The organism is Geoalkalibacter subterraneus, from assembly GCF_000827125.1.
GTDB lineage: Bacteria > Desulfobacterota > Desulfuromonadia > Desulfuromonadales > Geoalkalibacteraceae > Geoalkalibacter_A > Geoalkalibacter_A subterraneus.
The window spans coordinates 113,133-572,084 of record NZ_CP010311.1; the positions used below are offsets into that span (position 1 = coordinate 113,133).

Genomic DNA, 458,952 nt, shown 5'->3' on the forward strand with positions numbered 1-458,952 from the left:
ATCTGCCGCCGATATGGAGACCTTCTGCGCCTATTTCGACACGCAGGCGGCCATAAACCGCTTCCCCCTTGTTGTGGTGGTGGATGACAGCGAGCAGGTGGCGTGCCAGCTGAACAATTTTCTGTGGACGGTGTTCACGCGCAGCAACCCGGCCACAGACGTCCACGGCATCAGTGCCTTTAGCGAAGCCCGTCACTGGGGCTGCCGCGGGGCGCTGGTCATCGATGCGCGGGCCAAGAATTTCCACCCTCCAGCGCTGGAGGAGGACCCGGCAGCGGTGCGGCGCGTAGAGGAGCTGGCCGCCTCCGGCGGCCCGTTGCACGGCCTTTTCTAGATTTTCTCTTTGAACCTGTAAACATTTTTTCACGCGGGATTTCCCCATGGTTTCATCCGACTTGACGCCCAGGACCGACAACAACCTCTGTGCCGCCATCGGCAACACCCCGCTGGTGGCCCTCGAACACCTCAGCCCCAACCCCGGCGTGCGCATTCTTGCCAAACTCGAAGGCGGCAACCCGGGGGGATCGGTCAAGGACCGACCGGCCTGGTATATGATCAAGAAGGCCGAAGAAAGCGGAGACCTGGTGCGGGAGAAGATCATTCTTGAGCCGACCTCCGGCAACACGGGCATCGCCCTGGCCATGATTGCAGCGGCACGACAGTACCGGATCAAGCTGGTGATGCCGGCCTGCGTGAGTCTGGAGCGTCGCCAGATTCTTGAAGCATACGGGGCGGAACTGGTCCTCTCGCCGCCTGACGAAGGAACCGACGGTGCTATCCGTCTGGCGCACCAGATTTTCCAGGAGGATCCTGAGCGCTATTACATGCCAAATCAATACGCCAATCCCAATAATGTCCTGGCTCATTACGAGACCACCGGTCCCGAAATCTGGCAGCAGACCGATGGCCGGGTCGATGCCTTTGTGGCCGGTATGGGTACCTCCGGCACACTGATGGGGGTCGGTGCTTTTCTGCGCGAGCGCAATCCGGAAGTGCTGGTGGTGGGTGTCGAACCGGTGCTGGGGCATAAGGTGCAGGGGCTCAAGAACATGCAGGAGGCCATCGTCCCCGAGATCTATCGACCCCGGGCGCTGGACCGCAAACTGACCATCGACGATGATGAAGCCTTCGAAACAGCTCGGCAACTGGCGTTGCGCGAAGGGGTGCTGGCGGGGATGTCGAGTGGCGCGGCGGTAGCCGGTGCTGTGCGGGTTGCCGCAGAACTGGATCATGGCGTGGTGGTCACTCTGCTGCCTGACCGGGGTGACCGTTACCTGAGCACGACCCTGTTCCGTGCCCGCTGCGCCAAATGCCTCCCCTGATGCGGCGTTTTCCGTACTGAATTCAGCCCTCTACTGCCTTCCCCCCTCTATCGGGTGCCACGCATTGAAATCGCTTACTCCCATGGGGGGAGCGAAGTAAAATCCCTGCACTCCCTGACAGTCGCATTCTCCTGAAAAATCCAATTGTTCCCGCGTTTCAACCCCCTCGGCGGTAACGCTCAGCTCAAGGTTGCGTGCCAGGCCGATGACCGCTCTTGCAATGACGTACATCTCTATCTGCTACTGCCGTGCAAAGCGGGTGGCGCAGCGCAGCAGGTGAAAAGTGTCGGAGTTGAGTTGTGCCTGGGCGCGTTCGCGGTTGGGGTCATCGGGGGACAAGACTGCAAAGCGGCTGATTTCCCAGATATGTTCAGCCCTGGGCGGATCCTCACCGCGCAGCAGCTGCGGGAAAACATCCGCGAGCATGTAGGGGCCGGTGGTCGGCAGAAGGCGCATGGTGCCGGTGACCCGACCGTATCGGTCGCGGCTGACAGGATATACCGGTTTCAGGTCGTCGTAGAGATCACGCTCCCGACCGTTGATGCTGTTGACCTCCCAGCGCAGTGTCTCGTAGAAGACTTTGTGGCGCAGCAGTTTTTTTCGCTGTGAGGTCAGCCTGGGCTTCTTGACAATGGCCGGCTTTACGCTAAAAGTTTCTGTGTCGTACTTTCCTGAGAAAAGAGACCACTCTTTAGAGAAAGGACCCTACTTTGTGCCTGAATTTGCAAATCCTTTTTCCGGAAACAAGTGTGATCGCCGGTTGACCAAGGAAGAGCTCATTCGCGCCATTCGCTACAATATCGCAGCGGAATACGAAGCGATCCAGCTCTACATGCAGCTGGCCGAATCGATCGATGATCGTCTCGCAAAAGAGGTTCTCGTCGATATCGCCAACGAAGAGCGCGAGCATGTCGGTGAGTTTCTGCGCCTCCTCCACCATCTTGATCCCGAGGAACAGAAATTCTACGACCAGGGCAGCGAAGAGGTGGAAGAGGAGATGGAAAAACTGGGAATAACAAAATAAATCGAAAACGCTATTCCATGATTGGAACCGGGAGGAAAATCCTATGTTTCGAAAGACAGCTTTTGCAGCAATTTTTATTCTTATAAGTGCCGGCATGGCTGTTGCCGCCGATGATCTGATGAAGCGCGCGCAAGGACAGTTCAAGCCCATTCCCCAGGATCCGCCGGCCATTGAGGGCAATGCGGCTACGCCGGAGAAGGTGGAGCTGGGACGCATGCTGTATTTTGACCCGCGTCTCTCCAAATCCCAGTTGATCAGCTGCCAGACCTGTCACAACGTCGGGCTGGCCGGGGCCGATCTGCAGGAGGTTTCAACAGGCCACGGCTGGCAGAAAGGGCCGCGCAACTCCCCGACGACCTTCAACGCTGTCTTCAACCGTGCCCAGTTCTGGGATGGCCGCGCCAAGGACCTGGCGGAGCAGGCCAAAGGCCCGGTGCAGGCATCGGTGGAAATGAACAACACGCCTGAACAGGTGATCAAGACCCTCAGCAGCATCCCTGCCTACGGCGAGGCGTTCAAGGCGGCTTTCCCCGGTGAGGAGAATGCCTTGACCTTCGACAACATGGCCAAAGCAATAGAAGTTTTCGAAGCGACTCTGCTGACGCCTGATTCACCTTTGGACCAATACCTTAAAGGCGACGAGGCCGCCCTTGACGACAACCAGAAACAGGGCCTTAAAGCATTTATGGACAAGGGGTGCGCCGCTTGCCACAACGGCGTGAACATCGGCGGGTCGAATTACTTTCCCTTCGGCGTGGTTGAAAAGCCCGGTGCCGATGTCATGTCAGAAGACGACACGGGGCGGTACCAGGTCACAAACACCGCGGCCGATAAATATGTATTTCGCTCCCCCTCCCTGCGCAACGTAGCGATTACGCAACCTTATTTCCACTCGGGCAAAGTCTGGAGTCTGCATGATGCCGTTGAGATCATGGGCTCGGCCCAGCTTGGCATCTCCCTCACCAATGATGAGATTGATCGCATTACCGAATTTCTCGAAACTCTGACAGGCCATCAGCCGGAAGTCACCCATCCTGTGCTGCCGCCCAGCACCGACAACACGCCCAAGCCGGTTCTCGATTAAACCCGGCTGGATCTTTCAACCTTTGAGCACACAGCCCCCGTTGCCAGCGGGGGTTTTGTGTTTGTAGGCACCGGCGAAGCCAGCCGGCTTGTTAAAATGTCACCAAAAAGGGTCACTCATGCGAGCGAACGAGCTGTTTGAAGAAGGGAAAAACTGCTGGCGCATCTGCCGGGCCGACAGGGCCGCAGTGCTGGTCGATGGAGCAGCCTATTTCAGCGCCCTGGCTGATGCCCTGGAAAAGGCCCGGCACAGCATCTTCATTATCGGCTGGGACATCGACAGTCGTATCCGGCTGCGCCGCGACCGGCAGGATGAGCCGCCGCTTGGCGACTTCCTCAACAACCTTGCAAAAAAGCATCGGGATTTGCGTATTTATGTGCTCGATTGGGACTTTGCCATGCTCTACGCGCTGGACCGCGAGCCCCTGCCGGTCTTCAAACTCGGCTGGAGTACCCATAAAAGACTCGAGTTCAAACTTGATGCACGGCATCCCGTCGGGGCCTGCCATCACCAGAAATTGGTGGTGATTGACGACAGCCTTGCCTTCTGCGGAGGTATCGATCTGACGCATGGCCGCTGGGACACCCCGCAGCACGCCCCCCACGATCCGAAACGGCACGACAATGAAGAGGATCAGCCCCCCTTCCACGATGTACAGATGATGGTTTCCGGCGAAGCGGCCGCGGCCCTGGGCGAACTGGCGCGCCGACGCTGGCGGCGTGCCGGTGGCGGGGAGCCGGTGGGAATCTCCTCTCCGACATCCGATCACTGGCCGCAGAAGGTGGATGTCGAATTTAAAGACGTTCCTGTCGCCATAAGTCGCACAGAGCCTTCCTACGAGGATGAGGCCGAAGTGACGGAAGTCAGGCAGATGTGGGTTGATGCCGTGGCTGCGGCGCGACGACGCATCTATATTGAAAACCAATACCTGACCGCCTCCAAGGTGGTGGATGTTCTTGTGAGATCCCTGGAGCGGGAGCAGGGACCGGAGATCGTCATCATGCTGTCACGCCAGCACACTGGATGGCTCGAAGAGGCGACCATGGGTGTTCTCACCCAGCGCCAGGTCAATCGTCTGCGTGAAGCGGACCAGCATCACCGGCTGCGCATTGTCTACCCTGAACGCACCGACCTGGGAGAGAAGTTTATCAAGGTGCATGCCAAGGTGCTGGTGGTGGATGATGTGCTGGTGCGGGTCGGCTCCGCCAACCTCAACAATCGCAGTATGGGGTTTGATACCGAATGCGACCTGAGCCTTTTCGCCGAGGACGATGAGGCCCGCCGCTCTGTGAGCCGTTTCTGCTGTCGTATGCTGGGCGAGCACCTGGATATGGAGATCGATGAAGTGGAGCGGGAACTGCGCCGCAGGGACAGCATGATCTCGCTGATCGATGAGCGCAGCGACAGGGAGCGTTCTCTGCGCCCATTCGATTGGGAGATTGAACCCTTCTATGAGCGCATGGTTCCCGATGGCTCCCTGGTGGACCCGGAAAAGCCGGTTCAGTTTGAAGATCTGGTCGATCAGATCCTCGCCGGCGACAGCGACGCCCCCCGTGAAAGCACGAAGGTCGGGTTGAATAAAATACGTACCCTGCTTGCACTGGTCGGGGCAGCGCTGCTCTTGGCTGCCGCCTGGCGCTGGACGCCGCTGGGAGACTATCTCGACCTGGAGAAGTTGCGCGAATGGGCCGGGTGGGTGAAGCAGAGCCGCTTTGCACCGCTTCTTTTGATGCTGATCTACATCGTCGGCGGTTTGGCGCTGCTGCCGGTAACGGTGCTGATCGTCGTGACAATTCTCACTTTCGGCCCCTGGTGGGGAGGTACATACGCCCTGCTGGGGGCTCTGCTCAGTGCCCTTGTCACCTATGGTCGGGCGTTGGGTGGGGCGTGACGCTTTTCGGCAGTTCAGCGGGGCGCGTCTCAATAAAATCAGTGAACGCCTGGCGCAAAATGGATCGCAAAATAGAGGGAAAAGCGGGCTCATGACCCCTCAAAAGGCGGAAACGGAAAAAGGCGTACTCCGGGTGGCCAGCTACAATATCCACCAGGGTGTCGGGGGGGACGGGCAGCAGGATCTGCAGCGGGTGGCGCAGGTCATCAATGATCTGGCTGCCGATGTGGTCGCTTTGCAGGAGGTCCACGTGAGATTCGGCGGAGAAGCTCAGCGCCGCCAGCTCGACTTCCTCGCCCAGGCGACGGAAATGTCGCCCGTGTGCGGGGCAACGATGATGCGCCCTGACGGTCATTACGGCAACGCCGTGCTCGTGCGTACCCCGATTCTACGGGAGCAGCTGCATGATCTGAGCTTCTCAGGCCGTGAGCCGCGCGGGGTGATCGACCTGCTGCTTGAAACGGATCTGGGGCCTGTCCGCTTTCTGGCGACCCATCTGGGATTGCGCCCCAGTGAGCGGCGTCATCAGGTTCGCCGACTGCTGGCCTGGATTGAGCGTGCCGAGCATCCGGTAGTTCTGGCCGGTGACTTCAATGAATGGTTTCCCTGGGGGCGAGCGGCACGCTGGCTGACGCGGCCATTTCTTTCTCAGCGCTCTCCACGCACCTTCCCGGCAAAATATCCCCTGTTCGGGCTTGACCGCATTTTTGTCGCGCCCCCTTTACGGGTTATGCAGCTTGATGCGGTCGATCAGGGTTTTGCCCGCATCGCGTCTGATCACCTGCCATTGCTTGCGTTGATCGAAAAAAGTGCTCCCAGGCTGGCAGAATCAGCGGCGCCCGCGCAGCAGAAGGGCGCTCAGGGAGAGCAGCATCAGGTAGGTTGCCCCGGTCAGCAGAATGATGACGGCGCCTGCAGGCAGGTCGAGGGAATAGCTTAATGCCAGACCGCTGCTGCTCAGCAGCATGCTGATACCGGCGGCCAGTATCATGATCTGCCATAGGGAGCGAGCAAACAGGTTGGCAATGGCGACGGGCAGAGTCAGCAGGGCGATCACCAGGATAATCCCCACCACGGTGACCAGCAGTACGACTGTAAGGGCGGTCAGGCATAATAACAGGAGGTAGAAAAAATTGACCGGGATGCCGCGCAGGCGTGCAAATTCCTCGTCGAAACAGACCGCCTGAAATTGATGATAGAAGAGAGCGGCCAGCCCGACCACGATCAGGTCGAGCACCACCATCAACTGGAGCTGATCGCTTGAAACCATGAGCAGGTTGCCGAACAGGTAGCTCATCAGGTCTTCGTTGTAGCCGGGGGTCTGGGAGATAAACAGAATGCCGACCGCCATGCCGATCGCCCACAGGGCACCGATCGCCGTATCTTCGCGCTGACGCCCGTGCAGGCTGACCAGTCCGATAATCACCGCTGCCAGAATTGCGGCGAACAGCGCCCCGTAGATCGGGTGAAGCCAGCTCCAGCCCTGGGCTTTCTGCAGATAGAGAGCCGCGCCCATGCCGCCCAGTACGCAGTGGGCGATCCCGCCCGCCAGGTAAGTAATGCGGCGTGCCACCACATAGCTGCCCACCACGCCGCAGGCGATGCTGGCCAGCACCGCACTGAGCAGGGCATGCTGCAGAAAACTGTATTGGCGCAGGTCGGCGAAAAACTCTAGCATGGCGCGCCCCCTGCGCAGTCGTGGTCATGGCGCACCATGCACATGTCCCCGCCGTAGATTTTGCTGATCACTTCACCGGTGATTTCGCTGGTGGGGTGCACCCTGACTTCGCGATTGACACAGACGACCCTGTCGACCAGGGGAGAAACAAAGCCGAGATCGTGGGAGACGAGCGCAACAGTGAGCGTGCGGTTAATTTTTCGCAGCAGCTGGTGAAATTCGTTTTCCACCCTCAGATCGAGATTGGCGGTTGGCTCATCGAGGAGCAGAAGCCGCGGTTCGGTGACCAGCGCCCGGGCGATGAGCACCCGCTGGCGTTGTCCCCCGGAGAGTGCGTTTAATGGCTGGTGAGCTTTATCCACCAGACCGACCTGCTCCAGCTTTTCCATGGCAAGCTCGCGCTCCTTGCGGCCCATGGGGCCGAAGCGGTGGGTGGGGCCGAGCCGTCCCATCAGAACCGTGTCCAGCACGGTGACGGGAAAGTCGGGGTCGAGATGGGAGTGCTGCGGCATATAGCCGATCTGGGCCCAGCTTCTGCGCGGCGGGCGCCCGAACACCTGCACCTCCCCATGTTCAGCGCGCAAAAGGCCGAGAATCAATTTCAACAGAGTGGTCTTGCCGCCTCCATTGGGGCCGACGATTGCCACCATTTCGCCGCTGCGTATCGTCAGGGAGACATTCTGCAGAATCGTTGGCCCCTGGTAGCGAAAGGAAAGCCGGCGAATTTCAATTGCCGGCTCGCTGTTTTCTTCGAGTCTTGTCAAGGTTCAATCCGCCAGGGCATTGTGCACGGCCTCTGCCATGCGTTTCAGGTTGTCGCAATAGTCGGGCGCAAGTGGGTCGATGGTTGCGACCCGGCCGTTGATGGCTTCGGCCAGGGTCCGGGCACTGCTGCGGGAGAATTGGGGCTGAACGAATACCACCCTCACCTGGTATTGGCGGGCGGCGTCGATCAGTCGTGACAGCTCACGGGCGCTGGGGCTCTTCCCGCCGATTTCGACGGCAATCTGGCGCAAACCGTAGGCATCGGTAAAATAGCCGAAAGCCCCATGGTAGACCAGAATAGCGCTGCCGGAGAAGGGCGCCAGCTTTTCCTTGATCTGGCGGTGAGTGGCGTCGAGCTCTTCAACCAGGCTCTGCAGATTCCGACGATAGTCTGCCTCATGGCCTGGATCACGAAGGATCAGGGCTTCGGCCATATTCTGCGCGATTTTCCGTGCCCGTTGCGGATCAAGCCAGATGTGGGGATCGTCCAGGATCTGATCATGATGGGTATGGCCATGGTCATGGTGGTGGGCCTCCTCTCCATCGATGGCGCGTCTTTCAATACCGACTGATGCGTCGATGACTTCGAAGGCCTGTTTGTCGGAGGAGATACGGTCCAGCAGCGGCTTCTCCAGCGGCAACCCCAGGGTGAAATATAGCTGAGAGCGGGCCAGCTTTGTCAACTGACGCGGCGCAGGTTCAAACGTATGCATGTTTTGACCAGCTTGCACCAGGACGTTGACCTCAAGGTGCTTACCACCCACCTTTTCAAGCAAATAGGCCTGGGGTTCAATGGTCGTAAAAACGGAGAGTTTTTTGTTTTGCTCCCCCCAGCCGGTGCCCGCTATGCATAGAAAAAAGCCGGTAACGAAAAAAAGAGCCCGCAAACGAATCATGGTGGAATTCCTGAAAAAGAAATGAAAAGCTGAAAGTTTATGGGTGTTGGCAGGCGGCGTCAACTGATTTTCCCTGAGGCGCGTGTTGCCTCGATCGAAACTTGTTGCCCATATCCTCATCGCACAAGGTAAAGTTAAGCATGACATTACAGCAAATCAAGACATCCATTTTGCCGGAGCTTTGACACTGATGATAAAACGCCACCTTATTCTATTGCTGTTCGTGATTTTTTTTGGATCGAGTTTTGGATTGGGTTTCGCTCAGGAGGCCGCTCCGAGTGAATACACGTCAGCAGATAAAAAGTTCCCCGGCTTGGCCAGGGTTGCGGTAGAAGCCTCCGAGCTGATAGGCCATGCATCGGAAACCTTCGCGCGCCTGTCGCAATATGAAGATACCGGTGATCTGGAGGGGCGCCTGGAGCAGACTGAGGCGCGCCTGATCCAGACCCGAGAGCGTATCGCCCGTCAGGGTGAGCCTGAAAGCTGGAATGTGGACCGCTTGCTGGAGACTCTTTCCCAGCTTAAAAGCGGGCAATCAACTCTCAATCAGGTGATGGCGCAGGTCGTTACCAGGCTCGCGGCATTGGACCGCATGCGCAGCGACTGGGAGGCTCGGCGCACGTTCTGGCAACAATGGGAAGAGCACCTGACCTCACAGCAGAGCAATCTCCCCTCGGAAACTTTTTCCCAGAGTCTGCAAACCATCGGGAAGGTTCTGTCGCAGATTTCCAACACCGTGGCGCCGCTGGTCGTGGTGCAGGAGGAACTCTCGCGTCTGCTCAATGAACACCAAGCCTTGATCGGGCGTATCGAGTCGGCCTTGAAGGAAGTTCGGGGACAGACGTTTAAAAAAACCGGCCATTCTCTTCTCAGTCCCGAATTTTATCGACAATTTGAACCGACCCTGGTCCAAGAGATCCAGCAGGGCCTCCGGCAGGCTTTGCGATTTGACACGGGGTTTTTTTCCACCCAGGGATGGGTCTCTTTGCTGCAGGCCGTCTCGGTTTTTGTTGTGGCCGGTTTCATTCGCCGCTATCGCCGTCTCGGGGAGGGGACCGCAGAGTGGCGCTTTCTGCTTGACCACCCCTGGGCCACTGGAATCTTTGTTGCCATGGCATTTCTTGGGCCCCTGTATTCTACGGTGCCCGCCGCCTGGCGTCTTGTTCTTTCCACGCTGGCTGTTTTTTCAGCGACCGTTTTGATTGCTGGTATTGTGCGTCATCCCTTGAAGCGGCTGATCGTCTTTCTGCTGGCAGGCATGCTGGTGGGGTTGATGGGGGTGCAGCTGATCAACCTGCCGCTGCCGCTTCTTCGCCTGGGAGTCACTCTGGCGGCGCTGGCCGGGTTTCCCTTCTGCCTGGTGGCGGCCTCCTTCTGCCGACGCTCGACGAAGGAGCGATCATCTCTTTTTGTCTTTGGCCTGCGGGTGGGTGCCCTGGTTTTTCTGATCACGCTGCTGGCACAAATCAGCGGCTACAGTGTGCTTGCCATTCGGCTGCTTGAATCTTCCATTCGCTCGGTTTTTGTGGTTATTGGCGCCACCATGGCCTTGCGCCTTGGCGAGGGTGCGATCGATTTTGTTCTGGAACTACCGGTTTTTTCCAGGGTTCGTTTCATTCAGCGGTACGGCCGGGAACTGGGGCGCCGTCTTAAATGGATTTTTGCGGTACTGGTCTGGGTCGGCGGCGGTTACAATCTTCTTGCGGTGTGGGGGCTGTATGATTCTTTTGCCCAGACCTGGGATGACATCACCGGCCTGGGCCTGACCCTGGGTGAAGTTCACCTGACTTTATCCATGGTGTTGTTGTCCGCCTTGGTGATCTATCTTTCGATACAGACCTCATGGATCCTGCGCGCCACCCTGGAGACGCAATTTTTCCCCTATCGAAATGTTGACCGCGGAGTGAGCGATTCCATCAAGAAGCTCCTGCACTATTTCCTTGTCTTTGTAGGATTCCTCCTGGCCATGGGGATAGCAGGTCTAGAGCTGCGCAATTTTGCCGTCCTTGCAGGCGCTTTCGGTATCGGCATCGGCTTCGGACTGCAGAATATCATCAACAATTTCGTCAGTGGCCTGATTCTTCTGTTTGAAAGACCGGTCAAAGTCGGCGATATTGTCGTTCTTGACGGGGAATGGGGCAGGGTGGGTAAGATTGGACTTCGTTCGACCATTATCGAGACCTTCGACCAATCGGAACTGATCGTTCCCAACAGCCGGTTTATCTCGGAGAAGGTGACCAACTGGACTTTCTCAAACTCCCGTTCGCGGGTCGTGCTGCCGGTTGGCGTCGCCTACGGCAGCGATATCGAGCTGGTGCTGAAAATCCTGCTGGAGGCGGCGGTGAGGCACGAACTCATTCTCAAGGACCCAGCCCCTTCACCGATCTTTGTGGGCTTTGGCAACAGCTCCCTGGATTTTGAGCTGCGATGCTGGATCTCAGATATCGGAAGCAGGTTCACTGTGCGCAGTGATCTGGGGTGTTATATCGACAGGCGGTTCCGTGAAGAGGGTGTTGAGATCCCCTTCCCGCAGCGTGATCTGCACCTTCGATCCGTCGATGCAAACGTGGCCAGGGAGTTGTGGAAGAGCGGTCAAGCCAATCAAAAGGCGGATCGGGAAGAGAAATCCTGACCCTCTTTGCAGGGAGCAACAAAAAACCCCGGCACAAAAGCCGAGGTTTTTTGTTGCTGGAAGACGTTTGGGCAGGGGGATCAGTAACCGCCGCCCAGAGTGCGCAGGACTTCCGGATCTTCCTCATCCTGTGCGAGGACCAGGTGGCAGGTGTCGCAATCCATCGAGATGACCTCTCCGCTTTCCGTCTCATGCATGTCGTTGTGACAACGCAGGCAGCCGATAGAGAAATCGAAATCCTCGGTATGGCCGATGTGGTTGGTATAGGTATTCCATTCAATTTTCATCTCAGGGAAAACATTTTCACTGTATGCTTCCTGGATACCGGTAATCGCTTTCTGAAGTTTTTCAGGGTTGTCCCGGCCGATTTCGGGATAATTCTGTTTGTACCAGGCGGTCAGATCCGTGGCAATGCGCGTTCTCGCTTCATCCTGGGTGGCATATTCTTTCTGCACAACTTCCATTGCCTTTTTCTTGATGAAGGGGATTTCAGAAGGGATTTTTCCCTCGAGGATCTTGTTGTCAATGGCACGCCCGGGCGGCAGGTAAATATGAGTCGGGCGGTTGTGGCAGTCGATGCAGTCCATCTCTCTCACATCTGCGTGTTCAATCTCCGAATCCGTCCGGGTGCGGAAAACTTTCTCGGTGCCATCCGCCTGCTGGAGAACGACCTCGGGGATCACGGTGCGCTGCCAGTCTGCCGCTTTGTAGATGATCTTGTTTTCCGGTGCCACATGCCAGTGAATTCCATGGGCACTGGTGGTGCGGTCGCCGGCCGACCCGATTTTCATCAGCAGCACGCTCTGGACATGCGTGTTTTCTTCATCGTCCAGAAACTTGTCACGAATGACAAGCTTGTCGCCATGGAATTTCTCGGGACGATGGCACTCCTCACAGGTGTCACGGGCCGGGCGAAGTCCGTGTACAGGCGTTTCAATTGGCCTAGGATAGGTGCCGAAGGCGACAGCGGCCAACTGCCGTGCCCCGGAAATCTTCGATTTGACAAACCAGGTGGCTCCGGAGCCGATATGGCATTCGACGCAATTGACCCGAGAGTGGGGTGAGTTCTGATAGGCGGTGTATTCCGGATTCATTACCGTGTGACAGAACTGCCCGCAGAAACCGTTTGATTCCATATAATGGTAGCCGCGGTAAGCAAGTAACCCCATGATGAAAATATTGACCCCCGTAAGGAAGACTGCAAAAAAGACCAATTTGCGCATTTTGTTGAACTTGGTGGGGTCGGTAAAAAAGTCGCGCAGGTAATCCATGGTGAACAGGCGTACCTCTTCTTTTCCTTTGAAGAAGAACAGACCGAGGAAAACCAGGACCAGTCCGCCGATGAAAGCCGGTCCCAGGATCATGTAGATCAGGGCAGCCATGTAGGTATTGTCGATGTGGGCGGTGAGGTCGTAGAGAATAGCTCCAAAGAGAAAAGGAAATACGGCGGTGACAACCATGGCCCCGACAAGGGAAACGCGGCTGCGCGCGATGCCTTTGGTAAAAGCTGAAACGATGTCGGTAAGTTTTTTCATTCTGTGGCCCCTTTTTGTTTATTATTTCAGCACATTCGATTCGCGTTAGCTGCCGAACGGCCTGTCGCCGGATATGCTTTGATTGTCATAGTGAAAATCGTGACTGTGCGTCGAATTTTCCCTGGCAGGGAATATTCGACGCACGGCCTAATAGATACAGTTTGGAACGATGTTTTGTCAATGATTAAAAAATTAATGAGTGCGGTCAAGTAACCGTCTGCAATAATTGATGAAACCGATGTTTTAAGCTGTGTTGAAGCGCAGATCGGCCTGTTCAAATGCGCACTTTTCCCTGTTTAGTCGCGTTCAAGCCATATAATTTTTCAATATAACATAAAAAAAGGCTGCCCGAAGGCAGCCTTTTTTTATTGGGCGGTGAAGGGTTCCTAGTGGCCGCTGCCGTGCATAAAGGCATAGACCATCAGGATGACCAGGGTAATCCCGATAAACACGGCGCTGAAGCCGAATGCTTTCAGGATGAAGTCATAGACAACACCGGAGGGTTTAGGTTTGACGAATTGCTCGGTGATGCCGAGTTCCTCATAACGCCGCCACTGATCAGCGCGTTCTTCGAGAAACTCCTCTTTATTGATTTCGCCATTGAAAATAACGAAGTCCATGGGGAATTTCTCGGGCCGTCCGTGAGTATTGAAGAAGTGGACGGTAAAAATAAAGCCGGTTGCCAGCAGGGCTTCGTCCGAATGGACGATGGTGGCCACGTTGAACATCCAGCCCGGCAGGAATGTGCCGAAGAATTCGGGGAACCACAGCATGAGGCCGGAACCGCCGATGGCAAACATACCCCAGAAGACGGCAAGGAAGTCGAACTTTTCCCAGTAGGTCCAGCGCTCAAAAGTCGGCTTGGGCCCGAGGAACAGGAACCAGCGGAACATGCCGGCGATATCGCGCACATCGCGCAGGTTGGGGAACAGCGAGTCAGGACCAAAGAGGCGCTGAATGGGGTTGCCGGGAATATCCTGCCGAACGAACAGGAACTGCACGCTCATGACCATCGCTGCACCGAAATAAACGAAGGTAATCACGGCACCCAGGCGATGGAGCGCGGCAGCCACAGGGGCGCCACCGTACCAGTCCATCATGATTCTTGCCCAGGCCTGGTCGGCAAACTTCAGCGGCAGGCCTGTCAGGGACAGAATCAGGAAGCTGATGATGACAAGGAGGTGCAGAAAAATATGGCGCCGGGTGAAACGACGGTAGATCTTATGGGCATCAGGGATGTGATGCACGTGATCGCCACGAATCAGCGCAGCTTTCTTCTCACGGTTTTCAACAAAACCGCGGAACATCCACAGCAGTGTATGCAGCCAGAAGACTGCGAAAGTCGTGACCAGCAATCCGGTCATCGCCATGAACGTCCAGTAAAGAATCGGATAATTTTCTGCATCGTGGTAGCTGCCATGCGAGTAGAACTTGGTAAACAGCGGAGTCGCGTTTTCATGGCAGTTGGCGCAGGTCTCGACCAGATGGTCGGGATGCACGCTGGAGTCGGGGTTTTCTGCGGGCAGCACGGCATGCGAGGTGTGACAATCGGCACAGCCTGCAACCAGTTCGGGATAGCCAAGGCGATAATTCTTGCCGTGGTAGCTGTCCATATACGTGTCAACAGCAACGGTATTGACGCCGTTGCGGCTCATCATCTCCTGGTCATTGTGGCAGTCGAGACATACGCGGGTGTGGAATTCACGGTTGTCGTGGGAAGAAGGATCACCAAGAGGTTTGATCTCATGCAATCCATGGCAATCAAAACATGCCGCTGAATCCATATTACCGGCTTCAAGTGCCTGACCGTGAATGGATGCCTCAAAAGTTTCGTGAACGTCAAAATGACATTCGGCGCACTTGGAGGTGGCAATGCGTTTATCGCCTTCCCAGTAGTTATGCTCATGGATATCGTAATGGCAGGCGGAGCAGCCGATATCGTTGAGCATATGGACTGATGCATAGTGCTCGGCGGTCTCTTTTTTGTGGCAGCGAACGCAATTGACGGGCTTGACCTCAATTTCACCCATCATGTGAGCATCAACCGAGGTTATCTCGACGTGGCAGCTGGTACAGGCGTTCTGCCCATGGACCGAATTTGCAAAAGTTTCGGCCGAGACAACATCCTCATGGCAGTCGATGCAGGTCTGGGGATCAATGGCCAAGCCGTTTGCTGCCAGAGCCTGGGAGCCCAGAAAGCCGAACAGCAATAGGGCAACGAGAATGCGGGGTAAGACCTTCAGCATTTTACTCCTCCTAGCGTGATTACTCCCTCAAGCGATATTTATTTTTTCGTCGGCTATTATGGCAGTGTATGAAAAAAAAAGGCAAGGGAAGAAGGTCGGGTTTATTGCAAAAAAAAGGGTGCGTCCCGTCGGGACGCACCCTTTCGGGTTTTACGGGTTTAGCCAACCAGAGACATAACCTGTTCGGTAAAGGGATTAGCGAACAGAATAATCATGGCGACAACGAAAACGTAAATCGCCAGGGACTCGATCATGGCCAGACCGATCAGCATGATCGTCATGATCTTGCCGCTTGCGCCGGGATTACGGGCAACGCCTTCAACTGCACGGCTGATGGCAATCCCCTGACCGAGGCCGGTACCAAAAGAGCCGATAGCCATGCCGAAACCGGCAGCAATCATACACCAAGCAAAAAATTCCATGTTTCTTTCTCCTTTCGAGTGTTTGTTTTTCCTATACGATATAGGACGGGGTGGTACTCCGTATATCCGCTTACTTTTCGAAACCTTTAATATATTAATGCGCTTCTTCGAGAGATCCTGCGATATAGATCATCGCCAGAAGAGTAAAAACAAAGGTCTGGATAAATGCGACAAGAACCCCCATCAGCATCATGGGCACCGGGAGCAGGAAAGGCACCAACGCAAGAAAGATCATCAGCACAATTTCATGTCCGTACATGTTGCCGAAGAGACGAAGAGACAGTGAAAGAGGTCGTGCCAGGTGTCCGATGATTTCGATGGGGAGCATGATCGGTGCCAGCCACCAGACCGGCCCGATAAAATGTTTGATATATTTGAGCCCGTGCTCCTTAAGGCCAACAATGTGAGTCATTGCAAACACCGTCAGCGCCAATGCCGCGTTGGTGTTGAGATTGGCTGTCGGCGGCATGAAGCCGGGCACCAGGGCAATCAGGTTGGATACCAGGATGAAAAGAGCGAAAGTGGCGATCAGGGGGAGATAAGGGCGGCCGGCCTTGCCCATGGTTTCGTCGATCAGGTTCTGAACGATGCCGACAACGACTTCCATGAAGTTCTGAAAACCCTTGGGGACAAGCTCTGTACGACGGGTCGCAAGAAATGCCACGATAACCAGAAGAAGAATGACGAACCAGGAATAGGTCACATGCTCGCCGATATGCAGGTTAAGTTTTTGTTCGAGCCACTGCAGAAATAAAAAAGGGTGTGTCATTTTTGAAACGTCTCCTTCAACGGATTCGCGAAATCTGATATGGCGGGTTTGTCAGGCCAGGCGCCGCAGCGTCAGCCATAAAATGTTGAACACCATCACCGAAAGGCCGGCGGCAAGTGCAACCGGGTTAACCTTAAAAACGGCGATAAGCACGAAAATCGCCGTGCCGATGAAAGCAAGGCGAAGAAGAAAACTTACCTGATATCGGCCCCGCGGGTTGCCGTGCTCAGCCTGGGCGATGACACGACGCAGCGATCGTCGCATCCAGATAAAAGCGATAATTGCGACAAGGCCACCGCCGGCAACGCCAGCTGTCACTGCGGTGGAACGCCACAGCAAGCTCCCGAGAATCAGCAGGCCAAGAATGATCCAGTTGCGACGAGCTAGTTGCAGTTGGATCTGGTCGTCATTGTCCGGCGCGATTGTCTCGGTCATCTTGTTCCTGCTGGCGCCGGACCTCCCTGCGGGTCAGAATAAACATGTTGCGAAACCCGGCGATGATACCGAATAACAGAAAAATCAGGGTCAGCCAAGGCGACGTTTCAAGCCATCGGTCGAGATAATACCCCATGGCCAGGCCGATTATGGTGGCCGCCACCATGGAGATCCCGATGCTGGACAGAAAGCCCAGCGATTTAAAAAGTTGGCGGTCGTCTTCGGCCATAATTTTGATATGCGGTATCCAGAGTCAAAAACCCGATCTAATTAGCATAAGGCGATCAGGGTGTCAACCGGTTTTTAAAGGAAAATCATGGGCAAGAAGGCAGGATTCGCACGCAAAGCCTGACTGTGAAAATTGCTTTGCGTGCGAATCTCCAGGGCATTTACAGGCTGGAAAAAGCCTCCTGGGCCGCTTCGATTGTGCGGTCGAGGTTTTCGCGGGTATGGGCGATACTCATAAAGCCTGCTTCAAACTGTGACGGAGCGAGGTAGATCCCCTTATCGAGCATGGCGCGGAAAAAGCGACCGAATGTTTCGACGTCGCTGCGGGCCGCATCGGCGAAATTGGACACGGGACCTTCCTGGAAATAGGTACAGAACATCCCCCCGACGCGCTGCAGGCAGGTTTTATGCGCGGTGCGGGAAGCTGCATCGCGCAATCCTTTTTCGAGATAGGCGCTCTTTTCCTCAATCTGCTCGTAAAAGCCCTCTTCCTTGAGCAGGGTGAGGGTGGCGATGCCGGCGCTCATGGCCAGGGGATTTCCGGACAGGGTTCCCGCCTGGTAGATCCCTCCGCCGGGCGACAATTGGTCCATAACCTCCTGTTTGCCGCCGAAGGCGCCGACGGGCATGCCGCCACCGATGATTTTTCCGAGGCACACAAGGTCGCCGCGCACGCCTAGGCGCTCCTGCGCTCCGCCGTAGGCCAGGCGAAATCCGGTCATAACTTCGTCGATGATCAGGAGGATCCCCTCTTGAGTGCAGAGCTCGCGCAGACCTTCGAGGAATCCGGCACGGGGTGCGACGCAGCCCATATTGCCGGCGACGGGTTCGAGGATAATGCCCGCTATTTGGTCCTTGTTGGCGGCGACCATTTGTTTGACCTCATCAAGGTCGTTGTAATTTGCCGTCAGGGTATGTTTGGCAAAATCCGCGGGAACGCCGGGCGAGGTCGGGACGCCGAAGGTGGCGGCGCCGCTGCCGGCTTTAACCAGCAGGCTGTCGGCGTGGCCATGGTAGCATCCGTCGAATTTAATAATCTTGTCGCGGCCCGTATAGCCGCGGGCAAGGCGGATAGCGCTCATGGTGGCCTCGGTTCCCGAGGAAACCATGCGGATCTTTTCGATATTGGGGTAGGCTTCACAGACCATCTGTGCCAGTTGGGTTTCCAAATGGGTCGGCGCGCCGAAAGAGGTTCCCTCGGCCGCAGTTTTGCAGATGGCCTCGATTACTTTGGGATGAGCGTGGCCAAGAATCATCGGACCCCAGGACTGCACATAGTCGATATAGCTGTTGCCGTCGCTGTCATACACCTGCGAGCCGCTGGCGTGGGTAATGAAAACCGGGTCGCAGCCGACCGATTTGAAGGCGCGTACAGGGCTGTTGACCCCGCCGGGGATGTATTTTTTTGCTTCAGCGAAAAGTTGGCTTGACTTGGTGTGGTTCATTTGGATATCCCTCGTCGCGTGGGTTGACGGAGTTCTTTGCGATACGTGGCGAATACAAATATCATGAAGCTGTAGCTTCCTCTTTCGGCCTGTTCCTCTGGGGGATTTTCCTTTTGGTGTCCCGAACTTGTCCGTCTGCTTAGCATGCCCGTGCAGGGTTGTCAAGAACAGGTATGTGAAGAGAAGTTTGACAGGGTTGCGGCAATAATTTACATTATGCGACCAGCCCCGTATGGGGTCGCTTTTTCCGCGCCGAGGAGGCTTTATGACGGGTTTGTTGATCATTCTGGTCAGTTCTATTTTTGTCAACAATTTCGTTCTTGCGCGTTTTCTTGGGATCTGTCCCTTTCTCGGCGTTTCCAAAAAGGTCGAAACGGCACTCGGCATGGGAATGGCGGTCACCTTTGTTCTGACGGTGGCTTCTGCCATGACCTGGCTTGTCCAGAGATTCGTTCTGGCTCCGCTGGGGGTCGAATACCTGCAGACCATCGCCTTTATCCTGGTGATTGCGGCCCTGGTTCAGTTGGTCGAGATGGTCGTGCAGAAAACCAGCCCCGTCCTTTACCAGTCTCTCGGTATTTTTCTGCCCCTGATTACCACCAATTGTGCAGTGCTGGGGCTGGCTGTTCTGAATATTCAAAAAGATTATTCCTTTCTCGAGGCGGTTGTTTTTGCCGTCGGTGCTGCCATCGGCTTTACCCTGGCGCTGGTGTTGTTTGCCGGATTGCGCGAGCGTCTGGATCTGTGTCCGGTTCCCGAGGCTTTTCGCGGAACAGCTATTGCCATGGTCACTGCAGGACTGCTTTCCCTGGCGTTCATGGGGTTTGCCGGTCTGGTGGCCGGGTGATGGCACTTCATTCTGGGATGAGAGCGCTATGCTGGAAGCGATAGTAAGTCTGGGAGGGATCGGGCTGTCGGCGGCGATTCTTCTCGGGCTGGCGTCAAAAAAGTTCGCAGTGGAAGTTGATCCCCGGGAGTTGGAAATCCTCGATGCCCTGCCGGGGGCCAACTGCGGGGCCTGTGGATTTCCGGGTTGCGCCGGTTTTGCCCGTGCGCTGGCTGAAGGAAAGGTTGACCCCGCCGCCTGTACGCCCGGTGGCCAGGCGACTATTGAACGGCTTGCATCCATCCTTGGTGTTTCCGCCAAGCTGCGTGAGCCTGAGGTGGCCGTGGTGATCTGTCAGGGCGACCGGGTCAAGGCGAAGGATAAATACCGTTACCTCGGGGTGGAGGATTGCAATGCGGCTCAGAAGCTCGCAGATGGCCCTAAGGCGTGCCCTGGTGGTTGCCTGGGGCTCGGCAGCTGTGTGCGGGCCTGCCCGTTTGGAGCCATCGAGATCACCAAGCAGGGGCTGGCGGTCATCAGCCGGGAAAAGTGTACCGGCTGCACCAAGTGCATTGCTGTGTGTCCGCGCCAGGTTATCCGCATGGTGCCCGCCTCTGCCACCGTCCATGTCCTTTGCAACAGTCATGACAAGGGTGCAGTCGTGCGCAAGTACTGTCAGGTCGGCTGTATCGCCTGTCAGATCTGCAAAAAGGCTGCGCCTGAAGCCTATGTGATTGAAGATTTTCTTGCCCGGGTCGTCTATGCCCATCATGGGCAGGCGGCTCCGGCAATTGAAAAGTGCCCGACGCATTGTATTCGTGATTTTATTGCCGGATATCCTGAAGGGAGCACTTTTGCCCCTTCGATTGTTCCCACCTCCGACGAAGCGGCCTGAACGGTTGCCTGATTTCAGCGAGTCTCGTGGATGAGCAGAAAACCTAAAACTTTTCATGGTGGCCTTCACCCTCCTGACAGCAAAGCTGCCTCGGCGGACAAGGCGGTAGAAATCTGTCCCTTGCCGGATGAGATCATCATTCCGTTGTCGCAGCACATTGGTGCGCCCGCTGAACCCTGTGTCGCTGTCGGCGACTCGGTTTGCCGCGGACAGGTTGTCGGTGAAGCGAGGGGATTCGTCTCTGTTCCCGTGCATGCCTCCACTTCAGGCGAGGTGGTGGCGGTGGAGGCACGCCCCCATCCCTCGGGCCGTGATCTTCCGGCGGTCGTCATCCGCCCGGACGGCCGCGATCAATGGTGTGACGATCTGCGCGGGCTTGGCGAGGATGAATTGGCGGCCGAATCCGTGCGCAACAAATTGTGTGCATGCGGCATTGTCGGCCTGGGGGGCGCGACTTTTCCCACCCATGTCAAACTGTCTCCTCCGCCTGAAAAGCCGATTGACACCCTGATTATAAACGGTGCGGAATGCGAGCCTTATTTGACGACCGACTATCGCCTCATGCTCGAAGATCCGGAACAGATTCTCGACGGTGTTCGTCTGTTCGCCGGTGTGCTGGGGAGGCCGCGTATTTTTATCGGCATCGAGGAGAACAAACCCGCCGCCATAAAGGTGATAGACGCCGCCTGCGCTTCCAGTGATATTGAAGTGGTGCCGCTGCGGGTCAAGTATCCGCAAGGTGCTGAAAAACAGTTGATTTATGCCATTACCGGACGCGAGGTGCCATCCGGAGGTCTGCCCATGGACGCGGGGGTGCTGGTTCAGAATGTGCGTACTGCTGCTGCCGTCTCCGTCGCCGTGCGCACCGGGCAGCCGCTGATCGAGCAGGTGCTGACCGTGACCGGCCCGGGGGTGGCTGAGCCGAAAAATCTGCGTGTCCGCATCGGCACCCCGTTGCGGCATTTGATCGACGCCTGTGGTGGGTTCAATGGTGAACCCGGAAAAATCATACTGGGGGGGCCCATGATGGGGACCGCACAGCTCTCCCTTGATGTCCCGGTGACGCGGGGCGCGGGGGGATTGCTGATTTTTCGGCAGGAGGATGTTGATCCGCGCCCCGAGGGGCCGTGTATTCGCTGCGGGCGGTGCGTTTCCGTCTGTCCGGCACGCATTCTGCCTACCACGATTGTTGCCTATGCCAGGAATGACCAAGTCGAGACGGCCGAAACCCTCGGCGTGCTGGATTGCATCGAATGTGGGTGTTGCACCTATATCTGTCCTTCCATGATTCCCCTGGTGCAGTTCATCCGCCAGGCGAAAGGCGCCATTATGGCTCAAAAAAGGAATGCCTGACGTGGACAAACAGCTCTATCTGTCTTCCTCGCCTCATATTCATGCTGAGCAGACGACCGGCGCGATCATGCGCGCGGTCATCTATGCCCTTCTGCCGGCCTGCGCCGTTTCTGTCTATTTTTTCGGACTGCCTGCGCTCTGGGTACTTTTGGTCTGCATGGCTGGTTGCGTTGCTGCGGAAGCTCTGTGCCGCAAAATTATGGGCAGAGAACAAACCTGGCGAGACGGCAGCGCCGCGCTGACCGGCATTCTTCTGGCCCTTAACCTGCCCCCATCGACGCCCTGGTGGCTTGCTCTTCTGGGAGCGGTGGTGGCGGTTGTCGTTGCCAAGCAGATTTTTGGCGGATTGGGGTATAACCCCTTTAACCCCGCACTGGTCGCGCGGGTGGTCCTTCTGATTTCATTCCCGGTTCAGATGACGCGTTGGAGTGCTCCTTCCCCCGGCGGTTCAGGGCTCGATGCGCTAACCACGGCAACTCCATTGGGGGAAATGAAAACCGCGGTGATGCTGACCGGCCAGCTTCCCTCCCACAGCGGTGCCCAGACCGTCGATTACTTTGTCGGCAACATGGGTGGTTGTCTTGGCGAAGTCTCCGCGTTGGCCCTGCTGGCGGGCGCGATCTATCTTTTCTGGAAGCGCATCATCACCTGGCATATTCCGCTGAGCTTCATCGGCAGTGTCGTTGTGCTCGGTGGGATTTTCTGGCTGGTTGACCCTGCTCGCTACCCCAGTCCCCTGTTTCACCTGGTTACGGGGGGGCTTCTGCTGGGCGCCTTTTTCATGGCGACCGACATGGTCACTTCTCCCGTCGCTCCTGTGGGGATGATTGTTTTCGGGACAGGGTGCGGGGTTGTCACTGTTTTGATTCGTCTCTTCGGTGGCTATCCCGAAGGGGTTTCTTTTGCCATTCTTCTGATGAATGCCGCCACGCCGCTTATCGATCGCTACTGTCGGCCGCGCAAATTCGGCTACATGCCGCGCAAAGCTTAAACAAGGGAAGTCCATGAAGGATATTGCACGTCTGGTCATTGTGCTGACCCTGATTACAGTAGGTGCGGGTTTGGTCCTCTCGCTGGTTGAGAGCTTCACCCGCGAACCGATCGCTGAGCAGCGCCGGTTGGAGACCCTCAGGGCTCTGTCTGCCGTTCTGCCCGAGTTTGACAACAACCCCGACCAGGATCGTGTCGTCTTGCCGGTTGGCGTGAATAAAAAGGGTAAGCCTGTTGAACGCACCTTTTATCTCGGCCGTTCTGACGGTAAAATCAACGGCGTTGCCTTCGAGGTAGTTGCTCCTGATGGGTACAGCGGTGAGATTGCGGTCATGGCAGGCGTTCGCCCTGATGGGGCTCTTGTTGCCATTGAGATTTTAAGGCATGCTGAAACTCCGGGGCTTGGCGATAAAATTGAAGAAGACTGGTTCAAGCGCCAGTTCAAGGGCAAAAGATTGGACAACGCCGACTGGCGCGTCAAAAAAGACGGCGGCGAGTTTGATGAAATTACCGGAGCCACGATTTCTCCCCGGGCAATCGTAGGTGCTCTGCGTCGCGGCTTGGAGTTCTTTCACGAAAATCGTGGTGCCATTATTGGTGCCGAGGGGGGCAGCAATGAGTCTTAAGCAGGAATTCAGCAACGGAATCTGGCGGGAAAATGCAGTATTCAAGTTGCTGCTTGGCCTGTGTCCTGCGCTGGCCGTGACGACCAGTGCGGAAAACGGCCTGGGGATGGGGTTGGCTACGACCTTCGTGCTGCTTTGTTCCAATATCGCCGTTTCTCTTTTGCGCAATGTCATTCCCGGCAAGGTGCGCATCCCTTCCTTTATCGTGATTATCGCCTCTTTTGTAACCGTGGTGCAGCTGACCATGGAAGCCTTTCTTTACGATCTCCACAAGGCGTTGGGGATCTTCATTCCCTTGATCGTCTGCAACTGTCTCATTCTTGGGCGGGCCGAAGCTTTCGCCTCCCGCAATCCGCTGAGAAATTCTATTGGCGACGGACTTGGTATGGGCGTAGGTTTTACTCTTGCGCTGTTTGTTCTCGGCGCTGTGCGGGAAGTTTTGGGTGCCGGCAGCCTGCTGGGCGTTTCTCTTTTCGGCAGTGGTTACCAACCGGTACTGCTGATGATCCTGCCGCCGGGCGCTTTCATCTCTCTGGGGTTCCTGCTGGCTGCAATGAATCGCATTGAAGTCAGGCGTCGGTAGAGGCGTGCCGAGAAAAGAAGTCGATGGTCCGTCCCTCTTCGACAGCGGTGAAAGGCCGTTGGAAGCCTGCGAAACCGCGTGTTTATTTGCGCTTTCGAGACAACATAAACCGCTGTTTTAACAGTGGAAATGCATGCGTAAATGTGCATACAGTATACTGTATTTTTTCCTTGACAAGAAAAGCCGTTTGTCCTAACTTGCCTAGGCCTTAAACCGTAAACGGCATCGCATATAATTAGTATGCCGTAATAACACATCGTTGGGGAGGAGCCGCTCTATGCTAGACAGTTACCTGCCGATTTTAGTTCTCATTGGGATAGCCCTGGCCTTTGCCTTGGGTTGTGTTGTTCTTTCCGGCTTGGTTGGTATGAGAAAGCCCGGCAAAGTCAAGCTTTCTCCATACGAATGCGGCCTTCCGCCTGTCGGAACGGCGCGAGAAAAGTTCCCGATCAAGTTTTACCTGGTCGCGGTGGCTTTTATCGTGTTTGATCTCGAGGTCGTATTTATGTACCCGTGGTCCGTCGTCTTCAAGAAGCTTGGTCTTTTTGGTGCGGCAACCATGGGTTTCTTCATTTTTGTCCTCGTTATCGGCTTTATCTATGACTGGAAAAAAGGAGCATTGGAATGGGAGTAGATCAGCCTCTGGGAAGCAATTTTATCACGACAAGTCTGGACAAGGTTGTCAATTGGTCCCGGTCTCGTTCTCTCTGGCCGATGACGTTCGGTCTTGCCTGCTGTGCGATTGAGATGATGGCTGCGGGTGCCGCGCGGCATGACCTGGACCGGTTCGGGATACTGTTCCGCGCTTCGCCGCGCCAGGCCGACCTGATCATTATCGCGGGTACGGTGACGAAGAAGATGCTCCCGGTTATCCAGACGATTTACGAGCAGATGCCTGAGCCCAAATATGTCATCGCCATGGGGGCTTGCGCATGCTCAGGCGGTATTTTTGATACATACAGCACGGTTCAGGGTATCGACGAGGCGCTGCCGGTCGATGTTTATATCCCTGGTTGTCCTCCCCGTCCCGAGGGGCTTCTCTACGGTCTGCTCAAGCTGCAGGAGAAGATCATGGCCGAGCGCAATACTTTCGGCGCTGCCATCGGCCTCGGTGAAGTGGTCAGTGAAGCCTGATAGCGGGTTGGTTTTCGATACTTTTTTATTGAGATAAGGACAGGAAATGACCGATCAAGCTGTAGTAGAAAAGATCAAGGCGAAGTTCTCCTCGTCTGTTCTTGAGGTCAAAGAGCATCGGGGAGAGACGACCGTGACGGTGGCGAAGGATGACATCGTTGCCATCTGTACTTTCTGCAAAGAGGAGCTGGGCTTCAATATGCTGGCCGATCTGTGCGCTGTTGACGGCCTGGACATGGGGCTTGACCCCCGCTTTCTCGTTGTCTACAACCTTTACAACCTGACGAGCAAGACGCGTCTGCGTCTCAAGGCGCCTGTTGGCGCGGACGATGCGCGCATCGATACCGTCTGCGGAGTGTGGGGCGCGGCCAACTGGATGGAGCGCGAGTGCTGGGATCTTTCCGGGATCACCTTTAACAATCATCCCGATCCTCGGCGAATCCTCATGCCTGATGATTGGGAGGGGCATCCGTTGCGCAAGGACTATCCCGTGCAGGGGCCCGACCGTGAACCCTACCAGGGACGCACTGTTTAAGGCACCTATTCGAGAACTCCAAAAGGAACGAGGCGTACAATGGCAACGACAACCGAAACCATGACCATAAACATGGGGCCCCAGCATCCCTCGACTCACGGGGTGTTGAGGCTGGTTCTGGAACTGGACGGCGAGCAGATCGTCAAGGCGGTTCCGCATATTGGCTACCTCCATCGCGGGGTTGAGAAACTGGCAGAGAGCAGGACTTATCACCAGGCGCTGCCCTTGACGGACCGCTTGGATTACCTTGCGCCGATGAGCAATAACCTGGGTTACGTCCTTGCGGTTGAAAAGCTGCTCGGTATCACCGACGAGATCCCTGAGCGCGCCAAGGTTGTGCGTGTGCTTATGGCGGAGTTGACGCGGATCAAGAGCCATCTTGTCTGGTTGGCGACTCACGCTCTGGATATCGGCGCAATGACGGTCTTTATCTACTGTTTCCGTGAGCGTGAGCGCGTCATGGATATGTACGAGCAGATCTCCGGCGCGCGGATGACCTCCAATTACTTCCGGGTCGGCGGCCTGTCCGCAGATCTGCCGGAGGGTATCGAAAAGGATATGCGCGAGTTCGCTATCGAGATGCCTGAGCATGTCGATATGTATGAGGGGCTTCTTACCGGCAACAAGATCTGGCAGAAGCGTATCATCGGCGTCGGCGAGATCTCCGGCGAAGAGGCGATTGATATCGGTTTGACCGGACCAAGTCTGCGCGGTTCCGGCGTCGATTGGGATCTGCGTCGCGACAACCCCTACAGCGGTTACGAAGAGTATGACTTTAACGTGCCCGTGCGCAACGAATGCGATACCTGGGCACGCTACAAGGTTCGCCTTGACGAGATTCGCGAGTCCTCTAAGCTTGTTATTCAGGCACTCGACAAGCTCAAGCCGGGACCGATTCTCGCTGACGTGCCCAAGGTTTGCCTTCCTCCCAAGCAGGATGTGGTCAATACCATCGAGGGGCTGATCCATCACTTCAAGATTATTTCCGAAGGATTCAAGCCTGAGCCGGGAGAGGTTTACGTTGGAATTGAGGCGCCAAAGGGAGAACTTGGCTTTTACCTTGTCTCTGACGGCGGGCCCCGTCCTTACCGCATGAAGATCCGGCCACCCTCACTCCTCAACCTTCAGGCGCTGCCTCAGATGGCTGAAGGCCGGATGCTTGCAGACCTGGTCGCGATTATCGGTACGCTTGATATCGTTCTTGGCGATATCGACCGTTAACAATCTAGCGTAAGAGGGTTTCCCATGAGCAATACCCAAGCGCAGGCTGAACAGGAAGAAATCGATCTCAGTCAAGCGAACGAGATCATCGATAAGTATATCAACATGAAGGGCGCTCTTATGCCGGTATTGCAGGAGGTGCAGGAGGCGTACGGCTACCTGCCCGAGGATTGCGTACAGCTCATCGCCGAGCGCCTCAATGTTTACCCCAGCCAGATCTACGGGGTCATGACCTTTTATGCCCAGTTCCATCTTGAGCCTCGTGGTAAATATATTATCCGTGTCTGCATGGGGACTGCTTGCCACGTTAAAGGGGCTGGCCGCATTGCCGATACCCTCTCCAATCGCCTCGGAATCGGGCATGCCGAGACGACTGAGGACCTCAAGTTTACCGTCGAGCATGTGGCCTGTATTGGCGCCTGTGGGATGGCGCCGGTCATCATGGTGAACGATGCCACCTACGGCAGCATGTCGGTGCAGAAGATGGAAGAGGTCGTCAAGAAGTATCAGGGCATGGATTAACCAGTATCCTGACTGTTGCTTCCAACCTTTTTTCAACCGGGGACTTTTAAATGGCCGAAAAAGCAGAAGAATTGAGGGTTCTTATATGTCAGGGCACAGGTGGTCTGGCATCGGGCGCGCAGGCGGTCGAGGATGCCTTCAGGGCTGAGTTTGAAAAGCACGGCGTTGAAGGGAAAGTCGGTAAACGCTGTACCGTAGTCGGAACAGGCTGCCGCGGATTGTGTGCGAATGACGTTCTGGTTGATATTTGTATTCCCGGCCAGGAGGCAGTGACCTACGATTTTGTCAAGCCGGAGCTTGTTACACAGATCGTCGAAGAACACATATTGAAGGGGGAGGTTGTCGCGAAGAAAAAGGCAGGCCCCTACTACAATAAATTTCTTGAAAAGCAGATGCGCGTTGTATTTTCCCGCTGCGGGACCATCGATGCGGAGAGCCTTGACGATTTCCTGGCGCATGAAGGCTTTACCGGAATCAAAAAAGCGGTAAAGATGAAGCCGCAGGAAGTTATTGACGAGGTTAAAAAGTCCGGTCTTCGTGGTCGTGGCGGCGGTGGTTTCCCGACCGGCGTCAAATGGGGCTTTTGTGCCGCCTCTCCTGGCGATGACAAGTACCTGATCTGCAACGCTGACGAAGGTGATCCGGGGGCCTTTATGGACCGTTCAATCCTCGAAGGCGACCCCTATGGACTCATCGAGGGGATGATGATCGCGGCTTATGCGATCGGGTGCAAGAACGGTTACGTTTATGTGCGTGCCGAATATCCCTTGGCCATCCAGCGTCTGCAAAAAGCGATTGATGTCTGTTACGAAAAAGGCTTCCTTGGGAAGGATTGCATGGGTCTTGGTTTTGATTTCGATCTGAAAATCAAGGCCGGTGCCGGCGCATTTGTCTGCGGTGAGGAAACAGCTCTCATGGCTTCCATCGAAGGTGAGCGCGGCATGCCCAGGCCCCGTCCTCCTTTCCCCGCTGTGCGTGGTCTCTGGACCAAGCCGACCAACATCAATAACGTTGAAACTTTTGCCAACGTTTCCTTCATTTTCTACAAAGGTGCAGACTGGTACTCGTCCATCGGCACCGAGGGTACCAAGGGTACCAAGATTTTCGCCCTGACCGGAAAGATCAAGCACACCGGCCTGGTGGAAGTTCCTGCCGGTATTACCATGCGGGAAGTTATCTACGACGTGTGCGGCGGGATTCTCAACAACCGCAAGTTTAAGGCGGTTCAGGCCGGGGGGCCCTCCGGTGGCTGTCTCCCGGGCGAGGCCATTGATGCCCAGGTCGACTACGATTCTCTCATCAAGGCCGGTGCAATGATGGGTTCCGGCGGTCTGGTTGTTATGGACGAAACGACCTGCATGGTTGATATCGCCCGTTTCTTCCTCAACTTTACCCGGGCCGAGTCCTGCGGCAAATGCGTACCCTGTCGTATCGGGCTGAAAAACATGCTTGATATTCTGGAGCGTATCACCGAGGGACATGGGCGCGAGGGTGATATCGAGCTTCTTGAGGATATGTGTGTCGATATCAAAAAGGCCTCGCTGTGCGGCCTTGGCCAGACCGCGCCGAATCCTGTCCTGTCGACCATCCGCTATTTCCGAGATGAATACGAAGCACATATCAAAGACCAGCGATGCCCCTCCAACAGCTGCAAGGCGCTGCTCAAGTTCGAGGTCATCGAAGAGGCCTGCAAGAAGTGCGGCCTGTGCTACAAGATCTGCCCGGTCGATGCAATCAAATGGGAAAAGGGTGAGGTCGCGATCATCGACAAGGAGAAGTGCACCGAGTGTACTTCCTGCTACGATGCCTGCCGGTTTATGGCCATCGAATAGCCGAACCCCCAGACGAACAAGGATGAGGTCGAGATGGTTAATCTGACGATAGATGGAAAACAGGTCAAGGTGGATAAGACATCCACCATTCTGGAGGCGGCCGAGCAGGCAGGAATTCGTATTCCGGTTCTGTGTCACGCGAAAAAGCTTCTTCCCTACGGTGCCTGCCGTGTTTGCCTGGTTGAAGTTGAGCAGATGAAGGGGCGTTTGATCCCTGCCTGCACCACTCCGGTGACGGATGGCATGGTTGTCACCACCATGTCCGATGAAATCAAGAAGGTTCGCAAGACGGTCCTTGAATTTCTTCTGGTCAATCATGTTGTTGACTGCCCCATCTGCGACAAAGGCGGGGAGTGCGACCTTCAGGACCTGACCTATGAATACGAGGTCACCAAAAACCGCTTTGACGATGCGAAATTCAACTGGGAGACTGACGAGCGCAACCCTTTTATCGAGCGCAACATGAACCGTTGCGTACTCTGCGGTAAGTGTGTCCGCGTCTGTGACGAGATTGTCGCTTACGGTTCCTATAGTTTTATCGAGCGCGGTTTCGATACCAAGGTTGCCACTGCCTATGATCGCGGTCTTGATTGCGAGTTCTGCGGGCAGTGTGTGTCCATGTGCCCTGTCGGTGCCTTGCTGCCCAGACCGTTCAAATTCAAGGCGCGCCCCTGGCAGCTCAAGGAAGTTGACACCGTCTGCGGCTATTGCGGCAATGGATGCACGGTCACTCTTGGCGTACTCAATAATAAGGTTGAAACGATCCGTTTTAACGATAAAAACGGCGTCAATGACGGCAATCTGTGCGTTCGCGGCCGTTTTGGATATTCTTTTATCAATTCAGAAGACCGCATCACACGTCCTATGATCCGGCGCAACGGCCGGCTTGAGCCTGCAACCTGGAGCGAAGCGATCGATGCCGTGGTCTCCGGGTTTAAAAAAGCCGGCAGCGAAAAGGGCGTCGGTATCCTTTCGGGCGGCCGGTTGACCAACGAGGAGTTCTTCCTCCTCAAGAAGCTCGCCGCAAATTCCATCAAGACGCCTCATCTCGATCACTCCGGTGGTGAGTGCTACAAGGGCGTCACTGTCGGTATGCGTCAGACTCTGGGGATCGCTGCATCGACTGGAACCTATCCCCAGGTTGAAGAGTGCGATGCGATCCTTTCGATCCGTTCCGATTTTTACGAAACTCACCCTGTCTTCGGGATGGTCGTCAACCAGGCGGTCAAGCGTCATGATGCACAGTTGATTCTTGTCAGTGACAAAAAGGGGAAATTTACCAAGCTTCCCCATGCGCAGACCCTTTTGTCCAAACCTGGAACCGAGCTCAGTGTCATTAACGCCATGTGCCAGTACCTGTTAGCGGAAGGTCTGGCCGCAACCGAAGGCGTCGAGGGCGTTGATGAGCTTAAGAAAGCACTCTCGGATCAAACTCCCGCAAAGGTTGCAAAGCTGACGGGAGTTGATGCCGAAGCCATCAAGTCTGCGGCCAAAAAGCTGGCAGAAAGCAAGAACGTAGCGATTCTGCTCGCTTATGGTCTTCCCTATTCCGCACAAAGCGCAGAGCTTGGCACCGCTGCCGCCAACCTGTCCATTCTGACCGGCGCTGTGGATTCGGAAAAAGGTGGGCTCTATCTCTGCGGCGAAAAGGCGAACAGCCAGGGTGCTCTTGATCTGAACATTCTCCCCGGAGACAAGGGGTTCGGTGCTCAGAAAATGCTCGAAGCCGCATCCGATGGGAAGCTTTCCGCACTGTATCTGATCGGCGAAGACCCGGTGGTCTCTTACCCTGATCGCGCCAAGGTAATAAAAGCACTTGAAAAGGTTCCCTTCCTGGTGGTGCAGGATATCTTCATGACTGCCAGCTGCGAAGAAGCCGACGTCATTCTGCCGGCCACCTCTTTTGCGGAGAAGGATGGCACCTTCACCAACGCTGAAAGACGGATCCAGCGGGTTCGCCCAGGAGTTCCTTCTCCCGGGGAAGCTAAAACCGATCTGGCCATTTTCAGTCTGATTGCCGGACGATTCGGCGACCAGTTGAGCTATACCGGCCCCGCCGCCATCTTCGCTGAACTTAAGCAGGAGGCGCCCGGGTACCAGGCGATTGAGTTTGACAAGATCGGCCCGCAAGGGGTTGTCTGGGGCGGAGAGAATCTCAAGCCCGCGTTCAAGAAGCTTGTCGCAGTTGAAGGCAGCAAGCCTGTCGAGGCACGTTTCCAGATGGTGACAGGCAGTGCCCTTTATCATAGCGGAACCCTTTCGACTCACGCCAAGGGGCCCCTGGCTGCCATGCCTGAACCCTACGTTGAATTCGGGGCAGAGGATGCAGCTGAACTTGCGCTGAAAGAGGGTGAGACGGTTGCGGTCAAGGGCAACGGTGCCGAACTTCGGCTTAAGGTAAAGCTGGGCAAAAGACTACCCAAAGGTCTGGTTTTCGTTCCTTACCACTTCGGTGATGCCGGGGTGAACCAGATTTATCGCGGTGAATCAAGCGTACCTGTTGAAATCAGCAAATAAGGTACGTCCTGGGAGAAGCCATGGAATGCCCCAAATGCAATGCTCCCGTTTCGGTCAACGCCCGTTTCTGTGATCAATGCGGTATCAATCTCAAAGAGGATGCAGATTTTTTGCACCGCAAAGCGCTAGATCGGTTTCACAGGGGGATGATCGAAGAGGCTCTCGCTGATTGGGAAAATATTTTGAAGCGAGACCCTGGCAATAGTACCGTCAGGTACTATCAGGGGTTGGCATTGTATGATCAGGGGCGTCTTGAAGAGGCAGCGGCCTCTTTTGAAAAAGCGCTTTCCGGAGCAGAAAATCCATTCAGGATTTATTTCAAGCTGGGAATGGCACAGTATGGGCTGGGTGATCTCCCGGCCAGCATCAGAAGCTTTGAGCGTGCCAGGGAGATCAATCCCGGCAGCGCAGAAACACACTATCGATTAGGACTCTCCCATCTTAGAAATACAGACCTTGCCAATGCGGAATCTGCTTTGGAGGAGGCTGTTCGGATAAATCCTGAATACACTCGGGCGCTTTATATGCTCGGGATGGTCTTTGCGCAAAAAGGTGAGCCCGCTTCGGCGATTGAACAGTTTAATAAGGTTGTAAAGCTTAGCCCAACCTACACAGCAGCGATATTTGAACTGGGTATGGCTCATTTGAAAAACGGAAATTTGAATCAAGCTTCCCAGGAATTTGCGCGAGCGGTTGAGTCTAATCCCGGGTTTGCACCGGCCCATTACATGCTTGGCGAAACCTTTTACAAACGAGGTGATTTTGGTGAAGCCATCGGTGCTTTTGAAAAGGTACTCAAAATCAATTCAAGGGATGCGGATGCGCTGGTTCGTATTGCTGAATGCAACATGCAACTGGATCTGCTTGACGGGGCACGAAAGGCGATAAGCCGAGCTCTGGAAATTAATCCGAATCATCGCGAAGTTCTGTATTTAAGCCAGCATCTCGGGGAAATGACAACTCCGCATAAGCCTGGATTTTAATGAACACCCTTAATATTCTGCAGAGAGAGGAATGCCATGACGCCTGTTAGTCTCTCCAACAACTGGCCCCTGTTCCTGACCACCATGATCGTGAAGATCCTGGTTGTGTTCGTGGTTCTCATTCTGATCGTTGCTTACGCGACCTGGGTCGAACGTAAGGTTATCGGTCACATGCAAACACGCCTCGGTCCGATGGAAACCGGGTGGCACGGGCTCTTACAGCCTATAGCCGACGGCCTCAAACTTTTCTTCAAAGAAGACATCATTCCAAGCCAGGCCAGCAAATTCACCTTTGTGCTGGCTCCGATGATGCTTCTGGTTCCGGCTTTTATCACCTTCGCCGTTGTGCCGTTCGGGCCGGACATTGAGATCGGAGGCTATCTGGTCACTCAGCAGATTGCAGATCTCAATGTTGGTGTCCTCTACGTTCTGGCCATGGCGGGGCTTGGGGCTTACGGGATCGTCCTCGCAGGCTGGTCGTCGAACAGTAAATATTCGCTGCTTGGCGGCATCCGTTCGACGGCCCAGATGATTTCCTATGAGCTGGCAGCCGGCCTCTCTATCGTGGCGGTGTTCATGCTGGCTGAGACGTTGAGCCTGCGCGAGATCGTTATGCTGCAGCGCGAGCCTCTCTGGGGGGTGGTCGATTTTCTTCCCAACTGGTACGTATTTTCTCAGCCTCTAGCCTTCGGTCTCTTTGTAGTGGCCTCCCTGGCCGAGATCAACCGTGTCCCTTTTGACCTTCCTGAAGCGGAAACAGAACTCGTCTCTGGTTTCTGCACCGAATATTCTTCCATGAAATACGCCCTGTTTTTCATGGCTGAATATGCCAACATGGTCGTCATTTCGGCCATTGCCGCTACGCTGTTTCTTGGTGGATGGTCCGGACCTTTCCCCGGATTTATCAACCTGTTGATTAAAATTTTTGCTTTCATGTTCTTCTTCATCTGGCTGCGTGCAACCTTCCCTCGCGTTCGCTACGATCAGTTGATGAAGCTGGGGTGGAAAATCATGCTGCCTCTCGGTCTGGTCAATATTGCCCTTACCGCTGTGGTAGTCATCCTGATGCAATAACCCTTTGAGGAGACGAGGACACGACCATGTTCAAAGAGTTTGCCAAAGGTCTGAGCATAACTTTCAAGCATCTGCTTCCAGGCCACAGCACGACGGTTCAATACCCTCATGTTAAACTCAAGCCTTCCGACCGCTTTCGCGGCCTGCATCGTCTGGTGCCGACTCAGGATCGGGAGAAGTGCGTGGCCTGTTATCTGTGCCCCACTGTCTGCCCCGCCAAGTGCATCACAGTAGAGTCGGCCGAGAACGATAAAGGGGAGAAGTACCCCGCGGTCTACCGCATCGACCTTCTTCGCTGCATCTTCTGCGGCTACTGCGTCGAGGCCTGTCCTGTAGAGGCGATTGAAATGACAGCCGAATACGAGCTGGCCAATTATCAGCGCGAAATTTTCGCCTACAATAAAGAGCGGTTGCTGCGTTAAGCGGAAAGGAGCGATTTTCCATGGAAGTCTTGTTCTTTTATCTGGTTGCCTTGGTTGCCATTATATCGGGCCTTCTTGTGGTCACATGCAGGAACCCGGTCAACAGTGGCATATCCCTGGTCATGACCTTTTTCTGCCTGGCGATCTTTTATGTCATGCTCTATGCGCCCTTTATGGCCGCTGTTCAGATCATGGTCTACGCCGGGGCGATCATGGTGCTGATCCTGTTCGTCATCATGCTTCTTAATCTCGGCAGTGAGATGAATAAGCGCTACATGCACGGTATTCTCGGTGGGGCGATCGCAGCCGGCATTCTGCTGGTGCAAGCCATGATGTTTGTTCGGGGCGGCGAGGTTACCAGCATTCGTGGTGATATTACCCACGAGAAAATTCTGTCCCAGGGGCATACCCAGATTATCGGCGAGAAGATGTTTACCGAATATGTTCTTCCCTTTGAAATCGCCGGCATTCTGCTTCTGGTAGCGCTGATGGGTGCCCTCATTCTGGCCAAGAAGAAAGTTTAATCCGGTACGGACAGGAGTCTTAAACATGGTTACCGTCTATCATTATCTGGTGCTGAGCGCCATCCTGTTTTCCTTGGGAACCCTGGGAGTTCTGACGCGGCGCAACGCCATAGTCGTTTTCATGTGCATTGAATTGATGCTCAATGCGGTGAATCTCTCCTTTATTTCCCTTTCCAGCTTTCTGGGAAATGTGGATGGACAGATCTTCGTCTTTTTTGTCATGACCGTTGCGGCGGCCGAAGCGGCGGTCGGTCTTGCGCTGATAATCGCCTTCTACCGCAACAAAGAGTCCATAGAGGTCGACGAAGTCAGCCTGCTCAAATGGTGATCTGATTTCCAATCAGTTTGGATATTTTCGCAAGAGGAGAGATGGAGATGTACGACAAACTATGGCTCATACCTTTCCTGCCGCTCGTGGGGTTCATTATAAACGGGCTCCTGGGCAAGAAGATCAAAAACGAAGCGGTTATCGGTGCAATCGGCACCGCTGCCATGGGTGGTTCCTTCATTGTGTCGAGCATGTACTTTTTCCGCCTGCTCGGCGACACCCAGAAGGTTCACGAGACAGTGCTTGGTTCCTGGATCTCGGTGGGAAACCTTCAGATTGACTGGGGTTTCCTGCTTGATCCCCTTTCAGCGGTAATGATTATGGTGGTCAGCGGCGTTGGTACCCTGATCCACCTCTATTCCATCGGCTACATGCATGGCGAGGAGGGCTACTATCGGTACTTCTCCTACCTGAATCTGTTCAGTTTTTCCATGTTCATGCTGGTCCTTGGCAACAACGCCCTGGTCATGTTCATCGGGTGGGAAGGCGTCGGCCTCTGTTCCTACCTTCTGATCGGCTACTACTTCCACAAGAAGAGTGCCGGAGACGCCGGCAAAAAAGCCTTCGTGGTCAACCGTATCGGTGACTTCGGCTTTCTGCTCGGCTTGTTTCTCCTCTTCTGGACTCTCGGTCGTGATCATGGGGTCTGGACACTTCAGTTCACCGAGATCGCCAAGCATGGTCATCTTCTCGGGACCGGCAGCATTGTTGTCACCATCGTGACCCTGTGCTTCTTTCTGGGGGCAACCGGCAAGTCGGCTCAGATTCCCCTCTACACCTGGCTTCCCGACGCGATGGAGGGTCCGACGCCTGTTTCCGCACTGATCCATGCTGCGACCATGGTGACCGCCGGTGTTTATATGATCGGCCGCATGAACGGTCTGTTCGCCATGGCACCAGATACCATGATGGTGATCGCCATTGTAGGTGCGGCGACGGCAATCTTCGCCGCCAGCATCGGTCTGGCACAGAATGACATCAAGCGCGTTCTCGCATATTCCACCGTCTCCCAGCTTGGCTACATGTTCCTGGCCATGGGCGTCGGGGCCTTTACCGCCGGAATTTTCCACCTGATGACCCACGCCTTCTTCAAGGCCTGCCTGTTCCTCGGTTCGGGTTCGGTCATTCACGCCATGCATCATGCCTATCACAAGGCTCATCTGCATGATGATGCTCAGGATATGCGCAACATGGGTGGAATCGCCAAAAAGATGCCGATTACTTACATCACCTTCCTGGTTTCGACCCTTGCGATCGCCGGTATTCCGATGTTCTCCGGCTTTTTCTCCAAGGACGAGATTCTGTGGTGGGCGTTCGGCTCCACTCGCGGTCATTGGATGCTGTGGGCTGTCGGTGCTGTAGCTGCCGGGATGACTGCCTTCTACATGTTCCGCCTGGTCTTTATGACCTTTCACGGAAAAGAGAAGACCGATCCCCGCGCCAAGGATCATATCCATGAGTCTCCGCTGGTGATCACCATCCCGTTGATGGTCCTCGGGCTTCTGGCTGTGATCGGTGGTTATATCGGCATTCCCCATGTTATCGGGAATCTTGTTGGCCATATCCCCAATTATTTCGGTGATTTCCTCGCTCCCGTTTTCGCTCCGACCCAGGAGGCCTACGGTATCGAAGCTCATGGCAGCGCCGCGCTTGAATTCGGCCTGATGGGTGTATCTGTCGGTATCGCCGTCGTAGGCATCGGGCTGGCCTATTTCATGTACATCATGAAGCCTGAATTGCCCGGTAAGTTCGTCAACGCATTCCAGGGCCTGCACCGCGCAGTGTTCAATAAATGGTACGTCGATGAACTCTACGACGCCCTTTTCGTCAACCCCACCAAGAAGCTGGGACAGTTTCTGTGGAAAGGTTTCGATGTTGTGGTGGTCGACGGCATCGTCAATGGTACAGGGTTTGTAATCAAAGGGTTTTCCGGGGTGCTCCGCCTCACCCAGACCGGCTTGATGCACAATTATGCATTGAGTATGGTGGTCGGGGTGATTGTCATGGTGGCTTACTACGTATTTAAGTAAGAGAGCCGGAACCCTAGCCTAGTTCATAGAAGGAGCGATTTCCATGACGGACCACCTTTTGAGTCTGATGACATTCTTCCCGATTCTCGGGATCCTGTTCCTGCTGTTCATTCCCAAGGACAATGAGGGACTGCTGAAAAGCTTCACGCTGGTAGTTACGCTGGTCGTTTTCCTGATCAGCCTGCCCTTGGCTTTTGACGACGTTTTCAAAAACTCAGCCGGATTTCACTATACTGAATTCGCGGAGTGGATCAGCGTCGGCAACTACTTCCAGATGAATTACAACATCGGTGTTGACGGGATCAGCCTGTGGCTGGTAGTTCTGACCACCTTCATCATGCCGATCACCGTTCTTTCAACCTGGAATGCGGTTGAAAAGAACGTCAAGGGCTTCATGGCTCTGATGCTGCTGCTTGAAACAGCAATGCTCGGCGCTTTCATCAGCCTTGACCTTTTCCTGTTCTATATTTTCTGGGAATTGATGCTGATCCCCATGTACTTCATGATTGGTATCTGGGGCGGCGGACGCCGCATCTATGCTGCAGTCAAATTCTTCCTGTACACTGCGGTCGGCTCCCTGCTGATGCTTGTCGCCATTATCTATGTTTATTACATGGCGGCTCAATCAGGCGTGCCGTTCGAAAACGGTTTCAGCATCACCCATTTTTATTCTCTCAATATCGCACCCGAACTGCAGACCTGGCTGTTCCTGGCTTTCGCTTTCAGCTTCGCCATCAAGGTGCCGATGTTCCCGGTTCACACCTGGTTGCCTGATGCCCATACCGAAGCGCCTACTGCCGGTTCAGTCATTCTGGCGGCTATCCTGTTGAAAATGGGTACCTACGGCTATCTTCGTTTTGCGATGCCGTTGTTCCCCGATGCGACCTTTAAGTTTATTCCCTTTCTGTCTGTGCTTGCCGTCATCGGCATCATCTATGGTGCTCTAGTGGCCATGGTTCAGGAAGACGTCAAAAAACTGGTTGCCTATTCATCGGTATCTCACCTCGGGTTCGTCATGCTGGGTTTGTTCGCCATGAATCTCCAGGGGTTCTCCGGCGGCATGATTCAGATGATCAACCATGGTATCTCCACCGGCGCATTGTTCCTCATCGTCGGCTTTATTTACGAGCGCCGGCATACCCGCCTTATTGTAGAGTTTGGTGGCCTGGCTAAACAGATGCCGATTTTCGCGACCATTTTCATGATCGTGACACTCTCCTCCATCGGCCTGCCCGGGACCAACGGGTTCGTGGGTGAGTTCCTGATCCTGATGGGGGCATTCGAAAGCGAACTGCGTTGGTTCGCCGTGTTTGCCACCTCTGGCGTGATCTTTGCCGCGGTGTACATGCTGTGGATGTTCCAGCGCGTCATGTTCGGTGAACTTGATAACCCTGCCAACCAGAAGCTCAAGGACCTCAATGCACGAGAAATTGCCCTGATGCTTCCACTTCTGCTGTTTGTCTTCTGGATCGGTGTTTGTCCCAACACCTTCTTTGAGAAGATGAATCCGGCCCTCGATAACATGATTCAACAGATCAAGGGCAAGCAGATGGCTCAGGTGGAAATCGTTGATACTACCGTGGCCAAGAACGATTATTTGCTGAAATAACAGCATTTCTGTTCGGATTAACACCGCATCCGGAGGAGCTTTTCAATGGAAAACCTGGTGCAAGACGCTATTCAAAACGTCAATATGGCGGCGATTATGCCATCATTCATTCTGGTCCTGTTCGGCATGGCCGTAATGATGGTGACTGTCTTTTCGCCGAAGGGCAAAACCGCCCACATTTCATGGGTCAGCATTGCTGGCCTGGTCATCACCGCGTTCGTCGCTTTCGGCGGGTGGAACGCTAACGAAGTCGGATTCCATGGCAGCGTGGTGATGGACAATTTTGCCACTTTCTTCAACATGACTTTTATTGTCGCGGCCATTCTGACCATATTGATGTCTGACGACTACATTCAGCGCGAGGGGTACCCCCTTGGCGAGTACTACGCGTTGATTCTTTTTACTACGGCGGGTGCTATGTGGATGGCATCCGGCACTGATCTGTTGACCATCTTCCTGGGTCTCGAGGTCCTGTCGGTCTCTCTCTATGTGCTTGCCGGAATGTTCCGCAATCAACTGCGCTCCAACGAAGCCGGATTGAAATATTTCTTCCTCGGCGCTTTTTCTACAGGCTTTCTGCTCTATGGTGTGGCGCTTCTCTTCGGCGTCACCGGCACGACCAACCTGCAGGGGATTGCCGATGCCTTCGCTTCCGGCGAGACCATGCTCGACAATTCGATGGCAGTCGCCGGCATGATCCTGCTGGGCACCGGCTTTCTTTTCAAAATTGCCGCTGCACCCTTCCACATGTGGACCCCTGATGTTTATCAAGGTGCTCCTACGCCGATCACCGCATTCATGAGTGCCGGTCCCAAGGCCGCTGCTTTTGCTGCTTTCGTTCGGGTCTTCTCCGTCAGCCTTGAAAGCATGCAGGTTGAATGGACTTCAATGCTGTGGATTCTTGCGGTGTTGACCATGATCGTCGGTAACGTGATTGCCATTTCCCAGGATAACATTAAACGGATGCTGGCCTACTCCTCCATTGCGCATGCGGGTTATGCCATGGTCGGTATGGCAGCCGCCAATGAGATCGGGTTGTCCGGGATTCTGTTTTACATGCTTGCCTATACCTTCATGAATATGGGGGCCTTCGCAGTCCTCGTGCTGGCGGGCAAAAAAGGCGAAGAGAATCTCACCCTGGAGGGATTCTCAGGGTTCGGTTATCGTCGTCCTTTCCTGGGCGTAGCAATGACCATCTTCCTCTTCTCTTTAATGGGCATTCCGCCGACAGCCGGATTCGCCGGTAAGTTTTATATCTTTGCCGGTGCTCTGAAAGCTGACCTGGTATGGCTTGCCGTCATCGGCGTACTTAACTCAGCCGTTTCCCTCTACTATTACCTGCGGGTTATGGTGTACATGTATTTCCGCGATCCCAGCGAAGATTTCGGATGGGTAAAAATGAATGTGGCGACCACTGCTTCTATCATTCTTGCTATCGTAGGCGTGTTGCTGCTCGGCATTCTTCCCGGGCCGGTTATGGAGCTTGCCAAGCTGTCTCTGTTCTAAAGCACTTTCGGAATACCAGGTTGTTTTATTGTAAGCCCTTCGCCGTTCCGGCGAAGGGCTTTTTTAGCATATAGCAATCTGATAAACGGTTGCGAATAACGAAGGTGAAACTGTTGCCGAATAAAACCCGCTCACTGAAATCCTTCCTGCAAAAGCTGGACAGCCAGGGTGATCTTCATCACGTCAGGACAACTGTGTCCTGTAATCAGGAAATTTCCGCGATTACCGACCGCGTCTGCAAAAGTACAGGAGGAGGGCAGGCCCTTTTGTTTGAATCGGTAAGGGAGAGTAGGTTTCCTGTGGTGACCAACCTGTTCGGTTCTGCTCGACGTGCGGCTTTTGCCTGGGGAAGGGGGGCAAGCTTTCAGGATATTGCTGAACTGATAAAAAATGCGCAGGGCCGTGGAAGTGATGAACGGTTGCGCAACCTTGTTCGAGCCCGGGGCCGTTGCTCTGCGCCAGCAGGCAGGCTCGAACTCCCATTACGGCAATATGGGCTGACTTCACTCCCTGCGCTGCAAAACTGGCCGGGGGACGGGGGGCGATTTCTGACCCTGGCTCAGGTCTACTTGAGAGACCCACAGAACCAGCGTATCAATTGCGGCATTTACCGGATGCAGATACTCGATGATGACCGTGCCGCTATCCGCTTTTTGCCTGGAAGTGATGGCGCCCGGATTTTTGAGGCTTACGCCCAGGCCAAACGCAACATGCCGGTCGCCATCACACTTGGAAGCGATCCTGCCTGGTTGGCCGCTGCAGCATTTCCGTTGCCGATGGACATCTCTGAAAGTGATTTCGCACGCTGGCTCAGCGACCGTCCTCTTTCCTCTGCCCGGGCCCCGCTCACGGACTTGACGATACCTGCCGACGCGGAATTTGTCATGGAAGGGGTGGTTTGTCCAGAGGAGAACACTTTGGAAGGGCCGTTTGGCAACCATACCGGTTACTACGCCCCACCGGACCGTGCGGCGGTATTTCACCTTCAGGCGCTTTACCACGGAGAAGATCCAGTCTTTCCGGCTACGGTGGTCGGCCCTCCGCCCATGGAAAATGTCCACCTGATGCGTGGTTCAGAACCCCTCACCCTTGCCCTGCTCAATGTGGATTATCCCTGCATAGAACGCCTGCGCTTTATCGAACAGGGCATTTTCCATGGCTGCGTCGTTCTGGGAGTGGATTGCTCCAGGGATCAGGAAATCTTTGACCTGGCCAGTGCCCTGTGGCAGCAGGGGCCTTTGAAACGGTCGCGACTGCTGATCTTTTGTGATCGAGAAATAGAAATCGAGCCCTTATCGGTGGTGTTGTGGCGATTGATTAACCGGGTTGATCCCGAGCAGGATATCTTAGTTGAACACGGCCGAATGGCAATCGATGTGACCAGACCACCAAGCGGTCCTCCAGTGGTGCCCTCATCTGATATTGTGGACCTGATCAACAGACGCTGGCACGAATACGGCTTTTAGGAGCGATTCAACCAGTATTTCTCCTGCGGACAGATGAGGGACTCGACTCGCCGCTACGCCTGGGGCTTGTTTCCCTCGGCCGGGCGCGCTAGACTATCTGCCTCTATTCAATCCAGCTTCAAATCTGCAGGCAGCAAAGGTTATCTCATGACATTGAACCTGGTGTGGAACAAGACCCGCAATCTGTTGGAGATGATCAAATTCTCCCACACTGTTTTTGCTTTTCCCTTCGCGCTGATGGGGGTCGTGCTGGCTTCTCTGGAAAACGGGACGCCGCCGACCGGGATGCAGATCCTGTGGATCTGCCTGGCCATGGTGGGCGCACGGTCCGGCGCCATGGCACTCAACCGCATTATCGACGCGCGCATAGATGCGCGTAATCCACGCACTGCGCAGCGCCATCTGCCCGCTGGCAAGGTGGGAGCCGTTGAGGCATGGGCGTTGGTGATCGCTTCATTTGTCCTGCTTATTTTTTCCGCCTGGATGCTCAATCCACTTTGTTTTTTTCTCTCGCCGGTAGCCATCGCTTTTCTGGTACTTTACTCGTACTGCAAGCGTTTCACCGCCATGGCCCACCTGGTTCTGGGGCTCTGCCTGGCGGCGGCGCCGCTGGGCGCCTGGATCGCCCTGCGCGGCGATATCGGCTGGCCTGCGGTCAACCTCGGCCTGGCGGTGTTGTTGTGGGTCGCCGGCTTTGATATCTTCTACGCCCTGCAGGATATGGAATTTGATCGCGAGCAAGGGCTCTATTCGATCCCGGCACGGGTCGGCGCCGAAGGCTCCATTATTCTCACCCGGGTGTTTCATGCCGGCATGCTGGTGCTGCTGCTGACCCTGTTGCTGGTGCCGGGGCTCGGATGGCTCTACTTTGCCGGTGTCTGCGTGGTGGCGGGCCTTCTGCTCTACGAGCACCGGCTTGTCAAACCCGACGACCTGTCGCGCCTGGATGCAGCTTTCTTCAATATGAACGGCTATATCAGCGTAACCATCTTCCTGTTCACCCTGGGCGATGCCCTTCTCTGAGGTCCTGATGGATAAAACAAACAAGCATGTGGTGGTGGCGATCACCGGCGCTTCGGGAACCTGCTATGGGCTGCGACTGATGGAGTGGCTGCTTCAGCATGATGTGCGGATCACTGCTCTGGTCAGCCGCGCCGGCGGACAGGTTCTCAGCCACGAAACCGGCCTTGCATGGCCGGATGAAACCGGGGCGCGCCTTGAGATGCTGCGCGGTTATTTCAACTGCGGAGATCAGCTGCAGTACTACGACGAAAAAAACCTGCTGGCGCCGGTGGCCAGCGGTTCCGCCGCGCCCGATGCCGTGGTGGTCGTGCCCTGCTCCATGGGCAGCCTCGCGCGTATTGCTGCAGGAATCAGTGACAACCTCATCGAGCGGGTTGCCGATGTCGCTCTTAAGGAGCATCGTCCATTGATCCTCGTGCCGCGCGAAACGCCGCTCAATGCTCTGCACCTGGAAAACATGCTGCGCCTTGCCCGGGCCGGGGCCTGCATTCTGCCGGCGATGCCGGCTTTCTACCATCAACCCGGTGAAATCAGCGACCTGATCGACTTCGTCGTCGGGAAGATTCTCGACAGCCTGGGGGAAGATCACCATCTTTTTCAGCGCTGGGGAAGCGAACCCCTCACATAACCACACGCCGCCTGTTCACAGGGACTTGCGCGTTTTCTGCGATAAAAGGATAGAGTTCATTTTGAAGAAGCACACCGTATCGCTGGTCAGCCTCGGCTGCCCGAAAAACCTGGTTGACGCCGAAGTCATGCTCGGGCATCTGCCGCCGGACCGCTACGAAATCATCACCGACGAGGCGCAGGCCGAGATCATCATCGTCAATACCTGCGCGTTTATCCAGGATGCCCAGGAGGAGTCGGTCGATACTATTCTCGAGGTTGCGGATTACAAGAAAAACGGCAACTGCCGCCTGCTGGTGGTCAGCGGCTGCCTGCCGCAGCGCTATCGCGAAGAGCTGGAGCGGGAGTTGCCGGAGGTCGATCTCTTCGTCGGTACGGCCGATGCCCCGCGGATGGTGGCGCTGCTGGAGGAAAAAATCGCAGGCTCCGGAGTGCGTCAGGCGGTGAGCGACCCATCCTTTCTCTATGACCACACCACGCCGCGGGTCAAGTCATCGCCTTTTTACAGCACCTACATCAAAATTGCCGAAGGGTGCGCCAATCATTGCTCCTACTGCATCATCCCCCGCCTGCGGGGGACGCTGCGATCACGCTCCATCGACTCGGTTGTTGCGGAGGCCCGGCGCCTGGTGTCGCAGGGAGTTGCAGAGATCAATCTTATCGCCCAGGATATTACCGCCTACGGTGCGGACCGCAGCGACGGCGCCAACCTGCCCGATCTGCTGCGCGCCCTGACCAAAATCGATGAACTGCATTGGCTGCGGCTGCTCTATGCCTACCCCGACGGCGTCAGTGACGAACTCATTGATCTGGTCGCCGGGGAAGAGAAGATCTGCAGCTACCTCGATATCCCACTGCAGCACATCGACGATGAGATGCTCAAGCAGATGAACCGCCGTGTGTCCGAACAGCAGGTGCGCGAGCTGGTGGCTAGGCTGCGTGAGCGGATTCCCGATCTGACCCTGCGGACCTCTTTTATCGTTGGATTTCCCGGAGAAACGCAGGAGCAGTTCGAAAAACTGCTGAGCTTTGTCGAAGAGGGCCATTTCGATCGCCTTGGCGTGTTCCGCTATTCCCGCGAGGAAGGAACGGTGGCGGCGGAGCTGCCGGAGCAGGTTCCCGAGCGGGTCAAGAACGAGCGTTACAAGCGCCTGATGAAGGCGCAGGCGCGCATCTCCTTTCGCAAGAACCGAGCCCTTGTTGGGCGGGTCGAACCGGTGCTGGTTGAAGGCGTGAGCGAGGAGACCGAGCTGTTGCTGCGCGGACGCTCCGTGCGGCAGGCTCCCGATGTGGACGGCCAGGTGTACATTACCGCCGGGCGGGCCGAAGTAGGGGAGATCGTGCCGCTGCGCATCACCGATTCCTCCGAGTACGACCTGATTGGTGAAATCGTCGAGGATTGACCCGATGCCTTTTCATCGCCCGATCATGGTCCTGGTGCTGCTGTTGCTGGCTGGAGTTTTTTTCTTGGCGCAGCTGGGAGGGGACGGTTCTTCCGAGGTCCGGCGCAGCCGCCTGCTGTTGGGAACGGTGGTGGAAATCACCGCCCTGGGCCCTGATCGCAGCCTCCTTGAAGGCGCGGTCAGCGATGCTTTCGCCGAGATGGAGCGCATCGAGCAGTTGATGAGCCCCCATATCGAGGGCAGCGACGTGGCGCGGCTCTCCAAGGCCGAAACGCCGCAGCCGGTGTCCCCGGAAACGGCCACCGTCCTGCGTCTGGGCCTGCATCTGGCGGCACAGAGCGACGGAGCCTTCGATCTGACCCTGGGGCGCCTCAAAGAGCTGTGGGGGATCGAGGGAGAAAACCCGCAGGTGCCGGATTCCCATTCCGTGGAGGACGCCCTGCGCGGCATCGGGCCCCAGGCCCTGCGGCTGGAAGCCCCTCTTGTCGTCAAAAGCAGCCCCGAGCTGCAGATCGACCTGGGTGGCATCGCGAAAGGCTATGCCATTGATCGGGCTATCTTCCTGCTGGCCGATGCGGGGATTGAATTCGCTTCGGTCAATGCCGGCGGCGATATGCGCCTGCTGGGAGACCGCGGAGGGAAGCGCCCCTGGCGGATCGGCATCCAGCACCCCCGTGACCCGCAGCGGCTGCTGACCACTCTCGAAGTGGAGGATGTCTCCGTGGTCACCTCCGGTGATTACGAACGCTATTTCGAACAGGAGGGGCGCCGCTACCATCACCTGTTCGATCCCCGTACCGGTTATCCTGCCACCGCCTGCCAAAGCGTAACAGTGGTGGCCCCCAGCGCCATGCTGGCCGACGCGCTGGCTACGGCGCTCTTCGTCCTCGGTCCGGAGCAGGGGATACCTCTTTTGCAGCTTTATCCCGAGGCGGAGGCGCTGATCGTCGACAGCAGCGGGAAAGAACATCAAAGCGCAAATTTTGCCGAGTACCGCCTGTGATTGCTGCTCTATGGAGTCGCACAACCGTTCTTGACCGCCTGGTTGTGGTTCTGCTGCTGGCGCTGGTTGTCGCTTCCGCCCTGTGGGCGGCGCAGCGCCCCGCCGGCGCACGGGTGGTGGTCGAGCGTGACGGCCAGGTGGTGTTCAGCGCCCCCCTGTCCGAGCCCCGCAGCGCTCGGCTCTCGGGGCCTCTCGGTGAGACGGTGATTGAGATAGAAGACGGCCGCGCGCGTGTCATCTCTTCTCCCTGTCCCACGAAAGCCTGCATGGGGATGGGACCGGCTTCCCGTCAAGGGGATCTGCTGGCCTGCGTTCCGAATCATCTGATCGTCCGCATCGAGGGCGGCCGCCAGGAGGATACCCCGCCTTATGACCTGCTCAGCCGTTGACCCCCAGGAATTGGCTCGCTGTCGGCGCGGGGTGTTTCTGGCCCTGTTTACCGCGCTGGCGGTGGTGCTCAACGTCTTCGAATTCCTGCTGCCTTCCCCCGCCCCCTGGTTCCGCCTCGGCTTCGCCAATATCCTGACCCTGTGCGCCCTCTACCTGTTCGATGGCCGGGCGGCCTGGACGGTAAGTATCGCTCGAATTCTGGTGGGTTCGCTGGTCATCGGCAACCTGTTCGCGCCCGGTTTTTTCCTGGCGCTGACCGGCGGGGTGCTGGCGGTGACGTTGATGACCGGTGCCCGCGCCCTGGCAGGCGAGCGCCTCGGCCCGGTGGGAGCCAGCGCGCTGGGAGCTGTGGGGCATGCCTTGGGGCAGCTGCTGATGGCGCGCTGGCTGCTGGTACAGCATGACGGCCTGTGGTTGCTGCTCCCCTTCTTTCTCGCCTTTGCCCTGGTGACGGGCGTGCTCAACGGCCTGATCGCGGCTCTGGTTATCGAAAAAGTCGCCACCCATCCGGCTTTCGCTTCACAGCGGAGAACCCAGGAATGAGTCTTTTTGCGTCACTGCTGAGCTATCTCAATCCCTGGCGCGCGGTGCTGCTGCGCGGATCTCTGTGGCTGACCGCAACTGCGTTGCTGGCGCTGGTCATCCCCTGGATGCTCAAACGCGGCGTCGAAGCGATCGAGCGCGGCGATTATGCTGACCTGGTGATGTTTGCAGGAATTCTGGCCCTGGCCGCTTTGGCCCGTGGCCTGGCCCGCATTGCTTCGCGTCTGTCCTTTCTCCACACCGCCCGCAGGGTCGAGGTGGCTCTGCGCCGCGATCTGCTGCAGCGGCTGCTCGCCCAGCCGGGACCCTTCTTCGACCGGCACCGCACCGGCGACCTGCTGGCGCGATTCACCGGCGATGTCACCAATGTCCGCATGCTCGCTGGCTTCGGGGTGATGACCATTCTCAATGCCGCCATCGTCTACGTTCTGACGTTGGCGATGATGCTCACCCTCTCTCCCTCCCTGACCCTGGTGGCGGTGCTGCCATACCCCTTCATGCTGCTGGGCGTCAAATATCTCAGCCGCCGTCTGCTATACCACTCCGGCCGGGTGCAGGAGGGTCTGGGGCAGGTCAGTGAAGCGGTGGAAGAGACAATCAGCGGACAGGCGGTGATCCGGGCCCATGGCCTGGCGCACAATCGGTGCCGGCGGTTTTCTGAACTCAATGATGAATATCTGCAGCGCAACCTGAGCCTGGCGCGCCTGCGGGCGCTGGTGATGCCGGTGATGGTGGTGGTCGGCCCGGTGGGTACGCTGCTGGTGCTCTATTACGGCGGGATCAAGGTTGCCGCCGGTGCACTTTCGCTGGGTGATTTTGTGGCCTTCAGCGCCTACCTGTCGCAGTTGACCTGGCCGACTCTGTTGCTCGGCTGGGTACTGACCCTGAAGCAGCGTGCCGCGGCCAGCATGGAGCGCCTGCAGGATCTGCTGACCCTGCCGGCGTCGTCTCTATCCGCTAACACCGAGGACAACTCGAAGCAGCCTCTCCCTGAAGATGCGCCGCGCATCGAATTTCAACATCTGGATTTTTCCTATTTGCAGGGCGAACCGGTGCTGCGCGATTTCAACCTGAGCGTACCGGGCGGCTCGCTGGTCGGTATCGCCGGCTCGACCGGTTCCGGCAAAACCACCCTGCTGCGGTTGCTGGCCGGATTGTACCTGCCGCCGGCGGGCGCCCTGTTTATCGATGGGGTCGACCTGACCCAGCTTGATCTACGCTCCCACCGGCGCCGCATCAGTGCCATTCCGCAGGAAGGGCGGCTTTTTTCCGGATCCCTGCGAGAGAACCTGCTCTATGCTTTGCCCAGCGCCGATGATCGCTGCCTTGAATCCATCGCACGCCAGGCATGCCTGACGGCGGAGCTGGAGCAGTTCCCCGACGGTTTCGACACCCGGGTCGGCGAGGGAGGGCTGAGTCTCTCCGGCGGCCAGCGCCAACGGGTCTCCATCGGCCGGGCCCTGGCGCGGGATGCGGGACTGTTTCTGCTGGACGATCCGTTCAGCCATCTCGATGCCGCGACGGCGCAGACCGTATGGCAGCGGATTCGTCCTAAACTGGCCGGGCGCACCGTCTTCCTGGTCTCGACCCGCGTTTCGCTGCTGGCCGCCGCCGATCGCATCGTTGTTCTCCACGAGGGGCAGATCCGGCAGCAGGGCAGTCATGACGAGCTGCTGCGGGCCGGCGGCCATTACGCCCGTCTCTATCACCGTGAACAGCTGCGCGACGAGCTGGAACAGAGTTAGGTTGGACCATGGCTCACGGACCTCATTTTCATGACAGCGACGAGATCACCGGCCGGCATCTGGACTGGCCCCTGTTCCGGCGCTTCCTCGGTTACCTGCGACCCTATCGCTTCAGCGCCCTGGCCGCTTTTATGCTGCTCCCCATGGTGGCCGGCGTGCGCCTGGTGCAGCCTTATCTGCTCAAAGTGGGGATCGACGATTACATCGTGCCCGGCGCGATCGACGGTCTGTGGCTGGTGGCGCTGCTGTTCCTGGCGGCGGTGCTGGCGGAAGGGGTGCTGGTCTATCTGCAGACATTCGTAGTGCAGCTGGTGGGGCAGCGGATCATGGCGGATCTGCGCAGCGAGGGGTTTGCCCGTCTGCCGCGCCTGCCGGCATCCTTCTATGATCGCCATTCATCGGGCCGGTTGGTGACCCGGCTGACCTCCGACGTGGAAAATGTCGGCGAAATGTTCGGTTCGGGGGTGGTCTCCGCTCTCGGCGACCTGCTGACCCTGGCGGCTATCGTGGCGATCATGCTGTGGATGAGTCCGTCCCTGTCGCTGGTGGCGTTCGCGGTGATCCCCGTGTTGCTGCTGTTCGGCGGTTTCTTCCGCCATTACATCCGACGCGCCAACCGCCAGGTGCGGGCGCGTCTGGCCGCCCTCAACGGCTATGTGGCCGAGCGTATCAGCGGCGTCGACGAGGTGCGCCTGTTTGTACAGGAAGAACGCACCCTGAAAGAGTTCGACCAACTGCAGGATAGCTACCAGCGGGCCTCCATGCGGGTCATCAACTGGGATGCCTCCCTTTATGCAGTGGTTGAGGCTCTGGGCGCGGTGGCCATTGCGGCGATTCTGTGGCGCGGCGGCGGCGAGGTGATCGCCGGGGTGGCGAGCTTCGGGACCCTGGTCGCCTTTATCGAGTACGTGCAGAAGTTTTTCGCTCCCCTGCGCGACCTCTCTGCCAAATATGCCGTGATTCAGTCCAGCAACGCCTCGCTGGAACGCATCTTCGACCTGTTCGATCAGCCGCTGGAGCCTCAGGGCGGGGTTTCGGACACCTCCGGTCCCGGAGAGCTGCGCCTGGAAAAGGTGTCTTTCAGCTACGACGGCAAAACTCCGGTCCTCCAGGACCTTGATCTGGAGCTGCCGCCGGGGAGCAGCCTGGCGATTGTGGGAGACACCGGCAGCGGTAAGACAACCCTGGCGCGCCTGCTGCTGCGATTCTACGAGCCGAGCAGCGGCCGCATTCTGCTCGACGGGGTCGATCTGGCGCGGATCGATCCCCAGACGGTGCGCCGCCGTGTCGGCTGGGTGGGGCAGGAGCCGTTTCTGTTCGACGGCAGTGTGCGCGACAACCTCGACCCGGAAAAAATCTGCGGGGATGATAAACTGTGGGAGATCCTGCAGCGCAGCGGCGCGGCCGGGGTGGTCGAGCGCCTGGGCGGGTTTCAGGCCCGCGTGGCTGAGCGCGGCCGCAACCTCTCCGCCGGCCAGAGGCAGCTGCTGTGCCTGGCGCGTGCCCTGGTGCATGACCCGCCGCTGCTCATCCTCGATGAAGCGACCAGCCGGCTCGATGCCGAGACGGAGCAGCAGGTGCGCAGCGGAGTCGAAGCGGCCCACGGCGGGCGCAGTGTGCTGCTGATTGCTCACCGGCTTCGCTCGATTGTCGATGCCGACCGGATCGTGGTACTGCGTCGCGGCCGCATCGCCGAGCAGGGCCGTCATGCCGAACTGCTGCAGAAGCAGGGGGTCTATGCGCGCCTGTGGCGATTGCAGGCATTGGAAGACGGTCGTGGGGCGACGCAAAGAATGGAGGAGCGCGATGATGACAAGAGGAGATAAACGATGATGGGGCGCCTGCTGCTGTGGGTTGCGGTCATACTTTTGTGCAGCTGTTCTCCCGTTGCGGAAAGGGAGGAGGCCGCGCCGGCGTCGTCTTTTTCCGTTGATGACCTGGCGGTGCGGGCGCAGGCGCTGCCCGGCGCGCAGGTGGAAAGAAACGGCGGCCTGCAGATCCGCTACCCGGGAGAGACGCTGTTCGCCGCCGGCTCCATTCTGCCCCTGGGGCGTGGCGAGGAACTGCTCGAGCCGCTGGCCGGTTTTCTCAAGTCCACTGAAGATCACCCCTGGCAGGTGCGAGTCCATGCCGCGACCGCGCTGGGTGAGGCCTACGACCAGCGCCTGGCCGACAAACGGCTGGAGCTGCTGCAGCGTTATCTGCAGCGCCGCGGGGTGGCGGTGGACGGCTTCGACTGGCAAAGCAGCGCCGGCAAAGAGGCGCCGCTCATTGTAGGCTTGCCCGCAGCTTCTCCCTGAGGCATCTCTTGCTGCCGCCTTATTCTGCCCAGCGGCGCACTTCTTCCGGGGTGAAGGCGTAGTTCCGGCGGCAGAATTCGCAGGTGACCACGGTGTCTTCCGTACGCTGGGCCAGCTCTTTGCGCTCTTCCTGCGAAAGGCCGCGCAGCATGCGCTCCACCTGGGGGCGACTGCAATTGCAGCGAAACATCAGGGGCTGCTCTGCTTTGATGTCGAAGGGGATTCCCGTCAGCAGCGGCTCCAGCAGCGCAAGGGGGGAATTGTTCCCGCCGCGTAGCAGAGTGGTGACGGGGGGCAGTTCACTCAGCCTCCGTTCGATCTCCGCCACGCGCTCTTCATCCCCCGGCGGCAGCGACTGCAGGATGAAGCCGCCCGCGACATCGACCAGCCCCTCCTGATCCAGGGCCACCCCGAGGGCGACAGCCGATGGGATCTGTTCCGAGGTGGTCAGATAGTAGGCCAGATCCTCACCGATCTCGCTGCTGACCAACTGTACCGTGCCGCGATAGGGCTCGCGCAACCCCAGGTCCTTGATGACATGCAGAAAGCCGGCGCGCCCCACCGCGCCGACCACATCAAAGCGATCATCCTTGGGGGGCAGCCCCGGCAGGGGATTGCGCACGTTGGCGCGGATATGTCCTTCAGCATCCGTTTCAGCGTTGAGGCGTTGCAGCGGGCCGTTGCCTTCCACGCTCAAGGCCAGGCGCTGATCGCCCTTGAGCAGGCCGCTCATCAGCGCGGCGCCGGTGATCAGCCGCCCAAGCGCCACGCTGGCCGTCGGGTCACACCCCTGGCTTGCGCAGATCTCGCGGCAAAGGTCGGTGGTGTTGGCGGCCAGCCCCCGCAGGGTGCCGTCACGCGTGAGCAGGCGAATCAATGTGTCTCCCATGACAACTCCTTAAATTGCAATTCCCCCAGCGGGGGAGGGCTGGGGTGGGGGCGGGTCTTGAGCAGGTTCCCAGGCTCCCCCCTCCCGACCTCCCCCCGCTGGGGGAAGGGGACTGTTTATTATTAGGTACACGCGCGTCCCGGGGCGTCCTTTGTGCAACCGCACCCCTGTGGTATGCTAGTGAATCTATTGAAAATTGTATTCTGTGATCCGCGCAGACTAGCGGATTTACCCCGTTTCTGACAAGCAGCAAAGGAGGATTGAACTATGAAGATTATTCTTCCCACCGCAGGACGCGGCACGCGCCTGCGCCCCCATACCCATACCAAGGCCAAATCGCTGGTGCATGTGGGCGGCAAGACGGTGCTCGAGCACATTGTCTCGCGCCTGGCCCCGCTTGCAGCCGAAGAATACATTTTCATCAACGACGAGGACAACGGCCCCCAGGTGATGGAGTTCATGGCGCGCCGCTTCCCCGACCTGAAGACCTCCGCCGTGGTGCAGCAGGAGCGCCTCGGCCCCGCCCACGCCGTCTCCCTGGCCTCCGAGCGCATCAAGCCCGGCGACGATGTGCTGGTGGTGTTCAATGACACCATCTTTGTCACCGACCTGGAGCGCATCCCCGAGATCTGCGCCGACTGCGACGGGCTGATTTATTCCAAGGAGGTGGAGGACTATCAGCGTTTCGGCGTCAACGTGGTGAAGGACGGCTTTATCGTCGATATGGTGGAGAAGCCCGACACCCCCGTCTCGCGCCTTGCCCAGGTGGGCCTCTATTATCTCAAGGATGGGCAGGGCTTCATGGATTATCTAAAGAAGACCATCGACGCCGGGGAAACGGTCAAAGGCGAATACTATCTGCCGTCGGTGTTCATGAACATGATCCGTGACGGGCTCAAATTCAAGGCCCCCGAGATCGACGCCTGGCTCGACTGCGGCAAGCCGGAGACGCTGCTGGAAACCAACCGCTACCTGCTGCGCGAGCGTCACCACGTTCACGGCGAAGCGCAGGGCTGCGTCCTGGTCGAGCCGGTGCATATCGAAGAGGGCGCCAGCGTGCGTGACTCGATCATCGGCCCCAATGTCTCCATCGCCGCCGGCACCCGCATCCGCGGCAGCATCATCCGCGACTCCATCATCAATGCGGAAACGGAGGTCAGCGACTTGATCCTCTCGAACTCCATCATCGGCGACTCCGTCACCCTGCACGGTACACCGCGCAAGATGAATATCGGCGATCACTCGCTGATCGAGATGGAGTAGAATTTTTCGCCACTAAGACTCGAAGAAAATCTTTAATACGTTACACCCCTCCCGCTGGGGAGGGGACATTGTGATGATTTGATTTTTTATCGACTTTCTTCGCGCCTTAGCGTCTTAGTGGCAATCAACCCCCGCCCGCTACCCCCAGGCAAAGTGCCGTATAAATTTTCGCAGCGGCGGTGACCTGGTCGAGGGGGATGTGTTCGTCCGGGGTGTGTGCCACTTCCAGGGCGCCGGGGCCGAGCACCAGCGGTTTGACGCCGGCCTCGAAAAAGAGGTTGCCGTCCGAATGGGAGCGGAAGGCATCGAAGCGCAGCGGCAGCCCGATGGTGGGGTAGATCTGTTCCAGTGCGCGCGCCACCGCAGAATCGGTGCCGAGGTCGTAGCCGCGCGAGGAGAAGTCGAAGGACAGTTCACAGTCGAGGTCGGGAATGAGTTCTTTGGACTCTTCCAATCGCTTGCGGATCGTCTCTTCGACCTCCCGAGGGTCTGTGGCAGGGGGCAGGTGCAGGTCGATCCAGGTTTCGCAGCGATCGGGGACCACGAAGCCGGCTCGCGACGAACTCAGTTCGCGGATGGAGTAGACGACCCCTGAGTTGCTGCGGTCGAAGAGGTGGTCGCGCCCCAGGTACAGCAGCACGCGAAGCATTGATTCCACGGCGTTGTGCCCCAGTTCGGGCAGTGACGAATGGGTCCGGCGTCCGCGACTGACGAGACCTGCCTCAAGATAACCGTAATGGGCGAAACAGGCGTTGAGGCCGGTGGGCTCGCCGATCACCACCCACTCGGGCTGAAATTCCTCGAGAAAGGCGATGCTGCCGTCGCCGTTTTCCTCTTCTCCCACGACCAGGGCCAGCCCCACCGGGGGCTGCTCGTCGTTGGGCAGCTCTGCCAGGGCGAGAAAGGCCTCGACCATGGCGGCGCAGCCCCCCTTCATATCGGCGCTGCCCAATCCGTAAAGCAGCGGCCCTTCCTCGCGCGACCAGTATTCTTCCAGGTCCCATGCGGTAATGGTGTCGACGTGCCCCACCAGGTACAGTTCCGGTTCCGACCAGCCGAGGGTGGCGATCAGGTTGTAGCGGTCTTCGTCCACTTCCTGCCGCCGCACGGCGAATCCCGCCCGCTGCAGGGTTTCCTCCAGCATAACCTGGATGTCCTCTTCCTTACCCGAAGGGGAATAGATATCGACCATGTCGCGCAGCAGTGCGTGCAGGCGTTGCGGGTCGATGGCGTGCCAGACTTTGTCGAGGATTTGGTGCATGCTTATTCTTTCTTCCGGCGTCTTTTCTTCGCCAGATTAAGGGTCATGTAGACATGCTCCTGCACATTGCCGAAGCCCTGTTTCTGGAAAAAGCGGATGGCGGCTTCGTTGTCGGCGGCGGTGTCGACGACGATCATGCGCACCCCCTGCTCGCGCATGCGGCGCTGGATTTCGCGAAACAGCTTGTCGCCGACCCTGCCTTTCTGCAGCCCTTTGCGCACCCCGAGCCACACCAGGTAGCCGTACTTCCAGGCGGAGTTGTGCTTTTCGACCGTGGTGCCGAGGGCGAAGCCGACGATCTCCTCGTCCCGTTCCGCCACCAGGCACAGCTCGCTGTCGCTGTTGAACATGGTGGTGATTTCGTACTCGTCCCAGGTGCGATACAGGCTGGGGGAGAACTCGGCGGTGAAGATCTCTTCGCCGATATGAAAGACCGGCGAGAGATCGTCGATGGTCATCTCGCGGACACGTAATTGCGGTTCATCGGGGTCCAGATTTCCATTGGGCATGAGAACGTTCCTTTCACTGTGCGTTTGATAGCTGAAAAGTTTAACAGATTTCTCTCGCTCGTCACAGCGCTTGTCGCCGCGGCGCAACCGGTTTATCATGGCGTGCGGTGAATGAGTGCCGCAATGGGAAACGGGATTTTTTTTATGGATGATCTGACGCTCAGGACGATACTGCCCTACCTGCTGCCCCCCGTGCTGGGGGCTTTCATCGGCTACGTCACTAATTACATCGCCATCCGCATGCTGTTCCGCCCTCTGCGCCCCTGGCGCCTGCTGGGGGTGCGCGTGCCGCTGACGCCGGGAATTATCCCGTCCAAGCGCCATGAACTGGCGGCGCGCATGGGGGAGATGGTCGGCAGTCATCTGCTGACCTCCGATGATGTAGGCCGCGCTTTGGAGAAAGAGAGCTTCCGCCGCGAGATCAAGGGTGCGGTATCGGACAAGCTGGGGCGCTTTCTCGATCGCGACCTGGGTACCCTGGAGCAGCTGGTGCCGGCCGATTTCCGGCATCGCTTCCGCGAGCTGACTGAACTGCTGCGCTGGAAGGTGGTTAAGACGGTGTTCGCCTATCTTGACAGCCCTGAGTTCGAGCTGCGGCTGCGTGATTACCTGGTGCGCAAGGAGGGCGAATGGCTCTCCCGCGATCTGGAAAGCTTCCTGAATCCGGAGCGCTACGATAAGCTGCGGCGTCACCTGGATCAGCGCATCACCACATTCCTGCAGTCGCCGGCGACTGCAAAAACGGTGGCCTCCTTCGTGGACAGCAAGACTGAACAGTGGGTGGGCTCCCAGCGCACGCTGCGCGAACTTCTGCCGGCCGATCTGATCGAAGTGCTGATGACGCAGCTCGAGCGGGAGGTGCCGCCGCTGCTCGAGAAGTTCGGCGGCATGCTCTATGACCCCGATTTCCGGCAGCGGCTGGTGGTCAAGGGGCGGCAGGCCATTGAAGGGTTCCTTGATTCCCTCGGCGGTTTGTCGGGGTTGATGGCCGGGTTCATCAATCTCGACAAGATCTACGATCGCATTCCCGAATTTCTGGATAAGGCCGGCGACGAGATCGCGCGCTGGCTCAGGGAGGAGAAAACCCAGGAGCAGGTGGCACGCATGCTGCGCGAGCGGGTCGACGGCCTGCTTGATCGCTCTCTGGCGAGCTACCTGGAGAAGGTGCCCTACGAGAAGGTGGCCGGGGTGCGGCGGTTTGCCCGCGACAAGGCGGTGCAGTATGTGCAGAGCCGCAAGGCGGGCGAGGCGGCGCTGGGGCTGGCCGAGCGCGGCATCGACCGTGTCAAGGATCGCTCTTTCGGGGTGCTGCTGCATAAAAGCCTGCCTGACGACGGCCTTGATCATGGGCGCGAGTGGCTGGTGCAGCGCATCCTGACCACCCTGCGCTCTCCGGCGGCGCGCGATGCTTTTTCCAATATTCTGGCAGAGCAATTGGAGGAGTGGTTGTTCCGCCGCCCGCTCGGGCGGTTGTCGGCGAGGGTGCCTGCCGATGTGCGCGAGGAGCTTAACACCGGACTTTGTCGGCAGCTGGAGGAGCTTCTCAAGAAGGAGGTACCGCCGCTGGTGGAAACCCTCAATGTGCAGCGCATCGTGGAGGAGAAGGTTAACTCCCTCGATCTGCTTACGGTGGAAGGACTGCTGATGGGGATCATGAAGGAGCAGTTCAAGTACATCAACCTGTTCGGGGCGCTGCTCGGCTTCTTCATCGGCCTGGTCAACCTGCTGATTCTTGGATTGCGCTGAGGGGGGATTTTTGACAAGGTAGGGGGGTGGACCGCGTCAGGGTGTCGGCTCTGTCTTGTCCAGGGACGCGTGAACCCATCCCTGGGGCTTGATTGCCGCCCTCCCTGGCGGCAAACACCCTGGCCAAGACAGAGCCGACACCCTGACGCTCCGTTGGTGGTGGATTGGAGAGGGACGTGTGAACCCATCCCTGGGGCTTGATTGCCGCCCTCCCTGGCGGCAAACACCCTGGCCAAGGTAACGCCGACACTTTGACGCTCCATTGCGGGGGGATGTGCAGGAATTATAAATTTTTCAGGAAAGATAGATTCGGATGTTTGACACCATTTCCCAAAAATTGAACGAGGGGCAGGAAATCGGGCGTGAAGAGGCGTTGTGGCTGCTCAAGGAGGCCGATCTGCTGGAGGTGGGGCGGCTGGCCGATGGCGTGCGTCGGCGGCTTCATCCCCATACGCGGGTGACCTTCGTGGTGGACCGCAACGTCAACTACACCAACGTGTGCGAGTCTCAGTGCCGCTTCTGCGCCTTCTACCGCAAGCCCGGCGCGGCGGACGCCTATCTGCTTGAAACTGACGCCATCCTGGAAAAGATCCAGGAGCTGGTTGATCACGGCGGTACGCAGCTGCTGATGCAGGGCGGGCTGCATCCGGAGCTTGATATTCACTGGTTCGAGTCGTTGCTGCGCGCCATCAAGGAGCGATTCCCGCAGGTGCAGGTTCATTCCCTGTCGCCGGCGGAGGTGATTCATGTGGCGCGTCTGTCGCAGCTCTCCATGTCCGAGTGTCTGCGCCGTCTGCAGGCGGCGGGTCTCGATTCGGTGCCCGGCGGCGGGGCCGAGGTGCTGGTGGACACAGTCCGTCAGGAGATCTCGCCCAACAAGATCGGCTGGCGTGACTGGGCGGCGGTGATGGAAGAAGCGCATCTTCTCGGCATGAAGACCACCGCCACCATGATGTTCGGCTCGCGGGAACGCCTCGAGGATATTGTCGAACATCTGCTGCGGGTGCGCGACATCCAGAAGCGCACCGGAGGTTTTACCGCCTTTATCCCCTGGACCTTCCAGCCGAGCAACACGGAACTGGGCGGCGAAACCGTCGGCGGGGTCGAGTATCTGCAGGTGTTGGCACTCTCGCGCATTCTCCTCGACAACATCCCCAACATTCAGGCCAGTTGGGTGACCCAGGGGGCGCGTATGGCGCAGGTGGCGCTCTTTTTCGGCGCCAACGATCTCGGCGGCACCATGCTGGAGGAAAATGTCGTGGCCGCGGCCGGATGCTCCTTCCGCATGTCACAGGATGAAGTGGTGGAACTGGCGCGCGGCGCCGGGTTTATTCCAGCCAAGCGCAATACTCATTATGAGATTCTGGAAACTTATTGAAGCGTAGCTCCTCCCCCCAGCGGGGGGAGGCTGGGAGGGGGGAACCTGAGCTGCTGCCCGGACCAGCCCCCACCCTAACCCTCCCCCGCTGGGGGAGTGGATGAAGTCAGCCTTGAATTTCGGAGAATCCATGATCCCCTTGCGTGACAACATCAGAAACATGGCAGGCTACGTGCCGGGTTTCCAGCCCGATGACGGGCAGGACTGGATCAAGCTCAACACCAACGAGAATCCCTATCCACCGTCACCGGCGGTGCGTGAGGCGATCCTGCGTGAGCTGGGCGAAGACGGCGCTCGCCTGCGCCAGTATCCCGATGCGGCCAGCCGTGCCGGACGGCAGGAGGCAGCGCGACTCTACGGGGTCGATCCCGCCTGGGTGATTATGGCCAATGGCTCCGACGAAGTGCTCAACAACCTGATTCGTGCTTTTGCCGGGGAAGGGGAGGAGATCGCCTATGTGCATCCCTCCTACTCCTATTATGCGACCCTGGCTGAGATTCAGGGTGCGCGGGTGTGCACTTTCGGTCTGACCGATAAATGGGAGCTTGACGGTTTTCCCGAGCGTTATGAGGGCAAGCTGTTTTTCCTGACCAACCCCAACGCACCCCTCGGCTTCGCCTATCCCCGTGAATTTATCGAAGAGCTGGCCGGACGGGTGGCCGGCATGCTGGTGGTTGACGAGGCCTACGCTGATTTCGCCGATGACAACGCTCTCGACCTGGTGCACAAGTATGAAAACCTGGTGGTGACCCGCACCCTGTCCAAAAGCTACAGCCTGGCCGGGATGCGCCTCGGGCTGGCGGTGGCGCGCCCCGAGGTGATCGCCGCTCTCGACAAGATCCGTGATCACTACAATCTTGACCGCCTTGCCCAGGCCGCGGTGACGGCGGCTTTACGCGACCAGGAGTATTTTTCCCGCTGCGTGCAGCGCATTCGCGAAACACGCGACTGGTTCAGTGTCGAGCTGCAGGTTCTGGACTACAGCGTGATCCCTTCCCAGGGCAACTATCTCTTTGCCTCGCCCCCCGACCGCGACGGCAAGCGCGTATATGACGCCCTTTACCAGCGTCGCATCCTGGTCCGGTATTTTTCCGATCCGGCCCTGGCCCACGGCCTGCGCATCTCCATCGGGACGCGCGAGGAGATGATGGCGACGTTGGATGCGCTGCGGGAGATCGGCTGAGTGGTTTGCACCTCCCTGTCTTCGCAGGAGTCCGACAAGGAAATCCCCTTTGCCTCGGCGGAAGTCGCCCGACGCCTGCTCAGCTGGTACGGGCGGCAGGGACGCGATCTGCCCTGGCGGGGCACCCGCGATCCCTACCGGGTGTGGCTGGCGGAGATCATGCTGCAGCAGACCACGGTGGACGCGGTTATCCTCTACTATGAGCGTTTTCTGGGGCGTTTCGCGGATGTCGGGGCTCTGGCTGCGGCTTCTGTCGATGAGGTTCTCACTTTATGGGCGGGATTGGGCTATTATGCGCGGGCGCGCAACCTGCACGCGGCTGCTCGTCAGGTCGTGGAGCAGCATAGCGGCTCTTTCCCCGACAGCCTTGAAGGTCTGCAGGGCCTGCCCGGAGTAGGGCGCTCCACCGCCGGCGCGATTCTGAGCATCGCCTTCGATCGTCCAGCCCCGATCCTGGACGGCAACGTGAGGCGGGTGCTGAGCCGCCTCTTTGCCCTGCAGGAGAACCCCCGGGGCACGGCGGCGGAGAAAAAACTGTGGCGCTGGGCCGAAGCCTTGACCCCTGCCGACTGTCCCCACGATTACGCTCAGGCCATTATGGATCTGGGCGCCACGGTGTGTGCACCGCGACAGCCGCAATGCAGTGTCTGCCCCCTGGAAGGGCTGTGCCGCGCCCGCGCCCTCGGGCTGGAGAGGCAGCTGCCGCTGCCGGCTGTGCGCAAAAAAGTGCCTGAGGTTGTTCAGGCCGCACTTCTGTGGCGTGATTCCAGCGGGAGGTTCCGCGTCTGCCGCCGCCCTTACCACGGGTTGCTGGGAGGGATGTGGGAATTCCCTACGGTCGAAATCGCCGACGGCGAGGACCCGGCGCTTGCCCTTCGTCGTTTTCTCCAGCAGTCGGGTGTGGCCGCAGAGCCGGAGGAGGTGGCGCGCCTGCGCCATGTCTACAGTCACTTCCGTCTCGATCTGCGTCTCTTCGGTGTGGTTGCGCCTGCCGCAGTGCATATCGCGGAAAGCGATCACTGCCGCTGGCTGGAGGCGGAAGAACTCTCTGGATTGGCCCTCCACGGGGCCCACAAGAAGGCCTTGCCTTATCTTGATCAAGTTGCATGAGGGGGCGATCCCCACGCTGTGCAGGTTCATCATTGATCTGAAATCCTCTTCATTCTTTCGGAGTTTTTGATTTGACATCCATACCCCCCATCCTGACCACCACCGCCGAGCTGACTGCCTTTCTCGCCGACCTGGCGAACGATACGGCACTGGCGGTCGATCTCGAAGCCGATTCCATGCACCACTACCAGGAAAAGGTCTGTCTGCTGCAGATCTCCGGAACGCAGCAGAGCGCGCTGATCGATCCCCTGGCGATGACGGACCTGTCGCCGCTGGCGCCGGTGCTGTCTGATCCAGCGGTGCGCAAGTATTTTCACGCAGCCGATTACGATATCCGCTGCCTGCACCGCGACTTCGGGCTGGAGGTGCGCGGGCTGTTCGACACCATGATCGCCTGCCAGTTCCTCGGTGAGGGAAAAGTCGGCCTGGCCGATGTGCTGCAGAAATATTACGGCGTGACGCTGGACAAAAAATTCCAGCGCGCCGACTGGACCAAGCGTCCGCTGCCCGAGGATATGGCGCGCTACGCGGCGGAAGACACCCGTTATCTGCATGCGCTGGGGGAAATGCTTGAAAAACGCCTGCGTGAGGCGGGGCGCCTCGATTGGGTGGCGGAGGAGTTCGAACTGCTCGAAGCGGTGCGCCACAGCGAACATGAAGGTCCCCTGTTCACCCGGGTGAAAGGGGCAAGCCGCCTCAAGCCGCGCCAGCTGGCGGTGCTCGAGCTGCTGCTGGAGTTTCGCGACGAAGAGGCGCGCCGGCGCGACAGCCCTCTTTTCAAGGTGCTCGGAAACGCCGTGATGCTCGAGGTGGCCCGTGAACAGCCCACCTCCCTGCGGGCTCTGACGGGACTTTCGGGGATGCCTGCGCGGCTGGCCGATCGGTACGGGCGGCGGCTGGTGGAGCTGGTACGGCAGGCGCAGGATCTTCCTCAAGAGAGCTTGCCGGTGATCCCGCGCAAGGAGCGTCCCGTGCGCGATCCGGAAGTGGACCAACGCATGACGAAGCTCAAGCAGTGGCGCAGCGCCAGGGCCGAGGAGCTGGGGATCGATCCCGGCGTGCTGATCAACAACGCCACCATGGAGGAGATCGCCCGCTTCAACCCGGACTCTGCCGAGGAACTGGCACAGGCCGGGATCCTCAAGCGCTGGCAGCAGCGCGAACTCGGCCCCTCCATCTGTGACGCACTCCGGAAGGAGCGATGAAGCGGCTGCACGTCTTCAGCCTGCAGGAGCGCCCCCTGGCGCTGCTGCTCAAGGAGCGCCTGCGCTACGAGGGGATCGACTGCCTGCTGCGCAACGAAGAGCTGTTCAGTGCCCTGGGCGAGATCCCTTTTCTGGAGTGCCGCCCAGAGCTGTGGATTATCGACGAGGAGATGCTGCCGCGCGCCCGCAAGCTGATTGAGGGCTGGCTGCGCGAGGATGAGGTCCATGAAGCCTGGACCTGTCCCGCCTGTGGGGAAAAGCTGGAGGGGCAGTTCGACTCCTGCTGGAAATGCGGACAGGAGCGGGGATAGAAGGCGAAAAGGGGTTCAACGCAGAGGCGCAGAGGAGCGGGAGGCGGAGAGATTTCCTGACATAAAAAGGGCTCTTCTCTCCGTCTCTCACACCTCTGCGCCTCTCCGTTAAGAGGTTTTCAACTCACCGCGTCTTCCCCGGGATTCCCGGTTGCGTCATCGGACGGGGGTCGAGTATCTGCGCCAGTTTTTCATCGTCGAGCAGTTTTTCGTCGCGCACCACCTCGCGCACGGTTTTGCCTTCGTCGAAGGCTTTTTTGGCGATCTTGGCCGCCTGATCGTAACCGATGACCGGCGCCAGGGCGGTGACCATGGCCAGGCTCTGCTCCACCAGCTCTTCACAGCGCTCGCGGTCGGCCTCCAGCCCCTGGATGCAGCGATCGCTGAAGGCGCGGGCGGCCTGGGTCAGGAGCGCTATGGACTGCAGCAGATTGTGCGCCATGACCGGCATCATGACGTTGAGCTCGAAGTTGCCCGACAGCCCGCCTACAGTGATCGCCGCGTCATTGCCGATGACCTGGGCGCAGACCTGCATCAGGCTCTCGGCCATGACCGGGTTGACCTTGCCGGGCATGATGGAGCTGCCCGGCTGCACCGGCGCCAGCACCAGCTCGCCCAGACCGCAGCGCGGCCCGCTGCCGAGAAAGCGGATATCGTTGGCGATCTTGTACAGGGCGGTGGCGCAGGCCTTGAGGGCGCCGCTGGCGTTGACCAGCGCGTCGCGGCTGGCCTGGGCCTCGAAGTGGTTGGAGGCCTCGCGCAGCGGCAGGCCTGTCGTTTGCGCCAGCCCGTCAATGACCTTGGCGGCAAACTCGGGATGAGTGTTGAGACCGGTGCCGAGGGCGGTGCCCCCCAGCGGCAGTTCGTTTAGGCCGTTGGCTGCGCCCTCGATGCGGCGGATCGACACCGCAACCTGGCGCGCGTAGCCGGAAAAAACCTGCCCCAGGCGGATCGGGACGGCATCCTGCAGATGGGTGCGGCCGATCTTGACGATGTCATCGAATTCGCCGGCTTTCTCTCCCAGGGCCTCCTGCAGTTCGAACAGGGCAGGGGTGAGCCGTTTGCGGATCTCCACCGCTGCCGCCACGTGGATGGCGGTGGGGATGACATCGTTGCTTGACTGGCCGAGATTCACATGGTCATTGGGGTGTACCGGCCGCTCGCCGAGCTGCTTTCCGAGCAGTTGCGCGGCGCGGTTGGCGATCACCTCGTTGGCGTTCATGTTGGTGCTGGTGCCCGAGCCGGTCTGGAAAATATCCACCGGAAAATGATCATCGAGGTCGCCCTGGATGACCTCCTCGGAGGCTTCCATAATCGCCATGGCGATCTCGCGGTCCAGCAGGCCCAGCTCCATGTTGGCCCGCGCCGCGCCTTCCTTGATCATGCCCAGGGCGCGAATGAAGGGGCGGGAAAACCGCAGCCCGGAAATGGGGAAGTTCTCCAGCGCGCGGGCGGTCTGGGCGCCGTAGAGGGCATCGGCGGGGACGCTCATTTCTCCCATGGAATCTTTTTCGATGCGTGTATCGGGCATTTCTTTCTCCTTGCTGAAAATAAGTTGCAGACTGCAGACAGGCTCTCCTTTGAATTCTGCCGTTCATCCGTCATTTGTCAACAATTTCACGCCCCTGCCGGGCGGCCTTCGCACAGGGCTCCATTCCCCGTTATCGCTGCAAAAAGGGGTGTCATGAGCAATACCGCTTTTTTCCTGATCCTCTTTTCCGCCCTGATGCATGCCCTGTGGAATCTGCTGGTCAAGCGCAGCGGCGACAAGACGGTGTTTATCTGGTGGATGTTCCTGAGCTCCGGCCTGCTGTTCAGCCTCGCCCTGCTGTTTGTTCCGGGCGACTTTCCCCGTCCGGATCTCTCTATTCTCCTTCTGGCCGCTGCGGGCGGTCTCTGTTTTGTGCTCTATCATCTGTTCAACGGGCGCGCCTACCGCGACGGCGACCTGTCGCTGGCCTACCCGCTGGCCCAGACCTCCATGGTCTATGTGCCCCTGTGGGGGATTCTTTTTTTCGGCGAACGGTTGACTCTTGTCGGAGCCTGTGGCATCGCCCTGGTGGTGGCCGGCGCCTACTGCATTCAGCTGCGCCGCCTGTCTCTTGATGAAATCCTGCGGCCGTTCCGCAGCCTGGGCGAGCCGGGGGTGGCGGCAGCGCTGATGGCCGGTTTCATCTATTCGGTCGGTGCGGTCATCGACAAGACCGGGGTGATGCGCTATTCTCCCCTGTATTTTACCTATTTGCTGGTTTTTTTCATGATGCTGATCATGACCGCCAACCTGATGCGTTCCCGATACCGTGGGCGCGTGCGAGCCGAATGGCAGCGCAGCCGCAATCTGATTCTCATCTCGGGGCCGGTGATGATGGGATCCTTTATCGCCTTTCGCTACGGCCTGCAGATGGCGCCGGTGAGCTACGCGGTGCCGACGCGGCAGGTCAGCTTGCTGATTGGCGTCCTGATCGGCATCATCTTTCTCGGCGAACGCTTCGGCCGCATCCGCATCCTGTCCGCCCTGACCATTCTGGGCGGCGTTTTTCTGATCCGGATGGGGTAGCGGCGGTTCAGACAACTGATAACTGAAACGGATATCCCCATGAAACATCTCGCCAATTTCTTCTTCGAAGCCGGCATGCTCAAGCGCACGCCGCGCACCGGTTTTCAGTTCCTCGGTTCGGGGGCGGAGTCGGTGGCCGAGCACAGTTTCCGCGCCACGCTGATCGGCTACACCCTGGCACGGCTCGATGGCTGCGTCGATGTCGGCAAGGTGCTGCAGATGTGCCTGTTTCACGATATCCCCGAGGCCCGCACCGGCGATCTCAACTACGTTAACAAGAAATACGTCCAGGTGGATGAGAAGAAGGCGGTGGATGATCTGGCGCGCACCCTGCCTTTCGGCGACGACTACCGTGCCCTGCTGGAAGAATTTGCTGCCGCGGAGAGCGACGAAGCGCGCATTGCCCATGACGCCGATCAGCTCGAAATGATCCTGGCCCTCAAGGAATACAAAGACCTGGGTAACCGCTACGCCGATGAATGGTATCCGTTCTCGGTGCGCCGCCTGCGCACGGAAACCGCACGCCGCCTGGCGGAAACCATCTGGGCCACCGACTCTAGCCGCTGGTGGTTCGACGACGACACCGACTGGTGGGTGCGCGGACGGCGTTGATCTTTCAGCCATATCGGCTGCGGCATCTGCGGTTGACGCGGCGACTTCAGGGTGATAATAATACTCCCTTCGCAAATGACCTACGACTCAGAGGGCGAACGATGCTCGATCTTAAATATCTGCGGGAAAATCTCGACGACGTTGAACAGAAACTGCGCACCCGGGGCGAATCGCTGACGCTGGCGCCGTTCCGTGAGCTGGACCAGAAGCGGCGCACCCTGCTGCAGGAGAGCGAGTCGCTCAAGGCCGAGCGCAACCAGGTTTCCGCCCTCATCGGCCGCACCAAGGACAAAAGCCAGGTGCAGGGCGAAATCACCCGCATGAAAGAGGTCTCCGGACGCATCAAGGAACTCGATGCCGAACTCAAGGGCGCCGAGGAGCAGCTGCAGCAGTGGCTGCTGCAGGTTCCCAATATCCCCCACGAAAAGACGCCTGTTGGAGATTCCGAAGAAGACAATCCCGTGGTGCGGCAGTGGGGCGAGCCGACACAGTTCGATTTTGAACCCAGGGCCCACTGGGATCTGGGTGAGCAGCTCGGCATTCTCGACTTTGAACGGGCGGTGAAACTCTCCGGGGCGCGCTTTTCTCTGTCGCTCGGTGCCGGTGCGCGCCTCGAGCGTGCGCTGATCAACTTCATGCTCGACCTGCACACGCAAGAGCATAAATATGTTGAAGTATTGCCGCCCTTTATGGTAAACAGAGACTCCATGACGGGGACCGGACAGCTCCCCAAGTTCGAGAGTGATCTTTTCCATACTGAAGACGTTGATCTGTTCCTGATTCCTACGGCGGAAGTGCCGGTCACCAATATTTACCGCGACGAGATTCTTGCCGCCGACCGGCTGCCGATCAGCTTCACCGCCTACACCCCCTGCTTCCGCAAAGAGGCCGGGTCGCACGGGCGGGACGTGCGCGGCCTGATCCGCCAGCATCAGTTCAACAAGGTCGAATTGGTGAAATTCGTTCGGCCGCAGGACTCCGACGCCGAACTCGAGAATCTGCTCGGCCACGCCGAGGAGGTGCTCAAGCGGCTCGAACTGCCCTACCGGGTGGTGGACCTGTGCACCGGCGACATCGGCTTTTCCGCTGCTCGCACTTTCGATATCGAAGTGTGGCTGCCCGGGCAGCAGGCTTATCGGGAGATCTCCTCCTGCTCCAACTTCCGGGATTTCCAGGCGCGCCGCGCCCGCATCCGCTACCGCCCCGAAGAAGGGGCCAAGCCCGAATACGTGCATACGCTTAACGGTTCGGGGCTGGCGGTCGGGCGCACGCTGGTGGCGATTCTCGAGAATTACCAGCAGCAGGATGGTTCCGTGACGGTCCCCGCGGCTTTGCGCCCCTACATGGGCGGCCTGGAGCGAATCACCGCATAAAAAGTCATTTTGCGGAGGAGTGGCCGAGTGGTTTAAGGCGGCGGTCTTGAAAACCGTTGAGCGAAAGCTCCGTGGGTTCGAATCCTACCTCCTCCGCCAAGTTTTAAAAGGAATCCGGTAGGGTTCGATAAAAAACAACTGAAGATCGATTTATACGGAGAGGTGGCCGAGTCGGCTGAAGGCGCTCGCCTGCTAAGCGAGTGTACGGCGTAAAACCGTACCGAGGGTTCGAATCCCTCCCTCTCCGCCATTTTATTTTCAGCTCACTTCGGAATTCGAAGCGCAGTGAGCGCCGCCAGTGGCGGAAAAGCGGCCCAGGACGGGCCGCGTCAGCGAACGAAGGGGGGGCCGCGCCGGAGCCGCCGTGAGGGCGGTGACAGAGTGGGCGAATCCCTCCCTCTCCGCCATTTTTATATCTGTTTCCGCACGTTCTCGTTATCTCCCGCATGACAGGTGGTTTTTCAAAGGTGAGAATCATTTTCCGTCCGTTCAGCATGGTCGGGGTTGTCGTCGCCATGCTTGTTGCGCTGGTTTGCGGCTGTACCGAAAGCGCAGAGCACAAATCCGCCGGAGACTCCCCGGATACGGGTGAAATGGCCGAAAGCGCGGCTTCACAGGTCGAAATTCTGGTTCCTGATGAAGTCGCCGGGCAGTGGAAAGCCGTAAAAATAGGCGTGCATGACAAATCTGGCAGTCGTGAGGAGGTTTTTACCGTCGATATCGGCTCCGGTTTCAAGGTTCCCGATTCCGATGTATCACTGCGGGTCACCGATTTTCTGCCTGATTTTATCATGAAGGGGCCGGTTATGACCTCGGCTTCCAACGAACTCAACAACCCCGCAGCACGGGTTGAAATCTATGAAGGCGACCAGCAGGTCTACCAGGGATGGCTTTTCAGCCTCTACCCCGACGCGCACGCCTACCAGCATCCGCGCCACGGCTTCAACCTGCTCGACTTCATCCCAGCCCGCCCACAAAAAAGTCAGTAATTTCATCTTGACTTTTGTTTCCGATTAAGCGATAACATGACCCTGCTTCGCGCCGGTAGCTCAGCTGGATAGAGCGTCTGACTACGGATCAGAAGGTCGGGAGTTCGAATCTTCCCCGGCGCGCCAAAGAAATCAAGGGCTTAGCCTTCACCGGCTGAGCCTTTTTTCGTTTGATTTGAAAATTTGTCCCCACTCTGTCCCCATTTGTTTCATTTCGCCTGATCTTGTCCGGTCGCCGGGGGGGGATGGCAGATCGACCGGCACCACCCCACCCCCACCCCATTCGCAAAACCGAGGCGACCTTACGCATCGACTCCTTGTAGATACTATCCTTCCCCGCAACACGCATCAGATCAAAAAAACATCATTTATCCACAGAAACCGGCGGCTTTTATCTCGTCGTATTTCTCTCGAAGAAAATCACGCTCAAGAATTGTCAGAAGTATTGACCCTAGCCTACCCATGCCACAAACGGAGAAAATTTCTCAAACGGCAGCTAGGTACGCATTGACGGCATAGAATGACCGATTCTCTGCTTTGGTTGTGGAATGATCGTAAGGTTGACAAGCCTGACGGAAATATGACCGAAAAGGTTATCTATTGATGGTGTCAACGAAGTATATTCAGGGACATATGGTTGAGGATGTGGGTTGCCTGTCGGTGGGAGTTGGTAGGGGTGGTGATATTGCGTAGAAGGCTTACCACGAAGGTAATAAAAAAGAGATGTTTTTCTTCGATGCGACATGCTCAGAGTTTCAGAGCTTGTCTCTAGGCTCTGAGCCCTAGTTATATATACCTAGTTATATACCTAGTTAAAAACCTTCTTAGGGGTGGAAATATGTGCAGGTCAAAAGGAAATATGTGCAAGTCCGGTGGAAATATGTGCAGGTCAAAAGGAAATATGTGCAGTGCCATTTTTTAATGGGTGGAAATATGTGCAGATATTACCCGGCTTCCTCTTGTGGCATACATTCCCCATAGAGAGGGCAAACACATATCAGAGCACCATCTTCCCCGCGCCAGAGAACCCCATGCTCACAAAGTTCATCAATCGCACTCGATATGCTGTTTCGATGTATTCCGGACAGTTCCGCTAGCTTGCTACGGTTGAAGTCAATGCCCTCGTATTCGATGACGTTGTAGGGTCGCCATGAGTAGCTAGACCTGCCTTCTTCGCACAGTTCAGAAACCCAGTTATCCAGATACCCCCCATCGTTATTAAGCTCGATCCTTTCAGCAATCACGAGATCATCAAAATCTGGATATCTGGAAATATGGCGCAGGGGTAGGTAGAGTGCCTTCGCTATAGGAGACAGGCTGACGAACTGCTGGTGTTTGATTAAGTCGCTGATAAGGTGGATCGCTTTGGCATCAGGCGCAGGAATCGGCAACATGTAGTAGTTCTTGGTCTTGCGTGGCCCAGCCTGCCGGGTGTGAACCTTTACCACCCCTGCCTTCCTAAAACCTTTTACACCGGCCTTGACCGCGCCCAGGTCTTTATATCCTGAAAGTCTGCGGATGGTTTCCTCAGAAGGAAAGGCGCGACCTTTTCTGTCCGCGTGTGCTGCGAGGGGATAAAAGATAGCCTTGCTCGCAAGCGGCAGGGACGCCCATGTGCCGTTCTCAATCAGGGCAGGGTCGAACCTGAAGAATTGCGGGGTGAACATGCCTCACCCCCTTTCAAGCAACGCGGCAGGCTGAAAGATTTGATCAACGTATGAGAACCGCTTTCCGCTTCTGTTGCGGCCTGTCAGCACCATGACAAGACATTCGCGGCCCCTCAGCCGGTCATAGTCGAAGTCTTCCAGTTCTCCGGCGGCCAAGGCCCGGCCCATGATACGTTCGATGATGTTGGCGAGTTTGCCGTTCGGCGCGGTGCTGTATCGGGCGGAACACATGACAGACCGGCCTTGAGCCTTCCCTTGAAGCTCAAAGATAAAGCCGACACGGCGACCGTAGGCGTTCTCAAAGAATCGAATATCGGTGAGGGTGGCGGGGTAGGTGCCTTCCGGCAGAGTGCCGGTATTGCGGCGGGATGTTTCCATATTGTCACCTCTTCCTTGTTCGGGTTTTGGTTTCGATGTCAGATGACAGTCTAGGCTTTAGCCTCCTTCGGTCGGTGGCCGAAACGGTACGGGTGAAGGGGGCAGTCCTCGGCGGTGCATTTGGCTGGCTCATAGACAGAATGACAGCAGCAGTCGATACATTTTTTGCGGATCGCTTTCATGGGGGTCAAAACGTCTTTCATTTTCTTTACTCCTTTCTGTTCAGATGGTGGCTAGGTGCAGGGTGAGATTTTTTCTCGACCATGCCCATGCCGTTACTCACGATTCATTTGAGCGACGAACCAAGCGAAGAAATCGAGGGCAGGGTAAGCCACTCGCTTGCCAACACGAACCTTACCTTTGGGACCAGTGCCTGCGCAGTCGCGGTTTGCACACGTCTTTGCACTGAAAAGGCCGCAGGTTGCCTCTTTGATTTCCGCTTTGTCGCGCAACACGAGAGGCTTTCCCCATCTTGCCGCTAGTTTTTCGGCTGCCTTGGGATCTGCTGGGTCAAAGCCAAGGTCGGTGACGGATGTACCCTGATTGTTCATGAATCCTCCTTTCCTTGTTAAGTTTTAACTTCCCTATCCTGTCCCCTATCATGCCAATCTGGATTTGGCAGATTCAAGGCAGATTGCGCCAAAATTGAATTAAAAGTAAAAACCCCGCTACCAGATTGGTAACGGGGTCGGTGTTCGACGATCATGTCAGCCTGTCATGTCAGCGTGTCAACTCCTGCGCCCGGTATAGCAGACGAATTGCATGGCAGATGTCGCAGGAACCAACGTTCTTCTTTTCGTCATGTTTGCATTCGCAGCGGGATTCGAGAATGTCACGGGCTTCTTCGATGTAGGTTTTCGCTGTCACTGTCATTGTCGTTCCTCCTTGTCTGTGTCAGGTTCGAGGTACTTAATCAGAATGGCTTTCTTGCTGCCTATACCGGTGCTTACCGTTTCTTGTCCGCCGGTCGCATGATCGTAAGTTTCTCTCGAATGAGTCTTGATTTGATTTGGACCTGCGAATATAACAGCATCTGCCCCGAGTTCTTTGGCTTTATCGACGATTGCAGAGTTTGACCACCAGTCCCCTAGTAGCATGACTGTGAGACCGTCGCTGATAACCGTATTTTCTGCTACACCCAAAACTTCGAACCGTCCTTGAGGTTCGCCCACTGTCCAAATGTCAATGCCGTCCTTGGTGGTGCAGGCCCCGCCCTTGCCGACAAACTCTCTCTGCCCCTGCCACGGCTGAAAGTCTGTGCTTGACAGGCAGCCTGTCAGAATCAGCGTTGTCAGGATCAAAAGCGTCAATCTCATGTCCTTCCCTCCTTTCCTTGTGCTGTTGCTGTCATGCCCTCTTGGATGTTAGCGGGATCACGTCGGCGCTGTCCTTCTTACCGGTCGCGTGTTTAATCAGGTGCTTGGCCCAAACTGTCAACGCTTTCTTCTTCTCGTCGTCGTAGCGGTGGCGGATGTAGTGTTCGGCTGTCACTCCTTGGAGTTTATGGCCCAATGTCGCGGCGATAACCTCCATGCTGAATCCGAGTTTTGCAAGGCCGCTGCCGACAGTCCGGCGCAAGTCATGGACAGAGAACGGATCAAGGCCAAAGTAATCATTCCGCTTGAGCCAACGCCCAACGGATGAAGGTTCAAACGGTCGCCCGGTTCTGATGCTGGCAAAGGGCGGGTCGGTGTCAGGGTCGATCTGTGCGGCGGCTTCTTCTGTCAGGTAGACACGATGTGCGCGCTTACCCTTGAATCTTGCTGCGGGAACCTCCCACCACTCGCCGTCAATTTCGCAGAATTGAAGGTGGGAGGCTTCGGACAGACGGCAGCCTGTCAGGAGGATAAACCTGACAAGCCGGATCATTGCCGGATCGCCTTCGGCTGTTTCCAAAGCGGCCAAGAGTTTGGCAGCTTCATCAATCGACAGGGTACGTTCTCGCGGTGCTGGCTTCTCCGGGCGGGGTACGTCGCGCACGATGTTGGTTTCGACGTATTCACGCGGTGACTGGATGGCCCAGGCATACAGGGATGACAGCGAGGATCGCACCTGAATGGCGACAGATTGCGATTCGGTGCCGATCTCCTCGATCAAGGCGGCGAGGTTGCGGCGGTGAATCTCTGACAGCTTCCACTCTCCGAGTTTGCCGGTGCCTTTGCCGGGTTGGAATACCTCAGCTTTGGCAAGGCCGTCGCGGTAATACCTGACAGTCTTGGCGCGTCTGGTGCGTTCACAGTGAATCATGAACTTCTCGACGGCCTCAGAGAAGGTCGGCATGGCCTCGTCTTCCATCGCCTTCTGTTTCCGGCGGTCTTTTAGCGATGCTGCCCCTCTGCCCGTCTTGGCGGCCTCTTTCAACTCGCTCAAGGTGTCGTAAGCCTTCTTTTCCGTCCATCCCTCAGACCACCAGCCTAGCCCCTCCTCGATTCTCTTGCCGCCGACCTGATACCGGATGGCGAAATAACGATCAAACTTGGTGCCATGCTTCCGGGTCGAATGATTGCGCCATCTCACGCCGGGGTACTTGTTCGTCTTCTCCCACTTCGCTGCCATCTCTTGCCCCCCTTCATCGTTGCCTGTCCCCACTCTGTCCCCATTTTTTGCAGGAATGTACGGGATAGCTCAATGTGGTTGTGGGATAAATGTTATTGCTAAGTTGCTGTTATGTCAAATGAAAATATCTGAGAACATTGGTGTTCACTGGTGAGGATTGAGGATGGGTATATAACTACGGATCAGAAGGTCGGGAGTTCGAATCTTCCCCGGCGCGCCATTTTAACACCGCAAAAACAAAGGTTTAGTTTGAAGTAGAAACCCACACCCTGTGGGTGTGGTGATGTGGACTGGCTACGCCGGTCCCGAATGGGTATGGCTGAAAGCCGCTCACTGTTATTCTTTCTTTCGAGTTGTGCCGCAACATCGAAAAGAAAGGAGAAAACAGTGAGCAGCCGATTTCGTAAGTTATCACACTCGATATGGCACTGCCAGTATCACATCGTTTGGGTCCCAAAGTACCGGTTTCGGATTTTGCAGGGAAAAGTGAAAGAGGCCGTTGAATCAGGTATTCATGCGATATGTGGCTATTCCGGTTGTGAAGTCGTGGAGTTGAATGTTCAGCCCGATCATGTCCATCTGGTTGTGATGATCCCGCCCAAGGTGTCGATCTCGAACTTTCTGGGGCGGTTAAAAGGGCAGACGTCGATGAAACTGTTTCAGCAGTTTCGGCATTTGCGGAAGAAACCCTATTGGGGCAACCACTTTTGGGCCAAGGGCTATTGCGTTGATACCGTCGGCATGGATGCGGACATGATACGCAAGTATGTCCGCTATCAGGACAAGCAAGAGCGGCAAATGGAGCAACTTCAGTTGGGAGATTGAGGACAGGACCGCGGCACAACTTCAGCCCGCCCCCTTGGGGGCAGGGCCAGCCCCCCTATGGGGGGCGAACTACAAAGCCACGTCCTGTGGGCGTGGATTCTTTACCTTTTATGGGCTAAGCCTTTTTTTGTCTTTTTTTGATTTGGGTTCCTCCGTGGGTTCCTTTTACGGATTCGTTGTCCGAAAGCCTGCAATATTTTGGTTTGCGGCCAAGGTGCTCCCGCAGACTTTGCTGTGCTAGTCCTAATGGGGTACACCATGATCCTCTAACGTGACTAGACCAATCATCATATACCCCCATCGCCACCATTAGTTCTCGGCAGCGTCGCCAGTGACGGTACCGGGTTCCAGGGGCGAGTCCAGCAGTCGCTACCTCTAAATACCATCTTATGTGTTTTGATTGCGCAGAATAAATCCCTACTTGCCACCTCTTCCAAATTGCCTCAAAAATGTTTCCATATTCCCGGATGATTTGTTTTTTTCTTTTTCGGCTGCAGTGGGAAAGTCTGTACCTCATAAAAACATCTACTTGACTCCTGGCCTGGCGCCAGGATGAGGGGCGATTGCTCATGACCGACCTCCGATGTATGCTCCTATGATATCGATCCGCCGATGGCCCAGTTCCGCGCTGATTATTTCCCGAGCTCGCAAGTCAGCGGATTGTGTGGCGAGCACCTTTCCCTTGCTGAAAACTGGGGCGGGGTAGCCAGTGATTTGTTGATACCGGTCGCATGCATAAGCTGCCCGAAGGTCATGTATTTTACGGAGGTCATAATTTGTCCTTGCCAAATTCCAAAAATAATGAACGGAATCGGTAAACTGTTTAAGTGTTTTATTTGGCGGTACCAGACACTTGCTCTCCCCTCGAACTTCGTTTGCTCGACGGAGGGCGTCAATTAGAGAATCCCTAACAGGGATCCAGCGCTGCATATTCCTGCCATACCCGCCTTTGGTGCCCCTTATGATACGCATCTTGCCCCTTTCGGCCTGTATGAGTGCCTCATCGATATCCATCAGGCACGCCTCCCGGAGCCTCAATCCGGCCTCGCGCGCCAGGTGGATGACACTAGCTTCTTTTGGGGCGGTGCGGTCAGCTATGTATTGGGCGGCGGCCGCGACAATAGCTCTGTTCATGCCAGCAGGAGGCGTGGTCCGTATTCGTGTACGTGGCCCCAAAATCAGTTTTGGCGAAATGCGTATTGAGGATTCCCCCCTTAATAGGCTCATGGTTACATTCACTGTTGATATCAGGTTCACGGCGTAACTTCGCGATAATTGTCCAGCTTCAATTCGAGTTTGTAATGTCATGGCATAAGCTAGCAAGGTGTCAGTTGTAACTAGCCGGGTGTCCCGCAGGCCTGATTCGTTGAGATACCGAGCGAAAATTGTCCATCGATATATATGGCTACGTAGGCTACCGTGCTTTTGGCCCAAGTGATGCTTTAGCGCCATAATGCCTGCATAACCAGCTTTGCTTCCCCACCCGTAATTCTTCTTCCCTCCAGTTTTCCGCATGATTAACTCCTTCTGTTGAATTTTGGTTTTTGCACAATAAGTGGATTTTTCCTTGTTGCAGTCCAGGCCTTGAAATCAAAGCATGGGCTTGCCTTAATTTTAATAGGTAAGTTCGAGTTCCATTCGAAATCTGATGTCCGAATGTGTGCCTTTTATTTCCCCGCTGTTGACCCTATTACTATTCAAAGTAATTACCGGTTTAAGCCGACCGGCGGCGACGGGTTGTCGAGATACGACATCCTGGGGATCACGATAATCCAGATCACCATGGCCACGTGACGATCATTGATGACCGCGGGTCGGTGGCTAGCACCAGTTGCGTGCCGTTGATCTGGGTTATTTTGACGCGCCATTTTAATTGCTGCGTCTAGGAAAACCCTTGGAAAGACAAGAGCTTCCGATTTTTCCAGCTCTCCGTCTCTATTGACATTATGAGCTCGGAGGTGGGCCGAGGCCGGGTTTTTTGGGCCTGCGGCTGATGAATGGATGGTCGGTACCGACTGGGGCATACCAGTGCCCTATCGCCAGTGACACGACCACTATTGGGTGGGTGTGCATAAAGGATGATCTATGCACACCGGTTCGAGGTTTTGGCACCAAAGGGCACCAAGATGGAGGAGGGTCCGCCAGGATATAGCCCAACGGAAGTGTCCATGGTAGTGATGGGCGAGGTGGCCCTGCTTATGAGCGGGCTACCACCTTGCTCCTGTTTAGGAGATGCACATCTTTGAATTTGTTTTGCGAGTTGTCGGTCTTATCTTTTGCCGATTTTCCCGCAAAACGGGCTGAGAGCCCTTTTTTTCAGTAGACGGGTTTTTTTTCGTCTACATCTGTGCTGGTTCATTTATGGAGGCCAGCTACCTCCCTGCGTCCCCCGGTGGCGCACTGCCGTCGGGGCCCCTCACAGCTCGGGGCGGCGGACCGCATATAGCGGACCCGACTGTCATGTGGGCTATTATATTGGGACTTATTGTGGATAATACCCCTGAATAAGGGCGTTTTGCTGCCTTATTTAAAGCAGAATCGAAATGATAACCGAAAATTGACCACCCTCGTTGGCCGAAAATTTCTTCTTCTCGGGTTGTGGGAGGTTGTTGTCTCCTGCTTTCAGAGGCTGCTTGAGGCGGTCGCTGTCCCAGGTGCCTTCGATGGTATGGGGTGATTATTTTTAGGGTTTCCTTGGTGCAGCAGATCAAGATGGCAATTTTTTTGTAAATCATATTTTGAATTCTCGCTATTGTGAATCTTTGAAGTTTTTTGACTTTCAAGATCATTATTACCTCACCATCGGGGTGATATCACCAATTTCGCGCTCTTTCAGCGCCGTGTAGAGACACAACGCTCCTTCCGGAATGAGGTGCCGATATTCGAACAGGATACCGTCGATCTGCTCAGGCATTGTCGGTAGCTCTGAGGCAAGATGGTCCGCCAGCTCTTCGAATAGCTGGAACCCCAATAAGCGAACATTGATCGCCGGCATGAACTCATGTGCACCGCCGTCTTCCTGCGCCATGCAGAACTGTTTAGGGATCGGGTGACGCGGGGCCAGACGATAGTCGTTTTTTGATAATTCTTTGAGGATGCGCAATCTCTCCCCTTCTGGGCCGCTGAGGTAGTAGGCTCGGCCCGCCAGTGAATAAACCATATCCGATCCTTCATCGACGTAGTACCAGAAGTTAAACGCGATCTCTGCCTCGTCCATCATTTGGTCTCCTTTCCGTCGAAGGAGTGTTTCGGTTCGTAGCGCTCGAATTCGCTGCCGATAAAATACATGCGACTGCCATCCTTGAACTCAAGCCGCGCCCTTTTGATCACATGCCTGAAGCCTTCCAGCCACGCCATTGCACAATCAAAATCTATGGGTGGGAAAAACTTTTGCGTTTTCTGGGCGGCGAAGCCGGGGCCGGCCCCGAAGCCTGCAAGGATAACTTTTCCCCTGGATACCTTCTTTCGAATTTCCGAAGGAACGGTTTTGATCATTTCCATTGGTGCCTCCTGTGAAGTGCGTTGAAATTATGAGAATTTCTCCTGCGGCGACTAAGTCAGGGCATCGAAATAAAATGATGCACTTGAGCATTTGCGGGGTGACTTGCGAGTGGTTTTCCAGACGGCCGGGTAAGGGCAGCTAAATTTTTTCGCCAACAGCCATTTAAGCGACAGCGCTTGTCGCCACGCTTGGGTAGGGTTTTCATGACGACTATTTGGACCCTGCTGAAAATGAAAAGGAGTTGTGAATGGCTGAAGCGCTTAAGCAAATCAATGATTTTGTCGAAGAGATTGATTCTTACGTCGGCCGACCAATGGCCAGAAGCCAGGAGGATGCGGCTTATCTACTGGACAACCCGGCAGAACATCTTCTGCGCAAATTCCACGCGACCCGAACTTTCCCCGAAGACATCAAAGCGAAAATACCTCAAGTTTGCGAAGCCTGGGAAAAGACTGAGGCACACCTTTTGGCCAGCCTGAAGATAAGTCGTGAGGAGTTGATCGGTTTTTTTGAAGATGCGCTCGAAAATCGCAATGGGGATTGGACGCTCCCTGAAAATCAATCCAACAAATGCTGGGACCTTCGGCTTTATGGCCTCGTCCGCAACATCGGTTGGCCGGAAGCTTTTACTTGCTCCATCCCGGCCGGTGCTCCGGAATGGGGCGGGCAGGCTCGAACTGCGGGACAGATGATGGCAGCCATTTTCGCTCTTGAGAAGATGGGCAGGCACACTGAGTACCCTTCCAGCGACATGGACCAAACGATGAAAAGACTCAAAGCTTATTACTCTTTCGCTGAAGGAACTCAAAAAGGAGGGGCGGCGTGATTGCAATGGACAACACCACCACCATCGAGGTCATAGAGCATTTTTTGCGCGATCAGCAAGGGTGGAGACCCTTCGGCGGCCTGTTCAAACGCCATCGCAATAATCCCCGGATTTATGCCCGTGCCGGCAAAAATATCGTACTAATTGGCCCCTACAAGGTCAAACCGGACATTTTGCTCGATCCCGCCCACGCACGACACTTGCAAGATGATTTTGAAGACTACCTGCACCAGGTCCAGCGAGAACTTCAGAACCACATCGCTGCGTTGCAACCCAAAGCTCTGACTCTTGTTTTTTCCCGCGGTGGTTCCCTGCAGGTCCCGCAATGGTTCCTGGATTGGTGCCAACAGATGGGGATCGTGGTTGTTTTCGCACCTGACCCGCAAGAGCACCCGGGGGAAGACAATGTCCTCGAATACATTTTGATGCTTCGGCGAATGCTGGAAGAGTTGGAATACTCGGAGCGCACCCTCAATCATGATTGGTTTTAAGGAGAATCTCGCAGTTCGGACTCGGGACTGAAATTCAAACACAAGATTGAGTCTTGAGCAGGTATGCGACGCCGATTGTCGTCACGATGAGGTAAAAAGAAGTTGTACGTTGGCTTGAATGCGAAAAGGAAAGGAGAAAAAATGAGCCAGGAAGAAGCGATGAGGTTTGAACTCTCTGCCGAGGAAACCCGTGCTTATCAACAATGGGTTTCAGAACGAGCCTCGAAAATGGCAGGGGAAGATGAAGCCGGCCTTGATGCGGTTACCATCTCATTCGTTCTAACACCCATGGGAACCGGAGTGATTGCCCACCTCAACCAATCCTGGGATGACAATTCTCCGCACATCGTGCTGAGGGAGATTTTTTGAATTTTTGAACATTGCGAAGGAGAAGTTCCCATTGTCCGAGTATTTCACCATGCCTGAGGGCTATCGCTGCCCCTTGTGTCCCACCCATGACGATGACGATTTTTGCTGGCACCATCTACTCAGCACCCCTATCTGCAGAGCCTGCTCCCACGAGATCATCAATCTTGTTTATGACGAAAAACGCATCGATGACAGCGCGCTGGATCAACTTGAAGCTGTGACCGGCCTGAGCTACGAAGAACTTCAGGTCGCGGTACTGATGCCTGAGATCCGTCATAAAGAGAAAATCCTCAAGTCACGAGATTATGCAGCCAAACACCATAATAGCCCCCAGCTGGATCTGGACGAATGGCTTGAGAAAGAGCGGCAGGAACTCGCCAGAACCAGACGGATGGTTGCCATTGCCAAAGCCAGAATCCGCGTCAGAAAAAAGGCTGAACAACGTTCAGAAAAGGAGATCCCATGATGGGAGCAAAACTCTGGAGGCATGAGTGGCTCGACCATTTCTCGATGAATTACTACCGTGATATGGAGGACGCTCGCTACGAAACCGAAGAACAAGCTGTGGCTGCCGCAAAAATCAAGCTGGCAAAGCAGAAGGAAGAAAAAGCGAGCCTTGGGATCGATAATGAACTCAATGACTGGCTCTATGTGGTTGGTCCAGATGGAGCGGGGTATCGCATTGACCCGTAACACTATTCTGAGATTGGAGGGGGAAATCTATGGCTTATGATCTGATCGGGGATATCCATGGATGCGCTGATGAACTGACCGCCCTGCTGGGTAAACTCGGCTACCGCAAAACCAATAACGCCTACCGTCACCCGGAGCGCCGTGTTGTGTTTCTCGGCGATTATATTGATCGAGGGAAGCAGAACAAGCAAACGCTTTCCATCGTTCGCTCCATGGTGGAGGCCGGCTCTGCAATCGCGATTGCCGGCAACCACGAATACAACGCCCTCTGCTATCACACGCGACACCCGCAAACGGGGCAATACCTTCGCCCGCACACCGATAAAAATATCCGGCAACACCAAAGCTTCCTCAATGAATTCAACCAGGATGACGATGGTCTAAAAAGTACCATCGAGTGGTTCTCTCAGCTTCCGCTCTATCTTGATCTGGGAGAGGTGAGGGTGGTCCATGCTTGCTGGCATCCCGAAAAGATTTCCGAACTTGAGACCCTGGGATTTACAAACTCTCTGAACGACGAGCTCCTGCTAGCCTCCTGCCGCAAGGACAGCCAGGAATACCGGATTATCGAAACCCTGCTCAAGGGAACCGAGGTGGATCTTCCCTCAGGATCTTCTTTTCTGGATAAAGATGGCCACGAGCGCAGAGAAATCCGCACAAAATGGTGGCAGTCCAAGGCGGACACCTACCGGGAGGCCGCTTTGTTGTCTGAAAGTGAACTGTCCCGTATCCCGGACGACCCGTTTCCGGAGGATGAGCTTATCGGCTATTCGTACGATGCACCTGCGGTCTTCTTCGGCCATTACTGGCTGCAGGGACAGCCATCTGTTTTCAATCAAAACATTGCCTGCCTTGATTACAGTGTGGGCAAACCCGGAGGCGCGCTCTGTTGTTATCGCTGGAGTGGAGAGTCGCAACTTTCGAATGAAAATTTTGTCCGCGTTCCTCGTAAAAACTGAAAAGTAGGTAGGACTTTGTAGCTGCAGAGACACAAGTATTTTTCGGGTACTGACTCTGTCATTGAACTCGGTTTGAGCAGGATTTCATTTTTTTGTATTAGCAAGGAGTTCAACGCTAAACGACACAAACTGTCGCGTTCCCAAGGCATTCTATATGTACACACATTGAAGAAGTCAGGAGGGACGGATGAGCGAAAAGTTTGAAAATGGAGTTGTTGCCCGGTACGTACTGAATATCCTCACCAGTCGCAAGTCTTTTCAAGTGCCTCCCCTTGAAGCACTGGTTGAGTGGCTCGAAGACGAGGGCGCCGACCTGGGACTGGTTCCGGCCGGAGTCTGCCTGGGCGATGATGTGGAGCAGATACGTGAGGTTTGGCGAGGTCGTGATATTGCTCCTCGAGCCATCCGGAAAATTTTCAGCACAACTCTCGAGCATTTAAGTGGTGTCTGTGAGGCGACGCAGGGTAAGGGACCCAGCCGGCTGGAAAAGAACCTGCGCCTTCTGGCTGCTGAACTGGGGCTCGACGAGATCGAACGCGATCTGCTCGGACTTGCAGTACGCTATCAAGTCAGTTCCGAGGTTGAGAATTTGTGTGATTCTCTCTCCCGGCGCAAGCGCAATACTCATACCTTCTGCGCGCTCATGCTGGGGACTTCGATGCAGCAGATTACTGAAAAACTGCGTCCCGGCGCCCGCCTCGTAGGTTCAGGGCTCATTGAACTCACCGGGAACTCCATTCACGAGCTTTTAAGTATTCCGGAATCAGTTCTGCACGGTCTGCGCAGCGCCCAAGGCGACCTGGGTTCACTGCGTTCGCAGATCATTGGGCCCGTGTGTGCCCCGCAGCTTCCCTGGGAAGCCTTCAGCTACCTGATGCCTGCGGTCGGGCAGGCCGCCAACTTTCTCAAAGAAGCGGCTCGTGGTGGATTGTCCGGGGTGAACATCCTGATCTACGGCCCTCCAGGAACCGGCAAGACTGAATTCTGCAAGACCCTCTGTGCCCACCTGGGTCTCGATCTGTTTTCCGTTGGCGAGGCCGATGAAGACGGCGACGAACCAGACCGCAGGGATCGTCTCAATAGCTACAGGCTCTCTCAGAATTTGCTGCGCTATCAACGTGGTTCGGTTTTACTCTTTGACGAGATGGACGATCTGGTTGCAGGAGGAGCCTCGCCTTTTTTGCCCCGGCGACTGCGCACCGGTTCAAAGATCTTTCTCAATCGTCTGCTCGAGAACAATCCGGTTCCCACTCTGTGGATTATCAATGACGTCACCCGTCTTGAGGCACCGCTGGTGCGGCGCATGGCTCTGGCCCTTGAAATGAAAACCCCGTCCCGGGCTGCCCGCCAGCAGGTTTGGGAGAGGCTTCTTGCCAGCGGTGGGGTGGATCTGTCGCCGGAGGATCTGACGGAACTGGCCGCTCAGGATGTCCCGCCCGCCGTCGTCGAGGGAGCCATCCGCTTTGCCAAGCTGGCCGGCGGGTCCAGTGATGATGTGCGTTTTGCCGCCCGCAGCCTGGTCAAGGCGATGAACGGGGGGCTGATGCTGGCCCCCAAGAACAAAAACCTCGAGGTCTTCGCTCCCGATCTGGTCCATGCCGATCTCGACCTCGATCATCTCACCGCACGGCTCTGCAAACCCGATGCGGCTCGCAACGTCTCTCTTTGCTTGCATGGGCCTCCCGGTACCGGAAAGACCGCCTATGTGCGTCACCTCGCTGAGGCCATGGGACTTGAGGTTCTGGTCAAGCGTGCTTCCGACCTCTTCAGCCCTTATGTGGGCGTAAGCGAGCAAAACATCGCCGCCGCTTTCAATGAAGCCCGGGACAAGGAAGCCTTTCTCGTGTTTGACGAGGCCGACTCACTGCTCGGTGACCGGCGTTATGCTCAACACAGTTGGGAAATCAGCCAGGTCAACGAAATGCTCACCTGGATGGAATCCCATCCTTTGCCTTTTGCCTGTACCACTAACCTCATGGATCGCCTCGATGCCGCAAGCCTGCGTCGTTTCACCTTTAAAGTCGGTTTTGACTACCTGCGGCCCAGCCAGTGCGAGCAGGCGTTTGAGCTTTTCTTCGGGCAGCCGGCGCCGGCCAGCCTCAGAGATCTGTCGGTTCTTACTCCCGGCGACTTCGCCGTCGTTCGAAAAAAGGCACAGGTCCTTGCCTGCACCCAAGATCCCATTGAATTGATTGCGATGCTAACGCAGGAATGTCAGGTCAAAGGTCCCTCCCTGCGACCCATGGGGTTTGCCTGTTGAAATTGAGAACATTTAAATGTTGTTTGGTTTACGGTATTTAAGGTTCAACACCAGACTTTATGTCAGTAAAGGTGAAGGTGTGGAACCTCGAAATGACATAATATCGAACTGGGAGAGACTCCGACATGAACAATGACAATCTGAAAAGCGATTTCGAAGGCCTCAAAAACTGGATCGTGCGCAAATCGGATGAACACAGGTCCTGCCGACAGGAAGAACGGGAGTGGCAAGCTGAATGTATCGAGGCCGATGTCTTGCGGAAAATCTTTGATTTTGGGGTCAAAGCAGGTCTGCGAGTTTCCTGGTGCGATATTGAGAAGGTTCTGGCCGCCGAGGATGACGAGGATCCAGAGGTCCCGGAGGAAGGGATTCAGGAGACGCTTTTTGATGTCTGGCAGAGGGTGACCGATCCGGACATGGATGATCGGGGTATTGAAGCATCAACCGAGGTCCGCGAATTATTCAAGCTTTTTGAGGAGAGTTTCTGGCCGGCCGAAGACGAGCCATAGCCTGTTCACAGGGGATAGATAAAAACCTCAAGCCCCTGGCGTTTGGCCAGATCGATCATGTTGTGAGTTCCTTTGCTCTTTCCATCCCAGATTGCAATAAGCGCATCGGCATTTTGCGCCATTTCCCGATTGCGCATGGGGCCCGCGCCGCGCCCAAAGCGCTTCCAGTCTGGGTCGAACCGCTCGATCGGAATGTCGTTGCGACGGGCCCATTGTTCACCGGCCTGATCGACCCCTTTGGCTCCGCCGGAGATGATCCGGGTGATGACAAAGCCTGAAGCGGCGATGGCGCTTTCGACCAATTGAAAGTCGGTGCAGGTCCGTGACCCAGCAATAATGACGCGCACGTATTTCTCCTTTGCATGAAGTTCCATGGATAAGACGGCTTTCTCGAAAAATAACATAAACCTTCATCCATTGGCTTTATCTAACTTCACTTCAGCCGGAAAAAAGCAGTCTCGTTTCTATGCCCTACAAAGACCTGCTCTGTGAAACTTTATGCGACATGAATTGTCGTCGAACAGTGAGATATTGAGGCAGACAAAGGAACCTTTTCAGAAACTGTCCACAGAATGATAGTCCTGAATCACGAACATTTCTTGGGAAAAGGTGGGGTATGGATAAGAACAATCGCGCAAGCAAGCTTGTTTCCGATGCAATGAAAGGTAGGGAGATCGCTAAAGGCGAACTTGTTCATCGTCTTGGCTATTCGAATTTAAACAAAGGGCGGCGGCGCTTGGAAGATTTTTTGGAAAGTGGTGAGGCTGATCCTGCGTTTATCGAAAAACTCAGTGACGCTTTGGAACTTCGCCTGGAAGATATTTCCAAGGCCATGGAAGAGGACAGGAAGCAAAAAAAGCTGCTTCAGGAGAAACTGGAGCGAGAAGCATTTAAACCTTACGTCTTTATTTTAACTGAGGAAACAAGGCCGCTCCAAATCACAATGTTTGCATTGGCAGGAGGCGTAGGTGTCCACAAAATGTTCTTACTGCCTGATGGTCTCCAGGAAAAACCCTGGCAAGAACAGTTAAAGATTGTGAATGACATGTCGAAAGAATGTTATCGAAAGAAAAAGGGCAAAGTCCTTTTATTCGGAAAAATAACCGGATATCTGTATTGTCCGACTTACGACAGCAGTTACCAGGTAGGCCTCGATGGTAAGACTGACGGTATAAATCATGGCCATTTCTATCTTCCCCGATCTACAGCGTCTATTTCATAAGCCGGAGGCTGGTTTTGGCGATTAAAGGGACGATTGGCATGTTTATCTCTCCAGAGGGTCAGATCTGCACGGTGCAGACCAGCCACATCGATGCCGTCATCAAAAGTCCAGTTACGTTTGGACTGACCTCAGAGGAGATTCAAAAACAGTATGATAAGTACTCTGAACCCTTGGGGTTGGAGGGCAAGGCACGTGAGGTTCTGCTCCGCAGGATTATAAAAAATGGCTGGATCCGTTTGCGGCGATATCCAAACCGCCAGTGGTCGATTACCGTCAATCATTACAGCGACAGGAATCGCGAGCTCATAACCGATTGGGCAATACGCATCACAAAAGGTTATCTCGGCGTCAAGGAGGAGGACCTTTATATGCCCGCCGTCGTGACTCAACTAGGCGGCGCCAGCCCGGTTATCAAGACGATAGAGGAAATGTGTCATAGTAAATAGGAGGGTCCAAATCTCCCAGGGCTCTGATAATAGCGATTTTTTACCCAGAAGAGGTTATTGGAAAGATGTCAAATTACTCCATGAAGGCATCGCCGCTGACCCCACAGGAGAGATATTTTTTGAATCAGATCAGGGATATACATTGAGTGCTCATATCTCTGCCGACTTTACACAGGGATAAAAAGTTTAAATCCTTGCGCATAAAATTAAAATAACCTAAAATTTGGCATTACTATTCGCGCAAATCATCAAAAGGTTGATTCGGGCAACAGGACCTGTCAGCTTGTCCAACTCAGGGTGAAGGACGCTTACGATCCCGCTCGCTGATATCGCCCTGGACCAAGAGGAGAGATGCAGTGGATACCCTGCTTCGACAATGGACCATGCTGAAGCACATCCCGCGGCTGCCGCGCAAGATCACTGCGGTAGAACTGCAGACGATCCTTGAGGATCGGGGATTTCCGACGACACTGCGCACGGTACAGCGCGATCTCGAGAAACTCGGGCCTTCTTTTCAGTTCGACTCGGACGGTTGTAAACCGGCCGGCTGGGCCTTTTCCCGCGAATCCAACCACTTTCAACTTCCCGGTATGGATGGCCCGTCTGCTCTGGTCTTCCAGATGGTGCGCCTGCACCTCAAGCCTCTCTTGCCCGAGACCTGCACCGAATATCTACGCCCCTATTTCAGACAGGCCGACAACGTCCTGACCGAAATGCAAATCCCTTTCTTCTCGCAATGGTCCCACAAGGTGGCGGTTGTTTCCCGGGGACTCTCCCTGCAACCACCCGCGATTGACTCCGACGTCTTATCCTGCGTGTACCAGGCGCTTCTTTACGGTCAGCAACTCGACATCATGTACCGCCGCCGCGGTGAGGATGCGCCCTCCGGGCGCCGGGTGCATCCGCTGGGGCTGGTGATGGTCGACCAGAATCACTACCTGGTCTGTACCCTGTGGGATTATCAGGATATCAAGCAGGTCGCACTGCACCGCATCTCGTCTGCGTCGCTGCGTGATGAATCCGTGCGCCCGCCGGAAGGGTTCGATCTGCAAAAATATATCGCAGGCGGTGCTTTCGGCTATCCGGTCGGCGACGGCAAACTGCACCTCAAGGCTTTGTTCGATCCAGATGTGGCGGTGCAGTTCGATGAATCGTACCTGACCCCCGACCAGACCCTGGTGGAACAGGAGGACGGCCGTGTTCTGCTAGAAGCCCAGGTGCTCGATACCGCTCAACTGCGCTGGTGGCTGCAGGGGTTCGGGGCCCGGGTGGAGGTCATCGCGCCTGAAAGTCTGCGCGAAGAGTTCCGGCAGTTGAGCCGGCAGCTTGGTGAGCGCTACCAGGGCAGGGCAAGTTCACATCCCTGAAGATGGCACTGCCTTGCATCGGCAAATAAATTGAATTGATTGCATGCGACACAGTTTGTCGCTTAAATATGCAGAGTGAAAACCAGGAGAGGAGGGGGCGATGAGTGAAACGCAAACGGTGGGCGATCCCTGCAGAATCTGCGGGCAAAAAGTGGTTGAAGTCAGCCGTGAGACTCTGCAGGAGATCCTTAGAAACCGTCCCGCCTTGAAATCCATCTCCCCTCGGGAGGTCAGACGCCGCAGGCCTTCCTATCTTCTATGTCCCCAATGCGACGCTTACGCCCTGGGAATCGAGATGGAGCATGGCTACCCGTTTCGAGACGAGCACGGAGAAACCCATACGATTGGAGAGTACGACCTATTCAATTGAACGGGGAGGTTTCATCTGCCCATTTATTGCATTTTGATCGGTTGAGCAAGCTGGAGGGGTCATGTCTGTCTGTCATTTTATCCTTGCCGAAGATCGAGCCCAGAGCCGCTATCTTAAACGGCACCTGGCTGAAAAAGGTGCCTGGCTCAATGTCGTGGTGGGCACCTGGGTCGAGCTTCTAACCACCCTTGAGAACTTTTTCCTGGTCGAAGAGCCGACCTCTGACTGGGCGGCGACTCTAGCTTCCTGTGCCGAACAGGTCGATGAGGCGTTCTGGCGATCAAGCCTCGAGGTCGCACCTGCCGAAACACTCTCCTGTCTGGATTGCGAGCTGCAGCGGCTTTTGCGCGCCTGCGGCCCTGAAATAACTCTCCCATCCTTTGACGCCTCTTCTTTAAGCCTTCGCGGCAAGCGCCATTACAACGACCTGGCAGCGCTGCACCGCCAAATGGGCCATGTTCTGCCCGACGACCTTGCGCTTATTCGCTCTATTCTGGATGCCGACCCTGCGCGCTGTATCAAGCCGGTGGTCATCTATGACCATCTGCTGCAAACCCCTTTGAACCCTTGGCAGCACAGCCTTCTGGAGCATGTGCGGGAGTCTTTTGCTGCAGAACCTGACAGGCGCCTGGAAGATGTTTTGACGGGCCTTGCGACTCAAGAGCAGGGCAGGGGACAAACAAACCTGCAGCATCTGTCGCAAAACCTTTTCTCCGGCGCGGCGGCTCGCCAGCCGCTTGACGGCTCCCTGCAATGGCTTGCCGTGCGCGATTCTCTGCAGGAGGTCGAGGTCGCAGCCTCCATGATCCAGCACGCCCGCCGCAGCAATCAAGACCTTGATTTTTCTGACCTGGCTCTGCTGATTCCCAACCGCCCGGAATATACCCGGCCGATCGCCGCGGTCTTTGATCGCGCAGGCATTCCACTTGCCGGTCTTGAGCGCTCGGAGTCGATCCGGGATCTGGGGGCAGAGCTGGTTTTTTATTTTCTGCTCAGCCTGCGCAAGCCTGCACCGGCCATGGCGCTGGCGTCCTTTTTGAGCTCGCCACTGCTGCCCTGGGATATTGACCAGGGGCATGATCTGGCACAGCGGGTGATGGATGGCCGGTTCGATCTGCGCGCTCCCCGCGGTGCAGGGCGGGCGGCCACCCAAGTGCTGGACAGCGTCCGTCAAGGCTGCGAGAAAGCTCCTGAGCTTTCGGCGGCCCTCGCGATGCTTGAGCAATGTCTTGGTCTCTCTGGCGGCGCCGAGGAGCACCGAAGTCGTGCGCGCGAACTGATTCAGGAACTGCAGGCGGCGGTCAATGCCGGCGAAGCCTTTCCCTGGGACGATCTGCTGCGCCGCTGTTCACCCGTGACTTTGCAGCGCCCGGCGGCGCTGGAGCTCCCCCGGGAAGGGGTGGCGGTGTTTTATGAACACGAAGAACCCTGGCGCGAGGTCAGACAGCTCTTCGTGCTGGGCTTTAGCGACGGACACTATCCGGCGGCGGTGGGTGCGTCCGCCGTCTTTTTCGAGTCCGACCTCCACGCGTTGCACAAGGATGCCAAGCTGCCCGTTGAAACCGCCTCCGACCTTCTGGAGCGCAGACGCGATCTATTACGTCGTCAGCTCAGCTTCGTCACCGAGCGGGTCCATTTCATGATCCCCCGCCGCGACGTGCTGGGCGCCACCCTGCAGCCCTCCCAATCCCTGAGTTTCATGGCACAGCTTTTTGCAGGTGTCGAGGATGCAGACGGTCTGATCCTCGAGCTCGAACGTGAAGACGACCGAACTCGAAGCTACGGCGTGCCCTGCGCCCCTGAGCAGTTGCCCGTCGCGCCTCCCGCTCCGGAAGTCTGCGATCTCAACCTGAAGCGTGACCTGGTGGCGATGTGGACGCGCGACGATGGCAGTATTTATCCCCTCTCCCCGAGTGCCCTTGAGACCCTGATGGTCAGTCCGCTTGCCTGGTTGTTCTCAAAGGCAGGTCTTGAACCGCGCCAATGGGCGCCCGAAGCGCTCGATGCCATGGTCAAGGGAACCCTGGCCCATCGTGTTTTTGAAGATCTCTTCAAACCGGCCGCGGCAATCCCCTCCGCCAAAGAGATTGAAGAGCAGGTCCCCGCATTGCTGCACCAGGCGATCCGCGAGATTGCGCCTTTTTTGCTGATGCCTGAATGGCGGGTTGAACGAGCCAACCTGCACAAGGAAATCGTTTTGGCCGCCACCCGCTGGAGCGAGTTTCTTCAGCATACCGGCGGACAGGTTCTCGGCAACGAGGTCAAGCTCGCAGGCAGGCTCGATGATCTGCCGATCCACGGCCTGACCGATACCCTGGTTGCGCTTCCCGGGGGCAGAATCTATGTCGTCGACTTCAAAAAATCCAAAAGCGACAAGCGGCGTGAGCGCATGACCAAGGGCTACGACAGTCAGGCCACTCTTTACCGAATCATGCTGCAGACCGGCGAGGCCCACAAAACCGAGGATGAACTTGCCCGTGCGTTTGAGCAGGGCGCACAGATCGGCGTTCTTTATTACCTGATGAATGACCAGGTCGTGCTCGCCGATACCGCCGGGTGGCTGCCGCAGGATCTGGCCGGGGCGGACGAGCTCGGCGACGGAATCTCCACCAAGGCCATGACCCTGATTCGCGAGCGACTTGCGCAGATCAGGCGCGGCGAGGTGCGGCTCAATCACGAAGATGATGAGCGCTGGTATGACAAGGAAGCCGGCATGGCGATCTACGCCCTCGACAACAGCCCGCTGCTCAGGCTCTTTATGCACCGCGGGGAGGTGACGCGATGAGTATCCCTCAGCTGACCATCATCCCCGCCGGCGCAGGCTCCGGCAAAACCTTCACGATCCAGAATACCCTGGCCAAATGGGTCAGAGATAACGAGATCGATCCCGATAGAATCGTCGCGGTCACTTTCACCGAGGCTGCCGCAGCAGAGCTTCGTGGACGCATCCGCGAGCAGCTGGTCAAAGATGGCCGTCTCGAAGACGCCCTGCGGCTCGATCAGGCCTATATCTCGACCATCCACGGCTTCGGTCTGCGCCTTCTCACCGAGTTTGCCTTCGACGCAGGGATCTCCCCCGCGCCGCGCCTGCTCAACGAAGATGAAGAGGCGATTCTGATCCGCCAGGCACTGGCCGAGACCGATCGTGCAGACGGGGTGATGGGCGACCTCGACGGATTCGGCTACCGCTACGATTTTACCTCCAAGAAGGGGGGCGAGGATCTCTTCCGCGACCGTGTCCTTGAGTTGATCAACAAGCTGCGCTCCATCGGCCGGCTCGAAGAAGATGCTGGGCTTCTGCCCCATGCCCTGCAGCATCTTAAATCCCTTTACGGGCCCACCGAGCTTGCGCAAAACCTCAACCGGACCCTGCACGATGCGGTGCTGGCGCTGCTTGCGCAATTTCCGGCCGAACTCTCCTCTCTCCATCCAGACAACGGCACTTTTGTCCGTGCCTTGCGCGCCGATTTTCAGGCCCTCAAAAAAGCGCAGAAGAGTGAAAATCTCGAGACCGACTGGCAGCTGTGGAAGAAACTGCGCAACCTGCGCGGCTCCAAGCGCGGCACTGACATGCCCGGGGGCTACGATGCACTGGTCAATGAGGTGATCGACGCGGCCGATGCGCTCCCCCAGCATCCAGGCCCCCTGGCCCATGCGATCGCGCATGTTCAGGCGCTGCTCGAGGCCAGCCAGGATTGCCTGGGACGCTATGCCCAAAACAAGCGCGAGAAGGGGCTGGTCGACTACACCGATATGGTGGCCTTGAGCCATCGGATGCTTATTGGGCGACCGGAGATCCTCGAGACTTTCCGCGAGCGGGTGGATTGCCTGGTGATCGATGAATTCCAGGACACCAACCCCCTGCAGTTCTCCCTTCTCTGGGCGCTGTGCGAAGCGGGCGTGCCGACCCTGGTGGTCGGCGATCTCAAGCAGGCGATCATGGGCTTTCAAAATGCCGATTCACGCCTGCTGGCGCAGCTGCAAACCCTCTACCCCGAACATACCCAGCCGCTGACCGGCAACTGGCGCTCCACCGCGAAGCTTATGGAGTGGTTCAACGCCGTGGGGCAGGGGCTGTTCAAAGAGCAGTACACGGCACTGACCCCCCATGCGGATTATCCCAGCAGTCTCTCCAGCCTTGAAGCCGTTGTGTTTGGCGAAAACTGGCGGGCCAAGGAGGGGGAGTCTTCGCCGACCGAGGTGCGACCGCGCTGGACGGCTTCGCGCATCAAAGCCCTGCTCGATGATCCTCAGCAATGTATCTACGACCGCCACCAGAAAATCACCCGCAGGCTTCGCGCAGGCGATATCGCCATTTTGTGCCCCACCAACAAAAAACTCTCTGATTATGCCGATGCCCTGCGCGAGCTGGGCGTGCTCTCGCGCAGGGAGGCCGACGGCTGGTTTGAATCGCCGGTGGTGCGTCTGGCCTGTCACGCCCTGGCCTATGTCGCCGATCCCTGCGACCGGCATGCCGCACTGGTTCTTGCTGTGACCGAGATGGGCGAGCAGACCCTGCAGTCGGCCCTATCCACCCTGCTGGAGGGAGAGCTGCCTTCCGGCAAGGTTTTTGAGGCACTGCGCCCCCTCAAGGAGGCGCCCGCCGATCTCAGTGTCAGTGAACTTCTCAACCAGGTGATCGACGCCCTGGATCTCTATGGCGTGATCAGCACCTGGCCCGAGGCCGAGCAGGCCCGCGCCAGCCTTTTGCGGCTGCAGGGCGAAGCGCAGGAATTCATGGCGGCCAACCGCGAGGCACTGGCCAGCGGCGGCTATTACGGCTCTGGACCCAAGAGCTTTCTGGCGTGGCTTTCAAACCGCGCCGAGAGTGAAAACGGCCAGCCCGATCCGCGCGTGGTCGATGAGCAGGCGGTGGTGCTGATGACCTGGCACAAATCCAAGGGCAAGGAATGGCCCGTGGTGGTCGTGGCCGGCAGTGACGCGAAGGTCAAATGCCCCCTGCCCAGCACCGACGTGAAGTATCGCGACTTCTCTGACCTGGGTGCGGTTCTCGAACAGGCCCGCATTGAAATCTCCCCCGACTTTGCCGCACCCGAAACGGGCGACAGGTTTAAAGAGCCTCTGTGGCAGCAGGCCTGGGAGAGTGCGTTGTGCCTGCTTTACGTGGTCATCACCCGCGCCCGGGAGAAGGTCATCCTCGAGTGGCCGCAATATCTCGACAATGGCCGGGAGCGATCCACCGTCACGTTCTGGGAGGTTCTCACCCAAACCACCGGAATGATGCTTGACGCCAATCATCTCAAGATCGGTCCGCAGCAGTTTGACTGCCGGGTGATGGAGACGGACCGGGATCTGCCTCCTGAATATGACACGGGGCGGGATCTCGAGGTAAGTCTTCCCACCACAGGGCGGCGTGCTATCGAGGCTGATTTACGACCGATAGAGTCCACGCCCGAGATCATCACGCCAAGCAGCCTGCACGCAGAAGAGGTCGGAGAATCCAGCGCAGCTATGACCAGGAGGCGTTACAGCACACCACTGGAGATGGAACTTGATCTCGAAGCCCTGCAAAAGGGAACGCTGCTGCATCGCTGTTTCGAGTTGTTCGACCTCAGGAGGGATGCCGAGATCATCCGCGGGGCCTTGGGAGCCATGGTGTCCGAGGAAGACTTTAAGCGGATTACTCAGGCGGCCGGCGATTTTTACCACTGGCTTGATCAAACCTATGCGCCCATTGCCCTGGAAAGAGAAGTGCCGATCCTGTTTCTTGACGAGAAAGGCAGCGTCGTTAACGGTTTCATTGACCTGCTGGTCGAGACAGAGCAAGGCTTCTGGATCATCGACCACAAATCGGACCGTGTCGAAGATCCCGAAGAGAAATTCAACGACTACCTGCCCCAGCTTCGCTGTTATGCAGCAGCCGTTGCGAAGGCCCGACCGGATAAGCCGGTGCTTGGGGTTGCGATCAACTGGATTGTGCGGGGTGAGGTGATGGGTGGGTAACACCCAGACGTCGAACTTTTTTCAGAGCAAAGCTCAAAACTTATCTTTGCTTGTTCGATTTTGTTAATTATCGTCAATGACGAGTAAGGTGCCATTGTATGAATTCGGGCACAATACTCGAAGAACACAACAGGCTTTTATGTTGTGCATTATTCCCGGAAGGTTTATTTGACATGCCATCTTCCTTAGCTTGGATTGACCATGACTCGAAAGCGAGAGAACGCACGCTTCGCATCCTTTCCCTTTTCCAGGAAAAGGAAAGTCGTGACGAGCTTGGGCTCGGCTCCGTGCGGGACAGCTTTGCCGATCAGTTATTCCCAGGAACAAGCACGATCCAGACGCGCCTCCGCTACATGCTTTTCGTGCCATGGATTTACCATTCACTGGAAGAGAAGCGACTATCTGCAGAAAATTTTGCGATCCAAGCTGACAAGATGGAAAGGGTCCTGGTCCAGCCATTGATGGATTCCGATGATCAGGCTGGTGTATTTGGAAAAACCGCCGGAAAAAGGCTCAAACGGTTGCCCAGCTCCGTTTACTGGGCCGGTCTCGGTGCCTGGGGAATACGCATTACGCCATTCTCGCAGGACGAATATCACAGGCGCATCGACGAAACTTACCGCCGCCGCAAAGCCCTGAAGGTTCGTGAGAAAGACGCAAAGGCACGAGGAGACGACATCGATGTCGAGCAGCGGATGGCCTCTCTCAGTTGGCATCCGCGATTGCCCACGCCTCCGGAAGATTTCCCTTCGACGGTGAGCTTCGCTTTATCCCGGGAAGAAACCGAGTTTATTCGGGATCGCATCCAGGTTGCTTGTCCCGACAGCCTTCTCTCGTTCTTGGCAATGCACTGCGAACCCGCCGACACTCAAGCCCCATGGGAACATCCCGATTACGGACGCTTTTCCGAACAGCATAAAGAACTCCTGACCCATGCACGGCTATTCTCGGAGGTGATGCATGGAGCGTCGCTCTCGTATAACGTTCAGCTCGCCAGGCTTCGAAACCATGAAGATCTTGTCGCCGAGCATCAGGTAAGTTTCGACGAATGGACCGCAAATCTTCCCTTGGAGGAAATTCGCGCCTGGTCGGTGAGCCGCCTCTGGGAGTTGACGATGGATCATGGCCACACCATCACCCCGCAAACGCGATCCTTCGTTCAGCAATGGATCGACCATACCCGGAAGTCCCCCAGCGACCTCCTTTCTAACGCCGAGGCGCTCACCCTGATCAAAAGAAGAGAAATGAAACTCAAGGGCACGCGTTCCCGATTCAGGAACCAGAGGGCGCTCGAGCAGTGGGGCGGGTACTCCGGCGTCGGAAGACTCGTCTATCGTTGGCCGAATGTGAAGGTGCTTTTGAACGACCTGTACCAGGGGATGAACCGGGAGGAACAATGCTGAACCCAAACTCCCGGAGCCTTTATACCTCTGCACTGACCCCACCGCCGGGGATGATGTTCGACGAGGCTGTTGCGACCACCTTTTCGATGGACCCAGCCCTACTGCTTGAGGCACCTGTCTATCTGGCGTTAATGGCGGCGGATGGTCAGACCGATCCTGACCCGTTATCTGTGCTTGAAGCCATCCGCAGGTACTCGAAACGCATCACCGTCTATGTGCAACGAGGACGGATTCAAGTGCCCCAGATTGCCAAGCCCAACCCCTTGTTTGGGTTTCTGGAGGAAATGGTTGTCGAGGTAACGGCCCCTGGCGGAGGCGTCTTCCATCCAAAAGTCTGGGCAATCCGCTTTATCAGCCCTGATCAAAGCAGCTCGATGTATCGTCTGGTGGTCCTGACGAGGAATATGACCACCGATCAGTCCTGGGACCTGTCCCTTCAGCTCGAAGGCGCGATTGCAGGTAGGAAGTCCAAATCAAATAAACCGCTGGCACATTTCTTCAAGACGCTTCCTGATCTGGCTACCGGACCAACGGAATCGGGCAGGGGCGAGCAAGCTCTCAGATTCGCGGACGAGCTACATCGAGTCCAGTGGGAACTCCCCGACGGCTTTGACGAGCTGACCTTCTATCTTCCAGGAACGAAAGGGTTTGACTGGGAGCCTCCCATGGCAAATCGGATGGCCGTCATCTCTCCATTCTGTTCTGACGAAGCCCTGCGGGCACTGACGAAAAAAACCAAGGCCGCTGATGCTCTCATCTCACGCCCTGAGTCATTGTCAGCCCTGAAGAAGGAGACTCTCGAGCTTTTCACGCAATGTCTTCATCTGGACGACGCGGCGGAAACCGAGGATGGCGAGGAAGAAGATGCCACCGAACAGCCGCTTGCGACCGGCCTCCATGCAAAGGTCTATCTGTTTGAGACTAAGTACTATTCAGACTACACCCATGTGATCATGGGGTCTGCGAATGCAACCAACGCGGCACTGAATGCTTCGAAGAATGTCGAGATCCTGGTCGGGCTAGTTGGCCGGAAGAGCAAAGTCGGCGGCATCGACGAGCTTCTTGGCGCTGACGGATTAGGTGAATATCTTGTCGACTTCGACACGAGCAAGGAAGCAAAAATTGATGCGCTCTGGCAGGCGGCTGAGGAATCCGTTGAGAGGGCACGCTCCCGGATAGCTGAAACAGCTCTGTCCATCGAATGCAGTCCGGGATCGAAGGACGGGCTGTGGGCATTGGTGTTGACAGGAGAAATACCATCCCTTGATGGGATCGTCAGTGCTATTGCATGGCCGATAACCGTTACTCGGGACTTCGCGGTGGACATTCTTAACGGCGATGCCCACGGTAGGATCGGCTTCGGAGAGTTCTCCGCCTCTTCTGTAACGGGCCTCATCGCGTTTGAGCTTAAGACCAACCATCCGGATGTTTCGGCCCGGTTCGTTCTGAATGTTCCCGTTGCCGGTGTTCCTGAAGAACGTAACTCTGCCATCCTGCAAACCGTGATCAGCAATCAGGAGGGATTCCTGCGTTATCTCCTGCTTTTGCTAGGGGATGATAAGGTATCCGGACTTGATCCAGGTAGTGGCTCCGGGTTTGCCAAATGGTTGGCCCGGTTGGCCGACGGTGAAGATATCCCGCTACTGGAAGAGCTGACCCGCACGTACAGTCGACACCCGGAGAGACTATCGGAAATCTCGGGGCTGGTTCGCGATCTATCCCAGGGAAGCCAGAATGCGATTATCCCCGAGGACTTTTTAAACCTCTGGACGGTTTTTGAATCAGCTATCGGAGGGCGTGATGCATAGCAACCGCTTTTTATCTGCTCCTGCCTTGGCCGGTCTGAAAGATTTCCAGAGGAAGACCGTTGAGTATGTCTTCAAGCGGCTCTATGGCAATGAGCCAACTTCCCGTTTTCTGATAGCCGATGAAGTTGGACTTGGGAAAACGCTAGTCGCCCGGGGGATCATTGCCAAAACCTTGGAGCACCTTCAGGATACTGTAAAGCGAATAGACATCGTATACATTTGCTCGAATGCAACCATTGCCAGCCAAAACATAAAAAGGCTCAAAGTGCAGGGATTGGATGAATATCTCAGAGCCGTAGGGAAAAAGAATGGGACTGATAACAGAATCACATTTGCCACAAGGCTGACCTATCTTCCAAAAGAAGTTAAGTCACTAAACGAAAACAAGGTCAATTTCATTAGTCTTACTCCAAGCACAACATTTGATCACACCCGTAGTCGAGGAGGACATGCCGACGAGCGGGCTATCCTCTACCGGATGTTGTACGACTTGCCCCTGGCGCAAAATGAACGGCGCAGAAAGTTGCGCAGAGGCCTCCTCAACATTCTTCAGGCGACAGCAGGGAAGGATAACTGGCGAGCCAAGGCCAAGAACCTACCAGTGGAGGATCTGGATGCAGACCTTTCTAAGTCCTTTCGCCGGGCAGTTCTTGAGGATGCCGAATTGTATACGGCCTTGAAGGAAGGCTGTGAACGTTTTGCTCGTTACCGGGACTACAGCAGAATCCCCTGGGAGGACTCCGAACTTCGCTACGACCTGATCGGAAAACTCAGAAGCAAGCTGGCTTCAGTGTGCCTTTCCGCGCTTGAGCCCAATCTGGTCATCCTTGATGAGTTCCAACGATTCAAGCACCTGTTGGATGGCGATGACGAAGCCTCCATGCTGGCGACCGCGCTCTTTGAACATCCCGACGTTCGCGTTCTCCTGCTGTCCGCAACGCCCTACAAGATGTTCACCCTCGACCAGGAGAATGACGAGGACGACCACTATCCAGATTTCATCAGGACGCTGAACTTCCTCTTCAACGATTCCGGTGAGGTCGATGTGGTCAAAAATCTCTTGTCAGAACATCGAACGACGCTCCACGCCTGCGCGAAGGGGTCAGTATGTCAACCGGGGAAAAAGGCCGAACTTGAACGAGCGCTCCTGAAGGTCATGTGTCGAACAGAGCGGGTCGCGACGACTCGTGATCACAACTCGATGATGACCGAGATTGAACGGATAGCTCCCCTTACGCCAGCGGACCTTCAGCACGCCGCGACGGTTGACGCGGTGGCAATCTGCGTTAAGGCCGGGGAGCCAATCGAATACTGGAAGTCTGCGCCTTACCTGATCAACTTCCTGAAACATTATGAGCTGCGGCACAAGCTGGACGCCCAGTTGAATGCCCCTTCAGATGCTCTTCGCGGAATTCTTTCGTCGGCAAATGGGCAGTTGCTGACGAAGGACAAACTGGAAGGCTATCAGGCTCTCGATTCTGCCAATCCGAGGATGCGCGTACTTTTTGAAGACACGATTGATAAGGGCATGTGGCAGCTTTTATGGATGCCGCCTTCCATGCCGTATATCGAGCCTGGCGGCGCATACAAGGACAAGGATGGCTTGACCAAGGCCCTTGTGTTTTCCTCTTGGAGTGCTGTTCCGGACGCGATTGCGTCGATCTGCTCCTACGAAGCCGAACGGAAGATGATCGCCGGAACCTCGGTTTCCCACAGCGAACTCTATGACAAGATTAAGCCATTGCTGCGGTTTGCGGTGGCCTCAAATGATAATCGCCTGACTGGTATGCCGGTTATTGCCTGGTTGCTGCCGTCCCCAACCCTTGCCACCAAGATTGACCCGCTTGAGATTGCTCTGGGCCGTGAAAGCGGACCACTGGACGTCCAGGAGCTGAGGGACGAGGTCAAGGCTATTTGCCGCAGTTTGGTCGAGACCCTGCCTGATGCCGGGGAAGGGACGCGGGCTGATGAGCGATGGTATTGGGCGGCTCCCATTCTTCTCGATTCCCATAATGGGTTGTTGGACTGGTGTAAGAGCCATTCGGGATGGAGATCCGCTACGCCGGACCATGAATCAGGCACCCGTTTCAAAGATCACATCGACCTGCTGGTCAGCATGGCGGAGGGCAACATTCCTCTCGGTCCTCAGCCAGATGATCTGGTCGATGTGCTTTGCGATCTGGCTCTTGCCGGTCCAGGAGTGTGTGCCTTGCGAGCACTTCGCCGTATCGGTGTCGGGATCGATGCGGGCGATCCGAACCTTCTGTCGGCCGCAGCCAGAATCGCATCCGGCTTCCGATCTCTTTTCAATATGCCGGAGACGATTGCCATGCTGCGAGGCTCCGGCGAGGACACTTATTGGCGGTTAACGCTTCAGTACGGTATCGACGGCAATCTCCAATCGGTGCTCGACGAATATGTGCATGTCCTTCGGGAGTCTTTGGGCCTCCAAGAGCACTCACCGAAAGAACAGGTGGCTGGCATAGCCGAGTGCATCCAATCGGTGCTGTCACTGCGAATCGCTCAGATTCGAATCGACGAAATAAAGATGTCGGGCGACGGCTTCGCTCTTGATGATTTCAACACCCGTTGTCGTTTCGCGCTCCGGTTCGGGGATATTCGAGACGACAACAACCAGGCTCTCGTTCGCGCCGACTCGGTGCGGGATGCCTTCAACTCACCGTTTCGTCCCTTCGTTCTCGCGTCGACCTCGATTGGTCAGGAAGGATTGGACTTCCACACTTGGTGCCATGCGGTAGTCCATTGGAACCTGCCTTCCAATCCCGTTGACCTTGAACAACGCGAAGGTCGGGTTCATCGCTATAAAGGGCATGCTGTCAGGAAAAATGTTGCGGAACGGTATGGTCTGGCTGCTCTTTCTGAAGCTCATGAGGAGGGCGACCCGTGGCAGACTCTTTTCCAAATCGCGGCCCGAGGCAAATCCAATGGGCATTCCGATCTCATCCCGTATTGGATCTTCGAGGATGGTTCCGCCCGGGTGGAGCGCCGCATTCCTCTGCTCCCGTACAGCAAGGAGGTTGGGAAGCTCAAACGGCTGAAGCAAGGGTTGGCCCTCTATCGGATGGTTTTCGGTCAACCACGGCAGGAAGACTTGCTTTTCAGTCTTAGCCAGAACGGAAACCATGAGTCAGCGCATTTGGCTGACTGGCTGATTTCATTGGAGCCACCTCGGGATTAAATCTGCCCTCTCCTATGGACGAAATGAAGAGGGATTTGAAAGATCCGGCTTTCAAGAATCTAAGGGGTTTTTATAGGGCCTCTCGGCCAGAAACCGTAAAAATTCTGATAGCTTTGCAATAAAAACTTTGATAGTTTTAACCCCGGTAAAAATTCAATGTTACTCTGAAATGACTCTTTCTTGTTTTTCTTTTTGGTTGCCCCCAGTGCTCAGGGAAGTGAAATTGCCCTGTTAGCGCGCACCATAAGCGACACTTTCTGTCGTAATCTGACGGTAGTATTTCGGTGCCAGCTTCAAGTGACGTTTTCGGTCAATAGACCTAGAAAGTTTTTTTGTCAGGGCCGTCTGGAATTTTAAATATTCTTATTGAGAAGAAAATGACGGGCATCACTCCATTTCACGCCAAATATTTTGCTTGGGAAATTACTCGCCGTCGCCGAGGCGGGGATGTTGACCGCCTCTCCCAATCCCTTTTTGACGCAAGCGTTGATCTGAACCCCCACCAGATTGAGGCCGCACTTTTTGCTTTACAAAATCCCCTGTCCAAGGGGGTTGTCCTTGCTGACGAGGTCGGGCTTGGCAAAACGATTGAGGCCGCGCTGGTGCTTTGCCAATACTGGGCAGAGCGCCGCCGCAGGTTGCTGGTTATCTGCCCCGCTGCATTGCGCAAACAATGGGCGAATGAACTTGCGGAAAAGTTTCATCTTCCCGTTCAGGTTTTGGACGCCCGGACCTGGAAGCAGTCAAAAGCTTCAGGTATCTATGATCCGCTTGACCAGGGAACGATCCCAGTTATGTCTTTCAATTTCGCTGTGCGAATTGAAAAGGAGCTTCGCAATCTCCCCTGGGATCTGGTTATTATCGATGAAGCCCATAAGTTGCGTAATGCCCATCGTGAAAGTCACCGGAGCGGACAGGCCATAAAAAAAGCATTGGCAGGCACGCGCAAACTGCTGGTTACAGCGACTCCACTGCAAAACTCCCTTATAGAGCTGTATGGACTCTCGACGGTCATAGATGAGCACCTTTTCGGCGACATTGTCAGCTTCCGCACCCAGTATATGAGAAATGGAGGTGATCTCTCCGGTCTCCGTGATCGTCTTAAGGATTTCGTTCAGCGGACTCTCCGGCGGCAAGTTCTGGAGTATGTCCAGTACACCGAGCGTAAAGCTATCACCATCCCTTTCGCGCCATCAGATGACGAACAGCGCCTCTATGATCTGGTGTCAGGATATCTTCAAAGGGAAGAAACCTATGGTTTCCCGCGCAGGCAACGTCACCTCATCAGCCTGATCCTTCGAAAACTCTTGGCCTCCTCAACAGAAGCGGTGACTGGTACTCTCGAAGTTATTCTTGAACGATTAAAGCATCTTCGTGACAAGCAGGAATTGGCGGAAGACTGGGTCGAAAAGCTGATCTCTGCAGAAGAATTGGAAGACGATCTTCTTGATGAAGATCTGGATGAGGAAGACATCCCAGAGAAAGATGACGAAATCGATCTGGTAAAACTGCGTGGCGAAATTGCTGAGATCGAACAATTTATCCTGTTGGCCCGCAGCATCCGTCAGGATGAGAAAACCAATGCGCTTTCTACCGCGCTGGATACAGGTTTTGAACGCATGGCGCAGATGGGGGCTGCCAGAAAAGCGGTCATTTTTACCGAATCGCGGCGTACTCAGGATTATCTCGCCCGTTATCTGGAATCTCATGGGTATGCTGGCAAAGTGGTGACATTTAGCGGGACCAACAACTCGCCGATAACTAACGGAATTTATCAGCGTTGGTTAAAAAAATACGCAGGCAGCGACCGGATCACGGGCAGCCCCGCGGTTGACCGCAGAACTGCCTTGATCGACTACTTTCGCGAGCAGGGCGAAATCATGATCGCCACTGAAGCTGCTGCCGAAGGTGTCAATCTGCAATTTTGTTCCCTCGTCATCAACTATGACCTTCCCTGGAACCCGCAACGGGTTGAGCAGCGTATCGGCCGCTGCCATCGCTATGGTCAAAAATTTGATGTTGTGGTTATCAATTTTCTTAACCGCCGCAACGATGCCGATCGCCGGGTCCTGGAGTTGCTTTCAGAAAAATTCCATTTATTTGATGGCGTTTTTGGGGCTTCAGACGAAATTCTCGGGCGCATTGAATCCGGGGTTGATTTCGAAAAACAGATTGCTGCAATCTACGAATCCTGTCGAACTTCTCAAGAAATTGAAAAAGCTTTCCAGGAACTGCGCGCCAAGCTCGAAGAAAATATCAAGCAGCAGATGCGGGAAACTGAAGAAAAATTGCTGGAACATTTCGATGCCCAAATCCACGACCTGCTTAAACTTCGTCGCAAACGCGCCGAGGAAAGCCTGGACCGTATAGGTCGATTGTTCTGGGCTTTATCCCAATATGTTCTCGCTGGATATGCCAAATTCAACGAGCAGAAACTTGATTTCGACTTATCAAACGCCCCTTGTCCAGATGTGCCGCCTGGTCGCTACCACTTAATCAGGAAAGGTGAACCGCCTCCAGAAAACGCCCATCTATATCGTTTGTCTCACCCTCTAGGCGAGTATGTGCTCGACACCGGTCGGCGCATTGAAACACCTGTCGCGCACCTGACTTTTGATCTTGCCAATCATCCTTTTAAGATTTCAGTGCTCGAAAAATTGCCTGTAAAATCCGGCTGGCTTGAGCTTAACCTTCTGGAACTGCACAGTTTCGAGATGGAAGAGCATTTGGTGTTCACTGCATTAGCTGACGATGGAAGAATGCTTGATCAGGAAGCCTGTGAAGCATTGTTTACTGTTTCTGCAAGGCACGATGACATTGTTGCCGAAATGCCGCCCGCCGCACTTAAAGAAACAAGCGATCGGCAACTCCAAGCCGCACTCAGTAGAGCCCTGGATGAAAATGATAAATATTTCAAGCGTGAACGCGAAAAGCTGGAGCAATGGGCCGACGACCAGTTGTTAACGGCTGAACAGGTTCTGGAGGACACCAAAACCCGTCTGCGTGACGCCAAACGTAAATCGCGTCTTGCAGAAACAGTAGAGGCGCAAAAAGAATTGCAGGAAGAGATTAAAAAGCTCGAGCGCCAACAACGCCGACAACGTCAGGAAATTTTTGAGGTGGAAGACCAGATCGAAGAAAAACGTGACCAGCTGATCGCCGCCCTTGAATCCCGCATGAAGCAGAAAACGGTTACCCATTCATTATTTCGAATTCGCTGGCAGGTCATATAAGATCGGCCAGACTACTTTGTCGCTTTTTTAATCGCCTCAGGAGAACAGATAAATGCCTTCCGTAGAACAACTTCGCACTCGCCTTCTGAAAAAACTGAAAGAACTGTTTCAGCTCGACCAGCCCGACCTCGATTTCGGTTTTTACCGGATCATGCACGCCAAATCGGACCAGGTGCAGGATTTTATCGAAAAAGACCTGCTGAAGATTATCGAGGATGCATTCGGACAACAAGAAAAACAGGATACCGGCGCACTGCTCCATAAGGCGAAAGAAAAGGTGATCCAGACACTTGGAGCCGGTGCCTTTGATGATGAGGGGAACCTTGTTGATGCATTCCGTGAGATCCCGGCTGGAAGGGAGTTTCTTAAAGAGTCCGAAAGAATCCAAGCACAAAAGGATACCGCCTCCAGCGAGGCCGATGTCTATGACCACCTGTATCGCTTCTTTGAGCGTTACTACGATGCGGGCGACTTCATCTCCCGCCGCTATTACACCCGGGAAACATCCGGCAAGGCCGCGCCCTATGCCATACCCTACAACGGCGAGGAAGTAAAACTGCACTGGGCCAATGCCGACCAGTATTACATCAAGAGCGCCGAGTATTTTTCCAACTTCACCTTCGACTTGCGGCAGGCAAAAGAGGTTCAGGCACTGAATTCAGGATTATTTGAAACCACGAAAGACGCGAAAAGCACGAAAAAAGTTCATTTCAAGGTGGTGGAAGCTACGGAAGGTGAGCATGGCAACGTCAAGGCCAGCGAGCAGAACAAGCGGTTTTTTATCATCCATAAAGAAAGACCGGTGGCGTTCAATGAAGAAGGTGAACTGGTTGTCCATTTTGAGTATCGCCCTGACCCGGAGAAGACCGGACAGGAAGGAAGCTGGCGCGATAAGCGCAACGCCGAGGCGGTGGTGACGATTCTCAAGGCACTTGAAGAATATGATCCGCAGATTACGCAGATGGACGCAGATGAACAAACAAAAAAAGAAATCTGTGAGAATCTGCGTAAATCTGCGGATGAATACTTGCGTCTGTTCAAGGTTCCCGCTCCGACCGACAGCGACAAAAAGCGCCCCATGCTGGCCAAGTACGTGAACCAGTACACCGCCCGCAACACCATGGACTATTTCATCCATAAGGACCTGGGCGGCTTCCTGCGCCGGGAGCTGGACTTCTACATCAAGAACGAGGTCATGCGCCTAGATGACATTGAAAACGCCGAAGCCCCGGCGGTCGAAAGCTATCTGGCCAAGATCAAGGTGCTGCGCAAGATCGCGGGCAAGCTGATCGACTTTCTGGCCCAGCTTGAGGATTTCCAGAAAAAGCTCTGGCTCAAGAAGAAGTTCATTATTGAAACCAACTACTGCATCACCCTCGACCGGGTTCCCGAGGAGCTCTATGAGGAAGTGGCGGCAAATAAGGCGCAGTGTGAAGAGTGGATTAAGTTGTTCGCTATTGATGAATTAGAAGATTTTTCAACCCCTCTAAAACCTGAGTTTCTTAAAACCAATGACAAGTTAGTATTGGATACTCGCTTTTTCGGTGACAGCTTCAAGGCGCAGCTGTTAGCGTCGGTTGAAAATTTCGATGAGAATTGCGATGGTCTGCTGATTCATTCGGAAAATTTCCAGGCATTGAATATGTTGAAGGAGCGGTATCGAGAGCAGATTAAATGTGTCTACATCGATCCGCCTTATAATACTGAGCAAGATAGGCGACAAGGTAAATTTATATATAAGGACAGCTTTGAGAATTCGTCTTGGATTTCTCTGATGTCAGATAGGATAACCTCTAATATTTCATTGATGAGTAGTGATGCAACTTTTTTTTCAAGTATCGATCATAACGAGATCGCCTCAATAAAATATTTACTTGAATCTGTTTATGGAAAAGAAAATTTTGAAGGTCTTATATCTTGGCGTAGGAGGCACAATCAACCAAATGACAGATCAAAAATGATAGGAATGGTAGCTGAATACATAATCAGCTATGCAAAAAATCAATTTTCTTACAAAAAATCAGGTGTTGGGAAATTAGACCTTACTGGGGATTTTTCAAATCCAGACAATGATCCCCGTGGAGATTGGGCGTCAAAGCCATGGAAAATTGGTTCAGACCAAAGTGGGTCTCGCTATAAAATCGAAACTCCATCAGGAAAAATGTTAGATGGAGAATGGATGGGGGAAGAGGCAACTTATAAAAAACTCTTAGCAGATGGACGAATTTACTTTCCGAAAAATGGAGAAGGCAGTCCGAGAAAAAAGTATTATAAGTTCGAAAGGGAAGGGGAAGGCCAATGTGCTACCAATTGGTGGCATCATGAACAATTTGGCCATAACCAGGGTGCAAATGATCTGATGACGGCCCTGATGGGGTATAAAAATGCATTTAGCAATCCTAAGCCAATTGAGTTAATTCGTGGCGTACTTCTTATATCAAATAGCAGAAACAGACCTATTCTTGATTATTTCGCTGGCTCCGGCACCACCGGACACGCTGTCATCAATCTTAACCGTGAAGACGGCGGCAAGCGCAAATACATCTTGGTTGAAATGGGCGACTATTTCGACACCGTCCTCAAGCCCCGCATAGCCAAAGTTATTTATTCTAAAGATTGGAAAGACGGCAAACCCACCGCGAGAGACACAGGCATCTCCCACTGCTTCAAATACATCCGCCTGGAATCCTACGAAGACACGCTCAACAACCTGCGTTTCAACGAGGAACCAGGCAAAAGCCCGCTTTTAAAAAACCTTTCCCTCAAGGAAGACTACATGCTCCACTACCTGCTGGACGTGGAGACCCGGGGAAGTCAGTCGCTGCTCAATATCGACGCCTTTGCCGATCCGACCGCTTACACCCTGGAGGTCAAAAAGCCGGGGACGGACGAGTACGCCACCCGTGCGGTCGACCTGATCGAGACCTTCAACTATCTGATCGGCCTGCGCGTGCTGCACACATCCGTGCCGCAAACCTTCCAGGCGACCTTCAAGCGCATCACGGACCCGGAGCTGCCCGAAGACCAGCACACCAAGCTGGTGGTGGATGGCCGCATCCGCCAGGACGAAGGCGGCCCGTGGTGGTTCCGCAAAGTCGAAGGCTGGGTGCCCAAGGACGCGGCCAATCCCAACAATGGCCAGCGGGAAAAGGTCCTGGTCGTCTGGCGCAAGCTCACCGACGACATCGAGCAGGACAACCTGATGCTGGATGAATGGTTCCAGAAGAACCGCATCAGCACCCGCGATTTCGAGTTCGACACCATCTACGTCAACGGCAGCAACAATCTGCCCAATCTGAAGCTGGATGACGAGAACTGGAAGGTCCGCCTCATCGAAGAAGAGTTCATGAAGCGCATGTGGAACGGCGAAAACGCATAAAGGAGGCGTGTGATGGCAAGAAGACGTTCACGCGGCCCCCAACCGCATAAATTTAGAGACAAATTGGTGCTCAACCAATGGCTCATCAGCCTGTTCGGTATCGATCCGTTGGTGGAGCACAGAATCAACGGAAAGTCGGTTCGCCCTTTTCACAAATTAGCCGAGCCGATTCGAGATCCCCGCTTGGAGGACTTGGACAAGGATAACCTTCATTTTTTCTACCATTATCTTGGGAATAGCCCCCTGTTCAGTCCGGCCGATCCCGCAGCAGGGAATCCGGGGTTTCGAATTAACCGGGATATGCTGCTCACATACGAGCAGAATATCGTTCGCCATACCCAGGCCATCAATGAAAAGCGCCATCGCCCGATAGTGTGGAAATACTATCAGTGGCTGACATTGGTCTTCGTTGAGGTGTACCTGGACCGCTTCTTCAGCAACCGCGAAGGCCTACTTGCCGACCTCAATGGCTTTGTAGAGAGATTCAACCGGCATTGGGCTGATTTCGCCGATGTGGCTTTCTACGAAGAAGATGACCTGAATAAACTCTGCCTTCAGAATGCCACCGGAAGCGGCAAAACGCTGCTTATGCATGTGAATCTTCTACAATACCGACATTATGCTGCACTGGCCGGCAAGGACAAGGACCTATCCCGCGTCATCCTCCTGACCCCAAATGAGCGACTTTCAGAACAGCACATCGCCGAATTTCGGGAAAGCGATATTAGGGCAGGGAGCTATCTGGAGTCTCGAGGCGGTCTGTTTAGTCAGGCTCAAGGCTTGGACCGGGTGGATGTTCTGGAAATTACTAAGCTGGCTGATCAAGAAGGGCCCAATACAATTGCTTCGCGAAGCCTCGGTGACCAGAACCTTCTGCTGGTTGACGAAGGGCACCGGGGGATGAGTGGCAAAGAGGAGGGCGTCTGGTTCAGAAGACGCTCTGATCTATGCGAAAAGGGGTTTACCTTCGAGTATTCAGCGACTTTCGAGCAGGCTGTGCAGGCATCGGGAAGTGCGGATTTCGAGAACAGCTACGCCAAAACCGTCTTTTTCGATTACTCCTATCGTTGGTTTTATGAGGACGGTTTCGGGAAGGACTACCAGATCCTGAACCTGCCGGAATCTTTTGAGGAAACGCAGTCTATCTATATGACGGCCTGCCTGTTGAAGTTTTATCAGCAACTTCGGATTTACGAGGAGAAGGGGAAGGAATTCGAGCCCTTTAATCTGGAAAAACCTCTCTGGGTGTTCGTCGGCAGCACTGTTTCTTCTGGAAAATTAAGCAGGGAGGAAGAGATTGTCGCCACGGACGTTGCGCTCATCATCTTGTTCATTGCCGACTTTCTGGACAACCAGCAGGCTGCTGTTCGCCGAATGCGAGAAATCCTGACGGGCAAGGGACAGGATACTGGGCTCTTGGACAAAGATGGCAACGACATTTTTGCTGGTGCCTTTTCTTATCTGCTTCAAGCCATGAATGCCGGGGAGTCTGTTGAGAATCTTTACCGGGATATCCTCTCCAGGCTGTTTAACAATGTTGCGGGTGGACACCTCTCGCTCGATCGAATTAAGGGAGAATCTGGAGAGGTTGCACTCCGGGTGGGTACCTCAGAAACGCCCTTCGGACTCATCAATGTCGGTGACGCCAAAAGCCTCTGCGACCACGTGGCCGAGTATGCGGCCCAAAATGGCACGCGCCTGACCGTGGAAGATAGCGACTTCACCGAGGCCATGTTTGCATCCGTGAAGGAATCCACATCCCCGGTCAATCTTCTGATTGGGTCCAAGAAATTCGTGGAAGGCTGGGACTGCTGGCGAGTCAGCACTATGGGCTTGATGCATGTGGGACGCTCAGAAGGCTCCCAGATCATCCAGCTCTTCGGCCGAGGAGTCCGCCTGAAAGGTTACGAGTGGTGCCTGAAACGCAGCGGACATTCTCACGCGCCCACCAAACCGTCTTTTATCGAAGAGCTGGAGACCCTGAACGTCTTCGGCATCAAGGCTGACTTCATGGAGAAATTCCGGGAATTCCTTAAGGAGGAAGGGCTCCCCGGCAATGAACGCCGCCGGATTTTCACCATTCCACTCAATGTCACCTACGATGCCGGAAAGAAACTTAAAATACTGCGCCCGAAGAAAAAGGCCTCAGACGGCAGGGAGTACGATTTTAAGAAGGATGCCCGGGTACCTACACTTGGGGAAATACCAGATTACATGTTCCGCAATCCCGTGGTTGCCGATTGGTATCCACGTATTCAGGCCATGCAATCGCGTGGAGCTCATGAAATCGGACAAAAAGTTCCGATTCACGGGGGAATACCGGAGCAAGTAGTCGCTTTGTTTGATATCGACACTCTTTTTTTCGAAATCGAGCAGTTCAAGCGCGAACGGAGTTGGCACAACTTAAACATTTCAAAAAATGGCATCGAAAAACTGCTTAGAAGGAGTGATTGGTACACACTCTACCTACCGGAATCTCGTCTGGCACCTGAAGATTTTGAAGGAGTGTCATTATTGCAGCAGGTAGCGTCTGAGCTACTTAAGCGCTACTGCGAAAAGCTCTATCGTTTTCGGAACGATGAGTTTTATAAGCCGCGACTAGAACTGCGCGACTTGGCATCAAATGATGACAATATTCCACAGGAAGATGTTTACAGGCTCATTGTGGATGGCGATGAAACTCAAGTTGTCCAATGGATTCAGCAGGTTCAGGAAGATCTCAAAAAGGGTAAAAAGGATCTTCTAAGCATGGGCGATTTGAATGCCTGCAATTTCAAACACCATCTTTTCCAGCCTCTTTTTCATGTCCGCCGTGGTGGGAAAATCACGATTCTCCCGGTGGCGCTCAATGAAAGTGAGTACCAGTTTGTAACCGACCTCAAGGGCTGGTGTGACAATAATAAAACCGAACTGGAAAAAGATGGGGTTGAACTCTATCTCCTTCGGAATTTGAGCCGTGGAAAGGGGGTCGGCTTTTTCGAAGCGGGCAACTTTCATCCCGATTTCATTCTTTGGATGCTCAAAGGAGGGAAGCAGTATGTCACCTTTATCGAGCCGCATGGCCTCATGCATGAGGGGCCAGGAAGTGAAAAGGTTTTATTCCACAAGCGAATTAAGGAGGTCGAAAAGCGGTTGAATGATTCTAATGTCATTTTGAATAGTTTTATTTTGTCTTGGACTCGATACCCTCAATTGAAGTGGGACAAGACTCAAGTGGAACTGGAAAATAATAATGTGCTCTTCATGACAGATGATAGAAATCATTATGTAGATAAGATTTTTAACAGAATGAAATAATTCTATGAAAAAATTAGAAAATTATACTTTTCAAGGTAGAAGGGAACCTGATTCCGTGAGATGTCTTCCCGCTTTCCGGTTTTCTCGTCCCAAGTGGCGAAAATGGGGGGCGAGAATGTCGCTCAGTTGAAAATCCGGCTCTCTGAAGGGCCTCAGCAAGCTTCGATCTTTGACAGATTGCCCGCAAAGTGCCAATCAAGGCGATTTCAGGACGAGTTCGATCGTGAACACCGCAAGTGCCCGGGTTTTGTCATCTTTTGTCATCTTCTTTTTGGCCGGCCTCTGGCCTATCCGTAGGCCAATCGTTGATAAAGGCCGGCGAACGCTTGGAAAGACGCGCCGCTATGGCGACTGAAGCGTAAATACAACCGTCGGCCGGTCTCGATCATGCGTGCCGCCAGACACATCAGTTCCTGGATGACCGTCTTGATGCGCCGGCGCTTGGCCGGGTGGCGCACTGGCGTTTTCTCGCCGAGCAAGCCGATCTGCCCGATGAAGCGCAGGATGTTGTAGGCCAGTGCGGCACAGGTCATCACCAAGCTGTTGACCTCAAATTTGCCCGAGGGCAGACGCTCAAGATCCATGTCGGTTTTGAGCTCGCTGTGAAACTGCTCACTGGTGCCGTGATCCTGGTAAAGAGCGATAATCTTCTCGGCGGACAGATTCAGCGAGGTCCACCAGCCCTCCAGCGTGATGTCGGGCTCGAGCAAAAGCTGGCCCTTCTTATCGATGGTGCGCTCGGTAACGCGGATGACCCGGCGGCAGCTCAACTCATGTTTCTGCCCGGTTTCGTCTTTCCAGCTATGAGTGTCGCGGACACTGAAAATGGCAATGCGCTTTCCCGGGCGCGGCTGGCTGACCTTTCCTTCGGCGAAGGCCCGCCGGTGCCAGAGGGTTTTGCTGTGCCCGCGGGGGTTCCATTTCAGGATGTAGTCCACCCGCTCATGGGAGGCCAATTCCATGCGGGTCTCCCAGGCATCGTGGCCGGAATCGAGGCGCACCAGCAAAGGGGCGGCGGTCAACGAGAGCGCCTTGTGCAGCACCCGGCCAAGAAACGGAATGAAGTTTTTCTGGCTGTGCTGGGAGCCCTCGCGCTGCTCGATCTCCAGAAGCTCGGTTCGGAAGGAACGCCCTTAAGCCCGAAAGATTCTTTGAAAAAACGGTCCTGGCGAAATCCGCTGATGGCCTCGAAATCGCTCTTGCCGAGACAAAGCAGGCCGATATAGCTGCGAAGCACATCGGCGTGCGAGATGGCTCCCTTTTTCAGTGGGCCGAGCTGTCCCAGGCGCTTGGTCAGGCTGGTGAAGCGGTTGAGGCACAGCCCCACCAGGGCCAGCCCGGAGTGGGAGCTGTAGAACTCCTCCTCGGATTTCTCGATGATAAAGCGTTTCATAGAACTCACCCACGGAGTGAAATTTTTGTGGGCTATAAGATAGCACAAATAACGAAATGTTTCAGCAACTTACATGCATTCGTGGAAAAGTTTTACGATTGTAATCTCACGGAATCAGGATATAGGGAGCAAATCCTGCCTCACTTGCAATAAGATCGTATCGCAGAACCCGAGTGAATTTTCATGGCTAAAACCAGCGACACGCATCCTTTACGAATCGACCTCCTGCAGATCCCTCATATCCAAGGAGAGCTCGGCCTGACTTTCTGCCCCGGGAAAAAGGGGCAAGGTCTTTTCTCGGGAAACTGGGACCGGGATCTCGACAAGGACCTTGCCGCGATCGAACAGTGGGGGGCGCAAGCGCTGGTCTCCCTTATCGAAGACCATGAATTCGAGCTGCTGGGCGTTTCTCATTTCAGGGACCGCGTGCGGCAGAGGGATCTGCAATGGTTTCATCTGCCCATTGTGGATGTCAGTACACCCGATGATCGATTTGAAAGCGCATGGGAGGAGGTCGGGAACCGGATCCGCGGGATTCTGTGCCGCGGCGGTAAGGTTGTTCTCCATTGCCGCGGCGGCCTAGGACGAACCGGTCTTTTGGCGGCCCGAATACTGGTCGATTTCGGACTGGAACCGGACCAGGCGATGGAGCAAGTCAGGCAGGCTCGCCCCGGAGCGATTGAAACCCTGGAGCAGGAGCAGCACGTTCATGCCTACCATGCGAAGCATGCCCGGCGAACTCTGGACCATTATCTGGGCTGCCTCCTGGGCGGAGCGGTCGGCGACGCCCTTGGCGGGGCTATCGAATTTGACTCCCTGGCCGAAATCAGAAAATGCTACGGACCTGAAGGTATCCAGGATTACGCGGAAGCCTTCGGCAAAGTGGGAGCGATCACTGACGATACTCAGATGACGCTCTTTACGGCCGAAGGCCTGCTTCGGGCTGTTACGCGTGCCCAGCACAAAGGAATCGGGCCTTCCTTTGTGAGCTGCACTCACACTGCCTATCGGCGCTGGCTTGTGACTCAGGGGGAGACTGATAACAGTCCGGTCCCCATGGACGGGTGGCTGGCCCATACTCCTGAACTGCACAGTCGTCGCGCCCCCGGCAATACCTGCCTCTCGTCACTTCACCATGACCGACCTTTTCTGCTGGACAATTCCGGTTCCCGGCACAACGACAGCAAGGGATGCGGAGCCGTCATGCGCATGGCGCCTGTGGGCCTGCTTTTCCAATCCCACTTTATGTGCCGCGTTATGACCCCCGGCATGCGTGACCGGGAAACGTTTATTGCTGGCCGGGATCTGGGCTATCTGACCCACGGGCATCCCTCCGGGTATCTGCCAGCGGCCTGCCTTGCCATGATGATTGGAAGAATCATTGATGGAGATGGTTTGAACGAGGCTATCGACAACACGCTCGATATCCTGAATGAACATCCGGGTGCCGAGGAAACAGAAGCCGCCGTCAAAAAAGCCATCGAATTCGCTGCAGATCCGGATCTACCGCATAATGCGGAAACAGTCGAGAAACTCGGGGAAGGGTGGGTCGGCGAGGAAGCCCTGGCGATCGCGATCTACTGCGCCCTGGTCGCCGGGAACGACTTTGATCTCGGAATCCGCCTTGCGGTCAATCATTCCGGCGACAGTGACAGTACCGGAGCGATTGCCGGAAACCTTCTCGGAGCCCTGCTCGGGCGAAAGGCCATCGCCGAGCGGTGGCTAGTGCGACTTGAACTGCGCCAGGTAATCGAGCAGGTCGCGACCGATCTGTTTCTCGGGTTTGAGGATGATGACGATTGGTGGAGGCGATATCCCGGGTACTAGCGGGAGGCCTAAGTCAGTCTTTAGCGGGCATTCTGTTCAACTCGGGGGTGTGTCTCACGCTGTGTTTTCATTGCTTGGCCGGCCGTGCGTCAGAATGTCGTACACATCAATCTGTAACTCCCCCCCGGCAAAGTCCGGGGGGTTACATCTTAAACCTCAGTCAATTTTTCGTTTTTGAACCTCTATTTCTTCGACTTTCCGCTTAAAATATGGGGGCAAAGGCATACCGCAGTGAGCGCAGGTTTGAGCATGTTTCCATGCATGAATTGTCATCACTGACACACCCGAACAGCTAGTGCATGATCCCTCCACCTCCTGTCTGGCGTTTTGGTAGTCTGCCGGTTCCAGTTCGACCAGAATTCCCCGCAGCCACATGATGATGGCAAATTTTCGCGCCTCAGCTAGCTTTTTGCAGGTGACACAGCTCTGATTTCCCTGGTCCCAATCGTTCCAACTGCGGTCGACTGCGTGACCCGACGGGCATTGCATCGGCAAGAGCTGGTGAGCATTTTTGTAAGCCGGTTTTCCCATCAAACTCCAGCCCTTTTCGCTCAGGGCGTATTCAATTTCGTCCAGATTCTTTGTGGTGTTTTTCGAACAATACGGGCACCAGTGCCCCTTGATCAGCAAATAGGGTCTTGCGTTCCATGTGTGGCCTTTGCTGCAGGTTACCGGAACAGGGCGGGTTCTGCCCTGGTAATCTTTTTCATGGAATGATCCGCCACGTTCCTGGACTATCCTCGCGAAATCTCTGTATTTATGGTCGGACCGCATATCGAAGATGGCGCGCATGTCGATATCTATGCTAGTGATGTCCTGGGGAGGTTTAAATCCTGCCACCTCCAGAGCCTGAGCCAGAAATGATCTGACAGCCTGGATCCCCTCGTCGAGAGCATAATAGGGGACGATGATCAAGGTGACATTGGCGCGATGGCAGCGGAGTTGTTTGATCAGGTCACGCTCCATTTGGGAGTGAAAATCATTTTTGCTGCGGTGAAACATCCGGCTGTATTGATAATGCTGTTGGCCGTGAGTCTCATAGGCGAGACCGAGGTCGGCATTATAGCCATCCAGTTCAAGACCATTTAAAAATTCTGGTTTTTGCGCTTTGAATTCGGCTCCAAAACCTGCCTCCATCAGGGCTCGGGTCAAATTCTCTCCAAATTTAGCATTGCACGTCGGGCACCAGGTCCCCTGGCTGCTTGCTGACCGACTCCAGGCTAGTCTTCCACGTATGCCCCAGCCCGCACTCCCACTTGAGCTTATCCTTGACGGAGACCAGCTCGGTCTCGGTAAGACAGCGTCCACCGCGCTCGGCAGCAACTTTTTGCGCCGTCTGCAGATTGTTGTTATTGGTCAGGGTTGTATGGCGGACTCTTTCGCCGCGGCAGCTATCACAGCTCCCCGGCCTGCGGCGCACATCCTGCGCCCGCTTGTCCTTCTCGGCACCGCAGGCACAGCGGATCCTCACCACCGACTCTTTGTTTGTCACCTCGCCGGCCAGAAGCTTACCTCCGTGCTTCTCGATCAACTGTTGGATATTATCGGTGGTGTAGTCTTGGCGGCATCCGCAATTCTTGCAGATGTTGCTCTTTTTTCTGCGAACGAGATTGGCTGCCGGCACCTTTTCCTCGGCGCCGCAGAGCATGCAGACGATTTCCAACTCACTATTATCCGCACCTTGCTGGGGCAGGTAATGTTTGATGTTGATGGAGTGGGGTGCGAGGTAGGTCTGCCATTCTGCAAGATTTCGGGGACGGCGATTGACGGGTTTGTTCTTTTTGTTCATGGATAACCTCCTTGTTTTCAGTTTAGATGTGACTGTTTGATGATTTGCCCGTTTTGGAACACTGCTTTGGCAAAAAGTTGCTATAAGGACACAGGTAAACGACAAAACGGATTTTGTCAATAAATAAAATGTCCGAAATGTATTTATTGATATTTCAATACGGATAATGTATTTTGGTTGTCTCAGTAAGACAGGGAAATGAAATTAAGGAGGAAAAAGGCTATGGGGAGCCCATGGGGAGAACGAATCCGGGAAATTCGCCAGCAATCCAATCTGTCACAAAAAGACTTTGCCGAAAAACTTGGTATTGCAACCGTGACATTTAATCGGATGGAGAACGGGCACAGACATCCAGATATTTTTTTACTGGAAAAAATAGCCAAGACATTTCAGGTCAGCCTCGATTGGCTGATCTTGGGAAAAGACGAAAACAACCCGGAATGTTCACCTGCGCCGTTGGTACCTTTGCTGACCATGGGCGAACTCAGTTCCGGGAATTGGAAGTCAAAAGGTGAGCAAAAGGGACTATGGCTGCCCGACACTCCCCCTTGTGATTTCGCCATGCGTATTCAGGATACAGCAATGGCGCCGCTGCTGCGGCCAGGAGATATCGTTCTCGTAGCTGAGAAACCAGGCGAGGTGGGGGACATCATCGTTGTGCGCGATTCTACAGGGATTGTGCGAGTTCGCCGGCAGGGTTGTACAGCGGAGGAAATGCTTTTGGTGCCGGAGAACCAGGAGTATTCGTGTCTTCCTGCGGGAGATCAGGATTTGGTTATCGGTAAGGTGGTTGGTAGTTTGTCTTGGTCGAGGTTTTGAGACAGACCGTGAAAGTCGATGACATAGATTCAGGGGGAAGCCCTAATTGAGTGTGTCACCTGGACACGGCCCGGTAATTTCAACGAACCGCCCGGTGCGGACCCGCATGCCGGGTGGTGTGGGGGCTGGGGGTTAAAAACCCCGGCTACCCGATTAGTCGTTTTTCGTATAGTGCTGGTCTAATACTGTGAATATAGATCGGCTGTACCAGTCTTTTCCGGTGCTTTTAGGGTTGTCAGGATCAAGCCGTCTTACTCTGCAGTACTTAGGATCAGATTTTAAAGGTTTTCTTATGTCATGGTATGTCGAATTCTCTTTAAAATCAGAATACCTAGCGCGGCATTCTGCAGTTAATTCCGCGTATGTTAGCGGATAGCGGTCCTTAAACTGTTGCTCAGTCAATTGCACCTTCATGGCATCTGCCTCTTGTGAAAACTGAACTGATAGAGCATCAGTAGCTTTTGATCTTGAAAACCTCACATCGACATTCACGGTAACCGAATATTGCCCTTGAGGATCATTGGCTGCGTCCAAATTACGGATATACTCTGCTACTTTTCGTTCTTCTTTATTCAGAATTAGGCCCGCCGCAGTGTGGTCTGAATGCAAAAATGCCAAGGGCATCAAATAGAAATTGAATTTACTAAGATCAACGTCAAACCAGTTCCTTGACGCCGTCACGAAATTCTTTACCGCCGCACTACCCACCTCTTGAAGCTGCAGCGCAAACAAATTGTTGCTGTTGTAAAAGTGGCTCGTCAGCAGAATCTGTGGTGATATTCAGGTTCCGGCAACTTGCCAAGTTCATGATATAAGGCGATTTGCAAGCATTTCAGCGTCTTGAAACCGTAGGCTTTTCTCATAGTGAGTTTTGCCTTGAGGTTCAGACCCTCCACTGCGCCGCTGGAAAGTTGACCCTTGGCCTTGAACCAGTTGAGGATCAGTGGCTTGTGACTGCGCAGCATGCGGGCGACTTTCTTCATCGGCTCCAGGTCCGTCTGTAAGGTCCTGGTGACCCAGTTGTCGAGAAACTTTCCCGCGAAGTCCGGGCGTTGATAGTCCCAGAAGCGCTGGAAGTCCTCGCGCAGCAGGTAGCCCTTGATCGACGCCAGGTTGAGTTTGAGCAGTTCGTCCAGCCGGGTCGTCTGCTTCTCGGAAAGGTTCTCCGGTCGCTTCAGCAACAGCCAGCGCCCGTGTTCGAGAACGTTCACCTGTCCGTTCGCCTTGAGCTGCTTGACCTCGTCGCGGCGGATCTGGTCAATCGCTTCGCCGAAGGCCCGCATGATATGAAAGCGGTCGAGGATGTTCAGGGCCTGCGGAGCCTTCTTGGCGATGACCTTGAGGTACGGCGCCCACATGTCGCTACAGACGAACTTGATCTGGGCGCTGCGCTCCTTGCCGAACTCGTGGAAGAACCGCAGCAGCGTTTTTGCCCGCCGCTCGGGGCCGCACCACAGCAGCCGTCTGACTCCGGCGTTGAGCTGATAGACCGTCGTCAGGTATTTCTGGCCCTTGAAGACCTTGATCTCGTCAACGCCGATCTCCGTGACGCCGTCGAGATCTCTGTGGGCTGATCAGGAGGGCATTCTGAGGAAGGTTTGCGGGAGATGATAGCGATGGGAAAAGCTTTACATTCCCCTAACTACAGCATTATTTTTGTAGCCCGAAAAAAGAAGTAAACACATTATGGAGTATGTTTTTCGATTTTTCTGGAAATTTTTTTTCAGAGGGGTTTACATTTAACTAAACTTTTATGGTAGATTATAAAGGTAAGCGACTAACTATTCGCTATTGTGAGCAGCCGGAAGGTGAGGACGACCTCCAAGTTTGGCGCCCTCCTAGCCTCCATAAAGCTTTGTCACATTTTCCCGGGGGCAAGGGGAAAAATGCTATGGCAACTATGGCCGCTCGGCGTAAGTATCTTGCAGATCAAGGACAGCTTCGAGCTCCCGACCATTGGAATACAGAAGCCAAGCTGCCCAACGACAAACATTTCTTTGCTATCAAAGCAGGGAAATTAAGAGCCTATGGCTGGTTCTCTGACAGGCACAAAGGTGTTTTCTTTATCAGTCATTTTGCCTTCAAGAGAGGGCCGAAACTGTCGAAAGAAGATGAAAGACTTGTCATAAGAAACTGGCGAGAGATTGAGGAGAAATGATAATGAGTGATTTTTTTGATGCATGGGCCCAAGAGAGTGAAGAGAACGATCGACTCGTTGCTCAGGAACTTTTAATTACAGAAGTAACCGAAGCTATCTGGAAGGTGATGCAGGAAACTGGAGTTACTAAATCGGAACTTGCTCAGAGAATACAAAAAACAAAGGGCTATGTGTCTCAGGTACTGAGCGGGTCAAGGAACATGACCCTGCGAACCCTTTCAGATATCTGCTTTGCACTTGGAAATCGCCCCGTTTTCAATTTTGGCTCGGCACTGCAGGAAAATGATTGGTACGAGGACGCACAGCAAGTGAAGATAACACATGGCGGTGTTAGGTATACCCGTTCCGAAAATATGATCACACCTATCGATCTATGGGCAGCCTGAAGATGAACGGAGAGCTTCTGGAGAAGGCAATCAAAGTCTTAAATATTCAGGGTGTCTTTCTAAGAAAAGCTACGACCCGTTGCAAGGATGACTTTATCCCACCCTTCTTTGGGACAGAAGTTATACTTTCTCCCCAACATCGTGGTGCTCCTACCGGTGATTTTGCAATTTTGGATTCCATTTCTGAAGACCAGGTGCATGAGACCAGAACGGTCGTTTTCAATTTCACCGCCGGAACGCGCTTGGTTGATAAAAATGCGGCGCAAGAGGGTGGATCAGCAGAATTGGAAGACAGTACCGTCTTTATCGAAATCACCGCCGAATTTTGTGCCCATTACAATATTCCGGCGGACCTGAATATCGAAGACCACGAGGCTGCTTTTGAAGAATTTGGCCGTCGCAACGTAGGATACCATGTATGGCCTTTCTGGCGAGAATACGTTCAGAGTGTCTGCAGTCGCATGGGAATTCCTCCCATCCCTATCCCTTTCTTTTTAGTGGGAAGTTCAAAAGCTGCGCCGGATAAATCCTGACTGGTTGAGTCTCCGCGTCGAGAGTAGCTCACCAATCCTGGAAATCATTAAGTTGGGTTGTCTTGCATTCTATTGCGCAAAGGGGGGGGTATCATCACCTAGAGTTTATCATCCACCAAGGGGGGCTCTGGACAACTATGGGTGAATTTCATGAATTAACGGGCGGATATGTTTGACCATTAATGCCTGGATGGTTTTGCTTGAGAACAGGAGGCCGGTTTAGATGACAACAAGCAATTGGACCGCAGCAAAGAGAGCTTAGCCAAAATCCAAAGAGCCAGACAGGTTTCAACGCGAGGCCTCGGTGTTGAAAGAATGGACCATCTTTTGGAAAAAGGTTCCCAAAAGGTTCCCGTGGGGGGTTCGGTGCGTTGGGCACGCTTCCGAAAGGTGTCGGTTTTCTTGGGAACAGCGCCGACGGAGCGCTTCGCGGGGAGGTTCCCTTGTATGTTGCTAGAAATGCTAATGATTTTTGATTTTGATAAAGGCGACAAGCTCGGTTATGTTTTAGTTGAAACTTAAAAATTGCAATGATCACGGTGGGTTGCGCACATTTTCCCGAGATTTTTTAGGCGACTCTACGGATCAGAAGGTCGGGAGTTCGAATCTTCCCCGGCGCGCCATTTTAACACAACAAAAACAAAGGTTTAGCTTTCGTGGGCTAAGCCTTTTTTTGTTTCTGTTTGATTTGGGTTCCTCCGTGGGTTCCTTTTACGGATTTGTTGTCCGAAAGCTTGCAATATTTTGGTTTGCGTCCTGCCTTAATGAGATAAACGTCGCTGTTCTAGCCCCAATGGGTTGCACCATGGGCCAGTAACATGGCAACGCCAGTCCTCATATACACCTAGCTCCACCATTAATTCTCGGCAGCGTCGCCATAACAAACCGGTCTCCATGGACGGATGGCTGGCCCAGACTTCTGAATTGCACAGTCGTCGCGCCCCCGGCAATACCTGTCTCTCGTCACTTCGCCATGACCGACCTTTTCTGCTCGACAATTCCGGCTCCCGGCACAACGACAGCAAGGGGTGCGGGGCCGTCATGCGCGTGGCGCCTGTGGGCCTGCTTTTCCAATCCCACTTTATGTGTCGAATTATGGACCCCACTATGCGTGACCGGGAATCGTTCAAAGTCGGCCGGGAGCTGGGCTATCTGACCCACGGGCATCCCTCCGGGTATCTGCCGGCGGCTTGTCTTGCCATGCTGATCGGTCGGATCATTGATGGAAATAATCTGAACGAGGCTATTGACAACACGCTCGATATCCTGAAGGAGCATCCGGGCGCCGAGGAAACAACAACCGCCGTCAAAAAAGCCATCGAATTCGCCGCTGATCCGGATCTGCCGCATAATGCGGAAACGGTCGAGAAACTCGGGGAAGAGTGGGTCGGCGAGGAAGCCCTGGCGATCGCGATCTACTGCGCCCTGGTCGCCGGAAACGACTTCGATCTCGGAATCCGCCTTGCGGTCAATCATTCCGGTGACAGTGACAGTACCGGAGCCATTGCCGGAAACATCCTCGGAGCCCTGCTCGGGCGAAAAGCCATCGCCGAGAGGTGGTTGTCGCGACTTGAACTGCGCCAGGTAATCGAGCAGGTCGCGACCGATCTGTTTCTCGGGTTTGAGGATGATGACGAGTGGTGGAGGCGATATCCCGGGTACTAGCGGGAGGCCCGGGTCAACCTATAGCTGGTATTCTGTTCAACTCGTGTGTGTCTCACACTGAATTTTCATTGCCTGGCTGGCTGTGCGTCAGGATCTAGTGCACATCGAGCTGTAACTACCCCCGGCAAAATCCATGGGCAGTACTCGCCAAGTTCAGTTTCGCTGAAGCTGGCGGTTTCGATTACGGTGCTCAGCTTCTCTTTGCTGCTGTACTTAGGCGACCGCTGGCCATGTGCCGCCGTGTCCTGCGGGGTACGGCGATGTTGAAGCCGCCACATGTAGAGAGTCTCCCTGGGTCCTCCGGTCTCTCGGGATAACCCCGGAACACTGGCGTTGTTCGGCGGCAGCAGCCGGGCAATGATACTGGCCTTAAACTCTTTGGAATATTTGCTGCTCATATATTTACTGTCGCTCTCCTTTGCCCCCGAGAGTAACACACAAAATCTCTCAGCGAGAGGCGACAACTATCCTGACACAGGGGGCGTTGCCTGGCACCGATTCGGTCGGCCCGGCTTGTTCTGTTTCGAAATTCTTTACTCCGGCGTCAGCCGGTCGGCGGACATCATCGCCGCGAATACCGTGAGATCCCGGGCCAGAATAGTCAGCCTTCCTCTTTCCTGCCGATCAGGTCGTTGAAAGTTTTCTCATCGATCACTTCCACCTCCAGCACCCGCCGGGCGATCTTTTCCAACAACTCGCGCCAGCTCTCAAGCAGGGCGCGTACGCTCTGCTCGCGTTCGGCCAGCAGCGCGCGAACTTCCTCGTCGAGCCGCGCGGCGGTCGCCTCGCTGTATGGCTTGCCGCCCGGTGATGGAATCTGCTCGCCGAGAAGGACGTTGCCGCGCCGGCGTGGATAGGTGGCCAGCCCCAGCGTATTGCCCATGCCGTACTCCTCGAGCATAGCCTGGGCGATGTCGGTGGCCCGTTGAAGATCGTTGTGCGCGCCGGTGGAAACATCGCAGAAAACCAGCATCTCTGCGACCCGGCCGCCCAGCAGGACGTCGATCTTCCCCAGCAACTCCCCGCGGGTCATGAGATAGCGCTCCTCAGTGGGAAGCTGCTGGGTATACCCCAGGGCCGCAAGTCCACGGGGGACGATGGAGATTTTGTGCACCGGCTCCGCGCCGGGGGTGAAGGCTGCGACCAGGGCGTGACCGGTTTCGTGGTAGGCGACAATCTCGCGCTCTTTGGCGTTGATCAGGCGGTTTTTCTTCTCGAGCCCCGCCGTGACCCGGTCGATGGCCTCGTCGAAATCACTCATCTCGACCTGCCGCTTGTTCTTGCGGGCGGCCAGCAGTGCCGCCTCGTTGACGATGTTGGCCAGGTCGGCGCCGGAGAAGCCGGGCGTCTTGCGGGCGATAACGTTCAGATCGACATCCTCGCCCAGCGCGATTTTACGGGTGTGTACCCGCAGGATTGCCTCGCGTCCCCTGAGATCGGGTCGGTCCACCAGGATCTGGCGATCGAAGCGACCGGCGCGCAGCAGAGCCAGGTCGAGGATTTCCGGGCGATTGGTCGCAGCCAGAATCACCACACCGCTGCGTGGATCGAAGCCGTCCATTTCCACCAGTAGCTGGTTGAGAGTGTTCTCGCGCTCGTCGTGGCCGCCGACGGTGACGGCCCCTCTGGCCTTGCCGATGGCATCGAGTTCATCGATAAAGATGATGCACGGTGCTTTTTCCCGCGACTGCCTGAACAGCTCGCGTACCCGGGCGGCACCGACGCCGACGAACATCTCGACGAAATCCGAGCCGCTGATGGAAAAAAAGGGGATGCCAGCCTCGCCGGCAACCGCCCGCGCCAGCAGGGTCTTGCCGGTACCCGGCGGGCCGACCAGAAGCACCCCTTTCGGCATGCGTCCGCCCAAACTCTCAAAGCGTTCTGGACTCTTGAGGAACTCGACAATCTCGGCGAGTTCCTCCTTGGCCTCTTCGGCACCGGCGACATCCTCGAACCGGGTATCGATATCCTGTTCCGCATAGACCCGAGCCTTGCTCTTGCCGAATTCCAGCATGGGCGATCCTGGGCTGAATCTGCGCATCAGCAGCAGCCACAAGCCGAAAAAGAGAAAAACCGGGATGATCCATGACAGTAGATCGCGCAGGATGGTGCTCTTGGGTTCCCCCCGAAATTTCACGTTTTGCTGTGCGAGCTTCTGCGCCAGTTCCGGCTCGACCCGATGGGTCACGAAAGCCAGCGGACTCTGCTGGTTGTCTCCCGCCGCCCGCATCTGGCCGGAGACGACATCGCCGCTGACCGCCACCTCGATAATGCGCCCCTCCTCCAGGGCGTCCAGAAATTCGCTGTAGGCGATTCTGCGGGGGCCATATTGGGTGACGATCAGGTTCTGGATCAACAGGACCAGCCAGAAGGCGATCAGGACATACCAGATGGAAAAGCGGGTTTTTTTCTCCATGAATTATACCTCGACGGCGTCCAGTCTTGCATTGCTGGCGCATGCTCCGCGCGGACGTTTACGCCACATCAGGACGACTTCCCGGCGTTCTCTTCTTCGTTCTCCAGAATGCCGACGATGCGGTCTGTGTCGGCAAGAAGCTGCTCGATGCGCTGGCGGGTGTCATGGCCGGTTTCTCCTTTCCTCTTGGAAATCGATGTCCTTCTTCAATGCCCCGGATCACTGATGTGCCAGCGGGGCGCGTGCGTCTTTGAGGGGCGCTACCGCCCGCCCAGAGCCCAGCCTCTTGGCCGGCAAAGGGATCCTGGCGGGGGCTTGCCGTTGTTGGCCTGTCGCTCAAGCTCCAGCAGTCGGCGCACCCGCTCCTCGGTGGGGGGATGGGTTCTGAGAAGGGACGGTTCGGGGATGTGGTACCCCGGCAGCAGAACCCGCCGCCAGAGAGATCGCTGGCTTCGCTCGAGCTTGACCAGGGCGCTGGCCAGACCTGCGGGGTCGCCGGTCAGTGCGGCGGCAAAAAGATCGGCGTCATATTCGCGCACCCGCGACAGGCCCAGCTGGGCCAGGGCGCTGAGCTGGGGGGCGAAGATCATAATCAGCACCACCGGCCAGATAACGGCCGTATCGGAAACGAGAATCAGCGGCAGATTGAGCAACAGCAGCAGCTGGCCGACCTCCGACAGGGCGCTGGTCAAGCGGGTGGTCATATCGGCCAGGCTCATCACCCGGATGTCGTTGTTGTCAACGTGGCTGAGCTCATGGGCAAGCACCCCAGCCAACTCCCGCTCATCGAGGGTGTCGAGCAGACCGGCAGTCACCGCCACCGCTGCGCGGCGGCGGGTGCCCACGGCAAAGGCATTAATCATGGCGCTCGGCAGGTAATAGAGCGTCGGCGGCTGAGGGAGACCCGCGCGCTGCGCCAACTCGGAGACCAGCCGATAGAGCTGAGGTGCTTCGGAGGCAGCCAGATGCCGGGCGCGGTGCACACGCATGATCAGCTGAGGCGATGCTGCCGGACTGAACAGGGCGAACGCCGCACCGGTCAGAAGCAGCCATACCAGACCGCTGCGCCCCCAAAGCAGCCAGCCGATCAGAGCCAGATAGCTCACGAGAAAGATCAGCAGCAGCAGGGTCTGCAGGCGGTTGAGCAGGGAATGTCGCTTCCAGAGTGGGGGCGTCGTCATCGCTTCCCTCCTTGCCCGTTTCTGCCCTGTTCGCTTCAGGGGCCAAGTCGCATGAGTTCGCACCGCAGCCGTTCGAGCTCGTCGAGGAGCTCAAGAGCCAGGGCCACCCCGGGCAGATTGATGTCGAGATCGCGCTGCAGATGCAGGGCGGTCCGGGCACGGCGCAGGCTGCTGCCGGGGAATCGCCAGTGGAGAGGTTCGGATCCCTGTGGTTCGAGAATTCCCTCCTCGACCAGTTCGATGACGCGTTCGGCGGTCACGGTGCAGGCTCGACTCAACTCGGCCAGGCTCAGCGTCGTCCGATCATCGAGAAGGCTCCCGCTGAGAATCGGCAACAAATCCTTTCTCATGATTTCTCCTCAGACTCCGAGCGCGGCCCGGGGGTTGAAGGCAAGCTCGCGCTCCATCTTGCGATAGAGTTCTTTTGCCTTGGCGTTGTTCGCCGGCGGCAGAACGATCTTGAGATTCACGTAAAGATGGCCCGCCGGTTCGCCCGGCAGTCCCCGCCCCTTGAGACGCAGTCGTTTGCCATCGGCCGAATTGGCCGGGATCTGCAAATCGACTACCCCCCCGGGTGTGGGGACTTTGACTCTGGCTCCCAACGCCGCCTCCCAAGGGGCGACCGGCAGGTCGAGATAGAGATCTCTGCCGTCAACCCGATAGAATGGGTGAGGGCGGAAGACGATCTCGAGAAAGAGATCGCCGGCACTGCCGCTAGGCAGTTCACCTCCCTGGCCCGGTAGTCGGATATGCTGGCCCTCGGTGACCCCCGGCGGGATGCGTACCCGAATTTCTTTTGACCGGATACGCGGCAGGCCGTTATGCCCCGTTTCGGGAACCTCCATCGTCACCGTGCGGGTCGCACCGCGAAAGGCATCTTCCAGGTCGATGACGAGGCGGCCATGAAAGTCCTCACCGCGTCGGCGATAAGTGGCGCGCCTCCCGGTCGAGCGGCGTCTCGAGTCGAAGCGGCCGCCGAACAGCGATTCAAAGAAGTCGCTGAAACCTTCCGTGTTGCCGTCGGTGAACCCGCCGCCGAAGGAAAACTCCTCCTTGGTCCAGCCGGGTGGGGGGCGGAAATCCTGTCCTTGCTGCCAATTGGCGCCGAGCCGGTCGTAGGCCGCACGCTTCTCGGGGTCTTTCAGCACCTCGTAGGCCTCGCCGACCTCTTTGAACTTTTTCTCGGCATCCTTCTCCCTGCTTACGTCGGGATGGTATTTGCGGGTGAGCTTGCGGTAAGCCCGCTTGATCTCATCCTGCGAAGCGTTTTTCGCGATCCCGAGGATGTGGTAGTAGTCTTTATATTCCATAAATATTCCATAAAATTTCTGCTCCGTTGTCCATCGCCATCAGTCCCTTAATTCGCCAGGTAGTAGCTCCGAATGGGGCGCAGGTCGTCCTCAAGCTCATAAACGACAGAGAGACTCGTGGGGATGTTGAGCCGAGCAGTCTCCTCATTCGAAAGGTTGTCTGAATATTTCAATAGGACCCGCAGTCTGTTGCCGTGGGTGGCGATGATGACCCGTTTCCCATTTGACATTGGGGGCGATATTTTCGTGCATTTCCCGGTTCCAGTTGTTTTCTCCATGCCGTATCAACACCAGCTTTTTCATGATCGTCTCCACTCAGGCGTGCTGAGATAACCAGATACATCTCTTCGCCGATAATGCGAAAGAATGAAGAATCGAAGATGATCTTGAGATTTTGACGTACATTGCTGGGGCTCTTGTCCCTCGCTAAGATCCGAATGGTATTTTGCATTAGCTGGCTGTATTCCCACTTGATCGAATTCTGCGAGGTTATTCAAAGCCGAAAAATTTATGTAGTAATACTTCTAGCCACTCAGAATGTGGCACCTTTGCCTTCCCCCTCAGTCCACCACCTCCGCTCGGGCCTGGCAGGTAAAAGTTAACTGCCCATTCTCCACATCGACCCGGACGGTATCGCCCGGCAGGAACTTGCCGGCGCAGATAGTCGATCTGGATGTCGGTTATGGCGCGGATCTGCTCTTTACCCAGGGGGTGAAACACGACAATCTCATCGAGGCCGTTGATGAATTCGGGCCGGAAATGCTGGCCGGCAACCTCCATCACGGCCGCCTTCATGCGCAGGTAGTTTTCCTCCCCTGATAGCTCCTGGATAAGCTGAGAACCGAGATTGGAGGTCATCACCACCACCGTATTGCGGAAATCGACCGTGCGCCCGTGACCGTCGGTCAGCCGGCCGTCGTCCAGCACCTGCAGCAGCACGTTAAAAACGTCGCTCTGGGCCTTCTCCACCTCTTCGAGCAGGATCACCGAGTAGGGCCGGCGGCGCACCGCCTCGCTCAGATAGCCCCCTTCGTCGTAGCCGACATAGCCGGGCGGAGCACCGATCATTCGCGCCACCAAGTGCTTCTCCATGAACTCGGACATGTCGATGCGCACTAGCGCCTCTTCGGTGTCGAAGAGAAATTCTGCAAGCGCTTTGCACAACTCGGTCTTGCCGACCCCGGTCGGTCCGAGGAAAAGGAATGAGGAATGAGCCGTTGGGACGGGTGGGATCTGAAAGACCGGCTCGGGAGCGTCGGATGGCATCGGCTACTGCCTTGACTGCCTCGTCCTGACCGACCACCCGCCGATGCAGGGTCTGAGTAGCTTCTCGCGTTCGCCTTCGAGCATCTTGGCCGTCAGCACGCCTCAACCCGAGCTGCAGAGGGTCAGTTCCCGCGCGTCGGCTTCCGGGACCTGCTCTCTGCCGACACCCGGAACAAAACGGGTGATGGCCCCCGAAGCCCGCTGATAGAGCCGCTGCCAGCCGTCCAACAGTGAGTCCCAGATGCGGCTTACACCTTCACGAATTTGTTGTCAGGTTGCCATGAATCATCCTCCTTTTTGTTTTCCTGAATAAATATTAAGAGCTTTACAGAACAGCGCTTTTTTGTCCGGGGCCTCATCCCCTTACTCGGCTTTCTCGTTCTGCGACTCGGCAGGAGCTAGGTCGTCCTTCTCAGACGGCTTTTTGTCGGCAAGGAAGTTGGAAATTTGCTGCTTGATCTTGTCGAAAAATCCCTTCCCGTGCTTGCCTCCCTCTGTTTTCTTCCTGATTTCATCCAGTTGTTCGTACATAGGTTTGAAGGCCTTCTTGTCGCCATAGCCGAGCAATTGAGCTATTTTCAACTGGGTCTGCGCCTCGTCCAGCAGCGATTCCAGTTGTTTGTTGTCCTTTTCGCTACGCCCTTGGTTTTCGGCCAGTTTTTCTGCCTCTTTCAGAATGGCCTCGGCGCGTACCACCGGCAGCGGAAGCACCTCCTCTTCGACAACCACCAGAGTGTTGAGAGCCATCTGCAAGGCCCTCCTGGCCTCCTCTAGCTTGCCCTCATCGATCAATGGCGCGACTTCTAAGATGGCATCCGGGTAGGTGGCCAGCGGGATGTTAACGGTTTCGATCACGATTTCGCTGGCAAGATTTGCCACCAAGTGCCTGGCCTTTTGCACTTCGCCGTCTTCAAGATAGTCCTCGGCCTTCTTGATCGCTTCTTCGATGGTCTCGACTTTGGCATAAATATCGTAAGACGTTACCCTGACATCTACCGGCGCCAAGGCAAGGTCAGGGTCCCGAGCAACGATCAGTGCCAGCTTACCGGTGGCCAACTCCAACGCTTTCAGGGCGTCGTCGGGCTTTTTCTCGTCAAGGGCCTTCAGGGCTTTTCTGGTCTCTGCAATCGCGGCGCTGGCTTCGGCCAGGATGCGCTTACGCTGCTCGGCGGTCTTGCCCTCCGCTTCTTTTGCCACCGAGGTCTGTACCGCCTGGGTCGCTTCGGATTGGGCCTCGGGCTTGTCCGGCGATTCATTGTCGTCGGCCATTACTGGACCGGTGAGGGCAAGACCCAGAAACGAGATTGCAATGATCAACAATTTCAGCAGCCTGTTTTTCATGACAGCCTCCTTTGCTTTGGGTGGGTTTAAATCTCCCGAATTTCCTGGAAACCCAGGGTCTCGGGTGTCGGCAAGTCGAGTTTCCCGTTTCTTGAATTTAGTTGTCTTTCGAGACGTCCTCGAACCCGGCCTCGACCACATCGTCCTCGGCCGGTCCACGAGGGTCGCTTCCGGTTGCGGTTTGCGCCTTTTGTTCGTAAAGTTTCTGAGCCATGGAGGCAGATGCTTCGCTGAGCGCCCGGCTTCTTGACTCGATGTCATCCTTGCTCTCGCCCTTGAGCGCCTCTTCCAGGTCTTTGATGGCCGATTCGATCCGCTCTTTTTCGCCGCTTTCGAGCTTTTCTCCCGACTCCTCCAGTGACTTGCGGACCTCATGCACGAACGCCTCGCCCTGGTTGCGGGCAGTAACCAGTTCGCGGAAGCGCCGGTCTTCCTCGGCGTGGGCCTCGGCATCGCGGACCATCCGTTCAATCTCCTCCTCGGTGAGGCCGCTGCCGGCCTTGATCACCACCGACTGCTCTTTGCCGGTCGCCTTGTCCTTTTCGACCGTCGGATCATCGTACCGACGGCCGATCAGGCGTTTGATAGCGAATAGGGTATTCTGCGGGTTGGTCACCGCCTGGCGCTTGGCCGCCTGGCCCACCAGGACCCCCCCTTGTCTTTGGTGTAGGCGACGATTGAAGGGGTGGTGCGTCCCCCTTCGTTGTTCTCGGCGATCTTCACCCTGTTCCCTTCCATGACGGCAACGCAGGAGTTGGTGGTTCCCAGGTCAATTCCGATAATTTTTCCCATGATCCGTATCTCCTCTTTCCGGTCTAACGTCTTTCCTTGGTTTCAAGGCGAACGGAAAGGATTCATGATGGTTTCTGCAGAGCTGCCAAATACTCCTGTCGGTCTTCGCTGAAATTTATTACTTCAAAAATTGTACCATGAAAAAATCTATTTTTTTCAATGTATTGCATCTTGATTTGGCCGCCGCATCGTGGAACAGCGACGTCACATGCGACAATGATTTTGACATCCTCGGGGGCGCCACGAGGCATCGCGCTAGACATCCTTTTCCGGGCAGGACCCGCCGGGATCGCCTTCGGAGACTTTGATCCAGGCTCGCAACACTTCGGCGACGCTCCAGGCCTGCGAGACGCAGCCCTTAGGCAAAAATGGCGGCTCCGCATCGAAAACCTCGCTGATCGACCCGATGCAGGTGTCGTCGAGGTGAGTCATGATCTGCTCGATATAGCGTCGGGCCCGGGAGCGTTCATGCGGGTGGACCCGCAGCCAGGAATCGACATAGAGACCGGCGAGCCAAGGCCAGACAGTTCCTTGGTGGTATGCGGCATCGCGGGCGAGGACGTCGCCGGCGTAACGACGCTGGTAGTCGGGATGACCCGGCGCCAGTGTGCGCAGGCCAGCCGGTGTTTCGAGGTGGCGGCGCACCGCCGCGAATACGCTGGACCAGTAGCGGCGTTCGAGTACGGGATAAGGCAGGGCCAGGGCGAAGATCTGGTTAGGGCGCAGGGCCGCGTCATTGCCCCGGTCGCCGTCAACCACGTCGTAGAGATAGCCGAGTTCGGCATTCCAGAACCGCCGGTTGAAGGATCGTCGCACCTTTGCAATCAGAGTCACGATCTCGTCGCGCTCGGCGTTGGGGGCGCAGCCGGCAAGCCACTGGGCGTAGATATTGAGAGCGTTGAACCACAAGGCGTTAATCTCTACCGCCTTGCCGCGCCGCGGCGTCACGACCCAGTCGCCGGCCTTGGCGTCCATCCAGGTCAGAGGCAGGTCGGCCGTTCCCTGTCGCAGCAGGCCATCAGCCGGATCGACTCCGATGCCGAAGCGGGTGCCGCGGATGTGATTCTGAATGATCTCACGCAGCACCGGCAACAGCAGCCGTCTGGTGGTCGGGTCGCCGGTGGTGTGCAGATAGCGGTCGGCGGCGTGAAAGAACCACAGGGTCGCGTCGCTGGTGTGATAGACACCTTCATTCCTGCCCTCGGGGAACATGTTGGGAATCAGTCCGTCACGAACGTAGCTGGCAAAGGTGCGCAGGATGTAGCCGGCCTCGGTATAGCGTCCGGTGGCCAGGGTGAGTCCCTCGAGGCTGATCATCGTGTCCCGGCCCCAGTCGGTGAACCAGTGATAGCCTGCGATCACCGAGCGCAACTCATCGCCGCGGGCATGGGCGCGCACCGCGTCGGCAGTGCGCGTGCTCGGCGTGATCACGAACTGGTCCGAAGCCAGTACCAAGTGGACTGCCGGCTGCGCCTGGGCGCAGACCGGAGCGTCGTCGACCAGCTGCTGGCGCCGCACCTGCTCGGCTTGCTGCGCCTGCGGCGGGGTAAGGGCGCGCAAGGTGTCCCAGTCCTCGACAGAGGCCACCAGCACCACCGTTTCTTCTGGCCCGAGACACGCACTGAAGTGGCCAGGCGTCCACAGGCGATCATGAGCAAAATAGCCGCGCTGCTTCTCAACGCGGTAGAAGGCGTCGGCAAAGGCTCCGCCGGTAAGGTTGAAGCTTCGCTGTTCACCATGCAGCAGAAGCCGCAGGTCCGGATAGCCGGCGGGCGCCTTGACCTTGAAGGAATGGCCATTGGCCTCGACGCGGTAGGGTTGGTTCAGGTCGCAGGAAACCTCCTGCGCCTGGGGACGAAAATGCATGAACGGCTGCAGGCGAATCTCCACCGGTCGCGGCCCCTCGAGCAAATAGTAGCTGAGATGGACAGTATTCTGCCTGTGAGGCATAATCAGGCTTTTTTCAACCACATAGTCGCGGTAGCGGTAGCGCCACACGGGCAATCCCCCCCGCAGCTCGAAGTATTCGAGAAGCGGCGTTCCGGGCAGCAACAGCCGACCCTCTTCGGGCTCCTCGCCGTCCAGCCGCACCGCACGCCCCCCGTCGAAGACCAGCTCTTCGGTACAGCGTGAGAGCATATTCACACGTCCCATCGGTACCGGCAGAGCGGCTACCAGCAGACCGTGGTAGCGTCGGGTGCAGACCCCTGCCAGGGTGCCGCTGGCATATCCCCCCAGGCCGTTACCGACCAGAAATTCGCGATAGATAAGCTGCTCGCCACCGGCTGTACGGCGGTTCCAGACAAACCGCCGGCGGATGCCGGTCACCGGCAGGTAGGGGTGCGAAGTCCTCAAATCAACCTCCCAATCGTCCTTCGACCTTGAACAGCATGACGATGCGTTTGGGCGCCAGCACCACCGCCGCATGACCGGGCACCAGCCAATACTCTCCGGTCTCCAGGGAAGGAGTGCCGCCTCCTCCGTACCAGGGCGCTTCGCTTGACCACAGCAATTCCCAGCGTGATTCTTCCGGCGGGGCGAGCAGCGGCTCGGGGACCTCGGCAAGTTTGAGGTCGCGTCCGAAGTTGACCAGCAGCAGCCGATCGCCCTCATCGCCGCCGAAGAAGCGAAGCACGAAGGCTTCGGGCCCAAGGACCGCGCCGTGCAGCCAGTCGCTGCGCTGGGCCCGAAAAACCGCATCTTCCCGTCTCAGCGTCAGCAGGTCGCGGTGGAGACAGTAGATTTCGTGGTGCGTCTGCCGCTCGCCCTGATCGACCTTTGAGCGCTCGAAAGTCTGCCGCCCGGCGGGGTCGGGGATGCAGTTCTGCACCGCCTCGCCGCGCAGACTGCGGAATTGCTCGAGAAAATGCAGCCGTCCCTTGCGGACCTGCTCGCCAAGTTCGCCGTGGTGGTCGGCAAAGTAGAAAAACGGGCTCGAAGCCCCGAATTCCTGCCCCTGGAAGAGCATCGGCGTCTGCGGCCCGAGCAGCAGCAGCGCCGTCATGGCCCGGAACCGGCCGGGCGAGCTCAGCGTGTGGCAACGCTCGCCTCGGGCGCTGTTGGCAACCTGGTCGTGGTTCTGGATAAAGTGGATAAAGGCGGCGGGCGAGATATCGAAGGCAGGGGTGCCGCGTCGTTTGCCCTGCCATGAATAAAGCTGACCCTGATATAGGTAGCCCCATTTGATGGCCGAGATGAACTCCTGCGGTGCTCCCAGGTGATCGGTATAGTAGGCCTCGTTGTGACCCGAAAGTACCACCATCGCGCTGTGATGGTAGTCGTCGTTCCACAGGGCATCGAGCCCGAAGCCGCCATCCTCGGGAGCGCGGACGAAGCGCACATCCTGCGGTTCGTTCTCACCGATCAGTACGATTGAGCGGCCACCGGCGGCCGTCCGGGCGCTCTCGGCGATCTCGAGAACCACATGGCGCGGCGAGCGGTCCACGATCGCCTGGGTTGCATCGAGACGCAGGCCGTCGAGGTGAAATTCATCGATCCAATAGCCGGCATTGCAGATAATCAGCTCCCTCACCGGTGCCGAATTGACCCCGTCGAAATTGAGGGCCTCGCCCCATTCGGTCTCGTAGCGATCGGTGAAATAGTCGAGGGAAAAACTGCGCAGAAAATTGCCTACCGGCCCGAAGTGGTTGTAGACGACATCGAGGACGACCCCCAGGCCCAGACTGTGGGCGTTGTCGACGAAACGGCGGAAATCGTCGGGTGTGCCGTAGAGTCTCGTCGGAGCGAAGAGGTCGACCCCGTCGTAGCCCCAGCCGAAGCTACCGGCGAACTCGGCGACCGGCAGAATCTCGAGCAGGGTAATTCCGGTGGCCGCCAGCTCTTGAAGATGGCGGGAGGCCGCCTCCCAGGTTCCCTCCCGGGTAAAGGTGCCGATGTGCATTTCGTAAATCACCTGTCCCGACAATCGCAGTCCCGTCCAATTCTGGTCGGTCCAGGTGAAGGCGGCGGGATCGATCGCCTGGGAGGGCCCCTCGGGCCCCTCGGGCTGAAACCGCGAAGCAGGGTCGGGATAGAGCTCGTCGCCATCTTCGAACTGATAGCGATACAGGGATCCGGTGCCGGCCTGCGGAACCAGGCAGGAAAAGTAGCCGTTGCTCTCGGCAATCATCGGTATAACGGTGGGGACTTCGTGCCCGTTCTCCAAAACAATCGAGGTCTTCTTCTGGCGTGGTGCCCAGACCCGGAAATGCACCCCGCCTTCCGCCTGAATCTCGGCACCCACCGGAAGTCTGCGTGATCGCTGCTCGTTCATTGTTCGACTGCCTTCCAGCGGCCGGCATCCTGCCGGCGGCATCTCGCCCCTAGCCGCGAGGGCGAAATGACGGGGGCTGTTACCTGGAAATGTCGGAATGCGGGCATGAGTGGGTCAGCCCTGTCTGATCTCGATTTTGCGCCGGTTCTGCCTGGCCGCCTCCGACTTGGGCAGGCGAATCTCAAGAACCCCTTTGCGGTAGCGTGCCTCGATCCGTTCATCATCTATCTCGGCGGTGATGGGAATCCGGCGCAGAAACGAGCCGAAATGACGTTCAGCATGGTAATATTGTGTCTGCCGGTCATCCTTCTCTTCGCGCTTTTCGCCGCGGATGGTCAGCATGCCTTCGCCATAGGTCGCCTCAATATTTTTTTCATCCATGCCAGGGAGTTCTACCGTCACGAGCACCTCGCGCTCGTTTTCCTTGATGTCGAGTGTCGGCACGAAATTTCCCGACTCGGCCAGAAGATTCTCCGCACCCATATCGTGGGTGCGGATGAATTCGGCGAAAAGCCGGTCGATTTCGTGCCGCAGTTCCATCATCAGATCACTGCGGTTCATTCTCCCACTCAAGGGGCGTTCGCCACGGCGCCAGGACATCTGATTCTTCACGTTCATTTACTCATTCTCCTGAGGGAGGCCGTTTGTATAGCGGGTCATGATTTAATGGCGATGCGTTGCGGGCGGCTGGCCGCGGCTTTAGGCATGACGACGGTCAGGACCCCGTTTTTGAGTTCGGCCGAGGCCCTCTCCGTGTCGATGTCCTCAAGTAGCTGAAACTGACGGTAATAATCTGTCAGAGCGAATTCCTGCCATTTTGTCTGGCCTCTTTCGGTCGCCTCCACCCAAGCTCTGATGGTCAGGAAACCGCGCTCGAAGTCGATATCGAGATTTTCGCGTTTCGCGCCCGGCATGTCGGCCACCAGGGTCAGGTTGTCCTCCGTTTCGTAAATATCGACTGCCGGCACCGCGTAACTGCCGGTCGTGCGGCGGACAGGTGACGTTTCATTGCGAGGGGATAATTCTTGATTAGTCATAGAGTGCGCCTCCTCCGTAGGTCGATTGTCGCTCAGGCGAAGTTCACAGCGATTTTTTTCGGTTTGGCCTCATCCGCTTTCGGCAGGGTCACCATCAGAATGCCGTCGCGATATTCAGCCGAAGCTTTGTCGGTCGCTACCATGGCGGGGATGTCGATAGCACGAAGAAATCTGCCGGCTCCCCGTTCACGGCGGTGCCAAGTCCTGCCCTTCGGATCAGGTTCCTTGCGTTCGCCGGAGATGGTCAGAGCCCCTTTAATGACATTAATTTCGACCTCCTTGGATTCCAGCCCGGGCAGCAGAGCCTGCACATAGACGTTGTCCTCATCTTCGCTCAAGTTGACTAGTGGAAATTCACCCGTACCAAGTCCCGGCAAGAATGCAGGGGTCAGCAGCCCACGCGAACCAAAATTTCGAAAAGCATTGTCGATCTTCCTGCGCAAGTCTTCCATTTCTCTGAATAGGTCCGTTGCTACCATGGCTATCCTCCTTCAAGTTCTGGACACTCCGTGCCGTTGTAATTCACCCCAATTTATTTGGGTCTTTATAGGTTTTATATATAGATAGAGATAGGCATTTTTAAACGCCACCCTTCCTTTTTGTCGGTATCATCAAAAGGGGTGAGGTCGCTAAACTGTGATTCAGCAAATTTTTTGGCAACAAAAATACTAGGCAAAATCTTTTTTCCATTAATTGGATCAATTTTGTATCTAAAAAATTCTTTATCATTTACTTTTTTTGTTTTAGTATTTAATTCTCTGTTGTTAGTATATATTTCTAGTATGTATGAATTATTGCTGGTTTTTCCTTCTATATTTATTTTTACTCCATCTTTATTTTCATCTATAAATTTTGAAATTATTGTCTCTAGTATTGAATTAATTTTTCTCTTGTCTACGGAAATTTTTGTATCTTTATTTTTAATATCTAAATTAATTTTATACTGTTTAGGTTGATTTTTTATTATGTTTTTTAAATTGCTAAAACATTCTCCAACATCAATATTTCTAATTCTTAAACGAGGTCCGAAACCAAATGCGGAATGTACTATATCAAATGTTTCTTCTGAAAAATTAGATATGTCTAGGCCTTTTTTTTCTAACAATTTAAGTAAATTTTTTCTTTCTTCATTGGAAATTTCGGGTTTCTGAAGAAGAAGTTGGACAAGACAAAGAATAGTGGTTAATGGAATGCGTAACTCCTTGTAGACAGCATCAAAGAATTCAACAATTTGGGTGTCGATTCTACTTTTATAAAAATCTGCCTTTTTTTCGTCGAACAAGTGGCAGGATCCCAAGTTTTCTCCAAAAATCATTTCCTGAAAGCTCCCCTGTTGATAGAGATTCTGATAATCACCTTGCCACTCAAACCTTTAACACATGGACCGTCCCCAAAGTCCGAGGGCACAGTGGATTAATTTTCCCTTCTTGAAGGAAAGGAACTGGGGTGGTATTTTATGTGTTTGTAATTGCTGAAATTATCGAGGCTCCGAAGTAGAGAAAAAGAACTGATTTCCATATTAGTTCGCAACTCGAACTTGTCAAGGGTGTTTTTGAAAAAAGTTCCTTTTAAAAACTTTTTTTTATGCTAGTCTTTTTTTTCGAGGAGAGGGTAAAGAGATGAAAGAGCAAGAAAAAATTACTGATATCAGACCGCAGATCGCTACCCTTATCGGAAACAAACCACCCTATTCTTGGGCGTCTGATGTGGGTATTCCCAAGGGGTCTTTTTTCAAGATTTGGAACAAGGGTGCCGCGCCTCTGTTGCCTCACCTAATCCAGATTGCCGATCAGGAAGGGGTCACTCTTGATTGGCTAATTACAGGAAAAGGCCGAATGTACCGGGGGGAAAACTTCGATGAGAAAAATGGCGCCAAGCCTGATGCAGGACAAATCAAGGAAGGAACCCACCCGAACCCGCATCGGTTATTTCCGGAGAACTTTGATTCAAAACTGTTTAAAAAAGTTAGCAAGGCTGTTGAACGAATAATAGATCAAAAGAAAGTCATACTTCCTCCCAAAAAAATTAGCGATATAAATCTTCTTTCTTACTCAGATGCCTTTTGGAAAGGAAAAATCATCAACGAGGACTACATAAACATACTGGTAGATCTTGCTTCTTAAATTTTTTTACTGGTAGAGTTTATCAACAAGTTGTTCCCTCCAATCCATCTTGCATAATTCACTAAAACGCCTGATTCCGTGAGATGTCTTCCCGCTTTCCGGTTTTCTCGTCCCAAGTGGCGAAAATGGGGGGCGAGAATGTCGCTCAGTTGAAAATCCGGCTCTCTGAAGGGCCTCAGCAAGCTTCGATCTTTGACAGATTGCCCGCAAAGTGCCAATCAAGGCGATTTCAGGACGAGTTCGATCGTGAACACCGCAAGTGCCCGGGTTTTGTCATCTTCTTTTTGGCCGGCCTCTGGCCTATCCGTAGGCCAATCGTTGATAAAGGCCGGCGAACGCTTGGAAAGACGCGCCGCTATGGCGACTGAAGCGTAAATACAACCGTCGGCCGGTCTCGATCATGCGTGCCGCCAGACACATCAGTTCCTGGATGACCGTCTTGATGCGCCGGCGCTTGGCCGGGTGTCGCACTGGCGTTTTCTCGCCGAGCAAGCCGATCTGCCCGATGAAGCGCAGGATGTTGTAGGCCAGTGCGGCACAGGTCATCACCAAGCTGTTGACCTCAAATTTGCCCGAGGGCAGTCGCTCAAGATCCATGTCGGTTTTGAGCTCGCTGTGAAACTGCTCACTGGTGCCGTGATCCTGGTAAAGAGCGATAATCTTCTCGGCGGACAGATTCAGCGAGGTCCACCAGCCCTCCAGCGTGATGTCGGGCTCGAGCAAAAGCTGGCCCTTCTTATCGATGGTGCGCTCGGTAACGCGGATGACCCGGCGGCAGCTCAACTCATGTTTCTGCCCGGTTTCGTCTTTCCAGCTATGAGTGTCGCGGACACTGAAAATGGCAATGCGCTTTCCCGGGCGCGGCTGGCTGAGCTTTCCTTCGGCGAAGGCCCGCCGGTGCCAGAGGGTTTTGCTGTGCCCGCGGGGGTTCCATTTCAGGATGTAGTCCACCCGCTCATGGGAGGCCAATTCCATGCGGGTCTCCCAGGCATCGTGGCCGGAATCGAGGCGCACCAGCAAAGGGGCGGCGGTCAACGAGAGCGCCTTGTGCAGCACCCGGCCAAGAAACGGAATGAAGTTTTTCTGGCTGTGCTGGGAGCCCTCGCGCTGCTCGATCTCCAGAAGCCAGCCCTCCAGGGCCAGATAGGCGGCAATTGGGGCAAACCCGTCATACCCATGGTAGGTGCGCGAGACGCCTTGTTTCTTGGTCCCGGAATTATCCTGGGTGAAGACGTCTATATCCACAGGAACGTGGCCGGTGGACACGGCCGAGAATAACGCCCCTGATTTTTGAAGGAACTCGGTGACGCAAAAGTTGGCGATCGTTTGAAAGGTTTCGGCTTGCGCCTCCAGGCGCTGGCGCAGAGTCGGTTCGGAAGGAACGCCCTTAAGCCCGAAAGATTCTTTGAAAAAACGGTCCTGGCGAAATCCGCTGATGGCCTCGAAATCGCTCTTGCCGAGACAAAGCAGGCCGATATAGCTGCGAAGCACATCGGCGTGCGAGATGGCTCCCTTTTTCAGTGGGCCGAGCTGTCCCAGGCGCTTGGTCAGGCTGGTGAAGCGGTTGAGGCACAGCCCCACCAGGGCCAGCCCGGAGTGGGAGCTGTAGAACTCCTCCTCGGATTTCTCGATGATAAAGCGTTTCATAGAACTCACCCACGGAGTGAAATTTTTGTGGGCTATAAGATAGCACAAATAACGAAATGTTTCAGCAACTTACATGCATTCGTGGAAAAGTTTTACGATTGTAATCTCACGGAATCAGGAAACGTTTCAGTATCCGTTTCGCTGATCGGCCTTTCATGCGCCCTATCAATTCCGAATCAGACATTCGCGCAACACGATTCGCAAAGCACTGAAACAGCCTTACGACGGCTATTCGCAGCGTCAATATCAGCCGTTCCTGGTCCGTTTTCGAACTTCCGTTGACAAGAGGGGAGGCGATTTTGGAAATAGATGGAGCCGAAGTCCTCTCAGATCTTCGACAGCTGCCTGGCCGGCTTGAAGGGGATCTTTCGGACCCGCAGATTTGAGGGCAAAAGCCGGATAAGGGAAAAAGAAGCGAAGCCTCAAACTTCAACGAGAAGGTGCGAATCGAAACTGTGACTACACTGCGATCCGTTCTCCTTCTGAATAAGAAGTGGAAGTGAGATTCTGGTAAGTTACTGGATAATCGCTGGTTGTCAAATCCTGCCTTCTTTCCCCTTGTCAAACCTGTCTCCCCATGGCAAATTACCGGTTCCATTGAAATTATAATGAAAAATGAGAGGGGAGGGGCATGGCAATCAAAGATGTCGATGACCTTTATCTGCGGCGCAGCACTCCGGGCTTTGGCCCTGATGACCACTTCAAAAAAAGCGAACCATTCTCTGCTCCGGTGGAGGCCGATCCGCCCCCCTGGCGGGGCATTGCCACTGAAACCCTGCCGACCGATATCAAAAAACAACTGCCTTGCCACTACCGCGAATGGATCGTCGTCGACCCGGAGCAGGTGCGTCATCGTCGCGTTGGGAATGCGTTTGTCCTCTTCGCCGAGAGCCGGAAAGGATGGCGCGCCATCACCTCTCTGAGTGAGCTGTGTTTTGCTCAAAGGCACTTCGCGCTGGTGCGCAGGCAGAACCAGAATCACTCCCAATGCGGAGGAGGAATGAGTGGCTCCTTTAAGCGGTTCCAGGCATCGGAGCACCGCCGCAGCACTCCCCTTGTCTGTGCCGATCCCCCTCCTGGTGTGCGCATCAGCCACCCTCCCCATCGGGCTGCCCTTGCCGTTGGGGACCAGGGCTGTTTCCGCGGAAACGACATACTGAGGGTCAGCGGCGAAGCCTATGACGCCCATCGGATCCGGATTCAATGGCAGAATTTCAATACCGGTCAGCGCGGCTCTACACTGCAGAAGGCCAGCCCCTCTTTTGGCTCCTGCAGGTGGGAGGAGCTGATCGAAGGCTGTCAGCCGGGGCGCTATCAAATCAGCGTGAGGGCCGAGTCGCCAGGCGGCGTCTGTCATGATCGTGTCGAAGTGCGCATCGTGGAGGAGGTCGTTTCCGTCGCCGAAATCCTCTTCGAGACCCGCACCAACACCTTTCACCTGCTTCGCACCGAAGACCTTCAATTCTTTCAGGCCGCTGCCCGACCCTATGACGAGGCTGTCGCAGATCTTGAGAATGCCTACCAGCGAGGAGATCAAAAGGATATAGAAGCTGCCAAACAGCAGCTTGACCGCACTCTGGCGCCTTTGATCCACAGTGCCGCCGACAGCAGCACCCTCACCGAAGTCATCGGCTTTCGCGGCGCGCGTTATACCTATCTTGATGCGGGGGATCTCAAGCCCCATTGGCGCCGTCATCGCATCGAGGATATGACCCAGAACACCCTGCTCACCGACGGCGAATTCGATCTTGATAAACTCAAAGACGCGTTCGGCGATAAAAAGGCGCAGCTGACCTGGGAACTGGTAGATCCCTGCAGCCGCACCCTCGCAGACTGGGCGCGGGGCTTCAATGCACGTACCGCCACCATGCTTCTGCCGCCGGACAACCCCAACCGCCGCTTCGATGTCAGCCCCCAGGCCCAGCTGATGCGCTATACCCATGGCGCCTCCCTCAAAGGAAATATCGACTTTTCAAAACGCCGCTTCGGCTTGACCGGAGAATCGCAGGTGACGCTGTCGCTGGCCGAAGGGCGAGCCGATTTCAATGCCTATGTGCCGCGCGAAGAAGGGCACGCGCTGCGTTTCGAATATACAGTGGCAAGCGGCCCGCGCCGGGGTGAGACCAAGAGGTTTGACTGCGGCCACATCCGTGCCAGGCTGCAGTCCGCCCTCAGTGGATTTGCCGGTGCCAGCCTGCAGGCCGGTGTGGGTGTTCATTTTGATGTCGCGTCGGGCGGCCAGGTTGAGTTGCGCGGGGCCACCCGCAATGACCGGAACGAGGAAGACGCTACTGTGGATATGGGCGGCGAGGCCTTTGCCGGGCTTAAGCGCGGCTGCGAAGTCAGCGGTGCCGCTGAATGGCGTAACCCGGAGAGTAACCACCAGTGGGGTGTGCTGGCTGAGGTGGGTGTCCAAGGCACTGCCGGGGTTGGAGCAGGAGCCAAAGGCGATTTTTTCATCGAGTACGAAAATGGCCGGTTCCTCATTCGCGCCAAGGCATACCTGATCTGGGGAGCCGGCGGCGGGGGCGGGATTCTGTTTACCGTCAATGGCAAGACCATTGCCGAGTTCTGTCAGTTCATCTATCACCAGCTCAAGAACAATGACTTCAATTTCATGGATTTCATGAATGAGGATGCCTTCAGGTATTTCGACACATTGCGAACCTATTTACTGCTGGCAAGCGAGCGACTGGAGACTGTGTACGAAGAAGGTGAAGATGCGCTTCGTCGGATGAGAATGACGGTGAAAGAGTTTCTTGAGTCCCTTCAAGTAGAAAACGTAGATCAGAAAAGGGCTGCTCTGCTGGCCGATCGTATTTTAAATTCCCGGGATCTGGTCTTGTTCCTGCCGCCGGAGGGCAAGGGCAGACTTCTGAAGGCCCTGTGTCACCGCCCCTGGTTTTCCTTCAATACGGAGCAGGAGCAGGCCATCATCGCCGTGTTACGTACCATCCAGACCTGGAACGAATACAAAGAGGTCATGGAGCACCTGACGGTTGACGGTAGCCGCATTGCGTTGGGCGAGCACGCCTGGAAACAAGGGGAACAGGTGCTGTGGGATTTTCTGGGACTGGCAAACAGGATGAGGCTGCAGTATGAGCAGCTGAAGCTTCTACTGCAGACAACGTCCCGCCTGCCGGTGCAGCCGCAAATTCATACCGCAGCTGTGCGCGACAACGGCTTGGGTCTGGCATAGGAAAAGGAAGGGCGGACAATGAGATCGTACGTTGTTTTGGTATGTTTATCGGTCGTGATGTTTTTGGGGCAAATGTCTTATGCTGATGACGATCCTTCAAAAGAGGTAGAAACACTCATCGAGCGCACCCTGAAGAATATGGTTTTCGTAGAAGGGGGTGCGTTCATGATGGGAGATTCCGAAGAGGAAATGATAGCTGCTTTCGGCGATATGGCTTTTTATTACTACCTGCCATGCCGTGATAATCGCCCCGCTCACAAAGTCGTTTTGAACGATTATTACCTGAGCAAATATGAAATTACTTTTGGGGGACATGACCTTTATTCAGCAATAGCCCAGCTTGAACCGGCCTTGCCCGGTGAAGTGGGTAACCCTTGGCGAGGCGGGCCTGATCACCCAGCGCGAGTGAGTTGGGCGCAAGCCAATGATTACTGTGCATGGTTAGGCGAGCAGACCGGTCTTCCCTTTGCCCTGCCGACTGAGGCGCAGTGGGAGTTTGCCGCTCGCAGCCGCGGCAAAGTCGTGCCTTTTGCCACCGATACCGGTTATGTTGAACGAGGGGTGAATTATCCCGAATCCGCCTATTGGCCAGGTCCGGTTGGGCAATTTCCTCCCAATCCGTTAGGTCTCCATGACATGAGCGGCAATGTGCACGAATGGGTTGCCGATTTTTATGACCCCGACTATTACAGTCGGTCGCCGGTGGATAATCCCCAGGGTCCGCAATCCGGTGAAAGCAAAGTGTATCGAGGGGGCGGTACGGGTAATTCTCCCGGGGGTAGCAGTACCATAATACGGGGGGAAGGGCGTTATACGGAGGAGTATTCTCGAGCAGGTTTTCGTTGTGTCATCAACACCAGTGAGCCGTTGCCGATACATGAACTGGCGACAGAAAATAACATCCAATAATGGGTGAATGATGCGATTTGCCGTCATTTGTTTGTCATTCTTCCTGTTCGCTTATCTGATCGCCGGAGGTGCCCCTCGGGCTGACAATGGTCATGCCGAAAACGTGGCGGTACTCATCGAGCGCACCCTGAAGAATATGGTTTTTGTAGAAGGGGGTGCGTTCATGATGGGGGATCAGAAAACCACCTTCATAAATGCTTTTGGTGAAGAAGAATACGGCTATTATCATCCGGCCTATACCGATGCTCGCCCAGCCCACCAAGTTTTGCTGAACGACTATTACCTGGGAAAATTCGAAGTGACCTTCGGCGAACATGATATGTTCACCGCCGCCACCGGGCGGGAGCCGACCGAGGCGGAACAGATGGGCAAGCCCTGGCGTCAGCTCGATACGCCCGCCTATGTCAATTGGCAGGACGCCCACGCCTATTGCGCGTGGCTCGGCGAACAGACCGGGCTGCCGATCAGCCTGCCGACCGAGGCGCAGTGGGAGTTTGCAGCCCGCAGCCGCGGCAAAGTCGTACCCTTTGCTACCGATACCGGTTATATCGAACGGGGTGTGAATTATCCCGAATCAATGGATTGGCCTTTACCGCCCGGGCAATTCCCTCCCAACCCATTGGGGCTCTACGATATGAGCGGCAACATCTCCGAGTGGGTGGCCGACTGGTATGCACCCGATTATTACACCCGCTCGCCGAAGCAAAACCCCCAGGGGCCACAGAGCGGCGAAAAAAAGGTCTATCGCGGCGGCAGCGTCTTCAACTCCCCCGGAGGCAGCAGCACGGTGATCCGCGGCAAGGCCAAGCCGGATCTGCCGTATGCGTCAGGCGGATTTCGTTGCGCCATCAACACCGGGGAGCCGTTGCCGGTAGACTGATGGTGCGAAGGTGGGGGGAGCGTTTTTGGTGGACGCCCAACCTGTCTTTCGCAAAAGGCGCTGCCTATCATTTCGCCAACGCCTTGTCGATGTCTTCCGTTTTGCCGATCATGATGAGGACATCACTGTCTTTGATGACATGGTCCGGCTTGGGCACCACGATAAACTCATCCGTCAAGACATCCTTGATTGCGACGACGTTGATCTGGAATTTGTTTCTCAGGTCCAGGTCTGTGAGTGATCTGCCGATAAAATGGGAAGGCGGTCCTGCCTCGGAGATCGAATACTCTTCCGCCAGAGGGATGTATTCCATGACGTTTGGGCTGGACAGGGAATGGGCGATTCTTATCGCCATATCTTTTTCGGGATAGATGACGTCAGTCGCCCCGACGCGCTCGAGAATCCGGCCATGATCTTCGCTGATCGCCTTGACCAGGATGCGTGGCACTTTGAGTTCCTTGAGGAAGAGGGTGATCAATGTCGAAAGGTGGGAACGCTCACCGGTCGAGACGATTGCCGCATCCATTTCGCCGACTCCCTGGGCGCTCAGAAATTCTTTACTGGAAGCATCGCCGACCAGAGCATAGCTGCAATGGTCCTGAATCTGCTGAATTCGTTCGGAGTCGACATCGATGGCGACCACTTCGTGCCCCTCGTCGAAAAGGGTGTCCGCGATGTGGAAACCGAAATTTCCGACCCCAATGACACAAAAGCGTCTTTTCATCTGATCTCTCCTTTTATTCCTTTACCCCACCATGACATTTTCTTCAGAGTAGCGAGGCGCATGCCGGCGTGTTGTCCCCGCAATTGCGAAGGCCACTGTCAGCAGTCCCACACGTCCGACAAACATCAGGGCGATAACGATCATCTTGCCTGGTGCCGTCAGCTCACCGGTGGCGCCCATGGATAAACCCACAGTTGCAAAAGCCGAAACGGTTTCGAAACTGAGGGAAAGAAATTCCTTGCCGGCCGATTCCATAGGGGCGGTTGTTTCCTGGGCGATGAGCAAACTGAAGAGGGCGATTCCAATCAGAATGATGGCCAGTATGACCAGTGCCAGTGCTTTGGTGACCGCTTCATTCGGGATCGTGCGTTTAAACACGTTGGTGTAAGGGCTGTGCTTGAGTCGCGAATAAAAAATGCAGAAAAATAAAGCGAGGCTGGTGGTTTTCACCCCGCCTCCGGCGGAGCCGGGAGAGGCGCCGATAAACATCAGGAACATGAGTAGAAAAAGCGTGGGTGCCGCGAAGGCGTTGAGGTCGATGGTATTGAAACCGGCGGTTCGTGCTGTGATCGACTGGAAAAAAGAGGTCCACAGCCCTTCCATGAAAGGCAGGCCAGCCAGGGCGTTGTCGAATTCAAGGAAACCGATCATGGCAGTGCCGTAAATGATAAGAAAGAATGTGGTTATCAGGACAAGACGGGTGTGCAGGGACATCCGGGCATTCTTCTTGCGCCGGCCCAGGGCGAATTCAAGAACTTCGTGGATAACCAGAAAACCGATTCCTCCCAGGATGATGAGCGTCATGACGGTGAGATTGACCAGGGGGTTGGCCCGGTAGCCGACAAGGCTGTCGCTGAACAGCGAGAAGCCGGCATTGCAGAAGGCCGAAATAGAGTGAAACAGGGCGCACCATGTGCCGTCGAGCCACCCCTGCTCCGGAACGAACACCGCGCAGAGCAGGGCCGCTCCGACACCCTCGATGATCAGTGTCAGGAAAATCACCCCTTTGATCAGCTGTCGCCAGGAGTTTATCGGTGTGTGCAGCAGCGTGTCCTGAATCAGCCTGCGGCCGCGGAGACTGACGCCGACACGCAGATAGATAAAAAGGTAAACTGAAAACGTCATTATTCCGAGCCCGCCGATCTGTATCAGCGCCAGCACCACCCCTTGACCAAACATACTCAGCCGGGTGCCCGTGTCCACGACGATCAGGCCGGTGACGCACTGGGCCGAAGTGGCGGTGAAAAGTGCGTCGAGGAATGAAAGCCGTGGTCCTTGAGTGGCCAGGGGCGTGGAGAGCAGAAGGGTGCCGAGAAAAATTGCGAGCGCATAGTAAATGATCAGTGATTGAGCGGGGGAGGGGTTTTTGATTTTATAGCTGGATAAAGATTTCATGCTCGACGCCTGAAAAATTGGTTTGTTGAAGGCTATTATGACAGAGGAGAAGACTCTGCAAAGCAGGCCAATTTTTTTATCGCCTCTTTATATCAGTCTGCTGGTGTTGCTAAGAAGGAAAATTTTGACCTGATTTACGAACACCAGCCATGGGGAGAGACAATTCCAAAGGATTTTCCCGTTTAATGCTTCGGCTGAAGTTTCTCGGTGGAAGGGATGCAACATCAGGAGAGAAAAATCGAGGGGAAGATTCAAAGCGGTTGTTTTCGGCAACGGAACATGTTAAAAAAATGCCCTGTTGAGCAAGGTTGGCGGCGATGCACGAGGTACCGACAGAGATGGCCGAACAGGAGGCCGACGCATTTTACATGCGCAAGGCCATGGATGAGGCCCACGCCGCTGAAAAATTGGGAGAGGTGCCCATCGGAGCGGTGATTGTGCACCAGGGGCGGATCATCGGCAGCGGCTTTAATCGCCGCGAGACCAGCAACGATCCGACCACTCACGCCGAAATGGTGGCGATCCGTGAAGCGGCCGCGCACCTGGACTCCTGGCGACTGCTCGATACCACCCTGTATGTGACCCTTGAACCCTGCACCATGTGCATGGGGGCGATCATCCTGGCGCGCATTCCCCGGCTGGTTTATGCCTGCCGTGATCCACGCGCCGGTGCGGTCGGGTCCATCTACGATTTTTCCCGGGACGAGCGCTTCAATCACCGGGTCGCAGTGACCGAAGGGGTGCTGCAGGAAGAGTGCAGCGCACTGCTGAGCGGATTTTTTCGCCAGCTGCGCGAACAGAAGCGAAAACTCAAGATCGAGAATTGATTTCTTCGAAAATATCCCCTTGCGGAGGGGTGTCCGAGAGGTCGAAGGTGACAGACTCGAAATCTGTTGTACCGCAAGGTACCGTGGGTTCGAATCCCACCCCCTCCGCCACATTTTTTTCAGGGAGAGTCGAGTCGACTTTCCCTTAAAGGTTCATCAACGAGAAGGCCGCCTTCGCATTGACGAGGGCGGCCTTCTCGTTGTTGGTACAAACGCCTTGGGGGGTTCTGGAGAAAAAAGAAACGGTTGTTTATCGCAGAAATCGAATTTCATGTTGCGAGGGGCATTTCGCTGTGTCTCTGTTACAATAGCCGATAACTCTGGCTGTTAAAAAGGAGACTGATATGAAAAAAATACTGTTTTTGCTGACTGTGCTGCTGGTTTTTCCCCTCGTTGTGTCAGCTCAGCAGTTCGAGCCGCGCCCGGGACTGAAGGTTATTCTTCCAAAGGTCTCCGATGACTGGCAGGCAGGCACCGAAGCGCCTGCGGATCTGCTCGAGCACATGATTGAACATCTGCGGGAAGATGCGGCTCGCAACGGGCAGTCCCCGACCGAGGAGCAGTTGCGCAGGGCGGCGCAGCAACGGCTGGCGACCAACGAGCTTTTCGTATTCAATCCCGAGACCGGGGCGCACCTCCTGATCAGTTTCAGTGAACTGGAAAAAGACGAAGCGCCACCTTCGATGCGCGCCATTGAATTGTCGGCCCGGTATGCCGCCGACGGTGTAGTGGATGAAGGATGGGAGAATGTCAAAGTTCGCCAGGACTCTGCTCAGATTGACGGCGCCCGCAGTGCACAGCGCTTTGAGATCGATTACAGTCACGAAGGGAAAGACAGCCGTTTTGTCGGCGTGGTTGGTTTTGCTGCGCCCTACTGGTTCTGGCTCTATGCCAACGACCATCTGGCTGACCCGGAAGATCGCCAGGTGATCGAGACGCTGCTGTCCGACATCCGCCTTCAGGTAGAGCGGCCGAACTGATTACAGAAAAAGCAGCAGGCTGACCGCCATCACCACCATGCCGCTCACCAGGCCATAGAGGGCATGGTGGTGGCGGCCGTATTCGTGTGCGCCGGGGAGCAGTTCGTCGAGAGAGATAAACACCATGATGCCTGCTACCGACGCAAACAAAACCCCGAACAGCACATCGTTCATAAAGGGATAGAGCAGGAAATATCCCAGCATGGCACCGGCCGGTTCAGAGAGTCCGGATAGGAACGAAAGCTGAAAAGCACGCAGACGACTGCCGGTGGCATAAAAAACCGGGATCGAGACGGCGATTCCCTCCGGAATATTGTGCAGTGCGACCGCCACCGCCACCGGCAATCCCAGGGTCGGGTCACGCAGCGCCACGGTAAAAGTCGCCAGCCCTTCGGGGAAGTTGTGAATGGCGATGGCCAGCGCTGAGAGCATCCCCATGCGCAGCAGCCGGTCGTCCGCTGGGCCGCTGCCGCCGCGGATTTCTTCCAGACGATGGGCTTCGTGAGGGTTTTCGTGGCTTGGAACCAACTTGTCGATCAGGCCGATCACCAGCATCCCGCCGAAAAATGCGCCCACCGTGACCCAGGAGCCCGCACGAATTCCGAGGCTGCCCACCAGCGGTTCTTTCGCTTTGAATAAGATTTCCACAAACGAGACATAGATCATAACTCCGGCGGAGAACCCAAGGGCGATGGCCAGCATGCGGGTATTGGTTTTTTTCGCCAGAAAGGCTGCCGCACTGCCGATGCCTGTTGCAAGACCCGCAAAAAGGGTCAAGCCGAAAGCCCATAACACATTCTGCTCAAACATTGAGATCATAGCCTCGCTTTTTTTGACTGATATTGCACTGATTGTCCTTTCCCTGTCCCCCGGTGAGGATTCGATGCAACCCACTGGAAAATCTGTGCGGTTGCGCTATTATTAACCGCATTGTCAGTGGATTGCAAAAGGTGTCTTTCCACAAGCCATGATGCCAGGATTCCGGCCGGAAAGGGGGTGGCGTCTGTACTGTTTGACCGGGAGGGCGTTTTTAAGACGATTGATATCAACCAGGGAGGTTTCATGATGCATTGGGGGAAATTTTTCTGTTTTGTTTTTATGAGCACACTGTTTTTAACAGGTTCCTCATCCGATACCTGGGGGGCGCCGGCCAAGCCGAGCCAGGCCACCGAAACCTGCCTGGCCTGCCATCGCGCGGTGACACCGGGGATCGTTTCCGACTGGGAGAACAGCTACCATTCCACGAGTACACCGGCTGCGGCATTGGAGAAGGCCAAGCGTGAGCGGCGCATGTCGGCTGCGCAGGTTTCTGATGAAGTTTCCGGCCATGTGGTCGGTTGTGCCGAATGCCACACCGCAAATCCTGACGCCCACCCGGATACCTTCGATCATAACGGTTTCAAGGTGCACACCGTGGTGACTCCGGCCGACTGTGCGGTCTGTCATCCTACCGAGGTCGACCAATACAGCCATAACATCATGGCCCAGGCTTATGGCAATCTTAACCACAATCCGGTCTATCACGACCTGGTGGAGATGAGCATCGGCACGCAGAAGTTTGCCAATGGCGAATTGTCGGTGGATCCTCCCAATATCGACACTGAGAGCGACGCCTGCAATTACTGCCACGGCACGGTGGTAGAATTCCAGGGGCTGGAGGAACGTTCGACCGGCATGGGGACCATGTCTCTGCCGAAGTATTCCGGCTGGCCCAACCAGGGTGTCGGGCGCATCAACCCTGACGGAACCAAAGGCAGCTGTGCCGCCTGCCATACGCGTCACAATTTCTCCATCGAAATGGCGCGTAAGCCTTATACCTGCGGTGAATGCCATAAAGGGCCGGACGTGCCCGCCTATAAAGTGTATATGGTCAGCAAGCACGGCAACATTTACAATTCCCATTGGAAGGATTGGGATTTCAAGGCCGTACCCTGGGTCGCCGGTGAAGATTTCACGGCACCGACCTGCGCGACCTGTCATGCCTCACTGGTTGTGACGCCGACAGGAGAGGTGATCAGCGAGCGCACCCATCAATTCAACGACCGCTCCGCGTGGCGTATTTTCGGCCTGCCTTACGCTCATGCCCATCCGAAAGATGCGGATACCACTAAAATCAAGAACAGTGACGGGTTACCGCTCCCGACTTCGCTCGACGGCACCCCTGCAACGGAATATCTGATCGATGAGAACGAGCAGAATAAGAGGCGCGCGACCATGAAACGTGTCTGCTCTGCCTGTCACAGCGAAGGTTGGACAAACGGGCATTTCGAGCGCTTTGAAAACACAATACAGATCATGAACGAGAAGACGCTGACCTCCACCGGCATTCTGCTGGAGGCCTACAACAGCGGAGTAGCCAACGGGCTGGCTGACGGCGACAGCCTGTTCAATGAAGCTCTTGAGAAAAAATGGGTAGAAACCTGGCTGTTCTACGCCAATTCCACCCGCTTCAGCTCGGCCATGGCCGGTGCCGACTACGGCGTGTTCGCCAACGGCCGCTGGTATATGAACAAGACGATCGCCGAGATGGCCGACTGGCTGGAGATGCTCAAGAAAATTCACGATGACGAGGATTGAAAGCGGAACGGAAATTCATTGAATCCGTAGGTTGTTAAAAAGCCCGGCCGCCGAAGAAGGTGGCCGGGCTCTTTAATTTTGGCGACTTCATGGATGGGGAAACTGTCTGCTGTATTGCTCCTCCTGCTCGGGGCTGCCGATCAGAATCAGTTTCATCCCGTGGGCAAGGCGGGTTTCGGGCGGTGGAACGACGAGGGGCTCTTGCCCGCTTTCAGTTTCGAGCGCGACGATGGAGCAGCCGGTGCGCGGGCGGATGCGTGATTCTGTGATGGTCATACCGGCTAATTGCGCTGGCAGCGGGCGGCGAAAGACATTGATGCCTTCAGTCAGGAATGCGGAGACTTTCGACTCTATGATGTTGAACAGGATGTTGGCACCGACCGATGGGGCGTCCTCTGTTTCATTGGGAAGTCATGGGGACGGGAAACTATGCCGGAGCGATCTGCGGGCGTCAACCTTTGTGGAGTGAAATCAGTTGACTCGGCAGCAGATTGCGCTAACCTGAAAGCAAAAATACAAGAAAGGGAGTTAAGTCTATGGCTGAAAATGATTGCACCAATCCGGAAGAACACTGTGAATTGCATGCCTGCCAGTTGCAGTTCAAGGACAGAAATCCCGAAATCGACAAGATCTTTGAAGATCCGCGCTATGCCTGCGCCAACTGTGGGGTAAAAGTGCATAACGCTGATAATGTCTGCATCCCCAAGCCGCTCTAAATTCTCCTACGACTCTCCTCTGGCAACACTCACTACGGGGCGCTCTGCATGACAGGGCGCCCCGTTTTTTCGTGCAATCCGCTGAATAAACATTCGCCCCCCCCCCTTGACACCAGGGGTGAATTCAGATAGGTATTGGTCCGACCAAAGACGGGGGCTGAGGCAGAGGTTTAGCCAAAATTCAGCTAAAAAGCATCTTGTGTTATTTTTTATCACGACAAAGGTACGACCTTTATGGAAGAAAAACAGGAAAAAAAAGATATGCGCAAGCATACTCTTCGGTTCTCTCCGGCCAAGGTAGGGCGTGCCGGCGAAGATGTGGCGCTGCAGATTGAGGCTGCCATAATCGGCGGCCAGATCGCCCCCGGAGAGGGGCTGCCCAGCGAGCGCGAGCTGCAGAATCAGTTCTGCACGGGGCGCGGGGTGATTCGCGAAGCACTGCGGGCTTTGAAGCAGAAAGGGTTGATCGAGATCCGCAAAGGGGCGCACGGCGGTGCCTATGTCAAGCAGATCGAGGTGGGCCAGGTCAGTGAATCCCTGGCACTGTTTCTCAAGCAGAACCATATCAGCCCCGAGCACCTGATCGAGTTTCGCGAGAGCATTGATCGCACCATTACCACCCTGGCCATTGCCCGCGCCACACCGGAAGAGAAAACCGCACTGGTAGAGGGGGCGGCGCGTCTGCGGCAGTTTCTCGATGTAGACGAGCCCGATATGGATGCTTTGAGTGAAATGGACCGCGAGTTGAACATTCGCCTGGCACGCATGACGGGCAACCCCATTTTCGAATGGGTGATGCAGGCGATTCAGCTGGGCTTCAGCTCCAATGACTACGCCCTGTACCAGAATCGTGATTACCGGGAAAAAACCATTGCCAATTGGAATGACACGGCACGGGAAATCGCCGCAGGCGAGCCGCTGCGCGCCCTGTCGTTCATCGGCAACCATTATGTTCTTCTGCAGCGCTGCGTGCAGGAGCAGAGAGAATCACGCAAGGGTGAGATAGAGCCCAAAGACGACGGGCTGGAATAAAGAGCGTCTGAAACCGAGTGAACAGAGGAGAGTACATTATGGCGACACAACAATATGACTACATCATCGTGGGCGGCGGTTCCGCCGGCAGCGTTCTGGCCAATCGCCTCAGCGTCAACCCGGATAACAAGGTGCTGGTGCTGGAAGCCGGTCCCCCCGATTACAAGCTGGATTTCCGCATTCACATGCCGGCGGCTCTGACCTACCCGCTGCAGGGCAAAACCTACAACTGGTGGTATGAGTCCGATCCCGAACCCCATATGCACAACCGCCGCATTTACCAGCCGCGCGGCAAGGTGCTGGGCGGCTCGAGCTGCATCAACGGTATGATCTACATTCGCGGCAACGCCATGGATTATGAAAAGTGGGGGAAAAACGAAGGGCTCGAAAAGTGGGATTACGCCCATTGCCTTCCCTATTTCCGCAAGTTCGAAACCCGTCTCAAGGGGGCTGATGAGTACCACGGTTCCAACGGACCTCTCTATCTGACCACGCCCCGTTGTGAAAATCCCCTGTTTGACGCCTTTTTTAAAGCCTCCGAGCAGGCAGGCCACCCCCTGGTAGCGGATGTCAACGGCTATCAGCAGGAGGGGATGAGCCCCTTCGATGCAACGATCTATCGCGGGCGTCGCTGGAATGCGGCCCGGGCCTATGTGCACCCGGTAAAAAACCGCGAAAATCTCACCATCCACTGCCGCAGCCTGGCGACCCGTATCCTGTTCGAAGGCAACAAGGCGGTGGGGGTAGCCTATACCAGGGGCGGCAAGAACGAGAAGGCCTACGGCGGCGAGATCATCTGCTGCGGCGGTGCGATCAATTCCCCGCAGTTGCTGCAGCTCTCCGGCATCGGCAACGGCGCGGAGCTGAAAAAACTCGGCATCGACGTGGTGCAGGATCTGCCGGGGGTCGGCGAAAACCTGCAGGATCACCTCGAACTCTACGTACAGTATGCCTGCCGCCAGCCGGTCAGCATGTACCCGGCGCTCAAATGGTACAACCAGCCCAAGATCGGCTTCGACTGGCTGTTCAAGCGCAAAGGCGCTGCGGCGACCAATCATTTCGAGGCCGGCGGATTTATCCGCGGCAATGACAGGGTCGAGTATCCCAACCTGCAGTTCCATTTCCTGCCGATCGCGATTCGCTACGACGGTTCGGCACCCAAGCAGGGGCATGGTTTCCAGCTGCATGTGGGACCGATGAACTCGGATGTGCGCGGTCGCGTCAAGATCAAATCCGCCGATCCCAAGCAGTATCCCAGCATCCTGTTCAATTATCTCTCCACCGAGCAGGAGCGTCGCGAATGGGTCGAGGCGATCCGCTGCTCGCGCAACATCATCGAGCAACCGGCCTTCGACGCGCTGCGCGGGGCCGAGCTGGCGCCGGGCAAAGAGGCGCAGACGGACGAGGAGATCCTTGATTTCGTGGCACGCGAAGGGGAGAGCGCCTACCACCCCAGCTGTACCTGCAAGATGGGTTACGACAAGCAGGCGGTGGTTGATGCAGACCTCAGGGTGCATGGCGTGGAAAACCTGCGGGTGGTGGATGCCTCGGTCATGCCGAGTATCACCAACGGCAATATCTACGCACCGGTCATGATGATTGCGGAAAAAGCCGCCGACACGATTCTCGGCAATACGTTGGAAGAACCGTCCAGAGCAGGATTCTATCGGTATGACCGCAAAAAATCAGGAGCCACTAAAAAGTGATTGAAAAACGTATGTATGTCGATGGGCAATGGGTGGATGCACGCTCGGGGAAAACCCGCTCCATCATCAACCCTGCCAATCAGGAAGTGATTGCCGAAGTGGCGGAAGGGGGGCGCGAGGATTCCCGCGTCGCCATTGCCGCCGCCCGTCGCGCCTTTGATCAGGGCGACTGGCCGCGCACACCTGCCAACGAACGTGGCGCGCTGGTGTATCGCCTCGGCGAACTGGTGGCGCGCGAACGCGAGGAGCTGGCGCGCCTTGAAACCCTTGATACCGGCAAGACCCTTGAAGAGAGCCGCTGGGATATGGACGATATCGCCGGCATCTTCAAATATTACGGCGGCCTGGCTGACAAGGACGGCGGCGAGAGCATCGCTTCGCCGGTGCCCGATTCCTCCAGCACCCTGGTGCGTGAGCCGGTGGGGGTCTGCGGCCAGATCTCCCCATGGAACTACCCGCTGCTGCAGGCGTCGTGGAAGATGGCACCGGCGCTGGCTGCCGGCTGCACTATCGTTATGAAACCGAGCGAGATCACCCCGCTGACGACGATCAGAATCACCGAACTGGCTCAGGAGGCGGGTTTCCCCGCCGGCGTGGTCAACACGGTGCTGGGCGAAGGCGCAGAAGTGGGGGCCGAGCTGGCGGAAAGCCCCCAGGTTGACCTGATCAGCTTTACGGGAGGCATCACAACCGGCAAGCAGGTCATGCGCGCCGCTTCCGGCAACGTGAAAAAAGTAGCGCTGGAGCTGGGGGGCAAGAATCCCAATATCATCTTTGCCGATGCGGATTTCGATACCGCCCTTGATTACGTGCTCAACGGTGTCTTCTTCCACGCAGGGCAGATCTGCTCCGCCGGCGCACGCGTGATGGTGGAAGAGCCGCTGCACGACCGCCTGGTGGAGGCCCTGGCGCAGCGCATAAAGCGCATCGTCGTGGGGGATGGTTTCAACCCCGACAGCCGCATGGGGCCGCTGATTTCCGCCGAGCATCGTGACAAGGTTGAACGCTATGTCGAGGTCGCACAGCGGGAAGGGGCGAATCTGGTGCTCGGCGGCCGTCGCCCCGAGGCGGATCATCTGCAGGACGGCTTCTATTATGAACCGACCCTGTTCACCGGCTGCAGCAACGACATGAAGATCGTGCAGGAAGAGGTGTTCGGGCCGGTCATCACCATCGAGAAATTCTCGACTGAGGATGAAGCGGTGGCGCGCGCCAACAGCACCATCTACGGTCTGTCGGCCGGCTTCTGGACCCGCGACCCGGACCGCATTCAGCGCATGAGCCGGGCGCTGCGCTTCGGTACCGTGTGGGTCAACGATTTCAACGTCTATTTCACACAGGCCCCCTGGGGGGGCTACAAACAATCCGGCCTCGGCCGGGAACTGGGGAAGATGGGCCTCGAGGAGTACACCGAGGTCAAGCACGTCTACCAGAATTTTAACGCGAAACCCTTGAACTGGTTCGGCGCCTGAGCAGGCTTGCGCCCCGGGTTTTCCCCACCCGACGGCCGCGCTGCGACAGGCTCTCGAACATGAATTGGTAAGGAGTACCGATGAAGAATTGTTTTTCTCGCAGAATGTTTGTTGTTTTTGCCCTTGTCTTGAGCCTGGCAGCCGGCCCCGCTGCGGCTGCCGATGAGGTGCGCTTTGTCAGCGTCAGCTGGACCGGCGTCACCGTCAAGACCGAGATCGGCGTGCGTATCATGCAGGCGCTGGGCTACGAATCCTCCAACACCATGGTGTCGGTTCCGATTGCCTACAAGGCCATGGAGATGAACGACGCCGATATCTTTCTCGGTAACTGGATGCCGTCCATGGCCACGGTCGCCAACAAGTTTTTCGAACGCGGCACGGTGGTCAAATATGTCGCCAATATGCCGGGTGCCAAATACACCCTGGCGGCGCCGTCCTATGTGGTCGACGGCGGACTGAAGGACTTCTCCGACATCGCCCGCTATGCCGACAAGCTTAATCACAAGATTTACGGTATTGAGGAAGGCAACGACGGCAACAAGGTGATCGAAGAAATGATCGAACAGGATATGTTCGACCTCGGCGACTTCGAGCTGATCCCTTCCAGCGAAGCGGGGATGCTGGCTCAGGTGAAGGCCTTTACCCAGCAGGATAAATGGGTCGTCTTTCTGGGGTGGGCGCCGCATTACATGAATGAAATCATCGACATGAAATACCTCACCGGCAGCACCGCGGAAACCTTCGGCGACAATGACGGCACCGCGACCGTCTATACCAATATCCGCAAAGGGTTCGACAAGGAAACCCCCAACGTTGCCAATTTCCTGCAGCAGTTCATCTTTCCGATCCCGATGATGAACGAGATCATGGCCACGCTGCATGAAAACGATGGTCTCAAGCCCTATCAGGCCGGCATGCACTGGGTCGCCCAGCATCCCGAAATCTATCGCGGCTGGCTTGAAGGGATAAAAACACTGGACGGCGAACCGGCGCTGCCCGCTTTCGAGCGCTATCTCGAAGAAGAGGGCCCGTTCGCAGAGCTGTAAGATCACAGAATAGGGGACCGGCTCTTAATCCCCAGGTTTTGAATTGTCTTTGAATTTTTTTTTGAAAGCAGCAGGAGAATTGTGATGCTTAACAACGTAATGCGTTCTTTGATGATCTTTTTCACGGCCCTGACCGTTTTTCTCACACCCGCCCTTGCGATGGCCGATATCAATCTGTATGAGCGCAGCGGCGCTTCTCTCGATTTCGGCCTCAACCTCGGTGCCGGTGTGTTCAGCGCTGACAGCACCGGGTTCGGCGGCCGTCCGGACGAGGACAATACCGGCTGGTCAGAGTATTATGTGATGCCGATTCTCAAAGGTTCTTATGACACAGGTGAGTTCGGCATGTTCTATGGTGAGCTGGCCTATGCCGGTGCCCGCACCCTGGGGGACGGCGATCTCGCTGATCCTTTCCCGGGGGGCAGTCCTGAGGTTGGTTTCACCGACGGCGATTCCAAGGGCTGGGAGTCCGAGCGGGCCTATGTCGGTTGGCGCTCAGGCAGCCTGTTTCAATCCCTGGGCGAAGACGCCATCGATATCTCCGTCGGCGAGCAGGATTTCTCTATCGGTGACGGCTTTCTGATCATGGACGGTCAGTTCGATTACAAGGATGGCGCCTACTGGCTGGCACCGCACAGTTCCTTCGACCAGGCGGCGGTGATCAACATCAACACTCAGCCGGTGCGCGGCGACCTGTTCTATCTCAAATCCGATGCGGATCAGGGCGATACTGAACTCTACGGTGTCAACGTCGAGCATATCAACGAGACCCTGGGGACCGTAGGCGCAAGTTATTTCAAAATCACCGACTCAGACTACAGCAACCGTGATGGGATGGATGTCTACAGCGTGCGCGGGCAGGGGACGCCTTTTGCCAACCTGGGCGCCGAAGACCTTTTTCTGGCCGGCGAGTATGTCTACCAGGGCGGCGGTGACGATCTGGATGTCGATGCTCATGGCTGGTACGGTGAGGCAGGCTACACCTTCTCTAACTGCCCCTGGAACCCGACCCTGAGCTACCGTTATGCTTTCTTCAGCGGGGATGATGAGGATAGCAGCGATTATGAAGCCTTCGATCCGCTCTTCTACGGCTTCAGCCGCGGCTGGGGCACCCATTACATGGGTGAGATCGTCGGTGAATACTACCTGTTCAACAGCAACCAGCAAGTTCACATGGTGCATCTCAATGCGCTGCCTACGGAGAAGCTCTCTACCGGTGTGCTCTATTATGACTTCACCCTCGATGAGAAAACCGAGGGCCGCAATGACCATTTTGCCCAGGAAGTAAACCTGTACGCCGACTATACCGTCAATGACCACCTCTATCTCTCGGCAGTTTTCGCATATGCGACCCCGGAAGATGCCGCCGAGGAATTGTACGGCAGCGACGACATGAAGTTGTTCCAGGTCGCTGCATTCGTCACATTCTAAAAAGAAATACCGTAACGGCGATTATAAAAAAGGGGACAGGCTGCTTTATCCAAAAGCAGCCTGTCCCCTTTTTTTCTGTCCCCTTTTTTTCGAGTGAGGAGTGAGGGGTAGAATCGTGATCGAAATCAGTTTTTTACGCTTTTTCTCTTCACTCTTTACGCCTCACCCCTCACCCCTCACGGATTCAGGTTGTTACGCAGTGATCAGAGAGTGTTTTTGCTTGCCGCACCCTGGCTGCCGCGCCGACTGCGCTGGCGGCGGTTGACGCCGGTGGGTTGCGCACCGGCGGGGCGACCGGCCTGATCGGCCTGCTGGCGCCGAGTCGTATTGGCAGAAGCAGGGGAGCTTTTTCTGCCGTTTCCTGCGGCGGCAGCCTTGCGGGGCCGGTTCGGTTGGCGCGGCGGACGGGCGAATTCGCGATCTTTCTGGGGCGCCGGGCTGTTGTAGTCAAAGCTGTCAAGCTTGTGTCGCTCGACGCTTTTGCCGAGTGTGCGCTCGATGGCTTTGACCATCGCCCCGTCATCGCCGGTCACCAGGGTGAAGGCGTCGCCGCTGCGCGCGGCGCGCCCGGTGCGGCCGATCCGGTGAATGTAGGCTTCCGGGGTGTCGGGAATGTCGTAGTTGATTACATGCGAAACCTGGCTGACGTCGATGCCGCGAGCGGCAATGTCGGTGGCCACCAGAATCTGGAAGCTGCCGTCGCGAAACCCTTCAAGAGCGGCCTGGCGCTTGTTCTGCGAAAGGTTGCCCTGCAGGGATGCGGCGCGGTAGCCGGCCTTGTCCAGCTTTTCGCCGAGGCGTTTGGCGCGATGCTTGGTGCGGGTAAAGATCAGAACCGAGCCCGTATTGGCCTTCTGTAGCAGTTCAAGCAGCAGAGGGGTCTTGAGGTGCTGCGAAACCGGATAGAGGGCGTGACTCACCGTGGTGGCCGGGGCGACGGTGCCGACCTGAACGGTCACCGGATCGCTCAGGACTTCCTGCGCCAGATGCTTGATTTCATCGGGCATAGTCGCCGAAAAAAGGAGCGTCTGCCGTTGCCGGGGCAGATGCTTGAGAATGCGGCGAATCGCCGGGAAAAAGCCCATGTCGAACATCTGATCGGCTTCGTCGAGGACCAGCACATCGAGATTGGAGAGGTCGATGGTGCCCTGTTCGATATGATCGAGCAGGCGTCCCGGGCAGGCGACCACGATTTCAGTGCCCTGCTTGAGCTTTTTGATCTGCGGGTTGATGCCTACGCCGCCATATACCGTCGCGCTGCGCAGGCGGGTCTCACGGCCCAGCGTAATGAAGTTGTCGTTGATCTGCTCGGCCAACTCGCGTGTCGGTGCAATGACCAGGGCGCGCACGCAGTTGCGCTTGCCCTTTGTCAGACGATCGAGGATAGGCAGTGCGAAGGCGGCGGTTTTGCCAGTGCCGGTCTGGGCAAGCCCCATAACGTCCCGTCCGTCAAGCACCTTGGGGATGGCCTGCTCCTGAATGGGAGTCGGGGTGTCGTAGCCTGCGGCCTTGATGCCGGCAGAAACCTGGGGTTGGAATGCGAATGCGGAAAAACTCATGATGTATCTTGATCCTTATATTCAACGTCGAACTTCAGCGTCATATCGGCCGTGCCGCGGCTGTCGCCGGCGGAGTGAGGTGGCCCCAGGTGTGTTGCGTCCTGGCCTGTTCCCTTGAAGGGCTGAAAATCGAGGGTGATGAGAGAGGTGTCGCACAATAAAAAAGCCCCGGAGGATTCCGGGGCTGACGATTGTGATTCGTTTTTTTCCGGGAACAGCATGTTTACCTGGCGAAGAGTATCAGTTCTCCTGTTGGAATGTCAAGTTTCATCGCATTTATGGTCTGTTGGCAATGCGTGAAATTGATAGGCGTCAGGAGGTCATGCGGGTGGTGGGCGCATCGAGAGGCAGCCCTTTTTCGGTGGCGCGGGAGAAATCCTCACGGCTGTCGAGGTGGAAGATTTCCGTGCGGTTGCGGCCGTTGCGCTTTGCAGCATAGAGAGCACAGTCCGCCTGTTCGATAAGCAGGTGCGGATCCCGCAGGTCGCCCGAGGCGCAGCTGATGCCGACGCTGACGGTCAGCGGCTGGCGGAAATGACTGTAGCTGCGCGCCAACTCGGCGATCTCGCCATGTACGCGTTCGGCCAGGATACGGGCGCTGGGAATGGGCGTATCGGGCAGCACCAGTGCAAACTCCTCCCCGCCGTAGCGAAAGGCCATGTCGGATTTCCGCACCGTCTGCCGCAGCACGCGGGCGATCGCCTGCAGCACCGTATCGCCGAGCTGGTGCCCGTAGGTGTCATTGATCCATTTGAAATGGTCGACGTCGATCAGCAGCAGCGAGAAGGGCGTATCGGTGCGGGTGCTGCGCGCCGCCTCCGATTCAAGGGTTACGTCGAAAAAGGCGCGGTTGCACAAACCGGTAAGGCTGTCGGTCAGGGCCATGCGTGCCAGGTCTGCGCGAGCCTTGCGCAGATTTCTCAGCGAAGTTCTTGTCTTGAGGCGGGCCCGGATGCGGGCTTCGATCTCGCGGCGCGGTACGCGGAAGCTCAGGGCGTCGTCAGCGCCAAGCTCAAGGGCGGCCACGCGGTTATCCACATCATACTCTTCAGTAAAGACCATGACCTGGATGTCTTTCCAGGCATCGCGTTTAGACAGGTCCTTGAGCCAGAGCAGGTCGCCTTCATGGTCACGACGCGCGCTGCTGAAGATAATGTCGACGCCTTTTTCCTCCAGCGCAGCCATCAGCTCCTGTTCATTGCGGCAGCGCAGAACCGATTCGAACTGGCCGGTGCAGGCGGACATTGCAGCAAGGGCGTCAAGGTGATCGGTCGAATGAGCGAAAATGAGTGCCTGAGGCTTCATAGGGCTCCGTCCTTTGGCGGCTTGCGTTCAAGCCGTGAAGCAAGTTGGTTTGCGGCATTGCGGTCTTCAATATACGTATCGACAGGACTGTCTATAAAAATTAGCGAAATCTCAGATTTTATGTATGATTTTTGTTCGTCCCATTATAGGGAAATCGACGGAAAAATCATTAAAGAATCGACCTGCCCGTGTCGATAAGTCTGGCATGAATATTGTGCCTCCCGTTTCATTGCCTCAGATCGTGGTTCATCCCGCTTCGCAGCCGGCTCATCTCAGTGGTGAGGAGCGGCGCAACGATCTGCTCATGCATCAGATGATCCGTGCCACCGTGCAGGAAGGGGGGCAGGAAAAAGCACTGCTGCAATTCGGCGACCGTACACTCTGGGTGCAGAGCAAGGTGGTTTTGCGTGCCGGGGAGCAGCTTAATCTGCAGGTGGTGGAAACTCACCCGGAATTAAAGCTGAGAATTCTTGATTCGGGACTGCTCGAACGACTGGGGCGTTCTCTCTACCTGCTGAGCGATAAACCCGACATGGCAGCGCTGACGCGGGATCTGGCCGCGCGATCAGGATCTTCGCCCGAGGCTCGCACCGCCAATTTGCAGGGACTGCTCAGTTCCCTGACCCGTTCTCCCGAGATGGTCGCTTCCGGCGGCGCCGGATCGACCCCGCAGCTTTCCGAGGACCTGTCTCTGCTTGCCCGCCGCCTTGGGCTGGGCTATGAAAGGCAGATTCTTTCCGGACAGGCGGACCAGGCCGCTGCATCCCTGAAAAACGCGGTGCTGGAACACCTTGGCCGGCTGGATCAGTCCATGCGAACCGTCGAACAGGGAGTTCGCCCCCTGCAGCAGGCCTTGACCCAGCTGCCCCAACTGATGTCGGAATCCCCGGATGCCGCCACCCGCCTTGCTGCGTTGCCGCAGGGAGTCAAAGCGGTGCTGGAGCCGTTGTTGGCGCTTGCACAGGCCAACCCGTCGGGGTTTGGACGTGAGCAGGCTGCACCCCTGTTGACCGCTTTCGGCCAGGCACTGCAGGCCTGGATTTCTGAAGAGACTGTCGGCAGCGGCGCCATCGAGCAGAAGCTGAGGGGCCTGGCCGATTCCTTTGCGGCGGCCGTATCGAACGGCACCACATTTGAGGCGCGAACGCTCCCTTTGGATGGCGGTCTGCGCGATCTGTTGACCACACTGCTGAGGCTGGTGAGAGGATCTCCCCGGCAACTGGCCGGGGCGGAAGGGGAAGAGATCGCCCGCCGCCTGCAATTATTTATCGGGCGGGAAGTTGCATCGTCCGTGGCCACTGCTCTCGAACAGACGCAAGACGCCTTGCGCCACATCGAGCTGTGGCAGATGTGCCGCGCGCGCCTGGCGGAAATCGGCGTTGATTTCCTGCCGCTGCCGCTGTCTTTCCTGGAGCGCGGCTATCTGCTGGCCAGGCGGCATCCGGAGCAGGATGGGGGCAGCGGCAAAGCCGGGTCGGGACAGAGTCATTCCCTGTCGCTTTTCCTGGAACTCGAAGGGCTTGGCCGGCTGCAGATCGATTGTCTGTATCAGAATCAGGGTTTGTACCTGCGATTTGCCTGTCGGGACCAGGAGGTGGCCTCATTTCTCGGAGCCGCCCAAGATGAGTTGCGTCAGAACCTTGGGGAGACTGCACTTCTGGGCGCGTCCTTCTCCTCGGGCGCCGAGGACCCGGCACAGGCTCTGATCCAGCGCCTGATACCTGCTGAAACCCATCTGCTTGACGCCCGCGCCTGAGCGGGGAGGTCTTCAATGAAACAGGAAGGAAGCCGCAAAGCCGTGGCCTTGAAATACGATCCCCAGCAGGCGGGGGCGCCCCAAGTCATTGCCGGCGGCCGCGGCGAGGTCGCAGCGCGCATCATCGAACTGGCGCAGGAAGCGGGGGTGGAGGTTGTCGAAGATCGCGACCTGATCGAGATCCTTGCACAGGTGCCTATCGGCGAGGAAATCCCCGAAGATCTGTATGTCGCCGTCGCGGAAATTCTCGCCTTTGTCTATCGCATGAACGGCCGCTACCGCAAAGATCCTGAGCAGGGCCCGTTGCGCTGATGGCGGAGCGGGAAAAACTCTTTACAACACCGCCGGGTTCATGTATCTTTTCCCCCCTGCGGAGAGGTGACCGAGTGGCCGAAGGTGCACGACTGGAAATCGTGTGTACCGCAAGGTACCGAGGGTTCGAATCCCTCCCTCTCCGCCATATTTAAAAATCCCCGGGAGGGATTCGAAGCGGAGCGAGCGCCGCCTGTGGCGGAAAAGCGGCCCAGGACGGGCCGCGTCAGCGAGCGCAGGGGAGCCGACGCCGGAGCCGCCGTGATGGCGGCGACAGAGTGGGCGAATCCCTCCCTCTCCGCCATATTTAAAAATCCCCGGGAGGGATTCGAAGCGGAGCGAGTCCATTTTTCTCGTTCTCCGCCTCTCTCTTTAACTCTGCGTCTCTGCGTTAATAAATTGCCGATAGAAGTGACAGCCGGGTCCCGTGCAACGGACGGTCGCCAACCCCGTCAGGCCCGGAAGGGAGCAGCGGTAACGACTGGTTCCGTGTGCCGCGGGGGTGCCTGGCTGTCACTTGTGCCGGCAATTCTTTTATCGGGACGCTGACGTCCGACCCTTCTACGGAGTCACAGCACCGCATGTCCTACCTGGTACTGGCCCGCAAATGGCGACCGCAGACGTTCTCCGACCTGATCGGGCAGGAGCACGTCAGTCGCACCCTCGGCAATGCCATCCGCACCGACCGGGTGCACCACGCTTTTCTGTTTACCGGCGCGCGCGGCGTCGGCAAAACCTCTGCTGCGCGCATTTTCGCCAAAGCCCTTAACTGCGAACAGGGCCTCAGCGATACGCCCTGCAACCAGTGCCCCACCTGCGTAGAAATCACCAACGGTCACAGCGTCGATGTCCTTGAGATCGACGGCGCCTCCAATACCGGCGTCGATGACGTGCGCGAGTTGCGCGAAAGCATCCGCTATCTGCCTTCGCGGGCGCGCTACAAGATCTTCATCATCGACGAAGTCCATATGCTCTCCAACAGCGCCTTCAACGCCTTGTTGAAGACCCTCGAAGAGCCGCCGCCGCACGCCAAATTTGTCTTTGCCACCACCGAGCCGCACAAGATTCCCGCCACCATTCTGTCGCGCTGTCAACGGTTCGACTTCCGCAAGATCGCCCTGCCGCACGTTGCCGAGCGGTTGCGCTACATCGTCGACCAGGAGGGCATCCGCGTCTCCGATCATGCACTGGCACTGATTGCGCGGCGCGGCGAGGGGAGCATGCGTGACGCACTCTCGGCGCTTGATCAGGTGATCGCTTTCTGCGGCGAGGAGGTCCGGGATGAGGATATCCTGACTCTTTTCGGACAGGTCGAACGGCGCATTCTTCTCAATGCCATCGAGGCGATTCTGCGCCGAGACCCCCGGCGTGCCCTTGATGTGGTGCGCCGTGTCGACGATCAGGGCCAGGCCCTGCGCCCGTTCTGCGGGCAGCTGGTGGAGTCCTTTCGCACCCTGGTGCTGCTCAAGGTGGCGGATGATGCCTGCGACCTTGTGGATGCGACTCCTGAAGAGCTTGAAGAATTTCGGGTCCTGATTGAGATGGTCTCTCTTGAGGATCTGCAGCGCATTCTCACTCTCCTTATGAAAGTGGTCGGCGAGTTGCCCGCTTCGTCCTTTCCGCGCTTGACGCTGGAAATGGCGCTGGTTCGGTTGACGGCTCTGCCGCCCGCCCGGGAGGTGGGCGCGCTGATTCGCAAGATGGAGGATTTCGAGCGGCGCCTGGGGGGGGGCGAGGCGCTTCGAAGCAGTACGCCTTCCACATCCGGGGGCACGCCCCCTCTGCCGGACCCGCCGTCCGATCCTGTTCGCCGTTCCGCTCCGTCAGAGAGGGAGTCTTCGGCTGTGCCCGTACCGCCGCCGGTAGAACCCTCTTCCGCACCGTCGCCTTCGTCGCCCCGGCAGCAGTCGCCGCCCGACCGCGCTGGGGCCAAGGGCCGCAATTGGCAGGGGCTGGTGGACAAAATCCGCAAGGTCAAACCGCTGCTTGCCAGCTTTCTCGAGCATGGCAGCCTGGTTTCCTCCGAGCTTCCGCATCTTGAGATTGCTTTTCCCGCCGGTTCTTTTTATCTTGAACAGCTCAAGGATGCCGAAAAACTGGCCCAGCTCGAAAAGCTGGCTACCCAGTATTTCGAACAGGCCGTGAAGTTGAAAGTATCCATCCTTGACGGCAACGGGGCGGCCCCGCCGCCGCTGGTGGAGGAGCGTCGTGCCCGGCAGGAATCCCGGCGTGACCAGTTGCGCAGGGAGGCGCTCGATCATCCGAAAATCAGGACGGTGCTGGAGATTTTCGGTGGTGACGTCAAAGAAGTCAAGCCACTGGCCCCTACTCAGGGTGAGCCGTCTTCGGAGTAGAGGCCATCAATAGATTGAGGTCGGTACCGCCGACCGTTTCAGGAGGAAGAAAAGCATGGCAAAAGGTTTAGGCAATATCATGAAGCAGGCCCAGATGATGCAGCAGAAGATGGCCAAGCTGCAGGAAGAGTTGGCGGAACGAACCATCGAGGCGACTGCCGGCGGCGGCATGGTGACCGCTGTGGCCAATGGCAAGCAGCAGATCGTGTCGCTGAAGATTGAGAAGGAAGTGGTCGATCCCGATGATATTGAGATGCTGCAGGACCTGGTGATGGCCGCTGCCAACGAGGCGTTGAAAAAAAGCCAGGAGATGATGCAGGAAGAGATGGGCAAGATCACCGGCGGCTTTAACCTGCCCGGCATGTTCTGAGAAATGCAACCAAATTCGGCCGAAAAAGGCCGCCCTCGGCCAAGGCCGGCGGCGGCCTTTTTCTTTAACACAGGTAAAGATAAAATTTAGTTTCAGTAAAATAGAGACCTTCCGCAAAAATTCTGATAGACTAGCTTTTCGGTAGGGATTTTGCTCAACAAAGTATTTAAATTTTTAGCATCACAAAAAAAATTTCGCCCCTTTAAAAAAATAAAACGGCATTTTAAAATGTTTGGATTTTTATCGCGCTCATGTTAGACTCCATCCCGTCATTTTCAAGGCTGGTGGCCGAGATGTCGAAACTGCCCGGGATTGGCCGCAAAACAGCGGCACGGCTTGTGTTTCACATGCTGAAACAGCCTGTTTCCGAAGCAGAGGCCCTGGCCGCGGCCATTGTCGAACTCAAGCAGCGCGTTGTCCTGTGCTCACGCTGTTTCGGCTTGACCGAGGACGACCCCTGCGAGCTTTGCCGTGATCCGTCCCGCGATGAGCATCTTCTGTGTATCGTTGAGCAGCCGGGTGATATGATCGCCATTGAACGTAGTCGCTCTTTTCGCGGACGCTACCATGTGCTTCACGGCGCCTTGTCGCCTCTTGACGGCGTGGGCCCGGAAGATCTCAAAGTAGCTCAGCTTGAAAAGCGGTTGGAAAACGAACCGATCCGCGAAGTGGTGGTGGCGACCAATTTTTCGGTTGAAGGCGAGGCGACGGCTCATTTTCTCGCCGACCTGATCAAGGCGCACGGGATTCGGGTGACGCGCCTGGCCTATGGAATCCCCATGGGCAGCGATCTTGAGTTCGTAGACGAGGCGACCGTCAACAGGGCCGTTTCCGGCCGTCGTGACCTGTAATTTCCTGAAAAATCAAAAAGTCCGGAAATGCCTCGAGCATGATTGTTTTTTGGGCTTTTTTTCGTATACTTTGAATCTTTCGACACATTGCCCCGCGAATTTCTTTTGGGCGCGGTCCGGTGTATTTATCCGGTTCTTAAAACCTTGTTGCAACCTCTCGCATGGACGTACGTTATTCTGTGTTCGCCGCGAATTGTGCGCGGCACGACCGTTTCAGCAGGATAGAGATGACACAAAGGAGGAGTTTCGATGTCGCAAAACGGTAAAATGGTGACTATTGACGGCAATACCGCGGCGGCCCACGTCGCCCATGCCACCAACGAGGTCTGCGCGATCTATCCGATCACCCCGTCCTCGGTGATGGGCGAGATCTGTGATGCCAAAAGCGCGATCGGCGAGAAAAACATCTGGGGCACGATCCCCAAAGTGGTTGAGTTGCAGTCCGAAGGCGGTGCCGCCGGTGCCGTACACGGTGCCTTGCAGGGTGGGGCGTTGACCACCACCTTCACCGCATCGCAGGGCCTGCTGCTGATGATTCCCAACATGTACAAGATCGCCGGCGAGTTGACCCCGACGGTGTTTCATGTTTCCGCCCGCGCCATTGCGGCGCAGGCGCTGTCGATCTTCGGCGATCACTCCGATGTCATGTCCTGCCGTCAGACCGGTTGGGGGATGCTGTGTTCCAACAACGTACAGGAGGTCATGGACCTTGCCTGCGTCGCCCAGGCGACTACGCTTGAGTCCCGCGTGCCCATCCTGCACTTCTTCGACGGCTTCCGGACCTCGCACGAAGTGCAGAAGGTCAATGAGCTCTCCAATGAAGAGATGAAGCAGATGATTGACGACGAGCTGGTGCGCGCTCATCGTGCCCGCTCCATGTCGCCCGATCATCCCGTCCTGCGCGGTACCGCTCAGAATCCCGATGTCTACTTCCAGGGGCGTGAGACGGTCAACAAGTATTACGAGGCCTTCCCCGGCATTCTGCAGAAGCAGATGGACAAATTTGCCGACATCACCGGCCGTCAGTACAAGCTGGTGGAATATGTCGGTGCCCCCGACGCCGAGCGTGTGGTGGTGATCATGGGCTCGGGCGCCGATACCGTGCACGAACTGGTCGATCACCTGGTCTCCCAGGGCGAGAAGGTTGGCATGCTTAAAGTACGCATGTTCAACCCCTTCCCGGTTGACGGGCTGGTTGAAGCATTGCCGAAAACAGTGAAAAAGATTGCCGTCATGGACCGCACCAAGGAGCCCGGCTCTCTCGGCGAGCCCCTTTATCAGCTGGTGCGTACTGCCATTGGCGAAGCCATGGCCGACGGCAAGGTCGATTACAAGGGGTATCCGGCGATCGTCGGCGGCCGCTATGGCCTCGGTTCCTATGAGTTCTCCCCCGGCATGGCCAAGGCCATCTTCGACAACCTTGCCCAGGATAAGCCGAAGAACCACTTCATCGTCGGCATCAAGGACGATGTGACCGATGCCAGCCTCGACTTCGATGCGGATTATCAGGTTCCCCAGGAAGGCGTCTACCAGGCGCAGTTCTACGGTCTGGGCTCCGACGGCACCGTGGGCGCCAACAAAAACTCCATCAAGATCATCGGCGAAACCACCGATAACAATGTGCAGGCCTACTTCGTCTACGACTCCAAAAAAGCCGGCAGCATGACCACCTCTCACCTGCGCTTCGGCAAGACGGTCATCCGCGCTCCCTACCTGGTGAAAACCGCTGATTTCGTTGCCTGCCACAATTTCGCCTTCCTTGAGAAGTACAACATGCTCAAGGCGGCCAAAAAAGGCGCGACGTTCCTGATCAACTCGCCCTACAACAAGGACGAAGTGTGGGAGAAGCTTCCCCGGGAAGTACAGCAGACCATCATCGACAAGCAGCTCAAGCTCTACGTCATCGACGCGGTTAACCTGGGTGAAAAAATTGGCCTCGGCCCCCGTATCAACGTCATCATGCAGACTGCCTTCTTCAAGATCTCCAGCATCATCCCCTTCGATCAGGCGGTGAAGGAAATCAAGGACGCCATCGTCAAGAGTTACGGTAAGGCCGGCGAGAAGGTCGTCAACATGAACTACGAAGCGGTGGACGCAGGCGCCAACAATATCGAAGAAGTTCAGGTGCCTGGTCAGGTTTCCAGCGATATCAAGATGAAAGTCGGGCTCGGCAGCAACGCTCCCGATTTCGTGCGCAATACCATCGGGCCGATCATCGACGGCAAGGGCGACGAGCTTCCGATCTCGGCCATGCCTGCCGACGGCACTTTCCCCACCGGCACCGCCAAGTGGGAGAAGCGCAATATCGCGATCAATATCCCGGTATGGGACGAAGAGCTGTGCATCCAGTGCGGCATCTGCTCATTTGTCTGCCCCCACGCCACGATCCGCATGAAGATCTACGACGGCGACAAGCTGCAAGGCGCGCCCGAGACCTTCAAGGCTGTCGACGCCAAGGGCAAGGGGATGGAAGGCAAGAAGTTCACCCTGCAGGTCGCGCCTGAGGACTGCACCGGTTGCGGCGCATGCGTCTACAACTGCCCGGCCAAGAGCAAAGAGGATCCCAAGCACAAGGCCATCAACATGCAGTTCCAGGCCCCGCTGCGCGCCCGTGAAGCGCAGAACTGGGATTTCTTCCTCAGCCTGCCTGAAACTGACGCGTCCCTGGTCAGCCGCGCCACTCTCAAGGGCACTCAGCTGCTGCAGCCCATGTTTGAATTCTCCGGTGCCTGCGCCGGCTGCGGCGAGACGCCTTTCGTCAAATTGGCCAGCCAGCTCTTCGGCGACCGTATGCTGGTGGCCAACGCCACTGGTTGCTCCTCGATCTACGGCGGCAACCTGCCCACCACGCCATGGTCGACCCGCGAAGATGGACGCGGCCCGACCTGGAGCAACTCCCTGTTCGAGGACAACGCCGAGTTCGGCTACGGTATGCGCCTGGCGGTGGACAAGTTCAATACCTACGCCCTCGAACTACTTGATCGCATCGGTGAGTGTCCCTGCGATGCCTGTAAAGGTCAGGAGGCCCTGTTCAACGAGATCAAGAAGGCCGACCAGTCGACACAGGAAGGGATCGAGGCTCAACGTGAGCGCGTGGCGAAGCTCAAGGGCGTTCTTGAGAAGTGCACCGATGAAGATTCCAAAAACCTGCTGTCCGTAGCCGATTATCTGGTCAAGAAATCGGTTTGGATCATGGGTGGCGACGGCTGGGCCTACGATATCGGCTATGGCGGTCTCGACCATGTCCTCGCGTCCGGCGAAAACGTCAACGTCCTCGTTCTTGACACCGAGGTTTATTCAAATACCGGCGGCCAGGCTTCCAAGGCCACACCGCTCGGTGCGGTGGCCCAGTTCGCTGCGGGCGGCAAGCGCATGCCGAAGAAAGATCTTGGCATGATCTCCATGACCTACGGCAACATCTATGTCGCCAAGGTGTCGCTGGCCAACCCGAACCAGGTCGTCAAGGCGTTCCTGGAAGCAGACGCTTATGACGGGCCGTCCCTCGTCATTGCCTACACCCACTGTATTGCTCACGGCATCAAGATGGACAGCGCGATCGAAAACTGCAAGAAGGCGGTCGCCTCCGGTCACTGGCCGCTGTTCCGCTTCGATCCGCGTCTGGCGGCAGAAGGCAAGAATCCGCTGCAGTTAGACAGCAAGGACACGACCATCTCCTTCGAGGATTACGCCTCGGCTGAAAACCGGTACAGGGTTCTAAAGAAAACCAACCCGGAAATGGCCGCCAAGCTTATGGATCAGGCCAACAAGTACACCTCTTCCCGCTTCGATCTCTACCGCAAGCTGGCGGAAATGAACACGGATTGGGGCGTTAAGTAATTCTTGCTTCAATCGGCATAACCTGAAAAAAGCCTCCGGCCCATAATGAGTCGGAGGCTTTTTTGCGTCCAGAATTATTAAGGTTCACATTTTGCACAGATAAAAGTGCTGAAGTTAAAATTTCTTGATACCTCCCGTCGCCGGGTGCTATAACGATGGCTGGCGCATCCACCCTAATCAGGAGTGAGAACACATGTTTGGTCACCAGTCTCCTTTCGTGATGTATGACGAGGAGCTTCACAAGATAAACGCTGTCATCGAGAAACTGCTGCGCGAGTCCAACGCCAAAGTTGTCTTTCTGGTGGACAAAAATGGTCAGCTCATCTCGGCGGTCGGCGAAACGAGCGATCTCGATACCACCAGTCTTGCCTCGTTGACCGCAGGCAATATTGCTGCGACCGGCGGCTTGGCCAAGCTTATCGGCGAGAAAGAATTTTCCATCCTGTTTCACGAAGGGGAAAAAGACAACCTGCATATCTCCATCGTGGGTGGGCGTGTTATCCTGGTGGTGATTTTCGATCAGCGCAGCTCCCTCGGCCTGGTTCGGTTGCGCGTCAAAAAGGCCAGTCGGGAACTTGACGCGATCTTCGACCGACTGGCGGCCAAAACTGCCGAGGTGGAGCGCACTGGCGGCATGGAAAGCCCCTTTGCAGAGATCACCGACGACGACATCGATAATCTCTTTCGTTGAGGCCAGTGACGCATGTCCTTCATTAATTACGCTTCACGCGAGATCAATTGTAAAATCGTCTATTACGGGCCGGGGTTGTGCGGCAAGACCACCAACCTGCAGTACGTCTACCAAAAGACCGCACCCGAGGCCAAAGGCAAGATGATCAGCCTGGCGACCGAGACCGAGCGCACGCTCTTTTTCGATTTCCTGCCGTTGGCCCTTGGTGAGATTCGCGGCTTTAAGGTTCGTTTCCACCTCTACACCGTGCCGGGACAGGTTTTCTACGACGCCTCGCGCAAACTGATCCTTAAAGGGGTAGACGGCGTGGTGTTTGTCGCAGACTCCCAGGAAGAGCGTCTCGACGCCAATATCGAGAGCCTGGAAAATCTCAAGTACAACCTGGAAGAGCAGGGAATGCAGCTCGAAAAGCTCCCTTTCGTGATCCAGTACAATAAGCGCGACCTGCCTAATATCAGCTCCGTTGAAGAGCTCAGCGAGCTGCTCAACCCGGATCGCGTCCCCGAATTCGAAGCCTGCGCCATGACCGGAGAAGGGATATTCGAGACCCTCAAAGCGGTCGCCAAGCTGATTCTGGTTGACCTGCAGAAAGGGCGGCGCTGATCTGAGGAAAGAGAGCGCCCCGCCGCTGGAGTCCTGACATGGCAAGAGCGAAACTGATCACAGCCCTCGTACTGGTTATCGTAGGACTCATCGTTGTTCTCCAGAACACTCAACTCGTCGAGATCAAGTTCCTTCTCATGGCGGCGACCATGCCGCTAGCCGCTCTTCTGGCCCTCACCATGATCATCGGGATCGCCGTTGGAATGCTGATCGCGCTTGGACTGTCCGCCAGGAAACCCAGAAAGACTGAAAAGGCACACCGTGCAGGGCACTGACCACTGCATCCCTCTCCGTCGGCCGCAATTTTCGCATATCTTCGCCGTGTACGCACGACCCGAATGCCTCTCACTCTGAGGGTGAAAATCATGCCTTTGACGCTGCAAGGCAACTATCGATGGCTGAACAAAGCTCCTTGAGCTGCACCGGTTTTGTCAGGACCTTATCCATGCCCGCCGTCAGGCACTCCTCGATGATCTCGCTACGGGTATGACCGGTCAGGCCGAGGATGCAGATTTTTTTACCCTCTTCAGCCTCACGGATTTGCCGAGTGGCTTCCAGGCCATTCATCTCAGGCATCTGCAGATCCATCAGGATTAGATCGAAATTGCCTTCTTTCCACTTCTGAACTGTTTCGCTGCCGGTCCCGGCGGTTTCTGATCGCCAGCCGTAGTGGGTCAAAATCGTCTTGATCATATTCCGGATTATCGGTTCGTCCTCGGCCAGCAGGATGCACGGGCTAGAAAGCGGGGCGGCTTTTTTTTCACCGTGGTCCACGGGCAAAGAGGACCTGTCGGTCGTTGCAGTTTTGAGCGGAAGGGTGAAGAAAAAGACGCTCCCACCCCCTGGCCGTGCTCTTAATCCAATTCGACTTCCCCCCATAAGATCGATCAACCTCTGGGACATGGTCAGCCCCAGGCCGAGGCCGCCATGCCTGCGCGTAAACGATCCATCGGCCTGGCTGAAGTGATGGAAGATTGTCTCCCTTTTTTCTTCAGGGACGCCGATGCCGGTATCACTCACGGAAAACTCCACAAAGTCGCTACAGGATCGTACGGAAACACGCACATCTCCTTCAGCGGTGAATTTGATGGCATTATCGATCAGATTGACGAGAACCTTTTCCAGCCGGTCAGGATCGCCGACAAACGATGCGGGGGGCGTTGAGCAGATCTCCATGATCAGTTGAAGATTTTTCTCTTGAGCCTCGGCGCTTATCCTCTGAAGGGCGTTCTGTACACAGCCCTGAAGATCGAAAGGCTCCCCTTCGATTTTAATTCCCTGCGTCTCTGGATGCGCAAACATGGTATCCGCAGCCAATAAAAATAGAACTCTGTTCACCTCAAAAGTCTCAACGTGATCCGTCAGATGCGACAGTAATGTCATATATGACGGATGCGACGGGCGGACTTTCTTTATTCCCCCTGCAAAACTTCTCTTTTTCCCAGCAAAGACAATATCTTGCACCCACCTTGTCTGGCCCTCCTCTCTGGCATGTTAGTTGCGTTTATACTGATTAACGAAGAAGCCGGAACCATCCTGCGTCTGAGCGAGTTACCGCAGGCCGGAAAAGATCCATCGCCTTTTTGGAAAGGAACACAGCCTTGAAACTTGAATTTCGACTTTTCTACTCTTTCCGCACCCTGGTTTTCGTCTTTATCTTTGTTTTTCTGAGCGGTTGCGCGATGACCGGAAGGGAGCGGGCCACAGAAACCACCAGCTCGATGCGAGCCGTGGAAAAAGATTACCAGCAGGCCCTTGTGCAGATTGATGCGACCAACGCCTCCTTGGAGGATCTTCTCAGCCCGCAGCAGGACGATCTGAAAAAGTCCTTTGACGTCTACAGTAAAAATGTCAGCAGAATGGAGAAGCTGGGCAAACAACTGGCCATGCATACCGAAAAGATGACGACCCAGGGCGATGACTACCTGGAGGAATGGGAAAATTCGTACACAAATCCCGAAATCCAGGCGCTCAGCGAACAACGGCGCGTCGAGGTGAGGGAAGTCTACGCAAAAATACCCGCAGCCAGTGTAGGGGTTAAAGGCGCTCTACAGTCCTATTTGACGGATATCAAGGAAATTCAGATGTATCTCGCCAACGACCTTACGCCTCGGGGGATCGATGCCATCAGACCGGTCGCCCGGAAAGCCGTGGTGGATGGCGACAACCTGAAGGAAACCATCAGGCCCGTGCTCAGCGCTTTTGCCAGGATCAGGGCCGCGACTGCCGCGAACGAGTAATAAGTCATCACCGCAAGCTTTGCGCCCGGCGGTAGTCGAACGAGAAAATCAGGGGAGGAAAGCATGACAGTGCAAAAAGCTAACAAGGCATCCCACCTTACAGGTTTGTCTAATATTGAAACTCTTTTAAATATGCTAGCTCATGCTGACGGATTCCCTTCTCCTTTATCTCGTTTTTCGTCTTCACATGTCACATCGAACACTCATATCCACCTCGCGGGCAGGTTTTGGAAGGCAGGGTCGTTGCGACTCAACTTGCTGGAAATAATCATTTAACAAAAAGGAAAAAGGGCCATGCTCGGATCGTTCTGCCGCTGTCCGTATTTCCCCTCTGGTCTCACAGTCGCCAATGAGCCTTGGCCTGGCGGATGTGGTTGGGTTGTTTGGTTCCGTTTGCCGGAACGCATAGCAGAGGGTCTTTGAAAGCGCATTATACCAAGGGTGGAATTCATGATTGACGCCACGATCAAGATGACCGTGCCTGCTGACAAGCGCATTGAGGTTTTACAAACCATCAAATCCCTGCTTGGCCCAATCCGAAAAGAACAGGGTTGTTTGAGTTGTTACTGCTGTCTGGATTCGGAATTGGAACATATCATTATCTTAAGGCAGGAGTGGAACACCGATAAGGACCTGACCGCCTATCTCAAGTCCGGCCACTTCAATATCCTGCTCGGGGCGATGAAGCTGCTTCTCGTCGAGCCGGAGGTCAGATTCAATACCATTGCCTCCACGGCAGGAAAAGAGGTCATAACAGCAGTACGATCGCCAAACGCGGCTCGAGGAACCGCCGATAAGGAAACCATAAAGGTCATGAAATGAAAAATGATAGGAGATCAGTTGAACCGGGCGAGCTGCGCCGCCGCGCGGAAGAAGCTCTGCGCGGTGAAACGCCTGCTCGCCTACCTCGGACCGAAGATGATCCGGTGAGGCTTTTGCACGAACTGCAGGTTCACCAGATCGAGCTGGAGATACAGAACGAGGAGCTGCGTCACGCCAGGAACGAGATGGAGGCGGCGCTGGAGATGTACACCGATCTGTACGATTTCGCCCCTGTCGGTTACGCTACCCTCGATGATGCCGGGATCATCCGCGGTATCAACCTGACCGGCGCCTCCCTCCTGGAAGTGGAACGATCCCGATTGATGGGCCGCCCCTTCGCGCATTTTCTCGCCGCCGAGAACCGCTCTGCCTTCCATGCTTTTCTCGGGCGGGTTATGGCGAGCCAGGTAAAAGACGTATGCGAAGCGCCGCTGGTCGGCAACGGCAAGGAGCCGCGCATTATCCAGATGGAGGCGGTAGCCTGCACGTCGGGGCAGGAGTGCCGGGTGGCGATCCTTGATGTCACCGAGCGCAAAAGCAGCGAGGAGGAAGTCCGAAAGCTGCACGCAGATCTGGAGCGCCACGCCAATGATCTCGAAATCGCCAACATGGAGCTTGAGGCTTTCAGCCATACCGTCTCCCATGACCTGCGCAATCCCTTGGCGGTCATCGACGGCTATTGCCAGTTGATCGTGCATCTATGCGGCGACAGCCTGGATGAGCAGTGCAGGGGATATCTGCACCAGGTCGACCAGGGAGTCAAGAACATGGGCGAGCTGATCGATACCCTGTTGAATTTTTCGCGTTTGACGCACAGCAAACTTTGCCCGGAAACGGTCGATCTCAGCGAAATGGCCCGGTCGATCGCCGCTGACCTCAATAAGGGGCACCCCGACCGCCGGGCGGCTTTCCGCATTGAGCCAGGGGTGAGAGTTCAAGGCGATCCAAAACTGTTGCGGGTCGTTCTGGATAATCTTCTTGGCAACGCCTGGAAGTACACCGGCAAGAAGGAAGATCCGGTCATCGAATTCGGCGCAACAGAAGCGGCGGGGAAGGGCCGGGCCTGTTTCATTCGGGACAACGGACCCGGGTTTGACATCGCGCACGCCGACCTGTTGTTCAAACCGTTCGAGCGTCTTCCCGGCAGCCATGAGTTTCAAGGGTTCGGTCTCGGCCTGGCGACAGTAAAGCGGATCATTCAGGTTCATGGCGGTCGGGTATGGGCAGAGGGGGAGTTGGGTAAGGGCGCCACCTTTTACTTTACGTTGGACTGATTTCCATATCTTTTCCACAAAAGCTGGTAACAGGAAACGATCGGTGCTACACGCAAACTTGTCCGTCCTCCCCAGGCCTGCAGATGCGTAACCAGTGTTCCGTCGCTTTTGCGGTTGGTCATTTCTTGGCATTTCCTCTTGACATCCAATTAGCGGTCCTGTATAAATTTCGCCTGTGTCCGAGATTTTCCCGGACATACCCGTTGGACGCTGTACGGACAGGCAGAAAAAACTACGTAGAATCAAATAGTTGTTCCCCGGTAGCTCAGTTGGTAGAGCAGGTGGCTGTTAACCACCCTGTCGCTGGTTCGAGTCCGGCCCGGGGAGCCAGAATAGAAGCGGCCGATTTCCATCGTGGGATCGGCCGTTTGCATTTTTCAGCTTTGATCGACCTCCGACTCTTTCCCTGTAAACCCCAGCAAAAAAAATTAGTTGAAAGTTCGAGTCCGGCTTGCCTCCATTAGAGGGAGAAGAGGGCGGTGAAGCTATAGCCATCTTTGGTCTGCTGGTCGATCTGGGAGGGGAGTGTGCCGGCGCGGTCGGCCTGATTGCCTTCTGCCTCTCTTCGTTTATCAGCTTTTTGGCTGTTTTCCCATGACACGCCTGGCGACCGACCGCCCGATGGCCAGCGAAGCGGTGGCAGCGGGGGAGGGGGCGTTGAGGACATGGACCGCTCTCTCCTCCTCGACGATGTGAAAGTCATCAAGGAGTCTGCCTTCAGCATCCACCGCCTGGGCGCGCACGCCGGCTCCGCCGGTCGTGATATCTTCGCTGGCCAGCATTGGCAGGAGGCTCTGCAGATCTTTCAGAAAGCGATGTTTACTGAAGGAGCGCAGATACTCATCCAGGGCGAGGCGCCAATAGCGGCGTCCGAGCTGCCAGAAACCCTTATACAGAAAGATCTCCGCGACGTCGCGCAGTGAAAAGCTCAGCCGGTTGTAGCCCTCGCGCTTCAGGGCGAGTACGGCATTCGGACCGGCTTCAATCCCACCATGGATCATGCGGGTGAAATGAACGCCAAGGAAGGGCAGGTTGGGATCGGGGACCGGATAAATCAGATTATTGACCAGACCCTCCCGCTCCTTGCACAGATCATAATATTCGCCTCGGAAAGGGATAATGTGCACCTGTGGATCAGCGCCGCACATCCGAGCCACCCGATCGCTGTGCAGCCCGGCGCAGTTGACCAGAAAACTGCAGAACACTTCGCCCGATGTTGTTTCGAGGCGCAGGCCCTCTTTTCCCTTGTGCACCCGACGCACCTCGGAATCGACGCGGATCGCGCCGCCAGCACCTTCGACCCGCTTTGCCATAGCCTGTGCAGCCTGGGGAAAATCCACGATTCCGGTCTGCGGGACATAAAGACCGGCGATGCCCACCACGTGCGGCTCGTATTCACGCAATGACGTCCTGTCGAGACGCTGCAAACCTTCCAGCCCGTTTTCCCGGCCGCGACGCTCGAGTTCTTCGAGGCGCGGGACTTCTTCCTCGCGGGTGGCGACCACGACCTTTCCGCAGCGCTCGCAGGGGATGTTCTCTTCACGGCAGAAGCGGTAGAGTTCTTCGCGCCCCTCGGTACAGGTGCGGGTTTTCCGGGAGCCAGGACGGTAATAGAGGCCGGAATGGATCACGCCGCTGTTGTTTCCGGTCTGGTGCCGCGCAAGGCCGGCCTCTTTTTCCAGAACGACGATTTTCCCCGCCATCTCACGGCTCAGAGCCAGAGCTGTGGCCAGGCCGACGATGCCGCCGCCGACCACCGCGATGTCAAATGAAGATTGCATGACCTGCTCCTGCTCAGCGGCTTTCTTTCTCCGGGCGGGAGTAGTTCATTAACTGCAGCTTCACGTCATCTGCTTTGACCCTGACCACCTCGCCGTTCTCGCCTTCCTCACTGCGCACCAGCCCCCCGCGAACCAATTCGAGAATCTCTTCACGCGTCAGGCCATATTTGGCTGCAGCCTTATCCACTTCGTACCAGGTTTTGACCAACGACATAAGTGCCTCCTTTTCGTTGTCGCTATCATGTTGAAAGTATAACGCAGATCACCACAATTACCCTCAGGGCACCCCCATATTTACCAAGAGACTCTGAATGTTTAAGGCTTGGATGAACGCTAATACTGAAACGGGTACTCACGATGGGAAGCGCCATTTTCATCTTCTCTTGCGGTTTGAGGTTTGTGAAATTCGTTTGTCGATCAGCCCATCAATACCATTTTCGTGATAGCGATCGATGTAGCGACGGAAGGTCCGATCAGTGACCCCCAGCAGGCGGGCCGCCTCTTCCTGCGTGAGTCGCTTTTCGGTCCAGATGGTCAATACCTCTTCGAAATGCATTTTCCGGGTCTCCTGTAGCAACTGCGTCCGTGTCATGGTTATCCTCCCTGGTTCCCTGGTTAACCATGAACCGGACAAACCTTGTGCTACAAGTCCGGACAGTTTACTTGCTGGTGACAGTCACAATGCAAAAAGCTTGACAGTCGCCCCCTTTCATCAGACCATCATTTCCCATGCGAAAAGGATTTACGACCGGAACAGCGGCGGCTGCGGCCGCCAAAGCCCATGCCCGGTTCATGACTCATCAGTTGAACGGCGATTATGTCGACGTCATGCTCCCTGACGGAAAGACGCTGGGTATTCCCGTTGTCTGCGGACTTCATGGCGCCATGGTGACCAAGGACGCCGGTGACGATCCCGATGTCACTCACGGCGCAGCGGTTTGGGCGCGGGTGGCGCTGAGTGAGGACGACACTGGCATCCATATCGTCGGTGGCGAAGGGGTCGGCGTGGTCACGCGCCCAGGTTTGCAGGTTTCCGTTGGGCAGGCCGCCATCAATCCGGTTCCCCGCGCCATGATCGAAACCAACGTGCGGACGGAGATCGGTCCAGATCGCGGCGCTGTCGTGACCGTCTCTGTGCCTGACGGCAAGCGGCTTGCGGAGCGGACCTTCAATGCGCGCCTGGGCATCGAAGGGGGGATATCTATCATCGGGACCACAGGAATCGTCGAACCCATGAGCGTTCAGGCGCTGGTAGACACCATCCGTTGTGAAATTGACGTGCAACTGGCCGAAGGCCATCCCATCACCCTGGTACCCGGCAAGATCGGTGAAAAGTATCTGCAGGCGCTGCGCCCTGAAACGCAGGCCATTCTGGTAAGCAACGCTTTTGACGAAGCTCTGGCTTATCTGCGGCAGCGACAAGTTGAAAAACTGACCATCGCCGGGCATCCCGGTAAGCTGGCCAAGCTGGCCATGGGCTGCTATAACACCCATTCCAATGCCTCCCCACAGGCCCAGGATTTTGTCGCCGGTACTCTGGGACTGATCGAGACCTTCAACACCGTCGAGGAAATTTGTCAGAGTTATCCGGCGGCTTTTATCCTGGTGGCGGTGCGCATTGCTGAACGGGTGCAGGCTGACTACGGTTTTGCTCGGGTAGAAGTGTTGCTGTTTGATATGCAGGGAGTGCTTTTGGCAAGTTATCCCCCAACAAATTCAGGTGATCTGTGAATCAGCCCCGCATCTCCATAATCTCCATGGGGCCCGGCAGCCCCGGCTTGCTGACAGCGCGCGCCCGTCGGGCGCTGGAAACAATCGACCTGGCCGTCGGCGCGCCACGCCTGACCCAGGGGCTCACGGTTCCCTGCTATTCGCCGGAGCCGCTAATCAGCGGGACGATCGAGTATATCCGCAGTCATCCGGATAAACTCATCGGTGTTCTGGTCAGCGGCGATGCCGGGTTCTACAGCCTCAGCCGGGCTATCGTTGCAGCCTTTGGGCGCAAGTCGGTTACCGTCATCCCCGGTGTCAGCGTGGTGCAGGCCGCCTTTGCTGCCATCGCCGAACCCTGGCAGGAGGCCCGTTTCTTTTCCGTCCATGGACGAGAAGCGGTGTTGAACATTCCGGCCATCATGGCAAGCGAGCGCTTTTTGGTTCTCTGTGACGGTAGCCACAACCCCCGCGCTATTCTGGAGCGCTACCCCCGACTGCTTGAGTACTTTGACCTGTGGTCCATGAGCAACCTCAGCCTTGACAATGAAATGATCGTCCCCGTGACCAGGGAAACCGTCATTCCTGAAGATCCCCTGAGTTGTGTGGTGGGAATAAAAAAAGAGAAGGAAAATCATATTGATGGAGAACAGTGAAAGATCTTGCGTTTATTTCATCGGCGCCGGTCCCGGCGATCCGGAGCTGATCACTCTGAAGGGGATCAATGCGATCAAGCGCTGCCGGACGGTCATCTACGCCGGCAGTCTGGTGGCCCCGGAAATTCTCGATCACTGTGCTGCCGGTGCCGATATCTACAGCTCCGCCTCCATGAATCTGGAGCAGATTATCGCCGTCATGGTGGAGGCGATCGGCCGGGGTCACAGCGTGGCGCGCCTGCATACCGGTGACCCCTCTATTTACGGCGCCATTCAGGAGCAGATGGCCGAGCTGGACAAGCACGGCATTGCCTACTGCGTTATCCCCGGTGTCACGGCGGTGTTTGCGGCGGCAGCCGCCCTGCGCACCGAGCTGACCGCGCCGGAGCAGTCCCAGACCCTGGTTATCAGCCGTATTGCCGGTCGCACTCCTGTGCCCGAGGATGAAGAGGTGGCGCGTTTGGCCTCCCATGGCGGCACCTTCTGTTTCTACCTTTCGGTGGACCGTTTCAGCGACATTGCCCGGCAGTTTTTCGAGCAGGGATGGAGCCCGCAAACCCCCGTGGCGATGGTTTATCGTGCCAGCTGGCCCGATGAACTGATCAGGCGTGGCACCCTGGCGGACATGGCCGGGCAGATTACAGACAGTGGCGTCAACAAGCACGCTGTGGTGATCGTTGGTAAGCCTCTGGGAGCCATCGGCGCCTACTCAAAACTGTATGACCGGGAGTTCAGCCATGGCACCCGCCCCTGATCTTGCGGTCATCGCTGTGACCGGGGCCGGAGCACGTCTGGCGGCCGGAATCAGCGCCGAGCTGGGCGGCAGTCTCCATCTGTCAGGCAGTATGGCTACGGAATATGACGCCACCCCCTACGATTCCCTCGCTGACCAGTTCGCTCGACTGATGGACGGCAGCAAGCGTGGTATTGTCGCGGTCATGGCCCAGGGGATCGTCACCCGCATGATCGCCCCGCACCTGCAGTCTAAATACCAAGACCCCGCCGTAGTTACCTGTGACGAGGTGGGGCGTTTCGCCATCAGCACTGTTTCCGGCCACGAAGGGGGGGCCAATCAGCTGGCCCACGCCGTGGCGTCGATCACCGGCGCAACCCCCGTTATCACCACCGCCACCGAGGCCAACCGCTGCCATGTGCTGGGTATCGGCTGTCGTCGTGGCACCTCCAAAGGGGCCATTCTTCACGCCATCCGTAGCGGCTGCGAACAGGCGGGCATTACTCCTGTTCGGCTGCGGCTGGTGGCCTCGGCCTGGGTCAAGAAGGATGAGCTAGGGCTTATTGCCGCAGTCGAAGAGCTAGGGCTTTATCTGCGTTTTCTCCCCCGCAGCGCCTATGAGAATCCGCTGTATAATTTCACGGCTTACGACGGCCCTATGCGCCATTTGGGGATTCCCGGCGTGGCCGAACCCTCGGCCCTGCTGGCAGCCGTCGACCCGCGTCTGCTGTTGCCCCGCACTGTTATCGACTCCGTCACCATCGCCATCGCTCAGGAAGGACTTATCCATGCCTGATGGAATTCTCTTTGTGGTCGGAACCGGCCCCGGAACGGAGGACTTCATGGCCCCCGCCGCTGGTCACGCCATCGCCGGTGCCGATTATGTCTGTGGATATAAACCCTATCTGGAACAGATAGAACATTTGATTCCCACAACGGCCCAGGTCTTCAGCAACGGCATGACCGGTGAGAAGGAACGGGTGGAGAAAGCCCTGGCAGCCATGGAGCAGGGGCAGCGCGTTGCCCTTGTCTGTGGCGGTGACGCTTCGCTGTACTCCCTGGCCTCGCTGGTTTTCGAGTTGGCCGGCGATACCGATGCTATTGAAGTTATCCCCGGCATCACCGCCGCCCTGGCCGCCTCGGCTCGTCTCGGCGCTCCCGTCGCCGACGATCTGGCGATCATCTCCATGTCTGACCTGCTCACCCCCTGGGAACTGATCCAAAAGCGCATCGAGGCGGTCAATAGCGGCGATTTCGTCTGCGCCATCTACAACCCGCGCAGCACCAAACGCACCACCCAGCTCGCCTATACGGTGCAGCGCTTCATGGCGGAGCGCGGTGACCTTGCCTGCGGCTTCGTGCGCCACTGCTACCGGGAGGGAGAAAGCATCTGGACCGGCTATTTGAGTCAGCTTGATCTGGAAAACATCGACATGAGTACCCTCCTCATGGTCGGCAACACCCGCACCATCCTCAAAAACGGCAAACTGGTCACGCCGCGCGGCTACACTGCCAAATACGGGGCGCGTCCATGATCCTCGTATTGGGCGGCACTTCCACGACCCATCAGGTGATGACTGAACTTGAGGAAGCGGGTGAGCGGCTCCTGCTCATCAGTGTCGCCACCGATTATGGTCTGCAGGAGTTCGCCGCCCGTTATCCAGGACGGGTCATCCACACGCGCTTCAATCCGGAGAGTCTGGCGCACTTTATCGCCGAACGAGCCATTACCCGCATTATCGACACCACCCATCCGCACGCCAGAGAAATCAGCGCCATCGCCCAACAGGTTGCCGAAGAGTGTGCAATCACCTACGAAAGCTGGGTGCGGCCTGTCGCGGAACTCGAAGCAGAGCCGGGAATCGTGATCTGCGCTGGCGCGGATGAAGCCTCCGCCTACCTGCAAAATTCTCCCCATCAGGGCATTCTCTTCACCACCGGCAGCAATAGCATCGAACGCTTCGCGCCCCTTGCCAAGCGAAGCTACGCCCGTGTTCTCCCCTTTGAAGATTCCATCGCTAAATGCGTGGCTGCCGGATTTGACCGCTCCCGCATCATCGCTCTGCAAGGGCCGTTTTCCACGGCATTCAACGCGGCACTTTGTCGCGAGTACCGCATCGACTGCATGGTGACCAAGAACAGCGGAGAGGGGAGTGGCTTTGAGGAGAAGCGGGAGGCATGCCGGGAGTTGGGGATAGAGCTGGTGGTGATCGGGTAGCCAGTCATCTCCCTTGCCCAAGCACCACCAGCAGCCCGTTGATCACCGTGGCGGCGCAGGGGCTACCCCCCTTGGGACCACGGTTGGTGACGTGCGGAATGGTGGTTTGGCGCAGCAGATTCTTGGATTCTTCGGCTTTGACGAAGCCTACGGGCAGTCCGGCGACGAAGGCGGGGTGCATTCTTCCGGCGGCGGTGAGTTCCAACAGTTTCAGCAGGGCAGTGGGGGCGTTGCCGATGGCATAGATGGCTTCGGGGTAACGTTCGGCGGCGTAGAGCATGGCGGTTTCGGCCCGGGTGAGATTTTCGGCACTGGCGCGGGTCAGCACGTCCGGTTCGCTGATAAAGCAGTGCACCTGATTGCCGTATTGTTGCAGGTAGCGGCTGGTAATCCCGACTCGCACCATTTCCACATCACAGATGATGGGTACACCACGACGCAGGGCCGCCACACCTGCGGCAACGGCACCGGGCAGAATACAGGTCAGCTCGGCGAACTCCATGTCTCCCGTGGTGTGGATGAGCTTGCGGGCGATGATCTGCTCATCTTCGCTGAAGCGGCTGAGGTCGGCACCGGCGTTAATGATGGCGAAGCTGTCCTGTTCTATCTGCAGGCCTTTGTTCATAAAATTCTCCTTCGATATGTTCTTTCTCACTTCAGCAACCAATCCAGCAGCGAGGGCTGGGAGCTGAAATGAAAGTGGACATAGCCCGCCAGGGTCTTGCTCTTGATGAAGCCGTCCCGGCTGCGCGCTCCATTGGTCACTTTCTCCAGCGTAAAGACGTAGGGTTCATTGACGTCCTCCAGAGTGGAGTAACGAAATTCGTGCCCTACCAGCCCTGTCAGGGAGATCGGCTCCTGCACCTGCACATAGCCCAGGGCCTGCCGTTTGCCGGTCATGCGGCAGCGGGCAGCAAAGATACCGGTCATGGGGTGGTGTCGGCCTTCACCGTCAACAATGCCTTTTGTCAGCAGCATCATGCCGCCGCATTCGGCCAGCAGGGGACGGCTGGCGGCACTGTGTTGGAGCAACCATTGGTGCAGCTCCTGACGGGTGGACAGGGTTTCGGCGTACAGTTCGGGATAGCCGCCACCGATGTAGATGAAATCGGCCTCGGGCACGGTTTCCCCCGCCAGGGGCGAAAAGAAACGCAAGGCGTAACCTCGGCGCTCTATCTCCCGCAAATTGGCCTCGTAGTAAAAATTAAAGGCATGGTCGCGAGCTACGGCACAGATGCGCGTGGTTTTCGGGATGCCTTGCTCCTGCCACTGGAGCTCACTGGTCAGGTCGATGGCACTCAGCGCGTCCAGGTTGACATGCTGCTGCACCAAATCAGCGCAAGCATCGAAGTAGTTTTCTTCCATTTCCGCTGCCGTGGTGATACCCAGGTGGCGGCTGGGTGCCAGGGGATTGGTCTGGCGGGGCACACTGCCGAGCACCGGAATATCAGTGTGCTGCTCCAGAGCGCTGCGGATCAGCCGTTCGTGGTTGCTTGACGCCAGTTGATTGACGATCACTCCCACCAAAGGTGTCGACCGGCAGAGGCTCTGTAACCCCCGCAGCAGAGCGGCGATGGTGTAGGAGCAGGAGGCGGCGTTCAGTACTACTACCACGGGAAGCCCCAGTTGCACCGCCACATCATAGGAGCTGCCACCGAAACGGCGCGGCTCAATGCCGTCAAAAAGGCCCATCACTCCTTCTACCAGAGCCAGGTCACGACCTTGGCAGCCCTGCGCGAAGATCTGACGCAGAGTCGTTTTGTCAAGCATGACGGAATCCAGATTTTCCACCGGGTTACCGGCGGCTCGGGCCAAATGGCGGCTGTCGATGTAATCGGGACCGCACTTGAAGGGTGCCACCTTCCGACCCTGACGACTCAGGGCGCGGGCAATACCGGTGGTGATGGTGGTTTTGCCGGAGCCACTGCGCTCGGCGGCGATCAACACACCTTTCATGATAAGTCCCCTTTGTGCAGGAGATCGCCAATGTATTTCCGCAGTCGTCGCGCCATTTGTCCGCCGCCGACAAAGAGTAGCCGTTTGGCGCTGATATGGATCAGAAAGGGATAGTAGCCGAATCTAACAGCAGCCCCTCCAGCATGGCGTCGATGTCGCAGTGTTCTTCCAGGGTTTTGGCCAGAAGATCCAGTTGACGCTCTTTTTCACCCCGATAATCCACGACAGGCAGGGACAGTTGCAACAGATCGGACAGAGCCTGCAGATTGGCAGCACTGTCAAAGAGTCCGTGCAGGTAGGTTCCGAAAATGCGCCTACGACCATCCCACAGGCACAGGCCATTGGTACTGAGCTGTTCCACGCCGCTGCCGACACAGGAACGCCCCACGTGCATTTCGTAACCGCTGAGATTTTGCCCTTCCCAGCGGCCCACGCCCGCCCAGTTTCCCTTGTGCAGGGTTTTCTCCTGCGCCATGGTCGTGGTCAAAGGCAGTAGTCCCAGTCCCTGGGCCGTCCCCGGCTCCCCCTCCACGCCATGGGGGTCTTCCAGTCGTTCCCCCAGCATCTGTAAGCCGCCGCAGATACCCATGATGGGGATGCGTCCTGTCAGCTCGTGCAGAGCGGCGGCAAAACCGGAGTGGTGGAGGAATTTCAGATCGTGGAGGCTGTGCTTGCTGCCGGGCAGGATGACCAAATCGCAATCTGAAAGTTCTGCGGGGTTGTGAAGATAGGCAAGACGAACTTCTTCCATCGCTTTTAACGGGGTGAAGTCGGAGAAGTTGCTGATGTGGGGCAGGCGTACGACGCCAACGCGCAATCGGGCATTCACTTTGCTGAAATCTGAAGCCAGATCCTGAGAATCCTCCTCCTCCAGGCTCAGACGCAGCCAGGGGAGAACTCCGTGCACCGGCACCGGCACCAGGTCGGCAAACATCTCGATACCCGGCTGCAGCAGGCTGACATCACCCCGGAATTTATTGATGATAAAGCCGGCAATGAGGGTTCTGGTTTTGTCGGGTACCAGGTCGTAGGTGCCCTTAAGCCAGGCAAAAACACCGCCCCGGTCGATGTCTCCCACCACGAACACCCGCGACCCAGCGTATTGTGCCATACGCATGTTGACGATATCGGTGCCTTGCAGGTTGATTTCCGCTGGACTGCCCGCCCCTTCCAGAACGATGAAGTCGTATTCGCTGCACAGGGAGTCGTAGGCGGCGCTTGCGATAGCGAGATTTTCGCGGGAAAGGCTATAGTATTCGCGGGCGCTGTATGCTCCCACCACACGTCCCATGCGCACCAGTTGGGAACAGGATTGTCCCTGTGGCTTCAGAAGAATCGGGTTCATACGCACATCGGGAGCCAGGCCCGCTGCTTCAGCCTGCAGAATCTGGGCGCGGCCCATTTCCAGACCATGAGCGGTCACGCCTGCGTTGAGAGCCATGTTCTGGGATTTGAAAGGCGCAACCCGCACCCCGCGTTGATGCAGCAGACGGCAGAACCCGGCGGTGATCAAACTCTTGCCCACGCCGGAACCGGTGCCCTGGAACATGATGGATGGCACTTTGACTCTGTTTGGGGTATTCTGCAAAACCTTTTTCACTCCTATTTGCATGAGGTGCCATATAATGACATCAAAAATGATCTGCGGTATCGGACTGGGTCCCGGTGACCCGGAATTGGTCACCATCAAGGCGGTACGCGCCATGGAACGGGCCGAGGTAGTGGTGGTGCCCCAGTCCGATGTGACCGGGCGCAGTATCGCCGCCGACATCGTCGCCCACTACGTTCCCGCCGAAAAAATCCACATGTATCACTTTCCCATGACCGGCAACAAGGTTGATCTGGATTCCCGTTACAGCGCACTGGCCGCTGACATGGCTGTCTGGGCCAACGACGGAAAGCGTATCTGCTACGTGACCATTGGCGACACACCGGTTTACAGCACCTTCAACTATCTACGTGAAAAGCTGCTGGAGCGCGGGATTGTCACGGAGATGGTGCCGGGAATTTCGGCCTTTTCGGCGGCCGCCAACGCCCAGAGCCTGCCGCTGTGTGAAAAGGACGGCTCATTCTGCGTGATCGAAATGCCTGAATCAATGGCGGAGCTATCTTCCCTGTTGGAGCGTTTCACCTCGGTTGTTCTGATGAAGGTGCATAAACGACTCCCCGCCCTGTGCGAGTTTGTGCGCCAGGCCGATCTGGCACAGGCCTGGTTGTTCCAGCGGGTGACTCTTGCGGATGAACAGGTGTATGATCTGTTGACCCAGCTTCCGCCGGAATCCGCCGGTTATCTGTCGACCGCCATTGTGCAAGGGAAGCCGAAAGAAAGTTGACGACCTTTTTCTCCATCAGAGGTCGCGCAACAGGCCGATTGATTCGCGCAGCGCCTCTTCCTGAAAAATCTCCAGACAGATTGTCAGCTCTCTTTCCAGAGCAAACTGTTTGACGGTACGCAGCAGGCCGGGATCGATCCACTTGAGACTACGGTGATCGCGCCGGCCGTCGCTGCCGTGCAAATGAAGCAGGATGATCCGTTCCTGGTGCCTGGTCAGAACGGCTTCCACATCGCGCCGAAAATGAATCATGTGCCCGACATCGACACAAAAATCGACGGGCAATGCCGCTGCTTCGTCAAACAGATGGGCATTATCCCCGCCGTTTTCGACACTGATGATCCCTTTATTTGTGCCGGCAAAAGCCTCCAACTGACAAAAAAAATCGCGCTGTGGCTGCAGGTGAAGCGTATGTGTCTGTGCCTTCAGCGGGCACAGGGAATCGACGAATTTTTGCAGCATCGGCCATGTCGCAGTGAGTGTTCCATCACGGTCGTAAGGGAGATGAACATTGTAGCGCATCGGCTCCAGCGCCAGCTGGACGACTTCGTGCTCGTCGGGCAAGTCTTGCGGCTGCCGGCTGCAGAAATAGAGCAGCTCGATTTCCTCCACCAGACCGCGCAAATATTGCACGTTATCCAGACGCTCTGCCGGAATGATAAAGGAAGGGGCCGCTATGCGCATGCATATCTCGTTGCTATGTGCAGGATGAGGTAAAAAACTGCAGCAAACAGAGTCAGCAAGGCGGTTGCACTGCTGAATAGTCCAGTCGCACCGGTAATCAGCATCGCTTCATTAATCCGGGTTCCGTTACCGATATAGGGTTTGTCCTTGCGGATGCCGAAATAGGTCGCTGTGCCGCCGAGGCGGGTATTGAGGGCGCCGGCAAAAGCGGCCATGCTATGCGCCGAGTTGGGGCTGGCGTGGGCATGACGGAAATGTCGTCCAACGCGCCAGGCATTGCCAGCGTTCAGGCGACAGCAGAACGCCGCGACGGAAATCAGCACCAGGGACAGCCGCGCCGGAATAAAGTTAAGGACGTCATCCGTTCGTGCGGCAAATTTGCCGAACCGCTCGTAGCGTTCGTTGCGGTAACCGATCATCGAATCCAAGGTACTGACGGCCTTGAACAGCATCGCTCCGGCCGCACCACCGAAGGCGGCGTACATACTCGGTGACAGCACGCCATCGGTAAAGTTTTCCGCCACCGATTCGACGGTCGAACGAATCAACATCTCCTGATCCATCCCCGCCGTATCACGGCTGACGATCATTGCCAGCGCCTGTCGGGCACCCTCAAGATCACCGGCAACCAGAGGTGCGTGAACTGCCAACGCATGTTGCACCATGGAGCGGGCACTGACGGAGAAAAAGATGATCAGGGTGTTGACGGCAAGATAAACGACAACATGGATACTCGCCGCCATCCACAGCAGAAGCAGGGTCGAACTGACCGCAACTGTCGTCGACAGCAGGGTCAGTAGAGCGCCGCCGGTGAAGCCGAGGGAATATAACCAATTCTCAAGCCGACGGTTCAGGCGCCCCAGCAGACAGATGGGGTGCCACCCAGTGCGCGGATCGCCGAGGAAATGATCGAGCAGCAAAGCAACGATCACGCACAGCAGGTTGAGGGCGATGAAAGCTGTCATGACAGCTCCCGGAACGTGCCCAGCAGCGGGGTCATGTCGTTTTTGATGCTGAAACGGATGTGCTCGCCGACAAGTCCGCCAAAGTTGCCGCAGTCACGGATCAGCACCCGGCGCGACAGGCAATGCTGGAACAATTCCGCCGCCCGTCGCTCCAGCAACCGACAAAGGATGAAATTCACTGTTGACGGCAGAGCCTGCAGCCAGGGGAAGCTATCAAGCTCAGCGAGCAGCCGTCGCCGCTGCGCGGCAACACGTTGCGCGATCGGTCGGCAGTCGATGTCGATCAACCGCAGGCCGAGTTCCTGGGCTAGACAGTTGACGTTCCAAGGGGAAGAGCGCTGCTCCAGTTCCGTCGTTAATTTTCTATTGCAACTCAGAGTGAACCCCAGCCGCAGTCCCGGTAAGCCGTGAATTTTGGAGAAGGAGCGCAGCACCACCAAATTGTCGCTGAGATGCGACGTCAACGTGAGTGATTCTTCTTCAAGGTGGAACGGCAGGTAGGATTCATCGACGACAAAAAGGGTGGCGGGATGCCGTGCTATAAGCGCGACAAGCTCAGCGCGCAGCACGACTCCGCCGGTGGGGTTGTTGGGGTGGCACAGGAAGCAGAGTTCGCTGTCGATGCGCGCATCGCCCAAGGTAAAAGCATAATCGGGAGTGGGCGCGACAATCGTTGCGATCTCAAGGGCCGCGGCCCGGGCGTAATGTCCATAATCACCGTAGGTCGGCGCGAAAATAGTGACCCGCTTGCCGGTAAAAAGTGCGCAGATCCGTTCGATGGCCTCAGTGGTGCCGGCGCTAACGCAGATGTTTTCCGGAGCTACCCGGTAGTGATCAGCCAGGGCCGCCCGCAGTGTGTGGCTATGCGGTTCCGGCAGGTGGGCGAGGAGACGCGGAAGGTCGAGCCCGTCCAGCACTGCAGGCTGGATGTCGGCGACATTCGAGCTGTAATCGCGGATGTCGTCGGGACGGCAACCTAGAATGGTCGCGGCCCGGTAGATGTTTCCACCATGATTTTCCTGGGGTACGATCATTTACCCTCCAAGCGCAACCGCCGCCAGCAACAACACCGCCTCGCACACTTCGCAGAGCGCGCCGAGCATGTCGCCGGTGACGCCGCCGATCATCCGCCGATACCACCACAGAATGAGGGCTAGAAACGTCAGATAAACACCGAGGATGCCGATAAAAAGCCCGAAGGGCAGCGCAAAAAAAGCCAGCGCCAGCAATATCACGCCAGGGATGACCAGCCCGGGGCGCTCACTGGCGAAGAAGGGTCTGGCCAGCCCTTCCGGACGAGCGTAGGGCAGACGTTGCATGGCAACGACCATGGCGAAGCGGGACAGCGCCGGAACCAGTACCAGCACAGCGATCGTGTTGATATGGGCAAAAGCCACCCCCTTGGCCCCGAGCACGATGACAATCGCCACCACCCCCATGGTTCCCGCATGGACATCCCTCATGATGGCCAGTTTTTTTTCTCGGTCACGGTGGGAGAAGAGGGCATCGGCACTGTCGCACAGGCCATCCAGATGCAGGGCGCCACTGATCACCACCAGATAGAGGACCATGACCAAGGGGCTAATGGTCGCAGGGGTTAGCCAGTGCAGCAGCGCCAGCCCCGCACCGATCAACAGCCCGACCCAGGCGAATGCGGCGGTTGCTCTGGCGCCGTCGAAGGTGGCGGGGCCCAGGCGGATAAGGGTCAGAAAATTCAGTGCGCTGAGAAATCCCCTCATCGGTGCACCTTGACGGGGACGGCAATGCCGCTGACCATCAGCACCACCTCATCGGCCAGTGTGGCGACGCCGCGGTTGATTCGTGCCAGCAGAGCACAGTAGCGGCGGGTCATGGGATCGGCCGGAATCACCCCCAGGGACACTTCGTTAGTGACGATGATGGTGCGCCGCGTCGAGGTGGCGAGCCGCGACAGAAATTTATTCAGAGGTTCGTCCTCTGCTGTTTCGGTGAAAATCAGATTGCTTGCCCAGAGAGTCAAACAGTCGATAAGAATTGTGTCGCAGGCAAGATCCAGGGCGCGCTGATAGGCGTCGGCAAGCTGCAGTTGTTCCTCGAGGGTGGTGTAGGAGGCATCCCGCTCCCCCTGATGGACACGGATTTTGCGATCCATTTCCGCATCCAGGCTGGTCGGCGCGGTGGCGATGTACGCCTTGCGTGAAGACGGAGCGGCCAGGTTAAGGGCATGATGGGTTTTACCGCTGCCGACGCCGCCGGTGATGAGAGTTGTGTATGACATCTTTGCGCTCCTTGTGGGGGACTCCGCCGCTACTTCTCTATTCCCTTTCGCGCGGCGATGCCCTGTTGAAAATAGTGCTTAACCTCGCACATTTCCGTCACCAGGTCGGCTTTCTCCACCAGTTCGGTTGGGGCGTTGCGTCCGGTCAGCACCAGTTCTGTTTGCCGTGGGCGCAGACGCAGTAGATCAACGATGTCTTCACGGGTTACCAATCCTTTGGTCAGGGCGCCGAGCAGTTCATCCAGCACGATCAGGTCGTAGTCGCCGGATGTCAATGCCTCTATCGCTTCCGCCATGCCGGTGCGGGCAAGCTGCCGATCTTCAACTGAGGGCTCGCTACGTATGAATTTACCGGTACCGAAAGCACGATGGATGATGCGATCGTTTAGAGGCTGCAGAGCGGTCCATTCCGATGAATCCCCCTTTTTCAGAAACTGACAAAAGAAGACTTTTCCTCCGGCTCCGGCGCAGCGCACCGCCAGCCCTACCGCGGCCGTGGTCTTGCCTTTACCGCTACCGGTGTAGATCTGCACATAACCCTGGCCAGGCATCTAAACCTCCGAGAGCATCGCGACTTCACCGATGACGATAGTGGCCGGATGGCTGATCTGTCGGTCGGCGACACAGGACAAGACCTCCTCCAGGGTGGTAGAGAAAATCCGTTCCTGCTCGGTTTCCAGATTCTGGCCGATCAGCACCGGCGTGGTGGCCGCCATGCCGTGTTTGAGCAACTGATTTCGGATGACCGGCATGTTTCTGACTCCCATGTAGATGACGAGGGTAAAGCCGAGGTTTACCAGCGCGTCCCAGCGGTAACTGGTTTCCAGATTGTCAGCCTTGGTGTGGCCGGTGATGAAGACCACTCCTGCCGCAGAGCGGCGATCAGTCAGGGCACTCTGGACCCGGGCGACCAGGGATGAGGCCGAGGTGACGCCGGGGATGATGGTGACGCGGGCTCCGCTGGCGCGGCCTGCTTCCACTTCCTCCACGGTGCGGGCAAAGACCGAGGTGTCACCCCCTTTGAGACGGACGACGCGCTTGCCCCGTTGCAGTTGCTCGATAATTAACTCATTGATCTGGGCCTGGGTCCGGCAATGGGCGTCGTAGGGGCGCTTGCCGACATCCACGACTTCACAGCGGATATGCTCCCGGATGGCGGGATGAATCAGGCGGTCGTAGAGAACGACTTCGGCACGGCGGATCGCTTCGATCCCCGCGAGGGTAATGGATTGCGCGCCCAGACCAGCGCCGACGATAATAAGTTCGCTCATGTTATCTCACAAATCGATTGCCGCCTGTTGCGCGGCCTGTTCCAGCAGATCAAGAAAAATCGCCCGCACGGCGGGGTTCTGTCCCAGCCCTTCGAGGATGGGTGTCACCTGATATCCATCGTTCTCAAGCAGGGTCAGCCACGAGTCCTCTTCGTCCCCAGCCATGTCATTGCAGGCATGATCCCCGGCCACGTACATCAGCGGTTTTATCAGCACCTTGCGGGTTCCAGCATTGGCCAGTTTTTCTCGTACGGTTTCGAAGTCGGGCAGTCCTTCCACCAGTCCGATGCAAACCGGGATGTTGTATTCACGCCGTAGCAGGATTTCCAGTTCGTAATAAGCGCCCTGGGCCATGTGTTCATTACCGTGGCCCATGTAGATCAGGGTGGCATCAGCGGCACGGGCGTCGTCGATATCGGGTTTCAGAGCCCGCACCAGGGCGCCGAGCTGTTCGCGATGGCCAAAAGAGCCCAGCAGGGGTTTGCCGATCGCGACCTTCTCGAAAGGCTGCCATTGAGGTTTGTGGGTTCTGATAGCACCCAGCGCTTGGACATACACAGCCAGATCACGGTACTCTTCGCCGTCAACGATCAGGACCGGTTGCACCACGATCCGGCGATAGCCCTCATTCTGCAGGTCGGCCATGACTCCCAGTATGTTTTTGACAGTGTATATCTGCTCGGGAATAGCTGGATGTTCACGGAGATAGTTGACATCGGTGGCACGCGCATGCCACTTGCGCCGAATGATGTTGGAAGTGAAGGCCAGGCGGACAGGGACGTCGGGATAACGCTCTTCCACCTCGTGCAGCATGGCCAGAATCGGTTCCAGGGTTGCTGGATAGGTGGTGCCGAAGGCCGCCAGGACGATAGCCGCGGGAGATTTCTGTTCGCGCTGCTTCATGTTCGTATATCCACCAGATAGTCGCGATTGATCATCGCTTCGTCGAAGGTTGCCATACCGTTTAACACGCCGATCGCAGCATCGATAATACCGAAAGCCAACGGGCAACCGCTGCCTTCACCCAACCGCATGTTCAGGTGCAGCATCGGTTCCAGACCAAGTTCGCGCATGATGTGAACATAGCCGGGTTCCGCCGACAGATGAGAGGGGATCATGTACTCCCGGACCAGCGGGTTGAGGCGGCATGCGATCAGCGCAGCTGCAGCGGAGATAAAACCATCGATGACGATCGGTACTTTGCAATGAGCGGCACCCAGAAAGCAACCGGCCATGCCCGCAACGTCCAGGCCACCGACTTTGGCCAGGACATCCAGTGGATCGTTCGGGTCGGGCTGATGGAGCGCCAGTGCAGCGCTGATGATCTGTTTCTTACGTATCAGGGTTTCGTCGCTGATGCCACCGCCTTTGCCGACGGCGTCATCGGCATCGGCTCCGGTAAAGGCCATGTACACGGCGCTGCTGCAACTGGTGTTGCCGATTCCCATTTCGCCGGTGCCGATCAGGTTATAGCCCTCGTCGACCAGATTTTTGACCATCTCGATGCCGATCAGCAGAGCCTGTTCCGCTTCGCAGCGATCCATGGCTGGTTCCTTGGCGAAATTGGCGGTGCCGGGGCGGATTTTGCGTTTGATCAGGCCCGGATGAGAGAGGGTCGGTTTGATGCCGATGTCAACCACGCGCAAGTCAGCGCCGTTGGCGGCGCTGATGACGCAGATGCCGGTGATGTTCTTGAGCATATTGATGGACTGGATGGCGGTCACTTCCTGGGGGGCGCAGGCAATACCCTCTTCGACGACACCGTGATCGGCGGCCATGACGATGGTGCATTTCTTCCGGGCTGCGGGGGTGATGGTACCGCTGATGGCGGCCACCTGCGCGGCGATTTCTTCCAGTTTCCCCAGACTGCCCGGGGGCTTGACAAGACTGTCGATGCGTGCCTGGGCGGCGGCGCGGATTTCGGCACTTACGGGTTCGATGGCGTTTATAAAGGTTTGTAGCTTGGAGGTTTGCAGCATGAAAGCTCCTTTATCGAAAAGTTTTTTCTCGCGAATGTCTTAATTTCGTTCCGTTATGTAACGACACAGTTCCTCGACGGTACGCGGCGGGGTACTCCGGGGAGAGCCCAGCGCATTCCACACCTGCACCACGAAAGGAAGGCCGAGTCCGAAGCGGGTCAGTACCTCCTGCTGTGCAGACAGTGCGTCAGTCGGAATGCGCGCCACGCACTTGCCGGCATCCATGATGACCATCGTGTTACTCCACTGATAGGCAAAATCCAGATCATGGGTCGCCAGCACAACACTGAGTCCGCTCGCGTGGAGTTCGTTGAGCAGATTCAGCAGTTCGTCTTGCATAGCGGGGTCGAGTCCAGCCATGGGTTCATCCAGAATCAGAACTCTGGGATGCATGGCCAGTACTCCGGCGAGACAGACCCGTTTTTTCTGCCCGAAACTCAGGTGCTGCACCGGCTTATGGGCGCAATCGTTGAGGTGTACAGCAGCAAGTGCCCGATCAACTCTGTGCTGGACTTCTTCCGCTGCCAGCCCAAGATTGAGCGGCCCGAAGGCAACGTCTTCGCGCACACTGGCGGAAAAAAGCTGACTGTCGGGGTTCTGGAATACCATGCCGATATCGGTACGCAGGCGGACGAGTTCAGCGCGGCGGTAGTTCAGGAGCCGCTCATCATAGAGCACCTCTCCCTGCTGGGGCTGCAGCAGACCGTTGGTATGCAGGAGCAGAGTGGTTTTGCCAGCGCCATTGGCACCGAGGACGGCGGTGCGTTCCCCTTCTGCAATCATGAAGGTGCAGTCATCAAGGCCTCTGCTGCCGTCGGGGTAGCTGTAGTGTACCGCCTGAAATTCGAGAATGGCGCGTGTCATCCGGCGATCACCATGGCAATATTCAGGCCCGATCCCGCCAGCAGGGCAATCAGGCTGTCGCGCCCGGCGTGGGGAAAGGTCTGATCGGCAAAGCGCAAAGGACCCTCTCCTGATCGCGCTTGAGCAGCGGCATGCAATTGTCCCGCCCGTTGCCAGAGTTGCAGCGTGGTATGGGCGATCAGCATTCCCAACGAGCGCAGGGAGCGGTGGGCGCTGATATATCCCAGGCGCGCCATTTGTGCCGTGCGAGTATCACTTACGACCTGCGCGAAAACAAAAAGCGAACGGTAACCCAGCACCATGATATCGATCAGCAACTCAGGAGTCCGCAAGCGCCGCAACAACGCCATCATATCTCCTAAAGGGGTCGTCAACGCCAGAAACAGCAGGGCGCAAAGGCAGGCGAGAGAGCGGGTGCACACCAACATCGCCTGCTCGAGCTGTTGCGGTGGGAAAGAAAACGAAACATCATGCCATGAGTCCCCCCAGGAGAGTGAAAGAGCGATGGAAAACGCACTCAACGCCAGAAAAAACAGCGCCGGGGCAAGAATGAGCAGATAAGAGCGCCAGGCGACCCGTGCTACGCCCAGTGTCAGAAGTGCAAATACCAGCGTCACGGCAGCGGCAGCCGGCACAGTAGCCGCCAGAAAAGCCGCGCTCAAACCGCTCAGGGTAAAAATCCCCTTGGCGCTCGGCGCAACATGTCGCCAGGCACCGTAATGACTGAAACGCTCTATGTACATGGCTGCCCGTTCTGCCATGCACGCCGCATCCGCACGCGGGTGATGGAGACGCCAAGATAATAGCCGATGAAGCCGCCGCCAAGAGCGGCCTGAAATGCAAACAGAAGGGATTCAATCTCTGCGCTGGGGGGCTCCCATAACGGGCCGAACCAGGGCTCGTAGTCCGGCGCAATTTCGATAATAGCATCCATTGCCTCGCCGTCCGCGCCGGAAAATATCTCTTTATCCGCCACCGGTTGCACCACCCACAGGGGTAGCAGCGCCAGCAGAAAGACTGCCAGTATCAGCAGCAGGTTCTGGTGCTTTTTCATGGCTGTACCTCGCGTGGTTGCAGCAGCTTCATTTTCCTGAGTTCCTGAGGGTTGAAGCGTTTCAGTGCATTAAAAATCAACACCGACAGCAACCCTTCGATGAAGGCCAGCGGGAGCTGTGTCAAGGCAAAAATGGAAGCAAACTTGGCGAAAGAAGCGACGAAGCCACCCACCGGATCGGGAAAGGCCAGTGCCAGTTGCGCCGACGTCGTGAGATAGGTCATCAGGTTAGCGCTGAAGGTGGCAAGAAATACGGCCATTCCAAACGGTAAACGGAATATGCGCGCCAACCGGAATACGCTGTAGGCCACAAACGGCCCGACAATCGCCATGGAAAAAATGTTGGCCCCCAGCGTTGTGATGCCACCATGGGCCAGCAAAAGCGCCTGAAAAAGCAGGACCACCAAACCAACGGGCGCCATGGCCGTTGGCCCGAACAGGAGAGCGCCAAATCCCGTCCCGGTAGGGTGGGAGCAACTCCCGGTGACCGACGGAATTTTCAGTGCGGAAAGGATAAAGGTAAAGGCGGCCGCAACGCCGAGGAGCATACGATACTCCGGGTGCTTTCGGACTTTTTGGCCGAGGGAATAGACTCCGTAAGCGACAACGGGAGCCGACGCCAAGCTCCAGCCGATTGCGTGATCAGCTGGGAGAAATCCTTCCATGATGTGCATCTTTTCCCTCCTGTGTTCCCATTTGGCAGCGTGAGGGGCGCGATAAAAAACCCGCCTCCTGAAAAGACAGGGGCGGGTTTCCGAATTTAAAGCCGCGCGTGCCCACGCTCCCATACCCGGGGAGATAAAAGTGGATGTTTCGACGGCAGGTCTTCTGACTTACGAGTTTCCGTTAACAACCGGAACCTGTGGCAGCCTTCCCGATTAAAAAAATTAACCAGTGGCATCATTGCCCGAGGTTTAACTCGCTTACAGCGGCGGGTCCGTGGAGGATTTACACCTCACTTCCCGTTGTCGTTATACCCAGCGTAGAGCGACAAGCCTTGCGGCACCGGCGAAACTTTTCAAATTGTTGATCGTTTATAGGAATTCTTGTGGCCTGGTGTCAAGGTTTAATTTGTCACCCACAGGCGGGGTTCCAAAGTCTGGCAACCAAGGAATTACAACCATCCAACTCTGTTTTGCCTCAGCCGGAAATGGGCTCACATCAACAGCATCGATTACGACCCGAATGATGACTCTATCATCCTCTCCTTGCGTCATCAGGGCGTGATCAAGGTTGGTCGGGACAAAGAGGTCAAATGGATCCTTGCTCCCAACGTCGGCTGGACCAAGGACATGGCCGCCAAGGTGCTGACCCCCGTTGACGGCAAGGGCAGAAAACTCGACTGCGTAGGTGCCAAATGCAACAACACGGAGTTTGACTGGAGCTTTACCCAGCATACGGCTTGGCTCAGTGAGCGTGGCGAGAACAACGAGCGCTACACGACCATGAGTGTTTTCGACAATGGTGACGGCCGTGAGCTTGAACAGCCGGCTCTTTCCCAGGACAAGTGGTCCCGCGCCGCCGAGTACAGGATCGATGAGAAGAACCTGACGGTCCAGCAGACCTGGCAGTTCGGCAAGGAGCGCGGCTGGGACTGGTACAGTGCCGTGACCTCGAACGTCAAGTACGATCCTGAAATGAAGACCTATTTCTTGTCAGCCCATACCAGATAAAGGGGATAGTCGTGATATGTTAACCGGTCGGATCCTGAACCAGCTAACAATTCTTCCATTCAGGGGCGCGTTTTGCCAGAAAGGCGCTGACGCCTTCAACCGCATCCTCCGTGGAGCTGAGAGTCGCAAACAGATCATCCATCAGGTCCAGCCCCTGGTGATAAGGGATATCCTGCAGCCGGTTGATTCCCTCCTTGCCGATCTGCAGGGCGAGCGGGCTTTTGGCGGCCAGTTTTTCCGCCAGGCTGCTGGCGGCTTCCTGCAGTTGGGCTTCGGGCACCACCCGGTTGACCAGCCCCAGTCTCTGCGCCTCCTGCGCCTTGATCGTGTCTCCCGTCAAAACCATCTCCAGCGTTTTCTTGCGGCCGATTAATCGGATCATCGGTGCCGCCGGTCCCAGGCAGATCAAGCCGACATTGATGGCGGTGGTTCCGAATACTGCTGTGTCGGCAGCCAGGGTCAGATCGCAGCCGAAGGCCAGACCGGCGCCGTTGGCCACGGCATAGCCGTGCACGGCGGCAATTGTCACCGTTTTCATCCGCGCAAGAGTGTGGTAGAAAACATCAATCTGATAAAGGAACTCACGCGCTTCACGCTGGGTGCGGGAGGGAAACTGGTCGAGCGATATGCCCGTGCAGAAATTCTTGCCAGCTCCGTTGATCACGACAACCCGGATGTCCGGATCATTTTCCATGTCCCAGAGGGCGGCATCAAGTTGCTGGGCAAAGGGGATGGTGAACGTATTCATCGCCTCGGGGCGGTTCAATGTGATCCGCCCAATGGCGCCTTCTTTGCTGCTGACAATCAGGTCTTGAGACATATGTCCTCCCTGCAGGTGAATTGGCGATATCGGAAAAGGGTCTTATTGTTTTTTTAACATCCCTGCGGGGCAGTGCAAGAGCTTCATTTGGAGAGGAGGAAAAGATGGCGGTTTTTGAGGTCAAACATCCGCTGGTCAAGCATAAACTGGGTTTGATGCGACACAAGAGCATCAGCACCAAGGATTTCCGGGAACTTGCCTCCGAAGTGGCGCGCATGCTGACCTATGAGGCCACCCGCGATCTGGAAACAGAGCCGCATAACACCCATGGCTGGGCCGGGCCTGTCGAGGTGGAAAGGATCAAGGGGAAGAAGATTACCATTGTTCCCATCCTGCGGGCAGGGCTGGGGATGATGGACGGGGTGCTCGATTTGATCCCCAGCGTCAAGGTCAGCGTGGTTGGCCTCTATCGCGATGAGACAACGCTTGAACCGGTCACTTATTTCAGCAAACTAGCCGGCAATATGGCCAGCCGCACCGCGCTGATCCTCGATCCGATGCTGGCGACCGGTGGCAGCCTGGTGGCGACCGTGGATATGCTCAAGGAGGTCGGATGCACCAGTATCCGTGGTATCTTCCTGGTGGCGGCGCCTGAAGGGATTGAGCGCCTGCAGCATAAACACCCCGATGTCGACCTCTACGTTGCGGCCATCGATGAGCGACTGGATGAAAACGGTTATATCCTGCCTGGTCTTGGCGATGCCGGGGACAAGATTTTCGGCACCCGATAACACCGCCAGGCTTTTCAGGACAAATATTGGAGAAGGTTTTTATATGCTCCCTGCACAGTGCGTCGTTCTTGACCTCGAAACCACAGGCACCAGCCCCCAGTATGACCGCATCATCGAGATCGGGCTCTGCGAAATCGAGCAGGGCCGCGTGGTGGGAGAGTGGTCATCGCTGGTCAACCCCGAAGTGCGCCTGTCGCCTTTTATCGTTCAGTACACCGGCATCAGCGACGCGCTGGTGGCCGAGGCGCCGCCTTTACCCCCAGTATCGGCGCCATGGGCTCGATGCGCTGATTGAGCGGCACGGGCTGCGGGCTGAGGCACGCCACCGCGCCCTGGGTGATGTGCGTATGACCTGGGAGTTCGTCTGCCGGGCGCTGGAGGAAAACCCGCCTGAAACCGTATCGCATGCCTTGGACAAGATCCTTGGCCCTCTCGCTGCCCAGTCCGGTCACCAAAGCTCCTCCCAAAAAAAAGAGAGCGGCACAGCAGGCCGCTCTCTTCGAGGTGTAGTAAGCGATAATCCGGGGCAGGGTCAGCTCCCCTTGACTCCCTTGGCGATGCGGCTGCCGACCTCTTTGTCGATATTGCTCCAGTATTCGAGGGCGCGCTTCAGAACCGGTTCCGAGACGCCGCCTTTGAGATGGCCGACCACGTTGGACACCAGCCGGTCGCGTTGGGCGTCGTTCATGACCTCGCGCACCAGGGCGCCGGGCTGGCTGAAGTCGTCATCATCCTTGCGCAGGGTATAGGCCGTGCGCATGAACTCCCCGCTGGCACTCCAGACCGCGGACTCGGGGTAGCGCTCCGGGTCGGCTTGCGGGCCGCCCTTGGAGTTCGGGACATACACCGGATCGGAGACATTGTCGATCCGCATTGCGCCGCCTTTGCTGTAGCTGTGCACCGGGCATTTCGGCCGGTTGACCGGAATCTGCCTGTAGTTGACGCCCAGGCGTGCGCGGTGGGCATCGGCATAGGAAATCAGGCGGGCAAGCAGCATGCGGTCGGGGCTTGGGCCGATGCCGGGAACGAAGTTGTTCGGCTCGAAAGCGGCCTGTTCGATCTCGGTGTGGAAGTCGCTCGGGTTGCGATTCAACGTCAATCGGCCGACCTCGTGCAGGGGATAATCCTCGTGCGGCCAGACCTTGGTCAGGTCGAAGGGATTGAAGCGATAGTTGGCTGCCTCCTCGAAGGGCATGATCTGCACCTTCAGCGTCCAGCTAGGGCAATCGCCTTTCTTGATCGCGTTGAACAGGTCGCGGCGATGGCAGTCGGCGTCTTCGCCGGCGATGCGGTCGGCCTCCTCCTGGGGGAGGGTCTCGATCCCCTGGTCGGTCTTGAAGTGGTATTTGACCCAGAAGCGCTCACCCTTGGCATTGACCCACATATAGGTATGACTGGTATAGCCGTTCATGTGGCGATAGCTCCTGGGAACGCCGCGGTCACTCATCAGGATGGTGACCTGGTGGGCGGTCTCGGGCGACAGGGTCCAGAAATCCCACTGCATGTCGTTGTCGCGCAGGCCGCTGTCGGCGCGGCGTTTCTGCGAGTGGATGAAATGCTGGAATTTCATCGGATCGCGCACGAAGAACACCGGCGTGTTGTTGCCGACCATGTCGTAGTTGCCCTCGGAAGTGTAGAACTTGAGGGCAAAACCGCGCACATCCCGCCAGGTGTCGGGGCTGCCGCCCTCGCCGGCGACTGTCGAAAAACGGGCCAGCACATCGGTCTTGGTCCCGGGCTGGAACAGCGCGGCCTTGGTGTAGGCGCTGACATCCTGGGTGACTTCAAAGTGCCCAAAGGCCCCCGAGCCCTTCGCGTGGGGCTGGCGGTCGGGAATCATCTCCCGGTTGAAGCTGGCCATCTGTTCCATGAGATAGTGATCATGCAGCAGGATAGGACCGTCGGGGCCGACGGTCAGGGAAAATTCATCGCTGGAGACCGGGGCTCCCGCGTCGGTGGTGGTGAATTTTGGATCGTCTTTTTTCATGTGGTCTGTCTCCTTTTCGGCAGAAAATCATTTTGTCGAGACGTGATGCTGTGACAACAAAGAGTAGCAAAAAAAAATTAAATTGCAGGACTGCAGGATAAATATTTCTGCCATTTTTCGTCAGTTAGGCAGATGCCGAATAGCTCGTGTTCTGCCGAACAATAGATCGCGCTTGATTGCGGTGTGTCCCGGCGCTAGGATTGCCCTTCGTGCTTTGGTCACGATGTAGGCGATATTCCAGGGCTGTACGTCGGCTCTTTAAGGAGGCTTTTTATGGAAAAACAGGAAAAGAATACTGAAGTCTGTCCCCCGGTTGATCTGAGCGGCGAGGCGGGTTGGACGCCTTTTGATGCGCCTTCTCTGGTGGGGGCCTCGCTGCGTTTTGTGTCCGGAGAGCCGGATGGCAACCGCTACCGGGTGCGCTATTACAAGGATGACGCCGAGCAGCTGCGGGCACGCATCTGGTTCGGACCTGAAACGGAAGGCCCCCCGGGGCACGCCCATGGCGGCGCCATGGCGGCGGTGCTGGACGAAGTGCTGGGGTTGGCGGCCTGGGCGGCAGGCCACTCCATCGTGGTCGGCAATCTCAATGTCAGCTTCCGCAATCTTCTGCCGCTTGAACAGGTGGTGACGGTGGAGAGCGAGGTCGTTTCCGCCCAGGGACGCAAGGTGATGGTACATGGGCGGATCTGCTTGGGAGAAACTGTTTTCGCCGAAGCCGAGTGCCTCTGCATCACCATTCGCGATAAATAAAATTACAAAATCCCTTTCGTTCTAATGCTCCCGGCTGTCACCGCCGACAAGAAAAGCAGAAATCTATCTTTGTAGATCTTTTCTTGATGCCGGACACTGTTTCAACACCTGTCCGCGGTGGAGGTTTCCCATGGTCAAAGGAATCGATGGCTCGTCGTTTAACCCGGCGCACAATGCTGCCGCAAAAGCCGGCGGGCAGGAGCCCAGGAAGATGGAGGCGATGCGTGGTGAGGGCCGCGACCAGGCTCGGAAATCCCAGGGAGAGGACCGTGTTTCGCTGAGCCGGCAGAAAGCGGCAGATGAGACCTACAAGGCGGAAGCCGCGCGTGCCGAGCTGTCGCCGCAGTTCACGCTGCTGCGCGACCTGGTGGCCAAGACGCTCCGTGAGCAGGAAGCTCATTTCTCCATCGCGGTCAATGGCGAGCAGAAAGGGATCGAGGATCTGACGCCCGAGGAGGCGCAGGAGCTGGTTGCCGAGGATGGCTATTTCGGTGTTGAGCAGACTTCACAGCGTATCGTCGATTTTGCCATCGGCCTGGCAGGCAATGACCCGGATAAAATCGATGCCATCCTGGAAGGGGTCGAGCGCGGCTTCCAGGAGGTCGAAAAAGCCTTTGGCGGAACTTTGCCGGAAATTTCCCATCAGACCTACGATGCCATTCGTGAAAAACTCGATGACTGGGTCGCGAGTTTTGAAGAGCAGCAGTAGCCAGGCTGCAGGAAGGTCTGTCACCGCAGAAGATGACGTTGCACCCCGCGGCCCTCGCTGAACAGCAACAGATCCTCTGAAATTAAAAAAGCCCCCGGAATTCTCCGGGGGCTTTTTTTACGGCCTGTTAGCTAATGGGCCGAATCGTGCGGGGAAGGGCTTACATCATGCCCATGCCGCCCATTCCACCCATGCCGCCCATGTCCGGCATGCCACCGCCCATGCCGCCTTTGTTATCGTCCTGGGGGACGTCGGCGATGCAGGCTTCGGTGGTCAGCATCAGGCCGGCCACGGAACCGGCGTTCTGCAGGGCGCTGCGGGTGACCTTGGTGGGGTCGATGATGCCCGCCTTGAGCAGGTCGGTGTAGGTGTCGTTGGCCGCATCGAAACCGATGGCACCGGTTTCGCCCATGAGCTTGTTGACCACGATGGAGCCTTCCATGCCGGCATTGCTAGCGATCTGGCGCAGCGGCTCTTCGAGGGCGCGACGCACGATCTGGACGCCGAATTTCTGCTCGCCTTCGACCTCGACTTTATCGAGAGCGGCAATGGCGCGCAGCAGAGCCACACCGCCACCGGGGACGATACCTTCTTCCACGGCAGCGCGGGTCGCGTGCAGGGCGTCTTCGACGCGGGCTTTCTTCTCTTTCATCTCGGTTTCAGTAGCTGCGCCGACTTTCACCACGGCTACGCCGCCGACCAGTTTGGCAAGACGCTCCTGAAGCTTCTCGCGGTCGTAGTCGCTGGTGGTTTCCTCGATCTGGGCGCGGATCTGCTTGACGCGTGCCTCGATGTCGGCTTCAGCGCCGGCACCGTCGATGATGGTGGTGTTGTCCTTGTCGATGACGATGCGCTTGGCGGTGCCGAGCATGTCGATGGTGGCGTTCTCGAGCTTGAAGCCGATCTCTTCGCTGATGACCTTGCCGCCGGTGAGCACGGCAATGTCTTCGAGCATGGCTTTGCGGCGGTCGCCGAAGCCGGGAGCCTTGACGGCGGCAATGTTGATGGTGCCGCGCAACTTGTTGACGACCAGAGTGGCCAGCGCTTCGCCTTCAACATCCTCGGCGATGATCATCAGGGGGCGGCCCTGCTTGGCCACCGGCTCAAGAACCGGCAGCAGGTCACGCATGTTGCTGATCTTCTTGTCGTGGATCAGGATCAGGGCGTCTTCCAGCACCGTTTCCATGCGCTCGGCATCGGTCACGAAATAGGGGCTGAGGTAGCCGCGGTCGAACTGCATCCCCTCGACGGTTTCGAGAGAGGTTTCCATCGACTTGGCTTCTTCGACGGTGATGACCCCTTCCTTGCCGACCTTCTCCATGGCTTCGGCGAGGATGTTGCCGATGGTGGCGTCGCCGTTGGCGGAGATGGTGCCGACCTGGGCGATTTCGGTGTGGTCCTTGATCGGCTTGGACAGCTCTTTAAGGCTGCCGACAGCGCATTCAACGGCCTTGTCGATGCCGCGCTTGATCTCCATGGGACTGTGGCCGGCGGTGACCAGCTTGACGCCTTCGCGATAGATGGCCTGGGCCAGCACGGTCGCAGTGGTGGTGCCGTCGCCGGCGACGTCGGAAGTCTTCGAAGCAACTTCCTTGACCAGCTGTGCGCCCATGTTTTCGAATTTGTCTCCCAGTTCGATCTCCTTGGCGACGGTCACGCCGTCCTTGGTGATCAGGGGAGCGCCGAAGGATTTTTCAATCACCACGTTGCGCCCTTTAGGGCCGAGAGTCACCTTGACGGCGTTGGCCAGGGTGTTGACCCCTTTGAGAATGCGGGCACGGGCGTCCTGCCCGAATTTGATTTCTTTTGCTGCCATATTGAAATGTCCTCCTTAGTGTAGATTGACTGACGACCAGTTGTGAAAGGCGTGAATTACTCAATGATGCCGAGGATGTCGTCCTCGCGCATCATCATGTATTCCTTGCCTTTGATTTTGATTTCGGTGCCGGCATATTTGCCGAACAGCACTTTGTCGCCGACCTTGACGTCGAGAGGGATGACCTTGCCGTCTTCGGTCTTCTTGCCGTTGCCAACGGCGATGACCTTGCCCTCCTGGGGCTTTTCCTTGGCGGTGTCGGGGATGATGATTCCGGAAGCCGTTGTGGTTTCTTCCTCGACCCGTTCAACAATGATACGGTCCTGCAGAGGCCTGATGTTCATGATGCGTGTTTCTCCTTTCTGCGAGTAAGGATATGCGGGCTGTGCCCGTGAGGATGTCGACCTTGCTTTGTTAGCACTCATCTGGAGTGAGTGCTAACGATAGGCCTAAATATAATCAGCGTGAAAACAATGTCAAGGGGGGAATTGGCAAAAATGTGACGAGGGTCGTGAGATGACGGCGGGTTCAGACTCTTTTTATCGATCCATCAGCGCCTGCCACAGGCTGTCTGCCAGCCTGTGGGCGACACGCTGAGCGATCTCCTGGCGTTTTTCAGGCAGTGCGGCCTGGTCGTGGTCGAAGTACAACAAGTCGCTGTCATGGATCGTCAAGGTGGAATCCTCGTTCCCGGGCTGAAACAGCTGCAGACGCGCCTGTATCTGGATGGTCGTGGAGCCGCCGCCGCTGTCCTCCAGAAATCCGTAGAGTTCGCCGGTGAGGTAATGGTGCCGTGCGAGCTGTCCGCCGTCGATTTCGGCTGGGATTTTTTTCAGGATTACGAAAGAGTAGCTGTTTTCAGGTGACTGCTCGCCGCGCAGATTGAGTTCGTCGACAAACGTATCGAACAGTGGATCGGCGACCGGGGCGGGGACCATGACGGTGCGAAAAGGCGCAATATAGATGACTTGAGTGTCGGGGCGCAAAACAAACCCCGCTTTTTTCTCCACCGTGGTTGACTCGGCGGCACATGCGGCAAGGCAAAGCGTTGAGAGCAGTGCAAGCAGCCGGACGATCATTGACTGAAACTCCTTTCGGCTGAAAATTCGAACAAATGGCCCGAGCGTGGGCCATGCTAGCCGGGTGAGGCCTGCAATGTCAATTGCTCCAGAATCGGCTCCTGAGGTTCTCTTTTCCACAGCAATGCGATTTTGATTTGGTCCGGTCGACAAAAGAACCGATAATGATTATTCTTTGCCTGACAACTGACAACTGACAACTGACAACTGACAACGGAGCACCAGATGCATAAAAAACTTTTTATTCCCGGTCCAGTGGAAGTCTCCCCCGATGTCATGGAAGCCATGTGCGCCCCTATGGTCGGACACCGGATGGCGGAGTATGCCCAGCTGCATGAAAAAGTGACGCGGGGATTGAAGACCCTGCTCAATACCGAGGATCCCGTGTTTCTCTCGACCTCGAGCGCTTTCGGGGTGATGGAGGGCGCGGTGCGCAACCTGGTGCAGAAACGTTGTGCCTGCTTCGGCAACGGCGCCTTCAGTACCAAATGGCATGACGTCACCCGCCGCTGCGGCATCGAGGCGGATCTGTTCAGCGCCGAATGGGGGCAGCCGATCTCCGCAGAGATGGTTGACCAGGCCCTGGCCGGTGGGAAATACGATGCCATGACCCTGGTGCACAATGAAACGTCCACCGGCGTCATGTCGCCGCTGGCGGAAATCGCCGAAGTGATGAAGAAGTACCCGGATGTTTCTTTTATCGTCGATACGGTCTCCTCCATGACGGCGGTCCCGCTTGATCTGGCCGCGCTGGGCACCGATGTCTGCCTGGCCGGCGTTCAGAAGGCGTTTGGCCTGCCGCCGGGGCTGGCCGTCTTCGCGGTTTCGCCCCGGGCTCTCGAAAAGGCCCGCAGCACGCCCAATCGCGGGTATTATTTTGACTTCGAGGAGTTTGAAAAGAACGACCTGAAGCACAACACTCCCAGCACCCCCTGCATCAGCCTCATCTACGCTATGGCGCACCAGCTCGACAAGATGTTTGCCGAAGGGCTGGCCGCGCGCTACGCCCGCCATGCGCAGATGGCCGACACCACCCGGCAGTGGGTGCAGCAGCAGGGATTCTCCCTGTTCGCCGCCGAAGGGGCGCGCTCGCAGACCCTGACCTGCGCCTGCAATGATGAGCGCACCGACCTGGAGCGGCTCAAGAAGCTCGCCGGGGAGCAGGGTTATGCCATCGATAACGGCTACGGCAAGATCAAGAACAAAACTTTTCGCATCCCACACATGGCCGACATGACCATGGCTGACCTGCAGGAACTTTTTACCCTGCTGGAGTCGCTGCTCCCTAAAGTGCGCCCCTGATGCAATGTCGGTAGAACTTCTTGATCGACGTTGAATCGCGCAGGTGGACAAGTCTCGTCCTCGGACCTCGGCGGCGATGCGGGTTGACTTGGCTTTTGCGCTGAACGTATCATTGAGGATTGAACCCTTGCCGCAATTCGTCTTTTTTGCACGAGTTGCCGAAATGGGAGTCCCTTAAATTATGGCTATTCGAAAAATACTGCATTATCCCGATCCTGTGCTGCGGCAGAAGTCTGAAACCGTTGACGAGGTCGACGACGAGATTCGCACGCTGGCCGATGACATGGCGGAAACCATGTATGCGGCGCCCGGAGTCGGCCTGGCCGCGCCCCAGGTGGGCGTGCTCAAACGGGTCATTGTCCTTGACTGCGCCGGCGACGACGATCAACGGCGCCTTATCTGTGCCGTCAACCCTGAAATCCTTTCTCTTGAAGGCGAAATCTGCGAGGAGGAAGGCTGTCTGTCGGTGCCGAGCTATTACGCCAAGGTCACACGCAGCCCGCGAGCGCGAGTCCGCTACCTCGACCTTGATGGACAGCAGGTTGAACTGGACGCTGAAGGACTCCTGGCGGTGGCCTTCCAGCACGAGATCGAACATCTCGACGGGGTGTTGTTCATCGATCACCTCTCCCCACTGAAAAAGAGCCTGTTTAAAAAGAAGTATAAAAAGATTCTGGAGCAGAAGCAGGAGGAGTTGTGATCGACGCCAAGGATATCCGCACCGTTTTCATGGGCACGCCTGCGTTTGCCCTGGCCACCCTTGAGGGACTGATCGATGCCGGCCTCGATTTGGTCGGGGTCTATACCCAGCCTGATCGGCCTAAAGGGCGAGGCAAAAAAACAGCCCCGCCGCCGGTCAAAGAGCTGGCGGAGCAGCATGGCATCAAAGTGTTTCAGCCCGACAAGTTGAGACGGCCTGAGGTTGTCGACGAATTGCGCGCCCTGGCGCCCGACCTGATCGTGGTGGTGGCCTACGGGCAGATTCTTCCCAAGAGCGTCCTGGAAATTCCGCGCTTCGGCTGCATCAACGTGCATGCCAGCCTGCTGCCGCGTCATCGCGGAGCGGCCCCCATCAACAAGGCGATCATGGATGGCGACACCGAAACAGGGATCACCACCATGCTGATGGACGAGGGGCTCGATACCGGTGATATGCTGGTCAAGAAGGCGATTCCGATCGGGCCTGACGAAACAGCCGGAGAGCTTCACGACCGCCTGGCCCTGCTGGGGCGCGAGACCATCGAGGAGACCCTGACCCAGCTTCGGGCGGGAACGCTCCAGCCGCAGAAGCAGGACGATGCGTTGAGCACCTACGCGCCGATGCTGAAAAAAGGCGATGGGCTTATCGATTGGACGCAGGATGCGCGAATGCTGCACAACCAGGTGCGTGGCCTCGACCCCTGGCCCGGGGCTTATACCTATTTCAACGGCGAGGTGCTGCGCATCGCCCGCACCCAGGTCGTGGCGGGCTGCGGCGAGCCGGGCCGGGTGATGGCTGCGGACCAGTCAGGCATCAGGGTGGCCTGCGGCGAAGATTTTCTGAGTATAGGCGAACTCCAGCTTCCCGGTAAGAAACGTCTCAGCGCCGCTGATTTTCTGCGCGGCCGGGCGGATCTGAAACCGGGCACGCAACTCGGCTAAGGTTTTTTAGTGGTGGATTTTTCCCGGGCGCAAGCGCCTTTTCGGCCTCGCAAGCGGCTGTTCATCGGCCTGCTGGCCGGCGCGTGCGTCCTGATGTTTATTCTTGGCGTCCTGATGTGGTGGGTTCCCAGTGTCGGGTTGAGCAGCATTCATCCGATTCTGCCGCTGATTCTCGGACTGGTGCTGGCCTCTGTCGGGGCCGTGGTGTTCGGCGGCCTCGCCCTGCTGGTCATGACGGTATTGACGGGGCGTGATCTGCTGCTCTCCGAGCGCCTGCGCGGACTGGTGATCAAATACCTGTTTCCGGCCATTATCGGGCTTGGACGTCTGCTGCGGCTGGATCGCGATACCCTGCAGCAGTCGTTCATCGCTTTGAATAACCAGCTGGTGCGTGCCAAAAAAATACGGGTCGACACCACGCAGGTGCTGATTCTGCTGCCGCACTGCATTCAACTGTTCGACTGCGGTATCAAAATTACCGGCGATGTGAGTAAATGCAAACAGTGCGGACAGTGTGACATCAGCGGCCTGCTTGAGCTCTCTCGCGAGCGGGGGATCGATATCGCGGTGGCTACCGGCGGCACGCTGGCACGCAAGATTATCGTCGAAAAGAGGCCGCAGTTGATCGTTGCCGTTGCTTGTGAGCGCGACCTGACTGCCGGCATTCGCGACGCCTACCCCCTGCCGGTGATCGGCATCCTCAATCACCGGCCCAACGGCCCCTGCATCAATACACACGTAGTTTTCCAGCAGGTGCGCGAAGCCATCGATGAGTGCGTCGTCTCTTGAATTTCCCAAAATGATGATTAAGTTGCTCTGGCTGCATCTGGACGAGCCATCGCAAAAAGAAATTTTTGAAATCAAAAACTCAAAGGCAAACAAAAACTAAGGTGATCCGAATGAATACACTGCGTACCGTATTTTTCATGACTCTTCTGACCCTGGTACTGGTTGGCATCGGTGGCGCTGTCGGCGGTTCCGGCGGCGCGTTCTTTGCGCTGGTGATTGCTGCCGCCATGAACCTGGGCAGCTACTGGTTCTCCGACAAGATCGTCATCAAGATGTATAAGGGCAAAGAGGTCAACAGCGGCCTGTTGTACGAGGTCGTGCAGGAACTCTGCCAACGCAACAACCTGGTGATGCCCAAGGTTTACATCCTGCCGCAGTCCACTCCCAACGCTTTCGCCACCGGTCGCAATCCCTCTCATGCGGTGGTCGCGGCGACCGAGGGGCTTATGCAGATCCTCTCCCGCGAAGAACTGATGGGTGTGATGGCGCATGAAATGAGCCATGTCAAGCATCGCGATATCCTGATCGGATCGATTGCGGCCACCATTGCCGGCGCCGTTTCCTGGATGGCGCATATGGCCCAGTGGGCCGCTATCTTTGGAGGCGGCGACGAGGAGGGGAGCAACCCCATTGCCCTGTTCGCCATGGCGATCTTTGCACCGATGGCGGCAATGCTGGTGCAGATGGCGATTTCTCGCTCCCGCGAGTACGAAGCCGACCGCGGCGGTGCCCGCCTGTGCGGCAACAACCCCCATTATCTGGCCAGCGCCCTGCGCAAGCTTGAAGCGGCCAATCAAAGCGCCCCTATGCCGAAAGTCAATGAGGCGACTGCCCACATGTTCATCGTCAATCCTCTGCGCGGCGGCGGGTTCAAAAACCTGTTCTCGACCCATCCTCCGGTAGAGGAGCGGGTACGCCGGCTGGAGAGCATGACCTCTTTTTGACGCTGTTTTCCTCAGCCCGGCTTATATTCTTAGCCCTTTTCTTTTTTTGGACTTTTCTTGACGACTTTCGACCCGCGCCGTGCGGCCTTTGACATCCTGTGCCAGGTCGAGGATGGAGCTTTCTCCGACCTGGCGCTCGACCGTTTTCTGGTTTCGCAGCCGCAAACCGATCCCCGTGACCGTGGTCTTTTGACCGAGCTGGTTTATGGGGTTTTGCGCCGCCGCGGGCGCATCGATTTTGCCCTGTCCCGTTTCTGCCGTCAGCCGTTGCACAAGCTCGAGCCCGGCATCCTGTGTCTGCTGCGGCTCGGCGCCCACCAGTTGCTGCACCTCGACAAGGTGCCCGCCCGCGCCGCCGTCTATGAAACGGTGGAACTGGCGCGCAAGGTGAAGTTGCAGCGCGCCTGTGGCCTGCTCAACGGCGTGCTGCGCGCCCTTGACCGTGAAAAGGCACGCATCCCCTGGCCGGCAGCGGCGGACCCTCAAGCGCACCTCGAACATACCCTGTCGATCCCCGGCTGGCTGGCCAAACGCTGGCTTGCCGAATGGGGGGCCGAAGAAGCCGTTGCGCTGGCAGCGGCTTTCCTCGAGCCGGCTCCCACGACGCTGCGGGTCAATACCCTGAAGACTTCTCGTGACGCGTACCTCTCGGAGTTGCGTCGGCAGGGTGGAGAAGGGCGCCCCGGACATTATGTGCCGGAGGCTCTTCACGTTCTCGCCCGGGGGGACAGTGGCCTGCCCGGCAACCAGGAGGGATGGTATCAGGTGCAGGATCAGGCCAGTCAGATGATGGCTCACTTGCTGGATCCGCACCCTGGAGAGCATATTCTCGACGCCTGCGCTGCCCCCGGCGGCAAGACTACCCATATTGCAGCTCTTGCCGCCAACGACGCTCTTATCACTGCACTTGACCTGCATCCGCAGCGCGTAACCCTGATCCGCGACGGCGCCGTGCGCCTGGGGTGCCGGGGGGTCGAAGCCGAAGCCTGCGATCTGAGCCGTACGCCGACGAAATGGCCTCCGGAATCATTTGACAGGATTCTGGTCGATGCGCCATGCAGCGGCCTCGGCGTCCTTCGCCGCAACCCCGAGACCCGCTGGCGGCGCAAAGCCGCCGATATCAGGCAGATGGCGCAGCTGCAGAAGACGATTCTGCACCATGTCGCGCCGCTGCTGCGTTCGGGCGGTACCCTGGTTTATTCCGTGTGCACCTTCACTCCGGAGGAAACTGAGGCGGTCATCTCCGACTTTCTGGCCCGCCACCCGGAATTTGTGCGGCAGGACCCGCGTGACAGTCTGCCGGAGCACTGGCATAACCTGTTCGATTCCCAGGGTGCGCTGCGGACCTTCCCTCACCGTCATGATGGAATGGATGCCTTCTGGGCGGTGCGGATGATAAAAAAATAGAAGATGTCCGTTGTCCGCTGTCTGTTGCAAGATTGCCGGCAATCGAGGAAATAGCTGACGATTTCATGGACCACGGACCCCGGACTAACAAACAGGAGCCCCAATGATTAAAATAGCCCCCTCCATCCTTTCCGCGGATTTCGCACGCCTGGGCCAAGAGATAAAAGCGATTGAAGACGCGGGTGCCGACTATGTGCATGTCGATGTCATGGACGGCCATTTCGTGCCCAACATCACCCTCGGCGCCCCGGTGGTCAAATCCTTGCGCGCCTGCACCCGGCTGCCGTTCGACGTTCACCTGATGATCGACAACCCCGACCAGTACATCCCCGATTTCGCCGAGGCCGGTGCCGATCTGATCACGGTCCACCAGGAAGCTGGGGCGCACCTTCATCGCACCATTCAGTTGATCAGGAGCCTGGGGTGCAAAGCCGGTGTTTCCATCAACCCGGCCACTCCGGTATCGACCCTTGACGTCATTCTTGAGGATCTCGACCTGGTGCTGGTCATGAGCGTCAATCCCGGATTCGGCGGGCAGGGGTTCATCCCTTCAAGTCTTGCCAAGATTGCGGCTTTGCGCCATGAGATCGACCGGCGCGGGCTGCAGGTGGAGCTTGAAGTCGACGGTGGCGTCAAGCCTGACAATATCGCCGAGATTGCCGCCGCCGGCGCCGATGTCTTCGTGGCCGGCAGCGCGGTATTCAATTCAGAGGACTATCATGCCACCGTACAGGCCCTCAGAACACGGGCGGAGGCGGCACGCTCATGAATCTTGATCCGGGGCGGGTGCGTCAGGCGCTGGCCCGACAGGAACCGCGCCGCTTGCCCCCTGAGGATCTGCGCCCCGCGGCGGTGCTGGTCCCTTTGTATAATCGCGAGGGCGAGGATTACGTTCTTTTCACGCGGCGTACCGATCGCCTGCGGCATCACCGGGGGGAGATCTCTTTCCCAGGGGGACGTCGTGAGCCGGATGATTGCGACCTGGTAACCACCGCCCTGCGTGAAACCCGTGAAGAGTTGGGAATTGCGCCCGACGATGTCAGAGTTCTCGGGCGGCTGGATGATTTTTTTTCGGTTTACGGTTACCATGTGACGCCCTATGTCGGGTTTTTCCCCTGGCCCTATTCTTTTCAGGCCGATCCGGGTGAGATTGCCGAGATTATAGAAGTTCCCCTGGCGCGATTTCGAGATCCCGCCATTCATCGCCAGGAAGACTGGCGGCACCGCGGCCGGGTGCATCCGGTTGATTTCTATTCCGTGGATCAGCACGAGATCTGGGGGTTGACCGCCGCGATTCTCCGCCAGCTTCTTCAGCGTCTCGGGCTTGCGCACTGAGGATAGCCGGGTAAACTGGTAACGGATTTTTCGTCGCTGCGTTTTCGCTGTGTTTCCCTGTTCTGGAAAATCTTATGTCGCCATTCCGAAATCTGAGCCTGCTGACCAAAATTACCGTGATCGTTGCCGGAATCCTGGTGGTTTTCTTCGGGTTGACCTCCCTTCTGCATTACCGCCAGGTCAAGAGCGTCATCCTCGATGAGGCCCTGCAAAAGGCGCGCGAAGCGGCTTATCATGCTGTGCACACTCGCGAATACCTCTCCGAGCAGTACCAATCCTGGGGGGTTGAGCTCTCCGCAGATCGCTGCGGGTTGATCCCCGTGGTGGCCTCCAACCGCATTGGCCAGCGGGTCGCCGAAGATCTCGGCTACAGCCTGCGCCAGACCTCGGACCGCTACCGCAATCCCGACAATGCTCCGGATCTCTTTGAACTTGAAGTGCTTAAACGCTTCCGTGGCGAGCCGGATCTGGATGAATATTACACGGAGGTTTCCGCTGAGGAGGGGCCGTTTTTCCGTTACATGATGCCCTTTGAGGCCGATTCGAGCTGTATGCCTTGCCATGGCGATCCTCAGCAGGCGCCCGACTTCATCAAGGAAATGTTTCCGCCGGAACGGGACCAGGCATATCACTACCAGCTTGGAGAGGTCATCGGCGCGGTATCGGTTTCGATCCCCATGAGCGAGATTCTTCAGCGCCTGCATGCCAACCTGAACCGTGACCTGCTGGCGAACGGCGTGAATTTCCTGGCGCTGATCACCTGCCTGGGCATATTGATCCGATTTGCAGTGACTCGTCCGCTTGGACGTCTGGGGGAGGTGACCTCCGAAATCCTGCGGACCGGACGTTTCGACCGTGTGCTGCCGAGAAGGGGGCGCGATGAGATCGGACGGCTGATTGACAGTTTCAACGAGATGGTGGCGGGACTTGGGGAAAAGACACGGGAGCTGGAGGAGTCGGAGCAGCGCTTCCGTCTGCTCACGGACAATGCCGGCGACGGGATCATCAGCTTTCTTGAAAACGGTAAAATTATCCTGTTCAACCGCCGGGCGGAGAAACTTTTCGGCTACAGCAAGCGCGAAGTCTTGGGCATGGATGTCGCCAAGCTTGTTCACCCCGATGCCACCAAAAGCCTGCATGAGATTGGAACCGCCGAATATCTGCGTCTCCACGAAGACGACCTGATGAACAACATTCATCGGATTATCGGCCGACGGCGCGACGGCAGCCCGATCGAAATGGAGGTCTCCCTGTCGCTGGCGGTCTCCGACGGGCATAAATTTCATACAGCAATTATTCGATTCAAAGAACCCGGCACATCAGCATAGCCGCGGTTTTTATGAGACTTCCGGAAACCACCCATGTCTAATTACCCCTCACGCAGCAGACGTTTTCTAGAGTTGTGCGCCGAACGTGTCGTTATCGGTGACGGCGCTATGGGGACGCTCCTTTATGAACGCGGCGTTTCGCTCGATGCCAACTTCGAACACCTCAACCTGGTGCGCCCAACGCTGGTTGCCTCTGTGCATGAGGCCTACGCCGCCGTTGGTGCCGATCTGCTCGAAACCAACACATTCGGGGCCAACCGTGCGCGCCTCGGTGCAATCGGCCTGCAGAGCAAGGTGGCCGAAATCAATCGCGCCGGTGCCCGCCTGGCAAGGCAGGCGGCCGGCAGCACCCGCTATGTGGCCGGCTCGGTGGGGCCGCTTATCGGGCCTCGCGGGGGCGATGCGCCGCTGGAGGAATCGGAGAAAAGGCAGATTCTGCGTGAGCAGATGAATGCTCTGGCCGAGGGCGGGGTGGATCTGTTTCTTCTCGAAACGTTCTCCTCCCTCGCAGACCTGCGTCTCGCACTGGCTGTTGCCGCAGAAATCGGGCTGCCCGCCGTCGCTCAGCTTGCCTTTCTCGAAGGCGGCCGAACCCGCGATGGGATTGATGCCGAGACGGCGGTTCCGGTTCTGGAATCCGCCGGGGCGGATCTGATCGGCGCCAATTGCGGCTCCGGGCCGCGTGATCTGCTGGCTGCCGTCAAGGCGATGGCGGCGTTGACCGATCGTCCCCTGTCGGCCTTTGCCAATTCCGGCTTTCCCCAGTATCACGATGGGCGCTACATCTATCTGGCCACCCCGGAATATTTTGCTTCCATGGGGCGCGAAATGGTGGCGGCGGGTGCGACCCTGGTGGGAGGATGCTGCGGCACGACGCCGGAGCATATCCGCGCTCTGTCTGAAGCCGTGCGGGGCAGCGTGCCTGCACCCCGCATGTTGCCGAGGCGGACGCAGGCGGCTTCCCCCGTCGAGTCGACTCATCCCCTCTGCCGGCCAACAGGGTTTCTCGATGGCTGGGGGAAGCGTCCGGTCGTGACGGTGGAGATCGACCCGCCGCGCGGTCTCGATTGCGACAAGGTGCTGGCTGCGGCCAGGTCACTGCATGAGGCAGGCGTGGATGCCATCAGCCTCGCGGAAAATCCCCTGGCACGCATCCGCCTCGGCAATCTCGCCCTGGCCAGTCGGCTGCAGCAGGAGGTTGGGGTGCCGGTCATAGCCCACGTGACCTGCCGCGACCGCAATCTCATCGGGCTGCACTCGGACCTGATGGGGGCTCACCTGCTGGGGTTGCGCAACATCCTGGCGGTCACCGGTGACCCGGTCTCCCTAGGGGGGGAATCTGGCGCCACCAGTGTCTTTGATCTCAATTCCATCGGGCTGCTCGAACTTCTGTCCGCCCTGAACCGTGGGACCAACCTGATGGGTGCCGACCTCGGCGGTCATACTGAATTTCTGCTGGGGGCCGCTTTCAATCCGAACGTGCGGAACATGGAGGGGCAGATCCTGCGCCTGGAGAAGAAGATCGCCGCAGGGGCCTGCTTTGTGCAGACCCAGCCGGTGTATGACGCTGCTCTGCTTGACGAAATGCTGCGGCTGACCGAACCGCTTGAAATCCCGGTCCTGGTAGGGATCCTTCCCCTGGTGAGCGAGCGCAATGCCGAGTTTCTGCATAACGAGGTGCCCGGCATCCGCCTGCCGGATACAGTGCGGCAGAGAATGCGCGGCAAGAGCGGTCCGGAAGGCGTGGCGGAAGGGCTGGCGGTGGCCAGGGAGCTGATCGATGCCGGTCGCGGGCGAGTCGGGGGGTGGTATCTGATGCCGCCTTTTGGTAAGGTCGACATCGCGCTGGAGTTGATCCGGTTTATCCGCCGCTGGAGTTGATCCCGAGTTTGCCGTCCAGTTCACCGGTCTCATCCAGGTCGAACAGGTCGCTGCAGCCGCCGATCGGCTCATCGTCGATAAAAATCTGCGGCACCGTGTGGCGACCGGACCTGTGGCGCATCTCCTGCTCCTTAACGGGGTCGGAGGTGACGTCAAACTCGGTGAAAGAGACGTTTTTGATATGCAGCAGTTCTTTGGCGCGCTTGCAGTAAGGGCAGTAGCTTTTGGTGTAGATTTCAACATTTTTCATGGTGCGCCCGCGTGCCTCCTTGGTTTGCAACGTCAACTCAAGTTTTCGACGATCGTCGGCGAAACAGAGCATAATCGTTTGCTCGGCTTTCCAAAATCAAAAGATCCATTCTATCCCAGGATTTTTCCCATGCAAGGGTCCAGTGTGAAAAAATGAAAACTCTGTGCTTGAGATCTCCTAAAGTGTTCGGGTTTCTATTGCTGGCGACGTTGATTTTGTCTGCCTGCCAGTCTACCCTCACACCCCAGAAAGACCTGCATTCCACACTCGGCCGCTTCGCTCAGGCGTTGCGATGGGGAGATCATGGGGCAGTCGCCAGTTATTTTGTCGATGCGGAAGAGGGACGGGCCTTCATCGAACGGCAGCGTGATCGCGGCCAGATTAATGTCACCGAGGTCCGTATTGTCGATATTGTCCCCTCCGATGAGGGGCTGAGGGCTGAAGTGACCCTGGAAATCGAATATTATGAACTGCCGTCGGCATCACTGCGCCGGTTTGACACGGTGCAGCATTGGAAGGCCGCCGGGATCGACAATACCGGGCAGGGAAGATGGCTTCTCGAAACGCCGTTTCCACCCTTTCCAGGCGCGGACTGAACCGGTGAGACGGGCTTCGAATTTGAATTCTAAAATAGTGATTTCCTTTATTTTTCGCCCTTTCGAAGGGAGCGCGAGGAATGGGAAATTTTCCCTTGATTTGGCGTTTACGTTTGTGCTATTAGATTGCATACTGTATACATAAAGCTCGGTATTAACCCTTTGCATTGACCCGGCTTTTGTTCTTTTTTCCGCGGGCAAGCTTCATTTCACAAGCTCCGGCAGACGAGGCCGACAGGAGGTCGATTTGACCCAGATCGTTTTTTCAAGTTGGGGCTCGCAGGTCGTCGACAACCGCAAGTCCACCGCCGACACGGAACCCCCCAAGGTCAAGCTCCCCACAACGTTTGACGGTGAAAAACCCCTGGCCGCCTTCATGGGCTGGAACGGGATCCTGGTGTTTGATGCCAGTGTTGACGTTCCCTCGATGGCGGCCGAATATATTCACCGGGTGCAGACGCTTTACTGCTGCGGCAAGTGCACGCCGGGGAAAAAGGGGACCAAGGTTCTGACCGATCTGTTTGCAGGTTTTAACAACGGCAGCGCCAAGGCTGAGGATCTGGACAAGGTTCCTGTTCTTGCACAACTGCTGCGCAACTGCAAGTGCACTCTGTGCCAGAGTTCGGCCAAACCGCTGGTCGACGCCGTGACCCATTACCGTGAAGATTTTCTGGCGCGGATCAATGGTGAAAGCGCTCCCCAGAGCGGACATCGCCTGGTCCACAAGTATACCGCGCCCTGCCAGGACAAGTGCCCGGCTCACATTGATATCCCCCAGTATATCGAGGAGATCAAAGAGTATCGGTTTGATCATTCTCTCGAGGTCATTCGCGACAGCATGCCGCTTCCCGCGGTCTGCGGCCGTGTCTGCCCCCATCCCTGCGAGACAGCCTGCCGCCGCAAGAATGTAGACGACCCGATCAGCATCATGCTGCTCAAGCGCACCGCCTCCGACTGGGAGTGGAAGCACAAGAAGAATCCGCCCATGGTGCCCAAGCCGCGCAAGGACAAGACGGTGGCGATTGTCGGCGCCGGACCTGCCGGGTTGACCGCGGCCTATTACCTTGCTCTTGAAGGTTATCCGGTGACGATTTACGAGGCCCTGCCGGAAGGATTCGGCGGCGGGATGATTGCGGTCGGCATTCCGGCCTACCGTATGCCGCGCCATATCCTGCAGCGTGACATCGATATCATCCAGTCCCTCGGGGTGGAGATCGTCTACAACACCCGTGTCGGCAAGGATATTACCTTGCCTGAATTGAAGGAGAAATTCGACGCGGTGCTGCTCGCACCCGGTGCGCACAAGTCAAAGCCCATGGGGGTTGAAGGCGAGGACAAGGGGTACAAAGGCTTTCTCCGCGGCGGCATCGAGTTTCTGCGCGATGCCTACATGGGCAAGCCGACCGGCATGGGTAAAAAAGTCGTGGTGGTCGGCGGCGGCAATACCGCCATTGACTGCGTCCGCGTCGCCCTGCGTGAAGGCGCCGAGGAATCCTACCTGGTTTATCGCCGTACCCGCAAGGAGATGCCCGCTGACGTGTGGGAGGTCGACGGCGCTGAAGAAGAAGGGGTTAAGTTTGAATTCCTGGTGCTTCCCAAGAAGATCATTGTGGACGACAAAAACCAGGTGATCGGAGTCGAATGTGTGCGTATGCAGCTCGGCGAGCCGGATGATTCAGGGCGCCGGCGTCCCGAACCGATCGAGGGCAGCGAATTCATTCTCGAATGCGATACGGTCATCCCCGCCATCGGACAGGATCCCGACCTTTCTTTTATCCCCGAGGACATGGGGATCGACATCACCAAGTGGAATACGGTGGTGACCCGCTATCTGCCTCTTAAGGGGCTCGATGGTCGTTCCCTCAAGGATGATATGGGCAACTACCTCGTGCGCACTTTGGTGACTGACCTTGATGGAGTTTTTGCCAGCGGCGATGCGGAAATCGGTCCTCTGACCGTGGTGGCCTGCGTCGGTAACGCGCATCGTGCCGCCCGTGTCATCCAGCGCTGGCTGGAAGAGAAGAAAGTTTATCTCTCCGATGACGAAATCATGGAAGACATCCTGACCAATCTGGGTGTTTACGAAAAGGATGAAGAGGTGGCCTGGCTTGATTCGGCAGAGCGCGAGAAACAGGCCGAAATACATGGCCCCGAGCGGGCGAGTTACAAGAATTACTGTGAGGTCGAACTCGGCCTGAGCGACAGTCAGGCGGTGCGCGAGGCCGAAAGGTGCCTGCGCTGCTACCGCATGGCGATGGCTGCGATCTAAACCATCTGGAAGAGAGCCTCATCGCGAGCGCGTCCAGTTGACGCGCTCCGGCTGCAGCGTACCTCGTTCCAGGTTTCAGGGGTGATATTCTTATGGTCAGTTTGACAATTGACGGCAAAACGGTCAGCGTGCCGAAAGGAAGCACCATTCTCGAGGCGGCCCGCACGGTTGGAATCACCATTCCCACTTTGTGCTGGCTGGAGAAGGTCTCTCCCACTGGCGCCTGTCGTGTCTGCGCGGTGGAAGTCGAGGGCGTTGCCCGGCCGATGACCGCCTGCAACACACCGGTTAAGGAGGGCATCGTGGTGACGACGCAATCGGAGCAGCTCTCCGACATCCGTCGCCAGGTCATGCAGTTGATGCTGGTCAATCACCCCTTGGATTGCCCGGTATGCGACGCCGCCGGCGAATGCGATCTGCAGGATGCCTGCTATGCGCTCGATGTGACGCAGCAGGACTTTGCCGCCGAAGATGTGCAGCCGGAGCCGATCGACAAGTGGCCTTTGATCCAGCAGGTTCCGTCACGCTGCATTTTGTGTGAAAAATGCGTCAAAGTCTGCAACGAGGTCGTCGGTTCTCAGGCTCTTTTCATCAATGAAAAGGGCGAAAAGGCTTATATCGACAAGGATCTCGACAAGTGCGAATTCTGCGGCAACTGCGTGGCGGTGTGTCCCACGGGGACCATGATTTCCAAGCCGTTCAAGTTCAAGGCCCGCCCCTGGGAGTTGAAGGTGACGCCTTCCATCTGCACCCAGTGCGGCAGCCAGTGCGAAGTCGATATTCATGTCAAGCACGATAAAATCCAGCGTGTGACCTCCGAGGACAGCGCGACCATCAACAACGGCAACCTGTGTATTGGTGGATTTTTCAATTACGGGTTTGTCAATTCCGACCAGCGCCTCAAGGCGCCCATGGTGGCCCAGAACGGGCAGCCGATGCCGGCGGAATGGGGCGACGCGCTGGCGAAGGTCGTCAAAAAGGCCCGTGAAATCAAGGAAGCACATGGCGCCGATGCCCTGGCCGGTCTGGCTTCCGGCCGCTTGAGCAACGAAGAGAACTATCTTTTTCAGAAATTGTTCCGTGCCGGGCTGGGCAGCAATAATATCGACTCCGAGGCTCGCTTCGGGACCATGCGTGCAATGGGCGTGCTGCATGATTCGCTGGGGCTCAGCGGCGCCAGCAATCGCATGGATCGTATCGGAACCTCTCAAGCGGTGCTCGTTTTCGGCTGTGACCCGACTGCCGAAGCACCGGCCATTGATTGGCAGATCGAACTTTCCTCCCGCAAGCGTGACGGCAAGCTGCTGCTCGCCAATATGCGAGGTGTCAAGCTCTCTCGCTATGCCAACAGCGACCTTCGCTACCGCCCCGGCAGCGAGATTCAACTGGCCAACGGCCTCACCCGCCTGATCGTGGACAAGGGGCTGGCGGACGAAGATTTCCTCAAAAACTTTGTGGTCGATGCAGCAAAGATTAAGGATGCTGTGAAAAAAATCGACCTTAAGCAGGTTGTGAAAGAAACCGGGATTTCCCAGGAACTGTTGGAGGAAGCGGCAGAGATGCTGGGGCAGGCCAAGTCGGTCGCGCTGGTGTTCGGGGGCGACCTGACACGCTCGGAAGGTGCCTCTGACAAGGTTCAGGCGCTTGCCAATCTCGCCCTGGTTTGCGGCGCGCTGCAGGGTGATGACGGCGGAGTTTTCCCGGTCGATGAACGCGGCAATACCCAGGGGATGCTCGATATGGGCGTCTGCCCCGAGTTTCTGCCCGGCTTCGCCGAGTACCAGAAAGAGAAATCCCAGTTTGAAAAAAGCTGGGCATGCGAGTTGCCCGCCTCGGGACGAGATGCAGAAAAGATCCTGGAGGGCATTGAAAAAGGGGAAGTCAAATTTCTCTACCTCGCCGCATGCAACCCGCTGGTGAACTTCCCTGAAAGCATGCGCTGGCGCAAAGCTCTCGAAAAAGTCGAATTCCTGGTTGTGCAGGATATCCTGCCTTCAGAGGTGACCCGCCTGGCGGATGTGGTGCTGGCCGGCGCCTCTTTCGCAGAAAAACAAGGGAGCTTCACCTCGCTCGATCATCGAGTCAACTGTGTACGTCCGGCTCTCAAGCCGGTGGGCAATGCCCGCGCCGACTGGGACATCTTTGCCGATCTCTATCAGCGTCTGGTCCCCCGCGCCGCCGGGGAAGTCGGCCTGCAGCAGGTCATGGAAGAGATCAAAATTGTTGCTCCGCTGTATCGCGAGGTCCCTCTTGACGGAAAGGCAGGCTGCGCGCCCTGCTTCAAGCCGCTGTCTGCGCCGAAGAAACAGTCGCTCAAGTTTGTTAGGGTGGACGGTAGTAAGGCAGGGGCCGCTAAGGGAATGCAGCTTCTCAGCGGCAAAATCCTCTTCCACTTCGGGACGACCTCCACGTTCTCCGAGTCGCCCCTTGAAGTCGCGCCGGAAGGATATATCGAGGTCAATCCTAAGGACGCTCAGAAGCTCGGAGTGTCCGACGGCGGCGCCTTGCGGGTCAAGTCCACGGTTGGGGCGGCTCAGGGCAAGGTCCGCATCTCGGATAACGTGCCTGAAGGCCTGCTGTTTGCGCCCTATCATTTCAGCGATCTCAACATCAATCAGGTTCTGCCTTCGGCGACCAACTCCACCGCGGTGGAGGTCTCCAAGGCCTGATCGGCAGGTTCAAGCTCTGCTCATTTGTTCCACTCTCGAAATCGGCCCGAAGGCAAGTCCTTCGGGCTTTTTTTATGGACGATTGAGCTGGTAGCGGCGTACGGCCTGGTTGTGTTCCTTGAGAGTGCGGGAAAAGACGTGGGAGCCGTCGCCCCGGGAAACGAAGTAAAGATATTTTGTAGAGGCCGGGTATGCGGCGGCATGCAGGGCGTCAGCCCCCGGGTTACAGATAGGTCCGGGCGGAAGCCCAGAGTTGGTATAGGTGTTATAGGGGGTCGGCGTGCGCAGGTGGGTCCGGGTCAGATTCCCATCGAAATTTTCAATGCCGTAGATAACGGTCGGGTCGGTCTGCAGCCGCATCCCGCGCTCAAGCCTGTTGTAGAACACGCCGGAAATAAGAGGCATCTCCTCAGTCAGTGCGGTTTCCTTCTCAATGATGGACGCCAGGGTGACCCATTGATGCAGAGACAGGCCACGCTCGGCGGCCGCTGCCCGCCATTCGGGTTGCGCTCTCTTGTTGAACTCCGTGATCATGGCCCTAAGCAGGCGCTGCTCACCGATATTTTTGTCGAGAAGGTAGGTTTCGGGGAACAGGTACCCCTCGAGAGAAGAGATCTCAGCATCGATCATCTTCAAAAAACGCGATTCCCGCGCCAGATCCATAAAACGATCCGCCGACCCGAATCCCTGCTCTTCAACCCGGTCAGCAATCTGTTTAAGGGTCAGTCCTTCGGGAATGGTCAGGGTGTGGCGAATCACGTCGCCAGCCACCAGGCGGGTGAGAACTTCCGCAGGGCGGGCCGTCTGCTCGAAAAGATAGCGACCAGCCTGGATTGCACCATGAACCTGTTGGTGGCGGGCCAGGAGCTTGAAATAAAGGGGGCGTGAGATGATTTTTTTCGTCGCCAGCAGGTGCGCGACGGAATTGAAGGAACTGCCGGAAGCAATCTCAATTTCGGTCGGTTGCGGCGGCGCGATGGGGCGGCGCAGGAACAGGGCGAAATCGATCGCGAGGATTGTTGAAAGGAAAACAATACCGATCAGTATTGCAGATAGAAGTTTGAGACCCTGATTTATTTTCATCGCTTAAGAATAGCACGCCGCGCCGGAGGAGAAAAAGATCCTTAAGCCTGGAAGCGGTTTTCGCTGCCGTCGAGAAGCCGCTCGATGTTGCCCCGGTGGCGAAAGATCACCATCGCGGCAATAAATAATGTGGCGAAAAACAGGGGGAAAGAGCCTTCAAGTCCCAGAATCAGGAAGGGGATAACGGCTGCGGCCGAAATAGACGCCAGCGAAACGTAGCGCCAACGCCACAGCACAGCGCCAAAAACAAGCAGGGCAATCAGGACGGCCAGAGGCGAAAGGACAAGGTAGATGCCAAGACCGGTCGCTACACCTTTGCCGCCCTTGAAGCCCAGATAAACGGGGTAACAGTGGCCGAGAAAGGTTGCTGAGGCGATCAGGGCGACTTCAATGGGAGAGAGCCCGATCTGCAGGGCAATAAAGACGGGAAATACGCCCTTAAGAGCATCGAGAATCAGGGTGAGAACACCCAGACGCCGCCCCCCGACGCGATAAACGTTGGTGGCTCCGATATTGCCGCTGCCGGCGCTCCGTATATCGCCCAGCCCCGCCAGCTTGGTCAATACCAGGCCGCAGGGAATGGCGCCGACGAGATAGGAAAGGATCAACAGCACAATCAAGCTGCCCACAACCAACGTCCTCCCGGTAAAGGCTCAAAGTAAAAAAGCGGCCGAAGCCGCTTTTGTGTAAAGAAAAATGGTCGGGGCGAGAGGATTTGAACCTCCGACCCCCTGCTCCCGAAGCAGGTGCGCTACCAGACTGCGCTACGCCCCGACATTGATCTATCAGCTTAACGCGGCTGGTAGAAATAGCATGATTGATCTGGAAAAGCAAGCGTTTTCCCGGTGCCAGAGGTGCCAGAAGACAGAGAATTGTGCCTCTGATTGCTGGGGTGCCATCTCCTACAGGCTCTGTCCGGGGGGCTGTCTCAGCAGCAGCACCTCCACTGAAGTTCCGGCGGCAATGCCGGGGCTATCTGCGGGAACGGGCAGCAGGGCCTGGGCTCCCTGCAGGCTGCGATTCTGCCCTGAACTCTGCCGTGAAGAGGGGTCGAAATAATAGCTGCCTTGGTCCTCGCGCAGGGTTCCCCATAAAAAGCGCTGGCGTTTCTCTCCGCCGTCGACCGCTGTGCTGAGGGTGACTTTGAGGCGTGGGGGAAGGGTGTCGATAAACCCCGCCATGCGCCTGAGGGCGGGACGCACGAAGAGTTCGAAGGTGGATGCGGATGCGGCCGGGTTGCCGGGCAGGCCGAAGACCGCCGTGTCGCCCGCGGTGCCGAACAGGACCGGCTTGCCGGGTTTGATTTTGACCCTCCAGAAGATCGGGGAGAAACCGTTCTGCCCCAGGACATCCTGCACCAGGTCGCGGTCCCCGATGGAGACGCCGCCGGTGGTGATCAGCACGTCGAGCCGCAGACCGGCGGCAATTTTATCGCCGAGATCGTGCTGGTCGTCACGGGCGATGCCCAGCGGCAGAACATGGCAGCCTTCTTCGCGCAGCCGTGCCGTCAACAGGTAAGTGTTGGAATTGATGATCTGGCCGGGTCCCGGCGGCGCCCCGAGTTCAACCAGCTCGTCGCCGGTGGCCAACAGGGCAACGCGTGGCCGGGGATAAACCTGGACGGTCGCGACGCCGGCAGTCGCGAGAAGAGCGATCTCTCCTGCATATAAGGGGGTCCCGGGTGAAAGAAGGGTTTCTCCCTCCTCGAATTCCTCACCCTTGGGGCGGATATGCTGTCCCGGCCGGGGAGTTCTGCACAATTGAATACGGTCGCCGTCGACCTCGGCCTCTTCCATCGGCACCACCGTATCGCAGCCTGCGGGAATGGGGGCGCCGGTCATGATGCGCACCGCCTCCCCGTCGGAAACCTCCTGGGTCAGCGGGCGACCGGCGGGAACAAACCCCACCACCTGCAGCTCACTCCCCGCCTTCAGACCTCTGCCCTTCATGGCGAAACCGTCCATGGCTGAATTGTCGGCCGGAGGCATGGTCCAGCGGGCGCAAACCGGTGCCGCCAGAACCCGGCCCAAGGCGTTTTCTATCGTTTCCTCTACTGGAGGAAGGACTTTAACCGTTTCGAGGACTCTTTTAATGGCCTCATCGTAGGTGATCATGGCATGGGCTCCAGCTGTTCTTCCAAATATTGCTGCGAAATAGCATGTCCAAGTCTAAAATCATGGCCTGCTTCCGTGTTCTGGAGAATGAGTCTGGCACAGATGCGGCAATTCGAGTATAGCCGGGTGGGAAACGGTCCGCAATAAATCCCTGTGGGTTTGTGTGTTTTCCTGCGCCTCGCCTGAAGTGCGGTCGCATCCTGAAAAAAGGTCTCTTATGCTTAAACAATTTATATTGGTGCTGCTGGCACTGCTGGTGACGACGACCTGCCTGGGGCATGAAAGGGACAGATTGACACCTTCCCCCGACGACCGCTGTGCCGTTTGCGGTATGTATGTCGCCACCTATCCCAACTGGGTTGCCGTTGCCGAATTCTCTGACGGAGCCCTTGTTTTTTTTGACGGCCCCAAGGACATGTTCGCTTATTATTTCAATCTGCCCAGGTATCAGCCGGAAGACAACCGAAAAGACCTGGTGGCCCTCTATGTGACCGAATCTTTTTCGATGGAGCGCCTCCCGGCACAGGACGTTTATTTTGTCGCTGGCAGTGAGGTTCTGGGGCCCATGGGGCATGAACTTGTGCCGGTTAAGGGGGATGATGCCCTGACTCAATTCCTGAGCAAACACGGCGGCAAGAAAGTTCTGCGCTTCAGCGCAGGGAGCTTGCAGGAAGTGGAATCCGGCCCGGGAGGGCCATGATCGCCGACTCCCGGGTGGGATTTCCTTGCATCTGTGGTAAAATGTTGGCTTTATTGATGCGGATTCGCTCTATCCCTGATGAGGAGGTTTTTTATGCCGCGTCCGACTGCCCTTGCCGCCTGGAAAGCCCTGCAGAATCACTACCGCGAGGTGTGCGACCTGCACATGCGCGATTTCTTTGCCCATGATTCGGGGCGGTTTGAACGTTTTTCCCTTCATCTGGACGACATCCTCTTTGATTTTTCCAAAAACCGCATAACCGATCAGACGCTGGAGTTGCTGCTTCAACTGGCCGATGAGGCCGGTCTGCGACAGCGCATCGACGCCATGTTCGCCGGTGAGCATATCAATCTCACGGAAGACCGCGCGGTTCTGCATGTCGCGCTGCGCAACCGCTCCGACCGGCCGATTCAGGTTGACGGCCGCGATGTCATGCCGGAAGTGCGCCGTGTTCTCAACAAGATGCGCCGCTTCAGCGAGCAGGTGCGCAGCGGAAACTGGAAGGGCTACACCGGCAAGCCCATACGGGACGTGGTCAATATCGGTATCGGCGGTTCCGATCTCGGGCCGCTGATGGTGTGCGAAGCGCTCAGGCATTACGCCAAAGCCGATCTTGGCATCCACTTCGTATCCAATGTCGATGGCACCCATCTGGCCGAAACCCTCAAGCGGGTCGATCCTGAAACCACCCTTTTCATCATTGCGTCCAAAACTTTCACCACGCAGGAGACGCTGACCAATGCCTATTCGGCCCGCAACTGGCTGCTCGGGGGGTTAGGTGATACCGAGGCGGTGGCGCGCCATTTCGTGGCCCTGTCCACCAATGCCGACAAGGTGGCCGAGTTCGGCATCGATCCGCAGAACATGTTCGAATTCTGGGACTGGGTCGGCGGCCGCTACTCGCTGTGGTCGGCGATCGGGCTGTCCATTGCGGTCAGCGTCGGTTTCGAGCGCTTCGAAGAGCTGCTTGACGGCGCTTTTTCGGTGGATGAACATTTCCGCACAGCGCCCTTTGCACGGAACATCCCGGTGATCATGGGACTGCTGGGCATCTGGTACACTGACTTCTTCGGCGCCGAAAGTCATGCCGTCCTCCCCTATGAACAATATCTGCACCGCTTCCCCGCCTATCTGCAGCAGGCCGATATGGAGAGCAACGGCAAGCGCATCACGCTCGATGGCGAAACGGTTGATTATCCCACCGGTCCCATTATCTGGGGCGAGCCCGGAACCAACGGCCAGCACGCCTTCTACCAGCTGATTCACCAGGGAACACGCCTTGTGCCCTGTGATTTTCTGGCCGGTGCCCACTCGCTGAACCCAGTCGGGGAGCACCACCGCATTCTGCTGTCCAATTTTCTTGCCCAGACCGAAGCGCTGATGAAGGGGCGCACGGAGGAGGAGGCGCGTGCGGAACTGCAGGCGCAGGGGATGCCCGAAGATGCACTGCAGCGTCTTCTGCCTCACAAGGTGTTTCCCGGAAATCGACCCACCAATGCCCTCATCTATCCCCGTCTGACGCCACGCACCCTCGGTTCCCTGATTGCGTTGTATGAACACAAAATCTTCGTGCAGGGCACGATCTGGCAGATCAACAGTTTCGACCAGTGGGGAGTGGAATTGGGCAAGCAGTTGGCCAAAACGATTCTGCCCGAACTTGCCGGCAAAGAGAAGGTGCGCAATCACGATTGCTCCACCAACGGGTTGATCGAGGCCATCAGGCGTCTGCGCGAGGAGGTCTGATTGGACGGGCGGCACGAGGGGTTGATCGACCGTGCCCGGGCGCAGGCCCTGTACGAGGCGCAGCGGTCGAAGTGGGAGGAAGCGCTGCTGGAATTGCATCACAGCCTGCGCGCCCTGCTGGAGAAGCAGGGTTATGCCCCGACCGTCAAGTACCGCGTCAAGCGTTTTGCCAACTATTTCGAAAAGCTCTCCCGCCTCAGCAAAAAGAGCCGTGACAAGACCCCTCCGCTGATCAGCGACCTGTTGGGGATGCGCATTATCTGCCCGTTTCTGGAAGATAACGAGGCGATCGAAAAAATACTGCTCGAAAATTTCGATGTCATCGAGGTTGAGCACAAGGGTCAGCAGCACTCTTTTCGGGAGTTCGGCTATGATTCGGTGCACCTGCTGATCCGTCTCGACTCCGCGCAGGTGCGACTCGATCTGCCCGGCGCCGCCAACGTCGTAGAGCTGCAGTTGCGGACCATTCTGCAGGACGCCTGGGCCGAGGTGGAGCACGAACTGGTCTATAAATCGAACATCCCCCTGCCGAAGGAATCGGTCAAGCGCAAGCTCGCCGCCCTCAATGCCATTCTGACCATGTCCGACCTGATGTTTCAGGAGATTCGGGATTTCCAGAAAGAGATCCGTAAGCGCGATCAGCAACGGCGCACCACTCTGAGCGGCAACCCGCATCTCATGGATGAAATGGAGCCGCAGGACGCGGAAGCGGACTGGCAGGAGCCCCATGACGAGCTGCCGCTGGCGGTCGTTGTGGGCGCGGCCGGTGGGGCTGTGGAAAAGGCGATGCTGGCTGCCCTTGACGCCCACAGCCGCGGTGACCTGAACAAGGCGGATGAACTCTATTGCGCGGTGCTGGGCATGGAGCTGGAACCCAGAATCCGGGCGCTGGTGCATAACCATCGGGGGATGGCGCGCTTCGTTCTCGGTCAATATCAGCAGGCGCTGCAGGATTTTGACCAGGCTCTCATCCATGAACGTGACAACGCGCGGGTTTATTTGAACCGGGGTCTGACCCGCCGGGTGCTGCGCTCCTTTGATCAGGCTCTTGAAGATTATGATGCCGCGGTACGGTTGGAGCCCGCCCGCCCGGACGGCTATTGGGCCCGCGCCCGGACCTTCCATGAAATGGGAATGCCGATGCGTGCCCTGGGGGACTGCGACAAGGTGCTGCAGCTGGACCCCGACTTTGCGCCTGCGCGGGAGTTGGCCCACAAGCTGAGGCTAAGCCTGCTTTAGCAGATGGATGCTTGGGCCTTTAATCCGGTTTTGTGCTACAATCCCAAATGGTTTTGACGCGAAGACAGGCAAGCAATCATCAAAGAAATTATCAGGAATAAATGGAGAGTGGAATGAGTGATCTGACCACCACTTATATGGGGCTGTCGCTGCCCAACCCGCTGGTCGTTGCCAGCAGCAGCCTCACCGGATCGGTCGATGGGGTCAAGCGCTGCGCTGCTGCCGGTGCCGGTGCGGTCGTTTTGAAATCCTTGTTTGAAGAGCAGATTTCCCACGAAACGGGGCAGCTCAGCCAGTATGCCGAGTACGCCTCCCACTATGAGGCCTCGCAGTATCTGCAGGGCTACGGGATGGAGCTGGGTCCGCGCGAATACCTGAAACTGGTCGAAGACAGCCGCAAGGCGGTGGATATCCCGGTGATCGCCAGTCTCAACTGCTTTACCACCGGACGTTGGGCCGATTATGCGCGAAAGCTGGAGGCCGCCGGGGCCTCGGCCATCGAGCTTAATGTCGGCCTGATGCCCAACGAGACCGACCAGGAAGGTACCGCCATCGAGCAGCGCTATTTCCGTATCCTGCACGATGTCAAATCCCGGGTGGAGATCCCGGTGGCGATGAAGGTCGGTCCCTACTTCTCCTCGTTTGCCAACTTTGCCGAAAAGCTCTGTCGGGATAGGGCCGAGGGTCCCGATTATACTGTCGGTTGGTGCGGACCCGGCAAGAACAGCGGTAAAATCGTGTGGCGCGGCGCCGACGCCCTGGTGCTGTTCAACCGTTTCTATCAGCTTGATATCGATATCGAGAAGATGAAGCTGGTGGCCGGCAATCCCTACAGCACCTCTGCCGAGATTCATACCTCCCTGCGTTGGATCTCGATGCTCGCCGGAAGACTCGGATGCGATCTTGCCGCCACCACCGGCGTGCACAGCGGCGACGACGTCATCAAGCAATTGCTGGCCGGCGCGCAGGTGGTGCAGCTCTGCTCGACCCTGTACCAGAACGGCAACGAGCAGGTCGGCAAAATTCTTGAAGAGATCAGGGGCTGGATGGATCGCCACGAATTTGAGTCTCTCGATGATTTCCGCGGCCGGCTCAGCCAGGCGCGCAGCTCCAATCCGCGCGGTCATGAGAGGCTGCAGTACATCAAGCTTTTTGTCGGGATCGAGTAGCCCGGCATCACTCTGAATGAAAATCCCACGTACGCCCATGATCCCATGGGATCCCATGGGGTCGGACCAAGATAACTCTCTGGAATAATGTCGAAAAATCAAATTAACACCTCCAAAAATCCCACTATGGCTCGATTTTTGAGGTCAAAATGGAACTCTTTAGCTGTAATGACATGAAATCCTTCGGGGAGGGGAACCCATGGCAAGAGCCAATCGGCATTACATCCCAGGCTGCATCTGGCATATCACCCATCGTTGTCACAAAAAGGAATTCCTTCTTAAATTCGCCCGCGACCGCAGCCGCTTTGTTTTCTGGCTCGGCGAAGCCCGCAAACGCTTCGGAATGAAACTTCTCAACTTCACGGTGACCAGCAATCATGTGCACCTTCTGGTCAAAGACCATGGCTCCGCCGGCAGCATCCCTTCTGCCATGCAACTGATCGCCGGCCGCACAGGACAGGAATATAACCAGCGCAAGCAACGCAAAGGCGCTTTCTGGGAAGATCGCTATCATGCCACCGCCATAGAATCCGGTGAGCATTTACTGCGCTGCCTGGTGTACATCGATCTGAACATGGTCCGCGCTGGTGCCGTCAGTCATCCGCAAGAGTGGGTTCATGGCGGCTACCGTGAAATTCAGGGTCAGCGGCGGCGTAATCGGCTCCTTGATCTTGATGCGCTGGTTGACGCTGCCGGCCTGAGCACTCTGCAAGCGCTGGCCGATTATCATGGATCTTGGGTGGGTGAAGCGTTGCGCACTAATGCCCTGCAGCGCGATGAGGCTTGGACCAGAAGCCTTGCGGTCGGAAGTGAAGAGTTTGTCCTGAAAACCCAACGTCTGCTTGGTGTACGAGCAAAAAGCCGCGCCATCATCGCGAGCGGAGATTGTTGTGTTTTGCGTGAGTCCGAAGAGGGCTATGGCGAGAATTTTCCAGCCCAAAATCAGCCCATAGTAGAGAAAAACACATATTTTTGAGCACAAAGGTTAAGGATGTCAGGCAGTTGGGTTGGTCCGACCCTCTTTTCCTCTTGCTCTTTTCTTCCCTCTTTTCTTCCGCTGCTGAGAAACGAAAGAGCGAAGATGAGGACAAGGATCTGGAAGAGGGGATTACCGAAAGCGAAATTTAAGGGTCGGGCGCCTGCGGTTGTCGGGACAGTTATCCACGCACAGCCCGCAGTTGTGGCACATGGGGTTGTCGCCCTCGGTCATGGGGTCGATCCGCATGGGGCAGCTCTCAATGCAGGTCCGGCACTGGCTGCAATCCGATTCGACCCTGGTGACCTTGATCCCACGCCTGCCCTGCAGCAGAGAGAGGAAGCTGCCGGTGGGGCAGATCAGGCGGCACCAGTATTTGAAAAAGAAGAATTCCAGCACCAGAATGGCGAGGATGAAGGCGATCTCGAAGGTCAATTCATGGAATTTGACCAGCACCAGGGCCTGGGATGAAATGACGCCGGGGGCCGAGATCAGGTTGAGGATGGGGATGCCGGCGATGCCGACCAGCAGGAGGCCGACGCCCAGCACCGTGAAGCGGGTCATGTTCTGGCGGGAGGAACTGCTCTCGTGCCAGGCAGGGGCGTTTGATTTGAGCCCCAGTCGGCCTCGGACCTTTTCCACCATCTCGGTCAGCAGGTAATAGGGGCAGAACCAGCTGCACCAGATGCGGCCGAAGAGGACGGCGATGAACAGCGGGATGACCACCGAGGTCAGCATGAACAGGTTGAAGCTGCGTGAGGTCAGAAAGGCCTGAAAGATCGCCAGCGGGTCGGCCAGCGCCACATCGCCGATATCCATCGAGTAGAAGGTTCCCTTGATGAACGTGATCTCGAAGACGTTGAGCAGGGGAATGATGAAGATCGCCGCAAGAGTCAGCAGTTGGGCGGTGCGGCGTAGGGGCTGAATGCGTTTCACGGGCTACTCCCATCCCTCGATATCGTCCTGAGGGGTGAAATCGCTTTCGAATTCAGGCTTTTTGCCGAACGTGGAAATGGATCCTTTCTTCTCGATCAGCTTCTCTCCCGTTAGTTGGTCGCCGTTTCCCACCAAACGGGAGTGGATGACCTTTGAGCGTTGGTAGTAGAAGCCGGCGCTCTTCTCGTCGCTCATGCCGGTCGGGACGATATTCACCGCCCGTTTCGGATGGGTCGGACACTTCTCCACGCAGATGCCGCACCCCACGCACTTCTCGGTAATCACCGGCAGCAGAAACTTCTCCATCACGATCGCTTCATCGGTATAGGGGCAGACATTGTAGCAGGTGCTGCAGATGGTAGCGGTGCCGCTGACCTTTCCCGTTTCCTCCTCCTTGACATAGATATAATTGAGACAGATCTGCTGGTCGATAACCGCCTTGCCGATGGCGACCTGTTTCGGGTCTTTCAGCGTCGGGTCAAGCGCGCCGGTGGGGCAGACTCCCGGGCATTTCATGCACAGGTAGCAGGCGCGCTCGTCGGCGAAGATGTAGGGCGTGCCGATCTGCAGCTTTTCGTAAAGATCCGCACGCTTGATGCAATTGTAGGGACAGACCTCGATACAGCGCCCACAGCGGATGCACAGCTCCATGAACCTCTCTTCCGCCACCGCGCCCGGCGGACGCAGGCGGTTGAGTTTAAAGAAACCCTTGAAGGGGTTCTGACTGAGGCGGATGCGCAGGTCCTCCCAGAAGCTCATGCATCGGCGCTCCCGACCCTGCGCCGTTTGCCGAATCCGCTCAGGTCCGGTTTCTTGCCGGTGGCGCGGATCTCCTCCACCTCTTCCTCGAAGTGAAAATAGTGGTGCGAGACATCGAGTACCTGAGGATGGGTTTTGATCTGCTGACAGAGATCGTCGAGGGTATGGTCGTTTTCGGTGGTGATGACCACCACCAGGCTGCGCCCGTCCTCGGAGGCGGTATAGAATTCCACCTCAGGATAGGCCTGCAAGGCTTCGAGGACCTCGTCGTAGCTGTTCTCTTCAATGGTAATCAGACTGCCGGCGATAATCATTATTTCACTCCTCGCCCACTTTTCAGATTGGGGTCGCAACTCCCATGACAAGGGACACTTTTCGCCATCCCTGGCCGTTTGATTGGTGCCAAACACCCTTGTCATGGGAGCTGCGACCCCGGGCGCGAACAGGTTTTAAAAAGCCCCGTCCACCGGATGCGAACGGGGCTTTCCGCTCTCAGGCGCTCTCGAACATCGCGTTGACGTCGGATATCACGAATTTATCCGCCACATCCTTCGGCCCCGACAGCCGCTTGATGCGCACCGCCGCCACCTTGTACTCCGGCTCAAAGGAGCCCGGGTCCACCGCATCGTTGCAAATGAAGTTGACCAGCCGCTCGTACTTCTGGTCGTGCATCGGCACGAACAGGATGCCCGGCAGAGAGGCGCTGGTGATCACCGCGGGGAACTCGCAACGCCCGCGGCGGCTCTCCACCTCCACTATGTCGCCGCTGGAGATCTTGTACTTTTGCGCATCCTCCGGATGAATCTCCACGTAGCCGTTGGGATGCGCGCGGGCAATCTCCGGCACACGCATGGTCATAGTGCCGGTATGCCACTGCTCGATGACGCGGCCGGTGGTGAAGAAGAAGGGATAATCGGCATCCGGCTGCTCCTCCGCTCCCTTGTACGGGCGCAGAAAGATGTTGGCTTTCCCCTCGTTGCGGCCATCCATGTAGAAGACGATCTTGCGATCCTTCGGAATCTTCTTGCCGAACATTTCTAGGAAGCCCTGGTGTTCGAACATGGGGTCCATGCCGCGCACATAGCGCTTGTAGGTGCCGGGGTGATCCTCCGTGGGGCAGGGCCACTGCAGGCCGGCTTTGCTCTTCTTTAGCCGCTCGTAGGTTACCCCCCACATGGTGTGGTCGGTGTCTTTGGTCACCGAAATGTAGTCGTGCCAGGCCATCTCGTTGGCCTTCATGGAATCGTCCATGTTCCAGGGGATGACTTTCTCCAGGCCCATACGTTTAGCGATCTGGGCGGCGATCCAGATATCGGCCTTTGCCTCGCCGGGAGGTTCGACGCACTTTTCGGTCAACTGGCTTCTGCGCTCCGAGCAGCCGTACACGCCGCCTTTTTCATAGATGAATGCGGCCGGTAGAATAACATCCGCCAGTTGGGTCGTGCGGCTGGGGAAGATATCAAGCACCACCAGGAACGAATCGCGCATCCCCGGAATATATTTATTCAGGTTGGGCAGCGAGTGGGCCGGGTTGGTGGTACAGATCAGCGCCGCCTTGATTGGTTTGTCGGCGTCGTTTTCTCCGCCCAGGCTCTCGAACATCTTCACCGTGTGGAAGCCGGGCTTGGGATCGATGGTGCCTTCCGGCAGGCCCCACTGCTTTTCGCAATGGGCGCGCCACTTGGGGTCGGCCACCGGCTTAGTGCCCGGCAGCAGGTGCGACAGGGCGCCGGTTTCACGTACGCCGCCGCAGGCGTTGGGCTGCCCTGTCAGCGAGAAGGAGTCGGCGCCGGCAAAGCCGATCTGGCCGGTGATCAGGTGCAGGTTGTGGATCAGGTTATTAGCCCATACCCCGCGGGTGCGCTGATTGAGCCCCATGCACCACAGCGACAGCGTCGCGCCACTGTTGGCAAACCACTCCGCCGCCTTGCGGATGTTGGCCGCAGGGCAGCGGGCGACCTTCTCCACCGTCTCCGGGTCGAACTGCTCCACATGGGCCGCGTACTTGTCGAAGTCGTAGACCTCCTTGCCGTCTGTGACGCGGGTGTTCTCCTCGATGAACTGGCGATCCACCCAGTTGTTCCTGATGATTTCGCGCGCCATGCTGTGGAACACCGCCAGGTCGGTGCCGGGGTCGACCGGCAGCCACAGGTCGGCGATCTTGGCGGTGTTGGTCTTGCGCGGCTCACAGATGATGATCTTTACCTCAGGGTGGTTCAATTTGTGACGCATGATGCGGCGGAACAGGATCGGATGCGCTTCCGAGGTGTTGGAGCCGACGATAAAGAGGCATTTGGCGTTCTCGATGTCGGCGTAGCTGCCCGCCGGTTCATCCGAACCCATGGTGGTCATGTAGCCGCCCACCGCGCTGGCCATGCACAGGCGCGGGTTGCCCTCCACCATGTTGCTGCGTAATCCACCTTTCCATAACTTGTTGAAGGTGTAGGTCTCCTCGGTCAGCGCCTGGCCGGAGCCGTAATAAGCCACCGAGTCCTTGCCGTATTTGTTCCGTAGAGTGGTGAATTTCGAGGTCACCAGGTCAAGCGCCTCATCCCAGGAGACGCGCTTGAAGTTGCCGTCCGCCTGGCGCACCAGCGGATGCTTGAGGCGATCGGGGTGCTCCATGACCTTGTAGGCCAGCATCCCCTTGACGCACAGAAAGCCGAAATTGGTCTTGGCATCCGGATTGCCCTTGATGGCGACCGCGCGCCCGCCTTTCACGCCCACATAAACGCCGCAGCCGGTTCCGCAGAAACGGCACACCCCCTTCACCCAGCGCTCCACGTCAGCGTCCTGCGCCATCGCCCATTTGGGCATGGTGATACCGATGGAAGCCGCCGTCGCGGCCGCCGCCGAATATTTGATGAAATCCCTGCGTGTCAGTCCCATGATCATGCCTCCTGAAGATGGTTACTGGTACTGGTGTCCTTTATGTACGGTAAAAGAATGAGCGGGGTGGCAGGTCGCGCAGGCGATGCCGCTCTCGGCGGTGTTGTTGGTGTACTGCGCCGGGTGGCAGGAGCGGCAGTTCTCGTTGGTGGGGATGCCGGCGAAGTTGTCGGCGTCGCCGTGGCAGATCTGGCATTTGATCATGGAATAACCATGGGCGCTCTGCTGCCACTGCTGGGAGATGTCAGGGGTGGCGTCAAGGTGGCATTCAAGGCAGTCCTGGCTGCCCATGGGGACGGGGTGAGCCGCGCCCTCCTTTTCATGCTCCGCTGCGTTCGCCGTGACCGCGACGGTCACCACCAGGCACAATAAAACCGCCAGCAACCCTATGAATCGCTTTCTCAGGCCCATGTTTGCCTCCTTTATTCAGTTGTTTCCTGGTCGAAAGGTACTCCCTCTTCAAGCCGATGGTTTCATCCATGTATTTTAACCGGGTGTTGGAGAGCTGCAACCGGGGTGGGGCAAAAAGAAATCTGTCCGTCTTTTGAGTGTTTAACCCCGAAAAGCGTTGACGGGATTAACGGGATTAACTTTCCCATGGGGTCGGACCAAGATAACTCTCTGGAATAATGTCGAAAAATCAAATTAACACCTCCAAAAATCCCACTATGGCTCGATTTTTGAGGTCAAAATGGAACTCTTTAGCTGTAATGACATGAAATCCTTCGGGGAGGGGAACCCATGGCAAGAGCCAATCGGCATTACATCCCAGGCTGCATCTGGCATATCACCCATCGTTGTCACAAAAAGGAATTCCTTCTTAAATTCGCCCGCGACCGCAGCCGCTTTGTTTTCTGGCTCGGCGAAGCCCGCAAACGCTTCGGAATGAAACTTCTCAACTTCACGGTGACCAGCAATCATGTGCACCTTCTGGTCAAAGACCATGGCTCCGCCGGCAGCATCCCTTCTGCCATGCAACTGATCGCCGGCCGTACAGGACAGGAATATAACCAGCGCAAGCAACGCAAAGGCGCTTTCTGGGAAGATCGGTATCATGCCACCGCCATAGAATCCGGTGAGCATTTACTGCGCTGCCTGGTGTACATCGATCTGAACATGGTCCGCGCTGGTGCCGTCAGTCATCCGCAAGAGTGGGTTCATGGCGGTTACCGTGAAATTCAGGGTCAGCGGCGGCGTAATCGGCTCCTTGATCTTGATGCGCTGGTTGACGCTGCCGGCCTGAGCACTCTGCAAGCGCTGGCCGATTATCATGGATCTTGGGTGGGTGAAGCGTTGCGCACTAATGCCCTGCAGCGCGATGAGGCTTGGACCAGAAGCCTTGCGGTCGGAAGTGAAGAGTTTGTCCTGAAAACCCAACGTCTGCTTGGTGTACGAGCAAAAAGCCGAGCCATCATCGCGAGCGGAGATTGTTGTGTTTTGCGTGAGTCCGAAGAGGGTTATGGCGAGAATTTTCCTGCCCAAAATCAGCCCATAGTAGAGAAAAACACATATTTTTGAGCACAAAGGTTAAGGATGTCAGGTATTTGGGTTGGTCCGACCTTCTTTTCCCCTCTCTTTTCCCCTCTCTTTTCCCCTCCTACTTGGTGTACGAGCAAAAAGCCGCGCCATCATCGCGAGCGGAGATTGTTGTGTTTTGCGTGAGTCCGAAGAGGGCTATGGCGAGAATTTTCCAGCCCAAAATCAGCCCATAGTAGAGAAAAACACATATTTTTGAGCACAAAGGTTAAGGATGTCAGGCAGTTGGGTTGGTCCGACCCTCTTTTCCCCAACCCTCTTTTCCCCTCTTCAAATGACCAGAACTTTATGCTGGGGCAAGGCTTAGAGCGTGTTCCCGGGAGGGAACAAATTCGCCCTGGGAGGTGGGCCCTGCAAGCAGTCTGTTCCCGTGCGGTTTATTCTGGTAAAATTAGGCGAGATTTGCTTTCCGATGGATTTGATCATGGAACAGGTACAATTTAAACCGATTTCACGGATCAAGACATTTCTGTTGATCGTTCTGCTGACGGTGCTGTTTCTCTTCAACAGCGGTGCGGATCTGGTTTATGAGTCCTGCGCCTTCAGCCTGCTGGTGGGGTACCATTTTTTCACCGATCTGCGCTTTTCCGGGGATCAGATCCGCTCAGCCGGCCTCATGCTGCCGCACCTGGCCGTTTACCTGTCGCTGTGCACCCTGGTCGTCTGGGTCACTACCGAAGATGCGGAAAGCGCCTACTGGGTCATTTATCTGCTGCCGATTGCCGTGGCCGCGGCCAACCTGTCGCTGAAAGCGACGTTGGCAACCTGCAGCGTCGCGACCCTGCTTTTCGCCAGCCTTGTCCCTCACCGGCTTTATTCCGACCCCACTGCACGCCGTGAGGAGTTGCCGGAACTTATGGTCTTCGCTCTCACCTTCTTTCTGGTCGGGGTGCTGATTCAATCCTTTTCCGAGCAGCACCGGCGACAGCTTGAGGTCGAAGTTCAGCTGAATGAAAAGCTGCATCGGCAGAAGACCGAACAGGAAGAATCCCTCGCCCGGCTTGAGAAGGCGGAAGAAACTCTGCGAAGGCGAGAGCGATTAGCGGCACTTGGGGAGATGGCGGCGGGAATCGCCCATGAGATTCGCAATCCCCTGGGGGTGGTGACCTCCTCAGTTCAGCTGCTTGAATCACGGCTGCCCGATCTGAAAGATAACCAGCGTCGCCTGCTCCAGATCATCCTCGAAGAAATCGGCCGCATGAACAGGTTGATTGGCGATTTTCTCAGGTTCAGCCGTCCGGCACAGCCTCACCTTGTTGAAACGGATCTGGCGGCCTTTCTGCGGGACAGGCTCGACCAAATTGCTCCCATGGCGGCGGAGGCCGGCGTCGAGATCAGGCAGGAGCTGCCCGGTCAACCGGTTCCGGTGTGGATCGATGGCGAACTGATGCAGCAGGCCTTTCTAAATCTGCTTCTCAATGCCCTGGAGGCGTCGGAGAAGGGGGACAGTCTTCTGGTCGGTCTTGATCTGCGCAACGATCAGGCCGTCACAGCCATCCGCGATAGCGGCGGCGGGATTGCAGCCGAGGACCTGCCCCTCATCTTCAACCCCTTTTTCACAACCAAGGAGGGGGGCACGGGGCTGGGACTCGCCAATGCCCATCGGATTATTGAAAGTCACAATGGTCAGTTGACTGTCGCCGCAAACCCTGACCGGGGGACAACTTTCACTGTCAAGCTTCCCCTGCAGCCGCCAGACCAGGAGTGAAACAAGATGGCCCATATCCTCGTGGTGGATGATGAAAAAAACTACTGCACCGTTCTGTCCGAATTGCTCGGCGACGAGGGGTTTCGGGTCTCCACCGCCGCAAATCCATATGCCGCGCTTGAGGTGATGAACCGGGAAAATATCGACCTGGTCCTCTCCGATCTGAAGATGCCGGGGATGAGCGGTCTTGAATTCCTGAAGCAGGTTCAGTCCGAAATCGGTGAAATCCCTTTTATCCTCTTTACCGCCTATGCCACGGTGGAGACTGCGCTGGATGCCATGAAAAGCGGCGCGGTCGACTACCTGGTCAAACCCTGCAAAAATGAGGAAATTCTGCTGGCAGTCAAAAAGGCGCTGGGTTACCGTCGCCTGCAGGCCCAGAATGCCGCTCTGCGTCGGGAGCTTGATGTGGAGCGTTCCGGCGGCATCATCGGCAACAGCCCGGCAGTGCGCAAATTGCTTGACGACGTTGAGCGGGCGGCTTCGGTGCGCAGTTCCGTGTTGATTTTTGGAGAAACAGGCACCGGCAAGGAACTGGTTGCCCGCGCCCTTCACCACGCCGGGGCCCGGGCCAAGGAGGCGCTGGTGACGGTCAACTGCGCCGCCTTTGCCGAGAACCTGCTCGAAAGCGAGCTGTTCGGTCATGAACGCGGTGCTTTTACCGGGGCGACTCAGCGCAAGAGGGGGTTGCTCGAAGTGGCGGACGGGGGGACCCTGTTCCTGGATGAGATCGGCGAATTTCCCCTCTCCCTGCAGCCCAAGCTGCTGCGCGCCCTCCAGGAGCAGCGCTTTCGCCGCGTCGGCGGGACGGCGGAAATCGAGAGCGACGTGCGCATCGTGGCCGCCACCCACCGCGACCTTCAACAGATGACTGAGACCGGCGCCTTTCGCGAGGACCTTTTTTATCGCCTCAACGTGGTGGTGCTTGAAATTCCGCCTCTGCGCCGCAGACGCGAGGACATCCCACTGCTGGCGTTGCATTTCCTGCGGCGCAGCGCCCGCGAAATGGATCGGCCGGTGCGCGATCTTGCCCCGGAAACCATCCAGCGGCTGCAGCAGTATTCCTGGCCGGGCAACGTGCGCGAACTGCAGAACGTCATGGAGCGTAGTGTTCTGTTCAGCACGACAGCGGTTCTGAACCCTGCCGATCTGCCGGCGCCGGTGGGGGACGTCGCACAGAATGTCTCACCGGGCGCGTCGAACATTCCGGAATTCGATGCACCATTGCCGGAACTGATGGATCGCATGGAAAAGGAGTTGATCCGCAAAGCCCTGCGCCAGACCGGCGGCGTGCAGGCCCAGGCCGCCGAGCTTCTCGGCATCAGCCGCAGCAACCTGCAGTACAAGCTCAAAAAGCATCACCTGATCTGACTCTTTTTGCCTCTTCTTGTCTTCCCTCCTTTCAATCTGTCTGACCTGTCCTTATCTGCCTGTTCAAGATTTTGTATTTCAAGCCGCAAACCGCCTGCCGAATGTATAAAAATTTATACAAAAAGAAGGCTAAGGCTGAGATAAGTAGTTGTTTTGCCGATTTTATTGCTTGGCAAAGAGTTTGCTTTTGGAAACTGGCTGCTCGGCTCCCGGCGTGCAGCCCAATCCCCAATCGAGGAGTTGATGCAGCGCATGGTTTCCTTTTCCCGTAAAATAAAAGAGTTCTTTCCCCCCGAGGCCCGCTTTGCTGCCGGGCTCTACCTTCTGCTGGCCATTCTGTTTGCACTGCTGCGTACGGTTCTTCTGCTGCGCAACAGCGTGCAGGCGGAACAAATTCCAATATCGATCCTGATGGAAAGCTACCTGGTGGGGCTACGTTTCGATATGGCGATAGCATCCTACCTGCTGATCCCCTTGTTCCTGGCCCTGCTGGTGCTGCGCGGGCGCGGAAAACGCTGGGCGGTGTTTGCCTTCGGTGTGCTGGTGGCGCTTCTGGCGTTGGCCGGGGTGGCGGAGGCGGAGTTTTATCGTGAATTCGAAAGCCGCTTCAACGCCCTGGTGTTTGAATACCTCAGCCATCCTACGATTGTGGGCGGCATGATCTGGGAAGGGTATCCGGTGCTGTCCTATCTGACCGTGTGGATTCTGTTCTGTGCCCTGTGGGGCGGGGCGCTGCGGTGGCTCTACCGTCGGGTTCTGGCGACAGAGAACCGGGACCCAGCTCCGGACAGGGGCATCCGCAGCGTCCTGCTGCGTACCATGGGGGCGACGGTTTTGCTGACCCTGATGGTTTTTGTCTCCCGCGGCGGGTTTCAGAGCCAGCCGCTGCGGTGGGGGGACGCGTTTTTTTCCGAAGTTCCCTTTGCCAATCACCTGGCTCTCAATGGTGTTTTCACCCTGGGGCGCTCGGGGTGGGACAAGATTTACAGCAAGCAGGAAAACTGGGTGAAGGCCCTGCCGGAGGATGAGGCGCTGCAGCTGACCCGCTCCATGGTCCTGCAAAAGGATGAAAAGCTGCTTGACCCCAAGAATTATCCCCTTCTGCGCCAATCTGCGGCAGTCGCCGATGCGCCGCTGGTTGCGGGCGATCGGCCGGTGAACGTGGTCGTCATCCTGATGGAGAGCTTCTCCGCGCGTTTTTCCGGCGTACTGGGTGCGCCGGAGAGCCTCACTCCCGAATTCGATGCCCTGGCCCGTGACGGGATTTTGTTCACCCGGGCTTTCTCCAGCGGAACCCATACTCATCAGGGTGTTTATGCCTCTCTGACCTCGTTTCCCAATGTGCCCGGCTATGAATACCTGATGAAGATGATGGAGGCCAACCAGGAATTCTCTTCGCTGCCGCTGCTTTTCACCCGCCGGGACTATGAAAGCATTTTCCTCTACAACGGGCTGCTCTCCTGGGACAATAAAGAGGGGTTCTTCCGTCAGCACGGCATGGAGCATTTCGTCGGCACCAGCGATTACCGTGACCCGACTTTCGTCGACCCGGTGTGGGGGGTGTCTGACCACGACGTCTATACCCGGGCCAACGAGGAATTCCGCCGACTGAGCCAAAAAGGGCCGTTTTTTGGAACTATCCTCACATTGTCCAATCATTCTCCCTTCAATCTTCCCGAGTCGCTGCCCTTTGAGCGGATCGAAAAAGATGACGGCATGGACGGGCGCTGGAATACCATGCGCTATGCCGACTGGGCGCTGGGGGAGTTTTTCCGCCAGGCCCGCCAGGAGGACTATTTCGACAACACCCTGTTCGTGGTGACCGGCGATCACGGCTTCGCCCATCCGCCCATGATCACCGGCATGCAGCTTGAGCGCTTCCATGTCCCGCTGCTGTTCTACGGGCCGGGACTGCTCGGTACCGAAGGCGAGCGGCGCGACATCGTCGCCAGCCAGGTGGATATCGGCCCCAGCATCCTCGGCCTGCTCGGCATCAGCGACCCGCAGCAGGGGTGGGGGCGCAACCTGTTTGCCGCCGCGCCGGACGATCGCGGATTTGCAGTGGTCAAGCCCTCCGGGGGCGAGGACCGCGTCGCCCTGATCGAAGGCGATTATCTCCTCGAAGTCGCCCCCAGGGAGAAGCCCCGCCTGTACCGCTACGACCTGGGTCATCCGCCAACAGGGAGCGAAAATATCCTTCGCGAACACGAGGCGCTGGCGGATGAAATGGAAAACCGCCTTCATGCCTATGTGGAAACCGCGATCCTTTCGCTGCGCAAGCGCGCCCTGGGAGTGCCGGAAAGTGTCGCCCTTGAACAATCTGCTGATGGGAAAGTTGCGCAGAAGTGATGCCGCTTTCTCTGGACAGAAAAGCATTGACGGGATTGGCAGTAAAAACATAAAACACGAAGGAGCGAAGGTTTAAGATCAAGGCACGCTGAACATTGAAGCGAGGCGGGAAAAATATGAAACCGCTCCACATTATTGTCGCCCCGGATTCCTTTAAGGACAGCCTCTCTGCGGTTGCTGCGGCAGAGGCGATGGAGCGCGGCATTCATGCGGTTTTTCCCACCGCTGAGGTTGTCCATGCCCCCATGGCCGATGGCGGCGAAGGGACCGTTCAGGCCCTGGTTGATGCAACGGGGGGGCAAATTCTTCGCCAGCAGGTGGCCGGGCCGCTGGGCGATCCGGTCGAGGCGCATTGGGGGATTCTCGGCGACGGGGAAACCGCCTTGATCGAAATGGCCGCCGCTTCCGGGTTGGCGCTGGTGCCGCCTGCCGATCGCGATCCGCGGATTACAACTACCTATGGAACCGGGCAGTTGATCAAAGCTGCTTTGGACAAAGGGCTGCGCAGGATCATCGTCGGGCTTGGCGGCAGTGCCACCAACGACGGCGGAACCGGAATGGCGCAGGCTCTGGGAGCTCACTTCCTGGATGCCGAGGGGCGGTCGCTGCCGCCCGGCGGCGCAGCTCTTGCCGACCTCGATCGCATCGATCTGTCCGGCGCCGATCCCCGTCTTCAGGATACCGAAATCCTTGTCGCCTGCGATGTGGACAATCCTCTTTGCGGTCCCTCGGGGGCGTCAGCCGTTTATGGCCCGCAGAAAGGCGCTTCTGCGCAGGTTGTCGCCGAACTCGATCGTGCCCTTGCCTGCTTCGCCGAAGTTGCCCGTCAGACCACCGGCCGTGATATCGCCAACCAACCGGGTGCAGGAGCTGCCGGCGGCTTGGGGGCGGGACTTCTTTTTCTGACCCGCTGTGAATTCCGGCCAGGCATCGACCTCGTGCTGGAAATCGTTGATTTCCCCCACCTCCTGCAGAACGCCGACCTGGTTGTGACCGGGGAGGGGTGTACCGACGCGCAGACCGCCTGCGGTAAGGCGCCTGTCGGCATCGCCGCCCTGGCGGGAAAGCACCAAGTTCCAGTTGTCTGCCTCTCGGGAGCCCTGGGAGATGACAGTGAAGAGGTGTTGAAAAAAGGGGTCGACGCACTGATGAGCATTCCGGCCCGCCCCATGACTCTGGAAGAATGCCTCGATTCCGCAGCGACGTTGGTCGAAGAGGCCACGGCAAGGCTGTTTCGCTGCCTCAAGGTCGGCATGGGGATGCAGCAGAAATCGGGTGCTCAGGAGTAATCCCACCTGTTCGAAATTCGTTAGCAGAACGAGAAATATCAATAAAAAAGGGGTTAGGCAAATTGCCTAACCCCTTGATTTTATTTGGTGGAGCTGATCGGGATCGAACCGACGACCTATGCGTTGCGAACGCATCGCTCTCCCAGCTGAGCTACAGCCCCGTAAGGATGGTCAATTTACTCGAGCGCCTGTTGATTTGTCAAGCTCCCTGATGGCGCACCAGTGCTGACGCATGAAGCGATGACCCGCGCCTGTGCTCAACGCCTCGGCGGGAAATTTGAGGCGTAATGCTGTCCGAATGACCCCAGAGACATCTGCCCCAGGGTGGGCGGAGCTTCTCACGTGCTGTTTCCCCTGATTCAGGGCGTACCTACCCCTTCGCCTGCGGCGATAGGTGTGGTTGACCCTCTTTTATGTCAGCCGTAACTGGAAAGGGGCAGCAATCTGCTCGCGGATCCACGCCTGATTGAGCCACGGACTCGCTATCGTTTCGCGTACCAAGCGGATCAATCCCCGCACCCCGGTCTCCCGAATGATTCTGGCGATCTTTTCCGAATACCTCGCCATGATGTTGAACATGTGCCCCAATTGCATCAGATAATGGAAACCCTTCATCGCGTTCCAATCATGGCTAAAACAGTGCTCGTATTGGTAGCCGTGGTGCTTCTCTACCAGGAAGCCTGTTTCGACCCCCCAGCGCGAGCGTGCGCCCAGATTGCACCGCTCGTGGAGGTTCCATCGGTCGAGGGGCTCACTCGATAGCCAGAGGTGCCGGCTGGTCTTTTCCACCACGTCGCACCCCTGGTTGCCAATCTCTTGCCAGCTCTCCAGACATTCGACGACGTTTACGATCTCCCGCTTCCTGCCGTTCGCCCCGAAGCTGTACTCTATCCTGTTTGCCCATCTGAAACGCTGCTGCCTGCCGCCCCAGGTTTGAAAATGCCGGTTCTTCGGCTCAAGCCGTGCCAGGGCCTGAAATTCCTTCACCGTGCTCGGCAAGGCGTCGTCCTTCAGCACGATCATGTACTGCCATTTGTTCCGGCGGCACAGCTCCATGACTGGCCCGTTCGCATAGAGCCCGTCCAGCAACAACATGATCCGCAGCGCCGGAAACGCCTCTTTGAGCCTCGCAGCCAATCGATAAAAAGCTTTCAGCTCGCAGTCCTGCTTGCTCCTGTGCGAATCTCCTTGCGTATGGCACAGGAACTCGCTCATCAAGGGAATGCTCATCCCGCCGGAAAAGGCGAGATTCGCCTGCAGGACATAGACGTAGTACTGCGTCTGCTCCGCGCTCTGCCCTCTATTGAACGTGCGTTGCAGGCATTCTTCGTCCCAAAGCCAGCCGCGCGCCATCTTCTGCGTACCGTCTACCGCAACGGGATAGCAATTATTGACCAAGTATCGGGAAAACTTCTTGTTTCGTATCCACTTCCGGATCAATTCCAGCTGTACCGACGCGATCTGGTCCACCTCGATTTGTGACAATACCCTCTTGAGGGTGTCATGGTGGGGGGTCTCTTCGAGTTCGGGAAACAGGGCCTTCAGGTTCTCCCAGAGCATCGGACGGCTCATTTCCCTGGTCACCTCCCGCGAGGATGCCATCTGCAGCACGAACGACAGAATTCCCAACATCAGCAGCACGGATAGCTTGTGCTTGGTCTTCTTCGCGGTTCTCGGATCCGGTATCGCCGACAATCGCCTCAAAAGCACCGGCAACTGGCCGCGAAACACCTTGAGCTGCTCCCAGGCCGCCTCGTTGCGGGCAAGACCCTCCTCCTCCACGCTTTTATAGCCGCTCTTGCGGTTGGCGATCGTGGCGTGGGAGGCCCTCTTCAACCCCTCTTCTTCCTGCTTGCGTCCGAGTTCCTTCTGCGCGCGTTTTCTCTGCCTTGCCTTCGCCTTGATCTCTTCGCGGTTCGCACGGCGGCTCGCTTTGCCCATGGCGCCACCCCCTGCCTGCTACGAGCAAAGCGCGCCGCGGAAATCTCCCGCAAGCGGCTTCACGAAGATCTTCTTGGGGGTCGTGCTGTAGCTCTTTCCCCTGCGCGCCAGACCTTGGCCGGTCGTCATCCCCAGGTACTGCCAGTTCGCTGCCAGATAACAGGTCCCTGCATAAAGCTCAGGGTCCACGAACGTTTCCAACAGCAGCGGCCGATATCCCCAACGTTTGTGCCAATCGTCCCCGATGCGCCTTGCCGCCTTCCCTAAGGTGTGGCTTGCCAGGTTTTTCACCTGTACCCAGGGAAACACCAGAAAACGGCTGTTGTTGATGACGAACCCCAGGTTCCTCAGTCGCTCATCCTTGCTCCAGCCGATAAAGCGATCCCGCTCCTGCAACGACTTCGCCGCGCCGCAAAACAGCAGACACCCCAAAAGCCCCCTCTCGCTCTCGATGAAGTAGCGTTGGAAACAGCCGATGGGAGGCGTGTACCCCAGGTAGTGATAGCGGCTCACATACTCGTTCCATAGATCGGCCGCATCCTTGCTGTCCGCCCCTGCCAGCCGAACCGGTCCGATCTCTGCGACGCTGCCTTTTACCGCCGTGGTCGCCTCCGTTCTGCGCGTCGGCTTCGGCTGCTTCTTCAGCCCCGCTCCCGGGGCGATGGTCCGCTTCCGCGGAAGCTTCAGCAATCCCTGCTGTTCGAGCTTCTCCAGTAGCTTCAGGCAGGCATCCCTCTTCAAACTCCCCGAAGCGGTGCGCCAATCCAGGTGCTCACAAATGGTAAATGCCAGTTCGAATCGGCTCAATCCTGAACATGTCGAAACCGTTTCCTGAATCGCCTCCACTTCTTCAGGACCGATGGTTCTCCCGCAGTGAACCAGTTGCTTCCTCTCGTCTCTCATGGCGCAGCCTCCTGGGTGAAATCACAGTCATGCCACGCTACCTTAGCGAAAAGCCGAAGCGTTGTCTAGGGTTGTTTTGCGACAAAATATTTTAGAGTCCCCCCGGAGTAGCGCTGTTTATCGGCGTAGGGAATTTCATGCGTCAGCACTGATGGCGCACGTGGCCTAACGGGAGCTGGATGACGAAGGTGGCGCCCTGTTCGCTGTTGAATACCTCGATGGTTCCCTGGTGGTGTTCGATGATGCGGTGCGAGATGGAGAGGCCGAGGCCGGTGCCGCTTTGCTTGGTGGTGAAGAAGGGGTTGAAGATGTTGCGCAGGCTTTCGGGTGCAATCCCGCCGCCGGTGTCGGCGACCTCGATAGTGACGGCCGGGTCCCCGCGCAGGGTGGAGCAACGCGCGGCGAGGGTAAGCGTGCCGCCGTCGGCCATGGCTTCGCGGGCGTTGCCGATGAGGTTGATCAGCACCTGGCGCAGCTGTTTTTCGTCGCCGATCACAGGGGGTAGATCCGGATCGAGGTTCTGCACGATTTCGATGTTGGATTCAGCCAGTTCGCGGCTGAGCAGATTGAGGGCGGAGCCGATGATCTCGATGAGGTTGCAGGGGGCGAAGCACATCATCTGTCGCTTGGAAAAGGACAGAATGTTGGTGAGCATTTCTTCCACCCGCCGAACTTCACGAGCGATGATGGTGGCATATTCACCGGCGCGCGACCCCTCCGGTACATTTTTGAGCAGACGCTGGGCGAAGCCGCCGACGCAGACCAGTGGATTTTTCAGCTCATGAGCGACAGACGCGGCAATCTCGCCGATCGTGGCCAGTTTCTCGGTTTGAAGAAGGTCCTCCTGAGTGGCGCGCAGCTCCGTATGGGTGGTCCGCAACTGCTGCAGCAGAGCGGCGTTCTCCATGGCGGCGCCGGCCTGGTTTGCAAACAGCTCCAGAAACCGCATCTCCTCCGGGTTGAACAGGTGTTTGCTGCGACTGTTGTCCACCACCAGTACGGCGACCGTTTTTTTTCGTCCCTGGAGGGGAACGCAGATAAATGGCCCCAAGCGCAGAATGCCTGCGACGCTGTCGCGAGGCGAGGGCGCTTCAATCGAAAGAGTGCGGCTGTTGCGAGCGGCCAGAGCGATAGGATTGAAGGGGTCGTCAAGTGCGACACGCTGCTGCTGGACCAGGCGGTTGAAGGCGGAGGTCTTCTGTTTTTGTTGAATCTCTTCAGGGATCAGATGCTCGGTGACGGGCTGCTGGTACAGTGATGGCGCCCATTGCTCAAGCTCCTGCTCGCGCACCACTCCGAGCATTCCCTGCAGAAAGCGGCTGCGTTCATTGATCATAAACAGCAGGGCGCGATCACAGCCGACGCCGTCGGGAACAACCGCGGCAGAAAGAATGAAGTGAACCAGATCATCCATTCCGTGCGCGCCGTGCATGGCTTCGGAGACGTGGTAAAGAAAAGAGATTTCAAGAAGCTTTCGCTGGTTTTCCTTGGAAACGGTGGCCAGTCGGTCGAGAGCTGAAATTCTTCCCCAGGCTTCTGCAACCTGAATCGAGAGATCCTGGAAGAGGCGGCGGTTCATCTCCGGAGAGGCAAAGGGGTTGCTGGTCGGGCTGTTGTCGCTGTAGAGAGTGAGGGTGCCGAGCATCTGGTTGTTGAATACGAGCGGCAGGCACAGGGCGGCAAAAGGCGGCGCGTTTTCCGGGTGTTCCCCTTGAGCGATTTTCTCATCCAGAACAGGGCGTTTCTGCAGGACGACGTCTTTATGCAGGTTGGCCGCTTTTGCAAGAAGAGTCTCGCGCAGGGCGCGGAAATTGGGATCGATTTCAAAAAGAGGTTGCGCACAGGGGGGGGGCGGCTTGTTGTGCTGCACGATAGCGAAGAGCGCCTTGTTCTCTCGGACCAGCGATCCGAGCAGTTCGCGCAGCATTTCATCGACCGTCTGGGCCTGGTTGAGCTGCCGACTGATCTGGGCGACGAAATGCAGATGCTCGGCCTGCTGGATTTTGTGCTGCATCCGTTCGTTGCACAGGGTCATCCAGCCGATCTGGCGACAGATCAGGTCGAGGTCCTCCTTGGCTCCGGCGGGAAGCCGATCCGGTTCGATTTCATGCAGGCAGAGATAGCCGATGGAGCGTTCGAGGCAGTCGACTTCCAGGGTCAGGGTGCCGCCCTGATCAAGGGGGTGCCAGCCTGCCCCGCGGGGCATGCAGCTACGTTGCTCGGGCGAGAAAAAACCCGGGGTGCCGGCACGCAGAATCTGCGGCGGCACTCCGGGCGCAAGCGGCTTGAGATAGAGCGTGGCTTCGCTGATGGGGAGGTGGGCAGTGAGAACCCGTAGCAGTGCCTTGGCCCGTTGCGGATATTCCAGCTCGGGGGTGGCGAGAACTTCGATGATGCGGCGCGGCAGATGCACTTCATCACCGCCCATGACGCCTCCTTGCAGACACCCGATTGCTCTGGCTGTCAGCCGATTTTTTCCTGACGTTCCTGCTCGGTTTTGCAGTCGATGCAATAGGTGGTCACGGGGCGCGCGCGCAGGCGTGCCTCTCCGATCTCTTCCTCGCAGACTTCACAGATGCCGAAGCTGCCGTCGTCGATGCGCTCGAGAGCTTCCTGGATCTTTTTGATCAGTTTGCGCTCGCGATCGCGAATACGCAACTCAAAATTGCGATCCGATTCAGCGGTGGCCAGGTCGGTAATGTCCGGCAGATTGGACTTTTCGCTGGTCATTTCCGACATGGTCTTGCCTGCCTCGCGCAGCAACTCGTTGAGTTGGTTCTGCAGAATCTGGCGAAATTCCTCCAACTTTTCCTTTTCCATGCTCCCCCCGTTGCGGTTGAGTGATTAACGTATCTTAAATATCGGAGTCTGTTCTGTCAAGTTTGATGGCGCCGCAAAAAGCCGCCCTGCGGCGTTACGGCGTTTTTTCAGGATCTCGACATCCCTGATCTTTTTTGCTGCCGCTCTTCACGCCACATGTCGATGAGCAGCAGGGCCACGCCCACGGTGATAGCCGAATCAGCCACGTTGAAGGCGGGCCAGTGGTACTGGTGCCAATGGACATCGAGAAAATCGATGACTTCTCCCAGGCGGATCCGGTCGATCAGATTGCCGACTGCCCCCGCAAAGATCAGGGACAGAGCGAAAGCCGCCAATTTCTTCTCAGCGCCCAGGCGCGACAGGTACCAGAGAATCCCTACGGCAGCGACCAGGCTCACCGTAATGAAGAAAGGGATGCGGTAGGCGCTTTCGGACAGGATGCCGAAGGCGGCGCCCTGGTTGCGCACATAGGTGATGTTGAACAGGTTCTCGATGACCGTCACTGATTCGTAGAGACGAAAGCTCTGATCGATATAGAGTTTGGTCGCCTGGTCGAGTGCCACGATAATCGCGGCGGTAATCGATAAAAGACGCAGATTTGAACTCAAGATTCGTCCCCTGGAGAATGCAGTCAGCTCAGTGCTTCCCGGCAGCGGTGGCAGATGGTCGGATGGGCGTCCCACTCACCGACGCTGGTGGCAAAGGTCCAGCAGCGTTCGCATTTTTCGCCCTCCGCCGGGACGATGGCCACCTGCAGCCCCTCGATGTTTTCGCCGGCGATGCCGTCAGTGATCTCATCGGTCAACTCAACCTGGGATACGATGAACAGGGTGGCCAGCTCATCGCGGTAGCGTCGCAGAAGATCTCCAATCTTCTCACTGTTTCCGGGGGCCAGCAGCACTTTAGCCGCCAGGGAGTGCCCGATGCGTTTTTCATTGCGGGCCAGTTCAAGAGCTTTGGAAACATCGCTGCGCACTTTACGCAGCGCTTCGTAGCGGTTCTCCAGTTCCGGGTCGACATATTGTGACTCAAAGCGGGGGAATTCGACCATGTGGACGCTTTGCTCTTTGGTGCCGGGCAGGTGCTGCCAGATCTCATCGGCGGTAAAGGAAAGCACCGGCGCGATCAGGCGGGTCAGCGCATCGAGGATGCGATAAATGGCCGTTTGGGCGCTGCGGCGCGCCGTGCTGGTAGCGGGCGTGATATAGAGGCGATCCTTGAGGACGTCAAGATAGAAGGCGCTCATGTCCACGGCACAGAAGTTGTGCACCGCGTGGTAGAGCACATGGAACTCGTAGTCCTCGTAGCTTTTTTCGACCCGGTTGACCAGCCCCTCAAGACGCGAAAGGGCCCAGCGGTCGATCTCCAGCAGCTGGTCGTCGGCGACCTGGTCCGTCTCGGGGTTGAAATCGTGAAGATTGCCGAGAATGTAGCGCGCCGTGTTGCGGATGCGGCGGTAGGCATCCGAGAGACGCTGCAGAATCTCCGGGCTGATGCGGATGTCGTCGCGATAGTCCTGGGCGGCGACCCACAGGCGCAGGATCTCCGCGCCGTATTTTTTGATGACCTCTTCCGGCGCGATGACATTTCCCGTGGACTTGGACATCTTCTTGCCCGCGCCGTCCACCACGAAACCGTGGGTAAGGACCGCTTTGTAGGGAGCCAGATCGCGGGTGCCGACAGCGCACAGCAGTGAGGAGTGGAACCAGCCGCGATGCTGGTCGCTGCCTTCCAGGTAGAGGTCGGCCGGCGACTGCAGTCCGTCGCGCGCCTCGAGCACGGCGGCAAAGGAAACCCCGGAGTCGAACCAGACATCGAGGATGTCCTGCTCGCGGGTGAAGCTGTCGTGTCCGCAGGCGGCACAGCTTGTGCCTTCAGGCAGCAGTTGCGCGCTGTCCCATTCGAACCAGATATCGCTGCCGTGCTGATCGAACAGGTCAGCCACATGATGCATGGTGGGACCGTCGGCCAGCGCTTCGCCGCACTTTTCGCAGTAGAAGACGGTGATCGGCACACCCCAGCTGCGCTGGCGGCTGATGCACCAGTCGGGGCGATTTTCGATCATGCCGTAGATGCGCTCCCGGCCCCAGCGCGGAATCCACTGCACCTCGTTAATGTGGTCGAGGCTTTTGCGCCGCAGATCGCCATGGGCCATGGAGATGAACCACTGCTCGGTGGCGCGGAACAGAATCGGCTTCTTGCAGCGCCAGCAGTGTGGATAGCTGTGAGTGACCTGCCCCGCATACAGCAGCGCTCCGACTTCTTTGAGTTTGTCGATGACGGCCGGGTTGGCGTCCTTGACCTTCATTCCGCCGAACAGTTCCAGGTCTTCCCGGTAGCGGCCGTAATCATCGACCGGATTGTAGACGTCGAGTCCGTAGCGCAGGCCGACGATGTAGTCATCCTGGCCGTGGCCCGGGGCGGTGTGGACGCAGCCGGTCCCTGCCTCGAGGGTGACATGGTCGCCCAGGATAACCAGCGAGTTGCGGTCGTAGAAAGGGTGGCGGCACTGCTTGCCCTCGAACGCCGCGGCGTCGAATGTGGCGAAAATTTCATAGTCCGCAATGCCGATTTCCTTCATGACGGCTTCAACCAGTCCTTCGGCCATCACCAATCGCTCTTCACCCGTGTCGACGGCGACATAGTCCAGGCGCGGATTGAGACAGATCCCCAGGTTGGCGGGAATGGTCCACGGCGTGGTGGTCCAGATCACGAAAGACAGCGGCTTGTCGCCCAACTGAGCCAGCTCCGCGGGGAGCGAATCGTTGAACGGGAATTTGACGTAGATGGTGGGGGAGGTGTGGTCGGCGTATTCCACTTCGGCTTCTGCCAGGGCTGTGACACAGGAGGCACACCAGTGAATCGGCTTCTTCCCCTTGTAGAGGCCGCCTTTTTCGGCAAAGTGGGCCAACTCCCGGGCGATGGTGGCCTCGTAGCCGGTATGCATGGTCAGGTAAGGGTTGTCCCAGTCGCCCAGCACGCCGAGGCGTTCGAATTCCTGACTTTGGATATCCACCCACTTCTGTGCGTATGTGCGGCACTCGCGGCGGATTTCAGCCTTGCTCATCTCCTTTTTGGCAGAGCCGAGCTGTCCGTCGACCTTGAGTTCGATCGGCAGGCCGTGGCAATCCCATCCCGGAACATACGGCGTGTGAAAGCCCTGCATGCGTCGGCTTTTGATGACGATGTCCTTGAGTATCTTGTTCAGCGCGTGGCCGATATGCGTGTGGCCGTTGGCGTAGGGGGGGCCGTCATGCAGGATGAACAGGGGGCGATCCGCAGTTGCTTTCTCGATCTGTGCGTAAAGATCGGTCTGCTGCCAGCGACTGAGAATTTCCGGTTCACGCTTCGGCAGATTGCCGCGCATGGGAAACTCGGTTTCAGGCAGATTGAGGGTGTCTTTATAGTCCATGCCGTTCCTCCCGGGGTTGGGCGAAAAATCGAAGCCCACAAAGTAGCAAAAACAGGGGATATGTCAAGGTAAAAGGCTGTTTCGCGGGAGGTTTGGCGACGGGAGAGGTAGGGCGGGCGGCGGGCCGGGTTTTTCTGCGGCCGCCGCCCGATCGAAGGTTTTATGCCTGGGGTTGTGCCTGTTCTTCCAGCATGTTGAGGCTGCGGCGCAGCAGGGTTGAGATGCTGGTGCCGTGCATTTTGGCGATTTCCTGGAGGGTTTCCATCTCCTGGTCGTTGATGCGGCAGGAAATAATGTAACGCTTGGGGTTTTCAACTGTCTTTCCCATAATTTTCGTCTCCCTTCTTACGAGCTATTGTTGAGTTTAAAACTCTAGTGTGTCGTTTTGTTCCGTATACATAATGCAAAACAATTGCCAATATTGCCAAGGTTAGAGGAATATATTTATAAAACATGTAATAACAGTGACTTGTGAGGTTGTTCGGTTTTGCGGACATAGGTTCTCTGAAATATCTGCTGAGGCAAAATGACACAATTGTTGGTGCGGGACGTCAATTGGCTACAGGTACTGAGTCACAGGTGACACATTTGCGGCATGATTGGGTTTAATTGGCTCGAAAATCGTTTATTTCTGGTGTGCCTTTTAATGGTAGCCGTGATTTTGCGATGTTTTTCAGTGAAATAGCCGAGCAAAACTGTGCCACATGTTTTTTATGGCACAGTTTTGGGTCGAATTGGCCCCTTCAGGGCATTTGCTTGATTTGCCCGTCGAATGTTTTAAACTTTGCGTGGCCGGTTTATTTAAGACGCGGGACAAAGCACCCTTGACGGGGCATTGCCGACAAGGGCACGGGGGAGAGGATTCGGAGATGGCACAGTCCCACATTGTCATGGTTGGCTTGCGGTATCTGGCGGCGTTTGTCCTGTTATGGGAAATCATTGCCGGGTGGTCATCCGGATCATGGGGCATGGGCAGTGTCGCTGTGCTGATTGCCACCGCAGTCGCCCTGTGTTTGCGTTCTAGAGAGGCTGGGCCGCTTCGGTGGAGTGGAGCCATTCGGTTCCTTCCCTATTTTTTTCTCCAGTCCGTTCGGGGTGGGGTAGACGTTGCTCGGCGCGCCTTCTCCCCCGGCATGCAGCTCGAGCCGCTGCTGGTGGAGCATCCCCTTTCTTTGCCCCCGGGTGCGGCACGACTTTTCCTGGTGAACGTGGTGAGCCTGCTGCCGGGAACGCTGGGGGCGGATGTGCGCAAAGACTGCCTGGTCGTGCATGCGCTGGATCGCTCTCTGGCCGGGGAGCTGGTGAACCTCGAGCAGAAGGTGGCGAGGCTTTTTGACGCTGACGGAGTGAATGCTCTCTGAGTAACATCTGTGGAGGATTATCGTAGATGGAGCCTTTGTGCCTGGCAATGGCGCTGATTCTGCTGCTGATCATTGTAGCGGGGTTGTGGCGGGTGTTTCAGGGGCCGACTGCCGCGGACCGCATGCTGGCGGCCCAGCTGTTCGGAACCACGGCCGTCGCGATCCTGCTGCTTCTGGGGCAGGCAGGCGGAGTGACGGCGCTGTGGGACGCGGCGCTGGTATTCGCCCTTCTCGGGGCTGTGGCGGCGGTGACCTTTGTCCGGCGCAGCTGGGCGCGGGAAGCGGATGCGGAAAAGGACAACGACGATGTTTGAATCTGCCCTGGCGACCCTGTTTTTTGCAGCCGCACTCTATTTTTTCCTGGCCGGAACCCTGGGGATGCTGCGTTTCCCTGATGTCTTCTGCCGCCTGCATGCCCTGACCAAGGCCGACAACCTCGGCCTGGGATTCACCGTTCTGGGGCTTATGATCCTCAGCGACAGCTGGCAGTCTGCGGCGCGGCTGCTGCTGACCTGGCTGCTGGTGATGCTCTCCGGCGCAACGGTTGCGCACCTGGTGTCGCGCAAGGCCCTTCGCGACGGCATCACCCCCTGGAGGAAGCCGTGACGCTGGTGGGTGCGCTCTTTGATCTGGTCCTGCTGCTGACCCTTTTATGGCTTGCCTGGCAGGTGCTGGCTTCGCCCGACCTGTTCAAAGCGGTGGTTCTGTTTATTTCATTCGGTTTGCTGCTGGCGCTGGCCTGGGTGCGGCTCGATGCGCCCGATGTGGCCCTGGCCGAGGCGGCAATCGGTGCCGGAATCACCGGCGCCCTGTTCCTCGCTGCGTTAGGGCGTTTCGGGCATGATGAGCCCGGCGGCCGGCGGGGTCGGAAGAGCCTCGGGCGACATCTTGCGGCCCCGGTCCTGGTGGCGACCTTTCTGCTGATGCTTGGAACCATCATGCTGCGCTTTTTGCCCCGCCTGCCGAACGCCGGCGGTTTAAAGTCGGAGGTCATGGCCCATCTGCCCATGAGCGGGGTGACTCACCCGGTGACCGCGGTCCTGCTCGGTTTTCGAGCCTATGACACTCTGCTCGAACTCGGTGTTCTGCTGCTGGCGGTGGTGGCGATCCGGTCGATTGACCTGGGCCCCCCGCCGGAAGATAACATCCCGGTCTCTCCCGCACAGAAGGGATTGAGCCGGATTCTGCTTCCGCTGATGGTATTGGTTTCAATCTACCTGTTATGGCGTGGCGGGCATGCCCCGGGCGGTGCTTTCCAGGCGGGCGCTCTGTTGGGAGCGGGGCTGGTTCTGTATGTATTGAGCGGTGGCGCCCTGATCGCCGGGCCGGGCGGCCTCTACCTGCGCATCCTCATGGCCTGCGGGTTCGCTTTTTTTCTCACGGTGGCTGTCGCAGCCCTCCTGGTTGCGGGGATTCCATTTGTCTATCCGCCTGCAGGAGGCAAGAACCTGATCCTGCTGATCGAAGCGCTGGCCGGCGTTTCCATTGCGCTCACTCTGGCGCTGGCGGTGTTCGGCGGGCGCCTGGAAGAGGATGAGGGTGCGGGAGGCGGCTCATGAATACGGGACCCGGTTTCGTCATTGCCGGATTTCTGCTTTTTCTTCTGGGGGTTCACGGGGTTTTCGTGCGTGAGCATCTGCTGCGCAAGATTCTTGCCGCCAATATCATGGGAAGCGGCGTTTTCATGGTCTTTCTCGCCCTGGGGCACGGCGGCACGTCCTCTGCACCCGATCCCGTGCCGCAGGCGATGGTCCTGACCGGGATCGTGGTGGCAGTGGCGTTCTCCGCGGTGGCGGTGGTGCTGGCCGTTAGAATCCAGCAGACTCATGGGCGGCCCTATCTCCCGCGCGGCGGGGAGGAAGAAAAGTGAGCGGCGTGCTGCATCACCCCTGGGCATTGTGGATGATTTTCCTGCCGCTGGCCGCTGCGGTTGCTGCGTTTCTGCTGCCGCGCCGCGCCGGCATGATCGGGATGGGCACGGCCCTGGCGATGCCGCTGCTGGCGGCGCTGGCTGCCTTCCATCTGTATGCGGTCGGCCCCCTGCAATTGACGGCCGGTGACTGGCCGCTGCCCCTGGGCATTGCATTGCGTCTCGACGGACTGGCGGCCATGATGCTGGTGACCTGTGCCGTGGTCGGCCTGGTGGTGAGCGTTTATGCTCAGGGGTATTTCCCTTCCCGGAGCCCCGGGCGGAACCGGACCGCGCATTTCTGGCCGCTGTGGCTTTTTTTGTGGGGCGCGGCGAGCGCCCTGTTCCTTTCTGCGGACCTGTTCAATCTCTATGTGACGCTGGAGATGGTGACGCTGGCCTCTGTCGCCCTGGCCGCACTGGAGGGGCGGCCAGCGGCACTGAGCGCTGCCATGCGTTACCTGCTGGTCGGCATGGCGGGGTCACTGTTTTATCTGCTCGGGGTGGCGCTGCTCTATGCGGCCTATGGGACGGTGGACCTGAGTCTGCTTGGCGAAGCCATGACCGCTAACGCTCAAAGCCGCGCCGCGATGGCCCTGATGGTGGGCGGCCTGTTGTTCAAGTCGGCGCTTTTCCCGATGCACTTCTGGCTGCCGCCGGCTCACTCCCAGGCGCCTGCCCCGGTGAGCGCGCTGCTATCGGCGCTGGTGGTCAAAACCTCCTATGTCATCATCCTGCGGTTATGGTTCGAGGTCTTTCCGGGAGTGGCATCACCTTTGGCGGGACATCTGCTCGGTGTCCTGGGGGCAACGGCGATTTTGTGGGGATCGCTGATGGCGCTGCGACAGGAGCGCTTGAAACTGCTGGTAGCCTATTCCACCGTAGCCCAGATCGGCTATCTCTTTCTGGTCTTCCCTCTGGCGAGCAGCGGCACGGCGGCCAGCGTCTGGGCCGGCGCCATCTTTTTCATACTGGCTCATGCCTGCGGCAAGGCCGCCATGTTCCTGGTGGCCGGGGCGATTCATCATACGGTGGGGCATGACCGAATCAACCACCTGGCCGGTGCCGGCGGTCCGCTGGGCGTGCTGGTGGTGATCTTTGCGCTGGCCTCGGTCACCATTATAGGACTGCCGCCCAGCGGCGGTTTTTTTGCCAAGTGGCTGCTGCTTGATGCGGCTATCGTGACCGGGCAGTGGGGATATGTCGTGGTCATGGCTTTTGGGACTCTGCTGGCGGCGGCCTATGTAGTGCGCGTTCTGGCCTGGGCTTTTCTTGATGTCGAGCGCACGCACCACGCAACCCTCCCCTGGGTGATGAAGTGGCCGCCGTTGGCGCTTTCGGTGGTTTCTCTGCTGCTGGGACTTGGTGCTTATGTGCCCGTGCTGCTCTCGTTGCTGCAGGCTCCCGTCGCCGGTGCCGTCCTCATAGGAGCGGGGCCATGAACGATTCACTGCTGTTGTTGGCCATTCTGTGCAGCTCTCTGGTGCCGGGACTGATCATTTTCGCCCTGCCGGAGCGAAGTCATCGCCTGCGCACCACCCTCAACATGGCGGGGGCGCTGCTGAAGCTGAGCCTGGTGGCGCTGCTGTTCATTCTGGTTTACCGGGGCCGCTTCCCCGAGCTGCGCATTGCTCTGCTGCCGGGAATGGAGCTGGCGCTGCATGCCGACTCGCTGTCGCTGCTTTTTCTCGGCCTGTCGGCCTTTCTGTGGTTTCTGACCACCGTGTATGCCATCGGCTACCTGGAAGGCTCTCCCCATCGAAGCCGCTTTTTCGGGTTCTTCAGCCTGTGTGTCAGCGCCACCACCGGCATCGCCCTTGCCGGGGACCTGGTCACTTTTCTCATTTTTTACGAGATGCTGACCCTGTCTACCTTTCCGCTGGTGGTGCATCGCGGCACTCCCGAAGCCCTGAGCGCCGGACGCATTTACCTGGCCTATACCCTGAGCGGAGGCGTGGTGCTGCTGGTGGCCACGGTCTGGCTACGAACCCTTGTGGGCCCCCTGGACTTCACCGTGTCTGGAATCCTGCCTGCTGCAGATCCTGCGCTCTATGGGGAGTTCAAAATCATCTTTTTTCTGCTGATCGCCGGGTTGGGCGTCAAGGCGGCGCTGGTCCCTTTCCATTCCTGGCTGCCCACCGCCATGGTCGCGCCCGCCCCGGTCAGCGCGCTGCTGCACGCGGTCGCGGTGGTCAAGGCGGGGGCTTTCGGCATCATGCGCGTGGTTTACGGCGTGTACGGCATCGAGTTTTGCGCCTCCCTCGAGGTGTTGGGACCGCTGGCATTCGTGGCGGCCTTTACCATCCTCTACGGTTCGCTCCGCGCCCTGGCGCAGGAGGACCTCAAGCGGCGGCTCGCCTTTTCCACGGTCAGCCAGGTTGCCTATATCACTCTCGGTCTGGCACTGCATGGCCCGCTGGCCACCATCGGCGGCCTGGTTCACCTGGTGCACCAGGGATTGATGAAGATCACCCTGTTTTTTGGAGCCGGAAATCTGGCTGAAACCCTCGGCATCCACAAGATCAGGGATATGGCGGGGGTGGGCCGTCGCATGCCCTGGACCATGGGCGCGTTTACCGTTTGCGCCCTGGGCATGATCGGCCTGCCGCCCACGGTGGGTTTTGTCACCAAATGGTACCTCTCGCTGGGGGCTCTGACCATCAATCAACCCTGGGTGGTGGTGTTGCTGATCACCAGCACTCTTCTCAATGCCGCTTATTTCCTGCCGATTCTGCGCACGGTCTGGTTCGATAAACCGCAGCGCCCGTGGCCGGAGAGCCCGCCTGATCACGGCGGGAAGGAAACGCGCTGGGCGCTTCTGCTGCCGCCCCTGGTGACGGCCGCGCTGGTGCTGCTGTTCGGCCTGCTGGCCGCTGCGCCTTTCAGCCCGCTGCAATGGGTCCGGTTGATTGCGGCACGGGAGTATGCGCCATGACGACAGAGACTGCTTTGTATCAGGTACTGTTGGTGCTGACCCCTCTGGCTCCCCTTGTATTGTGTACTCTGCTCTGGTGGGAAGGAGCCAGGGACCGGCTGATTTCTCTTGTGCCCTGGGCAGCGCTGCCCGGCCTGTTGCTGGCCCTGCTGCCGGATGGGGGAAGCCGCATCGGCCTGGATTGGCTGCTGCTTGGCGGACAGCTCGGCCTTGACGGGATGGGGCGCGTTTTTCTGCTGCTGACCGCCCTGCTGTGGATGTCCGCCGGCCTGCACCTGCGCCAGCTGCTCTCCGACGACTCCCATGCGCGGCGTTTCGCCATCTTCTTTCTGCTCGCCATGGGCGGCAACCTGGGGGTGGCGCTTTCCCTGGATATGCTGGGCTTTTATCTTTTTTTCGCCCTGATGAGTTTTTCCTCCTACGCCCTGGTGGTGCATGACGGGCGCGATTTCTCCCGCCGCGCCGGGCGGGTTTACCTGATTCTCGTGCTGGTGGGGGAGGTTCTGCTGTTCACCGCCCTGGTAATGCTGGCCCGTCACACCCCTTTTCTGCTGTTGAGCGAGGCCTCCAGTGCGCTCGCCGGCAGCGAGCAGCGAAACCTGATTCTGGCTATTCTGATTCCGGCTTTGGGGATCAAGATCGGCATGGTGCCGCTGCATTTCTGGCTGCCGCTGGCGCACCCGGCCGCCCCGGTGCCGGCCAGTGCGGTTCTGAGCGGCGCCATGATCAAGGCGGGCCTGCTGGGACTGGCGCGCCTGCTGCCGCTGGGGCAGGTGTCTTTGCCGGGATGGTCGGGAGGACTCATTATTGTCGGGCTGGTGATGGCCTATTACGGTGTCATTGTCGGCCTGCCGCAGCGTGAAGCCAAGACGGTACTGGCCTATTCCAGCATCAGCCAGATGGGCTATGGCGTCATTGCCCTCGGGCTGGGCTTGGCGCAGCCCGCCGTCTGGCCGCAGCTGGCCCCGGTGCTGGCTTTTTATGCACTTCACCATGGCCTGGCCAAGGGGGCGCTTTTTCTCGGTGTCTCCATGGCGCCCGTTTCAGGCATGTCCGTCTGGCTGCGCAGGGTGGCGGTGGTGGGGCTGCTGTGGCCGGCGCTGACGCTGAGCGGGGCGCCCTTTACCAGCGGCGCCCAGGCCAAGGCCGCACTCAAGCCTTTTTTGAAGGAGATGCCTGCCTATGGGCCATTTTCCCTTTCGGCCCTTTTATCCTTTGCGGCTGTGGGCACTGCCCTGATCATGGTGCGTTTTCTGTTTCTGATGTATCGCAAACCCTCTGATCGTCCTTCGCCCGGTGCGGCCATGTGGGGCGGCTGGTTGCTGCTGCTGGCGGCGAGCATGGTCTGCGCCGTCGGCTGGTTTCCCGATCCCTGGCTGCACGCCGCGCTGCAGTCCGTTTCCATCGCGCCGGTCTCCGCCCTGTGGCCGCTGCTGCTTGCCGTGCTCGTTGCTGTTGCAGCCATGCGCCGGCTGCCGCCGTCTGTGAAAGAGGTTTTTTCTCCACCGCCAGGGGATGTGGGCGCTCTTGTCGAAAAGTTTATTTTGCGGGCGTATGACTCCTGTCGCAAGCTCTGCGGTCGGATTGGCGCTGGAAAATGCTGGGAATCGCTCCGCCTGCCGCGCGGCAGGTGGTGGTACCGGCTGGCGGTATACGAGGTGCTGCACGAGACCGAACTGTCTCTGCGCCGATTTTCCATGGCGGGCGCAGTCTTTTTGTTTATACTTCTCCTCTTTCTTCTTTGAATGGGAGAGGCTTTACTGCAAATGAATCACCGCAAAACGTTCCGCTTTATCTTCGTGCTCCTGGTGGGATTGGGTCTCGGTCTTTTTTCTTCGAACACTGCCTTAGCATCGCAGCCGAACACTCCATGGAGTCTGATCGGATTCACTTCCATCTACACTCCCGATCGATTGAAAGACATATTCACCAATCGCCATTCCTACCAGGACTCCTACCTGGTGGCGCTGGCCCTGAATCACCGGTTTGCGCGTCCAAACAGATCGCTCGGCTGGGAGTGGGAGGTGCAGGGTGTTCGCCATTTCGGCCGCCAGAACCACTTTGAAACCAACGCGCTGATTCTGGCCCGCTGGTACCGCTTCCCCTGGAATGATTGGGTCGCAACCACCTTCGCGGTGGGAGAAGGGCTCTCCTACGCATTCCGCAAGCCGCGTCTCGAGCGAAAAGATCACGATGACCCTTCGCAGCTTCTCAACTATCTGCTGTTTGAGCTGACCCTGAGCCCCGAGGAGCAGAGCCGTTGGTATTTCAGTACCCGCATCCACCACCGTTCCGGGGTGTTTGGTCTGTTCAACGGTGTGCGCGGCGGCTCCAATTTTATCGGGATGGGGGTCGGCTACCGCTTTTGATTCAAGATCAATCCGATTCAAGTTGAAGCCTTCTTTTCTTTGTTTATACTTTCATGGGAGAGTTGCCTCATGGAGAATGCGGTTTTGCTTATGAAAGTAACTTGCAGGCTCGGTCTTTCCTTGCAGAGGAGAAGCCGGGCCGTTTTGATTGGAAGGAGGATGCAATGGCCGATAAAAAGAAACTTTCTCAGGACACGCAAAATACGCTCTGGCATGCTCGCACAGTTGAGGATGTCCGACAGACGCTGAATGTCCCGGAGGAGGGGCTCTCCGACCAGGAGGCCGCAGAGCGCCTTGAGCGCTACGGCCCCAACCAGTTGCCGGCCCCGCAGAGGCGTGGGCCTCTCAAGCGGTTTTTCGTCCAGTTCCACAATCTCTTGATCTATGTCCTGCTGGGCGCGGCGATGGTGACCGCTCTGATGGGGCACTGGCTCGATTTCGGCGTGATTCTCGGCGTGGTGGTGGTCAATGCTCTGATCGGTTTTATCCAGGAGGGCAAGGCGGAGAAGGCCCTGGATTCCATTCGCGACATGCTGTCGCTGCACGCATATGTGGAACGTGACGGACATCGCCGCGAGGTTGCCGCCGAAGAGCTGGTCCCCGGAGACCTGGTTTTGCTGCAGGCCGGCGACAAGGTGCCCGCCGACATGCGGTTGATCAGGGTCAAGGATCTGCGGGTGGATGAAGCCCTTCTTACCGGCGAGTCCCAGGCGGTGGCCAAACAGGTCGACCCGGTGGAGGAGGATGCCGTGCTGGGCGACCGCCTGAGTATGGCTTACTCCGGCACGGTGGTGACCTACGGCCGGGCCTCCGGGGTGGTGGTGGCCACCGGCAAGCAGACGGAAATCGGCCGTATCAGTGAGATGCTGACAACGGTCGAAACAATCAGCACGCCCCTGTTGCGCAAGATGGATGTGTTCGCACGCCGGCTCACGGGAGCCATCATTTTGCTGGGCGTCGGCGCCTTTGCGTTCGGGATGCTGGCACGCGACTACACGATGGTGGAAATGTTCCTGGCGACGGTGGGGTTGATCGTTGCCGCTATCCCGGAGGGGCTGCCCGCCATCATCACGATCACCCTGGCTATCGGCGTACAGCGTATGGCGCGGCGCAAGGCCATTATCCGCCGCCTACCGGCGGTGGAAACCCTGGGCGCGGTAACGGTGATCTGCTCCGATAAAACAGGGACGTTGACCCGTAACGAAATGATGGTGCGCGATGTCGTATGCGCCGACGCCTCGTTTGAGGTCGAGGGCGACGGCTATGATCCTCATGGTGAGGTTCTGCGTGACGGCCAATCGGTCGAAGTGAGCGATTACCCGCTGCTTGGCGACCTGGCTCGTGTCGGCTTGTTGTGCAACGACTCGACGCTGGATACCGACGACAATGAGCAGTGGAGGATTCATGGCGATCCTACCGAGGGAGCGTTGCTCACCCTGGGGCTTAAGCTCGGGCTTGACGCTGAGCGCGAAGCGGATGATCTGCCGCGCACCGACGCGATTCCCTTCGAGTCCGAGCACCGTTTTATGGCAACGCTGCATCACGATCATGAGGGCAATGCCTTTATCTTCCTCAAAGGGGCGCCGGAGCGCGTGCTGGAGCTGTGCCGCCGGCAGCGACAGGGTGATGAAGAGGTGGAGCTTGATGAGGATCTCTGGCGCGATGCTGCCGAGAAGCTTGCCGGTAACGGCCGGCGAGTTCTGGCTCTGGCCTGGCGGCAGACCGATTCCGATCGGCACGATCTCGCCTTTGATGACATCAGCGAGTTTACCCTGCTGGGGCTGGTGGGAATTACCGATCCACCGCGCCCGGAGGCAATTGAGGCAGTCAAACGCTGTCGCACGGCAGGCATCGGCGTGAAGATGATTACCGGCGACCACGCCCGCACCGCCTTGGCCATCGGCCGGGATATGGGGATCGGCGATGGCGAGCGGGTCGTGACGGGCGCCGAAATCGAGGATGCCGCCGACGAGCGTTTATCCGAATGGGTGCGCGAGGTTGATGTATTTGCCCGCACCAGTCCTGAGCACAAACTGCGTCTGGTGCGCGCCCTGCAGGCGAACGGCGAGATCTCCGCCATGACCGGAGACGGCGTCAACGACGCCCCCGCCCTCAAGCGCGCCGACGTGGGGGTGGCCATGGGGATCAAGGGCACCGAGGTTTCCAAGGAGGCCTCTGAGATGGTTCTTGCCGATGACAACTTCGCCTCCATTGTCGACGCCGTGGAGGAGGGGCGCACGGTTTACGACAATATTCGCAAGTCCATCACCTTCATTCTGCCCACCAACGGCGGCGAGGCTTTTGTGCTGCTGGCGGCGATCGCCCTTGGACGGGTGATGCCGATTACGCCGGTGCAGATCCTGTGGATCAACATGATCACGGCGGTCACCCTGGCTTTGTCGCTGGCCTTCGAGCCGCCGGAGAAGGATATCATGACGCGTCCTCCCCGTCCGCCGAAGGAGCCGATCCTTTCCCTGTTTCTGGGGTGGCGTATCCTGTACGTCTCCCTGATCCTGCTGGCGGGCACTTTCGGGCTGTACATCTACGAGCGCGAAACCGGGGCCGATATCGAAGTGGCGCGCACCGTGGCGGTCAACACCCTGGTCATGTTTGAAGCTTTCTACCTGCTCAACTGCCGCTACCTGCACCGCAGCGTCGTGTCGCGGGAAGGGCTGCTGGGCAACCGACTGGCGCTCTATGCCATCGGGCTGGTCGTTGTTTTTCAGTTGCTGTTCACCTATGCGCCGCCGCTGCAGTTTCTGTTTTCGACGGCACCTCTGGACGGCGCCGCCTGGCTGAGGGTCGTGCTGATCGCCTCGACGGTATTTTTCCTGGTTGAGCTGGAGAAGGTCTTGTTCAAGGGGTTGCACCGCGAGGCGCGTGGGCTTGAACCGCGCAGGGAGGGGGAAGCATGATTCTTTTTTGTCGGGCGGCTTTCTGGATTGCCGTTTATCTTGCCCTCGTTCTGGTGCCGCTTTTTGCCCTGTTGATCGGGCCGCGGCCGGCGGGCAGCGGTTTCTGGTGGGATCTTTCGCTGGCGCTGGGGTTCGCCGGCACCACCATGATGGCGGTGATGTTTTTTCTCACCGCCCGCTTCCAGCGGGCAACGGCTCCATTCGGCATTGACCTGGTCTACTATTTTCACCGCTGGATCTCTCTGGGCGCCGCGCTGTTCGTGGTGCTTCACCCCGTTCTGTTCGTGGTTCAGGACTCGTATGCCCTGCACATGTTTCACCCCGCGGTGATGGGCTGGGAGCTGTGGTCCGGAGTGGGGTCGGCGCTGGCGCTGGCGGCGATTATGGTGACCTCGCTGTGGCGCAAACCGTTGCGGATTCACTATGACGCATGGCGCGTATGGCATGCTCTGCTGGCTGTTATTGCGCTGGCGCTGGCGCTGGTGCACATTGCCGGAATCGGATATTACAGTGGGGAACCCTGGAAAAAAGGGTTGTGGCTGGTCATCGGCCTGAGCTGTGTGGCGGTCGTGGTTTATGTGCGGTTGATCAAGCCGACCGCGATGCTGAAGCGTCCCTGGCGGGTGACGGAGGTCATCGAGGAGCGGGGCAGCACCTGGACTCTCGTTCTGCGTCCCGAACACCATGCAGGATTTCTTTTTCTGCCGGGACAGTTCGCCTGGTTGACTTTGGAGCGCTCCCCTTTTGCCATGAAAGAGCATCCCTTCTCCATTGCCTCGAGCGCCGAGAACCCGCTCGAGCTGCGTTTCACCATTAAAGAGCTGGGCGATTTCACCCGCCGTATCGGTCAGATCAAGCGGGGAACCAAGGCCTGGATTGATGGGCCCTACGGCACTTTCAGCATCGACCGCATGCAGGCTCCGGGTTATGTTTTTGTTGCCGGCGGTGTTGGCATCGCACCGATCATGTCGATGCTGCGTACTCTCGATGAACGCGGCGACAAGCGGCCGCTGCAGCTTTTTTATGCCTATCATACCTGGGAGCGGTTGACGTTCCGTGAGGAACTTGAAGAGTTGCGTGGTCGTCTCGACCTGGATATTGTCTATGTTCTGAACGATCCGCCGTCGGACTGGGAAGGCGAAACAGGATATCTGACCGAGGACATTTTTGCCCGTCACCTTTGTGCTGGCCGTTCTCAGCTGGAATGTTTCATCTGCGGGCCGACTCCCATGATCGAAGTGGCGGAAAAATCTCTGGCGCACCAGGGGGTTCCCCGCGGTCAGATCCACTCGGAATTGTTCGACCTGGTTTAACCCGGAGTTTTTCCCGATTCGTGATGACAGGACGGTGTTATGCGTCTTCTTTTTGCCAAAATGCTGGCCTTGGTCAGCACGCTGTTGATTCTGCTGCTGGCAGTCATCTTTGCCTGGCTGCAAAATGCCTGACCTCTTCGCTTCCCGCAAGCGCCGCGGCTTAATGCTGCGGGAAGCGATTATTCTGTTTCTGACCGCAGCGCTTCTGCTTCTGGGGGGACTGTCAGCTCACGCACAGCAAGCGAGAGTCGAACTCAGGGTCGATGGAGTCCGCGACGATGCGCTGGCCAACGTGGAGCAGGCCCTGGAACTGCCCCGCGGGCTGGTGCGCGACGGGCGGATCAACAAACTGTGGCTGCGGCGTTTCGAACGACAGATCCCCGAGAAGGCGGCGCGCGCCCTGGAGCCTTTCGGCTATTATCAACCGGTCGTGGAAGTCGAGCGCGAGGAGTTCGAGCGTAACAGCGTGCGCCTGCGGGTGAAGGTCGACCCGGGGCCCGTGGTCAGGATCAAGGGGCGCCGACTGCTGATTGAAGGCGATGCCCCGCGGGTTCTTCGCAGCAGGCTCGATTCCTTTCCGCTGGCCCCGGGCGAGAGGCTGCTGCACGTTCCTTATGAAAAAGCCAAGGGTGAGCTGCTGGGAGTGGCGCTCGACCTGGGGTTTCTGGATGCCCGCTACACACGTCACGTCATCCGGGTCGATCCGCAGGAAAACAGCGCCGTACTTGAACTGACCCTCGATCCCGGCCCCCGTTACCATTTCGGGGACATCAGCCTTGAGGGCGCCCCCGATTATCCCGAGCGATTTCTGCGCCGCTATGTGGCGGTGCGCTCCGGCGATACCTTCTCCTACGACAGCCTCAGTGACACACAGCGCAATTTTCTCGACAGCGATCGTTTCCGCAACGTCGTTGTCAACCCCCGTAAGGACGAGGCGCGGGATAATCAGGTGCCCGTCGATATTCGGCTTGAGCCTTCCTCGCGCAAGCGCCTGCGTCCCGGCATCGGTTACGGCACCGACACCGGCGCGCGCATTTCTCTGCGCTACCAGGATGTCAACCTCTGGCACAAAGGGCATGAACTCGAACTTGAGGCCCTGCTGGCCGAACTGCGTCAGTCCGGTACTGCAGCCTACATTCTGCCCGGCTACCGCAATGTCGACACCATGTTCGCGCTGCGGGGCGGCTACCAGCGCGAGGATCTCGATCCCTATGAGACCGAGTACCTGTTTGCTGAAGCGGAGCGGATGGTCGGCTATACACAGGGGCGGCAATCGTCGGTTTACCTGCGTTATCAACTGGAAAAATCGACTGTCGGCGGAGAGAGCATTGACAGCAATTTTCTGATGCCCGGATTTCGCTACAGTCAGGTGCGCTTCGATCACCCGGTGCGACCGAGCAAGGGGTACCGCTATCGCTTTGAGACGCGCGGAACCTACAGCGGGTTGCTGTCAGACATTACCCTCGGCCAGATCCTCGGTGAGGGTAATCTGCTGGTGCGTCTGCCGTGGCGTAATTTTATCCATCTGCGCATGCAGTTCGGGACCACCATTCAGGATGATCCGATAGAAAATATCCCAGCTTCGCTGCGCTTTTTCGCCGGTGGTGATTATAGCGTTCGCGGCTACGGTTACCAGACCCTGGGGCCGCGCAATGACGAGGGCGAGGTGGTGGGCGGCAAGCATCTGCTGGTCGGCAGCGTCGAGTTGGAGCATCGTTTCAGCGGCAATTGGGCGATGGCGGCCTTTTTCGATATCGGCAATGCCTTCAACCGTTTTACCTATATCAACGCGGCCCGCTCCGCCGGGGCCGGCGTGCGTTACTACTCACCGGTAGGCCCGGTGCGGCTGGATCTTGCGCGCCAGCTCGGCGAGGATGACCCAAGCTGGCGCCTGCACGTGGGGATCGGTCTCGGATGGTAAGAGTTTTTGTAAGACGCATACTGCCTTATGCCTTTGCTCTGCTGGCACTGCTGCTGACGCTGCTGTTGGCGGCGCTGTTCTGGTTGACGATGACATCCTCTGGTTCCAGGGCCCTTTTGGCAGCAGTCTCCACCTGGACACCTGTTCAAATCCAATTCCAGATCCTTGATGGTTCGCTGTGGCGTGGTCTGACTCTTGAAGCGGCGCAGGTGCGCTGGCCCGATGGAGAAGTCCGCATCGGACGACTGGCGACGCGTTGGACGCCCCTGTCCCTGGTGCGGGGTGAGCTGGTGGTTGAGCTGATCGAAGCCGACACCGTCGAGGTCTCCTGGCAGGAGAGCGCCCCCCCAGCGCCCCCCGAGGCGGGGGATCCCTTTCGGCTTGAATGGCCGGGTCTGGAGGGGCTCCCGCTCAAGCTCAGCGCCCGGATCGTTTCTCTGAAGCTGGACGATGTGCGGATCGCGCCGCCGGGTGCGCAGCCCATAGCGGTGGAACGGCTTCACGCCGCGGTGCAATGGGATCATGGGATACTGCGGGTGGAATCCCTTGATCTGCGCGCCGACGCTGGGGCGGCGGCCGGCGATCTGGCTGTCGGGCTGGATGCGCCGCTGCTGCAGCTCGCCCTCGATCTGCGGGCGAGGGCGATCGAAGGGCAGATCGCGTCGGTACGGATTGAGAGCAACCTGACGGCTGCCGAAGGGCGGTCGCTGCCATCGGGTCCCCTGCGGGTTGTGGCCGACATGGTCGATCAGCCCGATCTGGAACTGGAAGGTACCCTTGTGCCGGCTTCCGGACGCGTTACCGCCGAGAACTGGCGACTGCGCAGAACGGGAGTTTCCGGCGAGGTGCATCTCAACGGATTTTTCTCCTGGCAGGAGACCCTCCCCCAGGCCGATCTGCAGATCATTCTCGATCAGCTTGATCTTGAACCGCAAGCCGGTTGGCCGACGCTTCTTGACGGCACCCTGTCCGTATCCGGTGGCCCCGATGCCTATCAGGGTTCATTCGGTCTGCACAATGCACGCCCCGGGTGGGAAAATCTGGCCGTGGCGGGAGAACTGCGAGGCGACCTTGAACATCTTGAGCTGACTGCACTCAACGGGCGTTGGCTCGAGGGGACGTTCGATGATGGACGCGTCAGCCTGAACTGGACACAAGGCCTCGAACTTGCCCTGCAGTTGACCGCACGCGGCCTGAACCCGGAACTGTTTGAAGGCGCGCCGCACGGTGACCTCAATTTTATGTTGACGGGTGAAGGGAGGTTCGCGCCGCAGCAGCCCCCACAGGGGTGGGCGCGACTCGAACTGGCACCCAGTCACCTGCAGGGGCATGCGCTGAATGGTCTGGTCGCTGCCCGCGCCGAGGATCAGGATCTCATTGTGGATGAGTTGAGTCTGAAAGGGGAAGGCTTTGCCGTAGAAGCCCAGGGGCGGTTGCAGGAGAAAATCGGCTTGAGCTTTATCATCAAGGACGCCGGAAAGCTCCTCCCCGATATGGCGGGTCAGGCCGAGGGGGAGGGGTGGTTCGCCTGGGCTGAGGGAGAGCCGCGAGGCGCGCTGGTCGCGGCAGGTGAAGATCTGGCCTATGAAGAGCTGAGCATTGACCGCTGGTTGCTCGATGTCGAGTGGCCCGGCATGAATCGCCCTTTGCGTGGTGATGCCCGGGTGGAAGGTCTGATGACCCGGGTTCTGGCTCTGGAGGAGGTCACGGCTGGTCTGACAGGGGTGCCGGATGACCATGAATTGAGGCTGGCGGCTGACTGGGGGACCGGGCAGGCGCAGGCGCTGGTACAGGGCTCCCTGCGGGATCAGCAGTGGCAGGGGGTCATCGAACGGCTGGAAGGCGAAGAGGCGGACCTGGGCCATTGGCAAAGCCTCAAACCCGTTGTGCTTCAGCTCTCCGCACAGCAGGCGCGGATTGCCGATCTGGTGCTTGAATCCAGCCTCGGCGGTGAACTGGCTGCTGACGCCGAGCTGTCCTTTTCGCCTCTGCGGGGCGAGATCGAAGGGGCCTGGCGCAAACTTTCTCTGGCGCATTTCAACCCCTGGATTGCGGCGCTTCAACTCGAGGGAGAGAGTTCCGGCGATCTGCAATGGCTGTTGGACGGGGCTGAGCAGATGGATCTCTATGCAGATCTGCGGGCGACGGCTACGGTGCAGCATGGCAGTGAGGATCTGGTGCTGGATGAAGTGCTGGTGGAGCTGGCCTGGGACCGCCAGGGGCTTGAGCTCGACGGACAGGTTGATTTTGGTATTGGTGGCCTGGTCAGTCTTGCCGCAGAATCCCCGCAATCGGGGCGGCTTGCCCTGCCTGACCCCCTGGATTTCCGGGTTTCCTGGGACAATTTTCTGCTAGAGAAACTCGAAGGGTTCGTGCCGGCTGGAGTTCAGCTTGAGGGCGAATGGCTGGGACGTCTTGAGGGGCGCCTCGGGCCCGGCAACATTTTAGCTGTGGAGGGGACCAGCCTGGTTTCCGAGGGACTTCTGCGCCGCCGGGACGAGGACGGCGAGTGGTCCGTTGCGCTGCGGCAGGCCGAGGTCCTCTGGCAGTGGCGCGACGAAACTCTGCAGGGCGAACTCGATCTGGCCCTGGGCGATTTCGGCGAGGCGACGGCGACCTTTCAACTGCCGCTGCCCGCGCGACTTATCACCGCATTCGAAGACGAAGGAGCGGTGAGTGTACAGGCGCAGGCTCACATGCGCGAGCAGGGCCTGCTTGAGATGCTGCTGCCCGGCCTCGCTGAAGACATTGCCGGGGAGCTGGCCCTTGATGCTCAGGTTGGCGGCACTTGGCAGGAGCCGCGCTGGCAGGGCGATTTTTCGCTGATGAAGGCTGGAGCCACCCTGCCGGCCGCCGGTCTGGTGCTCGATGACATCGAGGTCGCCGGGCGCATCGTCGAGCGACGTATCGAAGTGGAGCGCCTGCAGGTGCGCTCGGGGCCGGGGGTGTTGACCGGCCGCGCTCAACTTGACCTGGGAGATTTCTCCGCCCCTGTTTATACGGGCGAGATCAAGGGGAGCAAAGTGCAGGTGATGAACCTGCCGGAGTTGCAGATCCAGGTCTCTCCCGACCTGACTTTTCGCGGGCGCCCTGATGCGCTCGCGGTGAGTGGCAAAGTGCATGTTCCTGTTTTTCTTGTCTACGACTGGCAGAATGAGGGGATGGTCAAGCCCAGCAGCGATGTGGAGATTGTCGGCAAACAGAGTGAGCCGGAGCCTGCCAGGCCTTTCGACCTGGATCTCGATGTCAATGTGACGCTCGGCGAACGCGTCATTCTGAAGGCCATGGGGCTTGATGCGCGACTCGAAGGCGGGTTGACGCTGGTGACCAATGAACGGCGCGATTTTATCGGTCAGGGGGAGATCCGTGTCGCGCAGGGGCATTACGCGGCCTATGGCCTCAAGCTGCCCATTACTCGCGGTCGGCTGCTGTTCGCCGGCGGGCCGGTGGACCGCCCCGGTCTCGACATCCTGGCGTTGCGAAAGGTAGGCGAGGTGCGCGCCGGGGTGCAGGTGACCGGCACGGCTCGAGCGCCCCGGGTCAAGCTCTACTCCGAACCGGGCATGCCCGACACCGACATCCTCTCCTATATTGTTCTCGGGCGCCCCCTGGGAGAAAGCGGCGGACAGACCGATGTGCTGATGCTGGCGGCGGGCGCTCTGCTGTCACAGGGAGAATCGGCAGCGCTGCAGGACAAACTCAAGCGGCGCCTGGGGATTGATGTCATCGAGGTGGAAAGCGGCACTGGCGATGTAGAGGCCTCCATGTTGACGGTGGGTAAATACCTGACCCCCGATCTCTACGTGAGTTTCGGTCAGGCGTTGTTTGGCGAAGCGAGCGTGGCGCGAATGCGTTACAGCCTGAGCGAGAAGTGGGATTTTGAATCCCAGTTTGGAACCGTCAGCGGCGCTGATCTCTATTACAAGATCCACTTCGATTGATGCGCAGACCACCCGACGGTTATTTGGGCGGCGTTCTGCGTTTCCAGTTCTCCCCGTCGATATAATTGAAAACCGTACCGCGCCAGTAAAGGGCTTCCGGCGGCAGGTTTTCACTGTGGACGCGCAGAGCGGTACGGTTGCCGGTTGCGATCTCGTTTGAACTGCTGCCGGGACGCACCGCATCACTGTATCCCGCCATGGCACTGCCTGAGAGGTTGACAAAATTCCACAACGGGACCTGGGTGCGGGGCAGGACCACAAAAAGCAGCGCCACCAGGGGGATGGCGGCGACCGGCATCAGCAGCCCGGTGACGGCCAGCTTGACGGTGCGCACCTTACCCTGCAGGGTCCGGTTGGCGAGCCGTTCAATCAGCGCGTTGAATGCCTGTGCGGTTGATGTCGACATGGGTCAAAGTATATGCACCAAGCACGCCCGGATCAATCTCACTGACTTTTTTCTGCCGGGGCTGCAAAGTGCGGGCGGAGCGAACTGATTGACGCGTCCGCGACCGCTGTGCTTTAATCGATCAGATTTTAACGGAGGAACACTCGATCTGATGGAAAGTACCTTTATCGCCCTGGGCTCCAATAAAGGCGACCGCGAGGCCAATCTGCGCGGAGCCCGGGATTTTCTGCAGCGCAGTGAAGGCATTAACCTGCTGGCTTCTTCGGCTCTTTATGAGACCGAACCGGTCGGCGGGCCGCCTGAGCAGGGCCTCTATCTCAACGCAGTGCTGGCCGCCACCACCACCTTGACGGCACGGGCGCTGCTTGAGCTGTGCCTGCAGGTCGAAGCGAGTTTCCGGCGGATGCGCAGCGAGCCCATGGCGCCGCGGACTCTTGACCTGGATATCCTGTTCTACGGGGACCACATCATTGACGAGCCCGATCTTGTCATCCCCCATCCGCGGCTGCATGAGCGCGCTTTTGTGCTGGTGCCGCTGCGTGATCTGGCGCCGGATCTGGTTCATCCGCTGTTGAAAAAGGCGGTGCGCCGCCTGCTGGGCGATTTTGAACCCGTAGAAGAACGCAAAGTACGCCTGTGGGCGGATCAATGGTGATGTCATGCTGGTTCGGCTGCTGATTCTGGCGTTGCTGGCATTTCTGGGCTATACCCTGTGGACGGCCCTGCGGCGCTCTATTTCCAGCGATTCCCCGGACGGGACTCCGCGCCCCTCTACCAGCCGACGTGGCGAGGAGATGGTGCAGGATCCGCACTGCGGAACCTATGTGCCCCGTCATGAGGCGATCGAGGAGCGCAGCCGCGGGGGGACCCTGTATTTCTGTTCCACGGCCTGCCGCGACGCCTACCGAAAACAGAAGTGATTTCTACTCTTATCCCCCATAAAAAGGAGGTTCAACGTGAAATTTTTTATCGATACCGCTGATGTCGATGAAATCCGCCGCGCCCATGATCTCGGGCTGGTCGACGGTGTGACCACCAACCCGTCGCTGGTCGCCAAAAGCGGACGTGAATTCAAGGATGTTATCAAGGAAATTTCCGCCATCGTCAACGGCCCCATCTCCGCTGAAGTCATTGCCACCGATGCCGAGGGAATGATTCGAGAGGGGCGTGAACTGGTGAAGATCAACCCGGACAACATTGTGATCAAGGTGCCCATGACTGAAGACGGCCTCAAGGCCACCCGCGTCTTCAGCGAAGAGGGGATCCGCACCAACGTCACGCTGGTATTCAGCCCTCTGCAGGCGCTGCTTGCAGCCAAAGCCGGCGCCTCCTATATTTCGCCGTTCGTGGGGCGGCTGGACGACGTCGGCCATGACGGCATGGAAGGGATCGACGAAATCCGCACCATTCTCGACAATTACGGCTATCCGGCTGAAATCATTGTCGCCTCGGTGCGCTCGCCGCTGCATGTGCTGCGCGCGGCCCTGATCGGTGCCGACATCTGCACCATCCCCTTCGGCGTAATCATGCAGCTGTGCAAGCATCCCCTGACTGACATCGGCATTGAAAAGTTCCTGGCCGATTGGGGCAAGCAAGGAATCTGATGCTCCCATTACGGCCACCTTTTCACGGTCACTGCATAAAAACCCGATTTTTTTCACCCCGCAGGTGGAAATTTTCGGGTTTTTGTTTTTTTAGGGAGAATAAAATGGTAAGACCTCTTGACAGTCTTATTGAAAAAAATGTAATCGTGTATACATCCGTTGCTGACTATCGCGGTGTTCTTAAAGAAGTTACTGAAGAAAGCGTGGCATTACGTGGGCGCACCGGCTGGCATGAAATCTCCATGGATCGCATCAAAGACATCCGTCCTCAAGAGGATTAGCGGTCCCAGGCGGTTTTCCTGTCGATTTCCCGGTCCCGCTCAGGCAGACGGCTCCCCCCTTCAAACAGAACGAGGTAGGCATGAACATTCATGAGTATCAGGCCAAGGCCATCCTGCGCGACTTCGGGGTCTCGGTGCCCGACGGGCATGTGGTCTACAACAGCAATTCCGCCCGTGACTGGGCACGGCGGCTCGGCGACGGGCCCTGGGCGGTCAAGGCGCAGATCCACGCCGGCGGGCGCGGCAAGGGTGGCGGCATCAAGATCGCCCGCACCCCCGATGAGGTCAAGCAGTACGCCCGCGAAATGTTTGGCATGACGCTGGTGACTCCGCAGACCGGCCCGGAAGGCAAGGTTGTCAAGCGGGTGCTGGTGGAGAGCGCCTGCGATATCGCGGATGAATTCTATCTTTCCTTCCTGGTCGACCGCGCCACCGCCAAGGTGACCCTGATGGTGTCGGCCGAAGGGGGTGTCGATATCGAACAGGTCGCGGAAAAAACTCCTGAAAAGATCCTGCTCGAACCGATCGATCCGGCCATCGGCATGACGGCTTTCCAGGCGCGTAAAATCGCGTTCAAGCTGGGGTTCGGCATGCCGCAGGTCAAGCAGGCGGTATCTATGCTCGGCAATCTTTATCGCGCCTTTACAGAAGCGGATTGCTCGCTGCTCGAGATCAATCCGCTGGTCCTCACCGGTGACGGCAATCTGCTGTGCCTTGATGCCAAGCTCAATTTTGACGACAACGCCCTGTTCCGTCATCTGCGTATTCGCGACCTGCGCGATTACGACGAAGAGGACCCCATGGAGATCGAAGCCGGTCAGTATGATCTCTCCTATATCGCCCTCGACGGCAATATCGGCTGCCTGGTCAACGGCGCGGGCCTGGCCATGGCCACCATGGACATCATCAAGCACTACGGCGGCGAGCCGGCCAACTTCCTCGATGTCGGCGGCGGGGCCACTATCGAGCGTGTCACCGAAGCGTTCAAAATCATCCTCTCCGATGAAAACGTCAAAGGGATCCTGGTGAATATCTTCGGCGGCATCATGAAGTGCGACGTCATCGCCACCGGCGTCATCGAGGCGGCTCATCAGGTCGGCGTCAAGGTCCCCCTGGTTGTACGTCTGGAGGGCACCAATGTCGATAAGGGCAAGCAGATGCTCGCTGAATCTGGGCTCAATATCATCGCCGCCGACGGCATGGCCGATGCGGCGGAGAAGATCGTCAAGGCCGTGCATGGCACGCAGTAGGGAGAATCCAAAATGAGTATTCTGATCGATAAGGACACCCGGGTCATCACTCAGGGGATCACCGGCGCGACCGGCCTGTTTCATGCGCAGGGCGCACGCGACTACGGCACGCAGATGGTGGGCGGGGTCACTCCCGGCAAGGGGGGCACCACCATCGACGGTTTTCCGGTCTTTGATACGGTGGAGCAGGCGGTGCGTGAAACCGGCGCCGATGCCTCCGTCATCTATGTGCCGCCGATCGGTGCTGCGGACGCGATGATGGAAGCGGTCGATGCAGGGATCTCCCTGGTGATCTGTATCACCGAGGGGGTGCCGGTGCTCGATATGGTCAAGGTGAAGCACTATATGAGGGGGCGTGATTCCCGGCTTATCGGCCCCAACTGCCCCGGCGTGATCACCCCCGGGCAATGCAAGATCGGCATCATGCCCGGGTATATTCACCGCCCCGGTCCCGTGGGCGTCGTTTCGCGATCCGGCACCCTGACCTACGAGGCCGTGTGGCAGCTCTCCACCCGCGATATCGGCCAGAGCACCTGCGTCGGGATTGGCGGCGACCCGGTCAATGGCACCAGCCATCTTGAGGTGCTGGAGATGTTCGAGCAGGATCCCGGCACCGAGGCGGTGATCATGATCGGCGAGATCGGTGGAGATGCCGAGGAAGCGGCCGCGGAATATGTCCGCGACCACATGAGCAAGCCGGTGGCCGCCTTTATCGCCGGGGCGACCGCACCCAAAGGCAAGCGCATGGGACATGCCGGGGCCATTATCTCAGGCGGCAAAGGAGATGCGGGCAGCAAAAAGAACTTTCTACGCGAATGCGGACTGTCGGTTGCCGACAGCCCCGCCGAGATGGCCGAGGCCCTGCTCAAGATCTGGACTCCTTGAGACAGGTTCCCAACAATCCATTCCTTCGCTTTTAACGCCGGGGCTTTTGCCCCGGCTTTTTTGTCCGGTTTTGCCGTTTATCAAGGCTTCAAGAGCGTGTTAAACTGTGTTGCATCTGTTTACAGCTGTTTATCTTCTTTATCCACAGGATGATTATGAGCGAAAAAATGAAGATCCTGATCGCCGCTTCCGAGGCGGTGCCCTTTGTCAAAACCGGCGGATTGGCCGATGTGGCGGGCGTTCTGCCCCGTTACCTGGAACAGCTTGGGTTCGATTCCTGTCTGGTGCTGCCCCGTTATGCCCTTATCGATCCCGATGCTTTTTCCCTGGAACGTCTGCCGGGAGTGCTGACGGTTCCCATGGGCGTACTCGGACAGCAGTTCGCTGCGGTCTACCGGGGCGCGATTCCCGGCTGTTCAGCGCCAGTTTATTTCATTGAACATGAAGGGTATTTCGGTCGTGCCGGCCTGTATGAAGAAAATGGCGAAGGATACCCCGACAATGGAGAGCGCTTTGTCTTTTTCTCCAAGGCCTGTCTCGAACTGGGGAAATTGACCGGTTTTCGCCCCGATGTGATTCACCTGCACGACTGGCATACGGCGGCGATTGCTCCGCTGCTCAACACCGCCTATCGCTTCGACCCGATAGTGGGGGAGGCCGCCAGCGTGCTGACGCTGCACAACCTCCAGCATCAGGGCTGGGCCCCTAAGGATCTGATGGAGGTGCTCGGCATCGGCTGGGCGCATTTCAATTATCTCGAACTCGAGATGCACGACAAGGTGAATCTTCTCAAGGGGGGGATTTATCACGCCACCCAGCTGTGTACGGTGAGCGAAGGGTATGCGCGCGAAATTCAGACACCGGCTTACGGAGAGGGGCTTGACGGGGTGCTGCGCGACTGCAACTGGAAGCTGCACGGCATTCTCAACGGGGTGGATTACGATGAATGGAATCCCGAGACCGACCCGATGCTGGCGGCGCGCTACTCGGTGGATGACCTGTCCGGCAAGGCCGTCTGCAAAAAAGACCTCCAGCAGCTCTTCGGCCTGCCGCGGCGTGAGGATGTGCCGGTATTCGGTCTGGTTTCAAGATTGGTCAAACAGAAAGGGATCGATATTCTGGCGGCCGCCATCGACCGCATTCTGGCGCTTGATCTGCAGATGGTGCTGGTCGGCAACGGCGAGCCCTGGACGCATTTCTTCTTCGGCGATGTCGCAGCGGCACACCCTGACAAGTTCGCCTGTTTCATCGGTTACGACAATGTCCGCGCTCACAAGGTGGAGGCGGGGGCCGATTTCTTCCTGATGCCGTCGCGCTTCGAGCCCTGCGGGCTCAACCAGATGTACAGCCTGCGTTACGGCACTCCGCCTATCGTGCGGGCGACCGGCGGTCTGGACGACAGTGTCGAAAATTACGATGCGAAAGCGCGCACCGGCACCGGCTTCAAGTTTCTCGATCCAACCCCCGAGGCGCTTTACGACACCGTCGGCTGGGCCGTGCATACCTGGTACAACGATCAGGAAGGGCTCGATTGCTTGATCCGCAACGGCATGACGCGTCGCTTCAGCTGGCAAGCCGCCGCCCGCAAGTATGGTCGTCTGTACCGCCGGGCGGCAGAGTGGGAGCGCTGAATTACGACTGATTGCCCATGGGTTCGGCTTATTCGCGGTTGAATCGCGGCAGCAGGCGGATATCCTTGTTGTCGTCCGAGCCGTTCCCCGGGTTGCCGTCGCGGCCATCGGAGAGCAGAACCTGGTTGCCTTCACGATCGAGCACGGTATTGTCGTCGAGGATCACCAGGCCGAAGCGGTCCATCACATCCTGGCGATAGCGCTGCTGGCTGGTCATTCTACGCATGCGCAGCCGGTAGCTCAAAACCAGCCACAAAATGGCGAAAATCGTCGCCACGCCCAGGATGACCGAAAAAGCGATCACGAAATAACGCACCGCGCTTTCACCGGCGCGCGCCATATAGGCGGCGATGATGTCCATGTTGAAGCCGACCCAGCACGCGACGATCAGCAGCAGCAGGCTGAGCAGGAATGGAACGCGTTGGGTCAGGTTCAGGAATTTGTAGATCCTGCCGTCTTCGCTTTCGGCCAGCGAGCTTGACGTTGCGAACTGCTGATCCGGTGCCCGGAAAATATAGCGATTGAACGTCAGCACAATAATGGCGAAGATGAAGGTGATGGCAATCGGCGCAGTAAAGGATGCGAAGATAAAGGCCTTCCAGGGGAAAATACCCTGTTCGCCCGCCAGGGCATTGATGAAGCAGACAAAGAAGATCAGGCCTTCGACCACCAGGATGGTCACCAGATAGTTTACGAAAAAGGTTTTGATTTCACTCCGTCCAAAGACTCCGCCAACACCTTCGGCGGAACGGACATCTTGATGAGAGTCCATTTTTGCGTTCATGGCTTTGTGTCCTGTTGAAAAGGAATTCCGGATCGAGGTTGTTGTTTACATCTCCGGATTATAACCTGAATGGCGGGATTTCTTAAGGGTAAATCTCAATTGGTGTGTTATTTGCCACCATACGCCAGATTTCCTCAATTGCATCGTTGCTGACCGCAATACATCCTTCGGTCCAGTCGATGGCCTCGAAAAGCTCCGGAGCCTGGGCAAATTCGTTGGGGATGCCGTGAATCATGATGGCGTGGCCCGGCTCTTGGCCGCGGCGCAGGGCCCGTTCATAGTCCCGGCGATTGGGGTAGGAGATGTGGATCGATTTGTAGAAGCGGCTGCTGGGATTGCGCCAGTCCAGGACATAATGCCCTTCGGGAGTGCGGCCATCGCCTTCGTACTGTTTATGCCCGACCGGATTTTTCCCCAGCGCGATCGGAAAGGTTCGCAGGATGCGACCCTCAGCGATTAATTGCAGTTGACGCTGGGATTTCTGCACGACGACCAGATCCGCTTGCGCGGCGGTTCGTGCCGCCGACAGGGACGGTAAGAGGAGCAGGAACAGCAGAAGAGTCAAATGTCCGACAAACTCGGTTGAGATCTTTTTTTTCATGGGGGCTCGCTGCGTCGAGTCTCCTGGCGGTTATTCACTTCATCTCATTGGATCTGATTCCAACAGGGGGGCATTGCTTCTTATTCTTTTAATAGCAAAGATCATTCCTATGCTGCAAGTCATCGATCACTCTCATTCCAGATATCGTAAAAAAACCGAAAATCAACATGTTCTCCGTCAATTGACCATATCCTTCCGTTTTTTGCCGGTGGAGCCTGGTTTGGCGGAACCCCGGCCGCGTGCGGGTTGAACTTGCCGTTTTCGCGACCTCTGTGATATTTTTTCTGCCTTATGCCGAAAATACGTTACTACATCAGTGGCCACGGCCTGGGTCATGCCAGTCGCGGCTGCCAGATCATCAATACCCTGCGCAGACTCTATCCCGATCTCCAGGTTGAGGTGGTGTCCAATGCCCATGCCTGGTTTTTTGACGGGTTTCTCTCTCAAGGGGTTCCGGTCGCGCGCCGGCAGCTTGATGTGGGCGTGGTTCAGCGCGACAGCCTGGTGATGGACGAAGTTGAAACGCTGCGCGCCGCCCGGCGGCTTCAACTTGACAGCCGGCGCTTGATTGAGGATGAGGCGCGTTCTCTGCGTGAATCCGGAATCGATCTGGCCGTCTCGGATATTTCCTCTAAGGTTTTCCCTGCCGCCCGGTGCGCAGGAATCACGGGGGTGGGGATTGCCAATTTCACCTGGGAATGGATCTATCAGGATTTTGTGGCACGGCATCCGGATTACGCAGATGTTGTCGCTGCTCTTCATCAGGAATACGGCCAGGCGTCGAAATATCTTCTGCTTCCCTTTCATGGCGATTTTCCTGCCGAAGTGCCGCAGGAAGAGCTGCCGCTGGTCGCGCGCAAAGCCTGCCGCCCGCGCGATGAGGTGCGAAAAGCACTCGGATTGTCTGCAAGCCGAAAGGTGGCTCTCGTCTCCTTTGGCGGATTCGGCGTCGATGGTCTTGATTTAACAGCTCTTACGCGTCTGAAGGAGTGGACTTTTCTGATTGAATCTCGTATGGGGAGCGGCGCGGAGAATGTGCGGGTGATAGCGCCCCGGACACAGTCCTATCCCGACCTGGTGGCAGCTGCCGATGTGGTGGTGACCAAGCCGGGCTACGGTATTGTTTCCGAGGCGATTGCCAACGATACTGCCGTGCTTTATGTCTCCCGCGGCGCTTTTCGCGAGCAGGCATTGCTGGTGCAGGCTCTGTCGCGATCTGCCCGTGCCTGTGAGATTGACCAGGGCGCATTGTTGCGTGGAGACTGGGGGCCTTTTCTTGAGCGGGCCGTAACTCAGGCGCCTCCCCGTGAACGGCTTCAGGTTGACGACGGGACGGAGGCCGCACGGCAGATTGCCGGCCTTGCGGGGGTTGAGCGGAGTATCGGAGTATGACCAGCGAACTGAATAAAAACTCCCGCGCTATGCCGGCGGAGCTTTTTCCCCGTGAACAGGATATCCCGACAAACTGGCGGCCTGGACCGCTACGTGAGCAGCGAGAATATCTGGTCAATGGTTTTTTCAGGGTCTGGGCTGGGGCGTTGACGGAAATCTTCTCTCCCATTCCGGTCAGACGGGAAGATCGATTGGAGCCCCGGCTGCTCGGCCGGGTGCCCAACCTTGATCGCGCCGCTGCGTTGGACGCTCTCTCCGCTGCACGGGCAACCTATGATCGCGGGCGCGGGCAATGGCCGACACTGGGGATTGTACAACGTGCGGCTGTTATGCGGGAGTTTGCTCGCAGACTGGCTTCCTGTCGCGCCGAAATAGTACTGCTTCTGATGTGGGAAACAGCCAAGAGCCGTGCTGAAGCTGAGGGGGAGTTTGATCGAACCCTGCGCAACCTGGATGAAGCACTGGAGGAGGCGCACAACCTGGTCGCCAGTGGTGAGATTGCGGTACGCGAAGGGATCAGTGCGCGCTGCGGCCGGGCTCCGCGGGGAGTCGTCCTTTGCCTTGGTCCCAGCAATCATCCTCTTAATGAGACGTTTGCAACCCTGGTTCCCGCCCTGTTGATGGGCAATACGGTGGTCCTCAAGCCGCCGCGTCATGGCGTGTTGCTGTTTCGCCCGCTGCTGGCTCTGTGGCGCGACCTGCTTCCTCCCGGCGTTGTCAACGTCATTTACGGGGAAGGGGATGAAGTGCTGCTGCCGCTGATGCGCAGCGGCGATGTCGATGCGCTGGCCTTCATCGGTTCCCCGCAGGTCGGTCAGTCCCTTGTGCAGGTCCACCCGCGGCCGCTGCGCCTGAAGTCGGTGATGGGGCTGGGGGCCAAGAATGCAGCGGTCGTGCTGCCTGGCGCGGACCTCCAACAAGCGGCGCGCGAGTGCCTGCTCGGTGCCCTGGCTTTTAACGGCCAGCGCTGCACCGCGTTGAAAATCCTGTTTGTTCACCGCGCTGAGGTGTCTCGCTTCATCGATCTTTTCCTGCGCGGCCTGCGCGCGGTGCGCTGGGGAATGCCCTGGCGGCAGGGGGTGTGGCTTACCCCTTTAATTGAACCGCACAGGCCCGCCTATTTAAGGGAATTGCTGGCGGATGCCCTGCGGCAGGGCGCGCGTATCCTCAATCCGGATGGGGGCGCCGGCGCCGGCCCCTGGTTTCCGCCCACGGTGGTATCCCCGGTTACCTCCGCCATGCGTCTGTGGCGGGAAGAGCAGTTCGGGCCGCTGGTGCCAATCGTCTCTTTCGACAGGTGGGGCGAGGTTGAAGACTATCTCGAACAGTGCGACTATGCTCAGCAGATCAGTCTGTTTGCCCGCGATGCGGCACAATTGGATCCCCTCATTGATTCTGTGGTCAACCAGGTGGGGCGTGTCAATCTCAACTGCAAATGCCAGCGCGGCCCTGATCATCTGCCCTTCGGCGGCCGCAAGGATTCGGCCGTGGACACCCTGTCTGCCCGGGAGGTGCTGATGGCCTTATCCTTGCCTGCCGTCGTGGCGGCGCGCGACAGTGCCGAGAGTCGCCGCCTGATGGAGAACCTGTCTGTTTCGGATCGGTGTCGCTTCTTCCCGCAGGATTGACGCCCCCCCATGAATCGGACCCCTTTTCATCTTCAGTGCGGTGCCGAATAAAAAAAAGGCCGGTCCGGGGAATCCCGGACCGGCCTTTTTTGCTCATGGAAGGGTAAAAATAACGCTCTTGAAGAATCAGGATCCGCCGTAAGAGTGCAGACCGGACAGAACCAGGTTGACGCCGAGATAGCAGAACATGGTGGCGGCAAAACCGAAGATCGACAGCCAAGCGGCTTTGCGGCCGACCCAGCCGCGCGTGAAACGGGCATGCAGGAAGGCGGCATAGATAAACCAGACGATAAGACTCCAGGTCTCTTTCGGGTCCCAGCTCCAATAGGTACCCCAGGCGTAATTGGCCCAGGCTGCACCGGTGATGATCCCCAGGGTCAGCATCGGGAATCCGAGCATAATCGCCTTGTAGTTGATGTCGTCGAGGATGCGGGTGCTGGGGAAAATGGAGAGGACGCCCCCTGCCGGGTTGCGTCCGTCTCCGCTTTTTTCCTCTTTGCCGACTTTGATCAGATACATGATCGAGGCACCGCAGGCCACGGCGAATCCGGCATAGCCGATAAAGCAGGTAATGACATGGTAGGTCAGCCAGTTGCTCTGCAGCGCGGGCACCAGCGGTTCAATGCTGTCGTTGAGGGAAAGCTGCGCCCAGGCCATTCCCAGAAACGCGAAGGGCATAACGAAGGCTCCCAGCGAGCGCTGCTTGTATTTGAGGTCGAGCAGCAGGTACACCAGCAGGATCGACCAGGCGAAGAAGACGATCGACTCGTAGAGGTTGGACAGGGGTGCATGGCCGTAGCCGAGGGCAATCGACTCGCTCCAGCGCACACTAATGGCGATGGTGTTGAGAGCGAAGCCGGCCCAGGCGACGAGCGTCGCAATTAAGCCGACATTTTTGTTCTTGGTGGCGATAAATGCGATAAACAGAACCATCGCAACGAAATAGGCGATGGTGGTGAAATCGAAAAATTGAGCGCTGGACATATTTTATTTCCTCCGCAGCGGTGAGAGAACTTAACCGTTGATCTCTTTTTTAAGGTTGTCTTTCAGGTCGTCGAAGGCCATTTCAAAAGCGGCCTGGTTCCGGTGAGCGTTGCCGCCCATCATGATGCCGGAGCGTCCGTCCTCAAGGGGCATGATGCTGACCCAGACACGCCGATGGCTGAGGAAGAAGGCGACGATGGAGCCGACCACCAGCAGGGTGCAGCCGATCCACACGACCCACACGCCGGGGTCTTTGGCGACCTGAAGACCGGTGTACTGGCGCTGTTCCAGGCCTGCCAGTGAGAAAATATAATCTCCGCCGCGCTGCTCGTCAAATTGCGGGAAGTTCTTCAGGACCGTAAATGAGCGCGGCGCCTGTCCGGCTTTCGTCACTTCGATGCGCGCGGCCGGTCCGAAATTCTGGAAATTTTCGGCAAAGTTGGTGACGCGCACCGTCGCGCCGCCGGGCAGGCGGGCCCTTTTGCCCTGCTCCAGGGTGTAAGTCTGTTTCTCGCCGCTGGCCCGCTCGGTGGCCTCTATGGTGAAGCTCGGGTTGCCCGCCGGACCATAGCTCGACTGGTAGAAGACAATCCCCTTGTAGGTGAGCGGATCGTTGACAATGACCGGGCGGTCAACTTTGACTTTTTCGCCATTATCAATGATCGTGATCAGGCTCTTGTATTCCTTGGGGCGCATGGAGCCTTCGTAGTAGGTCATCGAAAAGTCCTCGCAGCGAACGGTGAAACCAAGGTCGATCGGCTGAGGTTCGACGCCGCCGCGTTTCCACACCCGGCTGGTTTCGGTGCCTTCCACGATATTGACAAAGGCCTTGAACCCAAAGACGTTTCCGATAATGGCGCCGATGAAGATAATCAGAATCGAGGCGTGGGTAATGTAGACGCCGAAACGGGCCCAGGCCATCTTTTCAGAGTAGAGGTGGATTTTGCCGTCCTGCTCGGTAATTCTCGGCTCGGCGAATTCCTTTTTCAGAAACGCGGCGATTTTGTCCCGCAGGTTTTCAGGCTTTTCCTTGGAGACCACCTCTTCCAGGGTCGACAGAGAGCGGTAGAAGGATTCGTCGGGAGTCAGGTTCGGGTTTTTCACCACCTTGAAGACCCGCGGCAGTCGTTTGATGGAGCAGGCGGTGAGGTTGATGGCGAACAGGGCCAACAGAGTCAGAAACCACCAGGAATGGTACATATCGAAAAACTGAAGTTTTTCAAACAGGCGGAAAGTGGCTTCGCCGTAAATGCGGATATACTCTTCCGGCTGCCTGTTCTGCTGGATGACGGTGCCGATAATGGACGTTGCCGCCAGCAGGATGAGGATGACGATGGTCAGTTTCAGAGAGCAGCAGAAATCCCAGATTGCGTTGATAAAAGATCGCTTTTGTTTGTTCAAGGTCAGTCTCCGGTAAAGTCATGGTGAGACGAGTACGCCGCAACCCCCAGGCACGCGTTCATTATTGGTACCGCTGTGTTTGCCGGGCGTCCTCTGTGATGATATTTCAAAGGGAGATTTCGGTGAGAACCGAAATGAGGGCTTTCAATGCAGAAGTACAACGGTGCGCAGAGATTGCAGGCTGAGATCGGGCAGGATCGTGCCGGTGACGAGAGGCGTTTTAAAAAAGGTCGACGGGGCCGGTTCCCAGGACTGCCTGGTTAAGGATACCGCCTTGTGCGGAGAATCCTTTGATGGAAGAGGCCCCGATATTGAGCCGGGCATGGCCAGATGGAAGGAGCCCTCCTGCTGCCCGTTGCATGCGGGGCAGTAAGGGGTCGGCAGCCGCTGGCCCAGGACCTGGTGCGCCCCCGAGTTGAACAGCTGCATGCCCTGGTTGCGGCACTCGGTTTCAGCGGGTACGCGTCCCCACAGCAACAGGCAGAAAAGAAATGCAAAATAGATTGTCAAGAGCCAGGGGCTGCGTCTTGCCACAAAAACCTCGCTATCTTGAGTGCAGCGCTTATTTTGATGCTTTTTGCAGAATTGACAATATAAACCAGATGAAAAAAATTGACTACCCCTCAAACACGTCTTTTCCTCCTGTTTTTATGTATACGCAACCTTGTCTTCAAAAGCCCCGGCGAGTATGATGGCGTTTTCGTGACGTAACAGGAAACGGATGAATTCAGGAGAAAAGATGGAAACATCCAAAACGCTGCGTGATGTTTTACAAGGGCTGGGAGGGCTGTGGCGCGGCATCTCCCTGTCGCGTGACGGCGAGCGCGATTTCGAATTCAAACCCAATCTCCCCGAAGAACAACGTGATCGCCTGCGCCAACTGATGCGCGACTGTCTTGAGGAGCGAGGCGGGGAGATCTCGGCGCGGGTGCGCGCGGCCCAACTCGGACGAGCCTATATTTCCATGACTGCCGAAGGGCGCCAGCGCTTTCTGCAGCTGCTGGTGCATGAATTCCCGCCGGATGCCAAGCATCTGTGTGACCTTGCAAGGCGCATGCTTGACGCCGGGGACCCGGAGTCCTTCCTCGAAGCGAAGCAGCGTCTGGATAAGGCCATGGCGTCACCCGGCTTGCGGCTTCTGAGTCATTTCAATATCCTCCCGGCCGGAGTAAAGTTTCTGATCGATCTGCGTGCCGACCTGCTCGAATGGGCCGGCGAGGACAAGCGCCTGGCGCATCTTTCCCATGAGTTGCGCGGCCTGCTCGCCACCTGGTTCGACCTGGGATTTCTTCGGTTGCAGCGCATCGCCTGGGAATCGTCGGCCGCATTGCTGGAAAAGCTCATTGCCTATGAGGCGGTGCACGAGATTCATTCCTGGACTGATCTGCGCAACCGCCTGGAATCCGATCGCCGCTGCTACGCTTTTTTCCACCCCGCCCTGGCGGACGAGCCGCTGATCTTTATCGAGATTGCCCTGGTCGAGGGGCTGGCCGGCAGCATTCAGGATCTGCTTGACCCCTCCGCCCCCGAGGTTGACCCCCAGACGGCCGACACGGCTATTTTCTATTCCATATCCAATGCCCAGAAAGGCCTGCGCGGCATCAGCTTCGGCAATTTTCTGATCAAACAGGTGGTCGATGACCTGCGGCGGGATTTTCCTGACCTCAAGACCTTTGCCACCTTGTCGCCTATCCCCGGTTTTACCCGCTGGCTGCAGCAGGTCTGGGAAGACGAAAAGGACGACCCGCTGGTGGAGACCCTGCGGCGGGCCGTTTCGGACGCCGCCGCCCGACTCGAAACGGAGGCCACCATCCAGGCGGTTGTTTCATGTCTCGGCTGGTGGGAGGATGAACAGGTCGTGGAGTGGCTGCAAGATCCCCTGGAGCGGTTGTGCCTGCGCTATTTTCATCAGAAGCGCGGCGACGGGTTTCCCCTGGATCCGGTGCAGCGTTTTCACCTAGGCAACGGCGCACGCATCGAACGCATCAACTGGCTTGGGGATCTTTCGCCCAAGGGAATGCGCCAGTCCTGCGGTTTGATGGTCAACTACCGCTACAAGCTAGAAGAGATGGAAAAAAACCATGAAGCCTATACCGGAGAGCAACGGATTGTACTCTCCAGGAAGCTGCGCTCGCGCCTGGATGCCCAGGAGCGCGACCGCGGCGCGTTGCTGGGACTGTGGAAAGGCCGTTGAAATGTTTGAAAAAGGCGCGTTCTGATGGCCATCACTCTTTTGCGTTTCATCAACGATTTGAAACTTCGCTGGAAGCTGCTGGTTGTGGTTCTGCCTCTGGTGATTCTGCCGCTGTTCGTGGTGGGGGGCGTGGTGGGCTACATCAGCTACGAACAGGCTTATCGCGGCGTCACCCAGGCCAGCAAGGACGACCTCGACCACATGGCGCATTTCACCATCGACCTGCTCGACAGCCATTATCAGCAGTTCCAGGTGTACAAGGAAGATAAGAAGAAGGTCATTCGCGAGGAGTTGGAGACCCTTACCAATCTGGCTTACAACCTGGTTGAATCCCAGCACAATCAGTACCGCAGCGGACAGATTTCGCTCGAGCAGGCCCAGCACGAAGCGAGACACGGCCTTAAGCGCGTCAACGTGGGTGAAACCGGTTACATCTTCGCCATGAACACGGAAGGTCTGCTCAAAGCTCATATCGCCCGCGAAGGGGAGAACATCTACGACGAGCAGGATGAAAGCGGCCGCCATTTCATCCGCGCCATGATCCAGACCGCTCTCAGGTCCGAGCCCGGGGAAGTGCTGTTCATGGTCTACCCCTGGCGCAACGAAGTGCTGGGCGACCGGTATCCGCGGCAGAAGATTGCCGCCTATCGCTATTTCCCCCAATGGGACTGGATCATCGCCACCACCGGCTATCTCGAGGAGACCTATGAGGATCTCGATTTCGAGCGCCGCTCCATGGAAGATCTCAAGCAGAAACTCAAGAGCAAAAAGGTCGGACGTACCGGCTATATCTACTGCATGGATCTTGAAGGGACCCTGACCATTCATCCCGATGCGGAAGGGACCAATATTGCTGATTCCGTTGACTTTACCGGTAGACCTTTCGTGCGGGAGATGATTGAAAATCGCAATGGCTGGATCCGCTACCCCTGGCGCAATATCGGCGACGATCTGCCGCGGATGAAGATCGTGCGCTATCGCTATTTCAAGCCCTGGGACTGGATCGTCGCGGTGGGTTCCTATGAGGATGAGTTTTTCCATGAGGCACGCCAGATCAAAACCAGTATCCTGTCAAGCCTGATTGTGATCACCTTTTTTGTCGGCTTGACGGCTGTTTTCCTCGTGTTTCTCGCCGCTCAGGTGCTCACGACCCCCATCACACGGATGATGGATGCCATTCGCCAGGTTCGCAAAGGCCGACTTGATGTACGCATGAAAGTAGACAGCCGCGATGAACTAGGCGAGCTGGCGGAGGCCTTCAACCGGATGGCAGAAAGGCTCAAGAGCAATCAGGAGATGGAGGCAAGCCTGGCTCAGCAGGGCAAGATGGCCTCCCTCGGGGTGCTGTCTTCAGGTGTCGCTCATGAAATCAACAATCCTCTCGGCGTGATTCTCGGATACGCGGCTTACCTGGAAGGCAAACTCGACCAGGATGATCCTAAATTCAAGTACGTGCATGAGATCAAGCGCGAGAGTAAACGCTGCAAGAAGATCGTTCAGGATCTGCTCAACTATGCCCGTACGCCGCGTCCCGACCTGCGCGAAACCGATCTCAACGATCTGCTGGGACAGATCGTCGATTTCGCTGCCAACCACACCGACATGCACAATGTGAAGGTGCGCAAGGATTTCGCCGGTCACCTCAAACCGGTCCGGATCGACGGCGACCAGATCCGCCAGGTGGCCATCAACCTGATTCTCAATGCCGGCGCAGCCATGCCGGACGGCGGCCAGTTGACCGTTTCCACGCGCCGCGCAGGCGATGAATGGGTCGAGCTGGTGTTTGCCGATACCGGGTCGGGTATTCCGGCGGAGTATCTGGAAAAAATCTTTGAACCCTTTTTTACGACGCGCCCTAAAGGGACCGGTCTCGGTCTGGCGATCACCCGTCAGATCATCGAACTGCATCATGGCGAAATTCGTATCGACAGTACGCCGGGGCAGGGGACCACCGTGGTGATTCGGCTTCCCGCCGTGACCGGTGTGGAGCAGGAGGAATAAATAATTTATGGCGAAAAAACCGCGTATTCTGCTGATTGACGATGAAGAGGGGCTCTGCCGCATGCTCGAAGCGGTACTCGGTGACGAGGGCTACGAGGTGCGGGCCTATAATCGTCCGGTACCCGCCGTGAAGGATTTCGTCGCCGGCCGCTATGATCTGGTGATCACCGACATCAAGATGCCGGAGATGAGCGGTATCGAAGTGCTGCAGAAAATCAAGGAGAAAGATCCGGCCATCCCGGTGATCGTGATTACCGCCCATGCGACGGTGGATATGTCCATCAGCGCCATGCGCAAGGGCGCTTACGACATGGTGACCAAGCCCTTCGAGCCCGACGAGCTGCTTTTCCGGGTGAAAAATGCCCTGCGGCTCAACCTGCTGGCTTCAGAGAATCAGAGCCTGCGCGAGGAACTTGAAGGGCGCTTTCGTTTTGAGCGCATCATCGGAACCTCTGAAAAACTGCGAGCCGTGCTGGATAAGGTGGAAAAACTGGCGGTGCGCGACACTTCGATCCTGATCACCGGCGAGAGCGGCACCGGCAAAGAACTCATCGCCCAGGCGGTGCATTACAACTCACCACGCAAAGAGGGACGTTTTGTCGCCATCAACTGCGGTGCCCTGCCCGAATCAGTGCTGGAGAGCGAGCTGTTCGGTTACAAAAAAGGGGCATTCACTGGTGCGACCGAAGACAAGGAGGGGCTGCTGAAGGCCGCCGACGGCGGCACTCTTTTCCTCGATGAAGTCGGCAACCTGCCGATGAATGTGCAGAAGACCCTGCTGCGTTTTCTTCAGGAGCAGGAATTTCGGCGCATCGGCGACACCCATACCACCAAAGTCGATGTGCGGATTCTCTCCGCCACCAACGCCGATCTCAGGGAGGCGGTGAAAGCGGGGACCTTCCGTGAAGACCTCTACTACCGCCTCAACGTGGTCAATATTCACCTGCCGCCTCTGCGCGAACGCAAACCGGATATTGCCCTGCTGGCCGATCATTTCATCCGTGAGCAGAACGAACGATTCGGCACCCGGGTCAAAGGACTTTCCCCCGAAGCGATGGAGGTGGCCAGTGATTTTTCCTGGCCGGGAAACATCCGGCAGCTGCGCAACGCCATTGAGGGGGCTCTAGCCATGGAGAGCGGCGATTACATCACGCTTCCGACCCTGGCGCAGTTTATCGAGATCGACGAAACACAGCCGCGCGAGCGCGGGTCGGACGAAGACTATTCAAGTGCGCTTTCGCAGTTTGAGACCAGTTATCTGAAAGAACTGCTGCGCAAGGCCCAGGGCAATGTGGAAGAAGCCGCCCGCCTGGCAGGCATGAATATGGCCACCATCTACCGCAAGCTGAAAAAGTACAATATCCGCAAGGAAGACTATCTTTGATCTTCCCAGGTTGCCGTTGCGTCCTCGCATAAATGCAAAGGCCTCTCCCGGACGCTTTGCATTTTTGCGAATCATCTGTCTGAACCTCCTGGGATTTTCTTTAATTGTACGAAAATACTAGAGTTTTTTCTTCGTCCAGAAGGGCTGCGCTGACGGGATAGTTTCTGTTGCAGCGGCTCTTCCCCTTTGCAGAGATGCAAAACCTGTCCCGCTCCATTCTCAAGTCTTTCAAAGGCAATATGCCGACTTCATTGTCTTTTCGCGGAAGAATGAATTTTTCCCTGATTTGGAATGCCTCTTGCTCTATCTATCGCCAAGGCATGACGTCCACGCGGTTGCGTTGGCGACTCTTTGACTGTTTATTCTTTGCAAAACGGGCGAGCGCTTATGACAGACGACATTATCTGTCCCTTCTACGGTCAGGACGAAGATCTCTGCGACGTCGGTTGCGGCTATATCAGCCCCTCCGATGTACGCCAGATCATTCGCTACTGCCGCGCCCAGCATCAGGAGTGCAGCAAGTTCCAGGAGCTTGCCCAGCGGTTTCCCGAGCTTGTTGCTGATTCTCCGCCCCGATCTCCCGCACGTCCCCTGTCCCTTGAGACGGCGGTGATGAAAGACGGTGAGAGTTATCCTCCGATCGCCGCCCGCCAGATCAACCATGTGGAACAGGATGACGAACAGTCCATAACGTGTGATTCCGGCGGCGCCGGGATTATGAGTCTTGCTGCAGCCACGGCCAACCCCGTCCCCCTGGGGCTGTTCGGCTTCGGCATGACCACTGTGTTGTTCAGCCTGCGTCAGGCGGCGCTTATCCCTTTCGACCCCCTGATTCTTGCCGTCGGTCTTTTTTATGGCGGTTTGGCTCAGATCATTGCCGGCCTTCTGGCGTGGAGAAAAAATTCCACTTTCGATGCCACCTCCTTTATCAGCTACGGCCTGTTCTGGCTGACCCTGGTGGGGCTGATGGTCCTTCCACGGGCCGGCATCGGTGAGGCGCCATCAAGCCTGGCCATGGTCTCCTATCTCACCCTGTGGGGGATGTTTACCACCGTTATGGTGTGCGCGGCGCTGCCCCTGGGGCGCCTTATGGCTGCGGTTTATGCGCTGCTGGGGGTGTTTTTCTTCGGGCTGGCCCTGGGGGAAGCGGCTGAACTTCCCTGGCTGATCCGTCTGGTCGGCTGGGAGGGCGTGGCCTGCGGTCTGCTCGCCACCTATATCGGGTTCGCGCATGTAATCAACGACGTGTACGGGCGCCGCATCCTGCCGCGTTGATCTTTTCGCATTATTCCCGCCCCGTTACACGATCCATTCCTGCCGCTTTTTCCCTTTTTCTTTTTACTCCCCCCCTCTGGCGTTTTTCTCCTTCAACAAGGGCCTTCCCCTCTCGATTCGCTCCGTGTTCTACCCTCTTTTTGGAGAGAAGATCTACGGACCGATCGGTAACGTCATTGACATCATGGCCACGGTGGCGACGCTGTTCGGGGTAGCGACCTCCCTCGGACTCGGTGTCCAGCAGGTCAATGCCGGCCTCAACCACCTATTCGGGATTAAAAACCCCCGGCTACCCGATTAGCGCATTATTCTGCGATGTTGTAACTTGTCCTAACGCCGAATGGTTTGTTGTTAAAAGGTGGAGAAAGTTGCTCAAAGTGATTTTTGGCGAGGTAATGAATTACCTCTTCTCCACTGACATTTTCTGGGAGCCAACCGTATGTTGAGTTGTCAATAGGGGTTTTGTAATTTGTAAGTGTGGTTTCCCATAGCCTATGAATTTTAATGTTTGAGTTGATGTTTACTCCGCTTTGGTATGTGAACGCTGCGATTGGCTTGAACCCATTTCTGCTATATCTTTTTCTGGTTTCCCTTGGTGTTTTCCATTCATCAATTCTTTGGAGCTTAATTCTTTTTGTTATATTTTCCTCATATACCCAGAGAACTTGTTTGTGCTTGCTCATGCGTGGAGAATCAAGATGTTTTGGGTATCTAAAATCATCATGATTGTTATTTGATAATTTATTTATTTTTACAGATTTTAGTTTCAGATTATCGCTGACAATCTCGATGCAGCTTTTTGTGTCTATATTGAACCACTCCCTCCCATTGTTTGGAAAGTTGAGGTTTGTTAGATTTTGGCTTGCCTTTTCTTCGATTGCGTTACTTTGAGATCGATCTTTTACTTCAGTTTCGATTTCCCATGCAGCTTCATAGATTATTTCTGCGGGACTATAGCTATGCGCAATTGTTATATACTTATTTCCATATTTGCTTTTTTCCCATCCTAGCTTAATGCCAACGTCATATCTTGAATCACGAAATGCATAAATCCACCCCATAAACCCTCCTCATTTATTGCGCTAACGCCGCAAATCACCGGCGGAAAAAAGCAGAGCGAGGAAAGAGCGGCGCTTTTTGCCGTCCGAGTGCATTTGCCTTGTTAGGCATTTTGCTCGGTAAGCTTATCGGCAAGGTCGGAAATCTCCCGGTCGATACGTTTAATTTCAGCGACGATAGGTTTTGCCGTTTCTGGAGACTTTTCCAGCGCAAGCCTTAAAATGCTCATCCAGTTTAGGTTGTTCCTCGCCCTTGCGGCTTCAATTTGGTCAATCGGGTGGCTGGCTGTCTCTTCACTGGGCTGCCATTGAACTGATATAGAGAATTTTTCATTGACGAAACTGGCGACGCAGGACCTGTTGCTGAAAGCCCGGATAGTCTTTTTCTGAGACCAGGCGCCACTGGTTGGCGTCGAATTCGGGAAAGAAAGTGTCGCCGGTAAAGCTGCCATGAACATGGGAGAGGATCATGAGGTCGGCCACCGCAAGGGCGCGTCGGTAGATCTGCTCGCCACCGATGAAAAAGACTTTTTCCGCCAGGGTTTGCGCTATGGTCAGGGCTGAATCGAAATCAGGGCAGATGTGGATGTCGGCCTGGGGGGCCAATGTGCGGCTGACGACAATATTGTGACGCTGCGGCAGGGGCTTGCCGTTAAGGCTCTCAAAGGTGCGCCGTCCCATGATGACGGCTTGACCGAGGGTCAGGTCGCGAAACAGTCGGCGATCTTCGGGAAGATCCCAGGGCAGGTCGTTGTCGCGGCCGATCACGCCATTGTCGGCGATTGCGGCAATAATGATTTTTTCCATCGTGCAGACCTGCTACTTTTTAGGTGGCGGCGTGCGGCGCGGTTTGCGGCGGCGCCGACTGCGCGGCCGCTGCGGTTTTTTGTCGTCGGTCGGCATCGGTTTTTTCTCTGCCGCATCGATCAATTCCCGCCAGGCGGCAACCTGGCTGCGGTAGTCACCGCAGACTTCGCTCCAATCGGCAAGCAATTTCAGTGCGTGAGGGATCATGGGGTGGGTCAGCAGGCGCTGCTCGCCCCGCTGTCGGCGCCCGCGCGCCAGACGGAATATCCCGACCAGCAGCTCCCTGGCCTGGTGTGAGATTCCGCGCGCGATGCTGAAGTAGCGGCAGTGGGGTGACAGGATCAGTCCCGCGCGCCGCACGACTTCCGTGACGGGCATCGGTTCGTCCGGGGGGCAGGTGCGCAGAAATCGTTCCAGATAGAGAGCGGCAAGTACATAGGGTTCCTCAACCGGTCGCCCCTGCCGGTGATGGCGGTCGAGGATCTCCAGCAGAGCGAAGGTTCGTTCGTCCCCCCGATACCCGGCCAGCAGCGGCTCCAGTAGACCTGTCGCCGAGGCGTCCCGCAGGACCCGTCCCCCCACGCCATGGCGGAAGAGTTCCATGAGTTCTTCGCGTATGCGGGCCGGCGCGGCTTCCGCGATGATGGGTGCGCAGGCATAAATCCCTTCGCGCACCGACGCATCAAGGGTGAAGTCGAGGCGGGCACAGAACTCCAACGCTCGCAGCATGCGCACCGGATCTTCGGTAAAGCGCTCGGTCGGGTCGCCGATCACTCTTATCCTCCGTGCCTCCAAGTCCTCAAGCCCGCCGACATGATCGATCACGGAAAAATCAGAGATATCGTAGAACAGCCCGTTGATGGTAAAATCGCGCCGGAAGGCATCCTCCCGCGGCGTGCCGAAGACATTCTCCCGAAAACCAAAATGTTCCGCCGGATCCTCCGGCAACTCATCCTCTTTAGGTTTGCGACGGAAAGTGGCGACCTCGATCACTTTGCCGCCGGCAAAGCGAATGTGTGCCAGGCGGAAGCGGCGCCCTACCAGAAAGCAGTTTTTAAAGAGCTTTTTGACCTGGTTGGGAGAGGCATCGGTGCCGACATCGAAATCCTTGGGGCGACGCTCGAGCAGCAGGTCCCGTACGCTGCCTCCCACCAGATAGGCCTTGTGGCCGTGGCGGTGCAGGCGGTAGAGTACTTTGAGCGTGTCGGGATCGATCAGTTTGCGGGAGATGGGGTGGCGGTCGCGCGGCAGGCGGCGCGCTTCGCCCTGCTTTGGGTTGTGGGCGTTTTCGGCAATGCTCATTTGAATATCAGAATCGTCAGGTGATGGGATGGTTTCACAAATTTCGAATGTAGCAGATTGCCGGCTGGAATAAAAGTTACTTTTCTGCACACGAAAGACAAATGAAAGAGGCCTGGTATTTCATCGTCGGCAGGGGGTGCAGCTCTCCCCTGACAAGGGACGCTTTTCGCCATCCATGGCCGCTTGACTGGCGCCCTCCCTGGCGCCAGACACCCTTGTCAGGGGAGAGCTGCACCCCCTCGGTGGAAAACGCAACCGAATATGTTTTCATTCAAGCGTCAGGACAACATTTTATGTCCTTGAAGTCTGATATCAATCTGCTGGTGGTTCTCGGTGCGACCGCGACGGGAAAAACCCGGCTCGGGGTGCAGCTTGCGCAGCGGGTCGGTGGTGAAATCATTTCCGCTGATTCCCGCCAGGTCTACCGCGGCATGGACCTGGGGACCGGCAAGGATCTGGCCGAATATGGGGATATTCCCTATCATCTCATCGACATCGCCGACCCGGGTGAGGAGTATCATGTTTTCGCCTTCCAGCGCGATTTTTTTGAAGTCTTCGAAAAGATCGAAGGTCGTGGCCGTATGCCGGTCATGGTGGGAGGCAGCGGTCTTTACCTCGATGCCGTACTGCGTGGTTACCGGTTGATCGAGGTCCCTCCCGACCCGGAGTTGCGGGCCGAACTCGCAACCCGCTCCTTACAGTGGCTGCGCGAGCGACTGCTGGAACTCAAACCCCGTCAGCACAACACCACCGACCTGACCGATCGCGACCGGCTGGTGCGCGCCATCGAGATTGCGGAAGGGGAGCGTGCCGCCGCCCCTCTGCCGCCGCTGCCTTCTGTTACTCCGTTGGTGATCGGCATACGCTGGCCGCGTCCCGAGTTGCGGGCGCGCATCACCCGACGCCTGCAGCAGCGCCTGGAGGAAGGGATGGTTGAGGAAGTCGAGCGTCTGCACCGGCAGGGGGTCACTTGGGAGACGATGGAGTTTTACGGTCTTGAATACCGCTTCATCGCACGCTATCTGCGGGGAGAACTGAGTTTTGGCGAAATGCAGGCGCAGCTCAATACCGCCATTCATAAATTCGCCAAGCGGCAGGAGACCTGGTTCCGCCGCATGGAACGGCAGGGGATTGAAATTCACTGGGTCGATGGTTTTAATGATCCTTTCTCCCAGGCTTTGAGCCTGTTGGAGGAGGCGTGACCCCGGCCGCGGTGAACAAATACCAGCGGCGGCGCGCCGTGGCCGGTCCCTGGGCGCTGAGTGGAAATCACGGCAGATCGTTTGACGGCGTGGTGGTGGTTCCCGCTTTGGCCGAGGAGCAAAGTCTGCCCGAGACGCTGAACTCCCTGGGCGCCAACCCGGCACGCTGGCGCGAGAAATTTCTGGTCGTGGTGGTGGTCAACAACCGGTGCGATGCGCCGCAGCCGTGGCGGGAGCAGAACGGGCGCACCCTGACCCTGCTCGAAGAGGCCGGGGGCTCAGGTTTCGGTCTGAACCTCGCTTGGGTCGATGCGTCTTCCGCCGGACTCGAGCTGCCGGGCGGTGAAGGTGTCGGCCTCGCGCGCAAGATCGGATTCGATCTTGCGCTGGAATGTCTTGACTGGCGGGGAGATCCCCTGTGCGCCTCTCTCGATGCCGACACCCTGACCGACGGCAATTACTTCGAGGCGCTGATGGCGCACTTTCGCAACTGCACCTCAGCCGGGGCGGTGGTGCCCTTTCGGCACTGCCGCGGGGCGACGCCGGAACTTGATGACGCCATCACGCATTATGAGCTGTACCTGCGCCATTACGTGCTCGGCCTGGAGCTCGCGCGTTCCCCCTATGCCTACCACACCATCGGCAGCGCCCTGGCCTGCCGCGCCGAGGCCTATGTCGCCGCCGGCGGCATGAACCGGAGGAAGGCGGGGGAGGACTTCTACTTTCTTCAGCAATTGGCCAAAATTGGGGGAATAGAGCAGGTCGGGGGCACGATGGTTTATCCGGCGGCGCGTCTTTCAGCGCGCACTCCTTTCGGCACCGGACCGGCCCTTGCGCGCCTGCAGGATGGGGAGCTGGAAGCGGTGCGTTTTTCGACTCGGGAATCATTTCAACTGCTGGGCGCTTTTTTGCGAGCGGTCGAGCGGGCCGTCGAAGAGGATGTGGATGAGATCACTGCGCGGCTTGCCCCTCTCTCTCCGGCGCTGGCTGATTTTCTTGGGGAGTGCGGGCTGGATGGGTTCTGGAGCAAATTGTATCGCCAGCATCGACGCCCTGATGCGCGCCGTCGCGCTTTTCACCAGTGGTTCGATGCCCTGCGTACCCGGCGCATGATCTCCCGTATCTGCGATCATCACGGTTGGTGGGGGACAGCGGAAACGGTCATTCCGTCGCTGTTGACACATCTGGGCTTGCCAAGTAGCGGAAATGCTGATAATTATTTAAAAGTGCTTAGAAAATACCAAAAGAGTGAAGCCGGAGTCTGACACTCGGGATGACCGCCGGCCATGGCCATGATCCCCGCTGACGGAAAAAGGATCAAGATTATGCCCCGCACAGCACAGCAGGCCGATACCGACAACCCGACGGGCGATCGCCGCAGGGACTTGCGCAAACCCTTGCTGGTGCAGCGCGTGCGCCTTGACGACGGCCGCAGGGTTTTCTTCGGATACGCCAAAAACATCAGTCAGAACGGCATGTTCATTTCCACCGTCAACCCCCGGCGCCAGGGGGAGCAGTTTGATGTGGAGATGACCCTTCCCGCGCCTCTCGAAATGCCGCTCTCCTGCCGCTGTGAAGTCGCCTGGACACGGGATTTTCGCAAGTCCTCCGATCTTGAGCCCGGCATGGGGCTGCGTTTTCTTGATCTGCCGGATGAGCTGGCCGCGAAGATCGGTGCCTGGGTCGAGGCGGACGAAGCACGCTCAGAGTGAAGTTTCTGGATGCTTTTTTCGCTGCCGGGGCTGAGACTGTCATCGGCGACGACAGGGATGCCATCCGTCGTGCCGTCGTTCAGGCGTGGCAGAAGGCCACTGATTTCTATGATCTCGGCAGTTTGCCGTTGCCGGAAATCGATTTCGGCTTGCGGGGGCGTTGCGCGGCACAGGCAGGGTGGCGTATGTCGGTGCACCGGGGCAGCCGCAAGGCATCGCAGCTTCGTTTGCGCTTCAATCTGCAGGCCTACGCCGCTCATCCCGCCGAAATGCTCAATGAGACCGTTCCCCATGAGATCGCCCACCTGATCGTCGTGTTGCGTTGGGGGGCCAAATGCCGCCCTCACGGCGCCGAGTGGCGAAGCGTCATGCAGGAGTGCTTCGCCCTCGAACCGCAACGCACCCACAGCCTGCCTCTCAAGCCGTCTCGAACCCTCCCCCGTGATTTTATCTATGTCTGCAAGTGCCGTAAGCACTGCCTGACCCGTATCCGTCATGGCCGGATCGCGCGGGGGCAGAGTGTCTACCGCTGCAGGGCCTGCGGCGACATTCTCCGGCGCAGCGACTGAGCGGGTTTTTCAGCCTCGCGCCTGCTGGCGCAGCGCCAGATCGATCAACACCAGGGCGGCAGCCGTTTCCACGATCGGGACGGCCCGCGGCACCACGCAGGGGTCGTGCCTTCCCTTGGCCGCCAGTTCCACCTCCTGCCCTTCGAAATCAGCGCTTTTCTGCGTTTTGCCGATGGTGGCCACCGGCTTGAAGGCGACCCGGAAGATGACGGGCTCACCGTTAGAGATGCCGCCGAGTACCCCGCCTGAATGGTTGCTGACGGTGCCGAGGCGCGTACCTTTCCTGACAAAGAGGTCATTGTGCTGCGAGCCAAGCATGCGGGTGCCGGCAAACCCCGAGCCGATTTCAAACCCCTTTGTCGCCGGCAGCGACAGCATGGCCTGCGCCAGCTTGGCCTCCAGCTTGTCGAACACCGGCTCGCCCCAGCCTGTGGGCACGTTGCGGCACACGCAGGTGACGACGCCGCCGATGGAATCCTGCGCTTCCTTGACTTCAAGAACACGCTCTTCCATGCGCCTTGCCGCTTCCGGGGCGGGGCAGCGGGTCAGCGTTGCATCGACTTGAGGGCGGGAGATTTCCAGGGGATCGACCTCGGGCGCTTCGATATCGCCGATGGCGCTCACCCAGGAGACGATCTCCACTCCCCATTTCTCCCTTAGAATCTTTTCCGCGATGGCGCCGGCCGCCACCCTTCCGATGGTCTCCCGCGCACTGGAGCGTCCGCCTCCGCTGGCGGCGCGGATGCCGTATTTCATCTGGTAGGTATAGTCGGCGTGGGAGGGGCGCGGCACACGGCTCATCTCGCCGTAGTCGCCGGGGCGCTGGTCCTTGTTGCGCACCAGCAGCCCGATGGGGGTGCCCAGCGTCAGCCCGTTTTCAACACCTGAGAGGATTTCGACCCGGTCGGCCTCCTGGCGGGGGGTGGTCAGATCGCTCTGCCCCGGGCGGCGCCGGTCAAGCTGGGTCTGGATGTCGGCTTCACAGAGCTGCAGGCCTGCAGGGCAGCCGTCAACGACCGCGCCGACGCCGACGCCGTGGGATTCGCCAAAGGTGCTGACCTGAAAAAGCGTACCGAAGGAACTGGACATAATCATCACTCCTGATGCGGATTGGGAGGGAGATTATAGCCGATTTGCGGGGAGAGGCCGAGAAAAAACCTTTTAACGCAGAGACCCAGAGATTGCAGAGGCGCGGAGAAGGACAATTCTCTGCGCCTCTGCGTCGAGGGTATGTCGCGGCGTAGCCTGGGATCGCGGCTTCTATGACAAGGGTGTCTGGCGCCAGGGAAGGCGCCAGTCAAACGGCCAGGGATGGCGAAAAGTGTCCCTTGTCATGGAAGCCGCGATCTCGGGCGGACCAGTATTTACACCACCTGCTCCATGGCCCACACGCCGCAGGGGCAGATGCCGGCGCACAGGCCGCAACCGATGCAGACATTGTCGTCGGAGACGTATTCAAAGGTGCCGTCGTCGTTTTCCAGGCGGCGGATGGCTCCTTCCGGGCAGGATTCCAGGCACATGGAGCAGTCGCGGCAAGTCCCGCAGCTAATACAGCGTAGCGTCTCGTCCTTGGCGTCGGTGACGCAGAAGCGGCCGCGGTTGCGCGGTTTGAACAGCTCTTTCGACAGACAGCTCTGGTTGATCATCTGCGGCTTCTGGATGGGCACCGGTTGGCGCCCCGCCAGGTATTCGTCCAGGTAGAGGGCTGCCTCCCGGCCGGTGCCGATGGCGTGGGTCAGCAGGCCGGGCGCGAGGGTGTCGCCAATCGCAAAAACTCCGGGAGCCCGAACGACCTGGCCGCAGTCATCGACGTCCATCATGCCGCGATCGGTCAGCCATTTGCGCGGAACATAGGAGAGATCCGGACGCTCGCCGATGGCAATGATCACCATATCGGCTTCGATCAGCTCACCGTCTTTGGTCCACAGCCCTTCAGGGGTGACTTTTTCGGTGAACACCGGCCAGCGGATATCGCCGCCGAGCGCTCTGACCTGGTCGATTTCCTTCTGATAGGCGGCCGGACGCTGAATGTCGATGGCGGTCACTTTCCTCGCGCCCATGGCGTAAGCCCCGAGACAGACATCCATGCCGGCATTGCCGGCACCTATGACGATAACCCGGTCGCCGACTTTCGGCTGCTCGCCGTTATTGATCTGCTTGAGGAAATCGAGTCCCTTGACCATGCGTTCATGTCCGGGGAAGGGGATGACCACCGGATTGTGAGCCCCCGAGGCGATGACGATGGCGTCGTACTCTTCCCGGAGCCGGGAGAACATTTCGCTGTCGACGCAGGTGCGGGTCCGGATGTCAATGCCCAGCGTCTTGATCCGTTCGATCTCCCTCTGGAGAGATTTCTCCGGCAGTCGTTCCGTGGGGATCGCCTGGCGCAGTTTGCCGCCGACTTCTTTATCGGCCTCATAGATTGTGACGTCGTGGCCGAGAAGTTTGGCCTGCCAGGCTGCTGAAAGACCTCCGGGACCGCCGCCGATGATCGCCACCTTTTTCCCGCTGTCCGGTTTCGGCGCAGGAGAGGCGGCTTCCAGCGAGAGGCGCCCCAGTTCCTTCATGGCCACCGGTTTGTCGATATAGCGGCGGCTGCAGGCGTCCATGCACAGGTTGGGGCAGACCTCGCCGCAGACGCTGGCGGGAAAGGGCGAATAGTTGAGGACCAGTTCGAGCGCCTCTCTCACCTTGCCCTGCCGCAGCAGGTTGATGCGATCCTGGGTCGGAATCTGAGAGGGGCAGGACACCTGGCAGGGCGCGCCGAAGCGCTTGTCCTGCCAGCGCGGGATTTTGAGGCGATCCTCGCCGGTGTTGACCAGGTTGGCGATATGGGCGTAGTCGTCCACCACCACGTCTCCGAAGATGCCGCCTTCGACCCATTTGTCGTGCCGGAATTCACGGATGGAGATGCGGCTGTGGATATTGCGCTCTTCGTAGCTCTTGGCCACGATTTTTTTCCACTGGGAAAAATCGAGCAGCGACTCCAGCAGGTGGGGACGACCGATTTTTTCCAGAAAAAGCGGCAGCCCCTGGTCGAGATAGGTGCGATCAGCGTCATCGAGATCGAGCAGCCACACTTCGTTGGAAAGCCCTCTCACAGGGCCTCGCACATAGATGGTGCCCCCCACCATGCCGACGCAGCTGCGGTCGCCCAAAACCGAATCGTATCCCTCGCAGTCGATGCCGCAGATAACGCCGATGCCGCCGCCCATGAATTCGAACGAGAAGGAGCCGGTGTTCTTCAGCACCCACAGCTCCGGCGGTTCATAGGCCGGGTCGTGCTTCATCAGCGAGCCGGAACGCGCTCCGACCCGCCCTGCAACCCGGATTACGCCGCTGGCGGCACAATGCGCGGTGGTGTCGCCGCCGTCGCCAAGGATGGTCAGGTTGGCGCCGGCATTGAGCCACCCGGCATCGGCAGGCGCTGAGCCATCGACAACGATCTCGGTCCCTTCCAAGCCGAAGGATCCAACCCGCTGACCGGGATTTTTGACCCGGAAGCTCAGCGGCGACCCGTCGCCGGTCCACAGGGGGCCCCCGATGTTGTGATGTCCGGATGAGAGTACCTCGAATTCCGTCTCCCCTTGCTCGAGGGCGGCATAAATTTTCTGCAGCAGCAGTTGGGTTGAAATACGCTGCTTCTTCTCATCAAAACCGACTATTTGAGCTGCCATTTTCTACTCCTCATGAGACCTAGCACACATACTGAATCTGCAACCGGTCGGCGACCGCCTTATCGGTGGCTACCAGGGCGTCGGAGCGGCCAACGGGCAGGGCGCTGTTGCCGATCGGCGCCATCAGTTTCTTGAATTCCTGATCCATGGCCAGGAAGTAGTTGACGATGTTCTGCGCCACTTTTTCCGGGTCGAGCCGGTGCGCCAGCGCCGATTCCTGGGTGGTGATTCCTACCGGGCACAGGCCGGTATTGCAGGCATTGCAGCGACCCATGTCGTTGCCGACGCAGCCGGCCATCTGCAGGATCAGCTTGCCGGTAAAGACGCCGTTGGCGCCCAGGCACATCATCTTGAAGGCATCGGCCGCGAGATCGCCGGTCTTGCCGAGGCCGCCCGCTGCCCACAGGGGGATCTGCCCCTGGCGTCCCTGGGTTACGGCAGCCAGGTAGCAGTCGCGCAGCTTGCTGACGATGGGATGGCCGGTGTGGTCGAGGGACACCTCATGGGCCGCTCCCGTGCCCCCGTCGATGCCGTCGAGAAAGAATCCGCCGACAATGTTGTAAGGGTCGCGCACCAGGTTGTTGAAGACCGAAACACTGGTGGCGGAAGCGGCGACCTTGATCGCGACCGGCACGCGGAATTTAAAGGCGGCATTGAAGGAGAGAAACATCTTCTGCACGCTCTCCTCTATAGAGTAGAGGCCCTGGTGATTGGGGGGACTGAGCAGGTCGGCTTTGGGAACACCGCGGATAGACTGGATATGCCCGGCCACCTTCTGTGCCTGTAGCAGTCCGCCGTCGCCGGGCTTGGCGCCCTGACCGATCTTGATCAGCACTCCGGCCGGGTCCTCGACCATGCTCGGCATAGTCTTGACGATGCGGTTCCAGCCGAAGTGGCCCGAAGCGATCTGCAGGATCATGTATTTGAGGTAGCGGCTCTTGAGCAGCCGCTCCGGCACGCCCCCTTCTCCAGAGCACATGCGCACCGGCAGGCCGCACTCCTCGTTGAGGTAGGCGGTCGCCATGGCGGCCCCTTCCCACATACGCCATGAAAGCGCCCCGATGGACATGTCGCCGATGATCACCGGGTAGATCCAGTTGACCGGCGGCGATTGCCCGGAGGGAGCAAGTCTGCCGTCCTCGGTGACGCGAAAAGCGAGCTGTTCCGGCGGCAGGATGCGGCCGAAGGGTGCCAGCAGGTCGAAGGTGTGGCGCTGGGCATCGAGGCTCGGGTCGGTCATCTGAGAGATGCGCCCCACCCGGATGCGGTCGAGGGTGCGCACGCTCCCCTCGAGATTTTTGCGGCCGCCGCGCTTGATGGAATCTCCCCCCAGGCAGCGGGTGATCACCGGGTGGCGCGTATCGGGGTTGCGCACCGGCCCGATGGCGTCGTTGGGGCAGACTTTTTCGCAGATGCCGCAACCGCGGCAGTAATTGCGGATGGATTTGGCCTGGCGGATGACGGGCACCGCCGAGAAGCGTGCCTTCGGTTCGGGAAATTCGCTTTCGGACCAGATCATACGGCGTCTCTCGACCTTCGGCTCGATGGCGCGAAAGGAACAGGCCGCCACGCAGGAGCCGCACAGGGTGCAACGGCTGGCGTCATATTCGACCTTCCACGGCAGATCGTTGGGGGTGACGTCGTTGACTTTCATTGCTTCCATCGTTGAACCTCCAACTCGTTATCGATCACCACGATTTCGCGCTCATGGGGATAGATGTCTGTCTCCCAATTACGGTCGGGCAGAACTTCGTTGATTCCGCACACTTCTGAAGAGATGATCACTTTATCTTCGGAGCGGCCGACGACCACCGGGCGCAGCTTCTTGGCGTCGCAGCAGGTGAACAGGATGTTGTCCGGCAGCACGCCGATGATCGTGTTGGGACCGTTGATTTCCAGGTGCGCCAGGGACTGGCGAATCGCGAAGAGCTGGTCGCGGTCCTCCCGGCGAGTTGCTTCTTCAAAGGGTAGGGGGGTGACCACGTGCTTGAAGTAAGGCAGCGGCCAGCCTAATTCGCGATGCACATAGTGCAGGGTATAGAGAAAGCACTGGCTGTCTGATTCGAAACCGGTGTAGCCGCGATGCAGGCTGCGCTGGAACTCCTTGTTCTTCTGGTAGAAAGTATTTTCGCCATTGGCCAGGGCCGTGTATCCCTGCAGAAAGAACGGGTGAGCGGCGTAGCGCACGATGTCGTAGTTGGTGTTCTGACGGCACTGGGCGGTGATCACCTTGGCGGTGAACTGATCGTCGGGCTCCCATAAATTGAAGTAGGTCCCGATGTCTTTCGGGTTGCCGATCTCCTTGAGAGTCACGACATCTGGCCAGAAGGAGTAGACAAAACCCTGGTCGTCCTCCTCCAGCGCAAAGCGCAGCTTCAGGCGCATATCGAGCAGCAGTTCCTCTTTCTCTTTCTGGCTGGCTTTTCGGTAATGGCGCGGATAGTTGAAGGTCTCGAACACGTAGTTGGGCATAGCAATGATGTCGAGGCCCGGTTCGTTGTTGGTCTCAGGCACCCATTGCAGGACACGGCTGAAGCCGGCTTCGTGCAGAATGTCTTCGGCGCGCTTGAGTCCCTCATCGGTGCAGGCCAGCGAGAGGGTCGGAAGATTCTTGTAGTTCTTGAAGATCCCGCCCAGGTCGTGCATGACCATAGCAAAGCCGGAATTGTCATGCCCTTTCTGCTGCGACTGCATCAGTAGCAAGGCCTGACTTGGATGCAGGTAATCTACACTTTTAATGGCACCAATACGGCACATGTCTACTGTCCTCCCAGGATTTGGTTTCTGCCACACCGGTGGCGGTCAGGCGTTAAGGGGTAAACAATGGTACACAATTAAACGTAATTTTTATCTAAGAGCAAGTAATGTGCCTCTGTTGGTATTTGGTGCTTTCTTTTTTTGTTTTTTGTTGTGATATCAAAATTTTAATTCACAAATAGAGGGTTTTTTACGTTGTTTTTCTCAGGGTTCTGGCATGGTTTTGTGTTTTTCAGAACAAGAGCTTTTCGTATACGTGCTCTGCGTGAGTATTTATGTGCTCAAAAAAATCGGGGCGAGAGGGCTGGCGGGGAGAAAGGTAGAGCAGGGACTGTGCCGTACAGGGAGATGGGGAGATAGGGGTTTTCTGACTGTGTATGCCGGGCACCGCTGCCGCTATTTTTGGCAGCGGTGCCCGGGGATTGGGCAGGGCAATAAAAAACCCCGATCCGGGGATCGGGGTAAAGGTGGCAGGCCAGGAGGGACTCGAACCCCCAACAGCCGGTTTTGGAGACCGGTGCTCTACCAATTGAACTACTGGCCTGTATTTACATTTTGTTGTAATTAGATCAACTCAATCCAACCATGAGGATCGTTGCGCTGCCCGTACTGGATGCCCGTCAGGGTTTCATAGAGTTTGAGCGTCAGTTCGCCGACCTGGTTGTCTCCAACCGAAACCGTCTCGTCTCGATAGGTAAACTGCCCCACCGGCGATACCACCGCAGCGGTACCCGTGCCGAAGGCCTCCTTGAGGCGACCGGTGCGGGCCCCCTCCAGGATCTCCTCGACGCTCAGGGCGCGTTCCTCCACCTCGATTCCCATGTCCTTGATCAAGGTGAGGATCGCGCGCCGCGTGATTCCGTCGAGAATGGTGCCGTGCAGCGGCGAGGTAATTACCTTGCCGTCGAGGTAGAAGCAGATGTTCATGCTGCCGACTTCCTCGACATATTTGCGTTCCACCGCATCAAGCCACAGGACCTGATCGAATCCCTTGGCGGCGGCCTCCATGGAGGCGCGCAGGCTGGCCGCATAGTTGCCCCCGGTTTTGGCTTCACCCGTGCCGCCGGGTGCGGAGCGCACGAATTGGTCGCTGATCCAGATTTTTACCGGGCTGAAGCCGCCTTTATAATAGGCGCCCACCGGGGACAGGATCACATAGCACAGGTAGGTATCCGACGGTTTAACCCCCAGGTAGGGATCCGTGGCGATCATGGTCGGGCGGATATAGAGGCTGGTGCCCTCATTGTGAGGAACCCAGTCAGCTTCAAGTCGTACCAGCTCTTTGATGGCACTGAGGAAGAACTCTTCATCGACCTCGGGCATGCACATGCGGGTCGCGCTGCAATTGAACCGTTTGATGTTGTCGGCCGGGCGGAACAGGGCGATCTTCCCGTCAGGATGGCGGTAGGCCTTGAGCCCCTCGAAGATCTCCTGGGCGTAATGCAGAACGGCAGAAGCCGGATCGAGGGAGAAAGGGCCGTACGGCTCAATGCGGGCCGAATGCCAGCCTTTGCCCGCCTGGTATTCCATCACGAACATGCGATCGGTAAAGATCTGGCCGAAGTTGAGCTTGCCTTCGTCCTGGGGTTTGGTCTTGGGGTGAGACAGGGGGAGAGTCTTCAGTTCCATTTTCAGCGCTTCCTCCGGCGGTATGGATCGGGCGGTTAAATGAATCGGGAATCGGCAATTTAGCACAGTCCCGGGTTGCCATCAAGAAATTAGGAGATGGAAAGAGCTGAAGATATAACGATGGCGCGAAGCGGGATTCAAGGAATGGAAATCGCCCGAGTGGTGAATTATTTCGGAGGGCGGGAAGTATCCTTTCCGGCAGGTGGATTGTAGAGCAGATCCTGCATGTTGTTTTTCATCTCCTCTTCGCGGAACCGTTTGAGCATCTGGTGGTATTCGGCCTGGTCCGCCAGGTCGTTGGTGCGGTAGCCTATTTTCTGAAGTTTCCAGAGGTCTTCCATGTCTGTTTTCTCCTGGTAAGAGATAAGCCGAAGCAGGTTGAACAGATGGTTGTTGATGAGAAAGTGGGCTTCGGATATCGTGAGGGTATCAGATCTGCATTGTTATGCAAGGGAAAATTTACTACTTATGTTATTCCGGGAAGAGTGAAAAATGGAGCCACTGGGGGTGCGGCCTGCGAAACTATCGGTTGGAGAAGATTTGTCATGCAGTATAAAGAACTGGAGCAGGCCCTGGACGTATTCGCCCTGACCGATCGCACCACGTTGCAGGAGATCAAGAAACGCCACAAAAATCTGGTGCGGCGGCATCATCCCGATGCGGGGGATCAGCCCGATGCAGAAAAAATGAAAATGATCAATGCCGCTTACCGGGTTCTGATGCAATACTGCGAAAAATATCGTTTTTCTTTTTCCCGCGAAGAATTCTACCGCCAGAATCCGGAAGCGCGCCTGCGGGATCAGTTCGGGGATGATTTTATGTGGGGCAAAGAAAAGTAACCCCGGGAGGAGACACTCCGCCCTACCTGGTGTTCGACCCCCTCGGCCAGGCTCAGGCTCTTACCCGCGACCATGCCCGGGGCGTGGTCAGGGCCGCGGCTTCAATCTCAATATGCCTCTGCCGGAGCAGTTGGAGGCGGGGCAATATCAAGAAGCGCTCGACAAGGCGCTGCGCCGTATCGAGCGTTTCAACTCTGCGCATCTGGTGGTGTGTCTCGGCCTCGATACCGCCAGGGGGATCCGACGGGCACCTGGAATCTGACAGCGCGCGACTTTGAATTGAACGGACGCGCAATCGGGTCTCTGGGATATCCCACGCTGGTTGTTCAGGAGGGGGGGGCTACCGCAATCGTTCCATCGGTGTCAACGCCCGGCACTTTTTCAGCGGGTTGCGAAGTGGAGGCCTTGGCGGCAGCCCGGCTTCCTATTGCCCCGCGAGGTCGGATTCAGGATCGGCCCCCGCCTTGCCCGTCCGCCAGAAAAGGGGAGATGCCAGGTAGATCAGGGCACTTGCGTAGGCCATGACAAGCGGGGCCATATAGAGATCGCGGCGCACCCCCTGGGCCAGCAGGACGAGAAACGTTGCCAGCACCAGTACCCGCACGATTTTGGGAACCCGGGGCAGGATGGTGCGGCCGAAGTGGGCGTAGGGGACGCGCGAAACCATCAGTGCAGAGGCAATGATTACGGTTGCGGCGTTGATCAGTTCGCTGGGAATCAGAATGCAGGAAACGCCCGCCAGCAGGGCCGCCGCCGGTGACGGCAGGCCGGAAAAGTTGGTGACCCCACCGGCAATCCCGTCGCGGCGTTTCTCTCTGACGAAGCGCACCAGACGATAAACCACTGCCGCCAGGTAGATGACCGCAATCAGCGCGCCCAGGCTGCGGTGGGTAAAGGTCACGGCGACGATCAGGCCGACCGTAAAGCCGAAGCTGGTGCCGTCGGCCACATCATCGAAAATTTCACCCCTGGGGGTCGATCCCCAGCGTTCCGCCGCACGGCCGTCGAACAGGTCGAGAAACTGCCCCAGAAAGACCAGCCCCAGAGCATACACGGGGGGATGGCCGGCCAGCACCACCCAGCAGCCGGCGAGACCGCAGATCAGGTTCATGATGCTCAGGATATTGGCGTACCAGTAGTTGGGGATCAGCTTGAAGAAAGTGGAGCAGAAGGCCAGGACGGTACAGATCGCCATCAGCGGCTGAATGGTGCGGCCGAACAGGGGCAGCGGACCGTAGATGTATTCCAGCCCCACCACGATCAGCAGCACCACCACCAGGAAGGTTTTGGCCTTGCCGAACAGGTTGGCCGCTTTGATCTTGATGAAGTGCCGCGAAAACTGCCCGGTGATGTCGAACAGGAGGAAGAGGCCGACCAGTACCGGGTTGAGCAGGTTGATCCAGGCCATGTAGACCAGCATGGGGGAATACATCAATTTATCCGAAAACGGATCGATCGATTCCCCTTCCTCGGTATGCAGATCGCACTTGCGGGCGATATCGCCGTCGGTGATGTCGGTGATCATCCAGAAGGTGAAGAAAAAAAAGCACAGCTTGGGGAACCCCATGTGCAGCAGCAGTACGGACACAAACCCCATCGGATAACGCGCCCGACTGATGGCGTTGGGGTGCAGCCACTTGTGGCGGCGCACCCAGGCCACCTGGGCCGGTGTGCGCATGAAGTAACTGACGGCAAAACGCTCCGCGCCCAGCATGATGAGAACGGGAAGGCCGATTTCCAGAAAGATGGTGGAAAAGGGTGTCATGGCAGATTGCTGTGCTCCGTAGTTGGATGGTGAGGGCATTGGGCTGTCAGGGCTCTGCGTAGCCCAGCGGCCGGTCTTCTGTCAACCTCAAAATGATTCTGCGCTGATCGGTTGCTTACCCGGGAAACAGGGAAAAATCGCCAACCCCGGGTATCCTGATTCTTATTCTAACATATGGGCAATGATTCATCAGGTCTGCTCGACAGGGCCGCAGGCACGGCTGTTGAGTCCTGGGGGTGCTGTCTGAGCCGCAGGCGAGTTTGTCACTGAAAACGATACCGCCGTGCCCTGCGGTCCCACCTGAACCGTTCTACATATTGAAAAAAGTGCCGTTCTGAAGATATCTTCAATTCCCTCATTTTTTTGATTGACAGCGGTGCAGGCCGGGCGTATATGAGCAATTAACGATAGACGTTCAGGCCCGGGGAATCGCAAGACGCGCACGCTTAAAAGTGACCCCTTTTAGCCGCAGGCCGCCAGGCTGCCCGGGACCGAAGACGCCTTCGCTCCTCCTTCGGGAGGCACGATCACTCAAGGCAACGATAAAGGGGTTACACATGAATATCGCACTCTCCTTCAATCTGAAGGCGGAGGCCGAAGGCGTGCAGGATACTGCGGCCGAGCCTCCCCTGGAACCTCCCTCCGAACCTCCCGACGATCTCTACGCCGAATGGGACGACATCCACACCATCAATGCGGTGGCCGATGCGCTGCGTTCGCGCCATCGCGTGACCCTGGTCGAGGCGGATACCGGCGCATTTGAACGCTACCGCCTGCTGCGGCCGGACCTGGTCTTCAATATTGCCGAAGGTCTGCATGGAGTCAGCCGCGAAGCGCAGATTCCCGCCATGCTCGATATGCTGGGGCTGCCCTACACCGGCAGCGATCCCCTGACGCTCGGCCTCTGCCTCGACAAACGCCGCACCAAAGAAATCCTCGCTCATCACCGCGTCGCGACCCCGCGATTCGTGGTGGCCTCCTCCATGGCTGAGATCCCCGCACGGTTCAGCTACCCGGCCATGGTCAAGCCGACCCTGGAGGGTTCCAGCATGGGGATAACCGATCGGGCACTGGTGCGCAACCGCCGCGAGCTGGTGCGCCAGGTGCAGTGGGTGCTGGAGACCTACCGGCAGCCTGCGCTTATCGAGGAGTTTCTGCCGGGACGCGAATTCACCGTGGCCATGCTCGGCAACGGCTCTGACCTGCGCGTGCTGCCCATCGTCGAGATCAATTTCGACAGTCTGCCCTCCGGCGTCAATCCCATCTACTCCTACGAAGCAAAATGGCTGTGGGATCAGGAACAGGACCCCCTGCAGATCTTCACCTGCCCGGCACAGCTTGAACCGCTGCTGCGCCGCCAGATCGAAGTACTGTGCAGGCGTGCTTTTGCCGCTTTGGGCTGCCGCGACTGGTGCCGCATCGACGTACGCCTCGATGGGCGCGGCCTGCCGCAGGTCATCGAGCTCAACCCCCTGCCCGGCATCCTGCCGCGTTCCGAGCAGAACAGTTGCTTTCCCAAGGCGGCGCGTGCGGCCGGGCTCACCTACGACCAGCTGATTCTGGCCGTGGCCGATGCCGCTGTCACGCGGCTCAACCTGCACGAACAAGGGGGGTGCAATGAAAGTCGCGGTCTGCTTTAACCGGGCTGTGCAGAAACCGGCGCAGGGCGAGGCTTTCGACCGCATTTCCGAGCAGGGCGCCGAGAACGAAGCGCAGGCGGTGGCCGGCGCTCTGGGCGAACTCGGCCAGGTCCCGCAGCTGGTGGCGCTGGGTACGGATATCTCTGCGTTCGTCGCTGAGCTGCGCTCGGCGGCGCCCGATCTGGTCTTCAACCTGTGCGAAGGCTTCTGGGGGCGCAGTCGCCAGGAGATGCACATCGCCGCACTTCTTGATCTGCTCGATCTGCCTTTCACCGGCAGCGCTCCCCTGTGCCTGGGGCTCACCCAGGACAAGGCGCGCACCAAGGATCTGCTCGCCCATCATCAGCTGCCCACCCCCAAATATCAGGTGGTCAAGCTCGGCGACCAGTCTCTCCGCGTGCGCGACCTGACCTACCCCCTCATTGTCAAACCCCGTTTCGAGGACGCTTCGCTGGGAATCTCCAACGACAGCGTGGTGGAGAACGAGGCCGAGCTCCGGACGCGCATTGCCTATGTGCATCAAACCTATCGACAGGGCGCGCTGGTGGAAGAGTTCATCGAGGGTCGTGAGATCAATGTTGCCGTTATCGGCAACGGCCCTTTCGAGGTGCTGCCCCTGTCGGAAATCCGTTTTCATTCCGAGCTGGTCCACCCCATCGTCAGCTATGAAGGGAAATGGCTTGAGCAGTTCCAGGGGTATCGGGGAACTCAACCGGTGTGTCCGGCGTCCATCAAAGGGCGCGACGCGATGCTGCTCCGCGATACGGCGCTGCGCGCCTGTAAGCTCATGGAGTGCCGCGATTACGCCCGCGTCGACATCCGTCTTCGGGACGGCGTGCCTTACATTCTCGAAGTCAACGCCAACCCGGATATTTCACCCGATGCAGGTCTGGCGCGCTGCGCTGCCGTGGCGGGCATGAGTTATCCGCAGTTGGTCCGCCGCATTCTGGAGATGACCGTTCAGCGAAAGGAGGCTAGCCGTGCGTAATCTCAATGCAACCGATGTGCCCGATCTTATCCGGATTCTTGAAACCACCGGCGCCTTCAGCGATGAAGAAGTGGGGGTGGCGGTGGAACTGCTCGGGATTGTGCTCAATGACCATGCGCAGCAGGATTACGAAGTGGCGGTGGCTGAAGTCGAGGGCCGCGTGGCCGGGTATGTGCTGTTCGGTCCGGTGCCGCTGACGCAGGGAACTTTTGACCTTTACTGGATTGCCGTCGACCCGGCGGCGCAGGGGCATGGCGTTGGCCGCGAACTGATGAGCCATGTTGAAGAGAAGGCCTGTGCTCGCGGCGGGCGGCTGGTCTGTCTGGAAACCAGCTCCCAGGGGAGCTACGAACGGACCCGGCGTTTCTATGAACAGGCCGGATATCGCCAGGAATCGTGCATTCGGGATTTTTACCGGCCGGGCGACGATCGCCTCACCTATGTTAAACGCTTGACTGTTTCAGAGGAGAGCTGAACGCCATGGAAACCTGGCAGAAAATGCTGCAGACTAGTATGACCCGCCCCGCCGAGGTGACCCGGCGCTTCGGCATCGACCCGGCGCCCCTCGATGCGGTCGCAGCCGAATACCCCATGCGTATCAACCCCTACTATCTCTCTCTGATCAGGGAGGTGAACGACCCCATCTGGCGGCAGGCCGTGCCTTCGGAGGAGGAGCTGCGCGACAGCGTCTGCCCTGCGGATCCGCTGGAGGAGGAGAACCAGAGCCCGGTGCCCAACCTGGTGCACCGCTATCCGGACCGGGTGCTGTTCCTGGTCTGTTCGGAGTGCGCCATGTACTGCCGTTTCTGCACCCGCAAGCGCAAGGTCGGCGGCGAAAGCATGGTGGTGAGCCGCGAAACGATCGAGAGCGGCCTGGACTACATCCGCAACCACCCTGAAATCCGCGATGTGATTCTGTCGGGGGGCGACCCGCTGCTGTTGTCCGACGACAGGCTTGACGACATCCTGCGGGCGCTGCGTGCCATCGCCCATGTCGAGATCATCCGCATTGGTTCGCGCGTGCCGGTGGTGCTGCCGCAGCGCATCACCTCGGCGCTGGTGCGGGTGCTGCGCAAATATCACCCGCTTTTTCTCAATACGCACTTCAATCATCCTGACGAGATCACCGCTCAGGCTGCCAAGGCCTGCGCCCGTTTGGCCGACGCGGGGATCCCCCTGGGCAACCAGACGGTGCTGCTGCGCGGAGTCAACGACGATCCCATCGTTATGAAGCGTCTGATGCAGAAGCTGCTTGCGATCCGCATGCGCCCCTATTACCTCTATCAGGCCGACATGGTGCGCGGTACCGACCATTTCCGTACTTCGGTGGAAGAGGGGCTGGAGATCATGCGCGCCCTGCGCGGCCATTCCTCCGGCCTGGGGGTGCCTGCCTACGTGATTGATGCGCCCGGCGGCGGCGGCAAAATCCCGCTGCTGCCCGATTATCTGCAGAGCCTGGGAGAGGAGGTTGAACTGAAGAACTATCGCGGTGAAACCTATCGCTACGCCAATCCCGCCATGCGTCCGCATGAGGAGAAGCGGCAGGTCGGCAATGCGCCTCTCAATTGGTGATCAGGTCCAGCTGAAAGTGGCTGCGCAGAAAGCCCTGGAATGATTTGACCACTTCAAGAGCGGTGTGCAGACGGTTTTTTTCGACCCGGTCAAGCTTGTCCGGGTCGACGTAATTGCTCGGCTCGCGTCCTTCGCGGATGGCCAGGGTCTGGCAGCGCAGCCGCAGGAACACCAGAAGATTGAAGGCGGCGTCGATGTCGCCCGCTTTCTGAGCCGTGAACACCCCCTGCTGCCGCAGCCAGGCGATTTTTTCAGGAGTACTGCCGCCAAGACGCCCCTTCTCAAGCGCCAGAGTCTTGATCCCTTCGGTCAGGGTGAAGATTCCTGCCTTTTTCAGATCGATCTTGCCTTTGTGGGGGCCGTCCTTCTCCCGCTTGAAATTGCCGAAAATGGTCAGGGGAGAATGAAAGCGCGCGGCGTTGGCGGCCATGCGGGCGATGAACACGTCATCCTCGCGCGTGCGGCACAGGATGTGCGCCTTGAGCTGTTCTTCGAGGGAATGGTCGCCGTGCAGGGTGCGCAAATCGCTGAACATGCTGAAGTTCATGATGTTTTCGGGGGATGGAGCCGAGATCCAGCTTTCCAGGGCTTCGCGCCAGGGTGTCAACGGACGTCGCCAAAAGGCGTTTTTGGCCATGATGCCGCCGGGGCAGGAGGGCACGCCGATTTCAATCAGACCGTCGATCAGAGCCAGGGAGAATTCCTCCAGTCCGGCGATCTGTTCTTGATCGAGATGATCGGCGTAGATAATGGCGTTGTCCTGATCTGTTTTCAGGGTCTGCTCGGAGCGCCCCTCACTGCCCATCACCACGAACGCAAAATCGTCCGTCAGCTCTGTAAAGCGTTGCTCCTGGCGCAGCAGCTCGATCAGGCGGCGCTGAATTCGGTCGTTGAGATCGGAGATCAGCCGGACGAGATCGCGCGTTTTGACGCCTGCATCCGCCAGTGAAACGATCATTTCTTCAATCTCTGCGTGATACCCTTTGAGTACCTCCCTGTCCGCGGCTTTTTCGATCTCCTTGGCGAGGTGCTGCGGCGACTGGGTCTGGATGCGGATCAGGTCCGATTCATTGACCATGCCGCACAGCCGGTTGTCGTGGTCCACCACCCCCAGACGGTGAATGCCGTGGTGCGACATCTGGTAGACGACTTCAAAGAAATTGTCCTCCTCGCGCACCACGATCAGTGGTCCGCTCATGATGTCGCGGGCGAGCAGCCCGGTGGGATCAGCCCCTTCAGCCACCACTTTGCGGCGTAGATCGCGATCTGTGATGATGCCGACCGGATCATCGCTGTCAAGAACAACCAGGCTTGAAACATTATGATCGCGCATGGTGCGCGCCAATTCCATGACGTTTTCATCCACCGTGCAGGTGAAATATTCGCGTCGGCAGAATTCGCGCACCGGTAGAAAGAAGATATTCTGCTCGGCCATAGGCGAAAAGCTCCAGGGGGAAGGCGGCGTTAAGGAATATACGGGGTTCCGGCATGTTCAAGTGGAAGTAGAACATGGTTATGATAGCAGGATGGGGCCGGATGGCAAGCTGGAAAAGGGGAGGTTGATGGAGTGTCGCTGCGAGCAGGTTGCGGAGCGGTCAGCCCGTCGCTGAATCATCCTCTACGGGCGAAGGAAGGTTGAAGGTATTGAAAATGCAGGAAATAAAAGCTTTGACCGCCGGGTCGTTGCGGCGGTTCCAGTTCACCACCAGGGTGCGGTTGCGTTGGTGGTTGAAGCCGTGAACGTGGTGCTCGCGCAGAATCCCTTCAGCCAGATCCTTCTCCACCAGTGAACGTGAAATGAAAGCAATGCCGGCGCCGGCGCGCACCGCCTCGATGGTCACCACCAGCCCGTCGGTGACGACGGTCTTGCGAAAATCGCGCAGGGAGAGGTGACGCTGGCGCAGGTTGTTCTCCAGCAGAGAGCGGCTGCTGCACCCCTCTTTACGGACATAGAGGGTGTGTTCCCGCAGTTGGCTCAGTTCGCAGCGCCCCTTGGGCAGGTTGAGAGTGTGAGCGCTGACGAAGACCAGTTCATCGTCCGGCAGGGTATAGGTGGCAAACTCTTCGAAATCCATCCGGCCGCAGTGCTCGATAACCGCCAGCTCGATATGCCCTTCGCGCAACTCGACCATGGCCTGTTCGGGAACATGAAACAGCAGCTGGATGTCGGTGATCTCGTAATTGCGCAACATGAAGCGGTTCAATGCCTGGGGGAGTTGAACCGTGCCGAAGGTGGGGGTGCAGCTCACGCGCAGCGGGTGGCCGTGTTCGAGGTTTTCCAGCTCCTCCACCATCTGGTCTTCGAGAGCGAGGATTTCGTGCGCTTTCTCAAGGGCGACTTTTCCTGCATCGGTGAGCAGCAGACGGGTGCTGGTGCGGTTGAACAGCTCGCGCCCGAAATGATCCTCCAGCCATTTGATCCGTTGCGAGACTGCGGACTGGGTAATGTGGAGCTGCTGGGCGGTCTTGGAGAAGCTGCCTGTCTGAGCGACCACCGCCAATGTTCGCAGATAACGTGTTTCCATGAGCGTTCCTATGAGATTTGTTGCTTATAATAGGGAACATCTCATTTTTTACGACGATCTGCAAGAAGAAAAGATTTGCCGGTTTCGCAGCAGGTTCTTCCAAAATCCGACAGCCTCCTGGTTCAGCGGAGAAAACGGATCGTCAGGGGGTAATGGTAGAGTTCCCCATTGCGCGCCTTGATGGTGGCGATGATGATCATCACCAGGGTGAAAATGGACAGGGCGACCAGCAGCACGACGCCAATCCCGATGAGCATCAGCAGCATCGAGGCAAACATGTAGAGCGTGACGCTGATCTGGAAGTTCAGTGCTTCCTTGCCGTGCTGATCGACCTGGGAGATCTGTTTCCCCTTGAACAGCCACAGGACAAGGGGCCCGATAACGTTACCAAAGGGGAAGAGGTAGCCGCACAGCGCACTCAGGTGACAGGCCATGGCCCAGTTGTCGCCGCTGGGGTCGGAAGATCGATAGACGGGGCCCCGGTCAGAATTTTCAGCGCGCATTTCGATATCGATTTCGGGGGATTGTTTCATGGTTCAGGACTCCAGGTTCAGGAAGGCCAGGGTCGTCTCCAGCGTGCGGTTGATAATCTGCTCGGGATCCACGCCTCCTTCGGCAAGCGCCTGTTGGGCCACGCTCAGCTCGCCTACGGTGCTGTGAAAATGAGCGTCGCTGCCCACGGTGACCGGGGTGCCATGCGCTGCACAGAAGTGAGCGAGCTGCCGGCAGTTGTGGTCGCTGCCGATGCGGCTGATGATAAAGGAGGAATTGTTGAATTCCAGGGCGGTGCCGGTTTTGGCGGCGTGTTCGGCCACCGCCTCCAGGTCGAGGGGTACCGAGGGGTTGCCCGGATGGGAGATGATCTTGATTTGCGGCCGGTCCATAATGGCCAGAAGAATCTCCGTGTTCTGCGCGGCATTGCCGACCGGCGAGCAGTCCTCGTGAAAGCCGGCCATCACCACGTCGAGCTTGGGCAGCACATCGTCAGGAAGGTCGATCTCTCCCGCCCCCATGATGTTGGCTTCGGCGCCACGCAGCACGCGGACTCCATAAAGGACTTCGGGGACAAAGCGCAGAGCGTGGAAGTGGTAGGGGTGCGGACCGCCGGGAAGCGCCGGACCATGGTCGGTCAGCGCAATGCCGCGAAGGCCTTTTTCGGCTGCGGCGCGGGCGATTTCATCCACCGTGCTGTAGGCATGGCCGGAAGCAATGGTATGGATATGCAGGTCGGCTTGCAGTTTGAGAGTTGAAACCATAGGTAGAGCATCCTTGTTGATTTGATTCATGCGCGGGAGCGTTCCGCACCAGGGGGACTGACCCGGAACTGAATCGTTATCCCGTTAGAATAGCACATTGCTGCCCCCAGGGCCTACCCTTGTCGCGGTTTGGCGGTGACGCAAGAGTTAAAAGATGTTGAGGGATAGCAGGCAATTGTGCTAAATTTCAAACTTTTCCCACATCAGTTTTTCTCTATCGTCTGGAAATTCATTTCATGGCTTACGAAAATATCCTGCCCCATGTCTCCCGTCCCTCGCGCTATCTCGGGGGAGAGGTGGGAAGCATTATCAAGAACCCGGAACAGGTGGAACTCTCCATCGCCCTGGCCTTCCCCGATGTCTACGAAGTCGGGATGAGCCATCTGGGATATGCCATTCTCTATCATATTCTCAACCAGCACTCCTGGCTCGCTGCGGAGCGGGTCTATGCGCCCTGGCCCGATATGGAGGAGCAGCTGCGGCAGGCCGGTGAACCGCTGCGCAGCCTGGAAACCGAGCGGCCTTTGAGCCGTTTCGATATTATCGGATTCACCCTGCAGTACGAGTTGTCCTATACCAACCTGGTGACCATGCTGGACCTGGCTTCGGTTCCGCGCCGCCGGGATCAGCGCAGCGCCGACCACCCGCTGATTGTGGTGGGCGGCCCCTGTGCCTTCAACCCGGAGCCGTTGGCTGATTTTTTTGACTGCGCGGTGATCGGCGACGGCGAGGAGGCTCTGCCGGAGCTGTGCCGGGCGGTCAGAGCTTCGAAAGAGGCGGGTGAGGACCGTGCCCGCCTGCTGCAGCGCCTGGCGCGCATCGAAGGGGTCTATGTCCCGTCGCTCTATACCGTCTCCTATCGGAAGGACGGCTGTGTGGCCTCCATTATTGCTTCTCCTGGCACTCCGGAGCGTGTGCGGCGCCGTTTTCTGGCGGACCTCAACGCCTCCTCCTTTCCCGTGCGGCCGGTAGTGCCGACCATGAATACGGTGCACGACCGTGTGGCGGTAGAGATCGCGCGCGGCTGCACCCGCGGCTGCCGCTTCTGTCAGGCCGGCTACATCTATCGTCCGGTGCGTGAGCGCGACCCCGCTCGTATTGTGGAGATTATCGAAAAATCCCTGGCCTTCGCCGGACAGGAGGAGGTTTCCCTGCTTTCTCTCTCCAGCGGTGATTACGGCTGTATTGAGCCGCTGCTCAAGAACCTGATGACGCGCTTTGCCGACAGCCAGGTGGCGGTATCGCTGCCGAGCCTGCGGGTGGGGTCTTTGACTCCTGAATTGATGGAGGAGATCCGCAGGGTGCGCAAGACCGGCTTTACTCTGGCGCCTGAAGCCGGCAGCGAACGCCTGCGTCAGGTGATCAACAAGGGGATTGATGCCGAGGATCTGGTTGAGGCAACGGCCACAGCCTTTTCTCTGGGGTGGCGCCTGGTCAAGCTCTACTTCATGCTGGGCCTGCCTACCGAGACCGACGAGGATCTGGAGCAGATTATCGATCTGGCGGTACGGGTCAAGCGCTCCGGGCGGGGCTCGCAGGGCGGTGCAGACGTCAATGTTTCGGTTTCGACCTTTGTGCCCAAGCCCCATACCCCCTTTCAGTGGGAAGCCCAGATCGGGTTGGCCGAGACGCGGCGGCGCCAGAATCTGCTGCGCGATAAGCTGCGGGCAAAAAAGCTGCGCATGAAGTGGCACACCGCCGAAATGTCGTTTCTGGAAGGTGTCTTCGCCCGCGGCGACCGCCGTCTGGGCGCGGTCATCGCCCGTGCCGTCGACCTGGGGTGCCGTTTCGATGGCTGGGACGATCAGTTTGATTTCGCCCGCTGGCAGCAGGCTTTTGCCGATTGCGGCATAGAGCCCGCCTGGTATCTGCGTGAGCGCACAGAAGATGAAGTGCTGCCCTGGGATCATATCGATTGTGGCGTGAGCCGCTCCTTTTTTCTGCAGGAGCGGCGGCGGGCCCTGGGGCTTGAGACGACTCCCGATTGCCGCGGCGGAGTCTGTACCGCCTGCGGAGTCTGTGATTTTCAGCAGGTGTACCCGCGCCTGCACGATGCCGCCGCTCTCGAAGAGGGATCCGCCGGAGCTACTGCCCCGACGGCACCTGCCGGAGAGGAGAATCGCTGCAAGCTGCGCCTGCGTGTTGCCAAAACCGGCAAGGGGCGCTTCGTGGGCCATCTGGAGTTCATGGGTCTGTTTAACCGGGCCGTCCGGCGTGCGGGCCTGCCGGTGCGCTATTCTCAAGGCTTTCACCCCCACCCGCGCATCTCCTACAGCGAGGCTCTGCCCCATGGTATGGAAAGCGAGGCGGAGATCATCGACCTTGATCTGGGTCGGCCGGTGGCGGCCCGGGAGGCGGCGGCCGGGATCAATGCACGCCTGCCCGCCGGGTTCCAAGTGCATGAAGCCGCGCTTCTGGACTGGCGCAATCCGTCACCATCGGCTAGTATTGACTGTACGGTTTATCGGCTGGAGTGCGCGAGCAGCGATGACGGCCAACTGAGTGAGCGGATCTCCTCTTTTCTCACCGCGGACACTGTTCCGGCGACCCGCATGAAAAAGGGGCGCGCGGTGGAGGTGGATCTGCGTCCCGGCGTCAGGTCGGTGCGACTTGAGGCGGGAACGCTTTATCTCGAAATGACCCACGGCAGCCCTCTGCCGGTGGCCGCTCATCTGCTCGAATGCGACGAAGATCGCATTCGCGGGCTGGTGCCGCGCAAAATCGGGGTGGTCCTCAAAGGGACGGGTGACGACATATGAGATTTTCATCTTTTACGGATATTGCGAGACTTTTATATTTTTGCGTGATTGGAAGGAGTTCTTATGACCAAGGAACTGGTCATCAACACCACCTCCCAGGAAACGCGGGTGGCGCTGCTGGAGAACGGCCATATCGCCGAACTCTATATCGAGCGTTCCCGCGAGCGGGGGATTGTGGGAAACATTTACAAGGGTCGGGTGATTCGCGTTTTACCCGGGATGCAGGCGGCTTTTGTCGACATTGGTCTTGAGAAAGCGGCTTTTCTCTATGTCGCTGACGTTTTTGACGAGGTCGAAGCGGTCGAGCAGTTCATCGATGACGGCAACCACGTCTCCCCGCCGGCGAGCGAGGAGGACGATGGGGAAGAGATAAGGGTCCTGCCCCCTATCGAGGATCTGCTGCAGGAAGGGCAGGAGATCCTGGTGCAGGTGGCCAAGGAGCCCATCGGCACCAAGGGTGCGCGTATCACGTCCCATATCTCCCTGCCGGGACGCAACCTGGTGTATATGCCGACCGTCGACCACGTGGGGATTTCCCGCCGCATCGAGTGCGAAGAGGAGAAGGATCGCCTGCGTGAACTGGTCGAGCAGATCCGTCCGGAGGGGTCCGGGTTTATCGTGCGCACCGCCGCGGAAAACAAGAGCTCCGAGGATCTGACTCTCGACATGGAGTTTCTGCTCAATCTCTGGCAGGATATCTGCCGGCGCAAGGACGGCAGCGGCGCCCCTTCTCTCATCCATTCCGAACTCGATGTCATCTGCAAGGTGGTGCGCGACGTGTTGACCGAGGATGTGCGGCGCATCGTGATCGACTCGAAGGAAGAATACGACAAGGTGGTGCGCTTCATCGATACTTTCATGCCCAGGCTGCGCTATTCCATCGAACTCTATACCGATGAAGAGCCTATTTTTGACGCCTTCGGTCTCGAGGTCGAGATTGCGCGGGCCCTGGGGCGCAAGGTGTGGCTTAAAAGCGGCGGCTACATCATCATAGAGCAGACCGAGGCGCTGGTGGCGGTCGATGTCAATACCGGCCGCTACGTCGGCAAGCACAATCTCGAGGATACCATCCTCAAGACCAACCTCGAAGCGGTCAAGGAGATTGCCTTTCAGCTGCGGCTGCGCAACATCGGCGGGTTGATCATCATCGATTTCATCGATATGGAAAAAGAGCCGCACCGTGAAAAGGTCTATGCCGCTCTGCTCGATGCCCTGAAGAACGATAAGAGCAAGACCAATATCCTCAAGATCTCCGAACTCGGGCTGGTGGAGATGACCCGTCAGCGGGTGCGCGAAAGCATCGGACGCACCCTGTGCGAGTCCTGCCCCTACTGCGAGGGCAAGGGGTATATCAAGAGCCGCCCGACGCTGGCTTATGAAATCTTCCGCGAACTGCGGCGGGAACTCAAAGACCTGGAGGAGAGTGCGGTCAATGTGGTGGTGCACCCCGATGTGGCCGCCATTCTCTATGACGAGGAGCGTCTGGGGATCGAAGAGCTGGAATTGCGCTTCGGCAAAAAAATCACGGTGGTCGCCCGGCCGGTGTTTCATCAGGAGCAGTTCGAGATTCTGCCCGGCGCATGAAAATCCTTGACATCGCCCTGACAATGGGATATTTTCCAGCGTTCTGAAAAGTAAATTATCATGACGCTGAGAGCGAGGTGAAAGCACTATGTACGCTGTTGTAAAGACCGGAGGAAAACAGTACAAAGTTTCCGAAGGCGATCTGGTAAAGGTCGAAAAACTCGTGGGTGCGGTGGGTGATGCCATCGAACTTGATGAAGTCCTCATGGTCGGCGGTGAAGAGGTTAAAGTCGGAACACCTCTGCTGCAGGGCGCGAAAGTCAAGGCGCGGATTGTTGAACAGGACAAGGACAAGAAGATCCTGGTGTTCAAATCCAAGCGGCGCCAGGGCTATCGCAAGCTCAACGGGCACCGTCAACCCATTACCCGCCTGAAGATCACGGGCATCGAAGCATAAGATTCAAGGAGGTTGATCCATGGCTCATAAAAAAGGGGTCGGCAGTACCCGTAATGGACGCGACAGCGCAGGTAAACGTCTCGGCGTCAAGCGCTTCGGCGGTGAGCAGGTGACCGCCGGTTCGATTCTGGTGCGCCAGCGCGGCACCACTTTCCACCCGGGAGACAATGTCGGTGTCGGCAAGGACTACACCCTGTTCGCCCTGATTGACGGCGTGGTGAAGTTCGAGCGCAAGGACCGCGATCGTAAGAAGATCAGCGTCCACGCGGCCTGATTCCGTCCCAAAATTCAACAGGAAAGCCCGGTTCCGACACAGGATGCCGGGCTTTTTTTCTTGTAGACAGACTACGGATTACCCATGCACTTTGTCGATGAAGTCAAGATACATGTCAAAGCCGGCGATGGCGGCCGCGGCTGCATGTCGTTCCGCCGCGAAAAATTTATTCCCAAGGGCGGTCCCGACGGCGGTGACGGCGGCAATGGCGGAGACGTCTATTTCGAGGTGGATTCAGGCTGCTCCACCCTCATGGACTTCCGCTACAAAGCTCACTACAAGGCCGGCCGCGGCGGCCATGGCATGGGCAAGAACATGCACGGGCGCGGCGGCGAGGACCTGGTACTCAAGGTGCCGCCCGGCACGCTGGTCTATGATGCGGAAACCGGCGAACGGCTGGCTGACCTGACCGAGCCTGGAGAAAAGCGCCTGCTTCTCAAGGGGGGGCTTGGCGGCCGCGGCAACGCGCGCTTCGCAACCAGCACCAACCGTGCGCCGCGTCATTGTCAGCCCGGCACCCCCGGTGAAGAGCGCACCCTGCGCCTCGAATTGAAGCTGCTGGCCGATGTCGGGTTGGTGGGGCTGCCCAATGCGGGCAAGTCGACGCTGATTTCCGCCGTTTCGGCGGCGCGCCCCAAAATTGCCGACTATCCCTTCACCACCCTGGTGCCCAATCTGGGGGTGGTGCAGTATGGCGGCTTTAAAAGTTTTGTGATGGCCGATATCCCGGGGCTGATCGAGGGCGCTTCCGAGGGGCAGGGGCTGGGGACCCGTTTTCTGCGCCACGTGGAACGCACCGGCTTGATTCTGCACCTCCTGGACCTGCTGCCCTCTGAAGGGGGTGACCCGCTGGAGCATTTCGATCTGATCAATCGCGAACTGGCGCGGCACAGCGATGAACTGGCCGGCAAGAGCCAGATCGTCGTGCTGACCAAGCTCGATGTGACCGAGGTGCGCGAAATGGTGCCGCACTACGCAGAGCTGTTCCGGGAGCGCGGTTTTGAAACTTTCGCTGTTTCGGCGGTAACCGGAGAGGGGGTTGATCGCCTGGTGGCCGCGGTCGGAGCGCGGATTGACGAGCGCAGGACGGCTGAAGAAGGCGCTGCGCAGTCTTGACTCGGAGGAAACGCGCGGCTAAGATGACGCTCCTCTGCGAGACCATCAATTTTCCGGACTCTTCCGCTATGCGCCCACATCTTCTTCGCCGCGTCCGCCGCGTGGTGGTTAAAATCGGCAGTAATGTCATCTCTGATTCCGACGGCCTCCTGCTGCCGCGCATGGAAGCGCTCTGCCGTGATGTCGCCCAGCTGCACAGGCGCGGAATCGAGGTGATTCTGGTCTCCTCGGGGTCCGTTTCGGCAGGCAAGGGGGTGCTCGGCATCACCGGCCGCCCGCAGACCATCCCCCTCAAGCAGGCTGCGGCCGCCATAGGCCAGCCGCGACTGATGCGGGCGTACAAAGAGTATTTCCACGCTGAGCAACTGCAGGTGGCCCAGGTGCTGCTCACGCGGGACGACCTTGCCAATCGGCGGCGCTATCTCAACGCGCGCAACACCTTGCTGACTCTGCTTGACTTCAGCGTCATCCCCATCATCAATGAGAACGATACGGTCGTGGTGGAGGAGATCCGCTTCGGCGACAATGACAACCTTTCCGCCATGGTCACCACTCTTCTCGAGGCCGACCTGCTGGTGATCCTCTCCGACGTGAGCGGACTTTACGATCGGGATCCCCGCACCCACGGCGATGCCTGTCTCATCCCCCTGGTGGAACGTATTGATGAAAAAATCGAGGCCATGGCCGGGGGGGAAGGTTCGGTGCGTGGTACCGGAGGGATGGCGACCAAGATCAGAGCCGCAAAGCGTGCGGCCCTTAACGGCATTGCCAGCCTCATCGTCAGCGGGATGGAGAATTCAATTCTTCAACGGGTGTTTGACGGCGAGGAGCTTGGCACCTATTTTCTGCCAGCACGCGACCGGATGACGGCACGCAAGCATTGGATTGCCTTCACTAAAAAACCGCGCGGCAAGCTGCTGGTCGATGCCGGCGCCCGCCAGGCGCTGGTAGAGGGGGGCAAGAGTCTTCTCCCCTCTGGCGTCAGAAAGGTCGAAGGGCGTTTTGAGCGGGGAGATTCGGTGCGGTTGTGCGATCTGGACGGGGTCGAGTTCGCCAAGGGCGTGATCGGCTACAATCTGAGCGAACTGACGCGGATCATGGGGAAAAAAAGCTCTGAAATCGAAACGATCCTGGGATATAAGTATGGCGATGAGGTGATTCACCGCGACAACCTTGTGATTACCGCCGGGCCCGAAGACGAAGAATGACTCAAGGGAAGAAGCCGGTGCTGGAAGGAGAATGCTCAATGACGCTTGCCCAACAGATGCTGACCCTGGCGCACGAAGCGAAGGAGGCGGCCCGTGTTCTGGCCAATCAGTCTTCGGCCGTCAAGAACGATGTTCTCCGGGCCATGGCCGATGGTCTGGAGCGGGAGATGCCGGCGCTGATCGAGGAGAACGAGAAGGATCTGGCGGCGACCCGCGAACGGGACCTGGCTCCGGCCATGGTGGATCGCCTGGTGCTTGACGAGAAGCGCATTCGCGCCATGGCCGACGGCTTGCGCGAAGTGGCGGCGTTGCCTGATCCGGTGGGCGAGGTGACCCGTATGTGGCGGCGCCCCAACGGGCTGCAGGTGGGGCAGGTGCGCATCCCTCTCGGGGTGATCGGCATCATCTACGAGTCGCGCCCCAATGTGACGGCCGACGCTGCGGGCCTGTGTCTTAAAAGCGGCAACGCCGTGGTGCTGCGTGGCGGATCGGAAGCGATTCACTCCAACACGGCGATCGGTGCCGTGTTGCGCAGGGAGCTGGAACGTTACAATTTACCCGCTGCCGCCGTGCAGGTCGTGACGACCACGGAGCGTGCGGCGGTGCTCGAGCTGCTGAAGCTTGAAGAGGAGATCGACCTGATCATCCCGCGCGGCGGCGAGGGGCTGATCCGCTTCGTCTCGGAGAATTCACGCATTCCCGTGATCAAGCACTACAAGGGTGTCTGTCATACCTATGTCGACGCCGATGCCGACTTCGAGATGGCGGAAAAGATCTGCATCAACGCCAAGGTTCAGCGTCCGGGCGTGTGCAACGCCATGGAAACGCTGCTGATTCACAAGGATATCGCCGAAACCTTCGTACCCCGCATTGCCCAGGCGATGCGCGCCGAGGGCGTGGAAATGCGCGGCTGCCCGATCACCCGCGAGTTCGCCGAGGTGAAAGAGGCGACCGACGAGGACTGGGGGGCGGAGTATCTCGACCTCATCCTCGCGGTGCGTGTGGTTGAGGATATGGACGAGGCGATGGATCATATCGCCCGCTACGGCTCCCTGCACACCGAGGTGATCGTGACGCGCGACTACCGCAACAGCCAGCGCTTTCTGCGCGAGGTCAATTCGAGCGTGGTCATGATCAACGCATCTTCGCGCTTTTCCGACGGGAACCAGTTCGGGCTCGGGGCCGAAATCGGCATTTCCACCACCAAGCTGCATTCCTTCGGCCCCATGGGGCTCGAAGACCTGACCACCCGTAAATTTGTCGTGATGGGTGACGGGCAGGTGCGCGAATAGGAGTGGTTCGATGCGTGTCGGGATTCTGGGGGGGACATTCAACCCGATCCATGTGGCGCATCTGCGCATCGCGGAAGAAGTTCGCGAGGCCTGCGCGCTGGACCAGGTCCTGTTTATTCCGGCAGCCGCCCCGCCGCACAAAAAGGTGAGCGGCCAAACTGCCTTTGATCATCGTCTGGCGATGGTGGAGGCCGCCATCGAGGATAACCCCTGGTTTGCCGCCAGCGATCTCGAAAGTCGGCGCAGCGGCAAGAGTTATTCCGTGCACACCCTGGATATTCTGCGGGCGGAGTACCCTGATAACGAGTATTTTTTTATCATGGGGATGGACTCCTTTCGCGAGATTTCCAGCTGGCGCGAGTACGGCAGGCTGTTCGAGCTCTGTCACATTGTGGTAACGGCGCGTCCCGGCAGTCAGGGCGGCTCACCGCTTGATCTCCTTCCAGTTGCGGACCGCAATGAGTTCTGCTATGATGGCGCCTTCCGCGGACTGGTGCATCGCTCCGGTTTTACAATTGTTTTCGTGGAAGAGACATTTCTTGACATTTCATCGACCCGTATCCGGGATTTGTGTCGGGATCAACGCTCGGTTCGATACCTGGTTCCACCTGCGGTCGAGCAATACATAAGCCATTTTGCCCTTTACCGGGCCTCGTGAGGATTTTGATTTTGCAGTCTGATCAACGGGCGCGTCTATGCGCCGCTTATGCCCTGGAAAAAAAAGCTGAGAATCTGCGTTTGCTGGACGTGCGGGGGCTCTCTTCCCTGACCGACTATCTGTTGATCGTGTCCGGACGCTCCGACCGCCAGGTTGAAGCCATCGCTGAAAGCATCCGGCTCGGCATGAAGAAAGATCATGAGCTTCTGCCGCTGGCGGTGGAAGGATTGAAAGAGGGCAACTGGGTTCTGATCGACTACGGCGATGTCATGATTCATGTTTTTCAGCCTCATGTCCGCGATTTCTACGACCTTGAGGGGTTGTGGCAGGAGGCGCGCGAGGTCGGGCTCGAACCTGAACCGCAGGCGGGAGCGCCCAGGCAGGCCGGGCAGGGGTGAAGATCCGGCTGCTGTGCGTCGGGCGCCTGAGCGAGGCGTATCTGCGCGATGGAGCGGATGAGTTTCTCCAGCGCGTGCGGCGCTACCTGCCGACGGATGTCGTCGAGTTGAAGGAAGAGAAAATCGGCGGGCGCCGCCCCGATATCGCCCGGATTCGCGAGCGGGAAGGGGAGCGGTTGCTGGCAAAGATCTCCGACGGATCTTGCCTGATCGTTCTCGATGAACGGGGGCGAGGCATGACCTCGCCGCAGCTGGCGGGTTTTCTGGAAGAACACATGGTTCATGCCACGCCGGCGCTCGATTTTGTCATCGGCGGCCCCTATGGAGTCAGTGACGCCGTCAGGCAGCGTGCAACCCTCGTGCTTTCATTGTCGAAATTGACCTTGACTCATCAGATGGCGCGCCTGTTTCTGCTTGAGCAGCTTTATCGCGCCATGACCATTGTGCGCAATGAACCCTACCACAACCGCTGAGGGGCTTGCCCCGGCAAGGAGTTTTCGTTTATGAGTCCGGAGGAAATGGAGCAGGCCAGGCAAAACCTGCTCAAAATGCGCCGAGAAATCCTTCGGGAAGTAATGGCGTCGCAGCAGGCCGGCAATGAGCTGGGGCAGGACGGTGTGGGTGATATCGGCGATATCTCCTCGAACACTTATACCCGCGATGTTCTGATGAATCTTAGTGAAGCGCAGCGGCAGAAGATACGTGATATCGACGCCGCTCTTGAACGGATCGAGGAAGGGGAATACGGCGTGTGTCTTCGCTGTGGGGAAGAAATTTCACCTCGCAGACTGGAAGTCCGCCCCTTTTCCCGGTATTGTGTGGAATGTAAGACCGAAGTCGAAAAATTCGGCGAATAGAATCCAATCGAATCGGGGCCACTGCCCGGGGAGAGTTCCATGACTCTGATGACCTTCCTGTTGTTGATCATCTTTTTCCTGTCTTTTTTCATCTACTTTTCCAATCTTAACCCGCAGACGGTGACCATCTATTACCTTGCCGGCGAGTCTTTTTCCGCGTCGGCCGCCTTCATCGTCATCGGTGCGCTTCTCATCGGGTTGTTCCTCGGCTCCATGGCCTATGGCTACGGCATGCTCAGCACCCGCATGCGGGACTGGCGCAAGGACCGTCACTACAAAAAGACGCGCGAGATATCGGCCATGTATCGCGAAGGCGTCGGCCGCCTGCTGTCCGGCGACCTGAAAAAAGCGCGGGTCCTTCTGCAGAAAACTCTCGACAAGGATCCCAAGCGGGTCGATACTCAGATCGCCATGGCGACTCTCTGTCTACAGGAAGGTCAGTCAGAAGAGGCGCTCAAGTGGTTGAACCGTGCACGGGAGCTCGAGCCAAAGAGCCTCGAGGTGCTTTTCAAGCTGGCCGCGACCCTGGAAGAGCTGGGACGCGATGATGAGGCGGAGCAGATTTACAAAGAAATACTCAATATAGACAAGGACAATCGCAAGGCCATCCGCGGTGTACGCGACCTGGCCATGAAAACGGAGCGCTGGCTCGAGGCCCTCGAATTGCAGAAGCGCCTTCTCAAGGCAATGCAGGGAAGCCCGCGCATTGCCGACGAGAAGAAGAAGCTGCTCTACATCAAGTACGAGGTGGCCCATCAGCAGCTCGAAGCCGGCGAGATCGATACCGCCAAGAGCGAGTTCAATGATGTCATCAGCCAGGATCCCGAATTTGTGCCGGCGCGCGTCTCGTTGGGCGATGCCCTTCATCAGCAGGGCAAAATCGAAGAAGCCGCCCGAATCTGGCAGGACGGCTACCGCCGTCTGCACAAGGGGATTTTCCTGGCCCGCCTTGAAGATCTTTACCTGGAAGCGGAAGATCCTGCGACCCTGCTTAATTTTTATCGCAACGCCATGAGTCAGGATGCCAACGACGTGATCCTGCGTCTCTATTATGCGAAGCTGTGCCTGCGTCTGGAAATGGTGGACGAGGCCGGCGAGCAGATCTTTGCCATTGAAAGTTCCGGCAGCGAGCATCCGCTGGTGCATTTTCTGGCCGCAGAAGTTCATCGCCGCCGCAAGCGCACCGACGAAGCGCTGGAAGAGTACCGCATGGCCATGGGCATGGGGGGGCGCATGGAGGTCTCCTATGAATGTGAAGCCTGCGGTGAAATCTTTGGTGAGTGGCTCAGCCGCTGCCGCGAGTGTGGTGCCTGGGGAACCCTGGGACTGAGTGGTCGCAGCGCCCTGGCCAACGTCAAGCCGGTGGAAATGCGCGAGATCTATCACGGAGAACAGTAATTCTGATGAAGCTTTCCGCCAAACGGCCTGTGGCCCTGGTAATTCTCGATGGGTGGGGTATCAATCCCGAATGTGAGGGGAATGCCGTCTGCCTGGCCGACACGCCGAATCTTGACCGGCTGTTTGAAAAATACCCCCATGCCCGCCTGGGAGCATCCGGAGAAGCTGTCGGTCTTCCCGACGGGCAGATGGGAAACTCCGAGGTTGGTCATCTCAACATCGGTGCCGGCCGTATTATTTACCAGGAGTTCACCCGCATTACCAAGAGCATCAAGGATGGAGACTTTTTCTCCAATCCGGTGTTGACCGAGGCGGTCGCCCGCGTCAAAGAAAACGGCGGCACTCTGCATCTGATGGGGTTGCTCTCCGACGGCGGGGTGCATTCCCATATCGGCCATCTGTACGCGCTGCTCGAGTTGGCCCAGCGCCAGGGGCTTGAAGATGTGTGCGTGCACGCCTTCCTTGACGGCCGCGATACCCCTCCCCGCAGCGGGGCGGACTACCTGCGGCAGCTTGAAGAAAAGATAGCGGAGCTGGGCGTCGGACGGGTCGCGACTGTGATGGGACGTTATTACGCCATGGATCGTGACAACCGCTGGGACCGGGTGGAGCGGGCTTATCGTGCCATGACGGAAGGAATCGGCGAGCAGGTGAGCAGCAGCGCTGAAGCTATCCGCCAGGCCTATGCCGCCGATCAGGGTGACGAGTTCGTGGAGCCGCGAGTCGTGGTTCGTGATGGTGCCCCGGTCGGGACTGTTGGGGATGGTGACGGCATCATTTTTTTCAATTTCCGCAGTGATCGTGCCCGTGAGATCACCCGCGCTTTCACCGAGGCGGAATTCAGAGGATTTGTTCGCAGCACAGAGCCGCATTTGGCGACTTACGTCTGCATGACCGAATACGATGCGACATTTGATCTTCCCATAGCTTTCCCGCCGACAAGTTATAAACGGATCCTCGGGGAAGTGGTCTCTGCCGCCGGCAAGAAGCAGCTACGCATAGCCGAAACCGAAAAGTATGCCCACGTCACTTTCTTTTTCAACGGAGGAAGTGAGGAGCCCTTTTCGGGTGAGGACCGGGTCCTGATCCCTTCACCCCAGGAAGTTGCGACCTACGACCTGAAGCCTTCCATGAGCGCCGAGAAGGTCACGGATGAAGTGGTGGAGCGTCTTGAGAGCGGGCAGTATGATCTGGTGGTTCTCAACTTCGCCAATCCTGATATGGTTGGGCATACCGGAATCCTTGAAGCTGCCGTTGAGGCGATGGAAACTGTTGATCGCTGCGTTGCGCGTGTTGTCGAGGGAGTCTTGGCGCAGGGTGGCGTGCTTCTGATCACAGCGGATCATGGCAACTGCGAACAGATGCGCGATGCACAGGGAAAGGCTCACACCGCCCACACCTCCAACCCGGTGCCGGTTATCCTGGTGGGCGATGACTGTGAGGATGTCAGGCTGCGTAACGGTATTCTTGCCGACCTGGCCCCAACCATTCTTTCATTGATGGGGCTTGATGTCCCCGAAGAGATGGATGGATCCAGCCTGATCGTTTCCCCCTAGGGTTGCGATTGGATGCGTTGTTCAGTCTCTTAGGCTTCTATCCCGGTTTTGCCGTCCATGTCTCTACTCAAGCAGCAGGGCCGTAGCCTGCTTAGGATGTTTCTGCCTCCCTGCTGCCCTTTGTGCGGACGTTCTCTTCAGGAGGATCAATCACCGCACAGCTTCTGCACGGAATGCCTTTCGAAAATGCCCCCGGTATCATCCCCATGCTGCCCCCGCTGTGCCCTGCCGTTTGCCCGCTCCGGTGGTCCTGACCATCTCTGTGAGGACTGTACCCGCAAAAGCCCGTCCTACGAGTGGGCCGCTGCTGCGGGCTGCTTTGACTCCTCTCTGCGTGAAGCGATCCATGCGTTCAAGTTCAGCCAGCGTCTCGATCTTGATCGCCCCCTTTCCAACCTGATTATCCAGCGTCTTGGAGATCGCCTCGCTTCGTTTCGAGCGGACCTGCTGATACCCGTGCCCTTGTATCCCGCGCGACTGCGCCAGCGCACCTTCAATCCTCCCCACCTTTTGGCACAGCGGTTGTCGCGTTTCACTAAATCTCCAGTCTCCCCCGGTGCTCTTCGGCAGATACGCCCGCATGCCAGTCAGCGGGAGTTGTCACGCGAGCGGCGCCTTCTCAATCCGATTGGATCCTATGAAGTCGCGCTGCCGGTGGAAGGCCGGCGCGTACTGCTGGTTGATGACGTGATCACCACGGGATCTACCGTCAATGAATGCGCAAAGGTTCTGCGTTCGTCGGGTGCTGCTTCTGTCGCGATCGTCGCCGCCGGACGTGCTCCGCGCCATTCTGAAGGCGGCTCTTATTTTCGTGAAAAATGACCAGGGCCGCAAGCTGCGGTGACATTTTTGCGTCAAACTGTCATAATGAACCGATTCTGTAAGACAATTTTTCGCAACAGGACAGCTCAATGAAAGACAAACCCTTAGATCCTCCTTCTCAGTTTCTCGCGGCACTTTCCACGAGGGGGCTTCTCAATCACCTTCCGCAGGGTGTTTTCCTGGTGGACCATTCCCAGACGATTGTCTACTGGAACCCTGCCGCGGCTCAAATCACTGGGTTTTCCGCCGAAGAAGCAGTGGGCAGGCACTGCTCGTTTCTCTCCGGTATCCCGTGCGGGCGCAACTGCGGACTCTATGATCCGCAGACCCCTAAGCCTATCAGTGGAGTGCGGTGCACCATTCGAGGGAGAAACGGTCAGCGCATCGATCTGTCCAAAAGCGTTGATTTTCTCTACGACGATAAGGGCGAGATTCTGGGAGGTGTGGAATCTTTTGTCGATATCTCCCCCATGAAAGGGCTTGAAAGACGCCTGCGGCGTCATGCCCTCGACTGTGAACAGGAGGTGCGCCGCCGCACTGCTCAGCTCGAGGAGGAGCGCTCCCAACTGCGGGCCATGCTTGATGCCATGAGCGATTTCGCCTATATCGTCTCCAATGGATTCCGTGTTGAATACATGAATCGCGCAATGATTGACGCCTTTGGCAATTGTGTCGGCTCTTGCTGCTACGAAGCTTTTTTCCAACGTGAAACGCCTTGCGTCGATTGCCCCATCGAGGAAGTACGGGAAGGGCGCACAGTGCATCGCGAATGCACTTTCCCCTCCTTGAGTCGTACCTATGAGGGGATCGATACGCCGGTTCACGGCAGCAGCGGTGTGCTGGGCAAGCTGGCCGTTTTTCGCGACATCACGGTGAGAAAAGAAGCAGCGGAGCGGTTGATCGAAGCCAACCGTGAACTCGATGCCTTTGTCTATACAGTATCCCACGACCTGCGTGCTCCGATGACCCCGATTATCGGTTACGCTGAATACCTGCAACAGAACTATGCCCAGGTTCTGGATGAGAATGCCATGAAGGCGTTGAGAGATATTGAGATGCAGGGACATCGCATGATGGCCCTGATGGAGGATCTGCTGATCCTTTCCCGTGTCGGTCGGCTCGAGGCGCCGCGCAGGCAGAGCGATACGATCAAGGTCGTCGAGCAGGTCCTCAGCGATCTGCGCTCAGCCCTGACGGAGAAACAGGTGGCTGTTCATATCGGCGATCTCCCTAATTTAAGGATTCCCGATACCCTGCTGAGCGAAATTTTCTCCAACCTGATCGGCAATGCAGTCCGCTATGCAGGTGTTGAGGGCAAATCCATTGAGGTTGGCGGAACGGTACAGGGGAGCCGCAAACAGATCTTTGTTCGTGATCACGGTGTCGGCATTCCGCCCGAGGAGCGAGGACGCCTGTTCGATCCATTTTTCCGTGGCGAGAATGCGCGTGAAATTCCGGGGACAGGGATCGGTCTGGCGATCGTCCGTAAAATTGTACGTTTGCACGGCGGCAGGATCTGGGTGGAAGCGACTGAGGGGGGGGGAGCGACCTTTCGGCTTGAGTTCGACGAGACGACAGAACTCTCTTTTTGATGTCCAAAGATGTTTTCAGGGGAACAGAATTTTGGGATTTACAAAATTTTATTTTTTTTATAAACTTAGGTTAATTATTTGGATCCCAGTACAGCCCCGACAAAAACAGACCTGTGACAAAACCGGAAGGTGAGGTTATGGCGGCCACTGAAAAGCATGAAATTCTGCTCGAGAGCGGAACCAACGAAGTTGAAATTATTGAATTCTATCTGGGTTCGCAATCCTTCGGCATCAATGTGCATAAATTACGGGAGATCGTGCCCTATGATCCTGATGCCGTAACCCGTGTGCCGGAAAGCATCCCCTCCATGATCGGCATGCTGCTGCTGCGCGGGCAGACGGTGCCGCTGATCGATCTGCGCGAGCATCTGCGCAAACGGCAGGGCGAGCTGGATCCGGATACCCGCAAGGTGGTTCTGGTCTGTGAGTTCAACCGGGAAGTCAATTGTTTCCTGGTCGACGGCGTGAACATGATCCATCGCGTCTCCTGGAAAGACATGCGTCCCATGGACGAGTTCTTCACGCCCTACCGCCCGCGTTTCACCGGCAGCATCGAGGTGGAGGGTCGTGAAATCATGATTGTGGACCTGGAGCATGTCATCTCGGAGATTTTTCCGGAGCAGGCCGACATGATGGGGCAGGCTGAAGTGCCGGATGATTTCAAGCGCGACAGCCGCCAGGATGTCAAGCTGATGGTCGCTGAGGATTCCAACATCATCCGCAATCAGATCGTGACGATCCTTCAGAATTCCGGCTACAAGCAGGTGACCTCTTTTGTCAATGGAGAAGAGTGTTATAACGCACTTCTTGCACTGCGGGATGAGATGCGCAACACGGGAGTGGATCTGAGTGACCGGCTCAATCTGCTGGTGTCCGATATCGAGATGCCGAGCATGGACGGCTTGACCCTGTGCCGCAAGGTCAAGACCGAGCTGGGAATGAAAAATCTGCCGGTCATCATGTTTTCCTCCCTGATCAACGAGCAGCTGGCTTACAAGTGCAAGGAGGTCGGTGCCGATTCCCACATCAGCAAGCCGCAGATCAATGAGCTGGTTAAGCTGGTCGACGGCTTCTGTATCAAATGATCCAGGAGCAGGCATACATCGGTTGAGGCCGCCCGCCTGAAAAAACAATATAAAACGACAACGCCCCGCAGCCTGTTTCAGGTCGCGGGGCGTTGTCGTTTAGAGACTGACGCGGATTTTCATTCGAAACGCTCGGCCAGCAGTTCGATGGTGTGAGCCGCACGGACTGTCGAACCTTTTTTCTCCAGAGCTCCGCGCAGCATGATCAGGCAGCCGGGACAGTCCATGGCCACCACCTGTGCTCCGCTGGAGATGATGTCGTTGACCTTGTCCTTGGTGATTTCGCGCGAAATCGACGGGTGGCTGGTGAAGGAATAGGAGCCGCCGAAGCCGCAGCAGCGATCCGCATGGGCCATTTCGATAAGTTCGAAGCCGCTCTTTTCAAGCAGAGAACGCGGTTCGCGCCAGACACCGGCGCCACGCCGCAGGTGACAGGAGTCGTGGTAGGTGGCCTTCCCGCCGGCGGCCGCCGGCAGCTGTTCGGTTGCCTCAAGCACGTTATGGATGAAGGCCGAGATGTCGATGGTTTTCTCCGCAAGGAGTTCGGCCTTCTGTGCCCAAACCGGGTTGTCCCGCAGGTGCTCCACGAAATCGCGCTTCAGCGCCAGGGTGCAGGTGGGGCAGGTGGTCACCACGTAGTCGGGATTCTCCGCCAGCATCGCCTTGACGTTCTGCTCAGCCAGTTCCACCATTGTCTCGCGGTCGCCCGAGTAGAGGGCGGGGATGCCACAGCAGTTCTGCTCCTGAGGATAATAGACCTCGACCCCCAGTCGGTTGAGCACCCTGACCAGCGCGGTGCCCATTTCTGGATAGATGAAGTCATTGGCGCATCCGCCGAAGAAAGCGACCCGATGGCGCGGCTTGTCGACCTTCTGCTCGATCTGTGGTAGAAGGTCGCGCAGCGGTTTCTCGGCAATGGTCGGCAGGGTGCGCCACTCGGTGAGGGACGAAAAATAGGCAGGCAGATGACGAATGCTGCGCTCGCCTTTGCTCACCGGTTTCTGCAACAGGCTGGCGGCGCGGATCAGGCTGTGGAAAAGCCTGCGGTTGCGCATCACTTTTTTGAAGACGAGGGATTTGGCCGTGCCGATTCCTTCCTCATCCCCGATCACCGAACGCAGATGCAGGATGATGCCCTCCAGGTCGATGTTGCTCGGGCAGATGGCGACGCAGGCGCGGCAGCCGATACAGGCGCGCACGATTTCAGCCGCCTTGTCCAGGCCGTGAAAGAAGGCCGTCAGAATAATACCGATGGCGCCGATGTAGACATGGCCGAACACATGGCCGCCCACCGTCTGGTAGACGGGGCAGACGTTGGCGCAGGCCCCGCAGCGGATGCAGCGCAGGGCGTCACGGCAGCGCGGTGATTCGGCCAGGGCGCTGCGCCCGTTATCGAGCAGGACGATGTGCAGTTCTTTCTGTCCGTCGCCGCAGGGAACCGCGCCGGTGATCCAGGTGACGTAACTGGTTATGGGCTGGCCGGTGGCGTTCTTGGGCAGTACACGAACCACCTTGGCGGCGTCTTCCAGGGTCGGCACAAGCTTTTCAATGCCCACCAGGGCCACATGAATTTTGGGCAGGGTTGCCACCAGGCGGGCATTGCCCTCGTTGGTGACCAGTGCAATGCTGCCGTTCTCGGCGACAGCGATATTGGCGCCGGTGATGCCCATGTCGGCATCCAGATACGTCTGGCGCAGTTGTTCACGCGCCACTCGCACCAGATGGGCGATCTCAGCGGGTTCCTCGCGGCCGGTCACCTTGCCGAAGAGATCGGCCACTTCTTCCTTGAACATATGGATGGCCGGCATCACCATGTGGCTGGGGCGCTGGTCCGCCAATTGAATGATCCACTCACCCAGGTCGGTCTCAACGGCCTTGACGCCCGCTTGTGCCAGCGCGTGGTTGAGGTGAATCTCCTCGCTTGCCATGCTCTTGCTTTTGGCCACTGTTTTTACACCGCGTTTTTTGGCCAGATCAGCAATGTAATTGTTGGCGTCCCCTGCGGTTTTAGCCAGGTAGATGGTGGCACCGGCGGCACCGGCGTTGTCCGTGAAGCGGGTGAGAAGTTCCTCGCGCCGTTCCCGCACCTCGTCTTTCATCGCGGCGATATCGCGCCGCAGTTCTTCAAAATCCAGACCGGCAAAAGCCGTAGCGCGGGACACCAGGTAGGCATCCCCAAAAATATGCAGGGCTTCCTGCAGTTTAGGTGAGGTCAGAGCCTGATCGATGCGTTGCTTGTATTCCTGGGTACGCTGCTTGGTCATGGGTTCCGCCCCGTGGACAAACCTGCCTGGTCCGATGGTCAGTCCAGTTTTATGGTTAATTCTCTATGAAATCGTCCGAAAGGCCTTCCAATAGCAGAACGTGTAGCTCGCAGGGCCCATGCACGCCAATGGTCAGCACCCGTTCGATGTCGGCGGTGCGGCTGGGGCCGGAAATATAAGCGAGAAAACTGCGCGGTGTCTGCTGCTGAAGGCGGCGAAGAAGAGGGACGGCTTCAAGCCCGTCGGCGACGATCTTGCACGGATCAAGCAGCGCGAAATGGCGCTCGGGCAGCGTTGTGGCAAGCCGTAAGGCCTCGTTGGTACTTTCCAGTACGATAGTTCCGGTGTCAGCGATGGCGAAATTGGAGCCAGTGATGCCGGCTGCCGCAGCGGGACCTTCAGCGCGCAACTTACCAGTGGCGATTTCGCTGCCGCGTTGGCGCAACTCCCTGGCCAATCCAAGGCGCTCAAGACTTGGGCTGGGGCCGAGCATCGCCAGACCGCCAGCATGCGTATGGATATAATCGGCGGCGGCGGCAACATCCCCCACAGGTAGAACTTTGGCACCGACGCGGGTGGCGGCTTCGCTGAAACCCTGCACAAGTTTTGCGTTAATCATGTGGAGTCTCTGTTGAAAATGGTCATACCACTAATTTTAAAATCTTATCTCGCAGTGAATTGTCTGTCAACAGCAAACAATGATTTCACTTAAACAGTATATTCCGTTAAGCATGTAATTTTTAGCCGTTTATCTGGTTTTTCCTCGCCAAAACGTAATTTTGAAATTGTGTTGACAAGAGCAGAAAAGGCAGGTAATTCTTTTAAAAGGTAAGGCCAGCTTACCTTTTTGCTGGTTTACCGCTTTGGCCCATTTTCCGTGTGGAAGGGACTTCCGCCCTATGGATTTGCTGCTTTCGCTGTTTCCCATCATTTTGCTGATCTATCTGATGACCCGCAAAAAAGCGGTTCCCTCCTATCGTGCCCTGCCGCTGGTAGCGGCAATTCTCTACATGTTGAGTGTCAGCGATGTCGTGGCACTAAAATCCGTTATCGATGTGCTGGCACTCAACAGGTAACGCCATGGCTCAGGTGGTCGGGCCGTACTGGCAGTTCTTTGCTTCATACCTAGGGGCCCTGGGTTCATTTTTTTCGGGGTCCAACACCGTGTCCAACCTGACCTTCGGCGGCATCCAGCTCTCCATTGCCCAGGAACTGGGGCTCAACCCCCAGACAATCCTGGCTATGCAGTCCGTGGGCGGCGGTATGGGCAATATGGTGTGTATCAACAACATCGTCGCCGTCTGCTCGGTGCTGAGCATAAGCCACAAGGAAGGCTTTATCCTCAAGCGGACCGTGGTGCCCATGCTCCTCTATGGTATGAACGCCGCGCTGGTCGGAATCTTTCTTATGTAGAAAGGTCGCTCTTCAATCGGCTTCTGAAAAACAGCTGCAACCTAGAGTAAGGAGACCTGAATGATCTCTACCACAGCTATTGCCCACCTCAAAGAAAAGCTAGGCGATTCCCAAGTCCTGCATGAAAAAGAAGATTTACTCACCCTCGGATATGATTCCACCCCCGGCGTGCATCACCTGCCGGAAGTGGTGGTTTATCCACAGACTGCCGAGCAGATGATCTGGGCCATGGAGATTGCCCACCGCGAAGGATTGCCGCTGACGCCGCGCGGTTCCGGTACGGGGCTGTCCGGCGGCAGTGTGCCGGTCAGGGGGGGGATGGTCATTGGCCTCTCGCGCATGAACCGCATCCTGGAGATCGACGAGGAAAACCTCACCGCGACGGCGGAAGCCGGTGTCGTAACCCTCGACCTGTTCAATGCGGTCGCCGCCAAGGGGCTGTTTTACCCACCCGATCCCGGCTCGCAGAAGATATCGACCCTCGGCGGAAACGTGGCGGAAAATGCGGGCGGGCTGCGCGGGCTCAAATACGGCGTTACCCGTGATTACGTGATGCAGCTCAAAGGGGTGCTGCCCGACCGCAGCCTGTTCTGTACCGGCGGCAAGAGCGTCAAGGATGTGGCCGGCTACGGTTTCAAGGATCTGATGTCCGGCAGCGAAGGTACGCTGGGGCTGATCACCGAGGTGACGGTGAAGCTGATTCCGCCCCCGCAGGACAAGCGCACCATCCTGGCCTATTTTAATGATGTGCGCACTGCAGGAGAGGCCGTTTCGCGCATTATCGCCGCTAAAATCATTCCCTCCACCATGGAGATCATGGACCGTGCGACCATCAACTGTGTGGAGGATTACGTGAAGATCGGTCTGCCGCGCCAGATGGCGGCGCTGCTGCTGATCGAGGTTGATGGCCATCCCGCCCCGGTGGCGGAGGAAGCCGATGGGGTGCGTGCTATTCTCGAGCAGGTCAAGGCCGCCGAGATTCACGTGGCGCGCGATGCCGCACACGCCGCCGATCTGGCTGCCGCCCGCCGCACGGCACTGTCGGCGCTGGCGCGGGTTTCTCCCACCACGCTGCTCGAAGATGCTACTGTGCCGCGCTCGCGCCTGGCTGAAACCTTCGGCGAAATTGAGCGGCTGACACAGAAGTACGGACTGAAGGTGGGCACTTTCGGCCATGCCGGAGACGGCAATCTTCACCCCACCGTGCTGTGCGACGAGCGCGATCAGGACGAGATGAAGCGCGCTCACGATTTCTACAACGAATTGTACGAGCAGGTGCTGGCCTCGGGCGGAACCGTCTCCGGAGAACACGGCATCGGTCTGGCCAAGAAAGCCTACCTGTCCCGTCAGATCGGCGAGGGGGGCGTGCGTGTTATGAAGCGCATCAAGCAGGCCTTCGACCCCGAGGGGATTCTCAACCCCGGCAAGATTTTCGATGAAGGCGACCCCTGCACCACCCCGCATGTGGAGGAGGGCTTTCGTGTCTCTCACTGAATCCAAGGAGCGTACGGGCAATTTCCGACCGCAGGACGCTCCTCATTACGACGACGTGCTGCAGTGCATGCGCTGTGGCTTCTGTCTGCCCACCTGCCCCACCTATGTGCTTACCGGCCGCGAGCGTTCCAGTCCCCGTGGACGCGTAGCTCTGGCGCGCGCGGTGGCAGAGGAAAAACTTGAATTCAGCCGTGCCGTGCGCGATGAGGCCTTTTTCTGCCTGGATTGCCGCGCCTGCACCAGCGCCTGCCCCTCGGGTGTGCGGGCCGGGGAGGTGATGGAGGTCTGCCGCGATCAGGCGCAGTCTTTTTATCCCCTGGGGCGCACCGGCAAAGCGCTGCGGGAATTCATCCTCGAAAAAATGGTGCCATCGCCCGGTCTGATGGAGGCGTCCATGCTGCCGACGCGCCTCTACCAGAGGCTCGGCATCCAGTGGCTGGTGCGCCATCTCAAGGTGCTCAATCTCGGTCCTGACTGGATGGCCAAGGCCGAGGGGATGATCCCTGAGTTGCACAAGCCGCTGCGGCCTCAGCTGCCGCCGGTCGTCCCCGCCAAGGGGGAGAAGCGCGGGCGGGTTGGTTTTTTTCTCGGCTGCGTCATGACCCTGATGTATCCAAGCGTGTCCCGACAGACCGTGCGTGTGCTGGCCCAGCAGGGCTTTGACGTGGTGACGCCGCGCGACACCAAGTGCTGTGGAGCACCTCATCTATCCGAAGGCGACCGGACCACGGCGCGCCGCCTGGCCAAATTCAACCTGGATCTGTTCATGGCGGAGGAGATCGACTATATCGTCACCGACTGCGCCGGTTGCGGCGCCGCGCTCAAGGAATACGAAGAGCTGCTGGCGGAAAGTGCCGATCAGCGCAGCCTGGAAATTTTCCGCAGCAAGATCCGTGATGTGTCGGAATTTCTGTTCGAGGTGGGTATCCGTGAGGAAGGGCTGGTTCCGGTAAATGCGACAGTGACCTACCATGAGCCCTGCCATCTATGCCACGCACAGGGGATTTCCCGTCAGCCGCGTGAGGTGATAAAGCATATCCCCGGCGTTGAGCTGCGCGAAATGAATGAATCGAACTGGTGCTGTGGGTCAGCCGCCACCTGGGGGCTCAAGTACAGCGAAGAGAGTCAGAAGGTGCTTGACCGGAAACTCGAAAATGTTCGCGCAACCAATGCTGATTACCTGGTGACCGCCAATCCCGGTTGCCACCTGCAATTGGCCTGGGGGGTGCGTGAAGCGGATATGCCGCAGAAAGTGCTGCACCTGATGGAGCTTATGGGACGCGCCCTGCCGCCCGATTCAGAATAGTTGTCAGCGTTTGTGATCCGTGTCGGGGCCTCCGTCCGAAAAGGCGGAGACCTCGATTCACCGAACTTCCACCCCATGCTACGCCAGAGAAACAATCACTTCTCCTCGCTCTCCTACCCGATCCCCAGCTCATCCTGCAGCCGCAGGACGAAATTCTTGGCCCGTCCCGAGGGCGCCAGCATGCCGTAGGCCATCGCTTCCCTGAGTTCCTTTTTGGTGGCGCCGTGTTCCTTCGCGACCGCGAAGTGCTTGCTCAGTCAGTCGGGGCAGCCGACCGCTACGGCGCAGGCCACGCGGATCATCTCGCGGGTTTTGACATCCAGTACTTCCTCGTATTCATAATCGAAGACTTTTTTGCGGATATTCATGGGTACTCCTTTCTCTGATCGGGAAATTCCTGCTTTCAGGATAAGGGTAGATCATGCGCTGGCGAATGCAACCCTGCTATATTGCAGAAGGATCGAGCAACCCTCTGGCAAAGTGCGGCGAAAAACGCTACCATGCCCGGATTGATCTGATTTGCCGCGGGAGGAAATACGATGTTCCAGATGGAGTTGGCTCAGTTTGAACAGGCGGCCAAGGAGAGACGCCCCGACCGTGCAGTGCTGGTGCGCGGGCAACATTGGCAGGATGATTGGCGTGAGCTGTTCGCAGTGGTGGCGCTCAAAGAGATCCGCCTTGATCTGCTGCCGCGGCGCGATTGCTTGGTGGCGGAACTCTATCCGCTCACTTTCTACAACCAGCGTGACGGGAAGATCGATGACGAACTGAGCGCACGGCTTGGCTATACCCGGGTCAACCGATTTTTTCTGCTGGTCGATCAGGAGCGGGGCAAGTGCCGCTTCGGGCCGCCCCACGGTCAGATCGGCCTTGATTCGGTATGGCGCAGTTTCGGCCTGGGCGGCTACCTGATGGCGCAGCTGATTGCCTGGGGGCGCGACCGCTATCCCGGCGCCGCCGTGACGACTGAACATCTTGATCTGAGCCAGGTTGAAGTTTTGCGGCCTCTGCTCAACGGTTTCTGCAAGCGGGCAGGGTTCGAGACGATCTTCCATGCCGAGGATTCCGTGACCTGTTTTGTCAAACGCCTTGAACTGCTCAACCCGGACTACAATCACCAGCGGGTCACCGAGGTGGAGGAGCTGGCCCCGGAATACTGGTTTGTTCCCGGTCTGCTGGGCGACAAGGCCGCTGAGAAGGTTCAGTCGGTTCTGTCGACCCGCCATTGACGCCGGTTTCTTTGTTCCATGGGAACTGCAATCCCATGCTGTACAGTGACGAGTTTGCAGGGAATATTCAGGGAGCGGGCATGGACCAGGTTATTCTGACCATCGACATGATCACTCATACGGCCATTCATCTTTTTGCGCTGAGCATTCTGTGGATCATTATTGCCGGGCAGCAGGCTAGACGCAAAGACCCCCGTGAGCCGGAAGCCAAGGGGCGCTGGGGGCAGGTCAATCATCTGCTGCTGTGGCCGCATCGCGAATACGCGCTGCGCAAGCGTCATCACTGGATTTTGTGGGTCAATCTCGGTAGCGCCGCCATTTTTCTGGCCGGGTTTCTGTTGATGGGGCTGACGGCGATTTTTTATCGGGGTGGGAGTTAAACACAGGAATTGCAGAAATAAAAAAGGCCCGCATATCAAATGCAGGCCTTGCACAAACTGTCTCCGGGATGCCGATTGCCGTGTCGGAAGATCTCGCCCCTGTAACCAAGGACGGCTTCTGAAAGCCGCTTCAGGCTTCCCGCTGCAAGGCGGGCCTGCTCACCACGACTTTACACGAAGCGCGATTCAACATCATGCTGGCGAGTGTTTCGTCAGCGAAAATCGCACATCCCAGAGAAGTCAAAGAACAGAAAGTAAAAGGCTTTTTTCCTCAGCAGCCTTTAACTGCATACTATATAAAATCCTGCCCCGAGGCAAGTATTTTTAACCCACAGAACGCAACAAGGAGAACCGAAGGTTTTATGAGCAGCGACGACAAAAAAGTCATTTATTCCATGATGAAAGTGGGCAAGTACCACAACAAGAAGCCGGTTCTGAAAGACATCTCTCTGTCCTATTTCTACGGCGCCAAGATCGGCGTGCTGGGTCTCAACGGCTCGGGCAAGAGTACGCTGCTGCACATCATGGCCGGGGTCGATAAGGATTTCGTCGGCCAGGCCTCGCTCTCCCCCGGCTACAGTGTCGGTTTCCTCGAACAGGAGCCGCATCTCGACGAGAACAAGACCGTGCGCCAGGTGGTGGAAGAAGGTGTGCAGCAGACCGTTGATCTGCTCAAGGAATTCGAGGAGATCAACCTCAAGTTCGCCGAGCCCATGTCCGACGACGAAATGAACAAACTCATCGAACGGCAGGGCGAGGTGCAGGAGCAGCTCGACGCCCATGACGCCTGGGACCTCGACAGCCGCCTGGAGATGGCGATGGACGCTCTGCGCTGCCCGCCCGGAGATTCGCCGGTCAAAGTGCTCTCCGGCGGCGAAAAGCGCCGCGTGGCCCTGTGCCGGTTGCTGTTGCAGAAACCCGACATCCTGCTGTTGGACGAACCGACCAACCATCTCGACGCTGAAACCGTCGCCTGGCTCGAGCACCACCTGCAGCGTTACGAGGGGACGATCATCGCCGTGACCCATGACCGTTATTTTCTCGACAATGTGGCCGGCTGGATCCTTGAGCTCGACCGCGGCGAGGGAATCCCCTGGAAGGGCAATTACAGCTCATGGCTGGAGCAGAAGCAGGAGCGGCTGCGGCGCGAGGAAAAGAGCGAGAGCGATCGGCAGAAGACTCTGGAGCGTGAGCTGGAGTGGATCCGCTTGACCCCCAAAGCGCGCCACGCCAAAAGTAAGGCGCGCATCACCGCCTATGAAAAGATGTTGGCGCAGGAGTCCGACCAGCGGGCCCGCGACCTGGAACTTTATATCCCGCCGGGACCGCGCCTGGGCGGCGTCGTCATCGAGGCCGACAGTGTTGCCAAGGGGTATGGAGACCGCTTGCTGTTCGAGAACCTCTCCTTCCAGCTGCCGCCCGGTGGGATCGTCGGCGTGATCGGCCCCAATGGCGCGGGCAAAACCACCCTGTTCCGATTGATCACCGGACAGGAGCAGCCCGATGAAGGCAGTTTCAAGGTGGGCGATACGGTCAAGCTGGCCTATGTCGACCAGAGTCGTACCCTTGACCCCGACAAGACCATCTGGGAAGAGGTGACCGGCGGCGAGGAGATGGTCCGCCTCGGCAAGCACCAGGTCAACAGCCGCGGCTATGTGGCGCGTTTTAATTTCTCCGGCAGCGACCAGCAGAAAAAAGTCGGAGTGCTCTCCGGCGGCGAGCGCAATCGCGTGCATCTGGCTAAGATGCTCAGGGAAGAAGGCAACGTGCTGCTGCTGGACGAACCGACCAACGACCTGGACGTCAACACTATGCGGGCGCTGGAAGAAGCGCTGGAGAATTTTGCCGGATGCGCGGTAGTGATCAGCCACGACCGCTGGTTTCTCGACCGCATCGCCACTCACATTCTCGCTTTCGAGGGGGACAGCCGCGTGGTCTATTTTGATGGCAACTACAGCGAATACGAGGCGGATTACAAGAAACGCGTCGGCGCTCAGGCCGATCAGCCCCATCGCATCAAGTACCGCAAGATGGAGCGTTAGCGAGCGTCTATTTCTTGACACAAAAAAAACAGCTGGACTCTTCTCAGGAGACCGGCTGTTTTTTTGTGTTGGATAAAAATGGGTGATGGGAGATGTCAGCGGGCGGCATGGGATCGCACCTCCCATGTCAAGGGACGCTTTTCGCCATCCCTGGCCGCTTGACTGGCGCCCTCCCTGGCGCCAGACACCCTTGTCATGGGAGGTGCGATCCCATGGGGCAGATGGATGAAAAGCTACTGGCCGCGTTTCAACGCCTCGATCCGCTCCTCCAGGGGAGGGTGGGTCATGAACAGGCGCTTGAGGCCATGGCCGATGGGGCCGGAGATGCCGAAAGACTTCATCTGGTCCGGCAGGTGCGGCTGGTTGACGCTGAGGCGCAGCTTCTCCAGCGCGCCGATCATCTTTTCGCGCCCGGCCAGGCTGGCGCCGCCGGAGTCGGCCCGGAATTCGCGCTGGCGGCTGAACCAGAAGACGATGGTGCTGGCGAGGATGCCGAACACCAGCTGGGTGACGATGGAGGTGATGAAAAAGGCCGGGCCGTGGCCTTCCTCCGTCTTGAAGACCGTCCGGTCAACAATGTGCCCCACCACCCGCGAGGCGACAATGACGAAGGTGTTGACCACCCCTTGGATGAGAGCCAGTGTGACCATGTCGCCGTTGGCGACGTGGCTCACCTCGTGGGCCAGTACTGCTTCCGCCTCTTCGCGATCCATCGCCCGCAGCAGGCCGGTGCTGACTGCCACCAGGGCATTGTTGCGGCGCATCCCGGTGGCAAAAGCGTTGGCATCGGGAGCATCGTAGATGGCCACTTCCGGCATGCCGATACCAGCGACTTCCGCCTGGCGGCGCACGGTTTGCACCAGCCAGTCCTCGACCTCATTGCTCGGTGTGGTGATGACTTTGGCGCCGGTGAGGCGCTTGGCAGTCCATTTGGAGATGGCCAGAGAGATCAATGAGCCGCCGAAACCAAAAACAGCGGCAAAAACTATCAGATTATAAAGATCGAGACCGACCCCCTGTTCATCGAGAATGCGACCGACGCCGAGCAGGCTCAGTACAACGCTCAGGACCAGGACGATCGCCAGGTTGGTAATGACGAACAGCATGACTCTTTTGAACATGTTTCTTTTTCCTCCAAGCTAGCTGGTTGACGTTCAGGCAATAATTTTTTGTTATCGCGCTGAAAAAAGGAGCGCCGCCAGAGGGAAGTACCGAAACAGGCGACGATGAGATTTATTATGAAGAATGGGGGGCAAGTGTCAAGAAAATCCGGATAAATTCGCATCGGCCTAGAGGCGTTTGATTTTTATCGGCCTGCAAGGTGTGCGCACAAAAGAGGAGTACAAAAACGCCCGCGCTGAAAAATCTGCGCGGGCGTTGCAAATAAAGCCAGTTGGTGGAATAGCGTTAGTTCAGCGGGGTGATTCGAATCTCCACCCTGCGGTTGAGTTGTCGCCCATGTTCGGTGCTGTTGTCGGCAATCGGGTTGGCTTCGCCGTACCCGATGGTGTTCATGCGCGCGGCGCTGACCCCCTGAGCCAAGAGAGCGTTCTTGACGGCCTCGGCGCGGCGCTGCGACAGCTGCAGGTTGTATTCCTCGCTGCCGGTGCTGTCGGTGTGCCCCGAGATGGTCAGGCGGGTCTGGGGGTACTGGGAAAGAACGTTGGCGACCCGGTTGATCTCGTCATAGGCGCCCGGCTTGAGAGAGGCCGAATTGACGTCGAACATGACATCCGATTTGAAGGTCAGGGCAATGGTGTTGGCCTGGCGCTGGATGCTTGCGCCTTCGACTCCGGCCACCGCCTGCTGCAGGGCGGCTTCCTGCTTATCCATATAGCTGCCGATAGATCCTCCGGCCAATCCGCCGACCACCGCACCGATGCCGGCACCGATGAGGGTCGACTCGGTATCGCCGCCGATCGCCTGACCCAAACCTGCACCTGCCGCGGCACCGACACCGGTGCCGATGCCTGCACCCTGCTGGGTTTTGGTGAGGGGCTGGGCACAGCCTGCGGCAATCAGGGTGACAGCCATCAGGGTGATCAGAACTTTTTTCATGATATCCTCCGTTTAATGTGAATATGAAATTATATCTCGGGGGCTATTATACTGTGTGGAACCGGCGATGCAACCTTCATCGGCCGACATGTCGCCCGATGTCGCCTGCAAAAGGGCCTATGCGGTGCTCTTTCGGCGCTCCGGAAGTGCCTGAATCAGGGTTAATATCAGGCTGGGGCGCCAAATCCTTGAAAAGCTGAATTGCTGCGTGGTAAATTTGCCACTTTCCATATGAAACTGAACAGGAGTTTGTGTCATGAAAATATCCCGTGAAGAGGTGGAGCATGTCGCCCGTCTGGCGCGGCTGGCTCTGCCCGAGGATGAAATCGATCGCCTGACCGGCGAAATGGACGCCATTCTCGGCTATGTTGAAAAGCTCAATGAACTCGATACGGAGGGGATCGTTCCGACCGCGCATGTGGTGCCGGTGGAAAATGCCCTGCGTGAAGATGAAGTCAAACCCTCCCTCGGGGCTGAAAAAGCACTCGCCAACGCCCCGCAGTCTGCCAACGGCTGCTTCCGGGTGCCGCGCGTGATTGAATAAGTACATCTATTCGCCTCATTGGAGCTGCGACCCCACGTTGAAAAGTTAAGAATACATCAGGGACATGTGCCGCCGATCAGGCGGAATGGAGATACATCATGAATTGGACTGATCTGACTCTGCGCGAGCTGGGAGAGAAACTCCGGGCACGTGAAGTTTCTTCGCAGGAGTTGACCCGCGCCTGCTTTGAGCGCGTCGATGCTACCGACCAGCGTGTCAACACCTTTATCACCCGCTGCGAGGAATCGGCTTTTGCCGCCGCGGAAGCGGCGGATCGCCGCATTGCCGAAGGGCAGGCTGGGCCGCTGACGGGCATTCCGGTGGCCGTCAAGGATATCTTCAATACCGAAGGAGTTCTGACCACCTGCGCCTCGCGCATCCTCGCCAACTACACCGCGCCCTACGATGCCACCGCCGTTGCGCGCCTCAAGGAGGCGGGAGCGGTGATCGTCGGCAAGCTCAACATGGATGAATTCGCCATGGGCAGCTCCAACGAAAATTCGGCGTATGGCGCCGTGAGAAATCCCTGGAATCTCGAATGCGTCCCGGGCGGTTCATCGGGGGCGTCCGCCGCCGCCGTTGCGGCGCGCCAGACCGCGGCGACCCTGGGCACGGATACCGGTGGTTCGGTGCGTCTGCCTGCCTCACACTGCGGGGTGGTGGGGCTTAAACCCACATACGGACGCGTCAGTCGCTACGGCGTCATCGCTTTTGCTTCGTCGCTCGACCAGGTGGGCCCGGTGGCTCGCACCAGCGCCGACTGTGCCGCCATGCTGGGTGCGGTGGCCGGTCACGACCCGATGGACTCGACCTCAATCGACACGCCGGTGCCGGATTATCTTGCCGGCCTCGATGAGCCGCTCAAGGGGCTGAGAATCGGACTGCCGAAGGAATATTTCATCGATGGACTCGACGCTGATGTCGACAAGGCGCTGAAAGAGGCGATGGATGTTTATCGCGACCTCGGTGCCGAGTTCGTTGATGTCAGCCTGCCGCATACTGACTACGCCGTGGCCTGCTACTACCTGATCGCCACCGCCGAGGCTTCGAGCAACCTGGCCCGCTATGACGGCGTGCGCTACGGGGTGCGCGACGAGGAGGCGAACCACCTGATCGATATGTACATGCAGACCCGGGCGCGCGGTTTCGGCTCCGAGGTCAAGCGGCGTATCATGCTGGGTACCTATGCCCTGTCGTCGGGTTATTACGCTGCCTATTATCTCAAGGCGCAAAAGGTGCGCACCCTGATCCGGCAGGATTTTCTCGATGCTTTCGAAAAATGCGATGTGCTGATGACGCCGGTTGCGCCGACTCCCGCATTTCGCATCGGCGAAAAAATCGCCGATCCGTTGACCATGTATCTTTCCGATATCTTTACTATTTCAGTTAACCTGGCAGGGACATGCGCTCTTTCTACCCCGTGCGGGTTTTCCGGCGAAAACCTCCCCATCGGCATGCAGTTGGTGGGCAGGCCTTTCGACGAGCAGACCATTCTGCGGGCCGGCCATGCCTTTGAGCAGGCAACGCCGTGGCACAAAAAACAGGCGCCTCTCTAATGCCCTGGTTGGGGCGCACCGAGTGCGCCCTGAACACAAAAATGGTTGCCCCACGCTTAATTCAAGAGGAACGATCATGATTTCAAAATATGAAACTGTCATAGGGCTGGAGGTTCATGTCCAGCTCACGACGGATACCAAGATCTTCTGCGGCTGTTCGACCCGTTTCGGCGAAGCGCCCAACAGCCAGACCTGCCCCGTTTGCCTGGGGCTGCCGGGCGCCCTGCCGGTTCTCAACAGGAAAGTGGTCGATTTCGCCATCCTGACCGGGTTGGCGACCAATTGCAGCATTGCGCCGCGTTCTATCTTCGCGCGCAAGAATTATTTCTATCCCGATCTGCCGAAGGGCTATCAGATCAGCCAGTACGAGCTGCCCATCTGTGAACATGGGCGGCTCGACATCGAGACCGAGGAGGGTGGCCCCAAGTCCATCGGCATCACCCGCATCCACATGGAGGAGGACGCAGGCAAATCGATGCACGGTGAAACGCCGGAGACCGTCAATTCCTCCCTGGTCGATCTCAATCGCGCCTGCACGCCGCTGCTTGAGATCGTGTCGGAGCCCGACATGCGCTCCGCCGACGAAGCGATCGCCTACCTCAAGAAACTTCACCAGATCGTGGTCTACCTCGGCGTGTGCGACGGCAGCATGGAGCAGGGCTCCTTCCGCTGCGACGCCAATGTCTCGGTGCGTCCCCATGGCCAGGCACGCTTCGGCACCCGCGCCGAGATCAAAAACATCAACTCCTTCCGTTTCATCAAGCAGGCCATCGAGTACGAAGTCGAGCGCCAGGTGGAGCTGATTGAAGATGGCGGCCACGTGGTGCAGGAAACCCGCCTGTTCGATCCCGACACTGGCATGACCCGCTCCATGCGCGGCAAAGAGGAAGCCCACGATTACCGCTATTTCCCCGACCCCGACCTGGTGCCGCTGGTGATCAAGGAGGATTGGATCGAGCGGGTCCGGACCCGGATGCCCGAACTGCCTGAAGCGAAGATGGAACGCTTCATGCGTGATTACGGGATTCCCGCCTACGACGCCGAGGTGCTGACCGCCGACCGACCCCTGGCCGAATATTACGATGCCTGCGTCAAGCTGCATGGCGGCGGAAAAATCTGCGCCAACTGGGTGATGGGTGAGGTCACGCGCGGACTCAACGAGCAGGGAATCGCCATTGCCGACTGCCCGGTGACCCCCGAGATGCTGGCCGGCATGCTCAAGCGCATCGATGACAACACCATCTCCGGCAAGATTGCCAAAAAAGTTTTCGATGCCATGTGGTCGACCGGCAAGGACGCCGATACCATTATCGAGGAGCAGGGGCTCAAACAGGTCACCGACACTGGCGCCATCGAGGCCATGGTGGACGAGATCCTGGCCGCCAACCCGGACCAGGTCGAGGAATTCCGCGGCGGCAAGGAGAAGGTGCTGGGCTTTTTCGTTGGCCAGGTGATGAAGGCCAGCAAAGGCAAAGCCAACCCCGGCATGGTCAACGAGCTTCTCAGGAAGAAGCTGCAGGATTAATTTTTTTCTCAACGCAGAGACGCAGAGATCGGAGAGGCGGAGATTTTTAAACTTCAAAGATCTCTCCAGGCTCGGCTTTCTCTGCGCCTCTCCGTTGATTGTTTTTAAAAAGGATGTCTCATGTCCATCAAACCGATCCAATTCAAAGACGACACCCTGTTGATGATCGACCAGCGGCTGCTGCCCACCGAGGAGGTCTGGCTCGAGTATCGCGACTACCGCAGCATTGCCGAGGCGATCAAGACCATGGTGGTGCGGGGCGCCCCGGCCATCGGTGTGGCGGCGGCTTACGGCGCGGCTTTTGGCGCGCGTGAGATCGAGGCGGAGGATTTTGCCGCCTTCCGCCCCCGTTTCGAAAAGGTCTGCCGGGTGCTGGCCGAAACCCGACCCACTGCGGTCAATCTGTTCTGGGCGCTGGAGCGCATGACCAACTTCGCCCTGGCCCATCAGGAGCTGTCCCTGCCTGAGCTGCGTGAACGGTTGATGGCTGAAGCGCACGAGATTGCCGCAGAGGATGAGCGCATCAACCGCGCCCTGGGAAAAAACGGCGCCGCGTTGATTCCGAACCCGGCCCGGGTGCTGACTCACTGCAACGCCGGCGCCCTGGCCACCGCAGGCTACGGGACCGCCCTCGGTGTGGTGCGCGCTGCTGTGGAGGCTGGGCACGAGCTGATGGTGTATGCCGACGAGACGCGCCCGTTCCTGCAGGGTGCGCGCCTGACGGCCTGGGAGCTGATGAAGGACCGTATTCCGGTGACGCTGATCTGCGACAACATGGCCGGTTATCTCATGAGCCGGGGCGAGATCGACTGCGTCATTGTCGGTGCCGACCGCATCGCCGCCAACGGCGACACGGCCAACAAGATCGGTACCTACACGGTGGCCGTCCTGGCTCGTGAACACGGCATCCCCTTTTATGTCGCCGCGCCCATTTCCACCATCGACCTGAGCCTGCCCGACGGCAGCCAGATCCCCATCGAGGAACGCGGCCCGCGCGAAGTCACCCATATGGGGGGCAGGCAGCTGGCGCCCGATTCCATCGGGGTGCGCAACCCCGCCTTCGATGTTACCCCCGCACGGCTGATTACGGCGATCATCACCGAGCATGGCGTGGTGCGCGATAATTTCACCGCCGGGCTGAAAAGCCTTGTCGAGCAGGGGTAGCCTATGACCCGAACACAGCTGCAGGAGGCGGTAGAAGCCTGCCGAGATGCGGACGAGGCCTGTCTTGCCGAAATCCTTGGCGGACTTGGCTACCTGCAGCCTCGCCGCAGTGCCACCAACCTGGTGCTGCTGGCCGAAAATCCCGATCTGGCCGGGCTGCTTGATCTCATAATCGTTGACGCCCTCGAGAGCGCTTCACCGGACGACACTCTCAACGCTCTGGAACGACTGGCCAATACGGCTGAATCCGAAGACCTTCTGGCCGTCATCAACGCCCCTGAAATGCGCCGGCGGTTATTCGTCATTCTGGGGGCGTCTCCCTTTTTGGCCAGCCTTCTCTGTCGCGACAGCCACTACCTGCGCCGCCTTCTGGTGGAAAACGACCTTCTGCGCAGTAAAAGCGGCAGCCAGATGATCCGCCAGTTGCGTGAACTGATCCCCGACGGGAGCGATTTCTCCTTTCTGCAGCAGGAGCTTCGCCGCTATAAACGACGTGAAATTCTGCGCATCGGCGGCAGGGATCTGTGCGAGCTGGCCGACCTGACCCAGACCACTGCGGAGCTTTCCGATCTGGCCGGGGCCTGTCTTGATCGGGCCATCGAAATCTGTTCGGCAATCCTTCAGCAGGAATACGGCCCGCCCCAGGTTGTCGAAGAAGAAGGCAGCGAACCCTACGAACCCCGGTTCTGCGTGCTCGGCATGGGGAAATTCGGTGGCCGGGAGTTGAATTTTTCTTCGGATATCGACCTCATTTATCTTTATTCTTCGGAGCGCGGCGAAACTCTCGGGGTGAAAAACGAGCGCGGCGAGATCAAAAACCGCATCGAGGTCCACCCCTATTTCGTCAAGCTGGCCGAGATGGTGACGCGCGCCATCGGGCAGGTTACCGAGGACGGGTTTGTGTTCCGGGTCGACTGCAACCTACGTCCGGAAGGGAGCCGCGGTGAAATGGCCATCTCCCTGCGAGGTGCGGAAGTTTATTATGAAAGCTGGGGGCAGAGCTGGGAGCGCGCCGCCATGCTCAAGGCCCGGCCGGTGGCCGGGTCGAAAGAACTGGGTGAACGGGTCATCAAGACCCTGACGCCTTTTATTTACCGGCGGTACCTCGATTACGGCATGGTCGAAGATATCAAGGCCATGAAGCAGAAGATCGACCGCAATCTGTCCCGGGCCCGCGAAGGAGAGGTAAACCTTAAGCTGGGCTGGGGCGGAATCCGCGAAATCGAATTTTTCGTGCAGGCCCTGCAGTTGATCTACGCCGGCAAAAATGTTCATCTGCGCGAGCGAAATACCCTCAAGGCGCTGGAGCTGCTGCGTCGCGAAGAGCTGATCGGCGACGAGGAATGCCGCAACCTCAGCGAAGCCTATGTTTTTCTGCGTACGGTTGAGCATCGCCTCCAGATGGTACAGGAGCGCCAGACGCACAACCTGCCTAAAAAAGAAGAAGAGATGGCGCTGCTGGCCCGGCGCTGCGGTTTTGCCGAAATGGATGGATTCACCCGCACCCTGGCGCGCCATCGCGAAAATGTCCATGCCATCTATCGCGACCTGTTTTTCACCAGCGAGGAGAAGATCAAGGAGGAGATCCGGCCGGAGGTCAACTTCCTGTTCGATCCCAACGCCGATCCCGATCTGGTCAAGGACCTGCTGGCCGAAAAAGGGTTCAAAAACGTGGAAGGCGCCTACGAGAATCTGGTGGTTCTGCGGCGCGGCGGCAGTGCCGCTTTTCTCACCGAGCGGGCGCGACGCATGCTCGAGCGCATCGCGCCGCTGCTGCTGCAGGAGGTGCTCGACAGTCCCGAACCGGAGATGGCACTCACCAACCTGGAGCGTTTTCTCTCCGCCCTGCGGGCGCGCTACTCCTTTTACGCGCTGTTGGCGGAAAACCACGAAATTCTCAAACTGCTGATCAACCTGTTCGGCACCAGCCTGTTCCTGTCACGCATTTTCATCCAGCATCCTGAAATTCTCGATGCTCTCGTGTCCCGTCATTATGCCGTGATCAACAAGGACAAGGAGCGGCTGCGCGAGGATATCAAAGACCATTTCGCGCGTGCTCACGATTACGAGGAGAAGCTCGAGGCCCTGCGCCGCTATCGCAACGAGGAGTTTCTGCGCATCGCCCTGCACGATCTTTCCGGGCGGCTCGGTCAGGCGGAAGGGACGGGACAGCTGTCCATGCTGGCGGAAGTCTGCCTGGAGCAGGCGGTGGAACTGGCGCGCGAGGAATTGCGCCCCCGGTTTGGCCTCCCCATGTGTGAGGACGACAACGGCCTTGAGCGCGAAGCCGCTTTTGCCATCGTCGGCATGGGCAAGCTCGGCGGCCGCGAGCTGACCTACCACTCCGATCTCGATATCATTTTTATCTATGAAACCGACGGAACCAACCGTCCCGCCTCCGGCACCGATCCGGAACGATTCCGGGAATTGACCAACCATCAGTATTTTTCCCGCCTGGCTCAGCGTATTATCTCGATCCTGACGCTGCAGACCCGCGAGGGGGTGGTTTATAAGATCGACACCCGCCTGCGGCCGTCCGGCAACCAGGGGCCGCTGGTCACCAATCTACCCGCCTACCAGCAGTATCACGACTCCCGCGCCGCGCTCTGGGAGCGCCAGGCGCTGACCAAGGCTCGCACCGTGACTGGCCCGGACTGGTTCGCAAAACGCATCGATGAGGTCAACCAGGCGCAGGTCTATGAAAAACCGGTTCCCGACACCCTCAGGAGTGAAATCTACCGCCTGCGGGGTCGGATGGAGAGCGAGATCGCCAAGGAGAGCGCCGATCACTTCAATATCAAGACCGGCCGTGGCGGGATGGTCGATGTCGAGTTCTTGGCCCAATATCTGCAAATCCTCCATGGGGGTAAGCACCCGGAATTGCGCTGCACCAATACGCTTGATCTGCTGGATGCCCTGGAGGAGAAGGGTATTCTGAGTTTTGCCGACCACGCCGAACTCAGTACCGGCTATGCCTTTTTGCGTCGCCTGGAAAACAAATTGCGGCTGGTGCACGATCAGTCGATCAGCGAACTCTCCGGTGATCGGACCTATCTGGAAAAGCTGGCGCGACGCCTCGGCTATCCTGAGCGGCCCATGCGCCCCGACCAGGCGTTTCTGGCGGATTACCGCAACACCACAGAAAAGATCCGCGCCATATTCGAACGCTTTCTTGGATCCGAGGCCGATACGAAGGCATCGGAATCCTAAACAGGAATCTGAACAAAGGAAAACAGATTTTATGCAAAGACAACGACTGTGATCTCTTATTCTTTTACTGTTTCTGGCTTCCCTGCTGCTGATGGCGGGCTGCAATGTGCCCTGTGTCCCCTGTCTCTGATTCGGTGGCGGCTGGCGCTGTCGGCCCGGTTCTGCGCCCGGAGTAAGTTGAGAATCCCATGAGCACCATCCTGCTGGTTGACGATGTTGAACTGTTTCTCGAGCTGGAGCGCTCTCATCTGGAGGGACGCGGCTACGGCATTGCCACCGCCACTTCGGGCGAGCAGGCGCTGGCGCGACTCGCAGAGGTTCGTCCCGACCTGGTGCTGCTCGATCTTTATCTGCCGGATATGAACGGTGATGAGGTCTGTCGGCGGATCCGCTCTCACCTCGAATGGCAGCAGCTTCCGGTGATCATGGTCACCGCTGCCGGCAAACAGGCTGAAATCGGCAAATGCCTGGATGCCGGATGCGATGATTACATTACCAAGCCGGTCAACCGGCAGGATCTGCTGGAGAAGGTGCAGCGCCTGCTGGGCAAAGTCCGGCGCCGCACCGCCGAGCGACGGCCTTTTGCGATTCAGGTGGAAGTATCGACCGGGGGGCGCAATTTTACCAGTTACGCCCGCGACCTTTCACGCAACGGCATCTATATCCGTAGTAGCAGCGCTCTTGCGGTGAATACGGCGGTCGAGCTCCAGCTGCAGTTCCCCGAGGGGCGCGAACTCAAAGTCATGGGGCGGGTCAGGAGGGTCGAACCCGGAAAAGAGGGTGATGAAGGCGGGATGGGGATCTATTTCATCCTGCCTGACGATACGGCCCGCGCCGAGCTCGATCGACTGATTGCACAGGGAGAGAAGAGGGACGAGGCGCCGAGGGAGGCGGCCTCCCTGGAGCAGCAGCTTGCGTTTATGGGGCGCGAGAAGGCGCATCTTGAAAAAGAAAACCGTCGTCTGGCCGCCCGTGTTGATGAGCTTGAGGCCGAAAATCGCGAATTTGCCGAACACATCGTGCAGATCGAAGAGATCAACAGCAACCTGAGCAATCTTTATATCGCATCTTCAAGGTTGCATTCGGTGCTCGATCGCCACAAGGTGCTGGAGATCATCAAGGAGATCGTCATCAACTTCGTCGGCGCAGAACGTTTTGCCATTCTGACGCTCGACCGAGATCAACAGCAACTGGTGTGCGAGACCGGCGAGGGACTCGATGTCGAGGGATTTAAGCCTGTCGCCCCCGGTGAAGGATTTCTCGGGCAGGTCTTTCAGGATAAAAAGATTTATCTGCGAACAGGCCCCCTGTCGTCACCCGGCGAAGAGTCCGAGGCGCCCCTGGTGGTGGTGCCCCTGACCATCGGCGACGAGGTTCTGGGGCTGCTGGTGGTTTACGCTCTTTTCGTTCAGAAGGACCGGCTTGAAGAGATAGACCACCAGCTGTTCTCCATGCTCGGTGAACATGCCGCCACTGCCCTTTTCTCAGCGACGCTTCACGAGGAAACCGAACGCAAGCGCGCTACCTATAAAGGGTTCATGGATCTACTGCTCAGGTAGAAGATTCACTGGGATTCCAGCGGGTGCCTGATTTATTCCGGCGGCAGCAGGATTCCTTCGCTGACGGCGAATTCGATGAACTCCTCCCCTTCCTGGCGGTTGACGCTGCCGTCGAAAATTTCCTGCGGCGAGCGGCTGCCGTCGCTACCCTGCAACAGCCTGGCAAAGTCTTCCTCCAGCGATTCGCAGACAATTTCTCCTCCCCGCCGCAAAAAGAGAGCGGTGGATCCTACCGGGCGAAAAAGGTTGACGAATTGCCGCAAATCCATCTCGTCGACCTGCAGCAGGTCGATGATCTCATAGCGAAAGCGCACCACCCGGGACGCGGGATTGAGTCGCCAGCGGGTTGTCCATAAATCGAGAGGGCGAAGCTGTTCGCTCTCCGCCGGTATCGTTTCCGGCCCCAGGACGGTTTCAGCGTAATGGTAATGATAGCGGATCAGGTCGCGTGCTGCAGGCAGAAGATGGCCGCAGCCTTTGTCTTTGAGGAGGTAAGCGGTAAAATCCATCTGCAGATCACGGATGTCCCGGGGTTGCCAGCTCTCCACATTCTCAATCTGTTGCCGGGACAGATTGCGCTCTTGCTGCAGCCAGTGCAGGAAAAAGTCGAGCAGATCGCAGGGATCGAAATCGACGGCTTCCGCCAGGGGGAGAAAAAAGCCGACCGCCCGCCCGCGATTGTAAAAAATGTCGGTTGCGGCCGCCAGCAGTCGGGCCTGACGGAGTTTTTCACCCTCAAAGCCTGGGGCTGCAGTGATTTCATAAGGCGGCTGCGGCTGGAACTCGAGCCCCAGATCCGCATGATCGCGGTGCAGGGCCGTCCCGGGCAGCACCGCAAGAGGAAAGATATCAACCTGATTGGGGCGCAATTCCAGGGCGAACCGCAAAGTGTTGCGGAATCCCTCATAATTATCGCCGGGCAGGCCGTAGATGATGTCGAAGCCGTAGGTGATCCCATCCACAGAGAGGAGCGATATTTTCTGGCGGAACAGTCCCTGGTCCAATGTGCGGTGGATGCGCTTGAGGGCTGCCGGAGTGACGGTCTGCAGGCCGATTTGCACCGAACAGGAGAGCCCGGCGAGCAGCTGGGCGCTTTCACGATCGAGAAAGTCGGCCTTCGCCTCCAGGTGAAAATGGATGTGGGGAGCTTTTTCGTTCAGCAGCCGAAGCAGTTTTTTGCCCCGCTCGGGAGGGTGGTTGAAGGTTGAATCGAGCACCCATATCTGGCTGACGCCGTTTGCGACGAACAGGTGCAGTTCATCCTCAAGGCGTTTTTCATCGATGGGGCGCAGTTGATTGTTGCCGCGGCCGTCGTAGCAGAAATCGCAGGTAAAGGGGCAGCCACGTGCAACTTCCCACAATACTCCGTCTTCCCGGGGCGCCAGAACCCCTGTCAACCAAGGGGACGGAACGTCCTGCAAAGAGGGGGGTGTGACGTCTTGCTGGAGGGATTCCGGCTCCCCCGGGGTGCAGACTCCGGGGAGGTCCAGCGGTTTTCCTTGATGGATGCGTGCCACCAGCTCGGGGAAAATGGTTTCTGCCTCGCCGCGCACCACGGCATCGAAAACGCCGCTTGCCAGGAGTTTTTCGGCGACGGCTCCGGCCTCGGGGCCGCCGCAGATGACAGGCAGCTGCGGCTGACGTTTTTTCAGTTCGCCGGCCAGTTCGATAACTGAAATATGGTTCCAGACGTAAAGGGGAAAACCCACCAGGGTGGGAGCGTACTTTATGATCCGCGCCGCCAACTCCTCGACGCTTTCGTCCTGGTAAAGGTCGACAAGGTGTGTCGCAGAGCGTATTTCAGGCGGCAGCGTCGCCGCCAGGCAACCTGCCGCCAGGGGTATGGCCTGGGCGGAGGGGCGAACGTGAAGCGTGGCAAGTACGATGTGCATGGGCGCTCCCTTTTGAGGTCGATTCATCGGGGTTTAAGCCCTTGACCCAGGCTTTAGTGCTTTTTGGCGCGGACCTTGATTTTGGGCTTGCCTCCTTCGACGACCACGCGGAACTCAACCTCGCGTTCGCCGAAGGTTTCCTTGATGCGCCCGCGCTGAGCCTCGATGAAACGTGCGATCTTTTCCCGGTCTTGCCCGTCGCCGCCTGGGTTGTTGCCGCCGGCTTGGCGCAACTGTTCGACGAGGCGGTCAATTTCCTCCTCGCGCCGGCCGGACCCGGCTGAAGCGTTGCGGCTGGCCGGGGATGGACGCGCGGGAAGACCGGTCGCTCCCCGCACGAAGCGTCCCTCATCCATCAGGCGCAGAATTCGATCCCAATATCCGGCGTAGCTGTGGAAGCGTCCGGCCAGGGTCTGATACTTGAAGCGCAGATCGGTCTGCATGATTTTGCGATTGGCGAAGTGGCGCAGGCGCGCCGCAAGTGCCTCCCGCAGCTTGATCGGCTCAAGTTTTTCGGCGCCACCGAAATATTTCTCGTAATGTATCTGCAACTCTCGCAGATCATTCTCGATTCGGTGCAGCGCCTGCTCTATTTTAATGCGATCGCTCATAGACATATTCATCAGTGCCCCAAATATACTGAAGGGTGCGGGTGAATGCAAAATAAATGGTTTGCTCCAGTGCCGTCACATGGCGCATTGCTTGACGCGCTTCGTCCTTTCCGAGATAATTGGTCGAATTTCTGAGTCTTTCTTTGAGGAGGGTTTATGCCGGATAAACAGTTGGCTGCGGTGATTCTCGCTGCGGGCAAAGGAACGCGGATGAAATCCCGGACGGCCAAGGTGCTGCATCCCCTGGCCGGTTTGCCGATGGCCGCTTATCCCACCCGCCTTGCGCGCGATCTCGGGTGTGACCCGCGTGTCATGGTGGTGGGACACCAGGCGGCGGAGGTCGAAAGCGCTCTGAAGGGGGAGGGGCTTGAGTTCGCCCTGCAAAACGAACAGCTCGGCACGGGGCACGCGCTGCTCTGTGCCGCTCCCTCCCTGGAGGGATTCTGCGGCGATCTTTTGCTGCTGTGCGGGGATGTTCCCTTGCTCCGCCGTGAGACGCTTGAAAATCTGCTTCGTTATCATCGCAGCGAGCAGGCCGCTGTGACTGTTTTGACCGCGGAGATGGCCGATCCCCATGGTTATGGACGCATCGTGCGCGACGGCGAAGAGGTGCTGCGGATCGTCGAGGAGAAGGATGCCTCGCGCAAGGAAAAATGCATCCGTGAAATCAACACCGGTATCTATCTGTTTGCCGCGCCCTTTGTGTTCGAGGCGCTGCAGGGTCTGGGGCGCGACAATGCCCAGAATGAATATTACCTCACCGATGTGCTGGCGGCCGCCCGCTCCCGGGGGGAAAAGGTGCGCGCCCTCGGGGTGGATGATCCCATGGAAATCATGGGGATCAACGACCGGGTGCAGTTGGCCTGCGCGGCAGGCTATCTGCGGCAGCGGATCAATCGCGGGCACATGCTCTCGGGCGTGACCCTGATCGACCCCGCTACGACCTATATCGATGCAGAGGTCGACATTGCGCCTGATACAACCGTTTATCCCAATGTTCACCTGCGCGGTCAAACCCGCATCGGCAGCGACTGTATTATCGAGCCGGGCGTGGTGGTCACCGATTGTGAAATCGGCGACCAGGTCCACATCAAATCTTCCACCGTCATGACAGAGGCACAGGTCGGGCGGGCCTGTACCCTCGGTCCCATGGCGCACCTGCGCCCGGGGACCTCCCTGGCCGGACAGAATAAGCTGGGCAATTTCGTTGAAACCAAGAAAGCGGTGCTGGCCGAAAAGGCACAGGCCAGCCATCTCACCTATATCGGCGATGCCGAGGTGGGGCGCAACGTCAATATCGGCTGTGGAACCATCACCTGCAATTACGACGGCGTCAACAAGCACCGCACCATCATCGAGGATGATGTCTTTGTCGGATCCGACACCCAGTTTGTCGCTCCGGTGCGCATCGGGCGCGGGGCACTGATCGGGGCGGGGTCCACCATCACCAGGGATGTCCCGGCCGACGCCCTCTCCCTGGCGCGTAGCGAGCAGAAAATCATCGAAGGGTGGGCGGCGCGCAAGCGCAGGAAAAAGTAAACTGATAGTATTCACCTTGTGTGGGGTCGCAGCTCCCATGACAAGGGTGTCTGGCGCCATGGAGGGCGCAAGTCAAACGGCCAGGGACGGCGAAAAGTGTCCCTTGACATGGGAGTTGCGACCCCATGCTGAACAGTTGCGACTGATCATTCATTTCTCATTTTCAGAGGTTTTTATATGTGTGGAATTGTCGGATATATCGGGGCGCAGCAGGCTTCGCCCATTGTTCTTGAAGGGTTGAGGCGGCTTGAATATCGTGGCTACGACTCGGCCGGCATCGCGACATTTGATGACGGGCACATCGAGATCCGTCGCGCCGAAGGCAAGCTCTCCAACCTGGAGCAGCAGCTGCGCGAGCGGCCGGTGACCGGCCGCCTCGGCATCGGGCACACCCGCTGGGCGACCCACGGCCGCCCCTCCGAGATCAATGCCCACCCCCATAAGGCCGGCGACATTGTGGTGGTGCATAATGGCATTATCGAAAACTACCTCGATCTACGCGAGCGATTGCGCGACCAGGGGCATGTTTTCAGCTCTGAAACCGACACTGAAATCATTGCCCATCTGGTGGACGAACATTACCGTGACTGTGGCGATTTCGCCTCTGCCGTGCGGGCGGCACTCAAGGAGGTGCGCGGCGCCTATGCCGTGGCCATGCTCTGCGAGCAGGAGCCCGACAAGCTGGTGGCGGCCAAGCTGGGCTCTCCACTGGTGGTCGGCCAGGGGCAGGGGGAGAATTTTGTCGCCTCCGACATCCCCGCCATGCTGTCTCACACCCGGGAGATGATTTTTCTCGAAGATGGCGAGATGGTGGTTTTTACCCCCGATGAACTCAAATTCACCACCCTGGAAGGCGCTCCACTGGAAAAGACCCCGCGCACCATCACCTGGACACCGCTGATGGCGGAAAAGGGCGGCTATCGCCACTTCATGCTCAAGGAGATCTATGAGCAGCCGCGGGCCATGGCCGACACCCTGGCCGGGCGTATCCGCGAAGAGGCCGGAGACATCTACCTTGAGGATCTCAATCTGGATGATGAAACGCTGCGCTCCATGGACAAGGTCAACATCGTCGCCTGCGGAACGTCCTGGCATGCCGGTCTGGTCGGCAAGTTTCTCGCTGAAAAACTGGCCCGCGTGCCGGTGGAGGTCGATATCGCCAGCGAATTCCGCTACCGCGATCCCATCGTGACGCCCCGCACCCTGACCGTGCTGATCAGCCAGAGCGGCGAAACCGCCGACACCCTCGCCGGTCTGCGCGAAGCCAAGGGCAAGGGGGGCAAGGTCGTCTCCATCTGCAACGTGGTCGATTCTTCCATTGCGCGGGAAAGCGACGGCGTCATCTACACTCATGCCGGTCCCGAGATCGGCGTGGCTTCGACCAAGGCCTTTACCACTCAGCTTGTCGCCCTGGTGCTGTTTGCCTGCAAGCTCGGCCGGGTCCGGGGGACTCTTGATGAGAACGAATGCCGTCTGCTGGGAGAGGAGCTGGTCAAGCTGCCGCGCAAGATCGAAGAAGCGCTGGAGCAGGATGCCGCCATTGAGGAAGTGGCCAAACTCTACATGAACGCCAGCGACTTTCTCTACCTCGGCCGCGGCAACCAGTACCCCATTGCACTGGAAGGGGCTCTCAAGCTCAAGGAAATTTCCTACATTCACGCCGAAGGTTATCCCGCCGGGGAGATGAAGCACGGCCCCATCGCCCTGATCGATGAACATCTTCCGGTGGTGGTGCTGCTTCCCAATAATGAAACCCGCGAAAAAGTCATTTCCAACATGCAGGAAGTGCGCGCCCGCGCAGGGCAGGTCATTGCGATTACCGATCTCGACGACAGCCTGGTGCGCGACAACGCCGATCATGTCCTGACATTCCCCGGCATACGCGACGAATTGATGCCGGTGGTCCTCTCCGTTCCCATGCAGCTGCTCGCCTATCATATCGCCGTTCTCAAAGGGACCGACGTCGACCAGCCGCGCAACCTCGCCAAGAGTGTGACTGTGGAATAGATTGCGATCAGGCCATGATCCGTTTGATCGTCAGTGCCGATGACCTTGGGGTCAATCCGGCCCGTAATCATGGGATTCTGGAAGCTTTTACCCACGGGATCGTTACCAGCGCCTCCCTGTTGGCCAATGGGGAGGCGTTTTGCGAGGCGGTTGACCTTGCCAGAGAAGCACAATTGCCGGTGGGCGTTCATCTTAATCTATCCGAAGGGCTCTCCTTGACTGGATATCTCCCGGGGCTGACAGATCAGCAAGGGCGTTTCAGGGGCAAGGAGGGGTTGCGCGACTGTCTGAAGCGGGGCGCCTGCCCCATTGATGCAGTTGAGGCAGAATGGACGTCCCAGATCGAACGGGTCTTTGCCTCAGGTCTTGTCCCCGACCATCTCGACAGTCACCAGCACTGCCATCTTTTCCCGCCACTTTCAACTCTTGTGATGGCATTGGCCCAGCGCTTCAGGGTCGGCGCCGTGCGCTGCTCCCGTCCGGCTGAACCCGTCGCGGATGATCCCTGTGGGGTGGTAGGTGAAGAACTGCGCCTCTATCGCAGGCTCTCCAGGTGCCGGGAACCTGGCCGGATCAAGATGCCGGACGGCCTGTGGGGAATGACGTTGCTGAATCGTCTGGACACGGATTCGCTGTGTGGAGTGCTGGAGCGCCTTCCTGAAGGAAGCTGGGAGTTGATGACTCATCCCGGTTATCCCATGGAGGGCGGAAGCGAATTTGAAGGAGGGGCGCGGCTGGAGGAACTGCATGCGCTGACCTCGGTAGAGGCGCGCGCCGCAGTCGAACGGCGGGGAATCCAGCTATGCAGCTATCGTGAGTTGTGAGGACGAACGGTCTTCAATCCTGGACCAGGCGCAGCTTGACCGGGGTCTTGTCGCCGTAGATCTGCGTGACATGAGTCTGCATGATCCAGTCAATCCCCTGGGTGATGCTGTCGACGGTTTGGTTCAAGGGGGCTTCGCCTCCGTCATAGCGGGCTTTGATCTGCTTGCCGTTTTGGTGAAAAACCTTTCCTACTGGATTATTCCCCGATCCGACCAGGACCCGGGACTCCTTGGGGGTGCCCGTTACTCTGTATTCGATGGTGCGCGGAGGTGTGTCCGGCAGGGCCTGGATCCGTTTCTCAACCAGCTGCAATCTTTTCTCGGCCGTTAATTTCAGGTTGCCGGAAAGATTCTGATAGGGCGATCTTTGCGCGGCATGCAGGGCGCGGCGATACCAGTAGCGGGCCCGGTAGGGATCGGGCCACATTCCGCGGCCGTAGAGGTGATAATCGCCCATAAAGATTGCGGCTTCTGGGTGGCGTCCGGCAGCGAAGGCGGCCGTGAATTTGTTTGCCGCTTTTCTGTAGTCTCCCGCCAAATGCAATTGATGGCCGAGGGCGAACAGCCCGAATGGGTTGTTGTTGTCAGCCAGGCGTTGAAAGTAGTCTGCGGCGCTGCCGCCGATATCCTCTTCCTGAAGAAGCCCCTGCCGTATCAGAACTCCCAAATTGTATTGAGTATTTTCGTCCAGATCTTTGCGCTGCGCCAGCAGGCGCCAGTCAATAACTGCCTGCTTCTCTGAGACAGGCAGAAACCTGCGTGCGTCCTTTCCGGCCTCAGGATAGCTTCTCAGGTAGCGTTCAGGTAGTTGCGGCAGACTGAGTTCCGCCCGCGCGATCACCGCCGGCATGTGCCCATTGTCAGCCGCGCGGCTGATCATGCCCCAACCGCGCCGCGTCGCATTTTCGTTTTCTGCGGCGACAACCAGCCCGAGCCCACGGTCGAGTTTCTGGGGGTCGGTGCAGAGCAGGCAGTAGCGGGCGTTAAGCCAGAGGCCGAGAACCCCGATAAGAACCACAATTGTAATTATGGCCAACTTCGCCCAGAAATGGGTTGTCCCGGAGTCTGCTCGATCCGCCGCAGTGTGCAATTGGTCTCTCCTATTCCTGCAGGCTCAGCGTGTGGGCATCGCCGTGGCAGTCATTGCAGCCCTTGAACTCCTTCAGCATCTCGGCGTTGTGCGGACCGGTGCCGTGGCACTGTTCGCAGGACGAGATATCGCCGTGCTGCCCGGCATGGCAGAAGACGCAGCTCAGTGCCGCATGCTGCTTGCTTCCCTGTTCCACCTGCTCCACGGCCTGTCCGTGGCAGGACTGACACAGGCTGTTTTTCACGCCGTTTTCCAGGGTGATGTCAAGGGGCGCATGAGCGGGATGACAGGCGACGCAGCCGGCATTGTCCCGGTAGGGGGTATGGGGTTCTGCGTGACAGTCGGTGCAGGCCGGGATGGAGCCGTGGCTTGCGTAATGACACTCGGTGCAGTTTAGTGCGGTGTGGGCGCTCGCCTGTTCCGAAAGAGTTGTCTGAGGTTCGCTGTGGCAGTTGCCGCACTGGTTGGCCAAGCGCTCGACTTCAACCATGCTGGCAACCGGGGCGTGAGCATTGCGGTGGCAGGAGAGGCAGTCGATGAACGTTTCGCCGTGGGTCAGGCCGTGACACCCCTGACAGCTCGGCATGCGTTCCTCCCAGGTCAGCCCCTGCTGGAAAGAGTGAAATTTGACATGACACTCCCGGCACTGCAGCTGATGACGCCCGCCCTCATCGCGAATGGTGGTAAAGACGCTTTCGTGACATTTGGCGCATTCGAGGGTACCCATCTCGGGAACATCCTGCTGGTAGACTCCGGCGCCGGGCGGTTTTTCCGCGGCCGGGGCCAGAGTTGAAAACAGCAGAAACAGCAGGATGGTGGCGAGTCTCAGGCCCGATAACAATTTCATTGCAGTGTCCTCCTTTGTCGCAGGGCGCATTCCCCAGGCTTCCGGGCGTCCCTCAACCGCGGTCTGCGGGGCTCTTGTCTACTTGCTCCAGTTGGCCAGATTGTGCGGATCGCGATGACACCGCAGGCAATCAGGGAATTTCTTGTGCAGCCCTGATTCATGGGGCCAGCCGTGACAGGTGTCGCAGCTGATCGCATTTCCGTGGTCGCCCTGGTGGCATTCCAGGCAGTCAAGTTCGCTGTGCTTCGCCTCGCTTGCCGCCAGGGTCGCCGTCACTTCGCCATGACAGTTCCGGCAGAATGAACCGGGAATATCGGCCGGCATATAGATCTGCGTCGGGGTGTGGGGTGCATGGCAGTGCATGCAGTCTCCCTCACCCATGTCGTCGGTATGGGGCTGGTGGCATTCGGTGCACTGCTGCGCCTGTTTGTGCTGCAGGTGGCAGTTGGCGCAGTCGAGTTCGGCGTGAAGGGTGGGGACTTTCTCCATGTCCCCTGCCACCGCCGGATGACAGCTCACGCAGGCCTGACGCGTTACGGCGGTTTTGTCCAGTTCCGTCTGCCGGGGGGCATGGCCGCTATGGCAGTCCCGGCAGTTGTCGACGGCAAAATGAGGATGATCGCCGCTTTTGTGGCAGCGCGTGCAGTCGGCGATGGTTTTCTCCCCTTTCGGGGGATGCTCCGGATGACAGGAGTAACAGCCGACCGCAGTGCTGTGGGCACCGCCCTGTTGCTCAAGCACGCTGATCGCATCCTGATGGCAGGATGAACAGAGGGCTGTATCGATACGCCGGTCAAAAGAGATGTTCTGCGGCGCATGGGCATTGTGGCAGGCGCTGCAATCCTGCTGGGTCATCTCCGCATCATGGGGAGAGTGGCAGTCGAGACAGGCCTGGGTTCCCGTATGGTCGAAGTGGCACTGATTACAGTCCATCTCGCTGTGGGAGCCTGGGTTGTAGCGCATCTGCCGGTCAATCACCTGGTGGCAGGTGGCGCAGGCGGGTCGCACTTCATCCATGGCTGCAAGGTTGATTTCCGCGGGCTCATGCGGTGCGTGGCATGGAATGCACGGCTCCAGGGTGTAGTGCTGCTTGTCCAGGCGCGGGTGGCATTCCAGGCAGGGTGCGATTGTCTCCTTGCCTTCCGGAAGATGCTGGGGATGACATGCCGCACAGCCTGCCGCGTCGCGGTGGGGTCCGCCTTTTTCGGTCAAGGTCTGCGCCACGCCCTGATGGCAGGTTGCACAGTGCTGGTCGGAAACCTCGCCCGTATAGGCGATATCGGTGGGACGATGCGGTTCGTGGCAGTCGCTGCAGTCTTCCGCCGTCATTCCGGGACCGTGGGAGCTGTGACAGCGCAGGCAGTCGTACCATTGGCTATGGGCAGGATGGCAAACGCTGCAGTCCATCGGACGGTGCGCGCTGTAAAGAGAGGCAAAGGCATCGCCGACCGGACGGTGGCAGGACAGGCAGGCCGGGCGTACCGGCTTCAGTGCGGTCAGGTCCATTTCCAGGGGCGTGTGTGGGGAGTGGCAGTCACGGCACCCCTTGACGACAAAGTGTGCGTTGTCCTGAGGTGCGTGGCAGGTTTTACAATCCTGTGAGGCCGCCATCCCACGCTGAGGATGATCGGCATGGCAGTCGGTGCAGCCCGCGGCAGGATGCTGCTGGTGGCAGTCAACACATAGCAAAGCATCGCGGTGTGCCGCACCCTGGTTTTTCACCTCCTTGTAGACCTGCTGATGGCAGGCGGCGCACAGGCCTCCCTGCGGCCCCGAAGCATGATCGATTTCCGTGGGCAGGTGAGCGTCATGGCAGGTTTTGCAATCCTGGGTCGTCATGGTGTTGGCATGAGGATCATGACATTCAAGACAGGACAGGATCTCCGTATGACTCTGGTGGCAGGCACCGCAGTTCATTTGTGCGTGCGGGCTCGGCACGATCTGGTTGGGTTTCGCCATGGGATCGTCATGGCAGCTCAAACAGGCGTCGTCAGCCTGCGACATCTGGTCCCAGAGCTGGTCGAGAGGCGCGTGGGCCGGATGGCAGCCGCTGCAGTTGGGCAGTTCGTAATGGGGATTGTCGGCTGCGGCATGACAGTCGGCGCAGGCCGGAATCGCATCCTCTGCCGGGGGGTGGTTCTGGTGACAGTCCGCACAGCTCATCCCTTCGCCGTGGCCGCCGCCGAGTTCAGTCAGGGTGGCGTGAATTTCACTATGGCAGGCGGCACAGTGTGCGCCGGCAATATCGCTTTCAAACGCAACGTTCTCCGGATCATGAGGCCCATGGCACTCCTGGCAGCTGCCCTGGGTCATCTCCTCGGAGTGAGGCTCATGGCAGTCCAGGCAGAGGGGCCGATGCCCGTGCTGCTGATGGCAGTCATAGCAGGCAATCTCGGAGTGGCTGCCGCTGGACGATACAATCTGCTCCTCGACGCCGGGATGGCAGGTGAAGCAGGCCGGCGACAGGTCGGTGGGCGCATCGGCGCTGCGCTCATGAGGCGCGTGGGGCTGGTGGCAGCTGAGGCAGTTATCCAGGGTGAAGTGGGCATTTTTCTCCGGCGTATGGCACTGGGTGCAGGCCGTGGGAGTGCTGCCCTCGAGGGGAGGGTGCTGCTGGTGGCAGCGGTAGCAGCCGACCTGCTCCTGGTGAGCGCCGCCTTTCTGCTCCAGGGTCGTGACAGTTTCCTCGTGACAGGCTGCGCACCAGGATTGGGAGACGCCTGCGAAATAACGGACCGGAACAGGCTTGTGAGCACCGTGACAGGCCCGGCAATCATCCTCCGTCATGGCGTCGTTATGCGGGCTGTGGCAATCGGTGCAGGCCGGGATCTCGTTATGTTGTGCATGGCAGGTGTTGCAGGCCACATTGGCGTGAGCGCCGCCCACAGCGTCCGGTCCCTTTGTGGCCCCGGGATGACAGCTGGCACAGGTTGCACGAACGTCCTTAAAGGAGGAGAAGTCAAAGTCAAGTGGCGCGTGGGGTGGGTGGCAGCTGCTGCAGTTAGGCAGAGTGTAGTGCTCCGACGCTTCGGGCGAATGGCAGTCGGCACAGGCTGCGATTGTATCCTGGGTCCCCGGGTAGGGGTGGGAGGAATGGCAGTCGGCGCAGGCCAGATTTTTCAGATGAATACTGTTTTTAGGATCGAAACCGGCAAGAGTTTCCTTGTGACAGGCTGCGCACCAGTCTGCTCGGACCTCATCCCAGGGCTCGGCACTCACCGGGTTGTGGGGCATGTGGCAGGCGCTGCAATCCTGGGCGGTGATGGATTTGTCGTGGGTCGGGTGGCAATTGGTGCAGGATGGCGCATCGCTGGAGTGCCTTGAGTGGCAGGTTGTGCATGCCACATTGACATGGCTCCCACCGACGGAGGCGGGTCCCTGCCCTGCGGCGATATCCTCGTGGCAGCTCAGGCAGACGTCTCTGGCTCCTCTAAGGCTTGAGAATTGGAAAGCTGTTGGCTGATGCGGCGGGTGACAGCCGGCGCAATCAGAGAGGGCGTAGTGAGCGGAATCCTGCGGGGCGTGGCATTCGGCGCAGCCCAGAGCATCACCATGAGTCAGATGGCAGGTGTTGCAGTCGAGTTCGGAGTGGGCGTCGCGAGCTTTTTTCGCAGTTGCCGCGACATCCGGATGGCAGGTCGAACAGGCCTTGCGGGCATCGGTCAGGGCGGAGAATTCGAGATCGAGCGGGGCATGGGGCGAATGACAGCCGGTGCACTGGGGCAGCGCATAGTGGTTCTCACCTGCGGGATCATGGCACGCACTGCAGGGTGCGATTTCGGTTTCGGCCCCTTTCTGGGGATGAACCCAGTGACAGTTGTCACAGCTGATGAATTCGCCGTGAGCGCCGCCCTTCTGGGCAACCTCTCTGGTCTCGTCCGCATGGCATTTGGCGCAGTCCTCGAACATGCGCCCGGATGCGCTCTGTTGCGCCGCCCCGGTTGAGAAGCAAAGAAGCAATCCGACAGAAACCGTAACTAAGACCCAGCCCCAATTTTTCATTTGACCTCCTCGAGGCCGCAGTGGCAGTCTGCGACCCATCCCGAAAAACATCTCATCACCTCCATGCTCCGATAAGAGCTGACCCCATGCGGGCGGAGGCGCAAAAATTCTCAACTTTCAGTTCAACACAGCGGCTTTGCAAGCCTTGAAACTCGGCCGGCTTGCCGACACGATAGCGTTTACATACCACGGAAAGTCGGTGTAATGAAAGTCTTTTGGTTCTTTCAGCGATGCTATGCATGCCCCCGCAGGGTGCTGCAGGAAATGTAAACGATTGGTACTTCAGCTTATCGGCTGCAGGGCCGGATGTCCAGTGCCGTGCCGGTCTCGGCGGTTTTTTGGAGCAAAAAGGTGCAGATTCTTCTTGTTGTCCCCAGCCAGGACCCGGCGACCGGCAACTGGGTCACCGCCCACCGGTTCAGGGATGGACTTGAGTCCCGCGGCCACAAGGTTTCTTTCGTGGAGGTTGCCCTCGACAGTGCAGATTTCGGCAGTCTGAGGAAGGCGGCGCGTCAAGCCGACGCCGCACTTCTGCTGCATGCCTATCGATCCGGGCGCCCCTGGCTTGAAGCCGGCCTTGCCGAAACTCTCCCCTTTGGCGTGCTGATGACCGGAACCGACATCAATTTCGGCATGGATGATTCGGCCCAGGCCGCAGTTATCGACCAGGTCCTGCAGCGGGCCGCGGCGATATTCATTCAGAGCCGTCAGGCTGTTGGCGCCCTGGAGAAGAGAGCTCCCCGTCTGATTGGGCGCCTGCGTTACCTTGCACCAGGGGTCAGTCTCGGGCACAGCACCTATGACCTTCGGCAAAAGCAGGGGGTTGGGGCGGACGAAGTGGTTTTTCTATGCCCGGCGGGGATTCGTCCGGTCAAAGGAGTGCTTGGGCTGCTGGGGCTTTTTGATCGGGTGGCAAGCTGCCGCAGAGGATTCCGGGTGCTGTTCTGCGGGCCGGTGCTGGCGCGCGGCTACGCTCGGCGGTTTGAAGCGGCCCTGGCGCATCGCCCGTGGGCCCGATATCTGGGAGTGATCCCTCCCGAGGCGATGGCGGCCGCGATGCGGGGTGCGGATGTCGTTTTGAACAACTCGCGCGCTGAAGGGTTGTCCAATGCGCTGATGGAAGCGGCGGCGCTCGGGGTCCCCATTCTGGCCCGCGACATCGAAGGAAACGCCGATGTCGTCGTCCCCGGCTGCAACGGCTTGCTTTATGGCGATGTGAAGAGTTTCTGTCACCATTCTCTCGAATTGATCGATTCTCCCGAGCTGCGTCGTCGTCTCTCTCGTCCTTCCTCCGTCCCATTGACGGAGCGCAGTGCCGAAATCGACGGCCTGGAGGCCTTCTTTAGGAGCCTCTGAACCCGCGTTTTCCTGCTGATCCACTCCTGCTTTCCCCTTCGATTTGACTCAAGCGGCCGGTCCATGTTTACAATGACCTTTTATTTGATCTTTCAAACCATTGCGCTCTCGCCGGGGAAGGGCGAGAAGCGCAATGATTCCGGTAACCTTCAGCAAGAGGAGAATCATGGACACCGCAGGCCGAACCGAACAGCGCGGTCCTACCGGCGATCTCTGGTCGCAATGGGCCCGGCTCGACTGGAAAGCGGAATTGAAAAACAATGTCACCACCCCCGCACTGCTTGAAAAGTATTTTCCACTGAGCGCGCGCGAAAAAGCCGACCTCGAACAGGTTGTCGCCGTGCACCCCATGAACATTCCACGTTACTATCTCAGCCTGATCAGGCCGGATGACCCCAACGACCCCATACGCAAGATGTGCGTGCCCGGCTCCGAGGAGCTGATCGTGGTTGGCGCCATGGGGGATACCACAAAGGATCCCTATGGTGATGACAAGCACGACAAGGGCAACGGCATCCTGCACAAATACAGCTATACCGCCCTGGTGGTGGCGACGGAATATTGCGCCATGTACTGCCGCCACTGCTTCCGCAAGCGTATGGTGGGGCTGTCTAACGATCAGACCGTCAGAAATTTTCAGGAGGCCTCAAAATATATCGCCGACCATCCGGAAATCTCCAACGTGGTGATCTCCGGCGGCGACCCGTTTCTGTTGCCCACCGACGTCATTAAAGCGATGCTGGAGTCGCTCAAGGATATTCCGCACCTTAATTACGTCCGGCTGGGATCGCGGGCGCCGGTGGTCTATCCCATGCGGTTTTTCGAGCCGGAGCTGCTCGATGTGCTGCGCCGTTTCAACCGGGAAAAGACTCTTTTTGTACCGACCCATTTCAATCATCCGCGCGAAATCACCCCAGAAGCGACCCAGGCGGTCCTCAACCTGCGCGAGGCCGGCCTCAACGTCCACAATCAGGCCGTTTTTCTGCGCGGCGTCAATGACGACCCCGAAACCCTCACTGAACTCATGAATGACCTGGTGCGCATCGGTATCAATCCATACTATCTGTACCAGTGCATGCCGGTGGCGCGGGTGCGGCACCATTTCCAGGTGCCCCTGAAAGAGGGGGTCGATATCGTTGATCGGGCGCGGCAGCAGATGGACGGTCACGCCAAGCGTTTCAAGTTCATCATCGGACATGACATCGGCAAACTCGAAATCTGCGGTCGTGTCGACGATAAGTTGATCCTGAAGCAGATTCATGCCCGTTCGGAGCACCCCGAGGAGGCTTCCCGCATGCTGATCCGGCAGTTGACCGATAACGGCGGCTGGCTGGACGATCTGCCCGAGGTTGAGCTGGCCTGATCGTATTTTCAGCACAAAAAAACGCCCCCGGTTTCATAACGCGGGGGCGTTTTTTTGTGCATGATAGCTGGAGGTTTCAGCGGTGGCTGGCCTTGAAGCGCTTCAGCCAGTTCTGGAATTCCTCTTCCTCGTTTTCGAGTTCGAACGCATTGATCAATCCGCGCCGCAAGCCGATCGCCACCGCCCGGTTGCGCAGGTTGAAGGCATCGCCGAACTTGTCACTGTGAAACTGCTGCTGATCCACTCCAAGCTTGTTGTAGAGGGAGTTGAGCCGACTCTGCACGCCGCGGCGTGAAAGATAGCGCCGCTGGGCGATAAGATTGTCGGTCAGCCCCAGGGATATATCGAGCAGCGCTTCGTATTCGATATCGGACAGGGCGGTCTGGCTGTGACCTGTGCGGCCCTGCACCTTGCGGACTTCGGGGTCGATCCAGCACTGCTCGTCCACCAGCACGGTGCGGATGGCCATGCCGATGCGATCGCGCGGGTTGGATTTGAGGACGTAGCCGTAGACCGTTTCCGGCGGCACGATGCGCAGCAGGGCGCGCACGTACATTTCGTCCTTGTACTGGCTCCAGAAGACGATGCGGGCCATGGGGCGCTTGTCCCACAGGGCGCGGGCGAAATCAATGCCGTTCATCTCAGGCATCTGGATGTCGCTGATGACCAGCGGTTCATCGTAGCGTGCCGCTATCTTGAGAGCTTCAAGCCCGTTGTCGGCGCGTTCCGGTTCCAGGGCGAGATCCTCTTCGGCGAGGAGACGTTCTAGAAATTCGTAATCTTTCGGATTGTCTTCGGCGATAATGATTTTAAGCGGTTTCATGAGATCAATCTTCCTGTCGAGCATTGCCGTTGAGCGGCAGGGTCAGCATGAAACGGGTGCCATGACTGAAGCGCGACGGGCCCCATTCGGCCCGTGCGCCGATGGCGCGTGCGCGTTCACGGATGTTGTTGAGCCCCCGGCCTTCTCCACGGGAGGCCTGGGAATAATCGAAGCCGGTACCGTTGTCTTCCACGATCAGCACGACATCGTTGTCGCGACGATCGAGGGTGACTTCGTAGCGTCCGGCCTGAGAGTGCTTAATCACATTGTGGACAGCTTCCAGCGCGATGCGGTACAGGGAAAGCCGGCACAGGCGAGACAGGTTGAGGCTTTCGACCTTGGGCGAAACATAAAGATGGTACTCGGGCAGCCCCCCTTTGTCGAGGTGGCGCTCAAAATGCGATTGCAGCGCTGCGCCAAGGCCCAGAATATCCAGCGTCTGCGGATGCAGGTTCTCCATGACGTCGCGCAGGTTGGCGATGGCGCGCTGTAGATCTTCCTCGATGCGCTCGACCTCGGACTGGTTTTCGCCCTGGCAGCGCAGATGCTGCAGCGCCCTCAGAACATCGGACAGGTCGGAAAGAGACTGGTCGTGGAGATCCATGGCGATGCGTCGTCGCTCTTCTTCGGCACCTTCGAGCAGCTTTTCGGTGCTGACCACACGGATGAGGCGGTCGGTCATCTGGTTGATGGAGATGGCCAACTCATCCAGTTCGTCCTGCACCCGGCTGGGGGCATCCGGAGGGGTCAGGTCGCCTTTGGCGATGCGGCCGGCGCTGTCGGACAGATGCTTGATACGCCGCAGCAGGCGCCGGGCGAAAAACAGGCTCAGAAAAGTTCCGAGTAGCACGGACGTGCCGATACCGATCAGGGCGACCAGAGCGGTTCGTGCTACCAGCTCGTCGATATCCTGCAGGTGGGCGGCCCGCAGGGAGGTGCGCCGCTCCTGTGACATCTCGGCCAGGGTGACCAGTTGCGGGCGCAGCAGTTCCAGTGCTGCCTTGAAGCGCAGGGCGTCATAGCCGCGCTTGGGGTCGAGATCGGTGACGGTCTGCTTCAACAGGGCCCGGGTATTTTCGGGCAGCGGCATCAGGTTGTTGATGCGGTTCACCGCGCCGGCCAGGTGTTTGTGCAATTCGCTGAGAGTTTCCATCTCTGCAACGTCGAAGCGGCCGACCCGATTGACGTGGGCAATCAGCCCCTGGATCCGCTGCGCCGAGAGATCGGCTTCGGCCAGGGCGACGAAGGTTTGGGTGATTTTACGCTCCTGCTGCCGTTTGACCGACAGATCCCAGTAGGTGTACTGCAGAAAAATGAGCAGCAGACTGGTCAGAGTCAGAACCGTTGCCGGCGCAAGCACGATCTGTTGTTTAAGAGTCAGTCGCATGCCTGTCAAGGTAGCATAGAACGCGGCGGCGCGCACTGTGGATAAGCACAGTGCGCAGGGCGCCGAATTCCCCGGAAAATATGCGCTAAACAGCCTTTTTCTCTTCTATCGGCTCGGTTATGCTTAACACCATCGACGGCCTGTTGTGGCAGGCAGGTTGTCGGTCAAACTCCCTCTTCATGTTTTACCCTCTCTCAACAGATGAAAAGAGCCGGCCGGACGCCTCCATCCGCCGGCTCTTTTCTTTTTTCCCGCGTGTTTCTCCCCCCATGCACCCCTGTCATCCCGAAAAGAACGACAAAGCCTCCTCCTGCAGGAGCTGCGGCCGGTCCTGATACCTGGGCGAGTGATGAAACGGCAGCAGTTTGCCGACGGCCGCCCTTCGTGCCAGCTCTCCCGCGATCCGTGCCGTGAGATGGTTTCGTTCCCGGGCCCGCGCCAGATCCTGGTGGGCGAAAACGGCCTCGATGGCAAGCAGGTCCGCACCCTGTGCCAGGTCCAGAATGCGGGCATAATTTTCCGCGCGCGGCTCACAGTCGGTGATGTAGGCGATTTTCATCCCCTTCTGACAGTGGGCGATTTCCTCCCTGATGCGTGACAGGGGAAGGTCCCGGGGCGTGCCACCGCTGGCCTGAGGGACTTCGATCGGCGTGTCTCCTGCTGCGCCCTCTCGCAACAGATCCTTAAAGCGGGTCAGCCAGCGGCCGCGGGCGTATCCCCGGCGGTCCAGCGCGTCGGGGTGGATCGCCACATGCAGTTTTTCTTCGAGCGCATATCCCTGCGAGACGATATTCCCATGCAGCAGGGGGCGGGTGCGTACCCGATAGTGCAGGGTTTCGCACACAAAATCGCTGCAGTTCGGCGGCTCTTCGTCGCGCCTGGAAAACCCCTCCGAAGCGCGAAAGAGGGCCTGCCGTCCCGACTTTTCACCGGCGGCCTCCCGCACTCGGATCTGAAGTGGGAAACCTCCCACCAGGTTCCAGGTGTAGCCGGCCAGGCGGTGGGAAAGGTGTTCGATAATGCCGGGCGGTCCGTAGAAATTGAGACAGGTGGGGCGATAGAGATGGTGGCGCAGGAGATGGTCGAAGCCGATCAGGTGATCGATGTGGGCGTGTGATATGAACACATGTCGGATTTTGAGCAGGTCGCGGCCACTCAGGGGGTGCAGGTCGCCGCAGTCGAACAGAATCGCTTCTCCCCGATGGGCGGCACGCACAAACAGAGCGGGATCACCGAACGGACCGTTGACCAGGGAAGAGAAAAACGAAGAACGCATCGAGGCCAGCCCCCTGCATCCCTCGTCAGGATGCGGTGTTGCGCGGTTTGCCGGGAGAGATCCTGGGAAGAAATACCTTGAATTCACTGCCTTCGTTGGGCTTCGAGGTGACGGTGATCCGTCCCTCGTGGGCGTCTACGATCCATTTGACAATGGAAAGGCCCAGCCCTGCGCCGCTTTCCTGCTCCCGGCTTTTGTCGATGCGGTAAAAGCGATCGAAAATGCGCGACAGATGTTCAGGGGCCATGCCGTGGCCGGTGTCGGAGACGACAATGACGGCCTGGTCCGATTCGCATTGAAGTTTCAGGCGGACACGGCCGCCGGTGGGCGTATATTTAATGCCGTTGGTCAGCAGGTTGAGTCCCATCTGGTGCAGGCGCAGTTCATCGCCCATCACCTGAACAACCTCTGCTTCGGGCATCTCCAGGGTGACGGCGATGCCTTTGTTCTCTCCGAGAACTTTGCCCTGCTGATAGAGATCGCGCATCAGGTCGTTGAGATTGACCTGTGTTTTCTCCATCGGCAGTTCGCCGGCTTCGCTTTTTGCCAGCAGCAGGAGGTCCTCGATGATGCGCCCCATGCGGTCGATCTCCTCGAGGTTGGATTCGAGGGTGGCGCGGAATTCCTCAGGATCTCGCGTCCAGCGCAATGCCACCTCTGTCTCCCCGCGCAGAACGGTGAGGGGGGTGCGCAGTTCGTGAGCGGCATCGGCAGAAAACTGGCGGGCGCGGCGCATGGCAGAGTCCAGCCGTGTCAGCAGAGCGTTGTAGCTTTGCACCAGCGTTCCCAGCTCGCCGCGATCTTCACTTTCCGGCAGGCGCTGATCGGCCAGGTTTTCCGCTGTGGTCTGGTCCATCTTCTGTGCCAGTACCGTCAGTTTCTCCAGGCGCTTTCTGTAAAGAAACAGGCTCAACGCAGCCATCAAAACCAGGGCGAGTCCACCTGTAATAATGAGTCGATTCTTCAATTCTGCAAGAATTCGCTCGACGGGTGCCTGGCTGATCGTGACGCGGATGGCGCCGAGAAAGGCGCTTCCTTCCAGCAGCGGATAGTCGATGCCGCGCAGGTCGGCGGCGTTGGGGCGTTCCCGGGTGAAAAAGCGAACCTCGGCTTCTGGGGGGGCTCTCCCGGGACCTTCCATTGTTCCCGTAAAAACTCCACCTTCCGGCGAAGATGCGCAGAGGCAGGCCCCGCGCAGGTCGAAGACGGCAATGCTGGAATCTTTGCCAACCAGGGGCAGCGCCGCTTCAACTTCGGTACACAAGTCGGCCAGCAGGGTGGCCGATTGCTCCCCGTGGGCGCTGCCGGCCAGGCTCTGGGTCAGCGCCAGCAGGCGCTCATCCGTTTCGGCGCGCAGGCTTGCAGCCGTTACCTGGAACCATAAAATGCCGCAGACCCCCAGAACGAGGGCCAGCGGCAGTATAAATTCCAGAGTCATGCGTATGCGTAACGTGTGCAGCGAGCTCAAATCAATCCGATTCCTTCAGGACGTAGCCCACCCCGCGAACGGTGTGAATGAGTTTCTGATCGAAGTCGCGATCGACCTTCTTGCGCAGATAGTTGATATAGACGTCGATGATGTTGGTGAAAGAATCGAAGGTATAATCCCAGACATGTTCCGCGATCATGGTGCGGGTCAGGACCTGGTTGGGATTACGCATCATGTATTCGAGCAGTGCGTATTCCTTGGAGGTCAGGTCGATCTCCTTTTCGCTGCGCCAGACCTTGTGGGTGACCGGGTCGAGACGCAGGTCTGCAAAACGCAGTTCGGCACCGCGATCCTGGGTTCCGCGACGGATCAGCGCGCGTACCCGCGCCAGCAGCTCGGCAAAGGCGAAGGGCTTGGTGAGGTAGTCGTCAGAGCCGGAATCGAGCCCCTGAACGATGTCGTCCACGGTATCCTTGGCCGTCAGGCACAGCACCGGCGTTGCGATGTCGCGCCCGCGCATTTCGCGGATAACCGTGATGCCGTCCTTTTTCGGCAGCATGACGTCCATCAGGATCAGGTCATAGGGGGTGTGCTCGGCCAGGTCGAGCCCCTCGTCGCCGTCATAGGCAACGTCCACCGCGTACCCTTCTTCTTCCAGACCGCGCTTGATGAAGCTTGCGACCTTCTTTTCATCTTCCACAACCAGAATGCGCATTGTGTCCACGTTAAACTCCCTTCCTTCTGATAAATTCTGTCATACTGCGAATAAGCTACTTCAGTTTCAACTTCACCAGAACCTCGTTGGCCGTTTCTTCAACGGCTTTGCCGGTTACATCGATCAGGGCCCACCGCTGCTTGCGGAAAAACCGTTTGGCCTGGCGGATCTCCTGTTGAATGTTCTCGTAATCGGTATAGGTGCCGCGTGAGAACTGCCCCATATTGCGTAACCGCGAAGCCCGCAGCTCTATGAGCCGCTGCGGGTCGATAATCAGCCCTGCCACCCTCCCGGGATCCAGGGAAAAAAGCTCCTCGGGCGGGTCGATGTCGGCGACCAGCGGCACATTGGCGACCTTCCACCCCTTGTGGGCAAGGTAGATGGAGAGCGGCGTTTTGCTGGTGCGCGACACTCCGACCAGCACAATGTCGGCTTTGTGCAGGTTGCGGGTTTCCTGCCCATCATCGTGCTTGACGGCGAACTCGACGGCGTCGATCCGTGAAAAATAACCCTCGTTGACGCCGTGCAGCAATCCAGGCATCTCCTTGGGGGAAATGCCGAAAAATTCTGAGAGGCGCATGAGCAGCGGCGTGATCAGGTCGATGCCGGGCAGCCCCAGGGAGTCGCATTCGTCGTGAACGATCTGCGCAAGCTCCCGGTTGACGATGGTATAGACGACCAGCGCCTGGTTTTTAAGGGCTTCATCCAGCGCCTCGTAGACCTGGTGCTTGGTGCGTACGTTGCTGATGCGCCGTACGCGGGCATTCTTGCCGCGAAACTGGGTCAGGGCGGCGGCGACCGTTTTTTCCGCTGTCTCCCCCGTGGCATCGGACAGGAGAAAAATATTCTGTCTTTCCGACATGTTAGGTCGTATCCCTGAGTTTAATTAGGAAAATTCCACGGCCGGATGGTAACTCAAGTCCTTTTCTCTGCCAAGAGGAAATTACCCGCCCTTTGACTTATTGTTCTGTCTTGTCTGCCACGGCAAGGGCCGACAGCGCAAAGGCGACCCGCATCACACCGAGGATTGTGAATCACTGCTGAGTCGCCCTGGACCTCATTAATTGCTATGAATTAGACTTGAACATTAAGGGTTTGTCAAGGTTTTTATTGTTTTTTTCCAACATCTCTGCTAGAGAAAAGGCCATGAATCAGCACTGGATTGAAATTAGTCTCAAAGTGCCGTCTGCGGCGGCAGACGCCGTGTGTGCGGTTCTGGCTGCACTCGGATCCACCGGCGTGCGCGAACGTGAGCAGGTCCTTGACACTTTTATCGTACCCGATGCAGACGAGAATCTTCCCGAGGTGCTGGACCTGCGCGCTTATTTTCCCAGTGACGAGGACCCGCGGCAGATCGTCGAACGCATCGAGCAGCAACTCGCTCCCCTGCGTCGTGCTTTTCCATCCCCCGGTTGGTCGGCAGCAACAACCGGCCAGGTGTCCGACGGGGATTGGGCCGAGAGCTGGAAGCAGCATTTTCCCGTGTTCCGGGTCGGGTCTCTGATTGTGAAGCCCAGTTGGGAAGAGGTTGACCCCGGTGACGCGCACGTGGTTCTGACCCTCGACCCCGGCATGGCATTCGGCACCGGCACACATGCCACCACAAGGCTGTGTCTCGAATTCCTGGTTGAAGAGTTTGCCGCCCGTGCGTCTGCCCCGAAAGTCCTCGATGTAGGGACCGGCTCGGGGATTCTGGCGCTGGCAGCAGCCGCTTTCGGCGCCAGAGGGGTGCTGGCCTGCGACATTGACGCCGATGCCTGCCGTGTGGCGCGAAAAAACGCTGCAGCCAACAACCTGGCGGACCGCATCGATTTTACCACGAGGGCACTGGAGGATCTCGATACCGGTTTTGATCTGGTGCTGGCCAATATCCTGGCAGAGGAAAATGTCCGGCTTGCCTCCGAGTTGGTGCGCCGTGTCGCGCCGGGCGGCTTACTGGTTCTTTCCGGCATCCTGCAGGAGAAAGAATCTTTTGTGCGGGAAGGTTTCAGCCGGTTCGGACTGAGCGGCCCGGAGGTGCGAAGCCGCGACGAATGGGTCTGCCTGACCTACCGCCGGGGCGCCTGATGCGCTGTTTTTTTGTCGACCCGATTCTCCTCGACAGCAATCCCGTTCTGCTCGAAGGAGATCTGCACCATCAACTCTCTCGCGTTCTCCGGTTGGCGCCCGGTGCTCCCCTGTGTCTGTTCGATGGCCAGGGCCAGGTTGTACACGGCGAACTCGAGGCGCTGTCAAAAAACGTTTCCCGGGTGCGTGTTTTGACCCGGTTTCGTGAAAATCCTCCCCCCCTGTCTCTCCGGTTGATCCAGGCTCTGCCTAAAGGCGAAAAGATGGACCTGATCTTGCAGAAGGGTACAGAGCTGGGTGTCTCCCGCTTTACCCCCTGGCTGGCGGCGCGAAGTATTGCTCGCCCTTCCGGGGACCGGCAGGCCAATCGCCTGAAGCGCTGGGAGCGAATCGTGCGCGAGGCGGCACAGCAGTCGCGGCGGCCGTTTCTGCCCCGGATCGATGCCCCGCAAACGCTCGGGTCGGCGATTGGTGGTCAGGAGCAGCTCAAGCTTGTGCTGTGGGAACAGGAAAGCATGCCGTTGGCGCATGCGCTTCCCACTTCGCCGCCCGCCGAAGTGGCGATCATGGTTGGTCCTGAAGGCGGGCTGACCGAGGACGAGGTGGCACAGGCGAGCAGCGCCGGCTTTGTTCCGGTCGGGCTGGGGCGACACATTCTGCGAACAGAGACGGCGGGGTTCGCCGTTGTCGCCATTTTAGAGTACCTCTACGGGGATTTCGGCCGAAGTTAGGCGGATTTTCCAGCTGTCGGGCAAGGAGTCGACATGAAGTGTCCAAAGTGCGGATTCAACAGTTTCGATTATCTTGAGAGTTGCAAAAAGTGCGGCAATGATCTCAAGGATTTCAAGGAAAAGTTCGGCCTGCGCAGCCTTCTCTTTCCTCACAATGAGGAGGTTGCTTCCGTCATGGGGCAGGGGTTGTCCGGAACTGCGGTCATGGCGCCTTCCGCAGTCGCCCCCGCGGAAGCGTCTCCTCCTTCCCAACCGCAGGAGTCGCGCGCTGCTGAAGCCGCGTTCGCTCAGCCTCAGGAGGAAGCAGAAGAAGATCCCTTTGATCTTGATTGGAGCGAAGAGGGCGGCGAAGGGCTTGAATTCGGTCAAAAAGACGACGCATTCGCTCTTGATGACACTTCAGGGCAGGCGTTTGACTTTGAAGCGGAGGAAGATGCTGAAGAGCGGCTTCAGGAGGACTCAACGCCTCCCGCTGCTGCTGAGTCGGATCTGGAGTGGGAAGAAGAACCTCTGCCGGATCTGAGTTTCTCCGAGGACCAGGCCTTTGATTCCAGCCTGCTGGATGATGCCCCAGGCGAGCAGGAATTAGACGGGTTGGCTGATGCGCCGATTCAGGACGAGCCAAAAAGCCGGGATGAGAGTTTTGCGGATGACGAATCCGGTCCGGATCTGCCTGGTCTGCATGAACTCGATTTCGAAGATCTCGAAGGAGAGCCCAGCCTCGAGGACGCCGCGGCTGGTGAACCCAGGGCTGAAGAAGATGCGGCCTGGGGAGAGATCAGCTTTGACGACGACGATTTTAAGCTGGAGGATGATCAGGATCATCAGCCAGCAGGCCGCAGCAAAAAAGCCGGGGAGCAGAAGGAGGGCCCCAGCGACCCTTTTGACCAACCGGAGCCGGCCCGCCAGGGGCCGGCTCCGGATTCTGAATCCCGGAGCATGAGTGAAACGCAGGACGGGGGAGAACGGGTTCATGAGGCGCGTTGCGTTCATCCGATAGCGCGGTTTGGCGCGTTCTGGCTCGACCTTTTTCTTGTGACCGGGGTTTTTCTGCTTTTCCTGGTCAGCGCCACGCGCTTGTTGTCACCCCTTGAGAGCCCGGCGCTTCTCCCCTCCATGGGAGATCTCATCCACCTTTCCGTCCCCTACTATCTGCTGCTTTTCAGTGTCTCTTTTCTCTACTTTACCGCTTTCCACTTTTTTACCGGCCAGACGCCGGGAAAAATGCTGTTCGGCATGCGCCTTGAGCGCTGCGACGGTTCGACGCTGAGCCTCTCCGATGCGTTTCTGCATTCAGTGGGCGGACTTGCCGCGCTGTTGACCCTGGGGCTCGGATTCTGGGGCGCCTGCCGCGACCCTCAGGGGCGGGGCTGGAACGACCGTTTCGCCGGGACCCGACTGGTTTTCAGCGCAGATGATGAGGTTTGAATCTGAAAAAGAGGGTGTTCAGCCCATGCGCAGCTTCAGGAAGCTCTCCAGGTCAGGGCAGTTGAGATAGGGGTTGTGCTGCTTTTCGTAGGCGATGGTGGAGATTGCCTGCGGCCCGTAATTGTGACCGGGGTAGATTTTGGTTTTCGGGGGGAAGCCGGCCAGTCGCTGCAGGCTGCGGTACAGAGCGCGCGGATCGCTCCCCGGCAGGTCGGCCCGACCGACGAATGTCACGAACAGGGTGTCGCCCGTGAGCAGCGCGTCGCCTGTATAAAGGGAGATGGAGCCCGGTGAATGACCGGGGGTGTGGAGGATTTCAAGCGTTTCCCGGCCAATGGCAAGGCGGTCGCCGTCGCTGAGCTGACGATCGGCGTCGGGCAGATCGAGGGGGTGCCCCGCCAGCGGCACCTTTGCAAAATCCAGCACGGCCTGGTTGCCGGCCGTGTGGTCATGGTGTCCGTGGGTATTGATCAGCAGGTCGAGCTGCAGGTTTCGCTCCTGCAGAATCTGCAGCAGATTCTCCGGCGCGAGGGACGGGTCGACAGCGGCCGCATGCCCGGTTTCGGGGCAGAAAACCAGGTAGGAAAAGTTGTCCATTCGCCCGGCGGGGATCTGGGTTACTTCCAGCGCCATGGTGTGCCTACCAGTATTCCGGCACCTGTTCGCCGGTGCCGATCTTGCGGATTTCACCGTCGATGACCTTGAAGCGGTCGCCGGTGGCGCGTACCAGCCATTCGTCGCCTTCTTCGGGAGGGAGGGGAAACTCACGATTTCCCAGGTACTGATCCTCGCCGTCGATCATTCCCCACCAGTCGAGGGCGCCGGTCTGCCAGAGCTTTGTTTTCAGATAAAAGGCCATGCTTTTGCCTCTCCGATTAGAGTGTTCCAGCGACTATAAATCACTGCCGGTCTTCAGGTCAACTCCGCCGATCACGGAACGATCGCGGCCTTGATGGGCGCGCGGTATTGTGCATATACTGTGTTTTTGCAGCTTTTCAGCAGGGGTTCGCAACTCACCGTGACAAGGTCCGCTTTTCGCCATCCCCGGCGCCAAGCACGCTGACAGTGGAGATGTGAACCCGCGAGGTGAATTGATGCTGATCTTTAAGGTTCGAATGCAAATGTGCTCGTTTATGTTCTATCGAAAGGATTTTTGAAATGGCTTTGAAGTTTGCCAAAATGCATGGCGCAGGTAACGATTACGTGTATGTCAACTGTTTCGAGACGGAGATCGAAGATCCCGCAGCGTTGGCCATAGAATTGAGCAATCGCAATTTCGCCATCGGCGCCGACGGCCTGATCCTGATCATGCCTTCGGAAGTGGCCGATGTGCGCATGCGCATGTTCAACTCCGACGGCAGCGAATCGGAGATGTGCGGCAACGGAATTCGTTGTGTGGCCAAATACGCCTATGACCACAAGCTCGTGGATAAAACCGAGATTACCGCCGAAACCGGAGCCGGCATTCTGACCCTGCAGCTCTTCCCCAATGCGGATGACAAGATCGAAAAAGTGCGTGTCAACATGGGCAAGCCCCGCCTCAAGCGTGGCGAGATCCCCATGACCGGCAACGCCGAAGACCAGGTGGTGGGGATCGAACTGGAAGTGCTCGACCGCACTTTCCGCATCACCTGTGCCTCCATGGGCAATCCTCACTGCGTGATTTTCGTGGAGGATGTGGATCAGTTCCCGGTGGAGAAATACGGTCCGGTGATCGAAAATCATGAAATTTTCCCGCGTCGCACCAATGTCGAGTTCGTCGAAGTTGTCTCACGCACCGAACTCAAGCAGCGCACCTGGGAACGCGGTTCCGGCGAAACCCTGGCCTGCGGCACCGGCGCTTCAGCGGTTACCGTCGCCGCCGTGCTCAACGATCTTACGGAGCGCAAGGTGCTCAACCACCTGCTCGGCGGCGACCTCGAGATGGAGTGGGCCGAAGACGGAAGCGTCTTCATGACCGGCCCCGCCATCCAGGTTTTCGAAGGGGTTTACGACCCCCAATAACCAATTGCGGTGCCGGGAGGGGGGCCTTTCGCCCCTCTCTTCCAACTCCACACTCCTCACGGGGAAGCCCATGGATGTCACCATTTTCGACCTGGACAACACGCTCTATGCGCCCGAGGCGTGCCTGTTCTCCCTCATCGACGTGCGGATCAACCGCTACATGACCGAGGTGGTGGGGATCGAACCGGAGCGGGTCGATGGTCTGCGGCGTCTCTACTGGCAGCGTTACGGGGTAACCCTCGGCGGCCTGATCCGCCACCACCAGGTCGATCCGGAGGATTATCTCGAATACGTCCACGACGTCGACGTGGCCCTCTGTCTGCGCCCCGATCAACGCCTGAGACAGTCGCTGGAAAGCCTGTCCGGCGTCAAGGTGGTGTTCACCAACGGGTCGCGCGGCCATGCCGATCGGGTGCTGCAGGCGCTTGATCTTGCGGATCAGTTCAGTGAAATCTTCGATATCCGCGTCGCCGACTACTGTCCCAAGCCCTATGCCGATCCCTACCACCGGGTGCTGACCCATCTCGGCGCAGACGCCGAGTGCTGCGCGATGATTGAGGATTCGGCGGACAACCTGCGCACCGCCAAGGTGTTGGGGATGCGTACCGTCCTGGTGGGTCCTGCTCTGCAGGCGGATTATGTCGACGCGCGGGTTGAGCGGGCCGATCAGGTGTCGGAGGTGGTCATGGGCTGGCGGGGGCAGTCCCTCTGATGCGGGCGGTTCTGCAGCGTGTAAGTGAGGCGGCAGTCGTTGTCGATGAACAGACGGTCGGAGCGATCGGCCGCGGTCTGCTGGTTCTGCTGGGCGTCGGGCGCGAAGATGAGGAATCCGATGTGCGCTACCTGGCGCAGAAAACGGCGGGGCTGCGCATTTTCGAAGACGAGCAGGGGCGCATGAACCGCTCCGTGAACGATATCGGCGGGGCAGTGCTGGTCGTGTCGCAATTTACCCTGTACGGAGATTGCCGCAAAGGGCGCCGACCGGGATTCTCCGATGCCGCGCCGCCGCAGCGGGCGGACAGCCTTTATCGAGACTACGTGGCTCAATTGCAGGCCCTTGGCCTGACGGTCGCCACCGGAATATTTCAGGCCGATATGAAAGTATCCCTGGTCAATGACGGCCCGGTTACCTTTTTACTCGACAGCAAGCGGGAGTTCTGATGAAAGAACCTTATGCGCCCACGGCACCCAGCCGCAGCGCCCTCAAACGCCAGGCCCACCAGGTGGAGGAGGTCGTTCAGGGGCTACTGAATCTCGGTGGTTCTCAGCTCGAGCGGTTGCAGTGGGATCAACCGCTGCGCGCAGAGCTCGACCTGGCCCGCAAAACGCCGCAACACGGGGCCCGCAAACGCCAGATCAAACATCTTTCTGCCCTGCTGCGGCGCGATTTCGATGCGCTGGAATCCGCACGCACTGTCCTTGAGGAGAGTACCGGCGCTCATCGGGTGCAGGTGCAGGATTTTCATCTATTGGAAGACCTGCGTGAAAGGTTGTGCCAGGAGCAATCCCGCGCAGATGCTCTCCAGGAGGCGTCACAGCGCTACCCGGCCTGTGACGAAGCGTTGCTGGAGCAGTTGGCCCGTTCTTACAGCGAAACCGGTGACCGACGCCCCTATCGCGAAATATTCCGCCACCTGCGCACGGCTGCTGAAAAGACGCCGAGGTGAAAAGCCGGGGCAGTTCCGTCTGAAAGGAGTCCGGGTATGACCGTTGTGGCCAAGAGGTTGTTGCTGGCGGCATTGATTGCCGCGACCTGTCTGCCGGCGCATGCCGAAATCTACCGGTGTCGCCAGGCTTCCGGTTCTCTGCTGATGACCGACGATCCGAGCAAGTTCCCGCCCGGCTGTACTCCGGTTGAAAAAAACGACAGTGAAGGCGAGGGCGCTGCGGGTTCATTTTCGCTGATGCCTGAAACGGAGGTGCCCAGCGCCGGGAGTGGGGAGGTCGAGCAGGCCGTGAGTGAGCAGCGGCAGCGGCTGGAAGAGCGCCGCGCCCGGATTGCGGAGTGGCGCGACAAGGCCAGCGAGCTGGCATCGCAGTACGAGCAGGCGGTCGCGCGCCGAAATCAGGCCTATAGCAGCTGGAGTTATGACAGCCGCGAGGTGGTGCGCAAAAGCCTGGAAGAGATGACGCGCATCAAAAAAGAAAAGCAGCAATTGCTGCAGGAGGTGGAGAAGTCCCGGATTCCATCGCCTGACCGGCAGGCCATCAGGCAGACGCTCTCTGCGATCCCGGAATGATTTTCAGGAAATCTGGCGCAGAAAATAACTGTTCAGCATGGGGTCGTCACTCCCGTGACAAGGGCCACTTTTCGCCATCCCTGGCCGTTTGATTGGCTCCATCCCTGGCGCCAAACACCCTTGACATGGGAGTGACGACCCCGTGAGGTGAATAGATATCGCAAAAAAAAAGAAAGCCCCTTATGAGAGGCTCTCCTTTTTTGCAGCAGTGAGTCCGGATCGATTTAAAGTGCTTTCTTGATCAACCCTTCGAGCTGATTTTTGGGGACTGCGCCCACGACCTGATCCACAACCTGTCCGTCCTTGAACAGGATCAGGGTAGGAATGCCGCGCACGCCGTACTGACCAGGAGTTGCCGGGTTTTCATCCACGTTGAGCTTGCCGATCTTGACCTTGCCGTCGTATTCGTCGGCAAGCCCGTCTACCACGGGGCTGATTGCTTTGCAGGGCGCACACCAGGAGGCCCAGAAATCGACCAGGACAGGGGTCGAGGATTTGAGAACTTCATTTTCGAACGAATCATCAGACAATTGGATGACTTTATCGTTTGCCATGAAAACACTCCTTTTGAGAAAAATCGTCACTGAAATTTACATCAGTTGTTTCAGGAAAGGATAAAGCAGCACCTGAAAAAATCAAGAGGGAATCGGGTTTGTCCGGTGGTACAGGGGAGATTTACCATTCTTGACAGCGGCCGTCGACATTCCTATCCTTTCGTTTTCGTTGGCCGACACCTTTACTTTTTTCTCCTCTATGCGGGGAGGGAGACATCATGGATCAGACTCGAATCGCCGAATCAATGCATAAACATACCGGCGTGCTGGAAGCCAGCCTGCAGAAACACGGCGGGGCGCTGTCACGGCTGGCGCGACGCCTGACCGAAACGTTCCACGCGGGCGGCCGGCTGGTGGTGATCGGCAGCGGTCAGTTCGGGGCGGTGGCCGACCTTGTGGCCAGTTTTTTCAATTATCGTTTGTCGTTGGAGCGGCCGGTGCTGCCGGCAGTTTCGCTCTGTCGTGATTCGATGCTGGGGTTGTCCCTCGGCCGCGACGACCAGCTGCAGCAGTTTTTCTCCCGTCAGCTGCAGGCGTTGGGCGGCGGGGGCGATCTGGTGCTGGCGTTCTCCGACGGCGCCCGCGACGAGGCCGTGGAAGAGGCTTTTGCGGTGGCCCGCGGGGTCGGCAGTTCGACGGCTTTCGTGTTTCGCGGCAGGGAGGAGGCTTTTTTCGGTGAAAAGCCCGATTTTCTGTTTGATATAGAGACCGACAGTACCGCTGACGCCCTTGAGGTGAGTCATTTCTGCGGCCGGGTGCTGTGCGAGCTGGTCGAAGCCGAATTGTTCGGGCTGTAATGGTGGAGAGCGCAAAGGCACCGGTGCCTGACTATCCCCTTTCGCTGCGTGTGCGGGGACGGTTGTGCGTGGTGGTCGGTGCCGGGGACGTCGGGCGGCGCAAGGCGCGTGGACTGCTGGATGCCGGAGCCAGGGTGAGGGTGGTCGATCCTGTGGCCGCGCGACTGCATGACCTGGAGGAGGCCCATTGTCTGCCCCGCCCGTATCGGCCGGAAGATCTCGCTGATGCCTTTCTCGTATTTGCAGCGACCTCGGATCACGACCTCAACCGCCGGGTTGCCGCTGATGCCCGAAAGGGGGGCGCCCTGGTGCAGATGGCAGACGATCCCGCGGGGAGTGATTTTTCCCTGCCGGCTCTGCTGCGGCGGGACGATTTGACGATAGCGGTTTTCAGCGGTGGGGGCAGCCCTGCGCTATGCTCCCTGCTGCGGGACGAAATCGATGCCGGTTTAGGCCCTCATTGGGGTGTTTTCCTGGAGATCGCGGCCGCCCTGCGGCGAAAGCGGTTGACAGGGTCTGATTCAAGCTCCTACAATCGTAATGTTTTAGATCAGTTGGCCGCAGCAGATCTGGCCGGCTTGATCGCGGCAGGAGATCGCGACGCCATTGAGCGCCTGTTGAGCCGTGTTCTCGGCACAAGTGTCTCTCTCGACCAGTTGGGGGTTTCCTTGTCGAAAGGATCGAAATGAGTTTAAACATCATTCTTTTCAAGCTCGCCCTGCTCGTCTATTTCTCGGCCACCATCCTCTACCTGGTCGATATCATTTCTCATCGTCAGAAGGCGGGCCTCGCCGCGCGCTGGGTGCTGTTGTGCGGCTTTGCGGTGCACAGCGCCACCCTGATCGCGCGTTTTGTCGAAGCCGGCTATACGCCGGTGACCAATCTGCATGAATCCCTGTCCTTCTCCGCCTGGTGCGTGGTGGGGATTTTTCTGCTGTTCGATGTGCGCTATCGACTGGCGGTGATCGGCGCCTTCCTGACTCCGCTGGCTCTGGTGCTGATGGTGATCGGCGGCGTGACGGTGACCAGCGTCGCGGAAATCAATCCCATGCTCAATAGCTGGTGGTTTCCGATTCACGTGGCGCTGGCCTTTTTCGGCAATGCGGTGTTCACCGTCGCTTTTGCCGTCAGTGTCATGTACCTGATTCAGGAACGTATGGTCAAAAGCAAGAAGTTTTCTGCTCTGTTTTATCGGATGCCGTCGTTGAATATTCTCGACAGCATCAATTATAGATGTCTGACTTTGGGTTTTCCGCTGATGACAATGGGGATCATCTCGGGAGCAATGTGGGCCAATTCGGCCTGGGGTGGGTATTGGCGCTGGGATCCCAAGGAAACTTGGGCCCTGATCACCTGGTTTCTCTATGCGGCGCTTCTTCATGGCCGCCTGGTGGTCGGTTGGCGCGGGCGACGCGCAGCGATTTTTATGATTGTCGGATTTTGTTTTCTGGTGTTCAGCTATCTCGGCGTAGGACTGCTTCTGCCGGGCGAACACAATTTCAAGTCGCTGCAGGGACCGTAAACTCTCCAGGAATGATGGCCGTATGAACATAATCGTCGTGGGGCTCAGTCACAAGACTGCCCCCGTTGAAATCCGTGAAAAGGTGGCGTTCGCTCCGACCGCCATGGAAAAACCCCTGCATGCACTGGTGGCCCTGCCGTCGGTGACCGAAGGATTGATTGTCTCCACCTGCAATCGTGTAGAGCTGTATGTGACCAGTCGCGATACTGAGGAGGCGATCACTCAACTCAAGCATTTCCTCGCTGACTTTCACCACCTCCAGGTGGAGGATCTCGCCCCCCATCTCTATGACCATAAGGGGCCCGAGGCGATCCGGCATCTGTTCAGGGTCGCCTCCAGCCTCGATTCCATGGTGATTGGCGAACCGCAGATCCTGGGGCAGATCAAGACTGCCTACGGTTATGCCACCGACCATAAAACCTCCGGCATCATCCTTAACCGTTTTCTGCACAAGGCCTTTTCCGTGGCCAAGCGAGTGCGCACTGAAACTCAGATTGCCAGCAATGCGGTTTCGGTTTCCTTCGCTGCCGTGGAACTGGCCCGTAAAATCTTCGACACCCTGGAGGACAAGACGGTCCTGCTGATCGGTGCAGGGGAGATGTGCGAACTGGCGGCGCGGCACTTCGTCAACAACGGTATCTCGAAGGTTCTGGTCACCAACCGCACCTATGAACGCGCCGTCAAACTGGCCGAGGAATTCCAGGGCAAGCCCATTCTTTTCGACAACTTCACCGAACATCTGCACCGGGTTGATATCGTCCTGACATCCACCGGCGCCCCCGACTACATCCTGCATCACCAGGAGGTGGAGGGGGTGATCAAGCAGCGCAGATACAAGCCGATGTTCTTCATTGACATCGCCGTGCCGCGTGATATCGATCCCAAGGTCAATGACGTTGACAACGTTTATCTTTATGATGTCGACGATCTGCAGGAGGTTGTGCAGTCCAACCTCAAGGAGCGCCACAAGGAAGCCAAAAAGGCCGAGGCGATCATCGATCAGGAAATCCATCAGTTTCACCAGTGGCTGTCCTGCCTGGATGTCGTGCCGACCATTGTTGCGCTGCGCGAAAAGTTTGACGAGATTCGGCAGGCCGAGGTGGAAAAAACCCTCTCCAACCTCAAAGATCTCGGCAAAAAAGAGCGTAAAGCCATCGAAGCCATGGCTGCGGCGATTGTCAACAAGGCGCTGCACGCACCCATCACCGTTTTGAAGAAAACTCAGAACGGGGCAGAGGGCGACAACTACGTGGAGGCTGTACGTACCCTGTTTGATCTGCCCACTTGCTGCGAGCAGCAGGATGCGCAATCCTCGCCCCCCGAGAAGAACTGAATTCGTCCAGGAATATCACCTCTGAAACGACAACCCTTTAAGGAGTATGACCAACAATGAGCAAACAGACCCTGCGGATCGGCACCCGGAGCAGTCAACTGGCCCTGTGGCAGGCTAACTGGGTCAAAAACTGCCTGGAAGAGCGCTACCCCGGACTGGAAGTGACCCTGACCAAGATCAAGACCCAGGGGGATAAGATCCTCGATGTCCCGCTTGCGATGGTTGGCGGCAAGGGGCTGTTCGTCAAGGAAATTGAAGAAGCGATGCTGCGGGGCGAGGTCGATATCGCGGTTCATTCCATGAAAGATGTGCCGACGATCTTCCCCGAAGGCCTTGATCTGCGCTGCATCACCGAGCGCGAAGACCCGCGCGACATCGTGGTCCTGCGCTCCGGCCTGTCGAGCTGGCGCGATATTCCGCAGGGGGGGCGCATCGGCACCTCTTCGCTGCGCCGCAAGTCTCAGCTGCTCCATCTGCGTCCCGACCTCGAAATGCTCGATATCCGCGGCAACGTAGAGACCCGCATCCGCAAACTTACCGATGACAAGCTTGATGCCGTGGTGCTGGCGGCCGCCGGCATGAAGCGGCTGGGCTTTGCCGATCAGGTCGGCGAATACCTGGAGCCCGAAGTGTCGCTGCCCGCCATCGGGCAGGGGGCGCTGGGCCTCGAGACCCGCATTGATGATGAGCGCACCAACGAAATGATCGATTTCTTCCATCACCCCGAAACGGCCTATGCGGTCACCGCCGAGCGTGCTCTGCTGCGGCATCTCGAAGGCGGCTGCCAGGTTCCCATTGCCGCCTACGGAACCGTCAGCGGCGATACGGTCAATCTCACCGGCCTGGTGGCCAGTGTCGACGGCGCGCGCTTTCTCAAGAAGACCCGCAGCGCTCCTGTCGCCGAGGCGGCACAGCTGGGGATTTCGCTGGCCGAGGATCTGCTGGGGATGGGTGCCGGAGAAATTCTCAACGAAGTCTATCAGCACGAAACCTTCAACAGCGACCGTGAGGACGTCTGAGGCAGAGCCGGAATCGTTGGCTGCCATGATGGGATCGCTATGATGAAGCAGGGCATTGTCTACCTGGTCGGGGCCGGACCCGGCGATCCCGGCCTGATCACCCTCAGGGGGCGCGATTGCCTGCGCCGTGCTGACGCGGTGGTCTACGACTACCTGGCCAATCCATGCCTGCTGGAGGAAGCCCGCGCCGATGTGGAGAAGATCTATGTCGGCAAAGAGCGCGGCCGGCACCACCTGCCACAGGAGCAGATCAATGAGCTGCTGGCCGAGTTGGCGCAGGCCGGGAAAACGGTCGTTCGCCTGAAGGGTGGGGACCCCTATCTTTTCGGGCGCGGCGGAGAAGAGGCGCTCTTCCTGCATCGCGCCGGGGTGGAATTCGAGGTGGTTCCGGGCGTGACGGCCGCTTTTGCCGCCGCAGCCTATGCAGGCATTCCCCTGACCCACCGGGATTACACCACGACCCTGGGGCTGGTGACCGGTCACGAAAAGCCCGAAAAAAAAATGTCGTCCCTCGATTGGGGAAAGATCGCCACCGGCATGGGAACACTGGTGTTCTACATGGGGATGGTCAACCTGTCTCTGATCGTGCGGGAGCTGATCCGCAACGGCCGTTCTCCTCAGACCCCGGTCGCCATTGTGCGCTGGGCCTCCACCGCGCAGCAGCACAGCCTGATTGCCACCCTGGAGGACGTCGAAGAGAAGGCCCGTGCCGCCTCCATCGGTCCGCCCGCGGTCATTATCGTGGGTGAAGTGGTTGATCTGCACAAGCGGCTGGCCTGGTTTGAAAACCGCCCTCTTTTCGGTCGCCGCGTCCTCTCCACCCGCGCCGCCGCGCAGGCCTCCGGATTGCGGGATCTGCTTGAAGAGCGTGGCGCTGAAGTGGTGTCCGTACCCACCATCGCGCTGGCGCCGCCGGCGGACTGGGGGCCGGTCGACCGGGAGCTGGACCGCCTGGCGCAAACCGATCTGCTGATTCTCACTTCGGTCAACGCGGTCGATTTCTTTTTCGAGCGCCTGCGCAGCAAAGGCAGTGATGCGCGCGCCCTGGCCGGAGTGACGCTGGTATCGGTCGGACCGAAAACCGCCGAGGCCTTTGAACCTTACGGAGTCAAAGCGGACCTGGTGGCCGCCGATTATCGGGCCGAAGGGGTGGTCGCGCTGCTTAAAGAGCAGGGTGTCCAGGGGCGTCGGGTGCTCTATCCCCACGCCGAACTGGCGCGCACGCTGATCCCCGATGAGCTGCGTGCCCTGGGCGCCGAAGTTGCGGCGCCGGTTCTCTATCGCACCGTTGTACCGCAAGAGGGTGGAGAAACCTTGCGCGAACTGCTGGTGAAAGGGGCCCTCGATGCGGTGACCTTCACGGCCTCTTCAACCGTTGATCATTTTGTCGCCATGGTGGGTGAAGATGCCGCCCAGCTGCTGCGCGGTGTCGTGGTGGTCTCCATCGGCCCGCTCACCAGCCGCACCGCCCGTAAGCATGGGATCGAGGTGACGGTCGAACCACGCGACTCCACTCTTGACGCCATGGTGGAGGCGTTGGCGCAGCATTTCAAAACACATCCCACCAGTCCCGTGCGGGATTGAACCCTGACAACAATTCCGGAAAAAGGGAAAAGGAGTTTAAACATGTTCTTCCCCGAATATCGTGCCCGCCGCTTGCGCCGCACCCCCGGCATCCGCCGTATGGTGCGCGAAACCTTCCTGCGGGTGGATGACCTGATCTATCCCATGTTCAGTGCCTTCGGCGACAACATCCGCAAGGAGATCCCTTCCATGCCGGGGATCTACCAGCAGTCCATCGAGCATATCGTGGCCGAAGCCAAAGAGGTCCATGAACTCGGCATCCCGGCGGTTATCCTGTTTGGCATTCCTGAGGAGAAGGATCCTCTCGGGCAGGATGCCTACAGCGACGAAGGGATCATTCAGCGCACAGTGCGGGCCATCAAGGACGCGGTGCCTGAGCTGACGGTCATCACCGACGTCTGCATGTGCGAATACACCGACCACGGCCATTGCGGCGTCATCCGCGACGGGGATGTGGACAACGATGAGACGCTTAAGCTGCTGGCCGCCGAAGCGCTTTCTCATGCCCGCGCCGGCGCCGACATCGTGGCCCCTTCGGATATGATGGACGGCCGGGTCGCCGCGATCCGCGAGATTCTCGACGCCAACGGCTTCAACCATATCCCGGTGATGAGCTATGCGGTTAAATATGCCAGTGCCTACTACGGGCCGTTCCGGGATGCGGCCGATTCCACCCCGCAGTTCGGCGACCGGCGCTCCTACCAGATGGACCCTGCCAACCGCCGCGAGGCGTTCCGGGAAGCGGCGCTTGACCTGCAGGAATGTGCGGATTTTCTCATGGTGAAGCCTGCGCTGGCCTATCTCGATATTCTGCGCGACCTCAGTGACCGCTTCGATCTGCCGCTGGTGGCCTACAATGTCTCCGGTGAATATTCGATGGTCAAAGCGGCGGCACAGCTGGATTGGATCGACGAGGACCGCGTCATTCTGGAAACCCTGGTCGGCATGAAGCGTGCCGGTGCGGATCTCATTATTACCTATCACGCCAAGGAGGCCGCGCGCCTGCTGGCTTCTTCACGGGACTGACCATTCGCGCAGACCTTCGAGACGCTGGTACACTTGGTCTGGAATCAGGTATTGAGATATATTTTTCAGAATCCTGAACGGCGGCTGCGGAGTGTCAACCGATGAGTGCGGATCTCAACCTGGGGGAAAATCTCAGCCGCAGCGAGATGCTGACGGCCCTGACCCATTACTACAGGGCCGATGTATCGCGCAGCCTGGCATGGCGAGAACGCCTCGACCGCACCACCAACTGGGCGGTCGGGGCGACCGCGGCCTTTCTCGGGTTCGTCTGCTGCATCAGAATTTCATCCACGGCATTCTCAACAGCCGCCTCACTGTGGCGCCCGGTGCGCCCTGGCTTGAAGACCTGTCTTCCGATCTGCGACACCCCCAGTATAAAATCACCTTGACTTATGCTCTCGGACGGAGCCTTTATGCCAATTACATGTCGGGTCCCGGAGGTTCAATAGTCGGGACAGAAACATTCCTGCATTTCCCGTTCATCTGATTTTCGGATAATTTTCCATGAGTGATTTTTTCAAGGATACCCTCGCCAACGGGTTGAGGGTGCTTACCGTTCCCATGCCGCATCTGCATGCGGTAGAGATGATGTTTTTCGTCGGCGTCGGCAGCCGCAACGAGGACTCCCGCGTGGCCGGCGTGTCGCATTTTCTCGAGCACATGCTGTTTCGCGGCTGCGAAGGCTATCCCACCGGGCCGGAGCTTGAGCGTGCTTTCGAGGCGATCGGCGGTTATGTCAATGCCGCGACTGATGTGGAGACCACCTGTTATCATTCGCGTGTGCACCCCGATCATGTCGACCGCGGCACCGCGTTGTTTGCGCAGATGCTGCAGGCGCCGCTGATGCATGATTTCGAGACCGAGCGCCGCGTGATTCTGGAAGAGGCCCTGGAGGATCTCAACGCCAAGGGCGAGGACGTCAATCCCGATAATCTCACGGCCGCCCTGCTGTGGCCCGGCCATCCGCTGGGACGCCCGACCATCGGCACCCGCGCCAGTATCGAGGGGCTGACACTGGATGACCTCAAGAAACACCACGCCACCTATTATCGCCCTGCCAACGTGGTGGCTGTGGCGGCCGGACGGGTCGGGCACGGCGGGTTTCTGCAATCCGTCGAGCATTATTTCGGTGGCTGGCAGTCGGCACCGGCTCCGGATTCAACCTTGTTTGCGGTTCCTTCTGCTGAAAATGCCCCCGAATCGGTCTGGGTGCGCGACAGCGGCTCGCAGGTCTCATTGCAGATCGCTTTTCGTATTCCGGGGCGCACCGATGCGAACAATATGGCGCTGCGTCTTCTGCGCCGCGTGCTCTCAGGCGGGGGCAGTGCGCGCCTCATGCAGCGGCTGCGGGAAGAGCTGGGATTGACTTACGCGGTGGATGCGCAGATGGCGACGGTCGCCGAGACCGGCTCCTTCTCCATCGATCTGGCGTTGATGCCGGACAATGTCGAACAGGCGGTGGAAGAGGTTCTCGCGATGCTCGTTGACCTGTGCCGCAACCCGGTGCCGCAGGAAGAGCTTGACGGCATCCGGCGCGGGTTTCTCTACGAGCTGGAGTTCAGCTGCGATTTTACCGAAGAGATGGCCGCGCGCTACGGCTGGGGGGAGATGGTCGGCCAGGTGCGCACCCTGGAGCAGGAGCGCCGCGACGTCGCTGCAATTACACCGGAGATGCTGCGTGAGGCCGCCTGTCGGACCTTCCGGCGTGAAACGCTGAAGCTTGCGGCGGCCGGACCCTGGAGAGCGGAGATGAAGCGACGGGTCAATCGCCGTCTGCAGACTTTTGATCCGCGCGGCTGAAACGCTCCCGCTCAGTCGTCGTGGGACTCGACCTGCTCGGTCCCTTCGTTGAGCACCATGCCCACTTTCAGCAGCATGGCGGCCAGACCCTTCTGGCCGTACGGACGCGCGGGGTGTGCCCCCCACACCGGTCCGGGCCAGGCCGCATCGCTTTCGTAGCGCACAATATGATGCAGGTGCAGCTGCGGGACCTGGTTGCCGAGGGCGGCGATGTTGATCTTGTCGGCTCCGAACACGGTATGCAGCCGTTCGGCCAGAAAGGACGACTCCTGTAGCAGGGCGTGCTGGTCGTCGGTGCTGAGCTCAAAGATTTCACGCACACCCTCACGGCGGGGAACCAGGATGAACCAGGGGTAGTTGGCATCGTTCATCAGCAGCAGGCGGCACAGGGGGAAGTCCCCCAGCATGTGGGTGTCGGCCTCCAGCCGCGGATCGAGTTCAAACATGCGTTATTCCCTCCTTGTTGATCACTTTTGAGCATGGCCCGCAGGGTGCGGCGAGCATTATTCTGGATATTTACCAACTGTTCAGCACGGGTTCGCAACTCCCATGAAAAGGGCCACTTTTCGCCATCCCTGGCCGTTTGATTGGCGCCTTCCCTGGCGCCAAACACCCTTTTCATGGGAGCTGCGAACCCATGAGGTCGAATTTCACTTCAACGGATGCGAATCGTTTTGTAGAGAAAATTCTTGAAGCGGAAAAATACCTTCTGTTCCTCCGGATCACTGCTGCGTGGGTCGCAGGCGTGCAGGCGCTGCGCCATCTTCGGCATGGTGGTCGCACCGTCGTCGCGGGCTCTCTCCACCAGGGTAAGCACCGTTTCGCGCGTCAGATGATTGGACGAATAGGGCTGGTGCACTGCCGACCAGAAATCCTCCCGGCCCGCCAGGATGTCGTCATAGATGCGTACCGCCACCTCTTCGGTCAGCTTGCGGGTCTGATCGCGGGGTTCCGCAGCAGGCGCTCCCGCCACCGCGGTGCGGATATCCTCCTCCGTGATCATCGCCCCGCGCCGGAAGAACAGCGCACGAAGCAGGATGCTGCGCAGCTCGCGGATGTTGCCGGTGAAATGGTGATTGACCAGGGCTTCGCGTGCCCCACGTGTTAAAGTCGGTTGGTCGTTGTCGCTTTCCTCGGGTTTTTTGTAGATGCGAAACAGTTGCCCGAGAAAGTGGGTGGCCAGGTCGCCGATGTCCTCGCGGCGCTGATTGAGGGACGGCACCTCGATGGTCAGTTCCGTCAGGCGATGGTAAAGATCTTCGCGGAAGGCACCCTCTTCGATCAGCTGGTGCAGGTTCTTGTTGGTGGCGGCCACCAGCAGCACCCGGGCGTAGCGCGTGGTGTTTTCGCCGAGGCGGACAAAACCGCCGTTGTCGAGAAAGCGCAGCAGCTGCACTTGGGTTTTAGGATCGGCGTCGCCGATTTCATCGAGAAAAACGATCCCGCCATGGGCTTCTTCCAGAATTCCCATGCGGTCGGCATGGGCGCCGGTAAAGGCGCCGCGTTTGTGGCCGAAAAGCTCCGAATAGGTCAGTTCGCCGCTGTAGGCGGCAATATTGGATTTTTTGACCGGAAGTTCGCGCCCGGGGCGGATTTTTTCGCGGTAGATTTCGTTGAGGCGTGAGTAGATGTTGTTGAAGACGAACTCCTTGCCGCTGCCGGTTTCGCCGGTAATCAGCAGCGACGGCAGTCCCAGGGTCGCCTCGCGGATGCTGGCCTGGCTCCAGAAGGCGATGCGGTTGGCCAGCGGCGGCGCCACGCGCTGAATGAAATCCACCACCTGCATGGCCTTGCTGGAGTTGCCGATGATATTGCCGAGCTTGTAGGAGGAGACCTTCGGGTCCTTGTAGCCGACGTCTGAGCGCAGTTGGGTCACTTCGGTGGTAAGCTGCTCGATGCGTCGCCGGTCGCCAAGGTGGCGCGAGATCATGCGCTCGATCAGGGTCAGGATGCGCTGATGCTCATCGGTGAAGAAATGCGGGCGCATGCTGTCAAGGCAGATCACCGCGATGACCTCTCCTTCGCAGACGACCGGCACCGCCAGCTCCGAACGGATGGTTTCGGTGATCTCGCGGTAGAAGCCGCCGGCGCTTTTCTCCGCGATCGTGTCATCGATGCGGTGCGGTCTGCCGGTGGCGGCCACGAAGCCGGTAAGGCTGCGTTCTTCGCGCGGCAGTTCCGAGCCGCCGATGGGGATCGGAGCGATGTTCTGCTTGAGCCACTCCTTGCTTTTGGCGCCGACCACGCGCCCCTCGCTGTCTTCCACCACCAGCCATTTGCGTTCGTCGATCTGCTCCACCAGGGCGATGCTGCCGGTGTCGGCACCAATGATTTCGGTGGCTTTGGACAAAACCCGGTTCAGAAAGGGGGCCAGCCCCTCGAAGCGCTGCTGCAGCAGGTCGTTGATCTCCGCCAGCACCTGGATTTCAATATGCTGGCCGCCGATCTCCTGGATGGCACGCTCAACCATGTCGGCATGCGCTTCCAGCAGCCCCTTTTCAAAATCGCTGAAGGTGTGCGTTTCCCTGGTATAGTAATTGACGAGGCAGATGACCCGCCGGGTGCGCGCCTCGTAACGCGGCACCAGAAACAGGGACTTGAGGCCGAGCTGATCTGTCAGATAGCGTTTCTGCAGGGTTTCCGACTCCAGGTAGGGAAAATAAAGCGGTGAAAGCAGGGTTTCGTCGGTAATGACCCCTGAAGCGTTGATGAAACGCGACAGCAGGGATTGCCCGGGGCCCAGGCTGACCAGCTTGTGATCTTCGTAAAGCTGCTTGGTCTCTTTCTCCCTGGAGTAGGAGGCCAGGATACGCAGCCCCGCATCGCCTGTTTCCCCCGGTGGGGCCGGTACCAGCACTGATGCCAATGCCAGTTTGTCAATGAGGCGCACCGCGGATTTGACCATGTGCAACGCCGCCTCGCGTTTCTTGGCGGCGTCCACCTGCCGTGCCAGCAGGATCTGCTGGTGGTATTTGCGAGCCTGGTCGATGACCGGGGTGACCTGCGCCAGAAACTGCTTGAGCTGATCGCGCTGCAGGGAGGTGGGAATCTGCCCGATCTGCCCGCTGTCGATACAGACCACGCCCAGCGCGCGACCCTCGTGCACCAGCGGGATGAGATAGCTGGCGGCGATGTCGAACTTCTCCGCCAACTCGCGGGCATAGGGGGACGACTGCGCGGCGACATCCTCCAGCAGCAGTTCTTCCTGATTGATATAGACACGCGATACGGCGAAGCTGGCGTTGTTGATGGGGAAGGATTTGAGCCGGATCAGGTCGGCATAGGGTCCCGAAGCCTGGGAGCAGGTCAGAATCCCCCGCGTCAGATCCTCAAGGTAGACGCGGCTGCGGGAGCGTTGCGATAAAAGCCTCAAGGCTTTCTCCAGCACATGAAGAATATCGGTGAGGTTCTCCTTGCCGTAGCTGAGGATTTTATTTGAGAGTTCGTTCAGACGAGAAGCGGGTTCCGGATTCAAGCTCATTCTCCGCAATGGGGTGGTGATATCGGGGTGATCGAAACATCGAATGGGCAAGGGCAGTGCCCCTGTCGAACCTGATCATAACGCCGCACCGCTTTTCACGCAACAATCCGTTTTTCCTCTGTTCTTCATGGGAGGGTAGAGAGGTTATAGGATAGTCAAGGTTCTACTTTTACTGTATGGTGTCAATTCTGCCATAACTTAAATCCAGGAGGCTGTCGCCTGCAGTCTCCTGTCATGATGAAGGATGGGGCTTTTGAATCCTAGTCGTTTTTTCATTATCGGAGTCGGCAACATCGGCCTTCAGCTGATCAGGATGTTGTCCAGGGACTTTCCTCTGACCTGCATCGACAACAATGCCCACACGCTGGAGATGGTCAAGTCGCTGCGTGGCGATGCCGTCAGGGTGGTTGAAGGGGATGCCACCAGCCGCCTGGTGCTCGAAGAGGCGGGAATCAGCGAAGGGGACACGGTGATCATCACCACCACTTCGGAAAGGGTCAACCTGGAAGTGGCGCGGGTGCTGCGCGAAAATTTCACGGTGGCGCGTATCGTTGCAGTCGGCATCACCAAAAAGGGGATCGAAGCTCTCGAAAACCTGGAGGTCGAGGTCGAGGGCATCTTCAACCTCAGTGCCCTGGGGCTGCGCAACCGCCTGGAGCACAAGACCAAGGCGGTGCAGGGGATCGGCCTGGGCAAAAACGAAATTCTCGAAGTCGAGGTCCACCCCAACTCCCGCGTCGCCCACAAGCGGCTCTCTTCCATCAACCCCCATAACTGGCGGGTCGGCATCATCTACCGCGATAACAATATCGTCATCCCGCGCGGCGATACCATCCTCAAACCCAAGGACCGCCTGATCATTCTGGGCGATCCGCGCGTGCTGCAGACCGTGGCCGAGATCCTGACCTTCCGGTTTCAGCATTTTCCGCTGGAATACGGCGACACCCTGCTGGTGCTGCTGGAAGGGGATGAGACCGAAGATTTCTTCTCCGAACTGGGTTACATCCACAGTGTTTTTCCCTTTGAACGGATGCGGGTGCTGCACCCCGAAAAAAATAACGGTTACGACGAGGCCGTACGGCGGCAGATCGAGGAAGCCGGCCTGCGATCAGCTGAATTTACGACGCTCACCGCTAAAAAATCGGTTGCGGCCGCCCTGGATTCTCTCTCCCAGGAGCCCGATCTGCGCATCGGCATGACGGTTCTGTCCCGCCCGCGCCTGGTGGATTCACTCGGCTCGATGTTCGCCCGTTCTCAGAAAAAAAGCTATTTGCAGGATCTGGCCCATCGGGTGCGCTGCCCCCTGGTGCTGGCCGGCGGCAGCCACCCGTGGGAGAAAGTTGCCGTACCCTGCACCGATCCGGAAAATGTGCAGCATGTACTCGAAACGGCACTGGAAATGTCTTCCGCCATCAAGTACGAAATCGAAGCGCTGCTGGTCAGACCTTCCGATTACATCGCCACGGATGAAGAGCAGGATGCCTTCACGGTCATGAAGAAAACCGTCTCCGACCTGAGCTACATCTACAAGGCCACCATTCATGCGACCGAACTCAGCGGCAATCCAATTCGCTCGTTCTGTGATCACGCAAAGGATTACTCTCTGGTGGTCAGCGACCTGACCGCCTGGAGCGATCGCGGTTTCATCCGCTCCCTGTTCAATCCCGACGTGGCCTGGAATATCGTGCGCAAAACCCCCGTGTCCGTCATGGTCGTCCCCCCGCCGGGCGAACTCATCTAGGAGGCTGCCGGACTTTGGAAGAATCTACTGCGAAACCGGCAAATCGGCCCATATTCCCGAAAATTTTCGACAAATAGGTTCACTATTCGCTCTCAAATTTCCAAAAATCTGTTCTCGATTTGCCAATTTCTCGTGACGATCCTCAAAGTCCGACAGCCTCCTAGCGGAGCGAAATCATGGTCCATCATTATCTGCCTATTTTCCTGATTGTGCTCGGCGCGGCCATCGTGCCCTTTATCGCACGGCGCATGCGGGTGCCGTCTGCGGCTCTCGAAATCGTTTACGGTCTGCTGCTGTTCAACTTCGTTCTGCATGAACGCCCCAACTGGTTTCCGCTGTTTCGTGAACTGGGGCTGGTTTATCTCATGTTCATCGCCGGCATGGAGCTTGATCTGCGCAGTTTGTGGCGCGGTGGCCGTGCCGGCTGGTATGTACTGGTGTCGGTCGTCTCCTTTACGCTGACGCCCCTGCTGTTTGTTGCCCTGGGCCTGCCTTTTTTCCTTGGGGTGTCGGTGGCGATGATCTCTGCGGGCATTGTGGTGCCGGTACTGAAAGAAACAGGTTTGATGAAGACGCCGCTGGGGCAGAACATCATGGGTGTGGTGCTGACCGGCGAACTGCTTTCCATCATGGTGCTGGCGCTGATTGATGCCTACCACAAGCACGGTATGACCTGGCTGGCCGCGACCGAGCTTCTGAAACTGACCCTGGTGTTTGCCCTGGCGGTGGTGGTGCTCAAGGCGATGCGCCTGCTGGCCTGGTGGTATCCGTCGCGGGTGCAGAAAGTGATGGAGAGCGAAGACCCGGTTGAAGAAGGGGTGCGCATCGTTGTCACCGTTGCCTTTGCGGGGGGACTGCTGGCCATTTTCGTCGGGGCGGAGGCGATCCTCGGATCCTTCCTCATGGGAGTGGTCTTTACCTTTGTTTTCCGCAACAAGGGGCGCTTTGAGGAGAAGATCAACGCGCTGGGGTTCGGCTTTCTGATCCCGTTTTTTTTCATCGGCGTCGGTTCCGACCTGACCCTGGAGGTGCTAACGTCGTGGGATACGGTGCTGCTGGCGGTCTTTCTGACCCTGGCGGTGCTGGTGAGCAACCTCTCGCCGTTGCTGGTCGCAAGACCGCTGGGGCTGACAATGCGGGAAGCGACCGCCATGGCCATTCTGCTGTCGGCCCCATTGACCATGATCGTGGTGGCGGGGACGATGGGCGAGCGCATCGGCGTATTGGCTCCCGAGATGACCGGCCCGCTGGTGCTGACAGCGTTGCTGGCCAGTATCCTCTACCCTTCTTTGTTTCGCCCTTTAGCGCAGAAGGTAGTGTCCGAAGACCAAAATGAAAACGGCTCAAAATAACCAATCAACGCATTTTTATTTTGCTGTTGATGTTTTTTTATTAAACGCTTAGAATGATCTTCCGTTGAGATCTGTTGTGCATCTGTGCCGGTCGGCCCATTTCCCAGGAGAGGGCAGGTATGAGTGAAAATTCGTGCATCCGCCATGGCATCGAGCCTCGTGAAGAGGTGATCCTGCTGGTTGAGGATGCGCAGGGCTTTGCTCGTATCGTGACGCGTATCCTGGAAAAGGCGGGGTTCACCCTGGCCATCGTCGGCACTGGCACCGATGCCCTGGCCTGGCTGCGCGAACACGACCCTTCGCTGATGCTGCTCGATTATAACCTGCCGGATATGAGCGGCCGCGCCGTCATCGAGACGCTGCGGGCCGACGGCCGTTTTGTTCCCTTCGTCATTATTACCGGCAACGGCGACGAGCGCGTGGCGGTGGATATGATGAAGCTCGGAGCCTTTGACTACCTGGTCAAGGACGAGGCTTTTCTCACCCTGCTCCCCTCCGTCGTACGTCAGACCCTGGACCGGGTTTCCGTTTCGCGCCGTCTGCAGGAGACGGAAGAAATGCTGGAAGAGCGCCAGGAACATCTGCGCGCCTTTGCCGCCGCCCTGCCCGATATGGTGTTAGTGCTCGACGAGGAGGGACGCATTGTCGAAACCCTTTCCGGGGAGGACGGCTCTGATGCACCCTGGTCGGGATCTCTCATGGGGCGCCATGTCCGCGATGTGTTCGGGACGCGCAATGCCCTGCTGTTTCAGGGGGCCATTCAGGAGACGTTGGCCGGCGGGATCAGCAAGGTGGTGGAATATTCGCTTTTTGACACCCAGGGCGATCGCTGGTTCGAAGGGCGCACGGCACCGGTCAATTTCCGCGACCGTCCCCCCCTGGTGGTGTGGGTGGCGCGCGAGATTACCGAGCGCAAAAAATCCGAAGAACAGTTGCGCAAGCTGCTGCGCGCCATCGAGCAGAGCCCCAGCATCGTCATGATCACCGACGCCGAGGGGGTGATCGAATATGTCAATCCTACGTTCTGCGAAGTGACCGGATACCGCGCCGAGGAAGTGCAGGGGCAGTCGCCCACTTTGCTGCAGTCGGATGTGCATCCTGAGGAATTCCATCGCGAGATGTGGAACGATATTTCCAGCGGGCAGGATTGGCGGGGCGAGTTTGCCAACCGTCGCAAGTCCGGCGATGTCTATTGGGAACATGCCATGATCTCACCGGTGCGCAACGAGCGCGGTCATGTGACCCACTACCTCAAGGTGGCTGAGGATATCACCGCCCGCAAGAACGCCGACGAGAAGATTCACACTCTGACTTACTTCGATGTCTTGACGGGGTTGCCGAACCAGGCACTTTTCTATGACCGTGTGCGCCAGGGGATATCAGCCGCTCACCGAGCCGGTGAAAAGCTTGGTGTGGTGGTGGTCGATATCGACCATTTTCAGCGTATCAACAATGCCTTTGCCCATGGGTTCGGCGATCAGGTTCTGCGCATGGTGGCCGATCGCCTGCGCCGCACCCTGCGCGAGGAAGACACCATCGCCCGCTTCTGGGGCGACAGCTTCCTGCTGGCGCTGCCACGCCTGCGCACCGAAGATGATCTGCTGCGTGTCACGCACAAAATCAGCAACGCTTTCATTGCGCCGTTTCGAATCGAGCAGCGCGAGATTTTCCTCACCGTAAGCATGGGGTTGACTCTCTTCCCCTCTGACGGCACCACGGTGGACGTATTACTCAAAAATGCGGAAGCCGCTCTGGGCCGCAGCAAGGAGCAGGGCCCGGGCGGCTTTGCTTTGTACTCTCCCAGCATGAACCGGCAGGCTTCCGAGAGTCTGATGCTGCAGGGCGATCTGCGCAAAGGCATTGAGCGGGGGCAGTTCGAGCTGTTCTACCAGCCGCAACTCGATGTGGCGACCCGCCGCGTTGTCGGCGCCGAGGCGCTGGTACGCTGGCGCCATCCCACCCAGGGGTTGCTTTTCCCGGACAAATTCATTCAGCTGGCCGAAGAGACCAATCTGATCTGCCCTCTCGGCGACTGGATTATCCTGGAAGCCTGCCGGCAGCTGGCCCAGTGGAACAAGGCCGGGGTCCGCAATTTCCGCATGTCCATAAACCTTTCGCCGCGCCAGTTCCATTCTTCCGATTGCGTTGCCGTGATCGAGCAGGGGGTGCGCGAATACGGCATCGACCCAACGCAATTGACCTTCGAGATCACCGAAACCCTGATCCTGTGGAACACCGAAAAAGCGATCAGCGCTCTCAACCGCCTCAAAGAGATGGGGTGTCACGTCGCCATCGATGACTTCGGCACCGGGTATTCATCCCTGGGCTATCTGCAGAAATTCCCCCTCAATACCATCAAGATCGACAAGAGCTTCGTCATGCAGTCCGACCGGAACCCGCAGGACGCCTCTATCTGCCGCACCATCATCGCCATGGCCCACAGCCTCGGCCTGCGAGTGCTGGCCGAAGGGGTCGAAAAGGAAGAGCATTACGGTTTTCTGCGTGACAACGGCTGCCATGAGATGCAGGGCTACCTGTTCAGCAAGCCGGTCGCCGTGGACGAGTTCAGCAGCCGCTGGCTCACCCAAGTCTGAGCCTCTGCCCCACCTCACTCCTCACTCCTCGCATCCTGTTCAGGGATCGGATCCATTGCCGGATAGTCGCTCAGGATTGTCAAATAGCGTGCCGCTTTATCCGCCTGTTCAGCCAACCGGCGGATGTTGCTCAGGGTGTCGAGGTGATCGACCAGATCCCGTACTCCGACACGACCTTCGGTGCCGGTGCGCAGCTCTCCGCTCTGTAGAATTTCCACGGCCGGAATCAGCCTCTGATCCTCGCCGAGGACATGGCGAAAATAGCGGGAGACGGGTGGTGGCAGGGTGGTGGAGAGGGAGCAAAAGTCAGCGTCGTGGGAACTTTTCGCAGCAGTCAGTCTTACTTCCAGACTTTTTGCAAAAGAAGCCTCTCTTGCCCGGTAGAAAAAAAGGATGCCGATACATGAAGCGACTATTATGACACTTAATATCAACCAGAAGTTCATAAAAGACAACGCAGAGAAAAGGTCAGTTTTACCAAGAAGAACGGTCAAGGGTGCAGGCTTATTCAAGCCACAGGTTTAAAGAAAAGAAAGTTTTAATGCAACAAAAAAATAAAAAAGTTTAATTTTTTCCTCATCAAACCCTAAGCTCCCGCCAACACCTGCCAAATAAACAGCCGGTAAAAAAAGGTTCACCACAGAACGTCTATTGTTCTAATGATCTCTTCCAGGTTAAGAATCCATGAGCCTTCAGGACATTTCGCAGCGCAAGAACTGTTCCGACAAAAACACGGTTCGCATTCTTATCGTTGAGGATGAGCCGGATCTTGCCGAGATGCTGGAATATTCTCTGCGGCAGGCTGGTTTCGAGACATTGAGCTGCGCCGACGGCTTCAGTGCCTGCCGCTTGATTGAGCGAGAACGCCCGGACCTGGTGCTGCTGGATATCATGCTGCCGGAGCTGGACGGCTGGGAAGTCTGCCGCCTGCTGCGCAGCGTACCCGATGAAAGTACGGCCACCACGCCGGTGATCATGCTGACGGCTCTCGACGCGGTGGAGCAGCGGGTGCGCGGCCTTGAGCTGGGAGCCGATGCCTACGTCACCAAACCTTATGCACTGCGGGAGGTGGTGGCGCATATCCGAAACCTGACGGCAAGGCGCCGTCGGGATGAGGCAAAGCGGAAAGAGGTTGGTGAGCTACGGGAGCGCGATCGCCTGCGTGGCGATATCCAGAGCCTTCTGTTTCACGAGCTGCGCAATCACCTGCTGGTGATTGGCGGATTTTCCAATCTGCTGATCCGGGGAGACAGTTCTCCGTCAGGCAAGCCGGCTCACGATTATGTCCGGGCGATCCATCGCAGCTCCAATTACCTGAGCCTGATCGCGGACGAGTTCCACCTGGTGCGCCATATTGAGAACGGTCGCCTGGCCCTGAAGGCCGAACCTCTGCTGCTCGATGAACTGGTGCGGGAGGTGGTGGCACTTTTTGCCCCCTTTGCAACAGACAAGGGGGTGAAGCTGGAGCTGCGGGGGTGGCAGCAGTCACCGCTTTTAATCGCAAACCGCGCAGCTCTCAAGGTGGTGTTGTGCAATCTGGTCGATAATGCCATCAAGTACGGCGGTGAAGGTGGAAGGGTCACAATTGTTTATCGTTCCGACCGGTTGCGGGGCCTGTCGGGATTCAGTGTCCTCGATCGCGGGCCCGGCATCAGCCCTGATCGTCAGAATGCGGTGTTTGAAAAATTTGTCCGCGGTGAAAAGGACGCCAGTGCGCGTGCCGGCGCGGGGCTTGGCCTGTATGTCGTGCGAACTCTCGTCGAATCACTCGGTGGTCGCGTCATATTGCACAGTCGATCGGGAGCGGGCAGTTGTTTTGAGGTGCTGTTTCCACAGGGCGATCACGAAAAGGGAAACCAGGGAGAGTGAATGTTGGTATGAAATCCTTGCGTCTGACCCTCGTCTCAGAAACCTTCATCCCTCAGGTCAACGGAGTTTCACGCACTCTGGACCGTCTGGTGCGGCATCTGGCATCACGGGGGGATCGGGTGCAGCTTATAATCCCGCGCTATGATGCTGTGGGTTCTGTACCGCCGTCGGTCGAGAAAAGCGAATGGAGTGCCTTTAAGCTGCCGTTTTACAAAGAGGTGCTACTGCCTGTTGCGCGCACTGCCAATGTGCGCAGAACGATAGAAGGGTTCTGCCCGGATATTGTTCATATCGCCACCGAAGGCCCCCTCGGTTTTGCCGCGCTGCGTGCGGCGCGGGCCATTGGAGTGCCCACGGTCGGCTCTTACCATACAGGATTTGAGATTGTGGGAAAGGTGCATCTTCATTCTGTTCCTCCTGCGTTAAGTTGATAATGGCCCGGTCTAATCACCGGGAAGGCGCTGGCTATTCAATAGGTGAAATGTTTTCGTTCAGTGAAATAAGTGTTTTATTTCTGTTTGATATGGTTATTTCTGATGGGCGGGCCAGGGGTCGCGCCCGAACAGCGGCTGGCTGTGGCGCAGAATTTTGGAGAGAAAAAGGGGGCAGTCTTCGTGGTCTTCGGAAAAGCAGCGATGGGCGATGCGGGTCGGCTCCAGCCGTGTGCTGGAGAAAGAAGCGTCACAGGCGCTCTTATCGACGCAGTAAAAAGGACAGTTGCTGTGAAGAGCCGGTCGTGACGGCAACGATCTGTGGATGGCGGACATGATGGGAACCTCCGAAAATTCGATGTTGATTTTTCGGAGTGGAGTGTGCTGCCGCAATGTTACGGCAGCATTATCTCCAGATGATGATTGTGTGAAAGTGGTTCGCCGGAGGGGGAGAAAGCTTTCCTCAGCAGAAGGGGAGAGGGTCTATGGTTGATCCGGGTTAAAGGTCTTTGAGCCGCTGGGGGTCGGTGTGAAACACGCCCCGGGAGTGAAGCCAGAGAAAATCTGCCTTTTCGTTCGGTGCGTCGCGGTTCCATTCGAGCGCGAGCACGGCACCTTTTCTAAGGATGACGGCACCGGGCGTCTGCAAAAGCTGGTTGCCAAGTTCGCTTAGATCAGGCTCGTGGCCGACGCAGGCCATGGATTTCACCCCGGGGTGCCGTGACAGCAGCCGATTCAGGCCGTCCAGGTCAAAGCCCGGCGCCAGGGTTTCATCCACCGGCAGCTGGCCGCGGAAAGAAAGACCTTCGGCGAGAATTTCCGCGGTCTGTACCGCACGTACCAGCGGGCTGGTGACGATGATCTCGGTCTCCATCCCCTTTTTACGCAGTTTCTGAGCGGCTTCCCGGAAACGTTCGCGGCCGTCGGGAGTCAAAAAACGATTGTTTTCCGGGATGTCGAAGGCGCGTTCGACCGCTTTGGCATGGCGGACCAGAAAAAGCAGCATGGCGTCTCCTCCAAATTCGGTATTGCGAATTCAGTTGCTTAAAAGCGGAAGCGGAAACCGACGTCGAGATTGTGGCTGCTGTATTCGATATCGTATTCACGCTCCTGTACGGTATCGGTTTCGGCATCCAGGGTTTTTGCGCGCAGTGTCGCGTCGAGCATGCCGAAGTAGCGATAACCGACTGAAATCGTAAAATGGTCGCCAATGGGCAGGCCGATGCCGGCGCCCGCCTGGTAGGCGAAGCGGGTGTCGTCGTCATCGCTGAAGCCGGCATCGTCCAGGGTCAGGCGTGCGGCTCCCACACCGATACCCATGTACGGGCGAAACGGGCTTCTGGTCCTGAAATCAACCCAGCTGTTGATCATCAGGCTGTCAACAGTTGCCTCCCCGCCGACCGGTCGGAAGGCGCCATTCTCTTCCACTTCGTCGGCGTCGGTGCTGCGCCGGGTATATTCAATTTCCAGCCGTCCGGAGGTGGTGCCGCTCTTGCTGAAATAAGTCCCGGCGTCATAGCCGAGTACGACGCCGTAGCTCATGCCGGGGTCGTATTCGATGTCGAAGGATGATCCGACCGGTGCCGAAACCGAGGAATCCTCGAGAAAAACTGCGCCTGTATTGGCGCCGAAATAAACACCCTGCTCAGCAGCGGTGGCGGAAGTAACAAGCGTAATGCAGGTCGCCAAGCCGAAAAAGATCATCCAACGCATTTTCACAGTAATATCTCCTGATTTAGATGATTCCTCCTCCCCCCAGCGGGGGGAGGGGATATCTCGTTAAAAGTAGAATCTGCCCAAAATCCTGTCAATGCCAATATGCTTATGCTGTGAAGCCGAAACGTTTCAGGGTCTCCGGCGGTGCCTGGTCGAAATGGGAAAATTCCATGGTGTAGGTGCCGCGTCCCTTGGTTGCGCCGCGCAGTTCCGTCATGTAGCCGAACATTTCCTCCAGGGCGACCCTGGCGCGAATGACATCGATTTCGCCGCGGGAGGTCATCCCTTCGACCTGGCCGCGCTTCTGCTGCAGGCCGCCCATGACCCGGCCGGTGCTTTCGGAGGGAATGGTCAGTTCCAGCGCCATGACCGGCTCCAGCAGGGTCGGCTGCGCCTCGCGGGCGGCCAGGGAGAAGCCGCGCTGGGCCGCCGCACGCAGGCCGATTTCGGTGGTGACGCCCTGCTTTATCTGAACTTCGGTCACGCGGATGCAGAGATCTGTGAGGGGATAGCCGGCCCGCACTCCCCCCTGGGCCGCCTGCCGCAGGCTTTCTTCCAGCAGAATGCGCCATTCTTCTGGAAGTTCAAGTGTTGAGGCCATTTCGATTTTCAGTCCGGAATTGCGTGCCAGAGGTTCGAGATGCAGGGTCAGTTCACCGTGATGCAGGCGTCCGTCGATCTCGCGTTCAAATACTTCATGATGTTCGCGCGGACGGGTCAGGGCTTCGCGGTAAACCACCTGGGGGCGGCCGGTCTGGACCTGGGTGTGAAAATCACGGGCCAGCCGCTCTACGACGACCTCGAGGTGAAGTTCGCCCATACCGGTGAGGATGGTCTGCCCCGTTTCGGCGTCTTCCCGGACCCGCAGGGTGGGGTCTTCCCACTGCAGCTTTTCGAGAGCTCCCGGCAGCTTCTCGCGGTCTTCGAGCGCGCGCGGCTCGACGGCGATGGAGACCATCGGTTCGGGGCAGCTCAGCCCGGCGATGCGCAGAGGACGATCCGGGCGGCACAGGGCGTCGCCGGTGAGGACATCTTTAAGGCCGGTGGCTGCCACAATGTCGCCGGCGCGGGACTGCTCGATGCGTTCACGCTTGTGGGCGTGCATCAGAAACAGCCGCGCCACGCGGTCTTCGCCTTCGCGGGTGCTGTTGTAAAGGGTTTCGCCGGCGGTTAAGCGACCGGAGTACATGCGCAGGTAGGTCAGTTTGCGTCCTTCGTCGGAGAGTACCTTGAAAGCCAGGGCGCACAAGGGTCCCTCGGGATCGCAGGGCAGTTCGATGAGGGTGCCGTCCCGGGGATCGCGCGCTTCAATGGGTGGAGCTTCTTTGGGTGAGGGGAGAAAGTCGATCACGCCGTCCAGCAGCGGCTGAACCCCCTTGTTGCGCAGGGCCGAGCCGAGAAAAACCGGAAAAATGCCGCAGGCGATGGTGCCGCGGCGCAAAGCGACCCGCAGGCGATCGGCTGTCACGGGATTTCCTTCAAGAAAATCGGTCATGATGTCATCGTCGAAATCGGCGGCGGCTTCCACCACCCGTTCGCGTGCGGCGCGGACCCGCTCCTGCTCCTCCTCCGGCAGAGGGTGGCGCTCCACCGTGCCTCCCAGATCATCCTCGCTGAACAGGATGATTTCCTCCTCCAGCAGATCGATCAGGCCGCTGAATTCGTGCTCAACCCCGAGCGGCAGCTGCAGCAGCACGGGGCGCGCCGACAGGCGGGCGCGGATCTGCTGGAGGGTGTTCTCGATATCGGCTCCAATGCGGTCGAGCTTGTTGATCAGGCAGATGCGCGGCACCCGGTAGTGGCCGGCCTGACGCCAGACCGACTCACTCTGCGGTTGGACGCCTTCGACCGCGCTGAATATGGCAACCGCCCCATCGAGTACGCGCAGGGAGCGCTCCACCTCGATGGTGAAATCGATGTGTCCCGGCGTATCGATGAGATTGATCCAGTGGTCGCGCCAGCGGCAGGCGGTGCTGGTGGCGGTGATTGTAATGCCGCGTTCCTGCTCCTGGGCCATCCAGTCCATGACGGTGTTGCCGTCGTGGACTTCACCGATGCGGTGGGTCTCGCCGGTATAGAACAGGATGCGCTCGGAGACGGTGGTCTTGCCGGCGTCGATGTGGGAGATGATCCCGATATTGCGAATGGATTTGAGCGCTGGTGGTTTCATGGGGCCGCCCGAGTGAAAAGAGAAATGATTTCATCGTATTGGAGATCAGTATATCGCACCTCGATCATCCAGCAAGATCCTTCTTTCATCACCCGTCATGAGCCTGGTGCGGGCTTCCGTTTCGCAGATTTATTCCTCGCCAAACTCCAGCCGCATCCCGTCATAGGCCAGTTCTGCGTCAGGGGGAAGTTCCCGGGAGTGGCGCTCATGGTCGACGTCGTGATTCAAATGGGTGAGGATGATGCGTCGCACGCCCAGCTCACGCATGGCCTCGATGGCGGCCGGAATATTGAAGTGCGTGGTGTGGGGACGAAAGCGCAGGCCGTCGATGATGACCGTGTCCAGGTGCTGGAGCAGGCGTTTGGAACCATCGGGAATGGCATGACAGTCGGTCAGGTAGGCGAACGGGCCGATGCGATAGCCGAGGCAGAGGTTGTGACCGTGCAGCAGCGGCACCGGCTGGATCCTGAGGCCGAACAGGTTGAGGGGACCGTCGATGATGTGGGTTTCAAGATTGGGACGATAGCCCGATGCGACCGCATCGTCGAAGATATAGCGGAAAGCGCGCCGGATGGAGTCGATGGTGACCGTGCTGCCGTGGATGGGAATGGCGCCGCCGTTTTTCATGCTGAAGGCGCGCAGGTCGTCGATGCCGTTGACGTGGTCGGCGTGCGAGTGGGTGTAAAGAACCGCTTCGATGTGGCCGATCCCCTCGCGCAGAGCCTGTTGGCGCAGGTCCGTGGCGGTGTCAATGAGGATGTGGCGTCCGCGGTGCTGCAGCAGGATGCTGCAGCGGGTGCGGTGGTTGCGCGGCGAGTCCGAGGTGCAAACCGGGCATTCGCATCCCAGGGTGGGGACCCCGGTGCTGGTGCCCGACCCCAGCACTCTGACACTGAATCCGGCAGACATGGCTACTCGACCTTGAAGGCGCCGATTTCATCCTTGAGGGTCTGGGCATGGCGCAGCAGGGCTTCAATTACCCGGTCGAATTCCTGTGTGCGTGCGACATTGCTTTCGGCGATTTCACGCACGTTGGAGACGGCGGTGACCACCTGGTGGCTGCGGACGCTCTGCTCGTGGGTGGCGCCGTTGATGTTTTCAATCATCTCGCGGATCTTTTCCATGTTCTGGGAAATCTGGCGGCTGCCACTGGTCTGTTCACCGGTGCTGACCTTGACGCGCGCGGTAATTTCGCGCATCTCTTCTGACGCAGCGTTGAGATGGCGGATCCCCTGGCTATGCTGCTTGATGGCGGAGGCGATCTGCATCAGGGTGTCGGTGTTGCTGTTGACCGCGCGGGTGATCTGCTGGCTGCCGCGCGCCTGTTCCTGGGTGGCACGCACGATGCCGCGCACCTCTTCCGAGGATTTGAGGGTGCTCACGCGGATGGTCTCAAGGGCTTCACCGGCAATGCAGGCTTTTTCAGCCTCCTGGCGCACCTTCTCGTTGCCTTGGGTCATGGTGTCCACCGCTTCGCGGGTGCCTTTCTGCAGGTGGTTGATGATCTCGGCAATATCGCGGGTCGAAACGGCGGTGCGCTCGGCCAACTCGCCGATTTCGTCGGCTACCACGGCGAAGCCGCGTCCGTGCTCACCAGCCTGCGCGGCGATTATGGCGGCGTTGAGAGCCAGCAAGCTGGTCTGGTCGGCGACCTCGTCGATGACCGTGAGGATTTTGCCGATGGCGCTGGACTGGCGGCCCAGTTCCTGAATGGTGGTGGTGGCCTGTTCCACAGTTTCACACAACGCCTGGATGCCGGAGATGCTGTCTTCCACCGCTTTCTGACCCCGTTCGGTTTCGCGTACAGCCTCGTCGGACAGGCGGTTGGTGCGTTCAGCGCTCTGTTCGATCTCTTTGATGGCAGCGTCGAATTCGGTCACCGAGGCGGCGGTTTCTTGGGTGGAACTCGACAGGGCGGTGACGCTGTCGGCGATCTGCTGGCTGGAACTCGACATTTCACCGAGGGAGGTGATGATCTCTTCCACCTTGGCGAACATGATCTCCATCTGCTCGGCGATTTCTTCGGTCGTTGAACCGACCTGCAACGTGGCCGAGGAGCTTTCTTCGGCGGCCAGCAGAAGAGTGGCAACGTTTTCGGCGACGCCGCTGATGATGCCGTCGATATCCTGCAGGGCGCTGTGCGATTCCTGCAGTGAGCGGGACTGACGCTCAGCCCCCTCGCTGACGGCGTGGGATGACAGCCGGATCTGCTCGGTGGCCTGGGCCAGCTCGTTGCGCACCTCAAGGGTGTGGCGCACCGTTTCCCGCAGGCGGGCAAGGAAGCGGTTGAAGTTTTCCGCCAGCGCGCCCACTTCGTCGCTGGAGCGGACTTTAAGGGTATGGGTTAGATCCGCCTCTCCTTCAGCAATCTCTCGCAGGTTGCCGACCACTTCACCCAGGGGACGGACGATGCCGCGTGAGATGAAAACGCCGATCAGTACCGCCAGCACACCGACACCGGCCAGTGTAACCAGCACCAGCTGTTCCATCTCCTTTTGAGATGCCAGCATGCTGGAGCGATCAAGGGCAATGACCATGCATTGCCCGGGGGTGAGTACAATCCTCTGGGCGAGATAGGAAGACTTGCCGACCTCAAGTTCCCAGATTTCGCGGTCGGCCCTGGAGGTAACGTCGAGATCTTTTAAGGCGTCAAGCGAAGCCGTTGTTGCCCCGTCCTGGCAGTTGAACGAAATTTCTGCTCCGCTGAGGTTGCTGAGACGTGCAGCATAACTGTCGTCCAGAAAAATTACGCCGACCAGGTAGGCCAGAGGTTCCTTGTGGAAGGTGATCGGTGCCGCTGCAATAATTGCCGACATCCCTTCAAACGTCGTGATCCCGCTGACTTCCGCCGGTCTTTCACCTTCCGGGGCGATCAACTGATGAATCATGCATTCTTCCCCGATTCTTGACAGGGGGAGATCTGCGAACTTCGGCTGGTTTTCACGTCTCAGAACTTTGCCTTCCAGGCTGACGATCTGAACAAGGTCAAGGTTGAAGATGCGAATGGCATCTTCCATGGCCGTGCCCAGGTTGAGGGGTTCGTCGGGATCAATGGCATATTTTATGGAATTGATCAGGTCTTCGTCCCGTCGCAGAACGTGGATGTAGTTGCGGGTTTCTCGGCGCGTATCCTCCATGATTTCAAGGACCAGGCGGGAGTTTTCTTCCAGTCGGCCGCGCAGGTTGTCATCGATCAGGTCGCTGGTTCGCGACGATACAATCAACAGAGCAAAAGCGAGGGGGATAACGGCCAGGCCGACCAGGGCCAGCAGAATTTTTGCCCGAAGTCCGAGAAAGGTTTTCATGGTTGTCACTATCCTGTGGCAAAAGGAAAATGAGATGCATCAATGAACCTCTTAACGCTAACATTTTCTAATTTTGTAGGCAATCATTTTTATCTGTTCTTTCATCAATGTTGTTCGGGAATTTGGAGAGGCGGCAGAACACCCTTTACTTACCCGGCAAATTTTGCCCAAAATGGTGTCTTGCTGGATGGAATTCGAGAGTGGGTCGGCTCAGCCCGGGAAGGATTGTGATGCACAAAGGTAAAAACGAGAAAAAGGGGGTAGACGTAGATTCGCGCCCGAACAAGCTCTGTCGCCGCTGCGTGCGCAGCTGTCGGCAGAGCGACATGATCGTGCTGGTGGATTGCCCGCGCTTTCAGCCGCGGCCCTTCAAGGTGAAAGAGCCGCCAAGGGATCAACTCGAATTGTTCCGCCCCGGGAAAAAAAAATGATGAAATCGCCGCCGTGTTCAGTGCACGGCGGTTTTTTTACGCCTGACGGTCGATAAAATGGCTGATCAGGTGGGTGAACTTCTCCGGCTCCACCAGGAAGGAGTCGTGACCGTAGTCGGAGTCGATCAGATGGTATTCGACATGTTTGCCCAGGGATCGCAGCACCTCGACTGCTTCCTCGGTCTGGTAGGGAGGGTAGAGCCAGTCGGAGGTGAAGGCGAACCAGAGCGAAGGGCATTGCAGGTAGGAGAATGCTTCCTGCAGTGACTCGAAATTCCAGGCGGTATCGTACAGGTCGAGGGCCTTGGCCAGGTAGAGAAAGCTGTTGGTGTCAAAATGCTGGGGGAAATTGTGGCCGTTGTATTCAAGGTAGCGCTCGACTTCGAACTGGCCGAAAAAGTCGAACAGGCCATCTCTCGCTGAATAGCGCCGCCCGAATTTCAGGTGCATCGACGTGTCGGACAGAAAGGCAATATGCCCGATGGCGCGCGCCAGTGCCAGCCCGTCCGTGGGAGGATGTTCGGTACGGTAGTTGCCTTTTTTCCAGAGGGGGTCGTTGAAGATCGCCTGGCGGGCGACCGAGTTGAGCGCGATGGACATGGGAGAGGTGCGCGCGGTGCCGGCGATGGGGATGATGGAGCGCACCCGCTCGGAATAGTGAATTCCCCATTCCACAGCCTGCATGGCCCCCATGCTGCCGCCGATGACCGTCACCAGGGTGTCGATTCCCAGATGGTCGAGCAGCAGTTGCTGAGCGCGCACCATGTCGCGCACCATCAGCACCGGGAAGCTGAGGCGGTAGGGCTTTTCCGTTCGCGGGTTGATGCTGGTGGGGCCGGTGGAGCCCTTGCACGAGCCGATGGTGTTGGAACAGATGACGAAATAGCGGTCGGTGTCGATCACCTTGCCGGGCCCGATCATGCCGTCCCACCAGCCGGGCTTGCGGTCGTCCGGGTGATGACGACCCGCGGCGTGGGCGTCGCCGGTCCAGGCGTGGCACACCAGGATGGCGTTGGAGCGCTCGGCGTTGAGCTGGCCGTATGTTTCGTAGGCCAGGGTGATAGGACCCAGGACGCGCCCGCTCTCCAGGCGCAGTTCGGTGTCGAAAGTGACGTACTCGGTTGTGACCAGCCCGACGGAAGTGTTCAATGCTTCGATCCCCTGCGGATGACAACGGTTCAAATCGGGCGTGACGGCAGCCGTCACGCAAAAAGGCCCCTCTCGTGGCAGATGAGAAGGGGCCTTCAGAACTCAGGGTGCGGGTATCGTCGGGCTCCGTCCTCATCTTTCCCGCGTTCGCCTTAAAAAGGCATCAGCAAGTAGGAGTTAGCACCTGACGTTCGCACGGGCCTTGCGGCGTTGACAAACCGGTTGCTGTGGTTTCACAGGGCCTTTCCCTCCACCACTCTGGATAAAGACGTTGCGCTATGCGGTTGTGAGCCGAAACTGTAACGAAAGAATTCCGGGCTGTCAATGCAGATTCAGCGAAGACCCTGCGCAAGATCGTCCCACAGGTCTTCAGGGTCTTCAATGCCTACGGAGATGCGCAGCAGGCTTTCACGGATGCCGAGCTCGTTTTTCACCGAAGCCGGGATCGCCGCGTGCGACATGCTCCAGCAGTGGGTGAGGATGGTTTCTACCCCTCCGAGGCTGGGCGCGATGATCGGCAGTTTGACCGTTTCGAGCAGAGGACGCACCTGCTTGTGATCCTTGAGCTCAAAAGAGATGACCGCTCCTGGACCCGTCGCCTGGGAAAAATGCACATCACGCCCCGGATGGTCGTTCAGCTGCGGGTAATAGACTTTCGCCACCGCCGGATGGTTCGCCAGCCGTTCGCACAGCAGCAGAGCGCCGTTCTGTGCGGCCTCGAGGCGGACTTTGAGGGTCTTGATGCCACGCGCCAGCAGAAAGCAGTCGAAGGGGGGCAGCGCCGCACCCAGCGCGTTGTGGTGGCGCTTGAGGCGGTTGGCCAGATCCTCGTCGGCGGTGGTGACCAGCCCGGCCAGAAGGTCCGAGTGCCCGCCGAGAAACTTGGTGGCGCTGTGGATAGCGACGCCGATCCCCAGCGGCAGGGCCGGCTGCAGCAGCGGAGTCATGAACGTGTTGTCGAGCAGGGTCAGCAGACCGCGGCGCCGCGCGATGTCGACCATGGCGCGCAGATCGGTAATCTTGAACAGGGGATTGGAGGGTGTCTCCAAAAACAGGGCGCGGGTCTGCGGGCGCACGGCGTCTTCGACCTGCTGCGGATCGGTCATGTCGACGAAGGTCGTCTCGATCCCCTGCTGCGGCAGCACCAGCGTCAGATAGCGGTAGGTGCCGCCGTACAGGTCATCGGGTGCAATAAGATGATCGCCGCTTTTGAGCAGGGACAGCGCGCCTCCGATGGCCGCCATGCCGGAGGCGTAGGCGAAGCCGCGCACGCCCCCCTCCAGCAGGGCGATGGCTTCCTCGACCTGATCCCGGCTGGGATTTCCGCTGCGCGCATAATCGTACGCGCCCGCGCGCCCCTCAAAATGATGGTAGGTCGAAGAAAGATAGACCGGAATATTGGCTGCCCCGGTGGACGGATCCCGATCCCGCCCCTGATGCACAAGAACCGTCGCAGCCCGCAGCTTTTTCGAATTCATAAAGACCCCTTTTTTGAACCACAGAGAACACGGAGAGCACAGAGGAAACCCTAGAGTACGAGATCTAAAACCAAAAAAAAGATTTTTTCTCAGATTTTTCTCTGTGCTCTCTGTGAACTCTGTGGTGAAAATTGGTTTGAGAAATTTCAGCCCAAAGCCTGTTCAAGATCAGCAATGATATCATCGGCATCCTCGATGCCCACCGACAGCCGCAACAGGCTTTCACAAATCCCCAGGCGCTCTCGCTCCGGTTCGGGGATGTCGCCGTGCGTCTGGACCGCCGGCAGAGTCATCAATGATTCGACACCGCCCAGACTTTCGGCGAATGAAATCAGCTTGAGCCGTTTCAGCACCTGGCGGGCCGTCTCCCGCGAGTCGACCCGGAAAGAGAGCATGCCGCCGAATCCGCTGGTCTGGCGCTGGGAGAGGGCATGCCCGGGATGGTCCTTGAGCCCCGGGTAATACACGGCGCTGACCCGCGGATGCGCCTTCAGCCACTGTGCCACTTCCAGCGCGTTGGCGCAATGGCGTTCCAGGCGCAGGGACAGGGTCTTGAGGGAACGCATCAGCAGCCAGCAGTCCTGGGGCGAAAGGATGCCGCCGGTGGAATTCTGCAGGAAGTAGAGTCGTTCTCCCAGTTCCTCCTCCCGGGCGACCAGCACCCCGGCGCACAGGTCGTTGTGCCCGCCCAGGTACTTGGTCGCGGAGTGGACCACGACGTCTGCGCCGAAGTCGAACGGGCGCTGCAGCACCGGCGTCAGAAAGGTGTTGTCCACCACAAAGAGCAACTCGTGCTTGCGACAGGTCTCGCCCAGGGCTGCCAGGTCGGCCACTCCCAGCAGTGGATTGCCGGGCGTCTCCACCAGCAGCGCGCGGCTGTCCGGCTCGATGGCCGCTGTTATCGCCGCCGTGTCGGTGGTGTCCACATAGGATGCCCGCAGCCCGAGCTTATCGAAGACTTCGGCCAGCACCCGGTAGGTTCCGCCGTACAGATCCTGCGATACGATCAGGTGATCTCCGGCGCGGAAGTGCAGAAACAGCGTCGTTAATGCCGCCATTCCTGATGAAAAGACGCAGGCGCGGGCTCCCCCTTCCAATTCAGCCAGGGCGTCTTCCAGCACCTGACGGGTCGGGTTGCCCGAACGGGTGTAGTCGAAACCGGTGCTTTCCCCCACGGCCGGATGGCGGTAGGTGGCGCTCGGATAAATGGGATAGCTGATGGCACCGGTGGCCTCATCCTTTCCCACGCCGACCTGTGTCAGTCGGCTGGCCGTTTTCCAATGACCGGGTGTGCTCATATCGTGCATTCCTTTCCGCCGCATTGTACAAAAAAAGCCCCTTCCACAGATGGGAAGGGGCCGGTTCGGGAAAAGGGGGCTTTCCGCGATGCACTTGCGCCGGCTCCGTCCTCATCTCTCCCTTGATTCAGGGCAGGAATTGGCACCAGTTGCTCGTTTGAAAAAAACGAACCGGTTGCCGTGGCTTCACAGGGCCTTTCCCTCCACCACTCTGGATGATAACGCAGCTTAAAATTTACGCTTATGGTAGAGCATATAAAAACCAATGTCAAACTAAAACCGTCAAGTTTAGGCCTGGATATCCTCAAAAAGAACGCTGGAAAGGTAGCGCTCGCCGGCATCCGGCAGAATAACGACAATGGTTTTCCCGGCGAATTCAGGCTGAGCGGCGAGGCGGGCTGCGGCAACCGTGGCTGCGCCGCAGGAGATTCCGGACAGCAGGCCCTCTTCCTTGGCCAGCCGTCGCGCCATTTCAATCGACTCCTCGTTGCTGACCTGCTCCACCCGGTCGACCAGGGAGAGGTCCAGGGTGTCGGGAATAAAGCCGGCACCGATCCCCTGAATTTTATGCGGGCCAGGCTTGATTTCTTCTCCTGCGAGCTTCTGGCGAATGACCGGGCTCTCCGTCGGTTCCACTGCCACGGACAGGATCTGCTTGCCGCGGGTCTTCTTGATGTAGCGCGAAACCCCCGTTATAGTGCCGCCGGTGCCGACGCCGGAGACCAGCACGTCGATGTCGCCGTCGGTATCTTCCCAGATTTCCGGGCCGGTGGTCTGTTCATGAATCGCCGGGTTGGCGGGGTTTTTGAACTGGTGCAGCAGCACGTAGCGGTTGGGGTCGGAGGCCGCCAGCTCTTCTGCCGCCGCGATAGCTCCCCCCATTCCTTTGGCGCCGGGCGTCAGGATCAACTCGGCGCCGAAAGCCGCCAGCACCTTGCGCCGTTCGATGCTCATGGTTTCGGGCATGGTCAGGGTGATCGGGATGCCGCGCGCGGCGGCGACAAAAGCAAGGGCGATGCCGGTATTGCCGCTGGTGGGCTCGATGATCTGCCTGCCGGGGCCGAGCAGTCCCTTTTGTTCGGCGTCCCAGATCATGGATGCGCCGATGCGGCATTTGACGGAATAGGCCGGATTGCGCCCCTCGATCTTGCCGAGGACAGTGGCGCCGCCGGGAGTCACTTTGTTAAGCCGGACCAGGGGGGTGCGGCCGATGCTGAGAGAATTGTCGGTGTAAATGCGAGCCATGGCAAACTCCTTTGAAAGTCCGTTGTCTGTGGATTTCACAACGGATAGCGTGAGACAACTTGATTATAGTGCTTGTTTAAGGGTTAGCATTAAATCTGATAAACTCAATCCTGTTTTGATTTTTTCCCCCAGATTTTTGTCCGTTCGACGGTAGAGATCGAAGCGTGGCTGGCGGACTCCGTTCTCGTCCTTGACGAGGCTGCTGGTGACGATGCCGAAGTCGGCCAGCTGCGGTTGACTGCAGCTGTTGGGACAGCCGGAGATGGCCCAGTCCAGATCGCGAGCGGTTTCGGGCATCCGGGCCAGTGCCTGACGTGCCACTTCGCGGGTGGCGCACAGTCCCATGCGGCAGGCGTGGTTGCCGACGCAGACACGAAAAGTGGTGCGCTGCTCCGGCGCAGCTTTGTTGAAACCAGCCTCGGTCAGCTGTTTGTTCAGCTCCTGTGCGGCTTTTTCGCTTCGGGGAGCAAGGGCGATGTTCTGGTCGGCGGTGAGAGCCAGAAATCCTTCCGTATGCAGGGCGGCAAGGTCGACAAGGTTGCGGAAAGCGGTCGTGTCGAGGTCTCCTGCGAAGATGGGGGCGGTTACGGTTTCCAGGTTCGTGCCGGGTGCCGGTGCGGCATCGAGGCCGCCCGCGATAAGCGTCGCAGATGCGCTGCCTTGCTCCTGTTGCAGGAGGCGTCGAAAGGTGCTTTCCCCCTGGGTGCGCAGCAGGTATTTGAGGCGGCGTGGCGGCGCAGTGTGTTTGCGATAGGTGCGCACCACCGCTTCGATCAGTGGAATGATCCGCTTTTCCGTCACCTTTTCTTCCAACAGAATCGCCGCCTGCGGTTCACGCCCCAGTCCGCCGCCGACCCAGACATCGTAAAGATTTTCCTCCTGGTGCGCTTCGACCAGAACCAGCCCGACATCCTGAATCAGATGGCGGGCGTTCTGATAGCCGTCTTCCACCGCGATTTTGAATTTTTTGGGCAGCCCTTCGAAATGAGGGTTGCCGGCGAAGTGGCGGTGCAGACGTCGCGCCAAGGCCTGGGTTGTGCCAAAATGGGGCGAGAAGCTGGTGCTGCAGGTGATGCCGCGCACCGCGCCGCCGCAGGCGCCGCGGCTGGTGAGTCCTACCGACGCAAGTCCGCGGCCGATCGAGGGAAGATCTTCAATCTGGACCCTGTGCAGCTCGATACTGCCACGAGTGGTCAGGTGAAGACGTCCACCCGCAAAAGAGTCGGCCAGCTCGGCCACCTGCCCGGCCTGCGCCACCGACAGCACCCCGGCCGGAACCTTGATGCGCAGCATCAGTTCGTCCTGATCGTTCATGCGGTAGACGCCGTCAAGGCGAAGCTTATGAAAATCGACGGCGGGTTTTTGGGGAGTGGCTGAGGTCATGGGGAGCGATCCTTTCGGGTTTTTGTTTCTGTTTTTCCGGTGGCGGCGGGTAGGGGCGCAGCATGCTGCGCCCCTACAGGTCCAACGACCGGACCAGGTGTTCGGCCTGTTCCGTGGGTGTTGCCTGATTGTCAATCGTTACCACGTTGTCGTGATCGGAAACGTTCTCTGGCGCGGCACCTCGGATTTCTGTGAAATCGCCGGGTGCGAAGCGGGAGCGAAGGTGATCCGCGCCGATTTCGCCGCCCTGCACCAGGACAATCAGTCCGGCATTATAGAGCAGGCTTGCGGTCTCGGCGAGACTCTCTTCTCCCGCGCCCTGGCTAACTAATGGCATGCTGTGCCGGCCGAGGCTGTGCAGCCTTTTTTCCACCAGAGACGGCAATTGGGGATCAAGGCGATTATCAAACCATAACACCTTTGCCTTCTGGTTTTTGAGGGCGGCGCGGGCTTCCCGGTTGATTTCGATCTCCGGCCAGCCTTGTCGTGACGAGCGCAGGGGCTGATGAATCATGCCGGCACCGACGGTGGCATTGGTCACCCGGTCGATCAGGATGAAGCTGCCGGTGGCGCGGTTCTCCCGGTAGGAGTCGAAGGAAACCGGCTTTGCGGCTCTCAGGCGGCAGACACCGATTTCGTTCAGGGCGAGGCTGTTGCCTGACTCCTGCTGCAGGGAGTTGACATTGACTTTGAACCTGAGTTCCTCGATCCGCGCCGGCGACAGGGAGGCGCCCGCCTTGAGGAGATAGTCGCGTCCGGGAACAAGCGCCTCTTCATGCAGCCAGACCAGCTTGGCTTCGAAATGGTCTTCGAAATGGGGCCGCTCCTGTGGCGCGGCCAGCGTTTCGCCGCGGCTGATATCGATCTCGTCTTCCAGGGTCAGGGTCACCGCCTGTCCGGCTACGGCGCGCGCAAGGTCGCCATCCATGGTGACGATGCGCGCGACGCGGCTTTTCTGCCCGGACGAGGTCACCACGACGGGATCGCCGGGGTGGATGACGCCTGCGGCGATGGTTCCGCAGAAACCGCGGAAATCGAGATCGGGGCGGTTGACCCACTGCACGCGCATGCGGAACGGGTTGCCCTGGGCGTTGTCGGCGACCTGCACATTCTCCAGGTACTCCATCAGGCTCGGCCCCTGGTACCAGGGAGTAGCGGGGCTTGCGGCGATAACGTTGTCGCCGTTGAGAGCGGAGATGGGGATCGGGCGGATCTCTTCAAATCCCAGGGATGCCGCGAAGCCCTGGTACTCCCGCAGGATCTCGTTGAAGCGCTGTTCTCTGTAGTCGACCAGGTCCATCTTGTTGATGGCCAGCACCACATGGCGGATGCCCACCAGCGAGGTCAGATAGCTGTGCCGGCGGGTCTGGGTCAGCACGCCTTTACGGGCGTCGACCAGGATCACCGCCACCTGGGCGTTGGATGCACCGGTGACCATGTTGCGGGTGTACTGCTCGTGTCCCGGCGTGTCGGCCACGATGAACTTGCGCTTGTCGGTGGAGAAGAAGCGGTAGGCGACATCGATGGTGATCCCCTGCTCGCGCTCGGCCTCGAGGCCGTCGAGCAGCAGCGCGTAGTCGATGTTCTGCCCCTGGGTGCCGACCCGCCTGCTGTCGGCCTCGAGAGCGGTGAGTTGATCTTCGAAGATCATCTTCGAATCCCACAGCAGGCGTCCGATCAGCGTGCTTTTGCCGTCGTCGACACTGCCGCAGGTGATAAAACGCAGCATCCCCTTTTCCTCCTGCTGTTTGAGGTAGGCGTGGATGTCGCGGGCGATCAGTTCGGATTGATGGGCCATGTGAAAACTCCGTTTTCAAGGGACGCGGGACGAGTCATGCGGGACGCGGTTCGATCTTAAAGCTCTTCCTCGTCCCGCGCCCCTCGTTCCGCGTCCCGTTTTAAAAATACCCTTCCTGCTTCTTCTTCTCCATCGATCCCGACTGGTCGTAGTCGATGGCCCGCCCCTGGCGTTCGCTGGTGCGGGTCAGCAGCATCTCCTGGATAATTTCCGGCAGGGTCGCTGCGGTGGATTCCACCGCGCCGGTCAGGGGATAGCAGCCGAGGGTGCGAAAACGCACCGACCTGTGCTCGATTTTCTCGCCCGGCCGCAGCTCCAGCCGGTCGTCGTCGACCATGATCAACATGCCGTCGCGCTCCACCACCGGCCGCTCCTTGGAGAAATAGAGAGGCACGATGGGAATCTCCTCGAGGTAGATGTATTGCCAGATGTCGAGTTCGGTCCAGTTGGACAGGGGGAAGGCGCGGATGCTCTCTCCCTTGCGCACGCGGGCGTTGTAGATGTTCCACAACTCCGGGCGCTGGTTTTTCGGATCCCAGCGGTGGCTTTCGGTGCGGAAGGAGAAGATGCGCTCCTTGGCCCGCGACTTCTCTTCATCACGGCGTGCCCCGCCGAAAGCGGCGTCAAACCTGTATTTGTCGAGAGCCTGCTTGAGGGCTTCCGTTTTCATAATGTCGGTGTGCACGGTCGAACCGTGTACAAAGGGGCTGATTCCCTGGCGCACCCCTTCTTCGTTGATATGCACCAGCAGGTCAAAGCCGCACTCATGCGCCATTCTGTCGCGGAATTCGATCATCTCGCGAAACTTCCAGGTGGTATCCACATGCAGTAGCGGAAACGGAGGCTTGGCGGGGTAGAAGGCCTTGCGCGCCAAGTGCAGCATGACCGCCGAATCCTTGCCGATGGAGTAGAGCATGACCGGATTTTCAAACTCCGCCACGACCTCGCGCAGGATATGGATGCTTTCGGCTTCAAGTTGTTGCAGATGAGTCAGTTGCATGGGGTTCTCCTTCATTGGGACCTGCTGTGCAGGCCGCATTCCTTGTGTTCCGGGGATTCCCACCACCAGCGCCCGGCGCGTTCATCTTCACCCGGCTCGATGGCGCGGGTGCAGGGGGCACAGCCGATGGAGGGGTACCCCTGGCGATGCAGGCGGTTGACCGGAATGTGACGCTGCTTGGCGTAGGCCCAGACCTTTTCGGCGCTCCAGAACGCCAGCGGATTGATCTTGATGATGCCTCCGTGCGCGGTGTCGATCTCCAGCGGTTCGATCTCTCCGCGGGTCGCGCCTTGTCCCCGACGCATGCCGGTAATCCAGCCGTCCAGTCCTTTCAGGGCACGCTGCAATGGTTCGACCTTGCGAATGCGGCAGCACTCTTTGCGGTTTTCAAGGCTGTTGCGAAATGAGAACAGCCCCTTTTCCCGTTCCAACTTTTCTACGGCTTCACGCTCAGGAAAGTACCAGTCGATCGTGACACCGTAGCGGACACTGATGGCTTCGGCGGTTTCGTAGGTTTCTTCGTTGAGCCTGCCGGTGTCGAGGGCGAAAATCCTGGTTTCGGGAGCGATCTCCTGCAGCAGGTCGATAATCACCACATCTTCCACGCTGAAGGAGCAGGCCAGGGCAACGGGTCCTTCTGCCGCGGCAAGGCCGCCGCGCAAAATGTCCGCTGGATGATTGAGTGTAGTGAAGCGGGGTACGGATATTGTTTCTGTCGTAGGGTTGTTCATGGGGAATCCTCCGCCCTGGTGAGCCCGGTCTATTCCTGGATGATCCGGGTTCATTTATTTAAATGCTGTATTCGGGCTCTTTGCGCTCACGCCCATAGGGAATGCGGTTTCACAGGCGCTCGTGACCGAAATAGATGAAAAACTTAACCACCGTGTCCGCCAGTCCCACCGTTGCGGCGAAGCTGCCTTCACCGGTCCAGGCATAAACCAGGCTCGAAGTGAGGACGACGGCGAGCAAACGCCAGGAAACTGCTTTAGCCCGACTTCGTTGTGTTGTTTTCATGAGGCAACATCTGTGGTTAGGTAAAGAATTAAAACTGTAAAAATAGTAAATTGGTGATAAATTAATGTCAATAGAAAAAGAAAAGAATTTTGATGTAAATTTTTATAATACTTTATCTGATTGGTGTAGAATTTGGTCTGAGATAGAACGGGAAACGACAAAGGCCGCCTTTGCCGGGCGGCCTTTGTCGTTGGGAGGTCTCTGCAGAAATTTAGTTTATATGATGCGGGGATCAGGTATTTCGGAAGGGAGTTGGAGCAAGTTGTTCCAGGTTCTGCTCTTCCATTTGGGCCAGGCGGGCAAAGGTGTATTCCCCCAGAACCCGGGTCATCTCTCCGCGAATATGGCGCCAGGCACCGTGAACGGGGCAGAAAATGTCGCGGTCACATGCCCTTTCGTTCATCAGGCACTGATTGAGATAAACCGGGCCCTCCTGTGCTTCCACAACGTCGAGCAGGGTGATGCGGTCCGGAGTCCGCGCCAGGTAGAATCCGCCGCCGACCCCGCGTTGAGAACCGACGATGCCTGCCCTGATGAGCGGCTGCAGAATCTTGGTCAGAAATGCCGGCGTGATGTCCTGGGTGCGGCAGATGTCTTTTTTCAGAACGATTTCGCCGGACGGTTGTTTGGCCAGGTAGAGAACGGCGCGAATGGCGTATTCCGTAGCGCGGGTAATCAGCAAAGGAGCCTCCTATTGTTAACCGTTTAGGTTATGGATACCCGGAGAAGGATTCTTTGTCAAGCATTGGTCCCCGCCGGTCACCGGTATCTTGCCATTAAACCGTTCCGAGCGTCCTTGACAGGGGGGGAGGGCAGAGGCAAGATGCAGTTGATTTCTATCGCAATCGGGTATGCTTATGGAAAAAACTCGCACTGAGGTCGTTGGACGCTTTGCTCCAAGCCCGACCGGGCCTCTTCATTTCGGGTCGCTGGTGGCCGCTGTCGGCAGTTATTGCCTGGCCCGTTGTCGCAATGGCCGTTGGTTGCTGCGCATGGAGGATCTAGACACTCCGCGGGTGGTGCCGGGTGCGGCCGACGACATACTGCGCACCCTTGAATCCTTCGGTCTTCAATGGGATGGCCCGGTGGTGTGGCAGAGTCGCCGGGGAGACGCCTATGCGCAGGCGCTGGAAAGTCTGAGATCGAAGGGGCTGGTGTTTGATTGCGGATGCTCGCGCAAAGAAGTGTTGGCCAGTGCACCTCACCAGGGAGAGGAGGGGCCGGTGTATCCCGGCACCTGCCGCAAGGGCCTGGCGCCCGGCCGGGTTTCGCGTGCTTTGCGGGTCAGGGTTCCGACTCAGGAGGTACACTGTTTCATTGACGGGATATTCGGTCGTTGTGAACAGCGGCTGGCCGATGCGGTGGGGGATTTTGTGCTGCGGCGGGCTGATGGCGTGTATGCCTATCAGCTGGCCGTCGTGGTGGATGATGCGGCCGCCGGCGTTACCCAGGTGGTTCGCGGTGCCGATCTGCTGGGTTCGACTGCGCGACAGATTTATCTGCAGCAGTGTCTCGGGTATTCCGTCCCGCACTATTTTCATTTACCCTTGGCGTTGAGCGCGGACGGGGAGAAAATCAGCAAGCGTCACGGCGCCGTATCTGTGGAGCAGGGCGCCGACCCCTCTTCCATGCTGTGCCGCGTTCTGCGCTTTCTTGGACAGGATCTGCCGTCCCATTGTGAAAAGGGGACGCCGCGGGAGATTCTTGAGTGGGCGACAAAGCATTTTGATGTACGGAAAACCCCGGCCACGGGGCAGGTGGTTGTCTGATTGTGTCTGGAATATCGAGTTCTTTATGAACCGGGAGGAAAAGATATGAAAAAACGTGTTCTGAAGGTTTTGGCGGTTTGCCTGGCATCGGCTTTTCTTGCGGCTTGCGGCGGCGGGAACTATCAGATCCCCCGTGATGAATTCAAGCAGCAGGTACGGACTCTGGCGGTGCTGCCGATTCTGGTGGATGAGCAGTCCAATATCCGTCACCCCGAGGCCCAGAAAGTGGTTGACCTTCTGCGCCGCCATAGCCAGGGGCGCGAGGCGCGTCTTGCGGAGCTGCTGCGAGATGCCGGGAGCTTTTTTGACGTACGCGAAGTCACTCAGAAGCCGCGCGATCTGGCCGGGCGGCTTCTGGTGCGGGCGCCTGGAGAGGGCGGTGAAGATGTCCTGCCTTATGATTTTTCCGGCCCTGTGGCGCGTAAGCTGACGGAAGAATATGTCGTTGACGCGCTTCTGGTGATTGTCCTGCATGGAGGCGATGTCACCGAAAAGCGCTGGGACCGCACGCGGTTGAACTATCTTGAGGCTCCCTACAACAGCATCCTGGCCGCCGCGCTGGTCATCGACCGCTCCGGAACGGTGCTGTGGCGCCTGGATGAAGGGCAGGGAAGGACCTTTTTTACCCTGCAGTATCCCGACTTTGACGAGGCGCGCTACAATAAGACCCAGAATGTCGCTCTGAAGTTTCTGACTGTGGACGGAATTGAACGCACCTTGGAAGAAGCCGAGGGTGGCCTGATCGGACGCGAGGATTATCCCAAACTTTACGCTGACCTGTTTGATCGCATCCGCAAAGCGCTTAAGCCCGGCCTTATGAATCCCTTTGCGCGTGACTCCAAGTAGTCTTGCTGTTGTTTGCCGGCCGGCGGTGTTTTGCCCCGCCGGCCGGAAAGACATTAAAACTGAAAAATACCGGTTGACATTTACAGGAAAAGCGATTAGTTATTTACTCCATATCACTGAACAACCACCATCCCGGTTAATCGCGCTCTTTCCCTTTCCATATCTCGAAATTTTGAATAGATAATTATTTTTAAAGCCCGCATTCCGATGACGCCTGCTCTTATATCTCCCCATGAAAGAATGAACCGATACGGCACTTTGGCGTCTTGAGCAGCCAGCACTGCAGTTGCGTCGCGGTTATGCCCAGAATTTCCGTGTAAAAAGGACGACCCACCACAGCATCCCGCTATCAACGCTTAAAATATGAATAAAGCTATTGCACCGCATGTTGCCGACGGCACATGTCCGGATGTCAGGTTTCTGCTCTATGGAGAGGACCCGGGGCCAGGGTGGCATCGCACACACTACGCCCACTTCCTTTGCCATTCTGGTTTTTCCTTCGTCAGAGTTGTGTCCGGACAAGGTCTTACCATGATTTTTCCGTCATGATTTTTGCTGCTGTTTACTGTTTTTCACGCCCGGACCCGTTATGGGGAGTACGAAATTAGGAGTCGTAATGAATCTTAAGGAACTTAAAGAGAAGAAGATCCAGGAATTGACTGGAATTGCCAAGGACCTTGGTATTGACGGGGTGTCGGGAATGCGTAAGCAGGACCTGATATTCTGTATTTTGAATGCCGCTGCCGAAAAAAACGGGGCCATTTACGGTGAAGGGGTTCTGGAGATTCTTCCCGACGGATTCGGGTTTCTGCGCGCACCGGACGCCAACTATCTTCCCGGCCCCGACGATATCTATGTGTCGCCTTCGCAGATCCGGCGCTTCAACCTGCGTACCGGCGATACGGTGGCAGGGCAGATTCGGCCGCCCAAGGAGGGTGAGCGCTACTTCGCTCTGCTCAAGGTAGCGGAAGTCAATTTCGAAAGCCCGTCCGTGGCGCGCGACAAGACTCTGTTCGACAACCTGACCCCCCTTTATCCCGAGGAGCGGCTGGTTCTCGAGGCTGAGCCCGATAATTATTCGGCGCGGGTCGTTGACCTGGTGACGCCGGTCGGCAAAGGGCAGCGCGCCCTGATCGTCGCCCCGCCGCGTACCGGTAAAACCATGCTGCTGCAGAATATTGCCAACTCCATTACCGCCAATCATCCCGAGGTCTACATGATCGTGCTGCTCATTGACGAGCGGCCCGAGGAAGTCACCGACATGCAGCGCAGCGTCAATGGCGAGGTCATTTCGTCGACCTTCGACGAGCCGGCCACACGCCACGTACAGGTCGCCGAAATGGTGATCGAGAAGGCCAAGCGCCTGGTCGAACACAAACGTGACGTGGTGATTCTGCTTGACTCCATTACCCGCCTGGCGCGGGCCTACAATACGGTGGTGCCTCCCTCCGGCAAGATTCTCTCCGGTGGTGTGGATTCCAACGCCCTGCACAAGCCCAAGCGCTTTTTCGGTGCCGCCCGCAATATCGAAGAAGGCGGCAGCCTGACCATCATCGCCACCGCCCTGGTCGATACCGGCAGCAAGATGGACGAGGTCATCTTCGAGGAGTTCAAGGGCACCGGCAACATGGAGCTGCAGCTTGACCGCCGCCTGGTTGATCGGCGCGTGTTCCCGGCCATTGATGTCAACAAATCGGGAACGCGGCGCGAGGAGCTGCTGGTCGATGCGGTTTCGCTGCAGCGCATCTGGCTGCTGCGCAAGGTCCTGTCCAGCATGAACGTTGTCGACAGTATGGAGTTCCTGCTGGAAAAACTCGGCGAGAGCAAGACCAATCAGGAGTTTCTCGATTCCATGAACCAGTGATGCCGATGATTGGATTTGCATTTGTCGGCTGGGCGTGGTAGAAAGCAAGACTTGCCTTTTTGGCTCAATCAATTCAATAGCAACGCGGCCTGTACTGAAGCCAGGCACGAAGGAGACGCATCATGAAAGAAGGAATCCATCCCCAATACAACGAAGTGACCATCAAGTGCAGCTGCGGCAACGAAATTGCCACCCGCTCCACTCTTAAAGGCGACATGCATACGGAAATCTGCTCGGCCTGCCACCCCTTCTTCACCGGCAAGCAGCGCCTGCTCGATACCGCCGGCCGTGTCGAACGTTTCCGCCGCAAGTACGGGCAGACCCAGAAGAAATAGGTTCCTGTTCGTATTCCCCTCTTTGGGGGAGTCATGTTTTGATGTCAAGTCTACCGCCTGCCTCCCTTTCAGGGAAGGCGGGCGGCCGACGTTTTCAGGCCCCTGAATTGACCGTCGTTGCGGCGGCGGGATGAGCCCGAATCCATGCGTGTTACGCTTCTTACCACGACCCCCGACCCGGAACGCACCGTTGCCGCCGCCGCGCGGTTGTGCTATTCCGATGCCTCCATCGGTCAGCTGATCGAGCGAAGCACGGAAGATCACGCGGCGCTGCTGCGCAAGATCCTCGATCTCGGTCATTTTTCCGTGCTGGAGCATGCTTCCTTCACCTTCGGTGTCGAAGGCGTCAGCCGGGCCTGTTCCCACCAACTGGTGCGGCATCGCATCGCCTCCTATTCCCAGCAGAGCCAACGATATGTCGCCCGGATGGAGCCTTTCGAGGCTGTTACGCCGCCTTCTCTGGCCGAAAAGCACGAGCTTCTGGCGCGTTACGAGGCTTTGCTGCATGAGATTCATCTGACTTACAGGGAATTTCTTGACGCCGGGATTCCTGCCGAAGACGCCCGTTTCGTGCTGCCCAACGCGGCGGCGACCAAGCTGGTGGTGACCATGAATGCACGTGCCCTGCACCACTTCTTCCAGTTACGCTGCTGCCGCCGCGCCCAGTGGGAAATCCGTGCCATGGCGGTGGAGATGCTGCGGTTGTGTTGTCACGCGGCGCCGATCCTGTTTGAGGGGGCCGGCCCGGGGTGCCTGCGAGGGCGCTGCCCGGAAGGTGCAATGACCTGTGGCGCCGCCGAGGAAGTACGGCGAGAGTTTGAAGAACTGCGCAATACCCCCTGAGTGGCGCCGGGGACTTGGAAAGATACCCGCTCATGTTCGGTAAACTCGAAGAAGTTGTGGACCGCTTTCGCGAAGTCGAAGGTCTTATGTCCGATCCGACGATCGTCTCCGATCAGGCCCGCTACCGGGAGCTGACCAAGGAGCATTCCGACCTGTCGGAGGTTGTCGAGGTCTACCAGTCTTACTGCAAAACCTGTGAGTCTATTGAGGGAAACCGCGAACTTCTGCGCGATCCGGATCCCGACCTTAAGGAGATGGCCCGCGCCGAACTTCAGGAGTTGGAGCAGCGTAAGGAGGAGCTCGAGAAGGAGCTCCATTTTCTGTTGCTGCCCAAGGATCCCAACGACGACAAGAATATCATCCTCGAGATTCGTGCCGGTACCGGCGGTGATGAGGCCGCTTTGTTCGCGGCCGACCTGTTCCGCATGTACTCGCGCTACGCCGAGTCCCGCAAATGGCGGGTCGAGTTGATGAGCATGTCGGAGACGGACGGGGGCGGGCTGAAGGAAGTGATCGCACTGATCAGCGGCGACCGGGTTTATTCACGGCTCAAGTTTGAAAGCGGAACCCACCGGGTGCAGCGTGTACCGGAGACCGAAACCCAGGGCCGGATCCACACTTCCGCCTGTACGGTGGCGGTGCTGCCGGAGGCGGAAGATGTCGATCTCGAGATCGATCCGTCGGATCTGCGCATCGACGTTTACCGTGCATCAGGTGCCGGGGGGCAGCACGTCAACAAGACGGAGTCCGCGGTGCGTATCACGCACATCCCGACGGGCGTCGTGGTGGCCTGTCAGGATGAAAAATCGCAGCACAAAAACAAGGCCAAGGCGCTTAAGGTCCTTAAGAGCCGCATTCTCGACAGCATGCGGGCCGAGCAGGATGCGCAGATGGCTGCAGACCGCAAGACCCAGGTCGGCAGCGGGGATCGCAGCGAGCGCATTCGGACCTATAATTTTCCCCAGGGGCGCTGTACCGATCATCGCATCGGGCTGACACTTTATCGTCTCGATGCCATTATGCAGGGGGATCTCGACGAAATTATCGATGCTCTGACCACCCACGCCCAGAGCGACTCTCTGTCGGGGCACAATGGTTGAAGGGGATGAAACCTGGACGGTCCTGCGCGTGCTGCGCTGGACCGCCGGTTATTTTCGTGAGCGGGGGCTGGATTCGCCGCGACTGGACGCCGAACTGCTACTGGCTGACACTCTCGGTGTCGACCGGGTCGGGCTTTATCTGCGCTACGATCAACCCCTGACCGATGAGGAACTGGCGTCCTATCGCCGCCGAGTGGCGCGCCGGGCCAAGAACGAGCCTGTCGCCTATATTCTCGGGAAGGCGGAGTTCTGGTCTTTGTCTCTGAATGTTTCGCCCGCTGTTCTGATTCCCCGACCGGATACGGAAGTCCTGGTTGAGGAAGCGCTGGCGCGGGGGGGAAAGCGGACGCGGGTTCTCGATGTCGGCACAGGCAGCGGAGCGATCGTTCTGGCGTTGGCCAGTGAGCGCCCTGATTGGAGTTTTACCGCGTTGGACCTTTCACAGGAGGCCCTGCAGATCGCACGGGAAAATGCCCAGCGGCACGAGATGGATGGACGCATCTCTTTTGTGCACGGGGATCTGGCTCATCTCCCCGAGGGCCCTTTTGAGTTGATCGTCGCCAATCCCCCCTATGTCCCTCGCGGCGAGTTGGCCGGACTGATGGCCGATGTGCGCGATCACGAGCCGATGCAGGCGCTTGACGGCGGGGAGGACGGCCTCGAAGCCTATCGTGCCCTGGCGGCGCAGGCTATCTCCCGTCTCGCACCCGGCGGCTGCCTGCTGGTGGAAATCGGTGCGGGGCAACAGGATGATGTGCGTCACCTGTTTCAAACTGCGGGGTTGCTCGATGTCGCAACGCGCACCGACTATGCCGGCATCGAGAGGGTTGTCGGCGGGTGTGCTCCCCTGTAATCCTGCCCCCGCAACGGGGTCGGATTTTCAGCGCTCGATGAACAACGGACTGATTCAAGGATTTTGACCTTTGGATAAAATTATCATACGCGGAGGAAAGCCTCTTTCCGGAACGGTTCGGGTCAGCGGCGCCAAGAATTCGGCTCTGCCGCTGCTGTTTGCCACGCTGTTGGCTCCCGGCGTTCACCATGTCGGCAACGTGCCCCGGCTACGCGATATCGATACGGCCGAAAAGTTGCTGACGATCCTGGGCGCCGATGTGGTGCGCGAAAACGGCTCCTTTGCCGTCGATGCAGGTCGTATCGAAAGTGTCGAGGCCCCTTATGACCTGGTGCGTACCATGCGCGCCTCGGTTCTGGTTCTCGGCCCCCTGCTGGCCCGCTGCGGTCATGCCCGCGTGAGTCTCCCCGGGGGATGCGCCATTGGCGCGCGCCCCATCAATCTGCACCTCAAGGGGCTTGAAGCTCTTGGGGCGGAAATCAATCTCGATCACGGTTATGTCGAGGCCCGCGCCCGCACCCTCAAGGGAGCCCGCATCCGCTTTGACATCCCGACGGTGGGTGGAACCGAAAATCTGATGATGGCGGCAACACTCGCCAAAGGTACGACCGTGATCGAAAATGCCGCCTGCGAGCCGGAGATCGTCGACCTGGCCGAAGCGCTGATCTCCATGGGGGCGCGCATCAAGGGGGCGGGCAGCGAAACTCTCGAGATCGAAGGCGTCACCGAACTCGGGCCCATGCGCCACGAAGTTATGCCCGATCGCATCGAGGCAGGGACTTTCCTGATTGCCGCCGCCATGACCCGCGGCGATGTGCGGGTTGAAGGCCTGCGCTCCGATCATCAGCAGGCCCTGCTTTCCCACCTGCAGGACGCCGGGGTGGAGATGGACATCGAACCGGATGCTATACGGGTGCGCGGGCCTCGTAAAATTCTGCCCGTTGACGTTCGTACACGCCCTTACCCCGGGTTTCCCACCGATATGCAGGCGCAATTCATGTCGCTGATGACCCTGGCGACAGGGCGCAGTGTCATCAGTGAAAATGTCTTTGAGAACCGCTTTATGCATGTCTGCGAGCTGCAGCGCATGGGCGCGCGTATCGATATCGAGGGCCACAGCGCAACCGTCAGCGGTGTCAAGAAGCTGGTCGGCGCTCCAGTCATGGCCACCGACCTGCGGGCCAGCGCATCGCTGGTGCTGGCCGGGCTGGCGGCGGAGAATACCACCGAGATTCGGCGGATCTATCATCTTGACCGGGGTTATGAACGAATCGAGGAGAAACTTCAGGGTCTTGGTGCCGACATGGAACGCGTCAGGGAATGAAAACCGTCATTATTTAGCCAAAGGACCGCTTTTATGAGCGACTGGATCACGTTTGCCCTCCCCAAAGGGCGCATCATGAAGGATTCGATGGAGCTGTTCGGCCGCATCGGCATCACCTGCAGTGAGATGGAGGGCGACAGCCGCAAGCTGGTGTTCGAGAACCGCGAAGAGCGTCTGCGCTTTATGGCGGTGCGCGCCACCGACGTGCCGACCTATGTCGAATACGGCTGTGCCGACCTGGGCGTGGTGGGCAAGGATACGCTGCTCGAACAAGGCAAGGATCTCTATGAACCGGTCGATTTGAAGTTCGGCTACTGCCGCCTGGTGGTGGCGGAGCCGAAGGCGCTACGCGCCGGAGACGACCCGAACAACTGGTCCAATATCCGGGTCGCGACCAAGTATCCCAACATCACGGAGCGTTTTTTCGCCGCCAAAGGGATTCAGGTGGAGTTGATCAAGCTCTACGGTTCTATCGAACTGGCGCCGCTGGTGGGGCTGTCGGAGCGTATCGTCGACCTGGTTTCCACCGGTGCGACTCTGCGCGACAACGGCATGGTGGAGGTGGAGACCATTGCTGAAATCACCAGTCGCCTGATCGTCAACCGCGCCAGCCTCAAAACCAAGCATCAGCGCATCGGCGCTATCATCGACGGCCTGGAGAGGGTGGTCGGTGAGGACGTGCGCATCAGCCCGTGAGGTGTTCATGATTTCCATCCTTCATTTCGGACACAGCAACTTCGAAACGGCACTGGCCGCCATTGTCAATCGCGGCGAAACGGCTCAGGCCGATGTACGGGAGCGGGTGCGCGAGATTATCGAGGATGTGCGCAGCCGTGGCGATGAGGCATTGATCGACTATACCGCGCGCTTCGACCGTCTGGAACTGACAGCCGCTGGCCTGCAGGTAACGGCAGACGAAATTGAACAGGCCCTTTCAGCGGTCAGCGAAGAGTCCATGGCCGCGCTGCGCCTTGCGGTGGAGCGCATCGGTGCCTTTCATGCCAAGCAGAAGGAACAGACCTGGATCTCCACCGAGGAGGAAGATGTGCTGCTCGGCCAGATGGTGCGCCCCCTCGACCGGGTTGGCATCTATGTGCCCGGCGGCAAGGCCGCTTATCCTTCGTCAGTGGTCATGAATGCCGTGCCCGCCAAGGTGGCGGGGGTTCCTGAAGTGGTCATGACCGTACCCATGCCCGGCGGCGAGGTGAATCCTCACGTGCTGGCGGCGGCACACCTGTCCGGTGTCGACCGCATCTTCAAGGTGGGTGGAGCCCAGGCTGTGGCGGCCTTGGCCTACGGCACCGCCAGCGTACCGCGGGTCGACAAGATCACCGGCCCCGGCAACATCTACGTTGCCACCGCCAAGCAGCAGGTCTTCGGCCAGGTTGACATCGACATGATTGCCGGACCGAGCGAAATTCTCATTATCAACGACGGCAGTGGCGATGCCGAACATCTGGCCGCCGATCTGCTGTCGCAGGCGGAGCATGACGAGCTGGCCTCATCGGTTCTGATCACCACCGATGAAGGGATGGCGCGTGCAGTGGCTGAAGCGCTGGAACGCCAGCTCAAGGCGTTGTCCCGCGAGGAGATCGCACGCAAATCCATCGAACAGTACGGCGCCATCATTGTGGCCGGCACCCTGGATGAAGCCATTGCGTTCTCCAACCGCATCGCGCCTGAGCATCTGGAACTGGCGGTGGACAACCCCTTTGAAATTCTGCCGCGCATCCACCATGCCGGCGCGATCTTCATGGGGCACCACACCCCGGAAGCGGCCGGAGACTACCTGGCAGGGCCCAATCATACCCTGCCCACCGGCGGCACAGCACGCTTCTTTTCGCCGCTGGCGCTTGATGATTTCGTCAAGAAATCGAGCATCGTCTCCTTCACCCGCAAAGGGCTCGAGCGCCTGGGCAAAGACATCGTGCACATCGCCGAACTCGAAGGACTCGAAGCCCACGCCCGGTCGGTGGCAATCCGGTTGGAGAGCAAATCTTAACGCAGAGACAGCAGAGATAGCTGAGTACGCAGAGTTTTCTATTTTGTTTCTTTTGGCACTCTCTGCGTGTTCTTTACCCTCTGCGCCTCTCCGTTAATTGCTTTTTAACGCCTATACGGGGGAAATTATGGCCCGCAGTGCAACGATCGAACGCAAAACGCGCGAAACCGACATTTGTGTCAGTCTCGAACTCGACGGATCCGGGAAACATGAAATCGAGAGCCCGGTGCCCTTTTTCGACCATATGCTGACCCAGATCGCCCGCCACGGCTTTTTCGACCTTGAGATCCGCGCCACGGGCGATATCGAAATCGATGCCCATCACACGGTGGAGGATCTCGGCATCTGTCTTGGCGAGGCGTTCAAAAAGGCTCTTGGCGACAAGGCGGGCATCCGGCGCTACGGGCGTGGCACCATGCCCATGCACGAGGCGCTGGCGTCGGTGATCCTCGACTTCTCAGGCCGCCCGTTCCTGGTCTTCAACGTGGATCTGCCCAAGGCGCAGGTCGGCAACTTCGATGTGGAGCTGGTGGAGGAATTTTTCACCGCCTTCTGCAATCACAGCGGCGCCAACATTCATGTCAACCTGGCCTACGGCGATAACCTGCACCACATCATTGAGGCGGTGTTCAAGGCTTTTGCCCAGGCGCTGGACGAAGCGACCCGCATCGATCCGCGCATCGACGGGGTGCGTTCGAGCAAGGGGACGCTGGAATAGGCATGAATCACATCGTCATTATCGATTACGGCATGGGCAACCTGCGCTCGGTGCAGAAAGCCTTCGAGCTGCAGGGTTTCGATGCCTGCCTGAGTAGCGACCCCGCCGATATCGCCGCTGCGGACAAGCTGGTGCTGCCGGGTGTCGGCGCTTTCCGCGACTGCATTGCTCAGCTGCGCGCCGGTGGTTTTGTGGGACCGCTCATGACACATGTGGAAGCCGGCAAGCCGCTGCTGGGAATCTGTGTCGGCCTGCAGCTGCTGTTCAGTGAAAGTCACGAGTTCGGCCGCCATCAAGGGCTGGGGATCATCCCCGGCAAGGTGGTGCGCTTTCCCGACCATATGCGTCAGGGCGGCGAGGAGCTCAAGGTGCCGCACATGGGGTGGAACGATATCCGGATCCGCCGCCCGGCCCCGATATTCAAGGGCTTTGACAGTGGCAGCTTCGTTTATTTCGTGCACTCCTACTACGCCCAGCCCGAAGATCCTCAGGTGGTGGCCGCCGAGACCACCTACGGCGATGTGACGTTCTGCGCGGCGCTGTGGCGCGACAATGTGATGGCGACCCAGTTCCACCCCGAGAAAAGTCAGGCGGTGGGGCTTGAAATCATTAAGAATTTCGGAGAAATGTGATGCTGGTTATTCCCGCGATTGATCTGAAGGAAGGGCAGTGCGTCCGCCTTGAGCAGGGGCTGATGGATAAGGCCACCGTGTACGGCAAGGATCCCGCCGCGCAGGCGTTGGCCTGGCAGGAGCAGGGTGCCGAGCTGCTGCATATCGTCGACTTGGATGGCGCCTTTGCCGGCGTCCCGAAAAACCGCGAGGCGATCAGCTCCATTGTCGCCGCGCTGGATATCCCCGCCCAGATCGGCGGCGGAATCCGCGACCTTGACACCATCGCGGCCTACCTGGACCTCGGTATCAAGCGGGTGATCCTCGGCACTGTCGCCAAGGAGAACCCCGAGTTGGTCAAGGAAGCCTGCCGCCGGTTCCCCGGCTCCATCGTGGTCGGTATCGACGCCAAGGATGGTTTCGTCGCGGTGCGGGGCTGGGCCGACGTTACGGAAAAAAAGGCGAGCGAACTGGCAAAGGAGATGGAAGGCTACGGCGTCGAGGCGATCATCTACACCGACATCGCCCGCGACGGCATGATGCAGGGTCCCAACCTGAAAACCACCGGCGAACTGGCGCGCTCCATCAGCATCCCGGTCATCGCCTCGGGCGGCATCTCCCGCCTGCAGGACATCCAGGACCTGATGCAGCTTGAAGCGGACGGAGTCGTAGGCGCCATTACCGGCAAAGCGATTTACAGCGGGGCTCTCAATCTGCGCGAAGCCATTGCCCTGACGCGCGGTGGGGTATAGAAAAAGATTGAACCACCCGTTCGCTCTGCTCACTCGAGGGCACAGAGAAGCACAGAGAAAAATCTGAAATCCTTTGTGGGGGATGTCTCAAAGTTTTCATGCACTGGGGGAAAAGATTTTTGGTTTTGAAAAAAATCTCTTCGGTTTTTCTCTGTGATCTCTGTGTGCTCTGTGGTTCAAGATTTTTATTCCCGCTCCCCTTGCGGATCACCGGCATCGTGACTAAGTTGAGAAAATTATGCTGACCAAACGAATCATTCCGTGTCTGGACGTCAAAGATGGACGCGTGGTCAAAGGGGTGCAGTTTCTGGAGTTGCGCGATGCAGGCGATCCGGTGGAAGCCGCCGAAGCCTACGATGCTCAGGGCGCCGACGAGTTGACCTTTCTCGACATCACCGCGTCGAGCGACAAGCGTGGCATCATCCTCGATGTGGTGGCGCGCACCGCCGAGCGGGTGTTCATGCCACTGACCGTCGGCGGCGGGGTGCGCGAGATCGCCGATATCCGCAACCTGCTCAACGCCGGCGCCGACAAGGTTTCCATCAACACGGCCGCGGTGCATCGTCCGGAGTTCGTCAAAGACGCGGCGGAACGTTTCGGTTCCCAGTGTATCGTGGTGGCCATCGACGCGCGTCGCATACCGGACAGCGAGCCTTTGGCGTGGGAAGTCTATACCCATGGCGGGCGCAACCCCACCGGCATCGATGTGCTGGAGTGGGCGTCGCGCATGGAAAACTACGGTGCAGGCGAGATTTTGCTGACTTCCATGGACAAGGACGGCACCAAAGACGGCTACGATATCGCCCTGACCCGCGCGGTCAGCGACCGGGTGGGCATTCCGGTGATCGCTTCGGGGGGCGTGGGCAACCTGGAGCATATCCGCGAAGGGCTGGTGGAAGGCGGTGCCAGCGCGGCGCTGGCGGCCAGCATCTTCCACTTCCGCGAGTACACTATCGGCGAGTGCAAGCAGTACCTGCGCGACCAGGGTGTGCCGGTGCGTTTATAATTCTATGAGGCGTGAGGCGTGAGGCGTGAGGCGTGAGGCGTGAGGCGTGAGGCGTGAGGCGTGAGGCGTGAGGCGTGAGGCGTGAGGCGTGAGGCGTGAGGCGTGAGGCGTGAGGCGTGAGGCGTGAGGCGTGAAAGGTTTATCAAATGTCACTGATTGAGCAGTTGAAATTCGACGACAACGGCCTGATCCCCGCCATCACTCGTGATGCGGATAACGGCGAAGTGCTGATGATGGCCTATATGAACGCCGAGGCGGTTGAAAAAACGCTGAAAACCGGTAAGGTTCATTACTTTTCGCGCTCCCGCCGCAAGCTTTGGATGAAGGGTGAAACTTCCGGGCATGTGCAGACGGTGCGTGAGATTCGTTTTGATTGTGACGAGGACTGCCTCTTGATCGACGTTGAACAGCAGGGCGCGGCCTGTCACACCGGTCACCGCTCCTGTTTCTATCGTCGCTGGCAGGACGATGCGGCGCTGACCGAGGGAGAAAAGGCCGCCGACCCCATGCAGGCCTATGCCCGCGAGGATATTCTCAATGCGGTCTACCACGTCATCCAGGAACGCCGCCGCAACCCGTCGGAGAAGTCCTATGTGGCGTCTCTGTTTGGCAAGGGGCTCGACAAGATTCTCGGCAAGATCGGCGAGGAAGCGACGGAGACGGCAGTCGCGGGCAAGGGCGGCGATAAGGACCAGGTGGTGTATGAGACTGCCGACCTGTTCTTCCACACCCTGGTCCTGCTTGGTTACTATGATATCCCGCCGGAGCGCATCTATGACGAGCTGCGCCGCCGCTTCGGCATGTCGGGGATCGAGGAGAAACAGAGCCGCACTAAATAGCGAGCTGTGGTCTTCCGCGGCCCGCAAACAGGCATGGCAAGAATGGCCCTTGGGGTGTCGCTGCGGCGGTCGCCCCCTTTTCCGTTTTCGGCCTTTCACCCTTAATCTTTTCAGGAAGGATTTGACCGATGAGTCTGACCGAGCAGTTGAATGCCGCTATGAAAGAGGCGATGAAGGCCAGGGACAGCCTGCGGCTGGGAACGATCCGCATGATCCGCTCGGCCATTCAGAACCGCGAAATCGAGGAGAAAGGCGCCCTGGACGATCAGGCCGTAATCGGCGTGCTGTCCACGCTTGCCAAGCAGCGGCGCGATTCCATCGACGCTTTTCGCGACAGCGGCCGAACCGATCTGGCGGAGAAGGAAGAGCGGGAGTTGGAGGTGATCCAGGAATTTCTGCCGCAGCAGCTCGACGAGGCGCAGATCGAAGCCATTATCGAAGAGGCGGTCGCGCAGACCGGTGCCGAATCGCCGCGGGATATGGGGAAGGTGATGAAGATTGTCGTTCCCCGTACCACCGGCCGTGCTGACGGCCGCCTGGTGAGCGAAAAGGTCAAGCAACGTCTGAGCCGCTGATTGGGCACCGGCAGAAGGAGCGCGTGTGAATTTCGTCGATATCGCCATTCTCGTCATCCTGGCGGCATTTATGATCAAGGGGCTGACCCGCGGCCTGGTCAAGGAGATCTGTGCCCTGGCCGGATTGGTGGTGGGGGGGCTGGCTGCCTTTGCTTATTACGCGCCCCTGGCGCAGTGGCTGCTCGATACGCTGGGAGTGCCGTCGCAGATTGCGGTGGTGGCTGCCTTTCTGGCGCTATTCTTGCTGTCTCTTGTGGTGTTCGCAGTGCTCGGCTTTGTCCTGTCGAGGTTTGTCCGGTTGATCTTTCTCGGCGGCTTCAATCGCGTTTTCGGCGGTTTGTTCGGCCTGGCCCAGGGAGCGGTGCTGCTGGCGCTGATTCTGTTCGCTCTGAGCCTCGGGCCGCTGCCGGACTTTCTGAAGGACGGCTACCGCGGGTCGCGCCTCTCGTCTCCCTTTATCAAACTGGGGGCCGCCATGTTTCAGGCCGGGCACGATTATGTGGAGCACAATTGAGGTGGACATCGATTCACTGAGCGGTTTTTTACTGGATGGATGAAGCAACAGCTCGGATTCTTGAATTCGGGAAAATACGCGACCTGCTGGCAGGAATGACGGTCACGGCTCCGGGAGCCGAACTGGCGCGTTCGCTCCACCCCCTGCCAGGGCGGGAGGCCGTGGCCCAGGCTCTGGCGCAGACCGCTGAAATGTGTCGGCTGTCGGAGGATCGCGGGCGCCCGCCTTTGGGTGGCACTGCCGACCTGCGGCCTCTTTTGCGGGAGCTGGATCTGGAGGGCGCGTTTCTGGCGCCGGAGGATTTGCTGGCGGTCTTGTTCAGCCTGGATGCGACGGCCGACTGTCGCCGCTATTTCTCCGCGGAGCAGGTCGCGCCACGTCTGTTCGAACTGTCGCGCGGACTGCAGATGCCGGCGGGGCTGCGAGATGCCCTGCGAACCAGCATCGGCGAGCGCGGCGAGATCCTGGACGGGGCTTCTTTCGCTCTCGGCGATCTGCGCCGTCAGATCCGAACGGCCCGGGAGCGCCTGCGGCGCACCCTGGAGAATATGCTCAACGATGAGCGTTACGCGGGGGTGTTTCAGGAGCACCTCATCACCGAGCGCGGCGGGCGGTATGTGCTCCCCGTCAAAGTCGATCATAAAGGTCGGGTCAAGGGGTTTGTCCATGATGAATCCGCCAGCGGCCAGACGCTGTATGTGGAGCCGGCCTCGACGCTGGCCGACAACAATCATTTGCAGAGACTGCTGCGTGAGGAAAAACGCGAGGAAGAGCGGATTCTGAAACGGCTCTCCGACGAAGTCCGCCTGGAACGCGGTCTTCTGCTGGCCAACCAGGAGCTGCTGGCACTGCTGGACCTGCGTGCGGCTGTTGCGCGTTTTTCTCAGCGCACCGACGCGGTGGCCCCGACGCTGTGCACGGGGGCTGAAATCAGCCTGCGCCAGGCACGGCACCCGCTGCTGCTGATGACGGCGGACGGGTCGGATCGCGATGAACCGGCGGTGCCGATCGATCTGCTGCTCGGGCGCGATGCCGACAGTCTGATCATCAGCGGTCCCAATACGGGCGGCAAGACGGTGGCGCTCAAAACCCTCGGCCTGCTGTGCCTGATGGTGCGCTGTGGACTACCGGTGCCCTGTCATCCGGACAGCCGCATTTATCTGTTCGAGCCGGTTTTCGCCGATATCGGTGACGAGCAGAGCATCGAGCGCAATCTTTCGACTTTTTCCGGTCATCTGGCGCGTCTGCGCACCATTCTGCAGCAGGCAGGTGATCGGTCGCTGGTGCTGCTTGACGAGTTGGGGACCGGCACCGATCCGGCCGAAGGCGGGGCGCTGGCCATGGCCGTGCTCGACGCTTTGCGCCGCAAGGGTGCGAAAACGGTGGCGACGACCTATCTCAACCTGGTCAAGGGCTATGCCGTGCTCAACGAGGGGGTTGAAAACGCCGCGGTGGAATTCGATCGAACCACGCTGCGGCCCACCTACCGGCTGCACTACGGCGTGCCCGGCGCGAGCAATGCCTTTACCATCGCCCGCACGCTCGGCTTTCCCGATGAGGTGCTGAACCGGGCCGAGCAGTACCTTGGCGAAGGTGAGCGCGAGGGGATGGAGGTTCTCGAAGAACTCAACCGGCGTTCGCGGCATCTTGAGCACGATCTGGAGGAGGCCCGCCTTCTGAAGGATCGTGCCCGGCAGGAACGTGAAAAGCGCAAGCGCCTGCTTGACGAGATCGAAGAGCGGCGCCAGGCAATTCTCGACAAGGCCGCCCGCCGTGGCGAGGATGTGGTGCGGCGTGCCGAAGCACGGGTACGGCAGCTTCTCAAGGAGGCTGAGTCGCTGTCCGGAAGTCCTGCCGATGCCGCACGGGTTACGCGGGAAGTCCGCCAGGTGCGGGAGGATGTGGCGCGATCGGCGGCCCCGGCTGTGCCGCGCGGGCGTGCACCGCGCCAGGTGCGGATCGGCGAGCTGGTCCGCGTACCGGCGTTAGGCGCCGAGGCCGAAGTGGCGCGAGTCAACGGCGAACAGGTGGAACTGCTGCTGCATGGCAAAAAAATGCGTCTGTCCCTCGCCGAACTCGAGGCCTATCAGCCGTCGCGTTTTGCGCGAAAGCAGAAAGGGGTCGCAGGCGTTCGCAGCCGCGTGCAGCGCGAAACGGTGCAGCCGCGTCTCAAACTGGTGGGTGAGCGGGTTGATGAAGCCCTGTCGCGCCTTGAGCGCTTTATTGACGATGCCGTTCTGCAGGGTTTGCGCGAGGTCGAGGTGATCCATGGCGCCGGGGAAGGGATCCTGCGTCGTGCAGTGCGGGAATATCTGGCAACCAGCCGGGCGGTAAAGGCTTTCCACGATGCCGACCTGGCCCAGGGGGGCGACAAGGTCACGGTGGTGCAATTACGGGAGTCATGAGCGGATATATTCCGGAGGATAAAATCCGCGAAGTGCTTGAACGGGCCGATATACAGGAGGTGGTGTCCTCCTATGTGACCCTCAAGCGCAGCGGCGCCAACTGGCAGGGGCTGTGCCCTTTCCATGCGGAAAAGACGCCGTCCTTCAATGTCAATCCGCCGCGCCGCATCTATCACTGCTTCGGCTGCGGTGTCGGCGGCGATGTCATCTCCTTCGTCCAGCGTATCGAGGGGTTGTCTTTTCCCGAAGCGGTTCGTCGTCTTGCGGAGCGCTACGGAATAGAGATTACCGAAGAAGCTCTGACCCCGGAGCAGGATCTCGCGCGCCGCCGCAATGAGCAGTTGCTGCGCATCAACCAGGTTGCAGCTGAGTTCTACCACGGCATCCTGATGAATGACGAAGACAGTCGCGGACGGCCGGCGCGGGAATATCTCAAACGACGCGGATACGGTCGTGAAACAGCCGAGCGTTTTCTGCTCGGCTATGCCCCGCCGGGGTGGGAGGCGCTCACCTCGCATCTGGCACAGAAAGGCTTCGATGTCGAGCTGGTACGTCAGCTCGGCCTGATCCGGCCGGGCAAGCAGGGGCGCGGCGATTACGATCTTTTCCGGCAGCGGCTGATCTTTCCCATTCATTCCGCGCGTGGGGACGTGGCTGCTTTTGGCGCACGGGTTCTCGATCAGTCGCTGCCCAAATACATCAATTCGCCGGAGTCGCCGGTCTATCACAAAAGCGCGGTGCTCTACGGCTATCATCAGGCCCGCGAAGCGATGCGCCGCGCCGACGAAGCGATCGTGGTGGAAGGCTACTTCGATGTCCTGGCCCTGCATCGGGTCGGTCTGACCCAGGCCGTGGCGACCTGCGGCACGGCACTGACCGCTGAACACGCTCGATTGCTGAAGCGGTTTGCGACCCGAGTCGTTCTGCTTTTTGACCAGGACGATGCCGGTCGCAAGGCGACGTTTCGGGCCATGGAGGCGCTGCTGCCCGAGGGATTGACGGTGGTTTCGGCTGTCCTGCCGGAAGGCGACGACCCCGATTCGCTGCTGGTCCGCGAGGGGGTCAGGGCGTTTCGCTCTCGCATCGACGCGGCGCGGCCGGTGTTTGACCTCTTCATTGACGAACGGCTGGCCGTTCGCGGCGACAGTGTTCAGGGGCGTGCCCGGGCGGCGGAAGATGTGGTGGCCCAGCTTGGGTCGATCCCGAGCGAAATTGAACGGGATCTCTATATCCAGGCACTGGCGCAGAAGACGGGTGTTGAGTTGCAATTGCTCAAGCAGATGGCAGGGCGTGCAGGGGCGCACAAAGAAGCGCGGCCGCTGGAGGCAAGGTCTGAACCAACGCGTCCGTCAGTACCGCCGCCGGCATTCGCGCCGCCGCGTTTTTCGCGACCGAATTCTGAACGGTCTTCGTCGCCGGCCGGTTCGGGGCGCACCCGGGGGGCGGCAGCGCCCCAGGCACTGTTGCGCTATCTGCTGGAGTCTGACGAGGTCCGGCGCAGGGCGCGCGAAGAAGGGATTGAAAACCTGCTGGTTGAACCGTCGACTCGGCAGGTGGCGCGAAAAATCCTCGATTTTGCCGCGTCTCCCGGACCTGTTTCGCGTGCGGAGCTGGTCGAAAAGCTCGATGCTGATGAGGCCCGTCTGCTGGAAGATATCCGCCTGCCTGCCCATGAAGTGTTCGGCGAGGATCTCGATGCCCTGTTCGCCGAATGCCGGGCGGGGGTGCAGCGCGGCGGCCAGAAGCGTCAACGGACCGAGCTGATGCAGCGCATCCATGACGCTGAAAAAAAAGGGGATAACGAAGCGCTTGCCCGTTTGACTCTTGAATTGCGTGAATTGCGACGGGGGAACAGCGGCAAAATCGAATAAATGGATTACACTGTATAAAGGAGGGCTTGAGTTGTCCCGCAATCGGAGGGCAACTCGCAATGCCGTTTTCAAACCATGCAGTTCGGAATCAATTCGAAACTGTTATTGGTTTCAAGATATCAACGACAGGTTCTACATCTACTTTGGTGCGTGAGAACATAAAAGGGGCTCTGCCCTTATCTCAACTCTCACGGATCAAGGATCAAAGAGCGCAAGGGGAGATTGGTCGGAATGTCCAAAAAAACCAAAATCGATGAAGTACAGCAGTTGATCGACCTCGGTCGCGAAAAGGGGTTTCTGACTTACGACGAAGTCAATGACCTGCTGCCGGCCGACATGGTGTCGTCCGAGCAGATCGATGATGTCATGAGCATGTTCGGTGAGCTTGACATCGAGATTGTCGATTCGGAGCAGAAGATTGCTCTGCCCAAGGATCGTGGCCTCGAAGACGAAGAGGAAGAGAGCGAGGGGAGCAGCGAAGAAAGCGAACCCGATCTCGAAGCCGAACTTGGCCGGACCAGTGACCCGGTGCGGATGTACTTGCGCGAAATGGGACAGGTCAGTTTGCTGACCCGCGAAGGCGAAGTCGAAATCGCCAAGCGCATCGAAGAAGGTGAAGCGCTGGTGACCCGCGTGATCCTGCGCACTCCCATCGCCTTCAAAGACGTGATTTCCCTGGGCGAGCGGCTCGAGAAGGGCACTATCGGCGTCGCTGAGATCACCAAGGAGTACGAGGAGGAAGAGGGTAGCGAGCAGGAGGAAAAGCAACGCGACCGCATCCTGGAAATCATTGATCGTATCCGCGCTCTCGATGATACCTTCATGGAGATCCGCGAAGAGTTGGCCGGGGACCCCTCGGCGCAGGAGCGCGAAGAACTCGAGGCGCGAGCCAGCCGACTCAAGGCCGACGTGGTCGAACTGCTCAAGCAGATCCGCCTTAAGGACCATCAGGTCGGCAAGATCGTCGATCGTCTCAAGCAGCTGGCATCCCAGGTGAAAAAGGGGATGGCCGAGGTCAATACCTGCGAGCGTGAATTGGGGCGGCCGCGTGAAGAACTGGAGAAGCTTCTTCTGCGCATGCGCGAAAGTGATGAAAACGCTCGTGCCGTTGCCGCCGAAATCGGTGTCGACATCGGTACTCTGCTGTCGGTGGAAAAGCGTCTCAAAGCCGCGTTGCGCAAATTCCAGAAGGTGGAGGAGGAATCGGGTTTCATGCCCGAGGAACTGCTCGAAGCCCTCAAAGATGTCCAGAAAGGTGAATTCCGCGCCAAGATGGCCAAGAGCGAACTGGTGGAAGCCAACCTGCGGCTGGTGGTGTCCATTGCCAAAAAGTACACCAATCGCGGACTGCAGTTCCTCGATCTGATCCAGGAAGGCAATATCGGCCTGATGAAGGCGGTGGACAAGTTTGAATATCAGCGTGGCTACAAGTTCTCCACCTACGCCACCTGGTGGATCCGGCAGGCGATCACGCGCGCCATTGCAGACCAGGCCCGCACCATCCGCATCCCGGTGCACATGATCGAAACGATCAACAAGCTGATCCGCACCAGCCGCCAGCTGGTCCAGGAGATGGGGCGCGAACCGACGCCGGAGGAGATTGCCGAGCGCATGGATCTGCCGCTGGAGAAAGTGCGCCGCGTTCTCAAAATTGCCAAGGAGCCTATCAGTCTCGAGACACCCATCGGCGAGGAGGAGGATTCCTCCCTCGGCGATTTCATCGAGGACAAGGCCGTCGTTTCTCCGGTGGAGGCGGTTATCAAGGGCAACCTTTCAGACCAGACTGCCCGGGTACTTTCGACCCTGACGCCGCGCGAGGAAAAGGTGCTGCGCATGCGATTCGGCATCGGCGAAAAATCAGATCATACACTCGAGGAAGTGGGGCAGGATTTCAACGTCACCCGTGAGCGGATCCGCCAGATCGAGGCCAAGGCGCTGCGCAAGCTGCGCCACCCGAGCCGCTCCAAGCGTCTCAAGAGCTTTGTGGAGTATTGAAAAATCCAGAAAAAATCTTGACATGAAAAACCTGGAGTCATAATCTAAAAGGCTGAGTCTTTAAAAAGGGCCTATAGCTCAGTTTGGTAGAGCCACCGGCTCATAACCGGTTCGTCCCAGGTTCGAATCCTGGTGGGCCCACCACCGGACAGTGAATGAGATCAATACGCCTCATGAAAACATAACCGCAAGCTTTGGCTTGCCGAGAGTGCAACCGCAAGACTAAAGTTGCACTCTTTTTTTTTCACGAACGCAAAATATGGCAAAAAAACCGAAATTTCCAAGAGTTCAAGATGTTGTCGGCTTCATGAACAGGTTTGCCCCGCCTGCTTTGGCGGAATCCTGGGACAATGTCGGCCTGCAGCTCGGCGACCCTGCGATGGAGGTGCGCCGCCTGCTGGTGGCCCTCGATCCGGAAGATTGCGTCATTGAGGAAGCCATTGCCCGTGAAGCAACGCTGATTGTCAGCCATCACCCGTTGATTTTCCGTCCGCTGCAGGGCGTGGTTGCAAGTGAAGGGACGGGGCGGAGGCTGCTGCGGGCGGCTCAGGCCGGGACAGCGATTTTCTGCGCCCACACCAATCTCGACCGGGCTCGAGGCGGCCTCAACGACTGGCTGGCCCAGGCCCTTGAGCTGCAGGATGTCGCCGTGTTGCAGCCGGGGGACGACGATGAGCTGTTCAAGCTGGTGGTTTTCGTGCCGAGCGGCCATGAAGAGCAGGTCTCGGATGCGATTTTTCAGGCAGGAGCGGGCAATATCGGTGAGTATGACCAGTGCTCTTTTCGTGCGGAAGGCACGGGGACGTTCCGCCCCGGCGCCGCCGCCAATCCCTTCATCGGGCAGATTGGCCGGCGTGAAACGGTTTCGGAGCTGCGCCTTGAAACCGTTGTGCCGCGCGAATATCTGATACGGGTGCTGCAGAAGATGCTCAAAGCGCATCCCTATGAGGAGCCCGCTTATGACCTGATTCCCCTGCGTAATCGCAGACGCGATGTGGGGCTGGGCAGGATCGGGCGACTTTCTGAAGCGCTTCCCCTTGACGCATTCGCCCGGCAGGTCGCTCAGGGACTGGGAACTGAAAAGGTTCGAGTGGTTGGGGCTGCAGACCGCGCCGTTTCCAGAGTCGCCGTGTGTGGGGGGAGCGGAGCTTCGCTGATCGGTGAAGCCGTGCGCCAGGGCGCTGATGTGCTGGTCACCGGAGACATCAAATATCATGAAGCGCGCCAGTCCCAGGAGAAAGATCTCTGCCTGGTGGATGCCGGCCATTTCGCCAGCGAACGTGTCATGGTGGCGCGTCTGGCACAAGTGCTGCGTGACGAGGCCGACAACCAGGGATGGAATATCGACATTTTGGAAGCACAGGGGGAGAGTGAACCGTTTCGGTTCGTGTAGCTCCCCTTTTTTTATTTGAGGACTCAGAACGGTGTCCGCGGCTGCGGGCGCTTTAAACCCAAGCAACGGGAAGGATCGGAATGGAAGGATCGGACGTTCAGCAACAGTTAAAGGTGCTCAGGGATCTTCAGCGAATCGATACGCATTCCTACGAAGCCAGGCAGCAACGCCAGGAACTCGAAAAAGAGCTGGCTGAGCTGGAGCGCGAGGGCGAGCAGGTCCGCGCCGTGGTGACGGAACTCGGGGATGCGCTGGATGCCCTTGAAAATGAGCGCCGCGAACTTGCGCGGGAGCTGGGACAGGAGCGTGAAAACGTCGTCAAGGCGGAGGAGCGGCTACCGGCCATCAAGACTCAGAAAGAGTATGTCGCTGTTCTCAAAGAGGTCGATACCGCCAAGAAAAACGTTCGCGACCTTGAGCAGCGCATTGCCGGCAAGGATGATGAGATCAATCGCCTGGCGCAGGAAAAGCAGGAGAAGGACGAAGAGCTGGCTGCCCAGGAAGCGAAGGTCTCCGAGCGCAAGGGTGATATCGACGAGCAGTTGCGGCAGATTGACACGGCGTTGTCTTCGAGGGAGGATGAACGCAAGGCGCTGTTTGATCGCCTGCCCAGAATGCTGGGCAAGCGCTATCAGATGCTGGTGGACCGGCGCGCAGGACTCGCCGTGGTCGAGGCACGTGACGGCGCCTGTCTGGGCTGCAACATGCAGCTTCCTCCCCAGTCGTTCAATGAACTGTTCCGCAACGATGAAGTGCTGACTTGCCCCCACTGCAACCGCATCATTTACCTGGATCCGGAAACGCCGGGACAAGCCTGATTGATTTTGCAATGGCCGAAGAAGCACAGGTGATCGCCGCCCGTCCTGCCTGAAGGCATGATGGGGGGAGGAAAGTCCGGGCTCCGCAGGGCGCGATGGTTCCTAACGGGAACCGGGGGTGACCCCAGGGAAAGTGCCACAGAAAGCAAACCGCCCGCTTTGGCCCTGTGCCGAAGCAGGTAAGGGTGAAAGGGTGAGGTAAGAGCTCACCAGTGCCGGTGGTGACACCGGCAGCTCGGTAAACCCCATCGGGAGCAAGACCGAATAGGGGAGCGTTTGAGGGCGGCCCGTCCGAAGCTCCCGGGTCTGGTCGCTTGAGGCCGTCGGCAACGGCGGTCCTAGATGAATGATCACCGCCTCGCCCCGGGTAACCGGTACGGGGAACAGAACCCGGCTTACGGGCTTCTTCGGCCATTGTATTATTTTGCGCCGCCGATCCCTGGCGGAAGGGTGTTTTTATTGAATCCTGTCGATGTTCATACGCGTGATGCGCAGCTGTGGGAGTCCGGGCTTGCCGCGCTGCGGTCCGACTGGGCGTGTCTGGCGGATGAAGAGAAAAGCTGGATTGTCACACGCCTCGATGCTGTCGAGCGTTTGCAGCAGGGATTGCATCGGCTTTTCGTCGAGGGGGAGGGCGAGGAACATTGTCGAAAGTGCGGGGGGCTCTGCTGCGGCCACGGCAAGCATCACGTGACCCTGGTCAACCTGTTGTTTTTCATCTCCCGCAATAGCGATCCGCCATCTCCCGACTTCTCGGCTACCTGCCCCATGCTGGCGGCCGAAGGCTGCCGTCTCTCCCCCGGGACTCGTCCCTTCAACTGTGTCACCTTTGCCTGTGATTCCATCGAAGAAAACATGAGTTCGGATGCGCGCGCAGCCTTTTATGCCGCCGAGCGCTCCCTGCGCCACCTCTATGACGAGTTCGCGCAGCGCTATGCGGGCGCCGGCATGCGTGGCTTTCTGCTGGCCCGGGCGCGTCTTGACGGCGGCTCATCTCTGCAGCGTCTTGATATTTCCCCGGCGGATGCCGGTATCTGATCCCGAAGGAGGCTTCACTCCATGGACATTTCCTTTAATCGCGACAACGGTCCGGTCGATGAACTGATCCGGCAGCTCATGGACCAGGTGGGCGTGCACAATCCGGCTCTTATCCGCGAAATGATTCTCAGCGCTCTCAAGGCCGGCCATGAAATTGATTACCCCGCAGACCTCAAGCTGATGCGCACCACCATGAAAGAGATGCGCTATACCAGCAAAGTTTTTCGCCCCTACCGCAATCGACGCAAAGTGACCATTTTCGGTTCTGCCCGCACCGCGCCCGAAGAACCCATTTACCAGAAGTGCGTCAAATTCTCCCGCATGCTGGTCGAGCGCAACTACATGGTCATTACCGGCGGCGGGGGGGGAATCATGCATGCCGGAAACGAAGGCGCCGGGGCGGAAAACAGCTTTGCTGTCAATATCCGCCTGCCCTTCGAGCAGGAAACCAACCCGGTCATGTCCAAGGACGACAAGGTTCTGACCTACAAGTATTTTTTCAACCGCAAGGTGGCTTTCCTCAAGGAGGCCAATGCAGTGGCCCTTTTTCCGGGGGGATTCGGCACCCTGGATGAGGCGATGGAGACCCTGACGCTGATTCAGACCGGTAAGAATCCGCCCGTGCCGCTGGTGCTCATCGATGGTGACGCCGGCGACTATTGGGGGCCCTGGTTCGAATTCGTGAAGAAGACCCTTTATGCCAAGGGGATGATTTCGGGCGAGGATTTCTCCCTGTTCACCATCACCTCCGATCCCGAGGAGGCCGTGCAGGTGATCGATGACTTCTACCGGATTTACCACTCCAGCCGTTTTATCGGCAATACGCTGGTGATCCGCCTCAACCGGAATCTGAGTGAAGACGATGTCAGGACGCTGGGCGAGGAGTTCGGTGAAATTATTCAGCCCGGCGGACATCTGCAACTTGGCGCGGCGTTCCCCGAAGAGCAGGACGAACCCGACCTGTTTCACCTGCCGCGCTTGAGCTTTGCTTTCAGTCAGCGCAATTTCGGATTGCTCAAGGCGTTTATCCGGCGTATCAACTCCTTCTGAGCTGCGCTTGACAGCAGGCGGGGGGCTGGTAGCTTTATGAAATCCATTACTTGAATGCTTCTTCCCTGAGAGATGATTGTGCCCCCCTTGCCGGCACGATCAAGCCGAACACGAAGGAGAACCCTATGAAACGCTTGCTCGTCTTTGTTCTGGTGTTGTTTTTTCTGCCGGGATGCCAATCCGAATCGGATCAGAAAGGTGAGGGCGCATCTGGTCCGACAAGGTTTGTGACCATCGGCACCGGTGGCGTCACCGGTGTGTATTATCCTGTCGGCGGTGCCATCAGCAAGCTGGTCAACCAGAAGCGCGATCAGTACAACGTGCGTACTACGGTGGAATCCACCGGCGGTTCGGTGTTCAATGTCAATGCATTGATGAACGGCGACATTGAACTCGGCGTGGTTCAGTCCGACCTTCAGTACCAGGCCTTCAAGGGTCTTGGCGAATGGGAAGGGCGCCCGCAACAGAAGCTTCGCGCCATGTTTGCCCTGCATCCGGAGGCCGTGACTATCCTGGCTGCTGCTGACGCCGGGATTGATAGCGTTGAGGATCTCAAAGGCAAGATCGTCAACATCGGCGCCCCCGGCACCGGCCAACGCGTCAATGCCCTCGACCTGTTTGCTGTGGCGGGTATCAATCCCGATACCGATCTCAGGGCTGAGGGGATCAAGCCGGCCGAAGCCGCCGGAATGCTTCAGGACGGCCGCATCGATGCCTACTTTTATACGGTGGGCCACCCCAACGGCTCCATTAAGGAGGCGGCCGCCGGTACCCGCAAGGTTAAATTCGTGCCGGTGAGTGAGCGCTATGTGCGCGACCTGGTCGAAAAGCTGCCTTTCTATGCGCCTGCCGATATTCCGGTTGAACCCTACCCCGGCGTTGCCAATGAAGCGCCGGTTCCCACCTACGGTGTCAAAGCGACCATCTGCACCTCAACCGATGTGCCGGAAGATCTGATTTATCTGCTGACCCGCGAAGTCTTTGAAAATCTGGACAATCTCACGACCCTGCATCCGGCTCTGGCCGGCCTGACGCAGGAGAACATGCTCCAGGGCCTTTCCGCGCCGCTGCATCCGGGCGCTGAAAAATACTTTCGGGAGGTAGGCCTGATCGAATAAGGTCTACAGCGGTTTTTCAGCACCCAATCGATACTGGGTACCTTCTTCGACGGCAGGGGGCAGTACATGGTGCATCAGGATAAGACCGTCTCGGATGAGGGCCTTGCGGCCGCTCAGCGGCTCAAGGAAGAGGAAGAGCTCGGACTGCGCCGCCCGCAGGGGCCGATGCGTTATACAGTGCCGGTGATTGCACTGTGCTGGTCGCTTTTTCAGCTCTCACTATCCAGCTGGTTGTTGCTCGATTCGACCTATATCCGTTCCATTCACCTCGCCTTTGGCCTGGCCATTGTCTTTCTGTCCTACCCTACACTCAAGCGCGATGTGACCATTCCAGGTCTGCGCTGGCTGGGGGAAAAGCACACCATCCCCTGGCCCGATCTGATCATCGCTCTGCTGGCAGCCGGTGCCGCGCTCTATATCGTTCTTGATTACGAGGGGATCGCCAACCGTGTCGGGCGCCCCAATACGCGCGACCTGGCCGTTGGTATTTTCCTGGTGCTGACCCTACTCGAGGCGGCGCGCCGGGTGATCGGCCCCGCTCTGCCAGTAATTGCCATCGTATTCACCTGCTATGCGTTTTTCGGTCCCTATATGCCGGATTTTCTGGCATTCAAGGGGGTAAGCCTCGATCGCTACATCAGTCAGATCGCCCTGACCACCGAGGGGATCTTCGGGATTCCCATCGGGGTTTCGGCCCGCATTGTCTTTCTCTTCGTGCTGCTCGGTTCCATGCTCGACAAGGCGGGAGCGGGTAAGTTTTTCATCGATCTGTCGATGTCGCTTCTGGGGCGTTTTAAAGGGGGACCGGCCAAGGCCGCGGTGCTGGCAAGCGGTATGACAGGTATGGTGTCCGGCTCCTCCATTGCCAATGTGGTGACGACCGGAACGTTTACCATCCCGCTGATGAAAAAGGTCGGCTACCCACCCAAGAAGGCGGCGGCCATCGAAGTGGCGGTCTCCACCAACGGCCAGTTGATGCCGCCGATCATGGGCGCTGCGGCCTTCATTATCGCCGAGTATGTCAACGTGGCGTATATCGAGGTCATCAAGGCGGCGGCCGTTCCGGCTTTCGCTTCCTATTTCGCGCTTTTCTATATCACCCACCTCGAAGCGTCCAAGCTCGGCATGAAGGGGCTGAGCAAGGTCGACCTGCCGCAGTTCTTTCAGGTGCTGCGCAACGGCCTGCACTACCTGGTGCCGATTTTTCTGCTGCTGTACGAGTTGATCATCCCGCGCCACTCTCCCGATCTGGCGGCCTACCGCGCAATCCTCGTGCTGGCGGTGATCATGGTGTTTCAGCATCCCATCAAGGCGCGCATCTGGGGCGGCGACATGGGCGAGGCCTGGCGGCAGGGCTTCTTCGATATTGTCAACGGCATGATCGCCGGTGCGCGCAACATGGTGAGCGTGGCGGTAGCCACTGCTGCTGCGGGGATCATCGTCGGGGTGGTGACCATGGGGCTCGGCGGACTGATCACCAACATCATCGACACCCTGAGTCAGGGCAATATCTTCCTGATGCTGGTGATTACCGCTCTCGCCAGCCTGATTCTCGGCATGGGGCTTCCGACCACGGCCAATTATATTGTCATGGCCTCGCTGACGGCCCCGGCGCTGGTCACCATCGCCCACGGGCAGGGCTTTGTCGTGCCGCTGATCGCCGCCCATCTGTTCGTCTTCTATTTCGGGATTCTGGCCGACGATACGCCGCCGGTGGGCCTTGCGGCCTATGCGGCAAGTGCTATTGCCCGATCCGACCCCATCCCGACCGGCATTCAGGGTTTCATGTACGATATCCGCACCGCGGTGCTGCCGTTCATGTTCATCTTCAACACCGACATGCTGCTGATCGGGATCGACAGCTTTCCGCTGGCCATCTATATCTTCTTTATGACCTGTATCGGCGCATTTGCCTTCGCCGCGGCGACCCAGGGCTGGTTCCTGATCCGTTTGCGCTGGTATGAACTGTTGCTGCTGCTCGGGGTGGCGGCCATAATGTTTCGTCCGGGATTTTTCGCTCATTATGTCGGCATCGACAACCATTATCTGAGTTATCTCGTGGGGCTGGCTCTCTACCTGGGAGTCATGGCTCTGCAGGAGCTGCGCGGCGGCAATACACCGCACAGCGCCTGAGCCGTCGGGAGGCGCGTCATGATTCCTCGATACCGCACCATCGTCTATGCCACCGACCTGTCGGACAACGCCGCCCATGCTTTCCGGCACGCAGTGAGCCTGGCCCGCTCACATGAGGGAGTCATTCACATTCTGCATGTCCTTCCGGAAGTGGAGTCGGCGGTGATGAACTATGTCTCGACCGTGATCGGGCCGGACCAGCTCGCCGATATGGAGCTGGGACACAAGGATGAGGTGCGCAGACTGATTCAGCAGCGGTTGAAGCAGTTTGCCGAAGACGAATTGAAGGATCATCCCGAAGATCTCGCCCGGGTCACCGAAATTCATGTGCGGCACGGGCAGGCGGTGGGGACGATTCTCACCCTGGCGCGCGAACTCGACGCTGACCTGATTGTCATGGGAACCCACGGTAAAGGTCGGCTGCATTACACTTTTCTTGGAAGCGTCGCGGAAAAAGTGCTGCACCGGGCCAAGCGCCCGGTACTGGCAGTTCCGCTTTTGCCCTGATTTCTTCTTTTCATGACACCCTCTGTGTTTTAACTGGCCGGTTGAGAAACCGGGCATTTGGCATTTAAAGACTTGCCGAGGACGGTATCCTCAGCTTGACTTTATTTCTCCTGCTCACCTAACATAACGCTCAAATTACTGGACCTTTTAACCTGTGAGCGGTATGTATCTCGATTATTTCGGCCTCAAAGAGGCTCCTTTCTCCATCGCCCCCGATCCCCGCTACCTGTTCATGAGCGAACGTCATCGCGAGGCGCTGGCTCATCTGGTTTACGGGATTCGCGGCGAAGGTGCGTTCGTGCTGCTGACCGGCGAGGTCGGAACCGGCAAAACCACGGTGTGCCGCTGCCTGCTGGAGCAGCTCCCCGAGGATTGCGAATCCGCCTTTATTCTGAATCCCCGCGTCACTACCAGCGAACTGCTGGCCACCCTGTGCGACGAACTGCAGATCAGCTATCCGGACGGCAATCAGAGCAACAAGGTTTTTATCGACCGCATCAATGCCCGCCTGCTTGAGAACCATGCCGCCGGTCGACAGACGGTGCTGATTATTGACGAAGCGCAGAATCTCGATTTCGATGTTCTGGAACAGCTGCGCCTGCTCACCAACCTGGAAACCAACCAGCGCAAGCTGCTGCAGATTATCTTGTTGGGGCAGCCTGAATTTCTGGAAATGCTCGAGCAGCCCCGGCTGCGTCAGCTGGCGCAGCGTATCAGCGCCCGCTATCATTTGACCCCACTGACCTATGACGAAATGGTTGGCTACGTGCATCACCGCCTGCGGGTGGCGGGGCTGCCCCGCGGCGGCCTTGATCTCTTTCCGCCGCCGATTCTGCGGCGTCTGCATCGCTTGAGCGGGGGAATTCCCCGCCTGGTGAACCTGTTATGCGACCGGGCGCTGCTGGGGGTCTATGCCCGGGAACGATCCCGGGTCGATCGCGGAATCCTTTCGCAGGCGGCACGTGAAATTTTCGGAGGGGAAGTTCGCCAGGCCGGAAAGCGTGCCGTTCGGGCGACTGTCTTCGCGTTGCTGTTTGTGGCCATCGCAGGCGCGGGGGTTTATTTTTTAAAATCCTGGTGGGTCGCAGAACCTTCCAGCTCTGTCGCTTCCGTTGAGAACCGGGATGCTCCTGAACCGGAGAAAAAACCTGTTGATGAGAGGCATCAGGCCCAGAAACAGGCCGGATTCTCTCCTCTGGTCGTTCCTGAAGTTCGTGGTGATCTTGAAGCTTTTGAACGGTTGTTTGCCGCCTGGGGCCTGCCCGGCGTATCGGTCGACGAGAGCAGGGCTTGTGAAACGGCCGCGCTGCACGGCCTCAGCTGCTTGCGCGATCGCGGCACCCTGCATGCCCTGGCGCGACTGGATCGTCCGGCGGTTCTGACTCTTTATGGCGATGATGGCGAAACTTTCTACGCAGCGCTGGTCGAACTGGGTGAGAATTGGGCCGTTGTGGATGTGGCGGGGGAACCCGTCAAGGTGGGGCTGCCGGCATTGGAGCGGCGCTGGCTTGGAGAATTCACTCTGTTCTGGCGACCACCGCCCGGCTACCGCGGCAATCTGCGCCCCGGAGATGAGGATCCGTTCGTCTCCTGGCTTGATGCAGGGCTCTCCGCGGCAGAAGGGCAGGCACCTGTTCTGGAGGGGGGCACTCGCTATAATGACCGGTTGGAGCGCAGCGTCAAGCGTTTTCAGCTGTCACGCGGGCTTGACCCTGACGGGATTATCGGCAGCAAGACCCTGATTCAACTCAATTCCGCACTGGGCGGATCAGAGCCGCGGCTCAAGGTGGAGGGACACTGAACACCATGTCGTTTATTCTTGATGCGCTGCGAAAATCAGATAAGAAAAGGCCGCAAGGGCAGGCCCCCGATCTGAGTACCGAGCATTTTGTCGCACAGCCTCGCTCCTCCCGGCGGGGATTGTTGATCCTCGGGATCGTCGTGTTTGTGCTCGTGCTCAATGGCGCGATATGGCTGTGGTGGGCGTCCAGACCCTCCATGCCGCCCCAATCCCCTGCGCCGACTGAAGCGGAGGTTGCGAAAGAGCCTGAACCGGTCGTTGCCCCCCCTCACTCGGGTACTGTAAAACCGCAAACCTCTGCAGACGTTGTCTCGCCGCCTGCAGCCGGTTCGCTTCCGGTTGCTGAAACACCGCCTGCCGTTCCTGTCGTCCCGCAGGAGACGGTAGGCCGGACATTGATCGTTGCCGACCGGGAAAAATCGGACACACGTTCCGCAGAGATTTCCGTACCTGCAGCCGCTGAGGATACCGGGCCTGCGGAACTGAACGTCGAGCCAACCGAACCACTTGCGGAGCCGGTTGTCCCGCCGGCGACTCCCGCCGAGACCTTTTTGGATGAAGCACCGGCAGAGTTCGATGAAGCTGAAGAACCTGGGGGCGTGCTCGCTCTGCGGGATCTGCCGTCTTCGATTCGTTCCGGTCTGCCTGCCTTCTCATTCTCGCTGCATTATTACACGGCTGAACCCACCCAGCGTATGGTGCGCATCAACGGCCGGATGCTGCGCGAAGGGCAGCTGCTGCAGGACGATCTGCTGCTGGAGGAGATTACGCCGGCCGGTGCGATCTTCAGCCACCGGGACCTGCGCTTCGAAGTGGTGCGCTATTGATTCGGCCGGGTTGGAGTCTTCGTCTGTTCGATGCTTTGGTGGCCCGCAGGTTTCAGTGGTGGACGCCTCCCCGCCGGGTTGCGGCTCTGCTGCCCCCGTTGCTCTTGATGGCGGCGATTTTCTTTGTATCCTCCCTGCCGTCCGCGCCCCGCTCCGAGGCGGCCAACCCCTTTGATTATGTGCCGCCAGCTCTGAACAACCTGCTGCATATCCCCGCCTTCGGCCTGTTGACCCTGCTGTGGCTGCGCGGGGTTGAGGCGCTCGGCTGTGGTCCGCGGGCCCGTTATTTCTGCGCACCTGCCATTTCGTTTCTGTTCGGCGTGTTCGACGAATGGCATCAGTTGTCCGTGCCGGGCCGGTATGGCTCGATCCTGGATGTCGGATTCAACCTCATCGGCATTCTTCTCACTCTAAGCCTCTGCGCCTGGGCTGAACGTCGCCGCGGCGCTCCGTCTTCGAACTGACAAGAGGTCTTCATCCTCCTTCTGGAGAATTTCATAATGGTCTTCCTTTTTGCTCATCCTCCTCAGCTTACATCGATCAGGGATCTTCTGGCTCGTTGCGGCTTGCCGCATGATGACCTGAATCCGGATAATATCGTTCATTTTCTCACCTGCCGAACCGACGGCATGCTGGCCGGCGCGACGGGGATGGAGATCCTTGGCGAGGAGGCCGTTCTGCGCCCACCGGCGGTGGAGGCTGATATGCGCGGACGCGGCATTGCCTCTCTGCTGCTGGTGCGCATCGAGAGGTTTGCCGCCTTGGGGGGGGCAAGGCGTTTTTTCGCGCCCAGCGGTCCCAACGACGACTACCTTCTGCAGCGTGGCTATCGTCGGGTGGAAGGGGAAGAAATCCCCGAAGAAGTGCGCCGTCATGCTGTTTTTTGCGGCGTCGGAGATTCCGGGGCGTCGGCTTTGACCAAGAACCTGGTTGCGACCAAGATGCCCGCTGCCAAAAAAGCCGCCCTCGCATCTGATCGTCAGTAACTGCAGACCGGTCAAAGCAGCTTGAAATTGCGCTCGCGCTGCGTTTTGTTATACTTCATGCGCTGAATGTTGCGACGCCATCACTTTTGACCGGGATGTGTTCTGATATGCCTTTTTCCGCCCAACTTGACCCGGCGTGGATCGATGCTCTGTACCAACGCTGGTTGCGGGATCCCTCCAGTGTCGGTTCCGACTGGCATGGTTTTTTTGAAGGGTTTGACCTGGGCAACGAATCGCCTTCCTGCCCCCAAACCTGTGTCGATCCCGAATTTGCCCTGAAGCAGTCCGGCGTTCAGTCGCTGATCTACCGATATCGCGATATCGGGCACCTGCTCGCCTGTACCGACCCCCTCGAACCCTGCCCCCTCAATCACCCGCTGCTCGATCTGAGTGTTTTCGGCCTGTCGGAAGCCGATCTCGACACGGTGTTCCATACCCGTCGATTCGTCAAGGAGCACGCCACCCTGCGGGAGATTGTCGCTGTGATGCGCGAGACCTACTGCGGCGCCATCGGGGTGGAATTCATGCACATCCAGGACCCCGAGCAGCGCCAGTGGCTCAAGGACCGCATGGAGGGGACGCGCAACCGCACCGAATTTTCGGAGCAGCACAAATGGCTGATTCTGCAGCAGCTGCAGGAAGCCGCCCTGTTCGAAGCGTTTCTCCATCGCAAATTCCTGGGGCAGAAGCGCTTTTCGCTGGAAGGTGCCGAAACGCTGATTCCAGTCCTGCACGATATTGTCACCGCGTCCAATCAGCGCGAGATCAAGGACCTGGTTCTGGGGATGGCCCATCGCGGACGGCTCAACGTCCTGGCCAACATCTTCCACAAACCGCTGGAAAACATCTTTGCCGAGTTCAAGGACAACCTCGAGTACGCCTTTGTCGGAGAAGGCGACGTCAAATATCACAAGGGATTCTCCCGTGACGTCGCGCCGCTTGGGCGTCACGGAATTCATCTGTCGATGGCTTCAAACCCGAGCCACCTGGAGGCGGTGGACCCGGTGGTGGAGGGCAAGGCGCGGGCGCGGCAGGACTACCACGGCAGCGGTGGGCAGGAGGTCCTCCCGGTGCTGATCCACGGCGATGCTGCTTTTGCAGGGCAGGGCGTGGTCGCCGAAGTGCTCAATCTCTCCCAGCTGGAAGGCTACTCCACCGGCGGCACCCTGCATATCGTGCTCAATAACCAGATCGGCTTTACCACTCTGCCGCCCGAAGCGCGTTCCACCCACTACGCCACCGATGTCGCCAAGATGCTGCAGGTGCCGGTATTTCACGTCCATGGCGAAAATCCGGAGGCCGCGGTGCATGCCGCCTCGCTGGCGCTGGACTATCGCTGCCGCTACGGACGCGATGCGGTGATCGACCTGATCTGCTATCGCCGCCAGGGACATAACGAAGCCGACGAGCCGGCCTTTACCCAGCCGTTGATGTACGAAAGAATCAAGGATCGGCCGCCGGTGCATGAACTCTATGCCGAGCGCCTGGCTGAGGAGGTCGCGGATAAGGACCGCATCGAAACGCAGGAGCAGGAGATCGAGCATCGACTGGAACAGGCCCTGGAGCGGGATCAGCAGCCCGCCGATGCCGGCCACGAAGGGAAATGGAGCGAAATCCAGCGTGAATTCACGATACCGGACGATGTCCGCACAGCGGTCGATCTCGATACCCTCCAGAATCTCGGACAGCGCATCCTCCAGCTGCCTGAAGGGTTTGAGCCTCATCCCAAAATCGTCAAGTTTCTCGAGCGACGGCGCGAAGCGATGGACACGGGTGATGAGATCGACTGGGCGCTGGCCGAAGCGCTGTCCTTTGCCACGCTGCTGAACGAAGGGCATACGGTGCGGCTCTCCGGCCAGGATTCCCGCCGCGGCACCTTTAATCAGCGCCACGCCGCCATCGTCGATCTGAACACCGGCAAACCCTTTCTGCCGCTTGCCCAAGTGGCCGCCGAAGGGGCGGATTTTCACTGCCACAACAGCATGCTCTCCGAGTTTGCCGTGCTCGGCTTCGAATACGGCTATTCGCTGGAGGTGCCGCAGGGGCTGGTCATCTGGGAGGCCCAGTTCGGTGATTTCGTCAACGGCGCGCAGGTCATTATCGACCAGTTCATTGCATCGAGCGGCAGCAAGTGGGACCGTTCCTGCGGGCTGGTGATGTTTCTGCCGCACGGCTACGAAGGGCAGGGCGCCGAACACTCCAGTGCCCGCATCGAGCGTTTTCTGCAGCTCTGCGCCCATGAGAACATGCAGGTGTGCTACCCGAGTACCCCGGCGCAGATCTTTCATCTGTTGCGCCGCCAGCTCAAGCAGCCCTTCCGGCGACCGCTGATCGTTTTCACCCCCAAAAGCCTGCTGCGTCATCCTGCCTGCCGGTCGACCCTCGACGATCTGGCCGGAGGCCGTTTCGAGGAGGTGATCGCCGATCCGATCGAGCCGGGGCAGATCAAATCGCTGCTGTTATGCTCCGGCAAGATCTATTACGACCTTGTGGAGAAGCGGGCGGACCTTGGACGCAAGGATGTGGCCCTGGTGCGGATCGAGCAGCTCTATCCCCTGCATCGCGAGAGGCTGGCCGAGGTCGTCTCCCTTTATGGAGAGCTGGAGCACGTGGCCTGGGTGCAGGAGGAGCCGCGCAACAACGGCGCCTGGTCCCATCTCGCACCGCAGTTGACCCGCGTGCTGGGACGGCATCCGCGCTACGTCGGCCGGGAAGAATCCGCCGCCCCCGCCGTTGGCAGCCACCGCCTGCACAAGCAGCAGCAGGAGGCGTTGCTGGAAGAGGCTTTCAACCTGCCCGAAGGCAAATAGACAAAAATCTTCAACGCAGAGCCGCAGAGAGCAAATAAAGAGCGCAGAGAAATCTATTCCTTAAAATGTTTTTCTCTCCGTCTCACTTTCTCCGCGTCTCTCCGTTGAAAATTTCATTCAGGAGTTTTTATGGAAATCAAAGTCCCCGAAGTCGGTGAATCGATCTATGAAGCGCAGGTTTCCACCTGGCATAAAAAAGACGGAGAGCGGGTGGAGAAAGGCGATCTGCTGTGTGAGCTTGAGACCGACAAGATTTCCCTTGAACTCAACGCCGATGCCTCGGGCACGCTGCAGATTGCCGTGGGCGAGGGGGAGACGGTGAAGGTGGGAGCCGTGATCGGCACCATCGCTGACGAGGAAGAGGGTGAAGGCGAGGATGAAAAAGGCGCCGCCCCTGCGAAAGATGAAAAAGAGGCTGCGCAGAAAGAGGACAAGAACGCTGCCGCAGAAGAGGCGGAGGAAAAGGGCTCCGCTCAGCAGAAAAAGAAGGCTGCCAAAAACAAGGAAAAGCCGGAGTCCGAATCGGCCGGAAAAGCGGTGCCGGCGGCCGAAAGCCCTTCGAAGGAGCCTGAGAAGAAGGAAAGAGTGCCGGAAAAAAAACAAAAGGAGTCGGCTGAAGATCAGGAGAAGAAACCCGCTCCTCGTGGAAGCGCCGAGCAGGATGGACGCGTCACCCGCACGCCTATGTCACCCATTCGCAAGCGCATCGCCGAGCGGTTGCTTGCGGCCCGGCAGCAGACCGCCATGCTGACAACTTTCAACGAAGCGGATATGAGCCGGGTGATGGCCCTGCGCAAAAAACACCAGGAGAGTTTTCAACAGCGTCACGGCGTCAAGCTGGGGCTGATGTCCTTTTTCGTGAAAGCCTGCGTAGAGGCGCTGAAATCCTTTCCCGAAGTCAACGCCAGCATCGACGGAGACGATATACTCACGTATCACGACTACCATATCGGGATTGCCATCGGCGCCGAAAAGGGACTGGTGGTGCCGGTGCTGCGCAGTGCGGATGAGATGCATTTCGCCGAGATCGAGCAGGCCATCGCTGACTTTGCCGAGAAGGTTGAAAACAACAAGATTACCCTGGCCGATCTGGAAGGGGGGACTTTTACCATCACCAACGGCGGCGTGTACGGCTCGGTGCTTTCCACCCCGATTATCAACCCGCCGCAGAGCGCGGTGCTGGGGATGCACGCCATCCAGGACCGCCCGGTCGTGCGCGACGGAGAGATTGTCATCCGCCCCATCATGAACCTGGCTCTCTCCTACGACCACCGCCTCATTGATGGACGCCAGGCGGTGAGCTTCCTCAAACGCATCAAGGACCTGGTGGAAGAACCGGAAGAGATGCTGCTGGAGTTGTAAGATGAATACACTGAATACGCACAGCAAGCTTATCGGATACATCCTGTGGATCTTCGGCTTCATGGGGGCCC

At 58.0% G+C, this 458,952-nt stretch carries 414 protein-coding genes, 10 tRNA genes, 3 other RNA genes, 9 pseudogenes and 3 riboswitches (2 of these 439 running past the window's edge); of the genes and pseudogenes, 275 read left to right on the plus strand and 161 right to left on the minus strand.

Annotation, left to right across the window (positions count from 1 at the left end):
* Together GSUB_RS00530 and GSUB_RS00535 are read left to right on the plus strand one after the other, a co-directional pair.
* Positions 1-334: the 3' end of a UbiD family decarboxylase gene (locus GSUB_RS00530; protein WP_040198643.1), read on the plus strand. Its footprint begins 1,508 nt before the window's first position; only the last 334 of its 1,842 coding nucleotides appear in the window; its start codon lies beyond the left edge, outside the window; the stop codon is at positions 332-334.
* A gap of 46 nt (positions 335-380) precedes the next feature.
* On the plus strand, positions 381-1,322 hold the full coding sequence (locus GSUB_RS00535; RefSeq protein ID WP_052464279.1) for a PLP-dependent cysteine synthase family protein: 942 nt from the start codon (positions 381-383) through the stop codon (positions 1,320-1,322).
* 30 nt (positions 1,323-1,352) lie between these two features.
* Here GSUB_RS00535 and GSUB_RS18405 read toward each other — a convergent pair whose 3' ends face one another.
* Positions 1,353-1,553, minus strand: a complete 201-nt coding sequence (locus GSUB_RS18405; protein ID WP_084211609.1) for an EAL domain-containing protein — start codon at positions 1,551-1,553, stop codon at positions 1,353-1,355.
* A 9-nt stretch (positions 1,554-1,562) separates the two neighbouring features.
* Entirely contained in the window at positions 1,563-1,955 is a 393-nt protein-coding gene (locus GSUB_RS18410; protein WP_084211611.1) for an acyl-homoserine-lactone synthase, read from the minus strand.
* Positions 1,956-2,034: 79 nt separating this feature from the next.
* On the opposite strand from GSUB_RS18410, the gene encB reads away from it, so the two are divergent.
* The 4 genes from encB (at position 2,035) to GSUB_RS00560 (ending at position 6,261) form a co-directional block, all read left to right on the plus strand.
* Positions 2,035-2,346, plus strand: coding sequence for an encapsulin nanocompartment ferritin-likeEncB family encapsulin nanocompartment ferritin-like cargo protein cargo protein (encB, locus tag GSUB_RS00545; RefSeq protein WP_040198646.1), 312 nt, complete (start codon positions 2,035-2,037; stop codon positions 2,344-2,346).
* Positions 2,347-2,389: 43 nt separating this feature from the next.
* Positions 2,390-3,430: a cytochrome-c peroxidase gene (locus GSUB_RS00550; RefSeq protein WP_040198647.1), complete on the plus strand. Its 1,041-nt coding sequence runs from the start codon at positions 2,390-2,392 to the stop codon at positions 3,428-3,430.
* Between the two features lie 118 nt (positions 3,431-3,548).
* Positions 3,549-5,321 (plus strand): phospholipase D-like domain-containing protein, encoded by a 1,773-nt coding sequence (locus GSUB_RS00555; protein WP_052464281.1) that lies wholly within the window; start codon positions 3,549-3,551, stop codon positions 5,319-5,321.
* Between the two features lie 91 nt (positions 5,322-5,412).
* Entirely contained in the window at positions 5,413-6,261 is an 849-nt protein-coding gene (locus tag GSUB_RS00560; RefSeq protein WP_158414015.1) for an endonuclease/exonuclease/phosphatase family protein, read from the plus strand.
* Here GSUB_RS00560 and GSUB_RS00565 read toward each other — a convergent pair.
* Genes GSUB_RS00565 through GSUB_RS00575 form a run of 3 tightly spaced genes read right to left on the minus strand, consistent with a single transcriptional unit; the run spans position 6,151 to position 8,660 of the window.
* Complete coding sequence (locus GSUB_RS00565) at positions 6,151-6,999, minus strand: metal ABC transporter permease (protein WP_040198648.1); 849 nt, start codon at positions 6,997-6,999, stop codon at positions 6,151-6,153. The two genes, GSUB_RS00560 and GSUB_RS00565, sit on opposite strands and share 111 nt — an antisense overlap.
* Complete coding sequence (locus tag GSUB_RS00570) at positions 6,993-7,763, minus strand: metal ABC transporter ATP-binding protein (RefSeq protein ID WP_040198649.1); 771 nt, start codon at positions 7,761-7,763, stop codon at positions 6,993-6,995. Before GSUB_RS00570 ends, GSUB_RS00565 begins: the two co-directional genes overlap by 7 nt.
* A gap of 3 nt (positions 7,764-7,766) precedes the next feature.
* The gene (locus GSUB_RS00575) at positions 7,767-8,660 is read right to left on the minus strand and encodes a metal ABC transporter solute-binding protein, Zn/Mn family (protein WP_040198651.1); all 894 of its coding nucleotides are present in this window, start codon (positions 8,658-8,660) and stop codon (positions 7,767-7,769) included.
* 190 nt (positions 8,661-8,850) lie between these two features.
* On the opposite strand from GSUB_RS00575, the gene GSUB_RS17750 reads away from it, so the two are divergent.
* Positions 8,851-11,292, plus strand: a complete 2,442-nt coding sequence (locus tag GSUB_RS17750; protein ID WP_052464285.1) for a mechanosensitive ion channel family protein — start codon at positions 8,851-8,853, stop codon at positions 11,290-11,292.
* An 80-nt stretch (positions 11,293-11,372) separates the two neighbouring features.
* On the opposite strand, the gene GSUB_RS00585 is transcribed toward GSUB_RS17750, so the two are convergent.
* From GSUB_RS00585 to hemL, 7 genes are all read right to left on the minus strand, one after another.
* The gene (locus tag GSUB_RS00585) at positions 11,373-12,827 is read right to left on the minus strand and encodes a NapC/NirT family cytochrome c (protein ID WP_052464286.1); all 1,455 of its coding nucleotides are present in this window, start codon (positions 12,825-12,827) and stop codon (positions 11,373-11,375) included.
* A 386-nt stretch (positions 12,828-13,213) separates the two neighbouring features.
* Positions 13,214-15,073, minus strand: a complete 1,860-nt coding sequence (locus GSUB_RS00590; protein WP_040198653.1) for a cytochrome c3 family protein — start codon at positions 15,071-15,073, stop codon at positions 13,214-13,216.
* Between the two features lie 158 nt (positions 15,074-15,231).
* Complete coding sequence (atpE, locus tag GSUB_RS00595) at positions 15,232-15,495, minus strand: ATP synthase F0 subunit C (RefSeq protein ID WP_040198655.1); 264 nt, start codon at positions 15,493-15,495, stop codon at positions 15,232-15,234.
* A gap of 94 nt (positions 15,496-15,589) precedes the next feature.
* Entirely contained in the window at positions 15,590-16,264 is a 675-nt protein-coding gene (gene atpB, locus GSUB_RS00600) for a F0F1 ATP synthase subunit A (protein WP_040198657.1), read from the minus strand.
* A gap of 51 nt (positions 16,265-16,315) precedes the next feature.
* On the minus strand, positions 16,316-16,699 hold the full coding sequence (locus GSUB_RS00605; RefSeq protein WP_040198658.1) for an ATP synthase subunit I: 384 nt from the start codon (positions 16,697-16,699) through the stop codon (positions 16,316-16,318).
* Positions 16,671-16,928 carry an AtpZ/AtpI family protein gene (locus tag GSUB_RS00610; RefSeq protein ID WP_040198660.1) on the minus strand — a complete coding sequence of 86 codons (258 nt, stop codon included), beginning with the start codon at positions 16,926-16,928 and terminating at the stop codon, positions 16,671-16,673. Before GSUB_RS00610 ends, GSUB_RS00605 begins: the two co-directional genes overlap by 29 nt.
* Before the next feature lie 160 nt (positions 16,929-17,088).
* Positions 17,089-18,372 (minus strand): glutamate-1-semialdehyde 2,1-aminomutase, encoded by a 1,284-nt coding sequence (gene hemL / locus GSUB_RS00615; protein WP_040198661.1) that lies wholly within the window; start codon positions 18,370-18,372, stop codon positions 17,089-17,091.
* A gap of 265 nt (positions 18,373-18,637) precedes the next feature.
* On the opposite strand from hemL, the gene rsxA reads away from it, so the two are divergent.
* From rsxA to GSUB_RS00770, 31 genes are all read left to right on the plus strand, one after another.
* Entirely contained in the window at positions 18,638-19,219 is a 582-nt protein-coding gene (gene rsxA / locus GSUB_RS00620; RefSeq protein WP_040198663.1) for an electron transport complex subunit RsxA, read from the plus strand.
* Between the two features lie 28 nt (positions 19,220-19,247).
* Positions 19,248-20,093, plus strand: coding sequence for an RnfABCDGE type electron transport complex subunit B (locus GSUB_RS00625; RefSeq protein WP_040198665.1), 846 nt, complete (start codon positions 19,248-19,250; stop codon positions 20,091-20,093).
* Between the two features lie 30 nt (positions 20,094-20,123).
* On the plus strand, positions 20,124-21,446 hold the full coding sequence (gene rsxC / locus GSUB_RS00630) for an electron transport complex subunit RsxC (protein ID WP_040198666.1): 1,323 nt from the start codon (positions 20,124-20,126) through the stop codon (positions 21,444-21,446).
* Positions 21,439-22,437, plus strand: coding sequence for an RnfABCDGE type electron transport complex subunit D (locus tag GSUB_RS00635; RefSeq protein ID WP_084211615.1), 999 nt, complete (start codon positions 21,439-21,441; stop codon positions 22,435-22,437). Before rsxC ends, GSUB_RS00635 begins: the two co-directional genes overlap by 8 nt.
* A gap of 13 nt (positions 22,438-22,450) precedes the next feature.
* Positions 22,451-23,062 carry an RnfABCDGE type electron transport complex subunit G gene (locus tag GSUB_RS00640; RefSeq protein ID WP_040198668.1) on the plus strand — a complete coding sequence of 204 codons (612 nt, stop codon included), beginning with the start codon at positions 22,451-22,453 and terminating at the stop codon, positions 23,060-23,062.
* Positions 23,052-23,645 (plus strand): electron transport complex subunit RsxE, encoded by a 594-nt coding sequence (gene rsxE / locus GSUB_RS00645; RefSeq protein ID WP_040198670.1) that lies wholly within the window; start codon positions 23,052-23,054, stop codon positions 23,643-23,645. Before GSUB_RS00640 ends, rsxE begins: the two co-directional genes overlap by 11 nt.
* 277 nt (positions 23,646-23,922) lie before the next feature.
* Positions 23,923-24,279, plus strand: coding sequence for an NADH-quinone oxidoreductase subunit A (locus GSUB_RS00650; RefSeq protein WP_040198673.1), 357 nt, complete (start codon positions 23,923-23,925; stop codon positions 24,277-24,279).
* Positions 24,270-24,779, plus strand: a complete 510-nt coding sequence (locus GSUB_RS00655; protein ID WP_040198674.1) for an NADH-quinone oxidoreductase subunit B — start codon at positions 24,270-24,272, stop codon at positions 24,777-24,779. Before GSUB_RS00650 ends, GSUB_RS00655 begins: the two co-directional genes overlap by 10 nt.
* A gap of 46 nt (positions 24,780-24,825) precedes the next feature.
* Positions 24,826-25,314 (plus strand): NADH-quinone oxidoreductase subunit C, encoded by a 489-nt coding sequence (locus GSUB_RS00660; protein WP_040198676.1) that lies wholly within the window; start codon positions 24,826-24,828, stop codon positions 25,312-25,314.
* 39 nt (positions 25,315-25,353) lie between these two features.
* Positions 25,354-26,535, plus strand: coding sequence for an NADH dehydrogenase (quinone) subunit D (gene nuoD / locus GSUB_RS00665; protein WP_040198678.1), 1,182 nt, complete (start codon positions 25,354-25,356; stop codon positions 26,533-26,535).
* Positions 26,536-26,559: 24 nt separating this feature from the next.
* Entirely contained in the window at positions 26,560-27,057 is a 498-nt protein-coding gene (gene nuoE / locus GSUB_RS00670) for an NADH-quinone oxidoreductase subunit NuoE (protein WP_040198680.1), read from the plus strand.
* A 50-nt stretch (positions 27,058-27,107) separates the two neighbouring features.
* Positions 27,108-28,889, plus strand: coding sequence for an NADH-quinone oxidoreductase subunit NuoF (nuoF, locus tag GSUB_RS00675; protein ID WP_040198682.1), 1,782 nt, complete (start codon positions 27,108-27,110; stop codon positions 28,887-28,889).
* 33 nt (positions 28,890-28,922) lie between these two features.
* Positions 28,923-31,406, plus strand: a complete 2,484-nt coding sequence (gene nuoG, locus GSUB_RS00680; protein WP_040198683.1) for an NADH-quinone oxidoreductase subunit NuoG — start codon at positions 28,923-28,925, stop codon at positions 31,404-31,406.
* Between the two features lie 20 nt (positions 31,407-31,426).
* Complete coding sequence (locus GSUB_RS00685) at positions 31,427-32,389, plus strand: tetratricopeptide repeat protein (protein ID WP_040198684.1); 963 nt, start codon at positions 31,427-31,429, stop codon at positions 32,387-32,389.
* A 36-nt stretch (positions 32,390-32,425) separates the two neighbouring features.
* Positions 32,426-33,463, plus strand: coding sequence for an NADH-quinone oxidoreductase subunit NuoH (gene nuoH, locus GSUB_RS00690; protein ID WP_040198685.1), 1,038 nt, complete (start codon positions 32,426-32,428; stop codon positions 33,461-33,463).
* Between the two features lie 26 nt (positions 33,464-33,489).
* A complete protein-coding gene (locus GSUB_RS00695) occupies positions 33,490-33,885 on the plus strand; it encodes a NuoI/complex I 23 kDa subunit family protein (RefSeq protein WP_040198686.1) in 396 nt (131 codons plus the stop codon).
* Between the two features lie 20 nt (positions 33,886-33,905).
* Complete coding sequence (locus tag GSUB_RS00700; protein ID WP_040198687.1) at positions 33,906-34,409, plus strand: NADH-quinone oxidoreductase subunit J; 504 nt, start codon at positions 33,906-33,908, stop codon at positions 34,407-34,409.
* A 25-nt stretch (positions 34,410-34,434) separates the two neighbouring features.
* Positions 34,435-34,737: an NADH-quinone oxidoreductase subunit NuoK gene (nuoK, locus tag GSUB_RS00705; RefSeq protein ID WP_040198689.1), complete on the plus strand. Its 303-nt coding sequence runs from the start codon at positions 34,435-34,437 to the stop codon at positions 34,735-34,737.
* A 47-nt stretch (positions 34,738-34,784) separates the two neighbouring features.
* The gene (gene nuoL, locus GSUB_RS00710; protein WP_040198690.1) at positions 34,785-36,767 is read left to right on the plus strand and encodes an NADH-quinone oxidoreductase subunit L; all 1,983 of its coding nucleotides are present in this window, start codon (positions 34,785-34,787) and stop codon (positions 36,765-36,767) included.
* A gap of 43 nt (positions 36,768-36,810) precedes the next feature.
* Positions 36,811-38,376 (plus strand): NADH-quinone oxidoreductase subunit M, encoded by a 1,566-nt coding sequence (locus GSUB_RS00715; RefSeq protein WP_040198691.1) that lies wholly within the window; start codon positions 36,811-36,813, stop codon positions 38,374-38,376.
* 45 nt (positions 38,377-38,421) lie between these two features.
* Positions 38,422-39,882, plus strand: a complete 1,461-nt coding sequence (locus GSUB_RS00720; protein WP_040198692.1) for an NADH-quinone oxidoreductase subunit N — start codon at positions 38,422-38,424, stop codon at positions 39,880-39,882.
* A gap of 104 nt (positions 39,883-39,986) precedes the next feature.
* Positions 39,987-41,348 carry a UbiD family decarboxylase gene (locus GSUB_RS00725; RefSeq protein ID WP_268747555.1) on the plus strand — a complete coding sequence of 454 codons (1,362 nt, stop codon included), beginning with the start codon at positions 39,987-39,989 and terminating at the stop codon, positions 41,346-41,348.
* A 147-nt stretch (positions 41,349-41,495) separates the two neighbouring features.
* Complete coding sequence (locus GSUB_RS00730) at positions 41,496-42,371, plus strand: UbiA-like polyprenyltransferase (RefSeq protein ID WP_040198696.1); 876 nt, start codon at positions 41,496-41,498, stop codon at positions 42,369-42,371.
* Positions 42,372-42,378: 7 nt separating this feature from the next.
* Positions 42,379-42,999, plus strand: a complete 621-nt coding sequence (locus tag GSUB_RS00735; protein ID WP_040198697.1) for a UbiX family flavin prenyltransferase — start codon at positions 42,379-42,381, stop codon at positions 42,997-42,999.
* A 61-nt stretch (positions 43,000-43,060) separates the two neighbouring features.
* Positions 43,061-44,401, plus strand: a complete 1,341-nt coding sequence (gene rimO, locus GSUB_RS00740; protein WP_040198698.1) for a 30S ribosomal protein S12 methylthiotransferase RimO — start codon at positions 43,061-43,063, stop codon at positions 44,399-44,401.
* Positions 44,402-44,405: 4 nt separating this feature from the next.
* Entirely contained in the window at positions 44,406-45,404 is a 999-nt protein-coding gene (locus GSUB_RS00745) for an FAD:protein FMN transferase (protein WP_052464288.1), read from the plus strand.
* Entirely contained in the window at positions 45,401-45,793 is a 393-nt protein-coding gene (locus GSUB_RS17755) for a NusG domain II-containing protein (protein ID WP_052464290.1), read from the plus strand. Before GSUB_RS00745 ends, GSUB_RS17755 begins: the two co-directional genes overlap by 4 nt.
* Positions 45,774-46,337, plus strand: coding sequence for a Gx transporter family protein (locus GSUB_RS00755; protein WP_040198699.1), 564 nt, complete (start codon positions 45,774-45,776; stop codon positions 46,335-46,337). Before GSUB_RS17755 ends, GSUB_RS00755 begins: the two co-directional genes overlap by 20 nt.
* The gene (locus tag GSUB_RS00760) at positions 46,334-48,082 is read left to right on the plus strand and encodes an ABC transporter ATP-binding protein (protein ID WP_040198701.1); all 1,749 of its coding nucleotides are present in this window, start codon (positions 46,334-46,336) and stop codon (positions 48,080-48,082) included. Before GSUB_RS00755 ends, GSUB_RS00760 begins: the two co-directional genes overlap by 4 nt.
* 8 nt (positions 48,083-48,090) lie before the next feature.
* Positions 48,091-49,908: an ABC transporter ATP-binding protein gene (locus GSUB_RS00765; RefSeq protein WP_052464292.1), complete on the plus strand. Its 1,818-nt coding sequence runs from the start codon at positions 48,091-48,093 to the stop codon at positions 49,906-49,908.
* A gap of 3 nt (positions 49,909-49,911) precedes the next feature.
* Complete coding sequence (locus GSUB_RS00770) at positions 49,912-50,382, plus strand: OmpA family protein (protein WP_040198703.1); 471 nt, start codon at positions 49,912-49,914, stop codon at positions 50,380-50,382.
* Positions 50,383-50,401: 19 nt separating this feature from the next.
* Here GSUB_RS00770 and hslO read toward each other — a convergent pair whose 3' ends face one another.
* Positions 50,402-51,271 carry an Hsp33 family molecular chaperone HslO gene (gene hslO, locus GSUB_RS00775; protein WP_040198705.1) on the minus strand — a complete coding sequence of 290 codons (870 nt, stop codon included), beginning with the start codon at positions 51,269-51,271 and terminating at the stop codon, positions 50,402-50,404.
* A gap of 267 nt (positions 51,272-51,538) precedes the next feature.
* Here hslO and GSUB_RS00780 point away from each other — a divergent pair, with 267 nt between their 5' ends.
* Positions 51,539-52,534, plus strand: a complete 996-nt coding sequence (locus GSUB_RS00780; protein ID WP_040198707.1) for a sugar phosphate nucleotidyltransferase — start codon at positions 51,539-51,541, stop codon at positions 52,532-52,534.
* A 124-nt stretch (positions 52,535-52,658) separates the two neighbouring features.
* Here the strand turns inward: GSUB_RS00780 and GSUB_RS00785 are convergent, their stop codons facing one another.
* Together GSUB_RS00785 and GSUB_RS00790 are read right to left on the minus strand one after the other, a co-directional pair.
* Positions 52,659-53,795: a M20 family metallopeptidase gene (locus GSUB_RS00785; RefSeq protein WP_040198709.1), complete on the minus strand. Its 1,137-nt coding sequence runs from the start codon at positions 53,793-53,795 to the stop codon at positions 52,659-52,661.
* A gap of 2 nt (positions 53,796-53,797) precedes the next feature.
* Positions 53,798-54,304: a GNAT family N-acetyltransferase gene (locus GSUB_RS00790; RefSeq protein WP_040198710.1), complete on the minus strand. Its 507-nt coding sequence runs from the start codon at positions 54,302-54,304 to the stop codon at positions 53,798-53,800.
* 144 nt (positions 54,305-54,448) lie between these two features.
* On the opposite strand from GSUB_RS00790, the gene GSUB_RS00795 reads away from it, so the two are divergent.
* The 6 genes from GSUB_RS00795 to GSUB_RS00820 all read left to right on the plus strand — a co-directional run bounded on the left by GSUB_RS00795 (position 54,449) and on the right by GSUB_RS00820 (position 61,237).
* Positions 54,449-56,050, plus strand: a complete 1,602-nt coding sequence (locus tag GSUB_RS00795) for a DUF445 family protein (RefSeq protein ID WP_158414016.1) — start codon at positions 54,449-54,451, stop codon at positions 56,048-56,050.
* Between the two features lie 313 nt (positions 56,051-56,363).
* The gene (mqnC, locus tag GSUB_RS00800) at positions 56,364-57,428 is read left to right on the plus strand and encodes a cyclic dehypoxanthinyl futalosine synthase (RefSeq protein WP_040198711.1); all 1,065 of its coding nucleotides are present in this window, start codon (positions 56,364-56,366) and stop codon (positions 57,426-57,428) included.
* A 130-nt stretch (positions 57,429-57,558) separates the two neighbouring features.
* Positions 57,559-58,611, plus strand: a complete 1,053-nt coding sequence (gene hisC / locus GSUB_RS00805) for a histidinol-phosphate transaminase (RefSeq protein ID WP_040201858.1) — start codon at positions 57,559-57,561, stop codon at positions 58,609-58,611.
* The gene (gene mutY / locus GSUB_RS00810) at positions 58,612-59,721 is read left to right on the plus strand and encodes an A/G-specific adenine glycosylase (RefSeq protein ID WP_235269861.1); all 1,110 of its coding nucleotides are present in this window, start codon (positions 58,612-58,614) and stop codon (positions 59,719-59,721) included.
* Between the two features lie 71 nt (positions 59,722-59,792).
* Complete coding sequence (locus tag GSUB_RS00815) at positions 59,793-60,926, plus strand: ribonuclease D (protein WP_040198713.1); 1,134 nt, start codon at positions 59,793-59,795, stop codon at positions 60,924-60,926.
* On the plus strand, positions 60,923-61,237 hold the full coding sequence (locus GSUB_RS00820) for a putative signal transducing protein (protein ID WP_040198715.1): 315 nt from the start codon (positions 60,923-60,925) through the stop codon (positions 61,235-61,237). The genes GSUB_RS00815 and GSUB_RS00820 overlap by 4 nt, the downstream gene beginning before the upstream one ends.
* A 124-nt stretch (positions 61,238-61,361) precedes the next feature.
* On the opposite strand, the gene GSUB_RS00825 is transcribed toward GSUB_RS00820, so the two are convergent.
* Positions 61,362-62,768 (minus strand): class II fumarate hydratase, encoded by a 1,407-nt coding sequence (locus tag GSUB_RS00825; protein ID WP_040198717.1) that lies wholly within the window; start codon positions 62,766-62,768, stop codon positions 61,362-61,364.
* 153 nt (positions 62,769-62,921) lie between these two features.
* Here GSUB_RS00825 and GSUB_RS00830 point away from each other — a divergent pair, with 153 nt between their 5' ends.
* The 7 genes from GSUB_RS00830 to GSUB_RS00860 all read left to right on the plus strand — a co-directional run bounded on the left by GSUB_RS00830 (position 62,922) and on the right by GSUB_RS00860 (position 66,894).
* Positions 62,922-63,794, plus strand: a complete 873-nt coding sequence (locus GSUB_RS00830) for an EamA family transporter (RefSeq protein WP_040198719.1) — start codon at positions 62,922-62,924, stop codon at positions 63,792-63,794.
* 39 nt (positions 63,795-63,833) lie between these two features.
* A complete protein-coding gene (locus GSUB_RS00835) occupies positions 63,834-64,406 on the plus strand; it encodes an HD domain-containing protein (protein WP_040198720.1) in 573 nt (190 codons plus the stop codon).
* A 101-nt stretch (positions 64,407-64,507) separates the two neighbouring features.
* Positions 64,508-65,779, plus strand: coding sequence for a serine--tRNA ligase (serS, locus tag GSUB_RS00840; protein WP_040198721.1), 1,272 nt, complete (start codon positions 64,508-64,510; stop codon positions 65,777-65,779).
* A 13-nt stretch (positions 65,780-65,792) separates the two neighbouring features.
* Positions 65,793-65,878, plus strand: a tRNA-Ser gene (locus GSUB_RS00845).
* Positions 65,879-65,935: 57 nt separating this feature from the next.
* Positions 65,936-66,029: transfer RNA gene (locus GSUB_RS00850), tRNA-Ser, on the plus strand.
* 217 nt (positions 66,030-66,246) lie between these two features.
* The gene (locus tag GSUB_RS00855; protein ID WP_144401900.1) at positions 66,247-66,768 is read left to right on the plus strand and encodes a DUF2155 domain-containing protein; all 522 of its coding nucleotides are present in this window, start codon (positions 66,247-66,249) and stop codon (positions 66,766-66,768) included.
* 49 nt (positions 66,769-66,817) lie between these two features.
* Positions 66,818-66,894, plus strand: a tRNA-Arg gene (locus GSUB_RS00860).
* Positions 66,895-67,712: 818 nt separating this feature from the next.
* Here the strand turns inward: GSUB_RS00860 and GSUB_RS00865 are convergent.
* The 7 genes from GSUB_RS00865 to GSUB_RS00885 all read right to left on the minus strand — a co-directional run bounded on the left by GSUB_RS00865 (position 67,713) and on the right by GSUB_RS00885 (position 71,369).
* Positions 67,713-68,435, minus strand: a complete 723-nt coding sequence (locus tag GSUB_RS00865; protein ID WP_040198725.1) for a helix-turn-helix domain-containing protein — start codon at positions 68,433-68,435, stop codon at positions 67,713-67,715.
* A gap of 3 nt (positions 68,436-68,438) precedes the next feature.
* A complete protein-coding gene (locus GSUB_RS00870; protein ID WP_040198727.1) occupies positions 68,439-68,813 on the minus strand; it encodes a hypothetical protein in 375 nt (124 codons plus the stop codon).
* A gap of 50 nt (positions 68,814-68,863) precedes the next feature.
* Positions 68,864-69,016, minus strand: a complete 153-nt coding sequence (locus GSUB_RS19305) for a hypothetical protein (RefSeq protein ID WP_158414017.1) — start codon at positions 69,014-69,016, stop codon at positions 68,864-68,866.
* A gap of 72 nt (positions 69,017-69,088) precedes the next feature.
* Positions 69,089-69,364, minus strand: a complete 276-nt coding sequence (locus GSUB_RS00875) for a hypothetical protein (RefSeq protein WP_040198728.1) — start codon at positions 69,362-69,364, stop codon at positions 69,089-69,091.
* A gap of 169 nt (positions 69,365-69,533) precedes the next feature.
* Positions 69,534-69,686 (minus strand): hypothetical protein, encoded by a 153-nt coding sequence (locus tag GSUB_RS19310; protein WP_158414018.1) that lies wholly within the window; start codon positions 69,684-69,686, stop codon positions 69,534-69,536.
* Positions 69,683-70,129, minus strand: a complete 447-nt coding sequence (locus GSUB_RS00880) for a hypothetical protein (RefSeq protein WP_040198730.1) — start codon at positions 70,127-70,129, stop codon at positions 69,683-69,685. Before GSUB_RS00880 ends, GSUB_RS19310 begins: the two co-directional genes overlap by 4 nt.
* A 31-nt stretch (positions 70,130-70,160) precedes the next feature.
* The gene (locus GSUB_RS00885) at positions 70,161-71,369 is read right to left on the minus strand and encodes a tyrosine-type recombinase/integrase (protein WP_040198732.1); all 1,209 of its coding nucleotides are present in this window, start codon (positions 71,367-71,369) and stop codon (positions 70,161-70,163) included.
* A gap of 387 nt (positions 71,370-71,756) precedes the next feature.
* On the opposite strand from GSUB_RS00885, the gene tnpA reads away from it, so the two are divergent.
* Positions 71,757-72,194: an IS200/IS605 family transposase gene (gene tnpA, locus GSUB_RS00890; protein ID WP_040198735.1), complete on the plus strand. Its 438-nt coding sequence runs from the start codon at positions 71,757-71,759 to the stop codon at positions 72,192-72,194.
* A gap of 567 nt (positions 72,195-72,761) precedes the next feature.
* Here the strand turns inward: tnpA and GSUB_RS19985 are convergent.
* The 3 genes from GSUB_RS19985 to GSUB_RS00910 form a co-directional block, all read right to left on the minus strand.
* The gene (locus GSUB_RS19985; protein WP_040198737.1) at positions 72,762-73,709 is read right to left on the minus strand and encodes an integrase domain-containing protein; all 948 of its coding nucleotides are present in this window, start codon (positions 73,707-73,709) and stop codon (positions 72,762-72,764) included.
* 1,276 nt (positions 73,710-74,985) lie between these two features.
* On the minus strand, positions 74,986-75,414 hold the full coding sequence (locus tag GSUB_RS00905) for a hypothetical protein (RefSeq protein WP_040198741.1): 429 nt from the start codon (positions 75,412-75,414) through the stop codon (positions 74,986-74,988).
* The gene (locus tag GSUB_RS00910) at positions 75,411-75,695 is read right to left on the minus strand and encodes a hypothetical protein (protein WP_040198743.1); all 285 of its coding nucleotides are present in this window, start codon (positions 75,693-75,695) and stop codon (positions 75,411-75,413) included. Before GSUB_RS00910 ends, GSUB_RS00905 begins: the two co-directional genes overlap by 4 nt.
* A 248-nt stretch (positions 75,696-75,943) precedes the next feature.
* Between GSUB_RS00910 and GSUB_RS00915 the strand changes: the two genes are divergently transcribed.
* From GSUB_RS00915 to GSUB_RS00950, 8 genes are all read left to right on the plus strand, one after another.
* The gene (locus GSUB_RS00915) at positions 75,944-76,522 is read left to right on the plus strand and encodes a hypothetical protein (protein ID WP_040198745.1); all 579 of its coding nucleotides are present in this window, start codon (positions 75,944-75,946) and stop codon (positions 76,520-76,522) included.
* Complete coding sequence (locus GSUB_RS00920) at positions 76,519-77,013, plus strand: hypothetical protein (RefSeq protein ID WP_040198748.1); 495 nt, start codon at positions 76,519-76,521, stop codon at positions 77,011-77,013. Before GSUB_RS00915 ends, GSUB_RS00920 begins: the two co-directional genes overlap by 4 nt.
* A 141-nt stretch (positions 77,014-77,154) precedes the next feature.
* A complete protein-coding gene (locus tag GSUB_RS00925; protein WP_040198750.1) occupies positions 77,155-77,382 on the plus strand; it encodes a hypothetical protein in 228 nt (75 codons plus the stop codon).
* A gap of 4 nt (positions 77,383-77,386) precedes the next feature.
* The gene (locus tag GSUB_RS00930; protein ID WP_144401901.1) at positions 77,387-77,848 is read left to right on the plus strand and encodes a hypothetical protein; all 462 of its coding nucleotides are present in this window, start codon (positions 77,387-77,389) and stop codon (positions 77,846-77,848) included.
* Positions 77,845-78,075 carry a hypothetical protein gene (locus GSUB_RS00935; protein WP_144401902.1) on the plus strand — a complete coding sequence of 77 codons (231 nt, stop codon included), beginning with the start codon at positions 77,845-77,847 and terminating at the stop codon, positions 78,073-78,075. The genes GSUB_RS00930 and GSUB_RS00935 overlap by 4 nt, the downstream gene beginning before the upstream one ends.
* A 29-nt stretch (positions 78,076-78,104) precedes the next feature.
* The gene (locus GSUB_RS00940) at positions 78,105-79,034 is read left to right on the plus strand and encodes a metallophosphoesterase (RefSeq protein WP_040198757.1); all 930 of its coding nucleotides are present in this window, start codon (positions 78,105-78,107) and stop codon (positions 79,032-79,034) included.
* A 187-nt stretch (positions 79,035-79,221) separates the two neighbouring features.
* Entirely contained in the window at positions 79,222-81,294 is a 2,073-nt protein-coding gene (locus GSUB_RS00945) for an AAA family ATPase (protein WP_052464295.1), read from the plus strand.
* Positions 81,295-81,419: 125 nt separating this feature from the next.
* Entirely contained in the window at positions 81,420-81,803 is a 384-nt protein-coding gene (locus tag GSUB_RS00950) for a hypothetical protein (RefSeq protein WP_040198760.1), read from the plus strand.
* A 5-nt stretch (positions 81,804-81,808) separates the two neighbouring features.
* Here GSUB_RS00950 and GSUB_RS00955 read toward each other — a convergent pair whose 3' ends face one another.
* Complete coding sequence (locus GSUB_RS00955) at positions 81,809-82,177, minus strand: DUF2493 domain-containing protein (RefSeq protein ID WP_084212177.1); 369 nt, start codon at positions 82,175-82,177, stop codon at positions 81,809-81,811.
* Between the two features lie 242 nt (positions 82,178-82,419).
* Here GSUB_RS00955 and GSUB_RS00960 point away from each other — a divergent pair, with 242 nt between their 5' ends.
* The 12 genes from GSUB_RS00960 (at position 82,420) to GSUB_RS01015 (ending at position 107,491) form a co-directional block, all read left to right on the plus strand.
* On the plus strand, positions 82,420-83,025 hold the full coding sequence (locus GSUB_RS00960; protein ID WP_040198762.1) for a hypothetical protein: 606 nt from the start codon (positions 82,420-82,422) through the stop codon (positions 83,023-83,025).
* Between the two features lie 14 nt (positions 83,026-83,039).
* Positions 83,040-83,471, plus strand: coding sequence for a hypothetical protein (locus GSUB_RS17760; RefSeq protein ID WP_052464299.1), 432 nt, complete (start codon positions 83,040-83,042; stop codon positions 83,469-83,471).
* A 356-nt stretch (positions 83,472-83,827) separates the two neighbouring features.
* The gene (locus GSUB_RS00970; protein WP_052464301.1) at positions 83,828-84,838 is read left to right on the plus strand and encodes a helix-turn-helix transcriptional regulator; all 1,011 of its coding nucleotides are present in this window, start codon (positions 83,828-83,830) and stop codon (positions 84,836-84,838) included.
* Between the two features lie 100 nt (positions 84,839-84,938).
* The gene (locus GSUB_RS00975; protein ID WP_040198764.1) at positions 84,939-85,208 is read left to right on the plus strand and encodes a hypothetical protein; all 270 of its coding nucleotides are present in this window, start codon (positions 84,939-84,941) and stop codon (positions 85,206-85,208) included.
* Positions 85,209-85,269: 61 nt separating this feature from the next.
* Complete coding sequence (locus GSUB_RS00980; protein ID WP_040198766.1) at positions 85,270-87,993, plus strand: PD-(D/E)XK nuclease family protein; 2,724 nt, start codon at positions 85,270-85,272, stop codon at positions 87,991-87,993.
* A complete protein-coding gene (locus GSUB_RS00985; protein ID WP_040198768.1) occupies positions 87,990-91,172 on the plus strand; it encodes a UvrD-helicase domain-containing protein in 3,183 nt (1,060 codons plus the stop codon). Before GSUB_RS00980 ends, GSUB_RS00985 begins: the two co-directional genes overlap by 4 nt.
* Positions 91,173-91,345: 173 nt before the next feature.
* Positions 91,346-92,575 (plus strand): DUF6361 family protein, encoded by a 1,230-nt coding sequence (locus GSUB_RS00990; RefSeq protein ID WP_040201867.1) that lies wholly within the window; start codon positions 91,346-91,348, stop codon positions 92,573-92,575.
* Positions 92,569-94,383, plus strand: coding sequence for a phospholipase D family protein (locus GSUB_RS00995; protein WP_040198770.1), 1,815 nt, complete (start codon positions 92,569-92,571; stop codon positions 94,381-94,383). Before GSUB_RS00990 ends, GSUB_RS00995 begins: the two co-directional genes overlap by 7 nt.
* Complete coding sequence (locus tag GSUB_RS01000; RefSeq protein WP_040198772.1) at positions 94,376-97,582, plus strand: DEAD/DEAH box helicase; 3,207 nt, start codon at positions 94,376-94,378, stop codon at positions 97,580-97,582. The genes GSUB_RS00995 and GSUB_RS01000 overlap by 8 nt, the downstream gene beginning before the upstream one ends.
* A gap of 377 nt (positions 97,583-97,959) precedes the next feature.
* Positions 97,960-100,815 (plus strand): SNF2-related protein, encoded by a 2,856-nt coding sequence (locus tag GSUB_RS01005; RefSeq protein ID WP_040198774.1) that lies wholly within the window; start codon positions 97,960-97,962, stop codon positions 100,813-100,815.
* Between the two features lie 52 nt (positions 100,816-100,867).
* Positions 100,868-104,194: a site-specific DNA-methyltransferase gene (locus tag GSUB_RS01010; RefSeq protein WP_040198775.1), complete on the plus strand. Its 3,327-nt coding sequence runs from the start codon at positions 100,868-100,870 to the stop codon at positions 104,192-104,194.
* A gap of 12 nt (positions 104,195-104,206) precedes the next feature.
* A complete protein-coding gene (locus tag GSUB_RS01015) occupies positions 104,207-107,491 on the plus strand; it encodes a DEAD/DEAH box helicase family protein (RefSeq protein ID WP_040198776.1) in 3,285 nt (1,094 codons plus the stop codon).
* 287 nt (positions 107,492-107,778) lie between these two features.
* On the opposite strand, the pseudogene GSUB_RS01025 reads toward GSUB_RS01015, so the two are convergent.
* Positions 107,779-108,884 (minus strand): annotated as a pseudogene (locus tag GSUB_RS01025) (IS1380 family transposase).
* A gap of 183 nt (positions 108,885-109,067) precedes the next feature.
* On the opposite strand from GSUB_RS01025, the gene GSUB_RS01030 reads away from it, so the two are divergent.
* Positions 109,068-110,711 carry an ADP-ribosylglycohydrolase family protein gene (locus tag GSUB_RS01030; protein ID WP_084211625.1) on the plus strand — a complete coding sequence of 548 codons (1,644 nt, stop codon included), beginning with the start codon at positions 109,068-109,070 and terminating at the stop codon, positions 110,709-110,711.
* Between the two features lie 156 nt (positions 110,712-110,867).
* On the opposite strand, the gene GSUB_RS17770 is transcribed toward GSUB_RS01030, so the two are convergent.
* A complete protein-coding gene (locus tag GSUB_RS17770) occupies positions 110,868-111,863 on the minus strand; it encodes a phospholipase D-like domain-containing protein (protein ID WP_144401903.1) in 996 nt (331 codons plus the stop codon).
* 13 nt (positions 111,864-111,876) lie between these two features.
* On the minus strand, positions 111,877-112,500 hold the full coding sequence (locus GSUB_RS01040) for a hypothetical protein (RefSeq protein ID WP_040198780.1): 624 nt from the start codon (positions 112,498-112,500) through the stop codon (positions 111,877-111,879).
* A 222-nt stretch (positions 112,501-112,722) separates the two neighbouring features.
* On the opposite strand from GSUB_RS01040, the gene GSUB_RS17775 reads away from it, so the two are divergent.
* The gene (locus GSUB_RS17775) at positions 112,723-113,319 is read left to right on the plus strand and encodes a helix-turn-helix domain-containing protein (protein WP_052464308.1); all 597 of its coding nucleotides are present in this window, start codon (positions 112,723-112,725) and stop codon (positions 113,317-113,319) included.
* A 153-nt stretch (positions 113,320-113,472) separates the two neighbouring features.
* Here the strand turns inward: GSUB_RS17775 and GSUB_RS01050 are convergent, their stop codons facing one another.
* Together GSUB_RS01050 and GSUB_RS01055 are read right to left on the minus strand one after the other, a co-directional pair.
* Positions 113,473-114,099 carry a DUF3644 domain-containing protein gene (locus GSUB_RS01050; protein WP_337833182.1) on the minus strand — a complete coding sequence of 209 codons (627 nt, stop codon included), beginning with the start codon at positions 114,097-114,099 and terminating at the stop codon, positions 113,473-113,475.
* Positions 114,078-114,890 (minus strand): annotated as a pseudogene (locus GSUB_RS01055) (ISL3 family transposase); the annotation flags it as partial. The gene GSUB_RS01050 and the pseudogene GSUB_RS01055, both read right to left, overlap by 22 nt.
* 320 nt (positions 114,891-115,210) lie before the next feature.
* On the opposite strand from GSUB_RS01055, the gene GSUB_RS01060 reads away from it, so the two are divergent.
* The 5 genes from GSUB_RS01060 (at position 115,211) to GSUB_RS01080 (ending at position 118,061) form a co-directional block, all read left to right on the plus strand.
* The gene (locus tag GSUB_RS01060; protein ID WP_040198782.1) at positions 115,211-115,477 is read left to right on the plus strand and encodes a hypothetical protein; all 267 of its coding nucleotides are present in this window, start codon (positions 115,211-115,213) and stop codon (positions 115,475-115,477) included.
* A gap of 2 nt (positions 115,478-115,479) precedes the next feature.
* Positions 115,480-115,863, plus strand: a complete 384-nt coding sequence (locus GSUB_RS01065; protein ID WP_040198783.1) for a helix-turn-helix domain-containing protein — start codon at positions 115,480-115,482, stop codon at positions 115,861-115,863.
* 2 nt (positions 115,864-115,865) lie between these two features.
* The gene (locus GSUB_RS01070) at positions 115,866-116,396 is read left to right on the plus strand and encodes a hypothetical protein (protein ID WP_040198785.1); all 531 of its coding nucleotides are present in this window, start codon (positions 115,866-115,868) and stop codon (positions 116,394-116,396) included.
* 315 nt (positions 116,397-116,711) lie between these two features.
* Entirely contained in the window at positions 116,712-116,918 is a 207-nt protein-coding gene (locus GSUB_RS01075; RefSeq protein WP_158414019.1) for a hypothetical protein, read from the plus strand.
* Positions 116,919-117,290: 372 nt separating this feature from the next.
* Positions 117,291-118,061 (plus strand): ADP-ribosylglycohydrolase family protein, encoded by a 771-nt coding sequence (locus GSUB_RS01080; protein WP_084211631.1) that lies wholly within the window; start codon positions 117,291-117,293, stop codon positions 118,059-118,061.
* A 65-nt stretch (positions 118,062-118,126) separates the two neighbouring features.
* Here the strand turns inward: GSUB_RS01080 and GSUB_RS19990 are convergent, their stop codons facing one another.
* Together GSUB_RS19990 and ftsH are read right to left on the minus strand one after the other, a co-directional pair.
* Positions 118,127-118,459, minus strand: a complete 333-nt coding sequence (locus GSUB_RS19990; RefSeq protein ID WP_052464314.1) for a transposase — start codon at positions 118,457-118,459, stop codon at positions 118,127-118,129.
* 203 nt (positions 118,460-118,662) lie between these two features.
* Positions 118,663-120,477 (minus strand): ATP-dependent zinc metalloprotease FtsH, encoded by a 1,815-nt coding sequence (gene ftsH, locus GSUB_RS01090; RefSeq protein WP_040198789.1) that lies wholly within the window; start codon positions 120,475-120,477, stop codon positions 118,663-118,665.
* A 41-nt stretch (positions 120,478-120,518) separates the two neighbouring features.
* Between ftsH and GSUB_RS01095 the strand changes: the two genes are divergently transcribed.
* The gene (locus GSUB_RS01095; protein WP_040198791.1) at positions 120,519-120,731 is read left to right on the plus strand and encodes a hypothetical protein; all 213 of its coding nucleotides are present in this window, start codon (positions 120,519-120,521) and stop codon (positions 120,729-120,731) included.
* A gap of 6 nt (positions 120,732-120,737) precedes the next feature.
* On the opposite strand, the gene GSUB_RS01100 is transcribed toward GSUB_RS01095, so the two are convergent.
* The 14 genes and pseudogenes from GSUB_RS01100 to GSUB_RS01170 form a co-directional block, all read right to left on the minus strand.
* On the minus strand, positions 120,738-121,658 hold the full coding sequence (locus GSUB_RS01100; RefSeq protein WP_084211633.1) for a zinc metalloprotease HtpX: 921 nt from the start codon (positions 121,656-121,658) through the stop codon (positions 120,738-120,740).
* 35 nt (positions 121,659-121,693) lie between these two features.
* Complete coding sequence (locus GSUB_RS01105; RefSeq protein WP_040198793.1) at positions 121,694-122,008, minus strand: chaperone modulator CbpM; 315 nt, start codon at positions 122,006-122,008, stop codon at positions 121,694-121,696.
* A 9-nt stretch (positions 122,009-122,017) separates the two neighbouring features.
* On the minus strand, positions 122,018-122,968 hold the full coding sequence (locus GSUB_RS01110) for a DnaJ C-terminal domain-containing protein (RefSeq protein WP_040198795.1): 951 nt from the start codon (positions 122,966-122,968) through the stop codon (positions 122,018-122,020).
* A gap of 47 nt (positions 122,969-123,015) precedes the next feature.
* Positions 123,016-123,195, minus strand: a pseudogene (gpmA, locus tag GSUB_RS19995) (2,3-diphosphoglycerate-dependent phosphoglycerate mutase); the annotation flags it as partial.
* 418 nt (positions 123,196-123,613) lie between these two features.
* Positions 123,614-124,336, minus strand: a pseudogene (locus GSUB_RS01120) (AAA family ATPase); the annotation flags it as partial.
* The gene (locus GSUB_RS19840) at positions 124,337-124,462 is read right to left on the minus strand and encodes a hypothetical protein (protein WP_268747556.1); all 126 of its coding nucleotides are present in this window, start codon (positions 124,460-124,462) and stop codon (positions 124,337-124,339) included.
* Between the two features lie 135 nt (positions 124,463-124,597).
* Positions 124,598-125,575 (minus strand): YfdX family protein, encoded by a 978-nt coding sequence (locus GSUB_RS01125; protein WP_084211635.1) that lies wholly within the window; start codon positions 125,573-125,575, stop codon positions 124,598-124,600.
* A 97-nt stretch (positions 125,576-125,672) separates the two neighbouring features.
* A pseudogene (locus tag GSUB_RS20145) lies at positions 125,673-126,367 on the minus strand (Hsp70 family protein).
* 255 nt (positions 126,368-126,622) lie between these two features.
* The gene (locus GSUB_RS01145) at positions 126,623-128,722 is read right to left on the minus strand and encodes an amylo-alpha-1,6-glucosidase (protein ID WP_235269863.1); all 2,100 of its coding nucleotides are present in this window, start codon (positions 128,720-128,722) and stop codon (positions 126,623-126,625) included.
* 1 nt (position 128,723) lies between these two features.
* Positions 128,724-130,640, minus strand: coding sequence for a malto-oligosyltrehalose trehalohydrolase (treZ, locus tag GSUB_RS01150; RefSeq protein ID WP_052464316.1), 1,917 nt, complete (start codon positions 130,638-130,640; stop codon positions 128,724-128,726).
* Between the two features lie 114 nt (positions 130,641-130,754).
* Entirely contained in the window at positions 130,755-131,258 is a 504-nt protein-coding gene (locus GSUB_RS01155) for an Hsp20/alpha crystallin family protein (protein WP_052464318.1), read from the minus strand.
* Positions 131,259-131,296: 38 nt separating this feature from the next.
* Entirely contained in the window at positions 131,297-131,677 is a 381-nt protein-coding gene (locus tag GSUB_RS01160; protein ID WP_040198806.1) for an Hsp20/alpha crystallin family protein, read from the minus strand.
* Positions 131,678-131,709: 32 nt separating this feature from the next.
* Entirely contained in the window at positions 131,710-132,156 is a 447-nt protein-coding gene (locus GSUB_RS01165) for an Hsp20/alpha crystallin family protein (protein WP_040198808.1), read from the minus strand.
* A gap of 74 nt (positions 132,157-132,230) precedes the next feature.
* Complete coding sequence (locus tag GSUB_RS01170) at positions 132,231-132,992, minus strand: histidine kinase (protein WP_040198811.1); 762 nt, start codon at positions 132,990-132,992, stop codon at positions 132,231-132,233.
* A gap of 304 nt (positions 132,993-133,296) precedes the next feature.
* Between GSUB_RS01170 and GSUB_RS01175 the strand changes: the two genes are divergently transcribed.
* Positions 133,297-133,800 carry a helix-turn-helix domain-containing protein gene (locus tag GSUB_RS01175; RefSeq protein ID WP_040198813.1) on the plus strand — a complete coding sequence of 168 codons (504 nt, stop codon included), beginning with the start codon at positions 133,297-133,299 and terminating at the stop codon, positions 133,798-133,800.
* A gap of 300 nt (positions 133,801-134,100) precedes the next feature.
* On the opposite strand, the gene GSUB_RS01180 is transcribed toward GSUB_RS01175, so the two are convergent.
* Positions 134,101-135,447: an IS1380 family transposase gene (locus tag GSUB_RS01180; protein WP_040198815.1), complete on the minus strand. Its 1,347-nt coding sequence runs from the start codon at positions 135,445-135,447 to the stop codon at positions 134,101-134,103.
* A 631-nt stretch (positions 135,448-136,078) separates the two neighbouring features.
* Between GSUB_RS01180 and GSUB_RS01185 the strand changes: the two genes are divergently transcribed.
* The 3 genes from GSUB_RS01185 to GSUB_RS01195 are packed head-to-tail and all read left to right on the plus strand — an operon-like array spanning position 136,079 to position 140,435.
* Positions 136,079-138,646, plus strand: coding sequence for a hypothetical protein (locus tag GSUB_RS01185; RefSeq protein ID WP_040198817.1), 2,568 nt, complete (start codon positions 136,079-136,081; stop codon positions 138,644-138,646).
* An 18-nt stretch (positions 138,647-138,664) separates the two neighbouring features.
* Complete coding sequence (locus tag GSUB_RS01190) at positions 138,665-139,555, plus strand: formylglycine-generating enzyme family protein (protein ID WP_084211641.1); 891 nt, start codon at positions 138,665-138,667, stop codon at positions 139,553-139,555.
* Positions 139,556-139,562: 7 nt separating this feature from the next.
* Positions 139,563-140,435: a formylglycine-generating enzyme family protein gene (locus tag GSUB_RS01195; protein WP_084211643.1), complete on the plus strand. Its 873-nt coding sequence runs from the start codon at positions 139,563-139,565 to the stop codon at positions 140,433-140,435.
* 67 nt (positions 140,436-140,502) lie between these two features.
* Here GSUB_RS01195 and GSUB_RS01200 read toward each other — a convergent pair whose 3' ends face one another.
* Together GSUB_RS01200 and GSUB_RS01205 are read right to left on the minus strand one after the other, a co-directional pair.
* Complete coding sequence (locus GSUB_RS01200; protein WP_040198818.1) at positions 140,503-141,159, minus strand: potassium channel family protein; 657 nt, start codon at positions 141,157-141,159, stop codon at positions 140,503-140,505.
* A 21-nt stretch (positions 141,160-141,180) separates the two neighbouring features.
* Complete coding sequence (locus GSUB_RS01205) at positions 141,181-142,554, minus strand: TrkH family potassium uptake protein (protein WP_040198819.1); 1,374 nt, start codon at positions 142,552-142,554, stop codon at positions 141,181-141,183.
* Positions 142,555-142,871: 317 nt separating this feature from the next.
* Between GSUB_RS01205 and tadA the strand changes: the two genes are divergently transcribed.
* From tadA to GSUB_RS01220, 3 genes are all read left to right on the plus strand, one after another.
* Positions 142,872-143,381 carry a tRNA adenosine(34) deaminase TadA gene (gene tadA, locus GSUB_RS01210; RefSeq protein WP_235269864.1) on the plus strand — a complete coding sequence of 170 codons (510 nt, stop codon included), beginning with the start codon at positions 142,872-142,874 and terminating at the stop codon, positions 143,379-143,381.
* A gap of 23 nt (positions 143,382-143,404) precedes the next feature.
* Positions 143,405-143,492 (plus strand) — tRNA-Ser (locus tag GSUB_RS01215).
* A gap of 233 nt (positions 143,493-143,725) precedes the next feature.
* Positions 143,726-144,361 carry a hypothetical protein gene (locus GSUB_RS01220; RefSeq protein ID WP_040198820.1) on the plus strand — a complete coding sequence of 212 codons (636 nt, stop codon included), beginning with the start codon at positions 143,726-143,728 and terminating at the stop codon, positions 144,359-144,361.
* Here the strand turns inward: GSUB_RS01220 and zupT are convergent, their stop codons facing one another.
* Positions 144,362-145,171 (minus strand): zinc transporter ZupT, encoded by an 810-nt coding sequence (zupT, locus tag GSUB_RS01225; RefSeq protein ID WP_144402064.1) that lies wholly within the window; start codon positions 145,169-145,171, stop codon positions 144,362-144,364.
* A gap of 252 nt (positions 145,172-145,423) precedes the next feature.
* Here zupT and GSUB_RS01230 point away from each other — a divergent pair, with 252 nt between their 5' ends.
* Entirely contained in the window at positions 145,424-146,938 is a 1,515-nt protein-coding gene (locus GSUB_RS01230; protein WP_052465038.1) for a multiheme c-type cytochrome, read from the plus strand.
* A gap of 87 nt (positions 146,939-147,025) precedes the next feature.
* On the opposite strand, the gene GSUB_RS18420 is transcribed toward GSUB_RS01230, so the two are convergent.
* Entirely contained in the window at positions 147,026-147,307 is a 282-nt protein-coding gene (locus GSUB_RS18420) for a cation:proton antiporter regulatory subunit (protein WP_084211645.1), read from the minus strand.
* A gap of 167 nt (positions 147,308-147,474) precedes the next feature.
* On the opposite strand from GSUB_RS18420, the gene GSUB_RS01235 reads away from it, so the two are divergent.
* The 6 genes from GSUB_RS01235 to GSUB_RS01260 all read left to right on the plus strand — a co-directional run bounded on the left by GSUB_RS01235 (position 147,475) and on the right by GSUB_RS01260 (position 154,341).
* Entirely contained in the window at positions 147,475-147,654 is a 180-nt protein-coding gene (locus GSUB_RS01235; RefSeq protein ID WP_040198822.1) for a hypothetical protein, read from the plus strand.
* Positions 147,655-147,915: 261 nt separating this feature from the next.
* Entirely contained in the window at positions 147,916-148,686 is a 771-nt protein-coding gene (locus tag GSUB_RS01240) for a FadR/GntR family transcriptional regulator (RefSeq protein WP_052465039.1), read from the plus strand.
* 38 nt (positions 148,687-148,724) lie between these two features.
* Positions 148,725-150,392 carry a choline dehydrogenase gene (gene betA / locus GSUB_RS01245; RefSeq protein ID WP_040198823.1) on the plus strand — a complete coding sequence of 556 codons (1,668 nt, stop codon included), beginning with the start codon at positions 148,725-148,727 and terminating at the stop codon, positions 150,390-150,392.
* The gene (gene betB, locus GSUB_RS01250; RefSeq protein WP_040198824.1) at positions 150,389-151,864 is read left to right on the plus strand and encodes a betaine-aldehyde dehydrogenase; all 1,476 of its coding nucleotides are present in this window, start codon (positions 150,389-150,391) and stop codon (positions 151,862-151,864) included. The genes betA and betB overlap by 4 nt, the downstream gene beginning before the upstream one ends.
* Positions 151,865-151,944: 80 nt before the next feature.
* The gene (locus GSUB_RS01255) at positions 151,945-152,910 is read left to right on the plus strand and encodes an ABC transporter substrate-binding protein (RefSeq protein WP_040198826.1); all 966 of its coding nucleotides are present in this window, start codon (positions 151,945-151,947) and stop codon (positions 152,908-152,910) included.
* A gap of 84 nt (positions 152,911-152,994) precedes the next feature.
* Complete coding sequence (locus GSUB_RS01260; protein WP_052464325.1) at positions 152,995-154,341, plus strand: alginate export family protein; 1,347 nt, start codon at positions 152,995-152,997, stop codon at positions 154,339-154,341.
* 203 nt (positions 154,342-154,544) lie between these two features.
* Here GSUB_RS01260 and GSUB_RS01265 read toward each other — a convergent pair whose 3' ends face one another.
* From GSUB_RS01265 to GSUB_RS01275, 3 genes are all read right to left on the minus strand, one after another.
* Entirely contained in the window at positions 154,545-155,900 is a 1,356-nt protein-coding gene (locus tag GSUB_RS01265) for a DEAD/DEAH box helicase (RefSeq protein ID WP_052464326.1), read from the minus strand.
* A complete protein-coding gene (locus GSUB_RS01270) occupies positions 155,897-156,121 on the minus strand; it encodes a hypothetical protein (RefSeq protein ID WP_040198827.1) in 225 nt (74 codons plus the stop codon). Before GSUB_RS01270 ends, GSUB_RS01265 begins: the two co-directional genes overlap by 4 nt.
* Before the next feature lie 91 nt (positions 156,122-156,212).
* Positions 156,213-157,205 carry a GGDEF domain-containing protein gene (locus GSUB_RS01275; RefSeq protein WP_052464327.1) on the minus strand — a complete coding sequence of 331 codons (993 nt, stop codon included), beginning with the start codon at positions 157,203-157,205 and terminating at the stop codon, positions 156,213-156,215.
* Positions 157,206-157,410: 205 nt separating this feature from the next.
* Here GSUB_RS01275 and GSUB_RS01280 point away from each other — a divergent pair, with 205 nt between their 5' ends.
* From GSUB_RS01280 to nifJ, 8 genes are all read left to right on the plus strand, one after another.
* Positions 157,411-158,961 carry a flagellar hook-length control protein FliK gene (locus GSUB_RS01280; RefSeq protein ID WP_040198828.1) on the plus strand — a complete coding sequence of 517 codons (1,551 nt, stop codon included), beginning with the start codon at positions 157,411-157,413 and terminating at the stop codon, positions 158,959-158,961.
* 15 nt (positions 158,962-158,976) lie between these two features.
* Complete coding sequence (locus GSUB_RS01285; protein WP_040198829.1) at positions 158,977-159,273, plus strand: EscU/YscU/HrcU family type III secretion system export apparatus switch protein; 297 nt, start codon at positions 158,977-158,979, stop codon at positions 159,271-159,273.
* A 60-nt stretch (positions 159,274-159,333) separates the two neighbouring features.
* Positions 159,334-159,421: transfer RNA gene (locus GSUB_RS01290), tRNA-Ser, on the plus strand.
* A 268-nt stretch (positions 159,422-159,689) separates the two neighbouring features.
* Positions 159,690-159,788: signal recognition particle sRNA small type (gene ffs, locus GSUB_RS18425), an RNA gene on the plus strand.
* A 66-nt stretch (positions 159,789-159,854) separates the two neighbouring features.
* Positions 159,855-161,627 (plus strand): DNA polymerase III subunit gamma/tau, encoded by a 1,773-nt coding sequence (gene dnaX, locus GSUB_RS01295; protein WP_040198831.1) that lies wholly within the window; start codon positions 159,855-159,857, stop codon positions 161,625-161,627.
* A 55-nt stretch (positions 161,628-161,682) separates the two neighbouring features.
* Entirely contained in the window at positions 161,683-161,997 is a 315-nt protein-coding gene (locus GSUB_RS01300) for a YbaB/EbfC family nucleoid-associated protein (protein ID WP_040198833.1), read from the plus strand.
* Between the two features lie 251 nt (positions 161,998-162,248).
* Positions 162,249-162,848: a recombination mediator RecR gene (gene recR / locus GSUB_RS01305; protein WP_040198835.1), complete on the plus strand. Its 600-nt coding sequence runs from the start codon at positions 162,249-162,251 to the stop codon at positions 162,846-162,848.
* A 249-nt stretch (positions 162,849-163,097) separates the two neighbouring features.
* The gene (gene nifJ / locus GSUB_RS01310; protein ID WP_040198836.1) at positions 163,098-166,685 is read left to right on the plus strand and encodes a pyruvate:ferredoxin (flavodoxin) oxidoreductase; all 3,588 of its coding nucleotides are present in this window, start codon (positions 163,098-163,100) and stop codon (positions 166,683-166,685) included.
* On the opposite strand, the gene GSUB_RS18920 is transcribed toward nifJ, so the two are convergent.
* Positions 166,678-166,890: a hypothetical protein gene (locus GSUB_RS18920; protein ID WP_144401906.1), complete on the minus strand. Its 213-nt coding sequence runs from the start codon at positions 166,888-166,890 to the stop codon at positions 166,678-166,680. The genes nifJ and GSUB_RS18920 overlap by 8 nt on opposite strands.
* On the opposite strand from GSUB_RS18920, the gene GSUB_RS01315 reads away from it, so the two are divergent.
* Genes GSUB_RS01315 through GSUB_RS01325 form a run of 3 tightly spaced genes read left to right on the plus strand, consistent with a single transcriptional unit; the run spans position 166,879 to position 168,254 of the window.
* Complete coding sequence (locus GSUB_RS01315) at positions 166,879-167,376, plus strand: roadblock/LC7 domain-containing protein (protein WP_040198837.1); 498 nt, start codon at positions 166,879-166,881, stop codon at positions 167,374-167,376. The two genes, GSUB_RS18920 and GSUB_RS01315, sit on opposite strands and share 12 nt — an antisense overlap.
* Before the next feature lie 12 nt (positions 167,377-167,388).
* A complete protein-coding gene (locus tag GSUB_RS01320) occupies positions 167,389-167,979 on the plus strand; it encodes a GTP-binding protein (protein WP_040198838.1) in 591 nt (196 codons plus the stop codon).
* 38 nt (positions 167,980-168,017) lie between these two features.
* Positions 168,018-168,254: a LapA family protein gene (locus GSUB_RS01325; RefSeq protein ID WP_052464330.1), complete on the plus strand. Its 237-nt coding sequence runs from the start codon at positions 168,018-168,020 to the stop codon at positions 168,252-168,254.
* A gap of 88 nt (positions 168,255-168,342) precedes the next feature.
* Here GSUB_RS01325 and GSUB_RS01330 read toward each other — a convergent pair whose 3' ends face one another.
* Positions 168,343-169,443: an ATP-binding protein gene (locus tag GSUB_RS01330; RefSeq protein WP_144401907.1), complete on the minus strand. Its 1,101-nt coding sequence runs from the start codon at positions 169,441-169,443 to the stop codon at positions 168,343-168,345.
* 137 nt (positions 169,444-169,580) lie between these two features.
* Here GSUB_RS01330 and GSUB_RS01335 point away from each other — a divergent pair, with 137 nt between their 5' ends.
* The 4 genes from GSUB_RS01335 to GSUB_RS01350 all read left to right on the plus strand — a co-directional run bounded on the left by GSUB_RS01335 (position 169,581) and on the right by GSUB_RS01350 (position 172,645).
* Entirely contained in the window at positions 169,581-170,219 is a 639-nt protein-coding gene (locus GSUB_RS01335; protein WP_040198840.1) for a DUF2959 family protein, read from the plus strand.
* A gap of 450 nt (positions 170,220-170,669) precedes the next feature.
* Complete coding sequence (locus tag GSUB_RS01340) at positions 170,670-171,041, plus strand: putative quinol monooxygenase (protein WP_052464339.1); 372 nt, start codon at positions 170,670-170,672, stop codon at positions 171,039-171,041.
* Positions 171,038-172,315, plus strand: coding sequence for a sensor histidine kinase (locus GSUB_RS17780; RefSeq protein WP_052464340.1), 1,278 nt, complete (start codon positions 171,038-171,040; stop codon positions 172,313-172,315). Before GSUB_RS01340 ends, GSUB_RS17780 begins: the two co-directional genes overlap by 4 nt.
* Positions 172,316-172,569: 254 nt before the next feature.
* Positions 172,570-172,645: transfer RNA gene (locus GSUB_RS01350), tRNA-Asn, on the plus strand.
* Positions 172,646-172,887: 242 nt separating this feature from the next.
* On the opposite strand, the gene lhgO is transcribed toward GSUB_RS01350, so the two are convergent.
* The 3 genes from lhgO to GSUB_RS01365 form a co-directional block, all read right to left on the minus strand.
* On the minus strand, positions 172,888-174,096 hold the full coding sequence (lhgO, locus tag GSUB_RS01355; RefSeq protein ID WP_040198841.1) for an L-2-hydroxyglutarate oxidase: 1,209 nt from the start codon (positions 174,094-174,096) through the stop codon (positions 172,888-172,890).
* Positions 174,097-174,109: 13 nt separating this feature from the next.
* On the minus strand, positions 174,110-174,310 hold the full coding sequence (locus GSUB_RS01360) for a hypothetical protein (protein ID WP_040198842.1): 201 nt from the start codon (positions 174,308-174,310) through the stop codon (positions 174,110-174,112).
* 159 nt (positions 174,311-174,469) lie between these two features.
* A complete protein-coding gene (locus tag GSUB_RS01365) occupies positions 174,470-174,688 on the minus strand; it encodes a helix-turn-helix domain-containing protein (RefSeq protein WP_084211649.1) in 219 nt (72 codons plus the stop codon).
* A gap of 137 nt (positions 174,689-174,825) precedes the next feature.
* Between GSUB_RS01365 and cbiD the strand changes: the two genes are divergently transcribed.
* The 6 genes from cbiD to cobK are packed head-to-tail and all read left to right on the plus strand — an operon-like array spanning position 174,826 to position 179,413.
* Complete coding sequence (cbiD, locus tag GSUB_RS01370; protein WP_040198844.1) at positions 174,826-175,827, plus strand: cobalt-precorrin-5B (C(1))-methyltransferase CbiD; 1,002 nt, start codon at positions 174,826-174,828, stop codon at positions 175,825-175,827.
* Positions 175,824-176,462 carry a precorrin-6y C5,15-methyltransferase (decarboxylating) subunit CbiE gene (cbiE, locus tag GSUB_RS17785; RefSeq protein WP_052464344.1) on the plus strand — a complete coding sequence of 213 codons (639 nt, stop codon included), beginning with the start codon at positions 175,824-175,826 and terminating at the stop codon, positions 176,460-176,462. Before cbiD ends, cbiE begins: the two co-directional genes overlap by 4 nt.
* The gene (gene cobM / locus GSUB_RS01380) at positions 176,449-177,216 is read left to right on the plus strand and encodes a precorrin-4 C(11)-methyltransferase (protein ID WP_084211651.1); all 768 of its coding nucleotides are present in this window, start codon (positions 176,449-176,451) and stop codon (positions 177,214-177,216) included. Before cbiE ends, cobM begins: the two co-directional genes overlap by 14 nt.
* The gene (locus GSUB_RS01385) at positions 177,200-177,991 is read left to right on the plus strand and encodes a cobalamin biosynthesis protein (RefSeq protein WP_040198847.1); all 792 of its coding nucleotides are present in this window, start codon (positions 177,200-177,202) and stop codon (positions 177,989-177,991) included. The genes cobM and GSUB_RS01385 overlap by 17 nt, the downstream gene beginning before the upstream one ends.
* Positions 177,984-178,730, plus strand: coding sequence for a precorrin-3B C(17)-methyltransferase (gene cobJ / locus GSUB_RS01390; protein ID WP_040198849.1), 747 nt, complete (start codon positions 177,984-177,986; stop codon positions 178,728-178,730). The genes GSUB_RS01385 and cobJ overlap by 8 nt, the downstream gene beginning before the upstream one ends.
* Positions 178,727-179,413, plus strand: a complete 687-nt coding sequence (gene cobK / locus GSUB_RS01395; RefSeq protein ID WP_040198850.1) for a precorrin-6A reductase — start codon at positions 178,727-178,729, stop codon at positions 179,411-179,413. The genes cobJ and cobK overlap by 4 nt, the downstream gene beginning before the upstream one ends.
* A gap of 4 nt (positions 179,414-179,417) precedes the next feature.
* Here the strand turns inward: cobK and GSUB_RS01400 are convergent, their stop codons facing one another.
* The 3 genes from GSUB_RS01400 to GSUB_RS01410 form a co-directional block, all read right to left on the minus strand.
* Positions 179,418-180,038: a precorrin-8X methylmutase gene (locus GSUB_RS01400; RefSeq protein ID WP_040198851.1), complete on the minus strand. Its 621-nt coding sequence runs from the start codon at positions 180,036-180,038 to the stop codon at positions 179,418-179,420.
* Between the two features lie 26 nt (positions 180,039-180,064).
* Positions 180,065-181,369 (minus strand): cobyrinic acid a,c-diamide synthase CobB, encoded by a 1,305-nt coding sequence (locus tag GSUB_RS01405; protein ID WP_040198852.1) that lies wholly within the window; start codon positions 181,367-181,369, stop codon positions 180,065-180,067.
* A gap of 100 nt (positions 181,370-181,469) precedes the next feature.
* The gene (locus GSUB_RS01410) at positions 181,470-182,918 is read right to left on the minus strand and encodes a cobyric acid synthase (protein ID WP_353740398.1); all 1,449 of its coding nucleotides are present in this window, start codon (positions 182,916-182,918) and stop codon (positions 181,470-181,472) included.
* 76 nt (positions 182,919-182,994) lie between these two features.
* Between GSUB_RS01410 and cobI the strand changes: the two genes are divergently transcribed.
* Positions 182,995-183,702 (plus strand): precorrin-2 C(20)-methyltransferase, encoded by a 708-nt coding sequence (gene cobI, locus GSUB_RS01415; RefSeq protein ID WP_040198853.1) that lies wholly within the window; start codon positions 182,995-182,997, stop codon positions 183,700-183,702.
* A 15-nt stretch (positions 183,703-183,717) separates the two neighbouring features.
* Here cobI and cbiR read toward each other — a convergent pair whose 3' ends face one another.
* Genes cbiR through GSUB_RS01480 form a run of 13 tightly spaced genes read right to left on the minus strand, consistent with a single transcriptional unit; the run spans position 183,718 to position 193,450 of the window.
* Positions 183,718-184,386 carry a cobamide remodeling phosphodiesterase CbiR gene (cbiR, locus tag GSUB_RS01420; RefSeq protein ID WP_040198854.1) on the minus strand — a complete coding sequence of 223 codons (669 nt, stop codon included), beginning with the start codon at positions 184,384-184,386 and terminating at the stop codon, positions 183,718-183,720.
* A complete protein-coding gene (gene cbiB, locus GSUB_RS01425; RefSeq protein ID WP_040198856.1) occupies positions 184,377-185,351 on the minus strand; it encodes an adenosylcobinamide-phosphate synthase CbiB in 975 nt (324 codons plus the stop codon). Before cbiB ends, cbiR begins: the two co-directional genes overlap by 10 nt.
* A complete protein-coding gene (locus GSUB_RS01430) occupies positions 185,348-186,385 on the minus strand; it encodes an aminotransferase class I/II-fold pyridoxal phosphate-dependent enzyme (protein ID WP_040198857.1) in 1,038 nt (345 codons plus the stop codon). The genes cbiB and GSUB_RS01430 overlap by 4 nt, the downstream gene beginning before the upstream one ends.
* The gene (gene cobS, locus GSUB_RS01435; protein WP_052464347.1) at positions 186,386-187,090 is read right to left on the minus strand and encodes an adenosylcobinamide-GDP ribazoletransferase; all 705 of its coding nucleotides are present in this window, start codon (positions 187,088-187,090) and stop codon (positions 186,386-186,388) included.
* Positions 187,087-187,608 (minus strand): bifunctional adenosylcobinamide kinase/adenosylcobinamide-phosphate guanylyltransferase, encoded by a 522-nt coding sequence (locus GSUB_RS01440; RefSeq protein WP_040198859.1) that lies wholly within the window; start codon positions 187,606-187,608, stop codon positions 187,087-187,089. The genes cobS and GSUB_RS01440 overlap by 4 nt, the downstream gene beginning before the upstream one ends.
* 29 nt (positions 187,609-187,637) lie before the next feature.
* A complete protein-coding gene (locus GSUB_RS01445) occupies positions 187,638-188,159 on the minus strand; it encodes a cob(I)yrinic acid a,c-diamide adenosyltransferase (protein WP_040198861.1) in 522 nt (173 codons plus the stop codon).
* Positions 188,160-188,879, minus strand: a complete 720-nt coding sequence (cobA, locus tag GSUB_RS01450; RefSeq protein WP_040198862.1) for a uroporphyrinogen-III C-methyltransferase — start codon at positions 188,877-188,879, stop codon at positions 188,160-188,162.
* 6 nt (positions 188,880-188,885) lie between these two features.
* Entirely contained in the window at positions 188,886-189,782 is an 897-nt protein-coding gene (locus tag GSUB_RS01455; RefSeq protein WP_040198863.1) for a sirohydrochlorin cobaltochelatase, read from the minus strand.
* Entirely contained in the window at positions 189,779-190,858 is a 1,080-nt protein-coding gene (gene cobT / locus GSUB_RS01460) for a nicotinate-nucleotide--dimethylbenzimidazole phosphoribosyltransferase (RefSeq protein ID WP_040198864.1), read from the minus strand. Before cobT ends, GSUB_RS01455 begins: the two co-directional genes overlap by 4 nt.
* Before the next feature lie 39 nt (positions 190,859-190,897).
* Entirely contained in the window at positions 190,898-191,722 is an 825-nt protein-coding gene (locus GSUB_RS01465; RefSeq protein ID WP_040198866.1) for an energy-coupling factor ABC transporter ATP-binding protein, read from the minus strand.
* Positions 191,719-192,483 (minus strand): cobalt ECF transporter T component CbiQ, encoded by a 765-nt coding sequence (gene cbiQ / locus GSUB_RS01470; protein WP_200890161.1) that lies wholly within the window; start codon positions 192,481-192,483, stop codon positions 191,719-191,721. The genes GSUB_RS01465 and cbiQ overlap by 4 nt, the downstream gene beginning before the upstream one ends.
* A complete protein-coding gene (locus GSUB_RS01475) occupies positions 192,456-192,776 on the minus strand; it encodes an energy-coupling factor ABC transporter substrate-binding protein (protein ID WP_040198868.1) in 321 nt (106 codons plus the stop codon). The genes cbiQ and GSUB_RS01475 overlap by 28 nt, the downstream gene beginning before the upstream one ends.
* Positions 192,773-193,450, minus strand: a complete 678-nt coding sequence (locus GSUB_RS01480) for an energy-coupling factor ABC transporter permease (protein ID WP_040198869.1) — start codon at positions 193,448-193,450, stop codon at positions 192,773-192,775. The genes GSUB_RS01475 and GSUB_RS01480 overlap by 4 nt, the downstream gene beginning before the upstream one ends.
* A gap of 127 nt (positions 193,451-193,577) precedes the next feature.
* Positions 193,578-193,801, minus strand: a riboswitch (cobalamin riboswitch).
* Positions 193,802-193,906: 105 nt separating this feature from the next.
* Here GSUB_RS01480 and GSUB_RS01485 point away from each other — a divergent pair.
* Positions 193,907-194,437 (plus strand): annotated as a pseudogene (locus tag GSUB_RS01485) (aryl-sulfate sulfotransferase); the annotation flags it as partial.
* A gap of 55 nt (positions 194,438-194,492) precedes the next feature.
* Here the strand turns inward: GSUB_RS01485 and GSUB_RS01490 are convergent.
* A complete protein-coding gene (locus GSUB_RS01490) occupies positions 194,493-195,269 on the minus strand; it encodes an enoyl-CoA hydratase/isomerase family protein (RefSeq protein ID WP_040198872.1) in 777 nt (258 codons plus the stop codon).
* 104 nt (positions 195,270-195,373) lie between these two features.
* On the opposite strand from GSUB_RS01490, the gene upp reads away from it, so the two are divergent.
* Together upp and GSUB_RS18925 are read left to right on the plus strand one after the other, a co-directional pair.
* On the plus strand, positions 195,374-196,000 hold the full coding sequence (gene upp / locus GSUB_RS01495; protein ID WP_040198873.1) for a uracil phosphoribosyltransferase: 627 nt from the start codon (positions 195,374-195,376) through the stop codon (positions 195,998-196,000).
* Positions 196,001-196,043: 43 nt separating this feature from the next.
* On the plus strand, positions 196,044-196,295 hold the full coding sequence (locus tag GSUB_RS18925) for a 3'-5' exonuclease (protein ID WP_040198875.1): 252 nt from the start codon (positions 196,044-196,046) through the stop codon (positions 196,293-196,295).
* A gap of 237 nt (positions 196,296-196,532) precedes the next feature.
* Here the strand turns inward: GSUB_RS18925 and GSUB_RS01505 are convergent, their stop codons facing one another.
* Positions 196,533-197,987: a catalase gene (locus GSUB_RS01505; RefSeq protein WP_040198876.1), complete on the minus strand. Its 1,455-nt coding sequence runs from the start codon at positions 197,985-197,987 to the stop codon at positions 196,533-196,535.
* Positions 197,988-198,260: 273 nt separating this feature from the next.
* Here GSUB_RS01505 and GSUB_RS01510 point away from each other — a divergent pair, with 273 nt between their 5' ends.
* Together GSUB_RS01510 and GSUB_RS01515 are read left to right on the plus strand one after the other, a co-directional pair.
* Positions 198,261-198,740: a PaaI family thioesterase gene (locus GSUB_RS01510; protein WP_040198877.1), complete on the plus strand. Its 480-nt coding sequence runs from the start codon at positions 198,261-198,263 to the stop codon at positions 198,738-198,740.
* A 130-nt stretch (positions 198,741-198,870) separates the two neighbouring features.
* The gene (locus GSUB_RS01515) at positions 198,871-199,449 is read left to right on the plus strand and encodes a hypothetical protein (protein WP_052464349.1); all 579 of its coding nucleotides are present in this window, start codon (positions 198,871-198,873) and stop codon (positions 199,447-199,449) included.
* A 160-nt stretch (positions 199,450-199,609) separates the two neighbouring features.
* On the opposite strand, the gene groL is transcribed toward GSUB_RS01515, so the two are convergent.
* The 3 genes from groL to GSUB_RS01530 form a co-directional block, all read right to left on the minus strand.
* The gene (groL, locus tag GSUB_RS01520) at positions 199,610-201,265 is read right to left on the minus strand and encodes a chaperonin GroEL (protein WP_040198878.1); all 1,656 of its coding nucleotides are present in this window, start codon (positions 201,263-201,265) and stop codon (positions 199,610-199,612) included.
* A 56-nt stretch (positions 201,266-201,321) separates the two neighbouring features.
* Positions 201,322-201,609 (minus strand): co-chaperone GroES, encoded by a 288-nt coding sequence (groES, locus tag GSUB_RS01525; protein WP_040198879.1) that lies wholly within the window; start codon positions 201,607-201,609, stop codon positions 201,322-201,324.
* 195 nt (positions 201,610-201,804) lie between these two features.
* Complete coding sequence (locus GSUB_RS01530; RefSeq protein WP_040198881.1) at positions 201,805-202,344, minus strand: hypothetical protein; 540 nt, start codon at positions 202,342-202,344, stop codon at positions 201,805-201,807.
* Positions 202,345-202,569: 225 nt separating this feature from the next.
* Here GSUB_RS01530 and GSUB_RS01535 point away from each other — a divergent pair, with 225 nt between their 5' ends.
* The 10 genes from GSUB_RS01535 (at position 202,570) to GSUB_RS01580 (ending at position 212,971) form a co-directional block, all read left to right on the plus strand.
* The gene (locus GSUB_RS01535) at positions 202,570-203,646 is read left to right on the plus strand and encodes a pyridoxal-phosphate-dependent aminotransferase family protein (RefSeq protein ID WP_040198882.1); all 1,077 of its coding nucleotides are present in this window, start codon (positions 202,570-202,572) and stop codon (positions 203,644-203,646) included.
* A gap of 181 nt (positions 203,647-203,827) precedes the next feature.
* Complete coding sequence (gene def, locus GSUB_RS01540) at positions 203,828-204,346, plus strand: peptide deformylase (RefSeq protein ID WP_040198883.1); 519 nt, start codon at positions 203,828-203,830, stop codon at positions 204,344-204,346.
* 29 nt (positions 204,347-204,375) lie between these two features.
* The gene (gene fmt, locus GSUB_RS01545; protein ID WP_040201912.1) at positions 204,376-205,287 is read left to right on the plus strand and encodes a methionyl-tRNA formyltransferase; all 912 of its coding nucleotides are present in this window, start codon (positions 204,376-204,378) and stop codon (positions 205,285-205,287) included.
* A 12-nt stretch (positions 205,288-205,299) separates the two neighbouring features.
* Positions 205,300-206,076 carry a DUF116 domain-containing protein gene (locus tag GSUB_RS01550; protein ID WP_040198885.1) on the plus strand — a complete coding sequence of 259 codons (777 nt, stop codon included), beginning with the start codon at positions 205,300-205,302 and terminating at the stop codon, positions 206,074-206,076.
* A 110-nt stretch (positions 206,077-206,186) separates the two neighbouring features.
* Positions 206,187-207,020: a zinc metalloprotease HtpX gene (htpX, locus tag GSUB_RS01555; RefSeq protein ID WP_040198886.1), complete on the plus strand. Its 834-nt coding sequence runs from the start codon at positions 206,187-206,189 to the stop codon at positions 207,018-207,020.
* 57 nt (positions 207,021-207,077) lie between these two features.
* A complete protein-coding gene (rsmB, locus tag GSUB_RS01560; protein ID WP_040198887.1) occupies positions 207,078-208,427 on the plus strand; it encodes a 16S rRNA (cytosine(967)-C(5))-methyltransferase RsmB in 1,350 nt (449 codons plus the stop codon).
* Between the two features lie 103 nt (positions 208,428-208,530).
* Positions 208,531-209,196, plus strand: a complete 666-nt coding sequence (rpe, locus tag GSUB_RS01565) for a ribulose-phosphate 3-epimerase (protein WP_040198888.1) — start codon at positions 208,531-208,533, stop codon at positions 209,194-209,196.
* On the plus strand, positions 209,193-209,762 hold the full coding sequence (locus GSUB_RS01570) for a CoA pyrophosphatase (protein ID WP_040198889.1): 570 nt from the start codon (positions 209,193-209,195) through the stop codon (positions 209,760-209,762). The genes rpe and GSUB_RS01570 overlap by 4 nt, the downstream gene beginning before the upstream one ends.
* A 74-nt stretch (positions 209,763-209,836) precedes the next feature.
* On the plus strand, positions 209,837-211,090 hold the full coding sequence (locus GSUB_RS01575) for a c-type heme family protein (RefSeq protein ID WP_040198891.1): 1,254 nt from the start codon (positions 209,837-209,839) through the stop codon (positions 211,088-211,090).
* A 33-nt stretch (positions 211,091-211,123) separates the two neighbouring features.
* Entirely contained in the window at positions 211,124-212,971 is a 1,848-nt protein-coding gene (locus GSUB_RS01580) for a bifunctional homocysteine S-methyltransferase/methylenetetrahydrofolate reductase (protein ID WP_052464351.1), read from the plus strand.
* Here GSUB_RS01580 and grxC read toward each other — a convergent pair.
* Complete coding sequence (grxC, locus tag GSUB_RS01585) at positions 212,952-213,221, minus strand: glutaredoxin 3 (protein WP_040201915.1); 270 nt, start codon at positions 213,219-213,221, stop codon at positions 212,952-212,954. The two genes, GSUB_RS01580 and grxC, sit on opposite strands and share 20 nt — an antisense overlap.
* A 167-nt stretch (positions 213,222-213,388) precedes the next feature.
* Here grxC and GSUB_RS01590 point away from each other — a divergent pair, with 167 nt between their 5' ends.
* The 3 genes from GSUB_RS01590 (at position 213,389) to GSUB_RS01600 (ending at position 218,755) form a co-directional block, all read left to right on the plus strand.
* Complete coding sequence (locus tag GSUB_RS01590; RefSeq protein WP_144401908.1) at positions 213,389-213,817, plus strand: hypothetical protein; 429 nt, start codon at positions 213,389-213,391, stop codon at positions 213,815-213,817.
* Between the two features lie 247 nt (positions 213,818-214,064).
* The gene (locus GSUB_RS01595; RefSeq protein ID WP_040198894.1) at positions 214,065-216,086 is read left to right on the plus strand and encodes an FAD-dependent oxidoreductase; all 2,022 of its coding nucleotides are present in this window, start codon (positions 214,065-214,067) and stop codon (positions 216,084-216,086) included.
* Between the two features lie 92 nt (positions 216,087-216,178).
* Positions 216,179-218,755 (plus strand): molybdopterin-dependent oxidoreductase, encoded by a 2,577-nt coding sequence (locus GSUB_RS01600; RefSeq protein ID WP_040198895.1) that lies wholly within the window; start codon positions 216,179-216,181, stop codon positions 218,753-218,755.
* Between the two features lie 72 nt (positions 218,756-218,827).
* On the opposite strand, the gene mltG is transcribed toward GSUB_RS01600, so the two are convergent.
* From mltG to GSUB_RS01620, 4 genes are all read right to left on the minus strand, one after another.
* Entirely contained in the window at positions 218,828-219,838 is a 1,011-nt protein-coding gene (mltG, locus tag GSUB_RS01605; RefSeq protein ID WP_040198896.1) for an endolytic transglycosylase MltG, read from the minus strand.
* A gap of 41 nt (positions 219,839-219,879) precedes the next feature.
* Positions 219,880-220,467, minus strand: coding sequence for a glycerol-3-phosphate 1-O-acyltransferase PlsY (gene plsY, locus GSUB_RS01610; RefSeq protein WP_040198897.1), 588 nt, complete (start codon positions 220,465-220,467; stop codon positions 219,880-219,882).
* A gap of 68 nt (positions 220,468-220,535) precedes the next feature.
* Positions 220,536-220,612 (minus strand) — tRNA-Pro (locus GSUB_RS01615).
* A 128-nt stretch (positions 220,613-220,740) separates the two neighbouring features.
* The gene (locus tag GSUB_RS01620) at positions 220,741-221,952 is read right to left on the minus strand and encodes a molybdopterin molybdotransferase MoeA (protein ID WP_040198898.1); all 1,212 of its coding nucleotides are present in this window, start codon (positions 221,950-221,952) and stop codon (positions 220,741-220,743) included.
* A gap of 217 nt (positions 221,953-222,169) precedes the next feature.
* Here GSUB_RS01620 and GSUB_RS01625 point away from each other — a divergent pair, with 217 nt between their 5' ends.
* From GSUB_RS01625 to GSUB_RS01645, 5 genes are all read left to right on the plus strand, one after another.
* Positions 222,170-222,652, plus strand: a complete 483-nt coding sequence (locus GSUB_RS01625; RefSeq protein WP_040198899.1) for a nitrous oxide reductase accessory protein NosL — start codon at positions 222,170-222,172, stop codon at positions 222,650-222,652.
* A gap of 93 nt (positions 222,653-222,745) precedes the next feature.
* Positions 222,746-224,395 carry a glucose-6-phosphate isomerase gene (gene pgi / locus GSUB_RS01630; protein ID WP_040198901.1) on the plus strand — a complete coding sequence of 550 codons (1,650 nt, stop codon included), beginning with the start codon at positions 222,746-222,748 and terminating at the stop codon, positions 224,393-224,395.
* On the plus strand, positions 224,396-225,634 hold the full coding sequence (locus tag GSUB_RS01635; RefSeq protein WP_040198903.1) for a RelA/SpoT domain-containing protein: 1,239 nt from the start codon (positions 224,396-224,398) through the stop codon (positions 225,632-225,634).
* Between the two features lie 113 nt (positions 225,635-225,747).
* On the plus strand, positions 225,748-226,803 hold the full coding sequence (locus GSUB_RS01640) for a dihydroorotate dehydrogenase-like protein (protein WP_040198904.1): 1,056 nt from the start codon (positions 225,748-225,750) through the stop codon (positions 226,801-226,803).
* A 199-nt stretch (positions 226,804-227,002) separates the two neighbouring features.
* On the plus strand, positions 227,003-227,779 hold the full coding sequence (locus GSUB_RS01645) for a transposase (RefSeq protein WP_040198905.1): 777 nt from the start codon (positions 227,003-227,005) through the stop codon (positions 227,777-227,779).
* Between the two features lie 132 nt (positions 227,780-227,911).
* Here GSUB_RS01645 and GSUB_RS01650 read toward each other — a convergent pair whose 3' ends face one another.
* The 5 genes from GSUB_RS01650 to GSUB_RS01670 form a co-directional block, all read right to left on the minus strand.
* On the minus strand, positions 227,912-228,715 hold the full coding sequence (locus GSUB_RS01650; protein WP_040198907.1) for a 4Fe-4S binding protein: 804 nt from the start codon (positions 228,713-228,715) through the stop codon (positions 227,912-227,914).
* Between the two features lie 3 nt (positions 228,716-228,718).
* The gene (locus tag GSUB_RS01655) at positions 228,719-229,474 is read right to left on the minus strand and encodes a 4Fe-4S dicluster domain-containing protein (RefSeq protein ID WP_040198909.1); all 756 of its coding nucleotides are present in this window, start codon (positions 229,472-229,474) and stop codon (positions 228,719-228,721) included.
* On the minus strand, positions 229,471-229,788 hold the full coding sequence (locus GSUB_RS01660) for a chaperone NapD (RefSeq protein ID WP_040198911.1): 318 nt from the start codon (positions 229,786-229,788) through the stop codon (positions 229,471-229,473). The genes GSUB_RS01655 and GSUB_RS01660 overlap by 4 nt, the downstream gene beginning before the upstream one ends.
* A gap of 178 nt (positions 229,789-229,966) precedes the next feature.
* Positions 229,967-232,363 (minus strand): molybdopterin oxidoreductase family protein, encoded by a 2,397-nt coding sequence (locus GSUB_RS01665; RefSeq protein WP_040198913.1) that lies wholly within the window; start codon positions 232,361-232,363, stop codon positions 229,967-229,969.
* 21 nt (positions 232,364-232,384) lie between these two features.
* Positions 232,385-232,774 carry a cytochrome c3 family protein gene (locus tag GSUB_RS01670; protein ID WP_040198914.1) on the minus strand — a complete coding sequence of 130 codons (390 nt, stop codon included), beginning with the start codon at positions 232,772-232,774 and terminating at the stop codon, positions 232,385-232,387.
* A gap of 330 nt (positions 232,775-233,104) precedes the next feature.
* Here GSUB_RS01670 and GSUB_RS01675 point away from each other — a divergent pair, with 330 nt between their 5' ends.
* The 5 genes from GSUB_RS01675 (at position 233,105) to GSUB_RS01695 (ending at position 240,616) form a co-directional block, all read left to right on the plus strand.
* Positions 233,105-233,881, plus strand: a complete 777-nt coding sequence (locus GSUB_RS01675; RefSeq protein WP_040198905.1) for a transposase — start codon at positions 233,105-233,107, stop codon at positions 233,879-233,881.
* Positions 233,882-234,323: 442 nt separating this feature from the next.
* A complete protein-coding gene (locus GSUB_RS17790; RefSeq protein ID WP_158414021.1) occupies positions 234,324-235,607 on the plus strand; it encodes a sensor histidine kinase in 1,284 nt (427 codons plus the stop codon).
* Between the two features lie 6 nt (positions 235,608-235,613).
* On the plus strand, positions 235,614-236,978 hold the full coding sequence (locus GSUB_RS01685) for a sigma-54-dependent transcriptional regulator (RefSeq protein WP_040198915.1): 1,365 nt from the start codon (positions 235,614-235,616) through the stop codon (positions 236,976-236,978).
* 153 nt (positions 236,979-237,131) lie between these two features.
* Positions 237,132-239,327 carry an LTA synthase family protein gene (locus GSUB_RS01690; protein WP_144401910.1) on the plus strand — a complete coding sequence of 732 codons (2,196 nt, stop codon included), beginning with the start codon at positions 237,132-237,134 and terminating at the stop codon, positions 239,325-239,327.
* A 116-nt stretch (positions 239,328-239,443) separates the two neighbouring features.
* Positions 239,444-240,616, plus strand: coding sequence for a glycerate kinase (locus GSUB_RS01695; RefSeq protein WP_040201918.1), 1,173 nt, complete (start codon positions 239,444-239,446; stop codon positions 240,614-240,616).
* Between the two features lie 85 nt (positions 240,617-240,701).
* Here GSUB_RS01695 and GSUB_RS01700 read toward each other — a convergent pair.
* The 8 genes from GSUB_RS01700 to GSUB_RS01735 all read right to left on the minus strand — a co-directional run bounded on the left by GSUB_RS01700 (position 240,702) and on the right by GSUB_RS01735 (position 250,020).
* A tRNA-Ala gene (locus GSUB_RS01700) sits at positions 240,702-240,777 on the minus strand.
* A 250-nt stretch (positions 240,778-241,027) separates the two neighbouring features.
* Positions 241,028-242,557 carry a transposase family protein gene (locus tag GSUB_RS01705; RefSeq protein ID WP_052464355.1) on the minus strand — a complete coding sequence of 510 codons (1,530 nt, stop codon included), beginning with the start codon at positions 242,555-242,557 and terminating at the stop codon, positions 241,028-241,030.
* Positions 242,558-242,575: 18 nt separating this feature from the next.
* A complete protein-coding gene (locus GSUB_RS01710; RefSeq protein WP_052464357.1) occupies positions 242,576-243,460 on the minus strand; it encodes a Druantia anti-phage system protein DruA in 885 nt (294 codons plus the stop codon).
* 142 nt (positions 243,461-243,602) lie between these two features.
* Positions 243,603-245,888 (minus strand): ATP-binding protein, encoded by a 2,286-nt coding sequence (locus tag GSUB_RS17795; protein ID WP_052464359.1) that lies wholly within the window; start codon positions 245,886-245,888, stop codon positions 243,603-243,605.
* A 35-nt stretch (positions 245,889-245,923) separates the two neighbouring features.
* Positions 245,924-246,280, minus strand: a complete 357-nt coding sequence (gene dksA, locus GSUB_RS01720) for an RNA polymerase-binding protein DksA (RefSeq protein ID WP_040198917.1) — start codon at positions 246,278-246,280, stop codon at positions 245,924-245,926.
* Positions 246,281-246,387: 107 nt separating this feature from the next.
* Positions 246,388-246,888: a signal peptidase II gene (gene lspA / locus GSUB_RS01725; RefSeq protein WP_052464361.1), complete on the minus strand. Its 501-nt coding sequence runs from the start codon at positions 246,886-246,888 to the stop codon at positions 246,388-246,390.
* Positions 246,889-246,911: 23 nt separating this feature from the next.
* Entirely contained in the window at positions 246,912-249,692 is a 2,781-nt protein-coding gene (gene ileS / locus GSUB_RS01730; protein ID WP_040198919.1) for an isoleucine--tRNA ligase, read from the minus strand.
* A gap of 160 nt (positions 249,693-249,852) precedes the next feature.
* The gene (locus GSUB_RS01735) at positions 249,853-250,020 is read right to left on the minus strand and encodes a DUF6290 family protein (RefSeq protein ID WP_040198920.1); all 168 of its coding nucleotides are present in this window, start codon (positions 250,018-250,020) and stop codon (positions 249,853-249,855) included.
* 541 nt (positions 250,021-250,561) lie between these two features.
* Here GSUB_RS01735 and GSUB_RS01740 point away from each other — a divergent pair.
* The 13 genes from GSUB_RS01740 (at position 250,562) to GSUB_RS01800 (ending at position 268,356) form a co-directional block, all read left to right on the plus strand.
* Positions 250,562-251,053 (plus strand): Na+/H+ antiporter subunit E, encoded by a 492-nt coding sequence (locus GSUB_RS01740; RefSeq protein WP_052464363.1) that lies wholly within the window; start codon positions 250,562-250,564, stop codon positions 251,051-251,053.
* Between the two features lie 26 nt (positions 251,054-251,079).
* Positions 251,080-251,367 (plus strand): MrpF/PhaF family protein, encoded by a 288-nt coding sequence (locus tag GSUB_RS01745; RefSeq protein WP_040198921.1) that lies wholly within the window; start codon positions 251,080-251,082, stop codon positions 251,365-251,367.
* On the plus strand, positions 251,360-251,659 hold the full coding sequence (gene mnhG / locus GSUB_RS01750; RefSeq protein ID WP_052464365.1) for a monovalent cation/H(+) antiporter subunit G: 300 nt from the start codon (positions 251,360-251,362) through the stop codon (positions 251,657-251,659). Before GSUB_RS01745 ends, mnhG begins: the two co-directional genes overlap by 8 nt.
* Entirely contained in the window at positions 251,656-252,612 is a 957-nt protein-coding gene (locus GSUB_RS01755; RefSeq protein WP_084211661.1) for a hydrogenase subunit MbhD domain-containing protein, read from the plus strand. Before mnhG ends, GSUB_RS01755 begins: the two co-directional genes overlap by 4 nt.
* Positions 252,609-252,923: an NADH-quinone oxidoreductase subunit K gene (locus GSUB_RS01760; RefSeq protein ID WP_040198922.1), complete on the plus strand. Its 315-nt coding sequence runs from the start codon at positions 252,609-252,611 to the stop codon at positions 252,921-252,923. The genes GSUB_RS01755 and GSUB_RS01760 overlap by 4 nt, the downstream gene beginning before the upstream one ends.
* Positions 252,920-254,404, plus strand: a complete 1,485-nt coding sequence (locus GSUB_RS01765) for a complex I subunit 5 family protein (RefSeq protein WP_040198924.1) — start codon at positions 252,920-252,922, stop codon at positions 254,402-254,404. The genes GSUB_RS01760 and GSUB_RS01765 overlap by 4 nt, the downstream gene beginning before the upstream one ends.
* Positions 254,401-255,897 (plus strand): complex I subunit 5 family protein, encoded by a 1,497-nt coding sequence (locus tag GSUB_RS01770; protein WP_040198926.1) that lies wholly within the window; start codon positions 254,401-254,403, stop codon positions 255,895-255,897. The genes GSUB_RS01765 and GSUB_RS01770 overlap by 4 nt, the downstream gene beginning before the upstream one ends.
* Positions 255,894-257,642: a complex I subunit 5 family protein gene (locus GSUB_RS01775; protein ID WP_040198927.1), complete on the plus strand. Its 1,749-nt coding sequence runs from the start codon at positions 255,894-255,896 to the stop codon at positions 257,640-257,642. Before GSUB_RS01770 ends, GSUB_RS01775 begins: the two co-directional genes overlap by 4 nt.
* A 21-nt stretch (positions 257,643-257,663) precedes the next feature.
* A complete protein-coding gene (locus tag GSUB_RS01780; RefSeq protein WP_052464366.1) occupies positions 257,664-258,266 on the plus strand; it encodes a hypothetical protein in 603 nt (200 codons plus the stop codon).
* A gap of 164 nt (positions 258,267-258,430) precedes the next feature.
* On the plus strand, positions 258,431-261,181 hold the full coding sequence (locus GSUB_RS01785) for a cation-transporting P-type ATPase (RefSeq protein WP_052464369.1): 2,751 nt from the start codon (positions 258,431-258,433) through the stop codon (positions 261,179-261,181).
* The gene (locus tag GSUB_RS01790; RefSeq protein ID WP_040198928.1) at positions 261,178-262,494 is read left to right on the plus strand and encodes a ferredoxin reductase family protein; all 1,317 of its coding nucleotides are present in this window, start codon (positions 261,178-261,180) and stop codon (positions 262,492-262,494) included. The genes GSUB_RS01785 and GSUB_RS01790 overlap by 4 nt, the downstream gene beginning before the upstream one ends.
* A gap of 124 nt (positions 262,495-262,618) precedes the next feature.
* A complete protein-coding gene (locus GSUB_RS01795; protein ID WP_040198929.1) occupies positions 262,619-264,415 on the plus strand; it encodes an autotransporter assembly complex protein TamA in 1,797 nt (598 codons plus the stop codon).
* Complete coding sequence (locus GSUB_RS01800; protein WP_040198930.1) at positions 264,409-268,356, plus strand: translocation/assembly module TamB domain-containing protein; 3,948 nt, start codon at positions 264,409-264,411, stop codon at positions 268,354-268,356. Before GSUB_RS01795 ends, GSUB_RS01800 begins: the two co-directional genes overlap by 7 nt.
* A gap of 19 nt (positions 268,357-268,375) precedes the next feature.
* Here the strand turns inward: GSUB_RS01800 and GSUB_RS01805 are convergent, their stop codons facing one another.
* A complete protein-coding gene (locus GSUB_RS01805; RefSeq protein ID WP_040198931.1) occupies positions 268,376-268,762 on the minus strand; it encodes a TgpA N-terminal domain-containing protein in 387 nt (128 codons plus the stop codon).
* A 151-nt stretch (positions 268,763-268,913) separates the two neighbouring features.
* Here GSUB_RS01805 and folK point away from each other — a divergent pair, with 151 nt between their 5' ends.
* From folK to GSUB_RS01835, 7 genes are all read left to right on the plus strand, one after another.
* Positions 268,914-269,417: a 2-amino-4-hydroxy-6-hydroxymethyldihydropteridine diphosphokinase gene (gene folK / locus GSUB_RS01810; protein ID WP_040198932.1), complete on the plus strand. Its 504-nt coding sequence runs from the start codon at positions 268,914-268,916 to the stop codon at positions 269,415-269,417.
* A gap of 4 nt (positions 269,418-269,421) precedes the next feature.
* Positions 269,422-269,682 (plus strand): PP0621 family protein, encoded by a 261-nt coding sequence (locus GSUB_RS01815; RefSeq protein ID WP_040198934.1) that lies wholly within the window; start codon positions 269,422-269,424, stop codon positions 269,680-269,682.
* Between the two features lie 36 nt (positions 269,683-269,718).
* Positions 269,719-270,366 (plus strand): fructose-6-phosphate aldolase, encoded by a 648-nt coding sequence (gene fsa, locus GSUB_RS01820; protein WP_040198935.1) that lies wholly within the window; start codon positions 269,719-269,721, stop codon positions 270,364-270,366.
* A gap of 104 nt (positions 270,367-270,470) precedes the next feature.
* Complete coding sequence (locus GSUB_RS19325) at positions 270,471-270,647, plus strand: hypothetical protein (RefSeq protein ID WP_158414022.1); 177 nt, start codon at positions 270,471-270,473, stop codon at positions 270,645-270,647.
* A gap of 80 nt (positions 270,648-270,727) precedes the next feature.
* Positions 270,728-271,897: an ADP-forming succinate--CoA ligase subunit beta gene (gene sucC, locus GSUB_RS01825; protein WP_040198936.1), complete on the plus strand. Its 1,170-nt coding sequence runs from the start codon at positions 270,728-270,730 to the stop codon at positions 271,895-271,897.
* Between the two features lie 12 nt (positions 271,898-271,909).
* Positions 271,910-272,782: a succinate--CoA ligase subunit alpha gene (gene sucD / locus GSUB_RS01830; RefSeq protein ID WP_040198937.1), complete on the plus strand. Its 873-nt coding sequence runs from the start codon at positions 271,910-271,912 to the stop codon at positions 272,780-272,782.
* Between the two features lie 155 nt (positions 272,783-272,937).
* Complete coding sequence (locus tag GSUB_RS01835) at positions 272,938-274,413, plus strand: glycogen synthase (protein ID WP_040198939.1); 1,476 nt, start codon at positions 272,938-272,940, stop codon at positions 274,411-274,413.
* 28 nt (positions 274,414-274,441) lie between these two features.
* On the opposite strand, the gene GSUB_RS01840 is transcribed toward GSUB_RS01835, so the two are convergent.
* Positions 274,442-275,197 (minus strand): hypothetical protein, encoded by a 756-nt coding sequence (locus GSUB_RS01840; protein ID WP_040198941.1) that lies wholly within the window; start codon positions 275,195-275,197, stop codon positions 274,442-274,444.
* An 82-nt stretch (positions 275,198-275,279) separates the two neighbouring features.
* Entirely contained in the window at positions 275,280-275,798 is a 519-nt protein-coding gene (locus tag GSUB_RS01845) for a L,D-transpeptidase family protein (RefSeq protein ID WP_040198944.1), read from the minus strand.
* A 291-nt stretch (positions 275,799-276,089) separates the two neighbouring features.
* On the opposite strand from GSUB_RS01845, the gene GSUB_RS01850 reads away from it, so the two are divergent.
* Both GSUB_RS01850 and GSUB_RS01855 read left to right on the plus strand, forming a co-directional pair.
* The gene (locus GSUB_RS01850) at positions 276,090-277,190 is read left to right on the plus strand and encodes a glycosyltransferase family protein (protein WP_040198945.1); all 1,101 of its coding nucleotides are present in this window, start codon (positions 276,090-276,092) and stop codon (positions 277,188-277,190) included.
* On the plus strand, positions 277,187-278,818 hold the full coding sequence (locus GSUB_RS01855; RefSeq protein ID WP_235269866.1) for an aldehyde dehydrogenase family protein: 1,632 nt from the start codon (positions 277,187-277,189) through the stop codon (positions 278,816-278,818). Before GSUB_RS01850 ends, GSUB_RS01855 begins: the two co-directional genes overlap by 4 nt.
* A gap of 126 nt (positions 278,819-278,944) precedes the next feature.
* On the opposite strand, the gene ccsB (GSUB_RS01860) is transcribed toward GSUB_RS01855, so the two are convergent.
* From ccsB (GSUB_RS01860) to GSUB_RS01870, 3 genes are all read right to left on the minus strand, one after another.
* Entirely contained in the window at positions 278,945-279,802 is an 858-nt protein-coding gene (ccsB, locus tag GSUB_RS01860; RefSeq protein WP_040198947.1) for a c-type cytochrome biogenesis protein CcsB, read from the minus strand.
* Positions 279,803-279,832: 30 nt separating this feature from the next.
* On the minus strand, positions 279,833-281,203 hold the full coding sequence (gene resB, locus GSUB_RS01865; protein WP_040198949.1) for a cytochrome c biogenesis protein ResB: 1,371 nt from the start codon (positions 281,201-281,203) through the stop codon (positions 279,833-279,835).
* A 144-nt stretch (positions 281,204-281,347) separates the two neighbouring features.
* Entirely contained in the window at positions 281,348-281,737 is a 390-nt protein-coding gene (locus GSUB_RS01870) for a hypothetical protein (RefSeq protein ID WP_040198950.1), read from the minus strand.
* 205 nt (positions 281,738-281,942) lie between these two features.
* On the opposite strand from GSUB_RS01870, the gene GSUB_RS01875 reads away from it, so the two are divergent.
* From GSUB_RS01875 to GSUB_RS18435, 5 genes and pseudogenes are all read left to right on the plus strand, one after another.
* Positions 281,943-283,397, plus strand: a complete 1,455-nt coding sequence (locus tag GSUB_RS01875) for a malonyl-CoA decarboxylase domain-containing protein (protein ID WP_052464370.1) — start codon at positions 281,943-281,945, stop codon at positions 283,395-283,397.
* Positions 283,398-283,421: 24 nt separating this feature from the next.
* Positions 283,422-285,398: a cache domain-containing protein gene (locus tag GSUB_RS01880; RefSeq protein WP_040198951.1), complete on the plus strand. Its 1,977-nt coding sequence runs from the start codon at positions 283,422-283,424 to the stop codon at positions 285,396-285,398.
* A gap of 7 nt (positions 285,399-285,405) precedes the next feature.
* The gene (locus tag GSUB_RS01885; protein ID WP_040198952.1) at positions 285,406-286,782 is read left to right on the plus strand and encodes a sigma-54-dependent transcriptional regulator; all 1,377 of its coding nucleotides are present in this window, start codon (positions 285,406-285,408) and stop codon (positions 286,780-286,782) included.
* A 387-nt stretch (positions 286,783-287,169) separates the two neighbouring features.
* Positions 287,170-288,057, plus strand: a complete 888-nt coding sequence (locus tag GSUB_RS19705; RefSeq protein WP_235269867.1) for an acetate uptake transporter — start codon at positions 287,170-287,172, stop codon at positions 288,055-288,057.
* Between the two features lie 31 nt (positions 288,058-288,088).
* A pseudogene (locus tag GSUB_RS18435) lies at positions 288,089-288,334 on the plus strand (BCCT family transporter); the annotation flags it as partial.
* Between the two features lie 28 nt (positions 288,335-288,362).
* Here GSUB_RS18435 and GSUB_RS01895 read toward each other — a convergent pair.
* The 4 genes from GSUB_RS01895 to pcnB all read right to left on the minus strand — a co-directional run bounded on the left by GSUB_RS01895 (position 288,363) and on the right by pcnB (position 291,224).
* Positions 288,363-289,118 (minus strand): hypothetical protein, encoded by a 756-nt coding sequence (locus tag GSUB_RS01895; RefSeq protein WP_040198953.1) that lies wholly within the window; start codon positions 289,116-289,118, stop codon positions 288,363-288,365.
* A gap of 101 nt (positions 289,119-289,219) precedes the next feature.
* Positions 289,220-289,345 carry a hypothetical protein gene (locus GSUB_RS19845; RefSeq protein WP_268747558.1) on the minus strand — a complete coding sequence of 42 codons (126 nt, stop codon included), beginning with the start codon at positions 289,343-289,345 and terminating at the stop codon, positions 289,220-289,222.
* Positions 289,346-289,445: 100 nt separating this feature from the next.
* Positions 289,446-289,922, minus strand: coding sequence for a dihydrofolate reductase (locus GSUB_RS01900; RefSeq protein ID WP_040198954.1), 477 nt, complete (start codon positions 289,920-289,922; stop codon positions 289,446-289,448).
* Positions 289,923-289,934: 12 nt separating this feature from the next.
* Entirely contained in the window at positions 289,935-291,224 is a 1,290-nt protein-coding gene (gene pcnB / locus GSUB_RS01905) for a polynucleotide adenylyltransferase PcnB (RefSeq protein WP_084211665.1), read from the minus strand.
* Between the two features lie 293 nt (positions 291,225-291,517).
* Here pcnB and miaA point away from each other — a divergent pair, with 293 nt between their 5' ends.
* Genes miaA through GSUB_RS17800 form a run of 4 tightly spaced genes read left to right on the plus strand, consistent with a single transcriptional unit; the run spans position 291,518 to position 294,707 of the window.
* Complete coding sequence (miaA, locus tag GSUB_RS01910) at positions 291,518-292,426, plus strand: tRNA (adenosine(37)-N6)-dimethylallyltransferase MiaA (RefSeq protein ID WP_040198955.1); 909 nt, start codon at positions 291,518-291,520, stop codon at positions 292,424-292,426.
* On the plus strand, positions 292,423-293,691 hold the full coding sequence (locus tag GSUB_RS01915; RefSeq protein WP_052464372.1) for a glycosyltransferase family 2 protein: 1,269 nt from the start codon (positions 292,423-292,425) through the stop codon (positions 293,689-293,691). The genes miaA and GSUB_RS01915 overlap by 4 nt, the downstream gene beginning before the upstream one ends.
* A 60-nt stretch (positions 293,692-293,751) precedes the next feature.
* Positions 293,752-294,138, plus strand: coding sequence for a PilZ domain-containing protein (locus GSUB_RS01920; RefSeq protein ID WP_040201933.1), 387 nt, complete (start codon positions 293,752-293,754; stop codon positions 294,136-294,138).
* Positions 294,135-294,707 carry a SprT family zinc-dependent metalloprotease gene (locus GSUB_RS17800; protein WP_052464374.1) on the plus strand — a complete coding sequence of 191 codons (573 nt, stop codon included), beginning with the start codon at positions 294,135-294,137 and terminating at the stop codon, positions 294,705-294,707. Before GSUB_RS01920 ends, GSUB_RS17800 begins: the two co-directional genes overlap by 4 nt.
* 9 nt (positions 294,708-294,716) lie before the next feature.
* On the opposite strand, the gene aroC is transcribed toward GSUB_RS17800, so the two are convergent.
* From aroC to GSUB_RS19330, 7 genes are all read right to left on the minus strand, one after another.
* Positions 294,717-295,796, minus strand: coding sequence for a chorismate synthase (aroC, locus tag GSUB_RS01930; RefSeq protein WP_040198958.1), 1,080 nt, complete (start codon positions 295,794-295,796; stop codon positions 294,717-294,719).
* A 275-nt stretch (positions 295,797-296,071) separates the two neighbouring features.
* Complete coding sequence (locus GSUB_RS01935; protein ID WP_052464376.1) at positions 296,072-298,384, minus strand: FAD-dependent oxidoreductase; 2,313 nt, start codon at positions 298,382-298,384, stop codon at positions 296,072-296,074.
* 19 nt (positions 298,385-298,403) lie between these two features.
* Complete coding sequence (locus GSUB_RS01940) at positions 298,404-300,047, minus strand: glutamate synthase-related protein (protein ID WP_040198959.1); 1,644 nt, start codon at positions 300,045-300,047, stop codon at positions 298,404-298,406.
* Positions 300,035-301,141, minus strand: a complete 1,107-nt coding sequence (locus tag GSUB_RS01945; protein ID WP_040198960.1) for a class II glutamine amidotransferase — start codon at positions 301,139-301,141, stop codon at positions 300,035-300,037. Before GSUB_RS01945 ends, GSUB_RS01940 begins: the two co-directional genes overlap by 13 nt.
* A gap of 468 nt (positions 301,142-301,609) precedes the next feature.
* A tRNA-Trp gene (locus tag GSUB_RS01950) sits at positions 301,610-301,685 on the minus strand.
* Positions 301,686-301,705: 20 nt separating this feature from the next.
* Complete coding sequence (locus GSUB_RS01955) at positions 301,706-302,770, minus strand: branched-chain amino acid aminotransferase (protein ID WP_144401912.1); 1,065 nt, start codon at positions 302,768-302,770, stop codon at positions 301,706-301,708.
* 167 nt (positions 302,771-302,937) lie between these two features.
* Entirely contained in the window at positions 302,938-303,111 is a 174-nt protein-coding gene (locus GSUB_RS19330) for a hypothetical protein (RefSeq protein ID WP_158414023.1), read from the minus strand.
* Positions 303,112-303,315: 204 nt separating this feature from the next.
* Here GSUB_RS19330 and GSUB_RS01960 point away from each other — a divergent pair, with 204 nt between their 5' ends.
* Positions 303,316-303,609 (plus strand): J domain-containing protein, encoded by a 294-nt coding sequence (locus GSUB_RS01960; RefSeq protein ID WP_040198961.1) that lies wholly within the window; start codon positions 303,316-303,318, stop codon positions 303,607-303,609.
* Positions 303,581-303,871 carry a hypothetical protein gene (locus tag GSUB_RS19970; protein WP_337833181.1) on the plus strand — a complete coding sequence of 97 codons (291 nt, stop codon included), beginning with the start codon at positions 303,581-303,583 and terminating at the stop codon, positions 303,869-303,871. Before GSUB_RS01960 ends, GSUB_RS19970 begins: the two co-directional genes overlap by 29 nt.
* Before the next feature lie 162 nt (positions 303,872-304,033).
* On the opposite strand, the gene GSUB_RS01965 is transcribed toward GSUB_RS19970, so the two are convergent.
* Entirely contained in the window at positions 304,034-305,374 is a 1,341-nt protein-coding gene (locus tag GSUB_RS01965) for a CDP-alcohol phosphatidyltransferase family protein (protein ID WP_052464378.1), read from the minus strand.
* Between the two features lie 557 nt (positions 305,375-305,931).
* Between GSUB_RS01965 and GSUB_RS01970 the strand changes: the two genes are divergently transcribed.
* Genes GSUB_RS01970 through GSUB_RS01985 form a run of 4 tightly spaced genes read left to right on the plus strand, consistent with a single transcriptional unit; the run spans position 305,932 to position 309,574 of the window.
* Positions 305,932-307,014, plus strand: a complete 1,083-nt coding sequence (locus GSUB_RS01970) for a D-alanine--D-alanine ligase family protein (protein ID WP_040198962.1) — start codon at positions 305,932-305,934, stop codon at positions 307,012-307,014.
* Positions 306,992-308,002: a D-alanine--D-alanine ligase family protein gene (locus GSUB_RS01975; RefSeq protein WP_052464380.1), complete on the plus strand. Its 1,011-nt coding sequence runs from the start codon at positions 306,992-306,994 to the stop codon at positions 308,000-308,002. Before GSUB_RS01970 ends, GSUB_RS01975 begins: the two co-directional genes overlap by 23 nt.
* Positions 307,995-308,477, plus strand: coding sequence for a GNAT family N-acetyltransferase (locus GSUB_RS01980; RefSeq protein ID WP_040198963.1), 483 nt, complete (start codon positions 307,995-307,997; stop codon positions 308,475-308,477). The genes GSUB_RS01975 and GSUB_RS01980 overlap by 8 nt, the downstream gene beginning before the upstream one ends.
* 5 nt (positions 308,478-308,482) lie before the next feature.
* A complete protein-coding gene (locus GSUB_RS01985) occupies positions 308,483-309,574 on the plus strand; it encodes a KamA family radical SAM protein (RefSeq protein ID WP_052464383.1) in 1,092 nt (363 codons plus the stop codon).
* Here the strand turns inward: GSUB_RS01985 and GSUB_RS01990 are convergent.
* From GSUB_RS01990 to GSUB_RS02005, 4 genes are all read right to left on the minus strand, one after another.
* On the minus strand, positions 309,564-311,009 hold the full coding sequence (locus GSUB_RS01990) for a DUF294 nucleotidyltransferase-like domain-containing protein (protein ID WP_040198964.1): 1,446 nt from the start codon (positions 311,007-311,009) through the stop codon (positions 309,564-309,566). The genes GSUB_RS01985 and GSUB_RS01990 overlap by 11 nt on opposite strands.
* A 160-nt stretch (positions 311,010-311,169) precedes the next feature.
* Positions 311,170-312,099, minus strand: coding sequence for a LysR family transcriptional regulator (locus GSUB_RS01995; protein WP_040198965.1), 930 nt, complete (start codon positions 312,097-312,099; stop codon positions 311,170-311,172).
* A 122-nt stretch (positions 312,100-312,221) separates the two neighbouring features.
* On the minus strand, positions 312,222-312,632 hold the full coding sequence (locus GSUB_RS02000; protein ID WP_235269871.1) for a DUF4870 domain-containing protein: 411 nt from the start codon (positions 312,630-312,632) through the stop codon (positions 312,222-312,224).
* A gap of 3 nt (positions 312,633-312,635) precedes the next feature.
* Positions 312,636-313,385, minus strand: coding sequence for a phosphatase (locus tag GSUB_RS02005; RefSeq protein ID WP_235269877.1), 750 nt, complete (start codon positions 313,383-313,385; stop codon positions 312,636-312,638).
* 206 nt (positions 313,386-313,591) lie between these two features.
* On the opposite strand from GSUB_RS02005, the gene GSUB_RS02010 reads away from it, so the two are divergent.
* From GSUB_RS02010 to GSUB_RS02085, 16 genes are all read left to right on the plus strand, one after another.
* On the plus strand, positions 313,592-316,114 hold the full coding sequence (locus tag GSUB_RS02010) for a TIGR03960 family B12-binding radical SAM protein (RefSeq protein ID WP_040198967.1): 2,523 nt from the start codon (positions 313,592-313,594) through the stop codon (positions 316,112-316,114).
* A gap of 63 nt (positions 316,115-316,177) precedes the next feature.
* Positions 316,178-317,698, plus strand: coding sequence for an Rne/Rng family ribonuclease (locus GSUB_RS02015; RefSeq protein ID WP_040198968.1), 1,521 nt, complete (start codon positions 316,178-316,180; stop codon positions 317,696-317,698).
* An 88-nt stretch (positions 317,699-317,786) separates the two neighbouring features.
* Complete coding sequence (gene rplU, locus GSUB_RS02020) at positions 317,787-318,095, plus strand: 50S ribosomal protein L21 (protein ID WP_040198969.1); 309 nt, start codon at positions 317,787-317,789, stop codon at positions 318,093-318,095.
* A 19-nt stretch (positions 318,096-318,114) separates the two neighbouring features.
* Entirely contained in the window at positions 318,115-318,369 is a 255-nt protein-coding gene (gene rpmA / locus GSUB_RS02025; RefSeq protein ID WP_040198970.1) for a 50S ribosomal protein L27, read from the plus strand.
* Positions 318,370-318,453: 84 nt separating this feature from the next.
* Positions 318,454-319,485 (plus strand): GTPase ObgE, encoded by a 1,032-nt coding sequence (gene obgE / locus GSUB_RS02030; protein WP_040198971.1) that lies wholly within the window; start codon positions 318,454-318,456, stop codon positions 319,483-319,485.
* Positions 319,486-319,553: 68 nt separating this feature from the next.
* Positions 319,554-320,693, plus strand: a complete 1,140-nt coding sequence (proB, locus tag GSUB_RS02035; RefSeq protein ID WP_040201944.1) for a glutamate 5-kinase — start codon at positions 319,554-319,556, stop codon at positions 320,691-320,693.
* A 38-nt stretch (positions 320,694-320,731) separates the two neighbouring features.
* The gene (locus GSUB_RS02040; protein ID WP_040198972.1) at positions 320,732-321,985 is read left to right on the plus strand and encodes a glutamate-5-semialdehyde dehydrogenase; all 1,254 of its coding nucleotides are present in this window, start codon (positions 320,732-320,734) and stop codon (positions 321,983-321,985) included.
* A gap of 10 nt (positions 321,986-321,995) precedes the next feature.
* The gene (gene nadD, locus GSUB_RS02045) at positions 321,996-322,643 is read left to right on the plus strand and encodes a nicotinate-nucleotide adenylyltransferase (protein WP_040198973.1); all 648 of its coding nucleotides are present in this window, start codon (positions 321,996-321,998) and stop codon (positions 322,641-322,643) included.
* Between the two features lie 11 nt (positions 322,644-322,654).
* Positions 322,655-323,041, plus strand: coding sequence for a ribosome silencing factor (gene rsfS, locus GSUB_RS02050; RefSeq protein ID WP_052464387.1), 387 nt, complete (start codon positions 322,655-322,657; stop codon positions 323,039-323,041).
* Positions 323,038-323,514 carry a 23S rRNA (pseudouridine(1915)-N(3))-methyltransferase RlmH gene (locus tag GSUB_RS02055; RefSeq protein ID WP_040198974.1) on the plus strand — a complete coding sequence of 159 codons (477 nt, stop codon included), beginning with the start codon at positions 323,038-323,040 and terminating at the stop codon, positions 323,512-323,514. Before rsfS ends, GSUB_RS02055 begins: the two co-directional genes overlap by 4 nt.
* A 30-nt stretch (positions 323,515-323,544) precedes the next feature.
* Entirely contained in the window at positions 323,545-323,898 is a 354-nt protein-coding gene (locus GSUB_RS02060; protein WP_040198975.1) for a TraR/DksA family transcriptional regulator, read from the plus strand.
* 39 nt (positions 323,899-323,937) lie between these two features.
* Positions 323,938-325,296, plus strand: a complete 1,359-nt coding sequence (locus GSUB_RS02065) for a lipopolysaccharide assembly protein LapA domain-containing protein (protein ID WP_040198976.1) — start codon at positions 323,938-323,940, stop codon at positions 325,294-325,296.
* Between the two features lie 5 nt (positions 325,297-325,301).
* Positions 325,302-326,852: a 2,3-bisphosphoglycerate-independent phosphoglycerate mutase gene (gpmI, locus tag GSUB_RS02070; RefSeq protein ID WP_040198977.1), complete on the plus strand. Its 1,551-nt coding sequence runs from the start codon at positions 325,302-325,304 to the stop codon at positions 326,850-326,852.
* A 96-nt stretch (positions 326,853-326,948) separates the two neighbouring features.
* Positions 326,949-327,674: a ComFC family protein gene (locus GSUB_RS02075; protein WP_235269928.1), complete on the plus strand. Its 726-nt coding sequence runs from the start codon at positions 326,949-326,951 to the stop codon at positions 327,672-327,674.
* 89 nt (positions 327,675-327,763) lie between these two features.
* On the plus strand, positions 327,764-329,266 hold the full coding sequence (locus tag GSUB_RS02080) for a PAS domain-containing sensor histidine kinase (protein WP_040198978.1): 1,503 nt from the start codon (positions 327,764-327,766) through the stop codon (positions 329,264-329,266).
* A 137-nt stretch (positions 329,267-329,403) separates the two neighbouring features.
* Complete coding sequence (locus GSUB_RS02085; protein WP_040198979.1) at positions 329,404-330,351, plus strand: chemotaxis protein; 948 nt, start codon at positions 329,404-329,406, stop codon at positions 330,349-330,351.
* A gap of 119 nt (positions 330,352-330,470) precedes the next feature.
* Here GSUB_RS02085 and ldhH read toward each other — a convergent pair whose 3' ends face one another.
* Both ldhH and GSUB_RS17805 read right to left on the minus strand, forming a co-directional pair.
* Positions 330,471-332,615 (minus strand): L-lactate dehydrogenase (quinone) large subunit LdhH, encoded by a 2,145-nt coding sequence (ldhH, locus tag GSUB_RS02090; protein WP_040198980.1) that lies wholly within the window; start codon positions 332,613-332,615, stop codon positions 330,471-330,473.
* A 55-nt stretch (positions 332,616-332,670) separates the two neighbouring features.
* Positions 332,671-333,234 (minus strand): lactate utilization protein, encoded by a 564-nt coding sequence (locus GSUB_RS17805; RefSeq protein WP_052464392.1) that lies wholly within the window; start codon positions 333,232-333,234, stop codon positions 332,671-332,673.
* Between the two features lie 280 nt (positions 333,235-333,514).
* Between GSUB_RS17805 and GSUB_RS19340 the strand changes: the two genes are divergently transcribed.
* From GSUB_RS19340 to GSUB_RS02110, 4 genes and pseudogenes are all read left to right on the plus strand, one after another.
* Complete coding sequence (locus GSUB_RS19340; protein ID WP_158414025.1) at positions 333,515-333,691, plus strand: hypothetical protein; 177 nt, start codon at positions 333,515-333,517, stop codon at positions 333,689-333,691.
* Positions 333,687-334,028 (plus strand): annotated as a pseudogene (locus tag GSUB_RS02100) (L-lactate permease); the annotation flags it as partial. The gene GSUB_RS19340 and the pseudogene GSUB_RS02100, both read left to right, overlap by 5 nt.
* Before the next feature lie 60 nt (positions 334,029-334,088).
* Positions 334,089-335,522, plus strand: a complete 1,434-nt coding sequence (locus GSUB_RS02105) for an FAD-binding oxidoreductase (RefSeq protein WP_052464393.1) — start codon at positions 334,089-334,091, stop codon at positions 335,520-335,522.
* Positions 335,509-336,828, plus strand: coding sequence for a (Fe-S)-binding protein (locus tag GSUB_RS02110; RefSeq protein WP_158414026.1), 1,320 nt, complete (start codon positions 335,509-335,511; stop codon positions 336,826-336,828). Before GSUB_RS02105 ends, GSUB_RS02110 begins: the two co-directional genes overlap by 14 nt.
* A 113-nt stretch (positions 336,829-336,941) precedes the next feature.
* On the opposite strand, the gene GSUB_RS19850 is transcribed toward GSUB_RS02110, so the two are convergent.
* Positions 336,942-337,196, minus strand: a complete 255-nt coding sequence (locus tag GSUB_RS19850) for a GSU3128 family (seleno)protein (protein ID WP_268747559.1) — start codon at positions 337,194-337,196, stop codon at positions 336,942-336,944.
* Between the two features lie 171 nt (positions 337,197-337,367).
* Between GSUB_RS19850 and GSUB_RS02115 the strand changes: the two genes are divergently transcribed.
* Positions 337,368-338,057 carry a hypothetical protein gene (locus tag GSUB_RS02115; RefSeq protein ID WP_040198982.1) on the plus strand — a complete coding sequence of 230 codons (690 nt, stop codon included), beginning with the start codon at positions 337,368-337,370 and terminating at the stop codon, positions 338,055-338,057.
* Positions 338,058-338,137: 80 nt separating this feature from the next.
* Entirely contained in the window at positions 338,138-338,437 is a 300-nt protein-coding gene (locus tag GSUB_RS02120) for a hypothetical protein (protein ID WP_040198983.1), read from the plus strand.
* Between the two features lie 56 nt (positions 338,438-338,493).
* Here the strand turns inward: GSUB_RS02120 and ssrS are convergent.
* Positions 338,494-338,678: non-coding RNA, 6S RNA (gene ssrS / locus GSUB_RS18440), on the minus strand.
* A gap of 121 nt (positions 338,679-338,799) precedes the next feature.
* Between ssrS and ettA the strand changes: the two genes are divergently transcribed.
* Positions 338,800-340,479 (plus strand): energy-dependent translational throttle protein EttA, encoded by a 1,680-nt coding sequence (ettA, locus tag GSUB_RS02125; RefSeq protein WP_040198984.1) that lies wholly within the window; start codon positions 338,800-338,802, stop codon positions 340,477-340,479.
* A gap of 233 nt (positions 340,480-340,712) precedes the next feature.
* Here ettA and htpX (GSUB_RS02130) read toward each other — a convergent pair whose 3' ends face one another.
* Both htpX (GSUB_RS02130) and GSUB_RS02135 read right to left on the minus strand, forming a co-directional pair.
* Complete coding sequence (gene htpX, locus GSUB_RS02130; protein WP_040198985.1) at positions 340,713-341,600, minus strand: protease HtpX; 888 nt, start codon at positions 341,598-341,600, stop codon at positions 340,713-340,715.
* 286 nt (positions 341,601-341,886) lie between these two features.
* Positions 341,887-342,537 (minus strand): YiaD family glycine zipper/OmpA-like lipoprotein, encoded by a 651-nt coding sequence (locus GSUB_RS02135; RefSeq protein ID WP_040198986.1) that lies wholly within the window; start codon positions 342,535-342,537, stop codon positions 341,887-341,889.
* Positions 342,538-342,793: 256 nt separating this feature from the next.
* On the opposite strand from GSUB_RS02135, the gene gatC reads away from it, so the two are divergent.
* The 6 genes from gatC to GSUB_RS17810 all read left to right on the plus strand — a co-directional run bounded on the left by gatC (position 342,794) and on the right by GSUB_RS17810 (position 352,095).
* The gene (gene gatC, locus GSUB_RS02140) at positions 342,794-343,081 is read left to right on the plus strand and encodes an Asp-tRNA(Asn)/Glu-tRNA(Gln) amidotransferase subunit GatC (protein WP_040198987.1); all 288 of its coding nucleotides are present in this window, start codon (positions 342,794-342,796) and stop codon (positions 343,079-343,081) included.
* Positions 343,082-343,179: 98 nt separating this feature from the next.
* Entirely contained in the window at positions 343,180-344,637 is a 1,458-nt protein-coding gene (gatA, locus tag GSUB_RS02145; protein WP_040198988.1) for an Asp-tRNA(Asn)/Glu-tRNA(Gln) amidotransferase subunit GatA, read from the plus strand.
* Positions 344,638-344,713: 76 nt separating this feature from the next.
* Positions 344,714-346,162 (plus strand): Asp-tRNA(Asn)/Glu-tRNA(Gln) amidotransferase subunit GatB, encoded by a 1,449-nt coding sequence (gene gatB, locus GSUB_RS02150; RefSeq protein WP_040198989.1) that lies wholly within the window; start codon positions 344,714-344,716, stop codon positions 346,160-346,162.
* Between the two features lie 120 nt (positions 346,163-346,282).
* Positions 346,283-347,326, plus strand: a complete 1,044-nt coding sequence (gene mtnA / locus GSUB_RS02155) for an S-methyl-5-thioribose-1-phosphate isomerase (RefSeq protein WP_040198990.1) — start codon at positions 346,283-346,285, stop codon at positions 347,324-347,326.
* A gap of 3 nt (positions 347,327-347,329) precedes the next feature.
* Positions 347,330-350,536 (plus strand): bifunctional [glutamate--ammonia ligase]-adenylyl-L-tyrosine phosphorylase/[glutamate--ammonia-ligase] adenylyltransferase, encoded by a 3,207-nt coding sequence (glnE, locus tag GSUB_RS02160; protein ID WP_040198991.1) that lies wholly within the window; start codon positions 347,330-347,332, stop codon positions 350,534-350,536.
* Positions 350,537-350,724: 188 nt separating this feature from the next.
* Positions 350,725-352,095, plus strand: coding sequence for a response regulator (locus tag GSUB_RS17810; protein ID WP_052464397.1), 1,371 nt, complete (start codon positions 350,725-350,727; stop codon positions 352,093-352,095).
* A 32-nt stretch (positions 352,096-352,127) separates the two neighbouring features.
* On the opposite strand, the gene GSUB_RS02175 is transcribed toward GSUB_RS17810, so the two are convergent.
* The gene (locus GSUB_RS02175; RefSeq protein WP_040198992.1) at positions 352,128-353,987 is read right to left on the minus strand and encodes a B12-binding domain-containing radical SAM protein; all 1,860 of its coding nucleotides are present in this window, start codon (positions 353,985-353,987) and stop codon (positions 352,128-352,130) included.
* A 53-nt stretch (positions 353,988-354,040) separates the two neighbouring features.
* Entirely contained in the window at positions 354,041-354,598 is a 558-nt protein-coding gene (locus GSUB_RS02180) for an MXAN_5187 C-terminal domain-containing protein (protein ID WP_052464399.1), read from the minus strand.
* Between the two features lie 156 nt (positions 354,599-354,754).
* On the opposite strand from GSUB_RS02180, the gene glmU reads away from it, so the two are divergent.
* The 3 genes from glmU to GSUB_RS02195 all read left to right on the plus strand — a co-directional run bounded on the left by glmU (position 354,755) and on the right by GSUB_RS02195 (position 358,968).
* A complete protein-coding gene (gene glmU, locus GSUB_RS02185; RefSeq protein ID WP_040198993.1) occupies positions 354,755-356,137 on the plus strand; it encodes a bifunctional UDP-N-acetylglucosamine diphosphorylase/glucosamine-1-phosphate N-acetyltransferase GlmU in 1,383 nt (460 codons plus the stop codon).
* A gap of 177 nt (positions 356,138-356,314) precedes the next feature.
* Positions 356,315-358,144 carry a glutamine--fructose-6-phosphate transaminase (isomerizing) gene (gene glmS / locus GSUB_RS02190; protein ID WP_040198994.1) on the plus strand — a complete coding sequence of 610 codons (1,830 nt, stop codon included), beginning with the start codon at positions 356,315-356,317 and terminating at the stop codon, positions 358,142-358,144.
* Positions 358,145-358,158: 14 nt separating this feature from the next.
* On the plus strand, positions 358,159-358,968 hold the full coding sequence (locus tag GSUB_RS02195; RefSeq protein WP_040198995.1) for a carbohydrate deacetylase: 810 nt from the start codon (positions 358,159-358,161) through the stop codon (positions 358,966-358,968).
* 13 nt (positions 358,969-358,981) lie between these two features.
* On the opposite strand, the gene GSUB_RS02200 is transcribed toward GSUB_RS02195, so the two are convergent.
* From GSUB_RS02200 to GSUB_RS02210, 3 genes are all read right to left on the minus strand, one after another.
* Positions 358,982-360,058 carry a tetratricopeptide repeat protein gene (locus tag GSUB_RS02200; protein WP_040198996.1) on the minus strand — a complete coding sequence of 359 codons (1,077 nt, stop codon included), beginning with the start codon at positions 360,056-360,058 and terminating at the stop codon, positions 358,982-358,984.
* Positions 360,059-360,068: 10 nt separating this feature from the next.
* On the minus strand, positions 360,069-360,905 hold the full coding sequence (locus tag GSUB_RS02205; RefSeq protein WP_052464401.1) for a hypothetical protein: 837 nt from the start codon (positions 360,903-360,905) through the stop codon (positions 360,069-360,071).
* Positions 360,906-360,983: 78 nt separating this feature from the next.
* Entirely contained in the window at positions 360,984-364,907 is a 3,924-nt protein-coding gene (locus GSUB_RS02210) for a cytochrome c3 family protein (protein WP_040198997.1), read from the minus strand.
* A gap of 351 nt (positions 364,908-365,258) precedes the next feature.
* Between GSUB_RS02210 and GSUB_RS02215 the strand changes: the two genes are divergently transcribed.
* Both GSUB_RS02215 and GSUB_RS02220 read left to right on the plus strand, forming a co-directional pair.
* Positions 365,259-366,263 carry a glycosyltransferase gene (locus GSUB_RS02215; RefSeq protein ID WP_158414027.1) on the plus strand — a complete coding sequence of 335 codons (1,005 nt, stop codon included), beginning with the start codon at positions 365,259-365,261 and terminating at the stop codon, positions 366,261-366,263.
* 166 nt (positions 366,264-366,429) lie between these two features.
* Complete coding sequence (locus GSUB_RS02220) at positions 366,430-367,626, plus strand: KamA family radical SAM protein (protein WP_052464402.1); 1,197 nt, start codon at positions 366,430-366,432, stop codon at positions 367,624-367,626.
* 76 nt (positions 367,627-367,702) lie between these two features.
* Here GSUB_RS02220 and GSUB_RS02225 read toward each other — a convergent pair whose 3' ends face one another.
* The 6 genes from GSUB_RS02225 to GSUB_RS02250 form a co-directional block, all read right to left on the minus strand.
* Positions 367,703-368,449: a response regulator transcription factor gene (locus tag GSUB_RS02225; RefSeq protein ID WP_040198999.1), complete on the minus strand. Its 747-nt coding sequence runs from the start codon at positions 368,447-368,449 to the stop codon at positions 367,703-367,705.
* Between the two features lie 4 nt (positions 368,450-368,453).
* On the minus strand, positions 368,454-369,836 hold the full coding sequence (locus tag GSUB_RS02230) for a sensor histidine kinase (RefSeq protein ID WP_144401917.1): 1,383 nt from the start codon (positions 369,834-369,836) through the stop codon (positions 368,454-368,456).
* Positions 369,837-370,116: 280 nt separating this feature from the next.
* A complete protein-coding gene (locus GSUB_RS02235) occupies positions 370,117-371,112 on the minus strand; it encodes a ribonuclease Z (protein WP_040199001.1) in 996 nt (331 codons plus the stop codon).
* Between the two features lie 25 nt (positions 371,113-371,137).
* Positions 371,138-372,580 (minus strand): sensor histidine kinase, encoded by a 1,443-nt coding sequence (locus GSUB_RS17815; protein WP_052464405.1) that lies wholly within the window; start codon positions 372,578-372,580, stop codon positions 371,138-371,140.
* A gap of 1 nt (position 372,581) precedes the next feature.
* Positions 372,582-373,256, minus strand: coding sequence for a heavy metal response regulator transcription factor (locus tag GSUB_RS02245; protein ID WP_040199002.1), 675 nt, complete (start codon positions 373,254-373,256; stop codon positions 372,582-372,584).
* Positions 373,257-373,311: 55 nt separating this feature from the next.
* Positions 373,312-374,118 (minus strand): pyruvate, water dikinase regulatory protein, encoded by an 807-nt coding sequence (locus GSUB_RS02250; RefSeq protein ID WP_040199003.1) that lies wholly within the window; start codon positions 374,116-374,118, stop codon positions 373,312-373,314.
* A 284-nt stretch (positions 374,119-374,402) separates the two neighbouring features.
* Between GSUB_RS02250 and prmA the strand changes: the two genes are divergently transcribed.
* From prmA to GSUB_RS17820, 3 genes are read left to right on the plus strand one after another with little or no spacing between them, the layout of a single operon-like run.
* Positions 374,403-375,323, plus strand: coding sequence for a 50S ribosomal protein L11 methyltransferase (prmA, locus tag GSUB_RS02255; RefSeq protein WP_040199004.1), 921 nt, complete (start codon positions 374,403-374,405; stop codon positions 375,321-375,323).
* On the plus strand, positions 375,323-376,054 hold the full coding sequence (locus GSUB_RS02260; protein WP_040199005.1) for a 16S rRNA (uracil(1498)-N(3))-methyltransferase: 732 nt from the start codon (positions 375,323-375,325) through the stop codon (positions 376,052-376,054). Before prmA ends, GSUB_RS02260 begins: the two co-directional genes overlap by 1 nt.
* Before the next feature lie 33 nt (positions 376,055-376,087).
* Positions 376,088-377,482 (plus strand): RDD family protein, encoded by a 1,395-nt coding sequence (locus GSUB_RS17820; RefSeq protein WP_052464407.1) that lies wholly within the window; start codon positions 376,088-376,090, stop codon positions 377,480-377,482.
* Between the two features lie 18 nt (positions 377,483-377,500).
* On the opposite strand, the gene GSUB_RS02270 is transcribed toward GSUB_RS17820, so the two are convergent.
* The gene (locus GSUB_RS02270; protein ID WP_052464409.1) at positions 377,501-378,115 is read right to left on the minus strand and encodes a hydroxyacylglutathione hydrolase family protein; all 615 of its coding nucleotides are present in this window, start codon (positions 378,113-378,115) and stop codon (positions 377,501-377,503) included.
* A 7-nt stretch (positions 378,116-378,122) separates the two neighbouring features.
* Positions 378,123-378,341, minus strand: a complete 219-nt coding sequence (locus tag GSUB_RS02275; RefSeq protein ID WP_040199006.1) for a hypothetical protein — start codon at positions 378,339-378,341, stop codon at positions 378,123-378,125.
* Between the two features lie 305 nt (positions 378,342-378,646).
* Between GSUB_RS02275 and dapF the strand changes: the two genes are divergently transcribed.
* The 5 genes from dapF (at position 378,647) to GSUB_RS02300 (ending at position 381,726) form a co-directional block, all read left to right on the plus strand.
* Positions 378,647-379,486 carry a diaminopimelate epimerase gene (gene dapF / locus GSUB_RS02280; RefSeq protein ID WP_040201959.1) on the plus strand — a complete coding sequence of 280 codons (840 nt, stop codon included), beginning with the start codon at positions 378,647-378,649 and terminating at the stop codon, positions 379,484-379,486.
* Positions 379,487-379,556: 70 nt separating this feature from the next.
* The gene (locus GSUB_RS02285) at positions 379,557-380,198 is read left to right on the plus strand and encodes a pyrimidine 5'-nucleotidase (protein WP_040199007.1); all 642 of its coding nucleotides are present in this window, start codon (positions 379,557-379,559) and stop codon (positions 380,196-380,198) included.
* Complete coding sequence (gene dtd, locus GSUB_RS02290) at positions 380,198-380,647, plus strand: D-aminoacyl-tRNA deacylase (protein WP_040199008.1); 450 nt, start codon at positions 380,198-380,200, stop codon at positions 380,645-380,647. The genes GSUB_RS02285 and dtd overlap by 1 nt, the downstream gene beginning before the upstream one ends.
* Positions 380,647-381,153: a ribosome biogenesis factor YjgA gene (yjgA, locus tag GSUB_RS02295; RefSeq protein ID WP_040199009.1), complete on the plus strand. Its 507-nt coding sequence runs from the start codon at positions 380,647-380,649 to the stop codon at positions 381,151-381,153. Before dtd ends, yjgA begins: the two co-directional genes overlap by 1 nt.
* Before the next feature lie 36 nt (positions 381,154-381,189).
* Complete coding sequence (locus GSUB_RS02300; RefSeq protein ID WP_040199010.1) at positions 381,190-381,726, plus strand: DUF4124 domain-containing protein; 537 nt, start codon at positions 381,190-381,192, stop codon at positions 381,724-381,726.
* Positions 381,727-381,950: 224 nt separating this feature from the next.
* Here GSUB_RS02300 and trxA read toward each other — a convergent pair whose 3' ends face one another.
* On the minus strand, positions 381,951-382,280 hold the full coding sequence (gene trxA / locus GSUB_RS02305) for a thioredoxin (protein WP_040199011.1): 330 nt from the start codon (positions 382,278-382,280) through the stop codon (positions 381,951-381,953).
* Positions 382,281-382,498: 218 nt separating this feature from the next.
* Here trxA and GSUB_RS02310 point away from each other — a divergent pair, with 218 nt between their 5' ends.
* The 9 genes and pseudogenes from GSUB_RS02310 (at position 382,499) to GSUB_RS02350 (ending at position 391,361) form a co-directional block, all read left to right on the plus strand.
* Positions 382,499-383,077 (plus strand): D-sedoheptulose-7-phosphate isomerase, encoded by a 579-nt coding sequence (locus GSUB_RS02310; RefSeq protein WP_040199012.1) that lies wholly within the window; start codon positions 382,499-382,501, stop codon positions 383,075-383,077.
* 23 nt (positions 383,078-383,100) lie between these two features.
* Entirely contained in the window at positions 383,101-383,766 is a 666-nt protein-coding gene (locus tag GSUB_RS02315) for a precorrin-2 dehydrogenase/sirohydrochlorin ferrochelatase family protein (RefSeq protein WP_040201960.1), read from the plus strand.
* Positions 383,763-384,599, plus strand: a complete 837-nt coding sequence (ccsB, locus tag GSUB_RS02320; protein WP_040199013.1) for a c-type cytochrome biogenesis protein CcsB — start codon at positions 383,763-383,765, stop codon at positions 384,597-384,599. Before GSUB_RS02315 ends, ccsB (GSUB_RS02320) begins: the two co-directional genes overlap by 4 nt.
* Before the next feature lie 22 nt (positions 384,600-384,621).
* Positions 384,622-385,932, plus strand: coding sequence for a glutamyl-tRNA reductase (hemA, locus tag GSUB_RS02325; protein ID WP_040199014.1), 1,311 nt, complete (start codon positions 384,622-384,624; stop codon positions 385,930-385,932).
* A gap of 56 nt (positions 385,933-385,988) precedes the next feature.
* The gene (gene hemC / locus GSUB_RS02330) at positions 385,989-386,951 is read left to right on the plus strand and encodes a hydroxymethylbilane synthase (protein ID WP_040199015.1); all 963 of its coding nucleotides are present in this window, start codon (positions 385,989-385,991) and stop codon (positions 386,949-386,951) included.
* A 39-nt stretch (positions 386,952-386,990) separates the two neighbouring features.
* Entirely contained in the window at positions 386,991-388,535 is a 1,545-nt protein-coding gene (gene cobA / locus GSUB_RS02335) for a uroporphyrinogen-III C-methyltransferase (protein ID WP_318025928.1), read from the plus strand.
* A gap of 42 nt (positions 388,536-388,577) precedes the next feature.
* Positions 388,578-389,561: a porphobilinogen synthase gene (gene hemB, locus GSUB_RS02340; protein WP_040199016.1), complete on the plus strand. Its 984-nt coding sequence runs from the start codon at positions 388,578-388,580 to the stop codon at positions 389,559-389,561.
* Between the two features lie 146 nt (positions 389,562-389,707).
* Positions 389,708-390,048: pseudogene (locus GSUB_RS02345) on the plus strand (DUF2270 domain-containing protein).
* A gap of 17 nt (positions 390,049-390,065) precedes the next feature.
* The gene (locus GSUB_RS02350; protein ID WP_040199018.1) at positions 390,066-391,361 is read left to right on the plus strand and encodes a M16 family metallopeptidase; all 1,296 of its coding nucleotides are present in this window, start codon (positions 390,066-390,068) and stop codon (positions 391,359-391,361) included.
* A gap of 11 nt (positions 391,362-391,372) precedes the next feature.
* On the opposite strand, the gene GSUB_RS02355 is transcribed toward GSUB_RS02350, so the two are convergent.
* Positions 391,373-391,807 carry an HIT domain-containing protein gene (locus tag GSUB_RS02355; protein WP_040199019.1) on the minus strand — a complete coding sequence of 145 codons (435 nt, stop codon included), beginning with the start codon at positions 391,805-391,807 and terminating at the stop codon, positions 391,373-391,375.
* Between the two features lie 209 nt (positions 391,808-392,016).
* Complete coding sequence (locus GSUB_RS02360) at positions 392,017-394,836, minus strand: GPMC system transcriptional regulator (RefSeq protein ID WP_235269888.1); 2,820 nt, start codon at positions 394,834-394,836, stop codon at positions 392,017-392,019.
* 259 nt (positions 394,837-395,095) lie between these two features.
* Here GSUB_RS02360 and GSUB_RS02365 point away from each other — a divergent pair, with 259 nt between their 5' ends.
* From GSUB_RS02365 to GSUB_RS02375, 3 genes are all read left to right on the plus strand, one after another.
* Positions 395,096-396,583 (plus strand): potassium channel family protein, encoded by a 1,488-nt coding sequence (locus GSUB_RS02365; RefSeq protein WP_158414028.1) that lies wholly within the window; start codon positions 395,096-395,098, stop codon positions 396,581-396,583.
* 176 nt (positions 396,584-396,759) lie between these two features.
* A complete protein-coding gene (locus tag GSUB_RS02370) occupies positions 396,760-397,935 on the plus strand; it encodes a cation:proton antiporter (protein ID WP_040199022.1) in 1,176 nt (391 codons plus the stop codon).
* A gap of 119 nt (positions 397,936-398,054) precedes the next feature.
* Complete coding sequence (locus GSUB_RS02375; protein ID WP_052464414.1) at positions 398,055-400,529, plus strand: EAL domain-containing protein; 2,475 nt, start codon at positions 398,055-398,057, stop codon at positions 400,527-400,529.
* A gap of 14 nt (positions 400,530-400,543) precedes the next feature.
* Here the strand turns inward: GSUB_RS02375 and GSUB_RS18940 are convergent, their stop codons facing one another.
* On the minus strand, positions 400,544-400,975 hold the full coding sequence (locus GSUB_RS18940) for a DUF6544 family protein (protein ID WP_144401919.1): 432 nt from the start codon (positions 400,973-400,975) through the stop codon (positions 400,544-400,546).
* Between the two features lie 238 nt (positions 400,976-401,213).
* Here GSUB_RS18940 and GSUB_RS02385 point away from each other — a divergent pair, with 238 nt between their 5' ends.
* Entirely contained in the window at positions 401,214-402,398 is a 1,185-nt protein-coding gene (locus GSUB_RS02385) for a hybrid sensor histidine kinase/response regulator (protein WP_040199024.1), read from the plus strand.
* 8 nt (positions 402,399-402,406) lie between these two features.
* Entirely contained in the window at positions 402,407-402,829 is a 423-nt protein-coding gene (locus GSUB_RS02390; RefSeq protein WP_040199025.1) for a glycosyltransferase, read from the plus strand.
* Positions 402,830-402,925: 96 nt separating this feature from the next.
* Here the strand turns inward: GSUB_RS02390 and GSUB_RS02395 are convergent, their stop codons facing one another.
* The 6 genes from GSUB_RS02395 to GSUB_RS02420 all read right to left on the minus strand — a co-directional run bounded on the left by GSUB_RS02395 (position 402,926) and on the right by GSUB_RS02420 (position 410,020).
* Positions 402,926-403,165, minus strand: a complete 240-nt coding sequence (locus tag GSUB_RS02395; RefSeq protein WP_144401920.1) for a hypothetical protein — start codon at positions 403,163-403,165, stop codon at positions 402,926-402,928.
* 163 nt (positions 403,166-403,328) lie between these two features.
* On the minus strand, positions 403,329-403,835 hold the full coding sequence (sixA, locus tag GSUB_RS02400) for a phosphohistidine phosphatase SixA (RefSeq protein ID WP_052464416.1): 507 nt from the start codon (positions 403,833-403,835) through the stop codon (positions 403,329-403,331).
* 38 nt (positions 403,836-403,873) lie between these two features.
* Positions 403,874-404,542, minus strand: a complete 669-nt coding sequence (locus GSUB_RS02405; RefSeq protein WP_235269929.1) for an outer membrane protein — start codon at positions 404,540-404,542, stop codon at positions 403,874-403,876.
* Positions 404,543-404,651: 109 nt separating this feature from the next.
* Positions 404,652-406,715 (minus strand): elongation factor G, encoded by a 2,064-nt coding sequence (gene fusA, locus GSUB_RS02410; protein WP_040199028.1) that lies wholly within the window; start codon positions 406,713-406,715, stop codon positions 404,652-404,654.
* A 129-nt stretch (positions 406,716-406,844) separates the two neighbouring features.
* Positions 406,845-407,624, minus strand: a complete 780-nt coding sequence (locus GSUB_RS02415) for a GPMC system MBL fold metallohydrolase (RefSeq protein WP_040199029.1) — start codon at positions 407,622-407,624, stop codon at positions 406,845-406,847.
* A 2-nt stretch (positions 407,625-407,626) separates the two neighbouring features.
* Positions 407,627-410,020, minus strand: a complete 2,394-nt coding sequence (locus GSUB_RS02420; RefSeq protein WP_040199030.1) for a methyl-accepting chemotaxis protein — start codon at positions 410,018-410,020, stop codon at positions 407,627-407,629.
* Positions 410,021-410,250: 230 nt separating this feature from the next.
* On the opposite strand from GSUB_RS02420, the gene GSUB_RS02425 reads away from it, so the two are divergent.
* Positions 410,251-410,451 carry a hypothetical protein gene (locus GSUB_RS02425; RefSeq protein ID WP_040199031.1) on the plus strand — a complete coding sequence of 67 codons (201 nt, stop codon included), beginning with the start codon at positions 410,251-410,253 and terminating at the stop codon, positions 410,449-410,451.
* Positions 410,452-410,487: 36 nt separating this feature from the next.
* Here the strand turns inward: GSUB_RS02425 and metX are convergent, their stop codons facing one another.
* From metX to GSUB_RS02470, 10 genes are all read right to left on the minus strand, one after another.
* Complete coding sequence (gene metX, locus GSUB_RS02430) at positions 410,488-411,600, minus strand: homoserine O-acetyltransferase MetX (protein ID WP_040201964.1); 1,113 nt, start codon at positions 411,598-411,600, stop codon at positions 410,488-410,490.
* 129 nt (positions 411,601-411,729) lie between these two features.
* Positions 411,730-411,869, minus strand: a riboswitch (SAM riboswitch).
* A 63-nt stretch (positions 411,870-411,932) separates the two neighbouring features.
* A complete protein-coding gene (locus tag GSUB_RS02435) occupies positions 411,933-413,078 on the minus strand; it encodes a trans-sulfuration enzyme family protein (protein WP_040199032.1) in 1,146 nt (381 codons plus the stop codon).
* Between the two features lie 146 nt (positions 413,079-413,224).
* Positions 413,225-414,376, minus strand: coding sequence for a trans-sulfuration enzyme family protein (locus GSUB_RS02440; protein ID WP_040199033.1), 1,152 nt, complete (start codon positions 414,374-414,376; stop codon positions 413,225-413,227).
* 108 nt (positions 414,377-414,484) lie between these two features.
* Positions 414,485-414,598: riboswitch (SAM riboswitch) on the minus strand.
* A gap of 66 nt (positions 414,599-414,664) precedes the next feature.
* Positions 414,665-415,621, minus strand: coding sequence for a cysteine synthase A (gene cysK / locus GSUB_RS02445; protein WP_040199034.1), 957 nt, complete (start codon positions 415,619-415,621; stop codon positions 414,665-414,667).
* Positions 415,622-415,684: 63 nt separating this feature from the next.
* Positions 415,685-417,004, minus strand: a complete 1,320-nt coding sequence (locus tag GSUB_RS02450) for a nitrite/sulfite reductase (protein WP_040199035.1) — start codon at positions 417,002-417,004, stop codon at positions 415,685-415,687.
* Positions 417,005-417,077: 73 nt separating this feature from the next.
* The gene (gene cysN / locus GSUB_RS02455) at positions 417,078-418,802 is read right to left on the minus strand and encodes a sulfate adenylyltransferase subunit CysN (RefSeq protein WP_084211686.1); all 1,725 of its coding nucleotides are present in this window, start codon (positions 418,800-418,802) and stop codon (positions 417,078-417,080) included.
* A 100-nt stretch (positions 418,803-418,902) separates the two neighbouring features.
* Entirely contained in the window at positions 418,903-419,802 is a 900-nt protein-coding gene (gene cysD, locus GSUB_RS02460; RefSeq protein ID WP_040199036.1) for a sulfate adenylyltransferase subunit CysD, read from the minus strand.
* 11 nt (positions 419,803-419,813) lie between these two features.
* Entirely contained in the window at positions 419,814-420,533 is a 720-nt protein-coding gene (locus GSUB_RS02465) for a phosphoadenylyl-sulfate reductase (RefSeq protein ID WP_040199037.1), read from the minus strand.
* Between the two features lie 109 nt (positions 420,534-420,642).
* Entirely contained in the window at positions 420,643-420,816 is a 174-nt protein-coding gene (locus GSUB_RS18460) for a DUF2061 domain-containing protein (RefSeq protein ID WP_084211688.1), read from the minus strand.
* Positions 420,817-421,048: 232 nt separating this feature from the next.
* Positions 421,049-421,498: an RrF2 family transcriptional regulator gene (locus GSUB_RS02470; RefSeq protein WP_040199038.1), complete on the minus strand. Its 450-nt coding sequence runs from the start codon at positions 421,496-421,498 to the stop codon at positions 421,049-421,051.
* A 169-nt stretch (positions 421,499-421,667) separates the two neighbouring features.
* Between GSUB_RS02470 and gluQRS the strand changes: the two genes are divergently transcribed.
* The 36 genes from gluQRS to GSUB_RS02650 all read left to right on the plus strand — a co-directional run.
* Positions 421,668-422,585, plus strand: coding sequence for a tRNA glutamyl-Q(34) synthetase GluQRS (gene gluQRS / locus GSUB_RS02475; RefSeq protein ID WP_040199039.1), 918 nt, complete (start codon positions 421,668-421,670; stop codon positions 422,583-422,585).
* A 45-nt stretch (positions 422,586-422,630) separates the two neighbouring features.
* On the plus strand, positions 422,631-423,431 hold the full coding sequence (locus GSUB_RS02480) for a hypothetical protein (protein ID WP_040199040.1): 801 nt from the start codon (positions 422,631-422,633) through the stop codon (positions 423,429-423,431).
* Positions 423,432-424,047: 616 nt separating this feature from the next.
* Positions 424,048-425,295, plus strand: coding sequence for a transcription termination factor Rho (gene rho, locus GSUB_RS02490; protein WP_040199042.1), 1,248 nt, complete (start codon positions 424,048-424,050; stop codon positions 425,293-425,295).
* Positions 425,296-425,417: 122 nt separating this feature from the next.
* Entirely contained in the window at positions 425,418-425,630 is a 213-nt protein-coding gene (rpmE, locus tag GSUB_RS02495; RefSeq protein ID WP_040199043.1) for a 50S ribosomal protein L31, read from the plus strand.
* A gap of 144 nt (positions 425,631-425,774) precedes the next feature.
* Positions 425,775-426,473 (plus strand): FAD-dependent thymidylate synthase, encoded by a 699-nt coding sequence (gene thyX, locus GSUB_RS02500; protein ID WP_040199044.1) that lies wholly within the window; start codon positions 425,775-425,777, stop codon positions 426,471-426,473.
* 32 nt (positions 426,474-426,505) lie between these two features.
* Positions 426,506-427,573 carry a peptide chain release factor 1 gene (gene prfA / locus GSUB_RS02505; protein WP_040199045.1) on the plus strand — a complete coding sequence of 356 codons (1,068 nt, stop codon included), beginning with the start codon at positions 426,506-426,508 and terminating at the stop codon, positions 427,571-427,573.
* Complete coding sequence (prmC, locus tag GSUB_RS02510; RefSeq protein WP_040199046.1) at positions 427,566-428,426, plus strand: peptide chain release factor N(5)-glutamine methyltransferase; 861 nt, start codon at positions 427,566-427,568, stop codon at positions 428,424-428,426. Before prfA ends, prmC begins: the two co-directional genes overlap by 8 nt.
* 70 nt (positions 428,427-428,496) lie before the next feature.
* The gene (murA, locus tag GSUB_RS02515; RefSeq protein WP_040199047.1) at positions 428,497-429,750 is read left to right on the plus strand and encodes a UDP-N-acetylglucosamine 1-carboxyvinyltransferase; all 1,254 of its coding nucleotides are present in this window, start codon (positions 428,497-428,499) and stop codon (positions 429,748-429,750) included.
* Positions 429,751-429,783: 33 nt separating this feature from the next.
* The gene (gene hisG / locus GSUB_RS02520; RefSeq protein WP_040199048.1) at positions 429,784-430,446 is read left to right on the plus strand and encodes an ATP phosphoribosyltransferase; all 663 of its coding nucleotides are present in this window, start codon (positions 429,784-429,786) and stop codon (positions 430,444-430,446) included.
* A gap of 7 nt (positions 430,447-430,453) precedes the next feature.
* On the plus strand, positions 430,454-431,752 hold the full coding sequence (gene hisD, locus GSUB_RS02525; RefSeq protein WP_040199049.1) for a histidinol dehydrogenase: 1,299 nt from the start codon (positions 430,454-430,456) through the stop codon (positions 431,750-431,752).
* 127 nt (positions 431,753-431,879) lie between these two features.
* Positions 431,880-432,470 carry an imidazoleglycerol-phosphate dehydratase HisB gene (gene hisB / locus GSUB_RS02530; RefSeq protein WP_040199050.1) on the plus strand — a complete coding sequence of 197 codons (591 nt, stop codon included), beginning with the start codon at positions 431,880-431,882 and terminating at the stop codon, positions 432,468-432,470.
* Positions 432,471-432,472: 2 nt separating this feature from the next.
* Positions 432,473-433,102: an imidazole glycerol phosphate synthase subunit HisH gene (hisH, locus tag GSUB_RS02535; protein ID WP_040199051.1), complete on the plus strand. Its 630-nt coding sequence runs from the start codon at positions 432,473-432,475 to the stop codon at positions 433,100-433,102.
* Positions 433,102-433,833, plus strand: coding sequence for a 1-(5-phosphoribosyl)-5-[(5-phosphoribosylamino)methylideneamino]imidazole-4-carboxamide isomerase (gene hisA, locus GSUB_RS02540; protein ID WP_040199052.1), 732 nt, complete (start codon positions 433,102-433,104; stop codon positions 433,831-433,833). The genes hisH and hisA overlap by 1 nt, the downstream gene beginning before the upstream one ends.
* A gap of 238 nt (positions 433,834-434,071) precedes the next feature.
* Positions 434,072-434,839, plus strand: coding sequence for an imidazole glycerol phosphate synthase subunit HisF (gene hisF / locus GSUB_RS02545; protein ID WP_040199053.1), 768 nt, complete (start codon positions 434,072-434,074; stop codon positions 434,837-434,839).
* Between the two features lie 146 nt (positions 434,840-434,985).
* The gene (hisIE, locus tag GSUB_RS02550; protein ID WP_040199054.1) at positions 434,986-435,678 is read left to right on the plus strand and encodes a bifunctional phosphoribosyl-AMP cyclohydrolase/phosphoribosyl-ATP diphosphatase HisIE; all 693 of its coding nucleotides are present in this window, start codon (positions 434,986-434,988) and stop codon (positions 435,676-435,678) included.
* 128 nt (positions 435,679-435,806) lie between these two features.
* Positions 435,807-436,253 (plus strand): GatB/YqeY domain-containing protein, encoded by a 447-nt coding sequence (locus GSUB_RS02555; RefSeq protein WP_040199055.1) that lies wholly within the window; start codon positions 435,807-435,809, stop codon positions 436,251-436,253.
* A 25-nt stretch (positions 436,254-436,278) separates the two neighbouring features.
* The gene (locus GSUB_RS02560; protein WP_040199056.1) at positions 436,279-436,767 is read left to right on the plus strand and encodes a CvpA family protein; all 489 of its coding nucleotides are present in this window, start codon (positions 436,279-436,281) and stop codon (positions 436,765-436,767) included.
* 35 nt (positions 436,768-436,802) lie between these two features.
* Positions 436,803-439,172, plus strand: a complete 2,370-nt coding sequence (locus GSUB_RS02565; protein ID WP_040199057.1) for an endonuclease MutS2 — start codon at positions 436,803-436,805, stop codon at positions 439,170-439,172.
* Positions 439,169-441,043 carry a DNA primase gene (gene dnaG / locus GSUB_RS02570; RefSeq protein WP_052464418.1) on the plus strand — a complete coding sequence of 625 codons (1,875 nt, stop codon included), beginning with the start codon at positions 439,169-439,171 and terminating at the stop codon, positions 441,041-441,043. The genes GSUB_RS02565 and dnaG overlap by 4 nt, the downstream gene beginning before the upstream one ends.
* Before the next feature lie 231 nt (positions 441,044-441,274).
* Positions 441,275-443,038, plus strand: coding sequence for an RNA polymerase sigma factor RpoD (gene rpoD / locus GSUB_RS02575; RefSeq protein ID WP_040199058.1), 1,764 nt, complete (start codon positions 441,275-441,277; stop codon positions 443,036-443,038).
* Between the two features lie 67 nt (positions 443,039-443,105).
* Positions 443,106-443,182, plus strand: a tRNA-Ile gene (locus tag GSUB_RS02580).
* 115 nt (positions 443,183-443,297) lie between these two features.
* Positions 443,298-444,431: a Nif3-like dinuclear metal center hexameric protein gene (locus GSUB_RS02585; protein WP_040199059.1), complete on the plus strand. Its 1,134-nt coding sequence runs from the start codon at positions 443,298-443,300 to the stop codon at positions 444,429-444,431.
* Between the two features lie 80 nt (positions 444,432-444,511).
* Complete coding sequence (locus tag GSUB_RS02590) at positions 444,512-445,249, plus strand: zinc ribbon domain-containing protein (RefSeq protein ID WP_040199060.1); 738 nt, start codon at positions 444,512-444,514, stop codon at positions 445,247-445,249.
* Positions 445,250-445,265: 16 nt separating this feature from the next.
* An RNA gene (gene rnpB / locus GSUB_RS18325) (RNase P RNA component class A) lies at positions 445,266-445,663 on the plus strand.
* A 45-nt stretch (positions 445,664-445,708) separates the two neighbouring features.
* Positions 445,709-446,287 (plus strand): hypothetical protein, encoded by a 579-nt coding sequence (locus GSUB_RS17825; protein WP_084211690.1) that lies wholly within the window; start codon positions 445,709-445,711, stop codon positions 446,285-446,287.
* A 21-nt stretch (positions 446,288-446,308) separates the two neighbouring features.
* Positions 446,309-447,337: an LOG family protein gene (locus GSUB_RS02600; protein WP_040199061.1), complete on the plus strand. Its 1,029-nt coding sequence runs from the start codon at positions 446,309-446,311 to the stop codon at positions 447,335-447,337.
* Between the two features lie 125 nt (positions 447,338-447,462).
* Positions 447,463-448,455: a TAXI family TRAP transporter solute-binding subunit gene (locus tag GSUB_RS02605; RefSeq protein WP_040199062.1), complete on the plus strand. Its 993-nt coding sequence runs from the start codon at positions 447,463-447,465 to the stop codon at positions 448,453-448,455.
* A 66-nt stretch (positions 448,456-448,521) separates the two neighbouring features.
* Positions 448,522-450,588, plus strand: a complete 2,067-nt coding sequence (locus GSUB_RS02610) for a TRAP transporter permease (RefSeq protein WP_040199063.1) — start codon at positions 448,522-448,524, stop codon at positions 450,586-450,588.
* Between the two features lie 18 nt (positions 450,589-450,606).
* Positions 450,607-451,095, plus strand: coding sequence for a universal stress protein (locus GSUB_RS02615; protein WP_040199064.1), 489 nt, complete (start codon positions 450,607-450,609; stop codon positions 451,093-451,095).
* Positions 451,096-451,258: 163 nt separating this feature from the next.
* Complete coding sequence (locus tag GSUB_RS02620; protein WP_040199065.1) at positions 451,259-452,896, plus strand: ExeA family protein; 1,638 nt, start codon at positions 451,259-451,261, stop codon at positions 452,894-452,896.
* A 5-nt stretch (positions 452,897-452,901) separates the two neighbouring features.
* Positions 452,902-453,723 carry a general secretion pathway protein GspB gene (locus tag GSUB_RS02625; RefSeq protein ID WP_040199066.1) on the plus strand — a complete coding sequence of 274 codons (822 nt, stop codon included), beginning with the start codon at positions 452,902-452,904 and terminating at the stop codon, positions 453,721-453,723.
* Positions 453,724-453,761: 38 nt separating this feature from the next.
* Entirely contained in the window at positions 453,762-454,187 is a 426-nt protein-coding gene (locus GSUB_RS17830) for a VanZ family protein (RefSeq protein WP_158414029.1), read from the plus strand.
* Between the two features lie 36 nt (positions 454,188-454,223).
* Positions 454,224-454,709 carry a GNAT family N-acetyltransferase gene (locus GSUB_RS02635; protein WP_040199067.1) on the plus strand — a complete coding sequence of 162 codons (486 nt, stop codon included), beginning with the start codon at positions 454,224-454,226 and terminating at the stop codon, positions 454,707-454,709.
* A 107-nt stretch (positions 454,710-454,816) separates the two neighbouring features.
* The gene (locus GSUB_RS02640) at positions 454,817-457,519 is read left to right on the plus strand and encodes a 2-oxoglutarate dehydrogenase E1 component (protein ID WP_040199068.1); all 2,703 of its coding nucleotides are present in this window, start codon (positions 454,817-454,819) and stop codon (positions 457,517-457,519) included.
* Positions 457,520-457,648: 129 nt separating this feature from the next.
* Complete coding sequence (gene odhB, locus GSUB_RS02645) at positions 457,649-458,881, plus strand: 2-oxoglutarate dehydrogenase complex dihydrolipoyllysine-residue succinyltransferase (RefSeq protein WP_040199069.1); 1,233 nt, start codon at positions 457,649-457,651, stop codon at positions 458,879-458,881.
* A 1-nt stretch (position 458,882) separates the two neighbouring features.
* Positions 458,883-458,952 carry the 5' end (the start) of an NINE protein gene (locus GSUB_RS02650; RefSeq protein ID WP_040199070.1) on the plus strand. 350 nt of this gene lie beyond the right edge of the window, so 70 of the gene's 420 nt are visible here — the first part of the coding sequence; it begins with the start codon at positions 458,883-458,885; its stop codon lies beyond the right edge, outside the window.

Bases quoted from the DNA above. Each gene is read 5' to 3' on its own strand.
- folK (WP_040198932.1), top strand. From the start codon at position 268,914: ATGGAAAGTACCTTTATCGCCCTGGGCTCCAATAAAGGCGACCGCGAG.
- GSUB_RS00755 (WP_040198699.1), top strand. From the start codon at position 45,774: ATGACCTGCTCAGCCGTTGACCCCCAGGAATTGGCTCGCTGTCGGCGC.
- cobT (WP_040198864.1), bottom strand. From the start codon at position 190,858: ATGCTGCAAACCTCCAAGCTACAAACCTTTATAAACGCCATCGAACCC.
- GSUB_RS01230 (WP_052465038.1), top strand. From the start codon at position 145,424: ATGATGCATTGGGGGAAATTTTTCTGTTTTGTTTTTATGAGCACACTG.
- GSUB_RS02355 (WP_040199019.1), bottom strand. From the start codon at position 391,807: ATGTTTGAACTCGATCCGCGGCTGGAGGCCGACACCCACATGCTGGGG.
- cysK (WP_040199034.1), bottom strand. From the start codon at position 415,621: ATGGCTCGCATTTACACCGACAATTCTCTCAGCATCGGCCGCACCCCC.
- cbiQ (WP_200890161.1), bottom strand. From the start codon at position 192,483: ATGGCAGAACGGGCAGCCATGTACATAGAGCGTTTCAGTCATTACGGT.
- GSUB_RS02405 (WP_235269929.1), bottom strand. From the start codon at position 404,542: ATGCGTTGGATGATCTTTTTCGGCTTGGCGACCTGCATTACGCTTGTT.
- GSUB_RS01185 (WP_040198817.1), top strand. From the start codon at position 136,079: ATGGCAATCAAAGATGTCGATGACCTTTATCTGCGGCGCAGCACTCCG.
- GSUB_RS01845 (WP_040198944.1), bottom strand. From the start codon at position 275,798: ATGAAAAAAAAGATCTCAACCGAGTTTGTCGGACATTTGACTCTTCTG.
- gatB (WP_040198989.1), top strand. From the start codon at position 344,714: ATGATTTCAAAATATGAAACTGTCATAGGGCTGGAGGTTCATGTCCAG.
- rpe (WP_040198888.1), top strand. From the start codon at position 208,531: ATGATTAAAATAGCCCCCTCCATCCTTTCCGCGGATTTCGCACGCCTG.
- GSUB_RS02285 (WP_040199007.1), top strand. From the start codon at position 379,557: ATGGATGTCACCATTTTCGACCTGGACAACACGCTCTATGCGCCCGAG.
- GSUB_RS01205 (WP_040198819.1), bottom strand. From the start codon at position 142,554: ATGAAATCTTTATCCAGCTATAAAATCAAAAACCCCTCCCCCGCTCAA.
- groES (WP_040198879.1), bottom strand. From the start codon at position 201,609: ATGAACATCAGGCCTCTGCAGGACCGTATCATTGTTGAACGGGTCGAG.
- GSUB_RS01300 (WP_040198833.1), top strand. From the start codon at position 161,683: ATGGCAAAAGGTTTAGGCAATATCATGAAGCAGGCCCAGATGATGCAG.
- GSUB_RS00975 (WP_040198764.1), top strand. From the start codon at position 84,939: ATGAGTGAAACGCAAACGGTGGGCGATCCCTGCAGAATCTGCGGGCAA.
- GSUB_RS00700 (WP_040198687.1), top strand. From the start codon at position 33,906: ATGGAAGTCTTGTTCTTTTATCTGGTTGCCTTGGTTGCCATTATATCG.
- cbiB (WP_040198856.1), bottom strand. From the start codon at position 185,351: ATGACAGCTTTCATCGCCCTCAACCTGCTGTGCGTGATCGTTGCTTTG.
- GSUB_RS02085 (WP_040198979.1), top strand. From the start codon at position 329,404: ATGGCGGCCACTGAAAAGCATGAAATTCTGCTCGAGAGCGGAACCAAC.
- htpX (WP_040198985.1), bottom strand. From the start codon at position 341,600: ATGTTCAAAAGAGTCATGCTGTTCGTCATTACCAACCTGGCGATCGTC.
- GSUB_RS00575 (WP_040198651.1), bottom strand. From the start codon at position 8,660: ATGATTCGTTTGCGGGCTCTTTTTTTCGTTACCGGCTTTTTTCTATGC.
- GSUB_RS01535 (WP_040198882.1), top strand. From the start codon at position 202,570: ATGCATAAAAAACTTTTTATTCCCGGTCCAGTGGAAGTCTCCCCCGAT.
- GSUB_RS00745 (WP_052464288.1), top strand. From the start codon at position 44,406: ATGCCTTTTCATCGCCCGATCATGGTCCTGGTGCTGCTGTTGCTGGCT.
- GSUB_RS00535 (WP_052464279.1), top strand. From the start codon at position 381: ATGGTTTCATCCGACTTGACGCCCAGGACCGACAACAACCTCTGTGCC.
- GSUB_RS01235 (WP_040198822.1), top strand. From the start codon at position 147,475: ATGGCTGAAAATGATTGCACCAATCCGGAAGAACACTGTGAATTGCAT.
- GSUB_RS01855 (WP_235269866.1), top strand. From the start codon at position 277,187: ATGACCAGCGAACTGAATAAAAACTCCCGCGCTATGCCGGCGGAGCTT.
- gpmI (WP_040198977.1), top strand. From the start codon at position 325,302: ATGAAGCTTTCCGCCAAACGGCCTGTGGCCCTGGTAATTCTCGATGGG.
- zupT (WP_144402064.1), bottom strand. From the start codon at position 145,171: ATGTTTGAGCAGAATGTGTTATGGGCTTTCGGCTTGACCCTTTTTGCG.
- GSUB_RS01165 (WP_040198808.1), bottom strand. From the start codon at position 132,156: ATGGTAGCAACGGACCTATTCAGAGAAATGGAAGACTTGCGCAGGAAG.
- GSUB_RS00650 (WP_040198673.1), top strand. From the start codon at position 23,923: ATGCTAGACAGTTACCTGCCGATTTTAGTTCTCATTGGGATAGCCCTG.
- GSUB_RS00550 (WP_040198647.1), top strand. From the start codon at position 2,390: ATGTTTCGAAAGACAGCTTTTGCAGCAATTTTTATTCTTATAAGTGCC.
- mtnA (WP_040198990.1), top strand. From the start codon at position 346,283: ATGTCCATCAAACCGATCCAATTCAAAGACGACACCCTGTTGATGATC.
- GSUB_RS01365 (WP_084211649.1), bottom strand. From the start codon at position 174,688: ATGACACGGACGCAGTTGCTACAGGAGACCCGGAAAATGCATTTCGAA.
- GSUB_RS01770 (WP_040198926.1), top strand. From the start codon at position 254,401: ATGAACGATTCACTGCTGTTGTTGGCCATTCTGTGCAGCTCTCTGGTG.
- GSUB_RS17790 (WP_158414021.1), top strand. From the start codon at position 234,324: ATGGAACAGGTACAATTTAAACCGATTTCACGGATCAAGACATTTCTG.
- GSUB_RS02115 (WP_040198982.1), top strand. From the start codon at position 337,368: ATGTTCCAGATGGAGTTGGCTCAGTTTGAACAGGCGGCCAAGGAGAGA.
- GSUB_RS01515 (WP_052464349.1), top strand. From the start codon at position 198,871: ATGGTCAAAGGAATCGATGGCTCGTCGTTTAACCCGGCGCACAATGCT.
- GSUB_RS01105 (WP_040198793.1), bottom strand. From the start codon at position 122,008: ATGAGAAAGGATTTGTTGCCGATTCTCAGCGGGAGCCTTCTCGATGAT.
- GSUB_RS02250 (WP_040199003.1), bottom strand. From the start codon at position 374,118: ATGTCGGAAAGACAGAATATTTTTCTCCTGTCCGATGCCACGGGGGAG.
- GSUB_RS02235 (WP_040199001.1), bottom strand. From the start codon at position 371,112: ATGCGTTCTTCGTTTTTCTCTTCCCTGGTCAACGGTCCGTTCGGTGAT.
- GSUB_RS01895 (WP_040198953.1), bottom strand. From the start codon at position 289,118: ATGGGGTGGATTTATGCATTTCGTGATTCAAGATATGACGTTGGCATT.
- GSUB_RS01920 (WP_040201933.1), top strand. From the start codon at position 293,752: ATGCCCCGCACAGCACAGCAGGCCGATACCGACAACCCGACGGGCGAT.
- GSUB_RS00715 (WP_040198691.1), top strand. From the start codon at position 36,811: ATGACGGACCACCTTTTGAGTCTGATGACATTCTTCCCGATTCTCGGG.
- GSUB_RS01530 (WP_040198881.1), bottom strand. From the start codon at position 202,344: ATGATCGTCCGGCTGCTTGCACTGCTCTCAACGCTTTGCCTTGCCGCA.
- upp (WP_040198873.1), top strand. From the start codon at position 195,374: ATGGCGGTTTTTGAGGTCAAACATCCGCTGGTCAAGCATAAACTGGGT.
- treZ (WP_052464316.1), bottom strand. From the start codon at position 130,640: ATGAACGAGCAGCGATCACGCAGACTTCCGGTGGGTGCCGAGATTCAG.
- GSUB_RS02300 (WP_040199010.1), top strand. From the start codon at position 381,190: ATGACCGTTGTGGCCAAGAGGTTGTTGCTGGCGGCATTGATTGCCGCG.
- GSUB_RS01475 (WP_040198868.1), bottom strand. From the start codon at position 192,776: ATGAAAAAGCACCAGAACCTGCTGCTGATACTGGCAGTCTTTCTGCTG.
- GSUB_RS01060 (WP_040198782.1), top strand. From the start codon at position 115,211: ATGGCAACTATGGCCGCTCGGCGTAAGTATCTTGCAGATCAAGGACAG.
- ccsB (WP_040198947.1), bottom strand. From the start codon at position 279,802: ATGTCCAGCGCTCAATTTTTCGATTTCACCACCATCGCCTATTTCGTT.
- GSUB_RS00640 (WP_040198668.1), top strand. From the start codon at position 22,451: ATGAAGGATATTGCACGTCTGGTCATTGTGCTGACCCTGATTACAGTA.
- GSUB_RS02395 (WP_144401920.1), bottom strand. From the start codon at position 403,165: ATGTCCGCCATCCACAGATCGTTGCCGTCACGACCGGCTCTTCACAGC.
- GSUB_RS01735 (WP_040198920.1), bottom strand. From the start codon at position 250,020: ATGGGAAAGACAGTTGAAAACCCCAAGCGTTACATTATTTCCTGCCGC.
- GSUB_RS00780 (WP_040198707.1), top strand. From the start codon at position 51,539: ATGAAGATTATTCTTCCCACCGCAGGACGCGGCACGCGCCTGCGCCCC.
- GSUB_RS01190 (WP_084211641.1), top strand. From the start codon at position 138,665: ATGAGATCGTACGTTGTTTTGGTATGTTTATCGGTCGTGATGTTTTTG.
- GSUB_RS02465 (WP_040199037.1), bottom strand. From the start codon at position 420,533: ATGAACAACCCTACGACAGAAACAATATCCGTACCCCGCTTCACTACA.
- nuoH (WP_040198685.1), top strand. From the start codon at position 32,426: ATGACGCCTGTTAGTCTCTCCAACAACTGGCCCCTGTTCCTGACCACC.
- GSUB_RS02605 (WP_040199062.1), top strand. From the start codon at position 447,463: ATGAAACGCTTGCTCGTCTTTGTTCTGGTGTTGTTTTTTCTGCCGGGA.
- GSUB_RS00870 (WP_040198727.1), bottom strand. From the start codon at position 68,813: ATGGAAACATCCCGCCGCAATACCGGCACTCTGCCGGAAGGCACCTAC.
- serS (WP_040198721.1), top strand. From the start codon at position 64,508: ATGCTCGATCTTAAATATCTGCGGGAAAATCTCGACGACGTTGAACAG.
- dksA (WP_040198917.1), bottom strand. From the start codon at position 246,280: ATGGAAAAGGAAAAGTTGGAGGAATTTCGCCAGATTCTGCAGAACCAA.
- GSUB_RS02555 (WP_040199055.1), top strand. From the start codon at position 435,807: ATGAGTCTGACCGAGCAGTTGAATGCCGCTATGAAAGAGGCGATGAAG.
- GSUB_RS01975 (WP_052464380.1), top strand. From the start codon at position 306,992: ATGAAAGTCGCGGTCTGCTTTAACCGGGCTGTGCAGAAACCGGCGCAG.
- dtd (WP_040199008.1), top strand. From the start codon at position 380,198: ATGCGGGCGGTTCTGCAGCGTGTAAGTGAGGCGGCAGTCGTTGTCGAT.
- GSUB_RS00610 (WP_040198660.1), bottom strand. From the start codon at position 16,928: ATGGCCGAAGACGACCGCCAACTTTTTAAATCGCTGGGCTTTCTGTCC.
- gatA (WP_040198988.1), top strand. From the start codon at position 343,180: ATGAATTGGACTGATCTGACTCTGCGCGAGCTGGGAGAGAAACTCCGG.
- dnaG (WP_052464418.1), top strand. From the start codon at position 439,169: ATGAGCGGATATATTCCGGAGGATAAAATCCGCGAAGTGCTTGAACGG.
- GSUB_RS01075 (WP_158414019.1), top strand. From the start codon at position 116,712: ATGGACCATCTTTTGGAAAAAGGTTCCCAAAAGGTTCCCGTGGGGGGT.
- GSUB_RS02175 (WP_040198992.1), bottom strand. From the start codon at position 353,987: ATGCACATCGTACTTGCCACGCTTCACGTTCGCCCCTCCGCCCAGGCC.
- cbiD (WP_040198844.1), top strand. From the start codon at position 174,826: ATGCGAAAAGGATTTACGACCGGAACAGCGGCGGCTGCGGCCGCCAAA.
- cysN (WP_084211686.1), bottom strand. From the start codon at position 418,802: ATGGCCCATCAATCCGAACTGATCGCCCGCGACATCCACGCCTACCTC.
- GSUB_RS01000 (WP_040198772.1), top strand. From the start codon at position 94,376: ATGCATAGCAACCGCTTTTTATCTGCTCCTGCCTTGGCCGGTCTGAAA.
- GSUB_RS01740 (WP_052464363.1), top strand. From the start codon at position 250,562: ATGGCACAGTCCCACATTGTCATGGTTGGCTTGCGGTATCTGGCGGCG.
- GSUB_RS01255 (WP_040198826.1), top strand. From the start codon at position 151,945: ATGAAGAATTGTTTTTCTCGCAGAATGTTTGTTGTTTTTGCCCTTGTC.
- GSUB_RS01280 (WP_040198828.1), top strand. From the start codon at position 157,411: ATGAATATTGTGCCTCCCGTTTCATTGCCTCAGATCGTGGTTCATCCC.
- GSUB_RS02625 (WP_040199066.1), top strand. From the start codon at position 452,902: ATGTCGTTTATTCTTGATGCGCTGCGAAAATCAGATAAGAAAAGGCCG.
- GSUB_RS19990 (WP_052464314.1), bottom strand. From the start codon at position 118,459: ATGAGCAGCAAATATTCCAAAGAGTTTAAGGCCAGTATCATTGCCCGG.
- GSUB_RS02440 (WP_040199033.1), bottom strand. From the start codon at position 414,376: ATGAGCACACCCGGTCATTGGAAAACGGCCAGCCGACTGACACAGGTC.
- nuoF (WP_040198682.1), top strand. From the start codon at position 27,108: ATGGCCGAAAAAGCAGAAGAATTGAGGGTTCTTATATGTCAGGGCACA.
- GSUB_RS01645 (WP_040198905.1), top strand. From the start codon at position 227,003: ATGGCAAGAGCCAATCGGCATTACATCCCAGGCTGCATCTGGCATATC.
- GSUB_RS00790 (WP_040198710.1), bottom strand. From the start codon at position 54,304: ATGCCCAATGGAAATCTGGACCCCGATGAACCGCAATTACGTGTCCGC.
- GSUB_RS02205 (WP_052464401.1), bottom strand. From the start codon at position 360,905: ATGAAATTGTTATCGGGCCTGAGACTCGCCACCATCCTGCTGTTTCTG.
- GSUB_RS02245 (WP_040199002.1), bottom strand. From the start codon at position 373,256: ATGCGCATTCTGGTTGTGGAAGATGAAAAGAAGGTCGCAAGCTTCATC.
- GSUB_RS01175 (WP_040198813.1), top strand. From the start codon at position 133,297: ATGAAAGAGCAAGAAAAAATTACTGATATCAGACCGCAGATCGCTACC.
- GSUB_RS00685 (WP_040198684.1), top strand. From the start codon at position 31,427: ATGGAATGCCCCAAATGCAATGCTCCCGTTTCGGTCAACGCCCGTTTC.
- GSUB_RS01170 (WP_040198811.1), bottom strand. From the start codon at position 132,992: ATGATTTTTGGAGAAAACTTGGGATCCTGCCACTTGTTCGACGAAAAA.
- nadD (WP_040198973.1), top strand. From the start codon at position 321,996: ATGCGTGTCGGGATTCTGGGGGGGACATTCAACCCGATCCATGTGGCG.
- nifJ (WP_040198836.1), top strand. From the start codon at position 163,098: ATGTCGCAAAACGGTAAAATGGTGACTATTGACGGCAATACCGCGGCG.
- GSUB_RS01505 (WP_040198876.1), bottom strand. From the start codon at position 197,987: ATGAAAAAAGACGATCCAAAATTCACCACCACCGACGCGGGAGCCCCG.
- GSUB_RS01410 (WP_353740398.1), bottom strand. From the start codon at position 182,918: ATGTTCCAGGGCACCGGTTCCGGCGTGGGCAAGAGTTTGATCACCGCC.
- hslO (WP_040198705.1), bottom strand. From the start codon at position 51,271: ATGGGAGACACATTGATTCGCCTGCTCACGCGTGACGGCACCCTGCGG.
- betA (WP_040198823.1), top strand. From the start codon at position 148,725: ATGGCGACACAACAATATGACTACATCATCGTGGGCGGCGGTTCCGCC.
- GSUB_RS00565 (WP_040198648.1), bottom strand. From the start codon at position 6,999: ATGCTAGAGTTTTTCGCCGACCTGCGCCAATACAGTTTTCTGCAGCAT.
- hisC (WP_040201858.1), top strand. From the start codon at position 57,559: ATGATCCCCTTGCGTGACAACATCAGAAACATGGCAGGCTACGTGCCG.
- GSUB_RS02480 (WP_040199040.1), top strand. From the start codon at position 422,631: ATGAAAAAACGTGTTCTGAAGGTTTTGGCGGTTTGCCTGGCATCGGCT.
- GSUB_RS02620 (WP_040199065.1), top strand. From the start codon at position 451,259: ATGTATCTCGATTATTTCGGCCTCAAAGAGGCTCCTTTCTCCATCGCC.
- GSUB_RS00625 (WP_040198665.1), top strand. From the start codon at position 19,248: ATGCTGGAAGCGATAGTAAGTCTGGGAGGGATCGGGCTGTCGGCGGCG.
- GSUB_RS01180 (WP_040198815.1), bottom strand. From the start codon at position 135,447: ATGAAACGCTTTATCATCGAGAAATCCGAGGAGGAGTTCTACAGCTCC.
- GSUB_RS01320 (WP_040198838.1), top strand. From the start codon at position 167,389: ATGTCCTTCATTAATTACGCTTCACGCGAGATCAATTGTAAAATCGTC.
- GSUB_RS00910 (WP_040198743.1), bottom strand. From the start codon at position 75,695: ATGGAAATGATCAAAACCGTTCCTTCGGAAATTCGAAAGAAGGTATCC.
- GSUB_RS00655 (WP_040198674.1), top strand. From the start codon at position 24,270: ATGGGAGTAGATCAGCCTCTGGGAAGCAATTTTATCACGACAAGTCTG.
- glnE (WP_040198991.1), top strand. From the start codon at position 347,330: ATGACCCGAACACAGCTGCAGGAGGCGGTAGAAGCCTGCCGAGATGCG.
- GSUB_RS02120 (WP_040198983.1), top strand. From the start codon at position 338,138: ATGGACCAGGTTATTCTGACCATCGACATGATCACTCATACGGCCATT.
- lhgO (WP_040198841.1), bottom strand. From the start codon at position 174,096: ATGCAATCTTCATTTGACATCGCGGTGGTCGGCGGCGGCATCGTCGGC.
- GSUB_RS01445 (WP_040198861.1), bottom strand. From the start codon at position 188,159: ATGCCTGGCCAGGGTTATGTGCAGATCTACACCGGTAGCGGTAAAGGC.
- cbiR (WP_040198854.1), bottom strand. From the start codon at position 184,386: ATGCGCATAGCGGCCCCTTCCTTTATCATTCCGGCAGAGCGTCTGGAT.
- sucC (WP_040198936.1), top strand. From the start codon at position 270,728: ATGAACATTCATGAGTATCAGGCCAAGGCCATCCTGCGCGACTTCGGG.
- GSUB_RS02105 (WP_052464393.1), top strand. From the start codon at position 334,089: ATGATCTCTACCACAGCTATTGCCCACCTCAAAGAAAAGCTAGGCGAT.
- GSUB_RS00635 (WP_084211615.1), top strand. From the start codon at position 21,439: ATGCCTGACGTGGACAAACAGCTCTATCTGTCTTCCTCGCCTCATATT.
- GSUB_RS18940 (WP_144401919.1), bottom strand. From the start codon at position 400,975: ATGAACTTCTGGTTGATATTAAGTGTCATAATAGTCGCTTCATGTATC.
- GSUB_RS02310 (WP_040199012.1), top strand. From the start codon at position 382,499: ATGGATCAGACTCGAATCGCCGAATCAATGCATAAACATACCGGCGTG.
- GSUB_RS01200 (WP_040198818.1), bottom strand. From the start codon at position 141,159: ATGAAAAGACGCTTTTGTGTCATTGGGGTCGGAAATTTCGGTTTCCAC.
- GSUB_RS00880 (WP_040198730.1), bottom strand. From the start codon at position 70,129: ATGAGATTGACGCTTTTGATCCTGACAACGCTGATTCTGACAGGCTGC.
- GSUB_RS01970 (WP_040198962.1), top strand. From the start codon at position 305,932: ATGAATATCGCACTCTCCTTCAATCTGAAGGCGGAGGCCGAAGGCGTG.
- GSUB_RS00590 (WP_040198653.1), bottom strand. From the start codon at position 15,073: ATGCTGAAGGTCTTACCCCGCATTCTCGTTGCCCTATTGCTGTTCGGC.
- GSUB_RS02065 (WP_040198976.1), top strand. From the start codon at position 323,938: ATGACTCTGATGACCTTCCTGTTGTTGATCATCTTTTTCCTGTCTTTT.
- GSUB_RS00695 (WP_040198686.1), top strand. From the start codon at position 33,490: ATGTTCAAAGAGTTTGCCAAAGGTCTGAGCATAACTTTCAAGCATCTG.
- nuoG (WP_040198683.1), top strand. From the start codon at position 28,923: ATGGTTAATCTGACGATAGATGGAAAACAGGTCAAGGTGGATAAGACA.
- odhB (WP_040199069.1), top strand. From the start codon at position 457,649: ATGGAAATCAAAGTCCCCGAAGTCGGTGAATCGATCTATGAAGCGCAG.
- thyX (WP_040199044.1), top strand. From the start codon at position 425,775: ATGCGTGTTACGCTTCTTACCACGACCCCCGACCCGGAACGCACCGTT.
- GSUB_RS17750 (WP_052464285.1), top strand. From the start codon at position 8,851: ATGATAAAACGCCACCTTATTCTATTGCTGTTCGTGATTTTTTTTGGA.
- GSUB_RS01995 (WP_040198965.1), bottom strand. From the start codon at position 312,099: ATGGAAACACGTTATCTGCGAACATTGGCGGTGGTCGCTCAGACAGGC.
- GSUB_RS01095 (WP_040198791.1), top strand. From the start codon at position 120,519: ATGCTCCGCGCGGACGTTTACGCCACATCAGGACGACTTCCCGGCGTT.
- GSUB_RS00765 (WP_052464292.1), top strand. From the start codon at position 48,091: ATGGCTCACGGACCTCATTTTCATGACAGCGACGAGATCACCGGCCGG.
- GSUB_RS01480 (WP_040198869.1), bottom strand. From the start codon at position 193,450: ATGCACATCATGGAAGGATTTCTCCCAGCTGATCACGCAATCGGCTGG.
- GSUB_RS01220 (WP_040198820.1), top strand. From the start codon at position 143,726: ATGAAAAAAATACTGTTTTTGCTGACTGTGCTGCTGGTTTTTCCCCTC.
- hemA (WP_040199014.1), top strand. From the start codon at position 384,622: ATGAACATAATCGTCGTGGGGCTCAGTCACAAGACTGCCCCCGTTGAA.
- GSUB_RS01985 (WP_052464383.1), top strand. From the start codon at position 308,483: ATGGAAACCTGGCAGAAAATGCTGCAGACTAGTATGACCCGCCCCGCC.
- GSUB_RS02195 (WP_040198995.1), top strand. From the start codon at position 358,159: ATGATCCGTTTGATCGTCAGTGCCGATGACCTTGGGGTCAATCCGGCC.
- GSUB_RS02420 (WP_040199030.1), bottom strand. From the start codon at position 410,020: ATGAAAACCTTTCTCGGACTTCGGGCAAAAATTCTGCTGGCCCTGGTC.
- GSUB_RS02375 (WP_052464414.1), top strand. From the start codon at position 398,055: ATGAGTGAAAATTCGTGCATCCGCCATGGCATCGAGCCTCGTGAAGAG.
- GSUB_RS01940 (WP_040198959.1), bottom strand. From the start codon at position 300,047: ATGGAAGCAATGAAAGTCAACGACGTCACCCCCAACGATCTGCCGTGG.
- GSUB_RS02230 (WP_144401917.1), bottom strand. From the start codon at position 369,836: ATGCGACTGACTCTTAAACAACAGATCGTGCTTGCGCCGGCAACGGTT.
- GSUB_RS00660 (WP_040198676.1), top strand. From the start codon at position 24,826: ATGACCGATCAAGCTGTAGTAGAAAAGATCAAGGCGAAGTTCTCCTCG.
- GSUB_RS01745 (WP_040198921.1), top strand. From the start codon at position 251,080: ATGGAGCCTTTGTGCCTGGCAATGGCGCTGATTCTGCTGCTGATCATT.
- hemB (WP_040199016.1), top strand. From the start codon at position 388,578: ATGTTCTTCCCCGAATATCGTGCCCGCCGCTTGCGCCGCACCCCCGGC.
- cobA (WP_040198862.1), bottom strand. From the start codon at position 188,879: ATGAGCGAACTTATTATCGTCGGCGCTGGTCTGGGCGCGCAATCCATT.
- GSUB_RS01285 (WP_040198829.1), top strand. From the start codon at position 158,977: ATGAAACAGGAAGGAAGCCGCAAAGCCGTGGCCTTGAAATACGATCCC.
- GSUB_RS02075 (WP_235269928.1), top strand. From the start codon at position 326,949: ATGTTTCTGCCTCCCTGCTGCCCTTTGTGCGGACGTTCTCTTCAGGAG.
- hisH (WP_040199051.1), top strand. From the start codon at position 432,473: ATGAATCACATCGTCATTATCGATTACGGCATGGGCAACCTGCGCTCG.
- GSUB_RS02180 (WP_052464399.1), bottom strand. From the start codon at position 354,598: ATGAGCGATCGCATTAAAATAGAGCAGGCGCTGCACCGAATCGAGAAT.
- GSUB_RS00735 (WP_040198697.1), top strand. From the start codon at position 42,379: ATGGATAAAACAAACAAGCATGTGGTGGTGGCGATCACCGGCGCTTCG.
- yjgA (WP_040199009.1), top strand. From the start codon at position 380,647: ATGAAAGAACCTTATGCGCCCACGGCACCCAGCCGCAGCGCCCTCAAA.
- GSUB_RS01665 (WP_040198913.1), bottom strand. From the start codon at position 232,363: ATGGGACTGACACGCAGGGATTTCATCAAATATTCGGCGGCGGCCGCG.
- rpmA (WP_040198970.1), top strand. From the start codon at position 318,115: ATGGCTCATAAAAAAGGGGTCGGCAGTACCCGTAATGGACGCGACAGC.
- GSUB_RS00990 (WP_040201867.1), top strand. From the start codon at position 91,346: ATGCCATCTTCCTTAGCTTGGATTGACCATGACTCGAAAGCGAGAGAA.
- GSUB_RS01465 (WP_040198866.1), bottom strand. From the start codon at position 191,722: ATGACACGCGCCATTCTCGAATTTCAGGCGGTACACTACAGCTACCCC.
- hisIE (WP_040199054.1), top strand. From the start codon at position 434,986: ATGTCACTGATTGAGCAGTTGAAATTCGACGACAACGGCCTGATCCCC.
- cobI (WP_040198853.1), top strand. From the start codon at position 182,995: ATGACATCAAAAATGATCTGCGGTATCGGACTGGGTCCCGGTGACCCG.
- GSUB_RS17780 (WP_052464340.1), top strand. From the start codon at position 171,038: ATGAAAAATGATAGGAGATCAGTTGAACCGGGCGAGCTGCGCCGCCGC.
- GSUB_RS00795 (WP_158414016.1), top strand. From the start codon at position 54,449: ATGGATGATCTGACGCTCAGGACGATACTGCCCTACCTGCTGCCCCCC.
- GSUB_RS00730 (WP_040198696.1), top strand. From the start codon at position 41,496: ATGACATTGAACCTGGTGTGGAACAAGACCCGCAATCTGTTGGAGATG.
- GSUB_RS00875 (WP_040198728.1), bottom strand. From the start codon at position 69,364: ATGAACAATCAGGGTACATCCGTCACCGACCTTGGCTTTGACCCAGCA.
- hisG (WP_040199048.1), top strand. From the start codon at position 429,784: ATGAGCGACTGGATCACGTTTGCCCTCCCCAAAGGGCGCATCATGAAG.
- GSUB_RS02000 (WP_235269871.1), bottom strand. From the start codon at position 312,632: ATGAAACAATCCCCCGAAATCGATATCGAAATGCGCGCTGAAAATTCT.
- GSUB_RS17805 (WP_052464392.1), bottom strand. From the start codon at position 333,234: ATGATTAACGCAAAACTTGTGCAGGGTTTCAGCGAAGCCGCCACCCGC.
- GSUB_RS01815 (WP_040198934.1), top strand. From the start codon at position 269,422: ATGCTGGTTCGGCTGCTGATTCTGGCGTTGCTGGCATTTCTGGGCTAT.
- groL (WP_040198878.1), bottom strand. From the start codon at position 201,265: ATGGCAGCAAAAGAAATCAAATTCGGGCAGGACGCCCGTGCCCGCATT.
- GSUB_RS01325 (WP_052464330.1), top strand. From the start codon at position 168,018: ATGGCAAGAGCGAAACTGATCACAGCCCTCGTACTGGTTATCGTAGGA.
- GSUB_RS01400 (WP_040198851.1), bottom strand. From the start codon at position 180,038: ATGAACAAAGGCCTGCAGATAGAACAGGACAGCTTCGCCATCATTAAC.
- rsxE (WP_040198670.1), top strand. From the start codon at position 23,052: ATGAGTCTTAAGCAGGAATTCAGCAACGGAATCTGGCGGGAAAATGCA.
- GSUB_RS00820 (WP_040198715.1), top strand. From the start codon at position 60,923: ATGAAGCGGCTGCACGTCTTCAGCCTGCAGGAGCGCCCCCTGGCGCTG.
- GSUB_RS00980 (WP_040198766.1), top strand. From the start codon at position 85,270: ATGTCTGTCTGTCATTTTATCCTTGCCGAAGATCGAGCCCAGAGCCGC.
- GSUB_RS00885 (WP_040198732.1), bottom strand. From the start codon at position 71,369: ATGGCAGCGAAGTGGGAGAAGACGAACAAGTACCCCGGCGTGAGATGG.
- GSUB_RS01405 (WP_040198852.1), bottom strand. From the start codon at position 181,369: ATGAAAGGTGTGTTGATCGCCGCCGAGCGCAGTGGCTCCGGCAAAACC.
- GSUB_RS00770 (WP_040198703.1), top strand. From the start codon at position 49,912: ATGATGGGGCGCCTGCTGCTGTGGGTTGCGGTCATACTTTTGTGCAGC.
- GSUB_RS02135 (WP_040198986.1), bottom strand. From the start codon at position 342,537: ATGAAAAAAGTTCTGATCACCCTGATGGCTGTCACCCTGATTGCCGCA.
- GSUB_RS00720 (WP_040198692.1), top strand. From the start codon at position 38,422: ATGGAAAACCTGGTGCAAGACGCTATTCAAAACGTCAATATGGCGGCG.
- GSUB_RS01785 (WP_052464369.1), top strand. From the start codon at position 258,431: ATGGCCGATAAAAAGAAACTTTCTCAGGACACGCAAAATACGCTCTGG.
- dnaX (WP_040198831.1), top strand. From the start codon at position 159,855: ATGTCCTACCTGGTACTGGCCCGCAAATGGCGACCGCAGACGTTCTCC.
- GSUB_RS01240 (WP_052465039.1), top strand. From the start codon at position 147,916: ATGCGCAAGCATACTCTTCGGTTCTCTCCGGCCAAGGTAGGGCGTGCC.
- GSUB_RS01790 (WP_040198928.1), top strand. From the start codon at position 261,178: ATGATTCTTTTTTGTCGGGCGGCTTTCTGGATTGCCGTTTATCTTGCC.
- GSUB_RS02015 (WP_040198968.1), top strand. From the start codon at position 316,178: ATGACCAAGGAACTGGTCATCAACACCACCTCCCAGGAAACGCGGGTG.
- GSUB_RS01275 (WP_052464327.1), bottom strand. From the start codon at position 157,205: ATGAAGCCTCAGGCACTCATTTTCGCTCATTCGACCGATCACCTTGAC.
- GSUB_RS01935 (WP_052464376.1), bottom strand. From the start codon at position 298,384: ATGGCAGCTCAAATAGTCGGTTTTGATGAGAAGAAGCAGCGTATTTCA.
- GSUB_RS02040 (WP_040198972.1), top strand. From the start codon at position 320,732: ATGACGCTTGCCCAACAGATGCTGACCCTGGCGCACGAAGCGAAGGAG.
- GSUB_RS01955 (WP_144401912.1), bottom strand. From the start codon at position 302,770: ATGGAACTGAAGACTCTCCCCCTGTCTCACCCCAAGACCAAACCCCAG.
- recR (WP_040198835.1), top strand. From the start codon at position 162,249: ATGTTAGACTCCATCCCGTCATTTTCAAGGCTGGTGGCCGAGATGTCG.
- GSUB_RS01840 (WP_040198941.1), bottom strand. From the start codon at position 275,197: ATGAACGCAAAAATGGACTCTCATCAAGATGTCCGTTCCGCCGAAGGT.
- hisD (WP_040199049.1), top strand. From the start codon at position 430,454: ATGATTTCCATCCTTCATTTCGGACACAGCAACTTCGAAACGGCACTG.
- GSUB_RS00760 (WP_040198701.1), top strand. From the start codon at position 46,334: ATGAGTCTTTTTGCGTCACTGCTGAGCTATCTCAATCCCTGGCGCGCG.
- GSUB_RS02635 (WP_040199067.1), top strand. From the start codon at position 454,224: ATGGTCTTCCTTTTTGCTCATCCTCCTCAGCTTACATCGATCAGGGAT.
- GSUB_RS19705 (WP_235269867.1), top strand. From the start codon at position 287,170: ATGACAGACGACATTATCTGTCCCTTCTACGGTCAGGACGAAGATCTC.
- GSUB_RS01795 (WP_040198929.1), top strand. From the start codon at position 262,619: ATGCCTGACCTCTTCGCTTCCCGCAAGCGCCGCGGCTTAATGCTGCGG.
- hemC (WP_040199015.1), top strand. From the start codon at position 385,989: ATGAGCAAACAGACCCTGCGGATCGGCACCCGGAGCAGTCAACTGGCC.
- GSUB_RS00960 (WP_040198762.1), top strand. From the start codon at position 82,420: ATGGATAAGAACAATCGCGCAAGCAAGCTTGTTTCCGATGCAATGAAA.
- GSUB_RS01880 (WP_040198951.1), top strand. From the start codon at position 283,422: ATGGCCATCACTCTTTTGCGTTTCATCAACGATTTGAAACTTCGCTGG.
- prmC (WP_040199046.1), top strand. From the start codon at position 427,566: ATGGTTGAAGGGGATGAAACCTGGACGGTCCTGCGCGTGCTGCGCTGG.
- GSUB_RS01695 (WP_040201918.1), top strand. From the start codon at position 239,444: ATGAAACCGCTCCACATTATTGTCGCCCCGGATTCCTTTAAGGACAGC.
- nuoL (WP_040198690.1), top strand. From the start codon at position 34,785: ATGTACGACAAACTATGGCTCATACCTTTCCTGCCGCTCGTGGGGTTC.
- grxC (WP_040201915.1), bottom strand. From the start codon at position 213,221: ATGAAAAATGTTGAAATCTACACCAAAAGCTACTGCCCTTACTGCAAG.
- hisF (WP_040199053.1), top strand. From the start codon at position 434,072: ATGCTGACCAAACGAATCATTCCGTGTCTGGACGTCAAAGATGGACGC.
- GSUB_RS02640 (WP_040199068.1), top strand. From the start codon at position 454,817: ATGCCTTTTTCCGCCCAACTTGACCCGGCGTGGATCGATGCTCTGTAC.
- GSUB_RS01260 (WP_052464325.1), top strand. From the start codon at position 152,995: ATGCTTAACAACGTAATGCGTTCTTTGATGATCTTTTTCACGGCCCTG.
- GSUB_RS01005 (WP_040198774.1), top strand. From the start codon at position 97,960: ATGACGGGCATCACTCCATTTCACGCCAAATATTTTGCTTGGGAAATT.
- GSUB_RS01010 (WP_040198775.1), top strand. From the start codon at position 100,868: ATGCCTTCCGTAGAACAACTTCGCACTCGCCTTCTGAAAAAACTGAAA.
- GSUB_RS02275 (WP_040199006.1), bottom strand. From the start codon at position 378,341: ATGGCCTTTTATCTGAAAACAAAGCTCTGGCAGACCGGCGCCCTCGAC.
- GSUB_RS01510 (WP_040198877.1), top strand. From the start codon at position 198,261: ATGGAAAAACAGGAAAAGAATACTGAAGTCTGTCCCCCGGTTGATCTG.
- GSUB_RS02385 (WP_040199024.1), top strand. From the start codon at position 401,214: ATGAGCCTTCAGGACATTTCGCAGCGCAAGAACTGTTCCGACAAAAAC.
- GSUB_RS02585 (WP_040199059.1), top strand. From the start codon at position 443,298: ATGGCAAAAAAACCGAAATTTCCAAGAGTTCAAGATGTTGTCGGCTTC.
- rpmE (WP_040199043.1), top strand. From the start codon at position 425,418: ATGAAAGAAGGAATCCATCCCCAATACAACGAAGTGACCATCAAGTGC.
- GSUB_RS18405 (WP_084211609.1), bottom strand. From the start codon at position 1,553: ATGTACGTCATTGCAAGAGCGGTCATCGGCCTGGCACGCAACCTTGAG.
- GSUB_RS01360 (WP_040198842.1), bottom strand. From the start codon at position 174,310: ATGTCGTTGGTCAAAACCTGGTACGAAGTGGATAAGGCTGCAGCCAAA.
- GSUB_RS02080 (WP_040198978.1), top strand. From the start codon at position 327,764: ATGAAAGACAAACCCTTAGATCCTCCTTCTCAGTTTCTCGCGGCACTT.
- ldhH (WP_040198980.1), bottom strand. From the start codon at position 332,615: ATGACCAAGCAGCGTACCCAGGAATACAAGCAACGCATCGATCAGGCT.
- GSUB_RS01195 (WP_084211643.1), top strand. From the start codon at position 139,563: ATGATGCGATTTGCCGTCATTTGTTTGTCATTCTTCCTGTTCGCTTAT.
- sixA (WP_052464416.1), bottom strand. From the start codon at position 403,835: ATGCTGCTTTTTCTGGTCCGCCATGCCAAAGCGGTCGAACGCGCCTTC.
- GSUB_RS00785 (WP_040198709.1), bottom strand. From the start codon at position 53,795: ATGCACCAAATCCTCGACAAAGTCTGGCACGCCATCGACCCGCAACGC.
- nuoK (WP_040198689.1), top strand. From the start codon at position 34,435: ATGGTTACCGTCTATCATTATCTGGTGCTGAGCGCCATCCTGTTTTCC.
- GSUB_RS01655 (WP_040198909.1), bottom strand. From the start codon at position 229,474: ATGAGCTTCTGGGAGGACCTGCGCATCCGCCTCAGTCAGAACCCCTTC.
- fmt (WP_040201912.1), top strand. From the start codon at position 204,376: ATGGGCACGCCTGCGTTTGCCCTGGCCACCCTTGAGGGACTGATCGAT.
- rsxC (WP_040198666.1), top strand. From the start codon at position 20,124: ATGAGCAGAAAACCTAAAACTTTTCATGGTGGCCTTCACCCTCCTGAC.
- GSUB_RS00555 (WP_052464281.1), top strand. From the start codon at position 3,549: ATGCGAGCGAACGAGCTGTTTGAAGAAGGGAAAAACTGCTGGCGCATC.
- GSUB_RS01760 (WP_040198922.1), top strand. From the start codon at position 252,609: ATGAATACGGGACCCGGTTTCGTCATTGCCGGATTTCTGCTTTTTCTT.
- GSUB_RS01685 (WP_040198915.1), top strand. From the start codon at position 235,614: ATGGCCCATATCCTCGTGGTGGATGATGAAAAAAACTACTGCACCGTT.
- cobK (WP_040198850.1), top strand. From the start codon at position 178,727: ATGATCCTCGTATTGGGCGGCACTTCCACGACCCATCAGGTGATGACT.
- GSUB_RS01705 (WP_052464355.1), bottom strand. From the start codon at position 242,557: ATGGGCAAAGCGAGCCGCCGTGCGAACCGCGAAGAGATCAAGGCGAAG.
- GSUB_RS18460 (WP_084211688.1), bottom strand. From the start codon at position 420,816: ATGAAAACAACACAACGAAGTCGGGCTAAAGCAGTTTCCTGGCGTTTG.
- nuoD (WP_040198678.1), top strand. From the start codon at position 25,354: ATGGCAACGACAACCGAAACCATGACCATAAACATGGGGCCCCAGCAT.
- GSUB_RS02370 (WP_040199022.1), top strand. From the start codon at position 396,760: ATGGTCCATCATTATCTGCCTATTTTCCTGATTGTGCTCGGCGCGGCC.
- GSUB_RS02600 (WP_040199061.1), top strand. From the start codon at position 446,309: ATGGACATTTCCTTTAATCGCGACAACGGTCCGGTCGATGAACTGATC.
- GSUB_RS02060 (WP_040198975.1), top strand. From the start codon at position 323,545: ATGAGTCCGGAGGAAATGGAGCAGGCCAGGCAAAACCTGCTCAAAATG.
- GSUB_RS00605 (WP_040198658.1), bottom strand. From the start codon at position 16,699: ATGACCGAGACAATCGCGCCGGACAATGACGACCAGATCCAACTGCAA.
- GSUB_RS01835 (WP_040198939.1), top strand. From the start codon at position 272,938: ATGAGCGAAAAAATGAAGATCCTGATCGCCGCTTCCGAGGCGGTGCCC.
- GSUB_RS01780 (WP_052464366.1), top strand. From the start codon at position 257,664: ATGAATCACCGCAAAACGTTCCGCTTTATCTTCGTGCTCCTGGTGGGA.
- GSUB_RS19325 (WP_158414022.1), top strand. From the start codon at position 270,471: ATGGTAAGACCTCTTGACAGTCTTATTGAAAAAAATGTAATCGTGTAT.
- GSUB_RS17775 (WP_052464308.1), top strand. From the start codon at position 112,723: ATGGGGAGCCCATGGGGAGAACGAATCCGGGAAATTCGCCAGCAATCC.
- GSUB_RS01670 (WP_040198914.1), bottom strand. From the start codon at position 232,774: ATGGGCCTGAGAAAGCGATTCATAGGGTTGCTGGCGGTTTTATTGTGC.
- GSUB_RS19340 (WP_158414025.1), top strand. From the start codon at position 333,515: ATGGATTTGCTGCTTTCGCTGTTTCCCATCATTTTGCTGATCTATCTG.
- GSUB_RS01570 (WP_040198889.1), top strand. From the start codon at position 209,193: ATGAATCTTGATCCGGGGCGGGTGCGTCAGGCGCTGGCCCGACAGGAA.
- GSUB_RS00925 (WP_040198750.1), top strand. From the start codon at position 77,155: ATGAGCCAGGAAGAAGCGATGAGGTTTGAACTCTCTGCCGAGGAAACC.
- GSUB_RS02010 (WP_040198967.1), top strand. From the start codon at position 313,592: ATGGCTTACGAAAATATCCTGCCCCATGTCTCCCGTCCCTCGCGCTAT.
- cysD (WP_040199036.1), bottom strand. From the start codon at position 419,802: ATGCAACTGACTCATCTGCAACAACTTGAAGCCGAAAGCATCCATATC.
- GSUB_RS02615 (WP_040199064.1), top strand. From the start codon at position 450,607: ATGATTCCTCGATACCGCACCATCGTCTATGCCACCGACCTGTCGGAC.
- GSUB_RS01675 (WP_040198905.1), top strand. From the start codon at position 233,105: ATGGCAAGAGCCAATCGGCATTACATCCCAGGCTGCATCTGGCATATC.
- GSUB_RS19305 (WP_158414017.1), bottom strand. From the start codon at position 69,016: ATGAAAGACGTTTTGACCCCCATGAAAGCGATCCGCAAAAAATGTATC.
- GSUB_RS01710 (WP_052464357.1), bottom strand. From the start codon at position 243,460: ATGAGAGACGAGAGGAAGCAACTGGTTCACTGCGGGAGAACCATCGGT.
- fusA (WP_040199028.1), bottom strand. From the start codon at position 406,715: ATGAAACCACCAGCGCTCAAATCCATTCGCAATATCGGGATCATCTCC.
- GSUB_RS01640 (WP_040198904.1), top strand. From the start codon at position 225,748: ATGAGTGATCTGACCACCACTTATATGGGGCTGTCGCTGCCCAACCCG.
- mnhG (WP_052464365.1), top strand. From the start codon at position 251,360: ATGTTTGAATCTGCCCTGGCGACCCTGTTTTTTGCAGCCGCACTCTAT.
- ileS (WP_040198919.1), bottom strand. From the start codon at position 249,692: ATGGACTATAAAGACACCCTCAATCTGCCTGAAACCGAGTTTCCCATG.
- GSUB_RS00955 (WP_084212177.1), bottom strand. From the start codon at position 82,177: ATGGAACTTCATGCAAAGGAGAAATACGTGCGCGTCATTATTGCTGGG.
- GSUB_RS19310 (WP_158414018.1), bottom strand. From the start codon at position 69,686: ATGACAGTGACAGCGAAAACCTACATCGAAGAAGCCCGTGACATTCTC.
- GSUB_RS01800 (WP_040198930.1), top strand. From the start codon at position 264,409: ATGGTAAGAGTTTTTGTAAGACGCATACTGCCTTATGCCTTTGCTCTG.
- GSUB_RS01080 (WP_084211631.1), top strand. From the start codon at position 117,291: ATGGACGGATGGCTGGCCCAGACTTCTGAATTGCACAGTCGTCGCGCC.
- sucD (WP_040198937.1), top strand. From the start codon at position 271,910: ATGAGTATTCTGATCGATAAGGACACCCGGGTCATCACTCAGGGGATC.
- GSUB_RS01125 (WP_084211635.1), bottom strand. From the start codon at position 125,575: ATGAAAAACAGGCTGCTGAAATTGTTGATCATTGCAATCTCGTTTCTG.
- GSUB_RS01065 (WP_040198783.1), top strand. From the start codon at position 115,480: ATGAGTGATTTTTTTGATGCATGGGCCCAAGAGAGTGAAGAGAACGAT.
- GSUB_RS01885 (WP_040198952.1), top strand. From the start codon at position 285,406: ATGGCGAAAAAACCGCGTATTCTGCTGATTGACGATGAAGAGGGGCTC.
- GSUB_RS01990 (WP_040198964.1), bottom strand. From the start codon at position 311,009: ATGGCCGAGCAGAATATCTTCTTTCTACCGGTGCGCGAATTCTGCCGA.
- GSUB_RS01160 (WP_040198806.1), bottom strand. From the start codon at position 131,677: ATGACTAATCAAGAATTATCCCCTCGCAATGAAACGTCACCTGTCCGC.
- hemL (WP_040198661.1), bottom strand. From the start codon at position 18,372: ATGAACCACACCAAGTCAAGCCAACTTTTCGCTGAAGCAAAAAAATAC.
- mltG (WP_040198896.1), bottom strand. From the start codon at position 219,838: ATGAAAATAAATCAGGGTCTCAAACTTCTATCTGCAATACTGATCGGT.
- GSUB_RS02610 (WP_040199063.1), top strand. From the start codon at position 448,522: ATGGTGCATCAGGATAAGACCGTCTCGGATGAGGGCCTTGCGGCCGCT.
- cobA (WP_318025928.1), top strand. From the start codon at position 386,991: ATGATGAAGCAGGGCATTGTCTACCTGGTCGGGGCCGGACCCGGCGAT.
- GSUB_RS01100 (WP_084211633.1), bottom strand. From the start codon at position 121,658: ATGACGACGCCCCCACTCTGGAAGCGACATTCCCTGCTCAACCGCCTG.
- GSUB_RS02220 (WP_052464402.1), top strand. From the start codon at position 366,430: ATGGACACCGCAGGCCGAACCGAACAGCGCGGTCCTACCGGCGATCTC.
- GSUB_RS18925 (WP_040198875.1), top strand. From the start codon at position 196,044: ATGCTCCCTGCACAGTGCGTCGTTCTTGACCTCGAAACCACAGGCACC.
- GSUB_RS02210 (WP_040198997.1), bottom strand. From the start codon at position 364,907: ATGAAAAATTGGGGCTGGGTCTTAGTTACGGTTTCTGTCGGATTGCTT.
- rplU (WP_040198969.1), top strand. From the start codon at position 317,787: ATGTACGCTGTTGTAAAGACCGGAGGAAAACAGTACAAAGTTTCCGAA.
- GSUB_RS01805 (WP_040198931.1), bottom strand. From the start codon at position 268,762: ATGTCGACATCAACCGCACAGGCATTCAACGCGCTGATTGAACGGCTC.
- GSUB_RS01945 (WP_040198960.1), bottom strand. From the start codon at position 301,141: ATGTGCCGTATTGGTGCCATTAAAAGTGTAGATTACCTGCATCCAAGT.
- proB (WP_040201944.1), top strand. From the start codon at position 319,554: ATGCGCCCACATCTTCTTCGCCGCGTCCGCCGCGTGGTGGTTAAAATC.
- GSUB_RS01155 (WP_052464318.1), bottom strand. From the start codon at position 131,258: ATGAACGTGAAGAATCAGATGTCCTGGCGCCGTGGCGAACGCCCCTTG.
- GSUB_RS02350 (WP_040199018.1), top strand. From the start codon at position 390,066: ATGAGTGATTTTTTCAAGGATACCCTCGCCAACGGGTTGAGGGTGCTT.
- ccsB (WP_040199013.1), top strand. From the start codon at position 383,763: ATGAGTTTAAACATCATTCTTTTCAAGCTCGCCCTGCTCGTCTATTTC.
- GSUB_RS00585 (WP_052464286.1), bottom strand. From the start codon at position 12,827: ATGAAAAAACTTACCGACATCGTTTCAGCTTTTACCAAAGGCATCGCG.
- gluQRS (WP_040199039.1), top strand. From the start codon at position 421,668: ATGCTTATGGAAAAAACTCGCACTGAGGTCGTTGGACGCTTTGCTCCA.
- GSUB_RS00865 (WP_040198725.1), bottom strand. From the start codon at position 68,435: ATGTTCACCCCGCAATTCTTCAGGTTCGACCCTGCCCTGATTGAGAAC.
- ftsH (WP_040198789.1), bottom strand. From the start codon at position 120,477: ATGGAGAAAAAAACCCGCTTTTCCATCTGGTATGTCCTGATCGCCTTC.
- obgE (WP_040198971.1), top strand. From the start codon at position 318,454: ATGCACTTTGTCGATGAAGTCAAGATACATGTCAAAGCCGGCGATGGC.
- hisB (WP_040199050.1), top strand. From the start codon at position 431,880: ATGGCCCGCAGTGCAACGATCGAACGCAAAACGCGCGAAACCGACATT.
- rpoD (WP_040199058.1), top strand. From the start codon at position 441,275: ATGTCCAAAAAAACCAAAATCGATGAAGTACAGCAGTTGATCGACCTC.
- GSUB_RS01340 (WP_052464339.1), top strand. From the start codon at position 170,670: ATGATTGACGCCACGATCAAGATGACCGTGCCTGCTGACAAGCGCATT.
- GSUB_RS01385 (WP_040198847.1), top strand. From the start codon at position 177,200: ATGGCACCCGCCCCTGATCTTGCGGTCATCGCTGTGACCGGGGCCGGA.
- GSUB_RS02270 (WP_052464409.1), bottom strand. From the start codon at position 378,115: ATGGCGCTGGAAGTAACCCAGATCCCCGCCGGGCGAATGGACAACTTT.
- ettA (WP_040198984.1), top strand. From the start codon at position 338,800: ATGAGCAGCGACGACAAAAAAGTCATTTATTCCATGATGAAAGTGGGC.
- cobJ (WP_040198849.1), top strand. From the start codon at position 177,984: ATGCCTGATGGAATTCTCTTTGTGGTCGGAACCGGCCCCGGAACGGAG.
- GSUB_RS01575 (WP_040198891.1), top strand. From the start codon at position 209,837: ATGTCGCCATTCCGAAATCTGAGCCTGCTGACCAAAATTACCGTGATC.
- GSUB_RS01900 (WP_040198954.1), bottom strand. From the start codon at position 289,922: ATGGAAAAAATCATTATTGCCGCAATCGCCGACAATGGCGTGATCGGC.
- def (WP_040198883.1), top strand. From the start codon at position 203,828: ATGGCTATTCGAAAAATACTGCATTATCCCGATCCTGTGCTGCGGCAG.
- GSUB_RS00950 (WP_040198760.1), top strand. From the start codon at position 81,420: ATGAACAATGACAATCTGAAAAGCGATTTCGAAGGCCTCAAAAACTGG.
- glmU (WP_040198993.1), top strand. From the start codon at position 354,755: ATGCCGGATAAACAGTTGGCTGCGGTGATTCTCGCTGCGGGCAAAGGA.
- GSUB_RS00905 (WP_040198741.1), bottom strand. From the start codon at position 75,414: ATGATGGACGAGGCAGAGATCGCGTTTAACTTCTGGTACTACGTCGAT.
- miaA (WP_040198955.1), top strand. From the start codon at position 291,518: ATGTCCTTGAAGTCTGATATCAATCTGCTGGTGGTTCTCGGTGCGACC.
- pcnB (WP_084211665.1), bottom strand. From the start codon at position 291,224: ATGAGCATTGCCGAAAACGCCCACAACCCAAAGCAGGGCGAAGCGCGC.
- GSUB_RS02435 (WP_040199032.1), bottom strand. From the start codon at position 413,078: ATGAATTCGAAAAAGCTGCGGGCTGCGACGGTTCTTGTGCATCAGGGG.
- rho (WP_040199042.1), top strand. From the start codon at position 424,048: ATGAATCTTAAGGAACTTAAAGAGAAGAAGATCCAGGAATTGACTGGA.
- GSUB_RS01625 (WP_040198899.1), top strand. From the start codon at position 222,170: ATGCTTAAACAATTTATATTGGTGCTGCTGGCACTGCTGGTGACGACG.
- nuoE (WP_040198680.1), top strand. From the start codon at position 26,560: ATGAGCAATACCCAAGCGCAGGCTGAACAGGAAGAAATCGATCTCAGT.
- GSUB_RS17810 (WP_052464397.1), top strand. From the start codon at position 350,725: ATGAGCACCATCCTGCTGGTTGACGATGTTGAACTGTTTCTCGAGCTG.
- prfA (WP_040199045.1), top strand. From the start codon at position 426,506: ATGTTCGGTAAACTCGAAGAAGTTGTGGACCGCTTTCGCGAAGTCGAA.
- GSUB_RS01015 (WP_040198776.1), top strand. From the start codon at position 104,207: ATGGCAAGAAGACGTTCACGCGGCCCCCAACCGCATAAATTTAGAGAC.
- GSUB_RS01440 (WP_040198859.1), bottom strand. From the start codon at position 187,608: ATGTCATACACAACTCTCATCACCGGCGGCGTCGGCAGCGGTAAAACC.
- GSUB_RS01965 (WP_052464378.1), bottom strand. From the start codon at position 305,374: ATGACACCCTTTTCCACCATCTTTCTGGAAATCGGCCTTCCCGTTCTC.
- GSUB_RS00830 (WP_040198719.1), top strand. From the start codon at position 62,922: ATGAGCAATACCGCTTTTTTCCTGATCCTCTTTTCCGCCCTGATGCAT.
- GSUB_RS01580 (WP_052464351.1), top strand. From the start codon at position 211,124: ATGTCTAATTACCCCTCACGCAGCAGACGTTTTCTAGAGTTGTGCGCC.
- trxA (WP_040199011.1), bottom strand. From the start codon at position 382,280: ATGGCAAACGATAAAGTCATCCAATTGTCTGATGATTCGTTCGAAAAT.
- cobM (WP_084211651.1), top strand. From the start codon at position 176,449: ATGGAGAACAGTGAAAGATCTTGCGTTTATTTCATCGGCGCCGGTCCC.
- GSUB_RS01430 (WP_040198857.1), bottom strand. From the start codon at position 186,385: ATGATCGTACCCCAGGAAAATCATGGTGGAAACATCTACCGGGCCGCG.
- GSUB_RS01040 (WP_040198780.1), bottom strand. From the start codon at position 112,500: ATGAACAAAAAGAACAAACCCGTCAATCGCCGTCCCCGAAATCTTGCA.
- aroC (WP_040198958.1), bottom strand. From the start codon at position 295,796: ATGTCCAGTTCCTTCGGTACGCTTTTTCAGGTCAGCACCTTTGGCGAA.
- GSUB_RS01620 (WP_040198898.1), bottom strand. From the start codon at position 221,952: ATGATCACCTACGATGAGGCCATTAAAAGAGTCCTCGAAACGGTTAAA.
- GSUB_RS01490 (WP_040198872.1), bottom strand. From the start codon at position 195,269: ATGTCTCAAGACCTGATTGTCAGCAGCAAAGAAGGCGCCATTGGGCGG.
- GSUB_RS01030 (WP_084211625.1), top strand. From the start codon at position 109,068: ATGGCTAAAACCAGCGACACGCATCCTTTACGAATCGACCTCCTGCAG.
- GSUB_RS02590 (WP_040199060.1), top strand. From the start codon at position 444,512: ATGGAAGGATCGGACGTTCAGCAACAGTTAAAGGTGCTCAGGGATCTT.
- GSUB_RS19985 (WP_040198737.1), bottom strand. From the start codon at position 73,709: ATGCGGAAAACTGGAGGGAAGAAGAATTACGGGTGGGGAAGCAAAGCT.
- GSUB_RS02565 (WP_040199057.1), top strand. From the start codon at position 436,803: ATGGATGAAGCAACAGCTCGGATTCTTGAATTCGGGAAAATACGCGAC.
- GSUB_RS01070 (WP_040198785.1), top strand. From the start codon at position 115,866: ATGAACGGAGAGCTTCTGGAGAAGGCAATCAAAGTCTTAAATATTCAG.
- GSUB_RS01265 (WP_052464326.1), bottom strand. From the start codon at position 155,900: ATGAGTTTTTCCGCATTCGCATTCCAACCCCAGGTTTCTGCCGGCATC.
- GSUB_RS02415 (WP_040199029.1), bottom strand. From the start codon at position 407,624: ATGTCTGCCGGATTCAGTGTCAGAGTGCTGGGGTCGGGCACCAGCACC.
- GSUB_RS02450 (WP_040199035.1), bottom strand. From the start codon at position 417,004: ATGACCTCAGCCACTCCCCAAAAACCCGCCGTCGATTTTCATAAGCTT.
- GSUB_RS19970 (WP_337833181.1), top strand. From the start codon at position 303,581: ATGATTTTATGTGGGGCAAAGAAAAGTAACCCCGGGAGGAGACACTCC.
- GSUB_RS00915 (WP_040198745.1), top strand. From the start codon at position 75,944: ATGGCTGAAGCGCTTAAGCAAATCAATGATTTTGTCGAAGAGATTGAT.
- GSUB_RS01110 (WP_040198795.1), bottom strand. From the start codon at position 122,968: ATGGAATATAAAGACTACTACCACATCCTCGGGATCGCGAAAAACGCT.
- GSUB_RS17795 (WP_052464359.1), bottom strand. From the start codon at position 245,888: ATGGGCGGTGATGAAGTGCATCTGCCGCGCCGCATCATCGAAGTTCTC.
- GSUB_RS01960 (WP_040198961.1), top strand. From the start codon at position 303,316: ATGCAGTATAAAGAACTGGAGCAGGCCCTGGACGTATTCGCCCTGACC.
- prmA (WP_040199004.1), top strand. From the start codon at position 374,403: ATGAATCAGCACTGGATTGAAATTAGTCTCAAAGTGCCGTCTGCGGCG.
- GSUB_RS01315 (WP_040198837.1), top strand. From the start codon at position 166,879: ATGTTTGGTCACCAGTCTCCTTTCGTGATGTATGACGAGGAGCTTCAC.
- GSUB_RS01270 (WP_040198827.1), bottom strand. From the start codon at position 156,121: ATGCTGTTCCCGGAAAAAAACGAATCACAATCGTCAGCCCCGGAATCC.
- GSUB_RS00945 (WP_052464295.1), top strand. From the start codon at position 79,222: ATGAGCGAAAAGTTTGAAAATGGAGTTGTTGCCCGGTACGTACTGAAT.
- GSUB_RS01875 (WP_052464370.1), top strand. From the start codon at position 281,943: ATGGAAACATCCAAAACGCTGCGTGATGTTTTACAAGGGCTGGGAGGG.
- GSUB_RS02005 (WP_235269877.1), bottom strand. From the start codon at position 313,385: ATGAATCAAATCAACAAGGATGCTCTACCTATGGTTTCAACTCTCAAA.
- atpB (WP_040198657.1), bottom strand. From the start codon at position 16,264: ATGACACACCCTTTTTTATTTCTGCAGTGGCTCGAACAAAAACTTAAC.
- GSUB_RS01660 (WP_040198911.1), bottom strand. From the start codon at position 229,788: ATGATTATCGCCGGCAGTCTGATTACCATTGAAGAGAACAGCTACGAC.
- GSUB_RS00995 (WP_040198770.1), top strand. From the start codon at position 92,569: ATGCTGAACCCAAACTCCCGGAGCCTTTATACCTCTGCACTGACCCCA.
- GSUB_RS00935 (WP_144401902.1), top strand. From the start codon at position 77,845: ATGATGGGAGCAAAACTCTGGAGGCATGAGTGGCTCGACCATTTCTCG.
- GSUB_RS01775 (WP_040198927.1), top strand. From the start codon at position 255,894: ATGACGACAGAGACTGCTTTGTATCAGGTACTGTTGGTGCTGACCCCT.
- GSUB_RS00985 (WP_040198768.1), top strand. From the start codon at position 87,990: ATGAGTATCCCTCAGCTGACCATCATCCCCGCCGGCGCAGGCTCCGGC.
- GSUB_RS02225 (WP_040198999.1), bottom strand. From the start codon at position 368,449: ATGAAACCGCTTAAAATCATTATCGCCGAAGACAATCCGAAAGATTAC.
- GSUB_RS00940 (WP_040198757.1), top strand. From the start codon at position 78,105: ATGGCTTATGATCTGATCGGGGATATCCATGGATGCGCTGATGAACTG.
- gatC (WP_040198987.1), top strand. From the start codon at position 342,794: ATGAAAATATCCCGTGAAGAGGTGGAGCATGTCGCCCGTCTGGCGCGG.
- GSUB_RS17820 (WP_052464407.1), top strand. From the start codon at position 376,088: ATGAAGTGTCCAAAGTGCGGATTCAACAGTTTCGATTATCTTGAGAGT.
- htpX (WP_040198886.1), top strand. From the start codon at position 206,187: ATGAATACACTGCGTACCGTATTTTTCATGACTCTTCTGACCCTGGTA.
- GSUB_RS00835 (WP_040198720.1), top strand. From the start codon at position 63,834: ATGAAACATCTCGCCAATTTCTTCTTCGAAGCCGGCATGCTCAAGCGC.
- atpE (WP_040198655.1), bottom strand. From the start codon at position 15,495: ATGGAATTTTTTGCTTGGTGTATGATTGCTGCCGGTTTCGGCATGGCT.
- GSUB_RS01850 (WP_040198945.1), top strand. From the start codon at position 276,090: ATGCCGAAAATACGTTACTACATCAGTGGCCACGGCCTGGGTCATGCC.
- hisA (WP_040199052.1), top strand. From the start codon at position 433,102: ATGCTGGTTATTCCCGCGATTGATCTGAAGGAAGGGCAGTGCGTCCGC.
- cobS (WP_052464347.1), bottom strand. From the start codon at position 187,090: ATGAGGGGATTTCTCAGCGCACTGAATTTTCTGACCCTTATCCGCCTG.
- glmS (WP_040198994.1), top strand. From the start codon at position 356,315: ATGTGTGGAATTGTCGGATATATCGGGGCGCAGCAGGCTTCGCCCATT.
- GSUB_RS00560 (WP_158414015.1), top strand. From the start codon at position 5,413: ATGACCCCTCAAAAGGCGGAAACGGAAAAAGGCGTACTCCGGGTGGCC.
- tadA (WP_235269864.1), top strand. From the start codon at position 142,872: ATGCACGAGGTACCGACAGAGATGGCCGAACAGGAGGCCGACGCATTT.
- mqnC (WP_040198711.1), top strand. From the start codon at position 56,364: ATGTTTGACACCATTTCCCAAAAATTGAACGAGGGGCAGGAAATCGGG.
- GSUB_RS01455 (WP_040198863.1), bottom strand. From the start codon at position 189,782: ATGAAGCAGCGCGAACAGAAATCTCCCGCGGCTATCGTCCTGGCGGCC.
- pgi (WP_040198901.1), top strand. From the start codon at position 222,746: ATGCCGCGTCCGACTGCCCTTGCCGCCTGGAAAGCCCTGCAGAATCAC.
- GSUB_RS01600 (WP_040198895.1), top strand. From the start codon at position 216,179: ATGGTCAGTTTGACAATTGACGGCAAAACGGTCAGCGTGCCGAAAGGA.
- GSUB_RS19845 (WP_268747558.1), bottom strand. From the start codon at position 289,345: ATGAGCATTTTAAGGCTTGCGCTGGAAAAGTCTCCAGAAACGGCAAAA.
- GSUB_RS19330 (WP_158414023.1), bottom strand. From the start codon at position 303,111: ATGGAAGACCTCTGGAAACTTCAGAAAATAGGCTACCGCACCAACGAC.
- rsxA (WP_040198663.1), top strand. From the start codon at position 18,638: ATGACGGGTTTGTTGATCATTCTGGTCAGTTCTATTTTTGTCAACAAT.
- GSUB_RS02390 (WP_040199025.1), top strand. From the start codon at position 402,407: ATGAAATCCTTGCGTCTGACCCTCGTCTCAGAAACCTTCATCCCTCAG.
- GSUB_RS02260 (WP_040199005.1), top strand. From the start codon at position 375,323: ATGCGCTGTTTTTTTGTCGACCCGATTCTCCTCGACAGCAATCCCGTT.
- GSUB_RS00825 (WP_040198717.1), bottom strand. From the start codon at position 62,768: ATGCCCGATACACGCATCGAAAAAGATTCCATGGGAGAAATGAGCGTC.
- GSUB_RS02425 (WP_040199031.1), top strand. From the start codon at position 410,251: ATGCACAAAGGTAAAAACGAGAAAAAGGGGGTAGACGTAGATTCGCGC.